Here is a 461,373-nt window from a genome sequence, read left to right as displayed (position 1 = left end):
CGGACGGTTCCTGGTACGCCGACAACACCGACGTCGCCGGCATGGTGCGGGTGCTCATCGCAGCCGGGGTGAATGCGGGTGCGGCGGTGACGGTGCTCGGCGCCGGTGGCACGGCCCGCGCCGCGCTCGCTGCCGCTGCTCAACTGGCGTGCTTCTCGGTGACGGTGGTCGCCCGCCGGTCGGGGGCGATCGACGAGCTGCGGCCGGTAGCCGATGCCCTGGGTGTCGCGCTGACCCCCGCCGGCTGGGCCGACGCGCCCCGGCACCTCTCCGCCGCCGACCTGGCTGTCTCCACCGTTCCGAAGGGGGTCGCCGACCCGTTGGCCGCCGAGGTGGCCTGGCGGCCGGGCGCGGTGTTCTTCGACGCTCTCTACGACCCGTGGCCCACCCCGTTGGCCGCCTCCGCCGTCGCGGCCGGTCTGCGGGTGGTGTCCGGTCTGGACCTGCTGCTCGCTCAGGCGGTAGGGCAGTTCGAGCAGTTCACCGGTGTGCCCGCCCCGGTCGAGGCGATGCGGGAAGCCCTCACCGCGGCCCGCTAGGAGTCGGCCTCCGGGCGGGGCGATGGTGGCCAACTTAGCGGAGAGTTAAGACGCGCTTACGGAAAACTGTCCTGCATACGACATCACCTGGTCGTCGATACGCTGCTGACCGTTACGGAAGCAGATACAGGGAGTGCCCTTGACCAGGCATGGACTGCACCGCAGAACTCGGATCCACCACGCACGTCGGCGCCGGGCGATCGCCATCGGCGTGGTCGGCGGTTCGGTGGTCGCCGGCATCGTGGCGACCATGATGCCGCTGCTGGCCAGCGACGACCTGTCGATCCGGGCGGCGGCCGACACCACCGCGAGCGCGGTGTCGCAGGACGGTGACAACGCGGCCAAGGCGACGCTGGCCACCTGCCCGACGCGTTGCGACGGCAACTCGCGCGGTGGCCGCGAGGCGGTCATCGAGTTCGCCGTGACCACCGTGCCGGCCGCCGCGGTCAACCTCCGGGCGACGCTGCGGGTGCACGCCTGGCAGCAGTTCGCCGCCGTCGTGACAGCGCACGCCTCACCGCTGAGCGCGCACGAGGCTCGGCCGGCGTTGGCATCGCCCGGTGACGCGCTGGACAGCGTGTCCGCGGTGTCCAGCGGCGTCAACGAGTGGGACATCTCCGAGCTGGTCACCGGCAACGGCACCTGGACGGTCTCGCTGACGCAGAGTGGCTTGGAGAGCCGGATCTACTGGGCGTCGGCCGACAATGGTGATCCGGAGCTGCGTCCCACCCTGCTGGTCAGCTACGACATCGGCGCTGCGCCGTCGTCGCCGCCGGCCACCCGGCCGACGCCGAGCACGTTGCCGACCACCACCGCCCCGAAGCCCTCGCCGACGGCCGCGCCGACGACCCGGACGCCCTCCGCCACCGCAGTCCCCACCAACCCGCCCGTCGGGTGCGGCTCGGTGTCGGACAAACTCGTGCCTTCCTGTGGCGCCTGGTGGGGGATGTACTCACCCGCCGGGGCGGCCGGCGGCTGGGACCACGGCAAGGCTGTCACCGACGTGGAGAGCCAGGTCGGGCGGAGGTTCGACATCGTGCACCGCTATCACGACTTCTCCAACGCCGGCAGCAACGGTGCGTTCCCCGACGCGTACGAACTGCGGCAGTTGCGGGAGGGCCGGTTGTTGTTCTTCGCCTGGGAGTCCCGCGACTTCTCCGCCGGCACCACCCTCACCTGGGCCGATGTCTACAGCGGCAGGCACGATGCGACCATCGACGCGGTCGCGGATCGGGTTCGCGCGGTCGGCGTGCCGGTCTTCATGGGCTTCGACCACGAGCCGGAGGACGAGCCGGCCAAGGGCAGCGACGCCGACTTCGTCCGTGCCTGGCGCTACGTCCACGAGCGGTTCGCCACGGCGGGTACGACCAACGCGGTCTGGGTCTGGACGATGATGGGCTGGTCAGGCCACTATTCACGGTACGCCGGCCTGTACCCGGGTGACCGGTACGTCGACTGGGTGGCCTACGACCCGTACAACTTCCACGTCTGCAACGGCAGCACGGTGTGGAGGAATCCGAGCACGACGGTCGGTGGTTTCTACAACTGGCTGGACGACAGCGGCATCGGGGCCGGCAAGCCCCGGATGCTCGCCGAGTTCGGCACCAACTTCGACGCCGCCGACCCGAGTGCCAAACAGCGCTGGTTCCAGGAGTTCCCGGCAGCGCTGAAAGCGCACCCGAAGATCAGGGCCGCCATCTACTTCAACTCGGCCGGCATGACCAACCGTACGGCCCGCTGCGACATGACGATGAACCACGACGCCGCGGCGGTGGCGGGCTTCGCGCAGGCCGGACAGGACCCGTACCTGCGGCAGCCGACCGGAGGCAGTCGCTGACGATCGCACGGACGGTGGAGGAGGACCGATGGCGGTGACGGAGACCAGGTGGCCACGTGCCACGGACGTGACGGGGCCAGTGACCGGTCCACCGGACGGCGGTGTCCGGCGGTGGTGCTGATCTACGCTCTGGGGGCGGCGTCCGTGCTGGTGCCGGCCGTCCTGATCCCCGTGGCGGCGACCCGGTGGGCTCCGGCCGCACAGCGGAGCCGCGCGGCGGACCGGCTACGCGTCGCGGTGGCCGGGCTCACCGGGGCTCTCGGCCGAAACGGCGCCGCTCTCGTCGTTCTGCTCGCTGGGTCGGCGGCGGTGGTGACGGTCTGCTGGCCCCTCGGTGAGGCGCTGTCCAGACTGGAGCCGTCCGTCGATCACCCGGTCTTCGACTACGTGCACGCCCGCCGGGTCGACGGGTGGGCCGAGGTCAACTCGTTCGTCACGGCGCTCGGGGACCGGTACCCGCTCAAGTGGGTGACGGTGGTCGCGGCGGTCGGCTTCGCCATCGCCTGGCGACACCGTCGCTGGTGGATTCCGCTGATCGCGCTGCCGATGCAGTTCGTGGTCGAGCAGTACACCCAGCAGATCCTGGCAGTGACCGTGAACCGGGGCCACCCACCCACTGACGTCGGCACCTATCCCTCTGGCGGTTGCGCCCGCGTCATGCTCACGTTCGGCGTCATCGCGGTGCTGGCGGGGTTGACCTGGAACGTCTCGCGACGCGGCCGAATCGCCATCGCGACCGCGCTGGCCGTGCTGGTCTCTGTGGAGGGTTACACCCGCATCTATGCCGAGAAGCACTGGCTCACGGACGTGCTCGGTGGCTGGATCTTCGGCGCGCTGCTGCTCGGCGTGCTGGTTCTGACGGTGCTCGTCGCCGAGGGGCGGGTGCGTCCACCCGCCCGGTCCGTGCACGTGGCACCCGTCGAGGCCACGACCACCGCCTGACCCGTTCGTCGCATCGCCACCCGGGCACGGCTCACCCGCGGTGTCTGACACCCGACAGCGAAACGGCCGCCGCCGCCGCGTCCGTGCCAGTGACCGCCCAATCGGCGGATATCGCCAACGGTGACCGAGGGGGCACGCTACGTGGGTTCTCGTCCAACCTGGAGGCGCAGCGTGCCCACAGTCAGGCCCTCTCGGCGATCTGCACGATGTCGTATCCGCGCGGCGGCAGTCGGTCTGGTGACCGTAGCCGCGCTGTTGACGATCCCCTCTGCCGCCTCGGCCGTGGTGGTGCCGGCCCCCGAGACGGCGACCCTGGTGTCGACGAATCCCGCCGACGTCACACCGCACGGCCGCGATGGCGAGAGCCGCGCCTTCGCGCAGGTCGGCTCGCGGGTGTACGTGGGGGGCAGCTTCACCCAGATTCGGCAGACCGCCGCCACGGCGTGGGTCAACCAGAGCTACCTGTTCGCGTACGACCGGGTTAGCGGAACCATTTCGACCACGTTCCTGCCGGCCCTCGACGGCCCGGTCAACACCCTGCTCGCCGGCCCGAACGGCACGCTCATCGTCGGCGGCGGGTTCAAGACGGTCAACGGTGTCTCCCGGAAGAACCTGGTCGCCCTGGATCCGACGACCGGGGCGACCATCGACAGTTGGGTCGGTCGTTCGGACGGCGGCATGATCCGGGACATGGTGCTGCGCGGCAACTGGCTCTACGTCGCGGGCGCTTTCAACTGGTTGAACGGCGCCGCGCACTCCGGGCTGGGTCGACTCAACGCCACCACCGGTGCGATCGACCCGACGTTCACCATCAACGCCACGGTCGGAAGGCACGGCACCGGCTCGTACGGCTGGACGATCGATGTCACGCCGAACGGGCAGACCATGATCGCCGCCGGCAACTTCACAGTCGTGAACGGACTGCCCCGGAACCAGATGGCGATGATCGATCTCTCGGGCACGCCGACGCTGCTGGACTGGAGCACCGAGAAATTCGTCGCGCCGTGCGCGGCGCCCGCGACCTTCGTGCACTACGTCCAGGATGTGAAGTTCGGCGCGGACGGCAGTTGGTTCGTCGTCGGCACCAACGGCGGTGCCGGTTGGCCGGCGGCGTACTGTGACGCGCTGATCCGCTTCGAGACCGCGAACCGGGGTGGGGGTCAGCTCGGCACCTGGGTCGACTACACCGGCAACGACACCATCACCTCCGTCGAGGTGGCCGACAATGTCATCTACCTGGGCGGGCACTTCCGCTGGCTGAACAACCCGAACGCCACCGACGCGGCGGGCGACGGCGCGATCGACCGCCTCGGCATCGCCGCCGTCACTCCGGCGACCGGCCTGCCGGTGGCCTGGAATCCCGGCCGCCGCGGCAGCGCGTCCATGCCGGAGGGCACAAGCACCTGGGGTTCGCAGGTCCCCGTGCTCTGGCGAGGCAGCGACGGGCTCTACTTCGGGCACAACTCCGACGGAATGGGCAGCGAGTACCACGGCCGGCTCGGCATGTTTCCGCTCGACGGTGGCCGGACCGTGGTCCCGAAGACGCCGCCGACCGCGACCACCGGCAACCTCTACCTCGGCACCGGCGAAGGCCAGCTGGCCAAGGCGTCGTTCAACGGCGCGAGTGTCGGTGCCCCCACCACCGTCAGCCAACCCAACTACACGAGTGCCGGTGCGACCTGGCGGGTGAGCGACCGCATCTACTGGGCGCACACCGTGGCCGGTGCCCCCACCGGCAGCCGGATCGACGTCTCGATGTTCAACGGCGGTGCCATCGGCGTCCCCTGGGAGTCGTCGGGGTTCAACGACTGGTTCAACGCCGCGGGCATGACCGGCGCGTTCTACCTCGGTGGCCGGTTGTACTACACCCGCAGCGGTGCCAACGCGCTCTACTACCGCTACTTCGAGATCGACGGTAACTACCTGGGCGCCACCGAGTTCAGCCTGCAGACCACGGGTGTCACCTGGTCGTCGGTGCGCGGCATGGCCTGGGTCGGCGGCCGGATCGTGTACGGCGGTAGCGACGGAACGCTGCGCAGCGTGCCGTTCGATCCCACGGCCGACCTGGCGGTCAACGGCGCGGCCAGCACGGTGATCGCACCGGCGAGCGGGGCCCTGACCTGGTCCACGCCCCGGATCTTCTTCTCCGTGCAGTGACAGCGACCTCCACTGTCACCGAAAATCGACAGATGACGATCCGGTCGGCGGCGGACCAGATCGCTGGCCCGAAGCGTTTCGAGGGGATGTGCCACGCCTGTCGCAGGTGTCGACACGTCCAGGCAACCCACGACAGACGGTGAAGTTTCATGGTTGATGTACCTCCCGGTACCTGGTCCGCCGGCACCCTCGGCGGTGGGGGCACGTCGGCCCGCACGGTCACCCTGACGGATCTGCTCCGCGTCCCGCTGCACCGGATCCGTCTGGTGGGGGCGGTCGCCGCCGTCGGCCTCCTCGCCGTCCTCGGGTACGTCGTCCTGATGCCCAGCGCGGTCACCGCGAGCGCCGTGGTGGCGGTACGCCCGGTCGTCACCGACGCGTTCACCCCCAGCGGCGCCGCCGCCGACCGGGCGGTGAACATGAACGTGGAGAGCGGCATCGCCACCGGGACGGAGGTCGTGCAACGGCTCGCGGCCGAGGGCCGGGACCAGCGCGAGGTGCGCGACGCCCTTGAGGTGGAGGTGCCCACCGGCGGGCAGATCCTCCGCTTCTCGTACACCGGTCGCTCGGCCGACGACGCGGTACGCAACGTCAACCTCGCCGCGCAGACCTACCTCGACGTACGCCGGACGATGTACGAGAAGCAGCGGGCCGAGATGCTGAAGCGCTACGACGAGAGCATCGTGGAGGTGGACAAACAGCGGGAGATTCTGCAGCGGCGAATCGTCAGCGCGCGGGATGGTGCGCTGGACGCCGCCATTGCCGAACTGGGCGGCACCAACAGTCAGCTCACCCAGTTGAGGTCGGCGCGGACAGAGATCGCGGCGGTCGATGTCAATCCGGGTTGGATCACACAGAGCGCGGAAAATGTTCTGGTCTCCTCCGGCCGGCACACCCTGCTCTACGTGCTGGCCGGGCTGCTCGGCGGCGCGCTGCTGGGCGTGGTGCTGGCGTTCGCCTGGGAGTCCGCGGACCGTCGGGTCCGATCGGTCCACGACGGACGTGACGTCACCGGCCTGCCGCTGCTCGGCACTGTGCGCGGCGGCCTGTTCGCCGGCGGCCTGTTCGGCGGCCGACGGAAGGTGATGGACGCCGACATCCGGTACGTGGCGATGGCGATCGCCGAGCGGGTTCGCGAGCCGGCCCGGGTGGCGTTGCTGACCACACGTGAGGACCCGAGCACCATCACCGCCTCCCTGGCGGTCGCGCTCGCCGCGCCCGGCCGGGATGTCTACGTGGCCGACGACAGCGGCCGACTGGAGAGGCTGCGTGCCGCGGTGCTGGCGGACCGGGCCCAACTGCCCGCGGCGCTCAACCCGGCCCGTCCCCTCGTCCCGAAGCCCCGAGGCACCGATGCGGTCAGCGGCAATGGCATCATCGGCCAGGTCCCCACCCGCCGCCCGTCGCCCTACCCGGTCGGCAGCCGCCCGTCGAAGGACCCGGACGCCACCCTGACCCTGCCGCGAACGACTTTGGACGCGACGGCGAACGGCCCGGGTGCGGCCGCGACCAAGGCGGGCGAGGTGCCCGTGGGTGCCGGCGGGGTGCGTTTCGGCACGTGGCGGCAGCGCGTCACCACCGGGGTCGTGCTCTTCAACGCGCCACCCTCGGAGGCCGACGAGCGTGGCGTCGCGGTGGCCCGCCAGGGCAGCGCGGTCATCCTGGTCGAACAGGACAGGACCCGGCACAGCGACCTGCGCCGGCTCGTGGAGCGGCTTCGTGCGGCCGGGGTCACCCCCCTGGGTTTCGTGCTCACCGGCAGCGGACGGGGCTGAGGGTGTCTGTCACCCTCGCCCTGGCGGCCAGCGAGCCGGAGGGGGAGGGCCCCTCGGCCGTCGCGGCGCCGCCGCCACCGCGGCTGCCCCGTTGGCCGCTGCTGATCATGTTCGGTCTGGTCCCGGTGTGGTGGTTGGCCGGCGCGTTCTACCTGGTCTGGCCGCTGTGCGGCGCAGTGCTGCTGGCGTTGCTGATCGTCCGGGGGCGGGTGCCGCTGCCTCCGGCCACCGGCGTCTGGCTGCTGTTTCTGGCCCTGGTGCTCCTGAGCGCCACCCAACTACCCTCGCCGATCTCGCTGCTCCCCTTCGGTCTGCGGCTGGGCTACTACGTCACCGCCCTCGTGGTCGGCGGGTACGTGTACGTGTATGCCAGGGAGCGAGCCGATCCGGCGGCGGCGCTCGTGCCGATCTGCGCGTTCTGGTTCGGCCTGGTGCTGCTGGGTTGGCTTGGTGTGCTGGCGCCGCGATTCGCGCTGACCACCCCGATGGAGATGGTGCTGCCTGCCGGCCTGGCCGACCACCCGTACACGCAGGATCTGGTCCACATCAGGGCCGCCGAGTACAGCGAACTGTCGCCCAACCCGATCTACCGTCCGACGGCGCCGTTTCCGTACACCAACAACTACGGCAGCGCGTACGCGATGACGTTGCCCTGCGTCGTGGCGTACACCATGTTGCGCCGCCGGGGTTTCCTCCGTTGGGCGCTGCTCGTGTCGCTGCCGCTGTCGCTTGCACCGGCCTTCCTCACCCTGAACCGGGTCATGTTCGTGAGTCTCGGCGTCGGCCTGGGCGTGCTCGGCGTGCGGGCCGCGCTGCGGGGAAACGTCCGGGTGGGCGCCTCCGTCGTCGGGGTCCTGGTCATCGGCGGGCTCACTGCTCTGTTGATCCCGGTCGGCGAGTTGATCAACAAGCGGGTCCAGTCGAGCGACACGAACAGCGACCGACTCTCCCTCTACGTCGAGGTCGTCCGCCGGATCGGGGCCGCACCGTGGCTCGGTTACGGCGCGCCCGTCACCGTGGACACGGTCACGGCGCAGGTGCCCGTCGGCACCCAGGGGCAGCTCTGGATGGTGATGTTCAGCCACGGCATACCGGCGTTGCTCTGCTTCCTCGCCTGGTTCGCGATCGTTGTGCTGAAGAGCGCGCGGGCCCGCTCGGCGCCCGGGCAGTGGCTGGCGGTGGTCCCGGTGATCTGCCTGGTGCAGATCCCGTTCTACGGCATGGCCGACCCCACCATCACGATCGCCTTCTTCGGGGTCGCCGTCGCGATGGCGCTCGCCGAGCGGGAAGCGGGCCCTCGGCACCCCGACCAGGCGCACCCCACTCGCCCGCGAAGGGCCGTCGCGGGATGACCGCCGGCACTCACTCGGCCGTCGACTCCGGCCCCGACGAGCCCTCGGTCGACGCTACGGCCGCAGCGCGGCGCGGCGTCCGTACGGGTCTCGCGGGTCTGGCCGGTGCCGCCGCCAACGGTCTCTTCGGCTTTCTGCTGGTGGTCGTCATCACCCGTGGCTACGGCACGGTCGGCTCGGGGGCGTTCTTCACCGCTGTCGGCATCGTCACGGTCACCGCCGCTGTCTGCACCCTGGGTGCGGAGACCGCCCTGATCTGGCTGCTGCCGCGCCGGCGTCTCGGCGGGCGGGGCGACGCCGCCCGGGTGCTCCCGGTGGCTCTCCTGCCGCCGCTCGTGGCCGCGGTCGTCGTCGGCCTGGTCGGGGTTGTCGCGGCAGGTGCGCTCGGTCCCCGCCTGTTGAACACGGGCGAGGGCGGTACGTCCCTGATCGCGGTCAGCTTCGCGGCGGTGCCGTTGGTGGTGGCGATGACACTCCTGCTCGCCGTGGTGCGCTGCGTCCGACCGATTCGGGCGTACGTCGGCGTGCAGTCCGTCCTGGTGCCGCTCGCCCGACCGGTGCTGGTCGGGCTGGCGGCCGTTGCCGGCGGTGGAGTGCTGGTCGGTCTGACCGGTTGGCTGCTCCCGGCCGTGTTCGCCGTTCTGGTCTGCCTGGCGTTGGTGGTGGGTCCGCTCGGCGTCCGCCGGGGTGCGGCGCTGCGACCGGAGCGGGCCGACTGGTCGGCGTTCTGGAGGTTCGCGCTGCCCCGCGCCGCGTCCGCCGCGATCGATGCCAGCGCCGTCTGGGTGGGCGTCCTGCTCACCTCGATGCTTGCCGGGCCGGCCGACGCTGGCGTCTTCGGCGCGGTCGGTCGCTACATCCTGGCCGGACAGTTGGCCATGCATGGGCTGCGGGTCGCGGTGTCGCCGCAGTTGTCCCGGCTGCTGGGGCGCAGCGAGCGGGCCGCCGCCGCGGCGGTGCACCGGCAACTGACCGTCTGGGTGCTGATGCTGTCGTGGCCGGTCTACCTGCTGCTTGCGGTGTTCGGGCTGGGGTTCCTCGAGATCTTCGGGCCCGAGTTCACCTCCGGCGCCGCCGCCGTGACCGTGCTCGCCCTGGCCATGCTGGTCAACACCGGTCTGGGAAACGTGCAGAGCCTGCTGCTGATGGGCGGTCGCAGCGGCCTGCACCTGACCACGACGGTGACCGGGCTGCTGGTCACCGTCTCCCTTGGGCTGTGGCTGATCCCGGGGCACGGCGTGACCGGCGCGGCCGTCGCCTGGGCGGCCGGTATCGCCATCGAGAACCTGACCGCGTTCGGCTGCGCTCGGGCGGTGCTGGGTCAGCCGCTGGTCGATGCGGCGCTGTTGCGCGCGGCGGCCGGGGTGGTGGTCGGCGTTTCAGCGGCGGCTCTGGCCGGCGTGATCGTGGGTGGCCGAGGGCTTCCTGGCCTGGTGGTGGCGTTGGGCGTGCTGGCGGCCGGCTGCGTCGGCTTGTCGACTATGCCCGACGTGCGACGGTTCATCCGGGTGACGATGAGGCAACTCCGTGGCGACATCGAGGCGGAATCGGCAGCAGCCGGTGCCACCTCCACGTCGCCGAAGGGCAGGTGAGCAGCGGTGTCGTCCATCCGCGACCGGGTGAAGCAGATCGTGCCGAGCCAGGTGACCAACCGGGTGAAGGACTCCCTGGTCGGCTACGGCGTCCGCACCAGCGGTCGACGGCCGTTGCCGGACTTCCTCATCATCGGCACCAAGCGGGGCGGCACCACCTCACTGTGGAACTACCTGATCCAGCACCCGCTGGTGCCCCGCCTCTTCCCCGCCTGGAACACCAAGGCCTCGCACTACTTCGAGCAGAACTGGCACCGGGGCGAGGCCTGGTACCGCTCGCACTTCCCGACGTCCCGGCAGCGGGCGACGCTGCAGCGCCGGCACGGTGGCCCGGTGCGGGTTGGTGAGGCCGCTCCGCTCTACATGTTCCACCCTCTCGCCGCGCAGCGGGTCGCCGCGCTGATGCCGACGGTGCGGCTGATCGTGCTGCTGCGCGACCCGGTGGAGCGGGCGTACTCGCACTGGAAGGAACGGCGGACGCACGGCGTCGAGCCGCTGGACTTCGCCGACGCGCTGGCCGCTGAGCAGGAGCGGACGGCGGGGGAGCGGGAGCGACTGATCGCCGAGCCGGAGTCCTTCAGCGAGCCCTTCGACTGGTACACCTACCGTGCGCGGGGGCGCTACCTGGAGCACCTGGAGCCGTGGCTGGGCCGGTTCGACCGCGAGCGGATCCTGGTCCTTCCCAGCGAGGACCTCTACCGCGACGCCCGCGGCACCTACCGCAGAACGGTGGAGTTCCTGGGGTTGCCCCCGCACGACCTGCCCGCCTTCAAGGTCTACAACGATCGCCGGTCGGTGCCGCTGGAGGCGCAGGTGCGGGCGGAGCTGACCGAGTACTACCGACCGCACAACGCGGCGCTACGGCAGCGGCTGGGGTTGGACCTCGACTGGTCGGAGCGGGCACCGTGACGGCCGGGGCCGCGGTCTCCGGCGATCCTCGTTTTCGTGGTGACGGACTGGGCTGGGTCACCCGGGCGGTGTTCGGTGACGAGCGCATCGCCCTCACCGTGAGTGGTCCACCACCGCCCGGGCACCGCGCCGCCGCCCGGTACGCGGTCGTCCCGTCGCTGGCTCGGGCACGGTTCCTGCTGCCGCTCGGCGCGCCGCGCGCCACGGCCGCGTCGCTGCTGGCGTACAACGCGTTGCGCCCGTGGAGAGTGCGGGTGGTGCGGGCCGTGCTGGGGGTGCTGGCCCGGGTCGGCGCGATGGACCTGGCCCCGTTTCCCCGACTCACCGTGTCGCTACCCGACGAGGTCGCGGCCGACGAGGTGCTGCTGGCCGGGCAGTTGGGCACCGCGCTCGGTGGGGCCGGGGTCTACGCGGCCTGCGGGGTGCGCCCGCCGGACCCGAACCACAAGCCGACTCTGCAACTGTTCGCGCCCGACGGCCGCGCCCTCGGGTACGCGAAGATCGGTTGGAACGGTGCCACCCGGGCACTGGTGACGGCCGAGGCGGCGGCCCTGCGCGACCTGACCACGGCGACCCGAACACCGGACCACCCGGCGGCACCCCGACTGCTCGTCGAGACGGCCGCCAGCGGGCAGCTGGTCGCGCTGGTCGAGCCGTTGCCGCCGGCCGTGCGGGGGGTGGTGGCCGACGCACCTCCGCGAATCGCCGCGTTGTTGGCGGTCGCCCGTCGCGGCAGTCCTCCGGAGCCACCGCGGCAACTGGCCGGGTCGCCGTTCCTGGTTCGGCTCACCGCTGAGGCGGAGCGCGCCGCTGCCAGCGCACCGGATGGCGCCCGGGCGGTCGCCGCCGTCGCCGCGTTGGCGCGTCGGCACGGCGGCACGGCCGTTGAGTTCGGGCACTGGCACGGCGACTGGGTGCCCTGGAACCTGGGCGTGCACGCCGGCCGCCTCGTGGCCTGGGACTGGGAGCACAGTGGGCCGGGCGTTCCGCTCGGCTTCGATCTGGCCCACGACGCGTTTCAGCGGGCCCTGGTACTCCGGGACGCGCCAGCCGCCGCGGCGGCCCTGGCCGTCGACGCCCATCTCGACCGGTACGGCGCGGAGCTGGGGCTCGGGCCGGCGGCCCGCAGGTTGGTGGCGGACGCCTACCTGCTGGAGATGTGGCTGCGCGCCTGGCGGCTCGCCGATGCCGGCGCGGGCTGGAATGCCGCGCTGCACCCCGCCCTGCTGGACGTCATCGAGAAACGAACCAGCGACTGATCCTTCGAGATTGGTAAATGTCCTATCCATCATCGATTTCGACGATGAGAAAGAAATTCCACGCCATGGTGATCATTGATGGGGCTGATCGTGTTCGACTGCCCGGTGCTCCCACCTGCGGATCCATATGTCCGTCGATCGCTCTGTTCACCGCCCGGGGACGTGTGATCTGCTGGTGCATGGCTGCCACCGAAAATCCAAGCGCACGTGTGGGGAGTCGCGTGGACACGACAATCGAGAATGCCAACGATCCTGGGGTCCTTCTCCTGGTGGGCTCCAGTGGCGGCCACCTGGCCCAATTGCTCGCCCTGCGTCCGTGGTACGAAAGCTGGCGGCGTTGCTGGATCACCTTCGACACACCCGAGGCGGTTTCGCAGCTCGTCGGCGAGGAGGTGGTCGCGGCGCACCATCCGACCACCCGCAACGTGCCGAACCTGCTGCGCAACACCGTCCTCGCCTGGCGGGTGCTGCGGTCGCGCCGGGTCGCCGCGGTGGTTACCACCGGAGCTGGAGTGGCCGTTCCGTTCGTGCTGCTGGCCCGGCTCTGGCGCGTACCCACCGTCTACATCGAGGTGTACGACCGCATCGACACCGCGACCGTGACCGCCCGACTCTGCCGACCGTTTCTCTCCGCGATGCTCGTGCAGTGGGATGAGCAGCGGCGGCAGTACCCGGAGGCCACCGTCGTGGGGACCCTGTTGTGAGCGCCGAGAACACCGGCAACGTCCCCGCGCACCGGGTCACCGCGGGTCGACCCCGACCGGCACCGAGCGCCGGGTTGTCCCGACCGCGACGCTCCGGCGATCTCGCCCGGGCCCGGGTGCTGGTCGCCGTCGGCACCGACACGCACCCCTTCGACCGCCTGATCCGCTGGCTGGAGGACTGGCACCGCGGCGTGGACGAGGACGTCGGGCTGACCGTCCAGCACGGACACACCCGGGCACCCGCGGTCCCCGGGGCGGTGACCTTCCTCGGCCACCGTGAACTCCAGGCCGCGATGGCCGAGGCCGACCTGGTGGTCTGCCACGCCGGGCCCGCCACCATTCTGGAGGCACGCAGGCAGGGGCACCTGCCGATCGTCACCCCCCGGGACCCGGCCCGGGGCGAGCACGTCGACGACCACCAGCTGCTCTTCGCCCGTCGCCTGGGCGCAGCCGGCATGGTGGCGCTGGCCGAGACCCGGGAGGCGGTGGTCGGGGCGCTCACCGCGGGGCTCGCCGACCCCTTCCGGTTCACCGTCGCGGCGGATCCGGACGCGGCCACGACACGCCGGGCGGCGGTCGAGCAGGTCGGGCGAATCGTGGAGGACTTGGTGGTCGCGTCGGTCAGCCAGCGGCAGCGCGCGAGATGGTGGTCGTGGTTGCTACCGGACCGGCACGGGGAGCGGCGATGACCGGACACCCGCGGGTGAGCGCGGTCGTGCCCACCCGGGACCGTCCGGAGCTGGTCCGGGCCGCGGTGCGCGCCATCCTCGACCAGGACTACCCGGGCCCCGTCGAGGTGGTGGTGGTCCACGACCAGTCGGCACCGGATCAGTCGCTGACGCAGCTGTCTCGCCTGGACCGTCAGGTCCGGGTGATCCCCAACGAGCGGACCCCGGGCCTGGCCGGCGCGCGCAACTCCGGGGCCCTCGCCGCCGTCGGGGAGTTCGTCGCGTTCTGCGACGACGACGACGAGTGGTTGCCCGGCAAGCTACGGGCCCAGGTCGACGCGCTCGCCGCTGCCCCCGACGCGCAGTTGGTCAGCTGCGGCATCCGGGTCAGCTACGACGGGAACACCGTCGACCGGGTGCTGGCCCGCGACTCGGTCACCCTCGCTGATCTGCTGCGGGACCGGATGACGGAGCTGCACCCGTCGACGTTCCTGATGCGCGCCGCCGCGCTGCGCGCCGGGTTCGGACTGGTCGACGAAGAGATACCTGGTGGCTACGCGGAGGACTACGAGTTTCTGCTCCGCGCGGCACGCAACGCGCCGCTGGTCAACCTGTGCACGCCGTACGTGCTGGTGCGCTGGCACAGGCGTTCCTACTTCGCGCAGCGCTGGGACACCATCTCGGAGGCGTTGCAGTGGCTCTTGGAGCGCTACCCCGAGTTCGGGACCCAACCGGCCGGCGCGGCGCGGGTCTCGGGACAGATCGCCTTCGCCCACGCCGCTTCCGGCGACCGGCGGGTGGCGATGCGCTGGGCTCGGCACGCCCTGCGGCGCAACCCGCGCGAGCCGCGCGCGTACCTCGCGCTCGCGGTGGCCGGGAGGATGCTCCGCGCCGACACGGTGCTGCGCACGCTGCACCGGCGGGGCCGGGGCCTCTGACCGAGGCAATTCCTGCGACATCGACGCTTCAGCAGACCGGAGGACAGGCACCCATGGGACTCCACGCGCTCAGGTTCCGTCTCGTCGACTCACCGACCTCACTGGGCGCGAAACGGCGGGCGCTGCGCGCGGCCTGGCTGTCGGACACTTTCCCGAGCCTGGCGGACATGACCGTCCTCGACCTGGGTGGTCGGGTGGAGAGTTGGGCACACGTCGCCGTCCGACCGGCACACGTGCACGTGGTCAACCTGGAGCCGCTGCCGACGGATCTGCCCGACTGGGCCGAGGCTGACCAGGCCGATGCCTGCGAGCTGCCCAAGAGCATCCTCAGCCGCGACTACGACCTCGTCTTCAGCAACAGCGTCCTGGAGCACGTCGGTGGCCACGAGCGTCGTCGCCGGATGGCGGAGGCGATCCGTGGGTTGGGGCGTGCGTACTGGGTGCAGACGCCGTACCGCTACTTCCCGGTCGAGCCACACTGGGTGGCGCCGGGAATGCAGTTCCTGCCGGTGTCGGCACGGGTGGTGATGGCGCGCAGGTGGCCGCTCGCCTATTCTCCGGGCAAGTCCTACGCGGCGGCCATTCGGCAGGTCCTGACGACCGAGTTGATCGGTCGCACCGAACTCCGGTACCTGTTTCCGGACGCCGTCATCCGCAACGAGCGTCTGCTGGGCCTGACCAAGTCGATCATCGCGATCCGACGCCAGTGAGCGACGATCGTCGGGTCGTCGGCATCGCGGTGAAGAGGTGTGCAATCGGCATGGTGCGGGTTTCCGGGTCGCTGTCGAACGCGTCGCCGGCCGTTATGCCGTCGCCTCTGCCGAACCGTCCTCGGTGGCCGGTGCCCGGCCCATTGTCGGCAATGTGACTCTAGATCGAATCAACGGACATCACGCTGACGGAGTGGGCCCTGGTCGAGCGTCTGCCGCACGTCGTCTTTCGACGAGAATCGGGTTGTGGCCGATTGTGCAATCCAATCTCACTGGTTGGACCGTTGTGCGTCCAGAGGTGGTCGGCGGCCATGGATGCGACGATCCTGACCAGCACCGGGAGCGCCGTCATTCCAGTTTGTGCACGTGCCGACGGAGCCGCCGCTGTTATCCGAAAGGGATGCCACGGGCGTGTGCGACAGGGCCGTACGGGAAATGCGAGACGGTTATCCACCTGATGTTCGGCCTACTGCGCCGGCTCGGTCCGCCGGCGGAGGTGGCGCCGTCGACGGTGGTGGCACCTCGCTGGGGTCCTGCGGCGGCCGGGGCTCGTTGATCTGCGGCCAGCCGGCCGACCAGACCCGGCGTTGCCGCCAAACAGAGATCCAGTCGACGCCACGGGACCGCTCCGAGGTGAGCAGTGCCGTGCCGACGGCCCGCAGGCCGACACCGGCGGCCAGTAGGCCGATGCCGAGTCGAGCCCGTGGCGGTGACCAGTGGCGGCGAACGTAGGTGGCCTTGCCCCGAAGGATCTTCACCCGCTGCCCCTCAGAACTCGACGAGGCACCACCGACATGGATCACGGCGACGTCCGGGTTGAGGATCGGCCGAGCGCCGAGGGCGGCGGCCCGAGCCGCCAGGTCGATGTCGTCGCTGTACAGGAAGAACTGCGGATCGAAGCCGCCAAGCTGGCAGAACAGGTCACGCTCGATGAGCATGAGGCAGCCGGAGACCGCCGGTACCTCGCACACCGACTGCCGGTCGTACCGGGGCAGGCCCTCCGGATTGGCCCACTGGTAGCGGGAGAAGGCGGTCGACAGGCCGGTGGCGAAGGTGAAGTGGCTCCACAGGCTCGGTAGCCCCCAGCAGGAATACCCGTCGTCCGTGCCGTCGGCGTGCAACGTCCGCCCGGTGTAGACGCGGTGCTCGGGCTGGCGCCGGGCGAACGTGAGCAGGTCGGTAACCGGGTGGCCGACCGGAACGGTGTCCGGGTTGAGCAGCAGAAGATACTCCCCGTCGCTGGCGACTGCGCCCCGGTTGACGCCACGGCCCCAGCCCACGTTCTCGGTCAGTCGGATCAGCCGCACCTCGGGGAAGCGTTCGGCGATTGCGTCGGCGGAGTCGTCGAGCGAGGCGTTGTCGACCACTGTGATGTCGAACCGGACGTCCGGGGTGCGGCTGTCGATGAGCTCCCGCAGGCAGCGCAGGGTCAGGTCGCGCGTGTTGTACGAGACGACGACGACCGAGACGTCGGGCCGACTCAATGCTGCCCCCCGGTCTGGACCGGCCCGTCCGGCGCGGCCGCGGCCCGATCCGCGAGGGCCTCCGGCCGCAGGCGCAGCCGCTGACGGGCGCTCACCGCCATCAGCTCCAGCGCGAACGGAAGATCGTGTACGAGGTACCGCCGCATCAGCCGTGCGGGCTCGCTGGCCAGCCGATGCGCCCACTCCAGCCCGGACAGCTGCATCCACTGCGGAGCCCGTCGCTGCACGCCCGCCACGAAGCCGATGGCCGCCCCGCAGCCCAGGAACCAGGCGCGGGGCAACAGGGGGCGGAGCCGGGCGATCACGCGTTCCTGCTTGGGGAAGCCGAGCCCGACAAAGACCAGGTCCGGCTGGGCCGCGGCCACGGTGGCGCAGGCCGCATCGAGCTGGTCCGGGTGGGCGTCGAAGCCGAACGGCGGGCTGAGGTGGCCAGCGATCCGCAACCGCGGGATCCGGGACCTCATGACCTGTCCTGCGCGGCTCGGGGTGCTCGGTGCGCCGCCCATCAGATAGACCGAGCGGTCGTGCTCGGCCAGTGCGGCCGACAGGCTCCAGATCAGGTCCGAGCCTGGAACTCGGGCCGGCAGTGGACGTCCGGCAATGTGACTGGCCCAGACCAGCGGTTTGCCGTCGGCAACGACCAGGCTCGCTGATTCGACGTGCGCCCGTGATTCCCGATCTCGACGAGTAAGTCGAAGGATGTCCACATTGGGGGTTACGATCTGTCCGCCCCGTCCTGCGGCAAGTTCGGTGACGACATGCTGAATCACGTCTTTCTCTTGTAGCGGGTCGAAGTCGACCCCGTAGACGTTGACCCGGCTTCCGACACGAGAACCGTGCACATAGGAGGGCATGGGACAGCAATCTACCGAGGCTGCGCGCAGAGGCAAGGCATCAAACGGGCAGCATCTGCGGGCTTCCGCGTGAGAAGGCACTCGGCCATTCGACCGGTTGTTGGTTTGCCTCCCGACTGGCAGCATCGATGCGTGCAAATCAGTGTCATCATGCCCGCGTTCAATGAAGCGGCCGGGATCCGTGGTGTCCTTCGGCGCCTGCTCGAATCTCCTGAATTCGGCGCCGATATGGAGGTTATCGTCGCCGCAAACGGATGTACCGACGACACTGCCGCAGTCGCTCGTTCTTTTGGTGTACACGTTTTGGAAATCTCCACACCGTCCAAAGCTGCCGCGATGAACGCCGCTGACCAGGCATCGAACGGCGACGTTCGAATTTATGTGGACGCTGATGTGCCCGTCACGGCCGAAGTGTTGCGCCAGCTCGCCGCCGCCGTGAGCCAGCCCGGGGTCGTCGCGGCGGTGCCCCGGCCACTGATCGACTGCTCGGGAAGCGCCTGGCCCGTCCGCGCCTACTACGCGATGAACGCCAGGCTCCCGGTGTTTCGCAACCGCCTCTTCGGGCGCGGGATCATCGCGCTCTCCGCCGAGGCGAGATCCCGCTTCGACCGGATTCCCGAGATCACGGCCGACGACATGTTCCTCGACGCGGTGGTCGGCGCGGACGAGAAGGTGGAGATCGACGCGGTGATACGCGTACGCGCGCCGCAGCGCACGGGCGATCTCATCCGCCGGGTGGCCCGTGCGCGGGAGGGCAACGCCGAGTTCTGGCGTTTCGTCCGGTCCGCCCCGCCGGAGTACGGCCTCCCGCTCGACCCGGTGCCCGGCCCGAGCTCCTGGTCCTGGCTCCGGCACGTGCTGCTCCGGTCGCCCCGGTTACTGCCGGCGGCGGCCTGCTATGTCGTGATCATCCTGCTGGCCGAGGCGCAGCGGCGCTCTCCAGGGTGGAGTGTGCGCTCCGGCTGGGGGCGGGGGGAGCGCCCCCAGCTCGGGCGGTAGTCCTCGGCGGCTGAATACCGCTTTTGCCGGATCAACGACCGTCGGGGCATTCCGGGCGATTGGGGTGCCTATTCTCAAGTAACCATTAAGTCTCACGAAGGGCCGTACCCGACTGGTTGCTGCTCCTCGTTAGCCCGGGCAGCGGTGGCTGACCGGAACAGCGGTAGCTGTCCGCGTCAGACAATCGCACTGGGGAGGCGTATCCATCTCGATCAAACGGGATGGCGGGCGATAAGAGCTCCAACCCGAAAGGTGCCAGTCTCGTGGAAAGCCAGCATCCTCCCGTTCCTCCGGCCCCCCGCCCGCCCGCCTCGCCGCCGGGGCGCCACCCACGTCGCGGGCGCTTGACCTTCACCATCGCCGCGGCCCTGGCCGTCCTGGCCTCGGCAACGGTCATCGCCGCCGACGCCGCGACCAGCCGATCCGCAACCTTCTCCTTCTTCGCCGGGACCGACGTCTCCGGCGTACCGACCGATCCCGACACCCAGCCCGTCGAGCTCGGCCTGCGCTTCACCTCGAGCAGCAACGGGACGCTGACGGCCGTCCGGATCCTCAAGGCGAACGGTTCCGGAAGCTCCCACCCGGTCAACGTCTGGTCCGCGAGGGGCCAGAAGCTCGCCACCGCGACCTCGACCGCCGAGTCGCCCTCGGGCTGGCAGGAGGTGAAGCTCCCGACGCCGGTGCGGATCGACGCCGGCCAGGTGTACGTCGTCTCGTACCACACCACTCGGTACCGGGCGACGCAGAACTTCTTCAACCGGACGGTGACCTCCGGCCCACTGAGCACCTCGGGCGTCGCGGGTGTCTACGCGTACGGCACCGGTGGCTTCCCCACGTCGACCTACCAGGCCAGCAACTACTGGGTCGATGTCGTCTTCGCTCCCGCCGTGGGTGGATCGGCCTCGCCGAGCGTCTCCCCCCGCCCGAGCACCTCGCCGACCCCGACCCCGTCGGCGACGCGCACCCCGACGCCCGGTCCGACACCGACCACCACGGCCAGTCCGCTGGCCCTGCCCCGGGTTGCGTGGGAGGGTGGCCCCGCCTATTACGGGACGTTCCCGGTCGCCCGGGCAGCGGGCTGGACCAACCCGGCCTTCTTCCCGATCGGGGTGTGGCAGGAGAGCGTGATCGAGGCACGGGACACCACTCTGGACAAGAGCGCGGGCATCAACACCTACGTGGCGCCGACCGACAACAGCAACCTGCGGCTCATCGAGAGCGCTGGAATGAGCGTGATCGGGGGCAACAGCCAGCAGCTCGGGCCGTCGACGGTCGCCTGGTCACTGTCCGACGAGGTTGACATGTGGGGCGGGCCGGGCAGCTCCGCCTGGACCGGCAACCACCCCGGCCAGGGAGCGGTCTGCCAACCTGCCAACAGCCGCTGTGGATACACGATCCAGGAGGCGATGCTCAGGCGGTTCCCCGCCGACGGGCGGCTGCGGTACGCCAACTACGGCAAGGGCGTCATGTTCTGGGAGACCGACGCCGAGGCGGGTCGCTTCGTCAACAGCTACACCAGCATGGTCTCCAACGACATCTACTGGTACACCGATCCCGGCGTCTGCAACTCCCCGTCCGAGGGGCCCGGCATTGGTGTCCGGCCGGAGAACTGCCGACGCGCCGCGAACTACGGCCGGACCATGGACCGGATGCGCCACCTCGACGGGGCCGACGGCAAGCGTCAGCCGATCTTCGCCTTCGTGGAGGTGGGGCACCCGTTCACCGAGAACGACGCACCGACCATCACCGGTGACCAGATCGCCGGTGCGGTGATGAACTCGCTGATCCACGAGGCGCGGGGCATCCAGTACTTCAACCACAACTTCGGTGGGGCCTGCCTCTCCCAGCACGTGCTGCGCGATCGGTGTGGCGCTGCGATCCGGCCGGTGGTGACCGAGTTGAACCGGCGGGTGACGTCCCTGGCGCCCGTGCTGAACACGCAGTCGTACGAGTGGCGGTTCAACCCGAACCTCGACACGATGCTCAAGGCGTACGGGAACTCGTACTACGTCTTCGCCATGCCGGGCCGGACCGGCGGCACCGGCACCCAGAAGCTGACGCTCCCGCCCGGAATGAAGGGGGCACGGGCAGAGGTGCTGTTCGAGAACCGAACGGTGCCGATCAGCGGCGGCGCGTTGCAGGATGCGTTCGCCCGTGAGTCCGCGTACCACATCTACAAGATCACACCGTGACGTCCTGACGTTACCCACCCGGATTCCGGCCCCACCCCTGGTGGGGCCGGAATCCCCGCGGCCGGGGGTGTCCCTACGGGTTTCGTCAAGCGGGGACGGGTGCCTGATCTGTCGGCCGTGGTTGGTAGGGGATCTTGTCGCGGAGCATGGCCTGTAGGGGCGTCGCGGCGGCGGCGGGCGAGGTCAGGGACGGTGCCCGACCTCCTTGAAGAACGCCAGGATGCTGGCGCACTCCCGTTCGGCCGAATATTCAGCCCGCACGTAGCGCGCTGCCTCCAGGCCCCGCGACCAGCACCAGCCGGGCTGCTCGGCCTCCCGGGTCAGGCATTCCTGCAGCGCGCGGCTCAGCCCGAGCAGGTCGCCGGTGGGCACCGGGTGGCTGAACGCGGGATCGAAGAACTCCCGGCCGCCGAATCCGTGGAAACCGACGACGTAGTTTCCGGACGCCATCGCCTCGACCGCAGGCAGCCCGAAACCCTCCTGGTAGCAGGTGCTCAGGAAGATCGTCGAGGCGCGTAGCCGGCGGGCGACCTCCTCCTGCGAGGCGCCGTCCACCGCGTCGATGGTCCACCCGGTCAGCGCGTTCCGTGCCCGCAGCAGGTGCAGGACGTTCTCGATGTCCGCCCGCCCGCGCCGCGGCAGGTAACTGATCACCCGTCCGTTGGGGCGGTCGGGCGGGTTGAACAGCGCGGTGTCGACGCTCAACCGGACCCGGTGGATGGGCCTGCGGAACGCGTACTCGAGAAGGTCCTGGCTGTGCTCCGAGACCACCATGACGCCGAGCAGACCGGGGCTGTCCAGGTAGTGCCGCGTGACCAACTCCGCGTCCACGTTCCAGGTGAGGTGCCCACTCTGGTTGAAGACGACGTGCCGCACCCTCGCCGGCAACCGCGGCAGCAGCCGGGCGTCGATCTCGGGAACCACGAGGAGATCGTCGGGTCCGAGTGGGCTCGACCGCACGTCGGTGACCCGGGTTCGATTCGGGAACCAACTGCACCGGAAGCCGCGCCGCTCGTGCAGCACCGCGGCGGCGACCCCGGCCTCGTTGAGCACATCGACATGTCGATAGAGGGTGCGGATGCCGCCGGAGGGCTTGTCGTAGTCGCGGGCCAGGTAGTAGATGGTCGGTGCCGCGGCCGACGTCTCCCGTAACCGGATCTTGGGCGGACCGTGCTGCCGGTACTGCTGATAGGCCCGGTACGCCCGCCGTGCCTGCTCCTCAAGGCCCATCGTCCGCCGCCGTCAGATGCTCAGGATGCCGAGCTTGCGGGCGAGTCGCAGGGAGCGGTCGAAGACGGTCAGACCAATCGCGAACATGATCACACTGAACCCGGTCAGGATCGCCAGCGAGAGTAGCGGGGACAACCCCTCGGCCGGCGGATCACCCATGAGCAGCTGCCGCTCGGCGGCGATGACGTAGGAGTGCGGCACGAGGTAGCTGACCCAGCGGATCCACTCCGGCAGCACGCTGATGGGGAAGAGGGTGCCGCCAAGCACGCCTGCGGCCAGGCTGTAGAGCATGATGACCGGCTCGCCGCGCTTGAACAGGATGATGAAACTGGCGGCGAGGGTGCCGATGGCGTTGCAGGCGGCTATCCCGACCAGGAACACCAGCAGCGCGAGGGGGATGGACCGCCATTCGATCTGGGCGCCCAACAGGCTGCCGAACGCGATCATGAAAGCCGCCATCACGGTGCCGGTGACACTGCGCCAGATGTTCATCGCGATCGGGATCAGCGCCCACGGCACGGGCTCCACCAGGTAGGTCTCGAGTGTGCCGCGTTCCTGCGCGAACTGGAGCCGGTTGGTCAGTGCGGTCAGCGCGTCCTGGAAGCCCGCGGTGACGCTCGCGCCGATGAGCATGAAGGCGAACGCGTCGGTGGCGTTCAGGAACGTGCCCTGGAAGAAGTAGAGCAGCACGGGGAAGACCACCGCGGCGTAGCGCAGGATGGTTGTCGCCGGGAACATCCGCTCTTCCACCAGGTCGATGCGGACGTAGGCCGCACAGGTGTCGAGCGACTTGCGCCAAAGGCCACGACGGCCGATCGGGGCGGTGTAGGCCAGGCTCATGTCGCTCCGCCTTCTGCGGTCTGGTCGTGCCGGTAGGCGCGAGCGATGAGGTCCCGCAGCGGCATCGGGATCTCGCGGACGTGTCGGACCTGCCGGGTGCCGGCACCAAGCGCGGCCAGCACGTCGCCCGCTCCATCGCGGGCCTTGAGCCAGCACCGGACGGTGGGCCCGTCGACGGTGAGCTCCAGGCCCAGCGATGTCAGGCCCGCGGCCGCCTGGTCGGCCGCGTCGGTGGAGGCGAAGACCAGTTCGAGTTGTGGTCGTTCCCACTGTTCCCGCAGGCTGTCGAGGTCGCCGAAGTACTTGACCCGGCCCTTGTCGAGTAGCAGCGCCTGCGAACGTAGCGCCTCGATCTCTTCGAGGCGGTGCGACGAGATCAGCACCGCGAGTCGCTCACGCTGGACGAGATCGGTGATCAGATCGAGGAGCCCGTGCGCGGCGATCGGATCCACCGCGCCGGTCGGCTCGTCGAGGATGAGCACCCGAGGGCCGGACAGCAGCGCCCGTGCCAGCCTCAGCCGGGCCTTCATGCCGGCCGACAGGCCGGCGACGACCGTGTCGATCCGCGACTCCAGATCCACCGTCGCCAGGACCTCGGGAATCCGGGTCGCCATCAGCCGCGGTGACATGCCCTGCAACCGGCCGTGCATGTGCAGGTTCTCCCGGGCGGTGGCCCGCATGAGCAGGCTCCGGTCGTCCGCGGGCATCCAGCCGACGACCTGGCGGATCTGCTCCGAGTCTCGCTCGACATCGAGCCCGAGGAGGGTGCCCGTGCCGCTGGTCGCCGTGGTCAGACCGACGATTATCCGGAACAGGGTGGTCTTACCGGCGCCGTTCGGGCCGACGATCGCGCAGATCTCGCCGGCGCGAACGGTCAGGTCGATGCCGTCGAGCGCGATGACGTCCGACGCGATGTGCGTCCGCGCCAGGACCCGCATCCACCGCGGCGTCGGCTCGTACACCTTGCTCAGGCCGGACAGGACGAGGACCTCCTCGGCCTCGGCGGGTGAGTGCGCGCCGGGGCGTTGTGCCCGACCGAGGCCGTCCTCCGGGGTAGGTGTTTCCGATCGCCCGGCCGACGGGAGATCGGCCACGCCGACGTCAACCGTTCGCTCCGAAATCGCCGACATGCCGTCAACCGCCCCTTCGCCCTCGTGGTTCTGCTTGTCCGCCGCGCCGGTCAGACTCGGATGCCCCGCCAACGCCACCAGCCCCACCGCACCCGGCGATCCACCCGGTCCGCCAGCCGCCGCAGCCAGGGTGGGCGCTCAGGCCGTCGTCCGCGGCGTACGTTGCGTTCGTAGCGCCGCCAGAGCCGCGACCCCCGCGCCTCGGCGTCGATGCTCTCCGCCAGGGCCGCCAACCGCTCGGGCAACTCGTCGCCGCTGTCATTGAACTCGTAGGCACGGCACGCGAGGGACAATGCCGTCTGGGCGAGCGCCGTGCGGGCCGCGGTGTGCAGGTGACGCACCGGCTCGACCCGGTCGCCCTCCTCGGCGAAGAGGATCTCGAAGACGGTGTGTCGCTCGGTGATGTCTCGGATCATGCCGCCGTACTCCTGGACGTGCATGTTGGCCCCGTGTACGCGGTAGAAAGCCTGGTCGACCCCGTTGACCCGGCCGACGTGGGCGCGGGCGGCGGCGCGTAGCCAGAGCAGGAAATCCGCGGCGTGCGGCACCCGCGAGTCGTATCCCTTGAGGTCGTGCATGACACTCGCCCGCATCACCACCTCGGGCGTCGACACCGGGTTGGTGGCCCGCCCGCAGTTCTCCCTCAGCCACTGCTCGCCGGTCCAGATCGTCCACGAGGTCGCCCGGGTCCGCGGGGTGGGCGTGCGGTCGTTGAACGCCGCGGAGAACCCGTAGACGAACCCGACCTCCGGATGCGCCTCCAACAACGCTGTGGCCCGCGCCAACGAACCGGGCGTCAACAGGTCGTCCGCGGAGAGCAGGACCAGATAGTCGCCGGTCGCCTTCGCCAGGCCCTCGTTGTACGTGGCGAGATGACCCTGGTTGACCACGTGCTCGATCACCTGGACCCGCGGATCCACGGCGATCGTGCGGGCCACCTCGACGCTGCCGTCGGGTGAGGCGTCGTCGACGATCAGGACATCGACGTCCACGCCCTCCTGCGTCAGAATGCTCTGCACGCAGGCCGGGAGATAACGGCCGTAGTTGTAACAGGGAACCACGACGGAAACGGTCGGTCGCCGCCGCAACGGGCGTGGCCGTTCCCGCGTCACCACGCGGTGACGCTCACGTCGGCGAGGCTCACCAGGACTCCCTCAATCGCCTGTCTACAGAGATCCGCGCAAGCAGGGCCGCGCCGCTCCTCAAGGTGCCGTACGTCTGCGCTGACGCACAACCTCCGACTGCGTGGAGCTGCTGTCCGGTAATTGACTGCGTCACGTGTGCGGGCGGAATACGACGTCCACCCAGAAGTTGTGCGAAGCGGCAGAATCGGGGAAGCCGCCGCCGTAGCGGAAGCCCGCTCCACCTGCCGGTATGTGCAGTGGTCCCCGATCAATCCCCTGGCCCGAGAAGGCGTTCAGATTGACCGCGTACTGCCCGACCGAGGTCCAGTAGGAGACGACATACGTGGTCCCCGCCGAAATGTTGACGGGTTGTGAAAATGTGGCGACCTGCCAGCCGGATCCGGTCTCGTTCGTGAACGACGCCGTCGCCAACAGGTCTCCGCCGGAGGTCCACAGCGTGCCGGTGTGCAGCCCGTTGTTGTCCGGCCCCTTGAAGAATCGCACCCCCGTCACCGAACCGCCGACGTCCGCGGTGAACCGCGCGCCGACCTCGATCGAGTTTGGGTCGCTCCAGCTCGGATGCTGCGGTGTGTCGGTGTCGCTGAACAGGCTGACCGGCGGACCCAGCGGTGGAGTCGGGCTGGGGCTGGACGTCGGCGTTGGTGTCGGTGTCGGGTCCGGGCCGGGCGCCGAGTCCGGCACGAAGAGCGGGTCGACCCAGTAGTTGCTGGACTGGTACGAGCTCTGCGGGAACGCGTGCCTGCCGTAGTTGTAGACGCCGTTGGCCGTGGTCGGCGGCGCACTGAGCGGTCCGTTGGTCCAGAGCGTCGAGAAGAAGTTCGACGTCGACGCGTAGTGGCCGTTGGGTGCGAAGTAAGACGCGACGTACGTGGTACCGGCGGCGACCGTGATCGGGCTGTCGAACCGCACGCTCTGCCAGCCCGAGCCCGACTCACCGGAGAACGTGGCACGGGCCAGCAGCGTGCCGGAGGCCGTCCAGAGGCTGCCGGTGTGCGTACCGCTGTTGCCCGGGCCCTGGTAGAAGCGCACCCCGACGACCCGTCCGTTTGTCGACGGGACGAACTTCACGCCCAGCTCCACGGCGCTGGGGTCGCTGTCCGCCGCCGACTGCGGCGTCGCGTTCGGCGGGAACATCGTGTAGATGGCGGCGTACGCGTCGGTGGTGAACGACCAGACGGTGGGCTGGTCACCCGGGTTGCCCTGGTTGTCGACCACCGTCACGGTGGCGGTGTAGAGGGTCGCGGTGGCCAGGGCGGTCGACGGGGTGAAGGTCACCGTCTTGGTCGCGTCGTCGTATCCGACCGTGCCGGCGACCGGCACGCCCGCCTGGTTGCGGAGGGCGAACTGGATGGACGTCGGGTTCAACGGCTTCGAGAAGATCACGGACGGACGTACCGTGATCGGCACTGTGGTGGCGTTCGCCGACGGTGCGGTTGTCACCGGGCTCGGCGCCCCGGCCGCGCTGTCGATGAACGTCACGTCCACCCAGTAGTTGACGTCCTTGTACGTCAACGTCGGGAAGCCACTGCCGTAGGCGAAGACGCCGTTGCCCCGGGACGGAATGGAGCGGGGAGCGATCAGCGGAGCGGAGTTCACGTCCCGGCCGCTGAACGCCAGTGGGTCGGCGGCGTAACCGCCGTTGGGCGCGGTGTAGGACGCGACGTACTCCGTGCCGTGGGTGATGGGCACAGGGCTGGCGAAGGCCAGCGTCTGCCAGCCGGCGCTGGTCTCCCCGACGAACGTTCCGGTGGCCAGCCGGGTACCGGTGCTCGTCCAGAGGCTTCCGGTGTGCGTGCCCGTGTTGGCTGCGCCCTTGTAGAAGCGGACGCCGGTGACGTAGCCGTCGTTCTGCGAGGTGAATCGCACGCCCAGTTCGACCGGAGAACTGTCGTTGACCGCCGGATTATCCGGCACCCGGGAGCCGAAGAGGGTGCTGGGACCGGCCAGTTTCAGAGTGATCGTGGACGGCGTCGCCGGCATGTTGACGCTGTCGTCGATCGCCCGGACCCGGAGCACCTGGGTGCCGGCGCCGCTGGCGTGGAAACTGTACGACCAGGACGTGGTGCCCTCGGCGGCGTGCCAGGTGGCGCCGCCGTCGGTCGACACCTCGACGCCCGCCACCCGGCCACCACCGGCGTCGGCGGCGCTGCCCTGCACGGTCACCAGGGAACCGTTGGTGACCGTCGATCCGTTCGCCAGTGAGGTGATGGTGACCGTGGGAGCCACGGTGTCGGTGGACTCCGACACCGGCTCGAGGTCCGGCATCAGCGTCGCCGGCTGAACCCCCATGTCAGCGAAGAGGTTGACGGTGGCCTGCTGCATGCGGCTGTCGGCCGGCGAGGTGGTGCCGTCGTGGACCGGGTCCAGACCCCACGCCCACTGGACGGTCCCGGCGCCGAACACCAGAGCTCCGCTGGCGGCGCGGTACATCGTGAGGTGGTGCGTAGTGGCACCCGGGGTGACCGTGTTGCCGAAGTCGCGCAGGTATTCCGGTGTTGATCCGGTCGTGGTGGAGAGCCGGATGAGGCCGGCTGGCCGGAATCCGTTGTCCACGTCCTCGTCGGACTCGTAGCCGACCGTGTGCGGAGCGAGCGTCGCTGTCTGGCCCGACCCGATACTGTCGAGGCCGGTCTTCCGCCACAGCCGGAACTTGCCCTGGTATTCGGGCACTTGTAGCGCGAGGTCGGTGTTGTTGCTCATGTAGGCGGTGCCGGTCAGCGCGTTCTCCGGCTGTCCCGCGCCGTTGCCGGGCTGGATGAACCGCGGGTCTCGCCAGGTGCCGGTCCACTCGTTGGTCGGGTCAATGTCGGCGTTGGCCCAGGTTTCCTTGTAGCAGACCAGCGTGCGGTGCGGGGTGTTGGTGCCGTCCACGCTGGGCGCGAGCCGGGTCCGCCAGTAGACCTCGTTGCCGCTGAAGAAGGCCAGGTTGACGCCGGCATCGCGGGCCGCCTCGACGTTGGCGCGCTCCGGGCCGGACCAGTACTCGTCGTGTCCGACGGAGAGGAACACGTCGTGGTTCTTGATGAGGTCGCCACGTCGGTCGGTGTCGATGTCGGTGGTGTAGCTCACGTCGTACCCGTTGCGCTCCAGGAAGCGGATCATGGGGTACTCGTTGCTGAACAGGAAGTCACGGCCATTGCTGCTGCCCCGGGTGGAGAACGGCCGGTTGTAGCTGACCTCGAATGCCCGGCCGTTCTGCAGCGCCTCGTAGAAGCTCCCGCCGCCGTAGGTGTTGTAGGCGTGCCAGGTGGCATCGGAGGTCTTGAAGAAGAGGCTTGAGGTGCTGCTGTCGTTGCGCACCACGAAGGTGATGTGGCTCGCGCTGCCGGTGTCGACGTCGGTGCGCTTCAACCGGGCGACGTACACGCCGGAGACGGCGTCCGGCGGGACCTGCCACGACGCGGACACCCGCCAGTTCCCACAGTCGAACATCTGGGTCTCGTGGTTGGTGATGCACTCGTCGGGTTGGTGCTGCGGCAGTGTCGCCGACGGCGTCACCGGTGTGATCCGCCGGGCGCCGGCGCCGCCGTACCAACCGAGGCGGTAGATGTCGATGGTGTACGCGCTCGACACGGTGTCGATCTTGAAGTCGATCCGCTGGCCACGGTTCACGCTGATGTCGGTGGCAAAACCCTGGATCGTCCAGTCACCGAAACCGTCGATGTCCCACTCCGAGGCCGGTTGCCCTGCCTGAGCGTTCTCGCAGACCACGGGATTCGGACTGCAACTGGCGGCGGCCGGGGTCGGGTCGGCGATCGTCGCGGCGATCGTTCCGGCGAGGACCACGCTGACGGCGACCAGAGCCGCCAAGCCGGGCCGCATCCGGCGGTGCACACCGCCTGTGGTGGCCCAACCGCCGGCCGGTGGTGGGGTGCCCGGCAGTGCCGTCCGGAGCAGTGGCTGGGTCTTCATCGCCATCGGGCACCAACCTCTCGTGACGAGACGGCACGGCGCCTGCCGGGCGGCTCAATACTGAAAAATAGAGAACCTCTCATCTCCTGCCAACGGCCGTCCACACTGGCTGTAACACCGGCCGGACGCCAATTGCCAACCGATCAGGCACGCTTGGTCGGATGGCAGACAGCTGAGGCGGATGAGCAGGTGGGCCTGCTCTCACGCCACCTGTCGTGCCGGCCTGGTTCAATCCACCGGACAAGCGGGCACGACAGGTGGGGGACCATGGGAAGCTGGGGCAGTGGCAACTTCGACAACGACACCGCCGCGGATCATCTGGGGGTCTTGACTGACCGCCTCGTCGCCGAAGTCGCCGAGGCGATGTCCGGCGACCCCGTCAGGATCGAGCCCGATGAGTACTGGGGCGTGGCCGTGCCCTGCAACCTCGAGCTGCTCCACCTCATTGCGCAACAGGACTATGTCGGGGCCAACCTGCCCGACTCGGACACCATCACCGGCTGGAAAACCACGTTCCTGGCCGTTTGGGATGGGGCCATCGACGACCTGAAGCCCACACCCGGCCACAAGGAACAGCGGCGTGCCCACCTCGTCCGAACCTTCGACCAGCTCGCCGAAATGGCCAAGTCCGAACAGGCGTAACGCTCCGAAACCCGCCCCAGGGCCTGTTTCACAAGGGCGAGCTGGGCGAAACAGGCCCTAGTCCCGGGTGGGCCGCTGGCTCGCCGGACCCTGCTGCTCCGCGCCCCGCACGCGAGGTAGGACGATGGTGAGATCGGAGGCGTTGGCCCGTGGCGGTACGACGGGTGCCTTCGTCGGCTCGGCCGCGTCACGGGCAGCTTCCGGACCGTCGAACGGCACCACCTGCTTCGTGCGGCGCGGGCCGATCGCCTCGGCGACCGAGATCATGCCGAAGAGCAGCACCAGGCAGGCGGCCGACACCGCGATCATCGACCGGATGGTCCCGGTGACCTTGCGCGTCGGATCCGTCGGCGGGTTGATCGGCAGTGCCTGGAAGAGATACTTGTCGTCCGCGCCGTCGACCTTCTGCATGTCGTACAGCTCTTTTTCCATGCTCGCGGCCACCAGATCGAGCGTCTTCGCGGCCGACTCGGGGGAGCTGCCCGTGCCCACGATGTTGATGACCAGGCCCGAGCCGATCGCGTTGGTCGAGCTGATCGTGTAGTCCTCGTCGGCCCCCTGGCTGGTCAACCCCTGGCGGACCAGGCCACCCGACACTCGCTGGGCCAGCACGTCGACCACCACGGACGGGTTGGGCAGTCGCAGGTACGGGTTGTTGGCGTTGACCTTGAGCAGCGTCGGGTCCCGTTCGATCGCGGCGTCGCTGGGCTGGGGTGGCGGGGCGATCAGCACGTACTGCGCCTGTGACTCATAGACCGGCGGTATCCCGAAGGCGACGAAGGCGTTCCCGGCGATCAGCACTGCCAACACTGCCAGCACGATCAGCTTGTGGCGTCGCACGGTCGTGAACAGGGCCAGGAGATCCATCAGGGCTCAATTCTTGCGGCAGGAGACGGGCGGGTGGCCTGCGGCGGTGCCGGCTCTGCTGGCCGCAGGGCCGCCGCCGTCACCGACACGGGGAAGATCTGGGTGTGCGCGGGCCACCGCTGGACGGCCAGCCAGCAGGTGGCGCAGAGCCCGAGGACTACGGCGTGGACCGAGGCGAACTGCGCGAACGAGAACGCGTCGAAGGTGTACGCCCCGACCGTCGCGGCGAGGCAGGCACCGGCCAGCGCGCCGCACAGCGAGCGCAACTCGGGACTGGTCGTCTGGGCCCGCGCCTGCAGCGCCGTGATGGCGGGGACCAGGAAATACAGCACGAGCGCGGTCAGGCCCAGGACGCCCATTTCGATGGAGGTCTTCAGGTACTGGTTGTCCAGAATCCGGGTGGCGTCCTCCGGGAGGAACGTGCCACCGCCCCGACCCAGCCACGGGGCCTGCTGCACCAGCGCGACCACCCGGGGGTAGTTGTCCAGCCGGTTGGTGATCGAGGCATCCTCTGACCCGGCAGTGATGGAGCCGATGATCGTCCGCAGGTAGCCCGGTGTGGTGGCGAAGATGGCGACAACGGCGGCCGGCGCGAAGGCGAACAGCCAGACCCGTTGCTTGGCGGGCAGACAGATGATGAACGTCGCCATCGCGACACCGACAGCCAGGATCGCCGACCGGGAGACGGACATCGGTATGCACATGCCGATCAGCCCCACCGGCAGCCACCGCCGCACGGTCGAGCGTTCCCGGTCGTGAATGCCGAGCCAGATCGCCACCGGCAGGAGCATGCCGGCGACCACGCCCAGTTCGATCGGATGAATCGTCGTCCCGGTGACCCGGACGAGGGCGTCACGGCCCTGGAACGAGCCGTACGCGTCGCCGGTCTCGAAGCCCGGCAGCGCCAGGCGTAGCAGCGGCTTGAGGTCCCACAGGAACCAGAACTGCAAAGTGGCCACGGCACCAGAGAACGCGCCACCCCACACCACGGTCCGAATGACTCGCAGCAGGTCGGCTGGGCTGCGCAGGTGCTCGGCGGTCACCAGGATCACCCCGGACATGCCGACGAGCAGCAGCATCCAACGGTCGGCGCTGAGCCGCTGGGTCTCGTCCGGCGTGAACAGCGGCATGGCGGCGTAGGAGAGCAGCGCACAGATCCACAGCAGCGCCAACGCCCCGCGAACGGGATAGCGGGTGTGCACCGGATCGTGCAGTCCCAGCAGCGCCGTCACCGCCCAGGCCAGGAAGAGGACAAGGGAGACGAGGCTGGCCAGGTAACCCTGCGCGCCGACGATCCGGATCACCGTGTCCGACGGAAAGATGAAGGCGCTGAGGATGAAGAGTTGCAGCATGAAAGCGGCCTGGCGGGATCCCTGCGGTCGCACCACCCGGAGGGTCTCGGCGGGTCTCTCTCCGGAAGCCCGGCCGCCGTTCGCACGCCTGGCGTCGCTGGTCATGGTCGTCGTCGATCCGTTGAATCGCCGCACCATGCTCTCGTTCCTACCCTTGGATCGGGATCCTTCAGTGGAGGGCTGGCCAGAGCGTACCGCCCTGGCGTGACCCACGGAATCGTCCTGTTTCACCGGTCAGCGCGCCGGACGGCCGGGTTCAACCACCGCGTCGGGCCGTCGGTGTATCCGGGCCGCTCTCGCACGTCACATTGTCGTCCGTGGTCAGGCCAGGGAAAGGTCGGCCAGTGCCCTTCGACGCAGCGGCGTGGGCGTTTTGGACTTGGCGGAGATCATCACCGCGATGTCGTGATCCTGGATCTCGCCGAGAAACGTCCGCATCGCGCGTTCGTCCAATGGGGTTTCTTCCCAGTAGGAGTGGCAGAGGGTGTCCGCGACGCGGAAGGAGTCGACATTCGTTCCCGCCCCGGCAACCTCATCGACATAGACGCCGTACAGCGTCCACTCGGAGAAGTGCAGTTTCGCCCCGATCGCGTCCGCCCACCGACGCCCGGTCACCGACTCCACCCGGGCCAGCAGCCGCCGTACGACGGCCGGATCCCACGCCAGCAGCGACGAGACGTAGTCGGGGTAGGGCGGCGCGGCCGCCGGCACACCGAGCAGGGACCGGGCGACCTGGTGCCAGATCACGTGCCGGGGCAGCCGCTCGTCGACCTCGTCGGGTTTGCGATAGAAGCGGACGACCTCGTCACGGCGGAAGGTGTCGGCGGAGAACGGCCGGACGAACTGGATGTCCGAGTCGACCAGCACGACGACGTCGGCGTCTGATCGTGCCGCGGCCGCGAGCTTGATGATCTGCTGCAGGATCCAGCCGCGCAACGGCGGGAACGGGCGACGAAGGTTGACCGAGAGGTTCCCACCCGGCAGGGACCGGAAGGATCGGGGCAGGAAATCCGCCTCGTCGTGGATCACCGCGCGCGGCCCGCTCAACTGACCGAACAGTGCCAGATCGGCTCGCGGCACGATGATGTGGTGGCGGATCGAATCCGGCGCGTGCGCCAGCACCGAGCGGTGCAGGTCGGCGCAGCGGTCGAAGTCCGGCCCGAAGCTGGGGGTGATGATGGCCAGTCGTGACATGCCAGGAGTCCTTCTGTCGGCCGGCGGTGGGCCCGGCTTTTCGGTGTTCACCGGACCACTGCCGGCGACCAGGCGTCGGATACCAGCAGCTCGGGACCGCCCCGGCCGTCGGCCGGGCTTGACCAGATGTCGCTGGTCGCCGTCCCGGTGCCGCCGCGGGGCAGCGCGTAGATGATTCTCGTGTCGTCGAGCCATTCGACCTGGTCATCGACGCTGCGGGTCTCGGCGAGCAGCGTCTCGGTGCCGGTCGCGAGGTCGTAGACGGCGAGGCGCCAGCGGCCGGGCGGCAGGTCGCCGTGCTTCTTGAAGGCGATTCGGGTCCCGTCCGGGGAGAGCGACGGGCACTCGGCGTCCTCCCGCAGGGCGGTCACCCGGCGGGCGGCGAGACTCCCCTCGACCAGCCAGGTCTTCCCCCCGGATGCGGCGGTGGCGTAGAACCGGTCGTCGTCGGCGAAGGTCACCCCCCACAGGTTCTTGTCCACGGCGGTGACCACCGCACCCTCGACGACGAGTGGGAACTGCTCGACGTCCCCGATCACCTCACCCGCGGTCCGGCTGATCACGGTACGGGTGGAGAACTGCCCCGGATTCGCGTACGAGTCCCCGAAGACGAACGTGGTCGTCGCCACCAGCGACCCGTCCGGCGACAACCGGGCCCGGCTCGGTGTGCCGACCAGCGGTAGGTCGCGCCGCGCCGACCAGCCCGCGTCGAGCAGCCGCGCCCGGTACGTGGTCAGCAGGCCCCGCTCGGCGGAGAGGCAGATCGCCTCGTCCCGGGTCGCGTAGACCCGCTCGCACGCGGCGTCGGTGACCGCGCGGGGCCCGGCCGGCGCCGAGAGCGGGACCATGGCCACCCGGCCGTAGTCGGCGCCGAGGGCCGTGTTGCGGAAGACCAGGTGTGGCACGTCGCGCACCATGGCGAGGTCGTCCCGCGTCGGCGCGCCGGTCGCCGACGTCCGTGCGGCGGTCAGGTCCCGGCGGGCCTGCCAGACATAACCGCCCGCGCCGAGGAACGCCACCAGCAGCACCACTGCCAGCGCCGTCAGCCGCGCCCGTGGCCCGAGCCCACCCATCCGCCCGCTCATGCCGGCACTCCACCGGGTCGGGCGCCGGGGAGCGTCGCCGGGGTCGGACGATCGATGCCACGCAGCAGCCAGGCGGCGATCGGCACGGCGACCGCGAGCAGGGCGGCGAAGAGCAGCAGCGCCGGGCGGGGACCCTGGATGCTCCAGAGCAGACCGAATAGCACCGACGCGGCGAACCGGGCCAGCGCCACGGTGGTTTGGGCGGCGGCGATGCCGCTTCCTCGTGCCCGGGCGCCCACGAGGCGGCTCACCAACGCCGCCAGCACGCCGTCGGTGGCGGCGTAGAAGGTGCCGAGCAGCACCAGGACCGCGAGGGTCCCGCCGACGCCGCTGCTGGGCAGCGTCGCGAGCAGATAGGCGCCCAGCAGCGCCAGGTGACCGGCGACCAGCACCCGGCCGCGGCCGACCCGGTCGGCCAGCAGCCCCATGGGTACGGCCAGCGCCAGGTAGGCGACGTTGGTCCCCACGTAGAGCAGGGGGAAGTAGCGGGCGGTGAAGTCGTCCCGGTCCTGCAGGAGCAGGTAGAGGAAGCCGTCGCCGATGGTCAGCAGGCCCAGCAGTGCGGCGGCCAGCAGCGGTCGCCGCAGACCTCGTCCGGCGACCTCCGAGAACACCTCGCGCAGAGTGGCCCGGGCCGCGCCGGCCGCCGTCGGCAGGTCCGGCACGAGCAGCACCAGCACCGCAACCCCGGCGACGGCGAAGGCGAACGAGACGACGAAGATCGAGTCGTAGCTGCCAGGGACGGCCGCGAGCAGCGCGAAGGCGACCAGGGGGCCGATGGCGGCGCCAAGGGTGTCCAGCGCCCGGTGCACGCCGAAGGCCCGCCCCAGCACGTCCGGTTGCGACGCCGCAGCGATCAGGGCGTCCCGGGGGGCGGTGCGCAGGCCCTTGCCCAACCGGTCGGCGGTGACCACCGCGGTTATCGCAGCGAAGCCAGCCGCGGGCAGCATCGCCAGGCGGCTCAACGCCGATGCGGCGTACCCGGTCACCGCCACCCACTTCGGTCGCTGCCCGCGGTCGCCGACATAGCCTCCGGCGATCCGTACCAGCGCGCTGACGCCCTGGTAGATGCCGTCCAGGAAGCCGTACGCGACAGGGCTCAGGCCGACCACGGCGGTCAGGTAGAGCGGCAGGATCGAGGCCACCATCTCCGACGACACGTCGGTGAGAAGACTGACCGTGCCGAGCAGCACGACCGTCCCGGACACCCGGCGCACGGCGCTGCGGGCCCGGCTCGTACCGGCATCGTCCGGCCGGTCCCGCAGCGTCACGTACACGACATCTCCATCCCCAGGTTCGCCTGCCCGTCCGCCGCCCGGGTCGCCTGCGACCTGGGGGAGCAGACCCGCTCAGCCGGCCAGCGCGGCGGTCAGCGCGGCGACGACGGCCTGTTGCTGGTCGGCGGTGATCTGCGGATAGATCGGCAGCGAGAGCAGTTCGGTCGCGATCCGCTCCGCGTGCGGGAAGGCCCCCTGCGGGTAGCCGAGGCCGGCGAAGGCTTTCGTCAGGTGCACCGGCACGGGGTAGTGGATCCCCGCCCCGACGCCGCTCGCGTTGAGCCGCGCCAGCACGCGGTCCCGGCGGGCCGGGGTGCCGTCGCCGGGGACCCGGAGACAGTAGATGTGCCAGACGTGCTCGTTGCCCGGCAGGGTCACCGGGCGGAGCACGTCGACCGACTCCAGCAGCGCGTCGTACCGGGCGGCCGCGGCCCGGCGCAGCGCGTTCCAGTTGGCCAGCCGGGCCAGCTTGGCGCGGAGCACGACCGCCTGGAGGCCGTCCAGTCGGCTGTTCACACCGATGACGTCGTGCACGTACTTCTGCACGCCGCCGTGGCTGCCGAGGGTGCGGACCATGGTGGCGACGTCGGCGTCGGCGGTCACCACGGCGCCGGCGTCGCCGTACGCCCCCAGGTTCTTGCCGGGGTAGAAGCTCGTCGCGGCGATGCCGTCGACACCGGCGCCGCGTCCGTGCCGGGTGGCGCCCTGGCACTGCGCGGCGTCCTCGACGATGGCGATGTCACGTCCGGCCAGGCCGTCGCGTAGGCGCTCCACCGGGGCCAGTTGGCCGTAGAGGTGTACCGGGATGATCGCCCGGGTGGCCGGCGTGATCGCGGCCAGCGCCGCGTCGACGTCGATCAGGTACGAGTCGGGATCGCAGTCGACAAGCACCGGTCGGGCGCCGGCACGGGCGACGGCCTCGGCGGTGGCGATGAAGGTGTTCGTGGGCAGGATCACCTCGGCGCCTCCTCCGACGCCGACGGCGCGTAGTGCCAGTTCGAGCGCGTCGGTGCCGTTGGCGACCCCCACGCAGTGGTTCACCCCGGCGAACGCCGCGTACTCGCGTTCGAAGGCGGCCACCTCGGGGCCGCCGATGAAGGCGGTGTCCGCCAGGACCCGCTTGAAGCCGACGGCGACCTCCTCCGCCACCTCGGCGTGCGCAGCCTGCAGGTCCACCAACGGAATCGCGGTCATCGTGCGAGCACTCCCTGCAGAGTTGGCTGACGGACGGGACGGAGGAAGCGGGCCGGATTGCCGGCCCACACCTCGTCGGGGGGTACGTCGCTGAGCACGACCGCACCCATGCCGATGATCGATTTCGCGCCGACGGTGAGCGATTCGCGGATCAGCGCCCCTGCCCCGAGGTAGGCGCCGCGGCCGATCCGCACGGAACCGGAGATCCGCACGCCCGAGGCGATCGTGACGTGGTCGGCGACGATGTCGTCGTGGGTGAGCACGGTCTGCGGCATGATCGCCACGTGCGCGCCGACCGTGACGTCGGCGGTCAGGACGACCTGGGCCAGCAGCACCGAGCCCGGCCCGACCGTGCAGCCGGCGGGCACCTCGGCCGACGGGTGGACGACGCTTGCGTACCGTGCCACCGGCAGGCCCAGCCGCCGTACCACCCGCTCGCGGACGCCGGGGTCGCGGGCGTTGGCGACACAGACCACCACGGCGGCATCGGGCAGGTCGGCGATCGCGTCCAGCGGGCCCAGCACCGGCAACCCGGCACGGGTCACGCCGTGCAGGGCGGGGTCGTCGTCGAGGAAGCCCCGTAGTCGCCAGGTCGGCGCCACCGCGTTGATCGCCGCGACGGTGGCCGCCGTCTCCCGAGCCATTCCGCCGGCACCGACGATCACGAGATCGTTGGTCATCGGCGGACCAGTCCACGAAGCGTTCCGACGATGTGGTCCTGGTCGTCCTCGGTGAGCGCATGGTGCAGGGGCAGGACCAGCGAGTCGCGTGTGATCCGCTCGGTCACCGGCAGCGGGGCCGGTTTGACGCCCGCGTACGCCGGCTCCAGGTGCGACGCCATGATGCCGCGCCGGGCGGACACTCCGGCGGCGGCGAGCGCGGCGAGGGTTTCGTCGCGTCCGACGCCGAACTCGTCGGTGAGCAGCACCCAGAACGTCTGGAAATTGGTGCGGCCGTGCGCCGGGTCGCGGACCGCGACCGCACCGGGCACGTCGGCCAGCAACTCGTGGTACCGCGCGGCGAGGTGGCGACGCTGCGCCACGATGTCCCTGAGCTTGCCGAGTTGGACCAGGCCGATGGCGGCCTGGATGTCGGTCATCCGGTAGTTGTAGCCCGTCTCCAGGTACGCCTCGAGGATCGGTTGGGCGCTCGCGTGCCGGTCCGCGGCCGACACGTTCATCCCGTGCTCGCGCAGCCGGCGCAGCCGCACCGCCCAGTCCGCGTCGTCGGTGGTGATCATCCCGCCCTCGCCGGTGGTGAGGAGCTTTCGCGGGTGGAACGACCACGCCGCGAGCAAAGCCCCGGCACCGACCGGAGCACCGTTCACCGTAGAGCCGGCCGCGCACGCCGCGTCTTCGATCAGCGACACGCCCCAGCGGTCGGCGGCGGTCCGCAGCGCGGACACCTCGGCCGGCACGCCGCCCTGGTGCACGGCGATGACGGCCCTGGTGCGCGGGGTGCGCACCGCGTCGAGCGTCGCCACCGTGACGTTGCCGGTGGTGATGTCCACATCGGCGAAGACGGGCCGCGCTCCGACGTAGCGGACCGCGTTGGCGGTGGCGATGAACGACAGCGACGGGACGATCACCTCGTCACCGGGCTGCACCCCGACCGCGACGAGCGCGAGGTGCAGCGCCGTGGTGCAGGAGCTGACGGCGACGCCGTGGGCCGCCCCGACACTGGCGGCGAACGCGGCCTCGAACGCCGCGACCCGCGGGCCCTGGGCGACCCACCCCGAGCGGACAGCGTCCGCCGCGGCCAGTGCCTCCTCCTCGCCGAGCGCGGGGAGCATCACCGGGATGCGGCGGGCCGCCTCGATGGTCACCGCGCCTCCTGGGACCCGCCGTGGGCGGGCTGCTCCGCGCGCCACCACTCGACCAGCCCCTGGAGGCCTTCCCGAAGACCGATCTCCGCCCGGAAGCCGAGTGCCCGCGCGGCGGCGGAGGTGTCGGCGAGTCGCCGGGTGACCCCGTTGACCGTCCGCGCCGGGCCGTACTCCGGGGACAGGTCGCTCTTCATCACCGACAGCAGCGTGCGGGCGAGCTCGTTGAGGCTGGTCTCGACCCCACTGGCGATGTTGAACACCTCGTCGGTGTGCGCCGACTCGGCGGCCAGGATGTTGGCCCGGGCGATGTCGACAACGTCCACGAAGTCCATCGTCTGGGTGCCGTCGCCGAGGATCAGCGGGGGGAGGCCCGCGTCGATGCGCTCCATCCAGCGGATCAGCACCTCGGTGTACAGCCCGTGGACGTCCATCCGCTGGCCGTACACGTTGAAGTACCGCAGGGCCACATAGTCCAACCCGTACATCCCGTGGAAGCTGCGCAGCATGCCCTCGTTGAACGCCTTGGCGGCCCCGTAGAACGTGTCGTTGTTGTACGGGTGGTGCCGTTCGCCGGTGGGGAACTCCTCGGCCAGGCCGTAGACCGACGCCGACGACGAGGCGATCACCTTGCGGACGCCCTCGGCGGCGGCAGCCTCCAGCACGTTGAACGTGCCGTCGACGAGCACCTCGTTGGCCAGTCGGGGCTCCTCGGCGCACTGCGTGATCCGGATGGCGGCGAGGTGGAAGACCAGGTCCTTGCCCCGGGTGACGTCGCGGACGAGGTCGACGTCGCGGATGTCGCCCTCCACCACGCGCACCCGGTCGCTCTGCAGCGCCCACGCCAGGTTCTCGCGCCGGCCGCGTACGAGGTTGTCGAGGACGACGACCTCGCTGGCACCGCCGCGCACGAGTAGGTCGACCACGTGCGAGCCGATCGTGCCGGCTCCGCCCGTCACCAGGGCACGCGCATTCTTGACCGAAACCGCCGCACTCATCGTTCGGACTCTCCTTCCAGATCGACCATCACGCCACCCTTGGTGAGACTGTGCGAGGCTGCCTGCAGGATCTGCAGGACCCGTAGGCCGCTTCGGCCGTCGGTGAGCGCGGGCGATCCGCTGCGGATGGCGCGCGCGTACTCCTCGACCATGGTCCGCAGCGCCTCGCGCTCGGTCAGTGCCGGCGCCACCATGTCCCCCGAGCGGTAGGACACGAGCACGTCGTGGCGTTCTTCGGCGCCGAGTTCGTCCGGCGTCGCCACGTCGACGCCCCGATCGAAGATCGCCAGCCGCTGGCTGGGGTTGAGGTCGTCCCAGACCAGGGTGCGCTTGGAGCCACCGATGATGGTGGTGCGGATCTTGACGGGGGAGAGCCAGTTGACGTGGATGTGTGCGATCGCACCGGTGTTGAGTCGGAGCGTGAGGTACGCGACGCAACTACGGCCGGCGCCGATGCCGTCGACACCGTGCGCGGCGACGGCCACCGGCACGACGCCCGGCGGCAGCACGAAGTCCAGGATGGACAGATCGTGCGGCGCCAGGTCCCAGATCACGTCGATGTCCCGCTGGACCAGACCGAGATTGATGCGAACCGAGTCGAGGTAGTGCAGCTCGCCCAGCTCACCCGCGTGCAGCAGCTCACGGATGCGGAGAACAGCCGGGGTGTAGCAGTAGGTGTGGTCGCACATGAGCGTGAGCCCGCGCCGGTCGGCTTCCTCGACGAGTTGGCGGCCCTCGTCGTAGGTGGCGGCGAGGGGCTTCTCCACCAGCACGTGCTTGCCGGCGCGCAGCGCGGCCAGCGCCACCGGCAGGTGGGTGCCGGCCGGGGTGGCGATCGCGACGGCCTGCACCGCGTCATCGGCCAGCACGGTGTCGAGGTCGTCGGTGACCTGCACGGTCGAGTAGTCCCCAAGCACGCGGCGGGCCCGGTCGACGTCGAGGTCACACAGCCAGCGCAGCCGGAACGCCGTGGATCCCTGGAAGTTGCGAACCAGGTTGGGGCCCCAGTAGCCGGCGCCGATGACGGCGATCCCGATGGGTTGGTCGGAGACGGCAGGTGAAGAAGTCACGGTGATCCGTTTCGTCTACGGCGGTTCGTGGTGGGCGACCAAGAGCCGACGTCCGACACAGCGCAGTGTCGGACCAGGATTGGCACCCGTTGACCTGGCCCGCCCCGGGAAGCTACCGGCCGCAGATCGGCGTGGACAGCGCTGTGTCGGATTTCGGCGGGCCGCCGCTGGGGAACCCATACCTTCGGCCCAGGCGCACCGGCTGTCGGTCGCGTCAATTCGAGCCGACGGGTGCGTGACACGGGCCGCCTCAAGGGCAGCCGGCGGTCCGCGCTGGTTCCTACAGTGATGGGCACCGAACTCACGACGAGGAACGAGATGACCGATTCTGTGGAGCCACACCGCAACGACGTGTTCGTTGCACCCGGCGCCGATGTCGACGTACGCGCGACGATCCAGCCTGGCACGAAGATCTGGCATCTCGCCCAGGTGCGGGAGGACGCCCGCCTCGGGCACGACTGCGTGATCGGCCGGGGCGCGTATGTCGGACCGGGCGTACGCCTCGGCGACAACGTGAAGGTCCAGAACTACGGTCTCGTCTACGAGCCCGCCGTGCTGGGCGACGGCGTCTTCGTGGGGCCTGCGGCAGTGCTCACCAACGACGAGTACCCGCGGGCGGTGACGCCGGAGGGCCGGCTCAAGGGTGGCGACGACTGGACAGCGGTCGGGGTCACCGTGGGGGAGGGCGCGGCGATCGGAGCTCGGGCCGTCTGTGTGGCGCCCGTGACGGTTGGCCGTTGGGCGTTGATCGCCGCGGGCGCCGTCGTCACCACGGACGTGCCCGACTTCGCGCTCGTGGTTGGCGTCCCGGCCCGCAGGGTGGGCTGGGTGGGTCGGGCGGGCGAGCCGCTGGTCGCCAAGGGCGACGGCCGGTTCGTCTGTCCGCGCACGGGCGGTGAGTACCGGGAACTGGCTGGTGTGCTGACGGAGGTGTGAGGGCGGGGAGACCCCTGACCTGGGTCGCTGAGGTCGCTGCCGGCCGGGCTGCCCGGCGCGCCGCCCCGATCCCAGGTTTCCCCTCGGGCCGGGGGCGTCCACCGGGCGGGACACGGCGGGCAGCGTGTCCGGGCGGTGGCCGGGCGTGACAGACTGATCGCTGTGTTGCGTTGGCTGACTGCAGGTGAATCGCACGGTCCCGCCCTCGTCGCGATGATGGAGGGGGTGCCGGCCGGCATCGAGGTGACCACCTCCGTGATCGCCGACGAGCTGGCCCGCCGGCGGCTGGGCTACGGCCGCGGCGCCCGGATGTCGTTCGAGCGGGACGAGGTCGAGCTGCTCGGCGGTCTGCGCCACGGCGTCACGCTGGGCAGCCCGGTGGCCATCCGGGTCGGCAACTCCGAGTGGCCGAAGTGGCAGACCGTGATGGCCGCCGACCCGGTCGACCCCGACGAGCTGGCCCGCCAGGCCCGCAACGCCCCGCTGACCCGACCCCGGCCGGGCCACGCGGACCTGGCCGGCATGCAGAAGTACGGCCACACCGACGCCCGGCCGATCCTGGAACGCGCCAGCGCCCGGGAGACCGCCGCCCGGGTCGCCGTCGGCGCGGTCGCCAAGGCGCTGATCCGTCAGGCGCTCGGCATCGAGATCGTCTCGCACGTCGTCGAGCTGGGCCCAGTGGCCGCGAAGCCCGGTCTGCGTCCGGTCCCGTCCGACGCCGCCCGCATCGACGCTGACCCGCTGCGCTGCCTCGACCCGGAGGCCAGCGCCCTGATGGTCGCCGAGGTCGACGCCGCGAAAAAGGCCGCCGACACCCTCGGCGGCGTGGTCGAGGTGTTGGCGTACGGGGTGCCGCCGGGGTTGGGCAGTCACGTGCAGTGGGACCGCAAGCTCGACGCTCGACTGGCCACCGCGCTGATGTCGATCCAGGCCATCAAGGGTGTGGAGATCGGTGACGGCTGGCAGCAGGCCCGGTCCCGTGGCTCGGAGGCGCACGACGAGATCATTCCGTCCGCCACCGGCGTCCGCCGGGTCACCGACCGGGCGGGTGGCCTGGAGGGTGGCATCACCACCGGGGAGCCGTTGCGGGTCCGCGCGGCGATGAAGCCGATCTCCTCGCTGAACCGGGCCCTCTCCACTGTGGACGTCTCCACCGGTGAGCCGGCCACCGCGATCAACCAGCGTTCCGACGTCTGTGCGGTGCCGGCCGCGGCGGTTGTCGCCGAGGCGATGGTGGCGCTGGTGCTCGCCGAGGCGGCCACCGAGAAGTTCGGCGGCGACTCGATCGCCGAGATCCGCCGCAACCTGGCCGGTTACCTCGACGCGCTGGTCATCCGCTGATGGCACCGGTCGTCGTGCTGGTCGGCGCGCCCGGCTGCGGCAAGACCACCGTCGGGCGGGCGCTCGCCGACACCCTCTCGGTGGAGTTCCGCGACACCGACATCGACATCGAGCAGATGGCCGGCAAGCCGATCCCGGAGATCTTCATCGACGAGGGTGAGGCTCACTTCCGTACCCTCGAGCGGGCCGCGGTGGCGGCGGCGCTGGCCGGCGGCACGGGCGTGCTCGCCCTCGGCGGCGGCGCGGTGTTGGCCGAGGAGACCCGGGCCGCCCTGGTCGGGCACCGGGTGGTGTACCTCTCGGTCGAGTTGCCCGACGCGGTGAAGCGGGTCGGGCTCGGCGCGGGCCGCCCGCTGCTGGCGATCAACCCGCGGGCGACCCTCAAGCACCTTCTGGACCAGCGTCGGCCGCTCTACGCCGAGGTGGCCACCGAGACGGTGACCACCGACGGCCGGACCCCGGCGGCGGTCGTCGCCGAGATCGCCGCGCTGCTGCCCCGCTGACGTCCGCACCCGCCGGGGCGGGCTGCCCCCGATTCGGGTCTCTGCTCAGCCCCGGGCGGCCGCGTCGAGGATGTCGGCGAGAGCCTTCGGTTCGCTGAGCATCGGCCAGTGCCCGGTCGGCAACTCGAACAGGTGGCCGCCGGCCAGCCCGGTGAAGAACGGGTGCCCTTCGTCGATCATCTGCCGGACCACGGCGAGCGGGAAGGTGCTGGCGACCAGCGCGGTCGGCACCGGACGACCGCCGGTGCGGCGGACCGGGTCGGTGGCCGCGCGCAGCGGCTGCGGGGTGGCCCGGGCGCGCAGCAGAGCCAACGTGGGCTCGTCCAGACCGGCCAGGTTGGTCGGGTCGGCGGTCGGATCCCAGGCCGGCGGCGGCAGCAGGTCACCGTCGCCGATCGCGGCCCGGAGTCGTTCCTGCTCCTCCGGCGGCACCGTGTCGAACTGCGCGGTGCCGTCCGGCAGTGGTCCGCTCTCCACGTAGACCACCCGGGCGATCCGGTCCGGGATGCGGTCGGCCGCCTGCGCGACCGGCATGCCGCCACCGGAGTGCCCGACCAGCAGCACGTCGCGCAGATCCTCGACCTCGATCAGCCGGACGATGTCCGCTGTGTGCGTCTCCAGGCCGACCTCCGGCCCGGCGAGGTGGTCCCGCTCGGCCAACCCGGTCAGGGTCATCGGGTGGACCTCGTGCCCCTGCGCCCGCAACGTCGCGGTCACCTCCCGCCACGCCCAGGCGCCCAACCAGAACCCCGGAACCAGCACGAACGTCGCCATCTGTCGCTCCTTCTCTCGGTTACCGACAGACCGTACGATCGAATGCGGGCAGAATCCGCCCGGTTTGGAGGAGTGGCCCGTGTCACATCCCGCCGGTCGGGTGCTGGCTCTCCTCGAGGTGTTGCAGACCCGGCACCGCGCTACCGCCGCCGAGCTGGCCGGCTGGCTCGGCGTCGACGAGCGGACCGTGCGCCGGTACGCGGCCACCCTGGTCGAGCTGGGCATCCCCGTCACCGCCGACCGAGGCCGCTACGGCGGCTACCGGCTGCACTCCGGATACAAGCTGCCGCCGCTCATGCTCACCGACGACGAGGCGGTGGCCGTGCTGCTCGGCCTGGTCGTCGCCGAACGGGTCGGGCTCGCCACCGAGCAGCCGGCCACCGCCACCGCCCTGGCGAAGATCCGCCGGGTGCTGCCGGCGGCGCTCGCCGACCGGCTCGCCGCCGTGCAGGAGCACCTGGGCTTCACCCTGCGTCGACCGGAGCAGGAGCGCGGGCCGGCGTCGGGCACCCTGCTCACGCTCGCCTCGGCGGCCCGACACCGGCAACGGGTGGCACTCGACTACCGCTCCTGGCGGGGCGAGCGCTCGCACCGGGAACTCGACCCGTACGGGCTGGTCTTCCACGCCGGCCGTTGGTATGTCACCGGCCACGACCACCGGCGGGGGGAGGTCCGCACATTCCGGCTGGACCGCATCGGCGCCGTCACGCCGGGCGAGGCGACGTTCACCGTGCCGGACGGCTTCGAGGCGGTCGCCTGGGTGACGCGGTCCCTCGCTGGTGTGCCGTACCAGCACGAGGTGGAGGTGTTACTCGAGACCGACCTGGTCGCCGCCCGTCGCCGCATCCCGCCCAGCGTGGCCGAGTTGACCGCCACCACCGACGGGGTGCTGCTGCGGGCTCGGGCGGAGAGCCTGCCCGGTATGGCCGCGCTGCTCTCCGGTCTGGGCTGCCCCTTCACCGTGCGACAGCCGGAGGCCCTGCGCACCGCCGTGGCCGAGCACGCCCGCCGACTGGCGGAGTGGGCCGCCCGGCCAGCAGGTGGACAGACACCGTCGCCGCGCCGCCCGCTGGACTAGGCTGCCGGCGATGGACGAGGTGACCCGGATTCCGGTCGGCGGCGAGCGGCCGTACGACGTGTTGGTGGGGCGTGACCTGCTGGGCGCGCTGCCCGGCCTGCTGCCCGGGGCGAGTCGGGCGGCGGTGCTGCACGCGCCCCCGCTCAAGGCCCTCGCGGACGCGGTTGGCGAGCGGCTGCGCGCCGCCGGCATCGAGCCGCTGCCGATCGAGGTGCCCGACGCCGAGTCGGGCAAGCAGATCGACGTCGCCGCTGCCTGTTGGGACCGGCTCGGGGAGGCCGGGTTCACCCGCACCGACGCGGTGGTCGGGGTGGGCGGCGGTGCGGTGACCGACCTGGCCGGCTTCGTCGCGGCCTGCTGGTTGCGCGGGGTGCGCTGGGTTCCGGTGGCGACCTCGCTGCTGGGCATGGTCGACGCCGCCGTCGGCGGCAAGACGGGCATCAACACGGCCGCCGGCAAGAACCTGGTGGGCTCGTTCCACCCGCCGGTCGGGGTCCTCGCCGACCTGGCGACCCTGGACAGCCTGCCCGCTGTCGACGTCGCGGCCGGGCTCGCCGAGGTGGTCAAGTGCGGCTTCATCGCCGACCCGGTGATCCTCGACCTGGTCGAGCGCGATCCGGCGGCTGCCACCGACGTGTGTGGGCCGGCGACGCGGGAGCTGATCGAGCGGGCGATCCGGGTCAAGGCCGACGTGGTCGCCGGTGACCTGCGCGAGTCGGGGTTGCGGGAGGTGCTCAACTACGGTCACACCCTCGCCCACGCGATCGAGCAGAACGAGGGCTACCGGTGGCGGCACGGCCACGCCGTCGCTGTCGGCCTGGTGTACGCCGCTGCGCTGGCGCGCCTCGCCGGCCGGCTGGACGCCCCGACCGCCGACCGGCACCGGGTCACCCTGACCGCGCTCGGTCTGCCGGTGAGCTACCCGGCTGACGCGTGGCCGCGCCTGCTGGCGACCATGCGGGTGGACAAGAAGGCCCGGGGCAGCCGGCTGCGGTTCGTGGTGCTCGACGGGCTGGCCCGCCCGGCGATGTTCGAGGGCCCGGACGACGCGCTGCTGGAGGCCGCCTACCAGGAGGTTTCCAACCCGTGAAGGTCTACGTCCTGAACGGGCCGAACCTGGGCCGGCTGGGCACCCGCGAGCCCGAGGTGTACGGCGCGACCACCTACGCCGACCTGGTCGCGCTCTGCGAGGCCACCGGTCGGGAGCTGGGGCTGGACGTGACGGTCCGGCAGACCGACGCCGAGCACGAGCTGCTCGGCTGGCTGCACGCGGCGGCCGACGAGGGCGCCGCCGTGGTGCTCAACCCGGCCGCCTGGTCGCACTACTCGTACGCCGTGCGGGACGCCTGCGCCATGCTGCGGGGGCCGTTGGTGGAGGTGCACCTCTCCAACATCCACGCCCGCGAGGAGTTCCGGCACCATTCGGTGGTGTCCGCGGTGGCGACCGGGGTGATCTGCGGCCTCGGCATCGACGGTTATCGCCTCGCACTGCACCACCTGGCCGCCCGAGCCGCCTGACCGGCGGCTTCCCGCCCGCCGCACCCGACCTTTCACCGCCTTTCGCGCCGGTCTGTGAAATATCACCCATTGTGATCGCCGACTCTCGTCGGCGAGCGTCACTCCGCGTCCCCCGCCCGGCGCTAGGGCACCTGCCTGCTCGCTCCCTTTGCTCTGCACCTGCGGATGCGACAGGGCGGTGAGCTGCGAATATGTGAGCTGCGTTGCCGCAGGTGCGACAGCCTGCCGGTACGGTGCGTGACTGTCGCATATAGGCATGCAAAGCAAAGGGGATCGACCAGGGGAGGGGTGCCTCCCTGGAAAGTTGCTCTGCGTTACCTGCGTGGGTGTCGATGCCCAAGGGATGGTCCGCGCCGAAGTAGGGCGGTCAGCGAGTCTCGGCGCAGCTAGTAGACTCGTAAGGTCTGTCCGCCAATTGATGATCAAGGCAGGAAATGGCCTCCACCAACGACCTCAAAAACGGCCTGGTACTCAACCTGGACGGCGAGCTCTGGGCCGTCGTCGAGTTCCAGCACGTCAAGCCCGGTAAGGGTGGTGCCTTCGTGCGCACCACGCTGAAGAACGTGCTGTCCGGGAAGGTGGTCGACAAGACCTTCAACGCGGGCACCAAGGTCGAGACCGCGACCGTTGACAAGCGCACGATGCAGTACCTGTACGCCGACGGCGAGGACTTCGTCTTCATGGATCTGGAGACCTTCGACCAGATCACCGTGCCCGGTGGCACCGTCGGCGAGGCAGCCAACTACCTGCTGCCCGAGGCGGAGGCGACCGTCGCCCAGCACGAGGGTGTGCCGCTCTACATCGAGCTGCCCACCAGCGTCGTGCTGGAGGTCACCTACACCGAGCCGGGCCTGCAGGGCGACCGTTCCACCGGTGGCAACAAGCCGGCGACCGTGGAGACCGGCGCCACCGTGCAGGTGCCGCTGTTCATCACCACCGGCGAGAAGATCAAGGTCGACACCCGCGACGGCCGTTACCTCGGCCGCGCCTGATGGCTGAGGGTTCCAAGCAGCAGATGCCGGCGCGCCGCAAGGCGCGCAAGCGGGCGCTGGATGTCCTCTACGAGGCCGACCTGCGGGACAAGCCTCCGGTGGAGGTGCTCGCCGGGTACGTGCAGCGGATCGAGCAGCCCCGACCGGAGCACCTGGGTTACGCGGTGGGCCTGGTCGAGGGTGTCGCCGAACACCTCAACCGGATCGACGAGCTGATCGCCAGCTACGCCGAGGGTTGGACGCTGGACCGGATGCCGGTCGTCGACCGGAATCTGGCTCGGATCGCCGTCTACGAGTTGCTCTACGTCGACGAGATCGACGACGCGGTGGCGATCAGCGAGGCCGTGGAACTGGCCCGGCAGATGTCCACCGACGATTCGCCGCGCTTCCTCAACGGGGTGCTCGGCCGGATCGCCGAGTACGCCACCCGCTGATCGAAGCGGCACCACGATCGAAAAGGGCCCGTGCCGGATGGCACGGGCCCTTTCGGGTGGAGCTGTCGCTCAGGAGGCGAAGAACGCCCGGGGGTCGGCCACCAGCACGCCGTGCTCGGTGAGCCGCTCGATCAGGCCCGACGGTGAGGCGTCGTACACGATCGCGAGTGCCCGCAGGTCGTCGGCGCGGATCGAGAGCACCCGGCCGTTGTAGTCACCACGCTGCTGCTGGATGGCGCGGGCGTAGCGCGCGACGTAGGCCAGGTCCTCGGAGGCCTCGTCGTAGAGCCGCTCCAGGTCCAGGACGATCTTGCTGGTGGGCTCGTGCCGGACGCCGCTGCCGTCAGGCAGCAACTCCGAGACGGGGACACGGTAGAACTCGGCCAACTCGGCCAGGCGGGACACCGTCACGGCCCGGTCGCCGCGCTCGTACGAGCCGACCACCACGGCCTTCCACCGCCCGTTCGACTTTTCCTCCACACCCTGCAGGGAGAGACCCTGCTGCTGGCGGATGGAGCGCAGGCGGGCGCCCAGCGACTTGGCGTATTCAGAGGGCATTCGGACACTCCCAGTGCTGCTCGGGGTTCTCCCGTCGATCGCTACGGAGCGTGACGGTACGGGGAATGGGACACCTGGTCAAGTGGTCGTGACCCTACCGTTGGGGAGCGTCCGGGAAGTTATCCCCTTTTCGTGGTCCTGACCCGGTGGTCAGCGGCCGCCGTCCATCGGCCCGGTGACCACTGGTAACGTGGCGTGAAGCCCCGGCCCAGGTCCGCTCCCGCGGTCCGGCCGGAGGTGCCCGACATCCTTTAACGACCCGTCCCGTGAGGCGGGGAAGGAGGTCCGCCGTGGCATACCCACCGGCTGCCCGCTCGTCACCACCGCGACAACCCTCGGTGAAGGTGATCCTCGCCAGCGCCGACGTGCAACGCGTGGTCGACCGCATCGCCCACCAGATCCTGGAGAAGACCCAGGGTGCCGCCAACACGGTGCTTCTTGGGATTCCCACGAGAGGTACCCCTCTGGCGCGGCGGCTCGCCGACCGGATCAGCACCTTCGAGGACGTCGCCGTACCCGTGGGTGTGCTCGACATCACCCTCTACCGCGACGACCTGCGCCGGCACGCCACCCGCGCGGTCGGCCCGACCGAGTTGCCGTCCAGCGGCATCGACGGCAAGCGGGTCATCCTCGTCGACGACGTGCTGTTCTCCGGCCGTACCGTCCGGGCCGCGCTCGACGCGCTCAACGACGTCGGCCGCCCGGCCTCCGTCCAGCTCGCCGTCCTGGTCGATCGCGGTCACCGGGAGTTGCCGATCCGCGCCGACTACGTCGGCAAGAACATCCCGACCTCGCTCGCCGAGAGCGTGAAGGTGACGCTCGCCGAGATCGACGGCGTGGACGAGGTCAAGCTCTACGGGGGACCAGCCCAGTGAGCGCGAGGAGTGCAGCGCAGCGGAGCCCCGCAGTCGCGAACGAAAGGCCAGCAGAGTGATCAAGCATCTGCTCTCCGGCGCGGACCTGGACGCCGCCACCGCCACCGAGATCCTGGACACCGCCGCCGAGATGGCCACCGTCGCCGGCCGGGAGATCAAGAAGCTGCCCGCGCTGCGCGGCCGGACCGTGGTGAACCTCTTCTACGAGGACTCCACCCGTACCCGGATCTCGTTCGAGGCGGCGGCGAAGCGCCTCAGCGCCGACGTGATCAACTTTTCCGCGAAGGGGTCCAGCGTCACCAAGGGCGAGAGCCTGAAGGACACCGCGTTGACCCTGCAGGCCATGGGCGCCGACGCCGTCGTCGTCCGGCACCCCGCCTCCGGCGCTCCGCACCGACTGGCCAACTGGGTCGACGGTTCGGTCGTCAACGCCGGCGACGGCACCCACGAGCACCCCACCCAGGCGCTGCTGGACGCGTACACCATGCGGGCCCGGCTGGGCCGGCTGGCCGGCCTGTCGGTCGCCGTGGTCGGGGACGTCCTGCACTCCCGTGTCGCCCGCTCCAACGTGCTGCTGCTCTCCACCCTCGGCGCCAAGGTCACCCTGGTCGGCCCGCCGACACTCATCCCGGTCGACATCGCCGGAGCCCTCGCCCCCGGCACCGACGTCTCCTACGACCTCGACTCCGTGCTGCCCAACGTGGACGTGGTGATGATGCTGCGGGTGCAGCGGGAACGGATGAACGACTCCTACTTCCCCTCCGCGCGCGAGTACGCCCGCCGCTACGGGCTGGACGGCCCCCGGATGCGCCGGCTGCCCGAGCACGCGATCGTCATGCACCCCGGCCCGATGAACCGGGGGATGGAGATCACCGCCGAGGTCGCCGACTCACCCCGCTCCACGATCGTCGAACAGGTCACCAACGGGGTCTCCGTGCGGATGGCTGTCCTTTACCTGCTGCTCGGAGGGAACAACCGGTGAGCGCGTACCTGATCACCAACGTGAGCGTCGTCGGTGGCCCGCCGACCGACCTGCTGATCCGCGACGGCGTGGTCGCCGAGGTCGCCGACGGCCTGTCCGCGCCGGACGCCACAGTCGTCGACGGCACCGGGCTGGTCGCCCTGCCCGGCCTGGTCGACCTGCACACCCACCTGCGCGAACCCGGTCGGGAGGACGCCGAGACCGTCGAGTCCGGATCCCGCGCCGCCGCACTCGGCGGCTACACGGCGGTCTGCGCCATGGCCAACACCTCCCCGGTGGCGGACACCGCCGGTGTGGTCGAGCAGGTCTGGCGGCTCGGCCGGGAGGCCGGCCTGGTCGACGTGCAACCGATCGGCGCGGTCACCGTCGGGCTGGCCGGCGAGCGCCTGGCCGAGCTGGGCGCGATGGCCGATTCCGCGGCCCGGGTGCGGATCTTCTCCGACGACGGGCACTGCGTCGCCGACCCGAAGCTGATGCGTCGCGCCCTGGAATACGTCAAGGCGTTCGACGGGATCATCGCCCAGCACGCCGAGGAGCCGCGGCTCACCGAGGGCGCCCAGATGCACGAGGGCGAGGTCTCCACCCGGCTCGGGCTGATCGGCTGGCCGGCGGTCGCCGAGGAGGCGATCATCGCCCGCGACGTGCTGCTCGCCGAACACGTCGGCAGCCGACTGCACGTCTGCCACGTCTCCACCGCCGGCAGCGTCGAGGTGCTGCGCCAGGCAAAGTCACGCGGGGTACGCGTCACCGCCGAGGTAACCCCGCACCACCTGCTGCTCACCGACGAGCGCGCCGAGACCTACGACCCGGTCTTCAAGGTCAACCCGCCGCTGCGGACGGCCGCGGACATCGCCGCGTTGCGCGCCGCGCTCGCCGACGGGGTGATCGACATCATCGCCACCGACCACGCCCCGCACGCCGTGGAGGACAAGGAGTGCGAGTGGGCGTACGCCCGGCCGGGGATGCTCGGTCTGGAGACGGCCCTGTCCATCGCGCTCGACGTGCTCGGCCCCGAGTGGGACCTGATCGCCGAGCGGATGTCGCGTACCCCCGCCCGGATCGCGGGGTTGACCGGGCACGGCGTCGACCCGGCACCCGGCGTGCCGGCCAACCTGACAGTGGTCGACCCGGCCGCCCGCCGCACCATCGAACCGGCGGAGCTGGCCAGTCGCAGTCGCAACACCCCGTACGCCCGCATGACGTTGCCGGGTCGCATCGTGGCGACCTTCCTGCGCGGCGAGCCGACGGTCCTGGACGGAAAGGCAGTCAAGTAATGGCCAAGCGCAGGCCCGCGATCCTCGTACTCGAGGACGGGCGCACGTTCCCCGGCGAGGCGTACGGCAGCGTCGGCGAGACCTTCGGCGAGGCGGTCTTCAACACCGGCATGACCGGCTACCAGGAGACGCTCACCGACCCGTCGTACCACCGGCAGGTGGTGGTGCAGACCGCGCCGCACATCGGCAACACCGGCGTCAACGGCGAGGACGACGAGTCCGGCCGGATCTGGGTGGCCGGTTACGTCGTGCGCGACCCGGCCCGGATCGGCTCGAACTGGCGGGCCACCGGCGGCCTCGAGGACCGGCTCGCCACCGAGGGTGTGGTGGGCATCAGCGGGGTGGACACCCGGGCGTTGACCCGGCACCTGCGGGAGCGGGGCGCCATGCGGGTGGGCATCTCCAGCGTCGAGAAGGACCCGCAGAGCCTGCTGGCCCGGGTCCGGCAGGCACCGCAGATGACCGGCGCGGACCTGTCCGCCGAGGTGACCACCGCCGAGCCGTACGTCGTCGAGGCCCTCGGCGAGCACCGGTTCACCGTGGCGGCGCTGGATCTCGGCATCAAGCGCAACGTGCCCCGTCGGCTCGCCACGCGTGGGGTGACCACCCACGTGCTGCCGGCCTCGTCGACGATCGAGCAGCTCCTGGCCACCGGCGCCGACGCGATCTTCCTGTCGCCCGGCCCCGGCGACCCGGCCACTGCCGACGGCCCGGTGGCGCTGGCCCGGGAGGCGCTGCGGCGGGAGGTGCCGCTGTTCGGCATCTGCTTCGGCAGTCAGATCCTCGGGCGGGCGCTCGGCTTCGGCACCTACAAGCTGGGCTACGGCCACCGCGGGATCAACCAGCCGGTGCTCGACCGGGCCACCGGCAAGGTCGAGGTGACCAGCCACAACCACGGCTTCGCGGTCGAGGTGCCCGGTGCGGGCGCCGGCGCGGTGGTTCCCGACCAGGTGATCGACACGGACTTCGGTGGCGTGCGGGTGTCGCACGTCTGCCTCAACGACAACGTGGTCGAGGGGCTGCGGGCCGTGGACGTACCCGCGTTCACGGTCCAGTACCACCCGGAGGCGGCGGCCGGCCCGCACGACGCCGACTACCTCTTCGACCGTTTCGCGGAACTGATCGAAGGCAAGACCCACAGCAAGGGGCGCAGCAATGCCTAAGCGGACCGATCTCAAGCACATCCTGGTGATCGGCTCGGGGCCGATCGTCATCGGGCAGGCCTGCGAGTTCGACTACTCCGGCACCCAGGCCTGTCGGGTGCTGCGCAGTGAGGGGATCCGGGTCAGCCTGGTCAACTCCAACCCGGCCACGATCATGACGGACCCGGAGTTCGCCGACGCGACCTACGTCGAGCCGATCACCCCGGAGTTCGTGGAGCTGGTCATCGCCAAGGAACGCCCGGACGCGATCCTGGCGACCCTCGGCGGGCAGACCGCGCTGAACACGGCGGTCGCCCTGCACGAGGGCGGCATCCTGGAGAAGTACGGCGTGGAGTTGATCGGCGCGAACATCGACGCCATCAACCGCGGCGAGGACCGGCAGCTGTTCAAGGAGATCGTGGCGAAGGCCGGCGTACGCCTGGGTGTCGAGGACCCGAACGGGCTGGTGCCCCGCTCCCGGGTCTGCCACTCGATGGAGGAGGTCGAGGCGACAGTCGCCGAGCTGGGCCTGCCGGTGGTGATCCGGCCGTCGTTCACCATGGGTGGCCTGGGTTCCGGCATGGCGCACACCTCGGAGGACCTGGCCCGCATCGCCGGCGATGGTCTCGCCGCCAGCCCGGTGCACGAGGTGCTCATCGAGGAGAGCGTGCTCGGTTGGAAGGAGTACGAACTCGAACTGATGCGCGACCGGCACGACAACGTGGTGGTGGTCTGCTCGATCGAGAACGTTGACCCGATGGGCGTGCACACCGGCGACAGCGTCACAGTGGCCCCGGCCATGACGCTCACCGACCGGGAGTACCAGCGCCTGCGTGACCTGGGCATCGCCGTGCTCCGCGAGGTCGGGGTGGACACCGGTGGCTGCAACATCCAGTTCGCGGTCAACCCGGTCGACGGCCGGATCGTCGTGATCGAGATGAACCCCCGGGTGTCCCGTTCCTCGGCGCTGGCCTCCAAGGCGACCGGCTTCCCGATCGCGAAGATCGCCGCGAAGCTGGCCATCGGTTACACCCTCGACGAGATCCCCAACGACATCACCCTGAAGACCCCGGCGGCCTTCGAGCCGACCCTGGACTACGTGGTGGTGAAGATCCCCCGGTTCGCGTTCGAGAAGTTCCCCGGCGCGGACCCGGAGCTGACCACCACGATGAAGTCGGTGGGCGAGGCGATGAGCCTCGGGCGTAACTTCACCGAGGCGTTGAACAAGGCCATGCGCTCGATGGAAACCAAGTCGGCCGGTTTCTGGACGCAGCCCGACCCGGAGGGCGTCACCCTCGCGGACACCCTCGCCGCGTTGCGGATCCCGCACGACGGCCGGCTGTACACGGTGGAGCGGGCGCTGCGCCTCGGCGCGTCGATCGCCGAGGTCGCCGAAGCCTCCGGCGGGATCGACCCGTGGTTCCTCGACCAGATCGCCGCGCTGATCGAGCTGCGCGCGGAGATCGTGGACGCTCCGGTGCTCGACGCCGACCTGCTGCGCCAGGCCAAGCGGGCCGGCCTGTCCGACCGTCAGCTCGCCGCGCTGCGCCCGGAGTTGGCCGCCGAGGACGGCGTACGCACCCTGCGGCACCGCCTCGACGTGCGTCCGGTCTACAAGACGGTGGACACCTGCGCGGCCGAGTTCGAGGCGACGACTCCGTACCACTACTCGACGTACGACCTGGAGACCGAGGTCGTGCCGTCGAACCGGCCGAAGGTGCTGATCCTGGGCTCCGGCCCGAACCGGATCGGTCAGGGCATCGAGTTCGACTACTCCTGCGTGCACGCGGTACAAGCGCTGCGAAGCGCGCCGATCGGTGCAGCCGCTGCGTCCGGTTCCGGTGCTGCAGGCACCGGTTTTGAGACCGTCATGGTCAACTGCAACCCGGAGACCGTCTCCACCGACTACGACACCGCCGACCGGCTCTACTTCGAGCCGCTGACGTTCGAGGACGTCCTGGAGGTCTGGCACGCCGAGGACTCGTCCGGCCGGGCTGCCGGCGGGCCGGGCGTGGTCGGGGTGGTCGTGCAGCTCGGTGGTCAGACCCCGCTGGGGCTGGCGCAGCGGCTCAAGGACGCCGGTGTGCCGATCGTCGGCACCTCCCCGGAGTCTATCCACCTGGCCGAGGAGCGCGGCGCGTTCGGCGCGGTGCTGGCCCGGGCCGGGCTGCGTGCGCCCGCGCACGGCATGGCCACCTCCTACGACGAGGCCAAGACGATCGCCGACGAGATCGGCTACCCGGTGCTGGTCCGGCCGTCGTACGTGCTGGGCGGGCGGGGCATGGAGATCGTCTACGACGACCCGACGCTGCGCGACTACATCGGACGGGCCACCGACATCTCCCCGGACCACCCGGTGCTGGTGGACCGGTTCCTCGACGACGCCATCGAGATCGACGTGGACGCGCTCTGCGACGCCGACGGCGAGGTCTACATCGGCGGCGTGATGGAGCACATCGAGGAGGCCGGCATCCACTCCGGCGACTCGTCCTGCGCGTTGCCGCCGATCACCCTCGCGGGCTCGCACCTGGCCGAGGTCCGCCGCTACACCGAGGCCATCGCGCGTGGCGTCGGCGTCCGTGGCCTGCTCAACGTGCAGTACGCGCTCAAGGACGACGTGCTCTATGTCCTGGAGGCCAACCCGCGGGCGTCGCGGACCGTTCCGTTCGTCTCCAAGGCGACGGCGGTGCCGCTGGCCAAGGCGGCGGCGCGGATCGCGCTCGGCGCGAGCATCGCCGAGCTGCGCGCCGAGGGTCTGCTGCCGGCGACCGGTGACGGGGGCACGATGCCCGCCGACGCGCCGGTCGCGGTCAAGGAGGCGGTGCTGCCGTTCAAGCGTTTCCGGACCCGCTCCGGCAAGGGGATCGATTCGCTGCTCGGCCCGGAGATGAAGTCGACGGGCGAGGTGATGGGCATCGACACCAACTTCGGGCACGCGTTCGCCAAGAGCCAGTCGGCCGCGTACGGGTCGCTGCCGACCGGCGGGAAGATCTTCGTGTCGGTGGCCAACCGGGACAAGCGCGGCATGATCTTCCCGATCAAGCGGCTGGCCGATCTGGGCTTCGAGATCGTCGCGACCACCGGCACGGCTGAGGTGCTGCGCCGGCACGGCATCGCCTGCGAGCAGATCCGCAAGCACTACCAGGCGGGCGAGGGCGACGACGCGGTGTCGTTGATCGGCGGCGGCCACGTGGCGCTGGTGATCAACACGCCGCAGGGCTCGGGTGCCAGTGCCCGCTCCGACGGCTACGAGATCCGCAGCGCCGCCGTCACCGCGGACATCCCCTGCATCACCACAGTGCCCGGGGCGGCCGCGGCCGTGATGGGCATCGAGGCGCGGATCCGGGGCGACATGCGGGTACGCCCGCTGCAGGACCTGCACGCCACCCTGCGGGCGGCCCAGTGACAGTGTTCGAGCGGGTCGTACGACCCGGGTTGTTCCGGCTCGGGGGTGGGGACGCCGAGGCGGCGCACGAGTGGACCCTGCGGCGGTTGGCCGCCGTGTCGCGGCGCCCGGCCGCCCTGGCCGCGCTGCGGGCCCGGTACGCGGTCGACGCGCCGCGCACGGTGTTCGGCGTGCGGTTCCCCAACCCGGTCGGGTTGGCCGCCGGCATGGACAAGGACGGCGCGGCGTTGCCGGCTTGGCCGGCGCTGGGCTTCGGTTTCGTCGAGGTCGGCACTGTCACCGCGCACGCACAGCCGGGCAACCCGCGACCACGGCTGTTCCGCCTGCCGGCCAGCGAGGCGGTGGTCAACCGGATGGGCTTCAACAACGCCGGCGCCGCCGCGTTGGCCGCCCGGCTGGCGGCGCTGCCGCGTCCGCTCGGGGTGCCGTTGGGCATCTCGCTGGGCAAGTCCAAGGTGACCCCGCTGGACGAGGCGGTCGAGGACTACCTCGCCTCGTACCGGGCGCTGCGCGGGCACGGTGACTACTTCGCGGTGAACGTGTCCTCACCAAACACTCCGGGCCTGCGCTCTCTGCAGGACCGCTCCCACCTGGACGCGCTGCTCGGCGCGTTGGTGGGGGAGAAGCCGGTGCTGGTCAAGATCGCCCCTGATCTGACCGAGGCGGCGATCGCCGAACTGCTGGAGGTCTGCCTGGCTCGGGGCGCCGCCGGGGTGATCGCCACCAACACCACGCTGTCCCGCGACGGGCTCGCCGCCGTGGACGCCGAGCGCGGCGAGCAGGCCGGTGGTCTCTCCGGTCGGCCGTTGACCGGCCGCGCCCGGGAGGTGGTGGCCTTCGTACATCGCGAGACCGGTGGTCGGCTGCCCATCATCGGCGTCGGTGGGGTGCTCGACCCGGACGACGCCACTCGGATGTTCGACGCCGGAGCCTCCCTGGTGCAGCTCTACACCGGCTTCATCTACCGGGGCCCGGCCCTGGTCCGGGCTGCCGCCCGGGCGAGTGCCACGGCGGTGACACCGGATCCGGTCGCCGGCCGGTGACCGCACGCGGCGTGGTGCCGGCCCGGCCCGACCCGGCGCCGAGCCGGCTCCGCGCCAAGGAGACCACCCCTGCTACGGGCCCTTTGCTCTGCACCCGCGGATGCACCACAGCCGTCAGTCGGTTGCTCTGCACCCATGGGTGCACCACCGCCACCACCATCACCGCCGCCGCCCGGTTGCTCTGCACCCGTCGGTGCACCACCGCCCGCCGGAGCGTGACGCCCGGCCGCCGGGTGTCGCGCCCTGAGGCGTGGCGCCCTGAGGTGTCGCGTCCGTGGGTGCAGAGCAAAGGCGGCGATGGAGCGGTTCGACCGGCCGAAGGACGACCGCCGTCCGGCCGGTTCGCGCCCCGAAAGGAGTACGCGTGACCCCCGAGGAGATCCTGGCCGTCGACCGGGACCATGTCTGGCATCCGTACGCGGCACTGCCGCCGGCGAACCCGCCATACGTGGTGCACAGCGCCGAGGGTGTACGCCTGCGGCTGGCCGACGGCCGTGAGCTGGTGGACGGGATGTCGTCCTGGTGGGCGGCGATCCACGGGTACCGGCACCCGGTGCTGGACGCGGCAGTCACCGACCAGCTCGGACGGATGAGCCACGTGATGTTCGGCGGGCTCACCCACGAGCCCGCCGTGCAGCTCGCCCGCACCCTGGTCGAGCTGTCGCCGGAGGGCCTGGAGCACGTGTTCCTGGCCGACTCCGGGTCGGTCAGCGTCGAGGTGGCGGTGAAGATGTGCCTGCAGTACCAGCGGGCCGTCGGGCAGCCGCAACGGCGTCGGTTGGCGACCTGGCGGGGCGGCTACCACGGTGACACGTTCCACCCGATGAGCGTCTGCGACCCGGAGGGCGGGATGCACCACCTCTGGGGCGACGTGCTGCCCCGCCAGGTGTTCGCCCCGGTGCCGCCGGGCGGCTTCGACGACCCACCCGACGACGCGTACGTGGCGGCGCTGGTGGAGACCGTCGAGCGGTACGCCCACGAACTGGCCGCCGTGATCGTCGAGCCGGTCGTTCAGGGCGCCGGCGGGATGCGCTTCCACCACCCGGGTTACCTCCGGGTGCTGCGCGAGGTGACCCGCGCCCACGGAGTGTTGTTGATCTTCGACGAGATCGCCACCGGGTTCGGCCGTACCGGTGCGATGTTCGCCGCCGAGCACGCCGGGGTGACCCCGGACGTGCTGTGCGTGGGCAAGGCGCTCACCGGGGGCTACCTGACGCTCGCGGCGACGCTCTGCACCCCGGAGATCGCCCGGGGCATCTCCGCCGCCGGTGTGCTGGCGCACGGGCCCACGTTCATGGGCAACCCCCTGGCCTGCGCGGTGGCCAACGCCTCCATCGGTCTGCTGCGGGCCGGAGACTGGGCGGGGCAGGTCGCCAGGGTCGGCGCCGGCCTGCGCGCCGGCCTGGAGCCGCTGCGCGGTACGCCGGGCGTCGCCGACGTGCGGGTGCTCGGCGCGATCGGGGTGGTCCAGTTGGATCACGAGGTCGACCTCGGCGCGGCCACCGCCGCCGCGGCCGGGCAGGGGGTGTGGCTGCGCCCGTTCCGCGATCTGGTCTACACGATGCCGCCGTACGTCACCGACGACGCCGACCTGGCCCGGATCGCTGCCGGCGTGGCGGCGGCCGTGGCGGCCGGCTGAACCCACGGGTACACCCCGGGAGGCGCGTCGCCGCCCGGGCGAGAAGAGAGAGGGAGCACCGGATGGAGAGCTTCGGAACCCGGCTGCACCGGGCGGTCGCCGAGCGGGGGCCGCTCTGTGTGGGCATCGACCCGCATCCCGGTCTGCTGGCCCGTTGGGGCCTCGCCGACGACGTCCAGGGTCTTGACCGCTTCACCCGGACCGTCGTGGAAGCCCTCGGTGACCGGGTTGCGGTGGTCAAGCCTCAGTCGGCCTTTTTCGAGCGGTTCGGGTCCCACGGCGTGGCCATTCTTGAGTCAACTATCCGACAGTTACGAGATGCTGGCTCGCTCGTTCTCCTTGACGTCAAACGCGGCGACATCGGCTCGACGGTGAGCGCGTACGCCTCGGCGTACCTTGATCCATCCAGCCCTCTGTATGTCGACGCGGTCACCGCGAGCCCCTACCTCGGCGTCGGTTCGCTGGCCCCGATGTTCGAGCTGGCCGCCGAGCACGGCGGCGGCGTGTTCGTGCTGGCCCTCACCTCCAACCCCGAGGGCGCGGCCGTGCAGCAGGCCCGTACGGCCGACGGCCGCACCGTGGCGCAGACCGTGATCGACGAGATTTCCCAGCTCAACAAGGGTGCGACCCCGCTCGGGAGCTTCGGTCTGGTGGTCGGTGCGACCATCGGCGACACCGGTCACGACCTGTCCGGCGTGGGGGGTCCACTGCTCGCCCCGGGCCTCGGCGCGCAGGGTGGCGGGGCAGCCGATCTGCGGACCGTCTTCGGTTCGAGCCTCGCCTCGGTGCTCCCGTCGTACTCCCGGGAGGTGCTCTCGGCAGGCCCCGACGTCGCTGCCCTGCGGGCCGCCGCGGACCGGGTGTTGGCCGACTGTCGGGCCGTTCTGCCTGCCCTCTGACTGACTGACGGGTCGGTCACTTTCCGTTGATCATGGGCCCCCCACGTTGCCGAAAGCTCCGTTGACCGCTAGTTTTCCCCGCGCTGGGAACCACGGACCCCTTGGTTCACAGCGACACCACGTTTCACAGATGCGGCGGTGCGCCCCGCCCGCCGCGATAGGGACCTGAGGAGAACTGGTGCCGCTCCCGTCACTGACCCCCGAACAACGCGCTGCCGCGCTCGAGAAGGCCGCGGAGATCCGCAAGGCCCGTGCTCAGCTGAAGGAGCAGCTCAAGCAGGGCAAGACCACCCTCGGTGCTGTCCTTGAGCGCGCCGAGAGCGACGACGTCGTCGGCAAGCTCAAGGTTTCGGCCGTCCTGCAGGCCATGCCGGGCATCGGCAAGATCCGGGCTACCCAGATCATGGAGAAGCTCAAGATCGCCGACAGCCGTCGCCTGCGTGGCCTCGGCGAGCAGCAGCGCAAGGCACTGCTTGGAGAGTTCGCCGCCAACTGAACCTGGCAGCGTGTAGAAACAAGCAGTGAGCACGGATGACGAGGCGCGCCCGGCGGCTCGGCTCACTGTCCTGGCTGGACCTTCGGGTTCCGGCAGGGAGAGTGTCGTCGAGCTCGTCCGGGCGCGTTCTCCGTCCGTGTGGTTGCCCGTACCGGCGACCACACGGCCGCGCCGCGAGTCGGAGATCGACGGGGTTGACCGCGTCTTCCTCGCTCCGGCCGAGTTCGACCGTCGGCTCGTCGCGGGCGAGCTGCTGGAGTGGTCCCGGATCGGCTCGTACCGCCGGGGCACCCCGTATCCACCATTGCGTGCCCGGCTCGACGCCGGGCAACCGGTGCTCCTCCCGCTCGACCTGCCCGGCGCTCCGCTGGTGCGCGCGCGCCTGCCGGACTCCCGGCTGGTGCTGCTGAGCCCACCCGGTTACCGACCCGACGCCCAGGTGGCAGCGGCCTTCGAGCACACGCTGACCCACGACCTCACCGAGCGGGTCGTCGAAGAGCTGGTAGGCTTACTCGGTTCTTCTTATCCGGATCCGACCTGGTCGCGCGTGCGTGGCTGACGGTCGGCCGCCGTTGAGACTCAGCACCGCGTTCGCGCGGCTCGAAAGACGCAGAGGTTAATTCGTGGGATCCATCGCCAACCCCGAAGGCATCACCAACCCGCCGATCGACGAGCTCCTCGAGAAGACGACGTCGAAGTACGCGCTGGTCATCTTCGCCGCCAAGCGCGCGCGCCAGGTGAACGCCTACTACAGCCAGCTCGGTGAGGGTCTGCTGGAGTACGTCGGCCCGCTCGTCGAGACCACCCCCCAGGAGAAGCCCCTCTCCATCGCCATGCGCGAGATCAACTCGGGCCTGCTCACCGCCGAGCCGACCGACCAGCCGTAAGCCCTCGCTGGCCGATGTCCGCCTCGATCGTCCTCGGGGTCGGCGGCGGCATCGCCGCCTACAAGGCGTGCGAGCTGCTGCGACTCTTCACCGAATCCGGCCACCGGGTTCGGGTCGTGCCGACCGCGTCGGCGCTCCGGTTCGTCGGGGCGCCGACCTGGGCGGCGCTCTCCGGTCAGCCCGTCGCCGACGACGTCTGGACCGACGTCCACGAGGTGCCGCACGTCCGCCTCGGTAAGCAGGCCGATCTGGTGGTGGTCGCGCCGACCACCACCGACCTGCTCGCGAAGGCCGCCCACGGGCTCGCCGACGACCTGCTGACCAACACCCTGCTGACCGCCCGCTGCCCGGTGCTGCTCGCCCCGGCCATGCACACCGAGATGTGGGAGCACCCGGCCACCGTCGCCAACGTCGCCACGCTGCGCTCCCGGGGTGTGCGGGTCATCGACCCCGCCGTCGGCCGGCTCACCGGTGCCGACACCGGCAAGGGGCGGCTGCCCGACCCGGCGGAGATCTTCGCCGTCGCCCGGCAGGTGCTGGCCCGGGGCGGCTCCGCCCCCGCCGACCTGGCCGGCCGCCGGGTGGTCGTCACCGCGGGTGGCACCCGGGAGCCGTTGGACCCGGTCCGCTTCCTGGGCAACCGTTCCTCCGGCAAGCAGGGGTACGCGTTCGCCCGCGCCGCCGTCGCCCGGGGCGCCCAGGTCACACTGATCGCGGCCAACGTGTCCCTACCCGACCCCGCCGGCGTCGACCTGATCCGGGTCGGCACCACTGCCGAGTTGCGGGAGGCGACGGTCAAGGCCGCCGTCGAGGCCGACGCGGTGGTGATGGCGGCGGCTCCGGCCGATTTCCGGCCGGCCACGTACGCGCCTGGCAAAATCAAAAAGTCCGACGATGGCGTCGCGCCCACCATCGAGCTGGTGACGAACCCCGACATCGCGGCGGAGCTCGGCCAGCGCAAGCGACCGGAGCAACTGTTCGTGGTGTTCGCCGCCGAGACCGGCGACGCCGAAGCCAACGGCCGGGCGAAACTCGCCCGGAAACGGGCCGACCTCATCGTGATCAACGAGGTCGGTCCGGACCTGGTCTTCGGCGCCGACACCAACACGGTGACGGTCATCGGCGCGGACGGCTCGGTCGCCCATCTGCCCGAGCAGGCCAAGGAGTCCGTGGCCGACGCGGTATGGGATCTCGTCGTGGCGCGGCTACCCGGCAGTTCCTGACGGGTGGTAAAGGGCGCGACCGATCCCGACACCAGCCGCAGTGGTGATTAGACTGCCGCGGAACGACCTCACACGCTTAGGAGTGCCGTGACACGCCGTCTCTTCACGTCCGAATCGGTCACGGAAGGCCACCCGGACAAGATCGCCGACCAGATCAGCGATGGCATCCTCGACGCGCTGCTGGCCGAGGATCCGCACAGCCGGGTGGCGGTCGAGACCATGATCACCACCGGCCAGGTGCACATCGCCGGCGAGGTGACCACCAAGGCGTACGCCGACATCCCGACGATCGTCCGTCGGACCATCCTCGACATCGGCTACGACTCGTCGAAGAAGGGCTTCGACGGGGCCTCCTGCGGGGTCAGCGTCTCCATCGGCGCGCAGTCCGAGGACATCGCGCAGGGCGTGGACAACGCCTTCGAGCTGCGTACCGGGGCGTCGGAGAGCGCGCTGGACGCGCAGGGCGCCGGCGACCAGGGCATGATGTTCGGCTTCGCCTGCTCGGAGACTCCCGAGCTGATGCCGCTGCCGATCGCCCTCGCGCACCGACTGGCCCGCCGGCTCGCCGCGGTCCGCAAGGACGGCACGATCCCCTACCTGCGCCCGGACGGCAAGACCCAGGTCACCATCGAGTACGAGGGGCTGCGCCCGGTCCGGCTGAACACCGTCGTCGTGTCCAGCCAGCACGCCGCTGACATCTCCCTGGACTCGCTGCTCACCCCGGACGTGCGTGACCACGTCATCGCCCCGGAGCTGGAGAGCCTCGGTCTGGACACCGAGGGCTACCGGCTGCTGGTCAACCCGACCGGGCGGTTCGAGATCGGCGGCCCCATGGGTGACGCCGGGCTCACCGGCCGAAAGATCATCGTCGACACTTACGGCGGGTACGCCCGCCACGGCGGTGGCGCGTTCTCCGGCAAGGACCCGTCGAAGGTGGACCGGTCGGCCGCGTACGCCATGCGCTGGGTCGCCAAGAACGTGGTCGCCGCCGGCCTGGCCGAGCGGTGCGAGGCTCAGGTCGCCTACGCCATCGGCAAGGCGCACCCGGTCAGCCTGTTCATCGAGACGTTCGGCACCGAGACCGTGCCGGTCTCCTCGATCGAGAAGGCCGTCACCGAGGTGTTCGACCTGCGTCCGGCCGCGATCATCCGGGACCTCAACCTGCTCCGCCCGATCTACCAGCAGACCGCCGCGTACGGCCACTTCGGCCGCGAGTTGCCGGACCTGACCTGGGAGAGCACCGACCGGGCCGCCGACCTCAAGTCGGCCGCGGGAGCCTGACCGCCACCAGGCGTAGCGACCGGCGACCCGCGGATGGGTCGCCGGTCGCGCGCGTCTGCGTGGATGTCGGACTGGCGCACCTGGACCGGCCGTTCGACTACCTGGTGCCGGCCGAGCTGGACGAGGTGGCGGTGCCCGGCACCCGGGTGAAGGTGCGCTTCGCCGGGCAGCTCGTCGACGGGTGGTTGCTGTCCCGCGCCGACGACTCCGGGCACACCGGCCGCCTCGCGTACCTGGAGAAGGTGGTTTCGCCGGAACCGGTGCTGGCACCCGAGATCGCCGGGCTGGCCCGCGCGGTCGCCGACCGGTACGCGGGCAACCTCGCCGACGTGCTCCGGCTCGCCGTGCCGCCCCGGCACGCCCGGGTGGAGAAGGAACCCCGCGACGACCAGCCGGCTCCGACGGCGGTCGCCGAGGAGGCGGTGGTCGACCCGCGCGGGTGGGGGGACTACCCGACCGGTCCCGCGCTGCTGCGGGCGCTCACCGACGGGCGGGCTCCCCGCGCGGTCTGGTCGGCGCTGCCGGGCGAGGACTGGGCGGCCCGCTACGCCGACGCGGTGGCCGCCACCGTGGCCGGGGGGCGCGGCGCTGTCGTCGTGGTGCCCGACGCCCGCGACCTCGACCGGCTGGACGCCGCGCTCACCGCCGTCCTCGGGGAGGGACGGCACGTCAGCCTCACGGCCGCGCTCGGGCCGGCGCGCCGCTACCGCGCGTTCCTCGCTGCCCGCCGGGGGCAGGTGCCGGTGGTGATCGGCACCCGGGCGGCGATGTTCGCCCCGGTGGACCGCCTCGGTCTGGTCGCCATCTGGGACGACGGCGACGACCTGCACTCCGAGCCCCGGGCACCCTATCCGCACGCCCGCGACGTGCTGCTCACCCGCGCCCAGCTTGCCGAGGCCGGGGCGCTGGTCGGTGGTTACGCGCGCAGCGCCGAGGCGCAGCTGCTGCTGGAGACCGGCTGGGCGCGGGAGGTGGTCGCCGACCGCGCGACGGTGCGGGCTCGCATTCCGGCCATCGCGCCGACCGGCGACGACCCCCAACTGGCCCGCGACCCCGGGGCCGCCACCGCCCGGCTGCCCAGCCTGGCCTGGACGGCCGCCCGCGACGCCCTCCGGCAGGACCTGCCGGTGCTGGTGCAGGTGCCCCGGCGCGGCTACCTGCCGTCGATCTCCTGCGCCGACTGCCGTACCCCGGCCCGATGCGCGCACTGCGCCGGCCCGCTCGCGCTGCCCTCGGCCGGCGGCACCCCGGCCTGCCGGTGGTGCGCTCGGGTGGCCGCCGCGTACGCCTGCCCGCAGTGCGGTGGGCGGCGGTTGCGGGCGGCGGTGACCGGTGCCCGGCGGACCGCCGAGGAGATGGGCCGGGCGTTCCCGGGCGTGCCGGTGCGCACCTCGGGGCGCGAGGAGGTGCTGACCGATGTTCCCGGCGGGGCGGCCCTGGTGGTGGCGACGCCCGGTGCCGAGCCGGTCGCCGAGGGCGGCTACGGAGCGGTGCTGCTGCTCGACTCGTGGGCCCTGCTGACCCGGGCCGACCTGCGCGCCGGCGAGGAGGCGTTGCGTCGCTGGCTGGCCGCGGCGGCGCTGGCCCGACCGGCCCCGGCGGGGCGGGTGGTGGTGGTCGCCGACGGCGCGCTCGCCCCGGTGCAGGCGCTGCTGCGCTGGGACGCCGCCTGGTTCGCCGGCCGGGAGTTGGCCGAGCGCCGGGAGTTGGGTTTCCCCCCGGCCGTCCGGATGGCGAGCGTCACCGGCCCGGCCGAGGCGGTGGCGGACCTGCTCACAGCGGCCCGGCTCCCCGAGGACGCCGAGGTGCTCGGGCCGGTGCCGGCCGAGGAGGGACGGGAGCGGATGCTGGTCCGGGTGCCCCGGGCCCGGGCTGCCGCGCTCGCCGAGGCGTTGCACTCGGCGGCCGGCGCTCGTGCCGCCCGAAAGGCCGCCGACCCGGTCCGTCTCCAGGTCGATCCGCTGAGCCTGTTCTGAGGAGTTTCGGCTGGTGCCGGCGGCGGCGGACCCCGCCGGTCGGGAGTGGCCTCGCACACTGCGTCCGGCAGAGGGGTGGCGCCGGAGTGGTAGCATCGCCCGTCATGCCGAGGCGTACGGCGGCTCCCGGTCGCGACGGAGCGTCAGACGCGCTCAGTCGGGGCCGCAGCGGGCTGTCGCGACGATGGCGGGAACGCGTCGGTCGGACGCGGTGTCGATGATGTCAATGAGCCGGTGATCAGGGGTGGACAAGTCGTGACCGTTGGACAATCGATCGTCTTCAACGGCGACCTCGGCAGCGGCAAGAGCACCGTGTCGGTCGAGATCGCCAAGCGGCTCGGGATGCGCCGGGTCAGCGTGGGGGACCTCTACCGGGAGATGGCGCAGCAGCGGCAGATGACCGCTCTGCAGCTCAATCTGCACGCCGAGCTCGACCAGGCCGTCGACGGCTACGTCGACCAGCTCCAGCGGGACATCGCCGCCTCCGGTGAGCGCCTCGTCATGGACTCCCGGCTGGCCTGGCACTTCTTCACCGACGCGCTCAAGGTGCACATGATCACCGAGCCGGGTGAGGCGGCCCGTCGGGTGCTCGCCCGGCCCTCCGGTCCGGCGGAGAGCTACGCCTCGATGGAGGAGGCCAAGGCCAAGCTCCGGGAGCGCAGTGCCAGCGAGCGCAGCCGGTTCATCATCCGGTACGGCGTGGACAAGGCCCGACTGCGCAACTACGACCTGATCTGCGACACCACCCGGGCGACCGCCTCCGAGGTGATCGAGCACATCATCGCCGCGTACGAGGGGACGCTCGGCGCTGAGGTGCTGCGGGACGCGCCACCGCTGCTGCTGCTCGACCCGGCCCGCGTCTACCCGACCGAGGACATCGCCACCCTGCGGGGTCTGTGGGACACCGACTTCGTCGGCGACGTGGCCGAGGCCGGCGACGAGGCCCTCGAACCGTTGAAGATCGGGTTCACCGGCGAGTACTTCTTCGTCGTCGACGGTCACCGCCGGCTCAGCGCCGCCCTGCAGAACGGGTTCTCCCTCGTCCCGGCCCAGCTGGTCGCCGAGGTCGATGAGCCGGTCGTGGGTGGGATGACGGCGATCGACTACTTCGCCGCCCAGGTCCGCCCCGGCCTGATCTACGACTGGGAGGCGGCCCACAAGATCCAGCTTCCGCTGCCCGAGCCCGCGTTGCTCCGTGGTGACGCGGTCCTCGCCGGGGACCCGAGCGCCAGCGCCTGAGCCTCGGCGGCCGGTGTCAGACCCGCCGGTGCCCGAGCCGCCGCTGTCTGGGCGCTCGGCGTCGACTGCGCGGCCTTGAGGGCTGCTGGATGGCGGCCGCACCGGGATGATGGAACCTCCGACGCATCGACGGGGGGCCGGCCATGGAGGCTGCCGAAGCGCTGACACTGCTCATGTCGCCGCAGGGGCGCGTCGACCCGTACCCGACGTACGAGCGGCTGCGCGCCCACGGGCCCGTGGTGCAGGCGTTGCCGGGCCTGTACGTGGTGACCGGTTACCCGGAGGTCGACGAGCTGTTGCGCGACCCCCGGCTCGGGGTGCTCGACGACGCGCTCCGGGACCAGGTCTGGCCGAACTGGCGGCAGAGCCCGGCGGTGTCGTCGATCGCCCGGTCCATGCTGCGGACCAACCCGCCTGACCACAGCCGGATGCGTCGGCTGGCCGCAGGGGCGTTCAGTCCTCGCCGGATCGCCGGCATGCGCGACGTGGTGCGGGCGCAGGCCGAGGAGTTGCTCGACCTGCTGGTCGACCGCGCCGCGGGCGGCGCTCCGGTCGACATGCTGGCCGACTTCGCGTACCCGCTGCCGGTCGGGGTGATCTGCGCGCTGCTCGGCGTACCCGCGGCTGACCGGCCGCTGTTCCGCCGCTGGGCTGGTGACCTGACCGGGGTGCTGGAGCCGGAGATAACTCCCGAGGAGTTGACGGTCGCCGACGCGGGCGCCTCCGAGCTGCGCGACTACTTCGTCGAGCTGATCGTCGCCCGGCGGCGGGCACCGGCCGACGACCTGACCACCGCGCTGGTCCAGGTGCACGACGACGACGGCGACCGCCTCACCGGCGACGAACTGCTGGCCAACCTGGTGGTGCTGCTGGTGGCCGGCTTCGAGACCACTACCAACCTGCTCGGCAACGGTCTCGTCGTGCTGCTGCGTCACCCGGCCGCCGCCGCCGAACTGCGCGCCGATCCCGCGCTCGCCCCGGCGTACGTCGAGGAGCTGCTGCGCTACGACTCGCCGGTGCAGTTGACCACCCGGACCAGCACGGCGCCGGTGCGCTGCGGCGGGCTCGACCTTCCGGCGGGCAGCGCGGCGTTGCTGCTGTTCGGCGCGGCGAACCGCGACCCGCGCCGGTTTGCCGACCCGCAGCGTTTCGACCCGATGCGGGACCAGGGGCACCCGCTGTCCTTCGGCGCCGGCCCGCACTACTGCCTCGGTGCTGGCCTGGCCCGGCTGGAGGCGCAGCTGGCGTTCCCGATGCTGCTGCGCCGCCTCCCCGAACTGGCGCTGGTCGAGCCGCCTCGGCACCGGACCCGGCTGACCCTGCGAGGCTACGAGAGCCTGCTGGTGTCGCTGGGCACGCCGGCCGTCGCCGACGGAGGTGCGTCGGCCGGCGCGCGGCGGGGCGCTCCGTAGGCTGCCGCCGTCCGGGCCCAGCGAAGGGCCGGGCCGGCGCGCGGGATGCGCACCGACCCGGCCACCGGGTCGAACGGCGGGTCGCCGAGCTCGCTCAGCCGAGGACGACGCCCGTGGCGCCGACGCCGGCCATGCCGGAGAAGATGTCCTCGTAGTAGAACCGCCAGGCGCAGACCCGCCCGGTGGGGCGGTAGCCGGTGCAGGCCGTGGACGTGTTGGTGTCGTCGATGGCGGTGTTGGTGCCGGTCGCCCAGACCTGGAGGGTGTTCGCCGCGTTCACGATCTCCACCGGGCCACCGCTGTCGCCCTGACCGACGGCGTTGAGGCCGGTGGTGTTCTCCGCCTGAACCTGCCCGCAGACCTGGCCGAAGTCGCGCACGTTGATGCACAGGTTGCGGGCCTTCACCTGGATCGAGCAGCGGGTGCCGGAGTACGCGCCGGAGGTGCACACCCAGTTGCCGACCTGGCTGGCCGACGCGCCGATCACCTGGTTGCTGAACTCACTGACCACGTTGCCCTGCGCGTCGGTGCTGTTGTTGAAGACCCGGCCGCCGGAGCCGCCCGACAACAGCAGGGTGTCGGTGCCGGCGTTGCGGAAGCTGACGGTGCCCATCGCCTGCCCGGTCGGGTCGGTCGCGACGTTGTTGAGGTTGCCGCAGTGCGCGGCGGAGAGGATCCGCGCATTCCCGTTCTTGAAGACCCCGAAGCCGGTCGAGCAGCCACCGCCGGTGGTGGCGTTGCGCCAGGCGGCACCGCCCCACCACGGCGCGGTGTCGTCCCACCGCGTCGCGGGCGCGGCGGCGACCTTGGTCTGCACGGTCACCGGCACGCCGGCCAGGGCCGTCGCGCCGAGCAGACCGTCCTGCGTGCCGACGAGCAGGCCGGCGCCGTCGGCGCGCGGCCCGACAGTGGTGATCTCGTCGCCCGCCTTGGCCCGCAGGCGGTCGGCCGCGGCAAGAAGTTCCCGCTGGGAGTACGCGGCGGGCAGCACCTGCGTGGCGACGGTGGCCCGGGCGTTGGCCACCAGGTTGGCCGGCGGCTCCCCCTTCCAGTAGACCTTGAGGTGGCGGTTGGTGGGGTCGGCGACGATGCCCGCGAACCCGGAGTTGGCGCTGCGCTGCGCCGCGTTCGTGATCTGGGCGGCGGCGTTGTTCATGCGCTGCTGCAACCGGAGCAGCTCGGACCAGGAGGCGAAGCCGCCGGGCACCGGTGTGCTGTCGACGAACGACCCGGCGGTGGCGGCCTTGCCGCCGGGTGCGGCGATGCCAGCGTTGCCGCCGGGTGCGGCGATGCCAGCCTTGCCGTCCGGTGCGGCGGTGGCCGGTGCGGCGGTCACTCCCGCGACGAGCAGCGTGAGGCCGAACGCGGTGACGGCGACGCGACGCAGCATCGCGGACCGCCGAACGGTCGGGTGTGGACGGATCATCAGGTACCTCTTCCCCCAGGGATCGTGGAGCGGGCCGAACCCGCACGAGGACGGTGGCACGGGACCTCGGCTTCGCGTCGCGCATCCTGGACGGCACTGGACACCGCCGGACATCATCGGACGATCAACGGTCCGAAGTGGAACTGTCAGACATCGGCGGTCGCCTATCGATGGGAGTGGCGGTGGAATTAGCCTGCCCGTGCGCATCCGGGGGGACCGGGTGACCGGGGGGTGGGAGCCGTATGTCCGACCAACGGGTACCGCCCGGCGCTCGACCGACGGAGCAGGGCTCACCCGGGTCGTTCGAGGGGGCCCGCGGCGGCTGCGACGCGCAGACACTGCCGGAACTGGCCGGGCTGTTACGCCAGTTGCGCCGTCGGGAAGCCCGGCAGCAGGGTGAGACCCAACTGACGTATCGGCAGTTGGCCGCCAAGACCGGCTGGTCACGGGGGATCATCGGGGAGTACTTCGCCGGCAACATCCTGCCTCCGCCGGAGCGGTTCGACGTCCTCATCCGCCTGCTCGGGGCGACCCCCGCCGAGCAGGGGGCACTGGCCACCGCGCGGGACCGGGTCGAGGAGGGGCGCCGACGACCGAACCGGGATCACGCCGCGACCGGGCGGACGGGCGTCGGGCCGGCCCGGGCCCGGGGCGGCGGCCAACGGGCCGGTACGACGTCGACCCGGCTGCCCGTGCCCCGCCAACTACCCCCGGCGCTACCCGGATTCATCGGACGTGTTGCCCAGCTCGCCCAGCTCGACGCCGAGTGCGTCAACCCCGCCCCGCACGAGGACGGCGGTCCGGGGCCAGTGACCATCATGACGCTGTCCGGCACCGCCGGGGTCGGCAAGACGACCCTGGCGGTGTACTGGGCGCACCGGGTGGCCGACCGTTTCCCGGACGGCCAGCTCTACGTCGACCTGCGCGGCTTCGACTCCACCGGGACGGAGATGACCGCCGTCGAGGCGGTACGCGGCTTCCTCGAGGCCCTCGAGGTGCCGCCCGAACGCATACCCACCCACCTGACCGCGCAGGTGGGCCTCTACCGCAGCCTGCTCGCCAACCGCCGGATGCTGGTGCTGTTGGACAATGCCCGCGACATCGACCACGTTCGGCCCCTGCTGGTCGGCAGCCCGACCTGCCTGGTCCTGGTCACCAGCCGCAACCGGCTCGCCGGCCTGGTCGCCGCCGAGGGCGCCCGGCCGATCGGCGTCGGCCTGCTCAGTGCCGCCGAGTCCTGGCAACTGCTGGCCCGCCGGCTCGGCGCGCAGCGGTTGACGGTCGAGCCGAAGGCGGTGGACGAGATCATCGAGCGGTGCGCGCGGCTGCCGCTGGCGCTGGCGGTGCTCGCCGCGAGGGGTGCGGCGAATCCGGCGTTCTCCCTGGCGGCCCTCGCCGCCGAGCTGCGCGAGGCGCCGCGTCCGCTGGACTCCTTCGACGGGGGGGATGCCAGCACCGACGTGCAGGCCGTCTTCTCCTGGTCGTACCGGAACCTGACGCCGGCGGCGGCACGTCTGTTCCGGCTGTTCGGCTGCCACCCGGGGCCGGACATCGGGGTCGCCGCCGCGGCCAGCCTGGCCGGGCTGCCCCGGGCCCAGGTGCCCCGACTGCTGGCGGAGCTGGCCCACGCTCACCTGGTCACCGAGCATGCCCCCGGCCGGTTCGGCGCCCACGACCTGCTCCGGGCGTACGCCGCCGAGCAGGCTGAACGTCTCGAACCGGCGGAGTCCCGGCGGGCCGCGATCCGGCGAGGGCTCGACCACTACCTGCACACCGCGCACGCGGCCGCGTTGCTGCTGCAGCCGGGTCGGGATCCGGTCACCCTGGCCGCCGCCGGGCCGGGCGTGGTGCCCGAGGAGATCACCGACCACGGGCAGGCGCTCGCCTGGTTCACCGTCGAGTACCCGGTGCTGTTGGCGGCGGTCGCGTACGCGAGGCGTACCGGGTTCGACGGTCATGCCTGGCAGTTGGCCTGGACGTTGGTGGACTTCCTGCAACGCCGGGGGCGCTGGCCGGACCTGGTCCTCGCCCAGGAGGCCGCGCTGGCCGGGGCGCGACGGGTGGGCGACCGGCTCGGGCAGGCGAACGCCCACCGTGACCTCGCCCGGGTGCTGTACCGGCTGGGCCGGGTGGACGAGGCGGCGAGGAACTACCGGCAGGCGCTGGTGATCTTCGAGTCGTTGGGCGACCACACCGGGCAGGCGCGTACCCACCGGGCGTTCGGCGCGATGCTCGACGGGCTCGGACGGTACGCCGAGGCGCTTGACCACGGTGAACGCGCGCTGGCGCTGTACCAGGCCGCCGGCCACCTGGCGGGGGAGGCGAGTGCGCGCAACGCGGTGGGTTGGGCGCACGCCCAGCTCGGCCAGTACGGGCCGGCACTCGCGCACTGCGGGGAGGCGTTGGCGCTGCTGCGCCCGACCGGTGACCGGCATGGTGAGGCGAACACCTGGGACAGCCTGGGCTTCATCCACGCCCAGTTGGGTGAGCACCGCGAGGCGATCCGCTGTTACGGGCGGGCCCTGCGGCTGTACCGGCGGATCAGCGACCGCTACGACGAGGCGGACACCCTGTCCCGGCTCGGGGTGAGTCGGCACGCGGCGGGGGACCCGGCCGGTGCGGTGCGTACCTGGCGGCGGGCGCTGGGCATCCTCGACGACCTCGGCCACCCGGACAGCGAGCGGGTACGGGACCTGCTGACCCGGGCCGAGTCCCCGGACGCGGGAGCCGGCCGGTGACGCTGGGCACACCGGCGGTCGCCGATCGAGGTACGCCGGCCGGCGGACGGCCGGGCACTCCGTAGACTGGTACGGCATCCCCGTCCGACCCGTGAAGGAGCCACCCCGCGTGACCGTCCAGCCCATCCGTCTTTTTGGGGATCCGGTGCTGCGCACGCCGGCCGATCCGGTGGTCGACTTCGACGCCGAGCTGCGTCGGCTGGTCGCCGACCTGACCGACACGATGCGTGAGCAGAACGGCGCCGGTCTGGCCGCACCGCAGCTCGGTGTGAGTCTGCGGGTGTTCGCCTTCGACGTCGACGACGTGCTCGGGCACCTGGTCAATCCCGTGCTGGAGTTCCCCGACGAGGAGGAGCAGGACGGCCCGGAGGGCTGCCTGTCCATCCCCGGGCTCTACTTCGACACCAAGCGCCGCCAGAACGTCATCGCCAAGGGCTTCAGCGCGTTCGGCGACCCGGTGCAGATCGTCGGCACCGGCCTGATGTCCCGCTGCGTGCAGCACGAGACCGACCACCTCGACGGCGTGCTCTTCCTGGACCGGCTGGACGCCGCCGGTCGCAAGGAGGCCATGAAGGCGATCCGCCAGGCCGACTGGTACGACGCGGCAGCCCCGCCCACGGTCAAGCTCAGCCCGCACATCAGCGACCCCTTCGGTCTGGGTCGGTGACCCGGATGCGCGTGGTCTTCGCCGGTACGCCGGCTGTCGCCGTTCCCGCCCTGGCTGCCGTCGCCGCCTCCCGGCACGAGCTGGTCGCCGTGGTCACCCGACCCGACGCGCCCGCCGGACGCGGACGTGGCCTGTCCCGGTCCCCGGTCGGCGAGTGGGCCGACGAGCACGGCGTCGAGGTGCTCACTCCGGCCCGGCCCCGCGAGCCCGAGTTCCTCGACCGGCTCCGCGCGCTCGCACCGGACTGCGTGCCGGTGGTCGCCTACGGCGCGCTGGTGCCGCCGGCCGCCCTGGAGATCCCCCGGCACGGCTGGATCAACCTGCACTTCTCGCTGCTGCCCGCCTGGCGTGGCGCCGCACCGGTGCAGCACGCCGTGCTGCACGGTGACGAGCTGACCGGCGCCAGCGTCTTCCAGTTGGAGGAGGGCCTGGACACCGGCCCGGTCTACGGCACCCTCACCGACGAGATCCGCGCGGCCGACACCTCCGGCGACCTGCTGGGGCGGCTCGCCGACTCCGGCGCCGGGCTGCTGGTGGCGGTGCTCGACGCGATCGCCGACGGCACCGCGCGGGCCGAGCCGCAGCCCGCCGACGGGGTGTCGCTGGCACCGAAACTGACGGTGGACGACGCCCGGCTGCGCTGGGGCGACCCGGCTTTCGCCGTGGACCGTCGGCTCCGGGCCTGCACCCCGGCCCCGGGTGGCTGGACCACGTTCCGAGGCGAGCGGGTGAAGCTCGGCCCGGTCGTGCCGGAGCCCGACGGCCCGGAGTTGAAGCCGGGGGAGTTGCTGGTGGAGAAGTCCCGGGTGCTCGCCGGCACGGCGACCGTGCCGGTGCGCCTCGGCGAGGTCCGTGCCGCCGGTAAGCGGGCGATGGGCGCCACCGACTGGGCGCGCGGCGTCCGCGTCGGCACCGGCGAGGAGTTCGCGTGACGGCCCCGGAGGGGACGCGCCCCACACGCTCGGGCCCGACCTCGGGTCGTGGCGGGGACCGCCGGCCGGTCCGGCCGCCACTGGACCGACCGCGTCGTGCCGCGTACGAGGCGGTGGCGGCGGTGCACCGCGACGACGCGTTCGCCAACCTGGTGCTCCCCACCATCCTGCGGGAGGAGGGGCTGTTCGGCCGGGACGCGGCCTTCGCCACCGAGCTGACCTACGGCACCCTGCGCCACCTGGGCACGTTGGACGCGATCCTGACCGACGCGTCCGGTCGGGACGTGGCCCGCATCGACCCTCCGGCACGTGACGCGCTGCGGCTCGGGGCGTACCAACTGCTGTACACCCGGGTGCCGCCGCACGCCGCTGTCTCCTCGACAGTGGACCTGGTCCGCTCGGTCGCGCCGGGTGCCGCGGGTTTCGCCAACGCGGTGCTGCGCGAGGTGTCCACCCGTGACGTGGATGCCTGGGTGGCGAAGCTCGCCCCACCGATGGAGACCGACCCGGTGGGGTACCTGGCCCTGGCGTACAGCCATCCACAGTGGATCGTGCGGGCCTTCTCCGAGGCGCTCGGCGGCGACCTGGGCGAGACGACACGACTCCTGATCGAGGACAACGAGCGCCCGGCGGTGCACCTCTGCGCCCGGCCGGGGCTGATCGACCCGGTCGACCTGGCCGACCAGGTGGGCGGTGCGCCCGGTGCCTTCTCGCCGTACGCCGTCTATCTGCCCGGGGGCGCTCCGGGCGACATCCCGGCGGTGGTCGAGGGTCTTGCCCACGTCCAGGACGAGGGCTCTCAGTTGGTGGCGGCGGCGCTCGCCGACGCGCCGCTCGACGGTCCGGACGGGCGCTGGCTGGACCTGTGCGCCGGTCCGGGTGGCAAGGCCGGTCTGCTGGGTGCCCTGGCCGCGCAGCGTGGCGCCCGGGTGACAGCTGTGGAGGTGGCCGAGCACCGGGCCCGGTTGGTGTCCCAGGCGACCCGGGGCCTGCCGGTGGCCGTGCTGGCCATGGACGGCCGGGAGGTCGGCGGCGATCCGAAGCTGCCCGAGCAGCACTTCGACCGGGTGCTGGTCGACGCCCCGTGCACAGGGCTGGGCTCGTTGCGCCGTCGGCCGGAGTCACGGTGGCGTCGTCAACCGTCGGACCTGCCGCCCCTGACGCGGCTGCAACGGGAGTTGCTCGGTGCGGCGCTGCGGGCGGTCCGGCCCGGTGGCCTGGTCGCCTATGTCACCTGCTCGCCGCACACGGTCGAGACGCACGTGACGGTGACCGAGGCAGCCCGCCGCAGTGGTGTCGCGGTGGACTTCGTGGACGCCCGTCCGCTGCTGCCGGCCGGGATGCCAGGTCTGGGCGACGGGCCGACCGTGCAGCTCTGGCCACACCGCCACGGCACCGACGCGATGTTCCTCGCGGTCCTGCGCCGAAACTGATGCGGTTCGCGTCCGGCCGGTTCCCCCGGCCGGACGCGGCGGCTCAGGTGACCGGGAGGCCCTTGGTACCGGCGTTCTTCATCGAACGGGTCAGGTCCCGGTCGGAGATCCAGAGGAAGCACTGCACGCCGCGGTTGCCGTTCTTCCACTCTTCCTCGTACGGCTGGTAGTAGATCGTTCCGGCGCGGAAGTCGAGTTGGGAGTTGTCCGGCACCTTCGCGTACCTGGCGATCATCGACTGGCAGGCCTTGTGGGTGCGCTTGGTGGTGCGGGAGAACTCGGCGTAGCTGACGTCCGGGGCCTGCCACACCCCGACGAACTCGGCGTGGTGCTTCGCGGTGCAGGACACCGGCACCATCTCGTCGATGTCGTCCTTGACCATCTTCGGGTTGAAGCAGCGGTACGCCAGGGGGGCGCCGCCGGACAACGAGCCCCGGAGGCTGCCGGTGCGCAGGTCGACGGTGGTGTCGTCGATGCTGACGATCTCGGTGACGTCGCAGCGGTACCAGCGGGCCCCGCCCGCCCAGGCCTGCGGCGACGGCAGCACGACGGTCAGGCCGAGTCGTCCGGAGCGCCAGTCGGCGCCGACCGCCTTGTTGACCTGCTTGTCGCACGCGGCCTGCGCGGCCCGCATGCCCGCCGAGCCGGGCAGTGGCGTTGTGCCGGGCTCGGCGGCGGGACCGGTGAGGGTGCCGACGTGCATGGTCTCGACCCGGTGCGCCTCGGTGCACGGCGTCGGGTTGTAGCCGGTCAGGAAGCCGACCTGCTGGGTGGTCTGGTGGCAGACGTCCGCGGCGGGTACGAACTGCTGCGCCGCGACGGGCGCCGGCCAGTCGTCGATGAGGTCACGGTCGAGTCCGGCGGGCGCGTTGCATCCGGCCAGTGCCAGCGCGAGGGCCGCACCTCCGGCGAACGCCGTCAACCATCGTCGCATCCCTGACCTCCCCGCCGCTGGTGGCCGCCGACCGGACCCGGCCGGGCGGTAGCGCCACGGCGCAGCAGCATACGGCACCACTGCTCAGATCGCCGGAAGTCCCTCGGGGCCGGCGCCGCGCATCGAACGGGTGAGTTTGCGGTCGTCGCTCCACAGGAAACAGCGCACTCCACGGTCGCCCTCCTCCCACTCCTTTTGTGACGGTGGGTAGTAGATGGACCCGGCCCGGTACGGCAGCTCGCTGTTGTTCGGCACTGACGCGAACGTGGCGATCAGCTCCATGCAGCGCTGGTGCGCCTGGGCGGCGGCTTTGCTGAAGTCGGCCCAACTCATGTCGCGTTCCTCGTAGACGCCCACGAACTCGGCGCGGTGTGGTTCGGTGCAGAGCACGGGTGCCATGTAGTTGAGGTTGTCGCCGATCAGCTTCGGGTCGAAGCAGCGGTGCGTGAGCGGGCTGTCGCCGATCAACGCGCCGCGCAGGCTGCCGGTGCGGTTGACCGGTCGGGTGTTGTCGATGCTGCCGGTCTCGCTGAGGTCGCAGCGGAACCAGCGCGCCCCGCCGGACCAGGCGGGCGTGGACGGCAACGCGAGGTTCAACGCGAGGCGGGCGGTGTGCCAGTCGCCGCCGAGCACCTCCCGGGCCCGTTGGTCGCACTCCGCGCGGGCGGTGCGCAGCGCCGGCGAGCCGGGCTCGGGCCGGGTCTCGGCCAGCGCGTCGGGTCCGGCGAAGGTGCCGACGTGGATGGTCTCGGCCAGGTGGTTGCGCGCGCAGTCCACCGTCTCGTACGTGCTGGCCTGTACGACCGGGATGATCCGGGGCAGGCAGGTGTCGGTGGCCGGACTGAATGGCTTCGGAACCCGCAGCGCCGGCCAGTCGTCGGTGAGGTCACCGTCCGCGCCTCGTGCCGGCGCGCAACCGGCCAGCAGTATCGTCGTGACGCCGGCCAGCACCAGCGCTGGGAGCCACCGTCGCATCGTCCGCCCTTCCCGGGAGCTGGCGGCCGGTCACCGCGCCCCGCGGCGAGACCCCGGCGGGCGTGCAGCCTATGGCACAGTCCCGGTTGGAGTGTCGTCGCCTTTCCGCCGATCGGCCAGCCATTGACGTCTGTTCGTCCGGATTCGGGGGTCCGGATCGACTAATTCTGCACCAGTGGTCACTGCTGGGTCACAGCGCGTCCCCAAAGGTGGCGCGATGCGGGTCGCGGGTGGCCACGTTCGTACACTGGCCACGTGACCGTACCGCCGACGATCGTCGCGCCGAGCATTCTGGCCGCCGATTTCTCCCGCCTCGCCGAAGAGGTCCGTGCCGTCGAGGACGCCGCGGACTGGTTGCACGTCGACGTGATGGACAACCACTTCGTGCCGAACCTGACCATCGGCCTGCCCGTGGTGCAGAGCCTGCGGGCTGTCACCGCGATGCCGTTCGACGTGCACCTGATGATTGAGGATCCGCGTCGGTGGGCTCCCGGTTACGCCGACGCCGGGGCGTACAACGTCACCTTCCACGCCGAGGCCTCCGACGATCCGGTGGCGCTGGCCAAGGATCTGCGGTCGGCCGGCGCGAAGGCGGGCCTGGCCATCGACCGGGACACCCCGATAGAGCCGTACCTGGACCTGCTGCCCAGCTTCGACACCCTGCTGATCATGACGATCAAGGCCGGCTTCGGTGGGCAGCGGTTCATCCCGCAACTGCTCGACAAGGTGCGTACCGCCCGCCGGCACGTCTCGACCGGGCACCTGGAACTGCGCATCGAGGTGGACGGCGGGATCGCCGCCGACACCATCGAGCAGGCCGCCGCGGCGGGCGCTGACGCGTTCGTCGCCGGCACCGCCGTGTACGGCGCCGCGGACCCGGCGGAAGCGGTACGGCGGCTGCGTTCGCTGGCGGAACGCGCGGCTCCCGGCGCCTGACGTGGAACCCGACGGCGACCGCAAGGACATCATCCTCGTCGTCGACGACGACGAGGACATCGCTCGTTTCGTCGAGTTCAACCTGCGCCTACACGGCTTCGACGTGATCCACGCCAGCGACGGCCAGGAGGCCCTCGAGGTCATCGAACGTGAGCGTCCGGACCTGGCGGTGGTCGACCTCATGATGCCCCGGATCGACGGGCTGGAGCTGACCCGGCGGCTCCGCGCCGACCCGATGACCTCCGCCCTGCCGGTGATCATGTTGACGGCCAAGGGGATGACCGTCGACAAGGTGCTGGGGCTCAGCGCCGGCGCCGACGACTACCTGGTCAAGCCGTTCGACACCGCCGAGCTGGTGGCCCGGGTCTCGTCCACGCTGCGCCGCAACAAGGAGTTCCGGGAGGTCTCCCCGCTGACCGGGCTGCCCGGCAACAGCCGGATCCGTCGGGAGATCAGCGACCGGGTGCGGCAGGGCGTGGACTACGCCGTCGGCTACGTCGACATCGACCGGTTCAAGAGCGTCAACGACCGGTACGGCTTCGTCCGGGGCGACGACTTCATCTCCGCGCTGGCCCGCAGCCTGCACCGGGCGGTGGTGGGTGTCGGCCTGCCGCCGGCCTTCCTCGGCCACGTCGGCGGTGACGACTTCGTCATCGTCTGCGCCCCGGACCAGGTCCGCCCGCTGACCTCCCAGGCGGTGGTGGACTTCGAGACCGCCGCCGACACGCTCTACGACCCGACCGACCGGGAGCGCGGCTTCGTCGAGCTGAAGGACCGGCGTGGCAACATCCGTCGCGCCGCCCTGGTCACCCTGTCCATCGGGGTGTCCCTCTCCGACGCCGGCAAGCGGTTCACCGACCCCCTGGAGGTGATCGCGGTGGCGTCGGAGATGAAGACGGTCGCCAAGAGCCAACCCGGGTCGTACGTGGCGGTGGACCGGCGGCGCGGCGTCACCTGACGCGTGATCCCGCTGTGAAGTAGCTCGCCTAGGTGGCGGCGGAGCGGCGTCAGCGTGTAAGACTGCCGGTATAACCCACCACGCGCTGGCGGGACTCGGTGAAATTCCGAACCGGCGGTGATCCACGGTCCAACCGTGGTCAGCCCGCGACCCGGACGGCTCTGCCGCCCGGTGGACCTGGTGAAAATCCGGGGCCGACGGTTGGGGGCGGTTCGTCCGCGCCCAGACAGTCCGGATGGGAGACAGCGCGCGGGACGGACGGTCCGTGCCGGCCGCTGGCTTCAGCGTGCCGCGCCGACCTCCCGGGGCGGCTGTGCCGTTCCCGGATTCCGCCTCCGCCTGCCCGCGGCCCCATGGCCGCAGCCTCCCTGACCGCCAGCGCGCGGACGGCGAGTGAGAGGGCAGGGCAGGGCGATGGCCAGCGTCTCCGTTGACGAGGCGATGCGGCGTGCGATCGAGTTGGCGGCGCGCGGGCTCGGTACGACCAGCCCCAATCCGGTGGTCGGGTGCGTGCTGCTCGACGAGGACGGCCAGGTCGTGGGGGAGGGCTTCCACGCGTACGCCGGCGGGCCGCACGCCGAGATCGTCGCCCTGGCGCAGGCCGGGCAGCGGGCCAAGGGCGGCACCGCAGTCGTCACCCTGGAACCCTGTGACCACACCGGCCGCACCGGCCCCTGCAGTTCCGCGCTGGTCCAGGCCGGGGTCGCCCGGGTGGTCATCGCCGTACCCGATCCCAACCCGGTCGCGTCCGGTGGCGCCGCCACCCTGCGCGCCGCCGGGGTCCGCGTCGATCTCGGGGTACGCGGCGAGGAGGCCGAGGCCGGCAACGTCGCATGGCTGACCTCGATGCGCCGGGGCTGGCCGTACGTCATCTGGAAGTACGCCGCCACGCTCGACGGGCGCGCCGCCGCCCTGGACGGCACCAGCATGTGGATCACCTCGGAGGCGGCCCGGATCGACGTGCACGCGCTGCGCGGCACTGTCGACGCGGTGCTCGCCGGGGTGGGCACCGTGCTCGCCGACGACCCCCGGCTGACCGCTCGCAACCTGCGCGACGGCAGCCTGGCCATCCGGCAGCCGCTGCGGGTGGTGGTGGACAGCTCCGGGCGTACCCCGGCTGACGCCCGGGTCCGCGACGGCGCCGCGCGGACGTGGATCGCGACCGCCGAGGAGGTCGGCGCCGGCCCGGACGGCCGGGTCGACCTGCCGGCGCTGCTCGCGGCGCTGCACGAGCGGGGGGTCCGCTCGCTGCTGCTGGAGGGCGGCCCCCGGCTGGCCGGCGCGTTCCTGCAGGCCGGCCTGGTCGACAAGGTCATCGGGTACGTCGCGCCCCGGCTGCTCGGCGCCGGTCCGACCGCTCTGGTCGACGCGGGAGTGAGCACCATCGCTGAGGCCATCGATCTGGAGTTCGTCGACGTTACGCAGATCGGTCCGGATCTCCGGATCACCGCTTTGCCCCGCAAAAGGGAGGGCTGACATGTTCACCGGCATTATCGAGGAGTTGGGGGAGATCGTCCGGGTCACGGCGACGGCGGGCGATTCCGCGCTGATCGGCGTCCGTGGTCCGTTGGTCACCTCGGACGCCCGGCACGGCGACTCCATCGCGGTCAACGGCGTCTGCCTGACCGTCGTGGACGTGGCCGACGGGGTCTTCACCGCCGACGTGATGGGCGAGACGCTTCGCCGCTCCGCGCTGGGCGCGCTGAGCGTGGGCGACCCGGTCAACCTGGAGCGGGCCGCCGCACTCGGCAGCCGGCTCGGCGGGCACCTGGTGCAGGGCCACGTGGACGGGGTCGGCGAGCTGATCTCCCGGGAGCCGGCCGAGCAGTGGGAGACTGTCCGGTTCCGGCTGCCCGCCGGCCTGTCCCGGTACGTGGTGGAGAAGGGCTCGATCACCATCGATGGTGTCTCGCTGACCGTGGCCGAGGTGGGCGCGGACGAGTTCGCCGTCGGGTTGATCCCGACCACGCTCAAGCTGACCACGCTCGGCGCGAAGGGGGCCGGTGACCCGGTCAACCTGGAGGTCGACGTGCTGGCCAAGTACGTCGAGCGGCTGCTCGGCGACCGGCTGGCCGGCACCGACGGTTCCGCTGCGGCCTCGATCACGGGCGGGGTGGCCTGATGGGTCCGCTCGGTTGGCTGTTGGACGCCCAGGTGCAAGTGGCCGGCTCGCCGGTGCTGGTCCGGGAGATCGTCGGCAACGCGTTCGGTCTGATCTCCGCGCTGCTCGGGCTGCGCCGGGTGGTCTGGGCCTGGCCGGTCGGCATGATCGGCAACGCGCTGCTCCTGACCGTCTTCCTCGGCGGGGTGTTCGCCACCCCGCAGGCGCACGACCTGTACGGGCAGGCCGGACGACAGGTGTTCTTCTTCGCGGTCAGCGTCTACGGCTGGTGGCGCTGGCAGCGCAACCGTCGCGCCGAGGGCGGGCAGGCGGCGGTCGTCCCACGGTGGGCCACCGGGCGGGAGCGGCTGATGCTGCTGCTGGCCGCCGTGGTCGGCACCGCCGCGGCGTACCCGGTGCTCAAGGCACTGGGCTCGTGGGGTCCGCTGCCCGACGCCTGGATCCTCACCGGCAGTCTGCTGGCCACGTACGGCATGGCCCGCGGCTGGGTGGAGTTCTGGCTGCTGTGGATCGCGGTGGACGCGGTCGGCGTGCCGCTGCTGCTGCGCGGCGGGTTCTACCCGTCGGCGGTCATGTACCTGATCTACGGCGCGCTGTGCGTGTGGGGCTTCGCCGCCTGGTGGCGCACCTCGCGCGCCACCCGGCCGGCCGCCGTTCGGAAACCCGTCTACACGGAGGCCGTGGCATGAGCGAGCACAGCGAGCGAATCGGCAGGTTCAGCGTCACGGCGCCTCATGACGCCACGGAGCGAAGCGGAGTGGCGGCATGAGCAGCTTCGGAAGCATCGAGCAGGCGATCGCCGAGATCGCGGCCGGCCGGCCGGTCGTCGTGGTCGACGACGCGGACCGGGAGAACGAGGGCGACCTGATCTTCGCGGCCGAGCTGGCCACGCCGGAGCTGATGGCGTTCATGGTGCGCTACACCTCCGGCTACGTGTGCGTGGCGCTGACCGAGAGCGAGGCCGACCGCCTCGACCTGCCGCCGATGCACCACACCAACCAGGACCGGCGCGGCACCGCGTACACGGTGACAGTGGACGCCCGGGAGGGGATCAGCACCGGCATCTCGGCGGCCGACCGCGCGCACACCAGTCGGCTGCTCGCCGACGCGGCGACCGATTCGACCGACCTGGCCCGGCCGGGGCACGTGGTGCCGCTGCGCGCCCGCGAGGGCGGCGTGCTGCGCCGGCCCGGGCACACCGAGGCGGGGATCGACCTGACCCGGCTGGCCGGGCTGCGCCCGGCGGGCGTGCTCTGCGAGCTGGTCAACGACGACGGCACCATGATGCGGCTGCCCGACCTGGAGAAGTTCGCCGCCGAACACGGTCTCGTCCTGGTCACCATCGCCGACCTGATCGCCTACCGGCGGCGCACCGAGAAGCAGGTCGAGCTGGTCGCCGACGCCCGGATGCCCACCCGGCACGGGGTGTTCCGCGCGCTCGGCTACCGCGCCGAGCACGACCCGGCCGAGCACGTCGCGATGGTGCTGGGTGAGATCGGTGACGGCCAGGACGTGCTGGTCCGGGTGCACTCCGAGTGCCTGACCGGGGACGTCTTCGGTTCGCTGCGCTGCGACTGCGGCCCGCAGTTGGACGCCGCGCTGGCCCGGGTCGCGCGGGAGGGCCGAGGCGTCGTGCTCTACGTCCGCGGGCACGAGGGGCGTGGCATCGGGCTGCTGCACAAGTTGCAGGCGTACCAGTTGCAGGACCTGGGCCGCGACACCGTCGACGCCAACCTCGACCTGGGGTTGCCGGCCGACGCCCGGGACTACGGCACCGGCGCGCAGATCCTCTACGACCTGGGTGTGCGCTCGATGCGGTTGCTGACCAACAACCCGGCCAAGCGGGCCGGGCTGGAGGGCTACGGGTTGACCATCACCGGCCGCGAGGGGCTGCCGGCCGGGGCGCACCCGGAGAACATGCGCTACCTGCGCACCAAGCGGGACCGGATGGGTCACCTGCTGGACGAGTTGGACGAGGTGTCCGAGGCGCCGCTGGGGCGTCCGGTCGCCAACGACGAGATCGGAGCATGACGATGGCGGGTTTCGGTGAGCCGGGAGTCGAGGCGGTGGACGCCGCAGGGCTGACCGTCGGAATCGTCGCCGCCCGCTGGCACGGCGATCTGACCGACCACATGGTGGAGCGTGCGGTGGCCGCCGCCGAGGCGTGCGGGGCGCGGTCCGTGGTCGCCCGCGTCGCCGGTTCGGTCGAGCTGCCGGTGGTCGCCCAGGCCCTCGCCCGCCGCTGCGACGTGGTGGTCGCCCTCGGCGTGGTGGTGCGCGGCGCCACCGCCCACTTCGACTACGTCTGCCGTTCGGTCACCGACGGTCTGACCCGGGTGGCGCTGGACGAGGGCAAGCCGGTGGCGCACGGGGTGTTGACGGTGGAGACCATCGAGCAGGCCCGGGACCGCGCCGGTCTGCCCGGCTCGGCGGAGGACAAGGGCTGGGCCGCCACCGTCGCCGCGCTCGACGCCGCGCTGGCCGTCCGGGTCGTGGCCGCCGGCAACGCCCAGCGGGTCGGCTTCGGCGGCTGACGCCTCCACCGGCCCTCGTTCAGAGCCGACCGGCCTCGATGATCCGGCGCAGGAACTGCCGGGTCCGAGGCTGGGTCGGCTCGCCCAGCACCTGCTCGGGCGGGCCGCTCTCCAGGACGCGCCCCGCGTCGAGGAAACACACCTGGTCGGCGACCTCCCGGGCGAAGCCCATCTCGTGGGTGGCCAGCACCATGGTCATGCCGTCGGCCTTCAGGTCCCGGATCATCGCCAGCACCTCGCCGACAAGTTCCGGGTCCAGCGCCGAGGTCACCTCGTCCAGCAACATCAGCCGAGGCGAGTTCGCCAACGCCCGGACGATCGCCACCCGCTGCTGCTGACCGCCGGAGAGCCGGTCCGGGTAGGCGTCCGCCTTCGCACCGAGCCCCACCCGGTCCAGCAACTCCCGGGCCTGGGCCTCCGCCTCCGCACGAGCCCGCCGGTGTACGCGGCGCGGCGCGAGAGTGACGTTCTCCAACACGGTCAGATGCGGGAAGAGGTTGTACGCCTGGAAGACCATGCCGATCCGCCGACGGACCCGGTCGGCGTCCACCCGGGGATCGGAGATGTCCTCCCCGTCCAACTCGATGGTCCCGTCGTCGATCTCCTCCAGCAGGTTCACACACCGCAGCAGTGTCGACTTGCCGGACCCGGACGCACCGATCAGGGCCACCACCTGATGCTCGGCGACGGTCAGGTCGAGCTGGTCGAGCACCACATGGTCGGCGAACTCCTTGCGCAGACCCCGGCACCGCAACAACGCCATCGTCACCCTCCCGACTGTCGGCGGGCCGCCCGCAACGTCACCCAGTCGGTGACCGCGATCAGCGGGATGGCGAGCAGCACGAACAGCACCCCCGCCACGATGTACGGCGTGTAGTTGAACGACTGGGCGGTGGCGATCTGGGCGGCGCGGACCGCGTCGATCGGCCCGGCGAGCGAGACCAACCCGACGTCCTTCTGCAACGCCACCACGTCGTTGAGCAGGGGTGGCGCCACCCGGCGGACGGCCTGCGGCAGGACCACGTGCCGCATCGTCTGCCGGTAGGTCAGGCCCAGTGAGCGCGCCGCGGCGAGCTGACTGGGGTGCACCGACTCGATGCCGGCCCGGAACACCTCGGCCAGGTAGCCGCCGTAGGTGAGGACCAACGCGAGCCCACCCAGCACCAGCACCGGCGGCATCCCCTGCAACCGCAGGCCGGGCACACCGAGGGTGAGCAGGTACAGCACGATGATCAGCGGTAGCCCACGTAACGTGTACGTGTAACCGGCGGCCAGCGCCCGGACCGGGAAGAAGACCGGGCCGCGCAGCGTCCGCAGCACCGCGATCACCAACCCGAGCAGCAGCGCCCCGGCCGCACAACAGACCAGCAGTCGGACGTTCAACCAGAGCCCGGTCACCACGGCCGGCAGCGCGTCCCGGGCGATCGCCGGGTCCAGGAACGACTGCCGGACCCGGTCCCACCCGGGCGCGCCGGTCACCGCGACGACCAGCAGCGTGCCGAGCACCGCCGTGGACGAGGCCGCGACCAGCACGCTGTAGACGGTCTGCCGGCGTCGGTACGCCGACCGCCGCCGCTGGGCCTCGGTGGGAACGCGATCCAGGAGGGTCACCGCAGCTCGGCCGCGCCCGCCACCTGCGCCAGCCACTTCTGCTCCAACTCCTTCAGCGTGCCCGCCGAGGTGAGCTGACCGACAGCGCCGCTCACGCACGAGGTCAGGGGAGAGTTCTTGTCCAGCAGCAACCCGAACGCCTCGGGCGTACCGACCTGGGGCACCTGCCCGACGATCGTCGCGTCGGTGATCTCCGCGCCGGTGATGTAGAAGGCGGTCGGCAGGTCCACCACGAGACCGTCCAACTGACCGTTCTGCAGGGCCTTCTTGGCGTCGTCGTTGCTGTTGTAGACCCGCGGCTCGGTGCCCGGCTTGATCACGTCGGTGATCGCCTGGTAGCTGGTGGTGCCGACCTGTGCGCCGAGCCGCGCGTCGCGAAGGTCGGCCAGCGACGTCTTGCCGGCGATCTTCGAGGACTTCAACGCCACGACGGTCTGCCGCACCAGGTAGTACGGCGCGGAGAAGTCGACAGCCTGCTTGCGCTCCTCGGTGATGGAGAACTGGTTGATGTCGAAGTCGAAGTTCTTCGGTCCGGGCGCGATCGCCGCGTCGAACTTGACCCGCGTCCAGGTGACGTCGGCACGGGCGTACCCGAGCTTCTCGGCCACCGCGTACGCGACAGCGGACTCGAAGCCCTCGCCGTTGTCCGGCTTGTCCTTCGAGAACCACGGCTCGTACGCGGGCTGGTCGGTCGCGATGGTCAGCTTGCCCGGCGTACGGGTGGGCAGGCTGTCCTTGGCGCACGACAGCGCCGAGGTGACGACGGGGGTCGGTTGCGTCTTTTGTGGCGCGCATCCGGCGGTGGCTACGACGGCGGCACCGGCGAGGGTGAGCGCGAGGAGACGTGAGCTGCTGGCCATGGCGGACAGCGTAGGGCTTGATGGCCGTCGATCGACGATTGTCCCACCATGTTGGTAGGGAATTGTCCCGCTGGCTGAGTGCCGGCGGACCCGGGCGTGGGGCGCCGGTCGGGTGGCTGGAAGAATCGCTTCCCGTGAAGACGTTCGAGGAGTTGTTCGCCGAGCTGCAGGCCAAGGCCGCCGCCGGCACCCCGGGCTCGGGCACCGTCGCCGCCCTCGACAAGGGCGTGCACTTCATCGGCAAGAAGGTCGTCGAGGAGGCCGCCGAGTCGTGGATGGCCGCCGAGCACGAGGGGCCGGAGCGCACCGCCGAGGAGATCTCCCAACTGCTCTACCAGGTCCAGGTGCTGATGCTCGCCAGCGGTCTGGAGCTCAAGGACGTCTACCGACATCTGTGAGTGCCCTCACCCGTTGATCGTCATTCGGATCGAAGGAGCACTCCGTCATGCTGCGTGTCGCCATTCCCAACAAGGGCACCCTGGCCGAACCGGCCGCCCAGATGCTGCGCGAGGCGGGCTACCGCCAGCGCACCGACCCCAAGGACCTCGTCTGCCGGGATGAGGCCAACGACGTCGAATTCTTCTACCTACGCCCCAAGGACATCGCCACCTACGTCGGCTCCGGTGACCTCGACCTCGGCATCACTGGCCGGGACCTGCTGATCGACTCGGCCGCGCCGGCCGAAGAGGTCGTCGACCTCGCCTTCGGGCGGGCCACCTTCCGCTTCGCCGCCCGCCCCGACGACATCGCCTCCGTACAGGACCTGGGCGGCCACCGGATCGCCACCGCGTACCCGGGACTGGTCGAGCGGCACCTCCGCGAGGTGGGGGTCAAGGCCGACGTGATCCGCCTCGACGGCGCGGTGGAGAACGCCGTACGCCTCGGTGTCGCCGACGTGATCGCGGACGTGGTCGAGACCGGCGCCACCCTGCGCCAGGCGGGCCTGGTCGTCTTCGGCGAGCCCCTGCTGCGCTCCTCGGCGGTGCTGGTCCGTCGTGCCGACGCGCCCGCGCACCCACAGGCCGAGCAGCTCCTGCGTCGCCTGCACGGTGTGCTGGTCGCCCGCCGCTACGTGATGCTCGCCTACGACGTGCCAGCCGGCCTGCTGGACCGGGCCAGCGGGCTCACCCCGGGCATCGAGTCGCCCACCGTCTCGCCCCTGCACCGTGAGGGCTGGGTGGCGGTGCAGGCGATGGTGCTCCGCGACGACGTCCACCGCATCATGGACGAGTTGTACGAGTTGGGCGCCCGCGCCATCCTCGTCACCAACATCCACGCCTGTCGCCTCTGACCGTTCAGGTCCGGCCGCCGTCCTTGATCAACTCGGTTTCCCCGAAGTGGGGGTGTCCGGCCCGCCGCGACACCCCCACTTCCCCGAACCGGAGTGGATCTGCCCGGTGCGTCGGCCTCGCGGCGCGGGGAACGGCCGGCGACGGCGCCTGAGCGCCGCACGATCGCGCTCGAACGGTGAAGTAGTGGCCTCACTCCCTACCCGAGGCCACTACTTCCTGGTTCGAGCGCGATCTTGTGGTTGTGGGTCCCCGAGGACGGGTCGGCTCGGTCGTGGTCCTGTGGCCTGGCGGCCGACAGTGAGGTTTGAGGCGTTGGTCAGCGGGTGGTGCGTTTGAGGGGCCGGGTGCGGATGGCAGACTGGTGGGGTGAGTGAAACCGAGCTGGTCCGCCTGAAGCCCCGCCGCATCCGCGTGGTCTGTTGGTCGGCGGCGGTTGCGTTGGTGGTGGTGTTCGGTCTGGTCGCCACCTCGCTGAGTGGGCCGACCGGCGACGGCTACGGCAGCTTCCAGCGTGGTGACCAGGTGGCGATGATCGGCCTGGGCATCTTCGGTGCGCTGGGGTTCCTGCTGTTCACCCGTCCGCGGGTGGAGGCGGACGCGCGTGGCATCCGGGTGCGCAACGTGATCAGCTCCTACGAGCTGCCCTGGGAGGTCGTGCGGGGAGTCCGCTTCGACCGGGGCGCGCCGTGGGCCAGCCTGGAACTGCACGACGACGACCTGCTGCCGATGGTCGCCCTGCAGGCTGCGGACAAGGAGCTGGCCGTCGAAGGGGTCCGCGCGCTGCGGCGACTGCACCAGGCGCACCAGGCCCACCTCGCCGAACGCGCCGAACGCGCCGTCGACCACTGAGCGCCGCGCCGCCGGCCGCCGAGTGCCGCACCGTCGGTCAACCTGCGTCCGTGGCCGCCGCACCCGACCGCCGACCCGCGCTCGCCGTCGGCCGTTGACCCGGCCTCGATCGCAAGATCCGGACAACATCCCCGAAGTTGCTGCCTCAGCGATGCCGGAGGCAGCAACTTCGGGGAAAGTGCGCCGGGGCAGCGGGGCAGCGGGGCACGCGGGGCATGGCACGGACACCCGGGACAGCCCCAGATGGTGCCCCGGGTGTCCCGGTTTGGGGGTGGCCGGGACGTCGGTGTAGTGTTGTCGAGTCGACCAGGCTGTCTCCGCATGCGAGCAGGCAGCCTTGAAAGCGGAGCGCCTGCTCCCACCCGAGTCGCCGCTACGGTGGCCGGGTCCGGTCACCGGTTCCGGGCACGTCCCGGCGTCGGATGCGCGATCCTGTGATCGTGCTGACCGGTCGAGCGGGCCCTGGCATGCGCCGGGGCCTTCTGCTTTTCGGGTCGGTTCCCATCCGGGAGCCGCAGGGGTCGGCCACTGAGCAGAAACGACTCGAGGAGGCCCCATCAGCGTCGAACCACGCGTGAACGAGCAGATCCGGGCACGTGAGGTCCGACTGGTCGGCCCAGAGGGTGAGCAGGTGGGCATCGTCCCGCTGGAGCGCGCTCTTCAGCTGGCCGCGGACGTCGATCTGGACCTGGTCGAGGTTGCGCCGATGGCGCGCCCGCCGGTGTGCAAGCTCATGGACTTCGGCAAGTTCAAGTACGAGAGCGCACTCAAGGCGCGCGAAGCGCGGCGTAACCAGCAGCAGACCGTCATCAAGGAAATGAAGCTTCGGCCGAAGATCGACCCGCACGACTACGAGACCAAGAAGGGTCACGTGGTGCGGTTCCTCAAGGCGGGCGACAAGGTCAAGGTGACGATCATGTTCCGCGGTCGCGAGCAGAGTCGCCCGGAGCTGGGTTACCGGCTTCTGCGTCGGCTCGAATCCGAGATCACGGAACTGGGATACGTCGAGGCCGCTCCCAAGCAGGACGGCCGAAACATGATCATGGTTCTCGCTCCGCACCGGGCCGTCAAGGCTTCCGCGGTCGCCGCCACGGCGTCTCGCGGTGGCCCTCGGGACCGGGCTGCGGACGAGTCCGCCGCTCCGGCAGCCGATGACACCGCGGCGGTCGGCGAGACCGCCACAGCCGGTGACGCCGGCACCGCCGCCACCAGCGGCGAGTAACAGGGGAGAGACGTTCCACATGCCGAAGATGAAGAGCCACACGGGTATGGGTAAGCGGGTCAAGGTGACCGGCAAGGGCAAGATCGTTGCCCAGCAGGCCGGCCTCCGTCACAACCTGGAGAAGAAGCCCTCCACCCAGACCCGCCGGCTGACCGGCACGGTCGTGCTGGCCAAGGCCGACGTCAAGCGCATCAAGAAGCTGCTCGGCCGCTGACGCGCGCCACCTTTACGTAATTAGGAGTTGAGATGGCACGCGTCAAGCGGGCTGTAAACGCCCAGAAGAAGCGTCGTACCCTGCTGGAGACCGCGAGCGGTTACCGCGGTCAGCGCTCCCGCCTGTACCGCAAGGCCAAGGAGCAGGTGCTGCACTCGATGCAGTACGCCTACCGGGACCGTCGCGACCGCAAGGGCGACTTCCGGCAGCTGTGGATTCAGCGGATCAACGCGGGCGCCCGGGCCAACGGGATGACCTACAACCGTCTGATCCAGGGCCTGCGTCTGGCCGGCATCGAGGTCGACCGCAAGATCCTGGCCGACATGGCTGTCAACGACGCCGCTTCCTTCGCGGCGATCGTGGAGCTGGCCCGGGCTGCGGTCACGGCCGAGGGCACCGGCGGCGCGGCGGCTCAGGCCGCCTGATCCCCACGCACCAGAGCGAGGCGTCTCCCGTGTCGGCACCGCCGTCCGGGGGGCGCCTCAATCGTGCCGGAGGAGCGCACACCATGGCCTTCACCCCGCGTACCCCCAGGGTTGTCGCCGCCCGCCGCCTGCAACGCCGCCGGGACCGCGACGCCACAGGTCGTTTCCTGGCCGAGGGCCCGCAGGCAGTCCGCGAGGCCCTCGCCCGGCCGGGCGTGGTCACCGAACTCTTCGGTACGCCCGCCGCGCTCGACAGGTACCCGGAGTTGGCCGCCACGGCGGCCCGCGCCGACGTGCCGGTCTCCGAGGTGACCGACGACGCCATCGCGGCGCTGACCGAGACCGTCGCCCCGCAGGGGTTGGTCGCCGTCTGCCAGCACCTGGACGTCACACTCGAGCAGGCCCTCGCCGGTGCGCCCCGGCTGGTGGCGGTGCTCGCCGAGATCCGCGACCCGGGCAACGCCGGCACGGTGCTGCGCACCGCCGACGCGGCCGGCGCGGGTGCGGTGATCTTCGCCGGAGAGGCCGTCGATCCGTACAACGGTAAGTGTGTGCGGGCCTCGGCCGGCAGCCTCTTCCACGTCGACGTGGTGCGCGCCGCCGACCCGGTCGCGGTGGTCGACGCGCTGCGCGCCGCCGGCCTGTCGATCTTCGCCACCACGGGGTACGGCGACGACGACCTGGACGACCTGACCGACTACGGCCGGCTCGTCGGGCCTACCGCCTGGCTGTTCGGCTCTGAGGCGCACGGGCTGCCCGAGGAGTTGACCGCCGCCGCCGATGCCACGGTGCGGGTGCCGCTGTACGGGCGCGCGGAGAGCCTCAACCTGGCTGCCGCGGCGGCCGTGTGCCTGTACGCTTCAGCGAGAGCACAGCGCTGACGGTGTCCACACCCGGCGCGACCGACAGCAGGGGAGAGCGTCCGTCCATGAACGCGACACGGCGTTCGTTTAGCCAGCCCGCCGGTGTCGGCGGGCGGCGGGCCTGACCTGCTCCCTGCACAACTCCTACCGGCGGGCTGCGGCACAGCCGCGCGTCCGTAGACTCGCTTCGCCGCCCCGATGAGGGCTGGCGCCGCCGTGAGGGAGTGCCCGTACGCCATGAGCTACCGCAACGATCCGTACGACCCGAAGCAGGTCGCCCTGCTCGACCCCGCCGCCCTGGCCGAGGCCGTCGCGGACGCCACGAAGGCGTTCGAGTCCGCCGCCGACCCGGACGCGTTGACCGGGCTGCGCTCGGTGCACCTCGGTGACCGGTCCCCGGTCTCGTTGGCCCGCCGGGAGATCGGCGCGTTGCCGCCGGCCGCGAAGTCCGACGCCGGTAAGCGGGTCAACGAGGCCCGCCGGGCGATCGAGTCCGCGTACGCCGAGCGCGCCGAGGTGGTGGAGCGCGAGCAGGCCCAGCGGGTGCTGGTCGAGGAGCGGGTGGACGTCACCCTGCCCTACGACAGGCGTCCCCGCGGTGCCCGTCACCCGCTGAGCACGCTGATGGAGTCGATCAGCGACCTGTTCGTCGGGATGGGCTACGAGGTGGCCGAGGGGCCCGAGGTCGACCTGGAGTGGGTCAACTTCGACGCGCTGAACATCCCCGCCGACCACCCGGCGCGCGGGTTGATGGACACCTTCCACATCGCATCCGCCGATGGCTCCGCGGGCTCGGGCCTTGTTCTACGAACGCACACGTCGACGGTGCAGACCCGCACGATGCTCAGCCGAAAGCCGCCGATCTACGTGATCGTGCCCGGCCGGGTCTACCGCACCGACGAGATCGACGCCACGCACAGCCCGGTGTTCCACCAGGCCGAGGGCCTGGTCGTCGACAAGGGCATCACCATGGCGCACCTGCGGGGGACGCTCGACCACTTCGCCCGGGCGATGTTCGGGCCGGAGGCGAAGACCCGGTGGCGGCCGCACTACTTTCCGTTCACCGAGCCGTCGGCGGAGTTCGACGTGTGGTTCCCGGAGCACCGTGACGGCCCACAGTGGGTCGAGTGGGGCGGCTGCGGCATGGTCAACCCCCGGGTGCTGCGCGCCTGTGGGGTCGACCCGGAGGTCTACTCCGGATTCGCGTTCGGCATGGGCATCGACCGGACCCTGATGATCCGGCACGGGGTCAGCGACATCCGCCACCTCTTCGAGGGCGACGTGCGGTTCAGCCGCGCGCTCGGGACCGGGGCGTAGGCGATGCGGGTACGAGACACGGGAACGGTGGTCTGAAGTCATGCGAGTTTCTGTCAGTTGGCTGCGGGAGTACGTCGACCTCCCCGCCGACCTGCCCACCGGTGACCTGGAGCAGGCCCTGGTCGACCTCGGCATCGAGGTCGAGTCCGTGGTGGACCTGGCCGAGTCGGTCACCGGTCAGCTCGTCGTCGGTGAGGTACGCGAGATCGAGGAGCTCACCGGCTTCAAGAAGCCGATCCGGTTCTGCCGGGTGGACGTGGGTGACGCGAACGGCACCGGGGAGCCGCAGGAGATCGTCTGCGGTGCGCGTAACTTCGCCGTCGGTGACCGGGTGGTGGTGATCCTGCCCGGTGGTGTGCTGCCCGGCGGGTTCGCGATCGGCGCCCGGAAGACGTACGGGCACAACTCGGCGGGCATGATCTGCTCGGCGAAGGAGCTGGGTCTGGGCGACGACCACTCCGGCATCATCGTGCTGGGGCCGGACGTGACGGCCAAGCCGGGCGACGACGCGCGCACGGTGGTCGGTCTCGACGACGTCGTGCTCGACCTGGAGATCACCCCCGACCGGGGGTACGCGTTGAGCCTGCGCGGCCTGGCCCGGGAGTTGTCGCACGCATTCGAGGTGCCGCTGCGCGACCCGGCCCTGGCGCCGGCACCGGGCGGCACCGAGACGCCCGCGTACCCGGTGGAGGTCCGCGACACGGTCGGCTGCGACCGGTACGCCGCCCGTTTGGTCCGCGGCGTCGACCCGAACGCGCCCACGCCGTCGTGGATGGCCCAGCGACTCGTCACCGCCGGCATCCGCAGCATCTCGCTGCCCGTCGACATCACCAACTACGTGATGCTGGAGCTGGGCCAGCCGATGCACGCGTTCGACGCCGACCGGATCGCCGGGCCGCTGGTGGTCCGTCGCGCCGAGGCGGGGGAGAAGCTGACCACCCTGGACGGTGTCAACCGGGTGCTCACCGCCGACGACATGGTCATCTGCGACGACACCGGGCCCATCTCGCTCGCCGCGGTGATGGGCGGCGAGACCAGCGAGGTCGTCACCGGCGGCACCACGAACGTCCTCTTCGAGGCGGCCCACTGGGACCCTGCCATGGTCGGGCGCACCGCCCGCCGGCACAAGCTGTTCAGCGAAGCCGCGAAGCGCTGGGAGCGGGGCGTCGACCCCGCCGTGGCGCTTGTCGCGTTGGAACGTGCCGTGGGGCTGCTCACCGAGCACGGCGGTGGCACGCCGGGCGCGGAGATCCTGGATATCGACCACGTCCGGCCGCGTACCCCGATCAGCCTCCCGGCGGACCTGCCGACCCGGCGGGTCGGGGTCGAGTACCCGCCGGCGCGGGTGGTCGCCCTGCTGGAGCGGGTCGGCTGCACCGTCGCGCAGGGTTCCGATCGGCTGTCCGAGGACCCGGGCGCTGTCGGCGTGGCCAGCGGTGTCGGGACGACGCTGAGCGTCACCCCGCCGACCTGGCGGCCCGACCTGACCGACCCGGCCGACCTGGTCGAGGAGGTGGTCCGCCTCGACGGGTACGACAAGGTGCCGTCGGTGCTGCCGACCGCCCCTCCGGGGCGTGGTCTGACCCCGCGGCAGCGTCGCCGCCGGGCCGTCGCCGGTTCGCTGGCCGAGCGGGGGTACGTGGAGGTGCTCGCGCACCCGTTCGTGTCGCCGGAGCTGGCCGACCAGCTCGGCCTGCCGGCCGACGATCCGCGTCGGCCCGCGGTGCGGCTGGCCAACCCGTTGTCCGAGGAGGAGCCGCTGCTGCGCACCACGCTGCTCGGCCCGCTGCTCGGCACCCTCAAGCGCAACCTCGGCCGGGGTCTTCGCGACCTCGCCCTCTACGAGATCGGTGCGGTCTTCCACCCGCGCGCCGGTGCCGGCAGCCCGCCGGCGATGGGCGTGGACCGGCGTCCCACCGACGAGGAGTTCGCCGCCGCCGACGCGGTGGTCCCGGCGCAGCCGGTGCACGTCGCGGCGGTGCTTTCCGGCGACATCGACCCGGCCGGTTGGTGGGGTGCGGGTCGACCGGCCGGCTGGGCGGACGCGATCGAGGCGGCCCGGGACGTGTTGGCCGCTGCCGGGATCCCGGACGAGTGGGTCGAGGTGCGAGCGGCCGAGTACGCCCCGTGGCACCCGGGCCGCTGCGCCGAACTGCTGGTCGACGGCACCGTCGTCGGGCACGCCGGTGAGTTGCACCCGGTGGTCGTCGCGGCGCTGGAGCTGCCCCGTCGCACCTGCGCGATGGAGCTGAACCTCGACGCGTTGCCGCCGAGCCCGGTGACGCCCGCGCCGACGGTCTCCGGCTTCCCGCCGGCGCTCATCGACGTGGCGTTGGTGGTGGACGACTCGGTGCCGGCGGAGCAGGTGCGCCGGGCGCTGGAGGCGGGCGCCGGTGAGCTGCTGGAGGACGTACGGCTGTTCGACGTCTACTCCAGTGCGCAGCTCGGCGAGGGTCGCCGGTCGCTGGCGTACAAGCTGACCTTCCGGGCCCCGGATCGGACGCTCACCGTCGAGGAGGCGGTCGCGGCACGGGACGCGGCGGTGGCCGTAGCGGCGGAGCGCCTCGGCGCCACCCTGCGCGGCGCATAACGGGATCGGGCCGTCCCCGCCCGGCGATACCTGTTGATCCGCGGGTCAGGGTTTCCAGTACCTGGCGGCGTACCAACGAGCAAGGCCCTGAACTGGGATCAATCCCAGCTCGGGGCCTTTTCGTGTGCGGCGGCGGTATTGGTCGCTCGGTGTGGCGAGGTCTCCGGGGCCGCTGTTCGGCGGCTGGCCAGTGTGGCATAGACCGGGCGGGCGGGCTTCCGGCTGTCCGTCGTTTCCGGGGCGACTGGCGTGGGTTTGTGGACCTAACCGGTCTGTCTCACGTTTGGTGGTGACGGGGGATACAGCCATCTGGCCTTGAAAGAGGTTGTCGTTGTGGCCGGGTCGTTATCAGCGTCAACGCCCACCGGCCCACGTTCCCCTGATGCGCCCGAGGGGGCCGCATAACGCATTCCAGGAAGACTATCCATCGTAGAGTCGGGTCATTGACTTCTGCTTCAAGCAGGGGCATTACATCGGCGACACTTCACGTGCGCCAGTCATCCACCCGGTGCAACGACTCGACCAGACGGTGACTTGGAGAGGTGACGCATGGATCTCGTCAACCTGTCGGCCACCGTGGCCGGAATATTGGCGACGGGTGCGGTGGAGGGGGCAGGCGCCTATATGAGTGTTGGCCTGCTGAAGGAGATGGCAGAGCGAGTCCGTAATGCCTTCGCGGGCGATCGACGCTCGCTTGCTGTTCTCGATCAGGTCCGCACCGACCCGTCCGACTCCCGGAGCCGCCATGACCTCGCGGAAGCCCTCAAATGGTACGCCGAGCGGGATGAGCAGTTAGCCAGCGATCTACAGCGATGGGTAGCTGCCGCACCACCCCTGCTCACGCAGAACCTCATCGCCCAACGGGATGCCTATGCCGCCGGCAACGATCAGACAATCAACCACTACCACTGGCGTGAGGACTGATCGTCGAGCTGGTTAGGGTGGCTACGAGGTGACTCAACCGGGGGACGACGGCTGGCTCCGGCAGGACGTGTCGGCCGGACGCGACGCATACGCGGCGCAGCATCAGACCATCAACTTCCATTTCGGTACTCCTGCCATTCCGCTTCAGCGGGAACCGGGACGGCGCGGGAAGCTGCGCGCCTTCGTCTCCTCAACCTTCACGGATCTGCGTGAATGCCGGGAGCAGGTGCGCAAGACGCTGCAGCGACTGGGCGTCGCGGACGTGGCCATGGAGACCTACACGGCCGAGGAGACGCGGCCGGTCGATAAGTGCCTGGCGGACGTACGCTCCTGTGACGTCTATATCGGATTGTTCGCCTGGCGGTACGGCTACGTACCGGACGGACACCAGCACTCGATAACCGAGTTGGAGTACCGGGCTGCTGGGGCTGCCGGGATTCCTCGCTTGGTCTTCCTGCTCCGGGAGGATGCTCCGTGGCCGCCGACGCTGATGGACCTCGGCAACCCCGCCCAAGACCGGATCCGGGCGCTGAGGTCCGAGCTGGCGACAGCACACGTTTGTGAGTTCTTCAGCTCTGCACAGGACCTCCGTTCTGCGGTCTCGGAGACGGTCGGCCGTTGGATGCATAGCACGGGTCACGGCTCGGATGCCAAACCTGGTATCACCGCGGCGACCGTCAGCGCCTGGAACGCTTATAACCGCCGTCTGACGGAGCAGTATCACGGGCTGGACCTCGACGCGCTGACTCCGCCGGACCGTGAGGAGTACTTGCAGATACAGCTGCGGGAGATTTTCGTTGAACCCAACGTGCGGGAAGATGTGCCGCCGGCTGAGTTGTCCAAGGAACTGCAGCGGAAGCTGCAGGACGCCGCCGAGCTGTCGTCTTCGGATGTGCCAAAGGGCCTGGACCGCCAGGATCTGGAGGATGCCCGGCGTACGTACCGTGCACGTCCCGCGACACCGGCCTTCGACGTACTGACCTCGGTCGCGCAGCGGGCCTGTGTTCTCCTTGGCGACCCAGGGGCGGGCAAGTCCACCCTGGCCCGGTACGTCAGTCTGGCGCTGATCGACGAGCGGCCCGACGATCGGCTCGAACCACTGCAGGGTTACCAGCCGGTGCTGGTCGAGCTACGAGAGTATGCCCTACACCGGCAGAAGTACGAGACGTTCACCGAGTACCTGGCTTACCGGCACCGCGCGGATGGGCTGGGAGTTTCCGCCGAGGTTCTTGACCAGTACCTGACGCACAACGGTCGGGCCCTCATGATCTTTGACGGCTTGGACGAGTTGTTCGACCAGCGGGAGCGGGAGCAAGTCTCACTCCAAATCGCCGGGTTCGCGGCGGCCCACCCACAGGCCCGGATCCTCGTCACGTCGCGGATCATCGGCTATCGCCCCAGGGTCTTGCGGGACGCCGGGTTCGGGCTGTACACGGTCCAGGATCTCGACCTCCGGCAGGTCGACGCGTTCCTCGGATCCTGGTATGAATTGGCTCTGCATGACCGGCCGGCGATGGCCGCCGAGCGTCGTCAGCGACTGGCCTCGGCCATCTCCGAGTCGCCGCCCATCCGGGAACTTGCCGGCAACCCGCTGCTGCTGACCATCCTCGCGATTATCGGCAAACACCAGGAGCTACCGCGCGAACGGTGGAAGGTCTACGACCATGCGGCAAGCGTTCTCGTGCAGCACTGGGACATCAACAAGCACCTCAACGACGTCCGAATCGACGCAGCCATCATCCGTGAAGACGACAAGAAGGAGTTGCTGAGGCGGCTTGCGCATCGGATGCAGGAGGGTGTCCGCGGACTCGCTGGCAATCACCTGTGGGAGGACGACCTGTCCGCGGAGATCCGGAACTATCTTCGGTTTCGGTTCCAGTACAGCGAAGCTCAAGCCATTGCGGTCGCCACGGCGATGATCGAGCAGTTCCGGACCCGCAACTTTGTCCTGGCTCGATACGGCCCTGGCGTGTACGGCTTCGTGCACCGGGCACTCCTGGAGTTCTTCTGCGCCAGCGAGATCGTCTCTCGGTTCGAGAAGACCCGCGAGCTTACCGAGGCGGATCTGACCTCGAGGGTCTACGCGGCGCACTGGGAGGACCCCGCCTGGGCGGAAGTCCTCCGGCTCATCGCCGGCATGGTCGACGCGACGATCGCCGACCAACTCATCACGTATCTGCTGACGGAAGCCAGACCGATCCGGTCGACGGTACTGGACCGGCCGCCCCTCGGTGCCGTTGTCCTGGCCGTGCAATGCCTCGCCGAGGTCAGGAACCTTGGTGCCGCGGCGGGCTCTGCCCGGCTCGTCCTGCGATCAATCATCGACCTGCTCCACTGCCCGACCCGCTCGTTCAAGGACGATCGCGACGGGAATCGGATGGAAACGATCCTGCCGATCATTGCCACCATCGGAGCCCGGTGGCCGGGCCGAGACATCTACCTAGACTGGTTCCGCGGTCAGGGCCACCGAGCCACACTGCGCCCTGCGGCGCAACACGCGGCCAGGATCGCCGCCGCGCTCTTCCCCGACTCTCCGGATATCGCGGGCCTGCTCGCCGAGGGCGCCCTCACCGGCGCAAGCGCGCAGCAACGCCGTGCCTGCCTGCTCGGTCACGCGGCCGCGTGGACCGATGCCCCGCTGACTCGGCAACTGGTGGACCGCAGTCGCCGCGATCCTGCCCCTTTGGTCCGCAGAGCGGCGATCGAGGTTCTCACCACCCACTGGCCTGCCGCGTCCGACACACTCGACACCCTTCTCCTGACGGTGCGGGACGTGCACGCTGATGTCCGCAAGGACGCGCTCGAGGCGCTCAACGTTCATTGGAGCGGTGCCACCGCGACATACCCTGCCGTCCTGGGGCGGGCAGCGCACGACCCGAGTCGGAAGGTCCGGCAGGCGGCCGTGGAATGCCTCGGCAGCCGCTGGCCGGACCGAGACGAGACTCGGGCAGCGCTGGGCGCAGCGTGCAGTGACCCCGCCTGGGAAGTCCGCCGGGCGGCGATCAAGGCGTTGGCGACCCGCCTGACCCAGGAGGACGACACCTATCTGGCAGTCCAGCACGCGCTTGCAGACGCCGACGAAGATGTCCGTGCGGCCGCGGTGGAGGTCCTGTCCAGCCGGTGGACGGACCGCCCAGACACTTTGCTGATGGTGTGCCGCGCCGCCGAGGACATCGACGACACCGTGCGCAAGGCCGCCCTCGGCGCACTGGTCGCGCGGTGGCCCGACCACACCAGCACGTACGCCGTTCTCGGCCGGCTGGTCACCGATCTGAACGGTGAGGTCCGCTGCACCGCGATCGAGGCCACCATCCGGCGCCGGCGGCTCTCCGATCCGGTCGCGGCCCTTCTCGAACAGACGGCGCGGGACGCGAGCGAAGTCGTTCGCCTCGCCACGATCGAAACCCTCGCCCGGAGTTGGGCCGAGGAGCCCGGCAGTCGGAGCGCGTTCCTGCACGCGCTCACCGATCCCAGCCCCGACGTGCGCAAGGCCGCGATAACCGCGCTGGCCGATCACTGGGTTGAGCATCCGGAAACCCGGGCCGCTCTTGAGCAGGCGGTCGTCGACCTCGATTCCGGAGTACGGGAGGCCGCGCTACGTGCCACGGCCACCTACTGGGCGGACGACCCGGCGCTGCGTGACCTGTTCGTTCGAGTGACCCGCTCCGACAGTTGGCGGTTGCGGCAGTTGGCTTTGGAGACCCTCGTGGCCTGCTGGCCAACGGCACCCGAGACGATGGCCGCACTGGCCCATGGTTGCCGGGACGAATCCGGCATCGTCCGCCAGACAGCCATCGAGGCATTCGCGGTTGATCCCGACGCGTCTCCCGCACACCAGGCCGCCGTGCTGGCGGCGACCCGGGACGACCATCATGGCACCCGCACGTCCGCGATTGACGCCATGGCCGCCGGTTGGGTGGCTTCGTGGCAATCGCAGACCGCGGTACTTACGGCGCTGCGTTCACGGCACGCGGCGGTCCGGCGTACCGCGGTCCTCACCCTCGCCACGCGGTGGCCCGACCAACCCATCACCTGGCGCGCTATCCACCGCTGCCTCGCCGACGCGTGTTCCGATGTACGCGCAGCCTCACTTGACATTCTCGCCGCGCACCGGACAGATCGACCGGACTCAGTCGACGCGTTCCTCAGCGCTGCGCATGATCCTGAGGGATCGATCCGGAACCACGCGCTCCATGCACTTGCCGCCACCTGGAGTGACCACCCGGGAACGGGCGAGGCGCTGGTCCGGGCACTCCGTGACCCGCACGAAGACGCACGCCAGACGGCGTTGGAGGCGCTGTCGCTGCGTACCGCATCGGACGACCGGATTCATGCCGCCTTGATCGAGGCCAGCCGCGACCGTAACTGGGGTGTACGCCGGATGGCTTTGGACACGTTGGCCGCCCGGTGGGACGCACGCCCGGGCAGCTTGGCTGCGGTTCGCGACGCCTCCCTAGATTCCGACGAGAATGTCCGGTCCGCCGCACTGATCGCGCTGGCAACCCGCTGGGCCGATCATCCCGATGCTTTGGACCGGATCGAAGATCGCCTTCGCGACTACAGCGCCCACGTCCGCCGCAATGCCCTTGAGATCCTGGCCACCAGGTGGCGGGACGATCCACGGACTCGAGAGCTGCTCCTCCGGGCCCGGCGGGATCCGGACTGCGACATCCGATGGGTGGCTACCACGGCACCCGGGGTGTTCGGTCCCAGCTCAGATCCGGCGGGCATGGAAGAGGCCGTGGTTGCCACCCACCACGAGAACAACGTCCACCGCCTCGCCGGCCTGCAGGCACTGCTCCTCCGGTGGCCGGATCAGCCGGAGGCATTCGCTGCCGCGCGAGCTGCGGTTGTCGACGCGACCATGTGGCTGATTCGAGAGACCGCGCTCCATGCCTTAGGCACGCGCTGGTTCGCTGATCCCGAGTCGGGGGCAACCGCATTGCGGGGCACAATCCACCCGGACCCTGACGTCCGGGAGAGTGCGATTCGGGCTCTGGGGTGCTGGTGGCCGATGCATCCGGACGCACGGACCGCGTTCCACCGGGCCGTCCGTTCCTCAACGGCCAAGGCCGCCGTCGCGGCGCTCCATGCGCTTGTCGAACACCTACCGGATCACCCGGACACGCTTCCGGCGGTGCTTGGCGCGACGCGGCATCCGGGACCGGAAGTGCGCCTGGCCGCTCTGCGGGCCTTGACCGCCTGGTGGTCTGAGCACCCCGAGACGCTCACGGCGCTCCGGCGAGCGGCCGAGGATGTGGACGGTAACGTGCGCACCGACGCCGTAAAGACGCTGACGAACCACTGGTCCGGCCACCGCAGCACGCTCTCCGTCCTGCGTCGGGCGACATGCGATCCGGATGCCGCCGTGCGGGCGGCCCGCCGCGACGCCATGGCCCGGCAACAACGAGCATCCCTGCCGACCAGAGCTGAACTGTACCGGTCCACCCGAGCCACAGATTGGACCGTCCGCTTCGACAGCCTGATCACGATCGTCGCTCGCTGGCCCACTGACCCGGAAAGCCTGCGAGCAGTCCGTCGCCTTTCCGCCGATGGCGATCCCGATATCCGGCACGATGTCATCCGTCTGCTGGCCGAATTCTGGCCGGATCAACCTGCGACGCTTTGTACCGTTCAGGAAGCGACGACCGACGTGGACTGGTGGGTGCGGTACGGAGCAGTGAAGGCGTTGGGGCGGAGATGGCCGGACCACCCCAAGTCGTCCGGTCTCATTCACGCGGCCGCCAAAGACCCGAATCAGATAGTGCGTTACCTGGCCTTCAGCCTCCTGGCCACTCGCTGGCTCGACCGAGCCGAGGTTATGCCGACGGTGGTTGCCGCGGCGACCGTCGATGCCAACAACCTAGTGGGTCGGCAGGCGGTGATGGTACTGGCCGCCGCCTGGCCCGAGGCGCCCGAGGTTATGCCGGCCGTCCGCGCCGCGACATTCAGCTCACGAATAGACACGCGATGGCTGGCCAACGAAGCGCTCATCGCATGGGGTAAGTCCGCCGCGCATCCGCACACTCCCCGGCTCGCCGAGCCAGCCGCGCTGCTGACCGCAGCACGAAGCCGCAATCACACGGCGCGGTGCGATGCCCTACAGGAACTGGCCGGCCGGTTCGCCGACCATCGGGACACCCTGCCGGCGTTGCGCCGGGCCACCGAATCCTCCTGTCCGGGCGTTCGGCACGTTGCGTTGAGCGGGATCCTCTCTGCCTGGGCCGACCATGTCGACACCCCGGGGCACCTTCGCCGGGCTGCCGCCGATTCGGATCCCGTCGTACGCCGTAGCGCCCTGGCCCACTTGGCGAGCAACTGGCCGCAGTCCCCGGCGACGCTCGCCGCTCTCAAGCAGGGCGCGCGGGACGATGACATCGGCATTCGGAGCTTTGCGGTCGAGTCCCTCCTCCTGGTGGCACCGGACGTGGATCTGGCGACAAAAAACCAACCGCCGGAAGACTGGGACGGCAACTATGTGTACGTATTCGTTCGGAAGTGGCTCGACTGGCGAGGCCGCACGTCTACAGCCCTCGAACCGGACAAGTAGCTCCCAGAAGCGCCGTCCGGACAGGTATTTGCGCTTTGGCCGTCCATGATGGACGACGTCAGGCGGGGTGCGATCAGAGCCCATCGGGGGTCGGACGGATGGCTCGCCGTTCGGTCGTGATCAATGCTGGTGACGGCGGGGTGCTCGGCCGCAGTGAGATCGTTCCGGCTGTCGGTAGACGTGGTGGCGTGAGTCGGGTCCTGGCCAGTAGTTGCAGACCCAGATGGCGGCGAGCGTTCTGGCTCCCTTTAGGCCTAAGTCGCTAAGGGACGTCTCGTAACTGGGTGAAGGCGTGTCCCCAGCGCCGGCGCCGGCCGGCGGTCAGCCGGTCAGGATGATGTTGTGGAGGTTGGCGATGCCGGAGGCGGCGTCGGCCAATGTGTGGGCGGCGCGGCGGTAGTCGTGCAGGATTTTGAAGGACTTCATCCTGGCCAGGGCGTGTTCGACTCCGGCGCGGACGGTGCGGTGGTGGCTGTTCAGCTCTTCTTTCCAGGCTGGCAGCACACCGCCGTCGGCGGGCTTGCGGTACGGGATGATCACCTCGGAGCTGCCGCGGTAGCCGCCGTCGGCCATGACGGGTCGCCCGGCCAGTTTCTCTTCGATGCCGCTGGTGCGGTAGACGATCGTGTCGTTTCGATTGCCGGGCTGCGGGTCGCCGACGGCGATGACAAGGCGGGTGCTGGCGTCGATGGCGACCTGCAGGTTCGTTGAGTACCGGTAGTTCTTGCTCTTGGTGGCCAGGCGGTGATCGCGGGTGGGGATCAGGGTGCCGTCGACGATGGCGATCTGGTCGACCGGCCGTCGGCGCACCGGTGCCAGGGCCAGCAATGGGCCAAGGGTGTCGATGACCCGGTGCGCGGCGGAGTGCGACACCCCGAACAGCGGGCCGATCTGGCGCATAGTCAGGTTCGTGCGCAAGTACACGGCCACCAACAGCACCCGATCGGGCAGGTCGAGAGCCCATTGCCGGCCCGGCCGCCCGTCGCTGATCGCGTCACCGCCACGCTCGGCGACCAAGTGGACCAGCTGGCGGAATTGGGCGGGCTGCAGCCCGGTGAACGGGAAAATCCACGCCGGGCGGGCTGCGGTGATCACCTGCACCCAGGCAGCCTGACCGACCGTCTTAACCAGACAGTCACCGGGGTGAGGAGACCTCCCTTGGACGATCTTCGAGTGGTGCTGGAATCCTGCTCAGATGAGCCAGGACCAAGCGCAGGTGCTGTCCCGTGGTACCAACTTTGCCGTCGTGCAGCTTTCGGGTAGGGCATTCCCCGGCATCCACCTGCAGGGCGATACGTTCGCTGCCCTGCTGGTACAGCTGGCGGACGCGGCGCGCCTACTGCGCCATGACCCCGGCGGCCGCGCAGCTCTCGACGAGCTGGACGACGTAGTCGGAGAGTTAGAGCGCTTCCTCGGTTTCTACGAAGCGACGCTCTCGGAGCGAGGGATCCAGCGGCCATACTGATACGGCGGTCACCGGCAGAAGCTCACCTCGAAGACCACCGTCAGTCGGACCACCGCACCAGCGACGGACATCTCACCATCGTCGAGATACGAGACGTCCCTTAGGCGCGCAATATCGGGATGCTGTCGAGCTGATCTTGGCGGAGGTTTGATCTGATGATGCCGGACGGCCGTCCCCGTTCGGGTTCGCAAACCACTACCTCCTTCGGCGTGATCGCGAAGTTGACGCTGAAGTCGTGGTCCGCGTCGGGCAGCTCATCATCGAGGAGTTGGGTCTGGTGGATCGTTGTGGCGATGGCGGTTTCGGTGGTGACGAGCCCAGCCTGGGTGAGGAGGGCGATCTCCAGGTCGGAGTAGCCGGCGCCCTTGCCGACCCGTACGCCGCTGTGGCGGCTGACAGCGACGCTGCCGCAGACGATGAGGTCCACCGGGCGCATCTCGGCCGGTCCCACGGTGGCAGCGACCTGCGGCGCGCCACTACTTGTAACCGCGATCTCGATTGGTGCGGTGAGGCTGGCGGGGTCGAGCAGATAAAAGGGCTTGGGGGTAGCGAGTCTTGGGACCGCCATGTAGAGCAGCTTGCCTTCCTGCAGGGCTCGTACCCGGACGGGAAGCTGTGCCCGGTCGGGGTTGCATTTGATAACCCGGGCGTTCTTCCATACGTCCAGCTCCGCGAGGTGGGCTGCGGCTTCTTCCTTGCCGACGAAGTCAGGGATGTGACCGTGCACGCCGGGTGGGACGGCGCCTTGACGTTCGAGGAGGTCCCATACGTGTTGCCGAACGGCGTGTTTGGCGCGGTCCATGTCGGTCACGTTGGTGCTCCTAGGGGCTCATGAGTGTGAGGAGTCGGTCGTTTACGTCTTGAACCGAGGACTCGTTGCGCCAGGGGCGTAGCTGTCGGGCGGCGGCGAAGGCGAGGTTGAGTCCGCCGCCGGCACGGGTCCGCTCGATGACGTCGATGGCCTGATGTAGGTAGGACGTTGCGGCGTCGACATCGCGTTGGAGGATGCTGGCGAGGGCGAGATTGCCGAGGATGACGGCGGTGGATTTGCGGCGTGCGGCGATCAGTTGTCGGGCGTTCTCGAGCGCTGGCACTGCTTGTTCTGGCTTGTTGAGGGAGAGCCAGCAGGAGCCCGCGAGCCTCGCGTAGTGACTGGGGCAGAAGATGTCGGTGGCTGGATCTCGGGCGTCGATGGCGGCGAAGTGAGTTTCGGCGGTACCGAGAGCGTCGGAGCAGTCCCCGGCCTGACCGAGCATCGCGTGTGCCTCAGCCCGATGCAGTTGGGCGAGACCCGCGATGACGTGACTGTCGCTTTGGCTGACGGCGGCGGCGCGGGTGGTCAGGACAAGGCCAACGTTGGGTTGCTTCGTGCCGTAGAGAGCGAGGTAGCTCTTGCGGAGCAACGCGTTAGCCTCGGTGACCGGGTCTCGCGTTTCCTGGGCTGCGCTGATTGCTTGGTCGAAGTAGCCGGCGCTGGTGCCATGGTCGCGCCGCTGCGAGGCGTCCCAGACGAGCTGACCCATCAACGTCGCGGACTCGGCGACTGCTGCCACCAGTTCGCGCTGAACCGGCCCGTTGCCGGCGTGCTGGCGAAGGAAGACTGCCTGACCGTGTAGTTGCCCGGCTTCGGCGAGCAGGAGCGTCGAGGGCGTGTGGTCGTAGCGCTCGTCGAGGCGCTGCACGCGCTCCCTCAGGTACGCCACAGCGATCAGGTCGACGCGGCCGGGATTGCGCAGCACGTAGCCGAGACGCTCGTCGGGCGGTGACGGTGCCTGGCCGACGTCGGCTAAGAGTTCGGCCAGTTCTTCGATCGGTAGCTTGAGGGCCGCGGCAAGACGCGGCCGGTGCCAGGGCTGCGGGTCAGTCTCCGCCCGTTCCCACCGCACAACGGTGGAGCGGTCGACGCCGACGGCTTCGGCGAGGCGTTCCTGGCTCAGACCGATCGTCTTGCGGCGCTGGGCAAGCCGGTGCCGACGCCTATCCGCCACGTACCGCCTCCCTCGCCGTCATCCGTCACGGTCCATTCATCCAGCTCACACCGTGTGACGCAATGGGGTTGCGTCAGTTCTGCGCCGTTGCCGCGCTGGGCATCAGCGACCGCCGAGGCTTGTGAAGAGGCATGGCCGGAACGGGTGAGAGCAGAAGCCGCTGTGCAAGGCGTGGCGATCACATGAGGTCCCGCCCGTTCCGCTGCCACTTCAAGGCCGACTCACTGAGTGGGGGAAAGAAGTGAGCGCCCAGGAGCGAGACCGGCTTGATTCCACCGGAGCGTCTTCTGCCGCCCGGAACCACGAAGAGCCCGCACGCCTTACCCAAACCCAACGCCTCGACGCCGGGCAGAGAGCGCACACCCCGCTGCGCCCGATCTGGCTCTGCCGTGCCTGCGGACAACCCTGGCCCTGTGGCCGGGCGAAGCTCGCTCTCGTCACCGAGTACGACGGAAACCCGGTCAGCCTGTTCCTCTACCTGGCCAGTCTGCTCCACGACGCCATCGACGACCTGCATAAGCTCAACCCCGCCACCACGGGTTGCGCCAGTGACATGTTCGATCGGTTCCTTGGCTGGCCCGCCCGACACACCCGCTCCTACCGGATGACTGAGATCGGTTCTCCCCGGCCCGAGGAGACAGAAGCATGAACGGCTTCCCGCTCGCCGGGATCGGGACGCATCACGTTGCAGCCGCTATTCATTAGCATGCAGTGAGTTGCATGAACTTGCACTCGTGAGTCGGCCTTGTTAATCTTCTCTGCATAGTCATGCGGAGGTGAGTATGGGGATCCGAGTCGCGGTTGCCGGTGCGAGCGGCTACGCCGGGGGTGAGTTGCTTCGCCTGGTCGCCGGGCACCCGGAGTTCGACCTGGTCGCCGCCACCGCGCACAGCCAGGCCGGGCACCGCGTCGACGCGGTGCACCCCCAGCTCACCGGCCTGGACCTGGTGCTCGGCACGACCGACCCCGCCACGCTGGCCGACGCTGATCTGGTCTTCCTGGCCCTGCCGCACGGCGAGTCGGCGGCCCTCGCCGCGCAGTTGCCGCCGGAGGTGCGCGTCGTCGACCTCGGTGCCGACCACCGGCTGGCCGACCCGTACGCCTGGGCGCAGTACTACGGCGGCACCCACGCCGGGCAGTGGACCTACGGCCTGCCCGAGCTGCCCGGTCAACGGGAGTTGATCGCCGGCTCGACCCGGGTGGCGAACACCGGCTGCTACGCCGCCGCGATCACCCTGGCGCTCGCGCCGCTGATCGCCGACGGCGCGGCCAACCCGGCCGACGTGGTGGTGGTCGCCGCCTCCGGCACCTCCGGGGCCGGCCGCGCGGCCAAGGCGCATCTGCTGGCCAGCGAGGTCATGGGCGACCTGTCGCCGTACCGTGTCGGCACCCACCAGCACGTACCGGAGATCAAGCAGGCCTCCGGCGCGACCGGGCTGTCGTTCACCCCGGTCCTGGCGCCGATGCCGCGCGGCATCCTGGCCACTGTCACCGCGGTGCCGGCGCGCGGCGTCGACCCGCAGGAGGTGCTGACGCGGGCGTACGCGGACGCGCCGTTCGTGCACGTGCTGCCGGAGGGCCGCTGGCCGCACACGGCCGCCACGTTGGGCTCCAACTCGTGTCACCTGCAGGCCACCGTCGACGTCGACTCGGGTCGGCTGATCGTGCTCAGCGCGCTCGACAACCTGGGCAAGGGCGCCGCTGGTCAGGCCGTGCAGAACGCCAACCTCATGCTCGGCCTGCCGGAGACGACGGGCCTGTCGATCTGGGGGGTCAGCCCGTGAGCGCGAGAAGTGCAGCGCAGCGGAGCCCCGCAGTCGCGAACGAAAGGCAGGCGCCGTGAGTGTCACCACCCCTCGGGGGTTCCGGGCGGCCGGGGTTGCCGCCGGACTCAAGGCCAGCGGCGGCGCGGACGTCGCGCTGGTGGTCAACGACGGCCCGGACGCCGGTGTCGCCGGTGTCTTCACCACCAACCGGGTCAAGGCCGCGCCGGTGCTCTGGAGTCAGCAGGTCGTGCAGGGCGGTGTGGTCCGCGCTGTGGTGCTCAACTCCGGTGGCGCCAACGCCTGCACCGGCCCGGGCGGTTTCCAGGACACCCACGCCACGGCCGAGCACACCGCCGCCGCGCTGACCTCGGTGAGCCCGCGGCTGATCCTCGGTGCCGGTGAGGTCGCGGTCTGCTCGACGGGCCTGATCGGTGAGCGGCTGCCGATGCCGAAGCTGCTGTCCGGCGTCCGGTCGGCGATCAAGAGCTTGTCCCGCGATGGTGGCGAGGCCGCCGCCGAGGCCATCATGACCACTGACACCCGGCCGAAGACCACAGTGGCCCGGGGCAGCGGTTGGACGGTCGGCGGGATGGCCAAGGGCTCCGGGATGCTCGCTCCCGGGATGGCGACCATGCTCTGCGTGCTCACCACCGACGCGGTGGCCGGGCCGGCGGTGCTGGACGAGGCGCTGTGCGCGGCGACCCGGGTCACCTTCGACCGGGTCGACTCCGACGGCTGCATGTCCACCAACGACACGGTGTTGCTGCTGGCGAGCGGCGCGAGCGGCATCGAGCCGACAGCGGCGGAGCTGACCGCCGCGGTCACCGCGGCCTGTCACGACCTGGCCCAGCAGTTGGTGTCCGACGCCGAGGGCGCGACCAAGGAGGTCGCCATCGAGGTGGTGAACGCCGCCGACGAGGACGACGCGGTCGAGGTGGGCCGTACGGTGGCGCGCAACAACCTGGTCAAGACCGCGTTGTTCGGCAACGACCCGAACTGGGGCCGGATCCTCGCCGCCGTCGGCACCACCGCCGCCGCGTTCGACCCGGACGAGGTGGACGTGGCGGTCAACGGGGTGTGGGTGTGCCGGCGTGGCGCCGCCGCCGAGGACCGCTCGAAGGTCGACCTGACCGGGCGGGACGTGACCATCCGGATCGACCTGCACGCGGGTACGTCGGCGGCGACGATCTGGACCAACGACCTGTCCCACGCGTACGTGCACGAGAACTCGGCGTACTCGACGTGAGCGCGAGGAACGCAGCGAAGCGGAGTCCCGCAGTCGCGAACGAAAGGCCGGCGCGGTGAGCCTCAGCACCGATCTCGCCCGAGCCCAGGTCAAGGCGGAGACGCTGATCGAGGCGTTGCCCTGGTTGGCGCGTTTCTCCGGTTCCACTGTCGTGGTCAAGTACGGCGGCAACGCGATGACCGATCCCGAGTTGCAGCGGGCGTTCGCGGCCGACATGGTCTTTCTGCGCTACGCCGGCCTGAAGCCGGTGGTGGTGCATGGCGGGGGCCCGCAGATCTCCGCCATGCTGGGTCGGCTCGGCATCGCCAGCGAGTTCCGGGGTGGCCTGCGGGTGACCACCGCCGAGGCGATGGACGTGGTCCGGATGGTGCTGGTCGGGCAGGTGGGCCGCGAGCTCGTCGGTCTGATCAACTCGCACGGCCCGTACGCCGTCGGTCTTTCCGGTGAGGATGCCCGGCTGTTCACCGCGGTGCGGCGCCCGGCGTACGTGGACGGGTTGCCGGTCGACGTGGGTCAGGTCGGGGACGTCGAGTCGGTTGACGTGTCCGCGGTGACCGACCTGATCGAGGCCGGTCGGATCCCGGTGATCTCCACTGTGGCGCCGGACGTCGACGGGGTGCTGCACAACCTCAACGCGGACACCGCCGCCGCCGCGCTGGCGATCGCGTTGCAGGCTCGCAAGCTGGTCGTGCTCACCGACGTCGCCGGCCTGTACGCCGACTGGCCGGACACCACCAGCCTGGTCTCCGAGATCGCCGCGGACGACCTGGCCACGTTGCTGCCCAGTCTGGAGTCGGGAATGGTGCCGAAGATGGAGGCCTGCCTGCGGGCGGTGCGTGGGGGAGTGCCCGCCGCGCACGTCGTGGACGGTCGGGTGGCGCACTCCACGTTGCTGGAGGTGTTCACCTCGGAAGGGTTCGGAACGATGGTGGTGCCGGGAGACGGGATGGTCGCGTCGTGAGCACGTTGGGGCAGCGCTGGAAGCAGTCCATGATGGACAACTACGGCACGCCGCCGCTGGCGCTGGTCTCCGGCGCCGGTGCCGTCGTTGTCGACGACACCGGCCGGGAATACCTCGACCTGGTCGGCGGCATCGCGGTAAACGCCCTCGGTCACGCCCATCCGGCCGTGGTCGCGGCGGTGTCGAAGCAGGTCGCGACCCTCGGGCATGTCTCCAACCTCTACGTCGCCGAGCCGCCGGTGGCTCTGGCCGAGTTGTTGTTGGCGCTCGCCGGCCGGCCCGGCCGGGTCTTCTTCGCCAACTCGGGCGCGGAGGCCAACGAGGCGGCGTTCAAGCTCTCCCGGCGCACCGGCCGCACGCACGTGGTCGCCACCAGGGGTGGCTTCCACGGCCGCACCATGGGTGCGCTCGCGTTGACCGGTCAGCCCGCCAAGGCCGATCCGTTCCGGCCGCTGCCCGGCGAGGTGACCCACGTCGACTACGGCGACGTGGCCGCTCTGGAGGAGGCCGTCTCCGACGCCACCGCGATGCTGATCGTGGAGCCGATCCAGGGTGAGAACGGTGTGGTCGTCCCGCCGGCCGGTTATCTCGCGGCGGCCCGGCGGATCACCGCCCGGCACGGGGCGTTGCTGGTCCTCGACGAGGTGCAGACCGGCATCGGTCGTACCGGGCACTGGTTCGCGCACCAGGCCGAGGGCGTGGAGCCGGACGTCGTCACCCTGGCCAAGGGTCTGGGCGGCGGGTTGCCCATCGGCGCCACGCTGGCCTTCGGCCCGGCGGCCGACCTGCTCACCCCCGGCTCGCACGGCACGACGTTCGGCGGCAACCCGGTCAGCTGCGCGGCGGCGCTCGCCGTGGTGGCGACCATCGCCAACGAGGGGCTGCTCGACAACGTCAAGCGGGTCGGTGAGCGGCTGCGCCGGGGCATCGAGGCGCTGGGCCACCCCCTGATCGCCGGAGTACGCGGCACGGGGCTGCTGCTCGGCGTGGTGCTCACCGCGCCGGTGGCGTCGGTGCTCGCCGACGCCCTGCGGGAGGCCGGCTTCCTGGTGAACCCCGTGCAGCCGGGTGTGCTCCGGCTGGTCCCGCCCCTGATTCTCACCGCCGCCCAGGCCGACGCGTTTGTCGCCGCGCTGCCCGCCGCACTGGACGTGACGGCCCCGGCGGCCGCCGGCGCGGCACTCGCACCCACCACGCTGACCACCACCACAGGGACGACTCGATGACCCGGCACTTCCTGCGCGACGACGACCTCTCACCCGCCGAGCAGTCAGCGGTCCTCGACCTGGCGGAGCGGATGAAGGCGGACCGGTTCGGTCACCGGCCGTTGGTCGGCCCCCGCTCGGTGGCGGTGCTCTTCGACAAGCAGAGCCTGCGGACCCGGATCTCGTTCGACGCCGGGATCGCCGAGCTGGGTGGGCACCCCCTCGTCGTGGACACGCAGGTCACCCACTTCGGCCGGGGCGAGTCCCTCGCCGACGCGGGGCGTGTGTTGTCCCGCTACGTCGCGGCCATCGTGCTGCGTACCCACGGCGACGACCGGATCGCCGAGGTGGCGGCGGGGGCCAGCGTGCCGGTGGTCAACGCGCTCACCGACGGCTTCCACCCGTGCCAGCTGCTGGCCGACCTGCTGACCGTCCGGGAGAGGTGTGGCGGCACGGCCGGGCGCACCCTGGCGTACGTGGGGGACAGCGCGAACAACATGGCGCAGTCGTACCTGCTGGCCGGGGCGACGGCCGGCATGCACGTCCGGGTCGCCGGGCCGGCCGGGTTCGCACCCGATCCGGCCGTGGTGGACCGGGCGGCCCTGATCGCCGCCGAGACCGGCGGGTCGGTGCGGGTGCTGACCGACCCGGCCCAGGCGGTACGCGACGCCGACGTGCTCGCCACGGACACCTGGACCTCGATGGGTCAGGAGTCCGACGGGCTGGACCGGATCACGCCGTTCCTGCCGTACCAGGTCAACAAGGAACTGCTCGGCCAGGCCGCTCCGGACGCGATCGTGCTGCACTGCCTGCCCGCGCACCGCGGCGAGGAGATCACCGACGAGGTGCTCGACGGCCCGCAGAGCGCGGTCTTCGACCAGGCCGAGAACCGGCTGCACGCGCAGAAGGCACTGCTGACGTTCCTGCTGGACACGGCGACCGGGGAGTCCCGATGACCGCCCCGTTGACCCGCGCGGCCCGACACGCCCGCATCGTGGAGCTGATCCGCGACAAGGCCATCCGGTCCCAGACCGAGTTGGCCGACCTGCTCGCCGCCGACGGTGTCGGTGTCACCCAGGCCACCCTCTCGCGGGACCTCGAAGAGTTGGGCGCGGTCAAGGTGCGCGGCGGCGACGGTCCGGCCGTCTACCTGATCCCCGAGGACGGCAAACGTCCGCTGCGCGACGCCGAGGCAGCGCCGGCCCGGCTGATGCGGCTGCTGCACGAGCTGCTCAACGGCGTCGACTCCAGCGGCAACATCGCCGTGCTGCGTACCCCGCCGGGCGCAGCCCAGTACCTGGCCAGCGCGTTGGACCGGGCGGGTCTGCCGGAGATCGTCGGCACGATCGCCGGCGACGACACCATCCTCGTCGTGGCCCGCGAGGACGTCGGTGGGGCGGCGCTCGGTGAGAAGCTCGCCGGCTGGGCCCGACGGGACGACAGCGTCGAAGGGAACACCACGTCATGAGCGAGCGGGTCGTCCTCGCGTACTCCGGAGGGTTGGACACGTCCGTCGCCATTCCGTACCTGGCCGAGCAGACCGGCGCCGAGGTGATCGCGGTCGCGGTCGACGTCGGTCAGGGTGGGGAGGACCTGGGCGCGATCCGGCAGCGTGCGCTGGACTGTGGCGCCGTCGAGGCGGAGGTGGTCGACGCGCGGGACGAGTTCGCCGCCGAGTACTGCCTGCCGGCCATCCGGGCCAACGCCCTCTACATGGACCGCTACCCGCTGGTGTCGGCGTTGTCCCGGCCGCTGATCGTGAAGCACCTGGTGGCGGCGGCACGTGCGCACGGCGGCACGATCGTGTCGCACGGCTGCACCGGCAAGGGCAACGACCAGGTCCGCTTCGAGGTGGGCCTGAACGCGCTCGCTCCCGACCTGAAGATCATTGCGCCGGCTCGGGACTTCGCCTGGAGCCGGGACAAGGCGATCGCCTTCGCCGAGGAGCGCGGGCTGCCGATCGACGTGTCGGCCCGGTCCCCGTACTCGATCGACCAGAACCTGTGGGGTCGCGCCGTGGAGACCGGGTTCCTGGAGGACATCTGGAACGCCCCGGTGGAAGGCCTCTACTCGTACACCGCCGACCCGGCGCAGGAGCGCGACGCCGACGAAGTCGTGATCACGTTCGACGCCGGCGTGCCGGTGGCGATCGACGGTGAGACGGTCACCCCGTACCAGGCGATCCTTGAGCTCAACCGGCGTGCCGGCGACCACGGCGTGGGCCGGCTCGACATGGTCGAGGACCGCCTCGTGGGCATCAAGAGCCGCGAGGTGTACGAGGCGCCCGGCGCGATTGCGTTGATCACCGCCCACCAGGAGTTGGAAGCGGTGACAGTGGAGCGGGATCTGGCCCGGTTCAAGAAGAGCGTCGACCAGCGCTGGGGCGAACTCGTCTACGACGGCCTGTGGTTCTCACCCCTGAAGGAGTCGTTGGACGCGTTCATCGACGACGCGCAGCGACACGTGAGCGGTGAGGTGCGGATGACCCTGCACGGGGGCCGGGCCACCGTCACCGGCCGGCGCTCCGAGGCGAGCCTCTACGACTTCGGGATGGCCACCTACGACACCGGCGACACCTTCGACCAGTCCCTGGCCAAGGGCTTCGTGCAGTTGTGGGGGCTGCCGAGTCGGATGGCCGCCGCACGGGACGCCCGGTTGGGCGGTGGCGCGCAGTGACATGTGCGAGCGCGAGCGGTGAGCGAGCGCAGCGAGTAGGCCCCGCAGTCGCGACCGAAGGGCAAGCCGAGAAATGATGGGCGACGTGGACGACAAGAGCCTGACCGAGAACAGCGCAGCCACCAACCGGACGAGCCTGTGGGGTGGCCGGTTCGCCGGCGGTCCCGCCGAGGCGCTCGCCCGACTGTCGGTGAGCGTGCAGTTCGACTGGCGCCTGGCCCCGTACGACATCGCCGGTTCCCGGGCGCACGCCCGGGTCCTCGCCGGCGCCGGCCTGCTCGACCCGGAGGAGCTGGGTCGGATCCTGGCCGCGTTGGACGACCTGGAGGCCGCCTGTGCCTCCGGGACGTTCCGCCCCACCATCGACGACGAGGACGTGCACACCGCGCTGGAGCGGGGTCTGCTGGAGCGCCTCGGCAGCCTCGGCGGCAAGCTGCGGGCCGGCCGGTCCCGCAACGACCAGGTCGCCACCGACCTGCGGCTCTACCTGCGCGACCACGCCCGGGGCGTGGCCAGCCGCCTGGTGGAGCTGGCGGAGGCGCTTGTCGAACAGGCCGAACGGCACATCGACACCGCCGCGCCCGGCATGACCCACCTCCAGCACGCCCAGCCGGTCACCTTCGGGCACTGGTTGCTCGCCCACGTGCAGCCGTTGCTGCGGGACCTGGAGCGGCTGCGCGACTGGGACCACCGGGCGGCCGTCAGCCCGCTCGGCGCGGGCGCCCTCGCCGGTTCCGGGCTGCCCCTGGACCCGGTGGCCGTGGCCAAGGAGCTGGGCTTCCGTACGTCGTTCGCGAACTCGATGGACGCGGTCGCCGACCGGGACTTCGTCGCCGAGTTCCTCTTCACCACCGCCATGATCGGGGTGCACCTGTCCCGGCTCGGCGAGGAGGTGGTGCTCTGGACGTCGCACGAGTTCGGCTGGGTGGAGCTGGACGACTCGTTCGCCACCGGTTCGTCGATCATGCCGCAGAAGAAGAACGCGGACATCGCCGAGCTGGCGCGCGGCAAGTCCGGGCGGCTGGTCGGTGGGCTGGTGACCGTCCTGACCATGCTCAAGGGCCTGCCGATGACCTACGACCGGGACATGCAGGAGGACAAGGAGCCGGCGTTCGACGCCGTGGACACCCTTGAGCTGCTGCTGCCGGCCCTGGCGGGAATGATCTCCACGATGTCGGTCCGGGTGGACCGTCTCGTCGCCGCCGCGCCGGTCGGGTTCTCCCTGGCCACCGAGGTCGCCGACTGGCTGGTTCGGCGCAACGTGCCGTTCCGTGACGCGCACGAGATCACCGGCCGGTTGGTGGCGCTCTGCGCGGCCCGCGAGTGCGAGCTGGAGGACGTCTCGGACGAGGACCTGGCCGCGATCAGCGGGCACCTCGACCCGTCGGTGCGCGACGTGCTCTCGGTTCGTTCGGCCCTCGCGGCCCGTACCACTCCCGGCTCCACCGGCCCTGGCCCGGTCGCCGACCAGCTCGCCTCCGCCGCCGACCGGCTGGCCGGCTGGCGGGAGTGGGCCACCGAGTCGGTCGTACCGCGCTGACCTCGCCGCGGCGTCGGCGCGTTCCGCCGGCGCCGCGGTCGGTTCAGACCGTCGGGCGCTCCCGCTTCGGGAGCTTGGCAACCACCATCTCGTACGACCCGTCGACCGCCTCGGTCAGCTCCTCGGCGTCGATCCCGCCGGTCAGGCGCAGCGTGTTCCACCCGGACCGGCCGATGTAGGCCATCACCCTGGCGTCGTCCGGGTGCCGGTGCAGCCACTCGTCGGCCACCTCGCGGGTCGGCCCGCACTTGACGCCGACCGTCGGCTCACCCGATCCGTTGCCGAGGAACGCGAAGATCCGGCTGCCGACCTTCACCACCTCGTCGCCCTCCCACGGCCGGTCCAGCCACGCTCCCGGCTTGGCCAGGCAGTACGCCAGCATGTCCGCGCGCTCCATGGGTGCCCTCCTCGTCGTTGGCCCAGTCTGCCCGCCCGGCCGCCGGTCGGCACGGTCGTCCCGTCTCGTCTCGTCTCGTCGATCATGGAAGTGTGGTGCCTGAGTTGGCACCCATGGTGGTTATGTCCCCACCACAACTCCGTGATCGACCAGGCGGGACGGTCAGGAATTCGGCTCGGCGGAGCGGGCGGCGACCCGCTCGTAGCGCTGCCGGGCCGCCTGCGCGCTGCCCAGGCCCAGCCCGTACGCGATCGCCTGCCAGGTCAATCCCCGATCGCGGGCCAGCGTCATCAACCCGGCCTCCAGGGCGTCCAGTTCGGCGCGCACGTGCGGCAGCAGGGTCAGCGCGGCGGTGAGGTCACCGGTGTCGACCGGTTCCTCGGACGGCTCGCGCTCGGCCCCGCCGGCGGCGAGCGCGGTGATCAGGGCCACCGCCTCCCAGGGGTCCAGCACGTAGGGGTGGGCCCAGCGTCCGCGCTGGCTGTCGGTGCCGGCGTGCCGTTCGCTGATCCGCTGGAGTGCCTCGTGGGTGCGGTGGGCACGGGCGCGGGCCGGGTGGGGCGCGGTGAACGGATCGTCGATCGTCATATTCCGAGCACACACTATCAACGCACCGTTGTCAACATTTTGTTGAATCGTGGGTAAGGTCGGTTTGCCGATCTCCGTCGCCCGGAGTTTCCTGGACCGGTGGACTACTCCCCGCTGCACGCCCCCGCCGCTCAGATACCCGAGACGGCGCGGTCGCTCCTCGGCTGGGAGCTCACGGCCGGCCCTGTCCGGGTCCGGCTGACCGAGGTCGAGGCGTACGCGGGCACGGGGGAGGACCCGGCCTCACACGCCCACCGCGGCCCCACCCCGCGCACCGCTGTCATGTTCGGCCCGGCCGGATACGCCTACACCTACTTCGTGTTCGGCATGCACTGGTGTCTGAACGTCGTGTGTGGCGCCGAGGGAGAGGCGGCGGCCGTCCTGCTGCGCGCGGGTGAGGTCGTCGACGGAGTGGACGTCGCCCGCGAACGCCGGGGCGACGTGGCCGATCGTGATCTCGCCCGCGGGCCCGCCCGGCTGGTCGTCGCGCTCGGTATCAACGCGGCGGCCAACGGCACGTCCATGATCGACGGCAGTGGCCCGCTGCTGTTGACGCCGCCGAAGCGCCCGCTCGCCAGGTCGGCCATCTCGGCCGGACCCCGGGTCGGGGTGGCCGCCGCCCACGATGTTCCCTGGCGCTTCTGGATCACCGGCGACCCCACCGTCAGTAGCTACCGGCGGCACGTTCCCCGCCGTCGGGCCGCGAGGACGGCCGAGGTGTAGCCCCGGTCGCGCCGAAACTCGGACACCGCCTCCACGGCCACTGGGATAGGTTCCGCCCGGAGGTGCGGAGTGAGTTTTCGGCTGGCGGCGTACGCCGTGTGCATCAAGGACGAGCGGGTGCTGCTCGCGCACTACGTGAGACCGACCGGCGAGAGGCACTGGACCCTGCCCGGCGGCAAGGTCGAGCAGGCGGAGGATCCGTTCGACGCGGTGATCCGGGAGGTCGCCGAGGAGACCGGTTACGAGGCGGTGGTCGAGCGACTGCTGGGCGTGGATTCGCGGGTGATTCCCGCTGCCGAGGCGCTGCGGGGTGTCGAGCACCAGAATGTCGGCATCTTCTACCGGGTCCGCGTCGTCGGCGGCACGCTCCGGCCCGAGCCGAACGGCGAGACCGCCGAGTCGGTCTGGACTCCGCTGCCGGACGTGGCGTGCCTGCGCCGATCGGCGGTGGTCGACATCGGCCTCGCCCTGGCGCGGACGCTTCCGCCGACGGGCCACGTCGGCCCTGTTGTGGTCGGGGGCCTCGTCCAGCATTGAGAACGCGCGTCCGCGCGGGGGCGGCGTGTGTCCGCTGAACGTGTCGGGGGGTGTGGCCATAATCACCGCACCTGCTCACCGACGGTTCGGAGGACGTGATGGCAACACTGCTCGCGATCGGCACGGCCAAGGGGTTGTTCCTCGCCACCAGTGGCGACGACCGGCGCAGTTGGGAGATCACCGGCCCGCACTTTCCGATGACAGGTGTCTACGCGGTCGCTGTCGACACCCGTCGTCCCACCCCCCGGTTGCTCGCCGGGGTGACCAGCTCACACTTCGGGCCCAGCGTCGCCACCAGCGACGACCTCGGCGCTTCCTGGGACGAGCCCGACCAGGCGCCGGTGGCGTTCCCGAGCGACACGGGCGTCTCCCTCGGTCGGGTCTGGCAGCTGATGCCGGCAGGCCCTGACGAGCCGGACGTGGTCTGGGCCGGCACCGAGCCGTCCGCCCTGTTCAAGTCCACCGATGGTGGTCGCAGCTTCGAGCTGGTCCGGTCCCTCTGGGACCACCCGCACCGCCCGGAGTGGGAGGCCGGCTTCGGCGGTCAGGCAGTGCACACCGTGCTGCCGCACCCGCGTGACCCGGCCCGGCTGCTGGTCGCCATGTCCACCGGCGGGGTCTACCGCTCGGAGGACGCCGGGGCCAGTTGGGCGCCGGGCAACACCGGCATCCGCGCGTACTTCATGCCCGACGAGTGGCCGGAGTTCGGCCAGTGCGTGCACAAGGTCGCCCGGGACGCGGGCAACCCCGAGCGGTTGTACGCGCAGAACCACCACGGCGTCTACCGCTCCGACGACGACGGCCGCACGTGGTCCTCGATCGCCGACGGGCTGCCCAGTGACTTCGGCTTCCCGATGGTGGCCCACCCCGGCCGCGGCGGCATGGTGTGGACCTTCCCGTTGGTGGCCGACAGCGAGCGGTTCCCCACCGATCACCGGTGCCGGGTGTTCCGTTCCGTAGACGCGGGCGGCAAGTGGGAGCCGCTGTCGGTGGGGCTGCCGGAGGGGCCGTTCTACCCGGCGGTGCTGCGGGACGCGATGTGCGCCGACGACTCCACCCCGGGTGGGGTCTACTTCGGCACCCGGTCCGGGTCGGTCTTCGCCAGCCGCGACGAGGGCGACTCCTGGTCGACGGTTGCCACGCACCTGCCCGACGTGCTCTGCGTCCGCGCTGCGACGGTGTGACGTGGTCACCGTGCTGCTGCCCGGTCCGCTGCGGGGTGAGGCCGGCGGTGCCAGTCGGCTGAGCGTCGCCGCCACCGGGACCCTCCGGGCGGTCCTCGACGAGCTGGCCGCCCACCATCCGAGGCTGTCCCGCCGGATCCGTGACGAGCGGGGTGAGCTGCGCCGCTACGTCAACGTCTTCGTCGACGGGGAAGACTGCCGGCACTCCGGTGGTCTCGCCACGCCGGTCGGCGACGACGCCGAGGTGCAGGTGTTGCCGTCGGTCGCGGGCGGCTGAGCGAGGCCCCGGACCGACCGGGATCCGTCTCCGGACGTGACCGGCGCCACATCGGGTCAACCCGCCGACGGAATAGTTGACTCGTCAAATAAGTTGACAGCTGCGTCCGGGCACCACGAATGACCCGGTTCAACACGCAAGGAGCTGGTCATGCAGTTCGGAGTCTTCACCGTCGGCGACGTCACGGTCGACCCGACCACCGGTCGGGAGCCGACCGAGCATGAGCGGATCAAGGCGATGGTCGCCATCGCGCTGAAGGCCGAGGAGGTCGGCCTGGACGTCTTCGCCACCGGCGAGCACCACAACCCGCCGTTCGTGCCGTCGTCCCCGACCACCATGATGGGCCACATCGCGGCGCGTACCGAGCGTCTGCTGCTGTCCACCGCGACCACGCTGATCACCACCAACGACCCGGTGAAGATCGCCGAGGACTACGCGATGCTCCAGCACCTGTCCGACGGTCGGGTGGACCTCATGATGGGCCGCGGCAACACCGGCCCGGTCTACCCGTGGTTCGGCAAGGACATCCGCGCCGGCATCCCCCTCGCCATCGAGAACTACGACCTGCTGCACCGGCTGTGGCGCGAGGACGTGGTCGACTGGAAGGGCAAGTACCGCACGCCGTTGCAGTCGTTCACCTCGACGCCGCGCCCGCTCGACGGGGTGCCCCCGTTCGTCTGGCACGGCTCGATCCGCAGCCCGGAGATCGCCGAGCAGGCCGCGTACTACGGCGACGGCTTCTTCGCCAACCACATCTTCTGGCCCAAGGAGCACACCCAGCGGATGGTCGGCCTCTACCGCCAGCGCTACGCGCACTACGGCCACGGCACCGCCGACCAGGCCATCGTCGGCCTGGGCGGGCAGGTGTTCATGCGCCGCAACTCGCAGGACGCCGTCCGGGAGTTCCGTCCGTACTTCGACAACGCCCCGGTCTACGGGCACGGGCCGTCGCTGGAGGAGTTCACCCGGGAGACGCCGCTGACGGTGGGCAGCCCGCAGCAGGTCATCGACCGCACCCTGGGCTTCCGGGAGTACGTCGGCGACTACCAGCGGCAGCTGTTCCTGATGGACCACGCGGGCCTGCCCCTGAAGACGGTGCTGGAGCAGCTCGACCTGCTCGGCGAGGAGGTCGTGCCGGTGCTGCGCAAGGAGTTCGCCGCGCTGCGTCCGGCGCACGTGCCGGAGGCGCCCACCCACGCCTCGCTGGTCGCCGCCGCAGGCGGCGCCAAGGACAGCACCGTGCACGCCGTCGACGACGTCACGGGCAAGGCGCCGGAGGAGGCGACCCGATGACCCGCCGCACCCTGGCCGTGGTCTCGGCGGGGCTGAGTCAGCCCTCGTCGACCCGGCTGCTCGCCGACCAGCTCGCCGCGGCCACCCGCGACGAGTTGGTCCGGCGCGGCGCCGAGGTGGAGCTGCACGTCGTCGACCTGCGGGAGTACGCCCACGACGTGGTGAACAACATGCTCACCGGGTTCGCGCCGGCGGCGCTGCGCGAGGTCGTCGACAGGGTGACCGGCGCGGACGGCCTCATCGCCGTCACCCCGATCTTCAGCGCCTCCTACAACGGGCTCTTCAAGTCCTTCTTCGACGTGTTGGACAAGGAGTCGCTCGTCGACCGGCCGGTGCTGATCGGGGCCACCGGCGGCACCGCCCGGCACTCGCTGGCCCTGGAGCACGCCGTCCGCCCGATGTTCGCGTACCTGCGGTCGGTGGTGGTCCCGACCGCGGTCTTCGCCGCCCCGGAGGACTGGGCGGACGGCACCGCCGACGGCGCGTTGCGCGGTCGGATCCGGCGCGCCGCCGGGGAGTTGGCCGACCAGATTGAGCGTCGCCCGCCGGCCGGCGGGCCCGCCGACCCGTTCGCCCTCACCACCGACTTCCTCCAGATGCTCGGCCGAGGGGACGGCGCGCCGGTCAGCTGACCGGGTACGGGTGGGCGACCAGCACCGGGCAGTGCGCGTGCTGGATCGCCGCCTGGCTGACCGAGCCGAGCAGCATGCCGGTGAACCCGGCCCGGCCCCGGGTGCCCACGACCAGCAGCGACGCGGTGCCGCTAGCCTCGATGAGCCCCTGGGCCGCCCCGGCGGCCCGGACGGGATGCTCCCGCACCACCAGGTCGGGATGCTCGGCGCGGACCGCGGCGGAGGCATCGGCCAGCAGCCGCACCGCATCGGCCTGGTATGCGGCCTGCGACTCCTCGATCTCCTCCGGCACCGTCCGGCCCTCGGTCGGCGGGCCGACGTGCACCAGCACCACCGGCACGTCGCGTAGTGCCGCCTCGTCGGCGGCGTAGCCCGCGGCGAGCCGGGACGACTCGGACCCGTCGACGCCGACGAGCACCGGGGCGTCCACCGGGATCGGCTGTTCGTCCGGGCGGACCACCAGCACCGGGCAGTGCGCGTGCGCGGCGACCTGAGAGCCGACCGAGCCGAGCAGCAGCCCGGCGAAACCGCCCAGCCCTCGACTGCCCACCACGACGAGGTCGGCCCGGCGGGACTCCTCGATCATGGTGATGCCGGGGCCGCCGGCGACCTGACGCACCTCGACGACCAGGCCGGGCCACCTGTCGGCCAGCTCGGTCGCCGTACGCTCCAACATTTTCTGCGCGTCCTCGGAGGGAGCCGGCACCCCGAGGTCGTACGGGTTGAGCGGCACGCCGTAGCCGAGCGGGTGCAGGAAGCCGTGCACCAGGTGCAGCGGTCGGGACCGGAGCTGCGCGGCGCGGGCCGCGTGCTCGGCGGCGACGAGGCTGGACGGCGATCCGTCCACGCCCACCACGACGGGTCGGTTCATCGGCGCTCCCTGGGTCGGTCAGCTCATTGTCGACCGTGCACCCGCGCCGCGCCGCCGAACGCGCCGGCCGGGAGGCGGCCGGCGCGGACGGGGGTACGGCGTTCAGGCGTCCCGGCGGTGCCGGACGATCGCCAGCGGGCTGTGCGAGTGGTGCAGGACCGCGTGGCTCACCGAGCCGAGCAGAGCACCGGCGAGGGCGCCCCGGCCGTGTGCTCCGACCACGGTGAGCTGCGCGCTGGCGGACTGCTGCACCAGCACCCGAGCTGCCGCGCCGTACGCCACACACTGGCGTACCGGCACCTCGGGATACCGCTGCGACCAGCCGGCCAGGGATTCGGCGAGCACCCGCTTCTCGTCGGCGGCCAGGGCGTCGACGTCGTACACCAGCGGCAGAATGTCGCCGGGGCCGGTCGGCGTGGGGGTGAGCCAGGCGTGCACGGCCACCAGGTCGGTGCCGCGCAGCGCGGCCTCCTCGAAGGCGAATGCCAGGGCCTCGGTGGACAGGGCCGAGCCGTCGACGCCGACCAGCACGGGGCCGTCGGCGCGCGCCTCACCCTTGACCACCAGCACCGGGCACTCGGCGCGGGCGGAGACCTGCACGGCCACCGAGCCGATCAGCAGTTCGGCGAAACCTCCCAGTCCCCGGCTGCCGAGCACCAGTAGCGCCGCGTCGCGGGATTCGCCCAGGAGCACCGGCGTGGCCGCGCCGTCGATCACCGCGCCGGTGACGGCGAGTTCCGGCGCGGTCTTGCCGGCCTCGGTCACCGCCTCGGCGACGGTCAGCTCAGCCTGGTGACGAAGCCCGGCGTCGACGGGAGCGCCCGGCGCTGGAATCAGCGGTACGTCGTAGAGGGGCCAGATGAACGCGTGCACCACCCGCAGGGGGCGCTGCCGCACCGTCGCTTCCTGGGCGGCGACCCGCACCGCCTCCAGCGCCGAGGTCGAGCCGTCCACCGCCACCACAATGGGAGCACCGGATCTGATGGTCATCACGTCCTCCTTCATCCGTCTTCATCCTCGTGCGATGTCGTCCCGGCGGTCAGGGGCGTACGGCAAGGGGTCGGGGGCCGTTGGTCCCGTCACTCGTCACGCCCCGTCAGCGTCCCGGCGGGACGCCGCCAGCGACGGGCCAGCCGCAGCGCCAGCCCGGGCACGACGCTGACCGCCGCGCAGGCCAGCATCACGCTCGGCCCCAGCGGGTCGGTGCCGAGCAACTCCCGCAGCGGAGCGAACAGCACTCCACCGACCTGGAGTAGCGCCGACGTCGCCACCGCGACGAGGAGGCCGGGGTTGCGGTGTCGGGCTCCGGGCAGCCGGGGCGCTCGGACCGCCAGCGCCACCCCGAGCTGGGCGAGCCCGAGCACCACGAAGACCACCGACTGCCACGGCAGGCCCTGATGTGCGGCGAACACGCCGGCGCCGAGCACCACGGCGGCGATCAGCGAGCCGGTGACCAGGACGTCCCGACCCAGCCCGGCGCCGAGCACCGACTCCTGGGGCGAGCGCGGCGGGCGGCGCAGGGTCCCGGGTTCGGCCGGCTCGGCGCCGAGCGCCACGCCGGGCACCCCGTGGGTCAGCAGGTTGACCCAGAGGATCTGGGCGGGCAGCAGCGGTACGGCCAACCCGAACAGGGGGCCGGTCAGCATCACCATGATCTCCGCCACCCCACCGGCGAGGGCGTACCGCAGGAACCGGCGGATGTTGTCGTAGATCCGGCGGCCCTCGCCGATCGCGGTGGCCACGGTGGACAGCTCGTCGTCGACCAGAACCAGGTCAGCGGCCTGCCGGGCGACCTCGGTGCCACTACCCATGGCCACCCCGATGTCGGCGCGTCGAAGCGCCGGTGCGTCGTTCACCCCGTCACCGGTCATCGCCACCACCTCGCCATGGGCTTGCAGGCCGGCGATGATGTCGAGCTTCTGTTCCGGCTGGGTCCGGGCGAAGACCCGCGTGTCCGGGTGCGCCGTCTGGTCGTCGTCGCCGCTGGCGAGGGGGTCGCCCACGCGCCAGAGGCCGAGCTGACCACCGATCGCCGCGGCCGTGGCCGGGTGGTCTCCGGTGATCAGCAGCAGCCGTACGCCGGCGGTGTCGAAGCTGTCGGCGATCTCCGGGGCGCCGACGCGCAGCGGGTCACCGACGGCGACCAGCCCCACCGGACGCAGCCCGGTGGGTGCGGCGAGGTTGGGTATCCGGTCCACCAGGGCGGCCGCGACGGCGAGCACCCGTAACCCTTCGGCCGCCAGCCGCCGCGCCGTGGCGGTCAGTTCGTCGATCTCCTCGGCGGTCGCGTCGACCAGCGGGGCGCCGAGGATGCTCTCGGGTGCACCTTTGCAGACCACCAGGTAACGCTGGTCGCAGGAGCGGTGCACCGTGATCATCCGGCGTTGCGCCTGGTCGAAGGGGTGCTCAGCGACCCGGGGCCAGGCGGCGCGGGTCGTCTGCGGGTCGAGGCCGCACCGGGCCGCGAAGGCGACCAGCGCCGCTTCCAGGGGGTCACCGACCGCAGCCCAGTCGGGTCGCTCGTCGTCCGGCGGCGACAGGGCGGCGTCGTTGCAGAGCAGCCCGGCACGCGCCAGTCGGCGCAGCCCTTCCGGTACGGCCACCACCGCGCCGTCCCGGTGCACCGTGCCGTACGGGGCGTACCCGGTGCCGGTGACTCCATATCGGGCACCGTCGGCAGTGACCACCTGCTGCACCGCCATCCGCCCCTCGGTCAGGGTGCCGGTCTTGTCGGAGGCGATCACCGTCACCGAGCCGAGTGTCTCGACCGCGTGCAGTTGGCGCGGGATGGCGTGCGCGGCGGCCATCCGGCGGGCGCCGAGCGCGAGGGCCAGGGTCACCACGGCCGGCAGCGACTCGGGCACCGCCGCGACCACCAGGCTCACCGCGGTGATCGCCATGTCCACCACTGGCCGGCCACCGATCACGCCGATGGCGAACACCAGCCCGGACAGGGCCACCGCGACCAACCCGAGCACCCGGCCCAGGGCGGAGAGCCGGCGCTGCAGTGGTGTGGTGGTGGGACGGGTGCCGGCCACCAGCGCGCTGATCCGGCCCAGGGCGCTCACTGCTCCCGTGCGGAGCACGGTGCCGGCTGCCCGTCCGGTGGTGACGACGGTCCCGGCCAGCGCCTCCTCGCCCGGGGTACGCCCCACTGTCACCGACTCACCGGTCAGCGCGGACTCGTCCAGGTGCAGCCGGTTCGCCTCGATCAGCAGCAGGTCGGCCGGGACGATGTCGCCGGCCTCGACGCGGACCAGATCGCCGGGGACCAGGTCGGCAGCGGGCACCGCCAGTTCCCGGCCGTCGCGCACGACCCGGGCGGCGGGCGCGGCGAGCCGGTCCAGCGCGGCGATCGCGCGGTCGGCGCGTACCTCCTGCACCACCCCGATGACGGTGTTCACCAGCACGACCAGGACGATCACCGAAGTGTCCGGGTAGTCGCCGAGCACCGTGGTGACGGCCGCCGCAGCAAGCAGAAGTGCCACCAGCGGGTCGGTGAGCTGATTCAGGATCCGTACGGCCAGGTGTTGGCGGGGTGGCGGGATGACCGTGTTGGGGCCGGTGGCGCGCAGCCGGGCGGCGGCCTCGGCCGCGCCGAGCCCGACCGGCACGGCCAGGTCGACGGGGTCCTCCAGGATCCCGCCTCGTCCTCCGGTCGTCGTCACCCGTGACCTCCCCGTGCTGCGCGGCGCGTCGCCCGCACGCCGTCCCGTTCTCACGATGGGGCTGTGCGACCGCGCCGGGCAGAGGCGTTGCGCCCGTGCGGCCCGGGACCAACGGCCCTCGCGCCGCGTACCCGGGAGAGGTCGGATGGGGCCAGGGCCGGCGACGGCCGCGACGGAGGGACGGCACCGTGACCCCGTTGGACATGCTCCGGGAGCATCCCTTCCTGACCGGCTTGCCGCCAGGTTGCCGGCCGAGGCTCACCGGGTACGCCCGACCGTCATTAGCCGCTGCGGCTGCCGGCTCAGAAGACGGCCAGCCCGCGTTCGGCGAACTGACCGCGGACCCGGGCCAGCAACTCGGGGTCGGGCGGCTCGGTGTCGGCCAGCGGGAACGTGAGGCCAAGTTCGGCGTACTTGTGCGCGCCGAGCCGGTGGAAGGGCAGCACGTCGACCCGCTGCACGGAGGCCAGACCGGCGGCGAAGTCGGCGACGCCCGCCACGTTGTCCACCGCGTCGGTCAGGCCGGGCACCAGCACGAACCGGATCCAGATCGGTGTGCCCCGCTGCGCCAGGCGGCGGCCGAAGCGCAGGGTCGGGCTCACCGACCCGGTCCGGGTGACCCGCCGGTACGTCGCGGGGTTCCACGACTTCACGTCCAGCAGCACCAGGTCGGTGGCGTCGAGCAGGTCGTCGTCGGCGCGTACCCCGAGGAAGCCGGACGTGTCCAGAGCGGTGTGCAGACCGAGGTCGTGGCAACGGCGCAGCACCTCGCGGGTGAACCAGGGTTGTAGCAGCGGCTCGCCACCGCTGAGCGTCACCCCGCCGCCGGCGATGCCGATGAACCGCCGGTACCGTTCGATCTCCGCCATCAGCTCGTCCACAGTGCAGGTTCGACCACTGCGCCGGTACCAGGTGTCCGGGCTGTGGCAGTAGCGGCAGCGCAGTGGGCAGCCGGCGAGAAACGCCACGAAGCGGACCGCCGGCCCGTCCACCCCCACGGAGATGTCCCACGAGTGCACGTACCCGACGGTCGGGGCGTCGGTCCGCCCGGGCCGACGCCCGGGCGGCGGCGCCGGCCGCGTCGTCACAGCGACCCGTGGAAGGTACGCGACACCACGTCGCGTTGCTGCTCGGGCGTGAGCCGGACGAAGTTCACCGCGTACCCGGAGACCCGCACGGTCAGCTGCGGGTAGCGCTCCGGGTGCGCCATCGCGTCGACGAGGGTGGCCCGGTCCAGGACGTTGACGTTGAGGTGGAACCCACCAGCGTCGGTATACCCGTCGAGCACCCCGGCCAGGTTGTCGATGCGCTCCTGGCGGGTTCGCCCCAACCCGTCGGGGGTGACCGTTCCGGTCAGCGAGATCCCGTCGCGGGCGGCGTCGTACGGCAGCCTCGCCACCGACAGCGCCGCCGCGACCAAGCCGTGGTTGTCGCGCCCGTTCATCGGATTCGCCCCGGGGGCGAAGGGCTCGCCCGCGCGCCGGCCGTCCGGGGTGTTGCCGGTGTGCTTGCCGTACACCACGTTCGAGGTGATGGTGAGCACCGACATGGTCAGCTCGGCGTCGCGGTAGGTGCGCTGCCGGCGCAACTTCGCCGCGAACGCCTCGGTCAGCCACACGGCGATGGAGTCGGCCCGGTCGTCGTTGTTGCCGTAGGTGGGGGGCGCACCCTCCACGACGTAGTCGACCGCGAGGCCGCTGGCGTCCCGCAGCACCGTCACCCGGCCGTAGCGGATCGCGGCGAGGCTGTCCACCGCCACCGACAGGCCGGCGATGCCGGTGGCCATGAACCGGCGCACCGGGTGGTCGTGCAACGCCATCTCCAGCCGTTCGTAGGCGTACCGGTCGTGCTGGTGGTGGATCACGTTCAGGGCGTCGACGTACGTCTCGGCGAGCCAGTCCAGCGTCCGGTCGTACGCGGCCAGCACGGTGTCGTAGTCGAGGACCTCGCCGTCCACCGGTGGTGTCGCCGGGGCGACCTGTTCGCCGCTCAGCTCGTCGCGACCGCCGTTGATCGCGTAGAGCAGCGCCTTCGCCAGGTTCGCCCGCGCCCCGAAGAACTGCATGTCCCGGCCGACCCGCAGTGCGGACACGCAGCAGGCGATGGCGGTGTCGTCGTCGTACGCCGGGCGGATCAGCTCGTCGTTCTCGTACTGGATGGCGCTGGTGTCCAGCGAAACCTGAGCGCAGAACCGCTTGAACCCGTCGGGTAGCCGCGGCGACCAGAGCACTGTCAGGTTGGGCTCCGGGGCCGGACCGAGGTTGTAGAGGGTCTGTAGGTAGCGGAAGCTGGTGCGGGTCACCAGCGGCCGGCCGTCGACGCCCATCCCGCCGAGCGACTCGGTGACCCAGGTGGGGTCACCGGAGAAGAGTTCGTCGTACTCCGGGGTGCGCAGGAACCGGATGATTCGCAGCTTGATCACGAAGTCGTCGATCAGCTCCTGCGCGTCCATCTCGGTCAGCCGCCCCTCGGCGAGGTCGCGCCGCAGGTAGACGTCGAGGAACGTGGCGGTGCGCCCGAGCGACATCGCCGCGCCGTTCTGTTCCTTGGTGGCGGCGAGGTACGCGAAGTACAACCACTGGATGGCCTCTTGGCCGGTCGTGGCCGGCCCGGAGATGTCGTAGCCGTAGCTCGCGGCCATCCGCTTCAGTTCGTCCAGAGCTCGGAGTTGCTCGGCCAACTCGTCCCGGTCGCGGATCACGTCGTCGGTCGACGGCCGGTCGTCGAGGGCCTCCCGGACCGTCCGGCGCTCGGCGATCAGCCGGTCCACGCCATACAACGCGACCCGGCGGTAGTCGCCGATGATCCTTCCGCGCCCGTACGCGTCGGGCAGCCCGGTGATGATGTGCGAGCGCCGCGCGGCCAGCACGTCGGCCGGGTACGCGTCGAAGACCGCGTCGTTGTGCGTCTTCCGGTAGTTGGTGAAGATCTGGTGCACCGTCGGGTCGGGTTGGTACCCGTACACCCGCAGTGCGGTCTCCACCATCCGCAGGCCGCCGGTCGGCATGATGGCGCGGCGCAGTGGCGCGTCGGTCTGCAGGCCGACGATGAGTTCCTTGTCCCGGTCGATCCAGCCGGGGGCGTGCGCGGTGATCGTCGACGGGGTGGCGGTGTCGATGTCGAGGACACCGCGTCGGCGTTCCTCGACGAAGAGCTTCGCCAGCGCGCCCCAGACCTCGAGGGTGCGGCAGGTCGGACCGGTGAGGAAGCTGCCGTCGCCGGTGTACGGCTCGTGGTTGACCCGGATGAAGTCGGCGACGTCGATCGTGTCCTGCCACGTGCCGTGGGTGAACCCCCGCCAGGGTGCGCGGGGGGCGGTGCCGAGCGCGGCCGCTCCCGCCCGGGCGCTCGGGGGTGACGATCGGAGGGCGGTCATGGCTGGAGAACCAGACGGGCGGCGACCCGGCCGGCGAGGACGTCCTCGACCGCCGTGTTGATGTCGTCGAGCTTGCGGATCTCGTAGGCGACCCGGGTCCGCCCGGCGGCGTGCAGCCGGAACACCTCGGCGAGGTCGGCGCGGGTGCCGACGATCGAGCCGACCACCGTGATCCCCTTGAGCACCGTCTCGAAGACCGGCAGGGCGATCGTGTTCTCCTTGGGCAGGGACACCAGCACGAGCCGCCCGCCGCGACGCAGGCACCGGTGCGCCTGCTCGATCACCGTGGGGTTCGCGGCGAGGACGATCGCCACGTCGGCTCCACCGAGGCGGGTGATCGCGTCGACCGGGTCGACCTGGACGGCGTTCACGGTGTGCGCGGCGCCGAGCGCGGTAGCCAGGGCGAGCTTCTCGGCGGTGACGTCGACGGCGATGGTCTCGCCGCCGAAGAGTTGCGCGTACTGCTGCGCCAGGTGGCCGAGCCCGCCGATGCCGAAGATCGCCACCCGGTCGCCGGGGCGTACCCCGGCCACCTTCACGGCCTTGTACGTGGTGACTCCGGCGCAGGTCAACGGTGCCGCCTCGAACGGGTCGACACCGTCGGGTACGCGTACCGCGTAACGGGCGGCGGTCACGGCGTACTCCGCGTGCGCGCCGTCGATGCTGTAGCCGGTGTTGCGCTGCGACTCGCAGAGGGTCTCCCAGCCGGTCACGCAGTAGGAGCAGGTGCCGCAGGCCCAGCCGAGCCAGGGCAGGGCCACCCGGTCGCCGACGGCGTGTTCGGTGACGCCGGGGCCGATCCGCTCGACGATGCCGACGCCCTCGTGGCCGGGCACGACCGGCGGGTTCGGCCGGACCGGCCAGTCGCCACGGGCGGCGTGGATGTCGGTGTGGCACAGCCCGCTCGCCTCGATCCGGACCAGCATCTCGCCGGGGCCGGGTTCTGGCACGGGCAGGTCGCGCATCTCCAGTGGACGGTCGAACGCGGTGACGACTGTTGCGCGCATCGGGGACCTCCTGGGTCGTTTCTCCGCTTCCGGGACCAGCCTGGGCCGCGGTGCCGGAGCGGGGCAGGGGCACGAGACCGCGACCGGCCGGGACCAAAGTCACGGATGTCGCTCTCGTCTTGCACGGAAGTACGTAACTTCGTAATATCGACGTATGAGCACGATGGAGGAGCGGCTTGCCGCACTGGAGGCGCAGGTCGCCACCCTGACCGAGCGGATGACGGTCGCACCGCCGACGCCGCCCGCTCCCGAGGGCGCCTTCTGGGCGCTCGACGGCCTCAAGCAACGACTGCCGGCCGATGGCACAGGCGCGGTCCTCTACACCGGCACCGTCCGCGTCGCCGACCAGCACTACGACTGGCAGTACGGCCGCACCGTCGACGACCTGCTCGCCGCCGACTGGACGGAGCTGGCCGGCACCCTCTCCGCGTTGGCCCATCCGGTGCGGCTGCGCCTGCTGCGGGAGGTCCTCGGCGGTCGGCAGAGCACCAGCGAGCTGGCCGAGATCGAGGAGTTGGGCACCACCGGCCAACTGCACCACCACCTGCGCCAGATCACCGCCGCCGGCTGGCTGCGCAGCGCCGGCCGAGGACGGTACGCGGTCCCGGCCGAACGCGTGGTGCCGCTGCTGGCCATCCTCACCGCCGCCGGCCGTTGACCAGACGCGGCTCGGCCGCGCATCCGACCACCCCCACGGAGGAACGACCATGCGCCGAACGACCGTTACCGCCCTCGTCGTCGCGCTGATCGCCGGCCTGGTCGGGGTGGCGCTGATGCCCCGGGCGCCCCGACTGGGCACGCAGACCAGTGGCGATCGCGACCTGGCCGCAGCCGCACGGTCGGCAGTGCCCGATCCGTCGGGGCACCGTGGGCTCGCCGTCGCCCTGGTGGAGAACGGCCGGATCCGCACCGCTGGCCTGGGCCACCGTGATCCCGCCGGTCGGCCCGTCGAGCCCGGCACCCCGTTCGAGATCGGCTCGGTCACCAAGGCGCTCACCGGCATGCTCCTCGCCGACCAGGCCGCCGCCGGTGTCGTCGGCCCCGACGACCGGCTCGGCGCCACCTGGCCCGAGGTCACCGGCCCCGCCCGCGACGTCACGCTCGCCGAACTCGCCAGCCACCGTGCCGGTCTGCCCCGGCTGGCCCTCGGCTCCCCGCTGGCCTGGGCACGCGTGCTGTTGTCCAATCTCTCCGGCGGAAACCCCTACGCCGGGCAGGACGTCGACACCATCCGCAGCGCCACCGAACGGGTCAGCACCGACGACGACGAGCGCGGCGAGGTCCACTACTCCAACTTCGGGCCATCCGTGCTTGGTCACGCGCTTGCCGCGAAGGCCGGCCTCGCGTACCCCGAGCTGCTGCACGACCGGCTGCTACGGCCGCTCGGCATGACGGCCACCAGCGTCGCCACCCGCGCCGACGACCTGCCGGCCGAACGCGCCCACGGCAGTCGGGCCGCCGGGAGGCTGCTCGACCCGTGGACGGGCGCCGGGTACGCCCCGGCCGGCACCGGCGCCTGGTCCACGGCGGAGGATCTGGCCCGGTTGGCCGCGGCGACCCTCGCGGGCACCGCGCCGGGCGCCGACGCAGCGACCGCCCGCTTCCGCGAGGACGGCGACACCCGCATCGGGTACGGTTGGTTCACCACCCGGCACGGTGACCGCGAGGTGGTGTGGCACAACGGCGCGACCAGCGGATTCCGGTCCTACGTCGGCTTCGAACGCGCCACCGGCAGAGCGGTCGTGGTGCTCGGCAACACCGACAAGGGTGTTGAACCGATCGGTCTGCGGCTGCTCGGAGTGCCGCAGGAGGAGGCCGAGGCGGCCGCCCCGGTTGTCCCGGTCTGGATCGGTATCGGTCTCGCGGTGGCCTTCACCTTTCTCGGCGGCCTGTCGCTGCTGGGCACCGCCCGCCGCCGCGAACTGGACCGGGTGACGCTGCTGGCGGCGACGGTGTGGGGGGTGGCTTACCTCGCCTTGGGGCACCGGATGGGGGACTGGTCGGTGGTGCCGGCCTGGCTGTGGCCGGTCGGGGCCGGCCTGTCCGCGGTGGGGATCGCCCAGGCGGCGGCCCGGTGGCGTGCTCTGCCGACTGTCGACGCGAAGGTGCCGTGGCGTCGCGTGTTGTCGGTGGCGAGTTCCCTGGTGGCTGCCGCGCTGGCCGTCGCGGCCGTCGTCGCCTGAGCTGAGCGCCTGCCGGGGTCGCAGACCGACCCCGGCAGCTTCGCGCTCAGCGTTCGACGACCAGCCGGTGGGCTCGCAGTGCCCGCGCCCACCAGGGACGCGGTGTCGTCGGGCGCAGCGCCGGCGTGCGTACGCCGCGCAGGCTGACCCAGCCGCCCGGCCCCATCGTCACCGCGCCGATCGCCGGCGGCTTGCGCCGACCCACCACCGCCACGGCGGCGGTGAGCACGGCGACCGCGAACGCGCCGGTCGCCGCGGCGAGCAGCCGGTCCGGGTCGGTCACCGGCCGGTACCGGACCCGTCCGCCGGAGAGGACGTACGCTCCGATCGCCCGGCCGTCGCGGACCACCGGCACCAGCGCGGACTCCGGCGTGCCCGGCAGTTCCAGCACCGGGCCCACCGGTCCCACACTGACCGGCGCGGCCACCGGCTCGGGCGTCCGCCGGGTCGGGGGTGGGCTCAGCGGTGCGGCGCCGGTGGGGTTGAGGATCGCGGTCATGGCGCTGCCTCCTATCGGGAGTCGGACGTGCCGGTGGTGGCGTCGACGGCGGCCCGTCCGGCGGCCAACCGGGCGATCGGCACCCGATACGGCGAGCAGGAGACGTAGTCCACGCCGGCGTCCGCGAAGAACGCGATCGAGTCGGGGTCTCCGCCGTGTTCGCCGCACACCCCGATGGTGAGTTTCGGTTGGGCCGCCCGACCCTCGGCGACGGCCAGCCGGACCAGGCGGCCCACGCCGACAGGATCGATGCGCTCGAAAGGAGACAGCTCAAGGATCCCCCGCTCCAGGTAGGCGTCGAAGAACGAGCCCTCCACGTCGTCGCGGGAGAACGCCCACACGGTCTGGGTCAGGTCGTTGGTGCCGAACGAGAAGAAGTGCGCCGCGCCGGCGATCTCCCCGGCGGTCAGCGCCGCCCTCGGCACCTCGATCATCGTGCCGAGGAGGATCTCCGGCGCGTCCGGCACCCCGGCGAGGACCGGTTCGATCTCGGCGCGCACCGCGCGGAGTTCCCGCACATCGCCGACCAACGGCACCATGATCTCCGGGCGCGGGTCACCGCCGTCGCGTCTCCGCTGCGCCGCGGCCTCGGCGATCGCCCTGACCTGCATCGCGAACAGTCCCGGTATCATCAGCCCGAGCCGCACCCCGCGCAGCCCGAGCATCGGGTTGGCCTCGTGCATCCGGCGTACGGCCCGCAGCAGCCTGCCGTCACGGCCCGGATCCTCGCCGCGCGCCTCGGCGCGGGCCACCCGCGCGGTCAGCTCGTGCAGCGGTGGCAGGAACTCGTGCAGTGGCGGGTCAATGAGGCGGATGGTCACCGGCAGCCCGTCCATCGCGGTCAGGATCTCCACGAAGTCGGCCCGCTGCAACGGCAGCAACGCGTCCAGCGCCGCGGTCACCTCATCCGGGCCCTCGGCCAGGATCAGCCGCTCCACCAGCTCCCGACGCGCCCCGAGAAACATGTGCTCGGTGCGGCACAGCCCGATGCCGGTGGCACCGAGGCGTCGGGCCAGCCGGGCGTCCGCCCCGGAGTCCGCATTGGCGCGTACGCCCAGCCGGCGCACCGCGTCGGCGTGCCCGAGTAGCCGGTGCACCGCCACGACCAGCGGGTCGGCCTCTGGCGCCAGCTCACCCGCGAGGTAGCGGGCGACCGGCGAGGGCCGAACCGGCAACTCGCCGGGGTAGACCTTTCCGGTCATCCCGTCGATCGAGACCACCTCACCGGCCCGGACGACCCGGTCGCCGACGGTGAATTCGCCGCGCTCGGCGTCGATGCGCAGCGCGTCCGCCCCGCAGACGCAGGTACGCCCCATGCCCCGAGCCACCACGGCGGCGTGTGAGGTCTTGCCGCCGCGCGACGTGAGCACACCGGCCGAGGCGATCATGCCGGGTAGGTCGTCCGGGTTGGTCTCCCGGCGGACCAGGATCACCGGTCCGTCCGCCGCCTCGGCGGCTGCGGAGTCGAAGACGACGCGCCCCACCGCGGCGCCGGGGGAGGCGCCGAGGCCGACGGCGAGCGGTCGCGGCGCGCCGGCCAGGTCGAACGCGGGGAACATCAGCTGGGCCAGCTGAGCGCCGGTGACCCGGTGCAGCGCCTCGTCCAGCGTGATTAGCCCCTCGTCGACCAGCTGCGCGGCGATCACGAACGCGGCCGCCGCCGTCCGCTTGCCCACCCGGGTCTGCAGCATCCAGAGCCGCCCCCGCTCGATGGTGAACTCGATGTCGCACAGGTCCCGGTAGTGCCGCTCCAACGTCGCCATGATTTCGAGCAGCCGGCGGTAACTCACCGGGTCGATGCGCGCCAGCTCGGGCAGGCCGACCGTGTTGCGGATGCCTGCCACCACGTCCTCACCCTGGGCGTTGGCGAGGTAGTCGCCGTAGACGCCGGGCGCGCCGCTGGCCGGGTCACGGGTGAACGCCACACCGGTGCCGGAGTTCGGGCCGAGGTTGCCGAAGACCATCGCCATGATGTTGACCGCCGTACCCAGGTCGTCCGGGATGTGCTCCTGGTGGCGGTACAACCGTGCCCGCTGGGAGTTCCACGACTCGAACACCGACCGGATGGCCAGGTAGAGCTGCTCGTGCGGGGCCTGCGGAAACTCGTGCCCCACCTGGGCGGCGAAGATCTTCTTGTACGTCTCCACCAGGTCGCGCAACTGCTCGGCGTTCGGCCCGGCCGGGCCGGCCGTCGCGCGTAGCGCCTCCAACTCCCGCTCGAAATCCTCCGCCGGCAGCCCGTGCACCGTACGACCGAACATCTGGATCAACCGTCGGTACGAGTCCCAGGCGAACCGGGCGTCACCGCTGTGCGCTGCCAGCCCGCCGACCGTGCTGTCGTTGAGCCCGATGTCCAGGACCGTGTCCATCATCCCCGGCATCGAGTACCGGCCACCGGAGCGGACCGCCAGCAGCAGCGGGTCGCGCGGGTCGCCGAGTCGCCGGTCCAGTCGCGCCTCCACATCCCGAAGGTGCGCGTTGACCTCGGCGAAAAGCCCGTCCGGCGGTGCGCCAGTCGCCAGGTACGCCCGGCAGGCGTCGGTGCTGATGGTGAACCCCGGCGGCACCGGCAACCCCAGCCGTGTCATCTCGCTCAGGTTCGCGCCCTTGCCGCCCAGCAGGTCGGCCCTGCCCCGGTCACCCTCGATGAAGTCGTAGACGTACTTGGGCATGGCTCCGGCCTCCCACCTTCGTTTACCGCACGGACCTCTCCATCTGTTGGTACCAATATGTCGAGGGCTGTCGGCAGGGCCGGACGGTACGGTCGGCGGGCCAGAGGTCCCGCACTGTCGCAGCCACTGCGTACCCTCGGCCGATGACTTCCGAAGTGCGGCTCCGCCCGGTCCAGGAAGACGATCTCGTCGAGTTCTTCCTGCACCAACAGGACCCGGAGGCCAACCGGATGGCCGCGTTCGGCCCCAAGGACCCGTCCGACCGTCGGGAGTTCGCCGCACACTGGGCCCGGGTGCTCACCAACCCGGCGAACCTGGTCCGCACCGCCGAGGTCGACGGCGAGGTGGTCGGCTACGTGAGCGCCTGGCCGGCCGAGGGGCAGACCGAGGTCAGCTACTGGATCGACCCGGCGCGCTGGGGTCGGGGCTACGCCACGGCGGCCCTGGCCGCCCTGCTGCGCGAGCTGCCCCGGCCGGTGCACGCCCGCGCCGCAAAGGACAACGCCGCCTCCCTCGCGGTGCTCCGCAAGTGCGGGTTCGCGGTGGTCGGTGAAGACTCGGGGTACGCGAACGGCCGCGGCGAAGACGTCGAGGAGTGGCTGCTGGAGCTGCCCGCCGACGGCCCTGACCTGGGCGGGCACTAGTCTCGCGGCGTGAACTGGTTGGATCTCGTCGGCTGGGCCGGCTCCGCGGTGCTGGTCTGGTCGCTGCTGCAGTCGCGCATCCTGCGGTTGCGGGCGCTCAACCTCGTCGGCTGCTTCGTGCTGATCGGCTACAACGCCGCGATCGAGGTCTGGCCCGGCGTCGGGCTCAACGTCGTGCTCGCGGTGATCAACATCTGGTATCTGCGCGGCATGCTCGCCACCCGGCACGACGAGAAGACCTACCAGGTGGTGGAGGTCGGCGTCGGCGACCAGTTCCTCGCGCACACGCTGCGGGTGCACGCTGCCGACATCGCCCGGTTCAACCCCGGCTTCCACTGGGATCCGAGTGCGGCGGGGTGCTCCGCGTTCCTGGTGGTGACGGCCGACGAGGTGGTCGGGGTGGTGCTGTCGCACGCCGAGGCGCGCGGCGTCGCCCAGATCGACCTGGACTACGTGACCCCGAAGTTCCGCGACTTCACCCCTGGTGAATTCGTCTACCGGCGCAGCCACCTGTTCACCGAACGGGGCTTCCACCGGGTGGTCAGCCCGCCCCGGATGGTCGCCCCCTACTACCACCGGCTCGGATTCCGCCCGGAGGGCGACTCGTACGTCCTCGACCTGCCGACCTCACCGACCCCCGGCCCGGCCTAGCGTCACCGCCGCCCGATTGGCCTAGCGTCACCGACGCCCGGCCGGGCAGCGGCGTCACCGGCGTCCCGGGTGGCACCGATTCGGCGTACCCTCGCTGCGGCAGGATTCGGCCGGCGCGGGACGGGGCAAAGACACGCCTACGCCGGGCGGGCTCACCGACCGGCGGGGCGCCGCGCGTACCGGCCGGTGCCACCACCGGAGAGGGAGCGAACCGGGCGTGCAGAGCTACGGGAGCCAACTGGCCCTGGTCGGAATCCTGGTCGTGATCAACGCGCTCTTCGCCGGCAGCGAGATGGCGTTGGTGTCACTGCGGGACAGCCAGATCCAGCGGTTGGAGCGCACCAGCCGGGCAGGGCGGGTGCTGGCCCGGCTCGCCAAGGACCCGAACCGCTTCCTCGCCACCATCCAGATCGGCATCACCCTCGCCGGTTTCCTGGCCTCCGCCGCCGCGGCGGTCTCGCTGGCCAAACCCCTGGTGCCGCTGCTCGGGGTGTTCGGCGGCGCCGCCGAAACGGTGGCGATCGTGGCGGTCACCCTCGCGCTGACCTTCGTCACCCTGGTCTTCGGGGAGCTGGCGCCCAAGCGGATCGCCATGCAGTCCGCCGAGCGGTGGGCGCTGCTGGTGGCCCGCCCACTCGACCTGCTCGCCAGCCTCACCCGGCCAGCCGTCTGGGCGCTCGGCGCCACCAGCGACGTGGTGGTCCGTTTGGCCGGGCTCAACCCCAAACACGAGCCGGAGGAGATCGGCCCGGACGAGCTGCGGGACATCGTCGCCGGCAACCACGGCTTCACCAAGGAGCAGCGCACCATCATCGCGGGCGCCGTGGAGATCGCCGACCGGCGGTTGCGGGCTGTCCTCGTACCCCGGTTGCAGGTCTTCACGCTCGACAGCGGGACCACGGCGGAGGCCGCGCGGCTCGTGCTGGCCGCCACCGGGCACTCCCGGGCGCCGGTCGTGCGCCACGGCGGCCTGGACGACACGGCCGGCGTGATCCACCTGCGGGACCTGGTGGGAGTGCCCGACGACCGCCCGGTCGACGAAATCGCCCGGCCCCCCATGCTGCTGCCCGACTCGCTACCGGTGGTGGAGGCGCTGCGCCAGTTCAAGGCCGAGCGCCAGCACATCGCGCTGGTCGTGGACGAGCGCGGCGCCGTTGACGGCATCGTGACGCTGGAGGACATCCTGGAGGAGATCGTCGGCGAGATCTACGACGAGACCGACCGGGATGTGCGCTCGGTGCGCCGCGACCCCGACGGTGCGCTCCTGCTGCCCGGCACCTTCCCGGTGCACGACCTCCCGGACATCGGCGTGGAGCTGCCGTCGCGCCCGGCCGGTGACTACACCACAGTCGCCGGGCTGGTGCTGGCCCGGCTCGGGCACATTCCCACCGTCGCCGGGGAGGACGTCACGCTGGACGGTTGGGTGCTGGTGGTGGCCGGCATCGACCACCGGGCGATCACCGAGGTACGGCTCAGCCGCGTACCCGAAGACAGCGACAGCGACGCCGAGCAGACCCCGGAGCCGGTGTTGGACGAGGCCCGGAGCTGAGCCCGACCGGAGGGCCGTAGCTCAGTCGCGTGAGAGGTTCTGCAGCCGCACCTGACCACGGGCGACCAGGCGTTCGTCGGCGTCGGTGATCTCCACCTGCCACAGCTGCTGGCTGCGGCCCCGGTGCACCGGAGTGCCGACGGCGGTCAGTTCCCCGTCGCGGACGGCCCGCAGGAAGTCGGTCTGGTTCGACACCCCGACCACGGTGCCCCGGTCGGCCAGCCAGAGGCCGCCACCCACGCTCGCCGCGGTCTCCACGACCGAGCAGTACACCCCGCCGTGCAGGATGCCGTACGGCTGGTGCAGCTCCGGTCGAACCTGCCAGCTGATGACGACCCGGTCGGGGGACGCCTCCTTGAACGTCAGGCCGAGCAGGGCGACGAGACCACCCGTCACGTCCGGAATCTCCACGGCGAATCCCTCCTCGATCAACTTGGCGCAAGCCTAACCGTGGCGGGTTGCGGCAAACCCGGTACGGGTCGGTGCCGGCGATGGGGGAGAATCGGTGACCGTGACCGACAGTAGCCTCCCGCCGCCCCGGCGGGACTCCCTGACCGACGACCTGCTCTGGCGTGGCCTGATACAGGACTCGACCGGCCTCGACGAGCTGCGCGAGCTGCTCGACGGTGGGAAGTCCGCCACGTACTACGTGGGCTTCGACCCCACCGCGGCGAGCCTGCACGTCGGCTCGCTGATGCAGGTCACCATGGCCCGCCGGCTGCAACTCGCCGGCCACCGCCCGTTGCTGCTGGTCGGCGGGGCGACCGGGCAGATCGGTGACCCGAAGGAGAGCGCCGAGCGGACCCTCAACCCGCCCGACGTGATCGCCGGGTGGGTGGAGCGCATCCGCGACCAGCTGGCCCCCTTCGTGTCGTACACCGGCGAGAACGCGGCCCAGGTCGTCAACAACCTGGACTGGACCGGCGAGATGTCGGTCGTCGAGTTCCTGCGCGACGTGGGCAAGCACTTCCCGGTGAACAAGATGCTCGCGCGGGAGGTGGTACGGGCCCGGCTGGAGACCGGCATCAGCTTCACCGAGTTCAGCTACCAGCTGCTCCAGGCCAACGACTTCTTCGAGCTGCACCGCCGACACGGCTGCCAGCTGCAGTTCGGCGGGTCCGACCAGTGGGGCAACATCACCGCGGGCGTCGACTACGTACGCCGGCGAGGCGCGGGGCCGGTGCAGGCGTTCACGACGCCGCTGGTCACCAAGTCCGACGGCACGAAGTTCGGCAAGACCGAGGGCGGCGCGGTCTGGCTCGACCCGACGATGACCAGCCCGTACGCGTTCTACCAGTTCTGGCTCAACGTCGAGGACCAGGAGGTCGACCGCTACCTGCGGTACTTCAGCTTCCGGAGCCGCGACGAGCTGGAGGAGCTCGCCAAGGCGACCGCCGAACGACCGGCGGCCCGGTTGGCGCAGCGGGCGCTCGCCGAGGAGTTGACCACCCTTGTGCACGGTGCCGACGAGACCCGACAGGCGATCGCCGCCAGCCAGGCGCTCTTCGGCCGCGGCTCGCTGGAGGAGTTGGCACCAGAGACGCTCCGCGCGGCGCTGACGGAGGCCGGGTTGGTGCGGCTCTCCGGTGAGCTGCCGGATGTGGCGGGCCTGTTGCGTGACTCCGGGCTCGTGAACGGCCTCAAGGAGGCTCGCCGGGTGATCGCCGAGGGTGGCGCCTACGTGAACAACAACCGGGTGACCGAGGTGGACGCCGAGGTCTCGCCAGCCGATCTGCTGCACGGGCGGTACCTGGTGCTGCGCCGCGGCAAGCGCTCGTTCGCCGGCGTTGAGCTGGGCGAATAGCCGAGTGTCGACGATGTGACGGGGGACGCGTCCGGCGGATTTGACGATCATCCCGCCGGGCGCGTAACTTTCTCTCTGCCAGCGCGGAACGGGGCAAACGGGACGAAAGTCCTGAGGCCGCGAACCAAGCTGGTGACCGGGTCAAGCAGGGGTTCGCTCCTGTGAGACACGGCCGGGCGGGGCTCGCCGGATTGGCCGCGAGGCGGATTTGGTGCGGCGAAGCCGACCGGGTAGTGTTTACGACCGGCAGGGCACCGGGCGAGCTCGCGGGAAACCGCAGCGGCCGGCCTGCCAAATCCGTGACGAGAGCGGCGCAAGCCGATCGAGACATGGTGCCCGCATGACTGGACGAAGCATGACGAACTGCGAAACACCGGTTTGACACAGCGGAAACCAGCGGGTAACGTAGTAAAAGTGCCTGGCGCTGAAAGCGCTAGGAACGCAGAGCGGTAAAGCCCCGGTTGGGGTTCCACGGAATGTGGGGCTTCTGGTCGGTGTGTGGTTGTTCTTTGAGAACTCAACAGGGTGCTTGTAAAGCCAGTGCCAATTATGATTTATACCCCGGACTGGTCAGTTTTTGCTGGCTGGTTGGGATTCCTTTGGCAACATTTGTTTGTTGTCAGGATGCTGTTCAACATAGTTTTTTGTTGGAGAGTTTGATCCTGGCTCAGGACGAACGCTGGCGGCGTGCTTAACACATGCAAGTCGAGCGGAAAGGCCCTTCGGGGTACTCGAGCGGCGAACGGGTGAGTAACACGTGAGCAACCTGCCCCAAGCTTTGGGATAACCCTCGGAAACGGGGGCTAATACCGAATATTACTGCTGGCCGCATGGCTGGTGGTGGAAAGTTTTTCGGCTTGGGATGGGCTCGCGGCCTATCAGCTTGTTGGTGGGGTGATGGCCTACCAAGGCGACGACGGGTAGCCGGCCTGAGAGGGCGACCGGCCACACTGGGACTGAGACACGGCCCAGACTCCTACGGGAGGCAGCAGTGGGGAATATTGCACAATGGGCGGAAGCCTGATGCAGCGACGCCGCGTGAGGGATGACGGCCTTCGGGTTGTAAACCTCTTTCAGCAGGGACGAAGCGAGAGTGACGGTACCTGCAGAAGAAGCACCGGCCAACTACGTGCCAGCAGCCGCGGTAAGACGTAGGGTGCGAGCGTTGTCCGGATTTATTGGGCGTAAAGAGCTCGTAGGCGGCTTGTCGCGTCGACCGTGAAAACTTGGGGCTCAACCCCAAGCCTGCGGTCGATACGGGCAGGCTAGAGTTCGGTAGGGGAGACTGGAATTCCTGGTGTAGCGGTGAAATGCGCAGATATCAGGAGGAACACCGGTGGCGAAGGCGGGTCTCTGGGCCGATACTGACGCTGAGGAGCGAAAGCGTGGGGAGCGAACAGGATTAGATACCCTGGTAGTCCACGCTGTAAACGTTGGGCGCTAGGTGTGGGGGGCCTCTCCGGTTCCCTGTGCCGCAGCTAACGCATTAAGCGCCCCGCCTGGGGAGTACGGCCGCAAGGCTAAAACTCAAAGGAATTGACGGGGGCCCGCACAAGCGGCGGAGCATGCGGATTAATTCGATGCAACGCGAAGAACCTTACCTGGGTTTGACATGGCCGCAAAACCTCCAGAGATGGGGGGTCCTTCGGGGGCGGTCACAGGTGGTGCATGGCTGTCGTCAGCTCGTGTCGTGAGATGTTGGGTTAAGTCCCGCAACGAGCGCAACCCTCGTTCGATGTTGCCAGCGCGTTATGGCGGGGACTCATCGAAGACTGCCGGGGTCAACTCGGAGGAAGGTGGGGATGACGTCAAGTCATCATGCCCCTTATGTCCAGGGCTTCACGCATGCTACAATGGCCGGTACAATGGGCTGCGATACCGTGAGGTGGAGCGAATCCCAAAAAGCCGGTCTCAGTTCGGATCGGGGTCTGCAACTCGACCCCGTGAAGTCGGAGTCGCTAGTAATCGCAGATCAGCAACGCTGCGGTGAATACGTTCCCGGGCCTTGTACACACCGCCCGTCACGTCACGAAAGTCGGCAACACCCGAAGCCGGTGGCCCAACCCTTGTGGAGGGAGCCGTCGAAGGTGGGGCTGGCGATTGGGACGAAGTCGTAACAAGGTAGCCGTACCGGAAGGTGCGGCTGGATCACCTCCTTTCTAAGGAGCACCTTCCGACGAAAGTCGGTAAGGAGCCCGCATCACCCGAATGTGGTGGTGGGGTGCTCGAATGGCGGAGACACTGGCAAGTTTTGCCCTGGCAACGGCCGGCGGCGCCTAGTACAGCCACCCGTGGGTGGTGGGAACGGTGGCTTCTGGTGCGGCTGGGGGAGAATGTAAGCACCCTGTTGGGTCCTGAAAGAACAACCGTTGGTTGTTGTTTCAGAGACTTGGCCAGCCTCCTTGTGGGGGCTGGAAGTCTGCCAGGCATGGCCTGGCCTCACATACCGCCAACGAGTGTTGGGTTTGGTGTGGGGCGGATCGGGTTGTGGGTTGGTCGTTTGTTGAGAATTGCACAGTGGACGCGAGCATCTTTGTGGTCAAGTTGTCAAGGGCGAACGGTGAATGCCTTGGCACCAGGAGCCGATGAAGGACGTGGGAGGCCGCGATAGGCCTGGGGGAGCTGTCAACCAAGCTGTGATCCCAGGGTGTCCGAATGGGGAAACCTGGCACCAGTCATGTGGTGTCACCCACACCTGAACACATAGGGTGTGTGGAGGGAACGCGGGGAAGTGAAACATCTCAGTACCCGTAGGAAGAGAAAACAATTTAGTGATTCCGTGAGTAGTGGCGAGCGAAAGCGGATCGAGGCTAAACCGGCTGCGTGTGATACCTGTCAGGGGTTGCGTGGTCGGGGTTGTGGGACCCCGCTGAGTGTACTGACATGCGCTCGAGGAGTTACAAAGTTAGTGGCTAGTCGAACAGTCTGGAATGGCTGACCGTAGACGGTGAAAGTCCGGTAGGTGAAAGTTGCTGACCTTCTGTGGGTGTTCCCGAGTAGCGGCGGACCCCTGAAATCTGCCGTGAATCTGCCAGGACCACCTGGTAAGCCTAAATACTTCCTGGTGACCGATAGCGGACAAGTACCGTGAGGGAATGGTGAAAAGTACCCCGGGAGGGGAGTGAAATAGTACCTGAAACCGTTCGCCTACAATCCGTCGGAGCCTTGCGGGGTGACGGCGTGCCTTTTGAAGAATGAGCCTGCGAGTTAGTGGCATGTGGCGAGGTTAACCCGTGTGGGGGAGCCGTAGCGAAAGCGAGTCTGAATAGGGCGATTCAGTCGCGTGTCCTAGACCCGAAGCGGAGTGATCTAGCCATGGGCAGGCTGAAGCGCGGGTAAGACCGCGTGGAGGGCCGAACCCACCAATGTTGAAAAATTGGGGGATGACCTGTGGTTAGGGGTGAAAGGCCAATCAAACTCCGTGATAGCTGGTTCTCCCCGAAATGCATTTAGGTGCAGCGTCGCGTGTTTCTTGCCGGAGGTAGAGCACTGGATGGTCTAGGGGGCCCACAAGCTTACCGAAATCAGCCAAACTCCGAATGCCGGTAAGTGAGAGCGCGGCAGTGAGACTGCGGGGGATAAGCTTCGTAGTCGAGAGGGAAACAGCCCAGATCACCAGCTAAGGCCCCTAAGCGTGTGCTAAGTGGAAAAGGATGTGGGGTCGCATAGACAACCAGGAGGTTGGCTTAGAAGCAGCCACCCTTTAAAGAGTGCGTAATAGCTCACTGGTCAAGTGGTTCCGCGCCGACAATGTAGCGGGGCTCAAGCACACCGCCGAAGCTGTGGCATTCACATTTTATCCTCGCTTGGACGTGATTCCTTGTGCAGGTGTGTGGATGGGTAGGGGAGCGTCGTGCCGCGAGTGAAGCAGCGGGGTGACCCAGTTGTGGACGCGGCACGAGTGAGAATGCAGGCATGAGTAGCGAAAGAAGGGTGAGAAACCCTTCCGCCGGATGACCAAGGGTTCCAGGGCCAGGCTAATCCGCCCTGGGTGAGTCGGGACCTAAGGCGAGGCCGAGAGGCGTAGTCGATGGACAACGGGTTGATATTCCCGTACCCGCGAAAGAGCGTCCCTGATGAACCTCGTTGTGCTAACCACCCAAACTGACGGAGACCTTCGGGTTGATGTTGGGGAGCGTGGGAACCTGACGGGTAGTAGTCAAGCGATGGGGTGACGCAGGAAGGTAGCTGAGCCCGGCCGGTGGTTGTGCCGGGGTAAGCGTGTAGGCCGTGGTGTAGGCAAATCCGCACCACATGAAGGCTGAGACGTGATGCCGAGCCGATTCAGGTGAAGTCAGTGATCCTATGCTGCCGAGAAAAGCCTCTAGCGAGTTCTTAGCGGCCCGTACCCCAAACCGACACAGGTGGTCAGGTAGAGAATACCGAGGCGATCGGGCGAACTGTGGTTAAGGAACTCGGCAAATTGCCCCCGTAACTTAGGGAGAAGGGGGGCCGGAGACGTGAAGCCCCGCGCGGGTGGAGCGTTGTATGGCCGCAGAGAGCAGGGGGAAGCGACTGTTTACTAAAAACACAGGTCCATGCGAAGAAGTAATTCGATGTATATGGACTGACGCCTGCCCGGTGCTGGAACGTTAAGGGGACCTGTTAGCTCTTCGGGGCGAAGCGGAGAACTTAAGCGCCAGTAAACGGCGGTGGTAACTATAACCATCCTAAGGTAGCGAAATTCCTTGTCGGGTAAGTTCCGACCTGCACGAATGGCGTAACGACTTCCCCACTGTCTCAACCACAGGCCCGGCGAAATTGCAGTACGAGTAAAGATGCTCGTTACGCGCGGCAGGACGGAAAGACCCCGGGACCTTTACTATAGCTTGACATTGGTACTCGAATTAGCTTGTGTAGGATAGGTGGGAGCCGGTGAAGTCCATACGCCAGTATGGGTGGAGGCAATCTTGAAATACCACTCTGGTTGATTTGGGTATCTAACTTCGGACCGTTATCCGGTTCAGGGACAGTGTCTGGTGGGTAGTTTAACTGGGGCGGTTGCCTCCTAAAAGGTAACGGAGGCGCCCAAAGGTTCCCTCAGCCTGGTTGGCAATCAGGTGTTGAGTGCAAGTACACAAGGGAGCTTGACTGTGAGACTGACAGGTCGAGCAGGGACGAAAGTCGGGACTAGTGATCCGGCACTTGCGAGTGGAAGCGGTGTCGCTCAACGGATAAAAGGTACCCCGGGGATAACAGGCTGATCTTCCCCAAGAGTCCATATCGACGGGATGGTTTGGCACCTCGATGTCGGCTCGTCGCATCCTGGGGCTGTAGCAGGTCCCAAGGGTTGGGCTGTTCGCCCATTAAAGCGGTACGCGAGCTGGGTTTAGAACGTCGTGAGACAGTTCGGTCCCTATCCGCCGTGCGCGTAGGATACTTGAGAAGGGCTGTCCCTAGTACGAGAGGACCGGGACGGACGAACCTCTGGTGTGCCAGTTGTCCTGCCAAGGGCACGGCTGGTTAGCTACGTTCGGAAGGGATAACCGCTGAAAGCATCTAAGCGGGAAGCCTGCTTCAAGATGAGGTATCCCACCCACCTTGGTGGGGTAAGGCCCCCAGCTAGACGACTGGGTTGATAGGCCGGAAATGTAAGCCCGGTAACGGGTTCAGTTGACCGGTACTAATAGGCCGAGGACTTGACTACTAAGCTGCTACGCGTCCACTGTGCAACTCTGAACAAGCGAACACCCACGTGGAGACGTGCCGGGGTTGTTTGATATGTTCATAGAGTTACGGCGGTCATGGCGGAGGGGAAACGCCCGGTTACATTCCGAACCCGGAAGCTAAGCCCTCCAGCGCCGATGGTACTGCACTCGTGAGGGTGTGGGAGAGTAGGACGCCGCCGGACAATCTTCCAGTCGAGGGCCGCCCCATCCGGGTCGGCCCTCGACTGCGTAGCGCCATTGGTGGCGCAATCAGGAAGGATGTACCTGTGAGTTCAGGACCGCAGGGCGGAGACCGTCCCCGTCGTTACGAAGACCGTACCGACGGTGCGGGCGGACGCGACCGCGGCCCACGCCGCGACGACCGAGACCGGCCCCCGTACCGGGGCGACCGCGACAGCGGTGGCGGCACCCGCGGCGGATACGCCGGCGGTCGCGACTCTGGTTCCCGTGGTGGCGACCGGGACAGCTCGCGTTCCAGCGCCCCGCGTGAGGGTGGTTACCGCGGTGGCGACCGGGACAGCTCGCGCTCCAGCGCCCCGCGTGAGGGTGGTTACCGCGGTGGCGACCGTCGCGAGGGTGGCTTCGGTGGCGGCGACCGTCGCGAGGGCGGTTTCCGGGGCGGCGACCGTCGCGAGGGCGGTTTCCGTGGCGGTGACCGCGATGGCTCCCGTTCCGGTGCTCCCCGTGAGGGCGGCTTCCGTGGCGGTGACCGCGACGGGTCTCGTTCCGGTGCTCCCCGCGAGGGCGGTTTCCGGGGCGGCGACCGTCGCGAGGGCGGCGGTTTCCGCGGTGGTGACCGTCGTGAAGGCGGCTATCAGGGCGGCGGAGACCGTACGCACTCCGGCCCGTCCCGCGAGGGTGGCTTCCGTGGCGGTGACCGTCGTGAAGGCGGCGGCTTCCGTGGCGGCGACCGTGACGGTGGTTTCCGTGGCGGTGACCGTCGTGAAGGCGGTTCCCGCGAGGGTTCTCGGCCTGGTGCGTCCCGCGAGGGTGGCGGCTTCCGTGGCGGTGACCGCGAGGGCGGTTTCCGTGGGGGCGATCGTCGTGAGGGCGGTGGTTTCCGTGGTGGTGACCGCGAGGGTGGTTTCCGCGGCGGTGACCGCCGTGAGGGCGGCGGCTTCCGAGGCGCTGATCGTCGCGAGGGTGGTGACCGTGACGGTGGTTTCCGTGGCGGTGACCGCCGCGAAGGCGGCTTCCGCGAGGGTTCTCGGCCTGGTGCGTCCCGCGAGGGTGGCGGCTTCCGTGGTGGCGACCGCGAGGGCGGTTTCCGTGGGGGCGATCGTCGTGAGGGCGGTGGTTTCCGTGGTGGTGACCGCGAGGGCGGTTTCCGCGGCGGTGACCGTCGCGAAGGTGGCTTCCGCAGCGGCGACCGCGATGGTTCGCGCTCCGGCGCTCCTCGCGAAGGTGGCTTCCGTGGGGGCGACCGTGATGGTTCGCGCTCCGGCGCCCCTCGCGAGGGTGGTTTCCGTGGGGGCGATCGTCGTGAGGGCGGTGGCTTCCGTGGTGGTGACCGTGAGGGTGGTTTCCGCGGCGGGGATCGTCGTGAGGGCGGTGGTTTCCGCGGTGGTGACCGTGAGGGCGGTTTCCGCGGCGGTGACCGTCGCGAAGGTGGTTTCCGCGGCGGCGATCGTCGTGAGGGCGGTGGCTTCCGTGGTGGTGACCGTGAGGGCGGCTTCCGGGGCAATGACCGCCGCGAGGGTGGCGCTCCCCGTACGGGCGGCTTCCGCGGTGGCGACCGCGACGGCGGCTACCGGGGCGGTGACCGGGCGGGTGCTTCCCGCTCCGACGAGCGGCCGCGCCGCGAGGGCGAGTTCCGCCGCGACGACCGCGCTGGTGGCGCCGAGTCGTTCGAGGGCGGCCGTAACTCTGCCCCGGCTCTGCCGGACGACATCGTCGCGACCGACCTCGACAAGGACGTTCGCGCTGAGCTGCTCTCGCTGAACAAGCCGGTCGCCGAGACGGTGGCTCGGCACCTGGTCGCAACCGGTCAGCTGATCGACGAGGACCCGGCGGAGGCGTTGGCGCACGCGCTGGCCGCGCGCCGGCTCGCGTCGCGCATCTCCGCCGTCCGCGAGGCTGTCGGCCTGGCCGCGTACCACGCGGGGGAGTGGCAGACGGCGATCGCCGAGCTGCGCACGTACCACCGGATGAGCGGGCTGCAGAGCCACCTGGCGGTGCTCGCGGACTGTGAGCGGGCTTTGGGCCGGCCGGAGCGGGCCATCGACCTGTTCCGTGGTGCCGACCGGGAGAAGCTGGACCAGGCCGTGGCGATCGAGCTGTTGATCGTCGCCGCCGGCGCGCGGGGGGACCTCGGGCAGAAGGACGCCGCGGTCGCGATGCTCCAGGTCCCGGACCTCACCAGTGAGGCCACGGTGCCGTGGACGGCCCGGCTGCGGTACGCGTACGCCGACGCGCTGCTCGCCGTGGGCCGGCGCGAGGAGGCCCGCGAGTGGTTCTCCCGCGCTGCCGACGTCGACACCGAGGGTGAGACCGACGCCGCCGAGCGGCTGCTGGAGCTCGACGGTGTCGTCATCGAGGGCGACGAGGAGGACGAGGCCGCGGAGGAGATCGCCGCAGGCCCGGGTGCTCCCGGAGCGGTCCCGGCCCGACCCGACGCCGACCTGACCGGCGACGAAGACGACGACGAAGACGAAGACGAAGACGACGACTTCGACGACGACGAGCAGGACGATGTCGTCGGTCGCTCCGGCGATGACGAGGGCTTCGACGACGAGGACGAGGATCGTCACCCGGACGAGGCCGTGCGCAACGCCGCTGCGGACACCGACTCCGACGGCACGGCGACGTCCGACGACGCGGTCGACGCCGAGCGGACCGTGCCGGCCGGGGACGACGAGTTGGGGCCGACGCAGCGATGAGTGCGGACGTCGGGGAGCGGCTGGTCGACGGGTACACCCTGGTCGTCTTTGACCTGGACGGTGTGATCTACCTGATCGACCGGCCGATTCCCGGCGCCGTCGAGGCAGTGGCCCGGCTGCACGACGAGAACGTGGCGGTGGCGTACGCCACCAACAACGCGTCGCGTCGGTCCAGCGAGGTCGCGGCCCTGCTGACGGGAATGGGTGTGCCGGCGCGACCGGAGGAGGTACTCACCTCCGCCGCGGCGTCGGCCGAGGTGCTGCGCGACCGGCTCCCCGCTGGCGCGCCGGTCCTGGTGGTCGGCGCGGAGGCCCTGCGCGCGGAGTTGCGCGCGGTCGGACTGACCCCGGTCACCAAGGCCGACGAGAATCCGGCCGCTGTGGTGCAGGGGTACGGCCCGCAGGTGGGTTGGGCGGAGCTGGCCGAGGCCTCGGTGGCGGTGCGGGCTGGTGCTCTCTGGATCGCCACCAACACCGACCGTACGCTGCCCAGTGGACGGGGCCCGTTGCCGGGCAACGGTTCGCTGGTGGCCGTGTTGCGCACGGCGCTGGAACGGGACCCCGACGTGGTGGTCGGCAAGCCGGAGTCGGCGCTGTTCGAGACGGCAGCTCGGCGCGGGGGCGCTGGCCGGAGCCTGGTGGTGGGTGACCGGTTGGACACTGACATCGAGGGTGCGCGCCGCGCCGGCCTGGACAGCCTGCTGGTGCTCACCGGTGTCCATGGCGTACCGGATCTGCTGGCCGCGGAGCCGCGTCGGAGGCCCACGTACGTCGCGAGGGACCTGGCGGGGCTCTTCGACCCGGCTGCCGTCGTGCGGGTCCCGGGCCCGGCGGACGCCGGCGGCTGGTCGGTGACCGACCGCGACGGTGCGCTGGAGTTGGCGGGGTCGGGTCGGCCGTTGGACGCGGTGGCGGCGCTCTGTGCGGTGGCCTGGTCGGCATCGGAGCCGGCGCTGCCGAAGATCCGCCCGATCGGCCCGGACGCGGCGCACGCGGTGGAGAGCTTCGGTCTCAGCGCCACCGCCTGACCTCTGGCCGGGTCAGCGCGGCGTTCGTCAGAGCAGTTTGCGCAGCTTCATCAGGTCGAACGGGTTCGCCTTGATCGACACCCGGCGGGAGGTCACCGCCCTGGTGACGTCGAGGTCGCCGCGGACCAGGGCGAGCAGGTCATCGCTGGACGTGCTCAGTGCGATCTTGGCTTTGGGGTCGTCGCCGTCGGTGAGCTCGACCAGCCGCCCGCCGGTGATGCGGCCGTGGAACGCGGTGTCCAGGTCGGTGATCCGGCAGGCCAGCGTCCGGTCCAGATCGATCCGTTCGCGCACCGTCTCCGCGTTGCGGTCCAGCCGGGCGGCCAGCTCCTGCAACGCCTGCCGGCACTCGTCCACGCTGGCCACATGTCCCCCTTGCTGATCGCCACGCCGTCCTCGGCACCGTACCGCACGGCACAGTCCGGGGTGCCCGGTAGCGTGACACCTGCACACCCCGCCCCGTGGAAGGACTCAGGCATGCAGGACGCGTGGCGCGCCTACCTCGAACTGGCCATGGGCCTCACGGAGGCGCCCCGGAAGAAGGCCCAGGACGTGGCACGTCGCCTCGTCGGCTCCGGTGGCGCGACCGCCGCCCAACTCCAGGCGCTCGGCGAGGAACTGGTCACCACCGGCGCAGCCAACCGGGAGGCGCTGACCAAGCTGGTCCGCTTCGAGGTCGACCGTGCTCTCGGGGCGGTCGGCCTGGCAACCGCCGATGAGGTGGCCGAGCTGACCCGGCGCGTGCACGACCTGGAACGGCAGCTGCGCGAGGCGCGCGCCTCCGAGCCGGCGAACACGCCGACCGCCAGCCCGTCGGAGCGACCGGACCCGACCCGCGCCGCGCGGCCGGGAGACCGTCTGGTGCCGTCCGACGGCCCTGCGGGTGCCCCGGTCTCCGCTCATGCGCCCGACAAGCCGGCGGCCGGGCAGTCTGCGGCGGGGCAGGCGGTGGCCGAGCAGTCGGCGGCCGTGCAGCCGGTGGCGAAGAAGGCCGTGGCCAAGAAGGCGGTCGCCAAGAAGGCCATCGCGAAGAAGCCGCCGGCGACGATCAGCCGCACCGACGACGAGGCCCCGACCCCGGCGGCCATGCCCGCCAAGAAGGCGGTCCGTAAGCAGCCACCGGGCGCCACCGAATGAGCCAGCCCCACCCGCCGACCGGCGGGACGTTCCCGCCCCGGCCCGGCCCGCCGGCCGGTGGTGCCCCGCCCCGACCTGGGCCACCCGCCGGCGGCTCGTTCCCGCCCCGGCCGGGTCCTCCGGCCGGTGCCCGCCCCGGTCCGCCGCCGGATCTCGGGGACGAGCCGGCGCGGCACCCGGCGGTGGACGCCGCCGTGCAGGCCATGGCCAACGCCGCGATGCTCGCCCCGGCCGACCAGATCGCGCAGTACGAGGCGGCCTACGAGACGCTGCGGGAAACCCTCGCCACCATCGACCAGACCTGAGCGGCACGACCAGGCCTGAAGCAGACCGGAGAACCACCCATGGCACGTCGTAACCGGTTGGACGCCGAACTCGTCCGGCGCGGTCTGGCCCGCTCCCGGGAGCAGGCCGCCGGGCTGGTGGAGGCCGGCCGGGTCCAGCTGCGCGGGGTGGTCGCGCGCAAGGCCGCCGCGATGGTCGACCCCGCCGATCCGCTGCTGGTGACAGGCGAGGACCCGGCCGAGGAGTACGTCTCCCGAGGCGGGCACAAGCTGGCCGGCGCGCTGGCCGCGTTCGGTGCCGGTGGGCTACGGGTCGCCGGCCGGCGCTGCCTGGACGCCGGCGCCTCGACCGGTGGCTTCACCGACGTGCTGTTGCGCGCCGACGCCGCCGAGGTGGTGGCCGTGGACGTCGGCTACGGGCAGCTCGCCTGGTCGCTGCGCACCGACGAGCGGGTCCGCGTCCTGGAACGCACGAATGTTCGTACCCTCACACCGGACACGATCGGTGGGCCTGTCGACCTCACGGTGGCCGACCTGTCGTTCATCTCGCTGCGGTTGGTGCTGCCGGCGTTGGCCGGCTGCACCCGCGACGACGGTGACCTGGCGTTGATGGTGAAGCCGCAGTTCGAGGTGGGCAAGGAACGGGTCGGCGCCGGTGGTGTGGTCCGTGATCCGGAGCTGCGTGCCGAAGCGGTCCTGGACGTGGCTGCCGCGGCGGCCACGCTCGGCCTCGGTCTGGCCGACGTGGCGGCCAGCCCTCTGCCCGGGCCGAGCGGCAATGTGGAGTTCTTCGTATGGTTGCGCCGGGGCGCACCGCCGGCCGACCCGCAGCGGGTGCGGGCCGTGGTGGCGGCCGGGCCGGACGGCCCGACAGCGGCCGGCGACGTGCCGGACGTGACGGCGGCGGCGGAGGAGGTCGCAGGGTGAACGCGCGCAGCGAGGGCGCCGCGACGACACGCGGTTGGAGTGGGGCGACGGTGGTGCGACGCCACCCGGTCCAGGACGGGCGGGCGAGCCGATGAGCCGGACCGCTCTACTGGTGACCCACACCGGCCGTCGCCGCAGCACGGAGCACGCCCGGTCGGTCGCGGCCGACCTGATCGACGCGGGTTTCGAGGTACGGGTGGTCGCCGACGAGGCCGAGGACCTCGACCTGCCCGGTGTGGTGCCGGTCTCCGGCCAGAAGGCCGCCGAGGGCGCGGAGATCGTCTTCGCGCTCGGCGGGGACGGCACCTTCCTGCGCGCCGCCGAGTTGGCCCGCCCGGCGAAGGCGCCGCTGCTCGGCATCAACCTCGGCAAGGTGGGTTTCCTGGCCGAGGCGGAGATCGACGATCTGGACGTCGCGGTGCGTGACGTCGTCAGTCGCAACTACACGGTCGACGAGCGGCTCACCCTGGACGTCACCGCCGAGTTCGACGGTGGGCCGACCATCGAGTCCTGGGCGCTCAACGAGATCAGCATCGAGAAGGGCGAGCGGGCGCAGATGCTCGAACTGCTCGTCGACGTGGACGGGCGGCCGCTGTCCCGCTACGGCTGCGACGGTGTCGTCTGCGCCACCCCGACGGGCTCCACCGCGTACGCCTTCTCCGGCGGCGGCCCGGTGGTCTGGCCGGAGGTGGAGGCGCTGCTGCTGGTGCCGATCAGCGCGCACGCGTTGTTCAGCCGCCCGCTGGTCACGGCGCCGACGTCCACCTTCGTGATCACCGTCGACCCGTTCACCACCCTGGCCGTGCTCTCCTGCGATGGGCGTCGGGTCTACGACCTGCCGCCGGGCGCCCGGGTGACGGTGCGTCGGGGTGCCCTGCCGGTGCGCATCGTGCGGCTGCGGCCCCGACCGTTCACCGACCGGCTGGTCGCCAAGTTCGGCCTGCCCGTGCACGGCTGGCGCGGCAGCCGCCGGTGACAGCTTGCTGTGCGCGGTCGGCGCGGCAGCCGCCGGTGACCGTGACGCACACCGTCGGTGGACGGTAGTTGTCCACCTGACGACATGTCGCCGCTGCGGCGGCTGGTGACTAGTGACCTGGTGACAGGCTCCGACGCAGACTCCGATCGGCCCTCATCTACGGATGGTGGGCCTGGAGGAGTAGAGGAGCACATCGCATGCACTGGTCCCCACGCTGGCTCGCCGTCGGCGCGGTCGGCGCGTTGGTGGTCGGCCTCGCCGCACCGGCGTCCGCCGACCCGCCCGCCCGGCCCACCGGCCCGACATCGGGCACGCCCACCCCGGGCGCCGCGCCCGTCCGTATCACGCTGATCACCGGTGACCAGGTCGACCTGGCACCGGCGGCGCCTGGTCGGGTCGCCGCCACCGTCCGCCCGGGACCCGGGCGCGAACGGATCTTCTTCCAGACCACGCAGGTCGACGGCACGCTGCGGGTGCTTCCCAGCGACGCTCTGCCCTACGTGACCAGCGGGGTCCTCGACGCCAACCTGTTCGACGTGCAGGAGTTGGCGGCCGACGGCTACGGCGACACCGCGCGGGGCAACCTGCCGCTGATCGTGCGCTACCAGGAGCCGGCCGCCGGCCGGGTGCGACCCCTCGCCGGCGCCACCGATGCCCGCCCCCTCGAGAGCATCAACGGTGCGGCGCTGCGGGTCGGCAAGGGTGACCTCGGCGGCCTGTGGAGTTCGCTCGCCGGTACGCCGACCACCCGGACCACGGCCGCCGCGCCCCGGCTGGGCGGCGGCATCGCCCGGATCTGGCTGGACGGGAAGGTCCGCCCGACGCTGGAGCACAGCGTGCCGCAGATCGGCGCGCCGACGGCCTGGGCGGCCGGCCGGGACGGCAGCGGTGTGAAGGTGGCGGTGCTCGACACCGGCGTCGACGCCACCCACCCCGATCTGGCCGGGCGGATCGCCGAGGCGCAGGACTTCTCCGGCAGCGGTAGCGCCCGCGACGGGCACGGCCACGGCACCCACGTGGCGGCCACCATCGCCGGCAGCGGGGCGGCGTCCGACGGCTTGCGCAAGGGCGTCGCGCCCGGCGCGCAGCTGCTGGTCGGCAAGGTGCTCGACGACGGTGGTTCCGGCTATGACTCGTCCATCATCGCCGGCATGGAGTGGGCCGCCCACTCCGGCGCGAAGGTCGTCAGCATGAGCCTCGGCGGCGACCCGACCGACGGCACCGACCCGATGAGCCAGGCGGTCAACGACCTGACCGCCGAGACCGGCGCGCTGTTCGTGGTCGCTGCCGGCAACTCGGGTGCTGCGCGTACCGTCGGCGCGCCGGGCGCGGCCGCGGCGGCGCTCACCGTCGGCGCGGTGGACCGCGACGACAACCTCGCCGACTTCTCCAGCCGCGGGCCGCGGCTCGGCGACAACGGCCTCAAGCCGGAGATCACCGCGCCGGGCGTCGGCATCATCGCCGCGCGAGCCGCCGGCACCACAATGGGTACGCCGGTGGGCGACGCCTACACGGCCGCGTCCGGCACCTCGATGGCCACCCCGCACGTGGCCGGCGCCGCGGCGATCCTCGCCCAGGAACACCCGGACTGGGCTGCCGGGAAGCTCAAGGACGCCCTCGTCAGCACCACGAAGGCGAACCCGGCGCTGACCGTCTTCGAGCAGGGCGGCGGTCGGGTCGACGTGGCGCGGGCGCTCAAGCAGCAGGTGTACGCGTCGGCCACCGCGGACTTCGGCCGGATCTCCACCGGCGGTGCGGCGGTCGAGCGGACCGTGACGTACACCAACGGCACGAAGACCGCGCAGACCCTGCGGCTGGCCCTGGACCTGCGCAACCTGGACACCGGAGCGGCCGAGCCCGACGGGGTCGCCGTGACCTCCGGCGACGTGACCGTGCCGGCGGGTGGCAGTGTGGCCGTGCCGCTGCGCGCCGACCCGGCGAAGCTGGCCCGGGGCCCGCACGGTGGCTGGCTGGTGGCGACCGGCACGGACAGCGTCGCCGTGCGTACCCCGGTCGGGCTCACCGTCAGCGGTCCGCAGCACCTTGTCACCATCAAGCTGCTGGACCGGCAGGGTCAGCCGGGCCTCTCGCCGGGGTTGACCTTCTTCGGTGAGCAGCCCGAGTCGGACTTCTGGGGCATGTGGGGTGGCGAGGGCACCCTGCAGGTCGAGGAGGGCACGTACGTGCTGACCGCGCTGCTCACGCACGGCGTCCCCCTGGACGAGCAGATGACCCAGATGATCGAGCCGGAGGTGACCGTCGACCGGGACCTGACAGTGGTGCTCGACGCGCGCAAGGGCACGCCGGTACGCATCGAGACGCCGAAGCCCAGCGAGCAGCGGGCCACGCTCAGCTACTACGTGCACCGGGTGTTGGGCAACGGTCGGCAGATCGACCACGGGGTGATGGCCTACAGCACCGTTCAGCAGGTCAACGTCACGCCGACCCGCCAGGTGCGACAGGGCGAGTTCGAGTTCGCCTCGCGTTGGCAGCTCGTCGCTCCCATGGTGGACGCGATGATCAGCGGGGTGTCCGGTCCGTCGGACATCAACCTGTTGGGTACGTCGCCGGCGCCGACCGGTCGGCGGAAGCTGCCGCTGGTCTGGGCCGGCACCGGCACCCCCGCCGAGCTGACCCGGGTGCGGGGTGCCGCCGTGCTGCTCGGCGCGGATCCGAACCGCTCGGAGGAGGAGCAGGTGGCCGCCGCCGCGGCAGCCGGCGCCGCCGCGGTGCTGATCGTCCGTCCGGAGGACCAGAGCGCGTGGACGGTCTGGCGGCCCGCCGGAGAGCGGCTGCCGATCCCGGCGATGGTGGTCGCGTACGACGACGGGCAGCGGCTGATCGCGGCGGCGCGTAAGGGCCGGGCGACGATCGACCTGACGCTGACAGTGGACAGCCCCTACCTGTACGACGTGTGGCAGGTGTCGAAGGGCCGGGTGCCGGAGCGGATCGTGCACACGGTGACCGCGAAGAACACTGCGGAGGTGACCGCGAGCTACGGCGACATGGGTGCCGGTTGGGCCACCGAGGAGCGGTTCGGTTGGCGTCCGTGGCAGGAGTACGCCTGGAACGACGACCAGCGCCTGGTCCGCAACGGCACCACCCGGCAGGAGTTCGTCAGTGCCGGCGACAACTGGTGGCAGCACCGGGTGCTGCACAAGCAGATGTTCATGCAGTGGGGGCACCTGACCGGCGGTCTGACCCAGGAGCCCCGACGGTACGCCGCCGACGACCGGGAGACCGAGACCTGGCACGCGCCGGTGGTCCGCCCGGCCGTGCCGGCCAGCGGGGCGCCGGTGCCCACCCGCACCGGTGACAGCCTGGACCTGCGGGTGCCCGAGTTCGTCGACGCGGGTGGGCACTACGCAGTGGCCGGCAACAGTGAGGAGTCGGACACCGTCGAGGCCCGGGTCAGTCGGGACGGGAAGCAGGTCGCCGACCTGTCCGGCGGGTGGGCGCCGGTGCCCGCCACCCCGGGTCGGGCCCGCTACCGGCTGGACCTGACCACGAAGCGGTCCTCGGCCGAGTGGCGTTACGGCACCCGTACCGACACGGCCTGGGAGTTCACCTCGGCGCGTCCGGCGGGCGGGGCCGCCACGCCGTTGTCGCTGTTGCAGGTGGACTACCAGGTGCCGGCCGACCTTCTCGGCACGGTACGCGGCAACCGCCCGCACCAGGTGGCGCTGACCCTGCGTCAGCCGACCGGTGTGCCCGCGCCGACCGGCACCAGCGTCCGGGTGCGGGTCTCCTTCGACGGGGGAGTCACCTGGCGTGACGCGCACACCAAGGGGTCGGGCACCCGGTACACCGTGACCGTGCCGGCGGGACGCGGAACGGTGTCGTTGCGGGTGCACGCCGCCGACCGGGCCGGGAACACCGTCGACCAGACGGTGCTCCAGGCGTACGGGCTGCGCTGATCGGAGGCCGGGGTGGGGTGGCCACGAGCCGCCCCGCCCCGGCTCGGTCAGAGCCAGCCGCGTCGGGCGACCTGGAACGCCAGCCCGGGTCGGGTGTCCACCCCGGCGGCGGCCATCAGGTCGGCGATGCGTCGTTGCACGGTCCGGCGGCTCACCCCGAGCTGCGAGGCGATGGACTTGTCGGGGACGCCGGCCACGAACAGCGACAGCAGCCGTGCCTCGTCGGCGTCGGGCTGGTAGCCGTCGCCGGGACGGTCCTCGGGGTCCGGCCGCCGACCCTCGGTCGCGGCGACGGTGAGGGGATCGTCGAGGCGCAGTCGGGTGGCGACCCGCCAGTGGCTCTCGAAGAGGGCGAGCAGCGCGTCGAGCAGTTGGCTGCGGCCGATCACGGCGGCGCTCGGCTCCCCGCCGTCGCGGTCGGGCACCAACGGGCAGATGGCGGTGCTGGCGTCCACGATGGCCAGTCGGACGGGCAGCCGGTCGAGCACCCGGGCCTGCTCGCCGGCGGCGACGCCCTTGGCCAGGTCGGCCAAGGCTCCCGGTTCCAGCAGCAGGTCACGTTCGTAGATGGCGCGGTAGCTCACGCCGCGGGCCAGCGCGTCGAACTCCTCGACGTTCTCCGGGCCGGCCATGGCCAGGGGGTTGGCGCGGCAGAACCACAGCACCTCGGTACGCGCCGAGTTCTGCAGGTCGCGCAGGCGGTCGCGGAGAACCCGGGCTCCGACGATCACCTCGACGAGGTGGTCGACGTGGTGCCGGCGTAGCCCGGACCGGTACTCCTCGGCGAGTTGGGTGACCCGGCGTCGGGCGGCCTCCAGGTCCTCCTGGCGACGCAGGAGCGCCCCGCCGAGGGCGACGTCCGGGGCGGTCGGGCGCAGGGGCGCGTCCGGGTCGATGTCGGTGGGCTGTACCAGTCCCCTGGCGCGCAGCGCCTCGATCTGGGCGACGACCTGCTCGCGCGGTCGGTGCAGGCGGCGGGCGAGGTCGTCGACGCGCGCCGCGGTGAGCTGGAGCAGGCAGCGGTAGAGCTCCTCCTCAGCCGAGGTCAGGCCGATCACGTCCAACACGGGGCAGAACTGTACGTCGGCCGGGTGCCGGCCGTGCCGGGGCCCGTCGGCTGGTCAACTGTCGCCCCTCGCGTCTACTGTCGGTGGCTGTGCTGGAAGAGCTGCGTATCACCGGACTGGGCGTCATCGACGACACCACGCTGCCGTTGACCGGCGGGATGAACGTCATCACCGGCGAGACCGGTGCGGGCAAGACGATGGTGGTCACCGGCCTCGGCCTGCTCTTCGGTGGCCGGGCCGACGCCGGGCGGGTTCGTGCCCAACCCGGCCGGGCGGTGGTCGAGGGGCGGTTGCGTCTGGTCGGGCGGGTCGCCGACACCGTGCACGCGCGGATCACCGAGGCCGGTGGGGAGCCCGACGAGGACGGCTCGGTGCTGCTGAGCCGCACGGTGACGGTGGAGGGGCGCTCGCGTGCCCACGTCGGCGGTCGGAGCATGCCGGTGTCGATGCTCGGTGAGGTCGGCGAGCAGGCGGTCGCCGTGCACGGGCAGTCCGACCAGTTGCGGTTGCTGCGCCCGGCCGAACAGCGGGCCGCGTTGGACCGGTTCGCCGGCCCGGAGCACGAGAAGCTGCTCGACGCGTTGCGGGAGGCGTACACGGGGTGGCGGCGGGTGGTCGACGACCTGGCCGACCGGCGGCGCAACGCCCGCGAGCGCAACCAGGAGGCCGACCTGCTGCGGCTGGGGCTCGACGAGATCACCCGGGTGGATCCGCAGCCCGGTGAGGACGACGAGCTGAAGACCGAGGCGCAGCGGCTGGAGCACGCCGAGGGGCTGCGGACGGCCGCGCAGATCGCCCAGCAGTGTGTGGCGGGTGGCGCGGAGGCCACCGACGAGACACCGGACGCGGCGGCGTTGCTCGGCACCGCCCGGCGGACCCTGGAGGCGCAGGCGGGCACCGACCCGGCGCTGGGTGACCTGGCGTCGCGTCTGGAGGAGGCGGCGACGCTGGTCACCGACGTGTCGGCGGAGCTGTCGGCTTACCTGGCGACGCTCGACGCGGACCCGGCCCGGTTGCAGCACGTCTACGAGCGGCGGGCGGCGCTGCGCGCCCTGACCCGTAAGTACGCCGACGACGTCGACGGGGTGATCGCCTGGGCTGATCGGGCGCGGACGCGACTGTCCGACCTGGACACCTCCGACGATCTGCTGGACGAGTTGGAGCGGGAGGGTCAGCGGCTCGCGGTCGAGGTGGCGGACCTGGCCGGGCGGGTGTCGGCGTCCCGGCAGGAGGCGGCGTTGCGTTTCGCCGACCAGGTCACCGTGGAGCTGGCCGGGTTGGCCATGCCGCACGCGCGGATCGAGGTGGCGGTGCTGCCGCGGCCGGCGGGGCGTTCCGAGCCCACGTTGTCGGTCAACGGGGTCGAGGTGGGTGTCACGTCGGACGGCGGTGACGAGGTGGAGCTGCGGTTGCTGGCCCACCCTGGCGCGCCGTCGTTGCCGTTGCAGCGCGGGGCGTCCGGTGGTGAGTTGTCCCGGGTGATGCTGGCGATCGAGGTGGTGTTCGCCGGGTCGGGCGGGCCGCCCACGTTGGTCTTCGACGAGGTCGACGCGGGTGTGGGTGGTCAGGCGGCGGTGGAGATCGGCCGGCGGTTGGCCCGGTTGGCGCGTAGTCACCAGGTGTTGGTCGTCACGCACCTGCCGCAGGTGGCGGCGTTCGCCGACCGGCACCTGGTGGTGGCGAAGGACACCGGTGGTGCGGTGACGACCAGCGGCGTGCGGGTCGTGGAGGACACCGAGCGGGCTCGTGAGCTGGCCCGGATGTTGGCGGGTTTGCCGGATTCGGATCTGGGTATCGCTCACGCCGAGGAGCTTCTGGCCGTGGCCGCCAAGGAAAGGCGGTTGTGACGCCGCGTATTGTGAGCGCAAGCACACCGGCTTGTGCCGACGTGTGCTTCCCTGGGTAGGCGGCCCTGCTCAGGCATGTCGCGACAGAAAAGCCTGCCTCACATGCCAGGATGGTCACGATGCGTCTACCCACGTTGCGCCGGAACCGGAACCCCGAGCCGGGCAGAGTCCTCGGCACCGCGCGCCTTGATCGCCGGACGAAACGGCTGGTCGGCCGGCTGCGCCCCGGTGACATCGCGGTCATCGACCACGTCGACCTGGACCGGGTGGCGGCCGACTCGCTCGTCGCTGTCGGTGTCGGGGCGGTGCTCAACGCGAAGCCCTCGGTGTCCGGCCGTTACCCGAACCTCGGCCCGGAGGTGTTGATCGCCGCCGGCATTCCGCTCCTCGACGACCTCGGCGAGGGTGTCTTCGAGCGGATCCGCGAGGGCGACCAGGTCCGCATCGAGGGCAACACCGTCTTCGCCGGCGACGAGCCGGTGGCCCACGGCAGCCTGCAGGACGCCGAGTCGGTCGCCAAGGCGATGGCCGACGCCCGGGAGGGTCTGTCGGTGCAGTTGGAGGCGTTCGCCGCCAACACGATGGACTACCTGCGCCAGGAGCGCGACCTGCTGCTCGACGGTGTGGGCGTTCCGGACATCGAGACCCAGATGCAGGGTCGGCACTGCCTGATCGTGGTGCGCGGGTACGACTACAAGGCCGACCTGGACGTGCTGCGCCCGTACATCCGAGAGTTCAAGCCGGTGCTCATCGGCGTCGACGGCGGCGCGGACGCGCTGGTCGAGGCCGGGTACACCCCCGACATGATCATCGGGGACATGGATTCGGTCACCGACGACGTGCTGCGCTGCGGCGCCGAGGTGATCGTGCACGCGTACCCGGACGGGCGGGCGCCCGGCCTGCCCCGGGTCAACGGTCTCGGCGTCCCGGCGATCACCTTCCCGGCCGCGGCGACCAGCGAGGACCTGGCGATGCTGCTCGCCGACGAGAAGGGCGCCTCGCTGCTGGTCGCGGTCGGCACCCACGCCACCCTGGTCGAGTTCCTGGACAAGGGGCGCGGTGGCATGGCCTCGACGTTCCTGACCCGGCTCAAGGTCGGTGGCAAGCTGGTCGATGCCAAGGGTGTGAGCCGGCTCTACCGGCAGAGCATCTCCGGTTCGTCGTTGTTGTTGCTGGTGCTGTCGGCGATCGCGGCGATGGCGTCCGCGGTGGCCGTGTCGACAGTCGGGAAGGCGTACCTGGGCGTGGTCGCCGAGTGGTGGGACAATCTCGTGTTCCAGCTGTACCGGCTCTTCTAGTTCCCGACCGATCAAGAGGCTGCAAGCGTGATCAACTTCCGCTACCACGTGGTGTCCCTCACCGCGGTCTTCCTGGCTCTGGCGATCGGCTTGGTGGTCGGCACAGCCGCCCTCAACGGCCCGGTCGCCGACTCGCTCGAGGGACAGGTCACCGGGCTGCGTAAGGACAACCAGAACTGGCGCCAGCAGGTCAACAACATGGAGAAGCAGCTCGCGCTGGAGGAGGACTTCGCCGAGGAGATCTCGCAAGTCATCCTCCCCGGCACCCTGACCGGGCGCCGCGTGCTGGTGCTGACGCTGCCCAACGGGCGCGACCACACCGAGGGTGTGCTCAAGAAGCTCCAGCAGGCCGGCGCCACCCTCACCGGCCGGGTCGAGTTGCAGGACAAGTTCATCAACCCGGACAACAACACCAACCTGCTGGAGTTGGCCGTCACCGCCGCCCGCCCCACCGCGCAGACCACCGGCCTGCCCGGCAACGGGCACGGTGTGGAGACGTCCAGCGCGTTGCTGGCCAGCGTCCTGCTGGACCGTCCGCAGGGTGTCGCGCCGGTCAGTGACGCCGACCGGCGGGCGGTGCTCGCCGCCTACAACAACGCCGGCTACCTGACCACCGACAACAACAAGGTCACCGGCTCGGCGGAGGCGGTCGTGGTGGTCAGCGGCCAGCCGTACGTCGACAAGGACTCCGAGAAGCGGGACGAGTCGGTCGTCAAGATCGCCGAGCAGTTCGACCGCACCGGGTCGATCGTGGTGGCCGGGAAGGGCTCCGTCGGCGGCAACCTGGTGTCCGTGGTCCGTGGTGACCCGGTGCTCGCCCAGACCATCTCCACGGTCGACAACGCCAACACGGTGCAGGGTCAGCTGGTCACCAGCCTCGCCCTGGTGGAGCAGCTCACCGAGAAGAAGGCCGGGCAGTACGGCGTCGGCGACAACGCGCCGTCCCTGCTGCCTAGACTGCCCCAGTGAGCGAACGACGTACCCCGGTGTCCGTAAACGACGCGCGTGAGCTGGCGGGCCTGACGCGCAGCAGGGTGGCGGCATGAGGACGCTTGGTCGGCTGCTGCTCGTCGGCGCTGGCGCCGCGGCGGCCCGGTACGCGCTGCGCGAGGTCCGTACCTCGCCGGCCGGGCCGGCGTTGGAGCGCACCAACTTCCGGGGCCGCACGGTCAGCCTGGCCGCCGGGCCGGCGCTCGCCGCGGGCGCGGCGGCCGTCGGCGCGTTCGGTGCCACCAGCGGCCCGTCCGGTGGGGCGGCGCTGGTCGCCGGCCTCGGCGCGGGTGCCGTCGGCCTGTACGACGACGTGGTGGGCGCGCGGCCGGAGCAGAAGACGGCGAAGGGCTTCGCTGGTCACCTCGCCGCGCTGCGCGAGGGGCGGGTCACCGCCGGCCTGGTGAAGGTCGCCGGGGTGGGCGCCGCCGGCCTGGGCGCGGCCGCGCTGCTGGCCGCCGACCACCGGGTCGCGGCGCACCCGCGTCGGCAGCGCCACGGCGCGTTCGGCCGGGGCGTCGACGTGCTCCTCGGCGCCGGGGTCATCGCCGGCACGGCCAACCTGCTCAACCTGCTCGACCTGCGGCCGGGTCGGGCGATCAAGTCCGGGCTGCTGCTCGCCGCGCCGCTGGCCGGTGGCCCGCACGGCGGGATCGCCGCGGGTGCCGCCGGCGCCGCCGCCGGTCTGCTCCGCGACGACCTGGGCGAGGACGTGATGCTCGGCGACAGCGGCGCGAACGCTCTCGGGGCGCTGCTCGGTGTCGCGCTGGCCGCCCGTACCGGCCCGTTGGGCCGGGCCGGTCTGCTCGCGGTGCTCGCCGGGCTCACCGCCGCCAGCGAGAAGGTCAGCTTCACGGCGGTGATCCAGCGGACGCCGGGGCTACGCGAGCTCGACGCACTGGGCCGGCGCGCCGACTGACGTGACCCGACCGGCCCCCCTCGCCGGCGCCGGCCGGCTGGCCGGGGCAGCCGCGCTCATCGCCGTCCTCACCGTGGTCAGCCGGCTGGCCGGCTTCGGCCGTACCGCCCTGTTCACCTGGAGCCTCGGCAACACCGACCTCGGCGGCACCTATGTGGTGGCCAACGCGGTGCCGAACTTCATCTTCGAGATCGTCGCCGGCGGCGCGTTGGCCAGCCTCGTCGTACCGCTGCTGGCCGGCGCTGTCGCGGCCGGCGACCGGACGACGGTGGCCCGGACCACCGGCGCGCTGCTGACCTGGACGCTGGCCCTGCTGGTGCCGCTCGCGGTGCTGGTGGTGCTGCTCGCCGGGCCGGTGGTCGAGTCGCTCGGGCACCATCTGACCGCCGCCCAGCAGCAGAGCGGCGTCCGGATGTTGCGGGTCTTCGCACCGCAGCTGCCGCTGTACGGGGTGGGCATCGTGCTCACCGGGGTGCTGCAGGCGCATCGGCGCTTCGCCTGGCCGGTGCTCGCGCCGCTGCTGTCCAGCCTCACCGTGATCGTGGTCTACCTGGGGTTCACCGCGACGCAGGGGCGCAACGCGACGGTCGGCGGGGTGAGCCCGGGCGGTGAGCTGCTGTTGTCGGTCGGCACGACCCTCGGCGTGGTGGTACTGTCGTTGTCCCTGATCATCCCGGTCAGCCGGCTGCGCCTGGGGATGCGGCCGGGGTTCGGGTTCCCGGCCGACGCGCGGGCCCGGGTCGGTGGGTTGGCGGTGGCCGGCGCGGTCACCGTCACCACCCAGCAGATCGCCCTGATCGTCAGCCTGAACCAGGTCACCGCCGGCGCGCGGAGCAACCCGGGCGTCTACAACCTGGCGCAGACCGTCTACCTGTTGCCGTGGGCGGTGCTGGCGGTGCCGTTGGCGGTCGCGGCGTACCCGACGCTGGCGGCGGCGCGGGCCGCCGGTGACGAGGACACCTACCGGGCGACGCTGGCGCCGGCCGTGCGGGGGGTGCTGCTGTTCAGCTTCCTCGGCACCGCCGCGTTGATCGGCACCGCCGGGCCGGTCGGGCATTTCTTCTTCCCGGCGTCCACCGCGTCCACGGCCGCCGCAGCGATCATCGGGTACGCCCCCGGGCTGGTCGGTTACGGGCTCTTCGCGGTGCTCACCCGGGCGCTCTACGCCCGGGGGGAGACCCGGGCGGCGACGGCGGCCACCGCTGTGGGCTTCCTCGTGGTGCCGGCCGTCGTCGTGCTGTTCGGCGCGCTGCTGCCGCTGCGGGACCGGGTGTTCGCGGTCACGTCCGCCAATTCGGTGGGGATGCTGGTGCTCGGGGCGTTGCTGCTCCTGGCGGTGCGGCGCAGCGCCGGCCGGCCGGCGCTGGCCGGCGCGGCACGGGCCTCGGGCGCCGGTGCGCTGGCCGGTGTGCTCGCCGCGCTCGCCGGGTGGGGCCTCAGCCGCTGGCTCGACTCGTCGGGCGGCGGCACCCCGACGATGGCGGCGGCACTCGGTCAGGGCATGCTGTCCGGGGTTCTGGTTGGGGCGGTGTTCCTCGCCGTGGTCTGGTTCGTCGACCGGCGGGACGTAGCGCCACTGCTCGCCGGGGTGCTGCGGCGTCTGCGTCGACGCGGACCCCGGGGCGGCGGTCCGACGGCCGGTGCGGTCTCCCCGGAGCGGGGCGATGGGAAGGAGACGGCTGCGCGATGAGTGAGCCAGCTCTGTCCGCCGGGTGGTCGGGCACTGTCGCGTTGGTGCTCGCGTCCAGCACCGGCGGGGTCGGCCAGCATGTGCGGTCGGTGGCGCGTGGCTTCGTCGCCGGCGGTGCCACAGTCCTGGTCTGCGGGCCGGCAGCGACCCAGGAGCAGTTCGACTTCACCGGCGTCGGTGCGCGGTTCGAACCGGTGGAGATCCCGGCCAGCCCGACGCCCGCCGACGCCCGGGCGGTGCTCACCCTGCGTCGGGTGCTCACCACCTCCCGGGTCGACGTGGTGCACGCCCACGGCCTGCGCGCCGGGTTGGTCGCCGTGCTGGCCCGTCCCACCGCGCCACTGATCGTCACGTGGCACAACGCGGTGCTCGCGGGTGGCCTGCGCGGCGGGGTGTCCCGGCTCGTGGAACGGGTGGTGGCCCGGGGCGCGCGGGTGGCGCTGGGTGCCTCCGAGGACCTGGTGCGGCGGGCCGCCGCGCTGGGCGCCGCCGACGCCCGGCTCGCCCCGGTCGCCGCGCCGATGCTGCCCGCGCCGAGCCGACGCGCGGCGGCGGTCCGCGCCGAGTTCGGGGTTCGCCCGGACCAGCCGTTGATCCTGTCGGTGGGTCGGCTGCACCCGCAGAAGCGCTACGACGTGCTGATCGACGCGGCGGCCCGGTGGCGTACGCGTACCCCGCCGCCGGTCGTGGTGATCGCCGGCAGCGGACCGGCGTACCTGCCGTTGGCCGCGCGGACCTCCGCGGCCCGCGCCCCGGTGACCCTGCTGGGGCACCGCACCGACGTGGCCGACCTGCTCGCCGGCGCCGACCTCGCGGTGGTGACCAGCGACTGGGAGGCCCGGCAACTGTTCGCCCAGGAGGCGCTGCGCGCCGGCGTACCGCTGGTCGCGACCGCCGTCGGTGGGCTGCCGGACCTGGTCGGCGACGCCGCCACGCTGATCCCGGCGGGGGACGTCGACGCGGTCGATGCGGCGGTGCGGGCGCTGCTGGACGACCCGGCGGCCCGGGCCGAGCTGGGCCGTCGTGGCGCGCAGCGGGCGGCGACGTGGCCGACCGAGACGGACACCGTGGCCGTGCTGGCCGCCCTCTACGCCGAGCTGGCCGCGGACCGCGCCGGCCCGGCAGCCACCCCGGGCTCCGACGCCCCCAGAACGGGACACCGGTGATGCTGCGCCGAATCACCCCCGCCCTGCTGACCATCCTCGTGGTGTCGTTGGGCGTCGCCGCGCTCGCCGCCCGCCCGCCGCAGGACAGCCCGCGACGCACCGCCGACTTCGTGGTGCTTGCCGGGGTCGCGGGGCTGCGCTGGGAGGACGTGGACCCGCAGCGCACCCCGACGTTGTGGCGAATGGCCCAGGAGGGGTCGATCGGCTCACTGTCGGTGCGCTCCGCACACCGACCCACCTGCCCGGTGGACGGCTGGCTGACAGTGGGAGCGGGCAGCTTCGCCGCGTGGAACGGCAGCCGCTCGCCGGAGGGCTGCCCGACGGCCGGGGTGACCGTCGAACAACCGGACGGCATCGGCGCGAACCTGCCCGATCAGGAGAGCGTGGTCCAGTACAACCAGCAGCGCCTGCCGTGGGGCGCCCTGCCCGGCTCGCTGTCGGAGTCGGTGCGCTGCTCCGTCGCCGTGGGCCCGGGTGCGGCGGTGGCCGCCGCCCGACCGTTCGGCCGCGTCGACAGGTACGCCCCGGCGTTGCCCGCCGACCCTCGGCCGCTGCTCGGCGCCTGCGTGCTGAGCATCGTCGACCTGGGCACCGTCGAGGGGACCGACGCGGCGACCCGCGCCGAGGAGGCCAAGGCGGCGGACGCCCAACTGGCCCGGGTGCTGGCGGCCCGGCCACCGCGGTCGTTGGTGCTGGTCGCGGGGATCTCCGACACCGCCCAGCCGTCGCGGTTGCACGTGGCGGTCGCCGACGGGCCGGGCTGGGAGCGGGGGTGGCTCACCTCGGCCAGCACCGGCCGCGACGGCTACCTGCAACTGGTCGACCTCGCGCCGACCGCCCTCGCCGCGTTGGGCCGGCCGATGCCGGAGCGGCTCTTCCTCGGCCGTCCGGCGGTCAGCACCGGTGGTCGTCCCGCGGACCTGGCCGAGGCGATCGACGCACCGGCCGACGCCGATCGGGAGGCCGCAGCCCAGCGCGACGTCTCCGGGGTGTTCTTCACGGTGCTGGCCGGGGTGCAGGTGCTGCTGGCGCTGGGAATCCTGCCGTTGCTGCGCCGGGCCCGCCCGCACGCCGGGCCGACCGGCCCGAACCCCGTCTCCGGGCGGATCGTGGCGGTGGTGGAGCTGCTGCTCGTCGCCGTGGCGTTGACGGTGCCGGCGGCTTTGCTGGCCGACGCGGTGCCCTGGTGGCAGGGCGAGCACCCCGGGTGGATCTTCGCCGGGGTAACCGCGCTGCTGGTGGCGGCGGGCACCGCCGCGGTGCGGTTCGCCCCCGGGTACGCGGGCACCCTCGGCCCGCTCGGCGCGGTGGCCGGCCTCACCACACTGGTCGTCGGGCTGGACGTGCTCACCGGGGCCAGCCTGCAGCTCAACGGTGTGGTCGGCTACTCCGCGTTGCAGGGCGGCCGGTACTCCGGGCTGAGCACGGTGGGGCTGGGAGTGTTCCTGGCCGGGGCGTTGCTCGCCGGGGGTTGGCTCGCCCAACGGGTGCCCAGGGGTTGGCGGCCGGCGGTGACGGTGGCCGTGGGTGGGCTCGCCGTGGTGGTGGTCGGCAGCCCGTACCTGGGCGCCGACCCGGTCGGGGCGATCGCGCTCACCGCCGGGGTGAGCGTCGCCGCGGTGATCAGCGCCGGTGGCTGGTTGACGATCAGCCGGTTGGCGTGGGCCGCGATGGCCGCCCTGGCGGTGGGTATCGGTTTCGGTGTGGTGGACCTGCGTCGCCCGCCGGCGGAGCGGGGCAGCCTGGGGCGGTTCCTCTCTGCCCTCGGTGACGGCACCGGCGGGTTCACCGTGCACCGGTCCAGCACGGAGAACTTCGAGACGTTGGTCAACAGCCCGCTGACGGTGCTGGCGCTGACCGGCGGGTTGCTGGTGTGGTTCGCCCTGTTGCAGCCGTGGGGTGGGCTGATGCGGCTGTTCGGCATCTACCCGGCGGTCCGGGCCGCGTTGGCCGGGACGGTGGTCGCCGCGGTGCTCGGTGGTCTGCTCGACGGCGCGGCGCTGGACGTGATGGGCGCCGCCGCCGCGGTGGTGGTGCCGATGGCCGTCCTGGCGTCGCTGCGGGTGCTCGGGCACGCCGCGGACCGCACCCGCCCGGTCCCGGGCCGGTTCCGCGAGAGCGGCGCCGACGACGACTCGGGCTCCGGCGGGGTCGGCCCGACCGGTGGGGGTGACATCCCGACCGGCGGTGGGCCGTTGGGCGCGGCCCACCCCCGGCCGATCAGCGGCCCGCCCGCGAGCGCACCGGCGGCGGCCCCGGCCCCGGCTCCGGACGCCTCGACCGCAGGCTCCGACGACCCGGCGGAGCCGACAGCGGACGGGTCCGCCGTGGCACCCCGGCAGGCCACCCGATCATCGACCGAGGTTGCCGCTTCCTGAGCGCCGGATGACCCGCAGGTGTCGCAGCTGGGGTGCGGCCTGCGAGTAGCCGTCCGGGAGGTGTTACCGTCGAATCCCGTGGATCGCGTGATCACTTTGCTGATCAAGCACGGCGGTCTGCATGACCGCGACAGACGACACGGGAGCAGGCCTTGGCCCCATCAGCACGGACGACCAGGCACATTTTCGTCACCGGGGGCGTCGCCTCCTCGCTGGGTAAGGGCCTCACCGCCTCCAGCCTCGGCAACCTGCTGACCGCGCGCGGGCTGCGTGTGGTGATGCAGAAGCTCGACCCCTACCTGAACGTCGACCCGGGGACGATGAACCCGTTCCAGCACGGTGAGGTCTTCGTCACCGAGGACGGCGCGGAGACCGACCTCGACGTCGGGCACTACGAGCGCTTCCTCGACCGGGCGCTGTCCGGCAAGGCGAACGTCACCACCGGTCAGATCTACTCCGACGTGATCGCCAAGGAGCGGCGCGGGGAATACCTGGGCGACACCGTCCAGGTCATCCCGCACATCACCAACGAGATCAAGTCGCGGATCCTGGCGATGGCCGACCCGGACGAGGACGGTCAGCTCCCCGACGTGGTGATCACCGAGGTGGGTGGCACTGTCGGCGACATCGAGTCGCTGCCGTTTTTGGAGGCGATCCGTCAGGTCCGCCACGACCTCGGCCGGGACAACTGCTTCTACCTGCACGTCTCCCTGGTGCCGTACCTGGCGCCGTCGGGTGAGCTGAAGACCAAGCCGACCCAGCACTCGGTGGCGCAGCTGCGCAACATCGGTATCCAGCCGGACGCCATCGTGTTGCGCTGCGACCGGGAGATCCCGGTGAAGCTCAAGGAGAAGCTGTCGCTGTACTGCGACGTGGACGCCGAGGCGGTCGTCGCCGCACCGGACGCCCCGAGCATCTACGACATCCCGAAGGTGCTGCACCGCGAAGGGCTCGACGCGTACGTGGTGCGCCGGCTCGGCCTGTCCTTCCGGGACGTGGACTGGGCCAGCTGGGACGACCTGCTGGAGCGGGTGCACCGGCCCCGGCACACGGTCACCGTCGCGGTGGTCGGCAAGTACGTCGACCTGCCCGATGCGTACCTGTCGGTGAGCGAGGCGATCCGCGCGGCCGGCTTCGGTCACCGGGCCCGGGTGCAGCTCAAGTGGGTGCCCAGCGACGAGTGCGTCACCCCGGCCGGCGCGGCGGCGGCCCTGGCCGGCGTCGACGGTGTCCTCATCCCCGGTGGCTTCGGCGTCCGCGGCATCGAGGGCAAGATCGGCACCGCCCGGTACGCCCGGGAGAACGGCATCCCGCTGCTCGGCCTGTGCCTCGGCCTACAGTGCATGACCATCGAGGTGGCCCGTCACCTGGCCGGCCTGGACGGCGCGAACTCGGCGGAGTTCGACGAGAAGGCCGCGCACCCGGTGATCGCCACGATGGCCGACCAGGAGGACATCGTCGCCGGCAAGGGCGACCTGGGCGGCACCATGCGGCTCGGGGCGTACCCGGCGACGCTGACCGAGGGGTCGCTCGTCGCCGAGGCGTACGGCAGCACGGAGATCAGCGAGCGGCACCGGCACCGCTACGAGGTGAACAACGCCTACCGGGACGCGCTGACGAAGGCGGGTCTGCACATCTCCGGCACCTCCCCGGACGGCCGGTTGGTCGAGTTCGTGGAGTTGGACCGCAGTCTGCACCCGTTCTTCGTGGCCACCCAGGCGCACCCGGAGCTGAAGAGCCGCCCGACCCGCCCGCACCCGCTGTTCGCGTCGTTCGTCAAGGCCGCTGTGGCGTACTCGCAGGCCGACCAGTTGCCGGTCGACCTGGACGCGGCGGCGGACGCCCCGTCGGCGCGTAAGGCCGCCCGCAACGGCGCCGCGACGAAGGCCGCTTCGGCCTCGTGAGCGAGGTGGAGCACCACTACGAGGTGCGGTCCCGGCAGGAGCGGTACCGGGGGCGGATCTTCGACGTGGTCACCGAGGAGGTGACCATGCCCGGCGGCGGGACCGGGGTGCGTGACCTGGTGCGGCACGTCGGCGCGGTGGCCGTGGTGGCGCTCGACGACGCCGGTCAGGTGGTGCTGATCCGGCAGTACCGGCACCCGGTCGGGCGGCACCTGTGGGAGCTGCCTGCCGGGCTGATGGACGTCTCCGGTGAGGAGTTGCCGTCGGCCGCGTTGCGGGAGCTGGCCGAGGAGGCCGACCTCACCGCCGGGCAGGTCGACGTGCTGGTCGACCTGCACAGCTCGCCCGGGTTCACCAACGAGGTGGTGCGGGTCTTCCTGGCCCGCGACATCGCCGACGTGCCGGCCGACGAGCGCCACGAGCGCCACGACGAGGAGGCCGACCTCCAGGTCGTCCGGATCGACCTGGATGAGGCCGTCGCGATGGTCCTGGCCGGTGAGATCACCAACGCGTCCGCGGTGGCCGGGCTGCTCGCCGCCGCCCGCTCCCGGGACACCGGTTGGTCGACGTTGCGTCGGGCGGACGCGCCGCTGCCCCGCTGAGCAGCGCCGCCGGTGCGCACCGGCGAGGGAGTACGACGACAGGGGCCCCGCGGTCAGCCGCGGGGCCCCGGTTTGCTGTCGGGCTGGTTCAGGATTCGCGCAGCGGACGGCCCTGTGCGTCGGTGCCGCCGTTCACCAGGATGAGGATTCCGTCGATGACGCCCCAGAGGGCGCCGAAGCCGCAGGTCACCACGCTCACGACGAGCTGGAGAACGGCGATCTTGGTGTGTCCGGTGTAGAACCGACCGGCACCGAAGGTGCCCAGCAGGATGCCGAGGATGCCCGCGACGATCTTGCTCTTGTCGGAGACGCCCTGCGGGTACCCCGGCTGGGGGTACCCGGGCTGGTAAGGAGGAGTGGTCATGGGCGGACACACTAGTGATCCACTTGCCCGCTGTCCGCAGCGCCACCCGACAGATGGGACGATGATGGCCGAACACTGTCCTGACGGCTGAGGCGACCATCCGCCGCAGAGCCCGGTTCGGTGCCCTGACAGATCGTCAGGACACTCGGGCACCGGATGTCACTGTGCTGGCTCTCGGCGGCGCGGGGCGCGCCTAGACTGCCGCCGGCGGGACCGGTGGACCGCGGTGGCAAAGGGGCCATTGCGGCACCGAGCAATCGGGGGAGAGCAGCCCCGAAGAGAGGTGTCTGCATCGTGAAGGTCGGAATCCCACGCGAGGTCAAGAACCACGAGTACCGCGTGGCGATCACGCCAGCGGGCGTCAACGAGTTCACCCGCAGCGGCCACCAGGTCTTCGTCGAGTCCGGCGCCGGTGAGGGCTCCAGCATCACCGACGAGGAGTTCGCCGCCGCGGGCGCGAAGATCCTGGACACCGCCGACGAGGTGTGGCAGACCGCCGAGCTGGTCCTCAAGGTCAAGGAGCCGGTCGCCGAGGAGTACCACCGCATGCGCGAGGGGCAGGTGCTTTTCACCTACCTGCACCTGGCCGCCTCCAAGGAGTGCACCGACGCGCTCGTCGACCGCAAGGTCACCGGCATCGCGTACGAGACGGTGGAGCTGCCCGACCGGTCGTTGCCGCTGCTCGCCCCGATGTCCGAGGTCGCCGGCCGGCTCGCCCCGCAGGTCGGCGCGTTCTACATGATGCGCACCGGCGGCGGTCGGGGTGTGCTGCCCGGCGGTGTCTCCGGCGTGTACGCGGCCAAGACCGTCGTCATCGGCGCGGGCGTCTCCGGCCTGAACGCCGCCGCCATCGCGTTGGGCCTGCAGTCCGAGGTGCTGCTGCTGGACAAGAACGTCGCCCGGCTGCGTTCGGCCGACGCCATCTACCGGGGTCACCTGCAGACCATCGCCTCCAACGCCTACGAGGTCGAGCGGGCGGTGCTCGACGCCGACCTGGTCATCGGCGCGGTGCTGGTGCCCGGCGCGAAGGCCCCGAAGCTCATCAGCAACGAGCTGGTCTCCCGGATGAAGCCGGGCAGCGTGCTCGTCGACATCGCCATCGACCAGGGTGGTTGCTTCGAGGACTCGCGTCCCACCACGCACGCTGACCCGGTCTACAAGGTGCACGAGTCGATCTTCTACTGCGTGGCGAACATGCCCGGCGCGGTGCCGAACACCAGCACCTACGCGCTGACCAACGTCACCCTCCCGTACGCCCTGGAGCTGGCCAACCAGGGGTGGCGGCAGGCGCTGCGCAACGACCCGGCGCTGGCGCTGGGCCTGAACACCCACGACGGTCGGGTCACCTACGGTCCGGTCGCCGAGTCGCACGGCATGGACGTGCTCCCGCTGGCCGACGTGCTGGCCTGAACGGCGGCACGCTGACCGGCAACGCGGATTCCGCCGGCGTGGGCGCCCAGCCCACGCCGGCGCTGCGTCGTGCCGTGCGCGGCTACCTCGACCACCTCACCGTCGAACGTGGCCTCTCCGCGAACACGCTCACCTCGTACCGCCGGGATCTGGACCGCTACCTCGCGACCCTGGCCGACGCCGGCGTCGCCGACCTCGCGTCGGTCGACGCCGGCCTGGTCGAGTCGCACCTGGCGCGGCTGCGCGCCGGCGACGACGTCCACCCGCCGCTGGCGGTCTCGTCGGCCGCCCGCGCGGCCAGCGCGGTCCGCGGCCTGCACCGCTTCGCCATGCGCGAAGGGCTGGCCGGCGCCGACCCCAGCCGCGACGTCCGCCCGCCCACCCCGCCCCGCCGGCTGCCCCGGGCCCTGCCGGTCGACGACGTGGTCCGGCTGCTGGACCTCGCCGGCCCCACCACCGCAACCGGTGAGGACGCCCCCCGCGCGCTGCGGGACAGGGCGCTGCTGGAGTTCCTGTACGGCACCGGCGCGCGGATCTCCGAGGCGGTCGGCGCCGCCGTGGACGACCTCGACACCGACGAGGGCACCGTGCTGCTGCGTGGCAAGGGCGGCCGGGTGCGGTTGGTGCCGATCGGCGGGTACGCCGTCGACGCGGTCCGCGCCTACCTGGTCCGGGCCCGCCCCCTGCTGGCCACCGCCGGCCGGGGCACCCCGGCGGTCTTCCTCAACGCCCGCGGCGGCGCGCTGTCCCGCCAGGGCGCGTGGGGCATCCTGCGGCAGGCCGCCGACCGGGCCGGGCTGCCCGTCGACGGGCCCGCCGCCGTGTCCCCGCACACCCTGCGGCACTCGTACGCCACCCACCTGCTCGACGGCGGCGCCGACGTCCGGGTGGTCCAGGAGTTGCTCGGCCACGCGTCGGTGACCACCACCCAGGTCTACACGTTGGTCACCGTGGAGCGGCTGCGCGAGGTGTACGCCACCGCCCACCCGCGCGCCCGGGGCTGAACCCGGTAGCGGTCGGTGCCGACACGCCGGGCCGGTGCCGAACCCCCTGCTGGTCGGTGGCGTACAGTCGGCATCGGCGCGGACCTCCTGGGGCGACACGACCGGGGTGCGCAGCGGCGCCGCGAAGGACGTCGGACGGCTCCGACGCCGGGTGGGTCGTCGGGAGGGGGCAACGAGCACATGGCTGGCAATGGTGACCGTGCCGAGACCTGGACGTCGGAGCTCCGCGAGCAGCAGGCCACGCTCGGCGCGGATCTGGGTCCTGCGGATCCGGCTGCCTACACGATGCGCAAGCCCATCCCCGAGCCGATGCCCACCGACCGGCACGGCCCCGCGCGCATCATCGCGATGGCCAACCAGAAGGGTGGCGTCGGCAAGACCACCACCACGATCAACCTGGGCGCGGCCCTCGCGGAGTACGGGCGCAAGGTGCTGCTCGTCGACTTCGACCCGCAGGGCGCCCTCTCGGTGGGGTTGGGTGTCAACCCGCACAACCTCGACCTGTCCGTCTACAACCTGCTCATGCAGGACGACGTGACCGCCGAGGACGTTCTGATCAAGACCGACGTGGCGGGCCTGCACCTGCTGCCGGCCAACATCGACCTCTCCGCCGCCGAGATCCAGCTCGTCAACGAGGTGGCCCGGGAGATGGCCCTGGCCCGGGTCCTGCGCTCGGTGCGCAAGGAGTACGACTACATCCTGATCGACTGCCAGCCGTCACTCGGCCTGCTGGCGATCAACGCGTTGACCGTCGCGCACGGGGTGCTCATCCCCCTCGAGTGCGAGTTCTTTAGCCTGCGCGGTGTGGCGCTGCTGCTCGACACCATCGACAAGGTGCGCGAGCGGCTCAACTTCGACCTGGAGTTGGAAGGCATCCTCGCCACCATGTACGACAGCCGCACCACGCACTGCCGTCAGGTGCTGCAGCGGGTGGTCGAGGCGTTCGGCGACAAGGTCTACCAGACGGTCATCACCAAGACGGTGAAGTTCCCGGAGTCCACCGTGGCCGGTGCCCCCATCACGACGATGGACCCGGCGTCCTCCGGAGCACGCAACTACCGTCAGCTGGCCCGCGAGGTGATCGCCGCCCAGTCGGAGCGGTAGCCGGAACGCCCGGTGCCGCTCTCGTGGACTACGGTCGTCCGGTGACCGCGCCACCCCTTGACCCGCCCGAGGCCGCCGCTGCGGCCGTGGTCGACGGTGTGCCGCCCGCCGACCCCGCCGCCACCGGGTTCACGGTGCGGCTGGCCAACTTCACCGGCCCGTTCGACCTGCTGCTGCAACTGATCGGCAAGCACAAGCTCGACGTCACCGAGGTGGCCCTGCACACCGTCACCGACGAGTTCATCGCCTACATCCGGGCCATGGGTGACGACTGGGACCTGGACGAGGCCAGCGAGTTCCTCCTCATCGCCGCGACCCTGCTCGACCTGAAGGCGGCACGGCTGCTGCCCTCCGCCGAGGTGGAGGACGAGGCGGACCTCGCGCTGCTGGAGGCCCGGGACCTGCTCTTCGCCCGCCTGTTGCAGTACAAGGCGTACAAGGAGGCCGCCGCGCACATCGCCGAGCTGGAGGCCGTCGGCGGCCGCCGGTACCCGCGAGCGGTCAGTCTGGAACCCCGCTACGCGGAGGCGCTGCCCGACCTGGTGCTCGGCATCGGCCCACAGCGGCTGCTGAAACTGGCAGTGAAGGCGATGACCCCGAAACCGGTGCCCGAGGTGTCCATCGCCCACGTGCACATGGTCCGGGTCAGTGTCCGCGAACACGCGGCGATCCTCACCGCCCGGCTGCGCCGGGCCGGCACTGCCACGTTCTCGCTGCTCTGCGCCGACTGCGAGGCCACCCTGGAGGTGGTGGCGCGGTTCCTGGCGCTGCTGGAGCTGTACCGGGAGGGCCTGGTGTCCTTCGTCCAAGAGCAGGCCCTGGAGGAGTTGACAGTGCGCTGGACCGGCCCGGCCGACGGGGACACCGAGCTGCACGTCGACGAGTACGCCGGCACCCCGGCCGACCCGGAGTCGCCGGTGCTGGGGTCGGAGGGCCGCCACCCGGTGGCTTCGGAGGTGCCCGATGCGGTGAGGTCGGAGCCGACCGACCCGGTGAGGTCGGAGTCGCCCGACCCGGTGGGGGAGGCCGGCGGGCCGGACGGGACGGGAACCACGGAGGATGAGCGGGATGAGTGACGAGCAACGCCGGGACTCGCTGGCCGACCAGGCCGCCGCGTGGGTCCCCCCGTGGGAACGCCCCCGGCAGCCCGCGCCCTCGGCAAGCGCCTCCGAGGCCCCTGACCCTGAGCCCACCGTCTCCGAGGTTGCCGACCCGGAGGCCGCCGTCCCCGAGGTCGCCGGCCCTGCGGCCCCTGACCGTGCGGCCACCGAGCCCGAGGCCGCCGCAGCCCCGACGCCCGCGCCGGTCGCCCCGGCACCCGATGTGACCGACATCGCCGCCGAGCCGGCCACGCCGCCCGGGTCGGGCCAGGTCGCCCCGGATCCGGTCGCGCCACGGGAGATGGGCGGGGCTCGGGACGTACCCCCTCGGCAGGCGTCCGGGCGACGGAGGGCGACGGCCGTGCCGGAGCCCGCGCCGGAGCTGTCCGACGCCGAGCTGCGCGGCGCCCTGGAGGCCATCCTGCTGGTCGTCGACGAGCCGGTCAGCGAGCTGGTGCTGGCCCAGGTGCTGGAGCAGCCAGCCGAGCGGGTCGGCCCGATGCTCGATGACATCGCCGCCGGTTACACCGCCGCCGGGCACGGGTTCGAGTTGCGTCGGGCGGCCGGCGGGTGGCGGCTGTACACCCGGCCGGAATACGCTACGTACGTCGAGCGGTTCGTTCTGGACGGGCAGTCCGTACGGCTGACCCAGGCGGCGTTGGAGACGCTCGCCGTGGTCGCCTACAAGCAGCCGGTGACCCGTTCGCGAATCTCAGCCATCCGGGGTGTGAACTGCGACGGGGTCATCCGTACGCTGGTCACTCGCGGCCTCGTCGAGGAGTGCGGCACCGAAACGGACAGTGGGGCGTTCCTGTACAAGACCACCACGCTGTTCCTGGAGAAGCTCGGGCTGAACACCGTTCACGAGCTGCCGCCCCTCGCACCCTTCCTGCCCGACGACGTAGAAGAGCTTGCTGATGCGACCCGATAACCGTTCCCCCAAACCCGACGCTCCCGTCTTCGAGGGGGCGGAGCGCCTGCAGAAGGTGCTCGCCGCCGCCGGCGTGGGTTCCCGGCGCGCCTGCGAGGATCTGATCTTCCGCCGCCGGGTGACCGTGGACGGGCGGGTCGCCAAGCTCGGCGACAAGGTCGACCCGGCCACCGCCGTGATCCACGTGGACGGCGAGCGCCTCCAGGTCGACATCCGCCTGGTCTACGTGGCGATGAACAAGCCGCGTGGGGTGGTCACCTCCATGGCGGACGACAAGGGACGCAACGAGCTGGCCGAGTTCATCGGCAACCGGGTGGAGCAGCGGGTCTACCACGTGGGGCGGCTCGACGCGGACAGTGAGGGCCTGCTGCTGCTCACCAACGACGGCACCCTCGCGCACAAGCTCATGCATCCCTCGTACGAGGTGCTGAAGACCTACCTCGCCGAGGTGGTCGGGCCGATCCCGCGCAACCTGAGCAAGCGGCTGTTGGCCGGCGTCGAGCTGGAGGACGGGCCGGTCAAGGTCGACTCGTTCAAGGTGGTGGACACTCTGGGTAAATCCGCCCAGGTGGAGCTGAGCCTGCACGAAGGGCGCAAGCACATCGTCCGACGGCTGATGGAGGAGGTCGGACACCCGGTCACCCGGCTGGTGCGTACCTCGATCGGTCCGATCCGGCTCGGCGAACTGCGCACCGGGCGGATCCGGAGGCTGACCAACGCCGAGGTCGCCGCCCTGTTCAACGCGGTGGGTGACTGACCCCCGGTTCCGGGGTACGGCTGCCGGTAGGCTCCACCGATGGCCGGACGACGGCCGCTGGAGGTGGCGTGGGTCGCCTCCGGTGGCGTCGCGTGCGGGTCCGTCAGAGGACCCGGGCATGATTGATGACGATTGACAAACCGCTTGCGGCGCCGAATCACCGGGCGATCCGTGAGGTACGGGCTGAGGAGGACACGGTGGAGGAAAACGTACGGGCCGGGCGATGTGTGGTCGCTGTGGACGGGCCGTCCGGTTCGGGTAAGTCCACCGTGTCGCGGCGGCTCGCCGCCAGCATCGGTGCGCGCTACCTGGACACCGGGGCGATGTACCGGGCGATCACGTGGGCCGTGCTGCGCTCCGGCGTGGACCTCACCGACGCCGCGTCGGTGGCCAAGGTCGCCGGCGAGGTCAAGCTGCGCATCGGCACCCACCCGCAGGGGTACGCCGTGACCGTCGACGGTGTGGGCGTCGACGCCGACATCCGTGGCGCGGAGGTGACCGGGGCGGTCTCCGCCGTCGCCGCCGTGCCGGCCGTCCGTGAGCTGCTGGTCTCCCGGCAGCGCGAGATGATCGCCGATGCTGGTCGGATGGTGGTCGAGGGCCGCGACATCGGCTCGGTCGTAGCGCCGGACGCCGACCTGAAGGTCTTCCTGACCGCCTCCGAGGCGGCCCGCGCCGCCCGGCGTAGCGCCGAGGACGCCGCCGACGTGGCGGCCACCGCCGCCGACCTGGCGCGACGGGACCGGCTCGACTCGACCCGCAAGGTCAACCCGTTGGCGCAGGCACCCGACGCCGTGGTGCTCGACACCACCGAGTTGGGCATCGACGAGGTCGTGGCACGACTGCGTGACCTGCTCACCGAGCGGGGTGTGGCATGACCGATCCAGGTGGATGGGTAGAACTGCGGGAACCGGACGTCGCCGTCGAGGAACCGAGCGGCCCGCAGCCGGTGGTGGCCGTGGTCGGTCGCCCCAACGTGGGTAAGTCCACTCTGGTCAACCGGATCATCGGCCGCCGGCAGGCGGTCGTCGAGGACGTCCCGGGCGTGACCCGGGACCGGGTGCCGTACGACGCGCAGTGGAACGGCCGGGCGTTCACAGTGGTGGACACCGGCGGTTGGGAGCCCGACGCGAAGGACCGCGCCGCGGCTATCGCCGCGCAGGCCGAGACGGCGGTCGTCACCGCCGACGTGGTCCTCTTCGTGGTCGACGCGATGGTGGGCTCCACCGACGTGGACGAGGCCGCGGTGAAGATGCTGCGCCGCAGCGCCAAGCCGGTGATCCTGGTGGCGAACAAGGCCGACAACAACTCCATCGAGATGGAGGCCACCTCGCTGTGGTCCCTCGGTCTCGGTGAGCCGTTCCCGGTGTCCGCGCTGCACGGACGCGGCTCCGGCGACTTGCTGGACGCCATCCTCGCCGCGCTGCCGGAAGCGCCGACAATCGTGGAAAACCGTCCGCGCGGGCCGCGCCGGGTGGCGCTGGTCGGCCGGCCGAACGTGGGCAAGTCGAGCCTGCTCAACCGGTTCTCCGGTGAGGAGCGGGCGGTCGTCGACTCGGTCGCCGGCACCACTGTGGACCCGGTGGACAGCCTTGTCGATATCGGCGGCCAGACCTGGCAACTGGTCGACACGGCCGGCCTGCGCAAGCGGGTCGGCAAGGCCAGCGGCACCGAGTACTACGCCAGCCTCCGTACCGCCGGCGCGATCGAGGCCGCCGAGGTGGCCGTCGTGCTCCTGGACGCCAGCGAGCCGATCAGCGAGCAGGACCAGCGGATCCTGACGATGGTCACCGAGGCCGGCCGCGCGCTGGTCATCGCGTTCAACAAGTGGGACCTGGTCGACGCCGACCGCCGGTACTACCTGGACAAGGAAATCGACCGGGAGCTGCGCCGCATCCCTTGGGCGATCCGCCTGAACCTGTCCGCGATGACGGGCCGTGCGGTGGACAAGCTGGCCCCGGCCCTGAACAAGGCCCTGGCGAGCTGGGAAACCCGGGTGCCGACCGCGCACCTCAACCAGTGGTTGACCGCGCTGGTGCAGGCCACCCCGCACCCCGTGCGTGGTGGACGGGCGCCGCGGATCCTGTTCGCGACGCAGGCCGGTGTGGCGCCGCCGCGGTTCGTGCTCTTCACCACCGGTCCGCTGGACGCCGGCTACCAGCGCTTCGTCGAGCGCAAGCTTCGCGAGGAATTCGGGTACGAGGGCAGCCCGATCGAGATCTCGGTTCGCCCGAGGAAGAAGCTCGGCCCCGGCGGTCGAGGCAAGGCGCACGGCTGACGCGTCTGCCGTTCTGCTCGAAGAATGCCGGATGGGGGATGCCCCATCCGGCTTCTTTCTACCCCACCCTCCTAGGACGCTTTAGGGGGTGTGGGGTGGTCCGGTCGTCGCGGTGTACGGCGGTTCGGTCGCTTCGTGTCGCGGGTGGGGCCTGTGCGAAAGGGCCGTGACTGCTGCGCTAAGCTGTACCGGCTGTCGCAGTGGGAAACCACGCGAGGGCGGGACGTGGCGCAGCTTGGTAGCGCACTTGACTGGGGGTCAAGGGGTCGTCGGTTCGAATCCGGCCGTCCCGACAGGCAGAAAGCCCTGACCAGCGGAAACGCTGGTCAGGGCTTTAAGTTTGTCTATGGGGTTTTGAACCGCCCCCCGAAAACCCCCTTTTACCGGGGTCGGCAACCAGATTTGTCATCCATGGGCATCGTTGGGCGCTGCGGGTGCGGGGCTGTGTCGCTTGCCGTGATCGGTGCCGAGTCGCTCGAGGATGTCCGAGACGTCCGGGGCTTGGGCGGGCTTGGCGATGTAGTGCGTGGCGGTGACCTCCTCGCTGGAGTGGCCGAGCTGCGCTGCGGCGCTTTTCGTGTCGGTCTCTTCCTTGATGAGGGTGGCGACGGTCTTGCGGAAGGTGTGGGGAGTGACCCAGGCGAGGTCGGTGTCAGCGCGAGCCTCACGCCACTGACGGCGGACGTTGTTGGGTGACAGCCAGGTGCCGCGTCGGGAGGCGAAGATTGCGTCGTGGGGGTTGTCGGCGGCGACGAGCTTGCGGGCCATGATCATGCCGACGGCGAACCGGGGGAGGACGACCATTCGCCAGCCGGCGTCGCTCTTGGTCCAGGGTTGGCGGAAGAAGCCCTGGCCCTTCACGAAGACGAGCGTGCCGCAGATCGTCAGGGTGGGGCGTTCGGCGGCGAGATCGAGGTCTTCCCATCGCAGGGCGAGGATCTCGCCGATGCGGGCGCCGGTAGCGAGCATCAGGTCGACGACGTCCGCCAGGTCGCCGCTGTGGCGTGGTCCGGGCTTTCCGGGGACGGGTCGCTGCCAGTCGCGGATAGCCGTCCGGACGGCCTGGAGATTCTCGTCAGTGAGGGCGACGACAGCGCGGCGGGGTTTGCGGAGCCGGCCGGTGTCGCGTACCGGGTTGGTGGGGATCGCGAACGGCCAGTGCGAACATCTGGCTTAGGACGACCTTCGCGCCTTTGGCTGCCGAGGGACGGTCTTTGGCAGTGTCGCGCAGGAACCGATCCAGGCGCCCGACGCTTGCTTCTCTGATTCGGAGGTTGCCCAGGGCGGGCAGGATCGCGTTGCGCGTGCTGGTCTCGTATCGCTGGATGGTCTGTGGTGCGATCCGTTCCTCGGTGGTGATCTCTTCGATCCACAGGTCGGCGAGTGTGCTGACGCGGGTCTCCCGGGTGATCTCGTCGTCGTTGGGGGTGGTGCGGTCACGGAGCTTGACCTTGAGCGCCCGTGCGGCGGCCGGGCCGGTGGTGCCGGTGGCCTCGATGTCGCGGGTCTTGCCGTCGTAGTCGCGAAACCGCGCTCGAGCGCGGAACCGGTTGGCTCCGAGTTTCTGGGTGCGGATGTTGCCCCAGGTGCCGATGGGCAGTTCGGGTCGGGCCATGGGTCATCGCTCCGCGTCGGTGTGGTCGTCGAGCCAGCGTTCGACTTCGCTGCGCCGGTAGCGCAGGGTGTTGCCGACGCGGATGGCGCGGGGTCCCTTGCCGCGGCTGTGCCAGGCGTAGAGGGTGTTCTTGGGCTTGCCCAGCCAGGCGGCGACGTCGTCGATGGTCAGGAGAGGGTCTGGCCGCCATTCCGAGGCGGCGGGAGCGTTCATCGCCAGCCCAGCGTGTTGGTGCAGTCGGGCAGTCGGTGACCCGTGACGCGGCCGGCAGGTTGCCGGCCACCTGGCGGGGCGGTATCGGAGGCGGTGTGGGGGTGGGGCGGGCATGGCTGATATGTCCTTTCAGGATCCCGCACTGATCGGTGGCGGGGGTCGCTGTGGCTGCTGTGCAGGGTCGCGGAATTCATCGACCGTGAATGTTCATCCACCCGTCTTGTTCTTAGGACGTCAAGCCTCTCGTTGATTGCAGTAATGACGAGGTGCTGCGGGCGTTGCGGCTTGTCTGGGCGAAAATAATCGTCTTGAATTGCGGGGCTCGACATCGGTGTCTTGCGCGTTCCTGCCGACTCTTGGCCGAGAAGCGGTGCGGCATTGCGGATTGACACGCGAGGCTGAGGTGCGTAGAAGTTTGACGAGCAAGCGGTAGGACGCATCCGCGTGGCCCACTCGACATGGGTGAGGGATCGGAAGTCTTGGAGGGTTCGCATGTTGTGGCCTTTCGGTGAGGTGTGGTGACCGCGTTCGCCCAGGTAGTAGTGCTTAGCAGCGACGTTTCGTACGTCTGCCAGGAAGGCCGAGTTGTCGGAGGACTTTGAGATCAGCAGGCTGACCGGGTTCTGGTCCTGTGTGCTTGAAGGGCCGGCTGGCTCGAAATTCCGCGGCATCAGCCGCTCGGTGCGTTCGGTTCGGGCTCGTCCAGCGATCACGCTGGCCGAGCCTGATACCAGAATTCCGCTGGCTTGGATTTGACGAAAAGGTGAGTGCCGGTTGAGCATTTCACTCAACCGGCACTCATCCTTGAACTATGAATTGCTTCCTGTGACCGTGGCCGCTTCGCCTGCGGTTCTGCTGCACCGATAGGTGACATCTGAGATGGCTTGCCCTGACGGCAGGCTGGAAGGATGTTGCTGTGCCCAAGCCCTACCCCCGAGAGTTCCGCGACGATGTCGTGCGGGTGGCCCGTGACCGGGAGCCAGGCGTGACGGTCGAGCAGATCGCTAAGGACTTCGGGGTCCACCCGATGACGCTGTTCAAGTGGCTTCGCCAGGCCGACATCGACGCCGGAGTCACGCCCGGGACGGCCAGTACCGAGTCAGCCGAGCTGCGGGAGGCTCGGAAGCGGATCAGGTTGTTGGAGCAAGAAAACGAGGTCCTGCGTCGGGCCGCCGCCTACTTGTCGCAGGCGCATCTGCCGGGAAAAGGCTCTACCCGCTCGTGAGCGAGCTGGCCGCCGACGGGATCCCCGTGGCGGTGACGTGCCGGGTGTTGAAGATCGCTCGTCAGCCTTTCTACCGGTGGCTGGCCCGACCCGTCACCAGCGCCGAGGAGGTGGTGGCGTACCGGGCCAACGCGTTGTTCGACGCCCACCGCGACGATCCGGAGTTCGGCTACCGGTTCCTGGTCGACGAGGCCCGCGACGCCGGGCAGCCGATGGCCGACCGCACCGCGTGGCGGATCTGCTCCGGCAACGGCTGGTGGAGCGCGTTCGGCAAGCGCAAGCGTCGCGGCAAGGGCGGTAAGCCAGGTCCACCCGTGCACGACGACCTGGTCCAGCGGGACTTCACCGCCGACGGCCCGAACCGGCTGTGGCTGGCCGACATCACCGAACACCACACCGCCGAGGGCAAGCTCTACCTGTGCGCGATCAAGGACGTCTGGTCCCACCGCATCGTCGGCTACTGCATCGACTCGCGGATGAAGTCCCGCCTGGCCGTCGCCGCACTGGACAACGCCGCCGCCAGACGCGGTGACCTGGCCGGTTGCATCCTGCACACCGACCGCGGATCCCAATTCCGGTCCAGGAAATTCGTCCGAGCCCTGAACCGCCACCGGATGGCCGGATCGATGGGCAGAGTCGGGCCGCCGGCGACAACGCCGCCATGGAATCCTTCTTCGGACTGCTGCAGAACAACGTCCTCAACCGGCGATCCTGGACCAGCCGTGAGCAACTCCGGATCGCGATCGTGACCTGGATCGAACGGACCTACCACCGCCGCAGACGCCAGCGTTCGCTGTCCCGGTTGACCCCCGTGGAATTCGAGACCATCATGCACCGACCGGCCAGACAGGCCGCGTGACTACACCTGTCACCTGCCGGTGCAGCAGACCCCTGGACCTGACGATCTGCCGGCTCGATGGTTGCGACCACCTGCCGAGCTTCGACGAGCGCGAAGACATCGCGAGCATCAGCAGTCAGTACAGCACGACGTTGGTCACCTGGCTCGAAAGCCAGCTGAGCATCGGCGCGGCCGACAGGCGGGGTTGTCGCGATGAAAAGTCATGACCTTGGGCTGGGGTAGCGGCTCCAGGTGCCGCCGGCATTGGTGACTTGGCGGGTCGCGGTGGTGGGGTGGAAGCCGAGGGCATCGGCGACGACCGGGGCGGGTGCTTGCAGGACGAGTTGGCGTAGCGCGGCGACGCGGGCTTCCTTGATCGGGAACTCGAGCGTGCGGAGCCGGTTGTGCAGGGTGGTGTAGGCGACGGGCTGTCCGGCGAGCCGGCTGGGGAACAGCAGAGCCGGCGGCGGGCCGGCCGCGTCGACGAGCTGCCGCAGCAGCGTGGCGAACGGTTCCGGGACGGGTGCGGCACTTCCACACGCGCCCCATCCAGCGGCAACCGGCCGGGCACTCGCCGTGTATGGGCAGCGGGGCGGGGTGGCCGGCGGGGCAGGCAGACGGGGCCCACTCCTGCCAGACCCGTCCGCCGCCGCGCGTGCGTACCCACCGTCCCGCCACCACATTGTCAGGGTACGAGGCAGTCGCCGCGTCGATTGCGAGCCAGTGGGCTGTGACCCACTTCGATGCAGTCCCTAGTCGGGACGCCCCTTGCCGCGATACACCTCTCCGTTCGTGACCTCGAAATACAGCCGAGAGAACGGATTGCGCCACGACGGCACTTCCTCCGGTTTGCGACGCCAGTAGTCGGCAGTCGCGGCCCGGGCCCAGAACCAGGTGGTGACGAGTACCAGCCAGCCGGTCTCCAGGAGCGCCCGCGGTCGATCGGCCGGATCCATCACCCACAAACCCAGGCCGAAAATGGTGGGTAGGGCCACAGTGGCGCCCCAGGCGACCCAGAACGATCGAAGGATCGCCCCGATGATCAGCGGGAAGAAGAAAATCATGACGAGTTCGCCGAGCAGAACCGGCTGAGGGACCGTGGTCTGCATGGCGCCCGACCTCACCGACCTGATCGGCACCAACGGGATGTTGTTGAAGGTGAAGTAGAGGACCACCACGGAGATGAGCACCTTGACTTGGAGGAGTCGTCGGCGCTGACGGGTACTCGGCGGCATCGGGCCGGTCTCGGGAGGCAGCCGAAGCAGGTCCAGCACGCGGCCCAACCGGCCCGGATGCACGCGCGGTGGTGGCATCGGGCCGACCAGGCCGAGGCGTCGGGCCCGGAGCACGTCGACCGACTGGAGGGTCAGCAGGAAGAGCTGGGCGTAGACGAACACCATGACGGTGATGACCGTGCTGACGATGAGCGATCGCGACGGGTTGGAGGGGGCAGCTGTCGCGCCCACTACCAGCGGGGTGACGCCGCACGGCCAGACCGGCCACGGAACCCGGTCAAGACCCCACACCGCCACCGTGCCCAGTAGGAGCAACGGCAGGATGCCGATGAACATGAAGTGCTGGACGAAGTCGCCGTAGTTCTCGTAGACCAGAACAAAGTAGGTGATGACGACGAGCGCCCAGCCGCCCGCTCCGGCTACGGTGAACTGCAGGGGCCAGCGGTGCCGGAGCCGGTCCATGGCCCGCTCCAGGGCATCCATCGCCGTATTCACCGCACCAGCAAAGCAGACCCGAGCGACTGCCGAGGCTCAATTTTCATCCACAATGGATGTCGATCAATGATTGTCGCTGATGTTCATCGGCAAGACCCGCCTGCCGGCGGCTCCGCTGTGCAGCAGATGCGGCGATGCTGCGGAATCAGATGCTGTCGACGTCGGGGAACTGCGCAAGCACCTCTGGCAGAGCCGGCTCGACAGGCAGCGGCCGGGACTCGGTGTGTTTGTCAGGACCGCACCGGCTGAATGGCCCGTACTCGGCGGCGAGCGCGGCGAGGTGTGGGTCGAGGTGGTCGCGCCACCAGATGCTCATGCCGGTCTGGGGATCGCTGACTCGCAGCGTCTCCCAGGCCCGCCAGAGTGCGTACAGGCGGGAGATCGCCTCGGGGTGCGCCCACCACCGCGGGCACCAGTTGATCCCGCTGGTCGGCCCGGAGGCGAGGCACCGCTCGACGACGTGGGCGGGGTAGTCCCCGACGAACGCCTCCACGTTGCGATAGACCGGCTCCGCGCCGGCCGGCTCGGCCGCCGAGGGCTCGGCGGCCGGCGGGGTTGCGCCCGGGTCGCCGGCGAGCTGGCCGAGTAGCGCGCTGAGGTCGGCGACGGCGTCGGCGGCCGGCCCGGCGGTTGGCGTGGTCATTAGGCTGGCTCCGGTGGGACGCCGGGGGTGAGGGTTCAGTCGGTGCGGCCGGTGGGGTCCCAGTGCGCGATCGACGCGCGGAGCGCCGCCGCGTAGGGCCCGTCCTGCCAGGGGGCGGTGCGGGCGAGCGCGGGCGGGGCACCCGAGGCGTAGACAGCCATGGGGCAGGGCGTGCAGGTCGGAGACGTCGAGGATGCGCTGGCGGCGGGTGGTGTGCGAGACCGACCGCTGGCCCCACCCGGATCCGCTGCTAATGGCCGAGCGGGTGGCGACGTCGTGCTCGCCGATCAGCTTCGACAGCTCTTCCAGCCAGTCCGGGTCGCCGACGCCGCCGCCGTACGTCCGCACGTTCGCCGCCGACCAGAGCTTGCGCATGCCCTCGCGTCCCCACACGTCGACGCCCTTTGGGTAGGACTGAAAGATGGTGATGATCGGCAGGCAGTGCGAGCCGTAGTACGAGTACAGGTTGGGCAGTTGCCGCAGGCGGTAGATGTTCGTGGCCTCGTCGAGGATGCTCAGCAGCGGCGGGTCTAGGCGGCGTCTGGCTGGGGCGCGGGCGCGCAGCTCGCCGGCGCGCAGGACCGCGTCGGTGAGAGCTGCGATCAGCGGGGCGGGGGAGCCGGGCCCGCCCTGGGACAGCAGATACAGCAAGTCGGTGGAGACCACGAACGCGGCCGGTTCGAACTCGAGGACCCCGCGGGTCGGTGGGGTCGACCAGACGGTGACGGCGGGCTCGCTGAGGCACATGGGTGTCTTTTGGCCGTCGGGGTAGATGCCGCCACGGGTTTTGTCGCAACTGTTGACCACGCCGGAGACCGCGTGCGAGCAAGGCCAAAAAACCTCGCCATCGTGCTCACGCGGGGCAGTGCGGTGACAGCCCTCAGTTCATCCGGTCCTGACGCCATCCGTCCCTCCCCGGCTGGGCGCCGGCTGTCCGAGAACCCGACCGCACCGAGTCCTGGCCGACAAGGCGTACACGCAAGACCGACCGGGCCTACCTGCGCGGACACGGGAAGCCTTCCGAGGGCGAACACCATAGTGACCCTTACGGACGCTGCAGAGCATGCAACCATTGCCTTGCCTTGTGAACTCACGCGGTCGCAAACCAAACTCATCGCAGTCTGCCGTGTTCGGCCAAGACTGTATCAGCGTGGGTTACGAGGACCTCCCGGGTGATGCGGAACCTTCGACAAGCTCCACCTCAGCCAGAGGCCCTCACCCACTTCAAGATCCACGCCCTGTCACCACCGTCCGCGGAAAGAAAATCTAGCACGGTCCTGCCTGTTCGGCTCTGTGCCCGCTGCCGATCAGCCACGGGATGCGGCGAGGGCCGGACTTTCCGGCCCCGGCCCTCGCCGCGCATCAGATCGATCAGTGGATGCCGATGGCGGGCACGCCGGACTGGAGGAGCGATGATGACCGCGGGGAATCGTCACCGTTGCGGCGGCAGTTCGAATCCGCCCAGGTGAATCTGTTGAGAAAGCCGCAGACTGGAGAGCCGGCTTTAGCGACAGCGGGTCCGACCTGATCGCGCTTCTCGACCTCGTCGCGAGGCGATGTCGGATATCCGGCTGCCTTCGAGCAAAGCGATATTGCCGGTGACAAGAGGCATGCGGACCGAGGTGTGTGGGGCCACAGTGGATCAGCTCGGCGACCGGTTCGACATCCAGGACTCGACCGGTTCCGGCCCCCCGTCGACTGCCAGCGAGGCGAGCAGGAACTCATACTTCCCGTTCGTGTCGAGGTCGAGCAGCTCGATTCGGTGCTCGACGCAACGATAACTTTGGTCTATCTACCAAGGGGAAGGCCGTCGTGTCGAGCGGTACGGAAAGGGGCGGGCCGTCGGCCGGGCCGCCTACGCACGGGCACCATGATCTTCACTCACAAACCTCCCAATTGCCGGCTTCACCGATGGCTGACCCAGGAGGTTTGGGGCAATCGAGGCGAACAGGTCACCGAACGGCTAAGTCGGTGTGGGCCTCGCTCACATCGAACGCACGGAACAGATTCATGAGGAACTGATGGGCCAGGCCGCGCGCCTGTCGCCGGGCGCGGGGGCGGGCAGGTCAGACAGCAGGGTGGACAGTCAGCCCGCTATCGTCTTCGGGCGCCATGACAGCCGAAGCGCAAGGCGAGGACGAGTTCAGTGATGATGGCAGCCCAGACTTAGCTACTTAGGACGATGAAGGCTTCGACACCTTGATGATCAATCGAAGCGGTCATGCCCGCTTCGCCGCTTACAAATCCGACGGTTCCTAGCGGAATGCCTCATCCCGGGCCGGTGCACGACTTTGCCCGGGCCCTGCCCGGCCGCCGGGCTTCAAGATCGACTATTTCGACGCTATCACCTTCCGATTTTTGTCCGTAGACTGCGCTCGGGCGAACGGAAGTGGGGTCGCATGCAAACACTGGATCCGGACACCGAGGTCACCTTCTCCTCACGGATCAGCGTCGCGGTCGTGCAGCAGAGCGTTTGGGCAGTGGATTTCGAGTCCATGCCTCTGGCAGCTGGTTATCTCGTCTCCGCGCTCCGGGCAGATTCCGCGATGAATAGTTACGTCGATGCAGTCATTCACAATTTCACAGGGGTCGCCACGGCTCGCGACATCGCGCTCAAGATATTGAGCGAAGGTCCCCCCGATATCCTCGCGTTCTCCGTCTTAGGCTGGAACTATCGGACCTTCGCAAGCGTTTCCGAGACCTTGAAGCAAGTAAGTCCCCTTTCGTGGGTGGTCTTCGGTGGAAACCATGTGTCGAACCAAGGAGAACGTGTTCTCTCCACGATCCCTTCGGTCGATGTCGTTGTCAACGGAGAAGGTGAATCGACGTTCTGCGACCTGGTGAGAGCGCGGCTCTCCGGTCGCACCACGGATGGTCTGGCCGGCATCGCCGGTATCAGCTTCCGACGCAGCGGTTCGGTCGTCACCACCCCACCCAGAGAACGCCTGACGGAATTGGACGAAATACCCTCGCCTATCCTCTCAGGTGCGGTCGCAATGACCAACGATTCCGGCCGTTTCCGCTACGACGTCGCGATCATGGAGACCAATCGCGGATGCCCGTACAAGTGCTCCTTCTGCTACTGGGGCGGTGCGGTGGGGCAGCGTATCCGCTCTTTTTCGCGACCGCGCTTGCGGGCCGAGCTCGAGCTGATAGGCCAGCACCAGGTGGAAACGGTCGTGCTGTGTGATGCCAACTTCGGCATGCTGCCCGGGGACAAGGACTTCATCGAGGACTTCGTCGAGGTCAAGGAAAACTACGGATACCCCAAATCCCTTGAGGCCAGCTGGGCGAAGAACAAGTCACGCATTTTCCGTCAGATCGTTGAGATCATGAGTCGAGAGCGAGTCAGTAGCTCGTTCACAATCGCTTTGCAGACACTGAACGTCAATGCACTGCGTCAAATGAACCGTCATAACATGCAACTCAATCAATGGGAGGAGCTGGTCGACTGGCTTCGCTCTCAAGGGCTTGACTGCTATGCCGAACTCATTTGCGGCGCCCCTGGCGAGACGTTAGATACGTTTACGCAGGGATACGATCACCTGGCCCGTAAGGTCCAGCGCATCGCGGTCTACCCCCTGATGCTCCTTCCGAACACCACCTACCACGAGAAGCGGAGCGAGTACGGCTTCATAACCTCCCGGGGCGCCGACGACGACTTCGAGTACGTGTTGGCTCATCACACCGCTGGCTTCGACGAGCTCCGGCGGATGGGACAATTCGTATTCTGGGCTCGGCTGATCGCGGAAAGCTCGGTCTTCCGCTATCTCTGGAAGCCCCTGAGGCTCCTCGATGTCCGGCAGTCCGTTGTGTTGTCCGACCTGGCCAGATGGTGCGAAGGTGATGATCTGCCGATTAGCATGGTTTTGGCCAGGCTCGCCCGAAAGCCGCAGACCGCCGTTGAACTGTCCGAAGCGCTGACCGTCTTCTTCCGCGACGAGCAGGGAAAGGAAATGCTGCATCGCTGGTGGTGTGAATCCATGCAGTCCAAGATTCCCTCAATCTTTCATCGTTTTTTGGACGACGTTATCCGCTTGGACCTTCTAACCCTTCCTCGCCTCGGGTTCACCGACGAGTCCGGGCATCGGGTCGAACAGGCGACGTTCTCCTACCCGCTGGCCGATCTTCTGCTTCAAGACGCAGTCAACCTCGAGGTTCCGCCCGTTCCGAGGATCACGATAGTGTCCATTCATTTCCGGGAAGGACTGGATCAGTACCTGTTCAATCACGAAGAGGCAGTACGGTTCTTCGGTAAGCCGACAGAGGATTTCGGGTGCGCGACCTAACAATTAACATCATCGCCGGTCTTCTGCTGTCCACCGCCGGCGCTTTGGCCGCCCGAGGTTTCGAGGCTCGGCGTCGCCGCCGCCGGTACGGTCACCTGCACCTGCTGACGGCTGGGGTTCGCCGCATACAGATCGTCGTACCGAGCTTGAACGTCGACGACTTCCTGCCTCAAGGTTCCAGCATCCGAGCCATGGTGCCCCCGAACGTGCGGGTCATGCCAATGGCAGAAGGCGGTGCGATCGCTCAACTGGTCATGACGCTCAGCAGCGTACGGAACTGCACGGTGCAACTGGTTCCCCAGGAGTCCTTCCAGGACGACGCGGACCTGACCATCTCCGTTGGCGGTCCGAGTTTGAACCGAGTCTCCGGGGACCTCTTAGGTCGATGTTTTCCGTCGTTCAAGCTCAAGTATCCGGAACACGTCGCCATGTACGGATCAACGACGTTTGCTCCTGCCAAAGGCGATGACGGCGCACTCGTCGAGGACTACGGATTCATTGCCTCGACCACTGGGACGAACGGCCGAAAGTCGCTGGTGCTGTGCGGCGTCTGGGCGCTCGGCACACAGATCGCCACCACGGTTCTTCTCTCCCTTCCCCAGCATTCCGAAGCCCGCCGTGCCCTACAGGAGGGCAGGAACTTCTTCGCGGTCGCGCATGCCACGATCAAGGGACTCTCACAGGAGGATGCTCAGGTGGTCGAAGTGCGGCGAGTGCCATGACCGGCGTGCTGAACACCGACCGGTCGACGGTGCCGGTGATCGTCACCCTCGTCGTGATCTACTCGGCAGCTGCCATCGCAGAATGGCGGCTGATTCTCCGGCTGGCGAAGTACAACGGATCCGGCGATCGCAGCACGTCCCGCGCCCTGACGGACCTCGTTTTCGTCAGAGAGACCAGTCGGGACCGACTGAGCGACGACGGCGGGACTCGCGCCATTCTGGTCGCCGGTTCGCTCGGGAGTCTTCTTGCCGGCGTCGTCGCAGCGTTCGTGGTACCGGCCGCCGCGTTGACCTTCTGGCCCGGTTGGATATGGGGCGCCGCCGGACTTCTCATCTGTCTGGGAGGCGCAGCGCTCCGCATCCGCAGCGTCGCCGAGTTGGGCTCGTCGGCGCATCGGACGGTGGTCGCCGACGGGACGATGAACCTAGTGACGACCGGGCCCTACCTTCTCATCCGACACCCGGCGTACCTCGGCAGTCTCCTGCTCTATGCCGGAACCGGCATCGCGCTCGGAAACGGGATCAGCATTGTCTTGAGTATCGTCGGACCGATTGCTGCCAGACTGCCACGCATTCTCCGGGAGGAACGGCTTCTGGCGGAGCGGCTCGGTGATCGCTATCGGCAATACGCGGAAAGATCCAAACGTTTCATCCCGGGAATCTGGTAGAGTTTTTCTGGCCGGTCGCGAAGACAACGGCCAAGATCTCCGGCACTGCCCGCCGGATGTAGTACGAGGTCGACGACACGAGTCTGCTGGTCCCGAATCGCCGCCTACCGAAGGCGATCGGCACGAACGTAAGCCGGAACCCGGCCGCGGCAGCGCGGATCAACTGCTCCTGGGTGTAGGTGAAGGTGCCGGTGACCACAAAAGCACAGGCGACATCACGGCCGAAGACGCGAAACCCGCTCTGCGCGTCGCCGACCCGCACACCGGTGATCATTGAAATTACTCGTGAGGCGGCCAGGTTCTCGAGGTACCGGCGGCGGGTCATGCCAGCTGGTCGCCGCCAGAGCCGGTCGCCCACGACGAGGTCGGACCCGCTCTTGCGCGCCGCGACTAGCCGTGCCAGGTCGGTTGCGGCGTATTGGCCGTCACCGTCGACATGCACGATCTCGTCACATCCGAGGGCCAGCGCAGTCTCGACACCGAATCGGAAGGTGGCCCCGAGGCCACCAGGACTCGGCGTGCGGACGACCAGAGCTCCGGCTTTACGGGCCACCGCGCAGGTGTGGTCCGACGATTGATCATCGACAACCACGATCCTGGTGTCGCCATCCAGGTCAGCGGCCTCCCGGCGGAAGTCTCCCACGACGGCGGCGACGCTGCGTTCCTCGTCCTTTGCCGGGATGATGATTACTCGCACATCCACTCCGGTTGCCGTAGCGAACAAGTACGTCGACTCTATTCGATCTCGTGCCTTCTGGCCATCGTTCTACTACAGTAGAACGTGTGCGCCTTTTACCGTACGCTCGGCAGCTATAGTGATCTTGTGGAACGTGTGCCGCATTTGCTCGGCACCAACGGGGCCAGATCCGAACCGATCGACCCACGGGTTGAACGGACCTGGGTGCGCGATGGCATACGGGGGGAAGAAATTTCCTGGGATGTCGGCTTCGGCCCTCGGACTCTCGCCTGGTTGCTTCGCCCGGATCACGCTGCGACTGAGCTTCCCGGCGTATTGGCCTTGCACGATCACGGCGATATCAAGTATTACGGGAAAGAAAAGATCGCGGACGGTCCGGACGCGGCTCCCGCGAGCATATCCGCTTTCCGAGAGCGGTTCTATGGAGGCGTTCCGTTCGCCAATGAACTAGCCCGTGAGGGCTTCGCGGTTCTGGTTCCGGACGTATTCATGTGGGGCAGCCGAAAATTCGATGCCATGTCTGTCGCAAATGTTGGGTATCGTGCGGAGGCAGCCGCTCCCACCGACGCCGCAACTTACGATCGGGCGGCCAGATCCCATGAGGAACAGGTGGCCAAGTATTGCATGCTCCTCGGCATTAGCATTTCTGAGTTGGTCGCCCGAGAGGACCGCCTGGCCGCCCTCTACCTTGCCTCCCGGCCAGACGTGAAGTCCGATGGAATCGGTTGCATAGGGCTCTCCGCTGGTGGATTTCGTGCCGGCCTCCTTCTCGGCCGTTGCGAGGAGATTCGGGCGGCTGTGGTCGTCGGCATGATGAGCACCTTAGAGGCTCTTTTCGATGAACACATCAGCCGCCACTCCTGGCTAATCTGCCTTCCCGGCGCGTCCCTGGCGAACGACTGGCCCCGGATGGTGGGTGGCAGAGCTCCGGCACGCCTCCTAGTCCAGTACCTGCTGGACGACCACCTTTTCCCGGTTGCCGGCATGCGCGCGGCGAACGACCTTCTAACTGTCACGTACGCTGACTCGGGAGTGCCTTCGGCCTACGTCGCCGAGTTCTATCCCGGGCCACATCGATTCGACCTCGAGATGCAGCGGTCGGCCTTTCTCGCCCTGAACCGCTGGCTCCCTGCCAGCGACGCTAGGGACGAGTAGGCGCGCGTCCACGGGGCTTTGCGCTGGTAGTAGTCCTGGCCAAGGTCGGTCGTTCAATCTGGGCCATGGCCATCGCGCGCAGGGCGTAGTTGAGGCTGACGGTTACCGCCCTGTTGGATGCCGCTCACTCAGCCTCCTCGTGGCGCATTGCCCTGACGGCCACCATTCTCCCCTGGCCTGCTTGGTAGGCAAAACGCCAGGCGGAACCGTCGGCCTCTGCCAAGGCGTAGCCCATTGCTGGGCGTTGAGCTTCGAGGTGTGCGTGGCCAAGATCGTGACCTACTTAAGACCAGCGAGGGCTATGAGCGGCGTAGGTTCAGCCTTTCGCTAACCTCGAACTTCGATGGACCGCCGACCGGCCCGGAGCGTTACTCGATGGCCTTGAAGACCAGTTCCGGGGTCAGGAGCGCGTGGCGTACGGCTCCGGCGCGGGTAACCGGGTCGGCGAGCAGTCCCGTCACGAGGTCGGAGGGCGGCACTGGATGCGGCCGTCGCGCGTAGTAGGTCGAGCATGCAGCTGTGCGAACCTCGTTGACGGGGTCGGTGAGGAGGACCCGCCGGACCGCCTCGGGTGCCTGCGTCCACCACCGTGCGAGCGTGGCACGGACCTTCGGGTCAGGGTCCCTGGCGAGGCGGGCGAGCAGATCGGCCGGTACGTCGTCGTGTTCGGCGAGGTACTCCCGCACCCGTGTGTCCGGATCATCAATGAGTCGCTCGTACAGCTCGCGGGGTGCGTCATGGGCGTGAGCGGCCAGGGCAGCCCGGACGGCGTGGTCGGCGTGGGCGGCCAATCGCATCCGGACGGCGTTCGGCAATTGAGGATTGAGTGCGAGCGAGTGCAGCAGCCAGTGATGATCCGAGGCGAGGATCTCCTCGATCAGGTCCAGGGTCAGGTCGGGCCGTGTGGCGACGTGACCGAAGCCGCGTCGGTAGCGCACCAACCGGCGGACCAAGCCGGCCGGCAGCGCCGGGTTCTCGGCAAGGCCGTCCAGCACCTTCGACAGATGGACCGGCGTCGGAGCGTCATCAACCACCAGCCGCCCCTCCCCGAATCCGTTGCGCTCCAGGAGTCTCGCATGTTCATCGCAGGCGGTACCGCCCCGGTCTGATTGGCCAGCGCGGAAGTTGGGTAGACGCGGCCCGTACTCCATCGACTCGCCTGATCAATCCGCTATCCAGTGCCACAGCGGCTCTCCACCGTCCGCGGACAGCGTGATAAATGCGGCCAGCCGGTAGGAGAATGGGTGTGCCACAAAACCGCGTAGTTTCTCCAAGTCATGTTCGCGACCGCGCGCACCCTCCTTTTTGACCTCGACCACAAGCAGGTTGTGTTCAGCCGATGAGCCCGATCGGCGGTGAAGGATCAGGTCGGGATAGACGTCATTCTCGTCATGCCCATCGAGTCCGCGGAGCCGCTTCTTCAACCACTCGACATCCCCGGGATGCCATCTGTCGTACTCGACGTCCACCGACCACCCCGCCGAGTTCGCATCACACGCCCATGCCTCGACGCGGGTGGCCAGGCGCCGGGCGATGTGGAAGACGACCGACCGCTCGTGGGCCCGCTCCTGAAATAGCTGTCGTTCACCCCCGTAGGCGTCCTCAACAGCAGAGTGCAGCCAGGAACGCACGAGGGCCTCATCGGGTTGCATCCAACGCTCCCAGCTTGTCCTAGACGCGCGCATAGAGGTGATGTCGTAAGGGGTTAAGGATCTCGGGCCGGAGTGTACTGACGGAGGTTCAGTTCCGGCCGCACACAGCCGCCCCCGGGCCTGCCGTCGGCCTTCGTCCGGTGGGAGGGTGGCGGGACGCCGGGATTCGCCGAGTGCCAGGATGCGGCGTTCGCCCAGGGGGTGGCCGACGTCGAGGAACGGCGGCAGCCGAGCGTTCTATCGCTGCTCGCGCACCGGATCCGTGCGACCCCAGACTGCCGCTGTTCAGGTCAGCTGGCGGTCGATCTCGTGGTCGCGGCCGCTGCGCAGGGTGGCGGTGTACCGGTGGACCTCATTGATGACGAAGAACTCCCACTGGCGGCACTTCGGGCACAGTTCGGCGTTAGCGGTCGGCCACAGTTCAATCGCCGCTGCGTTGGAGGGGCCGTTGACGTAGACGCGGTGCGGGGTGACCGGGCCGGAGACCAGGCGATCGAATGGCTCCCAGTCGGGGTGGCTGCCGCGCAGCCGCCGGCCGATCAGGCGAAAGCCGGTGCCGGTGTACTCGCAGCGGTCGACCAGGTCGTACTGAAGTTGGGCGAGCCAGCTGGCGGACTCGAGGATGAGCTGGACGACCGGCTCGATCTGGGCGATTTCCTCCTCCAACTCGTGCGCCGGCTGGACGCTGAAGGAATGCCCCGAGTCGTTGCGGAGCTTGAGGGCCTGGGTGAGCAGGGTGTGGGTGCCGTTCTCGTCGAGGATGCTGTCAAGTTCGGGGAGCTCGGGCACCGAACCGGCCGCGCGCAAGTCCTTGATCATCCAGTTCCAGGTGCCCCAGGTGGCGCTGCGCTCGAACTTGCGGCGCAGCTCGGCCGACATCCGGTTGTCGTTGCGGCCGACCAGCACGGCAAGAGCAAGACCACCGATCGTACGGGCGACCGACTCGCCCAACTTGAGCAGCGCTTCCTTGCTCTGGGCGGGTGAGGTGGCGATCCGATAGTGGCGAGCCAGGGCGGCGATGGGGAACGGGTACGCGTACTCGGCGCGCCAGAACGGATCCTCCAGCGGTTGCAGCAGCTCCGTGGTGAGGGCCGCCTCGGCGAGCGAGACGCTGACCGCGCGCCGGGTCTTGGCCAGGTCTGCGCGGGTCCCCTCGAACACATTGGGCAGGATGCCGGCAGTGATCCGAGCGAGGTCAGCGCGGGACCGGCGGAGGTCCTCAAGGTGGTCGCTGAACGTCTCGTCGTTGAGGATCTCTGCTGGCACCGGCAGATCGGTGAGTGGGTGGAGGCGGTGGTCGTACCCGGCGTTGTGTGGGGCGTTGAGGAACTCGCACAGCGCGCGGCCGGTGCGGCGAAGCGGCCGGAGTACGGACATACGGGTGAAGGCCTCGCCGAACCCGGGTGGCAGCAGGTGCCAGTCGCCGGGGCTGCCGACGACGTCACCGGCGGCGCACGGGGTGAGCGCCGATTTGGTAGAAGCGTGTATGTGACCTTGGTGTGCTGCGCCGTGCTGCTCGCTCTGCCATCAGGCAGGAGACCGCCGCAACGAAGAGTCGATCCCGACGGGCTCTCCAGGGCGAGAGCCGACGCGTACCGCTCGCTCAGGCGTCCTGCTGCGTGCGGATGTCCAACTTTCCCGCCAGCCAGTCCGACTGGGGCACGGCCGATCCCCGGATGCCGAGACTCGCCCGGGCCGCCTGGTAGAAGCGATCGCGTGTCTCGTTGGCATGGCCGAGCCCAGCAGCCAGCTCGAACCCAGCGGAAGTCATGCCGCGGGCGTAACGGGCGATGTCCGTCACTGCGGCGCGCCACTCGCGGGCCGCAGTGATCGATGCGGCGTCGCCCAGGAGGAGGACACTCTCCCATGTCTTTGTGCGCCGGATATCGGCCTCTTCCATCCTGGCCAGGGCGTGTTCACGATCGACACCGTGACGAAGCGCGTTCAGGTTGGCGATCCGGAGCGCGTACGTGTGCACTTCCTTGACTGCGTTGGCGAACTCGACGTACGCCTGAAGCCGGCGCTCGTCCCACCGCGCCGCCTGCTGGCGCTGCCACCGCGAGCGGTCCGCGATCAAGGTGGCGAGGATGGTCCCGCCTGTTCCGACGAGGACGCCGAGCAAAGCCGGCAGTTGGTCCATCAACGCGCTCATGCCTTGATGGTGCACGGGCGCCACAACCGAGTCCGATGTGATGGCAATGGCCGGTCGCTGGAGCATCGACCCGAGCGCGATCGACGACGCCACCGTGACTGCAACCGGCATCTACGGGCAAGCGTCATCAGTCTTCGACACGTCCCGCAATGACAATCCGGCTTGAAGACCTCCGGTCCCCTTGCGCCCGCTCGTCGGCACGTACGCGCGGCGCCACTCGCCACGCGGCTGCGATCATGATGCACGGCCTGCGGCTACTTGAGTGCGCGTCCTCGCGTTACTGAACCAAGCGCCGAACCTCGATCCGGGCACCGGGTACTTCGTCGCTCCGAACGGTGCGCTTGGTCGCGTCGAGATGATCGACGCGGTGGTCTGCCGCTTGGGCTGGCCCGGCCCATTCTCGGCGCCCGAAGACGCCCTCCATCGCATCTAGCGTCGGCTTGATCAGGTTGTCGAGGTCCCACACCTCGTTGGCGTTGCGCCCTTCAGGCGTACGAAACTCGACGAGAACCGAGAAGCGTTCCGCCCACGGACCCAGGCCAGTCCTGGTGAATGCCTCGCGGACCGCGGCCCTCCACGCAGGCTCGGCTGCCGACGAGTAGTTTGCCGGTCGGCCCACCACGTCCACGATGACGAGCGTCTCGAACCTCATGAGAGACCATGATGGTCACCGCAGCCCCTGCAACGAAAGGCTTCCGCCCTCGTCGCGGCAAATCCGTGCGCCGCGTTGGATTCTTGATCGCGGCGGTGGCCGAGGCACGCAATGATGGTATGGCCATGGCTGAGGATGAATTGAGTGCCGTCCGGCGGCGGCTTCCACGAGGGACGCGAGTCCGAGGACGGGTGAGCGGATACCCGGTTGGTGTGGGACGGGCGGGCATGGCCGTCGACATCGGCGATCCGGTTCCGGGCTGGGTCGATGTGCTGCAGTTGCCCAGGCAGCCTTCGCTATGGCCGCCCGTTGGGCGTAGCGGCTTCTTCGAGGTGCTTCAGCACCGCGGGCACGAGGTGCGACTGTTTCCGCTCGATGCAGGTATGCGCGATCGGGGCAGCCGCGCGCAGCGGTGTACCGGTCCGGAATGGGCGGACCTCACCCGCCGCTGGCCCGTGGGTGCCCGTATCGACGCGAGAGTCGAGTACATCTTTCCCGGCAACCGGGAGTGCAGCGTCCGGTTCGGCGACTGGCGTGAGGTGGTCGAATACGAGGGCCGGCCGCCAGACTCGGGAACCCAGGTGAAGCTCATGGTCGAGAGGCAGTCGGAATGGACGCGCTCGCTGATTCTTCGGCCTTGCGACATGCCTGGTCAGGGCATTTGATCGGGCCTCACGCAAACAGCGTTATGGACTCAACCACGCCAGCGCGCACTACGCGGCGTGAGCGGATGCCGGGCGACGCTGGCTATGATCCGCGCCGTGCAACTCCCGGATGTCATCCCGATCAAGTACGAGCCCGACTACCGTACCGGCCGCATCGGACGGCATGCGGGCGGACAGTTCTTCGCTGACATTACCGGCGCCTACCAGGAAGGCGTCAGGCCACGTCACGACTGGTGGAACCAGCAGCGGATCTACGCGGTGCTCCATCTCTTCGACGAAAGCGGGCACCACACTGGCTCGAACCTCCGGTTCACCGGCTTCAGGGGCGACAGCCCTGCAGCCGTCGAGGCCGCCGAGCAGGTCTTGTCGGACTGGCTGGCCGGCCTCGATGCGGTCACGAACTGCAATATCGCCATCCGACCCTTCCGCGTCGACTTCGACAACGTCGTCTTCGGCCTCATCGATGAGACCACCGACGACCCAGACAAGGGCCATGGCAGGCCATGGGCCGAGCTCTACCCGCAGGGACTTGGGTTCCACGAGCCGTGGAACGGCGAATACGACACCTAGTGCGCTGGGATGGCTCCGCCGCCACCATCGGCTTTCACTACTCGCGGCAGATGCGGACGCTCGTCGGCCAACTGCTATCGCCAGGCCGAGGCACATACCTCTATCCAGTCCGCGAGGCTGGGCACATGATCGATCGTGAGCAGCGAGTACGGCGGGGAGCCGGCCAACGGCGTGACATTCACGAGAGCGTGGTCTGGTGCGAGGAGAAGGAGCCCGCCGTCGTCGCGATGCGCCAGCGTCAGATTCCCGTTGGCCTCCACGGCGACGGCGTAGTACTCGTCGGGGTGGATGGAGAGTTCGAGGTCGTCGTCTTCCCATAGCCATGCGTAGTCCCTGAGCACATCGGCGACTCGGACGTGCGTCGCGTTAACCGTGAGCACCTCGTTCTGGTTGTTCCACCAGGTGTCTGGCTCGCGGAACCGTTCGACGATCCCGCCGCAGAGCCTCCAGAAGTTCTTGTGAGTCCAGGCGACGGAGTCGCTATCCACGTCGTGGGGCGGGCGGCAGAGCCATCCCCGTCGATCGTCCGATGATCCCCATGCCAGTAACTCGTAGGCGTCGCCTCCGACGGAGACGGGGGTGAGAGTCGTTGAGGCGAGCAGCGCAGAGAGTTCAGGCAAGCCGTCGACTGATCCCCGGGTCCACAGCTGCGCCTCACCCACGACGGCACTCTCGCCGGGACGGAGGAACCACGGAACCTCGTGGACGAAGTGCTCCCAGTCGCTCATCGCTCCGATGATGCCAGGGTCACCTTCGCCCACCAGTCAGGGAGCCGAGCGTCCGCTCATCGGCATGAGCGCGCATCGCGCCGGGTCGTGGAGGCACGTCTGGCTGAGAGGGCTCATGCGCAAAGACGGGCCCGAACGCCTGGCTCGGGACCCATCAAGGTGGGCTGATCTTCAGCTGAGCGGGATGGCGCAAATAAGGCGTTTCCCACCTCGGGTATCGGTCCGTGGCGATCCATCGACACGAACCCCTTGCCCGGTAGGCGAGTCGTGAGGGCCGGCGCACGCTGTTTCCTGGTGACGGCACGTCCCCGATGGTGGGGGAGTGGGGCGCGGTGGGACGCAGCGCTGTCATGTCGGCCGACCCCCCGTTTACCCCCCGAAAACCCCCGTCTGCCGTTGACAATCAGTGACAAGAAGCGACCGCTGTCTGATCATGTCTTTGCTGCTCAACGCCTATTTTTGACAATCAACGACAAGCTCGATTTGGTTACGGATGGTAACAAGGGGTTTTGACAAGCAATGAGAAGCCTTGAACGAGGCTCGACAAGAGGTTCTCGTGGGTTCAAATCGCCTCGGTCCGCCGAGCTGTCCGGTCAGACGCCTGCGAGGGTGAGTAGCCGATCCATTTCGGATACCGGCAGTGCCGGTGCCGCGGCGGCTGCGTGCGCTACCTGATCGTTCGGATCCGCGAGTAGGGCGCGACGCACGTGGACCGGTAGTTTCGGATGCCCGGCGACTGCGTGGCGAACCACGCTCTCGGTGTCGGTGGCCAGACGTTCGGTCAGCTCGACGGGCAAGTCCAGATCTCGGGGTGCCAGGCATCGCATCCGTGGATCCGGATCGGCGGCCAGCCGGCGCAGCGTCTGTGGCGGGAAAGTGAACTCGTCGGCCGGCCGCCAGTTCGTCTTCTTGTCCGGCCCGAACTCACGGTCGATGCGTTCGGCTGTGACTGGATCAACCAGGTGTGGGGCGTGTGTGGCCATGGTCGTACGTACGCCATTGTCGTCGTCGTTGAGTAACCGGATGACGGCTTCGGCCGGCAGCGCCCGGCTGCGTGCCGCGGAGCGACGGAAGCAGATGTACGGCGAGGACAGGTACGGCAGCGGGTTGGCGGTGACCCAGTCGAGGCGCAGGTTCCGCAGCTCGCTGACGGCCATGTGGTCTTCGACCTGTTGCAGCAGTGCGTCGTCGTCGAGTTCGTCGTTGAGTAGGTCGGTCAGTGGGCGCTGCCCTGCTGGATGTCTTCATAGATGCGGTGGCGCGTCGGCTCGGGCGTGTCCCGGCGACCGAAGACTCCCAGGCGCACGTTCGCGCTGGGATCTCCGGCAAGTAGATCCCGCACCGCTGGGGGGAGCCGCGGGTGTTCGGCGACCTGCCGGCGAACCTGGTAGTCGGGGTCATCGGCCAGCCGTGCGGCCAGTTCCGGGGTCAGGAGCGCGTGGCGTACGGCTCCGGCGCGGGTAACCGGGTCGGCGAGCAGTCCCGTCACGAGGTCGGAGGGCGGCACTGGATGCGGCCGTCGCGCGTAGTAGGTCGAGCATGCAGCTGTGCGAACCTCGTTGACGGGTCGGTGAGGAGAACCCGCCGGACCGCCTCGGCCCGCCGCAGGACCTCGTTCTCCTGCTCCAACAACCTAATCCGGGCGCTTCCCGCAGCTCGACCGACTCACTGCCAGCGGTCCCAGGCGCGGCGCCGGCGTTGACGTCGGCCTGGCGCAGCCACTTGAACGACGTCATCGGGTGCACACCGAAGTCCTTCGCGATCTGCTGGACCGTCACGCCCGGCTCGCGGTCACGGGCCACCCGCACGACATCGTCGCGGAACTCCCGGGGGTAGGGCTTGGGCACAGCGACATCCTTCCAGCCCGCCCACAAGGCAAGCCATCTCAGATGTCACCTATCGGTGCAGCAGACCACAGGACTTTGAACCGAGGGCTGGCGCAGCGGCATCAGCCAGAAAACGGCAGCTCAGGGACCGCGGCTCGGGCGTTTCCCAATCCGCCCCGCCCAACAGCGAATACGGCCCGGACGTTAGCTGGAGCAGCGACCGATGCAGTGTCGCGGCCGGTCGCAGGCGAACAAATGATCCCTGAGTGGTACCCAACATCCCGCCCGAGGGAGCGGTTGATGGGTGTTCCGGTCACTCGTTAGAAGCGGGTGAGCTTTGCCGACTCGAATGGGCTGAGGTCAGATAGCTGGATGACGGTCGAGAACCACTTGCGGGTCAGGGGCGATCGTGTGTCCCATAGCCGCATGATGTCATCGGTTGTCGCGCCGTCGGCCGAACGCTGCGCGAAGCGCTGAAGGACGCGGATATGGGGGCGGCGGATCAGGTCGAGTAGTTTGACCGCTCGTTCAGCGAGGTTGAGCGGCTCGGCGAGCTTGGCGACGACCAGGGCGGTCCCGAGGTCTGCGCCTGTGGCTGTGGCAACTGAACTGACCCGGGCTATCGCGGCGTCGGCTGTTCGGGCGAACACCATGCCGGCGAGTGGCCGTCGAAGCCTGCGGATGATGTCCGTGCCGGTCTCCCCGACCTCCCGGCTCTCTCGTAGCGCCTCTCGGAAGCTTGTCATTGCTGCTCGAAGGTCGAGGACTCCTGTCAGGATGTCGGACCGGTCGCGCGCTTCGGCGCAAGCGATACCCAGTGCGTCCGGAAGTCGCATGGGGTGCACCAGGGCGCCGAGTCCCTCGTGCGGTGTCGGGATGGCAGGGCGCAACAGCTGATCGATGACCGTGCAGAAGTGCAGCGCATTGCGCAACTGCACTGCCTGCACTGGGTAGCGCAGCGCGGACGCCGCGTACGGGACGCCCATCAATGCGGCGCGCCGTTCGTTGAGGATGTACCGCAGTGTGTGGATGCTGGCGGCTGCTGACACCTGGCGCGTGCCGGTTCCCGCGACAATCAGTTCGGCCGGACCGGGGCTCCAGTCACTGCCGCCGGGGACGTATTCCCACGACCCAGGGCTGTCGGTGGCGGAGTCGACGTGACGGTAGTCGAGCTCGACTTCGACTCCGAGAAACGCGCCCCAGGACAGCTCGATCTGCTTGAGCCCGTCGACTTCACCACCATCCGCCGGGTCGAACCCGTGCGGACGGGCCAAGGCAGCCATCGCGGGACTGAGACGTGCCTCGTCAACGCCGCTTCTGACCACTATGCCCTGGAGTGCCTCCGGGACCGTGCACGTACTCGGGACGGCGATCGCGTCGGCAAACACCAAATAATGGGCCATTGTGGAGAGGTCGAACAGGCGGCTCGGGATCAACACGTCGTCCTCTAGCGCTCGCAGAGCGTTGCGGAACGTGGACTGATCCATGAACACGTACTCGAGGTCGGTGCGTAAGCCGGTGCTGACGAGGTCGCCGAGGTTCGCCGTGCGATCGACCTCAGGTCCCAGCACCCAGTCGAGGAGTCGCTTGTCGGTGGTGTTGACGAACACTTCGGCCTCGGCTTCTGAGATAGGCGTGCGGTCACCCTGGATATCGAGGGCGAAGCCGACGGGCGTCCGCACCAGCGCGACCTTCGTGACGGCGAGATCACGCACCAGGACCACTTCGGCGGCCGCGGGCCGGAACCGGGTCGCCCGGGGCGGTACGGCGGCCACGGTCGGACCGCGAGAGAAGTGCTCCCACCAGTCGTACTCGATCACGAGTTGCGGATCGATCTCGTGCACCGCAGCGGCCAACGCGTCGAGAAGGGCGTCGAACTCTGATTTGGACATTTCGATTTCCTGAAGCGCCACAAGGTCATGGGCCGAGGCGTCGCCCATGATGCCGAACCGGTCATGCCCGAACTGGGTCGCAGCCAGGAACAGGTTCGCGAGTTCGGCAAGCCGGAAGTACCGGTCGCCCAGAAGGAGTGCCTTTCCGTGGAGATCGCTCAGACGTCCGTACCGAGGATATTGCTGATAAACCGATGTAAATCGGTCGACGACCCTAGCGTCGTCGGCATCTGGGCCGAAGGTCTCCCGGGCGTCTCGGAGCAGGAATTTTCGGAATTGATCGAACTGAACTGGATTAGGTGGAACGAACTTCATCGCCTGACAGTACAAGTGCTCGTTACGACTCGATGGCCGCGGCGGCCCTGAGTCCTGCACCGATCAGCCTCTTTGTCGCTTGGCCGGCGCGTTCATAGTCCTGGTCGAGTACTAAGCCGTTCAGTGACAGGCCGGTCAGGTGCCTGTTGAGGTAGATCATCAAGCGCCCGACCACTACCCGCTTAGTGGTTCCCAGTAGGTCTAAGTCATGGGTGTATAGGTCATGAACCGAAGCGCATATGGCACCGCGGAGCGGGTCACACGACGGATCCGTGCTGGGTGGGCTGCCCTCGGCGGCGGTCTCGGCCGGGACCAGTCGTCCCTTGGAAGGTCCGCCAACTGGCCACCCCTCTACTGTCGCCACGTGCCCATCATGGCGGTTGACCTCAACGGCTGACATCAACGGTTGTGGCCTAGCCCGGGCATGCTGGCACAATCCACGGGCCAGGTCGGGGTGTTCCTCGTCTTCCGCTCCGGCAAGGGTCACGCGCTGATCGACCGGCAGCTCTACCTTCCGACGTCGTGGACCGATGACCGAGACCGGTGCCGGGCCGCCGGGATCCCGGACGAGGCCGAGTTCGCCACGAAGGTGCAGATGGCCCGCACCATGCTCGCCCGTGCCCTCGATAGTGAGGTGCCGGTCGGGTGGGTGACCATGGACGAGGCCTACGGGCAGTCGGAGTCGCTGCGAGTGTGGTTGGAACACGGTGATGGTAACTTTGCAGCGCCGGGCAGTCTTGTCTCGTCAACGGGACCTGCACCAGTTCTGATCGCGCCAACGCCCGTTGCGGAGATGACTAGGCCCTCGGAGTGGATTGAAGCCCGCGGGCATGGCCTGTTGGGTCCTGAGCCCCTGCTACGCGGGTTGCTGCACTGTGCTGTGCTGTGCTGTCATGGCGTTGCGGCATCGACAGGGTGAGTCTTCACCACATCGGTGCCGCGTAGCTTCGTCAGCACGGCGTCGAACGCGAGCCCGGCAGCGAACCCGACTGGCACGATGAAGTATCCGAGACGAGCGGCGCTGTCTCCCTGGAGCAGATTCGGGTTGGTTGTGAGCTGCGCCGCGAGAAAGAGAACTGCGGACAGTCCACCCGCGGCAGCGCCGAACACTGCGGCGCGTAGCCACTCGCCGACCTCGTCAAAGACGTTGCGGATCAGCGCCCCGGACACCGCCGCACACAGCGGTCCGAAGACGAGCAGGGTTACCGCCGCCCAGGTGCCGGGCCGCCACGCCGTGGCCGCAGGCAGCGTGGCGAGACCCGCCGCCAGGAAGACCAACGCGGACAGCAGGCTCCATGCTCGACGGCGCGTCTCGACGGTCGTCTGACGCTGTAACTGTTCCTGCTCGCTCAAGCGCCGCTCGTGCTGCCGGAGCAGTGACCCGACGACTGCTTCTGCTGAACCAGGACGCCACCTGGACACCATCGCCGACAGGTCTTCCTCAGACGCGGCGTCCGGCTCACCGTGCATGCGTTGCCACGCCTTCTCGGCAGATCCCCCGAACGTGCCGACCGGCGCGGCTGCGATTCGCCGGGACAGCGCAATGAGCCCGGCGATGAACGTAGACCGACCGCCGCCAATGAGCAGGATTGCATCGACCTGCAGTAGTGCCCGGTAGAACGAAACCTCCCAATCGGGTGTGGGCTCGGGTCGCGTGTCAAAGAGTTCTGGGTGGGATTGCGCCTCGGGGAAGTCTGTGGGATCAGCCCGATACGGACCGCGCACCTCGATGGCCCCAGGCCTCGCCCGGCCGGACTGGGCGTAGCCGCGCACTACGGCGGACTCGACGAAGCCTTCGTCGCTGCTGAAGACCACCAGCCGGCACCCATGCTGTGCCAGTTCCCGCCCGATTTCCTCGGCGGCGCGGGCGGCCACCGCCACGTCACGCAGCGGTGGATCGTAGGAACGCCCAGTCGCCACGCTGCCCACTACAGCCACCGTTGGCGCGCTCATGCCACCTCCCGGGCGATGCCGGCAACGATCTCGGTCGGAGACATCCGCGTGGCGCGACGGTATTCCAGTTGGCTGAACAGGTCCACGCCCGAGTCCGCAAGCAGCACCGGAAACACCCGCATTCGATCGCTGAGAGCGGCATCCATCATCCGTCGCCCTTCTTCCATGCAGTAGGAGCTCGCGACATAGTTCGGCGACAGTAGGGGCACTCCGATCGCGGCCGTCGCCAAGCTGGCCAACATGTGGTCGAGCCACCGTGCGCCGTGTGGTATTGCGGCTGGCTTCCTGTAGTCGAAGACCTCTTGGAAGGCGCTACTGAGCTCGGCGCCGATTCGGTCGGCGTACTCGTGATCTTCTTTCGCGTAGCTGAGGAACACGAGTTGGTTCAGCTTGGCGGCCGACTGGAAATAGCCCTGGGCGTCGAGCCGGTTGTCGACAAGACCTGGCTCACTTAGGATCTGCCCGATACGTTCCTCCAAGGCGACTTGCAGGCGCTCCGGGTCGCTCCAACGGATAATGTCCTTTGTATAGTGTGGGGCAAGTTCGCCGTAGATCAGTTCTTCCGTTGCGACGTCCGGTGGTCCATCCACCGGCCCAATCCGCAGGATAGGTATCCCATGGCCCCGCAGGAACGCCACGGCGGCCACGGCCGACGGTTGGCTCAGGTCGGCTAGCACCCAGTCGCATCTCTGTAGCTGCGCGATGAAGCCACCGTCGATGGCGATAGGCCAGGGCAGGACTTCCACCGCATAGTTGAACGCCTCGACGGCGGCCGCGGTAGCGCCTCGCGCCTCGCCCGTTGGCGGTACAAGCAATCCGACTGCGGCGGTGTCGCGCGCTGACCGCTTCTGAGACTGGTTGGCGATCGATCGGCAGAACGTTTCGAACTCGTCGCGAAGATGCCGCCGTGTCGTCTCCATGCCTTGGCTGAGGATCTCCTGCGCCGAGTAGCGGAGGCTGACGGAGCCCGGCGGCCCATGCAGCCTGTTCCCGAACCGGCGGTCGATGAACAGGATCGACGGCTTGCGGTAGCGCATCGCCATGTCGAGCTCGAGCTTGAAGTACCGAGTGGCCCGCACCAGATCTGCGGCCGGCAGACGCTCAAACGGATCGTCGCTCAACGAGTAGATGCCAGCGAAGATCTCAACGTCGCGGATCATGCGTTCCAGGCGGGTCGTGCTCGTTGCCTTTAGCCCTCGGTCAACCTCGAACTGGACATCGGCGACCTGGTCAATCAGGTCGAAGAACTGCAGGTTCACCGCGGGCGACCGGTAGCGGTGGCTGAGGAAGACCTTGACGTTAAGCCGGTCACTGGGTGCGGTCACTCGGTGACAATTGCAAGCACCCTGCACGGCCGTCAAGAACCAGAGGTACCGACCCAGGTCGGCTTCCTGTATTGGCTGGACCTATCCCGGCAGAGTATGGCACGCGGCTGGGTGCGGTGTATGGCGGGTTCAGCGCGCCTTAGGGATGGCCGCTGCCTGAGCGAAGGTGGCGGACTGTCCGCTGGGGGACGGTCCCGAGGGCGTGGACGTCGACGTTCCAGAAGATCGTTCAGGCGCTGCGAGGCAAGCCGGTGCCGCGCTTGCCGATTGCCTTCCTTTCCGATGCGCCGGCCCCTTGGCCGTGCACCGCGATGATCGCCGGTTCGCGTAAGGTCCTCGCATGCAACCGAGGGCGTTCGAGCAGCACATCGCGGTGTTCGGGGAGAGTGGCAGCGGCAAGACTGTCCTGCTCTCATCGTTCTACGGGGCCGCCCAGGAGCCGCAGTATCTGAAGCGGAGCCTCTTCCACATTCTGGCCGAAGACATCGGCCAGGGTAACCGGCTGCACAAGAACTACCTCGGCATGAAGGAGGACGCGACGCTGCCGCTCACCACCCGGTTCGCCGCCTCGTCGTACGCCTTCAAAGTGCAGATGAAGGACGGGTCAGATCCCGCGGCGGCGAAGTCCCGGCCCTTCGACGTGCTGCGGGTGGTGTGGCACGACTATCCGGGTGAGTGGTTCGAGCAGTCGGTGCAGAGCCCGGACGAGGCCCAGCGCCGCGCCGACAGCTTCCGGTCCCTGCTGAGCTCGGACGTCGCCCTGCTGCTGGTGGACGGTCAGAAGCTGCTCGACAACGCGGGCGAGGAGGATCGGTACCTCAAGTCGCTGTTCAGCAACTTCCGCAACGGCGTGCTGTCGCTACGGGACGAGCTGCTGGAGGACGGCAAGCCGCTCGCCCAGTTCCCGCGGATCTGGGTGATGGCGCTGTCGAAGGCCGACCTCTTGCCGGACCTGGATGTCTATCGGTTCCGTGATCTGCTCGTCGCCAAGGCCTGCGACGATCTAGAGCAGCTGCGCGAGACCATCGTCGGGCTGGTGGAGGGCCGCGAGGCGCTATCGATCGGCGAGGATTTCGTGCTGCTGTCGTCGGCGAAGTTCGAGCCGGGCAAGATCACGGTGACCGAGCGCGTCGGGCTGGATCTGATCTTGCCGCTGTCCGCCATCCTGCCCTTCGAGCGGCATCACCGGTGGCACGAGTTGACGCAGCTCCCGGCACGCGTGTTCGAGGGTCTACTCGGCCGTGCTGGCGACTTGGCGTCCGCGCTGCTGGCCAGGACCAAGCTTCCCGGCCCGCTGGGCCTGCTGATGAACATCGTCGGTCCCGATCTCCTCAGTGAAGCGGCGAAACTGGCCGGGGACAAGCTCCGGGTGGCTAACGCAGAGGCGCTATCCAAGAAGGAGTTCCTCTCGGCCACGCTGACCGGCTTCCGGATGGATCTGGAGAAGGGCGAAGAGAGTCAGATTCTGATCCGGAGCGTGCGATGAGCCTCATCTGGGCCACCCGCGGCCGGGCGTGGGGTTTCCGTTTCCTCCTCACCGGTGGATTCTCGGATCCCCTTCCGGAATACGAGGCCGCTTTCGCGGACGCCGGTGATGCGCCGGAGACCTGCCACCGTGCCGGGGGCCGAGTTGCGTTGCGCATCGCGGACCCGCTGGGGCGTAAGGATCAGTCTGGCCGGGTGATCCCGCACGAGTTCGTCGTCTGGGGGCCGCAGGCCGCGGAAATCCATTCGGCGGCGGACGGTCTCGCGCTGGTGTGGCCGCAGGTGGCCGAAGAGTTCGAGCGGGTCTGGGAGACGCCCCGGCCGCCCTTGTGAAACCGATCGCGGGCGTCCCGGTTCGCAGCGGCACCGATCGCGCACCACCGCGAGTCGTTCTGCGGGACTGACGACGAGGTCCTGCTAGGCAACGACGAAGTCGCCAACAAGGTCGACCTGCTCCGGTGTCCGGATCCGCTGCATCCGTCGTGCGGGTGCCCCGTGCACCGGTCGTTGCGAGACTGCATCGAGAGGGCCACCGCCGCGTGGGGTTCCGGTGACGGTTGTGCTGACCGGGAAGGGGCTGTTACAGGTTCGGTCAGTGCGCATGCCGTGAGGCGCGCAGAGCGTGGCGGCAGCTGCGGTGAGGCGGTCAGGCATGGCGGGGTTATGGGTCCCCCGTTTACCCCCCGAAAACCATGGCCAACCGTTGACGAACGGTGACAAGCGGCGATCAGCGCTTGGCGGTATCTCTGCAGCTCAGCGACGATTTTCGGCAAGCAATGACAACCTTGATTCGGTTACTGTCGGTAACAAGGGGTTTTGACAAGCAATGACAAGCCTTGAACGAGGCTCGGCATGAGGTCGTCGTGGGTTCAATTCCCTCGCTCCCACGAGCACCTGGCCGCTGGGGCGGAGGTTGCGTCGGTCGTGGAGGTTACTACGAGCGAGCCGCTACCTGGCTGCATCGGAGCTGAGAGCAGCGCCTCGGTGACCGAGAGGTTCGTTGCGTGCAGCAAGGTCCGCCGATGGTGAACGTGTATCGGGAGTCATCGCGGCGCGCACGCGGTGAGGGCCTCAGGTTCGGTTTCGCCTCCTGGGCGGGCGTCGGAAGATCGGTGACGACGGCCGCGAGGTCTTCCCACCCTCGGCTGGGCTGCGCCATCGTCTGCTGGGCTAGCCGCCATGTTGTTAGTCGCCGGGGAGGATTACCCGAGCGTTACGTAGAAATTACACCTTGATCCGCACTGGACCCGACTGGACTATCGCCCCAGTCGAATTCAGTGGGTCCAGTCCGCGCCGTTGGGGGTGCCATGGGTTTTGTGTCACAGTCGTCAGGTCTTGTCTTCGTCGAGTATTCTGCATTCTATCTACAGAATCCCGCAGCTTCTACGTACGAGCATCCGCAGCTTCCCGATCAAGGGAGAATTAGGGGTGGCACGGGTTGGCTTACCGTCACAAGTGCGGCAAGCAGCCATGAGGCAGAGGTGACCCTCCAGTTGTGGGCACAAGAACCGCCTCCGCAGGCCGCATCACCTATGTCCCCTGCTGCCTGGGACGAGAAGGGCGAGTGCGAGTGTCACCTGTACGCCGCTGCCCTTCGGGCCAGCGTTGTCACCGAAGGGCCTGTAGATTTATTTATCGAGATTCCGATCGCAGGCAAATACCGCGCCCGTCTCTACGTTAAAGGACGGGAGGATCTCATCCGAGCTTTCGAGGGTTGGAGCCTGGAGCCGGCGGAGTTAAATGAGGGGGCATTCGAGTCGATGGACAACGATGAGGCTCCGACCTTCCCACGAGGTTTTGAGAAGTTCCTGATTCAATTGTGGCCACGAGGTTAGGAACTATGCTCATTTCGGCCCGATCAACAGTGATGGTAGTTAGTACTCCAGTCGCACTCGCCTGATCTGGAGTTTCGGCAGGTCATCGGCGTAATCGACGCGTGAGGGGCGCCGGCCGTGCAACGCCTGTTGTTCGGCCGTGTTTTCACCAGTTGTTCGAGCGCGGCCATGCTGCGGTGAGAACTTGACAGTGATGATCAGCCAAATGGCCGCTCTTCGATCTCAGTTCTGATGCGTCAATTGCTGGCCTTGGCGACGGCCGTCCTCACCGCTACCTCGGTGTTCGTCTCGCCTGCCCGGCCCGCTCTAGCTGTAGGGTCTGTGGATCTAAAGGTGTTTCCGGCCTGACCCATCGGGCGTTGTGCCTGGTGAGGAGGGTGCCGTGATGACCGCGACACTGAACGACCAGACCGGACGTAAGAAGCGGGCGGAGCCGTCGGCGGAGGCGAAGGCCGCCGCCGAGCTGGTCCGAGCCGCGAAGGAGCAGGGACTGTCGCTGACCGGCCCGGACGGGCTGCTGCGGCAGTTGACCAAGACGGTCCTGGAGACCGCGCTGAACGAGGAGATGACCGAGCACCTCGGCTATGAGAAACATGAGTCGGCTGGGGTGGAGTCGGGCAACGTCCGCAACGGCACCAGGGCGAAGACGGTGCTGACCGAGGCCAACGGGCCGGTGCAGATCGACGTGCCGCGGGACCGGGCCGGCACCTTCGAGCCGCAGATCGTCCAGAAACGGCAACGGCGCCTGTCCGGGGTCGACGAGGTGGTGCTGTCGTTGTATGCCAAAGGTTTGACCACGGGCGAGATCTCGGCGCATTTCGCCGAGATCTATGGCGCCTCGGTCAGCAAGGAGACGATCTCGCGGATCACCGACAAGGTGATCGAGGAGATGACCGACTGGTCGCACCGCCCGTTGGATGAGATTTACGCGGCGGTGTTCATCGACGCGATCGTGGTCAAGGTTCGCGACGGGCAAGTGGCGAACCGTCCGTTCTACGCCGCGATCGGGGTCACCCTCGACGGGGAGAAGGACATCCTCGGGTTGTGGGCCGGCACCGGTGGTGAGGGTGCGAAGTTCTGGATGAGCGTGCTGACCGACCTGCGGAACCGGGGCGTGAAGGACGTGTTCTTCCTCGTCTGCGACGGCCTCAAAGGCCTGCCCGAGGTGGTGACGAACGTGTGGCCCCGCACGGTGGTCCAGACGTGCATCATCCACCTGATTCGCAACACCTTCCGGCTCACCTCCCGCAAGTACTGGGACGCGCTCAAGCACGACATCAAACCGATCTACACCGCCGTCAACGCGCAAGCGGCCAGGGCGGCGTTCGACGACTTGGCGGAGAAGTGGGGCGAGCGGTATCCGGCGGTGATCCGCCTGTGGGACAACGCCTGGGCCGAGTTCATCCCGTTCCTCGACTACGACGTGGAGATCCGCAAAGTCATCTGCTCCACGAACGCGATCGAGTCGTTGAACGCCCGCTACCGGCGGGCCGTGAAGGCCCGCGGCCACTTCCCCAACGAGCTGGCCGCGTTGAAGTGTCTGTACCTGGTGACCCGGTCACTGGACCCCACCGGAGCAGGCAGAACCCGATGGACGATGCGCTGGAAACCCGCGTTGAACGCCTTCGCCATCACCTTCAGCGACCGCTTCCCAGCCGCTGAAACCTACTAACCAAGATCGCCGGAAACACCCTTAGCGAGACAGCCCCCAGTACATCTGGCCCGTGTTTCATAAGGCTCGGAGGTATTGATTGATGGCGGCGATGGTCAGGGTGGCTTCGTAGCGCACGGCCAGTTTGTCGTAGCGGGTGGCCATGGCGCGGTGTTGTTTGAGCTGGTTGATGCCGCACTCCACGGCGTGGCGTCGGCGGTAGGTCTCAGGGTTGAAGGCGGGTGGCCGGCCGCCGCGGGAGCCTTTCGCGAGGCGGTGGGCGTCTTGGTCGGCCTTGCTCGGGATGCAGGCCTTGATTCCTCGTCGGCGCAGGTAGGCGCGGTTGGCCCTGGACGTGTAGGCCCGGTCCGCGAGGACCTGCTGCGGGCGGGTCCGGGGCCGACCGGGCCCGGGCCGGCTGACCCGGATGCGGTCGAGGACCGTGGTGAATTGCGGGCTGTCACCGCGGTGCCCGGCCGTGACGACGGTGGCCAGGACCTTGCGACCCTGTTCGCAGGCGAGATGGGTCTTGGTGGTCCATCCACCCCGCGGACGGCCCAGCGCGTGATCGGCGGGCTCGGTATGGATTCCGCCGGGTGGTTCTTTCTGTCGGTCGCCGTCACGACGGGCGCCGGCGGCGTGTTGATGGGCGCGGCTGATCGTGGAGTCGACGCTGACGCTCCAGTCGATGCGCCCGGCCGTATCTGCGGCGGCTTGCAGCCCGGCCAGGACGCGGGCCCAGGTGCCATCACGCTGCCAGCGGCGGAACCATCGATACAGCGTTTGCCATGGGGCGTAGTTCGCGGGCACGTCACGCCAGGGGGCGCCGGTGCGTGCCCGCCACCGTATGCCGTCGATGATCTGTCGTTTGGTCCACGTGCACGGTCTTCCCCGCGAGGATTCCGCAGGCAGCAACGGGTGCAGGTGCTGCCACTGGATGTCGCTCAGGTCATGCCGCGCCGCCGCCGCTAGGCTGGCCACGAGGTCTCCGGTATTCAGGTTTGCTTGGTCGCTAACCCACTTACCGGAGACCTCTTCAGTTAGCGATCACCGCCACGCCGTGACCTCACCCGACCGACCCCCACTTACGAAACACGGGCTAGACGGCTGCTTGAGGTTCCCCCGGCGCGCCAAGGCCAAGCCGCTTCGCGGTCGCCTACGGCGAGCCTTGTCCCGCCCGGGGAACCTCGGGCAGAGACGAGCCTGCCCGACCGAGGAGATCACGCCAGCCCGACGAGTGTGGGACGGAGTCCCAGACGGGCCGTCCACGGGCCAGTAAGCGCGCGCCGCAAGCAGTCACCGGCGGGCACGAGCGGTCAGACCCACGGCCACGATGAGCAGGCGTTCCGGGCACCACGGGCGCCGGATCACGCTCTTCCAAACTGACGGCGCGGGTTCAGGGCTACGGCGTCGGACGGTTCACCGTAGGCAGTTCGAGCATCGTCAGGCCGCTGTCTGTCCGGAGCAGATAGCTGATGCCCGTGGAATCATCCTCGGTCCCCGAGCTTGGCTCGATGTACCGCTCGGTGCAGGGAAGCGGTACTTCGAGCAGCTTGCCGTCGTACAGCATCCAGAGGCCGAAGCAGTCGTCCTCTTCGTCGTGGATCAGCACCTGTACCGTCTCGGGACGTGGCCAGGGCACGGCCTCCAGGTACTCCAGCAGCTTGGCCCAGTGTCGTCGATGGGTGAACTCGGCGGCCCAGCCGCGGCCGAACGTGCCTGCCCACTGGCTTTCGATTGGCACGAAGATGTTGTGCCACGGACGTGTGCCGTCGTTGTCTTGGGTCAGAGGGGCCATGACCTCGTGGGCGTCGGCAGCCAGCACGACGACTTCAGCGATCCTGCTCACAACAACATTCGATCTTGTGCGAGGTGGTCAACGCAACTGCCATTGACTCTGGTGGTCGGCAGCGGCCGAGCGGAGCAACCCAGCGTGCCAGTAGCGTGCCGTCGGGCGAGGACAACAGGGGGCCAGCCGAGGCCAGGTGAGACTGCACGCCGTCACCAGGTACCCGAACACCTGAGCCGGTTCGCACCACCGCTTTACCTAGCCAACCGGCCACGGCCCCCCGCACAGCCGTCTCGGCTACCGACGCCTGGACAGCGCCTACCCGTCTTCGACACCTTTGAGCGTCGGGACGTCAGCTCCGGATCCGGCGCTCGCCGTCTGGCCTTGCGGGTCGAGCTACGCGTCTTTCCCGTCGACGGCCGGCAGGTCATCGACGTGGCGACGCAGATCGTGGAGAGCCATCGAGGGCAGGGGCGGCAGGCGCTGTCAATCGTTGTCACGTACGACCGACGTGAGGTGGTGCCGAGCTACGCAGTGTTCGAATGGGCGCCCGAGGGGCGCTGGACGGACGCCGCCAACGGAGACGCCGCTTCGTGGCAGGGCTACCGGCTGCATCAGGTCGTCGTTCGCGACAAGCTGTCGCAGCCTGATGAGTGCCAGGTGCCGTCGGAGCAGGCCTATGTGCTCAACGCCGAGTTCAACCAGGCAACCGAGGACAACGTCGACGTCAGCCAGGAAGCAGTGCTGGCGGATATTGCTGAACAGCAGAGCATCTCGGTTGCCCGTGCTGAAGAACTGGTCCTGGCTGTCGAGGACTGGACAATGTGCTGAGCCCCAACGCGCAGGCCGTGTCCACCCGGTCCTTTAGGGCATCGGTCGATCCCGCGCGGGCGGGCCGAGCACGAAGATCCACCTCGCGGTCGACGGACGCGGCCGACCGTTGTCGGTCCTGCGGCGCGATGACCTGGTCGGTCAACTGGGACGTGACGAACGGCAACCGCTTCGCCAGCACGGTCGGCCCGCACCTGGACGCGCTGCCGTGAGACCGGCACCGCCGGCACGGATCCCGCAACGGGATCCGTGCCGGGTGGGGCGATCAGATGAACGTGAGCGAGCTGAAGAACGCCGGGTAGCAGTCGACATAGATGTCGTAGACGCCGGGCGGCACGTGCACGGGGCCCAGGGTGGCCCCGTTGGAGCACCGGGCGCTGACCGCGGTCGTCGGCTGGCCGGTGAGGGTGCAGCCCTGGAACACGATCAGCCACGGGTCGATGTACTGCCCGGCGTACGGGCAGGAGCCCGACATCACCGAGAAACCGCCGCCCTTCGCCGGTGAGGCGGCGGCCGCCGTCGACGTCGTGACGCTCAACGTGCCGGCGGAGCTCGCCGATGCCCGCTCGGCTCCGATGGCGGCGACAGCCGCGTCGCCGCTCGGCGCGGGTGCCGCGACCGCCGCGGACGGTGCGGCCATGAACGCGGCGATCATCGCCGTCGCGGCCAACAGCAGACTGGATGCGCGGAGACTGCTGGATCGTGCTCCGGCGGAGGGTCGACTACGCCATGTCATAACCAGAACCACCTCTCGAATGCTGTGCGATCTGCGGATGCCGGGGCGCGTACCTGGTCGCGCCCGACCCGGCCGGGCCGTCATCTGACGTCCATGGCGAAGCGTTCCAGGGTGCCGGTGGCCGGGTCTTCGTGATATTGCGAGAACCGGGTCGCCGGCGTACCCCGGTTCTTGCGAATGTCCGCAAGGCTGTCCGGTCCGCGTCAACCAGGCGGAGTGGCCGGAACGCATCGATTATCGTTGACCGGCATGGGCGGTCTGTTCAGCCTGTGGCGGCAGCGAGTGGCCGACAACGCCCGCCGGGCGGTGGACGCCTACCAGGAGGAGCTGCTGGAATACCGCAACCTCGCGGCCATGCCGCGGGTGCGGTCGGAGATGCTCGATTTCGCGGTCTTCCTCCGTCAGCGCACCGTCGACCTCGCGGCGGACAGCGCGCCGTTCCACGTGCAGGATCTGGACCTGATGGCCGCGATGGGCCGCCAGCGCGGCGAGAAGGGACTCACCCTGACCGCGCAGCGGCAGGTGCTGCTCGTGCACACCCGGCTGACGCTGCGCGAGGTGTACGAGGCGGCCGGCCCGAACGACATCGCCGCGACGATGCACACGCTCGCCTGGCTGGCTCCTGCGGGACTGGCCGCCCAGGGCGCGTACACCCGGGGCTGGATCGAGGGGCAGCGGCGCGCGCTGGCGACCGTCGCCCAGGTGCGGCTGCTGACGGTGATGCTGCTGGCCGGCGACGACAGCGCGACCGACCTGGCGCGCGGCCTGCACATGCCGGTCCCCGACCACGTTGTCGCGACGGTGGTCCGGGTGGCCGGCGGGTCGCCCGGGCCGGACCAGGCGGCGCGGGAAGAGTTCGCCGGCGCGCTGCTGAAGACGCACTGGATGCCGCTGAGCTGGCCGGAGCCGCACGAGGTGGTCGCGCTGATCCCCAGCTCGCCGGGCGGCCGGCAGCCGGCGGTCGAGCGCGGGCTCGCGCTGGCCCGCGACGTGGCCTCGATGACCGGCCGGCCGTGCGCGGCCGGCACCGCGCCTGGGCGGGTGCGCGCGTTCGGCGACGCCGTGGCGCTGGCCCGGCAGGTCAGCGAGGTCGCACCGGTGCGGGCCGTGCCGCGCCACGCGTACACGGTCACCGACGTCTTCGCCGAGCTGGGCGCCGCCCGACTGGCGGAGGTCGGGCAGTGGCTCCAGGTGGTGGCGGCGCAACTCGACGCCGGCCCCGACCTGGTCGCCACGCTGGACGCCTACTACCAGCACGACATGAACCGGCTCGACACCGCGGCCGCGCTGTGCATCCACCCGCGCACGCTCGACTACCGGCTGACCCGGGTGCGCGACCTGACCGGGCTGGAGGCGGGCTCGACCCGCGGCGTACGCGTGCTGAGCACCGCCGTGGCCCGGATCCTCGCCGGCTAGATCAGCAGCCGGGTGAGCTCCATGTTCTTCATACTGATGTAGCTCAGCTTGTTACCGAGACGCATCGACACCTGTAGCGAGCTGATCATGCCGGACGGGCCTGCTTGCCGGAGTAGTACGGCCTCTGGTCCGCGACTCGGTCGATCGGGATCAGGGTGCCGTCCAGGATCGCGTACGCGATCCTGGCGATGCGCCGCATGGCTGCGTTCAGGTCCTCGGCGTGCGTGGCGAGCAAGTCGATGGCTTCTCGGACGTACCGGCAGACCGTGGTGACGCTGACCGCGAAGCCGCAGGCCAGTCGAGCGATGGTGTCACCGTTACGCAGATGGGCCAGGGTGAGCAGGGCCTGCCGGCATCAAGACGTCGCCACCGGCCGCGGCGGCGGGTGCGTTCGGCGCGGATGAGGTCGGCCAGGTGGTTCAGAGTGCGGCTGGACAGCGCGACCGCAGACGGGTGAGACAGCACAGCGAGGCTCCCGGTTGGGGCATCGGGTCTTGGTCGACGGCTGTCTTACCGGGAGCCTCGTCCTATGTCGACACACGCTGCCTGCCACCCATCGCGACCAGGCTCATCACGATGAGGAGCCCCTCAATGCCTGACCCGCACCATAACATCGCAACGCCGCTATATCGACGCCAAGCTATCGTGGTCTGACCCCTGCAGCGACAGCGCGAAGGTGAGTCATGGACGTAGTCAGCACCACCGAGGTCCCGGTTGAAGACGGGTTCGCCTTCTGGCGCGAGGTAAACTCGAAGCTCTGGGTGCCCTACGATTTACGCTGTGAATCGCAGTGGGAGCCCGGATTTCGGGCTCAGGTCGGAATCAGCGATTTCGGTCCCGTGCAGGCGACATTAATGACCACGATGCCGCACTCGGTCCACCGTACTCCCAAGCTCATTCGGCAGGCCGATCCCGAGGTGTTCAAGCTGGGTTGCCTTGTGCGCGGTGGCGGCATGATCACGCAAGACGGCCAGCGCACAGATTTCGGCGTGGGGGACCTGATACTGTATGACACCTCCCGGCCCTACGTGGCAGAATTCACCCCGGATGCGCCAGTTAGTCAGCTGCTGCTCCTGCGCTTCCCGCGCTCGTTACTGCCGTTGCCCCCTCGGGAGTTGCGGCGCCTGAGCGCAGTTCGCATCCCTGGCGCCCAAGGCATCGGCGCGTTATCTTCACAATTCCTGCTGCGCCTTGCCCGGCACATGGACGAACTCAGTCCGTTGGACGCCGCCCGGCTGTCCACCCTCACCATTGACGTGTTGACAGCGGCACTGGCCAACGCGCTGGACGTCCAAAGCGCGGTGCCCTCCCACACCCAACGGCGAGCGTTGATGGCTCAGATCCACGCCTTCGTCCGAGAGAATCTGGGCGATCCGCGCCTGACACCGGACGCGATCGCCGCAGCGCATCACATCTCGTTGCGATACCTGCACAAGCTGTTCCACGAGGAAGGGCGCACGGTCGCCGGCTGGGTCCGCGAGCGTCGCCTGGAGCAGTGCCGACGCGACCTCGCCAACCCCCAACTAGGCGCGCGCCCGATCCACACGATCGCCGCCCAGTGGGGGTTCACCAGCCCGGCGCACTTCAGCCAGGCGTTCCGCAGCGCCTACGGCCTTTCGCCACGCCAGTTCCGCGAGCAGTGCGCGAGAGTACGCGCAGACTAAAGACTTGTGCGCTTACCAGTAACGACAGACCCGGCTGTGGCCTGCACTCTTATCTTAGAAAGTCCGCTCAGTCAGGGTTGAATCTGATTCCGCCTTACGGAAGAAGGTTCACTTGAGCGTGTTCCATCGGTCCGTGTTTTCGCGATGGAAGGAGCGCGAGGAAGTACATCGATCATTTCATGCAGCCAGCAGCATCATCTAGGCCGCAGCGGCGGCTGACAGGAGACCATTGTGAAAATGTGGTACAGAACGGCGTTTCGGATCTCGGCAGTGACCACGATCCTCGGCGCACTCACCCTGTCCGGGACCGTGGCACAGGCAAGTCCGGGCGCCGGCTCCCGCCTGTCCCAACCCGAAACCACCGCGGTTTCGGAGCAGGCCAAGCCCGGCAGCGAGGACGTCGCCGTGCAGGTTTGCGGCTACTACGAAGACGCGGTGACGGCCTGGTACAACCACTGCGGGAACACCCATGTGATCATCTACGTCGATGCGACGTGGCCCCGCAACGACTGGACCTGGTGCATCGGCCCGGGAACGTGGGACATCGGCGGCGCGAACGCCGTATCCAACGCCTGGTACTCGGGTCAAACTTGTTGAACCGCCAGCCAAGCGCTGCGCGATTCTCCACCTGCGTTCGGTGGTTGCGGATCAGGTCAGCGAGGCAAATGAGGGTGCGGTCGGACAGGGGAATCGCGGCAGGGTAGGACAACAGCGAGGCTTCCGGTTGGGGCATCGGATCTTGGTCGACTGCTGCCTTACCGGGAGCCTCGCCCTACGTCGATCCCTGCCCCCACCCCACCGCCGTGACCAGCCCCGTCACGATGAAAAGGGCTCAACGAACGACCTGCAGGACGGTCCGTCTCAGCCTGGCCGTAGCAGCCGCGTGAGCCCTGGTTCGGGGAGCAGGTGGGGAGCAACAGGGTGCCCTGAACGGCCCTCAACCGCACCGGATGGCGCGCAACCGCACCCACCCCTGCCTGCGGCTTCGGGTTTTTGCAGGTCAGAGTGGGTACGGCGGAGTGCTCCCCGGTTCGAGGCACCGGTCGACGGCGCTCTATGCCGGCCGGACCGGAAGATCCGCCGTTTTCCGGCCCTGGCCCGGATGGTGGCGCATTGGTGGTGGCGACTGCCGCCGCAGTCGCTGTGCGCAGCCGGTAGCTGAGGCGGCAGTTGCCGATGCGGTGCCCGAACGCTACCCCGTCGAGATGGGCGACCGGCTACGAACGTCCGCCGGGCGGTACACCGTGAGGTGCGCGGAGAGGGCGTCGAGGAAGTCCACGGCGTCGAAGGCCGCGCCCGCGGAGACGACACCTGTCGTCCGGGTACGCCCGGTGCGGATGCGGTCGACGGCCTCCACCGCGAGCGGCGCGCTGACGGCGTAGATGTCCTGACCGCTGGCGGCCAGTCGGCGTTCCGTGCCGCCGGACCGGACGACGACGTCGACGACGAACGTCTGCGCGGAGCGGCCCCGCTCGTCGACGGCAGTCGGCGCGGTGGGTTCGGGAGATCCCAGGTCTGCGGCCGCCTGGGTGGTCATGTAGGTGCGGACCTCGGGCACGGCCAAGTGGCTGGGGATGGTGACGACGTCGGCCATGGTGAACTCGCCGAGCACAGGCCGCGGGCCGAGCGGTGCGGGGAAGGGCCACTCCAGGGTGGGTGGCGCGTCGTCGTGGTGGCGCAACCGTCCGCCGGTGAAGCGGAGGCGGCGGCCACCGCGCCGCCGGGTCGAGACCGCACCCGAGGCCAGCGTGCCACCGGTGGGGTGCCAGCTCGTCAGGCCGTACGCGACATGCACCTCGTCCGCGGCCGTCCAGTCGCCCATCGCGGCGGTGGCCAGTAGGTCACCGAGGCCGCCGAAGAAGGCCATCGCGGGCACCACCAGGGTGCCTGCGGCGCGGGCGCGCTCGGCGTGGTGCGCGAAGGTGTCGAGGTTCGCCTCGATCTCCGCCGCCACGTCGACGTAGGGGATACCGGCGCGTAGGGCTGCCTCGACCACCGGGCCGGCGGTCAAGGCGAACGGCCCGGCGGCGTTGATCACGGCGTGCGCGCCGTCGAGGGCCCGGTCGAGCGAGGCCGGATCGTCGACCGACGCCGGTCGTGCCTCGGTATGCGGATGGTCCTGGGCCAGCGCCAGCAGCCGGTCCCGATCCCGGCCGAGCAGCAGCGGGACCAGCCCGCGCCTGCGCAGCTCGGCCACCACGAACCGCCCGGTGTGCCCGTACGCGCCGTAGACCGCGATGTTCCCGACCGTCGCCATGTCCAGCTCCCCGTGCCTCGAAGTGATCCACTGCCTGAGATCCTGGTCGGGCCGGATGATCGCCACCAGTGTCCGGAAGGACGCGCCCCATACAATTCCCGACATGGCTGTCGTCCCGCGCTCCGTCGCCATCGCCGCCACCGACGGGATGCTCCACTTCGAACTGGCCCTGGCCTACGAGGTCTTCGGCTCACCGCCCGACGCCGTCCCCGGTCCCTGGTACGACGTGAAGGTCTGCGGCAGGAGGTCGGTGCGGGTCGGCCGGTTCCTGCTGGAGCCGGACGGCGACCTGGCCGACCTGGCCCGCGCCGGCACGGTGATCGTCCCCGCGCTCGCGGACGTCGACGCCGACCCGCCGGCCGACCTCGTCGCGGCGGTAGGCGTAGCCCACCGGGCGGGCGCTCGGGTCGTCTCCCTGTGCACCGGGGTGTTCGTGCTCGCCGCCGCCGGGCTGCTGGACGGCCTGCGGGCGACCACGCACTGGGCACACACCGGGCAACTGGCCGCGCGTCATCCCCGGGTGACGGTCGACCCGGACGTGCTCTACGTCGACAACGGCGAGGTGCTGACCTCGGCGGGCAAGGCCGCGGCGATGGACCTCTGCCTGCACCTGGTGCGGCGTGACCATGGCGCGGCGGTGGCCAACATCGTCGCCCGTCGCCTCGTGGTGCCGCCGCACCGAGCGGGCGGCCAGGCCCAGTTCGTCACCACGCCAGTGCCGGTCCGGGACGACCATCCGCTGGCCGATCTGATCCCGTGGGTGATGCGGCAGCTGGACCAGCCGCTCACCGTGGCTGACCTGGCCCGGCAGGCGAACCTCAGCGCCCGCCACCTGACCCGGCAGTTCCACGCGGTCACCGGCACCACCCCGCTGCAGTGGCTGCTGACCCAGCGGATCCGGCGCGCGCAGGAGATGCTCGAGACCACCGACGACAGCGTGGACGCGATCGCGGCGGCCGCTGGCATGGGCACCGCGACGACACTGCGCCGCCACTTCCAACGCTCGGTCGGCGTGCCGCCGGACACCTACCGCCGCACGTTCAGGCTATGACCGTCAGCGGTACGCCGGATGGGGCGGTCGGCGGAGAAAATGATCTCGCCGTCGTCCTTGTGCCGCCAATCCATGCTGATCTCGTCGCGATCGCCGCGGGTGGTACGCCAGATCCGGCCCGACCAACCGGAGCCGATCGTCGTTAGAGCGGTAGCGCGGGTGACGGTCCCGACCGCTGCGGCCCGCTGCTAGATCGTCTCGATCCCGATGACGGTCGTCGGCTGTTCGCCCCGCAGGGCGAACTGGTCTGGGCCAGCACCTGACGCGATTGACGTCGTGGCACCCCGGATTGGTCTTCCCGCTCTGCCCGTCGTCGACTGGTCCGACGGTGACGAGGAACCACATCGAGGCGTGCGCTGGAAACCCTCACCCTTGGCGCGATGTCCTCCTCTGGTTCCGCCGACCACGGGCCGTCGGCTCCGCCCTCGTCGGCCGGAACTGGCCCGCCGGCATCCGTAGGGGGTGCGGTTGCTGCGTCGGAGGCTGGTGACCTCTTCGGCATCCACGAAGTGCTCTCGGAGCACTGTTCGTTCGTGCTGGAGCGCGGTGACGCACGCCAGTTGCAGCACTCGGCACATCCCGCAATTTCACCCACTCGATAGCCATGGCCAGCTCTCAGGTCGTCAAGGCCTGCCTTTGCCTGGTGTCGAGACGCGACTGTTTGTCGATCAGCAGCATGAGAGACACGCGTACGGCTTCGATGGCCTGGCTAGGCTCCGTGTGACAGGGCCGTACCCGCGCTTCGCCCATCGGGCCAGTCCCGTGCGCGGGGAAGGCAGCCATCAATGCTCGCCTCGGCCCGGTACCCTCGGGCCTTGTGATATCCGACCTGGCGGACGTCGTAGCGGCGTGTGGGTCCGCGATCGCGGTTGTCGTGACGGTCGTATTCGCGGTACGCCAACTGCGCTCGGCGCAGACCGCCAACCAGACCCTCGTTGCGATCGAGCTACTGACCCGAGACCGATCCAGCGACGAGTTCATACGCGCCGAGGACTTCGTCCTCAACGAGCTTGCCGGCCGCCACCCGCCACCCGGTATCAGCGTCAGCACCCTACCGCTCGAGGCCCGCCACCACGTGGTCGGGTCTGCTGCACCGATAGGTGACAGTTTTAGTCACGCTGCCTGACTGGCAGGTGGGGTCATGATGATCTCGTACTCGATAGGGGTCAACAGGCAGATCAACGAACACGAGCCGAACTCGATCCGCCTACTGCCGTTGCAGTAAATCGGTGGTGTCGTCGCCCCAAACGTGGGCCCCTGCGTCGACACCGCCGTCGGGTCGCAATCCCGATAATCCATTGAAGACAAAGACAGCCTTCGATAGCGTCTCGAGCAGCGTACGACGGGGGCTTCGACGGCTGACTGCCGTCGCTGCACGTACGGATCGAAGAACGGTATGCCCCTTTCGGTCTCGCTCGCGGTGGTTGCTGCACGGGAGGGAGAAGTGAGGCGCGGCATGCCGGCGTAGTCGCCGCATATCGGCGTTCGAAAAGGATGTACGCCGCTGATGCGACAGCGACGGTGTCGCCTTCGCCCTCATCCCCTCGGCCAGGTCTCGCGGACGCGCGAGCCGGGCGCCTCAGCACACACCGCTGCCACATGTCCACCGGCACGATGTTGCAGGGAGAGTGGTATGCCGCGATTCTTCGCGTCACCGAGACACGACGTCAGGCAAATGTCCAGAAGCCGCCGCAGCGTCTTCGTACGCCGGATCGCTGTGGTGACAGCGGCCGGCGTGGCATTCGGCCTGCCGGTGCCAGGTCAGGCGTTCGCCGAGCCCGGCCCGTCACCGACCACCGCGGAACCTTCCGCACCGACGCAGGTACGGAAGAACGGGCACAAGAACAGCGCCATGATCGACGGCGACTCCGGCGTCGTCGACGCGACGGCTGGCGCGGCTGCCGACGGCGGATCCGTGCCGCCGCGAAAGCAACCGAGCGGAATGCCGTTCACTCAGAAGCAGCTGGGCGACCGTGCCAAGACGCGGGCGATTGCCGAGAAGCAACGGAGCTTCGTCGAATCGTCCACCCTGGACCGCCAGCCCAGAGCGACAACGGCCGCGGCGCCCGGCATCGACCTGCCGACGAGTCCGCTCGAAGGGGATCAGAACGAGTGTTTGAACGCAGCCGGTGCCGACTCGGACTACGGTCGAGTCCACAACCGGTTCCTGTACTGCCTGAAGAGCGACACGAGTGTCACCTACTGGGAGGTCGACAACAAGGGCAACCCGGTCGAGGAAGTCGGGACCAGCAAAATCAACTTCCTACTCATGGCGTACGGGAGCAAGCAGAGTCGCAGCATTCGAGTGTTCCTCAAGACGATCGAGGACTCGGCCGACTACGACTGGGGCCCGATCGACAACATCACCAAGGCCCCCAAGCAGCACCTCGTCATGGACGTGCGGTGCATCAACAACGTGTTGGACGACACCCGCTGCGTCCTCGGCGGCTACGCGGTGTCCAAGACGTTCAGCGACTGGGATGACGGTCCCGACTGGGTCTCCTGGGACATCACCTCCACCAAGCCCACGCAGTCCGAGAGCGACGTCGACTTCAAATGGCTGCACGAGTGGCAGATCACGTTCCAGGGCGGGGCGGAGGACGAGTACAAGACGATCGTGCCAGGCCACACCGCGTCACGATCGATGCGGTGCGACTCGGCGGCGTACTTCAACAGGCCGAAGCAACCCGAGGCGTGCATCTTCAACGACGTCGTTCCTCACCTGCAGTACTCCACCCAGGACAAGGGTCCGAAACCCACTGACGGAGTCGCCGAGGTGGCAGTGCACATCCGAGAAGCCCAGGACACCCCCAACGCGACGTACCCGCTCGTCAGTCCCCAGCGCGACAAGAGGATCCCGGGCAAGTTCACGGGCAGCCGCAACGATCCGCCGTTGCACCGTATCCCCAACGCGGATCCGCAGTACAAGGAGAACGGCGTCCACAAGAACGCCGCGTGCTACGGGAATGGAACGGAGCGCGACAACTACATCGGGCTCGGCCTGCCCACACCGCCGGACACCAGCTATCAGGACTGTGACGAGTACCCGTTCGCCAGCACGAGCGAAGGCGCCGCGAGCACGACCTGGGACTTCTCGGTGAAGGCGGTGAACCTCTCGCAGAACCGCCGTGCGGGTCGTCGTCTGGGTGAGTACTTCAGCAGCGACCGCATCCTGCAGTACGACCGCGACGCCTTCTACGTCAACATCACGGACACCCCGGTGTACGACCCGGGCAACGACAATGTCGTCGACGCCGGCCCGGACGTATCCGGCACGGAAGGCTCGATGATCCACCTGGCCGGTGCCGCTGACGCGGCCGAGGAGGGCTCGGTGCGCTGGAGCGTACGGCCGGTGTCCGGCACCGACACCGGCGCGACCTGCACCTTCCAAGATGCCGAGGCGCCCGACACGTACATCACCTGCCAGGACGACGGGGTGTTCGAGGCCACCCTCACCTCCGACGACGGAATCGACGCCGCCCGCAGCGACACCGCGCTGATCACGGTGGGCAACGCCCCGCCGGTGCTACAACTCAGCGGGCCGAGGCCGTGGCAGCTGTTCAGGGTGAACACCCCGGTCGACCTGGCCGCTACCTTCACCGACTCCGGGGCGAACGACACCCATACCTGTGCCATCAACTGGGACGATTCCCGCAGCGACTCGTTCGGGGCGGCCGACAACTGCAACCGATCGCACATCTTCACCCGAGCCGGCATGTTCACCATCGGCGTGACCGTTACCGACGACGACGGCGCGTCCGACTCCGCAACTGTCATGATCATCGTCTATGACCCGCACGCGGGGTTCGTCAACGCCGACGGTTCCGTGGCCGCTCCGGCCGGATCGTTGACGACGACACCCGGCGCCTCCGGGGAAGCCTGGTTCCATCTCGCCGCCAGGTACTACGCGCCGAACGACACTGTGCCCGTGGGTGACGCCCGGACCTGGCTCACCGGGACCGGCTTCCGATTCGACACCTCCGGAGGCGACGGTTTGGACTGGCTGGTGGTCACGCCGGACGGGAAGATGGCGGCGAAGGGCCGGGGTACGGTCGACGGCCAGGCCGGCTACGGCTTCGTCTTCTACGGTTATGACGGATGCGACAACGGCGGCGCTCCGGGCTGCCGACCAGGACCGGACCAGTTCCGCATGGTCGTCTGGACCGGCGGGCCGAACAGCTATCCCACCGCCGCCACCACCTTCGACACCAGCCGAGGCGCCGATTACGACGTCGACGCGGCCGGACCGAAGACCACAATCTCGGGGCGGGTGAACATCCAAAAATGATCACGGGGGGTGCGGCGGCTGCCGTCGCCGCACCCCGCTACGGAGGTACATTGACCGGCATGGCAGTGCCACTCGCGGTCCATCGCGCGTCGGTCTGGGTGCAACACGGCCAGGTGCTGGTCAGCGACGCGGAAGACGGCGACCTGGCAGGGCTCGACGACTCGTGGGACGACGCAGTCGAATCCGGGCACTTCGTGGGCACCGCCGACGGCATCGTGAACATCGTGACTCCCCGCGCGGACAGCAGCGGCACACCATTCACCGTCGAGGAATGGGCCGACGAGCCGCCCGATGACCGACACGACTGGGATCACGAAGTCGACATCGACATCGACGTGCCGAGTGGAAAGCTGGAGCTCTTCCTCACGACCGGCGAAATAGAAGACGGCACCGTCCGCCTCGCCAAGGCCGGCCCGTGCCGGCTGCGGGTGTCCGCCCGTTTCCCCGAGGCCGGCGACGACGCCGCCGACGTGTACCGGCTACGGGTATGGCCGCGCACGGCCGACACGCCGCCGCAGCTCCGGCAGTCCTGGCCGCACTGGCCCAGCGTCCGGTCATGACACCACCGAACACGCCCCACCCGACTCGCCGCCGACGGCTCGCCTCCTGGGCGGCCATCGTGACCGTCGCGCTCAGCGGCTGCGGGCCGGCCTCCACCGGCACATCCGCCCGCCAGGGCGCACCCGGTTCGTCGCGATCCGGTGTCGCCTGCATCAGGAACAGCGACGCCGACGCCGACTACTGTGATCGCTTCCTCGCCGACCTCGCCCGACGCACGCCGCTGGACCCCGCTCAGGCCCGGGCCGCCGAGACCGCCAGACAGTCCGTCGCGCGCGCTCTCTCCGGCAACGTCCTCAGTCGCTGCAACGTCGAACACGAACCCTGCGACGCCGTCATGGCCTGGGCCGAGCAACCGGCGACACCGGAACATGTCAGGTCGCTGCTGGCGACGGTCAGCGAGAATCACCCCCAGGTCCGGTTGGCCCGCCCCGACGATCCCGCCGTTGCCGACACCGTCGCCTTCGGCGTCCTCGTCGGACAGGTCTGCGTCTACGGATACCAGCGCCTCCACAGGGATCCGGACCAGGTACACGCCGCCGGCCCGCTACCTCAGGGCACCTGCCTCCGACCCTGACCGCACGGATCACCGCGTTCAGACAGAACGATCCTCGTATCCCGAGGCCACGCCCAACATCACTTCGTGTTGGTGTCGATGGTGTAAACCACGTCTGGCCCGACGTCGTGGCGGGTGATGCCGGGTACGTCGGTGATGTTGAGCAGTGGTTCGTATGGGGTGCCGTGGACCCGGTCGCGGAGCAGGACGACGCTGCGGATGCCGAGCTGGTGCAACCGATCCAAGGCCGGCTGGCTGGGGAAGGTCGTCATGACGTCGCGGATCGCCTGACGGTTGGGTGTGGTGTAGCTGGCCGCACCGTTGACCATGGCGGGAAAACCGTCGGTCGACCACAGTAGGACGTGGAGGTCGATGCCGTCGTTGGACGGCAATACCATGATCGGGGCGTGCGCGGAGGCTAGCGCCATCGCGGCCGGTTTGGCTGGGGTTTGGGGGTGGTCCAGGTTGGGCAGGCCCTCAGCTAGCACGAGGACCAGCAACGGAACGGTCAGTAGTCGCGCCTCTTCCACCGACCATTTTGGCTTGGCACCTCTGCGAGCCACGTCGGCCAGGTGGGTGACCAGGCCGGCCGCGAGGATGGCCAGGCAGAGAGTCGGCCACAAGATCAACCGACCTGGTGTACGGGATCCATCGAACCCGGGCACGTACAGATAGAGCAGGCGGTAGATCGGCCCGTTCGTGCCCAGCGCGAACAGCACTCCGACGACCGTCCCCAGCAGCAGCAGAAGCCGTTGCGTCGGTGACCAGCGGGACAGGAAGAGGCCGGCGAAGGCCAGTAGATACAGTGCGTACCCGCAGAGCAGCACCTTCTCGGTCGTTGCGCCACCAAGAGCGATGCGGGCCTCGTTGTGCAGGTTGCCCCAGGGCAGGGAGGACTGCGGCGCCACGAGAAGTCCGCGCAGTGTCGGGGAGAAGAACGCGACGTAGTCCCAGTCCCGGGTGACAGTGGGGTTGAGCTCGCGGACGTGTTGGTACGCGTACGCGAAGTATCCGGTCACCGCGGTGAAGACCAGCCCGCCGATCAAATCACTGACGATCAGCCGGCGGCCAAGGCGTGGGCGGTGGATCAGCCAGGCTGTCAGTGTGATCAGGCAGAGGGCGGCGAGGACGTATACGAATCCCAGCCCCACGCCGAAGCCTAGGCTGACCTGCCAGGCCGCGACGAGCCAGCCAGCGAACGCCCATCCCGGCCGGACTCGTTCGGGAAGGTAGCCGCGAGTGAACGAGAGTCCGTGGCCGCGCGCCAGCATCGCCAGGGCCAGAGTGATGCCACCGGTGGAGAGAATATTCAAGTGACCGGCGTGGCCGTAGCGCCAGGGCGCGTAGGCGAGGGCGGCCCCGGCCACCGCGGCGGCGACCTTGTTCGCGCCAAGTTGGCGCACGAGCGCGTAGCCGCCGAGGAAGGCGAGCGCGAAGGCCAGCACGAACAGGATGTTGTAGCGCAGCACGGCGGCGACTACGCCGTTGCCTATCAGCCCTGCCGGGGCATAGCCGAGCAGGCTGTCGTTCAGGGCCAGGCCGTACTTGTCGGGATAGAAAGCGTTGGTATCCCACAGGCCACGCAGGCCGTGGGTGAGAGCGTGGCCACCCCATCCCACCAGCCATGCTTGGGCCGTCGGGTCACCCGCGTCACCGACGATGGTGTGGGCCGGGTCGGCGATCGGCGCAGTCTTGGCACCGGCGGTCATCACGCGAACCGCGTACGGCGGAATCAGCCAGATCATCGCGACAGCGAGGAGCACTGAACCGAGGCTCGCGATGGTCAGTTCCCGCCGATGGGCCCCCCGTGTCAGCCAATCCCTCGTGCCTGAACTGGCACGCGAGAGTCGGCCATTTTTTCCAAGCTCGCGGAGAGTGACGGCTGATGTGGGGCCTCCTGCCGGTGGCTCTACCTGCGTCATCACATTGACCCTCACTGTTGTACCGCCGCAGTAAATCATCGGCAGGGCGGCGCATAGAGTCAAGACCTCGATCAATGCCGTTCGGGTAGCCGGGCCTTACGCTGTTTGTCAAAGGCGTCTTGTCACGCAGGAGTCGCGATCGGTGCAGCGGCACATCTTGCCGCTGTCGAAACAGGACACGCCAGGGTTGCTGCAGACCCTCGCGCGGGTTCCAGACCCACGGGACGTCAGCGGCCGGAGCCATCCGCTGCCGGGACTGCTCGCGATCGTGATCGCGGCGGTGATTTCGGGATCGAGCCGCGTTGTGGAGATCGTCGAATGGGCCGCCGACCTGCCGGACGCGGCGTGGGATCGTCTCGGTGCAACCCGCGACGCGTCCACCGGTGCCCGGCCCCGTCCGTAGTTGGTGCGCTGTCGAGCTGTCAAGGCGGGCCCGCCTCACAGGCCGGTCGCGCCGCCAACCAGGAGCCGACCCCAACGGGCCGCCGATCGAGGACCCCGCGCCCTTAGCGCAAGCTCACGGGGCGCACCGCGAACGATGTCAGCCCCGCCGGCGGCGCGACTTACGAAGAAGCCCCGGGCCACCACGTCCAAGGTGGACCGACGGTGGAGATCACCGTCATCGGGCCTTACGCGGATGAGCTGCATCCGCCGCTGTTGGAACGGGTGGAAGCCATTGCCGGGTGTCGCTTCGCCGCAGCGTCACCGGAACGGCCCGCACCAGCGCAGTAGCCACGATCCGCCCGATGGTTGACTGCCCTGCGGCACTGAGCGTGGCGGGGCGCCAACTGCCGACGATCCGCTGGAATCCCCGTCGATTCACGCGAGGAGGACGAACGTCGGCACAGCGATGAGGATGCCGGCCAGAGCGCCTGCGACAACCTGCCCAATCGTGTGATCACCCAGCCGCACGCGGGACCAGCCCCCCAGAACGACGATCGCCAGCGATGGGATCAGCGCCGGCCCGAAGACGATGATCAGTACGCACACCGAGCCGCTGGCGACCGCGGCGTGTGCACTGAGCTTCCATGCCTGGTTGATCGCGGTGACGATGAGCAGCACGGCGAACATCACCACGACCATGGCGACGAGCGGTCGAGGCGCGCCGGCGAGGACGAGCACGGCGAGTCCGACGAGGACGGACAGTAGTCCGTAGACCAGGGGCCTGCGGCGCTGCTCGCGTACGCCGATGTGGTGGTCGGTCAGCCGTCCCCGTCGTACTCCGACCCAGATGACCGCGTACGGGACGACGGAGCAGAACAGTATGGCGAGCAGTGCCCAGCCGAGGCCGGTCACCACGGCGGGGGCGGTGCTGTGCAGGGCGATGATCAGCGGCATCAGGGCTGCGAAGACGGCCGGTGCACATGCTTCGGTGACGACCCGTGCCACTCGGGAGGTGCTGTTGGCAGGCAGGTCAACGAGTGCGGGCACCGTGGGGTTCTACCTCTCGGACGACCGCGTATCAAGAGACAACGCTTCGGATGTGGCGTGCGCGCGTGACGGTCTTTGCGGCCATAGGGGTTTCAATCGCGCGGGCTACCTGGGCGAGCCACGTCACCTGGTCGGCGGCGTCGAGGTCACCAGCGGCCGAATCTCGGGACGGCCCCAGCGGTAGGGCGATTGCTTCGGTGGCCTCACCCGACGGGGCGCGCCGTCGAGCCGGGACGCCAGTGCCGCACCGATGACGACGGCCAACCAGGGCTCAGCCCCAATTCGGCGACCGGTGATCAGTACGGCATGGCCCGGGCGCTCTCCTGCCGAAGCTCCCGGAGGCGCTCAGCATCACCGGGCGCGGCCAGGCCGGTAGTACCAACCGAGACGTCCCGCCAATCAGGCGGCGACGGGTTGCTCAACGCGCCGATGTCACGGCCGGCACGTTCGACGATGACGAGCGCGGTGGCCGTGAACCCCTCGATCAATGACCGGAGAATCGGGTGCCGGGATCCTATGTAGCGGCGGACGAGCACGTCGACGAACGCGGTGAATTCGTCAGCGTCGATCCAGTATTCGTCGCGGATCAGCATCGGCTCAATACCGGTCGACACGCCTTCCGCCTGGGCAAGAGCATCGGCGGTACGGACGAAGAGGTCGGCGACGCCGTTGGAAGGGTTCCACAACGTCTCATCGCCGATCTTGAAGTCTTTACTCACGAGATCATGATCGTGTATTGAGCGACAGGTCGCCGCCCGGGAGTGCCTGGACACCCCTTCGCCTCCGGCGGCAAGGGCTGCCCGACCGTGGACCCGGGCGGCTCTGAGATGCCCGGCCGATCCGGTCCCGCCCGCCGTACACCACAGGCAGCCAGACCGGGCAGGCGCGGCCCGGCAGGGCGATGCCTGTCGACACCGGTGGCGGGGCGTCGGCCGTGACCGGGCCGGGGCGACGCGACCGGCGACGACCCTGACGGACAGGCGTCGGCGGGCGTCTTGACGACGGCATGACCGACCGGGACCGTGCCGAGTCCCCACCCCAACCACTCGCTGACGGCTGGTTTCGCTGGACGTTCCCCCGTGCGGGGCATGAGCGCCGATGGCATGGCTGGACGAATTGCTCTCCTGCACTGGTAGTTGCGGGACAGCATCGAGAGCGCACCGTCAGGTGAGGTCGCGAAGAAGGGCTGGCGCCGCAGGTGCGGGACTGGGCCGCTTCCCGTGATCGGTGCCGAGTCACTCGAGGATGCCCGGGACGTCCGGCGCTTGGGCGGATTTCGAGATGTAATACGTGGCGGTGGCCTCCTCGCTGGATTGTGCGAGCTGTGCTGCGGCGCTCTTCGTGTCGGACTCCTCCTTGAGGTGGCCACTGTCTTACGGAAGGCGTGTGGGGGTGACCCAGGCGAGGTCAGTGTCGGCGCGAACTTCACGCCACTGACGGCGGACGTTGTCAGGTGACAGCCAGGTGCCACCTCGGGCGAACGACGGGTGCAATCGCCGCCGCCCTGGTGGCTCTCAGCTCGGTCGCCGGCCGGCGACAAGCCACACTGTTAGGTGGTGTCTGCACAGGTCCGCGCTTTCCCGCAGCTCAAGACCGAGTTCGGAGTCGCCAGTCCGAGGTGAGTTAACGGATCGGTCCCCTGATTGACGCCTGACGCTTGTGGTGAAGCCGGAAATTTCCGGCTTGATCGTCGATATGCTGTCGGAGTGCCGACCACGCCTCCCGAGAAGGGGGTCATCTGGGAAGAGCTCTTCTTCGACCTGGCCTTCGTGTTCGCACTCACCCAGTTCTCCCACATGTTGCACGAAGATCACAGTTGGGCGGGCATCGGCCGGGTACTGCTGCTGTTCGTAACCATCTATTGGGCCTGGGTTGGCACCACGATCTACACCGACCAACGCGACGTCGGCAACGCGCTGGACCGGGCTGGCGTCTTCGCTCTCGGGCTCGGCAGTCTGCTACTGGCCCTGACAGTCCCCGGTGCCTTCGATGATCGAGGCCTGCTGTTCGTCGGTGTTTACCTGGCGATGCGGGTACTGCTGGCGGCATTGGCCTTGCGCACCCCGGGCGGCTGGCGGTCCCCGGTCTTTCGCCCTTACGGGTCGGGTCTGGTGGCTGGTCCGCTGCAACTGGCGGGAGGCCTGCTGCACGGTACGACGCGAATAGTGCTCTGGTCGATTGCGATTCTCGCCGATCTGTCCATCACCACGCTCACCCGACGGACGCTCGACAAGGTCCGCGTCCGGCCGCTGCACTACACACACCGCTACGGGCTGCTGATCATTCTGGTGCTCGGCGAGTCGGTAATCCAGGTCGGGATGGTAGCCGTGGACGAGCCGTTGACCCTCGCCCGGTTGGTTGCTGTATGCCTCTCCTACTCGCTGGTCTGCGCGCTTTGGTGGGTGTATTTCATCTACGGTGTCCGGGCTTTCCGGCAAGCGGTGGCCCGGGCCGCTCAGCAGGCAGACATCCGCCGCTCCGTCATGATCTACGGTCACTTGCTGTTCAGCTTCGCGATCATCACGGTGGCCGTCGGACTGTCCGAGGCAGTGACCGAGCCCCTCGAGCCGCCTCGGGCCAGCGAGGGGACCGTGCTCTTCGGTGGCGCTGCGCTCTTCCTCGGCACCTTTGCCTACACCCACTGGCGGATCCACCGACAAATCGCACGACGACGGATCGGCGCGAGCGTGCTCTGCCTGATTCTGCTGCCGCTAGCACACCTGGCGCCGGCCCTGGCCGCCCTGGCGACCCTGTTTGCCGTGGTCGCCGGAGTGAGTGTGCTGGAAGGGATCATCCTGCACCGCCACCCGATGATCGGGGACCACGCGGCGGAGGGTCAGATGGGTAGCGACCCGGATCACGCGGACAAGGGCCCTGTGGTGCGCGAATGACACGGCCGGCGCAGGCGACCGTGGAACGGCGACGGACTGGGTTTCCTTCTTCAAGAGCCCGGTCTCGTCCGGGATCAACACGCCATCCGGTTCACCCAGCCACCGCCGATAGTGCCGGCACCCCCGATGCCGCTCAACCAGCTAGCCTCAACGGCGTGACGAAGCGGTTCCAACAGGCCATGCAGCTCATGCGCCGCCATGACCCGCAGACCAAGGAAGATGGCTTCCACCTCCTGCTGCCCCACGCCGCCGACCACATCGACGAACTCATCGCCGAGTTCGCTCAGGAACGACACGACCACGGCTTGCGCTGCTGGCTGGTCGAACTCGTGGGCGAAGCCCGCTCACCCCAAGCGCTACCGGTACTCACCGAACAACTGCACGACGGCGACGAGTCACTCCGGTATTGGGCCGCCAAAGGACTGGAAAAACTCGACACCAGACAAGCACGGCAAGAGCTGTGGAAAGCACGAGCCAACGGACTCGTCGACTGACCCCTCAACGGCCAGATAACGAACTGTCACTGCCGTACTAGGCTTACGCGAACTTCTGAGTGGCGCTGAGCGTCAGCGGTGGTGAGCAACGGATCATGTACTCCCACCGACACGAACCCCGTCCCTGCGGTAGGCGGGCAGCGTTGTGCAAAGGCGATGTAGTGGGCTGTGGTCGTATGGTCGGCGTCAGCATCTGCGCTTGGCAAGTTTCTTGCTGAGAAGTTTGTACTGTGGCTGAGCCCTCTCCATCAGCAGATCGTGGGCAGGACGTCGTCCCAGGCTGCCATGACCCATCAGCAGGGTGCCGCCAGGGACTGTCTTGGTGCTCTCGTTCGTAGTACGCCTCGAGAAGGCCCCAGCTCCGCAGCAGGTTGCCGGAGACGTCCAAGATCCCCTCCTGGAACGGTCGGCCAAGCCGTCGCTCGAGCTCTGCCGGTCGATGATCGGGGGGAATTCCGCGTACCCGGCCAGTGGCCAGCAGTTCGAGGGCGAGTTCGACCGCCAGCTCGCGATCGCGTGCTCGGTAACCCATCGAAGAAGGCTAGACGCAGAGATCATGTTGACGGGTACCTCCCGCCGGGGTCTGACTCGGCCAGGCGCTGATGTGAAGGCTGGCGAACCGCTTCCCGTACCTCAATCCGGCCTTCGCAGCCGAGCTCGCAGCAGCAGCCGATGGCGAGCGTCGGCCCGCAGTCGGGTTCGGTGTGCAGGCGTCGAGCCTCGTCTCTGGCGTGAGGGTCAGTGGTGACGCCTGAACACGCTCCGGGAAGGCTCTGCCCTGCCGCATCGGGTAATCGAGTTATTCGGCCTGAGGGTCGTGCCATAAACTCCGCCGATGCTTGAGGTATCGGGGGATTTCGAGATCCACATTACGGCTTACGCTTCTCAGGCCGAGAAGCTGCGGGCGTTCGCCACCGAGCATGGTGTGAAGTTCGTCCATATTGTGCTCGACCGTGGCGCGTACGCCTCTCAACCGATGCTCAGCCTGAACGGGCGAGGCACGCTGACCGAGCAGCAGGGCGCGGTGCAGCGTTGGCAACACGAGTTGCGTGAGGCGGGGATACACCCGTGCCGTTCGAAGATTGAGGCAGCGCCATGGTGTGCAGGCGTACCGCAATCGGATGAGCAGGCGGCAGCCGAGCCGGGTGGCCGGTATTTCGAACATCACGTCAAACTGCTGCTACCGAGTGCGGCGGTGGCGGATCTGATGGCTCTGACCGATCTGGTCGCGCCGCACGGGGCGCGGCTGTCCCGCAACGCCCGCCGGCAGTTTGCCGACGGTGCGCAGGAGCGGTTTGTCAACCAGCGATGTCACGGTGTCGGGCTCGCCGCGGCCAAGCAGAGGCTAGATGAGCTTGTCGAGACCCTCCGGGTCGCGGGCCACGAGCCCACGACGGTGGAGCAGGAGTACGTCGTCTTCGACAGCCACCTCCATTACGACGAGGGTTGGCTGGACTCGCCCAAGCCGGGCCCCAGCAGGTGGACGCTGGAGCGCGAGAACAGGATGAGGTCCGCGCCGGCCGGCTCGCCGGACTACCCGCCGACCTACCAGCCACTGTCCGCCGGCTCGGCCGTGCGCCAGCGAGCGGCGTTCGACCCGGCCCTTAAGCAGTACGCGAACGCCTACCGTGCCGGTGAGCCCGACTTCCTTGCGGCGGCCACCGGCCAGCTGTGGACCAAAGCCCGACGCGCCGCCATGCATCACGTCTTGGCGGCCATCGCCGCAACTTCCTCAGGTCAGCATCTGGTTCTGCGCGGCAGCGTCACCATGGCGGCTTGGGTCGGCGACGCCGCCCGCGAGCCGGGCGACCTCGACTTCGTCGTCACCCCACACACCATCACCAGCGACAGCGTCGACGCCCGCACGCTGCTCGATGACATCAAGACCGCGATCCGAACCGCAGCGGGTGCCGGTGTGCAGCCAGACCGGATCACCGAGTCCGCCATCTGGACCTACGAACGGGCGGACGGACGCCGCCTGCTCATCCCGTTCAGTACCCCGGAGGCACCGCCCGGCCACGTACAGATCGATATCGTCTTCGGCGAACAACTTCCTCTCCCACCAGAGATGCTGATCCTGCCTGACGTCGACAAGCCGTTACTGGCCGCGCCCGCCTCGCTGGCCCTGGCGTGGAAGCTGCTGTGGCTGGCCACCGACATGTACCCGCAAGGCAAGGACCTCTACGACGCAGTCCTGCTTGCCGAACACACCACTGTCGACCAATCCCTCGTCCGCCAGCTCATGCGACCGGAACTCGGCGCTGAAGCCGATACCTTCGGGGCCGAGACCGTGCTGTCCTGGGAGGTCGACTGGTCCAACTTCACCGACGAGTACGCCGGAATTACGGGCACCGCCGAGCAGTGGGCCAGGCGGCTCGCACTGGCCCTCGACCATGCCTGGACCTGACCAAGCCAGAACAGGTCGGCACGACTGGCAATCGCTTCATCCGGCTGTCGTAATACTTGGCAGCGCGCGACAAGCGGGCGATCAGTGCGCGTTGCCGTAGCTGTGCCAGGGAATGAGGGTGGCAGGCTAAGCGTGGCTGCGGTGAGATAGCGCCGTTACCGTAAGGCGATGGGGCATGGCGCGAAGGAGCAGCCTCGAACCCGACTGGACAAGCGGCGGGGAGGGGACAGCTATGCAACTGGTCGCGGGCGAACCGATGGATTACCTGGGCAGTGACATGGTCGTCGAGGTGGACCATCCGGCAGTGCGGGCGTTAGCTGGTGAACTACGCGCGGCGCATCCGGACGACGTCGACTTCACGCGGGCCGCCTTCGCATGGGTTCGTGACCGGATCCGGCACTCCGTGGACGCCCAGGATCCGCGGATCACTGTCACCGCTGGCGAGGTGCTCAGCGCTGGCGTCGGCCTCTGCTATGCCAAGTCGCACCTGCTGGTGGCCGTGGCCCGGGCCGCCGGCGTTCCGGCCGGGTTGTGCTACCAACAGCTGACCGACGGGGGAGAGCCTTTCCTGCACGGCCTCGTTGCCGTATACCTGGCCGGCGGCTGGCATCGCCAGGACCCGCGCGGCAACCGCGCCGGCATCGACGCTCAATTCCGCCTCGGGCGTGAGCAACTGGCCTACCCGATCACCAACGGATCGGCCGGTCTCGACTTTCCTGAAGTGCACGTGCGCCCCTCGCCCAATGTGATCGCAGCCCTGCGCGGTGCTCGAGACGCTCTTGAACTGTGCCGCGCAGGGTTGCCCGCTACGCCCTGAGTCGGGACAGCCGCGACGGCCGCGACGTCGGTGACGAGGCCCTGGCGCACATCTGGCCGACTCACCACGAGAACGTGCACTTCTACGGCCCCCACTCCGTCGACATCGACGGCGAGCTCGCTCAGCTCGACACGACGGCTACCGGCTGCTGCGGCTGCCCCCGGCCAGCGCGGTTAGCAGCTGACCGGGGGAGGGCCCGTGAGGAGCGGGGGGACGAGCGGGACCGCGTCTGGCTGCAGGATCGCGGCGTGTGCCAGGCCGGTGCTACCCGGGGATGGTGGCGTCGCTGGCCGAGTTCGGTGCGGTTGCCGGTGTGATCGGCGCGGTTCGTTGAGGGCCCCGGGCCAGGACGTAGACGAACAGGATCGTCATGACGGCGACTCCCGCCCACATGGCTTGTTGCCAGCCGTCGACGAACGATTCCTGGGCGGCGCGGATGAGTGCGGGTGCCCGGGTGCCGGCGGTGTCGGCCGTGGCGATGGCGTTGGCGATGCCTTCGCGGGCGGTGTCAGCGGTGTCACCCGGGATGGTCTCGAGGCGACCGTTGATGGCGTTGCGGTAGCCGGCGGTCAGGACGGCTCCGAGCAGGGCGACGCCGAGGGCGGTGCCGAATTCTCGGGTGACGTCGTTGAGGGCGGACGCGACGCCTTGACGTTCGCGGGGCAGGGCGGAGGTGATGGCCTCGGTGGAGGGGGTCTGGGTCAGGCCCATGCCGAGTCCCATGGCGAGCATGCCGGGCAGGATGGCGAGGTAGCCGCCGTTGACGGAGACGAGGGTGGCCATCAGCGCCAGGCCGGCGCCGCCGAGCAGGATTCCGGCTGCCATCGTCGCGCGAGCTCCGGCTCGGGCGGCCACTCGGGGGGCGAGTCCGGAGGCGAGCATCATCATCGCTGCCATGGGCATGAGCGCGAGGGTGGAGCGCAGTCCGGACCAGCCGAGAACGGCCTGGAAGTAGGGGAACAGCACGACGAAGATCCCGGCTTGGACGCCGAACAGTGCCAGCAGTGCCAGCGAGCCGCTGGCGAGGCGCCGGTCGCGGAACAGGCGCACGTCGAGCAGGGGTGCTGCCCGGCGTAGTTCCCAGGCCACGAACCCGATGGCGGCGACGATGCCGACGAGCAGGCTGGCCACGGTGACGGGCGAGGTCCAGCCGTGGACCGGGCCTTCGTGCAGGACGTAGATGAGCGCGACCACGGCGATCACCGACGTCAGGGATCCGACCATGTCGAAGCTGTGCTGCGACGTCTCGCGGGAGTTCGGGACGGCTCGCAGGGCCGTGACGGTGGCCGCGGCCACGAGCACGACCGGTAGTAGGAACAGCCACCGCCAGTTCGCCCAGTCGACGAGGACCGCGGACAGGTACATGCCGAGGATGCCGCCGCCGCCGGCGACGCCGGTCCACACACCGATGGCTTTGGAGCGTTCCGTGTCGGGGAACGTCGAGGTGATGACGGCCAGGGTGACCGGCATGATCATGGCGGCGCCGACGCCGGCGAGCAGCCGGGCGGCGATCATCATCTCGGATGAGGTGGCCAGGCCCGCCGCCGCGCTGGCGACGCCGAACAGGGCGAGGCCGGCGAGCAGGATCGGCTTGCGGCCCACCCGGTCGCCGAGGGCGCCGAGCGGGAGCAGCAGCGCGGCCAGGCTGAGGGTGTAGATGTTGATCATCCACAGGACGGTGCTCTGCGAGGCGTCGAACGCGACGGCGACCTGCGGCTGGGCGACGTTGAGCCCGGAGACCGAGGCGATGACCGCCATCAGGGCGATACACACCGCGATCAGGATCGCGCGACGCTGGCGCGGGTCGTGAATCGTCGCGTCGGGGACGCTCACGCTCGGGGAACTGTCGAGGGCAGGCATGCGCGGGGTTCCTTCCAAAAGGGCGCGATGGGGTACGGCGCCGGGGTGGACCTCGGTCCCGGCGTCGCAGAGAAAGTGGTTCAGGGGCGGCGGGTGGCGCGCACGACGACGTCGTGCAGCGAGACCGTCTGGCCGCCGGGCCCGGGCACCGGGCGCCGGTGCTCCTCGGCGGTGACGATCTTCCAGTCGGCCGTATTCAGGACGGCGGTGATGTCGGCGAGGGTGACCGTCGCCTCGGCGGGATGCTGATGCCCGTGCCCGTGCCCGTGCCCGTGGCCGGTGTGCAGGTGGCCGACGATCAGCAGGGTGCCGCCGGGCGCCACCCAGTCGGAGATGCGCTGGTAGAAGGCCAGTTGGGGCATCGCGGGGTGCGCGTAGTGGGTGGTGACCAGGTCGAAGCGCATGCCCGGTTCCCAGACGGTCAGGTCCGCCTCCACCCACCGGATGGACTCCGCTTGCCCGCCGGCGGTGGCGCGGTCGGCGGCGCGGGCGAGGGCGTCGGCGGAGATGTCGGCGGCGGTGAGCTGCCAGCCGTGGGAGGCGAGCCAGATCGCCTCGGCGCCGGCGCCGCACCCGGCGTCCAGGGCGGTGCCCGGTGCCAGGCCGGCGGTCTCCTGGGCGAGGTAGGGGTTGGGTGGGTTGCCGGCCATGGAGCCGGCCTTGTCGCCGTGGGTCTGCTGCCAGTGCTGTTGCCAGTAGTCCTTGTCGAAGCTGTGCGTCATCGGAGGCTCTCCTCGTTTGTCAGCCGGGCGACCGCCCGGTCGGTGTCCTCGGCGACGAGGTCGGCGTTGAGGTGGGCTGCGGCGCGGGCGCCGCCCGCGGCGGCCGCACCGACCTGGGCGGACAGGTCGGTGGCGTTACCGGCCGCCCATACCCCGGGCACCGAGGTCCGGCCGGTCTCATCAGCGGCGATGAAGGAACCCACCGGGTGTTGCGTCGCGGTGATGCCGATACCGGCGAAAACCTCTGCTCGGGCGACCATCCGCGGCGCCACCGCCACGGTCTCGACCGGTACGACCTCGTCGTCGTCGAGACGGACCCCGGTCAGCCGGTCGTCGACGATCTCCAGCCCGGCGACGCCGCCAGCGATCACCGGGATGTCGAGCGCGTCGAGTTTCGCCCGGTCCTGATCGCTGAGTTCCTGGTCGCCGCTGAAGTACCGCACGTCATCGCTCAACTGCCGAAACAGCAGCGCCTGGTGCACCGACATCGGCCCCGTAGCGAGCACACCGATCGCGTGGTCGCGGACCTCCCAGCCGTGGCAGTACGGGCAGTGCAGCACATCGCGGCCCCACCGCTGCCGCAATCCGGCGATGTCCGGCATCTCGTCAACCAGGCCGGTGGCTATCAGCAACCGGTGCGCGTGCAGCACAGCACCGTCACGTGTCGTCACCGCGAACCCCAGCGACTTGCGCGACACCTCAGCGACTTCCGCAGAGATGATCTCGCCGCCGTAGCCGGTGACCTCATCGCGGCCGCGTCTGAGGAGCTCCAGCGGGCTCAGTCCGTCGAGAGCCAGCAGGCCGTGCACGGCCTGCGCCGGCGCGTTGCGGGGTGCGCCAGCGTCCAGGACCGTCACTCGCCGCCGCGAACGCGCCAGGATCAACGCCGCGCTCAACCCGGCAGCACCGCCACCGACCACGACCACGTCCCGCACGGTCTCTGCCTGCTCCACCATCTGCCCTTCCCCCTTCACTACCTTCGCCGGTGACTTGATCCTGAGCTGGCTGGCGAAAATCTGCAAAGTTCTTTGCCGAATGGCAAAATGGGGTTGTGGACGACAACCTGGACCGCACCCTCGACGCGGTCGGCCCGCGGCTGAGGCAGCTGCGGCAGCGCCGCAACATCACCCTCACCGACCTGGCCGAGGAGACTGGAATCTCCGTCAGCACGCTGTCGCGGCTCGAAGCGGGCCTGCGGCGCCCGACGCTCGAACAGCTGCTCCCGCTCGCCCGCGCCCACAGCGTTACCATCGACGAACTCGTCGACGCGCCGCTGACCGGTGATCCTCGGATCAACTTGCGCCCCATCGCCGCTGGCGACGGATCCACCATCCTGCCCCTGACCCGCAGGCCGGGAGGCATCCAGGCCTACAAGTTCGTCCTGCCCGCAGGCGACGACAACCGCGTACCCGACCTGCGCACCCATGAGGGCTACGACTGGGTCTACGTCCTCAACGGCACCCTGCGCCTGGTCCTCGGCGACGACAACCTCACCCTGCAACCCGGAGAAGCCGCCGAGTTCGACACCCGCACCCCCCACTGGTTCGGCGCCACCAGCGCCGGGCCTGTCGAGTTCCTCAGCCTCATCGGCAGACAAGGCGAACGCGCACACGTACGCACCACACCAAAATCAGGCACGTCCCAATGAGCAGCAGAACTGCACGCCCCCGCGACCGGCCCGAGTAGCCCGCTCTTCGCACACCACACATAGCGGAAGCACCGGAAACCACGAAAGGCGCCTGCCCTGACGGCTGGGCGGCCGCCGGCAAACACCTGGCCACCGCGGTGCTGGCCGAGGTTGCCGACGAGGCGCTGCAGCTCTCCGGTGGTGACGGTTACCGGCGCGGCCATCCGGCGGATCGAGCCGTGCGTGACGCGACCGGCCTGGCGCTCGCCGGCGGCACCACGGAAACTCATGCTCCAACAGCTTGATCGAGGGTGACACGATGACACAGCACTCCGTCCCCGAGTTCTGCTCCGCCCCCGGATGGGACGCCGACCGCTACGACCGTCAGTTCGGCTACGTATCTGCGCTGGCCGGCGGTGTCGTCGAGCTGCTCGCTCCGGTGCCCGGCGAGACAGTCCTCGACCTGGGGTGCGGCACCGGTGAGCTGGCCGCCACGATCGCGGCGCGCGGCGCGCGGGTGATCGCGGTCGACGGCGACCCCGCCATGGTCGCCTCGGCCACCGCCCGGCTGGGATCGGACGTGCTGCTCGCGGACGGCCACGACTTCCTGATCGACGAGCAGGCCGACGCGGTGTTCTCCAACGCCGCGCTGCACTGGATGACCCGTCCGGCGGAGGTCGTCGCCGCCGTCCGTCGTGCGCTGCGTCCGGGTGGGCGGTTCGTCGCCGAACTCGGCGGTGCGCACAATGTGGCCGGGATCCTCGCCGCCGTCCGCGCCGCGTTGGCCGAACTGGGCCTGACCGAGGGCGCCCGGATGCCCTGGTACTTCCCGAGTCCAGGGCAGTACGCCACCCTGTTGGAGGCACACGGCTTCCAGGTGCTGCGGATGGACTACTTCGACCGCCCCACCGAGTTGACGGATTGTCCGGGCGGCGTCGCCGACTGGGTCGCCATGTTCGGCGCGGAGCTGATCGGCCATGTGCCGCCGGACCGGCGCGACGCCGTCCTGGCGCGGATCAACGAGCTGGCCGCGCCGACGTTGCTGCGCGACGATCGCTGGTACGCCGACTACCACCGGCTGCGCTTCGCCGCCGTGCGGGAGCCGGCGGGCGCGCCGGACGCGGTGGTGATGCGGTGACCTCGCCCGCGCGTGACTGAGCCGACCGCGACTTCGGGACGCCGGCGTTGCAGCTCGACCCCTACCCGTGTACGCGGCGCTGCGGGCGGCGCAGGGCCAGTCTGTCCTCTCGACGTCGCGCCGCACCTGGTTCGCGACGGACCACGGCGCCGCCGGTGTGGTGCTGGTGGACTGGCCGAAAACTATATCTAGGCGGCCCGCAAGCGGACCGCGCCGGCCCGGCCCCAGCCTGCTGGCGACCTCCGGCCGGCATGGGCCGGGCCAGTCGGCCACACTTGGGGACGACACGGTCGAAGACCGCGGGGCTTCACCCCGAATCCCGGCCCCTCAGAGTTCCGTCGCAGCAGCGCGGTTTCAAGCGTTGCCACCGGGCCCCAGCAGCAAACTGACCTGAGCCAGCATGTCTGACGACATTTCCCCAGGGCGGCGGAAGGCGTACCTACTCTCGCTGATCCGTCCAGCTGGGGTCAGAGTCCAGGGCTGCGGACCCCAGCAGCTCTGCTCCTCAAGGAGTATCCGAGCCAGCGCCCCGGTCTCTCCAGTGGCGCCGCAGGCGGTCAACATCGCCGCGAGGACGTCGTCCGCGTCTTCGGGGAGGTCCGCGTCACTCATGATCGGCAACAATAGAAGGAAGGTCTGAGGGTCAAGGCGCGCCGCCGACCCGGCTTCGGCCGCCTTATGCGCGACGGCGAGCAACTCTGGCCAGCACAGCCCCGGCCCCCTGAAGCAACCTTCGACCCTTGCCAGGGGAACGGTCGCCGTCCAGTCAGGACGGTGCAGCAGATAGTCGTACCCTCCTTCGCCGGGAAGGTTGCGGTACAAGACATGAAGCACGTGCCCTGCCGAGAGCGGGACTGAGAGCACTGGCCACCTGTGCTGAGCGCTGACCCTTTCGAAGAACTGCAACAGGTCGTCCTTGCTGACCCCGAAGCCCGCACACAGCGGCTCTTCGACGCCGTTGGTGCATTGCAACAAGTGGCACGCCCAGAAAAGTGGCTCGTCTGTCAGGTACGCCCCATCGACCAAGGGGTCGTCCTCATAGCCTGGAATCACGGGCATCGGCCGATTCTGGCACAGATCTCTGACCCCAGCCTGACCCGCGCGGGTCAACGGCAGCCAGCTCTTGGACTGGCTGCCGACATGGCGCGGCAGGCCAAGTGAGGGTGGGTGGCGCACGTCTTCCGGCCGTGTCCACACTTTCTGAAACGAGGGCTGCCGTCGCCAGCGTCCGACATCTGGGGACCAGGCGGGGACCACGCGTGGTGCACGATGCTGAGCGGTGCGCCGTCGGGAGCACGCCTCGATCATCGGCACACTGAGTGACGTACTTGGCCTTCGTGCTCTCGGACTGGTTGCTCAGACCGTAGGTGAGCCGGTCGGTGAGAGCGTCAGCCAGAAACGACAGCCGAGGCGCCCTGAGAGCCGGTGTCGCTGGCCGCCCACGCTGGTGGCGGGACAGCGGCTCTATGTTCCGCTCTAACGTCTGATACTCGGGCTGGATGACCAACTGGGTGACGACGGGCGCGGGCAAGGCCGAATGTCCGTGGACTGCGGTGGATGGTTCGGACAGCTCAACTCTGCGGCCGGCCTTCACACCGAAGGCGTCAGAACCATTGCTGTCGATTGCAGTGCCCGATTCGCCACCGTACCGTGACTAAATGTTCGAGGTCCTGTTCGTGCTGGCCGCTCTGGTCGCTACCGTGCTCGGAATAGTGGCGGTGCGCAGAACGCGGGTCAAGCGATTGGAGGGGCCGGGGGTCAGCCCCTACGCCGACGGTTGGTGGGTTGCCGGCCACGGTCACAGGAGTGACGGTGGCAGTGCCGACGGGAGCGGCGACGGCGATGGCGGAGGCGGGTGATGGCTCGCAGCGACCTCTCTGGCTCCGGTGCCCTCGTAGCTCGGAGCCAGGCAATACGAGCGGTGGCACCACCTCCCTGAGGTGAAGGCTTTCTGTGCTGAGCCCGACACTTCACGTGGATCGACAACGAGAGGCACAAGGTGTGGACGAGCGTTCCGGTAAGCAGGAGGGACCGTCCGCAGAGGAGCTCGTGAGTCGCGCCAGATGGTTTGAGCAGTACATCGAGGCGTTGAATCTGCGATCTGTAGTGGCTGAAGCGGGTAGCGGAACGTACGCGTGTCCGTGCTGCCGGCATCCGACGCTCGAGGGGCGAGGTCACTTCCAGATTTGCTCCGCCTGTGGCTGGGAAGACGACGGGCAGGATGACGAGGATGCTGACACGGTGCGGGGCGGTCCCAACGGTTCGCTCAGTCTGACGGAGGCCCGGCGTGCCTATGCCGAACGGCCGGTCAGTCTGGCGGATGCGCGGCGTGCCTTTGCCGAGCGACAAGCCCGTTGGGAGCGCAGACGCCGCCGATCGGCGCCTGAAACAGGCTGACCTGTGTGGACCCCTCAGACGACCGCTTCCGCGCTCTCGCGGCGCGTACGCAGGTCCTGCTGACGATGTGTCACGCAGGTCATGAGACCGGACAGCCGGCTGCCGGTGATGGCGGGTTCCAGTTGATGGGTGACAGGTCGTCGGTCAATAGGCCTGGTCGTCACACCCCGTCACCAGATACCGGGTTGCCTGCTCGCGACACCTGCGGCACCCTTCCCCGCGTGATCGAGACGCGTGTGCTGAGCGAGGGCGATTGGAAGATGTGGCGGGAGCTGCGGCTTGCTGCGCTGGCGGAGGCGGCGTACGCGTTCGGTTCTCAGCTGGCGGACTGGCAGGGCGAGGGCGACCGTGAGGAACGCTGGCGCGGTCGGCTGGCCATCCCTGGCGCGTACAACATCATGGCGATGCTTGACGGGCAGCCGGTCGGGATGGCCAGCGGGGTACCGACCGATCAGGACGGCGTCGTCGAGCTGATTTCGATGTACGTGGCGCCGCTGGGACGCGGCCGGGGCGTGGGCGACCACCTTTTGCAGGCGGTCGAGCAGTGGGCTCGGCTCGTGGGCGCGGAGACGCTGCGCCTGGCCGTGGTGGAGGGCAACCAGAACGCCTGGGCGCTGTACCAGCGGAACGGCTTCCGTGACACGCGTGAGCTCGGCGACCTCATGCCCGACGGCGTGCGTCGGGAGCACATCATGGCCAAGAGTCTCGTCGCTTAGCGGCCGGCCGGCGATTGAGGGTCTTCGACCAGGGCTTCACAGACGGTAGCCAGCGGGTCGGGGATCGTGTAACGCATCAAGCGAAGTCAACCTGTAACGCATCAACCGGAGTACGACACGGCTGCCGGCGAAGTGGTGAGAACCTTTTGTACGTCTTCAGGGTGGCCCTGAATGGGCCGCACGCGCCGCGACCTGGGCGCGCGGCCGTCGCTCCGCTGGCGGCCACGCAACACACCCGGCGGCTGGCGCGGAGACCGGAACATGTTCTCTGATCGCAACGAGAAGTAGACGTACTGATGTACTCGCATATCCCCGATCACGACAACGGTGGGCGCAGCAAAGAGCCGGCAATACCGTCTTGTGCCCGGTCCGTGCCCGAGACAACGGTCAACACGGGCCGACGATGGCGCTCGGACGGCCTCAGCCTGAAAGCCTCGTGCTCCTCTACCAGATGGCATGGCTACTCAGGGTGTGAATCAACGCGATTCCCAAGCTGACAGTCGTCCTGCATGATGATCGCGTGGACGCTCGGCAGTCGATCGACGACCTCATCGTGCAAGGGCGGCACGTCCTGGCGGTAAAGGCGATTCGCCAAACCAAGGCATGCAGCCTCCAACGAGCGTTCGACATCTTCGCCGAGCGGTGCGAGCTTCTACGGCGGACGAGGCCCGATGCCTTCGAGGCCGCCGTGAAGAGTGCTGACGGGGAGAGTGACTAGCTGGGTGACGACCGGCGCAAGCATGGGCGGACGAGCATGGACTCTGGGAGGTCGGAGGGCTGGTCCGAAGCATCGGGCTGGCCCTTCTTGCCTCCTGGGCCCCACCCCGGCCAGGTCCCATCGGTTAGCAGGGCATGTCTGCCGAATCGTGCGCTAGCGGCGTCAAGGTGGTCCGCAAGCAGGTCGCGACGGCCCCAGCCGACCGTGATGACGGAAGACGTGACCCCTTAACCGCAGGGCTACGCCCCGAACCCCGGCCCTCCGCAGAGAACCGATCCAACCGCAAGCAGCCCTATTCGCGGCCGACCCAGGTTGCGACGCACGCCTCGTTGCCCTCGGCGTCAGCCAGTACCCACCACATCGGCGCGTGCGCCTCGGAGACGAGGTGGCCGCCCGCGGCCAGGGCGGCGGCAATGCGGGCCTCGGCTTGATCGTGCGGGACGGCGATATCGAGGTGCATGCGGTTGCGTTGTGGACGCGCTGCTTCCATCTTCTGTAGCCCGAAGGCTGGTCCGCGGCATGCAGGGTCGGCCAGGTAGGTGTCGCTGATCTCGCGGTAACCGAGCAGCGCCCGCCAGAATGGCAGCACCTTCGCGCTGACGAGCACGTCGAGGGTGACGTTGATGAGCTGTACGGCGGTCGGGTCGGCGGGAATGTTCAGCGCCCTGGCGGCGGCCGAGATCTGCCGGGCGAGCTCGATGTCGCGCCGAGACAGGGACACTGTGACGCCGGCGTGGCGCAGGTCGACGCTGAGGTGCCGCTGCTCGTCTTCGCTGGCGAGCTGACCGCTCTCATCGACGAGCGCGATGCCTTCAGCCAGCGAATCAGTCCGGAAATGGGCCGAGACCAGGTGGTAGAGGGACCGCCAGTCCTCGACACCGTCGGCCTCGTGGAACTGCCTGGCGGTGATCTGCACAGTCATGCTGGCGACGCTAACACCGGCGAAATGGACCGCTCCTTCGACGCCGCCCGCTCCAGGCGGTTACGGTCCGCCGCCCGGCGGGACCTCCGCGCCGCCGTCGGCGTGAACCGGTCCTGATCGTCAGGGCGGCCTGCCTATCGCAGACAACGCCCGCTCCTGCCGCACTACGGATGACTTCTCGTGTCGGGCGGATGACTGTCCGCCGAGGAACCCGTTGACGCTGTTGATCACAGACGAGTACGGTTCGTATTCGCGAAAGAGCCGAACGACGTTCAACGGGGGAACATGAGCGGCTTCTACGTAGATCCTGCCGGCCTGGACGGGCTGTATAACGTGCTCCACCGGGCATCGAACGACGTCACCGACACGCTCGCGTACGTCAAGCGGCATTGCGACCTGTCTTTCGCCGAAGAAGGTCTGCTGGTCATCTTCGCCAGTCCGCACAGAGTGACGTACAACCGGATGACGCAGGGCCTGCAGCGGTTGGAGATGGTGAGCCGAGGCGCCGCCACTGAGATCAACGCGGCCCAGCTTGCCTACGCCAGATCCGACGCAGAGTCGGCAAGCCGGCTCGACCAGACCTATCCGGGCGCGAAAGACCCGGCGGCGATGTGGGGCGCGCTCAGCACTGGCCGTCCCGACCTGTGGCCCACCGCTCCTCGCTCTCCGTTCGCTGATGTCACCGAGCCGACCAGTAAGCTCGTGCCGCCCAACTACGCGACCGCCGTCGAGATGTGGAAGATCAACCCTCTCGCGGATCTGATCAGCCCTGCTGCCTGGCTGCGCCAGGTCAGCGTGTGGTTGTTCGGGCACGACCCCTTTGAGGACTGGAGCAAGCAGCTCAGCGGCGACTGGGACGCCTATATCCACTGCGCTGCGGCCTGGCGGATCATCGGCAACGCGCTGCTCGAAGTCGGCCGCAACCTCGTCACCACCACTGCGGACGTCCCGGAGGTTTGGCGCGGCCAGGCTGCGGAGGCTGAGCAGGAGTTCCAGCTCAAGCTCGGTAGCGCGGCCGCGGCCCTGCACCCGGCGTGCGATCAGTACGCCGAGCTCTACACCAAGGCTGCCGAAGCTGCCAAGCATCTCTTCGACGTGGTCAGTGGCCTGATCACCAAGCTCATCGACGTCCTGATCGTCGTCAACCTGGCCTCGGCCGTCGGCACGGCGACGATCGAGACGGGTATCGGGCCGGTCGTAGGATACGGCGTGGCGGCCTACTACGCCTGGCAGGCGTACGACCTCTACAAAGAGATTTCGACCTTCTACGGTAATGCCGAGGCCACCTTCAAGGGCATCGCCGGCGCCATTGGCATGATTCAGGCTGGCGCGGCCGTCGCCGCTCTTCCCGACCTCCAGCCCTATCAGCACCCCGGACAGCAGGGATAGGCCATGACCGACGACATCCATCGCCAGCCGCTGGCTCGCGCGGTCCTGACGACACTCGCCAAAAGCCGCGCCGGCAACGACCCATTGGGTTCCCTGGCCCGCGCCGTCCTCAGCGGTGATGCTGACCTGCGCACGGCGGCGACGTTCTCCTGGCACGGCCGGGCGCTGGACGATGCCTTCACGGCATCGCTCGACGAGCGCGACGCCCTCTCGCGCGACGAGCGCATCGAATGGGAACGTCAGGCGCGGCAGCTTCGTGAGGCGGGCGCAGAGCTGACCGTTGAGGTGGAGGCTCTGGACAGTCCCGCGACCGAGGGCCGGGAGGAGCAGCGGTGAGCGCCAGCATGCGATGGAGGCTGGCCGTCCCGTTGATCGGCCTGAGCCTGCTGTTTGCGGTCCCGACCATCTACGGCACCTGGGTGTTCTGGTCCGAATTCGGAAACACCTACCGGTCGCTCAGCATCGTCATCTGCCTGGCCCTGCTGGCGCAGTTGGCGTTGGCGGTGTCGATCGGCGTACGGCCGAGCCGGGATGTGCCCTGGCTGCGGATCGGACTGATCGCGGTCGCGTTCCTGGCGGCCTGCGGTGTTGCGGCGGTGCGAAGGTCGTTCTGACATCGACCGCACCGAAACGGGGTCGTTACTGATGCCGATCAGGCTCCTTGGTGGAGCGTGGCCTCACGGTCACCGCGCCGAGGTCCGCGGACGTTGGCGGACCGGGCGTTCGCCTGCTTCCCAGAGGCGGGTCGATGGCAGAGCGTACGAGCGCTGGGGTTCGACAAAGAGGCACCCTCGTGCGCAAGGCGTGTGGGGGAGGCCCAGGCAAGGTCAGTGTCGGTAACTGTGCTGACGCGGGGTCCCTCACCTCGGCTGTGCCCTTCACGAGGGCACTTCCGCGCGGAGTAGGACTGGCATCATGGCCGCATGCCGAGCGATATCTGGGTGTCGATGGTCTCGCTGGGTGGTGTGGCCCTCGGCGGTGTCCTGTCCTTCGGGGTGCAGCATCAGACCCAGCGCTCGGCGGAGCGGGCCGAGGAACGGCGGCGGGGTGTTGCTCAGGCGGAGAGCCGTCGCGTGGAACGGCTCGCCCAGCTTGAGAGGTTCATCGAGGTGACGGCTGAGGCGGAGCGGTGCGCGTTCACCCGTCCGACGAGCTGGTCGGTCGGCGACGAGTGGCTCGTTGCGACGCAGGCTGTGATGAACCGGGTCTGGGTCTCGGAGCGGCTGATCCGGTTGACGTTCCCGCTCGCGGTGCATGAGGCGGCGCGGGCCTACTTCCTCGATCTCAACCTCGTTGTCTGGGAGGGGCTGCCGGACGGGGAAAGCGTCCGGGACCGTCTCGAAGCGAACCGCCTGGCGTTCCTCGACGCGGCGAGGGCGGCTCTCGGTTGAGTGGCGTCAGAGGCCGTGGTGGCCCGCGTCGTCTCGCCGGGAACGGAAACGGTGTTCCTGGCCGGCATGTGGCGCTACTGCTGGTGACCGTATCGAGTCTGCTCTCAGTCGTGCTGGCTGTCGTGGTCAACGTCGCGACCGGCGGTGAACTGCCCGAGCCGGTCGCGGCGTACGGATGGCTGGCCTGGCCCACGGTCGTCGTCCTGACCCTGACCGCGGTCGGTCTCGCCCTGTGGCAGCACCGGCTGGGACAGACCAGCCAGCCTTCGGCGGCACCGGTTCCCCCGCCCGCGGACAACCCGGCTCCGCCGAGTGAACTTCCGGTCGCGCCCCAACTCGTCGGCCGCGAGGCGGAGCTGGCTGCTGTCGAGGAGCTGGTCGGGGCGGGAGCCCAGGTCGTCGCTATCTGCGCGGCGGGGGGCACCGGAAAGTCGGCGCTGGCCCTGTCGTACGCCCATGGGGTACGTGAGCACTTCCCGGACGGCCAGTTGTACGTCGAACTGGGCGGGGCCAGTGCCACGCCCGTGCAACCACAGGAAGCGCTGATCCGGTTGCTTCGGGCGGTCGGCCGAGACGCTGAGGAACGGCGGGGCACGCTCGACGAGTTGTCCGCACGCTTCCGGTCGGCGGTCGCCGACCGACGGCTTCTCGTTCTGTTCGATGATGCCATCGACGCGGCCCAGGTGCGACCGCTGATCCCGGCAGGCGCAGGCTGTCTCACAGTGGTCACGAGTCGCCGGCTGCTCGCCGATCTGCCGGGAGCCGCAGTCCTGACCCTCGACGCGCTACCGCCCGGGCAGGCACTGAAACTGTTGAGCGCGACGGTCGGAGCGGATCGGGTCGCGGCCGACCCCTCGGGGGCGCGTCGGCTGGTCGAGATCTGCGCGGGGCTCCCGCTTGCGGTGCGCATCGTCGGATCTCGGCTCCGGGCCCGCCCCAGCTGGACGCCGTCCGCCCTCGCCGACCGCTTGGCGGACGAGAATCGACGACTCGACGAGCTGCGGCTGGGCGACAGGGCCATCAGGTCGACCTTCCAGTCCACGTACGACGAATTGAGCGACGTGGACCGGCTGGTGTTCCGGCGAGCCGGGGCGCATCCGGGTGTGTTGTTCGGCGTCGAGTCGGCGGCCCGTCGGTGCGGACTTGGTCGACGGGCCGTGCAGGATGCCTTGGACCGGCTGGTCGACGCCTTCCTGGTCGAGGCGCCGACACCGTCGAGTTATCGGCTGCACGACCTTCTGCGGTTGTTCGCTGCCGAGATGCTTGAGCGGCAAGAGACACCCGACGACCGTGCTGCCTGTCTGATCCGACAGCTGGATTGGCTGCGGGATGTGGCCGCTTCCGGCGGCGACGTCGCGTATGAACGCGACAACATCCTGGCCGTGCTGCGCACCGCGGTTGCGGAGGGACTCACCGATCAGGCGTGGGCACTGGTGGAGGCGGTACACCCGCTGCTGACCGCAGCCGACGACCACGTTTACCGGCTACAGCTGTGGCGGTCGGTGGAGCGAGCGGCAGCCGATGAGCGGAGAAGGGTGCGGGCATTGCGATGGGTCTCGCATTCCTACGGACTGGCCGGCGAGGTCGAGCGTGAGCTGGCCACGGCGCAGGACGCCGTCGCAGTCGCCGAGCGACTCGGCGATCCGGGAGAGCTGGCACAGACCACGCGTCGGCTGGGCGAGGCGCTGCGGGCGCACGGCAGTTCGGATGAGGCGGAAGAGCAGTTGCTCCGGGCCCTGCGACTGTTCCAACGATCGCACGCCGTCGAGGAGGAGATCGAGGTTCGCTCCGCCCTGGGCGTCCTCTACAACACCCTTCATCGTCCGGAGCGCAGCATTCCCGTGCTGGAACGAGCGGCAGTGCTCCTTTCGGCGCCGGAGACGGCTTTGCACGGCTACGTGCTCCTGGGGCTGGCCGCAGGACACAAGCTCGCCGGCCACCCGACGGAGGCGTCTGCCCTGACGAGGCGGGCCTTCAGCATTGCCGAGCGTCTGGACGACGAGTTCCTCCGCGGATATTGCCTCCATGAGCGTGGCTGGCTCGCTGTGGAGGACGAGCGGCACCGTGACGCCGAAAAGGACTTCCGCGCGATGCTGGAGATCTTCCTGCGGATTCGACATGGCGCCGGGGTAGGCGCGGCGCACCAAGCCCTCGGATCGGTCGCTGCCGCTCAGGGCCGTCGGGACGAGGCATCACAGGCGTTCCGAGCGGCGATCAACGAGTACGAGAGGCTGGGCAACAGCAACCTCGCCGACGAGGCCCGGAGTTCCCTGTCGGCGCTGGATTCGCCCTCCCGGAACCCATCAGGCTCCTGATCCTGGACGCCCGTCAAAGCGGGTCCGGCCTTCTGGCCTTGCCGATCACGCCGAGGTGGGTGTGCTCGAATCCTTCGGCTGTCTTGAGGCCGTAGCCGAGGCCGCGATCGACGGCGATGTGGAACACCCAGGCAAGTGCCAGAACTCCGAGCCAACCGATCGGGTCGCCGAACCCGGCCGCGGCCACGGCTACCGCGCCCAGCGCAGCCGGCAACGCGTAGGAGTGCGCAAGGTTGTAGCAGAAGGCCCCGAGGCGTGGCCCGCGCAGGTAGCCGAGCATGGACAGGTCGAAGACGAGGAAGAGGGCAAGCAGCGACCACCACGGGTACCCGGCGGTGACGGTCACGACGACGGCGAAAGCCGCGACGACGAGGCCCTCGACGCGCTGTACTGCGACCGGACTCAGATACGGCATCTCCCACCTCGATGTCGGTCAGGGACACTGGTGGGTGGTCTTCCCGTCGATGGCCTGACCTCGGGAAGAGGATAGACCGGGGGTGACGACCCTCGTGCTTCGTTGATGGACACAGCTTCGTCGAAGGCGACCAGCCGCCCCGCCGCCGTCGGGCCGGATCCACGGGCGCTGGCCCGGGTCGAAGACCTCCGGCAAGCCACGGACGCACTCGGCGGCGTGCAAGCAACGCCTCGCCTCGAACGTGACAGTGATCTTCTGGCCCTCATACGTCTTCTTTTCGGTTGGGCTGCTCATGCGGCCTCCGTCGTCGCCATGATCGGCCGTACAGTCCGTTCAGTCACTGACCCTGCTGTGGGCCTGGTACACCAGGTCCTGATACTCGGGGTGCCTGGCGATCCATCCCGCGATAAATGGGCAGGTGGCCAGGACCAGCAGGTGCGCGGCGCGCGCCTCGTCGAGGGCGGTGCGAGCCAGCGCTGCCCCGACTCCCCGGCCCTCGTACTCCGGCGAGACCTCGGTGTGTACGAACGCGACGAGTTCGGTGGTACGGATGTACTGCGCGACGCCCGCGACCTTGGAGTCTCCGTCGACGCGTGCCTCATATCGCTTGGCCTCGGGGGCATCGCTCACTCTTACTGCCATCTGTTCTCCATGTGTCTTTGGCGTGGACCTCAAGCCACGCTGGTTCGGTCGTTGATGTGTCACTTGGTGCGACCGGCCTCCTGGACCGACCCGTTGTCAGGACTTGGTGGGCGGCGCAGCCATCTCCGCGTCGTCTCGGTGAAACGCGCGCTCCAGCGGTCACCACCCAGTGTGCGTCAGCAACCGGACGCGACCAGTGACACCGCGTCACGTGCGGTGATGACACGGCGCCACTACCGGGTCAGCTGCATACGGTGCCGGGAGGACCTCGACCCCTGCAGGTCATTGAGGGGTACCGGACGCCGAACTCCGGCATGGTGCCCGCGTTCAGACCTCCGGCCGTGCGCATGTGCAGGCGCAGCCTGCGCGATCGACGGCGGGTACGTCCCCGATGGGTGTCCTGCTTCGGGGGAGCGGGTCGTCCCGGACCTCACGTTCGGGACGAGCCGCTCGCAGCGCCTGGGTGACCTGCATCCCAACCCTTGCCGAATCACGCCGCTGAGTCGGTGACCGCCACTGCACGGTTCCTTCGGGCACCGCAGGCCGATGGAACCACACTTCGCGGCGCCTGAGGTTCGGCGACGGCTAACCGGTCCGGAGCCGCTCGGACAGCTCGCAGACCGCCGCCTCGTATCGATCGTCCGTCACGCACGGCTGATGACCGCACATCGGGGGCCACACTGTGTCACGGCCTCGGGCATCGAGCTCCTGCGGATCCCGAAGCCTACGGTCCACTTCGGACCGCTGCCGCAGCGCGTCGTCGTCACCCCCGCGTCCGGACGTGAAGATCCAACTGCCGATGGGATCGGTGTCACGCCACAGGTTCACCCAGCGCCAGCCCAATCGGCGGCCGGCCTCACTCAGCACATCCCTGCCCACGTATCCCGGGAACAGCGTGCTGTAGAGGCGTCTCAGCGGTGACCCGTGCGTCAGCAGGGCAACCTTGGAGAGCACGGACGGCTCCAGTTGCAGGACGCTCGCCAGGGCGAGTACCGACCCGTGGCTGTGCGCCGCTACCAACACGTACCTTCCTTGCCGGACCAGCATGCTGATACGGCACGCGAGTTCGGGCACGGCGCGCTCGGCGTAACACGGTGGGGCGAAGGGGTGAGCGGCACGCGGCCAGAACATTCCGAGATCCCAGAGCATGCCGATGTAGCGCCGAAAAGTGGTCGTACGGTAGGCGAACAGCCCTCCGAAGAACAGACCGAGAAACAGCAACGCCATCAGGTAGCTTCCCAACTGAGTGCCCGCGCTGACGAAATCGGACGGCAGGCTGACCAGGCCCTCCACGGCGACACTGGGCTGCAACTCGTCCAGGGCCAAAAGTGTGAAAGCCAGGCTCAGTGCGACGAGGCAGCAGTAGGTCAATCCGAGCGGACACAGCCGTTCCGTGAATTGCGCCCGGGCGATTGCGTCGCGCACTTGTGTCCGCCGTCGGGCGGTCCCCGCATCTGCCTCAGGAAAGTCGCGCGCGACGATCTCGTCCGCTGACCGTCGTCGGTTCCTCCGCGTGAACAGCACCATCACCGCACCCGCGACCGCTGCGCCAATGACCGACACGAAGAACCCGAACATCGTCCACTTGTATGCCAGAACAGGGCTGGTGGGCAGCACGTCGGGGGTGGGCAGATCGCGGTCGAGGTAGTCCGATACGCGGTAGTTGAATTCGGTGGCGAAGCTGACCGCCAGTCCCACCGCCAGACACGCGAACAGCGGCGCACCCGACCAGCGGAGCCTGCTCAGGCTGCCCTCCCGGCCCACCAGCGCGGCGATCCCGAGTAGCGCGAGCAGGACGCCCTGCGTCCCGAAGAGCAGGACGATCGCAACGTCGTGGCCGGGCAGTCCGTTTTCGGCGGGCCATTCGCCGCGGTCGAACGCGACCCGCCCGATGACGGCGATCGTCACCACCACGGCAGTCGACCGCAGGGCATGAGCCATCCCATCGACCACGGGGGTGCCGGCTACGGCGTCGATGACGGAAGGTACGCACGCCAGTACGACAATGACGACAAGGGTGAGCGCGGCGCAAAAAGTGAGCAGAATGTCGAGGAGGCTCGGTCCACGCGCGGCCCACAACGTCGCAATCAAACTGAGATCGAGCACGGCGAGACCGGTCGCCACATGGATGGAGCGAAGTCGCACCACTCCCGGCGTGGCGTTACGTGTCCCGATCGCGCCCAGTGCCGTGTCGCCCGGCTCGCCGGTAGGTGGGATGAAGTTGTCGTACCAGTGGCCGCACCGGGAGCCCACCAGCCACAACACCCAGATCGCGGCGACGGGCACCAGCGACAGCAGCGCAATGCGCAATCCGACCGGTTGACCGCCGAGCCAGGACAGCCAGGTCCGGCCCCCGAGGCAACTACCCAGGGACATGCACTTGCACGCGAGCAGGTCCAACGCCACGCCGACGAAAGACAAGACGTACAGGGCCGTGAGGCTCAGGCCGATCAGCCGGCAGCCTACCCAGACCACACCGCCGCTGACCTTCGCCCTCGGCCGCATCCATGCCGCGACGTTGCATGCCATGAACGGCAACAGCAACACCAGCGACAGCGTCCTCGCGGCGGCTCCGCTGCGTAGATCGCTCCACCGGTACGTCTCCAACACCACGCCGCAGGCGCCTCGGGAGTCACCATAGCCTCTGCGGGGCCGGTAGAAGCCGCCCTTGCTGTCGCCGGCGACCCGCTGCACGTGCGGCCGATCCAGGATGTCATCCGCGCCGGCACCCATCACGCCGTGCACCCGCAACTCAACGACGTCACCCGGGGGGTGGCACCCACCCCGTGCACGGCGCGGCGATGATTCCGGCATTCCTACCTCGCAGGCTGGGACAGACCTCGGAGCGAAGCGCTGGCCAGCCGCGCATACCCGAAGAGGCCCATTACAGACGGGGGATCCCCACCACCCTTTGTCTACGCCGACAACCCGGGGTCGTTCGGACGTGCTCGTCTAGGGCCTGTTTCATAAGACCTGGCCGGCCTGCGGCGGGCCCGGACGACGCCCGGCGGCGTTGCGGTTTCGTCCGGATACAACACCGGTATCCGGACGAAACCGCGCCTTGCCGGATCGCCGCCCGGACTCCGCCTCGGCTCGACCGCCCTTATGAAACAGGCCCTAGGGGATCGGCCCGTCGTAGTCCATCCAGAAATCGACGGCGTCGGAGCGTGGGCGGGGTGCCATCCCGCTGCCGCCGGCGAACTCCATGATCTGGTCGGGCGCTTGCGCGACCGTCGGCCAGGCCGGCAGGCCTGGTGCGTTGGGGTCGCCGGTGCGGACAAAGTTGACCCAGTACGCGCTCATCTGGTCGCGGAGCCGGTAGTCGGCCTCCGTGTAGTCGGCGGCACTGTCGGCGCCGAGGTTGTCGTATGCGTACGCGACCTCGGCACCGTGGTAGGCGCCGTACTTCTCAAGCCCCTTCTCGGGAGGGATGTGTGAGAAGAAGTAGAGGTAGGCGTCCGACTCACCCGTCTGCGTCTGCAGCTGGGCCCAGCGCCGCATGGCTCGGGTCATGATCTTGTCGGTCTCGGCCCGCAGGAGCGATTCGAGAACCTGCTCCGCCGTCTCCCCTGGATACAGATCGAGGAACCGATCCGCATCCTCACCGTATGTCTCGCGTGCGGACGACCGGTACTCGTCGACGCTCGTGCCCGGTGGGCTGGCCAGCGCGAGCGAGGCCTCGTCCGCGTTGCTGCCAACCAGGGTCGGCACGTCCAGTTGCTCTCCGGACGCGTAGGTCTCCGCCGGCGATCGCTCGAGCACGTGGCCGTCGACGGAGGGCTGCCAGTGCGCGTCGAGCGCCCCCGCCGCGTCCACGACGCGCTCGACGGGCATCTCGCGCATCTCCTCGATGGTCGCCCCTCCCAGTTGCTCGCTCAGGCGGCGGCCGGCATCCTCCGCCGCCTCGCGCGTGTCAGTCTGGTCGCCGCGCTCGGTGTTCCCCGTGGTGCCCATGCACGCTCCGCTGCCGGCGACGATGCCGTCCACGAGGTCTTCGGCGAGTGGTGTCGCACCGAGGATGCAGACGCTCTCGCCCCCGGCGGATTCGCCCGCGATCGTGACCTGGTCGGGGTCGCCGCCGAATGCCGCGATGTTGTCGCGCACCCACGCCAGGGCGGCGATCTGGTCGAGGATCCCGTAGTTGCCCGACGCGTCGTGCGCGGACTCGTCGGCGAGTTCGGGATGGGAGAGGAAGCCGAGCAACCCCAGTCGGTAGTTGATCGTGACGGTGATCACCTCACCCCGGGAGGCGAGCGACTCGCCATCGTAGAGGGGGAGCGCGCCAGAGCCGGTCGCGAAGCCGCCGCCCGGGATGTAGACGAGCACGGGCAGGTGCTCCGGAGGGCGTGTCGTGCTCCGCCAGATGTTGAGGGAGAGACTGTCCTCGCTCACGGGATACGGATTGAGGAGCGTGCCTTCCAGGGGCACCTCCACGATCTGCGAGAGCGCCCGCGTGAAGAACGTGGAGGTGCCCTGCACCGGAACGGCGGAGAACCGGTCTGCGGCGAACACGCCCTCGCGCGGCTTCGGCGGCTCCGGCGCACGCCAACGTAGATCCCCCACCGGCGCCTGCGCATACGGGATGCCCGCGAAGACCTCGACTGTGCGCTCGTCGTTGTAGACGCCGGTGATCGGCCCCTGCTGCGTCTGCACCGGACCGGACGGGGAGCGGTCCTCGCCGCCCGCGATGCGGGTCTGCGGCGGTGGATAGGCGAACACCGCCGCCCCGAGTACGAGCACCCCGGCGAGCAACCACGCACCTGTCCGGAGCAGCGCGTGCCCTCGGGCCCACGAGCGTACGGTCGCACCGAGCACCACGAGCAGCCCCACGACAAGTGCCCAACCCCACCACGGACTCCGGTTGAGCCACGCGAGCACGAACGCGATAGCCGTCAGCGGGAACAGGGGGACCCAGGGGCGGAGGGACCTCGCAAACCGTCGGCGCCCACCAGACCTGCCGCCCTCCTGGACGACACCGATTGGGCGCAGCTCGCTTCCCACTTTTCACTCCTGTTGCTGGTCTGAGAACCGACGCCGCAGCATCGGCAGCGGGGAATTCACGAACGCAGTCGTCTGCGTTACCCACTCGTCGTTTCTGATCAACCGCAATAACGCCAACCGCACGCGTTGTCGAGAAAGGTCGGGAAGGCGAGCGAACCGAAGCGGTTCGTGGCGCCACCAAGAATCATTATGAACCGCTGCGAACGTTGCTAGGCAGCTTCGTGGCCGAAACCACGTTAATCGCGCATCCGACCTGTCGCGAACAGGCGCTGCAACTCCTCGAGGACATTAAACGGAATTGGCATGCCGGATCGCCAATCCGGGGAGGTAACGGCTCAACCGGCTTGGCCCGGCAGCGAAGTGCAGCAACGGCTCGTTGAGTACCCATCATTTCCGACCATGCCGGTCGGAGGGCTCTGGCACCTACTCATGCTGTCCTCAGAGGAGTGGGCGGTCTTGACCAGCTGTCATGCCGGCGACGGCGTCCACGAGGGCCAGCAGCCAGGTCTGCGGTGTATGTACTGTGCGGCAGTGACAAGAAGCGAGCGACTCGCGGACCAGCTGGACCGGCACTGGCACAAGAATCTGCGGCCGCGGCTGCAGGGCCTTGCCGATGAGGAGTACTTCTGGGAGCCGGTGCGCGGCTGCTGGAGCATCCGCCCACGTGGCACGACGTCAGCAGCGATGTCGGTCGGTTCGGGGGACTGGACGATGGACTTCGCGTCCCCTGCCCCGGTGCCGGCGCCCGTGACCACGATTGCCTGGCGGCTGGCGCACATCGTCGTCTCCTGCCTGGGCTATCGGGTCGGGTGGCACTTCGGCGGCCAGGACGTCGACTCGCAGACATTTCCCTACGCGGGGACCGCCGCCGAGGCGCTGAAACAGCTCGACGAGATGTACGGGAGATGGAACGCGGGGGTCCGCCAACTCTCGGACGCTGACCTGGAGAATCCGCCCACTGTGGGTCCCGAGCGGTTTCCCATGGAGGGCATCGTCCTGCACGTCAACAGGGAGCTGATCCATCACGGTGCCGAGATTTCCCTGCTGCGCGACCTCTACCGCTGGCAGGATTGAAGGCGTCGAGCGGACGTGGGTTGTTCCAGAGTCAGATCAGGGCCGCGGCGAGAGCGCGGAACGCGTCGGCGGGGAACGTCGTGGCGTCGCCGCCGTTGAGCACCTGGATCGCCACCTCGTCTGCGCCGGCCTCGTAGTGCTTCTCCAGCCCAGCCGCCACCTTTTCGACGGTGCCCCAGGGGATCAGGACGTCGATGAGGCGGTCGCTGCCGCCGCCGGCGAAGTCCTCGTCGGTCCAGCCGAATCGCCGCAGGTTGTTGGTGTAGTTCGGCAGGGCGAGGTAGCCACTCGCGTACTGCCGGGCGGTGGCGCGCGCGGTGGTGGCGTCTGCGTCCAGGACCACCGCGACCTCGGGGGCGAGCAGCCGGTCGGGCCCGATTGCCGCCCGGGCCTCGACGGTGTGCTCGGCAGGGACGAAGTACGGGTGTGCCCCGGCGGAACGGTCGCGGGAGAGGCCGAGCATCCGCGGGCCCAGTGCGGCCAGGATGCGCCGCTCGGGCGGAACTCCGGCCGCGTCGAGGCCGTCCAGGTAATCCACCATTCTTGAGTACGGCTTGCGATAGTCGGTGCCGCTGCCCTCCACCAGCACCGCGTGGCTGGCGCCGAGACCGAGCAGGAACCGGCCGGGGTGCGCCGCCTGCGCGTCCTGGACGAACGCCGCCACCTCGGAGGGCGACGAGTGCCAGATGCTCACGATCCCGGACGCGACCCCGATGCGCGTCGTCCCGTCCAGGATCTCTCGGAAGCGCGGGGCGACGTTCTCGCCGAAGCCGCCGGAGAACCAGATCCGTGAATAGCCGAGTTCCTCCAACTCGGTCGCGGCATCGACGGCAGCGCCGCGACTCTCGCTGGCCAGAAAGAACGGTTGCCACACGCTGACGAGTCGTTGTGCCATACCGGAACCCTACGACCCATCAGCCGCTGACGGCGCCGTTGCCACGTGCGACGCCCGCCATAGAGCCTTGGACCGCCCGACTGCCCCGACGAGTGATGTCCTCGTGGCGGGCGTCCGGTCAGACGTCGAAGTGCAGCAGGGTGGTGACCGCCGCCCAGGGCGAGGCCGAGCCACGGCTGCTGATGGCCGGCCCGATGACGAGGGCGCGTGCTCAGACGATGCGACGCAGTGCCGTCTCCACCGCGTCGACAAGCGGATCACCCTCGGTCCGGGGGTGCCGGGCGAGACCGAACTCGACATCCGGCAGGACGGGCAGGGCACTCGCATCGCGGCAGATCATGCCCGGTTCGAGGTTCGCGGGCATGAGCGCCGCGACGCCGAGCCCGGCCCGTACCGCGGCCAGCACCCCGACCAGGCTGTTGCTCTCGAAGGCCACCCGCCAACGCCGGTCGGCGCGTTCCAGTGTGTCCAGCACAGACGTACGCCAGGAGCACGGGTTGGAGAACAGCACCACCGGCAGTGGATCGGCGGCCACGTCCACGCCCTGCCCGGTCGCCCAGACCAGCGGGGCGCGCACCGTCCAGCGTGGCGGCCCGGGAATATCCGGAACCGCGTCGAGCACGAGTTGCACGCGGCCCGCGTCGTAGGCCTCCCGCATGGCGGCGTTGGAACAGCTGAGCACCTCCAGCGTCGCGCCGGGGTGTAGCCGGGCAAGGTCGGCGAGGGCCTGCGGCAGTTGGGACGCGGCGAGGTCTTCGAGCAACCCGACGCCGCAGTGGCCGGTGAGCGTGCGCCCGGTTTCGGCGAGTGCCTGGGCGGCGAGCGAGAGGATGCGTTCGGCGTACGGCAGGAGTTCTTCTCCCGCCCGGGTCGGCGAGACACCGGACGACGACCGGTGCAGCAGCGGACGGCCGACGGTGCTCTCGAGCTTGCGTAACTGCTGGCTGAGACCGGGCTGGCTGTGCCCGAGAGCGGTCGCGGCGCGGCTGATGCTGCCCTCCCGCACGGCGGCGACGAACGACCGTAGGAGGGCGGTCTCCAAATCCCTGGCCATAAGCATTCATTATGCCGGCCTGAACAAGATGGCGTCTTCTTATGAGGCGCCAGGGGAATTAGCGTCATCTGGGTGACCGGATACCGGCAGGTGCTCGCGGTGCCAGGGATGGCACCGCTGCTGGGCGTCTCGCTGATCGCCCGCACCGCGATAACCGCAGACGTGATGGCGCTGACCCTCTTCGTCGTCCTCGGCCTGAAGTTGAACTACGCGGCGGCGGGTGGTGTGGCGGCGGCCCTGACCGCCGGAGTGGCGCTGGGCGGGCCGCTGCTCGGTCGCATGATCGACTCACGGGGCCTGCGCCTCGTCCTGCTGGTGACCGTCACCGTGCAGGTCGTGTTCTGGCTGAGCGTGCCGGTCCTGCCGTACGGGCTCCTGCTGGTCGCCAGCTTCGTGGCGGGCCTGCTGATGGTGCCGGCCCAGGCGCTGAGCAGACAGGCGATCGCCGCGATGACGACGCCGGAGCAGCGCCGGGCGGCGTTCGCGCTGGAATCGGTGCAGGGCGAGCTGTCGTACATCGTGGGGCCTGCGGTGGTGATTTTGGGCGCGGCCACGGTGTCCCCCGAGGTGGTGGCGTGGGGTGTCGGCATCGCCATCCTGGCCGGCGGCGTCGGCATCGCCGTGCTCAACCCGCCCCTGCACGCCGAGGGCGAGGCGGCCGCCGCCGCGGCGGAACGCCCCCCACGGAGGCAGTGGCTGAGCGCCACGATGATCGCCGCCTTGATCATGGCGTTCGGGACGACGACACTGCTCAGTGGCGTCGACCTCGCCATCGTCGCCACGTTGCGGGAGGCAGGTCAGGTGTCGTGGGCCGCCGTTGTGGTCGTGGTGTTCGGCGTGTCGTCCGTCATCGGCGGACTGATCTACGGCGCGCTGAACCGACCACTGCCGACCTGGTTGCTGCTCGGCCTGCTCGGGCTCGTGACGATTCCCGCCGGGCTGGCCCACGACTGGCCCTGGCTGTGTGTGGCCGTCGTCGGTAGCGGGCTACTCACCGCGCCGACCCTTGGCAGGGTGGCCGACGCGGTGAGCCGGCTGGCGCCACCCGCTGTGCGGGGTGAGGTCATAGGTCTCCAGTCGTCGGCGCAGAGCGCAGGGTTCGCGCTCGGATCCCCGCTCGTCGGCGTGGCGATCGACCTCTCCGCGCCGGCGGGCGGTTTCGCGGCGGCCGGGCTTGCCGGCCTCACCGCCGCGGTGACCGGATATCTCCTGGCCCGCCGCTCGCCCGCACGGACGGCGGTGCCCCATCACGCCGGTCCGGCCGGTCTCGGATATTGAAGCCCGCCTGACGACTTGGAAACGGAATAGCCAGGCCGGACCGGCCGGTGCGATGATCGACATCTGGGTCGCTAGCTCAATGGCTAGAGCATTCGACTGAGTAGCGCGTCCGCTCCCCGCTTGCGCGGTGATGGGTGCGCTTCCTTCTCCTAGTTGGATCGAAGGGTTCGGGGTTCGAGTCCCCGGCGACCCACTGTGCCGCGGCTGCGGGGCGGCACTGCCGGAGTTGACCGGGAATGGGGAACCACGTGCTCGAAAAGCTGATTATCCAGAAGACCCTGCGCGTGCCGGCCAGCGCTGGCGCGGCTGGCGATAGCACGGTGGTGGCCCGACAACTGGACGTGGCACTCCTCGATGTCGGGTTCTCGGCGTCGCGGGCTCTGCTGGAACACATCGGTGCCCTGGCCCCCGCGCCGGCGATGGACCTGGCAGCCATGGTGGTCTCCGCGGTGCGCGAACTGGTCGGCGACCATGTCCGACACAACGCCTATTTCATCGGCTTCCCTGATGACGTGCCGGACACCACCGAGTTCTGGACGGATCGGCTGCGGGCGGCCGTGTTCGTCGGTGGAGGCACGGCAACCGACGAGCAGCTGCGGGACGCCGTCGCCTCGGGTGCGGTGAACCTGCTGGAGCTGCCGGCTTATGGGACCTACCAGCACACCTATGCCGAGCTGTTGGCCGTGCACGACGAGCTGGTCACCGCAGCCGGTGACCGGGTGACCTTGCTGCGCCTCGGTGACGCCGTCGACGTGGAGGCAACGCGGCTGTATCTGGCCCTGGCCGGTAGCAACACGCCGCTTGGCGAAGCGGACCTCGCGATCCTCAGCGAGCTCGCGGTCGCCTGCGTGGACGCGGTGCAGCCGGCCGCGATCCCGGTACGGGAGAACCGTGCCGTGCTCAACGGGACCCGGCTCGTCCTCGGCCGGCCGCTGGTCGGTGTGGACACGACAACCGACGTGCTGCGCCTCGCCTGCCAGGTCTCGGGCGGGGACGCATCGCTCGTGACACCCACGCGATTCCGCGCCTTCCGACGCCCCGAGCGGAGAGGGCTTCTCGCCGCGCTGAACGATGTCGTCGGCGCGAGTCCCGCCAAGCTCGGCGATGTCGTGCGCTACGCGGAGCGGTGGAAGCGGCTCGGGGAGCGGCTGCATCCGCACGAGTACGACCAGTGGCCGCACGCGCAGGCGGTGTTCGAGGTTGCGCGTGGCGAGCGACGGGTATGCAACCTCGCCGGTCGCGCGGAGGCGGCGATCCGCGCCGGAGCCATCAGTTCGGCCACCTCGGTGCTGTCTGCGGCGCCGGGCCTGCTCCTGCGATCTGCGGACCGGCTGCTGCGGCTGGCGTCGCAGCCGGAGCGAACCGCTGTCGTCGACGCAGTCACCGGTGCGCTCAGCTCAGCGTCGGGCCGAGTGCTGCTCTCGCTGCGGGAGCATGTCGACAACCGGCTGACACCCGCGTCGGCCCGGATGTACGCGAGCCGCTCGCGCAGCGCGTGGGTAGGTCCCGACGAGCGGCCGCCGCTGCCGGCCGAGCTGGTGGCCGAGCTGTCGTCGCTGCTCGACACCGAGATCAGCGCTCGACTACCTCAGCAGGATCGGCCGCTGCTGGTGGACCCGGAGGTGCTCGACGTGGCACTGCCGCTGTCCGGCAAGGCAGCAGAGGGCGGCTTCGCGGTCCTGCCCAGGGGCTCGCGGGCATCCGTGTCCGGTGAGCTGCTGCGCTTCTTCATGTACTGGCGGCAGGCAAGTCGTCGCACCGACTACGACCTGTCGGTGCTGCTGCTCGATGACGAGTTCCACGATGCAGGCCAGGTGTCGTGGACGAACTACCACCACAACGGCGTGGTGCATTCCGGCGACATCACCGAGGCGACGAACGGTGCAACCGAGTTCATCGACATGCCCCTGACGAGCGGCGGGCACTATGTCGTTCCGCAGGTCTACATCTACGCGGGCGAGTCGTTCGACGAGGTCGCCGAGTCGATGTTCGGGTACCAGACCCGCACACAGGACCAGCGCGGTGCTCCATTTGACGCACGGACGGTCCGGGCGCGTTCGCACCTGCGCGGCCAGGGTCGGATAGCGCTGCCGATGGTGTTCGCCGGGAGCGAGGCCGGCTGGCAGGCCGTCTGGCTTCACCTGTATCTGCGGGGTACGCCGTCATTCAACCGGGTGGAGGACAACACGTTCACCACGGCCGACCGGGTACGAGCACTGATGGAGCGGCGCTACCTCACCATCGCTTACCTTGTCGACCGATGGCGCGCAAAGACCGAGGTGTTGACGTGGGACGGTCGGCTCCCGGACGAGCCGGTCACGTTCATCGGCGTTCACACGCCCGAGGACCTGCCGGACGGGTCGGAGGCGTATACACTGGATCGACTCAGTGAGCTGATCCCTGAGTGAGCGGCGACAGCCGAGGCCATGCAGGCGCTTCCTTCTATTCCCGTTCAACTCGGGAACCTCCGCGCGAGCGGAGGATGCGGTAATTCCAGCTCCTGCGCTTTCCTCGGCTCTCGCGGCGAACCACAGGAATCCTGGCCTCACCCTTGCCTGCGCCATCGTCCGCTGGTGAGGGCCTTCAGTGCCAGCGAGGCCGAACATCAGGGCGCATCGCCACGGCAGATGAAGCGGCCCTGCACGCAGCTATGACATAGATGAGATTACATGTCCTGCGTGATCTCAGGTATGAAGACCGAAGGCACGTCTCGGTGCTGATTCCTGAGAAGGAGCGACAGATGAAACATGCTCTGCGCCGCCTACGAACGGGCGCAGTCGCGCTCGCTGCCTGCACACTCGGGCTGAGCCTCCTGTCGGTACCCGCCGCCGAGGCGTACTCGGTCGCCCCTGTCGCGCCACAATCCCAGCGGGCACCGGAATCGCACCAGTTCTCGGCAGAGGGTGTGACCACGATCGGTGAACTCCGCACCGTCGACAGCTCCCTGTCCGCCGCCCCCAACGGGGGGACGCAGATCATTCACCACCCGGGCGCCACCTACGTCAAGGTCCACTTCAGCTCACTGCGACTGGCTGAAGGCGACTACGTCACCGTGTCGAGCCGCGATGGCAAGGAGAGCTACCGGTACGACCGCCACCTGAACCGGGCGACCGGTTCGGACTACACCACCGACGGACAGCCGGGTTTCTGGGCGATGTCGGTGGAGGGCGACACCGCCGTGGTGACAGTGCACAGCAGCCGCCCCTCACGTGGCAGCGCCGCCACCATTGACCGGTTCTGGCGCGGATACGACCGCATGGAGATCGCCGCGCACAACTTCTCCACCCAGTCCGTGTGCAGCACCGACGCCCGCCGGGACGTGGTCTGCTACCAGAACAGCCACCCCACCGAGTACGCCCGGGGCAGGGCGGTGGCGCGGCTGCTGATCAGCGGCGGCGGACTGTGCACCACCTGGCGGGTCGGTAACACCAACCGGATGCTGACGAACAAGCACTGCTTCGAGACGCAGTCCGCCGTGAGCGGCAGCGAGATGCAGTTCAACTACCAGTGCGCCACCTGCGGCGGTGGGAATCCCGGTGCCGGCACCAAGGTCAGCGGTGCCACCCTCTACAAGGTGAGCAGCGGTGGCTCCAGCCAGCTGGACTATGCCCTGTTCTCGGTGAACAACTTCGCCGCCATCCAGGGATTCGGCACGCTGTACCTGGCAACTGCCGCCACCAGCAACGGCACCCGGATCTATATCCCCGGGCACGGCGACGGCAGCGCGAAGCGGCTGTCGATCTTCGAGGACACCCAGAACGGCGCGACCTGCGCCGTCCGGAACGCGAACTACAACACCTGGAACATCAGTTACAGCTGTGACACCTCCGGCGGCAACTCGGGTTCACCCGTGCTGAACGCCAGCCACCGTGCGATCGCCCTGCACCACCTCGGCGGTTGTCCGTCGAACCAGGGCGCGAAGGCACACCTGATCTACAACGAGATCGCCAGCCTGATCGACAACGGCTGAGACGGTGGGCCGCCGACGCGCTCTGCGCCTTGGCGGCCCATCGGCATCCTCGTCGCTCCACCTCGGCCACGCCGACCAAGAGATCGAGCTCAGCAGCGCGGACACCCTCGTTGTGACAGGGTCACGCGGAGTTGCGCCACTTGCGGCCGTTGCGCCCGATGAGCCGGTCGGCGTCGGTCGGGCCCCAGGAGGCGGCCTCGTAGGTGGGGATCGGCGAGTGGTCCTTCTCCCAGTTGTCGATGATCGGGTCGACGATCCGCCAGCACTGCTGCACCTCGTCGCTGCGGATGAACAGCGACGCGTCACCGATCAGCGCGTCCAGGAGCAGACGCTCGTACGCCTCCGGGGACTCCTCGACGAACGTCTGGTCGTAGGAGAACTCCATCGTGGCGGTGCGGACCCGGAAGGAGTGGCCCGGCACTTTGGCACCGAAGCGCAGCGAGATGCCCTCGTTCGGCTGGATCCGCAGGATCAGTGCGTCAGCGTCGAGGCCGGTGAGCTGGTCGGTCGGGATCGGCAGGTGCGGCGGACGCTGGAACTGCAGTGCCACCTCGGTGAGCCGGGCCGGTAGGCGCTTGCCGGTGCGGACGTAGAACGGCACCCCGGCCCAGCGCCAGTTGTCGACGTTGAGCCGCATGGCGGCGTAGGTCTCGGTCCGCGACAGGGGGTCGACGCCGGCTTCCTCGCGGTAGCCGGCCATCAGGTCCTCGCGGGTACCGCCCCTGGTGTACTGTCCCCGGACCGCGGCCTCGGCGATGTCCCGGTCGGTGGGGAGCCGGATCGCCTGCAGCAGCTTCACCTTCTCGTTGCGCAGGCCTTCAGCCTCGAAGGAGGCCGGTGGCTCCATCAGTGCCAGCGCGAGGACCTGGAGCACGTGGTTCTGCACGATGTCCCGCATCGCGCCGGCGTCCTCGTAGAAACCGCCGCGGCTGCCGACGCCAAGGGTCTCGGCGACGGTGATCTGCACGTGGTCGACCCAGGAGCGATCCCAGATGGGTTGGAAGATCGAGTTCGCGAAGCGCAGCGCCAGCACGTTCTGGACGGTGTCCTTGCCCAGGTAGTGATCAATGCGGAAGACCTGGTGCTCGTCGAACGCGTTGTGCACGACCCCGTCGAGCTCGCGGGCCGTGACCAGGTCGCGCCCGTACGGCTTCTCGATGACCAGGCGGGAGAAGGAGCCTTCGCGGGGCTGGTTGAGCCCGACGCCGGCCAGTCCGTTGATCACCGGCTCGAAGGCCCCGGCCGGGGTGGACAGGTAGAAGAGCCGGTTGCCGGAGGTGCCCCGCTGTGCGTCCAGCTCGTCGAGGGTCTCCACGAGTCGCTTGTAGGTCTCCGGGTCGTCGTAGCCGCCGGCCACGTACCGCACGCTGCCCTGGAGTTGGCGCTTGCTGGTGAGGGTGCGTTCGCCGAGGGCGCTCTCGGCGAACTGCTCGTTGGTCATCGGCGTGCGCGCGACACCGACCAGCGCGAACTGGTCCGGGAGCCGCTCGTGCCGAGCCAGACTCTCGACTGCGGGCAGCAGCTTGCGCCGGGTCAGGTCACCGGAGGCGCCGAAGATCACCAGCGTGGCCGGCGGGGCACTCCGCTCCTGAATGAGCTGAGATGCGTTGTCCATGGTCTGCGTTCCTCCGGGCACAAGGGGTCTGGGGGTGGGGGTGCCGTGCTGTCAGGCCAGGAATTGTGCGGCTATGGCGGTCGTGTCCGGGGGCCACGCGGCATGGCCCGTTGGTCGCGGAGCTTGAGCGTCGCATGGCTGGTGGGTGGGAGCGGCGTCGACGTCGGTGGGCTTCCGGGAAGCCACCGGGAATCCTCGGCAGGCCGACGTCGCGGGGGCCGGAGCCGAGTCGTCGGACGCAGGGCTTTTGCTTCCCTCGATCCCGTTACTGCGGAGGGGCGTCCGGTGTCCCATCCGGCGATCAACGGCAGCGTGGGATGGCAGAGCAACCACTCGAGCGTGGGCCCCGGAGTAGAGCGTCGCCACAAGGGTCTCACCGGCACACCGTACCGGGACAAGAGCGCGTGGGCGGGCGTGCCGGGCCCGCGGCGGTGATCTGGGCCGGTCGACCTACCGCAGCTATTCGCATCTGCCGCCTTGTGCTCGCCTGGGCAGATACGACACCCACTCCTAGGATGCCGCTGTGAGTAGCGACTTTGGTTTCTGGAAGCGCGGCACGGGTGATCCTGCGGAGATCTTCGACAGGCTTGCGGAGGGTGACACCAGCGACCTGGCCTCAGACCCCGGTGTGAAGCGGTTCCGGGACGGGCTGCTTGTTCGCTGGGCGGACATCGAGGACGTACTGGAGCCCTCGACGTTCGACCTGGAGGACAGTCCGGACGATGCACTGACGTATGTGCTTCTGACGCTGTCTGTCCGCCAGCTCGACTATCTGCCAGAGATTCTGTCCATGGCGAAGGACAACGGTCTCGTCGGATTCAGCGGCGTGGCCGGCGAGCCCATCTAGTGGCTGCTTCGGCTCAAGGCTCGGGACCGTGCCGTTTCGGAGGCCGGGAAGCCATGAAGCGAGCCGCGTCACTGCATAGCGGTGGCCGGGGGATGGTCGAATGATTCGGGGCACTGGAAGGTGTACAGGGAGTAGCAGCGCCCGATCTGCACGCCGACGATGTCTGGCGACGCGGTCGGGTCCTCCTCGGACGGGCGCCAGCTGCAGTGCATGCCGTTCCAGTCGCCCGAGCCCGCGGTGAAGATCAAGGTCATCGTGGTGCCGCAGGCCGCGCAATCCATCGGGTACGGATCGGTCAGTGACCAGTTCGCGTACCCGCCGACCTTCCATCCCGGTGCCAGCGACAAGTCGCTCTGATAGTGGGGACGGCTCTCGTCTTCGTCGTCATCCCAGGCGTCGATTCGCTCGCATAGGTCGTCGGGGAGCAGATCGGCGTATTGGTACTCGCGGACCTGCTCGGGGTGCACCACGCACGGAATCGGCAGGTACATGTCGCTGATCACCGACGGCTCAGGAGGTGCTACGAGCAGCGGGCCGACGGTGGAACTGTCGCGCCATTGGAGAAAGACGCGAGGGCTGTAGTGCCGGTCCGAGTGGTCTACCGGGCACCACAGCACCTGGAGCAGGTCGGTGCCGTCCGGACCGGCGTAGTCCGGGATGTCGTGTCGGTACAGCTGCGCGACCGGGACCAAAGGGATGGGATCCTCGATCAGGTCGTCCAGGTTGAGAGCGTCGGCCGCGTCGAGCTCGGCGCGCTCCTCCACGGTCAAGAAGTCCCCGCCCGGCAGCCGGCCCCGGGCTTCTGCGGCCGCGAGGATCTCCCGCCTGCGGTGCAGGGCGGCCGGGGTGGTCAGGTTGTATGGCTCGTGCGCCCCGGCGTCGTCGCAGACCGGCCATACCTCGTCGGCCGGCCACAGCAGCGGCCCGCCGACCGAGCTGTCCATGACGGTCGGAGCGCCGGGGCGGGGATGCAGGCGGGTAGCCGTGCGGGAATGCTCCCGCAGTTCGGGGAAGAGCGCGGTGATGTCCAGGGGGCGCGGAGGCGTGGTGCGGACCATAGAAGTGAATCTTATGGCCCTCGTGCCGTTCCCGAATCCCGTGCCGTGCCCTACAGCTACGGCCCTGGCTGCCCAGACAGCAACGGTGCGATCGGGGTCAGGCGCGCCTGTTCATGGCAGCCTGGATCTTCAGCCACGACGGGTCGCTGTCTGACGTGTCGGTGACTGTTCCCAGCTCGCCGGGCTGCCAGGTCTGGTTTCCGTCGGTGAGATCAAGGTCGTCCAAGTCGGTGGCCAGCGCCTCGGAGGTGCCGGCAAGGAACTCGGTTACCGCGGCCGTTGATGCCTGAGCCGGGGTGGCCCGTCCCCCCGACAGCACCAGAAGCGTGCCGTCGTGGCCGGCAACGACCAGTTCGCCTGTCGCGGTGGCCGTCAGAGCGGTCACCCCAGCTCCTGCCAAGACCTCGTGCTCGGTCACCTGTTTCCCGTCGATCTCGATCTCGATGACGGCGCCTCCTGGCGTTCCGAAGCAGAGAGCACCCGGAGATGGCCCGAACGCGACGTTGTGGCGTGACCAGGCGTTCATGCTGTCCAGCCACTCCTGCGGGTACGGGTACCCCGGGCTGGGGTCTCCGAGTGTCAGGACGAGAACGCGGCGCAGCGAAGGAAACTCGAACACCTCCAGCGAGTTGTCGTACGCGTTGCCCCGTACCGCGAAATGCCGCCCGTCCGGGCTGAAGACAGGTGTCTCGTAGCCGTCGCAGTCGAGGATCAACGCCCGCCGCATCGGCCGCAGCACCGGCTCGGTGTCTCGGGAGAAGAGCACCAGCGTGGCACCTTGATCACTCTCCAGGGTGGCCACGAGGCCACCGCCCGGATACACCGCAACTCCGGTGTCCCATCGTGGGCCGATGACGGTTGCGCCGGAAATGGGGTCGAGCGTGATGGACGACTCCCAGCCGTCCTCTCCGCCGCCGGGTGACAACCAGAGCCTTTGACCGTCCGGACTGAACGCCACGTCCCGTGGGTACTCGATCGGTGGCATCCCGCCGATCGCGGTGATACCCGAAGGTGCCCAGCGAGTGATGCAGTCGCGGTCCGCTACCACCAACTGCGGCTCACTCGGATGCCAGGCAGCAGAGGGTGTCCGTTGGAACCGGTGATTGCCGGCGGAGTGGTAGCCGGCCGAATCCGCACCGACACCGCCAATCTCACGCAGCCGCCCGACCGCGAACTCCCAGATCCGGATCGCCGGGCGATCGGCGTCCCAACCGGCTATCAACGGCAGCCTGGGGTGGCAGAGCAACCGCTCGATCGTGGCTCCGGAGCGCATCTGGGCCAGGGTTTCCACCGGCACACCGTACCGGGGACAAGAGCGCACAGGCGGGCGTGCCTGACCGGCGGCTGTGACGTTGAACCTGCCGGCCTACCGCAGCTATTAGCATCTACGGCCCCGATTGGGAGTGGGGGTCCCGCTGATGTCGACGATGTCAGGTCGGGTCGCGCTTGTGCGTCACCAATCAACGCGTCAACGCGGGCTCCAGACGCACTCGGCGCCCCGGCCGGTCCACCTCGACGATCGTGACGGTGACGATCTCTCCGATTGCTGGCTCCCGGGTCAGAACTGACTCGTGAAGCAGACCAGCGATGCCCGGCGCGACGCGGACGAAAACACCGAACGGCACCACTTTGACGACCGGCCCGGACAATACCTCACCAACCCGGTCCGCGAACCGGACCAACGGATCCTCGTGCAACGCCTTCAACGACAGCTGCACCTGTCCACGAGTGTCATCGCAGTCGAGCACCTCGGCGCGGATCTGCTCGCCTGCGTGCACCACATCTTCGGGATCTGAGAAGTAGTCCCAGGTCAGCTCCGGAATTCGAATGAACCCCGTGCCGCGCGAACTGGTCGGCTCCCCTTCGAGACGCACGAAGACGCCGAAGTTATGGATCTCTGAGATGACTCCGCGCACCACCGTGCCGCGTTTCGGTTCACGTACAGACACGGCAGAACTGTATAGCCAAGGCAGCGGTCTGTGGCTCCGCGGCGGGTCCTTCCGGGCCGGGCCACGATCCACCCGGGATCTATGGATACGGCGGTTACGCCCCGGCACTACTGACCCGGTCCGCATGGAACTTGCGGGGGCCGCAGAACAGTGCGGAGCATGGCGGGCCAACCCGTCGGGTTTGGCTGCATACCTCAAGTTGGGATCATCCTCGCGCGCTGGCAAACTACCTGGCCCGCGGCTTTGCGCTAGTCGAAGGTCGCGATGAGAAACGGCTCCGGGGTGCCAGTCCTGGATAGGAGCGCTGGCGGCGGATGGGCGGTGGTGCTAAGGACCATGCGGGGCGCTGAGGCCAACCACTCCGCCGATTCTGGCGACGATGCCGTCTGCGGTGCGTGTCGCGCTGGCGGACACCGATGATGGGCTCTGCAGTCCGTCGCCCTGGTGGATTTCGATCGTGCCGCTGCCGGTTGTGTCGAGCAGGTGTGCGGCGAGGCAGCCGACACTGTTGGCGTTCGCGATGTCCTCGTCGACGCCGATCGCCGGGGCGAACATCCGGGCGGCGCCCGTTCCTGCGGTCGGCGAGAGCGCGTAGGCGAAGCAGCCGAGATAACCCAGTCGCCGACACTCGGTTGCCAGCCGATCGTAGTCGGGCTGTATGGACAGCAGCGTCCGGCGATCCCGGACGGGGACGAGGAGTCGTGGCGTGCCGGGTGAGGCGACCCGTACGTCGGCGGCGATGTCCGTTCGTTCCAGGCCGAGGGCGGCGATGATGCCATCTCCGGTCGCGTCACCGCCGTCCGGTAGGGCGATGACGCCTTGGTCGAACCAGACCTCGATGCCGTCGCGGCGCCGAATGGCGGTCGTGGCGAAGGTGCGGCCTGCGGTGAACTGCCGGCCGCGGTGCTCGGTGCCGCCGCTGCGCTGCAGCAGGACGGCCTGCGCCGCGATGATTCCATGTCCGCAGTTCGTGAGTTCCCCGGCGCTGGTGAAGAACCGCACCCTGGGAACATCCGCTGCACTGGTGTCGACGAACGCGGTGTGGGAGGTGCCGGCCCTCCGGGCGATCGCGTGCCGTTCGTCGTCGGTGAGCACGGCATCGTCGATCACGACTGTGGTGGGGCTGCCGCCTCCTCCATGGCGGGTGCAGGCGTTCACCACCGACACTGATGGGCCGGCCATCAGGTGGCCGTGACGTCGGCGAAGCGGAAAGCACCGGGCGCTGGGATGCGAGCCATGACCAACCTCCGAATGCTTCGGATTCAGAAGCACGGTAGCGACTCTGTTCGCGAAGCGCCAGGGTCGGCGTTCCGCGATTCAGGCCCTGTCGTCCGCGTTCAGGGCTGAGGCCCAGGTGTCGGACCAGCGAACGAGCGGGCGCAGGGCCTGGTAGGCGCCGCGGCCGAGGTCGGTGAGTGTGTAGGCCGTGTCCGGCTGCTGGGCGACGAGGTGGGCGTCGACCAGTTCGGTCAGCCGTTGCCGTAGGACGCTGGATGACATGTTGTCGCAGCGCTGCTGCAGCGCGCGGAAGCCGACCGGCCCATGGTGCAACTCCCAGACGATGCGCAGGTTCCAGCGACGCCCGAACAGGTCGAGGGCGGCCATGAGGGGTCGTCCGGTACTCGATCCGCGTACCGGCTGGCCCGGCCTGGGTGCCGTCATCGCCTGTGCCGCCCCTCTTGATGCTTCGATATCCGATACAGTACCGTCCGGTGGAATGATTCGATTCCCGAAGCGATCGGGGCAGCTTCGTGAGGCGATTACGCACTGTCCTGTGTGACCGGTTTGGCATCGATCTGCCAATCATCCAGGCGCCCGTGGGTTCCGCCGCCGTACCGGAACTGGTGGCGGCGGTGTCGGAGGCGGGCGGTCTTGGCATGCTGGCGTTGACGTGGCAGAGCCCCGATCAGGCACGGCAGAGCATCCGGCATACCCGGGAGCTCACCACCCGGCCGTTCGGCGCGAACCTGGTTCTCGACTTCCCGGTGGACGATGTGCTCACTGTGTGCCTGGAGGAGAAGCTGCCGATCATTTCCACCTTCTGGGGCGACCCGTCGCCGGTACACGGCCGGATCCAGCAGGCCGGTGCTCTGCACCTGCACACGATCGGTGACCTCGCCGAGGCCGTGCACGCCGTCACGGCCGGCGTGGACGTCGTGGTGGCTCAAGGGTGGGAGGCCGGCGGTCACGTCCGCGGCGGCACGACCACCATGTCCCTGGTGCCGGCCGTCGTCGACGCGGTCGGGCCGGTACCGGTGGTGGCTGCGGGAGGAATCGCGGACGGGCGCGGCGTCGCGGCGGTGCTCGCGCTCGGCGCCCAGGCCGCCATGCTGGGCACCCGCTTCCTCGCCGCTGATGAAGCAGCCACCCATGAGGTGTACCGGCAGCACTTGATCGCGGCCACCGGAGCGGACGCCGTGCACACCCTCTGCTTCGACGGCGGATGGCCGAACGCCCCGCATCGGGCACTGCGCAACACGACAGTGCGGCGTTGGCAGGCGGCCGGCTCGCCGCCTGCTCCACTGCGGCCCGGCGAGGGTGATGTCGTCGCCGCTGACGCGTCTGGCGAGGAGCATCCTCGATACGAGGACCTGATGCCGCTGCCCGGGATGACCGGTGACCTGGCCGCCATGGCCCTGTACGCGGGCCAGTCCGTGAGCCTCGTCCACGACGTCCTGCCTGCTGCCCGCCTGCTCCACGACATCGCCGGTCAGGCCGCCGCCACCATCGACCTGCTGCAGAGCCCGGCGGCGTGATGCCCTTTCCGTCCGCGGTGTTGTTCGACGTCGACGGCGTGCTCGTCGACTCCTATCCGGCATACCGCCGGATCTGGAGCCGGTGGGCGACGCTGCGCCACCTCGACCCGGACCTCGTCTGGTCCCATACCCACGGCCGCCGGCCCGTCGACACCATCACGGTGGTGGCCCCGCACCTCGACGCTGACACCGAGTACCGGCTCGTCCGAGAAATCATGGCGGCCGAAGGCGACGCCTTCCCCGTCTACCCCGATGCCGCTGCCGTGTTGAGCCTGCTCGACGGCCACCTGTGGGGTGTTGTCACGTCGGGCCGGAGGCCGACCGTGATGCAGCGGCTGCGCGCGGGCGGGCTGCCGGATCCACCCGTTCTGGTGGACAGCAGCCAGGTCCGGCGCGGCAAGCCGGGCCCCGAAGGCTATCTGCGCGCGGCGCACCTTCTCGAGACCCCTGCAGCGAACTGCCTTGTGGTCGAGGACGCCCCCGCCGGCATCGAAGCAGCCCGGGCTGCCGGCATGACGGTCATCGCCGTCCGCACCACACACGCTGTCCATGAGCTGACCGCCGCACACCACTGTGTCGACACCCTCAGCGACACGGTCCCCCTCTTGACGGACTGGCTGAACAGGAATCGGACATGAACGGAGGCAACCGAGCAGTTCGATCTGGTGGTCATCGGTGGGGCCAGGGTGGCTACGTCGCGGCGATCCACGGTCTCGCCGGACATCTGACCAACTTCTGAGCGGAGGGCCGTCGAGTGGGGCGGTCAGGCCGATTGCCGCCGCCGGCCCAGTGACAGAAGCAGGCCGGCGGCGGCCAGGACGGTTCCGGCGGCGGCGGTGTATGCCGGGAGTTGGGCGGGAACGCCGAGGTGGACGGTGATGCCGAGGATGCGGGACAGACCCCAGGGCAGCAGCGCGAGCTGGTCGTTCCACACCGTCAGCGCGCGTTCCAGGCCCACTACCCAGACCAGGGCGGACAGCACGCCGAGGGGCGCACCCGCGGCGGTGAGGGTCAGCCCGACGGCGCTGCGGCGGCGTAGGCCGTACCGGTCCCGCAGGACCACGGCGACGGCCACGAACAGCCAGCCGAACGCCGCGAACGCGACGGTGACGTACGCCGCGCGTAGGCCCGGCGCGGTCCAGAAGGCGAACCAGTAACCGCCCGGTCCGCGCCCGGCGAGCGCCGCCAGCAGCAGTACGCTGCGCAGCAGTGCGACGCCGCCGACCACGGCCCACAGGTGGAACGGATCCCGCCGGCCGACGACGAGGCGTACGACGAGGGCGAACAGCGCCCACCCACCGAGGGTGACCAGCAGGTGCGCCGGCGCGGCGAACCAGGTCAACACGAGCCGGCTCGCCACCAGCACCACGGCCGGGACCAGCCACACCAACACCCGGTCTGCCCGCGTCGTGGGCGTCGGCAGCGCGGCGACCCGCCACGGCCGGAGCGCGCCGAGCAGCAACCCGCGCGCGGCGGCTGCGCCGAACCCGCGTCGGTACAGGCCGAGCAGCACCACCAGCAGGATCGACCCGAGCAACGCACGGGCCGCCCAGGCCATCGTCGGGTCCCGGTCGGCGCGCTGCGCCCCGAGGTCGGCGGCGGTGAAGTTGTACGCGGGCAGGTCCAGGTCGGCGCCGTAGCGCTGCCGGTGCGCGTCGCGCGCGTCGTGGTATGCCGCCGCGGCCAGCCGCCAATCGTGGCGGGCGGCCGGGGCGCCCGTGTCCAGCCACTGCGCGTGCCGCAGCACCATGGTCCGGTACGCGCTCAGCGTCTCGAACAGGTCGACCTGGTAGTCGAGAGTCGCGGTGAAGCGCCCACGCAGTTCGGCGTCCCGCCAGGTCGCCGGTTCGGTCGCGGCGACCAGGTCGCGCATACGCCGGGCCAGCACGACGGCCTGCCTGCCCTCCTCGATCGCCGCGTCGACGCGGCCGCCGGTCACCGCGTAGATGCTGTCCAACGCCGCGGAGTCGCCGGTCAGGATGTCCCACTCGAAGATCCACATCATGGGCGGCGGTTCCAGCCCGAGCGCCCGCACCGACCGGTCGGCATACGGACCGATGTAGAGGCCTTTGGTGACCGCCTGCCGGGACAGCGCCATGGCCTGCCCGATCGCGGCCACGGTGGCCGGGTCGCCGGAGAACGTGCGGTACGCCCAGTCCGCGGTGACCTGCGCCGGGTCGGCGTGCGGGTCCCAGGCCAGGCGGCCGACAGCGTACGTGTTGAGGTCGTAGAGCTGCCAGAACCCGGCGCGCAGGTACAGCGACATGGGCCCGGCGCGCAGCGGCCCGCCGTCCTGAGTCCAGTTCCAGACACCCTCGACGTTCGGGTTGGCGGCAAGGAACGCGCGCAGCGCCTGGCGGTGCAGCGGACCGAGGTCGTTGGGCAGCGAGCCGAACGCCTCGAACTCGCGCCGGGCCTGGAACTCCACAATGCGGCGGTGCCCGCCGCCCAGCAGGGTGGTGTTCAGCGGTAGATGGCTGTAGAAGTCGCCCAGGGTGTACTTGGTGGACACGATCAGGTGCGGGTCGTCGAACCCGCCGAGGACCTGCGCGTACGACTCCGGGTTGGTGTGCAGGTCCCCGACAGCGCCGACGCCCACCGTCCACGTACGGAAGATGATCTCCTTCCCGACTGAGCCCGCGGTGTCCAGCAGCGCCCGCAGCATCGCGCGTACGGACGCTTCGGTGGTGACCGCGAGCCGTGACGAGTAGTCCCAGCCGCTTCCGGCGTACACCTCGCCGCCCTCGCCGACGCGGACCATGAGGCCGTCGACGAACGGCATGCTCTCGAACAGCTCGGCCAGACCGACCTGGTAGACAGCCCACAGTCGAGGGTCGGCCGTGTCGAGACCGCCGACGGTCCGCGCCAGGTATGCCTCCAGCGGGGGCGACACCGCGAGCATGTCGGTCAGCAGGAAGACCCGCACGCCCATGTCCTCGGCGTACCGGAAGACGGGGCCGAACGCCGCGACCATCGCCCGTGCGCGGTCGACGTGCGGGTCTCCGGGCGGGTAGACCGCACGCCCGTCGCCGACCTTCGCGAACGTGACGTACTCCAGGAAGCCGGGCACGACGATTCCGTTGAATCCCTGCGCCACCGAGTGGTCGACGAACTGCCGGAACTGGGCGTCGATGCGGGCCACCGCGGCGGCGTCCACCCACGGCGCGTCAGGCAGCACTGCCGACCCGACCACGTCGGTGTTCAGGCCGTAGTCGTCGCCGGCGGCGAAGGCGGCTGGGTCGGGCTCGCGCCCCACCGATCCCGCGTCGGTCAGCCGCAGGCCGAGCTGGGGGATGACCACCCGACCAGCGTCCGCCGCGGGAAGCAGCTCGGCACCGGAGCGGATCCGGTCGGCGAGCCCGTACATCCCGGCTGTCAGGCCCGCGACGTCGCCGCCCTGGACGGCCAACTCGGCGCTGCGCACGTCGAGCCGGTACGACTCGGGCGTACCGCTGAGGGTGGCCAGCACGCCCGCTCGCAGCGTGGTCACCGCCGACATGTCCGGCGCCGCGACGCGCGCCGTGCTGGTGCCCGGCGTGGCCGTCGCGGACCTGGCCGGGTTCGACGCGGCCGGGACGAGCACCGGCCGGGGCAGGCCACGGAAGACGACCGCGTCGGCGACGGCGACGGCGGCCTTCCGGACGCGTGGCTCGTCGGGCACGACGAGGGACGCCAACGGCGGAACCGGTGCGGGCGTCCGCGTCGGCGCGGCGACGGCGTCCTCACGCGGCACGGCGGCGGGGGCGTGGCTCAGCCCCAGCGTGTCACCGACCGCCCAGGCCGTGGCCGCGCCGAGCGCCAACAGAACCACTGCGGCGACAAGCAGCGGGTACGGCCTACGGGACCGGGCAACGTGAGCCACGCTCGCATGGTAAGGCTTCGCTGGCCTCCGTCCTCCGACGTAGGGAGGCAGGATGTCGCCGGGTTGGTCAGGTGGCAATCACTGTGTGGGTTAACGAGCGACGAGCTTCTTGTCGGCTTGCCCGGCCCTGGCACGCCAAGGCCGGAACCTGCCTGGAACCATCGGAGTCGTGACAACCTTCCGCCTGCTGGCACAGACGAGTCGTTCCGCGCGATTCGCTGAGGTCACCGTCGAGGTCGCAGCGTCGGACCGGTCCGACGTCGAGGTGACCGCCGCCGCGATCGACGAACATCGGCGGGAAGCCGAGCTAGGCGCCCGCTGGGCTCTGCAGAAATCTCCCCGAGAGGTACGGGTAACTGTGACCGGCGTTGTCACCACCGACGTCGACACCGGCCTGGGCGACGTTTACGAGGCCACTGTTCGCGCCGTGTGGCAGGCGCTGCGCGTCGAGCACCCGGTGCCGTACGTGGGCTTCAGCGATCCCGAGATGGTCGCGTCGTGGCTGAAGGGCTCGGTGGGCCGACGGCTCGACGCCGTGACCGAGGCCCGGTACTGGTCCGAGGGACGGCGCGAACCGGACGCCGAGAGCCTGCTGCATGCCTGGCTGTACTTCGAAGGCGGGATGCCGGTCAAACTGCACGGCCGTGGCGACCAACTCCTGCTCGCGAAGGAGAAGCCGTACCGAGCCACCGACATGGACGAGTGCGGCGAGATCAGGGTCGGCCCGGCGCGGCATCCGTCCGTGCTGTCCGGGTTCATCGGCGCCCGGCTCACCGATGGCGCCGTCATCCTCGGCCACGACGGCGACACGGTCTCCGCTGGAGTCGTGTTGCGGTTCGAGAAGGGCGACCTCGTCATCGGCACGCTCGGCGACGAGTGGGTTCTCGCCGTCGGCTCGGTGCCGTCCGCCGCCGCTCACTACTGGGCTGTGCAGCCCTTCGTGCACGACGGCCGAGGGTAGCGGGCACTTTATCTCCTGAGCCACGGGAACGCTGGCGCGATGGATGCGGGCAGCTTCCATGGCGATCATCGGCATCTATCGCTACGATCCGATGTCGAGATATCACTGAGCGTGGATGTGTGCTGTCCGCAAGCCTGGACGCTGGCAATCCGGCGCCGCTACGCACGTGGTGCCGGCCCGAGGATCACGCCGTCTCGACGAGGGGAACCCGGATGACGGAGAGCGCGCAGACGACCGAGAGCCGTACCGTTCCGCCCGCGCGGCCGTACCCGTTCAGTGTGCCCGACCGCCTCGTCGTCGATCCGACCTACGGCGAGCTGCGCGAGAACGAGCCGATGACCCGGGTGAAGTGCCCCTACGGCGAGGAGGCGTGGCTCGCCACCCGGTATGAGGACGTCCGTCTGGTCCTCGGCGACGTGCGGTTCGGCCGCGCCCCGGCCGTTGAGCGCGACGAGCCCAGGCTCACCCCGCGCCAGCAGTACAGCGGCATGCTGACCATGGACCCGCCCGATCACACCCGGCTGCGTCGGTTGGTGGCGAAGGCGTTCACGGCACGTCGGGTAGAGGCGCTGCGTCCCCGAACCCAGGAGATCGCCGACACGCTGGTCGACGACATGGTCCGGCTCGGCCCTCCGGCCGACCTGGTGGAGCACGTCGCCACGCCGCTGCCGATCCAGGTGATCTGCGAGCTGCTCGGGGTGCCGTACGCCGACCGCGACCGCTTCCACATCTGGTCCGAGGCGATCGTCTCGACCACCTCTCTGCCCATGGAAACGATCCAGGAATACCTGAACAATCTCTGGGGCTACATCGGTGGTCTGGTCGCCGAGCGCCGCCGCGACCCGGGGATCGACGACCTGCTCGGCGCGTTGGTGCGGGCCCGCGACGAGAATCAGGATCGGCTCAGCGAGACCGAGTTGGTGGAACTGGCCGGGGGGCTGCTCGCGGCCGGCCACGAGACCACGGTGACCCAGATCCCCAACTTCATCTACGTCCTGCTGCACAACCCGGACCAGCTCGCTCGGCTGCGGGCCGACCCGTCGCTCGTGCCGGTCGCGGTCGAGGAACTGTTGCGGTACGTGCCGCTCGGCGTCGGATCCTCCTTCGCTCGGTACGCCAAGGAGGACGTCGAGGTCGGCGGGGTGCTGGTCCGGGCCGGTGAGCCGGTTCTGGGCTCACTGTCGTCGGCGAATCGGGACGGTACCGTCTTCGCCGACCCGGACCGGCTGGACTTCGACCGCGAGCAGAACCCGCACCTGGGTTTCGGGCACGGCGTACACCACTGCGTCGGTGCGCAGTTGGCCCGCATGGAGTTGCAGGTCGCCGTCGCCACCCTCGTCACTCGTCTGCCCGGCTTGCGGCTCGCCGTACCGGAGGCCGAGCTGGAGTGGAAGCGGGGCATGTTGGTGCGGGGCCTGCTCGGCATGCCGGTGGCCTGGTGAGTGCCACCTGGCGGATCGGGGTCGACGCGCGCCGCTGCATCGGCACGAGCATCTGCGCCGGCACCGCGCCCGAGCACTTCCGCCTGGTCGATGGCCTGTCCGCGCCGCTTACCGACGTCGTCGCCCCGGACGAGGTCGTCATCGACGCCGCCGACTCGTGCCCGGTGGAGGCGATCACCGTCCGCGACGCCAGCGACGACCGGCTGATCGCGCCACAGGAGTAACCCGAGATCGATCCCGGCCGTCCGCGCCCACGACGCCCGGCAACTGCGACGTGCGGCAGATCAGCGACGAGGCGCTCAATCTGCCGCACCGGACAGCTGCTCGAGAGCGGGAGGAGCCGGGGCGCCGCTGCGCCCCCGGCCCCTCCCGCTGGGTCTCTCAGGTCACCCGCATCGTTGGCCGTTGAGGGTGAAGGCGGTCGGTGCCGGGTTGGTGCCGGTCCACGTGCCGTTGAAGCCGATGCTGGTCGACGCGCCGGGGGCGAGTTTGCCGTTCCAGCTCATGCTGTCCGCGGTGACGCTCGTTCCGCTCTGTTTCCAGGTCGCCGACCAGCCCTGGCCGACCTTCTGGCCGGCGGTAGGGAAGTGGAAGGCGAGTTTCCAGCCGTCGATCGCGGTGGTGCCGGTGTTCTTGATTGTCACGCTCGCGGTGAAGCCGCCCGGCCAACTGTTCGCCGTGTAGGCGGCAGTGCAGCCGCCGGTCGGGGCGGTGGGCGCGGTCCGCACGGTCAGGCCGGGCGAGGCCGCCGAGACGTTACCCGCCGCGTCACGGGCGGTCACCACGAAGGTGTACGGGGTGTCCGGCGTCAACCCGGTCACTGTGTACGTGGTGCCGGTGGCGGTGCCCACCTTCACGGTGCCGGAGGCGTCGACCCGGTGCACGTCGTACCCGGTGACGGCGGTGTCGTCGGTGGACGGCGTCCACGCCAGCGCGATGCTGTCGCTGGTGATCGTGCCGGTGGTCGGCTTGCCCGGGACGGTCGGCGCCTGGGTGTCGCCGGGAGCTGTGCCGCGCGGCAGCACCAGGTGGGTGATCGAGTTGGCCGGGAAGGTGGTCGTGAGGCCGCCGGCGGTCACAGGCTGGTCGGCCTCACGGACGACACCGGCGAGGTCCGCCCCGCTGTAGCGGTAGACCTGAGCGGTGCTGGCGGAGGCGCCGGTGAGGGCGACCTGGCTGGTCAGGTCCTCGCCGGTTTTGTTGACCACGACCACTGTGAGTGCCTTGTCGGCGCTCCGCTCGGCGGCGTACACGGCCAATCTGCCCTGGTCGGCGCTGGTGGCCCGGACGGAGGTCTCGCCGAACGCGCCCCCCTTGCCGTCGTAGTTGCGGTAGATACGGAAGGCATTGGCCACCGGCTGGTCGGCCGCCGGTGCGGTCCAGAGGGTCGCCAGGTCGAGTCCTTCGCGGCCGAAGATGCCGAGGACGTCGGCCTGGGCAAGCGCGCCGTTGAGCGACCCGTAACCGCCCCAGTTGTATTCGGTCATCGCGATCTTCGTGCCGGGGTAGTGCTGGTCGACCAGCTCGCGCAGGCGCGGGATGTACCGGACCGGCTGGTTGATCCAGCTCTCGTCCACGTAGGTCGGGTCCCAGAGTTGGCGGGTCGAGCGCAGTCGCAGCGCCTGGGTGGTGGCGTCGCCGGCCGCGTCGCCGAGCACGCCGGACTGCTGCGGGTAGAGGTGGACGTCGAAGTAGTCGAGGATGCGGGTGCCGTGCTGCTGCTCGTACTCGCGCATCCGGTCGAGGTACCAGGGGCCGAGGTCCTGGCCGCCGTGCGCGGCCTTGTCCGGTGGGTTCGACCAGCAGCCGGTGCGCGAGCAGGTGTCCTGGTCCAGGCCCGAATAGAAGATCGAGTTCAGGCCCCAGCCGACGGGACCGAGTGTCTTCGCGCCAGGGTCGGCGGCCTTGATCGCGGCGGCGTACTCGTAGGTGCGGTCGCGGAGCTCGTCGTAGCCCAGTCCGGTCGGGCGGACGTCGCGGTGGGTGGAGTGCCACAGGTCCGGCTCGTTGTCCAGGTTGTAGAACTGGACTCCGCCGTCGGCGGCGGCGCCGAACTGCCCCTTGAGGTGGTTGACGAAGTCGATGGCGTACTCCGGACCGACGGCGATGCTGGTGTCCGCCGGATCGTTGCCGGTGACCAGTGACCCGTCCGGCTTCTTGCCGTTGCCGCAGTCCGGTGCCCAAGGATCGGTGGACTCCTGTGGGCCGTACTTGGCGACGCTGAAGCCACATGCCCGTGACCGGTCCTTGGCGATCCAGCCGAGCATCGGCATTGTCATGACCGTGGCGGCGCCGGTGGCCTTGTTCTGCTGCACGAACCGGTCGGTCTCCGAGCCTGCCGGGAGGTCTTCCGGACTCGGGTTGTCGTTGGGGATGTTCTCGAAGTACCAGTCCGCCGCGCGGTTGGTGGTGTCGGCACGGAAGTTGTAGCGGGTGGTGGCGTTGCCGCCGTACCGGTGCACTGGTAGCCGCAGGTCGCGGGCGAGCGCCTCGTCGGCGAAGTTCATGCCGTAGATGTACGGGCTGATCTGGTGCCGCGCGGCGGTGGTGTCCACGGTCAGCGCCGGGCCGGCTACGGCCAGGGCGGGCTCCGGCAGGACCAGACCGCCGAGGGCCGTGGCGAGCACGACCGGGAGTAGAGCGGTGGTGGGACGCACGAGCATTCCTTTCGGATAGACGCTCAACGATGGGAGCGCTTCCACAGGATTGCGCTTTCCTGCCGCTGAGTCAACGCCGGAAGGCTCCTTGTGGATCATGCGAGTCGAGCGGTTTCGCGCAGGGAGTGCCGTCCGCGGCCCCGTCGGCGCGCCGCCCCAGCTTCGGGACAGGTGAGCCACACTGGGTTGGTGGATCATTCGTTGACGGTGCGTTGGTCACGGCTTCTGCACCTGCGCTCGAACGAGTCGACGTTGGCGGCGGCACCCGGCGCTCTTGTCGTGGCGGAGCGCCACTCACGTCTGGTCCGACTGGACCCTGAGACCGAGGCGCCGTTGTGGGAGCAGGGCGTCGAGGACTGCTGGGGCACTACCGTCGTCGCGGGCGAGCGCTGCCTCTATCTGAGTCAGGCTGGTGTCCTGAACTGCTTCGACATGCACAGCGGGCAGCGGAGTTGGTCGACCCCGAACCTGGGCTTGCACCACTACATCAGTGTCAGCGGATCCATTGCGTTCCTGGGCGGATGGCGTGGCTATCGTCCGCTGATACGAGTGGATCTGGCCAACGGCGAGCCTCTACCGGATCGGTTTCCGGGGCCTGCGGCAGGCAGCAGCTTGGCCTGGCCTCTGCCTGTGCGATTGGACCTGGAGCGGTCCCCGGCTGATGCGGTCCTGATCGCGACTGCCAACGAGGCGGCACTGCTGCTGTTGGATACTCGAACCGGCGCTGTCAGGGGTGAGTGGGCGCTGCCGGAACCGGTGTACTTTCCCGACTCCGGCCTCGCCTTCAATGCCGGCGAAGACGGCTGCATCGTCTTTCTCAGCGGCAGGCGCACCGTCATGGCCCTGAATCCCGGCAGCGGCGTGGAAGTCCTGTGGCAGCACGACCGGGACCTGCCACCGCTACCGCCGATCCTCACCGGCCGGACGCTGTGGCTGGCCGAAGACACCGGCATCACGATGATCGACCTGGACCGCGGTAACCGAACCGAAGTAGTGGACCTCCCGCACGGTGCCACCTGTGGTGGTGTGCCCGTCCCCGGAGGTGCGCTCTTCGCCCGCTCCGGTAACCATCTCGTCGTAGTGACCCCGAGCGGGGCGATCGCCGCTCGCGTGCGACTTCCCGCACGCACTGGCCGGCTACTTTTCGACGGTCGATCCTTGGTACACGCGATGGGCAAAGGCCACCTCACCACGCTCGACATCTCGACCAAGCTGAGCTGACTCCTTGTGGCTGACGGCATCGAAAGCGGCCGCCGAACACGGCGTCGCAATGCGCAGGAGCCGTGCGCGACGATGGGCTGGCAGGGCAGAACCCGTACGCTGGAGCGGTGATCGACTTTCGTGCCGCGGTGGAAGCACGCGACCCCGATGCCCTTGAGGCGGCCCTGGCCGACAACGTGGTGTTTCGCAGCCCGGTGGCGTTCAAGCCCTATCCGGGCAAGGCAATCACCGCAGCGATCCTGCGGGGTGTGCTGCGGGTCTTCGAGGACTTCCGGTATGTCCGCGAGCTGAGCGGCGAGGGCGGCCGCGACCACGCGCTGGTTTTCGAGGCGCGAATAGGCGACGTGGCCGTCGAGGGTTGCGACTTCCTGCACCTGGATGACAGCGGCTTGATCGATGACTTCACGGTCATGGTTCGTCCGCTGTCCGCCGCGCAGGCCCTGGCCGCTGCGATGGCCGCTCAATTCGAGCAGATCCAACGTGAGGCGGCCGCCGGCTAGCGAGAGTCAGGAGCCCGCCAGCGTCCCGGCTCGCCTGACATCAGACAGGCCTTATCCCGGTCGCCGTCGTCGGCGGTCACGCCGACATCCTGCGAGAGCTCATCGACGGTGCCACCGGCCGTGGGGCACCGCGGCTCGGAGCCGAGTTCCGTCGCCGTCATGCTACGAAGGGGGCGCACCTGACATGACCAATTTCCGTGATCCCACGTCCCTGGGAACTCCGCGGCTGCTGTTGCGACGCTTGCACAGCACCGATCTGGACGGCTTCGCCACGGTGAACGCACAGCCCGAGGTGATGCGCTACATCCATGACGGTCGCACCCTGGACCGGGCGGCCACCGCAGAGCGCTTGGCCACTTATCGGCGGCACTGGGACGAGCACGGCTTCGGGCTGTACGCGGTGGAGATCAAGGAGACCGGCGAGCTGGCCGGTTTCACCGGGCTGGCGGTGCCGACCTTCCTGCCCGAGATTATGCCAGCCGTGGAGATCGGCTGGCGGCTCGGCCGCGCGCACTGGGGCCGAGGCCTGGCCACCGAGGCGGCCCAGTCCGTGGTCGCTCACGCTCGTGCCGAGCTGGGACTGCGGCGGCTGGTCAGCATCCACGTTGTCGGCAACGAGGCGTCAGCGCGAGTGATGGTCAAGCTGGGCATGACGCTGGAGCGCGAGACGGTGCAGCCGGACACCGGCCGCCAGGTCCGGGTCTACGCGATGGATCTGTAAGCGCTCCAACCAGCGGCCGTTCCCGCCTGGGAGTCGTCCTCCGCCAGTGCGCCGACCAAGCCCTTGAGCCACTCGCCACGGCACGTGCGGTGCCGATGCGCGTGTTTACCGTTCGATGAGGTGCCTATCGCTAGTCCCAATCCGCTGGCGCCTCGACGAGTTTGCATCGGAGCGCGTCGCGGATCAGCGAAGCATCCTGGCCGAACGGGCTGCTGAGATCCCAGTACTCGTGGCTGAGCGTGTTATCTGGTGCGAGGCGGCCGATCAGGTCGGCGATGTCGTCGAGTTCGAAGTAGGTTGCGGCCGTGGTGAACGCGACGATCTGCTCGGCGGTGCAGTCGTCCAGCGGCCACGCGGCACCGTTTGCCATCGCACCATTGTGGAACCACATCAGGTAGGACAGGTGCACCAGGCCAACCGGGCCCTCCGGCGCCGCCCACGGTTCCATGTCGAGGGCTCGGTCGATGATTGCCCCGACACGGTCGCGGTCGAGGTATTCACCTGCGCCCCAGCGCCAGTCCAGGGAGTGAACCCAGCGGTAGTTCGCGTCGGGCGCGCGCAGGATCTCCAGGCCACGGGCGCGGGGCAGGACGTTCGTACCGGACTCGACCAGGTGAAGATCCCGGCCGCCGCCGCGCCGCTCGACCCGGCAGTGGTCGGGGTCGCTGACCCACACCATGACTTCGGCGTGCTCGAAGACCGGTTTGGTCTCGGGGTCGACTGCGAAGTAGGTGATTTCGAGATCGGCAGGATCGATGACGCGCTGCCGTTTGCGAGCCTTGTACAACCGCAGTCTGATCACGCCTCCAGTCTGCAGGCCGTCCGGCGAGGCGGTCCTGTGCCGTGCTGCGGTCGGGTGAGCGGCCTCTGCGGTGCCCGATCGCGTCGTAGCTGGAGGAACTGAGACCGCGCGCCGTGCTCGCTCCAGCTTCCCGCGTGCTGAAGCGACCTGGACTAACCGGAGGTGGTGAAGGTGATGAACGTATCGGGGGGTCGTGTCTCGGCAGTGGGGCCGTCGTAGATCTCCCATGTAGTCCCACTGACCTGGGTCGCGACCGTCGACCAGAACGCTTCGACGCCGGGGTCGTAACGCTGAAAGCCGATGCGCCACCTGGCGGGGAACAGGGAGATGACGTGAAGAGCAGCGGCGCGACCGACGCCGGTGCGGCGCAGCGCACGGACGACGAAGAAGCTGGTGATGGACATACCGCCCTCGGCCGGGGCCGTCATCACAAAGCCCGCTGTCCGACCGGCCGCAGTGATCAACCAGGCGCGGTACTGCGGGTCGACGCCGGCGAGGAACCGGTCGAGCGGGCGGTCGTTGAAGGTGCCGTCGTCGTTGGGGAGATGACCGTAGGCCTCCGACAGGTCATGTCGATACAGCTGACCAAGATTGCTCAACACCGCCCGGTGCGAGCGGTCGACCGGTGTCAGGCCGACGGGATTCGACAGTGGGCGAGGTGGCGTCGCAGCTTCCCAGGGCACCCAGCCAGCCTTCCATGTCGATCAAGCCGTCCGACGCCGGCATCGCCTACGGCTGAGGCGATGAAGGGTGCAACTGGCGAGACAGTCCGAGATCAACCCCAAGCTGTCGGACCGCATTTCGACGGGCGGTGCAACCAGAGCGGCCACTGCACCACATGAGGAACCGCGCACGACAGCCCTCCGTGGTTGCGGTGGTGCAACGACCGAGAGCAGCGAGCACGGTTGGCAGACCGGGTTACCGCTGACGGCCGATCCTGCTGCGCAACGCGCCGATGATCGCCGCATGGACCGGGTGCATCGCCTCCTGTTCCTTCACCGACAGCAGGTTCCCGGCCGCCGCTCGACGTAGCGCCGCAGCAAGTGGCGCCCCGTCCGGCTTCGCCGCCAATTCGACCAGGATCGGTTCACACGCCGTTCGATCCCGCAGCCCGCCGGTGTAGGCGGCTGCCACCGCGACGATCGCTGTCTCGTGGTCCGCGATCGCCTGGTCCAGGCCGAACAACTCGGCTACCGGGATCCGGTATGCGGCGTGCACGGCATCGGCGACCGCGGCCGCCGCCCGGGGCGGGGTGCCGATCATCTGCGTGACGAGTTCCCCGAACCGTACGCCGGGCACCTCCTCCACCACGGCGACGATGCTGTCCAGGGTGGGGGTGGCCCGGGTGCCGTCGGGCTGGTACAGGTGCGGTGCGGCGTAGCGGACCGTCAGTTCGGCCGCGGCATCCTGCCCGTCCAGCGTGCAGATGATCGCCGAAGCGAGCAGGTGCGATGCCTTCGCGGTCGGCGTCTCAGCCGGTCCGTCACCGGTCGCGAAGTAGTAGTGCTCCTGGGCGATCAGTGGAAGGCTGACGTCCCGGCTGTCCATGCCCTGGTAGGCGTCGGCCAGCGCCTGCCGACGCCACGGCGCCTCTGGCGCCAGCGTCCTCCCGGCCCGGTTCAGCGCCACGTCGAACTGCGCCCGAGTTGCCGCGTCCAGGTTGCCCGAGATCACCGCCCGTACCTCGTCGTACACCTCGGAGATCTCGGCGATGCGTCGGAGCGGGCTCAGCAGCGTGACCCGGTCCAGCTTGTGCAGGGCGAGCTCGACGGGACTCGCGCCGCGCAGCTGCATGTTCGCCGTGAGATCGTCGTGGAATTCGAGGGCCAGCTCCCAGTTCCGCAGTGCGACTGCGGCCAGCATGCCGAGGGTCAGCAGTTGGTCCCGTACCGTCGACGGGTTCACCGGGTCGGTGCGGCTCGGTAGGTCCGGCTCGCCTCGCAACTCATCCCGCAGCGGTGCCAGTTCCGCGAGGACCTCCTCCCAGCGGCACAGGTCGTCAAGGAGTTGTAGCCGCCGCCCGAGATCGAAGCGCTGACTCCACGGCCCGAACCCGGCCCGCCGACGATGCACGATGGCGTGATCGGCGTACGGCAGCGCCTCGGCGAACTGTTTGCGCACGCGCAGCAGGCCGCTGAGCTCGGCCGCCCGTAGACCGGCCCGTACGTGATCCTCAGCGTCCACCGCAGCGCGGTAGTCCGCCTCGGTGAGGGCCAACCGATTCCCCTCCGGGCAACCCTGCACCGTCTGGCGCCACCGAATCGTCTCCAAGACTCGGCGGATGACGGCGGCGTCGGCGGGATGCAGCTCGGCGATCAGGGCGGCATCGTCGCGCTCGCCGCCGACCACCCGGCGGATCGCCGCAGCTAGCCCTCCGGCATGGGTGCCCGGCTCCATCGGCTGCAGGATCGTGGTGAGCTGGCGGTTCGCCTGCGCGTCGCCCGTCGCCGCCGTCGCGATCAGAGGCATCAGGCTCTCCCAGCGCAGCAGGTTGCCGGTCAGGTCGAAGCCCTGCTCCTCGCCAGCACGCCGGACGTCAGCGAGAAGTGCACGGAACTGTTCCTCGGCCAGGCTGTGACACTGCTGCGACGCCTCGGCTCCTCGAACGATGCGGTCTTGTTCCGCCGGATCAGCGGCGAGCAGCGCGTGAACCACATCGAGCAGGCGTACGCCGTCGACGCGGCCCACCCGGGCGGCCAGCGCCGCGAGGTCTGCCGGCAGCCAGCTCTGCCCGTAGGTGTGCAGATCGGCGGCGATCGGATGCAGGAACGTGGGCAGCAGGGCCGACCCGGTGATCCGGGTCAGCAGCGCGCCGGTCAGGTGGTGGCCGAGCTGGCCGGCCGGATCGGTGCCGAGTTTCCCGAGATGGTTGCCGAGCAACTGGTGTCCAGCGGCGAGGTCAGCGGCGAGCGGATGCCGGTAGGCCAGCCGCAGCGCGGTCTGTTCCAGATCCACCGCCTCGGTCAGGTTGCCCTGCTTCGCGGCGAGCAGAGCTGCGGTGCCGATCGCCCGGGACAGGCTCAGTTCGTCGCCATGCTCGTCGAAGACCCGCTGGCAGTACGTCAGCACCTTCCTCGCCTCGTCGAAGCGCCCAAGTTGGATCAGTGCGTGGGCGTCGTTGAACCAGAAGAACGCGACCTCCGCCTCGGCCGCGCCCCGCCGCTGGACGCTGTCGAGCAGAACCTGATTGTGGTCGAGCGCGACCTGCCACCGTTTCAGCGTCAGGGCGGCACTCACCGCGAGGCTGAGGGCCGTCTGCCGAACGAGCCACGCCACGGCACCTTCCGACGGCCTGCCGAGCGCGGTCGGCTCCGTCGACAACATATGTAGCTCCTCGAGGACCTTGGTCACCTCGGTCAGTGCTTGCTCGGCATGACCGCTCTCGTGCAGCACCTGCAGTCGCGTCACCCGTGCTCCGGCCCGTCTCCATGGGCTCCCGCGCTGGACCAACCGCTCATATCGCTCGGCCAGTTCCAACGCTTCGGCGAGGCGTCCCTGCTGGTGCAACTGGTTGGCCAAGGCGCCGGCGGCGACGGCTGTCACCTCCTCATCAGGTGCGGCCAACTCTTGCCGCAGCAGCCGTTCCGCCTCGACCGGGTCCAGGGGTTGCAGCGCCATCGCGAGGACCAGGTCCCGTCCGGGTGTGGCGGGGTCCAGGGCAGCGGCGTAGGACAGGGCGATCCATGCGGTCCGCGAACTGGCGTCGCGGAGCAGCGCCGCGCCGAGGCACCCGGCCGCGCGGGCGAAGCTTGACTGCCGAAGGAGGTACGGCACCGCCGCGAGATACGCGCCGACGACCACCGAGGTGGTTTCCCGGTCGCCGCGGTCTTCCTGCTCCCGGGCGACCTGCTGCCAGGCGTCGGCAAGAATGAGGTCCACCGCGCCGGCGACCTGCTCCGACGTGTCGGCCCGTACCGTCGCAGCGACCACCGGGTGCAACTCGTACCGGATCACGCCGGTGGCACCTGTCATGTCGGCGCCTGCCGGTATCGAGGTGCCCACCAGTGTCCGCGGCTGCGTCAACGCCGCAGCGGCGAGAACGGACAGCATCGCGTCGGACGGTGGAGCCGGCTCCCGCGGATCCACCTCTTTCCACACGTCCACCCAGACGACGCGGATGGTGCCGGGGAATCGGTGTGCCGGCTCGACCGCTGCGAGCATCTGCACCATCAGCATCGCCGCCGGATCGAGCCGCCGCGTCGTCTCCCGGGTCCAGCCCGTCAACGTCTCGCCGAGCCAGTGCTCGCCGTCGGCCGGCTGGCCGGTCACCTGGAGCAGGCGGGACAGCTCCGCAGGCTCGGCCGCGGCGGCGTCGGCCAGTTCCAGCAGCTTCGGATGCCCCTGCGCGGTGGCCAGCACGGCAGTCACCAGAGCCCTGTCCAGGCGGTGAGCCACATCGTCCGGGGACGTGGAGCCGCCCGATTCGGGTCGGCCGGCGGGATCATCGATGTGCAGCAGCCGCCGAAGGTTGGGCAGTTGCCGGACCAGGGCACTCGCCTCGCTGTCGGACAGCGGTTCGACGCTCAACTGGCGTACCCCGGCGCCGGTGGGCGCGGCCGGCGGGACCCGGCTGGTAACCAGCAGCCGGGTCGGTCCCGATCGGGCAGCGAGCATGGTGAGCAGGTCCAACCAGCGTCGATCACGCCATCGCCCGCTCGCCGTCAGGAGCGACTCGGCATTGTCCAGAACGAGCAGAGCCTGCTGTTGGTCGCACCGGTCGAGCAGTTCGGCGACAGCCGCCACCCACCCCTGCTGATCGTCGGCCGCGACGGGCGGGAAGACCACGGCGTCACCGACACCACGTTCGACGGCGTCGATGAAGGCAGTCAGCGTGTCCTGCTGGTCGGCGTCCCGTTCGGGAGCGGACCAGAACACCACGGTGCCGAAGTCGGCCTGATGCCGGTGTACGAGCTCCACCGCGCAGGCCGTCTTGCCCACCGCTGCCATTCCGGTCAGGACAATGACTGGAGTGCCGCCGCCGGGTCGTAGTCCAGCACCCGCGAGTGTCATCAGCTGTTCCCGACCGACGAATCGGTCCGGTGCCGCGGGCGTGGACCCGGCCGACTGTGGGGTGAAGCCCGTCAGTGGATCGGCGGCGACCGGTTGTGCATTCGCCGGCGCGGTCAGGAGATCCGCTCCAAGCACTGTGACGTCGTCCGGACCGATCAGCACCGGCGCTGCCAGCGACAGCGCCGGCCGGGCCGCCGACACGCCCGCCGCAGCGACCTTCCGGACCGCCTGCGCCGCCGCCGTGCCAACATCCAGTCCGCTGTCGATCAAGCCGGTGTAGAAAGCGATGGCCAATTCGCCGGCGACATCGTCGGTCACCGGGTAGCGCATCGCCAAGACTGTGCAATCCAGCTCACGTGCCAGCCGTACCCCCAGACTGGCTGGCGCGGCGGCGAGGTCCGTCACCTGCGGTCCGGGCTGGTCGAGATCCACCCAGCGCGGTGGCGCCGCCGCCGACTCGCACGTCGAGACGAATACCAGCCGCAGCCGGCCGCCACCCGGACGGAGCAGGTCAACCAGGGACGACGCGTCGATCTCGTCCGGTGCACCGCCAGGGCCTTCCAGCAGCAACCTACTGTGCCGCCCGTGACCGGACAGGTGCAGCACGTCGGGGCCACCATCGCGGGCCATCCGGTCGGCCAGCACCTCGCGGGTCACACCCCACTGGACGATCTCCAACTCGACCGGGAGGGCCAACTGTCGGACCAGTTGAGTCAGCTGCTGCCGCTCCGAGCGCAACCGCAACGCGGTCGTCCCGGTCGGCAGGCTGAACACCGCTAGTAGGCGTACTCCGGTGGCCGACGACGCCGTCGTGGGGGCGCGGTCTGCGGCGACCCTGAACGACACCTGCACCCTTTCGTTCTGCGCCAGTGGGACCCCGTCCAGGTGGGCCAGCTCCAGGGGGAACGCGGTCAGGAACGTTGCCTCAGCCACTCGGATCCGCAGGCGCACCGGGGTGTGTCCGCCGAGTTCCGCCATGACTGCCGGGCCGAGGACCTCCCGCGCGATGAACCCGCCGAGCCGCGCCACGACCTCGGCGGCACTCGCCACCCGGCGGTCCGGCTCTGCGCGCCAGCTCAGGTAGGTGTGCAGGTCGATGAAGGCGGCAACCTCCCAGCGCCGCCGGTCGAGTGCGACGGCGTGTTCGGCGAGCTGTCGGCCGGTGTCCGGATCGACCAGGATCCAACGCCAGTGCAGCGGATCGGTCACGTCGACGGCGCACAGGTCCAACCGTCGTACCGACGCCTGCTGAATGGTGTCGACCATGGCACTCTCCCGATCGCTGAAAGGGCGGTTGTCGGGTGAACGGTGTGCCTCCACACTGGCACGGTGACCGAGAAGGAACCCAGCCGTGACTGGCCACCGCAACAACCCGATCGGTGCCCCATCTGCCAGGTCCCGCCCGAGGCCAGACACCTCGACACGTGCCGGTTCACCGGTATCTGGCAGGAAAGAAGCGGCCGGAGTTAGCCAGCCGGCTGTGGTGTCTGATTGCCGTCAACGGCCCGACCGTCGCCGGGCGGTGCCGCCGGCCCGGGCCGCGGATGCTCGGGAAGGTCCGGATCCTGCGGAGGGACGGGGGGATCCGGCGGAGCGACCCACCGGACCACCCGGTTGAGCCACCGCACCGGGCGGTGGCGATCCGCGTCCGCGGCCCACCACCGCGCCCACCAGCCAGGGCGACGCCAGGCGATCAGGATCGCCGTGGTCTCCGCCACGAACCCCCACCCGAGTACGGCTATCGCGGCCCACCGCGTACCGGTCAGGTCCTTCGGGTCGGCCGGCACCAGGAGGACTGCCGCGCCGATCAGCAGGAACAGGACCCCCAGGTTGTAGTGGCGGCGGGCACGGCCGATCCAGAACCGCCAGGCGGCCTGGTGACGTCGCAACTCCCACTGGACGACACGACGCCGCTGCGGGTCCGCGGCATCCGGATACCAGGCGAGAGCTTCGCTCGGTGTCACCGAATAACCACGAGCGCGGGCGTGCGACTGGACCGCCCGCAACAGCACGATGACCGCCGCCCCGAACAGCAGCAGGGACAGGCTCGGCCACCTCAGGGCATTCTCGATCTGCAGGACCAGGCCGAGCAGCGTGACCGCTGCCGCCGCCAGCAGCGGTGCCGCTATCCCGCCCAACCCGTCGGCAGCTTGATAGGCGCCGTAGGGATCCGGAGGAGCCACCGTATAGCTGGCGATATCCGTAGGTGGTCCGCCGGGCTCTGTCGCCATCGGGTCATCGTGCCAGCCGACCGCCACAGGCGGATAGAGCGAGGGGGATGAGCGGGCCGTGATCACCGTCCTGCTCACTGGATGCCCGATCGAGCCGGTTGCGCGAGTCTGATGCTCTTGGAGGGTGACCCCACCGCGCCAGCCATCATCGGCCACGCGACGACTGATCAACCGACGGATGACGTTGCGGTCAGCGCGGTCCGAGAGCGTCGCGGCGGAGGTGTCTGCATTTCGCCAGCGACGGTCGGCAGGAATGCTCGCCGGGGTCGCGTTGGTCCTCGGTGTCCTCTCGTACCTGGCGTACCAGCAGAGCGCCATGAGTTATCCCGAGTTGTTGTCGAACGACGGCTACATCAAGGCGAGCTCGCCGACTACCGCCAACGTGGCGCTTCATCTCGCGTCCCCTACCGCCGCCGGCATCGGTGATTCGCCGAAGACCACCCTCGAACTCCAGTGGCTGACCCAGACCCGGGAACGGTTCCACCTCATCCTCCACTTCGAAGAGGAGGCCCGGTCGACGGAGTACGTGACGGGAAGCCCGGAACTGGCAGTCCTCGCCGTCTTCGACGAATTCGACGACGACGGCGAGGAGATACTTGTATCCATCGACCCGAGCAAGGTCCGCGACGAGGTCGTGAACGGCTATTACGCCGGTACGTCGTCGATCTCGTTGATGCTCTACGAGCCGGTGGCAATGGAGGCCATGGGCAAGGTCGTCGTGGACAGCCCGACGTTGGCCCAGAGTTTTCCTTGTGCCGCTCTGGACGGAACAGACCCGACCACGGCGGAGGAGCGCTCGGCCCTGATCGTGCCAGGGTGGTACGACTGCCAAAACGCCGATCCGACGATCGCGCTGCCGGAGGACGACGTCCGATACCGGCAGACCGTGACCGTCACACCACGTGAGGCTTCCGGACTGCGGCTTGAGTCAGCATTCGGAACGCCCTCTCTTCGCATCGGCTTGTTCAGGCATGGCCTCAACATCTACTGGGAGGATCAGGAGAGGATCGACGCGATCGGGATCTTCGTCGACCCGGTCGCCGAGAACACCGGTCAGCGTTACCTCTTCTGGTCCGGCGTGGCAGGTGGCCTCGCCGGTGGCGTCGCCACCATGTTCCTTGACGCGATCCTTCGCCGGAAGCAGGGTTAGCAACGACGAGCCGCAAGCGATTATGAGCGGCTCGGCGTCACGATGCTGGGGCGGTTTGCGGGTGCAGGTGGTGAGCAGCCGATTGCTCCTGATGGCCACTCAGCTACCAGCCTCCGAAGGCTTTGTCGGGCTCAAAGAAGCTCAGACGCTCGGCACGCACAGGCAGCATGATGCACGAGCGCCGGGTGCACACCGCCGCCTGGCACCCGATGAGCTCCCGTCCACGCAGGGTTCGTGCGTTGGGCCTTTTCGGGCCGCTACCCGATGGCGAGAGCTCGCGGGAAACGGGGTCGCCGGATCGGGACCGACGGGGCATGATTCTCTTCGCACCGAATCCGGCGGATCTTCACCCCGTGCGGCGAGGTACGAGATACCCAGCTCAGCTGGCCTGGCGAAGTCTGGGCCGCGCCGCTCAGGAGAACACTGTGCACTGCACGAAATGTGGAGCCGAACTCGAATACCCCGGCCAAGGCCACATGTGCCGGTCCTCGGCCCCGCCACCCACGGTCAGGACTGAAGGTTGGAACATCGCGACCTGGTTCGTGATCGGGATCGCCATCCTCTACGCCCTGGCTGCGATCGCCGTGGCCGTCCTCGGCAGCATCTTGGGTGACCGGGGCAGGCAGCCGTCGTCGTCCAGCACGGGAGCAGCGCTCGGCTACCTCCTGGCCAACCTGACCGTGATCGCCGCCATCATCGGCTTGGTCATAAGCGGGCTGATCTGGGGCCGCGGCACCCGTCAACTCGCTGAGGCGCACGGGTCCCCCGGCCGTCCGTACAGCCGTCACTGGGGCATACGCGTCTTCTCTGCCTGCCTCTTCCTGAGCGCTGCTGTGGCCTGGCTGGCTGCCGACCGAACCGCCCCGGCCGTCCTGTTCGGCCAGGCTGCCCTGCGCACACTCGGAGCTGCCGCGCTGATCGGAGGCGTGCTGCACAGCCGGGCGCGGGTCCTGCGGCTGATCGCTGACGTTGACCGAATCGTCGCCGGACACTACTCGCCGGTCGCCGGGCAGGACCGGGCCTGGCCGCTGTCGCCCACTCCGACCAGCGAAGACTGGAACGCCGGGCAGTGGGACCCCGACGTGCTGCGCGACATCGAAGCCCGCCGCCACCGTGACAGAACCTGAACTGGTCTCCGGATCGGCGTCGGTCGAGGCCATCCCGGCGCGCGACTCCGGCTGGGCGTCGGTGATGCTGTGGGCGTGGAGTACGTGTCCAGAGTGCCGCGACCGCCGCTGGACGGGCTGATCGACGACCTGTACTACCTGGAGGGCCCGCCGCCGTATACCCGGCTGACGCTGCCGGCAAGTCCGGCGGCGTTCCTCATCGTCAATCTCGGGGCGCCGTTCCGCATCCGTGCCGGCACCGACATCGAGACAGCCGAGTACGCCGACGGCTGCGTGGTCACCACGCCCACTCGCGCCTTCGAGTTCGGCTACCCGCCGCGGACCCGGTCCGTCGGCGTGCACTTCAAGCCCTGGGGGCCGGCACCCTTCCTGCCGATGCCCGCGGCCGAGCTGTGTGACCGGCCAGCGACACTGGAACAGGTTTGGGGTCGGCCCGCCGTCGACGAGCTGCGAGACCGGCTGGCTACGGCGGACGGACCGCACGAAATGCTGACGCTGCTCGAGGAGGAGCTGATGCGACGGCTGTGCGAGACCGTCGGCCTGGGGCTGGTTCGCCAAACGAGCACCGTCATCGCGGCGACCAGCGGGGCGGTGGCGATCGGCGATCTGCGGGTGGCAGCCGGTGTCAGCAGCACTCATCTGGCCCAGCGGTTCAAAGAGCTCATTGGCGTCACGCCGAAGCAGCTGGCCCGCAGCTACCGCTTCACCGCTACCGTGTTCGCGATCAACCCCGCCGGACCGATCAACTGGGGCGACCTCGCCGGTGGTGCCGGCTACTTCGACCAGGCTCACTTCGGCCACGAGTTCCGGGCGTTCACCGGGCTCACGCCTACCCGGTACGTCGAAGTCCGGCGGCGGTTCCTGCGCGAGCACCCCGGCCACGTGCTGGACGGCTGGCCGCTGCCGACCGATTGATTTCTTACAAGAGCGGCAGCCCGCGAGACCCTAACCTGAGGGGATCCCCAAGCAGAGGAGCGCCCGTGGGCGAAGTGGTCATGTACAGCTCGGTGTCGGTGGACGGCTTCATCGCTGACCAGAACGATCAGCCCGGACCGCTGTTCGACTGGTTGCTCAGCGGTGACGTGCCGTTGGACGATGGTGGCGTGTTGAAGGTGTCGCAGGCGTCCTACGACCACACCCGGCCGTACTGGGACAGGATCGGGGCGACAATCGCCGGCCGCCACGTCTTCGACATGACGGACGGCTGGGACGGGAAGCCTCCGGGCGGGGTCGACCACGTGGTCGTCGTGACGCACCGGCCGGCGCCCGAGGGCTGGGACCCCGAGGCGCCGTTCCACTTCGTCGACGGTGTCGAGGCAGCCGTGGCCAAGGCGCAGGAGTTGGCGGGTGACCGCCTCGTCGAGGTCGCCGCTGGCGACGTCGGTGGCCAGGTGCTTGCCGCAGGGCTGGTCGACGAGGTGCGCATGGACGTCGTACCCGTGGTGTTCGGGTCCGGCAAGCGCTACTTCGGGTCGGTCGACGCGCAGCACCTGTTGGAGGATCCCGACGTGGTGATTCAGGGCAACCGGGTGCTCCACCTGCGCTATCGGGTGCGCCGTTGACCGATCTGAGCGGGTGCACGGCTGCCCGGGAGGGCTTGTTCCCGCTGTTCCGTTACCACCTCGATCCAGTCGCTACCGGGTCGGCCGTGCCCACGGACGAGGCGTGCGCGCTGTGCGGGTTCGCACGCGGCTGGCGGTACGCCGGGCCGATCTACGGTCGTCGGGTCGATGTGCTGTGCCTGCACTGCATCGCCTCGGGTGAGGCGGCGCGGGCGCTGACGACCGTCGCCGAGTGGCCCTGCATGTTCACCGACGCGACCGACGTGCCGCAGGATGTTCCGCTCGCCGTCGTCGAGGAGGTCACGCAACGTACGCCGGGGTTCGACTCCTGGCAGACGCCGAACTGGCTGTATCACTGTGGCGACGGTGCCGTCTTTCTCGGCCTGGCCGGGTACGAGGAGCTGCGCGCCCACCCGGACGCACTGGGGATGATCCGGGACGACCTGTTCCGGCTCGGGTGGTCGACAGATCAGGCCGACGAGATGCTGCGGCGGATGGACCGGACCGGTGAGCCGACGGCGTACCTGTTCCGGTGCCTGCACTGCGGCGTCTACGTGGCCTCCTGGGACATCGGGTGACGGACAGCGGCAGGGACAGGTGCGCGGACACCGAGGCGTCGGCCGATGGTGGGCGGATCGACGTGACGTACATCCGGCGTTGGCGCGTCGTCGATCTGTAGCGAGGGTCGCGACCGCCTACCCGGCTCGACGGTCTGGAGCGCGCGAGCCGTACGCCGGGCCGAACACCACCAGTAGCGCCAGGTCCTCGGTGACCTCGTCGAACCGGTGCTCCTCGCCGGCCGGCACGAAGATCACCGAACCCGGGCACACCTCGGCTGCGCCGTCCGGGGTCACGATTCGGGCCCGCCCGGCGGTGACCACGTAGATCTCGTCCTCGGTGTGCGGGCTCTGATCGTCGAGACCGCCCGCCGGGATGCAGTACGTTCCCACCGACAGGTCCGGCACTCTCAGGTGTTCGACCCAGTCGTTGGCGGCCCCGACAGGTGCAGTCCACCGGCCCGCCCCTTCAATGATCTGCATTGCAGAACCCTAAGGGACGTCTCGCAACTGGGTGAAGGCGTTTCCCAGCGCTGGCCCGGTGGGGGCAGTCGCGCCGTCCGCCCCCACCGGCCGTGCCGTCACACCAGTCTGCGGCGCACCCACCAGAGCGACAACAGGGACAGCACGACGGTCAACGCGATCAGGACGCCGAACTCCCGCCATTGCAGGTCCCAGAACTTCGAGCCGGGCACGTAGCTCACCTTCACGCTGAGGTTCTGCTGCTCCAGCCACCTATGGCACGCGTCGCGACCACCGGCCGCCTTCGGACCGCACTGGGTCATGTCGGCCGGACCGGTGAACTCCGCTCCGGTGGAGGTGATCGTGGTGCTCGACACGACCCAGTCACCCCTGCGCTCGGGCTGGACATGGAGCGTCATCTGTCCGGTGTCGACGCTCATTGAGATCCCGAAATCATCGTCCATGCTCAGCGGACTGACCGTGGTGACCGGCTGGGCCAGCCAGGGGCGCACCACGATCGGCGCGGCAATCTGGAGACTGACCACCACCAGCAGGGTCACCGCCATCGCGCCGAGGGTCCGCCGCAGCAGCAGCCCGGTGGCGACACCCACCACGAAGGCCAGCGTCGCGTAGCCAACCGGCACAATCCCTCGGGCCGCGAACACCAGCGGGTTCATCCGGTCCGCCGAGGCCCCGTCGATCGGCTGCGCCCACTCGGTCAGCACCAGGCTGAGCAGGCCGGCACCGAGCGCGGCGGCACCGCCGCCCAGCGCAAGTTTGACCAGCATCCAGCGGTCCCGGCTGACGGACTGGCTGAAGACCATGCGGTACGTCCCGGACTCCAACTCCCGGGCCACCAGCGGCGCGCCCCAGAAGATGCCCATCAGGGCGGGCAACAGGTACAGGGCCGCGATGGCGGCGATGTGGAATTCACTCGCCCATCCCGATTGCAGCGCCTGGAGGAAGGCCTCGCCGGCGGCAAGGCAGGCGTCGCCCTGGCACCCGGTGTATCCGGTCTGCGTGGCCAGCTCCGTCACCTCCGCCCAGGTCAGCGCTAGACCGGCCACGAGCACCAGCAACAGGGCGCCGGTGGCCAGGGCCGGGGTCCGGAACTGCCGCCAGGTCATCCAGATCATCGCTGTCCCTCCAGAACCCGATCCGACCCGCCGCCGGTGGCCCCGCTCATGTACGCCAGCACGATGTCCTCCAGGTCCAGCCGGTCGACCTGCCACGACGCGTCGACGATCGGCGCGGTGCTGCGCACCACCAGGGTCGACTGCACCGCGGTGTGGCTCTGCTCGATCAAGGCCTGCCCGGTGCCCAGGTTGGCGGTGTCGCGCCGCCGCCCGACCAGGCGGTGGTGGGTGGCGAGCAGGTCGTCCACGTCGCCGGCCACCCGCACCCGGGAGGCGACCAGCACGATCAGGTGGTCGCAGACCCGTTCCAGGTCGGCGACCAGGTGCGAGGACATCACGATGCTCATGCCCTGCTCGGCGGCCAGCTCCATCAGCCCCTGCAGGAAGTTGCGCCGGGCGAGCGGGTCGAGTGCCGCCACCGGCTCGTCCAGCAGCAGCAGATTGGGCCGCTTCGCCGCGGCGACGGTCAGGGCAAGCTGGGCGCGCTGGCCGCCGGAGAGCTTGCCCGCCTTCTGCGCCGGGTCCAGGCCGACCTGGGCGATCCGCCGCTCGGCCAGCCCGGTGTCCCAGGACGGGTTGAGGTGGGCGCCCATCCGCAGGTGGTCCGCGACGGACAGGTTGGCGTACACCGGGGTGTCCTGCGCGACGAACCCGACCTGCGCCGACCCGCTGGCCGGCCGCGCGCCGAGCACCTCGATCCGCCCCGAGGTCGGACCGAGCAACCCGCAGGCCAGCTGTAGCAGCGTGGACTTGCCTGCGCCGTTGGGCCCGACCAGACCCACGACGTGGCCGGCCGGAATGTCCAGAGTGCAGTCCTTCAATGCGAAGCGCCGCCCGTACCGCTTGCTCAGACCTTCCGCGATCAGCGCGCTAGTCATCCTCGGGCCTCCGAAAAGGTCCGGAAGCTGCTGAGGAAGAGCGCTTCGATGCTCTCGTCGTCCAGGCCCGCATCCCGAGCCTCGTTCAGCCAGCGCGTCAGGTCCTGCCGCAGCGGTTCGTGCTTGCCCAGCGAGTCGGAGCCCAGCGTGCGGGTGACGAACGTGCCCAGGCCGGGCCGGGCCGCGACCAGACCCTCGTACTCCAACTCGCGGTACGCCTTGGACACCGTGTTCGGGTTGATCGCGACCCGGGCCACCACCTCCTTGACGGTGGGCAGCTTGTCGCCTTCGTTCAGGACCCCGAGCCGGAGCGCGTGGCGCACCTGTTGGATGAGCTGCATGTACGGCGCAACCCCGGACCGCGAGTCCAGGTGAAACTCGATCACCTCGCCACCCCATTCCACTAGTTGCCTAGCAGAATAGGGTCATGGGTGGTCCCTTCGCTACCAAAGACCGAAACTCGTGCCGTGGAATCTCGGCTGACCACCTGTCGTGGCACGTCAGGGCTTCGAGCTTGGATTGACGCGATCCCCGGGCTGAAAGTGCGCGGACGCCCCTGCCAGGGGCAGGGGCCCGGCGAGTGGTAGAACGAGGCGTGGAGGTCGCGCAGCTCAGACAGGCGTTGGATGACATCTTCGACAGCGGGATCGTGCATCACGGGTACACCGATTACATGCGCGATTACGAAGTCATCGCCTGTGTCACCGCAGACCCGCGTGCCGGCATCCCGCCCGTCCACCTCCGCTACCTCTTCAAGTACTGCGTGGTAGCCGAGGTGCGGACGGCGGTGAGTCCCGATACCTGGCGTTGCTCGCTCGACGAGCGACTGACCGACCGGACGGTCGGCCCGGATCTGGACGGCTTCGTGTGGGCAGTGCGATGGCAGCCGCTCTACCCAGGCGCGGAGGTGGTGGCGGACTCGGAGCGTGCGCGGTCGTGGGCTGACAAGGTCGGCATTCCCTTTCACGAGGTCCGCTTCGAGATGAACGCTCACGTCATCACTCTCGTCTTCAGTGACCTTGACGTGGCGGAGGTGAGGGAGGGCTACGCGCCCTTCGCGGTCAACGAGGACCACTGACGCGTCCATAGGAGCATCGGGGTAGCAGGCGAGCCGCGTGCTGGCTAGAGGCCGCGCAGGGCCTCGTGAAGGTCATCGCCATAATTCGCCCAAAGGGACAGAGAGCCATCGGCGTTGATGCTGCCCATGTACCAGCCGTCCTCGGCTACATGAGCGAGGCACAGGCCGTCGAAGCCAAGTACGAGGTCCGGTGAGATCGGGGTGTAGCGCGATCCTTGCTGCCAAACTGCCGCTGGTCGGTCCGCTGGTAGTACGACGGCAGAGGTGCTCCCAGACACACGACGTATGCGCCGCGAGGTCCAGCCGCGAGGGAGGGGTCGAGTCACGGCCTCATGATCGCACTCCGTGCGGAGGGGCAGACTGGTCCTCAAGCCGTGCCAGCAGTGCAGCAGCCAGGTACAGCAACGATGCCAGCCGAACTGAGCCGAGGTGCGTGAGCAGGCCGTCTGATCTCGCATCAAGCCCGAACCGACCGGCTTGCCGGGCGCTCGTCGGGCAGGTCAGTGACGACGGTGCCGAACTGCGTGCTCTGCTGCGTCGGCCGACCAACGACGTGCCGGGGTCAGACGTCGAGGAGGGTCTCGTCGTACCAGACGTCCTCGTAGTCGGGTGCCAGCACAACGCCCCAACCTGGCGGAAGCGCCAGGTACGGCTCGAGTTCGGGGGCGTATTCGTCGAGGTGCTCGATATGAATGGGCGCGAAGAACTCGTCGTCATCCTGAGGAATCCCGGGGCCGCGCCACACGAACCAGCCGTTGCTGTTGCCTGAAATCGGATGCCGCAGGGCGTTGAGCGGCTCCAACTCGCGGGGGCGCGACAGGGCGATGCCGATCATCGTCTGCTGGGTCGGGGGCGATGGCTCGACCGCGAATCGTCGACACACGTCGCGTTGCGCCGCCGAAACGTTGATGCCCGGCAGGCGCCGAAGCCAACTGATCACGTCGCACATCATGTGGAGCCAGACCGTCAACGGTCAACCGGAGCGCGGCACGCTGCCGGACGGTGTGGGCGGACCTCCTCACGTCTATCAGTACGGCCATTGATCGGGCCGCACGCGGTGCCAACTAGGCGCGTTGGGGGCAGCTTGGTCAGCGGCCAGGACCGGCCGCACCCTCACGAGAGTGCGGCGGTCTATGTGACGGACGTGTTGTAGTGATCGAGCGTCGCCTTGGAGGTCGACGCGTCCCGAAAGACAAGTTCCCAGGGGCCGGTGTTCACGTCCATGTCCTTGCCGAAGCCGATCCACTTCCCGGCCATCCGTCGGCCGGTGGGCTCGGCGATGAGTTGGATCGCTCCGTGGTATCTGGCACCCCGGTAGTAGCCCGTGGAGTCGGTCTGCTCGACCCAGGTGCCCGTGACGACCGCACCGTCCACAGTCAGGTCCAGCGAGAGGGACGACGACGCCGACCCGGGCAGGCTGCGCGCGGTCAGTCGATCGCCGTGCTGAAGCAGGACCACGAAGTGTTGTCCGGCGAAGGAGTCTCCCCGTCCGCTGGAGTAGTACTGGTAGCGGCTGAGCCACACGCCTTCGTACGACCGGTGGGCGGTGTTGGGTTTGGTCGTCGGCGTGGGGGTGGCCAGGCTGGACACGGGAGATGTCAGGTCGTGGCCGCCGTGTTCGTCGTCGGCGACGTGCCCGCCGGGCACCGCGGCGAAGCCCAACAGCGAGATGGGCAGCCCGGTGACGACTTCCAGCGCACGGGCGTAGACAGGTCGCGGCGCACTGATCGCACCAGACTCCCACCGCTGGACGAGTCTCTTGTTGGCGTCGTTGGGCTCCCCGACGCGGAAGCCAGCGGCTTGGAGCGCGCGAGCAAAGTCGTCCTGACTCATGCGCATACCGGTGCGGACGGCGCGCAAGGCGGTGTTGGGGGCGGCCATGACTGCCACCATAGCCTCGTGTCGCCTCAATGTCGCCAGCAAAGTGGCCTGATTGTCGGCTCTTGTGCCGTCGCATCAGGTGACGTCTCGACGTCACTGTGGATCTGCGACGGTCGGCGTGCCGCCGCTTTCGACTGGCGGAGGTGGGAATGCCGGGTAAGGGCGACGAGCCGGCGGTGAGCCGTAGCGAGCAGATCCAGGCGGCCGAGCGGGAAGAGGCGAAGCGGCGGCTTCTGGCGGAGGCGGAGGCGGGTCGGGTTCCCGTAGAGGAGACGACCCGGGCCATACCGGATCGGCGGTGGCGTCGTGGGCAGCATTGAGTTGTTGCCGGTGGGACGGCGGGTAGCGTACTGGCGGGCTCGGCGAAAGTTGTCGCAGCAGGTGTTCGCCGACCGGCTCGGGAAGTCGAAGAGCTGGGTCGACAAGGTCGAGCGCGGCGTCCGCGCGCTGGATCGGCTGTCCACGCTCCAGGAGATCGCGCGCGTACTGCGTATCGACACCGCCGTTCTGGTCGGTCGGGACGTCGCGCCGGTCGGGTCGGCGGGTCGCGTCGAGGGCGTGGACCGGATCAGGGCGGCGCTGTCCCGGTACGACATCCCGTTGGGCAAGCCGGCGGACTGCGGTCTGGCGGTACCGGTGGACCGGATGCTGCGGGATGTGGCGTACGCGTGGACGGCGTTCCAGTACGCCCGTTACCCGCAGGTGCTCGATCTGGTGCCGGACCTGCTCACCCGTGCGCAGCGCACCCATGCCGACACTCCGGTGTCGGGTCGGGTGCCGCTGGTCGAGGCGTACCGGATCACCGCTGCTCTGCTGATCAAGCTCGGCGACGCCGAGCTGGCGTGGCTGGCGGTGGATCGGGCGATGCTCGCCGCCACCGGCGACCGGGAGCTGGTGGCCGCTGCGGCCGTGCAGCTCGGCCAGGTGTTACGCGCCTTCGGGCGGGCCCGGGAGGCGAAGTCGGTGATGCTCGCCGCTGCGTACCGGATCGCCCCGCCCGTGATCGAGCACGGCGTACCGGCGGAATTGTCCATGTGCGGGACCCTGCTCATCCAGGCTGCCCTGGCGGCGGCGCAGGACGGGAACGAGGCCACCGCCGGCGAGTTGCTCGACGAAGCCGCGGGCATGGGGGAGCGGGTCGGCGACGGGCGCGACCATCACCGCACCGGTTTCGGGCCCACCGCCGTCGACCTGGCTCGCGTCGCGGCAGCCGTCGAAGTCGGCGACGCTCGTGGTGCGATCGTTTGGCACGAGAAGGCCACCTCGCGGGCCGGCTGGCGGTGGCTGCCCGCCGAACACCGCGCGGCGTACCTGCTCGACGTCGCCCGCGCCTACCTGAACGTCGGGGATGCGGGCAACGCGGCTCGCGTGCTGACCGAGGCCGAGCGCACCGCACCGGCCGAGATCACGTACCGGCCCGTTGCCCGCGATGTCCTCGCCGAGGTTGCCCGCGACCCCCGCGCTCCGACGACGATCGCTCAGCTCGCCGCGACACTCGGGGTGGGCTGAGCAGCATTCCCGGTCGATGCTTTCTGGTCCTGGATCTTTCTCGAACTCCGTGTGGGGTAATGGGATCGGCGCTGATCTGCCGCGACATTACCGACGTCGCTCCGTCGCGTTGCCCGTTGATCGGCGTGGCTAATATGCCCTCGTGATCGAGGAGTTGATCGATAGAGCCGCCGCCGAGGATGACTCGGCGATCGAGGAGCTGACCGTGATCGCGGACAGCGATCCGGAGAAGCTGGCTCCGTACCTTGGCTCTCTGCTCGACCGCGACGTGTTGTGGCCGGGGAAGTTGTACCGGGCTGCGGACGCCGACGTGGTCCGCCGCGTCGTCGAGCGGATCGACGGTGGCGGGACGCCGGACCGGCTCAATCACCTGCTGATCATCCTGGCGCACACCGCTCATCCGCTGGCCGAGAGCGCCATGCGCCGCTGGTCGACGCATCCACCGGCCGGCGCGGACAAGCTGTACGTCGGTGTGTTGGACTACGCCCGGGAGGGCGGCTGGACGGTCGGGCCGGATGGAAGACGGCGGGACCTGTGCGGCGGCACCGCGTACCTGTGGATGATGCGCGAGGCGCCGCGCCGCGCGGACGGGGGTACCTGTCCGTGGTGTACGTCGCCGCTGTGGATCGCCGCGGAGTTGGACACCGCTGACCCAGCAGTCGGCGCGGCGCTGGCTCACACGGGTTGGTCCGGGCGGTTGGTGATCGAGACGTGCCACTTCTGTGCGTGCTACGCGACGCTGTACAGCCAGGTCACGCCGGCTGGCACCACCGCCTGGTGGGCCGGCAACACGCGCCCGGACTACCTCGGGTCCCTCGAAGCGGAGGACCCGCCGTCGCTCACGCCGATTCCCGGTGCGGTCCGGCACAGCCCTTATCAAGCCAGCGCATGGGACCGGGGTGGCTCGACCATGGGTGGCCGGCCGGACTGGATCCAGGACGCCGAACACCCCGACTGCCCCGGTTGCGGCCAACCGATGGACTATGTGGGTTTGATCGGCGGTGCGGACCTGGACGAGTACGGCGAAGGTGCCTACTACCTGCACCTGCACCAGCCGTGCGGTTTCGCCGCAGTGAACTACCAGCAGAGCTGACTACGCCAGCAGCTTTGACGTCCTACTCATGCACGCGGTCGTGCTGCGGACCGACTTGGTTGATCTCGTACCCGTCGGGGTAGCTCTTGGCCTTGATCCCGTCGGCGAACAGCGCCGTCGTCCGCGGCGCGCCGAACCACCGCTGCGACCGCGAGCGCAGCTTCAGCGCCACGTGCAGGCCGGCCCGGACCGGCCACGGCGGCGCGTCGACGCGCATCGCCTGCCGCAGTGGCGCGTCGTACATGGCACTGACCAGCGCGTTCCCCAGCGGTCCAAACGGCCGGGGGATCCGGGTGAGCATCAGCATCCGGGTGGCCCGTTCGATCGCCGCCGCGTCGTCGTTCGGCTGGAGGTGAGCAGCGTCGTGCGCGGTGAACCAGAGTTCGAACTCTTCGTACGACCCGGGGATGTCCGTGATGCCCATCAGTCGGCCGAGCTCCCGGTAGAACAGGTAGGTGGCCTGCCGCTCGTGGCAACAGGGCGGGCGCCAGCCGTACTCCTGCAGCCACCGCGTCGGAATGACCACCAGGCAGCCGAGGACGTAGCGGAAGTCGTCGTTACCGATGTCGTACGGGCGGTGGATCTGGTTGACGCGCCGCAACGCGTCCCGACCACGGGGCTGCTCGAAGCCGTTGAGCACCATCTCGTACATCAGCAGGCCGGTGTCGTCGATCCGCTTCTGGGTGCGGTCGGTCAGCTCACCGGTGGTGGTGTGCACCGCGGCGATGGCGGGGATGGAGAAGGACCTGTTGAAGGCGAGGTTGAGGCCGAGCTTCATGTCCCACGGGAACTCGTAGCGCAGCATCGTCTGGTAGATGTCCAGGTAGTCGCGCTCGGGGTCGAGGGTCCGGATCCGGTTCAGGTTGGCGTAACGGCCTTTCATCGGTGGGCATCTCCTGCCGTCGGATGTGGGTGCCAGCCCGGTTCGTCGCCTAAGCCTGGCAAAGGCCCTGAGATCTGTCAGGCAGGAGTGACTGTCATCAGGTCGGCGAGCCCGGCGATGATCAGGACGGGAGCCAGGATCGGGCTGGCGATGAGGTGGATCCGCTCGACGTGGGGGAACAGGACGGCCAGGCCCGCGCTGTCGAGGTATTCCAGTGCGGTCAGGTCGACCGTCAGCGGGCCGGGGGCAGCGTCCACGGCGCGGGTGAGGGCGTCCCCGAAGTCGGCGGCGTTGCTCATGTCGACCTCCCCGATGGCGGTCAGTACGAGAGCGCCGTCGGGCCGCTGGTCGGTGGTGAGGGTCAGTGTGGTGCTCATGGGATCCTCGCCTGCATGTCGATGGTGGTGCCGGTGGCACTGGGCGTGACGGTGATGGCGTCCATCAGGGCCCGCATGAGGAGCAGGCCTCGTCCCCGGTGGTTGCCGGCTTCCGGCTGAGGTGTCTTCCAGTGCCCGCTGTCGGTGACGCTGAGGTGCAGGCCGTCGGCGGTGGCGGTGGCCCGTAGCCGGATCCGTCCGCCCGGGTTGTCGCGGTGTCCGTGCTCGATGGCGTTGGCGCAGGCTTCGCCGGCGGCCACCAGGACGTTGTAGGCGTTGGTGGGACTCAGCCCGCAGCGCTCGAGCCAGCTTCGTAGTGCGCTGCGCACGGGTGCGAGGCCGGTGGCTTCGGCGGCGAAGTCGAGTTCCAGCGGGCCGGGGTGACGGTAGAGCAGGACCGCGACGTCGTCGTCGTATCCCCCGGGCGGGCTGAGTTGATCCATGACGTCGGTGGCGAGCGTCTCGATGGGGTGGGCGCGTCCGTTCTGGATCACCGTCACGACCTGGCCGATGCCTGCGGTGAGCGGTTGGCGGCGGCGTTCGACGAGCCCGTCGGTGTAGAGCATCAGGGTGGCTCGTGCCGGCACCCGTTCCTCGGCTTCGGGTCGCTCGGCGCTGCCTCGAACGCCGAGGGGGCGGGAGTGACCCTGGTCGAGCAACCGGGTGTTGCCGTCGGGTGAGGTGACGATGGCGGGAGGATGCCCGGCGCTGGCGTAGCGCAGCTGTCCGGTCGTCGGGTCGAGGACGCCGCAGAAGACCGTCGCGCACAGCGCTCCGGGCAACTGAGCGGCGAAACGGTCGAGTGCGGTGAGCGTGCGCGACGGGCTGGAGTCCTGCAGCAGCAGGGCACGGCAGGCGCTGCGGAGTTGGCCCATGACGGTGGCGGCTCGCAGTCCGTGACCGACGCAGTCGCCGACGACGATGCCGATCTGCCCGTCGACGAGCGCGATGGTGTCGTACCAGTCGCCGCCGACCTTCAACGGCCGGGTGGCGGGTGCGTACCGCGCGGCGAAGCCGCTGGGCAGCTGTGCGGGGCCGAGGATGGCCCGTTGCAACGCGAGGGCGGTCTCCCGCTGTTGATCGATGTGCTGCACCCGGCGCAGCCCTTGGCCGAGGTGGCCGGCCAGCAGGGCCAGCAGGGTCTCGTCCTGTTCGGTGACGGGGCGCCTCTCGCCGAGGTCGATCCACAGGGCCATCGTGCCGTGGGGATGTTCCACGGCGATTCCGACGCCCGTGGTGTGGTCCGCGACTGTGGTGAGCAGGGGCCGATCGCGCAGGTCGGTGAGCATCCGGCGGCGTTGGTCGGTGAGGGTGTCCCAGCGCTGGTGAGGATCGGTGGCGGTGATCGTCGGGGTGTGGGAGCCGTCGAAGACAGCCGCGAGAACGCGCGTGGCGCGCCACAGCCCCCGTAGCTCGTCGAGGACGCCGTGCAACGCGTCGGCGAGGTTGTCCGCTTGCGACAGGCGGATGCTCAGGGCGGCCAGTGCGCTCTCCCGTTGCACGGCGTAGTGCTCCGCCGTGACATCGCGGAAGGTGCCGACGATCACCCGTCGGCCGGTGTCCGGGTCCTGCACCTGGTTGAAGGCGGCGGCGGCCCACAGACGATGGCCGTCCCGGTGCGTCACCGGGATGGTGTACGCACCGCTGGTCTGACCCGTGAGCTGGGTGAGCGCATCGGTGACTTGCTGGTATGCCTCGGGCTCGGTCTCCCGGCTCGGCCACCACGGGGGATTGGCGGGGTAGGGAAGCCCTTCGGGGCCGTAGCCGAGGATGTCGGTGAAGGTGGTGTTGATCTCGACGACGGAGCCGTTCTCGTCGCAGACGAAGAAGGCCTCCTGAAGCGAGTCGATCAGGGCCGTGCGCCACCGGGCGTGGTGGTTGCGCAGCCGGGCCAACGTCACGTTCGTCCGCACCCGGGCCAGCAACTCGGCGGCGGCGAAGGGCTTGACCAGGTAGTCGTCCGCCCCCGCCTCCAACCCCTCGATGGAGGCCTCCTGCCCTGCCCGCGCCGACAGCAGCAGGACGGGAGTTCCCGCCGTACGAGGTTCGGCGCGCAGCGCGGCTACCAGTTGCAGACCGTCCAGGCCGGGCATCATCACGTCGCTGACGACGAGATCGGGTTGACTGGCGCGTGCCGCCTGCAGGGCCAGGTGGCCGTCGTTGACCGCCTCGACCCGGTAGCCAGCCGCGCGTAGCAGGCGGCTGAGGTACTCCCGCATGTCAGCGTTGTCGTCGGCGACCAGGATGCGTGCCGAGCCGGGCCGTGCGTCTGTCGTCGTCTCCCACCCGCTGGGTCCGGCGACCTCTGTGGGCGTGCCCGCTGACGGCTCCTGCGGGAGCCAGCGCAGCGCCTCCTCGACGAACGGTTCGGCGGCGGCGGATACGTCGCGCTCCCCGCCGGAGGCGACGGTGCCCGGCGGCAGGTGACCACTCCCGAAGGGCAGCCCGATGGTGAAGGTGGTGCCCTGGCCGATGGTGCTGTCGGCGCTGACGTCACCGCCCTGCAGCCCGACGAGTTCCCGCACCAGCGCCAGGCCGATGCCACTGCCCTCGTTCGAGCGTGACCGGGCGTTGTCGATGCGGTGGAACCGTTCGAACAGTCGGGGCATCTCCTCGGCGGGCACCCCGACCCCGGTGTCGACAACTGTCACCACCGCCCGGCCGTGCTCTGCCCGCAGCCGTACCCGGATGGCGCCGTCGAAGGTGAACTTCAGGGCGTTGCTGAGGAGATTCAGGATGATCTTTCCCACATGCCGCGGTCGATGTACACCGGCTCGGGTAGTGGTTGGCAGTCCACCTCGAAGGTGAGACCCGCGCGTTCGACGGCGGAGCGGAAGACGCTGGCGAGATCCGCGGTGACCGCGGCGAGGTCCACCGGCTCGTAGTGGGCCTGCATCCGTCCGGCTTCGATCCGGGAGAAGTCCAGCAGCGCGTTGACCAGCTTCCCGAGTCGCAGCCCATTGCGGTGCATGACCTGCAACTCCTCGCGTACCCCCTCGTCGGTGTCGCCGAGGCGGGAACGCAACTCGTCCAGTGGACCCATGATCAACGTCAGTGGAGTGCGGAACTCGTGGCTGATGTTGGAGAAGAACGCCGTCTTCGCGCGGTCGATCTCGGCGAGTTCCTCGGCCCGCTGCTGCTGCGCCTGGTAGCTGCGGGCGCTCGCGATACCGGCAGCGACGTGACCCGCGGCCAGTTCGACGAAGCCGCGGTACCCGTCATCGAGCGGTCGGTACCGATTCAAGCCGGCCACCAGGAAGCCGTACGGCGTGTCGCCCTGTTGCAGCAGCGGCACCAGGAGTGCCTGGGTGGGCGGCTGCGACCACGCCCCGGTCGGCAGGTCCCCGAACGGGGCGCCATCGAGCGGGACGAGTGGCGACTCGCCCCGCGCCAGCGCCGCCACCGGCCACACCGGGGTCGATTCGTGGGCCAAGATCGTGCTCGGGGCTGCGGAGTGACCTGCGGTTATGCCAGCGGCCGCCGCCAGACGGGCGCTGCCGTCGCCATCGAGGAGGTAGATCGCCGTGAACGGAAGGTCGAGGTCGTTGTGGCCGAGCTGTCGGCCCGCGAAGGTCACCATCTCCTCTTCGGTACGTACCACACTGGGATCGGACCCGAGATCACGCAGCGTGGTCATCCGTCGTTCGCCGACGACACGGTCGGTGTCCTCACTGACCACGCACAACATGCCGATGAGGGCGTTGTCGTCGTTGCGCAGCGGGCTGTAGGAGAAGGTGTGGTAGCTCTCCTCCCGGTAACCGGACCGCTCCAGAAACAGCAGCAACGCCGTGTCCCAGGTCGCGACGCCGGTGGTCAGCACCCGATCGATCCGAGGGCCGATGTCCGGCCAGATCTCCGCCCACACCTCACTGGCCGGTCGACCCAGAGCCCACGGGTACTTGCGGCCGAGGGTGTCACGCCGGTACGCGGCGTTGCAGAAGAAGGTCAGCTCAGGACCCCAGGCCATCCACATCGGGAAGCGTGACGACAGCAGGATGCTCACCGCCGTCCGCAGGCTCTGCGGCCACAGTGCGGGATCCCCCAGCGGAGTCGATGCCCAGTCCACCTTCGCGAGGTCACGGCCGACCTCGCCGTCACCAGCGAAGACGTCTGCCTCGTCGGACGGCCATTGCGCGGCGCTGCTCATCGTTGCGACACTCCCTCGAACCGCACGCCTGACCCGGTGGCACCGTCTCGCCGCTCGGATCGGTGCCGCCCTCCGCGCCGACGTGCCGACGGCGCAGATGCCTCGCGGAATCCTAAAGCACGTCCGGCCCGCCGGCCCGGAACGGAACATCCGGTGACGGGAGGCCGGGGCGGCGAACTCGTCCGCAACCGTCGTGGTCAGAGCCTCCTCGGCAGGAACGTCGAGGAGGCTCTGACCACTGCTGGTGGATCGGTCGGCTATCTCAGAGACGCGGGTCCTGCTGGACCTTCAGGGCGTTGAGGATCGGGTTGCTCTCGCCGTTCTCGCGGCGAAGCTCGATCGTCAGATCACCGCCGGCATGGTCGACGGTGACCATGTTGCTGTCCGCGGTCAGCGCACCCACCTTCGCCTGCACGTCGTGATCGTAGAGCGCGATCTTGCCGTTGATCAGCACATCGAAGGCACGATCGCCGGCCTTGACCTTCTCGATCTCCGCGAAGTCGAGGCCGATGCGGTACGTCCCGGCGGGGGCGTTCTTGAACACGTAACTGAACGTCCTGCCGGAGCGCTGGGTGCGGAACAGCGCGTCGTCCTCGGTTCCGGCGATGTCGGCCCTGGTGGTGTGCGCCGTGCCGCCGACGTAGCCCCACGGCCGCGAGCCAAGCCCCTGGTCGGGTGACCAGAAGAAACCGTCGGCACCGACGTACCCGGATCCGCCGACGTCGACGCCCTTCCAGTAGGCCGAGGTCGCCAGGCGGACCGGCTTGACCTGGGTCTCGCCCTTGCCGGCGTTCGACGCCACGAGCAGATCCCCGACGAGTACGCCGGGCGCGACGCCGGCGTTGTCGGCGGTCGCCGTGACGGTGGTGGACGTACCGGCCGCGAGCGTGACAGTGCCGGTTGCCGCCGGTCCCGTGAGGGTCAGCCAGGGAAGGTCGGCGGCCTCGTGCCCGCCGTCGCCGGTGCGTTTCTGCTCACTGATCCGCACCTCCAGCGGGGCGGAGCCGGTGTTGGTGACTGTCACGTCGGCAGTCGCCTTCTGGTCCTTGTCGAGGAGCCAGTCGACGTCGGCTCCGGTGACGGTGGCGATGCCGGTGGTCAACGCGGTGTCGACAACCTCGGCCTGGTCCTTCTTGGCGATGGTCACGGGGTGGCTGGCGGCGACGTAGTTCGGCGACTCGACCTGCACGGTGTTCCCGCCGACCAGCGCCTGGGCCTTCCACCGGCCCTTGGCGTCGGTCGTGATGACCCGCTCGCCGTTGGGCCCCTTGATCGTGACGATCGCGCCGGCGATCGGCTTGCCGTCGTTCTTGTCGGTGACCGTGCCCTCGATCGTGCCCGCGGCCGGAAGGGTGTACTCCAGCCCCAGGCCGGCCTTCAGGATGGGCTGATTGAAGGAGTACTGGCTCGCCGGGTTGCGCGTCAGGCTCTCCACACCGACCGTCGCCGACGACCCTCGGGTCAGCGGGTTGTCGCCGCCGACGCCGTCGCCGTACCCGATCTGGATCCGTCCGTCCGCGATCAGGGTGACCGAGAAGCTCACGCGAGCCGTCCGGTCACTGTAGAAGGCGACGTTGCGCCACTCGATGACCTGCGCCGCCACCCCGTCCACCTCGGTCTTGCCGAAGTAGATGCCTGCCTCGTCGTCGACGATGAGGTCGTCCCAGAGCGGATAGACGGCGTCGATCGGGTACGGCGACGGCAGCGCCGTGTTGCTCCCCGACGTGCTGGCCCGGTCGAAGATCAGCGTGCCGTTCGTCGTCACGGCTACGCCGTCCCAGGCCGTGTCGTAGAACGGTTGCAGGAAGGTGGAGTCGAACCACAGCACGCCGTATTCGTCGTCGCCGTGCCACCCGGACTCCTCCGTGCCCTGGCGGTAGAGCCCGTCGGTCACCTTCACCGAATACGAGCGACCGGCGGGAGCCACCGGTACGGGGCCTGGCTCCGGCTGCTCCGGCTCCGGCTCCGGCTCCGCCACGTCCGCTCGCGGGTCGAGCGTCACCCGCAGCGCGGCGATGGTCGGGGCCTTGAGGCCCTTTGAGCCCCGCAGCTCCACGGTCAGCGGACCACCCTCGTGCTTCACGACGGCGGTGCGCCAGTCCGCGGCGTTCGGCCCGACCGCCGCAGCCGGGTCGTACGCGTACTCGGTCAGCGTTCCGTCCACGAGGACGTCGAACACCCGCTTGCCCTTGGCCACGTTCTCGATCTCGGCGAACCCGAGGTCGATGGCGTAGGTGCCCTTGGGCGCGTCGGGGAAGCGGTAGAACAACTGCTTGTCCGGCGTGGTGCGCTGCGACTGGAACAGGGTGTCGTCCGTCGTGCCGTCGATCGCGGTCTTCGTGGCGGTGACCTTCGTCTTCCCCTCGTAGCCCCACGCCTTCTTGCTGGCGGCCTGGTCGGCGGACCAGGTGTAGCCGGAGCTGTCGGTGAGCTTCGCGCCACCGGCGTTGACACCGACCTGGTACTTCGTGGTCGTGAGCGTCACCGGGACGTAGGTCTTGGACTGGCGTCCGGAGTCGGACCTGACCACGATGTTCGCGCCGAGGACCCCCGGCTTGGTGTTCTTCGTGGAGATCGAGACCTTGACGGTCGTCGACTGACCCGGAGCGAGGGTCCCACCGGTCGAGGAGAGCGACAGCCACGGCAGGTCGGTGATCAGGTCGTCTTCGACGTCGACCAGCACGACGTCGTCGGCGAGTTGGTCGGCCGCCCACAGCGCCCCGGTCGCGTCGGTTTCGAGGCCGCCGCCCTGGCCCACCTTCTGGCCCGGGAACCACCACGCGTTCACCAGCGAGCAGTCGTCGGGGTCGATCTGGAGTAGACGGCTGGGCCGGTTCGAGGTGAGATCGGTGTACCAGATGGTGTCCGACGCCTGGTTGTAGGCCAGGCCCATGACCTCGGGCAGTGGTGGGGCGCAGAAGGACAGCAGCGCGCCCGGGTTGTCGTGGGACGTGCCGGCGACAGTGCCGATCTGACCGTTCCTCCGGCCGCCGACGTAGAACACGTCCTCCGTCGGGTTGTAGGCGAGTCCGGTCAGCTGCAGCGTGGACCAGTCACCCTTGATCTGCCTGGTCTCCTTGCCGGTGTCCCGGTTGAAGCAGTGGATGTAGCTGGCCGGGCTGTCCTCCATCTGGCACATGTCACCGGTCTTGGTGTCGAGCGCCAGGTCGAACGCCCGGTACGCGGGGTTCCACGCCGCGTCGAAGACCTTTCCGGTCTTCTTGCCGGTCACCGTGTAGGCGGTGTTGGTCCGGGCGTTGTAGTCGTGGACCCAGACGTCGCCGTCGTACCCGATGCCGGAGGGCTCCTTCTCGGCGATCGTGCCGGGAATGGTGATGCGGGTGATGACGTCCCCGCCGGAGGTCGCGCCGACCTTGGCGGCCGCCTGCGCTTCCGCGGCGCTCGACGTCGCGGCCTTGCCGTCGACGGTCGACGCCTTCATGCCGCTCGCGCCGGCCTTCCAGGCGGCTAGGTCGATTGTGCTGGCCGCACCCGTGCCGGTGCGCGCGGTGGCGCCGGCGGCGTCGAGCTCGGGGTGCCGCGCGGCCTCGCCCAGGGTGTACGTCAGAGGGGCGGAGCCGGTGTTGGTCAGCGTCAGCGAACCCACGCCGTTCTGGTCGGTACCCAGCAGCGTCTCGAGGCCGTCGGCCTTCAGGCCGGCGACACCCGTGGTCAGGCGGGCGTCGATCTTCGCGTGCGCGTAGAGCTTGTCGAGCGAGAAGGGGTACGACGCGGTCGTGTAGTTCGGCGTGTCGACAGTCATGGTGTAGTCGCCGACCGGAAGCTGGCGGTGCACGATGCCGGTTCCGTTGGTCGTGACGGTCTCGACGAGCCCGTCCTTGTCGCTGAAGGAGACCTTGGCGCCAGCCACCGGCAGCCCGTCGTTCTGGTCCACGACGGTCGCGTCGAGGTACCCGAAATCCGGCAGGTCGTAGGTGACGACCATCCCGTCGCGCAGCACCGGGGCGTGGTCGGAGAACCGGATGCCGTCGACGCCGGCCCAGCCCTGGATGCCGGTGACGCCGGTCGCGCCGGCGGTCACCGGGTCGTCGCTCCCGACACCGTCGCCGTACCCGAAGATCACCGTGCCCGAGCGGGTGAACGTGGCCGAGAAGCTGACCGGCGACGTGTACTCCGACCGGACCGGGTAAGCCCAGAGCTTGGTGTTGCGGTACTCGACGACGAAGGCGTCCTCACCGTTGACAGTGGTGGCCGCGGTGAAGACACCACCGCCGGAGGCGAACTCGACAGGGCTCTCCAGGTAGAACGGGAAGGCGCCCGCGCCGCCGTAGCCGGGTCCGGTGCTGCCGTCCGGAGAGATGATGCCGCGCAGGCCGACACCGAGGGTGTCGTGGCTGCCGTTGTAAAGCGCGATCGGGAACGGCAGCTTCACCGTGGCCCACACCCCGCTGGTGAAAGCGACCGGGTCGGTGCCGCGCAGGTACTCGCCCTCCGAGACGGCGCAGCTGTAGCCGCCCTCGTCGACGACGAGCCCGACCGCGATCTCGCGCGACTCGTTCTGCGCGCCGACGGTCAGCGGGACAGTGGTGGGGGAGAAGCAGGCGTTGGGTTTGACGGTCAGCGTGTACCCGCCCTCGGGAACCGCGCTGATCGTGAACGCGCCGTTGGCGTCCGTGCGTACCGGCTTGAGCGGCGTGCCCGTGACGGAGACGTCGGCGTTCGGGACGGGCCGCTTCTTGTCGTCGACGACCCGGCCGCCGATGTCGTGCTTCGCGGCGGCCGCGAGCGGCAGCGTGACGGAGGTGTCCTGGCCGAGGGTGATCGTGACGTTGGCGGTCGCGGTCAGGTAGCCGAAGACCTTGGTGCTGAGTTGGTAGTCGCCGACCGGGAGGTTCGTGGTGAACCGGCCGTCCTTGTCGGTGCCGATCGACCGGCTGAACGGTCCGCTGATCGTCACCTCGGCGGCGGCGACCGGGGCGCCGTCGGCGGTGACGACACCGGTCAGGGTGCCGCCCTTGCGGGGCGCGAGCTCGAGCAGGCGGACGAGGTCGAGCCGGCCTTCGCCGTACTTGTTGTTGATCTGGGCGGTGCCACCGCACTCGGTGTCGTCGACGTCGACGGCCGACTCGCCGAGCAGACGGCGCGTCTCTTCGACCTGCCCGACGAGGGTCGGGTCGTAGCTCCACAGCGCCGCGACGGCACCAGCGACGTGCGGTGACGCCATCGAGGTGCCGGACATCTCGACGTAGCTGTTGTTCGGGTACGACGACAGGACCGCGTCGCCCGGAGCGGAGATCTCGGGCTTGATCCGGCCACCTTCACCCTCTCCCTTGCGGGAGAACAACGCGAGCGTGCCGTCCGACGAGTACGCGCCGACGGAGTAGGCGCTCTCGGCGGAGCCGGGCGACGAGACGGTGTCGCAGGCCGCGTACGGCACGGTGTTACCCGATGACCAGGTGCTGAAGATGCCCGCCGCTGACCATGCCTCGTCGATGGCCCGGAAGAAGTCGTCGAAGTTGTGCTCGACGGTCTGGCCCCACGAGTTGTTGACGACGTGGGGACGCTTGGACGGGTCGGGGTTGTTCCCCTGCAGGTCGGTCGGGGCGAGCAGCCACCAGCCGGACCGCAGCAGCGACTCGACACCGGTGTTCTCACAGCAACCGTTCGTCGCGATCCACTGTGCGTCCGGGGCGACGCCGACGTGGTTGGTGCCGTCGTCGCCGACCATGGTGCCCATGGTGTGTGTGCCGTGTCCGTTGTCGTCGCACGGTGCGCCCGTGCACGTGCCACGGGTGGCCATCCAGTTGTAGTTGTGGTCGACGGTGCCGTCGGGCTTCGCGCCACGGTACGTGTTCAGCAGGGCGGGGTGGTCGAACTGGACACCCGAGTCGAGGTTGGACACGGTGATGCCCGCACCTGTCGCACCCATGGCCCATGCCTGCGGGGCGTGGATGGCGTCCAGACCCCAGGTGGAGGTGCCTGCCTCGGCCGTGGCCTTCGGAGCGGTGGGGCGGGCAGCCTGGTCGGCGGGGACCTTCTTGTCCACCGGCTCGACCAGCGCGACCTGCGGCGTCGCGTGGATCTTGGCGACCTGCGCCTTGGAGGCCACGGTGAGGGCGAGCTTCTCGGTGCCCCCCTTGACCAGCACGGCGTTGGCGATCGGGTACGAGGTGTACTTGACCCCTGCCCGGTCGAGCTCGGGGGAGACCATCGCCAGGGACTTCTTCGTCGCAGCGGTCAACGCGTCGTAGACGAACTGACCGCGAGCGGTCCAGTCGGTGATCTTCTTCGCCGGCTCGAGGTCGGCCCTGGTGTCGAACGTGATCCAGAAGTCGGGGGCCTTCTCGGTGCGGAAGCGGTCCGTCAGGTCCGAGGCGATCTTCTTGCCTGCCGCGCCGGGGTCCGGCTCAGCGGCGGACGCCGGTAGTGGCTGGACGACGCTCAGGCCGACCACAGCGGCAAGCGTTGCCGCGAGGGCTCTCAATGTCATGGGGGTCCTTCCGCCTACAGGGGTTGGTAGGGGTCGTGGCTCTCGTGGCCGTCGGCGTCGTGGGCGTCGGAGGCGTCGGGGGCGTTGTCGTGCGGATCCCGAGGCAGCTCGAGAGGTGGCTGGTGCTCGATCGCGGAGTCGTCACGCGCGACAGGTTGCTCAGGCATGCATCGCCCTACGGCTATGGATCATGCAGCCATGCTCGGCGCGGACGAGTGACCTTAGCTATCCAGCGGATACGTCAATTTTCACGACGCGTCGCTGACGGAGTCCTCTTCCGCGAACACTCCGGCCTCCACTGCCTTGACCGCGAGCGCGGTTCGGGAGGTCACCTTCAACTTGCGCATCGCCGCGCGGAGCTGCTGATCCACAGTGGCCGGTGACTTCGCCAGAATCCGGCTGATCTCCCGGTTCGTCTTGCCGGCAATGACCAGCTGGACCACATCGAGCTCGCGAGGTGAGAGTTGGTCGCCGTACCCGCGTCGGCCGCCGCGCCACAGTCGCGGAACGTCGGCGCCGTGTTCACGGAGTCGGTGCGCGACACGGTCGGCGTCGCCGCGAGCGCCCATCCTGAACAGCTGCTCGTACTGTGCGGCCAGCAACTCCCGGCCCTGATGGACCTCGCCGTGCGCGACGAGCGCCTCGGCTTGACGCTCACGGGCGAGCATCGCCTCGTAGGGGCGCGGCAACGCGCTCCAGGCACGCGCCGCGCGATCGTGTGCCGTCGCCGCCCGGCCGTGGTCCCCGGCGGCGGCGACCAGCAGGGCGCGGCACACGGTGAGGGCGGCGCGGGGCGCAGGCGCCGTACGGCCACGCAGTCCTCTGGCGAACTGGTCGCTCAGGCGTGTCGCGGCCGAGAGGTCGCCTGCGGCGAGGAGCGCCTCGACCCGGGCAGGGACGAGGTCCGTCGCCCAGACCCAGATGCCCTTCTTCAGGACGGTCTCCATCGGCTCGTTCGTGATCTGCAGCGCCCGGGCGCTGTTACCGTCCGCCAGCCAGAGTCTGGCCAGCGCAGCGGCGGCCTCCATCGTGTCGTCGGCTGCGCCGAGACGGGCAGACTCCTCCAGGACGAGCCGGAACTGCTCCTCCGCCGCGCGCCGCCGTCCGGCTGCGGCCGCCAGCCGGGCAGCGAGGCGAATGCTGCCGAGGTAATGAGCCGGCCGGTCCCGGTCGGCATCGGCGAGCGCCGCGCTGCGCTCTGCGAGCCCCTCCCACTGGCCGGTGAACCACGCCAGGTTGGCCTGTTCGAGTCGGACGTTGTGGTGCAACCGGGACGCCTGCTCGGCATCGGCGAGACGCAGGGCCACGTCGAGGTGCTTCTCCGCGTCGGCGTACCGACCCCAGATCAGGGCGCCGGTCCCGACGTTCGCGTGGATGCGGGCCACGTCGAGACGCTCCGCCGAGGTCGCGCCGTCGATGGGCAGGCCGGCGACGACGTCCCAGGCCTCCTCCTCACCGAGCATGAGTAGCGCCGCGGCGCGGTTACCGGCCAGGTTGAGCCGCTCCGCGGGAGAGGCGAATCCGGCGGTGAGTTCGGCGGCGCGGTCCAGCCAACGCCGATGGGTCGACGCCGGCCATGGCCCCGCATACGCCCATCCCAGGTACGTCATCGCCCGAGCCGCTTCGAGCGGGTCATGGTCGAGGTTGGCCACCGCCTGTTCCAGCTCGCTGAGTGCGGCCCGCGCCTCACCCCCGGTGATCAGGAGCCGGCCCAGGGGGTTACGGATCTCGGCCTGCTGACGGGCCGAGAGACCGGGGGTCTCCAACACCGAACGCAGGGTACGGATCACGCGGTGGTAGACCTCGTCGACAGGTTCACGACGGCCCAGTGCGGCAACTCCGGCGATACGCGCGACCCGTGCCCGGCCCTCCGTGGGCAGCACCGCCCACGACAACAGATCGACCAGCAGGTCCACCGCCTTGGTGTGGTCACCCGAGGCCATGGCCAGCTCGGCGCTCTGCTCGGCGTACCGCGCCCAGGACTGCGTCTCGCCCGCCTCACGGAAGTGGCGGGCAAGGCGTGCGAGAGGCGGCGGGTGGATGGTCTCCACGGCCCGGCCGGCCAGCAGGTGGAAGTGTCTGCGGTCGGTCAACGGGATAGCTTCGTAGACAGCCGTGGCGGCCAGCACATGCCGGAATCGCCACCGGCCGCGGTCGTCTCCGTCCAGGACCCCGGCGTCGGCCGCCTCCGCGATAGCGCCTCGACACGCTGCTGGCGACAGTCCGGCGGTTATTGCGATCGTGGCGACCGATGACCGTTCGCCCAACGTGGCCGCGGCCCGCAACACCTGCTGCGCCGTCGGCGACAGACGGCCCACCCGCTCCCGGGTGGAGTCACGCACCGTTGGCGGCACCTGTAGCTCACGCAGCTTCAGCCGAACCCACTGTCCGTCGCGGACGACGAGGTCGGCGCGGTCGCACATGAGGCGAACCGACTCCTCCAGTGCCAGCGGAACGCCACCGGTCCGCTCGTGCATGAACGTCGTGAACTCCTGCGAGATTGGGTTGCCGTCGAGCATCGAGGACACCAGCGCCGCCGTGTCGGCGGGCCGCATCGGTGCCAGCGCGATCCTCAGCTGGGTCACGCCAGCGGGCAACCGGGACGTCAACCGCAGCAACAGCGACCCGACGTCCACCTCCTCCGGCCGGTACGAGACCACGAGGCTGGGCCCGTCCGAATGCTGGCGGGAGGTGACGAACAGCAGGAACTCCAAGGTGACCTCGTCGGCCCAGTGCGCGTCCTCGAGCACGAGAACGTCGACACGCAGAGCCCGCAGCAGCTCGTCCAGGGCGCGGAAGAGGCGATGCCGTGCCGCCTTCGCATCGTCCAGGGGCGGCAGTGCGGGCGGCAGGTCCGACGACCACTCAGGGAACAGGGGCCGTAACGCACCCGCGAGCTCGGTGAGCCGCAGTCGCGGCACCGGACGGTCGATCCCGCGGAACGCGTCGACGATCGGCCCCAACGTCAACGACTCACGAAGCGGTGGGCACACCGACACCAAGGCCGTGCGCTCGTCCGGCGCGGCCAACCACTCTCGCAGCAGCCGGCTCTTCCCGATCCCCGCCTCGCCCTCCACCAGCACGATCGCCGGTGGCCGGGCCAACGCCCCCCGCAGCGCCGCCATCTCCCGGTCACGTCCCACGAAACGTGGCGTGGAGACCGTCGGTGAGGTCCGGTCGTCCTCGGGCGAGGGGTCGAGCATGCGTGATGATCTCGCTTTTCCGTGCTCGGGCACAAGTACCAGCGCGGCGACCACCGGGGGGCGGGGGACCTGATCAGCGGTGACCGGAGCGGGCGGCACGGGCGAGGATCGGGGGGCGAGCAGCCGGCGGTGCGCCGACAATGGAGGAATGAAGCGAGAGGTGGGCTTGATGCGGTTGACGGGGACGCGGGCCAACGGCGCGGTGGCGACCGGCGCGGCGGCCACGGGCGCGCGGGCTGCGGGGGCGGCCTCGTTCGGAGCCCTCGCCGTCGGGGCGCTGGCCGTCGGAGCGGTCGCCGTCGGGGCGTTGGTCATCGGGCGGCTGACGATCCGCCGGGCGATCGTGCGGGAGCTGCGCGTCGGCCGGTTGGAGATCGGCGAGTTGGTGGTGCGCAGCCGAACCGCTGCTGAGGACTGACCACTCCGGCCGGCGGGCCATGCGGCGCACCCAGCGGCCGGCCGAGAGACCCTGACCAGGACGCCGTGGCATCGCGGTGAGCGATGCCACGGCCTCCCGTCGTGTCAGCTGGTCGCCTTGGCGGCAGCCTCGATCTGATTGGTGACCGCGCCCGCGTCGGTGACCATGGACAGGTGCGGGGCGTTGATCTCGATGGTGTGTGCCTTGGCGCGCTTGGACATCACGACCTGCTGGGCGGCCGGGATGACGGCGTCCTGCTTGCCGATCACGGACCACGAGGGGATGGTGCGCCAGGCCGGCTCGGTGGCCTCCTCGGTCAGGGCGTTGTAGGCCAGGGGACGTTGCCGGGAGGCGAGCACCGCGACGTCCTTGGCGGGGATGCTCTTGTCGGCGAACGCCGTGCCGTAGACCGACGGCTTGACGTAGAGGTTGACGTTGTGTGGGTCTTCGTCGTTGGGGTTGGCAACCACGTCGAAGACGGTGGACGCTTCGGCCGCGAAGACCGAGCCCGGCAGGGCCGAGGTCAGCGAGTACACACTGTCGTGCTGGTCCGGGATGTACGCGTCCACGTACACCAGGGCCTTGACCTGCTCATCACCCAGAGCGGCGTTCGTGATCACCATGCCGCCGTAGGAGTGCCCGACCAGGACGATCGGTCCGCTGATGGTGTCCAGGTACGCGCGGAGGTTCTTGGCGTCCTTCTCCACGCCCGACAGCAGGTTCGGCGGGGTGACGACCCGGTAGCCGTCGTGCTGGAGCTTGGCTGCCACCTTGTCCCAGCTCGACCCGTCCGCCCACGCGCCGTGCACGAGCACGACGGTCGGCTTGGCCGCCGCGGGGCGCGACTGCCCGACGTGGTTCGTCGAGGCCTGCGCGGTGCCGATGCCGGCACCAACGAGGGTGAGGGCGCCGATGGCCACGCCTACGGAGATGACGCGGCGCCGCAAGGACATTTTCACGGTGTTTCCTTTCACTTCTTGAAGAAGTCGAGCAAGGCGTCATTGACCTGGTCGGCATGCGTCCAGGCAATGGCGTGTGGGCCGCCCTCGATGACGAGCAACTGCGAATCCGCGACGAAGGTGGACACCCGCTGGCCGGTCACCCCGATGGGTAGGACCCGGTCCTGGTCACCCTGGATCACGAGAACCGGCACATCAATCTTGGCCAGGTCTTCGCGGAAGTCGGTGAGCCAGGTCGGGATGCACGACACGGCGGCGACCGGAGAACCGGCAACGGCCACGTTCACACTGGCCTGGAATGCCTCGTCGCTGACCAGCGAGCCACCGTAGACGTCGAGGTTGTAAAAGTTCTGCAGGAACTGCTTGAGCCACGCCTCCCGGTCTCCCCGAGCGGCCTGGATGAAGCCGTCGAACAACGACTGCGGTGCGCCTTCGGGATTGTCATCCGTGCGCAGGAGGAACGGCGGGATCGGCGACATCAGCACGGCCTTCGCGACCCGCTCGGTGCCGTAGCGACCCAGGTAACGGGCGACATCGCCGGTCCCCATCGAGTGACCGACGAGGATGGCGTCGCGTACGTCGAGTTCCGTGAGCAGCACGTTCACATCGCTGGCGAACGTGTCGTAGTCGTACCCGTCAGTGGGCTGGCTGGAATTGCCCCAACCCCGCCGGTCGTACGTGATGACGCGGTAGCCGGCGGCGAGCAGTGCCGAAACCTGCTTCTCCCAGGCCTTTCCGCTCAACGGATAGCCGTGACTGAGGACCACCGGGGTGCCGGTGCCGTGATCCTCGTAGTAGATGTCGATCGAATCGGCTCCCTCTGAGCCAACTGTGACATGGGGCATGCGCACTCCTTGGGCTTGCGTTCCGCACGTGGGAACCCTGCCGAAGGTACGGATATGGCACCGGTTCGCGAATCACCCAAAACACGTAGTCCCCGTGTTTGTCGACCGACCTAAGGACAACGAAAGATGGGGGATGCGGGGAACCCGGGGCGCACCGCAGGCTGGGCCGAAAAGCGAAGCCGCTGCCCTTCCATCTCTAGGATGTCAATCGTGACGACGCCCGACCGCAGGCCCCCGGACGTGCCGCAGTCCCGCTGCGAGTTCAAGGTCTTCGGGGGTCTTGGCTGCCGGCGGGACGGCTCGGACGTCGATCTCGGCCCGGTCCGCCAGCGGATCGTCCTCGCCAAGCTCCTCGCCGCCGGGGGTGACGCGGTCGGCCTCGACAGCATCGTCGACAGCCTGTGGGGCGAACAACCGCCGGCCAGCGCCGCCAACCAGATCCACCGGCACGTCGGGAACCTCCGGCGGATCCTCGAACCGGACCTGGACGTCCGCGAGACCGGCAGGTACCTCCTACCAGCCGGTACGGGCTACCGACTGGTCCTCGCGACCGAGGACTCCGACCTGGCCATGTACCGCGAGCTGGTCCGTAGGGCCCGCGAGGCGCTCGCCGGCGGGGATGTCGTGGCCGGCGTACAGGCGTACCTGACAGCTCTGGAACTCGGCCGCAGCCCCGCGTTCACCGACCTGCCGGCGAGTGCCTTGAGCTCGCCGGAGTTCGTCGCGATCGAACGGGAGCGCGTCGCGGTGGCGCTCGCGGCCAGCGAGGCCGCGATCGCCCACGGCATGGCTGGCGCCGCACTGACCCCCCTGGTGAGCGTGGCCGCCGCAGCGCCGATGGACGAGGCGTTACAGGCCTGCCTGATGCGCGCGTACGTGGCCACCGGTCACCGGGCAGAGGGCGTGCGGGTCTTCGAGAGCACCCGCCAGCGTCTTGCCGAGGAACTGGGGGTGGACCCGGGTCCGGAACTGCGGGAGGCGTACCGGGAACTGCTCGCCAGCGGCTGGACCCCGCAGGACGAGCCACCCCCGCCGGACGTCCCCCGGCCCGCGCAGTTGCCGCCGCCGGTCGCGGGTTTCGTCCGACGAAACGGCGTCGCCGCCGTGCTCGACGACCAACTGTCCGACGCGTTCAGCGATGCGACCATCGTGATCACCGTGCTCGGCGGTATGGGTGGCATCGGCAAGACCGCTCTCGCCGTGCACTGGGCCCACCAGATCGCCGACAAGTTTCCCGACGGCCAGCTGTTCCTGAACCTGAGGGGCCTGGATCCGGACGGACACGTCATGTCGTCGGAGGAGGCGCTCGCCACGTTGCTCGCGTCACTGGGCGAGCCTGCGGTGGCGTCACCGCGGGAGACCGTCGACGCGCAGGCGGCCCGCTACCGCAGTCGCCTGTCCGGCCGTCGCCTCCTTGTTCTCCTGGACAACGCACTCGACTCCGACCAGGTCCGCCCGCTGCTGCCGGCCTCCCGGGGATGCCTGGTCATCGTGACGAGCCGGCACCGGATGACGAGCCTGGTCACCCGGGAGGGCGCCCGTTACGTGCAGGTCGATCGGCTGACCGCCGCCGAGTCCCGACAGCTCCTGATCAACCGCCTCGGAGCCCGCCGCGCCACCGTGGACCCGGAGTCGTTGGACAAGGTCATCACGCTCTGTGCCGGGCTGCCGCTCGCACTGGCGATCGTCGCGGCCCGCGTGGCCCTCAATCCGGCAGTGCCGTTGAGCGCGGTCGTCAGCGACGTCGCGGCGCCGGCCGCCAGACTCGACGCGTTGTCCAGCGCGGACTCGTCCGACGATGTCCGGTCGGTGTTCTCGTGGTCGTACCGGGCGCTCGCCCCTCCGACGGCGCAGGTGTTTCGGGCCCTCGCCGTCCATCCGGGTCCAGGGATGTCGCTGGAGTCGGTGGCCAGCATCGTAGGAGTCGGTCGCACACGGGCTCGCCAACTACTCACGGAACTGGTGACCGCGAACCTGCTCGACGAGTCGCAGTCCGGGCGGTACGTCCTGCACGACCTGCTGCGGGCCTATGCGGCTGAGCTCCTCGACGAGGATCACCAACGACCGGAGTACGAGCGGCGTCTCATCACGCACTACCTGCACTCCGCCCGCGCGGCGTACGCGAGGCACCACCGGCAGCCAGCCGGCACGCTCGACGAACCGCCGCCGGACGTGATGCCCGAATCGTTCGACAGCGTGCCCCGGGCTGCCGCCTGGTACAGACGGGAACGGGCCGCGCTGTGGGCGACCATCGATGTGGCCCTCGCACACGGCCTGCGGCGCGACGCGGCGGCCATGGTCCTCGCCGCCTCGGCACCGGGCAGCAACTCCATACCCCCGCGCCGGACACACACCGTGCTCGCGATCCTCGACATGGTCAACGTGCTCGGCGAGCCGTTGATGGAGGCCGAGCTTCTCCGCACCGTCGGGGAGGCCTTCGCCCCGCTGCCCCGGGCCGACGAATATCTCCGTCGATCCCTGTCCATCTTCGACGGCGCCGGAGAGATCGCCGGACAAGCCGACGTCCTGCGAAACCTCGCCGTGCTCTCGTTGTCGCGCGGCGACCACGACGCCGCCATCGCCTACGGGGAGCGCTCGGTCGCACTGGCCCGGCAGACGGGGCGCCAGGAACTCCTCGCCGTCTCGCTGCTGACACTCACGAGAGCGCTCCTGGGGACCGATCGGTTCGAGGCTGGCACCCGGGCCGGCGACGAAGGGCTGACCATCGCGGTGGCGAAGCACCTCGATCACCTGAAGATCTACTACGCACAGCTCATCGCGGAGTCCTCCTGGAAACACGGCAGGCTCGAACGAGCGGTGGAGGTGTCGGAGTGGGGACTGGCCGAAGGCGTCTCCGAGTCGAATGGTCCCCGGTGCGCCGTCGCGGCGATCCTCGCGCGGGCCGCGTTCGACCTCGGCGACCTGGCGCGCGCGGAACGGGGCTGCCAGCAGTTCGAGAACCTGATCGCCGACAACGGCTTCCGGGAACTCATCGAGGTCTCCGGCATCGAGCAGGCCGAGGCCTACCGGACCATGGTCGCGTACGTCCGGGCCCGGCTGAGCCTGATGAGGGGCGCGTCGTGAGCGGGTAGGGCGAGCACTCAGTCTGCACTCGTCGTGCACAGCGGTGCGATCGGATCGTCGTCGAGACCCCGAACCCCCGCCGAGGAGCACCATGCACTGCGCCGTAGCCGAGCCTGCCCGAGCCCTGCCCCGTGCGGCGCTGACCCCACGACAGGAACAGATCGCCCTGCTGGTGGCGGCAGGCTCCACCAACGTCGAGGTCGCGACGCACCTGGTCATCAGCACCCATACCGTCAAACACCACCTACGCGGAGTGTTCCACAGGCTGGGCGTGGCATCCCGCCGCGAACTGCGCAGCCGGCTGGCCCACCACGACACGACCGACCACTTCACCCAGAGCTGCTGCCTGACCAGCCAGGAGCGCGACATCGCGCGCCGGGTCTCGAACGGCGCGTCCAACCGCGAGGTGGCGGCGCAGCTGTTCATCAGCCCGAGCACCGTGGACTATCACCTACGCAAGATCTTCCGCAAGCTCAACATCACCTCACGCCGGGAACTGGCAAGGCGGGAGGCACCCGCGCCTCGCTCGGAGAGCGCGTCGTCGGCAACGACGTCCGGGCCTGGTCGGGCGTCAGCGGCCCTGTAGGCGCTTCACGTTGTCGCCGAAGGTCCAGCCCTTCGACCCGTCCCAGTTGGCCGACCAGGTCATCAGGCCCTTGAGGCCGGGTACGGAGTTCCAGGCCTGCGTGACCAGCGACGTCGACATGTAGCCGCCGCCGGCACCGACCTGCGCGGGCAGGCCCGGGACCTGCTTGTCGTACGGCACGCGGATCGTGGTGCCCTGGATGGTGAGGCCGTTGTTCAGGCACTGCGTCTGCACCGTGAAGCCCTGCACGGTGCCCGCCGGGTACGAGTCGCCGGCGCAGCCGTACATGCTGCCGTTGTAGTACTGCATGTTCAGCCACCAGAGTCGGCCGTTGTCCACGTACTTCTTGATGATCGGCAGGTACGAGCCCCAGATCGAGCCGTAGACCACGCTGCCGCCGGTGACGTAGGCGGTCTCCGGTGCCATGGTCAGGCCGAAGTTCGACGGCATCCGGGCCAGCACGCCGTCGATGATCCGGATCAGGTTGGCCTGCGACGTGGACAGGGTGTTGATGTTGCCGCTGCCGGTCAGGCCGGTCTCGATGTCGATGTCGATGCCGTCGAAGTGGTAGTTCGTCAGGATCGGCACGATCGTCGCGATGAACCGGTCGGCGACGGCGGCGGAGCTCAGGTCGATGCCCGCGGCGGCCCCGCCGATCGACATCAGGATGGTGGCGCCGGCCGCTTTGGCCTGGCACATCTCGGCCGGGGTGGACACCTTCACGCCGGCGTCCATGCCGTTCTCCCAGAGGACCGTGCCGTCCGAGCGGATCACCGGGAACGCCGCGTTGATCACGTTGTAGCCGTGCTGGGTGAGCCGGCTGTCGGTGATCGGGATCCAGCCGAGCCCCGGGTGTACGCCGTTGGAGGCGCCGTCCCAGTTCTCCCAGTAGCCCTGCAACACCTTGCCGGTGGGCCGCGACTTCACCGCACAGGTTCCGCCGGTCGGCGGCGGCGTGGTGGGGGGAGGAGTGGTCGGTGGTGGCGTGGTGGGCGGCGGGGTCGTCGGCGGTGGTGTGGTGGGCGGTGGGGTGGTCCCCGAGCACGTGCCGAGATCCCGCCACAGTGACGGGGTCGCCGCCGGGTTCCAGCCGGCGCCGGGGTGCGCGGTGTGGGTGACCAGAGCCTGGTAGAGCCTGCCGCCGTAGGTGACCTGGGCGCCCGCCTGGTAGGTGCTGCCCTCGGCCCAGGCCGGCGCGGTGCAGGCGACCATCGGGACGGCGTTGGCCGAGGACACGGCTGCCGTACTGCTGGGGACGAAGGCGACGGTGGCCGTGACGGTCATCGCCGCCCCGGCCAGCACTGCGAGGATCCGGCGGCTTCTCATGGCTCACTCCCCAGGCTTCGGTGACCCGCGACCTCCACATATTGACGTCCGTGACGATTAATATCAAGGGTTGTTTACAGATCCCGGCTCGGCGAAGGGCCACCGCACCGCCCGAGTGCCGTCACGCCGTACGGTAGTGACCGCTGAGCCGACCGAGCTTCATGGCCAGGTGCAGGCACAGCCGTTCGTTGCCGTCCTTGAGATCAGTCCCGGCGAGTTGTTCCACCCGTTGCAGCCGGTAGTAGAGGGTCGTCCGGTGCAGCCGGAGCTTCTCGGCGGTCGCGTGCGCGTTGCCCGCCAGGTCGAGGTACGCCTCCAGGGTCTCCAGCAGCACCTGGTGGGCGTCGTCGCGCAGCAGCCGCTCCAACCCGGGATGGACGCCCGCGACGTCGAGGTGCTGACTGTCCAGCTGGGACAGCACCCGGTAGATGCCCAGGCCGGCCCAGGAGACCACCCGGCCCAGTGCGGGCAGTTGCGCACCGACCCGGGCGGCCTGCGCGGCCTCCTGATAGGACTCCACCGCACTGGACAAGCCGGCGCGAGGGTGGCCGATCCCGGTCACCGTCCGGTCCACCGAGGCCAGACCCCGGGTCGCGGTGCCCAGCGCCTCGTCCAGGTGCCCGGCGGAGACCTCCGGCGAGGGGCGGCCGGCGACCCGGTCACCGCAGACCAGCAGCACCCCGTGGTCGTGCCAGACGAGGTGCAGCGTCTCCCGCACGCCGATCCAGCGGCGGGTGGTGACCAGCGCCTGCTCCAGGGCGATCCGGGCCACCTCGTCGGGCTGCCGCCCGCTGGCCGGCACGAGCTGCGCGACGAGCGCGACGGTCGACCCGTCGCCGGCCACCACGCCCTCCTCCAGCAGCGCCCGCGCCGCGTGCTCGCGCGCCTGCCGGCTCTCTACCAGGAGGGTACGGGTGGCCTCGGTCTCCCGCTGCGAGGCGAGCTCGCCGAGCAGGTTCTCCCGGTACAGGGCCAGCGACAGATCGGCGAAGGGGCCGGTCGCCGTGGCGATGTCGGCGTCGGTCATCGAACCGTCCGCGTCGATGAACCACACGAACCCGAGCAGCAGGTCGTCGTGCCGGATCGGCACGCAGACCCTCGCCAGCAGGTCCAGTTCGGGGCACGCGGGGGTGCGGAGCGGCGCGTACGCCGTGAGCACGCCCATGCCCCGGAACCAGGCGATCACCTCCGGCGTCGTCTGCCGGCGCAGGATCGACGTCCGGCGGACCTCGTCCATCGGGCCGTCGTGCTCGCTGTAGGCGACCACCCGCTGACGCCGGTCCTCGATGAGGGCCGGTCGCCCCACCCGGGCGGCGACGGCGTCGACGATTCGCTGGAGCTCACCGTGCATACGACTCCCATGGTTGCGCTGCGTGACAGGGATCGCGCGACCGCCAGTCCTTACCCTCCGGTGCGGGTGGGTCATCGCGCAAGGTCCACTGTCGAACTCGCGACAAAAAGACGGCCGGCGTCGCGACGGTTCCGGCATCTGTCCGAAGACCGGAGGCGACAGGCGTTCCTAGGGTTCCGATACGCACCGCGCCAGCGTCCCGGCACTGGGCGGTGCCGGCGGAGAGGGGACGTCCGAGTGGGAACTGGTAGGCCCTGGCGCGGCGTGCTGGTCGCCGTCACCACGCCGTTTCGCGCCGACCTGTCGGTCGACGTGGACCAACTCCAGGAACACGTCAGTTGGCTCGCCGCCGAGGGGTGCCACGGGGTCGCGCCGTGCGTGTCGATGGGGGAGTACCGGGCCCTCTCCGACGACGAGCGGGCCACAGTGGTCAGGGCGACGGTGGAGGCGGCGCCCGCCAGCTGCGCGGTGCTGCCCGGCGTCGGCGGCTACGGCAGCAGGCAGGCCCGCCGCTGGGCGGAGCAGGCCGCCGAGGCCGGCGCCCACGGCGTGCTCGCACGGCCACCCGACGGGCCTGCCGCCCGCGCCGCCGACGTGGTCGCCCACTACAGGGAGGTGGCGGCGGTCGGCCTGCCGGTGGTCGCCCACAACGAGCCGTGCACCAGTCGGATCGACCTCACGCCGGACCTGCTGGCGACCGTCGCCGAGATCGACGGGATCGTCGCGGTCAAGGAGGTCACCGGTGACGTACGCAGGCTGCACCGTCTGCGGGACCTCTGCCCGCACGTCGACGTGCTGGTCGGCGCCGACGACGTGGTTCTCGAACTGGTGCTGTGCGGTGCCACGGGATGGGTGGCTGCCCTGCCCAACGCGCTGCCCCGGCATGCCGTGCGCCTGTACGAGCTGGGCGTCGCCCGTGACCTGGGCCGGGCGCTGCCGCTCTACGCCGAGCTGCACCCGATCCTCGGCTGGGCCTCCCGGCCCGAGTCCGTGCAGGCCGTCAAGCTCGCCATGGCCTGCACGGGGCGGTTCGGCGGGCGGTGCCGTCCACCGCGCGGACCCCTGCCCGTGGCTGCCGCCGACCGGGTGCGTCGGGACGTGCTGCGAGCCCTCGCGGCCACCGTCGAACCGGCCTCCGGGGGCCGCCCTGGCTGATCCGCCGACGGGCGCCGGTCCTTCAGGTGTCGGAAGTCGCCGGCCCACCTGCCGACATCTGCACGGTGACCGGCACCGGCCCGCCCTCCTAGATTCGCTGCGCGGCCTGCTGACAGGTGTCCCGCGATACCCCCTCAACGGGACGCCGGCGCCGCGTTTTCCTCCGACGAGAGGTGGTTCCGTGCACCGTACCCCCCATCGAACCCGGCTGCGGCGGGCCGTGCTGGCCGCAGCCGTGGTGACCACGCTCGTGGCGACCGGGGCGGCGCAGGCCGCCGCCGCCCCGGCCAACCCGGCCGGCGGCACCGCGCCGTTCCAGGTTCTCGACCCGCAGGCCTGGCAGAACCCGGACACGATGACCTGGAACGACTACAAGGCAGTGCCCGGCAAGAACTGGGCCGACCCGAGCGTGTCGGGCTCGGTCCGCAACTTCAAGATCGCCCTGGTGGCGCTCGACTATCCCGACGAGACGTTCGCGGTCTCCCAGCGGGCCCGCTCGACGGTGTTCGGCAACCCCCAGTCCGTCGCCACCAACATTCCTCGCACGGACGTGCCGAAGTTCTACCAGGACTTCCTGAACACACCGAACACCCTCAACAAGGGCCACACCCTGCACGAGTACTGGATGCAGGACTCCAACGGCCGCTACGGCGTCGACCTCACCGGGTTCGGGCCGTACCAGATGCCGGCCAAGTCCTACCAGTACGGGTTGGACAACGGGTTCAACCCGGGCGCCTGCCCGAGCGGGGACGTGTGCAGCAAGAACATCCGTACCGACGGCCTGGGCGCCTGGCGGGCGGCTGTCGGCGAGGAGGTCGCCAACCAGTACGAGTTGGTGTTCATCCTCAGCGCCGGCCAGGACGAGTCGTCGACCTGGCAGGAGTTCGGGCAGATGATCTTCCAGAACAAGGAGGACGTGCCGGACGCCTGGGGCCCGCCGGACCCCAACCTGCCGAACTGGGCCAAGACCCGCTACGTGGACTGGACGTCGTGGAAGGCGGCGGCGACGCTGTGGCCGAACGCCGGCGGCGGCTCCTCCACGCAGGGGGAGAGCTCCGGCATGGGCGTCTACGCCCACGAGCTGACCCATCTGCTGGGCATCGGCGACAACTACAACAACCCGTACGGCGAGCCGCTGCGCAGGGCGTACACCGGGATCTGGAGCATGATGTCGCGCGGGTCCTTCAACGGCCCGGGCGGTCCGCACACCCGCTGGCAGATCCCGCCCACCAACGGCGGCTCGATGGGCTCGCTGCACACAGTGCGGGACAAGCTCAAGATCGGCCTGCTCGGCGAGGAGCACGTTCTGCGGCTGTCACGGGAGTCGCTGGCCTCCTCGGGCCTGGTGGTCGCGCAGGTCACGGCCCGGGCGGTCGACGCCGGCCCGAAGGGTCTGAGCGGCGTGAACATCGCGCTGAACAAGGACCTGTCGCCGACGTGCGGCGTCAGCACCGACCCGCTCTGCGACGGTGGCAGCTTCAACAACTACACGGTCGAGGTCGTCGACCGGATGGGCGCGGACTCGTTCACGCCGGACAGCGGCGTGCTGTTGAGCAAGACGAAGAACGCCGACAGCGCGCCATTCCAGTGGGTGGTGGACGCCAACCCGCAGGACATCAACATGATCGACTTCTACCGGCCGGACGGCACCCCGCAGAAGATCACCATGGGTGACTACCGGCAGCTCTCCGACGCGCTGTTCCACGCCGGCGCGGACACCGGCAGCCAGTACGAGTACGTCGACGAGGCCAACCGGCTGCACTTCTACATCATCGACCTCAAGCGGGACGCGGCCGGCTCGCTGTCCTACACCGTGGCGGTGCGCTCGCTGGACGGCACCGGCGGGCCGAGCAGCCACGACGTGGCACTGGGCAAGGGCGAGGTGACCGGCGGCGGCAAGCCGACCAACCGTGGGGTGACCTGCTCGTTCGACCTGACCAACACCGGTACGTACTCGGCCGGCGGGCAGCAGCACCCGGAGAACGTCAGCGCGTACCTGAAGTCGGACGTCTACCGCCTGTCGGCGGAGGTGGCCGGCAAGGGCTGGCGGACCTGGCTGCCCAACCAGCTCGCCACCGCGCAGTTCGGCAAGGCCACCACTGTCAAGGTGTCGGTGGGTGCCACCGCCGCCGCGGCGGAGACCGGATTCGTGAAGCTCACCGCGACCTCGGAGAGCGACCCGACGAAGACGGTCACCAAGCAGTGCCGGGTCGAGAAGTCCTGACCTACGCCCGAGGTTGACCCCGTTCCTGGCGGGTCCGCGGCGGCCCACCGCCGCGGACCCGGCAGGCGGGCGAGAGGAGGATGACGTGCGGCGAAGCACCATGGCTCTGCTGCCCCTGCTGCTGGCCGGCGCGACCGGCTGCGGTGCCGTCGGCGCCGCCGAGGAGGCGGTCTCCCCGACGACAGTCCGGGTCCTGGTCCGCGACATCAACATCCGGGCCGCCGGGGTGGACTGCGCCGGCACCGGTCCGTACCAGCACTTCCACAACCGGTCGCCGTTCCGCGTCCTCGACCCGGACGGGGCGGCGGTGGCCAGCGGTCAGCTGACGGCCGGGACCGCGGTGGCCGCGTTCGCCGAAGACCTGGGGGTCGAGCGCCTACCCACCTACTGCGAGTTCGCCATCCCGGTACGCGTGCCGCAGCGGGACTCCTACCGGCTGGAGGTGGACGGCCGGCCGCCGCTCGACCTCACGTCGGACAGCAGCGAGGGCCCGGCGCTGGTGGCGGTGGTCCCGTCATGAGGCGGGCACTCCTGCCGATGGTGCTGGCGGTGGCACTGCTGGGCGGATGCAGCACGCCCGAGCCCGCGCCCGCACCGCCACCCGCCGGAGGAGCGGCGGCGCTGCCCGGGCCGATCCCCGCCGACCTGGCGTTGCGCCCGGTGCCCAGCACCGCCCCGGCCGCCCCGGCGTTCACCGGCGCGCTGACCGACGGCAGTCCCTTCGCCGTCGCCGACGTGTGGGCGCAGCGTCCCGTCGTGCTCACCTTCTTCACCTCCTGGTGCACCACTTGCGCCAGCAGCCAGGCGGCCCTCAGCGAGCTGGCCCGCAGCTACCGGGACCGGGTCGTCTTCGTCGGCGTGGCCGGCACGGACCAGGCCGACGAGGTCCAGGACTACCTCCGCGCCCACCGGGTGGAATATCCGGTCGTCCTCGACGACCAGCAGACGATCTGGCGTTCGTACGCGGTGCGGGAGCCACCGGCCGTCGTACTGGTGGCCAAGGGGGGCGCCCTGCTCCGCGGCTGGCCGGGTGGCCTGGACGCCCCGGCACTCGACCAGCGGCTGCGGGAGCTGGTGCTGGCCGGCCAGCCGTAGCCAGGCGCCTCGACCCCGTCGAACCACACCCGGCGAAGTTCCTACACGTGCAGGTGGTGGCACAGACCGCCAGCTCGTAGCGTTACGCAACCTCGGACACATCAAGGAGACTGCATGGCTACAAGGGGAACGCGCTGGCGCACGGGCGTGGCCGTACTGTCCGCGACAGTGCTCGCCGCCCTCGGTGCGGCGCCGCAGGCGCAGGCGGCGGACGACGCGCCGTCGATAGTCGTCCAGGACGGTGTCACCCAGCCGGTGTTCGGCTACGCCGATGCCATCCGGGAGCGCCTCTTCATCGACTCCACCTTCGACAGTGACAACGACGGTCTGCGCGACATCATCGCGTTCGACCTGATGCGGCCGGCCGCCACCGCGCACGGCCTCAAGGCCCCCGTGGTGATGGACGCCAGCCCCTACTACTCGACCGTCTGCCGAGGCAACGAGTCCGAGTGCAAGGCGGACCTCGACGGCGACGGGCTGCTGGACAAGTGGCCGCTGTTCTACGACAACTACTTCGTGCCGCGCGGCTACGCGGTCATCCTGCTGGACATGGTCGGCACCAACAACTCCACCGGCTGCCCCACCACCAACGCCAACCAGGACAACCTGAGCGCCAAGCAGGCCATCAACTGGCTCAACGGTCGCGCCACCGCCCGTAACGCCGCCGGTCAGATCGTCAAGGCGGACTGGCACAACGGCAAGACCGGGATGATCGGCAAGTCGTACGACGGCTCGCTGGCCATGGCCACGGCGGTGACCGGCGTGAAGGGCCTGACCACTGTCGTGCCCATCAGCGGACCGACCGAGTACTACGACTACGTGCGCAGCAACGGCGTCATCACCCGTGGCAACAGCTACGTGGCGTCGCTGGCCAACACGGTCACCAACCCCGAGCGCCGGGACTACTGCAAGCCGGTGCGCGACGCGCTGGCCGCCGCCGACGGTGACGAACACGGCGACTACACGGCCTTCTGGAACGAGCGCAGCTACGTCAAGAAGGTCCCCAACGTCACCGCCAGCGTGCTGCTTTACCACGGCCTCAACGACGACAACGTCCGGCCGGACCACTTCAGCAAGTTCTGGTACGCCCTGGCGGAGAACAACGTTCCGCGCAAGCTGTGGCTGTCGCAGGAGGGCCACGTCGACCCGTTCGACTCGCGCCGCGCGGTGTGGGTGTCGACGCTGCACAGGTGGTTCGACTTCTGGTTGCAGGGCGTCGCCAACGGCATCATGGACGAGCCACGGGTGGACCTGGAGCGCTCCGCCGACGTGTGGGAGACCCACGCCGACTGGCCGATCCCCGGCAAGGCCGACACCGAGGTGTTCCTCCAGCCCGGCACCACCGGCGCGGGCGGTCTCGGGCTGGTGCCCACCGCGAAGCCGGCGACCGGGGCCTTCCAGGACAACCGTACGCAGAGCCAGAACACCATGATCCTCAACCCGGACGTGGTGCAGCCCAACCGGTTGGCCTTCCTCTCCGCGCCACTGACCGCGCCGCTGCACATCTCCGGCACCCCCACCGTGCAGCTGCGGGCCTCCGCCGACCAGACCGACACCAACCTCGGGGCGATCCTGGTCGACTACGGCACCGACGAGCGGGTCGCACACCGGGCCTCCGGCGAGGGAATCATCACCCTGACCACTGAGGACTGCTGGGGCCAGAGCAGCCCGACGGACGACGGCTGCTACAAGCAGACGGCGAAGCGGGTGGCCACTGCCGACTACGAGTTGGTCACCAAGGGCATCATGGACGCCCAGAACCGGCAGTCGATCCGCGTCGGCGTGCCGCTGGTGCCGGGGGAGTCGTACAACTTCAGCTTCCCGCTGCTGCCGGAGGACTACGTCTTCAAGCCCGGCCACCGGATCGGCGTGATCATCGTCGCCAGCTACCCGCAGTACTCCAGCCAGGCGGACACCACCGCCGCGAACCTGCAGGTCGCGCTGAAGAGCAGCAACATCGTCCTGCCCGTGGTCGGCGGCACCGCCGCCGCACACGCCGCAGGCCTCTGACCGGCTGATCGGGGACGGCCGCCCGAAGGCGGCCGTCCCCACGGGTGTTGCGGACTGTTTCGAGGGTCAGCGGTTCGAGGCGGGCTGGACCCGCTCGAACCGCACCTTGCTCAGCCACCCCGGGAGGTCACTGAGCACGTACAGCTCGCCGTTCACATCGGCGCCGAACGCCGTCGGCTGGGTGGGGAAGGTGCCGATCTCAGCGGACTCGTAGCCACCCGTGGACTTGGCACGGATGGCGAACGCGCGGGTCGAGCAGTAGTCGCTCGCGATGTAGGTCCCCCTCGCCTCCGGGGTGACGGACCCCCGGTACACCTGACCGCCGATGATGGAGCAGTTCTCCGTCATGTAGTGGTCGTATTCGGCGATCGGGTCGGTGAGCCGCACGCCCGGCCGGCACTGCGTCTGGTCGAAGACCGGCGTGCCCTCGCGGCAGGACCAGCCGAGGTTCGCGCCACGCTGCGACGGGCGGATGTGGTTGATCTCCTCGATCAGGCCTTGGCCGACGTCACCGATCCACAGCGAGTTGTCGACCGGGTCGATCGAGAACTTCCACGGGTTGCGCAGCCCGTACACCCAGATCTCCGGCCGCGCGCCTGGCGTGCGGACGAACGGGTTGTCGAAGGGTACGCAGTAGGGCTTTCCGCCGCAGGAGCGGTTGACGTCGATCCGCACGATCTTGCCGAGCAGGGTGCCGAGGTTCTGGCCGCTCTTGAACGGGTCGTTCGCGCCGCCGCCGTCGCCGGTCGACCAGTAGAGGTAGCCGTCGCGGCCGAACGCCACCTGCCCGCCGTTGTGGTTGCCGTACTCGGGGTGCTCCTGGGTGAGCAGCACCTGCAACCGGTCGGGCGCCCCGAGGGGCACCCGCGCCAGGGTCAACGTGCCGGCCGGCAGGCTCGTGTAGGCCACGTACAGCATCCCGGTGCGCGCGAAGTTCGGCGCGGGCGTGATGCCGAGGAGGCCACGCTCGTTGTCCGAGGTGTCGACCCGGGCGCTCAGGTCGAGCACCGGATCGGCCGCCAGGCCGGTGTCGGGGTGGTAGGCGCGGACGGTGCCGGCCTTCTCCGCGATCAGCATCCGGCCGTCCGGCAGCCCGGTGATCGCGATCGGGCGCTGCAGACCGAAGGCCACCCGTTCGGATACCACGGTCAGCTCGGTGAGGCGCACCGCACGAGTGCCGGACGGGCCAGCAGCGCTGCCGATCGCCGACGCCGGCGGCGACAGGAGCGCGGACAGGGTGAGGATGAGCAGCCCGGCCAGCATGGTGGCCGGGCGACGACGTCGTCGCGACATGGTCAGCTCCTCGATGAAGGTGGTGGTGGACGCGGTCTGGGAGCGTTCCCACGCTACATCGAATCGAGTCGATATCCAACCTTTTCGGAGCCTGTGCGTGCGGCTTCTTCGTCGGTCAGCGCGTGAGAATCAGCTGGCCGAGTTCCTGCGTGCATCGGGTGAGGGCGACGTAGAGACCGTTCCAGCCGCGCGGCTCGGCGGCGATCCGGTGGGGGTCGACGACCAGCGTTGCGTCCCATTCCAGTCCCTTGGACTGGGTGGCGGTGAGCACTGGCACGTCACCCAGCACGGCCACGAGTTCGGTGATCCGGTCGGCGGGGGCGATGACGCCGACCGTGCCGCCGGACCACCGTTGCCGCAGCTGTCGCACAGCCTGGGCGGCGGTGCCGGCAAGCTCGGCGGGTGTGATCGTCAGTTCCCAGGGGGTGATGCCGGAGGAGCGTACCGCCCGTGGCGGCGCGTTGTGGCTGCCCGCCTTCTTCAGGACGGGTGCGGTGAGGTCCATGACCTCACGCGGGGTCCGGTAGCAGATGGTCAGTTCCGCGGCGGTCCAGCGGTCCCCGAAGGCAGCCCGCACCGCTTCTGCCCAACTGGTGTGCCGGTGCGCTGCCTCCGCCTGGTCGATGTCGCCGACCGCCGTGATGGAGCGACTGGGACACCGCCGCAGCACCATGTGCCACTGCATCTCGGACAGCTCCTGCGCCTCGTCGATGACGACGTGGCCGTACACCCACCCGCGCTGCCGGCGGGCGCGGTCGGCGACGAACTCACCCTGTGGGTGCGGGGCGTCGACCTCGCCGAGTAGGTCGGCAAGGGCGTCGAGCAGGGGAATGTCGCTCGATGCCCACTGTGGAGGCTCGGCCGACACGGCGGTGATCTGCTCGGGGGACAGTTGCGGTGCGAACCGGGTCAGCAGGGTGCGGTCGGTCAGGAAACCACCCAACAGGGCTTCGGCGTCGAGGGTGGGCCACCATGCCTCGACGAACCGGGCGATGGTGGCGTTCTCGGCGATCCGATCACGGAGGTGTTCGACCTCTTCCTCGGACAGTAATCCGTCGATGTCACTGCCGGCGGGCTTCCGACTCGAATGGTGGTCCTGCTGCATGTCCCTGTCGACGCGGGCGAGGATGTCCTCGAAGCCCTCTTCCATCTCGTCCATCAGCGCCTCGCGATGCTCGACGACGGCTTCGGCGAGCAGGTGGTGCAACTGCTCGGCGAACGCGGCGCGGGCGCGGTGGTACGAGCGTCCCTCCACCGCCGAGGCGAGCGCCTGCGTCACCGATTCGGCTGCGATGACGTAGGACTCACCCTCCCAGCGCAACGTCAGCTCGCGGGGCCGGGGGAGCAGCGACGTGACGTAGTTTTCCAGCGCGAGCTGCCAGAGAGCGCGCCCCTTGATCTCGGCGACGAGCCTGCTCTCGTCGCGGCCCACGCGGATCTCGGGTAGCAGGGTGTCGCAGGTCGCCGAGACGACGGCGGTCTCACCGAGAGCGGGCAGCACCTGGGCGATGTACTGGAGGAACCGCGGCGAAGGGCCGAGGACCAGGACCGCCTGGTCGGCCATCCGCTGGTGGGCGAACAGCAGGTAGGCGACGCGGTGCAGGGCAACAACTGTCTTACCGGTGCCGGGACCCCCCTGGACGATCAGCGGACCGGTCGCCTCAGCCCGGATGATGTCGTCCTGTTCGCGTTGCAGCGTGGAGATCGCCGTCGACATGTGGCCGGTACGCCGCTGGTCGAGGGCGGCAAGGAGCGCGCCTTCACCCACGAGTTCCCCGGTGACCGTCCCGTCCAGTGGCTCGTCGTCCACCCCGACGACGACCGAATCCCTCGTTCGTATGTGACGGCGCCGTGCCTGACCCTGTGGGTCGACAGCCGTCGCGGTGTAGAACGGGCGAGCCGCGGGAGCGCGCCAATCAAGTAGCAGCGGCTCACTGTCCTCGCCGTCGGTGCGGAGACCGACCCGACCCACGTGTCGCACTGTGCCGTCAAGATCGTCGAGCCGGCCGAAGACCAGCCCCTCCTGTGCTCGCCGTAGCTCCTCGTACTGCCGGCGGAGCATGCGCTGCCGGGCCTGCTCCAACGCGTCCAGGGCATCCGACGAAAGCTCGGCCTGAAGGTGGTCGACCACCCTGTCGCGCTGGGCTGTGGCCAGGTCGAGAAATGCCTGCTCCTCGGCGACCGCGGATCGGCGCGCGACGCCTTCTGCGGTAGAGGTCGACGGTTCGCCGTCCGGTGTTACTCCGCTGACCCCAGCAGGGCCGTTGTTCAGGGCAGACTCCCGGCGCATTCGCAAGTCCTTGTATTCGTGTCATCCCGGCCCGGATGGGCCGCAGCGCATTCGGCGGCAAGCATAGAAGTGGTTTCCCTCGCCGGCCAGGAACTCCGCCGACAGAGATGGGAATCTCAATTTCTTGCAGTTCCGGGTCGATTGTGGCCGCAATCAATAGTGATTCCCTTATTGACAGGACGGTCCTTATCTGATCTGCGAGCGAGGGGCCGGAGGGGCGGCATCGGCGTTCTCGGGACGTCGTCTGCCGAGTCGTTCCATTAGTGTCTGCGGTATGACGTCGGCCCCTGCCACCAGTGCCTTCGACTCGCTGCGTCACGACGCGGTGCGCGACCACGAGACGCTGCGTCGGGCCTACGAACTCCCGAGCGACGCGGCAGTGCGCAAGCAGATGACCGAGCTCACCGAGCAGACCCGGCAGCTGATCGCCTGCTCGTCGCTGGTCCTGGTCGCCAGCGTGGACGCCGAGGGCAACTGTGACGTCTCCCCGCGCGGTGGCCCCGCCGGGTTCGTCGCCGTCCTGGACGCGCGGACGGTGGCGATACCGGACGCGACGGGCAACAAGCGTCTGGACAGCCTGCAGAACATCGTGACGACGGGGCGAGCCGGGCTGCTGTTCGTCATCCCGGGGCGCACCACGACGCTCAGGGTGAACGGTCGGGCCTGTGTCTCCACCCGCCCCGACCTGCTGTCGCAACTCACCGCCGTGGGCAAGCCGCCAGCCAGTGCGTTGGTGGTGGGCATCGAAGAGGTCTACCCGCACTGCCCCAAGGCGTTGCTGCGCAGCGGGGCCTGGAAGCCGGAGCAGTGGCTGCCGGCGGACGCCCAGCCGACCTCGGCCGAGGTGACGCTGGCCCAGCTGCGTATGCCGGAACTGACGATTGCCGACATCGAACAGGCGGAGGCCGACTCGCTCAGGTACCGCTACGAGTGAGAGCCCTCCCGACAACCAGCGAACATGGGGGCATCCGTGGACCAGTCGTATGACGCCGTCGCCGCGTGGCGGGCCGCCGGCGAGGCGCGGGACGCCGCTGCTGCGGTCGCCGCCCTCAGCCCTGACGTCACTGTGGTCTCGCCGATCACCGAGCAGTTCACCTTTCGAGGCCACCGGCAGGTACGCACACTGCTCGACGTGGCCCTGGCCGCGATCGACGACATCACCTACACCGACCAGGTCGCCGAAGGCCGTACGGTGGCCCTCTTCTACGAGGCGCGGGTCGGCGCGACGCGTCTCTACGAAGCCCAGCGGCTGCGCCTGGGCGCCGACGGCCTGATCAGCGACATCACTCTCTACGTCCGGCCCCTACCGGCGCTGACTCTGTTGATGACCCGCCTCGGCCCCGACCTGGCCCGGCGCAACGGACAGCCGGGCCTGGCCCGGCTCATCCCGCTCGCCAGTGGCGCGATGCACTCGATGGCCGTCACCGGTGAACAGAAGATCATGCCGAGAGTGGCACCCCGATAGCAGCTTCGTCAGCAATGGCCGCCGTCGAACTCGCCCTCATCCGGTCGACGTCGACCCGGAGCCACCCTCTGGTGCCGCCGCTCCGCCGAGAGCACGGTGCTTCAGCGTCAGCCGCTCGCCGGCCCGCTCCTCCTCCCGCATCCCGAGTCGGCCGGCGAGCCGAGTCGCCTCGCCCAGCGTCTGGGCAGCCTCGTGCACTCGGCCCTGGTCCAGTTGGACGTCGGCGAGACGGATCAGGAGGGTGGCCAGGTTGGACGCACTGCCGTGTTCCCGGGTGAAGTCCACCGCCCGCTGGAGCAACGCCGAGGCCGACGCGAGGTTGTCGCGGCGATGCTCGACCACGCCGAGGTTGCCGAGAACGCGTACCGCCCACTCGGGGTCATACGTCGGCGTCTCGCCGTCGGCCAACGCCCGGGTGACCGCCTCGGGATCGAACACTCGACTGGTTTCGCGGAAGGCGCGCTCGGCGGCGTCCCAGTCGCCCAGGTCGCGTGCCAGCTTCCCCGCCTCGAAGGTCAGGTGGGCCACCAGGCCGGACGCCGCAGGCGTGGTGAGGTCGGGCACCAACGCCTGCGCCTGGTCGAGGTGCGCCGCGGCCTCCTTGTGGCGTCCCTCCCGACGGCATGTCTGCGCGCAGCAGACCTGATGGCGCAACCGTTCCTCGGGCGTCGTGGGCAGGTGCGAGACCCGGTCGAGGGCAAGCCACGCCTGGTCGAACTCGCCGCGCTGCGCGTAGATCCAGTTCTGGTACCAGCCGGTGTGCAGGACGAGATCGTCGGCGGCCGTGGAGGAGGCGTAGCTTTCGACTTCCGCGCAGGTCGCGAGCAGGTCGTCCCACCGGCCCACGGCGTCGAGGTCGGCCAGCACCGCACCGGCGAGCGCCAGCGCGTGGTGGACCTGCCCGCTGTCACGCGCCCACCCGTACGCGACGTGTAGGTGCGGGCCGAGGGAGCGCAGCCGAGTGAGATCACGCCAGCTCGGATCGGGGAGCCGGTACTGGGCGGCGACCTCCAGCATGGTGGTCAGCCAGGCGGCACGTACGCGGTCGCGGAGGTCGGGTTGTTCGTCCAGGAGGCGCTCGACGTAGGTCCGTGTCAGCGGCAGGAGCGTGAACATGCCGGCCCGCAGATCGATCAGTGACAGCTGGATGAGCGTCTGGATGCCGTCGTCCCGGGCGACGACGTCCTCGCCGAGGCCCGCCGCGCGGCCGAGGAGAGTGCGGTCCACGGGATCCTCGAACATGGCGATCGCCGCGAGCACCCACAACGCCTCCGTGCCCTCCAGCGCCCGGACGCTCTCCCGGAAGCAGAACGCGGCGATGTCGCTGTGACCGGAGCCGAGGCGTCGGAGCACGGACTCGACCGAGTGCCCGAGGTTCATCAGGCTCAGGCTCCAGACGATGGCGAGCGGAATACCGCCCGTCTTGCGAGTGAGAGCGGACGCCTCCGCCTGGCTCAGCACCAGGTCACGCTGGTCGGCCTGGGCGGCGATCAACTGCGCCGCCTCATCCACCGGCAGCCCGGACAGGCGTAGGGAGTAGGCGACGTCGAGGCGGTGCCGGGACGTGACGATCGCCTTGGTGGGTTGGGGCAGGTCGCGCAGGAAGGCGGCGATCTCGTCATCGTCGACGGTCTCCAGGTTGTCCAGGACGAGTAGGACCCTGGTGTCACCGGAGAGCAGCTCCCCGATGACAGCCCGCTGTTCGCGGAACGGCATCTGGATCAGCTCGCCGCGTCCGAGCACCGAGCCCATCACGGTGAACAGGTCCCGGAGCACCGCCAGCTCGGGCTGCCGCGTGTTGATGCCGTGTGCCGTCAGCAGAGTCTGTTTCGCCGAGACCCAGATCGCCGCGTCGAACTGCCGTTGCCCCGGGTCGCCGTCGATCAGCTGGTACGCCGCCTCCAGGGCCAGCGACGTCTTGCCCACGCCCCCGATGCCGTCGATCACGACCACCCACGTCCGATCCTCGGGACGCATCCGCTTGAGCACCAGCTCAAGCTCCGTGGCACGCCCGACGAGCCGGTGGTACGTCCGGTGTGGCAGGTTGTGCCGCGACGATCGGTCGCTCTGTGACGGGGAGGTCGGCCGAGCCGTCGCCCGCAACACCTCGAGCTGCTGTTGCTGGTACATCAGGGCGAAGGACGGTTGGAGCTCCGGCAGGTGCTGCAGCTCGTCGCGTAGGCAGCGGACCAGTTCCTGCAACGCCCGGTCGACCCTCTCCTCGTTCACCGCCGGGGCGAACCGTCGGAGCACCTGCGCGAAGTCCTGGCTCGCCTGGTCCTCCGACCGGGCCGGGTACAACACGAGCTGCCGCAGAGCCTCACCGACGCTGGGCAGGTCCAGAACGGGCGCGTCGTCCAGGAGGAACAGGGTCAGTTCCCGGTCGACCGAGAGGTGCCGGTCGCGGAACCGGTCCACCGCGCGCTCGGTGGCCGCTCGCAGCCGCCGATCGAAGTCACGCTTGCGGAGGTGGGCGCCGACCGCCGTCTCCACGGCCCGCACGAGGACATCTGCCAGCATGCCTAGCACCGTAGGGCTTCGCCGCCACCTCGTGATCGGACCATCGGTCGAGATGAGACGGTGTCGTCACCGAGCTCTCGGCAGCACCATCGTCCGACGACCGGGGTGAGTCACTGCGTGCAGCATCGCCTGCTGGGCGTCCGCCAGTTCGAAGGCTCGGCCGACCAGGCCCTGGGTCGGCACGGCCCCGGACGCCACCAGCGCCGCGGCTGCGGCGAAGTCCTCCCGGGTGTGACTCACGGAACCGGTCAACGAGATCTCTCCGCTGCGCAGGCGCGGCAGGTTGAGGTCGAGCGGAACCGACGGGGCCACGGACTCGAACAGGACCACCTGACCGCCGAGTCCGACGACCTCCAGCGCCGCCTCGATCGACGCGATGCCGCCACGGGTGACGACGGCCGCAGCCACCTCCGATCCGACCGCGTCGCGAATGCTCCGCGCCGGGTCCCGCCCGTCCGGCTCGACGACCACATCCGCTTCGACCGGCGCACGTCCGTCCGCGTCGCGGGCTGTGGCGACGCCGACCGTGCGCAGGCCGCGGGCGCGGGCGGCGGCAAGGTGAAGAGCCCCGGTGAACCCGAGGCCGAACACGGCGAGCAGATCTCCCGGTCGACATCCGCTTCGATCGAGCGAGTGGACGACACAGGCCGTCGGCTCGACCAACGCGGCGTCCTGACACGTCGCCGCCGGTCCGACGGGAAAGACGTCGACATGCGGGACCACGAGCAGGTCGGACATACCCCTGGGCCCCTGGGGCTGCCGCCGCGGCGCCGCGGCCTTCGCGTACGAGCACAGGTTGCTCCGGCCGGCCCGGCAGAACGGGCAGTCACCGCAACGCGGAAGCAGTGAGACGGCGACCACCTCGCCCGATTGCAGGCCCGTCGAGGGAGGCGCGTCGAGGACTACCGCTCCCACCTCGTGCCCGCCGAGGAGCGGGTACTCGGGTCGAACGCCGCGGAACACCCGCTGCTCCCACGTGCAGATCCCACACGCGCCGACCGAGACCAGCACCTCCTGAGCAGCCCGCCGGGGCTCGGGCACGTCGTGGACCTCGACGCGGCGCGGCGCCACGAAGACCGCCTGCTTCACCGACCACCGGGGCCGGTCGAGGACAGCGCTGTCAGCGGGAGCAGACGCCGACCCGGCCCGCCCTCCGCCGCCGGCTCCGCGTCGGCGTACGGGGTGGGACGAGCGGCGTCGCGCAACATCGTCGCGGGAAAGTGGCCGCCGTCGTAGAGCACCTGGCAGAGGGGGTACGGCGCACGCAGGTCGCGGTAGCGGGCGATGGCGCTGGCCCGGCACAACCCACGACACGATTCTGCGACGGCGCAGTTGCCGCAGACCCCGTGCAGGTCGTCGACCTGCCAGGCCCGGGTGCTGGTGAACAGCGGACTCTCCTGCCAGATGTCGGCCAGCGAGCGATCCCGAACGTTGCCGGCCTTGGCCTGGTCGAACTCGTACATGCCCTGGCAGATGGCCACCTCGCCGTTGGCGAGTACGGCCAGGAAGGACTTGCTCCAACCACAGGTGGTCGTCGCGCCGCCCGGCTGGAAAGCGGGCGGAAGGGTGGTCATCAGCACCGGCGTGCGCGATCGGTGCGGATCCCAGGCGTAGTCCCAGAGGCGCTGCGGCGGCAGGCGGGCCAGGAGGTCGAACAGCTCGTCGGCGCCGATGACGTCCTTGGCGAGGCCGTGGCCACGCCCCAGCTCGTGCACGCTGAGGATCAGCTTCAGTTGGGACGCGCCCAGGTCGCCGGCCAGGTCGAGAATGTCGTGGATCTCGTGCAGGTTGCCCCGCCGGACGACAGTGTGGATGGAGAAGTAGAGGTCGTTGTCGCACAGCCGGCGAAGGTTGTCGACAGTACGTGTGAATGCGCCGCGCTGCCCACGGAAGGAATCATGGGTGGCCGCCGACGCGCCGTCCAGGCTGACGTAGAGGTGTAGCCGGTCACCGATCCGGGTGAGCTCGCCCAGCGTCGCCTCACTCAGGACGGTGCCGTTCGTCTCCAACGAGATGCGGAACCCCTGGTCGTACGCGCAGCGCATCAGGTCGACGAAGCCCGGACGCAGCAGGGGTTCACCGCCGGTGAACTTGACGTGCCGAGCGCCCAGGCCGCGCGCCTGCGTGAGAACCGACCGGATCTCGTCGTCGTCGAGCTCGCCGGGCTGTGCCTTTCCGGCGTCGACCCAGCAGTGTTGGCATGCCTGGTTACAGGCCAGCGTGAGGGAGATGGTGAGGTTCTCGAGAGAGTGGGAGCCGGGCTCGCGGTCTGTCATGCATGGCCCCTCGCTGTCGGCGGATGGAAGCCCCAGCGGATGGTCCCACGCCCACTGGCGGGTGTGAAGTGTCGTGATTCCGGTTGCGACGCCGACGTCATTCCTCGTTGCGGGTGCCCAACCAGTCGAGCGCGGCCGTTACCAGTGCGGGCAGTTCCGGTGGGGTGTCGAGGTGTTCGACCTCCGCCTCCGAGAACCAGCGGCAGGCGCTGACCTCGCTCAGTTGTGGACGTAGGGTGCCCTCGTCAGGTCGGCAGACGTAGATCATCTCGACGTGGTGGTGGACCTCGAGCGCGGCGGTCTTCATGTCTATCTCGAGAATGGCGAACGGGGAGGGAATCGTCCGGGCCGCAGGATGGACGAACGGCTGCCGGTCGACGACACGGACGCGGATGCCGGTCTCCTCGCGGACCTCACGCACCGCCGCCTCCACCGGATCCTCCTGCTCGGCCAGATGGCCTCCTGGATAGATCCACACCCCGATCTTGTTGTGATGGACCAGCAACACCCGACGGTCGTCGTCGACCACGATCGCGGCAGCCGTGAAGTGGCGGGCGGGTCTCATCAGCATCTCCGATACGGCGGCGTCCGGTGGCGTCAGACAGCTGATGCTGCCACGCCAGGACCCCGATGACCCCGTGGCGACACGACAGATCCATCGTCAGCACATTGTGACTCCGCTCGACGCGGTTAGGCTTGTCGATCGCCGAGAGGCGGCTGCCCACGGCGGGATCAGGTGGCGACGGGGAGAGCGAATCATGAGCTATCACGAGACGCAGGACAGTCGCCTCGTCGTCATCACCGGCGGACCGGGGTCCGGCAAGACCGCCCTGGTGGACGCGCTGCACCTGGAGGGATTCCGGGCGGTACCCGAAGCGGGCCGCGCCATCGTCACCGATCAACGTGCGATCGGCGGCCGCCTGCTTCCCTGGAACGATCCCGCCCTCTTCGACGAACTGGTCCTCGCGATGGGGATGCGCGCCCACGAGGACGCCCGCGCTATCGGCGGGACCGCCTTCTTCGATCATGCGATTCCCTGCACCGTCGGATTCATCAGAGCCCGCGCCGAGCCGGTGCCGGCTCACTTCCACGCCGCCGTCGCCCGCTTCCGGTATCACCCGACGGTCTTCGTGGCACCGCCATGGCGCGCGATCTACCGGCGTGACGAGGCACGGTGGGAGAGCTTCGAGCAGGCGCAGGACATCCACGCGGCCATCGTCGAGGCGTACCGTGAGGTCGGCTACCGGTGCGTGGAGCTGCCCCGCGCCGACGTCGCGACGCGGGTGCGAGTGGTCCTGGACCGGCTCGGCGGTGACGACGAGCGTCAGCGGGGTGACGGCCTGACCCGCGGCGAACCGTCCCGGCCTCACCCTCCGTCGGGGTCGCGACGCGATCGACCGAACGCAGTCACCAACGAGAACACGACGAAGGCGGGGCAGGACGACAGGCGAGCGGCGACCTCCGGGTAGCGCTCGCGCATCCGCTCCGACGGTCGCGGTTCATGGATCCGCTCGATGAGGAAACCCCCCTCGCGGAACTCGTCACACATCACGTCCAGCGGCTGACGCCAGTAGGCCACCTCCCACCCCTTGTTCCACTGCTCCCGCACCCTCTCCACTGTGAAGTAGCTCCCGCCCAGACGGCGCCAGTCGTCCATGGGGTGATGGGTGGAGACGACGAGCCGCCCACCGGGCCGGAGCAGCCGGGCGACCTCCCGCAGGGCACCGACCCGATCGTCGACGTGGGGCAGCACCAACGGCATCACTGCCACGTCGAACTCCCCGTCGGTGGCCCACGCCATCGGGGTGTTGAGATCGTGTCGACGGAACTCGACCGGCCCGCGAACCCGCTCACCCGCCAACCGCACCATCGCCGCGCTGGCATCCACACCGACGACCCGGCGAGCACCCTGCGCCACCAGGCTCTCGGCATACAGCCCCGGCCCGCAGCCCAGGTCGAGGACCGCGAGGCCACGCACGGAGCCCAGGACGGACAGCACAGCGGGCCGGTCGTAGTAGGCGTTGTAGGCGCCATCACTGGCGTGTTCGAGGAACTCCTCGGCGAAGGCGTCGTACATGCCGACGTCCGACTGCGGATTCTTGCTCACCGGGTCATGCCTACCAGCACCGGTGCCGCTTGTCGCTCGCAATTCGGTGCCGTCCGTTCATACCGCTCGACTCGTACGTCTGCTGGCCGAAAGGCTCCGCTCCTGCTACACACGGCGGGTGGGGATGGACATCATCGAGCAGCACGAGCGGGACGCCGACGAGTACCTGGCGGCCCATGGCCTTCGCGTCGACGCTGGCCGCGTTCCGATCGTTCGGGACATCCTGATACGCGAGACCCGGCACGAGGCAGACTTCTACGCGGGGACGGGCACGGTTCCCGGCAACACGCAGCTGATGCGGATCTGCGCTGTCCAACTCTGGCACGCCGGCGCCGTCGAGGACGCGCTGCTGGTGAGCCGCGCACGCGGCACCAGTATGGATGCGACAGGTGCCATCGACGTCGAGTTGATGCTGGGAGCAGGCGTGGCCAGGACCCGGGAGTACGTCGGAGCTCTGCACACCGATGAAGCCCGCGAGATCCTCGACGAGATCGCCTGGGTGCAGGAATCCTACGACGCTGGGCGCTACGCGGCTCTCCTCGACGAGTACTACCGCGTTGCGTGAGAGGGTGGTTCGGTAGCCCTCGTCCATTCTGGTGTTGACACCGAAGGGCTCCGAGCCAAGCTCAAAACGCCAGCAGACTTCAGGGCGGGAGGCATCCGTGAAACTGGACGACGGGATCGTCGTGCTCTCGGGCCCTCCGTGCTCGGGCAAGACCACGGCAGGGGCGGTTCTGGCTGCCGAGCGGTCCTTCCCGGGTCACCGTCGGGTCCACCTGGCGGTCGACACCCTCTTCGACCTCCTGTTCCCTGGATCCGATCGAAACCGTGACGATCGCCTGCGCGCCTACCACGGCGCACATCTCCTCGCCCGCATGCTTGTGGATCGTGGGGAGACTGTGGTCCTTGAGTGCACCTACGCTCGGCGTGAGCAGCGAGCAAGTCTCCTGAAAGCGTTGGCCGGCTCCACTGCATCGCTCTGGGTCGTCGAGTTCTTCGTGACGCCCGAAGAGGCCGTGAGCCGATTCCGGGAGCGTCGCCAAGCCACGGATCTCGACGAAGCGCTCGTCCGCGAGCGGGCCGATGCGTTCCCGTACTTCGACGAGGCCCTCCGCCTGGAGTCATCCGCTGGGACCCCCGAGGAACACGCCCAGCGCATCACCACGTGGCTGCAACAGGGTCCTCGGCCAGTGGACCAGGAGGCATGGACTCGGGCTGGAAGAGGCTGGAACTGAGGCCGCACTTCCATCGGCCGGATCCACACGTCGAGAGACCGGTTGTGCGGCCCGCGGTGCACTCGCAGCCGTACCTACCTCTGTCATCAGACCTGTACGCCGCCACATCGGACACTGGTTCCCGAGCCACCGTCTGAAGGCTCGGGCGTTCAGCCGGCGGAGTCCCAGGCGTCCTCGAAAGTGGTTCTCGCGATGACGAACCGGCGCCAGTCCTCACCGAGATCATCCAGGCTCGCCTGTCCGAGGCCACCGAACTGGTCTTCCTCACGTCCGGGTCCGTAGCGGAGAACCGGGCCGCTGTCGTACACCACGATCTGCCGAACCGGCCAACCGTCGTCGTCCACCTCGAGAAACCAGACCGACTGGCCCCAGGCGTCGAACTCGTCGCCGCGCGTCTCGTCCCAGCGACGACGGTAGAAGCGGGCCATGACCGCAAGGGTAGATCCGGTCTGCGGGCGGCCGTTCTCCCTGCCCACCTGGCGCAGATCGGATGGACCCACGATACGGTTCGAGCGTGATCGCTGGCCGTGCAAAGAGCCCGTTGATCTTCGTGGATGTCGACGGACCGTTGATCCCGTTCCGGGCCCGGCGGGTCAGCCGGCAGCGTCCGTCGCGCGGTGCGGATGTGCGGCAACTGGACCGTACCGGCAACCCGCTGCTCGATCGGCTTGAGCCAGATGACGGGCGGATGCTGTTGGCGCTGGGCTGCCAGTTGGTCTGGGCGACGACATGGATGGCGGAAGCCAACGAGGTCATCTCGCCACGGCTCGGGCTCCCCGATCTACCGGTCGTCGAATGGCCGGACGACGACGGGGATCCGGAGCACGGCCTGCACTGGAAGACCGCATTCCTTACCCGGTGGGCAGCCGGCCGCCCGTTCGTCTGGCTTGACGACGAGATAGGCGATGCTGACCGCCGATGGGTCGCGGCACACCACCCGGTGAGGGCGCTGCTGCAACGCGTCGACCCGTACGTGGGTCTGGCCGAAGCGGATTTCTCGGCGGTCCGTCGATGGATCGGGCAGATCGGCGCCACTGATCGGTGACCAGCGCGCCCGCTCGGCAGGCCTGCGACCCATGGCGATGATCCTCCGGGCCGTGGCCCCAGGCCGCCATCCACGGGCGTTTCCGGCTGCGGATGGCTGCCCGTGCTACCGGCGGCGGTGGGCGTCGGCCTCGGCGTCGAGCAGGTCGTTGAGTGTCAGCGCCGAATTGATCAACGACAGGTGGCTGAACGCCTGGGGGTAGTTGCCGATCTGCTCACCTGTCGACGCGATCTCCTCGGCGTACAGACCCAGGTGGTTGCTGAAGGTGAACATCTTCTCGAACGTGAGTCGGGCGTCGTCGAGGCGACCGGAACGGGCCAGCGCCTCGACGTACCAGAAGGTGCACATGTTGAAGGTGCCCTCGTGACCGGGGAGGCCGTCGGGGGAGTGGACCGGGTCGTACCGGTGGACCAGGCTGTCGGAGACGAGTTCGCGCTCGATCGCGGCCAACGTGGACTGCCACAGGGGGTCGCTCGGCGTGACGAAACCGACCGCCGGCATGGCGAGCAACGCCGCGTCCAGCACGCTCTCGTCGTACGCCTGCACGAAGGTGCCGCGACCCCGGTCGTACCCGCGCTCCATGACCTGGTTGTAGATGCGGTTGCGTTGGTCGCTCCAGCTGGTGATGTCTCCGGGCCGGCCGGTCCGGGTAGCCAGGCGGACGGCCCGGTCCAGCGCGACCCAGGACATCACCCGGCCGAAGGTGTAGTTGCGGGGATGGTGGCGGCTCTCCCAGATACCGGCGTCGGCCTGGTCCCAGTGGCGGCAGAGCCAGTCGACCAGGCGGACGGTGCTCTTCCACACCTGGTGTGAGACGCGGATGCCCTGCTCGTCGGCGAGGTGCATGGCGTAGAGCGCCTCGCCGTGGATGTCGAGCTGGACTTGGTCGGCGGCGCCGTTGCCGATGCGCACCGGACGCGAGCCGCGGTAGCCCTCCAGGTGATCGAGGGTCTCCTCGTGCAGGTCGGAGGAGCCGTCCACCCGGTACATGATCTTCAGGGGGTCCTGGAGGTCGCCGGCCTCGCGGATCCGCTCGTCCAGCCAGTCCATGTACCGGCTGACCTCCTCGGTGAAGCCGAGGCCGAGCAGCGCGTGCACCGAGAACGACGTGTCGCGGACCCAGGTGTAGCGGTAGTCCCAGTTGCGGGTTCCGCCGACGAGTTCGGGCAGCGCGGCGGTGGGTGCGGCGATCATCGCCCCGGTCGGGGCGTACGTCATGAGTTTCAGCGTGATGGCGGAGCGCTCGACCATCTCCCGCCAACGGCCGGTGTAGCGCGAGCGTTCGAGCCAGCGCCGCCAGTAGTCCCGGGTCCACTCGAACATCCCCTGGACCTCTTCGGGCGAGAAGATCCGCGGGTCGGCGTCGCCCGTCTCCAGGACCACTCCGCCGGTGTCGCCCTGGTTCAGGGTGCCGTACGCGACCAGGTCGCCGTTCTCGAGGCGGACGTCGCCGCGCTCGGCGATCAGGTGCCGGACCGGGTCGACCGGGTTGAACGTCAGGCTCGCCGATCTGCTGCGGAAGATGTAGCCGTGGCGGTGGGTCTCCAACTGGTGCTCTTCGCGGGCGTAGTCGAACCGGGGCCGGCACTCGACCTTGAAGCGCATGCTGCCGCGGACCATGGTGACGAGGCGGACCAGGCGGTGCGTGTCGGTGGCCCGCTCGCCGGTGACCGGCATGAAGTCCATCACCTCGGCCACGCCGTCCGCGCTGATGAACCGGGTGATCAGGATGGGTGTGCCAGGAAGGTAGAGCTGTTTGGTCACGTACCGCACGTCGCATGGCGCGATACGGAAGTACCCGCCCTTGTCCTTGTCGAGCAGCGCGGCGAAGATGCTCGGCGAGTCGAAGCGGGGCGCACAGAACCAGTCGACCGTCCCGTCGCAGGTCACCAACGCGGCGGTCTGCAGGTCGCCGATGAGCCCGTGATCTTCGATCGCCGGATAGCTGTCCACGTCTCTCCCCGGTTCGGCGGTCTCCTGCGCATCGAACCTAGGGGAGAAATTGTCGGGTTAGGTGTGTTTCGCGTTCCGCCACCCGGTTGCGTACACGATGGGTCCCGACGTGGTGGTGTCACAGCCAGTCGTGTTCCCGGGCGTAACGCGCCGCCTCGTGGCGGGTCCGGGTCTGGGTCTTCTGCATCGCGTTGGAGAGGTAGTTGCGCACGGTGCCCTGCGCGAGGTGCAGCCGGGCGGCGATGTCGGCTACCGAGTAGCCCTCGCCGGTCACCCGCAGCACGTCGATCTCCCGTTCGGTGAGCGGGCAGTCGTCGATGACGGCCAGCGCGGACACCTCCGGGTCGATCCAGCGTCTGCCGGCGTGCAGGGTGGCGATGACCGAGGTGATGTGCGACGGCTCGGCGGACTTGCTGACGAAGCCCTGCACACCGAGCTTCAGAGCCTGGCGCAGCACGCCGGGCCGGGCATGCCGGGTCAGCATGAGGACGACCTGCTCGGGACGCTCACGACGGATCTGCGCGACCGCGCCGAGCCCGTCCACGCCCGGCATTTCCAGGTCGATCACCAGCACGTCGGGCTGGTGTCGCAGCGTCGCCTCGACCGCCGTCGCACCGTCGGACGCCTCGGCGAGGACGGTGATGTCGCCCTCCATCGGCAGCAGCGTGGCCAGCGCAGTCCGGAGCAGCGCCTCGTCGTCGGCGAGCACGATCGTCGTCATCGCCCGCCCTCCGGTGCGCCCGCTGACGTGCGGGCACGGGCGGGCGGGAACACCGCAGCCGTCCGGAACCGCCCCTGCTGCTGTTCCACGGTCAACTCACCCCCGTCACCCGCCACCCGCTGCCGCAGGGCGGACAGTCCTCTGAGTTCGCCCGGGCCGTCACCGGTCGCTCCGTCGTTGACGATGGTGATGCCCGACTCGGAGAGCGTGATCTGCACCTGGGTGGCCTGCGCGTGCCGCAGGATGTTCGTCGTCGTCTCCCGCAACACCTGACCCAAGAGTTCGCTGGCGCCGACGTTCACCTCGGCCTCCCGCGTCACCCGCACCCGGATGCCCGCCGCCTCGAACAGGTTCTTCGCGTTCTCAAGCTCCGTGGAGAGGTTGAGCCGCCGCTGGGCGTACGCCAGGTCCTTGGTCTGGGTGATGGTGTCGCTGACCAGGGCGTACGTCTCCCGGAGCTCCTTCTCCGCCCGCCCGGCGTCAGCGAGCAGCAGCTTCCGCGCCAGCGCGATCTTCAGTTTGACGACGTGCAGGGTGTGACCCTGGATGTCGTGCAGGTCGCTGGCGAACCGGACACGTTCCCGGACGACAGCCAGCTCCGCCTCGCGTTCCCGGGTCTGTTCGAGCTCCCGGATGAGGTCGTAGAACCGTTCGCCGACGACCGTCAGGACGGTCACCAGGACGGTGATGACGGTCGGCACGAGGACGTAGGTGAACAGGACGGCGCCCGCGTCGTCGCGTTCCACCAGGAGCCGTGTCGCGCCGACGGCAGCCACGTAGAACAGGAGCGCGACAGATGCCCGTACCTTCCGCCGCACCTCGCGCAGGGCCAGGGAGCCCACGGCGCAGAACCCCCAGTACGCGTTGGGGCTGCCGGTCACCAGCACCCCCAGTGGCCACACCGCCGCCGCCACGGTCAGACACGGAAGGGCGACCCGGGCGAGGTCGTTCGCGGTCCACCGCTCGAAGGCCACCAACGCCGCGACGACACCGGGGGCGAGGACGATGAAATGCCACCAGGTGTGCGCGTCGCTGAACAGGAGGACCGCCGCGGCGATCAGGACCGGCGGCAGCGACGTCACCAGGGTGAGCCGGCGCAGCCGTCCCTGCGTCGACTCGGTGAAACGCTCCGATCGTGCGGTCACCACCTCAGTATCCGGCAAGCATCGGCGACGACCAGTGACACCGCGTCACAAGCGGTGGTGACGCAGCGCCACTGACGGCCGGCGCGGATCCGCGCTGTCATGGGTACATGTCCACCACACCAGTCATCGAAGTCGACCGGCTGAACCTCACCTACGGTGATTTCCACGCCGTCAAGGACCTCTCCTTCGAAGTGCGGCCCGGCGAGCTCTACGCGCTGCTCGGCACGAACGGGGCGGGCAAGACCTCGACGCTGGAGACCATCGAGGGCCACCGGGCCCCGACCTCCGGCACCGTACGAATCTTCGGGCGCAGCCCGCAGGATCGGCGGGCGGTTCGTCCCCGGATGGGTGTCATGCTCCAGGAGAGCGGATTCTCCCCGGACCTCACCGTCCGGGAGTCGGTGCACCTCATCGGCCGGCTCACCCGCCGTACCGACGACGTCGACCGGGTGCTCGACCTCGTCGATCTCACCGATCGGGCCGGCCGGAAGGTCGCACAGCTCTCCGGCGGGGAGAAGCGGCGGCTGGACTTCGCCACCGCCGTCTACGGGACCCCGAAGCTGATCTTCCTGGACGAGCCGACCACCGGCCTGGACATCCAGTCCCGCGATGCCCTGTGGGCAACTGTGGACCGGCTCCGCGAGAACGGCACCACAGTCGTGCTCACCACCCACTACCTGGAGGAGGCGCAGCAGCGCGCCGACCGCATCGGGCTCATGCACGGAGGCACCCTCCACCGGGAGGGCACCGTCTCCGAGCTGACCCGCACCCTGCCGGCCGTCATCCGCTTCGAGCTGGCAGCGCCGGTGTCCACGCTGCCGTCGCAGGCCGTCGTCGGCCACGACGGAAAGGTCGTGATCGAGACCTTCGAGTTGCAGAACGACCTGCACGCCCTGCTCCGCTGGGCGCAGGACCACGACGTCGAACTGCGGGACCTCCAGGCCGGGGCGACTCGGCTCGACGACGTCTTCCGCGCCATCAGCGGCACGCCCGCTGCCAACTCCTGACCCGTTAAGGACCAGAATCATGCTTCCCATCGCATTCGGCGAGCTGATCCAGATCTTCCGCAACCGGCTGGTGCTGGTCACCGGCCTCATCATCCCCGTGGCGGTGAGCGCGCTCTTCGTCCGCCAGCACGAGACCTTCGCCGCCATCGGCAGCCTCGGCTACATCGCAGCCATCGTGATGTTCACAGTGGCCGCCTTCGGGCTCTACACCACTGCTGTCACCACCTTGGCGTCCCGGCGACAGAACCTGTTCCTCAAGCGGCTGCGCTCCACCGCCGAAGGCGACACCGGCATCCTCGCCGGGTTGCTGCTGCCCGCCACCGCCATTGCCCTGGTACAGGTGACCGCGATCCTGACCGTGCTGGCCGCGATCACCGGCGAGCCGGGCAACGTCGTCCTGCTGGCGGTGGCGGTCCTCGCGACCCTGGCCATGATGATCGGTCTCGCCCTGGCGACCGCCGGGCTGACCAACTCACCGGAGCACGCCCAGGTCACCACCCTGCCCGTCAGCCTGGGCGTGATCGGTGTCGCCACCTGGGTCGGCACCACCGGCACCGCCGACCTCACAGTGCTCAAGCGGCTGCTGCCGGGGGGCGCGGCCACCGAGCTGACAGTGAACGCCTGGAACGGCGGCATAGCCCTGAGCGAATCTCTCGTCCTGCTGGCGCCGACCCTGTCCTGGATCGTCGTCGCCGTCCTGCTCGCCAACCGGCTCTTCCGCTGGGAGCCCCGCCGCTAGCCACGCCGCGAGAATCCCAGCGCCGACGACCACAACCGTGAAAGGTAGGACCGATGGCCACGCGACAAGACATGGGGTACGGGGCGGAGGCGAGCCTCGCCGAGGACCTGCTGCTGCTCCTGTTCCAGCCGAACGCCGGCTTCCGGGGCAGCGGGGTGATCGCCGGGGAGAACACGCTCTTCTACGTACTCGCCGGGGCGGTGCTCGCCGACCTGGCGCTCGGGGAACAGGTGCGCACCTCGGGCCGGGGCTCGTCGACGCGGGTCGAGGCCGTCGCGGACCGCCCGCCGTCGGACGAGATCCTGCGCTCCGCGTGGGACTACGTCGCGCAGAAGCCCCGCGGTGTGCAGACCGTCCTCGCGGCGGTCGGGCCGACGCTGCGCGGCCCGGTGCTCGACCGCCTCGTCGACAGTGGCGACATCCGTCGTACACGCCGCCGGACCCTCGGCCTGTTCACCACGACGGCGTTGGAGGACGGGGGGACCGGCCGTCGGTCCGTGCTCCTCGGAGATGTACGCGACGTGCTCGTCGAGGGCGTCGAACCGCGACCCCGGGTGGCTGCCCTCGGGGCGCTGCTGTCGGCGAGCGGAACACTGCCCCAGTTCGACCGCGACATCCCCTGGACCTCCCCGGTGATCAACCGCGCGAAGGAACTCGAGCAGGGCGACTGGGGAGCCGGTGCCGCTGCCGAAGCGGTCGCCCGTACCGTCACCGCGACCATCATCAACAGCGTCGTCGTGGCGACGGCCGTCATTCCGCGGCCCTGACCCCGTGGCCCTGACGGGGCTGCCCAGGCGGGTGAAAGGACGCGGCTGCTGGCGGTAACAGCCCCGGCAGAACGTCGGGAATGGTATCAATTCTCGGAGGACGAACGAAGCTGGCAGGATCGGCGGCCGTATGTCAACGAAGGCGGCAGCGCTGCTTCGTAAGCCAGGGCAACCTGAGCGGCCGAACCTCCTGGAGCTCTTCTTCGACCTGGTGTTCGTCTTCGCCCTGAACCGGGTCTCCCACCGGCTGGTGGAGGATCTCACCGAGCGGCGAGGGGTCCTCGTTGAAGCCGGCGAGACGGTGCTGTTGCTGCTGGCCTTCCTCGTCCTCTGGTTCGTCACGGCGTGGGTCACCGACATCTACGACCTGCAGACGCCGCAGCTCCAGGGGATGGTCTACACGGCCATGCTCGGCGCCATGATCATGGCGGTCGCGGTGCCCCGGGCGTTCGGCGACGGGAGCCTGGCGTTCGCCGGCGCGTACGTCGCGGTCCACATCATCCGTGGTCTCGTCATCGTGCCGGCGCTGCGCGGTCACGCGGCGCAGCGCCGCGCCGCCGGGGTGCTCCTCTGGTTCTCGCTGTCCGCCCTTCCGTGGATCGCCGGCGCGATTCTGCCGGACCCGGCTCGCGGGCTGCTGTGGGCGCTCGCGATCGCCATCGACGGCACGGCACTGCTGCTCTTCTACCCCGCGCCGTGGACCCTGCGCACTCCACAGCAGTGGCCCGTCTCCGCCGAGTACATATCCGAGCGGTACCGGCAGTTCTTCATCATCGCCCTCGGCGAGCTCATCCTGACGACCGGATCGGCCTACAGCGACACCTCGCCTCAGCAGGGTGGTGCCGCCGCGGCCTTCGCCGTCTCGTTCGTCACCACCGTGCTGCTGTTCCGGGTCTATCTCTTCAAGGCGGGCCAACTGTTACCCGAAGCGCTCGCCGCCGCTCGCGAACCACCCCGTCTCATCCGTGAGGCGTTCCTCGCACACGTCCTCATGGTCACGGGCATCGTCGCGGTCGCCGTCGGCTACGAAATCGTGATCAGGCACCCCTTCGGGCGCACCGAGGCAGCCTGGACCGTTGCCATCCTCGGCGGGCCGATCCTGTTCCTGATCGGGCGTGCCCTGGCGGAACACGCGGTGTTCGCCCGGGTCTCCCGTTCCCGGCTGATCGGCGCACTCGTGCTCGCCGGGATCGCGCCCGCCGTGACCCTCGTGCCGCCGCTGGCCGTGGCCGTCGTCGCCGTTCTCGTTCTGGCCGCTATCGCCGTCTCCGACATGATGCGCGCCAGCGGCAAACCACCCGAGCGGCCGACCGTACCCCACTGAACGGGCTGGCAAGCAGGTGGTCAGCCCAACGTGAAGGTCACGTCGTCGACGTCGAAGGTCGTGACGCCGTTGCCGGCCGTCTCGCTGGCCAGGAAGCTGACCGTCGCGGTGCGCTCGGTGCTCGCCCTGCCGCTCGACATGCTGTACTGCCGCCACTGCGCCCCGCCGTCGAACGCCAGCGAGAACCTCGTCTTCGGGGGTATCCCGGTGACGGCCAGTCCGACGTTCAGGTAGTCGCCGCGGGTGGTCTCCGTGGTGGTGGTGCGTACCCAGAAGCGGACGGTCAGGTCGCAGTCGGCGGGCACGGTGACTGTGGTGCGCAGCAGGTCGCTACGCGTCACGTCCAGCCCGGCGAAGGTGGCGTACGCGCGGCCGGTGTGCGCGGGTCGGGCCGCGTCGCCGAACACGACGATGCGGGGGCCGGCGGTCCAGTCGGTGGTGCCGCGTTCGAACCCGGGGTTGGCGTGGATCTGCCCGGCGCAGGGTGCGTCGGCCGTCGGCCGACCGTGCGACGCGCTGCCCGTGGCCAGGAGTAGCAGGGCCGTCGCCGAGACGATGGTGACCAGAGCCTTCATGAGTCCTCCCCGTGTCACGCATTCGGGTTTGTCGATGCCTGATCGACCATGAGTGATGGACGTCGGCGCGTCAAGTCCTTCCCGGCCCGTAGGTCGCGGACAGCGCGAAGCGGGCCCGCCCACTCGGTGAGGACGGGCGGGCAGAGGTGCGTGTCGATGTTGCCGGGGTGGTTGCGGGTGTGCTGGAATGGCTCGGCCGCAGCGCGGGGGCAACCGCGCTGGGAACGGTCAGCACGGGAGCCCAGTGCAGGCAACCCCGCCTCGTCCGCGGGCGTACGCCGCACCGCCGGGCCATCTCCACGACGACGGGTAGTTACCCGACGTACGCGCGTCGCGCCACGACCTCTGACACCGGAATGTCCGATGCGCCAGGTCGGCGCACCCGGCCGGCGACGAGGCAGGCGGCGATCGCCATGTTCGGGAGAGCCGTTCCCGCCCCTGGCCGCTGAGGTGGGGGCCCAATGTCATGAAGGATGACCATGCGCCGTTACCTCGCGGTGTTCACCGCAGCCCTGATCCTCGGCACAACCGCCGGTAGTGTCCCGGCGAGCGCGTCGGGCGCCTCCCAGCGCTCGTGCGCCACCCGTGGCCTGCTCTTCTGTGAAGACTTCGAGCGGCTCCCGCCGGGCGGTGCCAGCACGTTGGACTGGGGCGTCGACACCCGCAACGGCACGCTCACCGTGGAGCGTGGCCGGCGCGGCAACCAGGTTCTGCACGTCCGCACCGTCGACAACGGGCGCGCCTTCCTGCGCGTCGACGACTTCGCCGCACCCGGTAACCGCTTCTACGGGCGGATGCGGCTGCGCGTCGACGCCTTCCCCACCGCCCCCGACTGGGCGCACTTCACGCTGGTGGAGGCGACCGGCGCGGGTAGCTCGGAGGTCGTCCGTCCGGTCGGCGGCCAGTACGCGCCCACGGTGCCGGGGATCTTCTGGGGTGTGGGTGCCGACGGCGGCCCGACCGGGGACTGGACCAACTGGCGTGAGTCCGCCCCGGTCACCGAGGACACCTGGCAGTGCTTCGAGTGGAAACTCGACCCGACGGACAACCGCGTCGCCGTGTGGATCGACGGCGTGGCGAACCCGGAACTGACCGCCTCCACGACCGAGCACGGGGGCAACGACGTGCCCTTCGTCCTGCCGACGGTGAACACCGTGAAGATCGGCTGGCAGCTCTACCAGGGCGGGACCACGCCGGGCCAGTTCGACCTGTGGATCGACGACATCGCCCTCTCGACCAAACGTCTCGGCTGCTGACGTCGATCGCCACGACTCACCGCTGGCAACAACCGGCCGCCGCCCCGGGTGTCGACGACGCCCGGGGTGGTTCCCGGTCTCGGGGGGACAGAATCTCCGACGACCGAGCCGTCCTGTCCATCGTCTGTTCCCCGGTGTTCAACGCCATGTCGATGTGAATCGATAGTGTGCGTCGCTGGTCGCCATCGACGGCGGCTCGGGCGAAGGAGAGTCGATGCGCAAGACAACAGCCTGGTCCATCCGCGCCCTGGGTGCTGTCGCGAGCGCGGTGACACTGGTGGCGGCCCTGCTGCCAGCCACACCGGCGGCCGCCGCGAACGTGGCCTTCAAGGCGGCGACGCTGAACATCTACAACGGGCTGAGCCAGGCGGACTTCGTCCACGACCTGAACCTGATCGCGTCCACGGCGGATGTCGTCGGCCTCAACGAGGTCGGCAACCGCAAGGCCTTCCTGGAGAGCTGGGCCGCGAACAACGGCTGGTGGCTGTACGCGCCGGGCGGCACCAACCAGGCCGGAGAGGCGCTGATCGCCAAGAAGAGCATGTTCGACGTACTCGACAAGGGTTCGGTCTTCGTCTGTGACACCAACGGTCCGGGTGAGGTGCCGCCCGCGCGGTACAACAACTGGGTCAGGTACCGGCACAAGGCCACCGGTCGCGCCGTGACGCACATCAACGCCCACGCGGTCGCCGGCATCGAATCCGCCGGCCGACCGGAGGACCTGCCCCGCACCAGGTGCGCCGAGGCGCAGTTCCAGAACCTCAAGGACCTGGCGGTCGCCAAGCAGGCCGAGGGCCAGGTCATCGTCAGCGGCGACCTCAACGTCGACTTCAGCGCCGACCGGAGCTACGGGTACGCGAAGTTCCCGTGGCAGGTCTTCGAGGCCAACGAGCTGCCGAACCTGCGCTCCAACTACAACCTCCACGGCGAGAAGGGCACCGGGACGCACGGCAACCGGCACATCGACTACGTCTATTTCTGGAAGCGGCTGCCCGACTATCAGCTCATGTGGATGACCGGCTACGACATCGTCGGCGGCACGAAGTCCGACCACAACGGCGTCGTCGCGACGTTCTCGATCCAGAACTGACTCGCTCACCGTCCCGCTGGCTCCGAGCCCCGCTCCCGCCTGGAGCGGGGCTGACGGGTCCCGGGCATTGGCATTGCGGCGAGCGCCGCCCTATGGTGGAGGGCATGCCGCCGGTGACTCTCCGCTCGCCTGCCGTCACTGAGGTGGCGGCATTCGGTGCTGCCCGGATGGCGACGGCGGCCCGCCTGACGGCCGACCTGCGGGTGCCGGTCGTCCGCGCGTCTCACACCGCGCCCACACACCGGCTGTCCAGCCCGGTGCGAACCGGCCGAGACCCTCCCGCGGAATCGTTGCATCCCAGAACGACCGCCAGGGCGAAGCCATCAGAGCTTCGGCCTTTTTCTTTTTTTGCACCCCTTTTCGGAAAGGTAGGCCATGAGCCTCGATCATCGAACTGTCGACCAGGGTTGGCTGGCTGATCTGCGAGCGTCCCTGGCGGACGATTTCGCCACACAGACGGCCCGGCTCCGGGAACTGACCGAGCTCAACGCGGACACCGGCGACCCGGGCGAGGCCCACAACCAAGCCGCGCTGCTGGCGGCCGCCCGCCGCAACATCGAGCAGATCACCGGTGCGCTGGGCCGGATCAGCGACGGCACCTACGGCCTCTGCGAGAGGTGCCGCAAGAGCATCCCGGCCGAGCGGCTCGAAGTGCTCCCGCATGCTCGCTTCTGCGTGCCGTGCCAGGAGAAGCAGAACAAGTGACGCGTCGTGTGGCTGCCGGGCCCTGAGCGCGGCAGCCACACACCTGCGGCCGGCCGAGGCCGGTGAAGACGAACGCCGGGCTTTTCACCCAGTGAAAGCTCCGGTCCCCACCGCCGACGGCGCACGGGATGATTCGGCTCCATCGACGTTCGTCTGCGTGGAGGTCCGGTCGCATGGCATTCGCTCGTAACCAGTGGTATGTGGCGGCCTACGGCAGTGAGGTCGGGCGGGACCTGCTCGCCCGCACGGTGCTCGGAGAGCCGCTGGTGCTGTACCGCACCGGTGCCGGACAGGCCGTGGCTCTCGCCGACAGGTGCGTGCACCGGCGCTACCCGCTGTCGGAGAGTCGGCTCGACGGCGACACGATCGTCTGCGGTTACCACGGCTTCACCTACGACCCGACCGGCGCGTGTGTCTTCGTACCCGGTCAGCAGCGCATCCCGCGCACCGCACGGGTCGTCTCCTTCCCGGTGGTGGAACAGGACTCCTTCGTCTGGGTCTGGATCGGCGACCTGGACCGGGCCGATCCGGCAGCGATTCCCCGCGCGCCGTGGCTGGCGGACCCTCGGTACGCCGTGGTGCGGGGCATGGCCCCGTTGAACGCGCGGTACGGCCTGCTGGTGGACAACCTGTTGGACCTGTCCCACGAGACGTACCTGCACGGTGGCTACATCGGCACGCCGGAGGTGGCGAACACCCCGATCACCACCACTGTGGACGAGGATCGGGGCGTCGTCCACGTCAGCCGGCACATGGACGACGCCGCGTGCCCGCCGTTCTACGCCCGCTCGACCGGGATCCAGGGCCGGATCACCCGGTGGCAGGACATCGAGTACCACCCGCCCTGCCTGTACCTCCTGCACAGCCGGATCGCTCCGCAGGGCGTCTACCCGCCGGCCGAGGGCGAGGACAACGAGGCCTTCCACGCCGAGATCGTGTACGCGATCACCCCGTCGACCGAGCACACCACCTACGACTTCTGGGCCGTGGCGCGCGACTTCGCGATCGACGACGAGTCGGTCAGCGAGTACCTGCACGACAGCAACCACACAGTGGTCATGCAGGACGTGCGGGCGCTCGACATCCTGGAGAAGGTGATCGCCGCCGAGCCGGACCGGTACCAGGAGTTGAGCATCAACATCGACACCGGAGGCCTGGCCGCCCGGCGGATGCTGGCCCGACTGGTGGAGTCGGGGACGGTGGGAGCGCCGCAATGAGTTCCCACGCCGGGGAGCGGATCTACCGGGTCCACTGGTTGCCGGGCACCGACATCCTGCGGGGGAGCTGTCACTGCGGCGCCGAGCGCCTCGCCGAGGAGCCGATCGAGCTGTGGGAGTGGCTGCTGGGCCACCCGCAGGGCCACCAGGCCGCAGCCGTGCCGGCACCCGACCCGCCGACCCGGTTGGCGATGCCAGCGTGACGATGGACGAGTTGGCCGGTGTGGAGCTGGTGGTCACGCGCCGCGACCAGGTGGCGACGGAGGTCGTCGCGATCAGTCTGGGCCGGCCGGATGGTGCCGACCTGCCCGACTGGACACCGGGCGCGCACATCGACCTGGAGCTGGGGGCGGGCCTGACCCGCCAGTACTCACTCTGCGGCGACCCGGCGGACCGGTCGGTCCTGCGAATCGCCGTGCAACGGGAACCGGACGGGCGCGGCGGCTCCCGGCTGGCGCACGAGCGGCTCACCGTCGGCGCGACCGTCCGAGTGCGCGGGCCCCGCAACACCTTCCGGCTGGTCGCGGCCCGGCGATACCTCTTCGTCGCCGGCGGCATCGGCATCACCCCCATCGCACCGATGGTCGCCGCCGCCGACGCCGCGGGCGCCGACTGGCAGCTGGTGTACGGGGGACGCAGCCGCGCCACCATGGCCTTCGCCACCACCCTGCGGGAGAGGTACGGCGACCGGGTGAACCTGTGTCCGCAGGACGAGACCGGGCTGCTCGACCTGGCCGGGTTGCTGGGTCGGCCGGACGACCGGTTGGTCTACTGCTGCGGCCCGGAACCACTGCTGAAGGCGGTCGAGGAGCGGTGCCTCGGCTGGCCGCCCGGTCGGCTGCACGTCGAACGTTTCACCCCGCTGGCCACCACCGGCGGGGAGGAGACGACGATCGAGGTCGAGCTGGTGCTCTCCAGGAAGACGGTCACCGTGCCGCCGGGCACACCGATCCTGCAGGCGGTGGAGGAGGCCGGCGTGTCTGTCCTCTCGTCCTGCCGGGAGGGCACCTGCGGCACCTGTGAGACACCGGTGCTCGACGGTGTGCCGGATCATCGCGACAGCCTGCTCACCGCTCAGGAGCGGGCCGCCGGGGACATGATGATGATCTGTGTGTCCCGGGCCCGTACGCCCCGACTCGTGCTGGAGCTGTGACCTGCCGGCGCGGGCGGGGATGATGGCGAGGTGCGCGCACAACCGGGACGGTCGGTGACGAGCAAGGTGCTGGCCCTGCTCGACGCGTTCAGCCCGGCCACTCCGGCGTTGACCCTGAGCGAGCTGGCCCGCCGCTCCGGTCTGCCGGTGCCCACTGTGCACAGACGTGCCGCGGAGCTGGTCGCGTGGGGCGCCCTGGAGCGCGGCGACGACGGGCGGTACCGGATCGGCCTGCGGTTGTGGGAGGTGGGTTCCCTCGCGCCACGAGGTCTGGGGCTGCGCGAACTCGCCCTGCCGGTCATGGAGGACCTGTACGAGGTGACCCACGAGAACGTCCAACTCGCCGTCCGGCAGGACCTCGAACTCGTCTTCATCGAACGGATCTCCGGGCGGCACGCGGTACCCGTGCTCACCCGGGTGGGCGGACGCTTCGCGTTGCACGCCACCGGAGTCGGGTTGGTCCTGCTCGCCCACGCCCCTGTCGAGGTGCAGGAGCAGGTGCTGGCCGCGCCCTTGGAGCGGTACACCGACATGACCATCACCGACCCGAGGCGGCTACGCCGCTGCCTCGCCGAGGTGCGCCGGGTCGGGTACGCGGTCAGCGACCGTCAGGTCACGATGGACGCTCTCTCGGTGGCCGCGCCGATCCGCGTACCGGAGGGTGTGGTGGCGGCGATCTCGCTGGTGGTCGCGCACGACCGGGCGGACCCGGTGGCGCTGGCCCCGCTGGTGCGGGCGGCGGGCCGAGCGCTCTCCCGGGCGCTGGGAAAGACTGCAGATCGTTGACGCCCGATCAAATTCTGCATTACGTTGCCGGTGCGCGTAGTACCCGGAGGGCCACCATCGACGACAGGGAGCGCTCATGTCACTGGACGGCAAAGTCGCCATCGTCACCGGGGCCGCACGGGGCCTGGGCCTCGCCTACGCGCGGGAGCTGGCGCGGCGTGGTGCCGCAGTCGTGGTCAACGACGTCGACGCCGAGGCCACGGCCGACGCCGTGACAGGGATCCAGGCGTCCGGCGGCCGGGCCGTCGCCGTGGTCGCGCCGGTCGGTCCGACCGAGACCGCGAAGGAACTCGTCAGCACGGCGGTCGAGCACTTCGGGCGGCTGGACATCCTCGTCACCAACGCCGGCGTCCTCCGCGACACAGTGCTGTGGAAGATGAGCGACGACGACTTCGACACCGTCGTCAACGTGCACCTGCGCGGCACGTTCACCACAGTGCGCGAGGCGGTGCAGCACATGCGGCAGGCCGGCGAGGGCGGGCGGATCATCTGCGTCGGGTCACCCACCGGGCAGCGGGGCACCTTCGGCCAGACCAACTACGCGGCGGCCAAAGCGGGCATCGTCGGCATGGTCCGCACGTGGGCGCTGGAGCTCAAGCGGGCCGGTATCACCGCCAACACCGTCGTCCCGGTCGCCGCGACCGCGATGACCGCCACCGTCCCCTACTTCGCGGCGGCGGTACGCGCCGAGGCGAACGGCGAGCCGATGCCCGCGTTCTTCCGACACGACCTGGGGTTCGGCACGGCGGACGACGTCGCCGGGCTCGTCGCGTTCCTCGGCTCCGACGCGGCGGCCTCGGTGACCGGCCAGGTGATCGGGGTCGGCGGGGACCGCCTGCAGATCTGGACCCACCCGGAGGCGGCGGTGACCGCGCACCGCGAGGGCGGCTGGACGTACGACGCGCTCGTGGACGCCTGGCCGACGACGTTCGCCGACGCCGAGCAGAGCGTCGGCGAACGCTTCCCGAAACTCCCCGAGGAGTTCGAGCCCGCGACGTCCTGACCCGCCCGACGAAGGTTGGCCCCATGTACCAGCCCGCGATCGACCTCGACACCGTCACGGCGATCGACATGCACGTACACATCGAGGTCGACGACCACGGTCATGCCTCACTGCCCGAACCTCTCGTGGCGGCGGCGTCGGCGTACTTCCGGACGGACGGCCCACGGCCGGCGGTCGGCGCGGTGGCCCGGTACTACCGCGAGCGGAGCATGGCGGCAGTCGTCTTCACCGTCGACGCGCGTACCCAACTGAAGCACCAGCCACTGTCGAGCGCCGACATCGCCCGCGCGGCGGCCGAGCACGCCGACGTGCTCATCCCGTTCGGGTCGGTCGACCCGCGTACGGGGGAGGCCGCCCTCGACCTCGCCACCCGACTGATCGAGGAGGACGGCGTACGCGGCTTCAAGTTCCACCCCACAGTGCAGGGCTTCGACCCCAGCCACGACGAGTACGCGCCGCTGTGGGGTCTCCTCGAGCGGGCCGGCGTCCCGGCGCTCTTCCACACCGGGCAGACCGGCATCGGCGCGGGCACCCCGGGCGGCTACGGTCTGCGGCTCGGCCTGTCGAATCCGATCCTGCTCGACCCGATCGCCGCCGACTTCCCCGACCTGCAGATCATCATGGCCCACCCGTCGGTGCCCTGGCAGGACGAGGCGTTGTCGGTGGCCACGCACAAGCACAACACCTGGATCGACCTGTCCGGCTGGAGCCCGAAGTACTTCCCGGCCGAGTTGGTGCGCTACGCCAACTCGGTGCTGAAGCGGCGGGTGCTCTTCGGCACCGACTACCCCCTGCTCACCCCCGACCGGTGGCTGCGCGACGTGCAAGCGACCGATCTCAAGCCGGACGTGCTCCCGGGCATCCTCAAGGACAACGCGGCCCGACTGCTGGGCCTCGCCGGGTGACGACGAGAGGAAGCGCCATGACGACGACCATCACCTACGAGCGGCTGGGCGACCTCGCCGGCACCGATCTCGGTCACACCGAGTACCGCACGGTCACCCAGGACCAGGTCGACCTGTTCGCGGACGCGACGGACGACCACCAGTGGATCCACGTCGACCCCGAACGGGCGAGGACCGGGCCGTTCGGCGCGCCGATCGCGCACGGTTTCCTCACCCTCTCCCTGGCCGTTCCCTTCTGGACGGAGCTGCTCGAGGTCAAGGGCGTGACCACGAAGGTCAACTACGGCCTCGACAAGGTGCGCTTCCCCGCGCCGGTCGTGGTCGGGGCGCGGGTACGCATGCGGGCCACCGTCGCCGAGGTCGTCGAGGTGCGCGGTGGCTACCAGATCGCCGTCGACCAGACGATCGAGATCGAGGGCGGCACCAAGCCCGCGGTCGTCGCGAGAGGGCTGTACCGCTTCTACGCCTGAGCGCCCGGGGCGTCCGCCGAGCCGGGTGAGCACACCACCTCCACCACCGGGAGACTGATGATGCACCAGCACGGAATCGGCGCCTGGTTGGTCAAGCGCCGGCTCAAGTCCCCGCACACTGTCGCCCTCATCCACGGCGACGGCTCGACCATGACGTACGGCCAGTTCGCCGACGCCACCGACCGGATCTCGGCGGTGCTGCGCGAGTGGGGCGTCGGTAGGGGTGACGCGGTTGCCTACCTGGGTGAGAACAGCCCCGAGTTCCTTCAGGTGATGTTCGCGGCGGCGCAGGTCGGGGCCGTCTTCGTGCCGGTCAACACCCGGCTCGCCGCGCCCGAGATCGCGTACGTGCTCGCGGACTGCGACGCCCGGGTGCTGATCCACGACCCGGACTTCGCGGTGCCGGTGGTGGCCGCCACGTCGACCGCCCGGACCCCGCACGTCCTCGTCACCGGCGAGGGCGCGGCGGACCGCCCCGGTCTGGCTCACCTGGCGCGGGCCGCCGCCGCGTTCACCGACCACGCCGACACCACCCACCGGGAACCGGCGGCGATCGTCTACACCTCGGGCACGACCGGTCGGCCCAAGGGCGCCGTGCTGACCCACGGCAACCTCACCTGGGTGGCGCTCAACTGTGTGGTCGACTACGACGTCGTCTCCACCGACGTCGCGCTCATGATCTCGCCGCTGTTCCACGTCGCCTCGCTCGGCATGGGCGCCCTGCCCGTCATCCTCAAGGGCGCCACGATGGTCATCGAGAAGGGCTTCGAGCCGGGCCGCGCGCTCGCGCAGATCGAACGGCACGGGGTCACCATGCTCAGCGGCGTGCCGACCACCTACCAGTTGATGGCCGACCATCCCGCCTGGGCGTCGACCGACCTGTCGACGCTGACGAAGCTCACCTGCGGAGGTTCGGCGGTGCCCGCTCGCATCCTCAACGCGTACGAGGCGCGGGGTCTGTCGTTCGCGCAGGGGTACGGCATGACCGAGGCGTCGCCGGGCGCGACCGCGCTGCCCGCGACGATGACCCGCGTCAAGCAGGGCAGTGTCGGTCTGCCGCACTTCTTCACCGACGTGCGGATCACCGACCCGACAGGAGCGGTGCTGCCCACCGGCGGTGTCGGCGAGATCGAGGTGGCCGGCCCCAACGTCTTTCCCGGCTACCACGGGCGCCCGGAGGCGACCGCCGAGGCGTTCACGGCCGACGGGTGGTTCCGCTCCGGCGACCTCGGCCACCTGGACGCCGACGGCTACCTCTACATCTCCGGCCGCCTCAAGGACATGATCATATCGGGGGGCGAGAACATCTACCCGCTCGAACTCGAACAGCTCCTCACCGAGATCGACGGGGTGACCTCGGCGGCGGTCATCGGCGTACCGGACGAGCGCTGGGGAGAGGTGCCGTGGGCGATCCTGACCGTACGGGAGGGGGCCTCGGTGGACACCGACACCGTGCGGGCGTGCCTCGACGGCAGGATCGCGCGCTACAAGCTCCCGAAGAACGTCGTCATCGTGGACGAGTTGCCGCGGACGGCGTCGGGGAAGGTGCGGAAGGCTGATCTGCGGACCCGTTTCGGCGTCTAGCCGCGGGCCGGGCCGTGACGAGTGCCGCGAACTCCGCCGTGGACGCCGCGGCCAGCTTCTGGTGCATCCGGCGGTAGGTCTCCACCGATCTCGTGGCGGGCCATTCCGCGTCCATGAACTCGGCCGGCAGCCTCGGGTCGGCGCGCAGCAGCGCGAGCCAGTCCGCCACGAGCATCGTCCGTACGGTCAGGGCGCTGGACGCCATCGCCGCCGCGGACGGGTCGTCCCACACCTCGATGAAGGCGAGGTGCGCACGCCGGATCGCCTCGATGTCCCACGCGGCGCGGACGCTCTCGCCGATGGGGAACCCGGCGAGTTCGCGGGCGTGGAAGGCGACCACGGTGTTGGGCGCGAGGTCCTGGCGCAGGGGCTCCAGCGACCCGGCGAGGTCGACCTCGCCGGGCGCGAGCCAGAGCCCGTCCCGGATCGGCGCGAAGCCCTCCCAGGTGAGGGTCGAGCGCAGCCGGTGCCGCAGCATCCGCTGACCTTCCGGGATCGAGAAGGTGACGAGCGTCCACCCGCTGCCCTGCGGGTCGAACGGGCGCGGCCCGCGAACGCGGTCCTTCGCCTCGCGCAGCACGGCGACGCCGTGTTCGGTCAGCGAGAACAGGGTCTCCCGGCCACTCCTGCTGCGGGCCAGGATGCCGCTGTGCACGAGACGGTCGAGGGTCGCCCGGGTGGCCGGCGCGGCGACGTCGGCACCCTCCAGCACGGTGATCAGGACGCTCGCCCGGATCGGCCCCGTGTCGCCGTCGACGACATGCTCGCCGAAGAAGGCGAGCAGCAACTGCTTCGGCTGACGACTACCCACAGCGGTTCCCTTCGGCGAATTCGTTGCCCTGGCCGCCGGTCACCGCGCGGGTTGCGGGGCCACAGCCTGCCCGCGTTTGGCCCGCTGGATCTGGTCGTAGACGTGCGTCCGCAGTTCCGTGAAACGGGGCAGGGCGCGGGTCGTGATCTGATCGCGCTCCGGCGGCAGGTCGATCGCGAGGTCCTCCTGGACCCAGGTCGGCGACGTGGACAATACTAGAACCCGCTGACCCAGATACACCGACTCGTCGATGTCGTGGGTGACGAAGACGATCGAGATGGTCCGGCTGGCGTGCAGCTCGCGGACCAGGTCCTCCAGGTCGGCCCGGGTCTGGGCGTCCACGGCCGCGAACGGTTCGTCCATGATCAGCACGTCTGGCTCGTAGGCGATAGCCCGCGCGATCGCCACGCGCTGCTGCATCCCCCCGGAGAGCTGCCACGGGTGGCTTCGCGCGGCGTGCGCGAGACCCACCGCCTCCAGGGCGTCGACGACCAGTTTGTTCCGGTCCGCGCGGGGGAGCTTCTTGTGCCGCAGCGGAAGCTCGACGTTCCCGCGCACGGTCAGCCAGGGGTAGAGGCTGCGACCGTACTCCTGGAACACGACGGCCATGGCGGGGCTCGGGCCGGTCACCGGCGCGCCGTCCATCTCGACCACGCCGCTGGTGGGTCGCAGCAGGCCGGCGAGGCACTTCAGCAGGGTGGTCTTGCCGCAGCCGGACGGCCCGACGATGCAGACGAGCTCACCGGCCCGCATCGTGAAGCTGATGTCCCCGATCGCCTCGACGTCGCCCGTCGCGGACTCGTAGACCTTCCGCAGGTGCTCGACCCGCAGCAGGGCGCTCCGATCAGGCACGGTTGACCTCCCTGATTCCGTGGTACCAGCGCAGGACGCGCCGTTCGACGAGACCGAAAGCTACGGCGAGGAAGACGCCGACGAGACCGAGCAGGAGGATGCCGCTCCACATCTCGGCGATCAGGTAGTTGCGCTGGAAGTAGGCGATCCGGTAACCGAGGCCGGAGGACGAGGCGAACATCTCGGAGATGACCATCAGGATCAGCGCTACCGAGAGGGCCTGACGGACGCCGGCCATGATCCGTGGGCTCGCGGCCGGGAGCACGAGGAACCAGAGCCGCTCCCACCAGGACACCCGGAACGATTGCGCCGTCTCCGTCATGACGCTGTCCGTGCCCCGGACACCCTCGATCGTGTTCAACAGGATCGGCCAGACCGCCCCGGAGACGATCACGACCACCTTCATGGTGTCCGTGATCCCGAGCAGGAGCATGGCCACCGGAATCAGCACCGGTGGCGGGATGGCCCGGAGGAACTCCAGCAGCGGTTCGAGGAGCTCACGCAGCCAGTGGGTCAGGCCGATCACGGTGCCGGCCGCGATGCCCAGCACGATCGACGCGGCCACACCGAGGCCGAGGCGGGCGAGACTCGGCAGCACGTCCTCGACGAACGCCGGGCCGACCCAGGTCTCCCGGAACGCCTCGGCGATCGTCAGCGGGTCGGGGAAGAACTGGCTCGTCGCTCTCGTCGCCACCAGAGCCCAGAGCACCAGGAGCAGCGTCGGCAGCCCCAGCGTGTGGAGGATGCTCGCCGCGATCCGGGTCCCGACGTTGCGGCTGCGCTGCGTGGTGGCGATCCGACCGGTGTACGCGGTCACCGCACCTCCTCTCCTCGTATCGACTGGTGCCAGTGCAGCACCCGACGCTCGACGAACCGGAAGACGAGGTTCACCGTGAGCCCGAGCAGACCGGTGACCACGACCAGCGCGTACAGGCCGGCGGCGTCTCCGGCGGAGCGGGACAGCTCGATCATGCGCCCGAGGCCGGGGTTGCCGATCACCATCTCCGCGGTGATGGCGAGGATGAGCGCGACCGCCGCCGCGAGCCGCAGGCCCGTCATGAGGTACGGCAGGGTGGTCGGCAGGACGAGGTGCGACAACTGCTCCCGCCGGGTCAGACCGAAACTGCGGGCGGTGTCCCGGGCCACCGCGTCGACGTCGGCGACGCCGTAGATCACCTGCACGAACACCTGCCAGAACGACGCGTAGATGATGATGACGAGAGCGGCCTGCATCTGGATGCCGAACAACAGCACGGCGAGCGGGATGAGGGCGACCGACGGGATCGGGCGCAGGAACTCGACGGCCGTGTGGGTCGCGCGCCGCAGGAACGGCACCAACCCGACGACGGTCCCGAGGACGACCGCGGCGAGCGTCGCCACCGTCAGACCGATCGCCCAGGACGTCATGGTGCTGCCCAGCCGCCGCCAGAACGCGAGGTCGACCAGCTGCTCGAACAGCCGGGCCAGCACGTCCGTCACGTACGGCAGGTACAGCGGGTTGACCAGACCCAGCGTCGGAATCAGCTGCCAGACGACGAGGAACCCGGTCAGGCCGACCACGCCCAGCATGGCCTTGCGTAACGCGCGCAGGCGTCGGGTGGAGAACACGCGCATGTCACTCCCGTCGTCACGCGGGCGGCGAGGCCCTCCCCGGTCCGGGGAGGGCGGGATCGCGCCGGCTACTTCTGCTGGATGAGACGGTCGAAGTTGGGTTGCTTGTCGAGCACCTTGTACTTCTGCGCGAGATCGGCGAGCGTCTGCAGGCTGGACCTGTCGACCTCCCACCCGAAGGCCGGAAGCCGCACCGAGTCGGCCACCGGCGGGGGCAGCTGCAGGTTGTCCTTGATGGCCTGCCGCAGGGGTGCCACGTTCGCGGGGTCGTTGGCCCACTGCAACGTCTTCTTCATCGCCGCCGTGAAGTCCTCGACCAGCTTGGCGTCCTTCTCCGTGCGTTCCTTGGTGGTGATCGTGGTGAGGGTGGTCAGACCGGGCACCACCGCCTGGTAGGGCGCGACGACGAAGGTGTCCCCACGGGCCTTCAGCTGCGTGACGAACGGCTCCGGCACCCAGGCGGCGTCGATGTTGCCGGACTCCAGTTGGGCCGGGGCGTCCGGGAAGGCGACCTCGACGAACTTGATCGTCTTGGGATCGCCGCCGTCCTTCTCGACCGCCGCCATGATCGTCACGTCGCCGGCGGCGCCGAGGCTGTTGACCGCGACCCGCTTGCCCGCGAGGTCGGCCGGCCGCTTGATGCCGGACTTCGCCGAGGCCACCACGGCATTGATGTCGTCGCCGTCGGCGTACGAGGAGGCGTAGTTGCCGATGATGACGACGCCGAGATCCCGCAGGTCGGCCCGGAACGCGCCGAAGGGCTGGCCGATCGCGAAGTCGATGTCGCCGTTCATCAGGGCGGGAATGGCCTGCGCGCCACCCTGGGCGGGCAGCACCTCGACCTGGAGCCCGCGTTCGGCGAAGTGCCCTGCCTTGATGCCGCCCCAGAGCGCGGCGGTCTCGGTGATGGGCAGCGCCGCGACCCGGACCTTGCGCAACTCGCCCGAGGTCTGTTCGGACGGCGTGGACGCGTCGGAGTCGGTACATCCCGTGAGGGCGATCGCGGTAGCGGCGATCAGCCCGAGAGCCATGACCTTCTTCATTGACGAGGCCCTTCCTGGGCGGGGGTGGTGGGTGCGTCGGAAGTCGGCGGATGCCTCGGATCTGCAGGTGAACTACCGCTGCGTGGGGGCGCACGCCGCTGTGGTGGCCATGGTCAGTCACCCCGGCATCGAAAGTCAATAATTTCTGACGCCCGTCATGAATAAGTTGAATAATGCTTCGTGGTGTGGCAGCGCTCAGACCTCGGGCAGACCCACGTAGTTCTCCGACAGGCTCCTGGCGTAGGCCTCCGAGGTGGCGACGTACCGCAACGTGGAGGTCTGCAACTGCGTCTCGTACGGGTCGTCGCGCTCCAGTCGGTGCAGCATCGACGTCATCCACCAGGAGAAGTGCTGGGCCCGCCAGACCCGGCGCAGGGCCGTCGCCGAGTAGGCGTCCAGCAGGTCGGCGTGCCCGTCGTCGTACCACGCGGCGAAGGCGTCCCCGAGCAGCGCGACGTCGGCGAGGGCCAGGTTCATGCCCTTCGCGCCGGTGGGCGGGACGATGTGCACGGCGTCGCCGGCCAGGAACAGCCGCTCCCACCGCATCGGCTCCACCACGAAGCTGCGCATTCCGGTGATGGACTTCTCCAGGATCGGCCCCTCGTTGAGCGACCACCCCGGCACCGTCTCCAACCGCGCCCGCAGCTCCGTCCAGATCCGCTCGTCCGGCCACTCGGCGATGTCCTCGTCCGGCGCGACCTGGAGATACAGCCGGGACAGCTCGGGGGAGCGCATGCTGTAGAGGGCGAAGCCGCGCTCGTGGTTGGCGTAGATGAGCTCCTCCACCGCGGGCGGGGCGGCGGCGAGGACCCCCAACCAGGCGAACGGGTACACGCGCTCGTAGGTGGTCAGCACCCCGTCGGGCACCGCGCCACGGCTCACCCCGTGGAACCCGTCGCAGCCCGCTACGAAGTCGCAGTGCAGCTCCTCGTCGCGCCCGTCACGTCGAAAGTGGACGACCGGCGAGTCGCTGTCGAGACCGTCCAGTCGGACGACCTCGGCCTCGAAGAGGACCGAGCCGCCGGCGGCGAGCCGGGCGGCGATCAGGTCCTTGACCACCTCCTGCTGCCCGTAGACGGTGATCGCCCGGCCCGTCAGGTCGGTCATCGGCACCCGGTGCGACTCCCCGGCGAAGCGCAGCTCGATGCCCTCATGCCGCAGCCCCTCCCGTCGTAGGCGGTCGCCGACACCGGAGCGGCAGAGCAGGTCGACCGAGCCCTGTTCGAGGACCCCGGCCCGCAGCCGATGCTCGACGTAGTCGCGGCTGCGGCTCTCCAACACCACGGACTCGATCCCGCGCAGGTGCAGCAGGTGCGACAGCATGAGCCCCGCCGGCCCGGCGCCGACGATGCCGACCTGGGTACGCATTCCCGGCATCCTTCTCGCTCCCTCAGGTCAGAACGGGTACCGCGCGATGCTGCCCCGCACGGTGAGCCACTGGGTCTCGGTGAACGCCTCGACGTTCGCCGCGGGCCCGCCGAACCGGGAACCGGTGCCCGAGGCCCCGACCCCGCCGAACGGCGCCACCGCCTCGTCACTGACCGTCTGGTCGTTGATGTGCACGATCCCGCTGGGGATCCGGTCGGCGAGGGCCATCGCCCTCATCACGTCCCGGCCGAGGATGCCCAGCGACAGGCCGTACTCGGTCTGCCGGGCCAACTCCACGGCCTCGTCCTGGTCGGCGAAGGTGGTCACCGGCGCGACCGGGCCGAACACCTCCTGGGCGTACGCCGGGGTCGTGGAGGTGACGTCGGCGAGGACCGTCGGTCGGTAGAACAGCCCCTCGTACGTGCCTCCGGCCGCCAGTCGGGCGCCCGCGTCGACGCTCGTCGTGACCAGTGCGTGGATCTTGTCGCGTTGGTGCTCGTCGATGATCGGCCCGAGCGCCACCTGCTCCTTCGCCGGGTCGCCGACCGGCAGGTGGTCCGCCTTCTCGGCCAACCGCTCCACGTACCGCTCGGCCAGGCTCTCGTGCACCAGGTGCCGTCCGGTGGTCATGCAGATCTGACCCTGGTGCAGGAAGGATCCCCACGCGCCGGCGGAGACCGCGAGGTCCAGGTCGGCGTCGTCGAGCACGATGAGTGCTGAGTTGCCACCGAGTTCGAGGTGCGCCCGCTTGAGGTGGCGTGCGGCCGCCTCGCCGACCTTGCGGCCGGCCGCTGTCGAACCGGTGAAGCTGACCACCCGCACGTTCGGGTCGGCCACCAGCGCCTCGCCGACCTCGGCCCCGCCCGGCAGGACGTGCAGCAGGCCGTCGGGCAGGCCGGCCTCCTCGAAGACCCGGGCGATCGAGACGCCACCGCAGACGGCGGTGCGCGGATCGGGTTTGAGCACCACGGCGTTGCCCAGCGCCAGGGCCGGGGCGACGGAACGGGTGGCCAGGATGAGCGGGAAGTTGAACGGCGCGATGACCCCGACGACGCCGACGGGCAGCCGGCGGGCCAGGCTGAGCCGCTGTTGCGCGCTCGGGATGATCTCGCCGAGCGGGTGCGAGGCCAGCGCCGCCGCCTCGTAGCACTCCTGCGCCGCGGTGTCGGTCTCGACGCCGGCCTTGGGCGGGATGGATCCGGCCTCCCGCACGATCCAGTCGCCGATCTCGGTGGCGTGCTGTTCGAACAGTTGCCCGGCCCGACGGAGCACCGCTGCCCGCTCGGCGTAACCGGTGGCGGCCCAGGCGCGCTGGGCGGCGCTGGCCCGGGCGCAGGCTCGCGTCACGTCGTCGGCGTTCGCCACGCCGACCTGGCCGATCTCCTCCCCGGTGGCGGGGGACCGCACGGCCGCCGTGCCGCCGGCCGGTTCCACCCAGCCGTCGCTGTGCAGCGTGCCGTGCCAGGTCGTGGCGTCCAGCAGTGTCATGGCTGTCCTCCTGGGAGCGTGGGGCCGGTGGGGGTGGTCCCGGGTGGTCGGGCGTGACGGGCGCTCACGAGTGGCCCGATGTGTTCGCTTACCGAACGGCCGTTCTCTGCATGAACGTTGGCACGTGGTCCGGCTCGCGTCAACGCATCGGTCGGCGTGACTTGGCGGCACTGTGGACGGCCGGACCAACCTGTCGTTGACGGATGTCGTCCCCCGTCGTACGTTCGAGATGAGTACGGCGGTCCGCATGGCGAACAAGGGCGGGAGGCTCATGGCGAAGCTCGTCTCGCTGGCCGAGGGTGTGGCGCACCTGGTTCGCGACGGTGACGTGGTGGCCCTGGAAGGGTTCACCCACCTCATCCCGTTCGCCGCCGGGCACGAGATCATCCGCCAGGAACGGCAGGATCTGACCCTGGTGCGAATGACCCCCGACGTCATCTACGACCAGCTCATCGGCGCGGGATGTGCCCGCCGCCTGGTCTTCTCGTGGGGTGGCAACCCGGGCGTCGGGTCGCTGCACCGCTTCCGGGACGCGGTGCAGAACGCCTGGCCGCGTCCCCTCGAGTTGGAGGAGCACAGCCACGCGGGCATGGCCAACCGGTACGTCGCCGGCGCGTCCGGGCTGCCGTTCGCCGTCCTGCGCGGCTACACCGGCACCGACCTGCCCGCCCACACGACGAACATCCGCCCCATCACCTGCCCCTTCACCGGTGAGACGCTCACCGCCGTTCCCGCCCTGCGCCCCGACGTGACAGTGGTGCACGCCCAGCGCGCCGACCGCGACGGCAACGTGCAGATGTGGGGCATCACCGGGGTGCAGAAGGAGGCGGTGCTCGCCGCCGACCGGTCCCTGGTCACCGTCGAGGAGATCGTCGACGAGCTGGAACCCGTACCCGGCCAGGTCGTCCTGCCCGGCTGGGCGATCACTGCGGTGGCCGAGGTGCCCGGTGGCGCGCACCCCTCCTACGCCCACGGCTACTCGGTGCGGGACAACGACTTCTACCGGGCCTGGGACGCTGTCAGCCGGCACCGCGACACCTTCCGTGCCTGGCTCGACCAGCACGTGCACCGGGCGGGGGCGGCGGCGTGACCGACGAGACCACGACGACCGGCTGGACCGCGGACGAGATGATGACCGTCGCCGCCGCCCGGCAACTACGCGACGGCACCGCCTGCTTCGTCGGGATCGGGTTGCCCAGCACCGCGGCGAACCTGGCCCGCGCCACCCACGCCCCGAACCTGGTGCTCATCTACGAATCCGGGTGCCTCGGCGCGAAGCCGGGCCGGCTCCCGCTGTCCATCGGCGACGGGGTCCTCGCCGACACGGCGGACGCTGTGGTGTCGGTGCCTGAGGTGTTCAACTACTGGCTCCAGCCAGGCCGGATCGACGTGGGGTTCCTCGGCGCCGCGCAGCTCGACCGGTACGGCAACATCAACACCACGGTCGTCGGAGGTGACTACGGCGCCCCGAAGGTCCGGCTGCCCGGCGCGGGTGGCGCCCCGGAGATCGCCGCCTCCTGCGGTGAGGTCGTGGTGATCGTCCGGCAGGATCTTCGGACGTTCACCGAACGGGTCGACTTCGTCACCTCGGTCGGTTACGGGACGGGCCCGGGCGACCGGGAGCGACTCGGCCTGCGGGGCGGAGGCCCCCGAGTGGTGATCACCGATCTCGGCGTCCTCGCACCCGATCCGGTCAGCTGCGAGCTCACGCTGACCCGCCTGCACCCCGGTGTGACGCGGGAACAGGCGCAGGCGGCCACCGGTTGGGACCTCGCCGTCGCGGAAGGGCTGACCACGGGCGAGCCGCCGACGGCGCGGGAACTCGCGGTGCTGCGGGCGCTGGAGGCGACGAAGGCTGACGGGAGACGACAATGACCACCCAGGACACCCGGGCCGGCGGCGGCCTGGTGCTACCGAGCTACCGGCGCGACGACGTCGACGCCCACCCGCCCCTGCTCAGCCCCGGCTACAAGTCGACTGTGGCAAGGGCACCGAAACACCCACTCGTCCACCTGCCGCAGCGGCTGACCGAGATCACCGGGCCGTTGCTGGGGGAGGGGCGCCTCGGCGACCTCGACCACGACCTGACCCGTCAACACGACGGTGAGCCGCAGGGACAGCGGATCATCGTGCACGGACGGGTCCGCGACGGCGATGGGCGACCGGTGCCCCACACGCTCGTCGAGATCTGGCAGGCCAACGCCGCAGGCCGGTACCGCGACGCCCGGGACACCTGGCCGGCACCGCTCGACCCCAACTTCGAAGGGGTGGGTCGGGCGCTCACCGACGACCAGGGCAGGTACCGGTTCGTCACCGTGCAACCCGGGGCGTACCCCTGGCGTAACCACGACAACGCCTGGCGGCCGGCGCACATCCACTTCTCCCTCTTCGGCCGCGCGTTCACCCAGCGGCTGGTGACGCAGATGTACTTCCCGGGCGACCCGCTCTTCTTCCAGGACCCGATCTTCAACTCGGTCCGCGACCCGAAGGCCCGTGAACGGATGGTCGCCCGGTACGACCACGCCAGCACCGCACCCGAGTGGGCGCTGGCGTACGAGTTCGACATCGTGCTGCGCGGCCGGGACAGCACCCCCTTCGAGGACGAGGACGACGATGAGTGAGCAGCTGGGCGTCATGCCCGCGCAGACCGTCGGGCCGTACCTGCACATCGGCCTGCGCTGGCCCGACGGCCCGTACGTCGTACCCGAGTCCACGCCGGGAGCGTTCTGGATCAGGGGTCGGATCTTCGACGGCACCGGGACGCCGGTGGTCGACGCGATGGTGGAGAGCTGGCAGGCCGATCCGGACGGCCGGTTCGACCACCCGGACGACCCGCGTGGGGCCCGGCCACCCGCGCTCGCCGGCTTTCGGGGTTTCGGGCGTAGCGAGACCGACGGGCAGGGGTGGTACCGGCTGTTGACCGTCAAGCCGGGCTCGCTGCCCGCGCCGGACGGCGGCACCGAGGCGCCCCACCTGGCCCTGTCGGTCTTCGGGCGTGGGCTTCTGCACCGCCTCGTCACCCGGCTCTACTTCCCCGACGAGCCGGCGGCCAACGCCGTCGACCCGGTGCTGCGCAGCGTCGACGCCGACCGCCGTGACACCCTGCTGGCGAGGCCCGCGACGGACGGGCTCCGGTTCGACATCCACCTCCAGGGTGACCATGAGACAGTCTTCTTCGCCGTCTGACCGACTGCTCGGCGGCGTCTCCGGTGCCCCGGACGTCGACACGGAACTCAGCGACAGGTCCCTGCTCCAGGCGATGCTCGACGCGGAGGCGGCGCTCGCCCGGGCCACGGCGGACGTCGGCATCCTGCCCGCACCGGCGGCCGAGGCGATCGTCGAGCAGTGCCGCGCCGACGGGTACGACCCGGGGGCGCTCGGCAGGGCGGCGGACGCCGCGGGCAACCCCGTCGTCGCGCTCGTGGGCGAGCTGACCGCCGCCGTACCCGAGCACGCCCGTGGCTGGGTGCATCTCGGCGCGACCAGCCAGGACGTCCTGGACACCGCGCTGGTCCTGGTGTCCGTACGGGCGCTCGACCCGCTGCTGCGTCACCTGGACGCCGCGGTGGACGCCGCCGCCCGGCTGGCCGACACGCACCGGGACACCGTGCTGGTCGCCCGGACACTCGGGCAGCAGGCGGCACCCACCACGTTCGGGCTCAAGGCCGCGGGTTGGTTGACCGGTCTGGTCGAGGCCCGGGACCGACTGCGTCAGGCCCGTGCCGCCCAGCCGGCGCAGCTCGGCGGGGCGGTCGGCACCCTGGCCGCGTTCGGCCCGGCCGGCACGGAGGTCGTCGAGCGGTTCGCCGCGCACCTCGGCCTCCCGTCGAGCCCGCTACCGTGGCACACCCGCCGCCAGCCCTGGCTCGACCTGGCCGCCGCCCTCGGCGGGCTCCTCGTGAGCACCGGCAAGGTCGCGCTCGACGTCGGGCTGCTCGCCCAGAACGACGTCGGCGAGGTCGCCGAGGGTGGCACCGGCCGGGGCGGCTCCTCGGCCATGCCGCACAAGCGCAACCCGGTCGACTCGATCCTCGTCACCGCCGCGGCGCGACGCGGTCCGGGTCTCGTCGCCACACTGTTCGCCGCCGCGGTGCAGGAGCACGAGCGGGCCGCAGGCGCCTGGCACGCCGAGTGGGAGCCCCTGCTCGACCTGCTGCACGTGGCCGGTGGCGCCGCCGCCCGCTGTGCACGGATGCTGGTCGGGTTGCAGGTCCACACCGCGCGGATGCGGGAGAACCTCGACGCGACCGGCGGCCTGGTGCTCGCCGAGGCCGTCGCCGCGCGACTGGCACCTGTCGTCGGTCGCGGCGTCGCCCACGAGCTGGTGACCCGCGCCGCCGCCGGACCCTCGTTCCGCGCCGCGCTGCTTGCCGACCCCGCGATCCGCGCCCACCTGTCCGAGGCCGAGATCGACGAGGCGCTCGACCCGTACCGCTGGCTCGGCTCGGCCGGCCGGTTCGTCGACAGCGCCCTGGCCACCGTTCGGGGCACGGACCGGTGACCTCCCGGTTGCACCTCGCCGTCGACGGCCCGGCCGGCGCGCCGACGCTGGTGCTCGGCAGTTCCCTCGGCACCGCCGCCGCGATGTGGGAGCCACAGATCCCGGCGCTCGCCGAACGGTTCCGGATCATCCGGTACGACCACCTGGGCCACGGCCGCTCGGCGGTGCCGCCCGGGCCGTACACGATGGATCTTCTCGGCCGGGAGCTGCTGCGCACGCTGGACGACCTGGACGTGCCGTGGGTCCACTACGCGGGGTTGTCCCTCGGCGGCATGGTGGGCATGTGGCTCGCCGCGCACGCGCCCGACCGGGTGCGGCGGATGGTGCTGGTCTGCACGTCGGCGTCGCTCGGCCCGCCCGGCCAGTGGCACCAACGGGCGGCGACGGTACGGGCCTCCGGTCTGCCGGCGATCGCCGACGCGGTGGTGGCTCGTTGGTTCACTCCGGCCTTCGCCACCGCCCGCCCGGACGTGGTCGCCGGTCACCGCGCCATGCTGACCGCGACACCCCCGGACGGTTACGCCGCCTGCTGCGAGGCGATCGCCGCGATGGACCTCCGACCCGACCTGGGCCGCATCACCGCGCCGACGCTCGTCGTCGCGGGGGCGGACGACCCGGCCACCCCGGTCGAGCACGCCCGCGAGATCGTCGGGGGCATCCCTCGGGCCCGACTCGCCGTGGTCGACGCGGCGGCGCACCTGGCCAACGTCGAGCAACCCGAGCAGGTGAGCCGACTCCTGCTGGACCACCTCCACGAGGAACGCGGGGACCGATGAACGACAGTGAGCGGCACGAGACGGGCATGACGGTACGCCGACAGGTGCTGGGCGACGCCCACGTCGACCGCGCGATCGACGGCACTGACGAGTTCACCGCCGACTTCCAGGACTTCATCACCCGCTACGCCTGGGGAGAGGTGTGGAGCCGCCCGGGCCTCGACCGGCGTACCCGCAGCTGCATCACCCTCGCCGTGCTCGCCACCCTGCACCACGACGAGGAGTTGGCGATGCACGTCCGCGCCGCGCTGCGCAACGGGCTGAGCCCGGCGGAGGTGGCGGAGGTCCTGCTCCAGGTCGGCGTCTACGCTGGCGTACCGGCGGCGAACCGGGCGTTCAAGGTGGCCCGGGAGACCCTGCGACAGGAGGCCGGGTGAACGTGAGCGAGGACGCGGCGAGGTCGCCGGAGTTCGTCCAGTCACTGGAACGCGGACTCGCGGTAATCCGGGCGTTCGACGCCGAACACCCGCAGCTCACCCTCAGCGAGGTGGCCCGCAGGACCGGGCTGACCCGGGCCGCGGCGCGTCGGTTCCTGCTCACCCTCGTCGAGTTGGGCTACGTGCACACCGACGGGCGGCTCTTCTCGCTGCGCGCGCGGATCCTCGAACTCGGCTACGCGTACCTGTCGAGCCTGAGTCTGCCCGAGGTCGCGCGGCGGCACATGGAGGCGCTGGTCGCCCAGGTGCACGAGTCCTGCTCGGTGTCGGTGCTCGACGGCGACGAGGTGGTCTACGTGGCCCGCGTACCCACCAAACGGATCATGACGGTGGGGATCAGCGTCGGCACCCGGTTCCCCGCCTATGCCACCTCGATGGGCCGGGTCCTGCTCGCCGCGCAACCGGTGGACTGGTTGGACGACTACCTCGCCACGGCCGAGCTGCGGCCGTTGACCCGGCGCACCGTCACCGACCCGGCGAAGCTCCGCGCCGCCCTGACGAAGATCGCCGCCCAGGGGTACGCCATCGTCGACCAGGAGTTGGAGGAGGGGCTGCGCTCGGTGGCCGCCCCGATCCACGGCGAGAACGGGTCGGTGGTCGCGGCGGTGAACGTCTCCGCGCACGCCTCCCGAGGCTCCTTCGAGATGATCCGTCGGGAACTGCTTCCGCCGCTGCTGGTTGCCGCGAAGCGGATCGAGGAGGACGTTCGGGGCGGCCCGAGTCGGCTGGTCGGTCAGGCGTAGGCGAACAACGGCGGAAAGACCAGGACCACAAACCACGCCCAGCCGGCGTACACCGGCAGGTAGCCGGTCTGCCACCGTTCGAGGGCCGCGAACGGCGCGCGCCGACGGATGAAGGTCAGCAGGAGCCACGCCGACCACGCGAGGTTGACCAGCAGGATGACGTTCTCGCCGAGCGCGGCTGCCCTGTTGGGGGTACTGCCGTAGTCGTCGGTGATGCGTCCGGTGATCTCCACCAGCACGAGCACGTCGATGGCCAACGCGCTGACCACCAGCGCCAGTTGGAGTTTGTCGAACGGGCCGGGCGGGGCCAGCGGATCACGGGCCGACAGCGAGTAGAGCAGCAACCCCAGCACCACGACCAGCAACAGGTCGAACAGGATCAGGGTCTCGCGTTCAACGTCGATGCCGTGACTGGTCAAGACGACAGCGACGAGGAACGCGAGGAGGGCAGCCGTGAAGAGCGGGGTGAACAGTCGGGTGAGGACCGGCGCGATGTTCTCCACGACACTCTGCTTGGCCTCGACCAGCCACCCAGCCACCACGACCGCGGCTGCCGCGCCGCACGGCAGGAGCCACTGCGAGATGAACTCCTCCGGGGCGATGCCGATGGCCGCGAACGTGTTGAACAGGAACGCGGAGAGCACGCCGCCACCGAGGCCCATGAGGACGAGGTAGATGAACCATTCGCCGGTGAAGCGGATGAAGTCCATCCGTCGCCGGGAGGACCGCCAGTCGTCGGCGACGTAGGCCAGACCGACCACGAGCCACAGGGCGATGGGGAGGTGAATGCTGGTGACGACGATGGACTGCGAGTCGTCCGCCAGCGGATAGACATTGGCCGCCACCGCGCCGAGAACGAACAGCGCCACCAAGGTCACGATCACCGACCGTCGTGCACCGCGCCGCCAGGCCAGGAACGCCGCCAGCCAGGGCAGCGCGAACAGGGCGAAGTTCCGCGCGTAGAACGAGCCGTCGTCGTCGAAGCCCAACCCGAACAGCGCGGGCACCTTGACCGACGCCACCGCGCCCGCCGCGCAGGCGAGCATCGCCCACAGGTCCCGCCGGGAGCGCGTACCGGCGACCGGGCTGCTCGGGTCGCCGGTCAGCACCAGTTGCTTCCACAGCCGCTCCGAATGCTCCCGGGCGAACTCGCGGGAGAGCTCGTCGAGGCTGCCCATTCGTTTGACAGCGACCAGGAACGCCTCGTCCGGGCTCAGCCCTCTCGCGACGAGTTCGTCGACGGAGCCACGGAGGTGGTCTTCCAACTCGTCGGCGTCCGTCGGTTGCAGCTCCCGGCGGCGGAGCACGTACTGGCGCCACTGCTCGAACTGAGCCTCCAGCTCCTGCTGCCCGTCGTCGTCCGTCATGCGAGGCCCTCCAGTGGGTCCACTGTCAGTGGCACCCGGTCATGCCAGATTTCCTTCAACGCGCCCACGACGGTGTCCCACTGCCGGCGCTGCTCGGCCAGCTCGGCCAGGCCCTTCTCGGTGATGCGGTAGTACTTGCGCTTGCGCTCGCCGGTGGCCGACTGCCAGCTCGACTCCACGTGGCCGAGCCGCTCGAGCCGGTGCAGCAACGGGTACAGCAGCCCCTCGGTCCAGTCGAGCTCACCCCCGGACAGCTCGTTGATCCGTTTGAGGATGGCGTAGCCGTAGCTCTCACCCTCGGTCAGGATGCCGAGCACCATCGGCGTGGCCGAGGCGGCCACCAGGTCCTTCGCGACCTTCACCAGAATCACCCCGCTCCCAACCCTAGAGGTACGAGGCATAGTACTGCTAGGTATTAGCGCGACGCAACGGCTGGTCGGGCCACGGCCCGTCCACGCTCGAGAGCAGGAGGACGGGCCGTGACCGTTGAGGATGGACGCGACGGTGGTGAGCCGACGATCAGATGGTGAAGCCACCGTCGACGTTGACCGTCGCCCCGGTGATGTAGCGCCCGCCCGGGCCGGCGAGGAAGGCCACCGTGGCGGCCACGTCACTGGGCTCCGCGAAGTGGCCGAGGGCGGTGAAGCCGTTGATCGTGTCGGCATTGGGGCCGTCGGCCGGGTTCAACTCGGTGTCGGTGGCCCCGGGATTGACCAGATTCACGGTGATCGCCCTTCCGCCGAGTTCGCGTCCGAGCGCCTTGGTCAGGCCGATCAGTGTGGTCTTGCTCATCGCGTACAGCGCGAAGCCTGGGAAGACCGCCCGCTCGGCGGCGTTGCTGCCGATGTTGATGACCCGACCGCCAGCCCTCATGTGGCGTACCGCCGCCTGCGCAGCGACGAACGGGGCCCGGACATTGACCGCGACGGTCTGTTCGAACTCCTCCAGGCTCAACTGCTCCAACGGTCCGAGCAGGAACGCGCCGGCGTTGTTCACCAGGATGTCCAGTCGGCCCAGTTCGCCGACGACCCGGTCGACCGCGCCGACCACCGCCGCCGGGTCGGAACTGTCCACCTGCATGGCGATAGCCATCCGTCCCACGGCCTTGATCTGGTCCACCACACCATCCGCGCGTCGCTGATTCTGCTGGAACGTCAGTGCCACATCGGCGCCCTCCTCCGCCAGGCGCAACGCCACCGCTGCGCCAATACCACGACCACCACCGGTGACCAGGGCCACCTTGCCGTCAAGTGCGTTGTTCATGACGGCAAGCCTGGTCGGCGAGAGACCATTCGTCTGGCGACGATCGGACGCCGCGTTCCGGCGCGTTGACGGGCAGATGCCGTCTCGGCTGTGCGACGGGCCGCGCGTTGTTGCTCCGGATGCGAGACTCTCCTGCGCCACCTGGTGGCCGCGAGCATCGATCCACGGGGGAACCGCCATGTATCACCGTCACCGCGTTCGTCTGACCGTCCTGGCCGTCGTCGCCACCATCGCGCCGGCGGTCGTCACGTCGGCCGCGCCGCGCCCGGCCGCAGCCCAGGCGGGCATGCCCTCCGCGAGCGGCTCGGTTCCCTTCAAGGACCCGGTGGACCGGATGCCCCTCGGGCCGGAGAGCCTGGTCACCAAGATCGGGTCGGTGCAGACGCCCGCCTCCGGAGTCACCTACCGCAAGTACACCCAGGGCTACGCCTCATCGTCCTGGACCATCGCCCTGCACTTCCCACCGGCGCGCGCCGACCTGGTGACCCGCGACTCGCAACGGGCCGACACCTTCGTGGCGGACCTGCACGCGGCCGGGTACCCGGAGGCCACAAAGGTCACCTACGACCCACCCCTGCCGGCGGACCTGCAGTATCGCCCGCCGGCCGACGCGACCATGCTCTACGCCGTGCACCTCGGCACGTTCGGCGACGCCACCTCGGCGGAGGCGCGACTGGCGCAGGTCAGGAGCGCTGGCATCACCGGTGTCGTCGAACACCAGGCGTTCCGGGAACAGGTCAGCACCGGCCCGTGGGAGGTCCGGGCCCTGGTCGTGGAACCCGATGCCGCCGTGACGGTCGGCGCCGCGCACGGACCGGAGCTGCGCAGCGCCGACCGGGTACGCGACATCGCCCGGCACGCGGGTGCGCTGGCTGCGGTGAACGCGAGCGAGTTCGACATCGACAGCCCGAACAACCCGGACTTCAACGGCTTCGACGGCGACCCGTTGGGCATCTACGTGCAGGGCAACAACCTGCTGAGCGAAGCCGTGAACGGACGTACCGCGCTGCTGCTCAACGGAGCGAACGGTCCGCTACGAATCACGGAGCTGACCTCGACGACCACAGTGAAGGCCCCGGACGGTGCGCAGTGGCAGGTCGACGGCTTGCACCGCAAACCGGGGAAGATCGCGCACTGCGGTGGTGTCGGCGGTGACCTCCGGCCGCCGTCCACGCCTGGCGGTACGCCCGGCGACCTGCCCTACGCCGACCAGCCGTGGCGGTTCGAGACCTGCACCGACCCGGACGAGATCGTCGTCTTCCGCACCGAGTGGGGGACGGAGACGCCGGTCGGACCCACCGGCAGTGTCGACGTGGTGGTGGACGGCAACTGGGTGGCGAAGCAGCTGCGCAGTCCAGCCGGTGGCCCCATCCCCGCCGGTGGCCGCGTACTCCAGGGGATCGGTGCCGGCGGGACGTGGCTGCGCGACCACACCGTCCTCAACAAGGCCTTCCAGCCCGGCACCCAGATCCTCGACCCGCAGGGGCAGCGGGTGACCAGCCCGACCTTTGCCGCGGTCTCCGGTGGCCCGGCGCTGGTGCGGGGCGGCCAGGTGTGGATCAATGTGGGCGCGAACGGCTACCGGTCTCGCGACGGCTACCACACCAGTCTCTTCCTGGACCGGCACCCGCGGACCCTCGCCGGCATCACCGCTGCCGGTCAACTCCTGCTGGTGGTGATCGACGGACGACGGCCGGGGGTGAGCGTCGGCGTGACGATGCCGGAAGCCGCAGCGGTGATGAAGTGGCTGGGAGCGGTCGACGCCATCATGTTCGGTATCGGCGGGGACAGCACCCTCGTGATCAACGACATCCTGTACAACCGGCCCACCGACTACTGGGGCCACGAACCGGTGACCGAGCGGCGCGTCGGCAACGCGATCGTGCTCCTGCCCAAGGCGGGGTAGACCGGGCCCCTTCGCAGAGTGCCGATCAGAGGCTCGAAGTGTCGGTGGGGACTCCTACGGTGTGTGCCGTGAACGCCGTTCAGACGTACCGATATCTCCAGCCGTCGGCTCTGCGCCCCGCTGGCCTGGACCTCCAGACCAGCGGCGGCCCGGCCGCCAACCCGCGCTTCTTCTCGGGGTTCCTGACCACACCGGCGGCGGCCGCCGCCGGCCTGCTCGCCGTGGCCGAGGTGGCCCGCACCCGCTACCACCAGCCGGTCAGCCCCGCCAGCCTGGACCCGGTGGTCACCGGCAGCCGCGAGCGGTTGCGCTTCGAGTCGTTCTCCGGCTGCTGCGGGGTGTACGCCCGGATGGACGTGGTGCCGGCTGGCTTCGACGGCGAGGTCGTCGGGCACGGCACCACGAACGTGGACGTCAACACGCCGCTGCGCGAAGCGCTCGCCCGGGTGGGAGGGATCGAACCGCTGCACGTCGCGGTCGGTCCGGACGACCTCACCGTCTCCACCATGGACGGCGCCGTGGTGGAGCGGAAGGTGCCACTGCCGCGCCGCTGGTTGCGCGGCTTCGCCGAGGTGCAGGTGCTCAGCGCCGGCTTCGAACCGCGCGCCGAGATCCCCGCCGCCGAGGCGGTGGCCTTCCTGCGTCGGCTGCCCGGCGCCCGCGACCGCTCGGTGCTCTGGGCGGTGCCCGCCGGGCGCACCCTCCGACTGACCTCGCGGCCGGTGCCCGGGGCCGTCTGCCTGGCCGGCGCGGGCCGGCTCGCGGCGCTGCGCGGGCTGCTCCGACACGCGCGGAGCCTCCGGGTGTACGGGCCGGCGGTGCGCGCCGGATCGCCGGCCGTGCCGAGCACCTGGGAACTGGACACCGGTGCCCTGCGGCTGTCCCTGACCCTCTCACCCGAGCCGAACCGGGGGTTTTCCGGTGAGGGGGCCGCCCTGCTCGCGCTCGCCGGTGACGAGGTGATCGACGACGCGGAACTGGTCGGCGGGCTGCTCGCCTGGGATCCGACCGTCGACGTCGCCGCGCTGGCCGACGCAACCGGGTTGCCCGACGACCGCGTCCGCGCCGCACTGGCCCAGCTCGGCACCGCCGGGCGGGTCGGGTTCGACGTCGCCGAGGGGGCGTACTTCCACCGTGCGATGCCCTACGACGCGGGTCGGGCCGAGCGGGACAACCCCCGCTTGGTCGGCGCGCGGACATTGGTGGAGCAGGGCGCCGTCCGCCGGGATGGGGAGCACGCCACGGTACGCAGCGGCGACGAGGACTATCGGGTACGCCGGCTGCCCGACGGCACCTTCACCTGTACCTGCCGTTGGTGGGCGAAGCACCGGGGTCAGCGCGGCCCGTGCAAGCACGCCCTCGCGGTGGCGATGATGGCGGAGGTGACTGTCTAACGGACCTTTGCGGCGCGTTTCTCCGGCGAGCCGGTAACACCCGCGCCCCGCCGCACGAAGAAGAGATGTGACGGCAACCAGAGGGGACGGCCTGTGAGTGACCCCAGTCCATCCGACGGCGACATCTCCGGCATCGGCGTCGATCCGGTGGCCTTCGCGGTGTTCTACCGGCGGCACGTGGAGGCGGTGAGCCGGTTCGTGGCGCGGCGGGTGGACGACCCGCACCTGGCCGCCGACCTGACCGCCGACGTGTTCCTGGCGGTGATCGAAACAGCGGCCGGCTACCGGCCGGACCGGGGGAGCCACATCGGCTGGCTGTTCGGGGTGGCCCGCAACGTCATCGGCGACGAGCGGCGTCGGGCGGCCCAACGCCTGCGGGTGTCCGGTCGACTGGCCGGACGACGCGACCTGGGTCCGGACGACATCGCCCGCATCGAGGAGCGAATCGACGCCGAGTCGGCGGCCCGCCGTACCTATCGGGCGCTGCGCGAGCTGCCCGAGGGCACCCGGACGCTTGTCGAACTCGTCGCGGTGGACGGCCTCACCGTCGCCGAGGCGGCGACCGCGCTCGGGATTTCCCCGGTCGCCGCCCGGGTCCGTCTGCATCGTGCCCGTCGCGTCGTCCGCGCCGTGCTCGCCCGCCCGGCCGCCACCCTCGCCTGATGACACGGAGATGACGCTGTGCACACCATCGATCAGCCGCCGCGCGGCTTCGAAGAACAACTCCTCACCGATCTGACGGCCCACGTCAGCCGGCGTGCCGAGACGGCCGGGGCGGCCCGTTCGGCCGGACGCCGTAGGCGCTTGCTTCCCGGCTGGCGTCTCGCCGGAGCGTTCGGGCTGGCAGTCACGCTGACCGCCGGTGGCCTGGTGGTCCAGACCACGAGGGTGGGCGACCGCACGCCGCCCACGGCCAGCGCCTCGGAGATCCTCCGGCTGGCCGCCGACGCCGCCCGGCAGCAGCCCGAGCTCACCGCTCGACCCGATCAGTACGTCTTCACGGAAACCGTGACGACGTTCCGGGAGGAGCCGGACAGAGGCCCGTACACCAACGCTCGGGTGCAGCGGTGGGAGTCGGCCGGAGGCGTCGCGCACACGCAGGGACGGCACCGACTGGAGTCCGAACCGAACGGATGGAGCGACCTGGAGGTGCTCCGCCTGGACGATCCGGGCGACCCCACCAAGGAACTCGACGTGTTCCCGCCGCCCGCGTACCACGGCGACCTGCCCGCCGACCCGGACGAGTTGTTTCGCTACCTCCGGGACAACCCGGTCGACCTGCACCTACCCGAAGGCGCCGACGAAGAGGCCGTTTACGGGGACGAGAACATGGTGTACACCACCGCTCGGTCGATGCTCGACGGCTACGTGCCCCCGCGAGCGCTGGCGGCGCTGTACGAGCTGCTGGCACGGGAGCCCGGCGCGGTCGTCCTGTCGGGCGGTGTGGTGGACGCCGCCGGCCGGCCGGCAGTGGCGATCCGGGTGCCCGGCAGCATCGGCGGACACACGGACATCCTCTTCGACCGTGACACGCACGTCTACGTCGGCCGCCGCATGTCGGTGGTACGCAACGGCAAGGAGTCGCTGTACGGGGCGGGGGCGGTGATCCGGCTCGCCATCGTCGACCGTCCGGGTCAGCAGCCCTGAACGCGCCGGTGCCGGCGCCCGGCTCGGGGCGGGCGCCGGCACCATTCGGGTTCAGTACGGATAGCCGGGCACGTTGAGCCGCACGCTGTACAGGCCCGAGTCGTACCGGGGCCCCGAGGTGACGAAGAGGGTCTGCCGGTCGGGTCCGCCGAAGGCCACGTTGGTCGTGCCGGTGTTGCCGGACCGGATCGTGCCGAGCTGGACGCCCGTGGGGGAGTAGACGTGGACCAGCGAGTCGAAGCCCGACGTCCAGTACACGTTGCCGGCGCAGTCGATAGTGCCGCCGTCCGGGCCGCCGATGTAGTTGACGAAGACACTCCGGGCGCCGGTGCTGCCGTCGGGCTGTACCGCGTACTTGTAGATCTTGTTCTCCGAGTACGCCCCCACGTACAGCGCCGTCCCGTCCGGCGAGAGCGAGATGCCGTTGGGCTGGCGTAGCCGGTCGTCGACCAGCGACACCTGGCCTCCGGCGACGCGGAAGACGCTGGTGCGGCCGTTCATCTGGTCCGGCCGGTTGCCGCGCTGGAAGTTGGGGTCGGTGAAGTAGACGACCCCATCCGAGCGCACTGCCACGTCGTTGGGTGAGTTGAACGCCCGGCCCTGGTAGTTCGCCGCGACGGTGCTGCGGCTCCGGTCGCTCAGCCGGTACGCGGAGACACTCCGCTGGTCGTGGGTGGCCGCGATGATCTGCTGCCCGTCGGCGCTCAGTGCCAGGCCGTTGCTGCCGGCGTTGGCGAGGAACGTGTCGAAGGTCGCCGGCGGGGTGAACCGGTGGATCGTGGACGGCTGGACGTTGTACGGGCCACTGCCGGCGGCCATGTCGGACATCAGCAGATAGCCGCCGTCCGCCACCCAGACGGGCCCTTCGAGGAAGGAGAAGCCACTCCGGATCTTCGTCGCGGTCATGGAGCTTGCCGGCAGCGGTGAGCCGTAGCCGGTCCCCGCCGGGCAGGCGCCGGGCGGTGTGCCGGGCGGATTGTCGAGCGCGGCGCCGGCTGCGGCGTGAGCGTTAACATGGGCAGCGCGCGGGTTTCCGGCGGGTGCTGCGGCTGCCCCGGTGGGCACCGCTGCGGCGCTGAGCGCGAGGCACAGACCGGCCAGCGGGGCCATGGTTGGACGCCAGTTCATCGGAGACTCCAATCGACATCGGCCGGTCGTGGAGACCGGCGATCGACGGCGTGCGTGGTCGCGGGGGCGGCGCGGCGTGAGCACTGGCCGTCGGTACAGTGTCGCAAGCATAGGTGCTCGTCGATATATTGTCCCATTGAACTCGCGCCGGTCGCGGGTCAGTGCTGGTCAGATGCCCTCATCGGCTGCGGTTTCCAGCCGATCGCCGCTCCAGGTGACGGTGGTCAGCCGGTCACCGAGCAGCCGACGCGCCCGGGCGACACGCCGCAAGTCGGCGTTGACCAGCACCGCCTGCTCCGCCGCGTCGAGGATCGGCAGATCCGACAGCGAGTCGCTGTAGACCATCCGCCAGGGCGGCCGCACTCCCTGTGCGGCGAGCTGCGCCAGCTTGGTCGCCCCGTGGTTGTGCACGAGCAGCTTCGGCCCGTCGATCTGCGAGGCCACGAGTTCGACAGCGGAGAGGCCGATCGTGTCGAGCACCGCACGCGCCAGGGTGTGTTCACACGCGGTGACCACGACGACCCGGTCACCCGCCGCGAGGTGAGCCTGGACCATCCGCAGACCGGGAGCGATGATCCGCCCTGGTTCCGTACCGAGGTCCGCGCCGAACCGCCCGAGCTCGGTCCGCAACCGGTCCGCGCTCCGGCCCGACAAGCCGACCCAGCTCATCAACCGGGCCACCCGCAGACGCCAGGCGGGGATGGCGGCGACGGGTGCGAGAAGCACGAGCAGGGCGACGGCGAGCGGCAGTCGCGCACCCGCGAAGGCGACGCGTCGCAGGAAGAGGGCGAACGCGTCCCCGCGTACGAGTACGCCGTCGAGATCGAAGAGGACGGTGTGGGCGGAGGCAGTCCTCACCGGCCCGGGGGGCGTGGACACCCCCGCGTCAGGTGGTCGCGGACGGTCGAGGAGCCCCGGCGCCCACCGCACTGGCGATCAGGAGCACCACCGCCGGAAGGAACGCCACGCCGATGCCCAGCCCGAGCAGCAGCCCCCACGCGGTGATGCCCAGCGCGGCCACCACGTCGGCGACCCCGGTCAGCCGACCGGCCCACTGCGCGAGAACCGGCAGCAACGCGGCGACGACGGGCACGCCGAGCAGATAGGCGGCTGCGGCCCCGGAATCGTCAACGGTGTACGGGGTCAGCGCGGCGGCGACCAGCACCGTGATCGCCAGGGCCGACCAGCGGGCCACCCTCCGAACACCGGGTGGCCGGCGGACCAGCACCGCGACGCCGACGAGCAGGACAGCGGCGATTGCGCCGACGGTCACCGGACCGATCATGATGCCCTCCCCGACCGCAGGTGGCCCCTCATCGACGGTAACAAGCGCGCGCAGCGCGACGACGTCCCCAGCCGTCAGCCGAACGGGTACGAAACGCAGCGGATTAGGCTTCGGCCATGAGTGGTGTGCTGAGCGGTGCCCGGGACTCGGCGAACCCCCTTCGCCAACTCACGATCGGCCAGCTCCGGCAGCGGACCAGCCTCAAGTGGCGGGAGTACCCCGACGACGTGCTGCCGCTCTGGGTGGCGGAGATGGACGTGCCGCTGGCCGAACCGGTGGCACGGGCGATCACCGACGCCGTCGCACGTGGCGACACCGGCTACACCACCGGCACGGCGTACCCGCAGGCGCTGGCCGAGTTCGCCCACCGTCGGTGGGGCTGGGACGGTTTGGCCGTGGAACGCACCACGCTGGTGCCCGACGTGATGCACGGCGTCGTCGAGGCGTTGCGGCTGGTCACCGACGTCGGGGACGCGGTGGTCGTCAACTGCCCGGTCTACCCGCCGTTCTACGACTTCGTGACGCACGCCGGCCGCCGGATCGTCGAGGCGCCGCTCGGCGAGGACCTGCGAATCGACCTCGGGGCACTGGAGGACGCGTTCCGGCAGGCTCGGGCCGGTGGCCGGCCAGCCGCGTACCTGCTGTGCAACCCCCACAACCCGACCGGCGTCCTGCACACCGCGGCCGAGTTGGCCGCCGTCGCCGGTCTCGCCGACCAGCACGGGGTACGAGTCGTCGCCGACGAGATCCACGCCCCGGTGGTGATCGGGGGAGCGCAGTTCGTGCCGTACCTCTCGGTGCCCGGAGCGGAGAACGGCCTGTCGCTGATGTCCGCCTCCAAGGGATGGAACCTGGCCGGTCTGCGCGGCGCGCTGCTCATCGCCGGCCCGGCGGCGGCGGGGGACCTCGCCCGGGTTCCGTTCGAGGCCAGCGTCAGCACCAGCCACCTCGGCGTGATCGCCCACACCGCCGCCTTCCGCGACGGCGGCGAGTGGCTCGACGCGGTGTTGACCGGCCTGGACGACAACCGCCGGCTCCTCGCGGCGCTGCTCGCCGAGCACCTGCCGGTCGTCCGGTACCAACCGGGTCAGGCCACCTACCTCGCCTGGCTCGACTGTCGGGCCCTGGGCCTCGGCGACGACCCCGCCAGCGTGTTCCTCGATCGGGGCCGGGTGGCGCTCAACCCCGGTACGCCCTTCGGCGCCGGCGGCGGTGGGCACGTGCGGCTCAACCTGGCCACCGCACCGGAACTGATCACCGAGGCGGTACGCCGGATGGCCGCCGCCGTCGCCTGAGAAGGCTGGACGCACGCGCCGCCGCGGCACGAGGTCAATGGTTGCCAGCCGATCCGTTTGCTCAGAAGCTGTATGGCAAGTCTTCAGGAGCGCATCGATCGAATGCCATGCTCGCCCTAGATGGTTGTCCTCCACCCCCCGCAGAGGAGACCCGTGATGTCGACGAGCCCATCCGCACCTCGCCGTTCCCGCCTGATGCGGCGCGCCGCCGCGATCGCCGTCAGCGCGCTCGCGATGACCGGCCTGGCCGCCACAAACGCCCAGCCCGGCTGGGCCGCGCCGCCCGGGATCCCCTCCAAGGCGACCGCGCAGTCGCAGCTCAACGCCCTGACCGTGGCCACGCAGGGCTCGACCAGCGGCTACTCGCGGGACCTGTTCCCGCACTGGATCACGATCAGCGGTAGCTGCAACACCCGCGAGCAGGTCCTCAAGCGCGACGGCACCTCCGTCGTCGTGGACAGTTCCTGCGCGGCCACCTCCGGTCGCTGGTACAGCCCGTACGACGGCGCGACCTGGACGGCGGCCTCCGACGTCGACATCGACCACGTGGTGCCCCTGGCGGAGGCGTGGCGCTCCGGCGCGAACTCGTGGACGACCAGCCGTCGGCAGAGCTTCGCCAACGACCTGAGCCGGCCGCAGTTGATCGCGGTGACGGACAACGTCAACCAGTCCAAGGGCGACCAGGACCCGTCCACCTGGCAGCCGCCGCTGTCGTCGTACCGGTGCACCTACAGCAAGATGTGGATCACCGTTAAGTACAACTGGGGTCTGACGTTGCAGTCGTCGGAGAAGTCCGCCCTGCAGAACATGCTCAACACCTGTAGCTCCTGAACACGACCACGACCCGGCGGCGCATCCTGGTGACGCGCCGCCGAGGCCGGGCTGTGCGCGATGCCCGTACGATCGTCACGTGCGTCCTGGTGGGCAGACTCGCGCCGGTGTGCCTCAGTGGGACATCGCCGTCCCGACCCGGCCGAGTCGGCTGGCGGGCACCACCATGGCGGGGTTCAGCGACCGGGCCAACAGTTTCGTCGACGTCGAGGTGATCCCTCACCCGGGTGTCACGATGGTCTTCGACCTCGGCGACCGGCCGCTGGTCATCGATGACGGCAACGGGCAGGAACGGCGGGGGCGTGTCGTCGCGGGGCTCGCCCCCAACCGTGTTCGAGGGCAGGGCCAGCCGGGCAGCTTCACGTGCCTTCAGGTGCGGATGTCGCCGGTGGTGGCGCATGTGGTGCTCGGCGCCGCGTCCGAGATGAGCGGGGCCGTGCTCGACCTCGACGATCTCTGGGGGAGCGACGCCCTGCGGACCCAGGAACGGCTGCGCGCCGCCACGTCGTGGGAGGACCGGTTCGCGGTCGCGGAGGCCGCGTTGGCGCGGCGTCACGACGCGGGACGCGCTGTCGATCCGGAAGTCGCCTTCTCGTGGGGACGGATGGTGGACAGCCGAGGGCGGCTGCGGATCGATCGGCTCGCCGCTGAGGTCGGATGGAGCCGCAAGCGGTTGTGGTCACGTTTCCGGTCGCAGATCGGCGTCACCCCCAAGCGGGCCGCGCAGCTCATCCGGTTCGACCACGCCGCCCATCTCCTCGCCGCCGGTCACACCCCCGCTGCGGTGGCGGCGGACAGCGGCTACGCAGACCAGTCCCACCTTCATCGGGACGTCACGACGTTCACCGGATCGACGCCCGCGAAGGTGGCAACGGCGCCGTTCCTCGCCGTCGACGACGTCGCGTGGCCGGTCCGGCGCTGACGCACTCGCGGAGAGCCGGTGGCCGACGGGCCGGGAACATTCGTCCAAGCCACCCGTGGGCACCGACTGTGACAGTGAGCTTCCAGCGTCGTCACGCCCAGGAGGACCCATGAGAACCACGGCTCCGCTCGGCACCCGTCTCCTCACTGACACGCAGGACTGGGAGGCCATGAGCGACGACCAGGTGATCCTGGCGCGGGACAAGGCCAACCGGGCGGCGACGTCCCGAGCCGCCTGGGTCGTCACCGGCCGGGTCGACAGTCGCGCCCAGGTCTCGGAGGAGACGATCGACCTTCCGGGTCGCCGTCTGGTGCTGCGCGTACACCGACCGAAGGCCGCAGGCCGGGAACTGCCACTGATCGTGTCCTTCCACGGTGGGGGGTTCATCGCGGGGACGGCGGCACAGAACGACTGGCTCAACAGCCACCTCGCGGCCCGATGCCCTGCCGTGGTGGTGTCGGTGGAGTATCGCCTCGCCCCGGAGCACCCGCTGCCCCAGCCGATCGAGGACGGCTACGACACCCTCGTCCAGCTCGTCGAACACTCCGCCGCCTGGGGTGTAGACCCGGGTGCTGTCGCGGTCATGGGTGAGAGCGCCGGCGGCACGATCGCCGCGCTCATCGCCCAGCGCGCGGCCAAGGACGGTCCGCCGCTCGTCGCCCAGGTGCTGAACTACCCCGTCACGGACTGGACCGAGACCATGACCGGGTACCCGTCGATCGACGAGAACGCCGACAATCCCACTCTGCCGCTGTCCCGGCTGCGCGCGGCCCGACGGTTGAGCGTCCCGTCCACCCTCGACCCGCGCGGTGTGTCACCCCTCATGGCCGACACCTTCGCGGGACTACCACCGGCACTCGTCGTCACGGCCGCGCTGGATCCGTTGGCCGACCACGGACGACATTACGTCGAGCGACTCCGCGAAGGCGGCACCGATGCTCGCCTGACCTGCCACGCGAGAGCCGTCCACACCTTCCTGAGCATCCCCGGCCTGGTGCCGGCCGCCCGGCCGGCGCGACGCGAAATCCTGACCTTCCTGAGACGCCACCTGCACGCGGCTCAGCGGCGAGAATAGAAAGAGTGGCCCCTGCCTTCGTGCTGCACCACCACCGCAAACCACGACCGCACTTCGACCTGCGGCTCGAGGAGCGCGGAGTGCTGCGCTCCTGGGCGGTTCCTCGGGGCCTGCCGGACAGCCCGGACGACAACCGGCTCGCGATCGCGGTGCCCGACCACGACCTCGATCACCTCACCTACGAGGACGCCGACAAGTCGATCGCCGACATCGGCACCTGGGAGGAGCACGACCGGACCGACCGCCGGATGCTGTTCACGTTGCACGGCCGCACCGGCCGACGGCGCTACGCGCTGATCCGTACCGGCGAGGGGTGGCTGCTTCACCTGACGAAGGAGCAGTCACCGGACGACCGCGGATAGCCGGCGCGGTTGCGGCTCGTGCGCCGTTCGGCTCAGCCCATCGCCGCCGCGAGGTCGGCGGCGGCCTCGAACGTCGACGCGGCCCGTTCGGTCTCGTCAGCGGTGAGCGCGACACGGTCGACGCGGGCCAGCATCTCCGCCGCCGTCTCCTGGTCGTGCAGCACCATCGCCAGTTCGGCACGGTAGACGAGCACCTGCACCTGCGCGACCGGGTCGTCGTCGGGTTGCGGGTGCGCCAGCGCGCTGTCGAGAATGCGGACGGCCTGGTGCGCGTCGCCCCGGGAGTCGCCCTGCACGACGGCGTTCGCCAGGGCCTTGGCGAGCCGCCCGGCCGGCAACGACTCCGGCGTGGGGGCCGTGGCGGGGCTCTGTACCACCCGGATCCAGTTGCCACCGGGGTCGATGACGCTGAACCCGCCCAGCCCGTCGGCATTCCGGCGCGCCCGGGGCCGCGTCATCCGCGGAACGCCGCCTACCAACACCTTGCCGTACGCGGTCCGCATGCCCGCGGCGAATGCCCGGTGCAGTTCCTCGATGTCCGAGGTGAGGACGAGACACGAGCCGTAGGACTGTTCGGGGTCGAACCCGGGCATCTCGAAGAAGTGCAGGTGCAGATCCTCGCGTCGCAACGCCACGTACGGGTTGGGCTTGCGCTGCTGGTGCGTGGAGTGGAATCCGAGTGCCGCGTAGAAGGTGGCGATGTCGTCGATGGACGCGCAGGGCAGCAGGGGAATGGTCACCTCGTTGGTCATGGCTCATTCCTAGGTGGCGCGGGACACCGCTCGCACATGGAAATAGCCGAACGTCGCCGCTTGCCGTCCGATCGGGCGATGTGGCAGGACGTCACCAGGGCATTGTCAGAGGCGCTCGGCCGGCACGAAGTGCCCTGCGTTCGAGGTCGTGGGCGCGCGTTCGTTGCCCCGATTTCCGGCGACTGCTTAGGTGGGGCCCATGCGGGTGGCGACGGCGTGAGGGTGATCGTTCTCGGGGGAACCTGGTTCGTCGGGCGGGCCATCGTCGCAGCGCTGCGGGCGGCTGGGCACACTCCGCTGGTGGTCCATCGAGGACGTGCCGAGCCAGCCGATCTCGCCGACGTGGAACATCTCCACGCGGAGCGGCAGTCCTGGCCGGCTCACCGGGACACTCTCGCCGCGTTCGAGCCGGGCGCGGCGATCGACGTGTCGGCGGAGAACGGGGCGGGCGCCCGAGCGGCACTGGACGCCCTGCCTTCGGGCATCCGGCTCATCGCCCTGTCCAGCGTCGACGTGTACCGAGCCTACGAAGGCATGTTGGCTCGCCAGCTGACCGACGCGGTCCCCCTGACCGAGGCATCCGCCCTGCGCACCGTGCGTCACGTGGAGGGGCCACACTGGGAAAACCTTGAGCTGGAGGAACGCTACCTGGCCGCCGGCGCAATGGTTCTTCGTCTCGGTGCTGTCTACGGCGAGCACGACTACCAACGCCGCTTCGAGCCGGTTCTGCGGCGCATCAGAGGTGGACGGACAGTCCTGCCCGTCGGCGCTGGTAACTTCCTGTTCAGCCGCGTCTATGTGGGAGACGTTGCACGAGCGGTGCTTGCAGCCGTCACGTCAGACCATCGACGCCACGGTTGCTTCAACATCGTCGAAACTCAGACTGCTCCCATGGGGCTGTTCTACGCACAGATCATCGCCGCAGCCGGGGCTGATCTCGAGCTCGTTCGCGTCAGCGACGAGGTATTGCCGGCCGACCTTCGCGCCAGCGCGGCCGTCGGCCAGCATCTCCTGGCCAGCGGGCAGAAGGCACGCGATGTGCTCGGATGGCGGGACTCCGATCCGCAGGAGGCCCTACGACGCTCTGTGCAATGGCATCGTGCGAATCCGCCGAAGGACTGGGATGCCGATTTCTCGGGTGACGACGTGGCGCTGCGGACGCTCTGATTGCGGTATGCGGCGGTGACGGGGCTTCGTCTCCGCATAATCAGCGTGTGGAGTCCGAAAATGACAATGGTCGGTTGGTGCGTCAGCCCGGCCGGCTGATTTCGTTCAGCGATGCGGTGTTCGCCATCGCCGTGACACTCCTGGTGTTGGAGATCCAACCTCCGCAGGATTTCGGGCATCTCCTCCGGGGTCTCGGCGCGTTATGGCCGTCCTACCTGGGATACGCGTTGAGCTTCCTGCTCGTCGGGCAGGTGTGGGTCAACCACCACGTCATGTTCGACCGTGTTCGGCACGTCGACCGGCAGGTCCTGTTCCTCAACACGTTGTTGTTGATGGTCATCGCCTTCCTGCCGTTCTCCACCTCGCTCCTCGCCGACGCCATTCGCGCGGAGTTGGGGCTGCGTACGGCGGTTGTCGTCTACGGTGCGACGCTGTGGACGGCGGCGGCCCTGTTCAACGTCATCTGGGCCCATCTTCGCCGGGCCAAACTGCTGGACCCCGACCTCGGACCCTTCGGCATTCGCGCCATCGGCCGACGATTCGCGCTCGCGTTGGTCTGGATCGGCTCCGGAATCCTCGTCGGCGCCTTCGTGCCAATAGCGGGCGTCGTCATCATCGCTGGCTTCCTGCCCGCCTACTACCTGCCCATCCGCGGCGAGTACGGCGAGGGAAGGGCGGCGCCCTAGCCCCTGGTGTGCCCTCACGCCCTCACGCCCACGCCGAAGATCCGAGCAACTTCCGGGACATTGCTGCTTCAGACGTGCGGGAGACACCAACAACCCTGATGTTGCGACGGTCTGGGTGCGCAAGGACTGGCCCGGGAGTGGCTCGGTGTGGGCCGACGACGGGAGGTCGCCGGCCCACCGGGCCGACTGGCTATCGGACCCGAACGTGCTGCGGGCCTGCTGTCGCGCGAGCGTAGGTCGGGTCACCGGAGTAGGTGACGACGACCGGGTGCACCCCTGCCGACAGCCCGGCGGTCGACAGTTCGACGACGGCCTCGCCTCCGGACAGCGCAACGGTCCGCGTGGTGCCGCCGACGGTGACAGCGACCTCGCCGGTCACCTTCGGTGCCTTGCCGTGCGGCGAGTGGGCACGCACGTCGACGTTCACAGTGAGCGTCCCACCACGGACGACCGAGGCGGGTGTCGCCTTCGCGCGTACCGTCGCTCCGGCCGCGCCCGGTGGCGTCAGGGTGACCTGGGCGGTGGCCCTCCTGGTCGGGTCGACCACCGACGTCGCTACGACGGTGAGCGACGACGCGGTCTCGGCAGCGGCCACCGAGAGCAGGCCGTCAGCGGAGACGGTCGTGCCCGTCGATGTCGCACCCTCGACCGACCACGTCACCGCTGGGCTCACACCCTCGTTCGTCGTCACCTGGGCGTTGAACTGCCTGGTCCAGTTCCAGCCCTGCGTCAGGCGGGCCGTCCCCGGCGTCACCGACACGGTGTCGACCCCGGACCACAGGTGGTCCCTCGCGAAGATGGTGAAGAGCTGACCCGCCGTCATGCCGTCGTGCGCGCCCGGAACCTGGGTCGTCGCGGCGGCGTACCCCCGGGCCCGGAAGTTGTCAGCGATGGCGTTCTGGGCGTTGAGGTTGCCCTCGAAGACCCCGTTGCCGAGGAACACGGAGAGTGGTTCGTCCCCGACCGCGGCCGCGATGTTGTCGTAGTCCTGTGCGGTGAGGGACGGATTGCCGGAGAAGTGTCCGTAGAACCCGAACGTGGTCGGGTAGTTCCTGATGACGACCCCGCCGGTCATCCCGCCGTAGGAGAACCCGGCGTAGGCGCGCCCCGTACGCTCGGTCGAGACGTTGTAGTTCTCCTCGATGAGGGGAAGGATCGTCTGGACCAGGTTGTTGGCGGCGTTCGTCTGGTTGTAGGAGGCGAAGCCGAGGCTGGTGCCGGTGAAGTGGTTCCCCATGGTGACGACCACCGTCGGCTCGATCTCGCCCTTGGCCGTCATGTTGTCCAGGATGTTCGGGACGTTCGCCGGGACCATGAAGTCGGTCTCGTCACCGAAGATGCCGTGGGCGAGATACGCGACCTTGTACGGCTCGGGCCGGTTGGCGTCGTAGTTGGCGGGCAGGTAGACGCCGAGGTGGTGGCCGCCGTCGCCGAGGATCGTGGTGTACGGGACGTACTGGACGGTGCCGCGCCGCGAGCGGTCCTTGATCGGCAGCTCGTACTCGGCACGTTCCCTCAGCACCGGGTCGTTCTGCTTCTTGTCGTACGGCACGTACACGGCATCGAGGACGTCGTTGTTCCTGACCCGGAACGAGGATTCGCCGGGCGGCCGAGGATTCGTCGAGGCCGGATCCCAGATGCGCTTGTTGACCCAACCCTGGGTCGGGTCCCAGACCCTATACCAGTAACTGAGACCTCCCGCGTGCAGCGGGAGGGAGACTGACCAGTTTCCCTTCGCGTCCCTGGTCATGTCCCGGAGGAACTCGGTGCCTCCGGCGTGGTAACGCCCCGGCTGCCAGGCTTCCGGCTGGTACCGGGTGGTGCCCGTGCCGACGTCCAGCAGGGTCAGGTCCCCGGCCAGGCGGACCTGGGTGGCGGAGGGATTGTGGTAGACGAACCGGACGGTGTACCCGGTCGGTGAATGACGGTCCTTCTTGACGGTCGCGCCCTCCACTGTCGTGGGCCTGCCTGCGGCGGAGGCTGGTGTGGGTGCGATGGCGCCCGCACCGAGTGACACGAACGCGAGCAACGAGATCACACGCCTGAGCCGGCGTCTTCCGATCGCTCTCCTCATCCGACAGTGCTCCTCTGTCTCATGACGCTTCGCCTGATGGGGACGGGTGCAGGCGAAGCGACCGGTGGGTGGCGGCGTCCTCGACCGTGGGCACGATCGATGGACTCGGCGAACAGCTAAATCGAATTAGCATCGGGAAGTCTCGCTGGATGGTCCATCGGGTGTCAAGGGGTTCGAGGTCGTTAGGGGTGGGCCGGCGGAGGGCCGGTCCGTAGATTGAGCTGCGGTTGCGTCCGTGCGGCCGCGAGGGGGCTGGCCATGCTGTTGCCGTCGTTGTCCGGAGATGGGCCCGACCGTGCGGACGCCGTGAGCGTCGATGGCCACGTCATCTCCCGGGAAGCATTGCGGGCCAGCGCGGGCGCGGTGGCCGCCGACATCGCCGGGGCCGCGACGGTGGCGGTGCTCGCCAGCCCGAGTGTGCCGACCGTGGCCGCGATCGTCGGTGGTCTGCTGTCCGGGGTGGCGGTGGTTCCGGTGCCGCCGGACACCGGCGCGGCCGAGCTGGCCCATGTGCTCACCGACTCCGGGGCCGAGCTGCTGCTGGCCGGTGAACCGGAGGCACCGGTGCTGGTGGACTGTCCGATCCCGGTGCTGCCTGTCGACGTCGCCCGACGCGGTGAGCTGTCGGGCGTCGACCCCGACCCGTCCACGACCGGGTTGATCCTCTACACCAGCGGCACCACCGGCCCACCGAAGGGCGTGTTGCTGAGTCATGCCGCGATCCGGGCCGGCATCGACGCTGTCGCGCATGCCTGGGACTGGACCGACGAGGACGTCCTCGTGCAGGGGTTGCCGCTCTATCACGTACACGGCCTGATCCTGGGTCTGTTGGGGCCGCTGCGGGTCGGCTCGCCGCTGGTGCACACCCGGCGGCCGACGCCGGGCCGGTACGCCGCCGCGCGAGGTTCGATGTACTTCGGGGTTCCCACGGTGTGGGGCCGGGTCTGCGCCGAGCCGGCCGCCGCCCGCGCGTTGTCCGCGGCCCGGCTGCTGGTCTCCGGCAGCGCGCCGCTACCCGCACCGGTCTTCGCCGAGCTGGAGGCGCTGACCGGGCACCGGCCCGTCGAGCGGTACGGGATGACCGAAACGCTGATAACGCTCAGTACGCGGGCTGACGGCCCCCGACGGGTCGGTTCGGTCGGCCGTCCGGTACGCGGAGTGCAGGCACGGCTCGTGGACGACACGGGTGCGCCGGTGCCGGCCGACGGGCGGACCTTCGGTGCGTTGCAGATCCGTGGCGCGACGCTGTTCGACGGCTATCTGCACCTGCCCGAGAAGACCGCCGAGACGTTCACCGCCGACGGCTGGTTCCGCACGGGTGACGTGGCGACTGTCGACGAGGCGGGGGACTTCCGCATCGTCGGGCGGGCCAGTGCCGACATCATCAAGAGCGGCGGGTACCGGATCGGCGCCGGTGAGATCGAGGACTGCCTCCTCACCCACCCGCAGGTGCGCGAGGTGGCGGTGGTCGGTGCCCCGCACGCCGACCTGGGCCAGGAGGTGGTCGCGTTCATCGTCGGCGAGGAGTCGCTGGCCGCCCGGTCATTGGTGACCTATGTGGAAAAACGGTTGTCCCGGCACAAGCGACCCCGCCACGTGCACGTGGTGGAATCATTGCCGCGCAATGCCCTGGGCAAGGTGCAGAAGGCAACATTACTGTCGCTGTTGGAATCCGGAACCTTGCCGGGCAGTGTCTGACGTATGTCATTCCGGTGACCGCCTAGCCGAAAGGTGGAGTTTTGGCTGGGACCTTCGGGCATCTAAGTGCCTCTCGTGTTTTCGACCCGTGGTGACTGCTCGTAGTCTCTAGTCGAACACGGGGGGTGAGTCGTGCATCTAGATGTCTCTATCTCCGGGCCGATCAGGCCACGGTCGAGAAGCTCGATCGGTAGCCGACCGGGGGGCCGGCACCGATCGACGACGGCAATGTCGCATCACCGCTGGGGAGGTGCGCGTGGAGGTACGGGTTCTGGGGCCGCTTGAGGTTCTGGTCGACGGCAGACGGCTGGACCTGGGTGGGCACCGCCAACAGATCGTGTTCGCCAGCCTCGCACTGGAGGCCAACCGGGTCGTCCCGGTGGGGCGCCTGATGGAGGCCATCTACGGCGACGACCTGCCCAGCACCTCTCGCGCCCAGGTGCAGATCTGCGTCTCGGCGCTCCGACGGCTGTTCAACACCCACGACTACCCGGACACCATCGTCACCCGCTCCCAGGGCTATCTGCTCCGGGTCACGGACGGTGCTCTGGACCTCGACCGGTTCGTCGGTTTCGTCGAGAGCGGCCGGCGGGCCCGTTCCGCGCAGAACGCCGACGAGGCGGTTCGACACATTCGCGCCGCCCTCGCCCTCTGGCGTGGCCGCGCTCTCTACGGGCTGGAGAGTCGGCTGGTCCAGTCGGCGGGCAACCGCCTCGACGAGCGGCGGATCAACCTCCACGAGGACTGCGTCGAACTCGAACTGGAACTCGGCCGGCACCGCGATCTCATCCCGGAACTCGCCGACCTGGTCGAACAGCATCCACTGCGGGAACGGCTCCGCGGGCAGCTGATGCTCGCCCTATACCGGTCCGGCCGCCAGGCCGAGGCTCTCGACGTCTACCGGCAGGCCCGCCGCACGATGATCGACGAGCTGGGTCTCGAACCGAACCAGTGGCTCCAACAGCTGGAACACGCGATCCTCACCTCGGACGAGGAACTCGCCGCACCGGTGTCACCCGCGCCGGCCCCGCCAGCGCCGACCGCCCCCGCGCCGCTGCCGCCGGTCCCACCGGCGCTCGTCGTCGCGCCGGTGGACGACCTCCCCCTCGGCGCGATCAGCCCGCCGGTGATCGTCGCTCCCACCGAACCAGTCATCCCGGTCACCGTGCCGTGCCTGCTCCCCACTGACATCGCCGACTTCACCGGCCGGTCCAAGCAGATCGACGTCATCGAGCAGCAACTGTTGATGGCGGCCGAGAGCCCCACGCAGTTCGCGGTGCCGATCGTGGTGGCCGCCGGCAAACCCGGCATCGGCAAGACCACCCTCGCCGTGCACGTGTCGCACCGCGCGGCGACCCGGTACCCGGACGGGCAGCTCTTCGCGGACATGCACGGCCGCAGCCCGCAGCGGGTCGGCCCGATGCAGGTGCTGGAACGCTTCCTGCGGACCCTCGGCGTCCCCGGCACCGCGATGCCCGAGGTGCTGGAGGAACGCGCCGAGCTCTACCGGGACCTGCTCTCCGACCGCCGGATGCTCATCGTGCTGGACAACGTGGCCGGTGAGAGCCAGGTGCTGCCCCTGCTGCCCGGCACCCCCCACTCGGCCGTCCTGGTCACCAGCCGCAGTCGGCTGGCCGGCCTGCCCGGCGCGATCCACCTCGACGTCGACGTCTTCGACGAGGAACATTCGCTCGAACTGCTGGCGCACGTCGCCGGACGGGAACGGATCGAGCAGGAGCCCGAAGCGGCCGCCCAGCTCGCCTTTCTGTGCGGGAACCTGCCCCTGGCCCTGCGGATCGCCGGCGCACGGCTCTCCGTACGGCAGCACTGGACCGTCGAGCATCTCGTCGAGCGGCTCGACAACGAGGCGCGGCGCCTGGACGAGCTGAAGCACAGCGGGATGGGCATCAGGGCGAGCATCTCGCTCACCTACGACAGCCTCACCGAGGAGGCCCGCCGGCTCTTCCGTCGGCTCGCCGTCCTCGACGTGCCGTCGTTCTCCGGCTGGGTCAGCGCCGCACTGCTCGACGAGCCGGTGATGGAGGCCCAGGATCTGCTGGACGACCTCGCCGAGGCGCAACTCGTGGAGAGCACGAGCATGGGTCCGGGGCAGGTCCCGCAGTACCGGTTCCACGACCTGATCCGGGTCTTCGCCCGGGAACGCCTCGCCGCCGAGGAGAGCGTCGCCGACCGCAACGCCGCGCTGTGCCGGGTGCTCGGTGCACTGCTGTTCCTCGCCGAGGCCGCCCACTGTGGTCTGCACGGGGGCCCCTACTTCATCCTCAGCAGCGACGCCCCCCGCTGGCCGTTGCCGCAACGACTGACCGAGCAGCTGGTCGCCCGTCCGCTGAGCTGGTTCGAACGGGAGCGGCACTCGCTCGTCGCCGGCGTCCGCCAGGCCGCGCAGGCCGGGTTCACCGACCTGTGCTGGACACTCGCCCACATCGCGGTGACCCTCTTCGAGCCACGCATCTACCTCAACGACTGGCGGGAGACCCACCGCATCGCGCTCGCGGCCAGCAAGACGGCGGGTGACAGGCGGGGGCAGGCGGCCATGCTCTACTCCAACGGCTCGCTGTTCCTCGCCGAGCAGAGGTTCGACGAGGCGCGCCGCGACCTGGAAGCGGCCGGGGTCATCTTCCAGGACCTCGACGACGAGCAGGGGCTGGCGCTGGTCACCCGGCAGATCGCGTTCGCCGACCGGATCCGAGGGGACCTGCCGGCCGCCGCCACCCGCTACGAGCACGCGTTGAACAGCTTCCGTCGCAGCGGCGACCTGGGCGCCGCGGCCTACGTCCTGCACAGTCTGGCGCAGGTGCACATGGAGAGCGGACATCCGCAGGACGCGTTGGCCATCCTGCCCGAGGCGCTGGTGATGAGCCGCAGCGCCCGCAGTCGCCGGGTGGAGGCGCAGGTGCTGCACCGCATGGGCGACACCTACCTGAACACCGGGGACCCGCTCGCGGCGGCCAGCGCCTTCGCCGAGGCGTTGGCGGTGGTGCAGGACATCGGCGACCCGGTCGGTGAGGCGTACGCGCTGCACGGGTTGGGCGTGGCGCACATGACCGCCGGTGATCTGACCGCCGCCGAGACAGCGTTGCAGAGCGCCCTGGGCCTGGCGAGCACGGCTGGGGAACGACTCATCGAGGCGCGGGTGTCGCTGGCGCTGGGCGAACTCGCCCTCGAACGCGGCAGTGCGACGCAGGCGGTGGTGCACCTGCACCGGGCACTGGGACTGTTCCGGGGCATCCGCGCGCCGAAGTTCGAGCAGCGGGTGCTGACCAAGCTGACGGAGGCGTACGTGGCGGCCGGGGGCCGGGAACATCCGGCGACTGTGGCGGCCGAACCGTTGCGTGACAACGTGGTTCCGCTGGTGCGTCAACCTCGGCAGCAACGGCCGGATCGCACGGGCAGCGGTTCCTCTGTGGTGCAGGGCATTCGTCAGGGTTGAAACTCGGGGTGCGGCCGGCCGGCTCGTCAGCCGTACCGGGCTCCCGGGACGTGTGCCCGGTGGCCGTTGATCAGATGGCCCGCCGGAGACCCACGTGGTGCCCGTCAGCCCCAGGGCTGGCTGGGGGAGGCGGTCGTGCTCGGGGTCGGGGTGGCCGCCGGCGCCGGGGTGCTACCGCTGGCGTCCTCGGCGTGTGCGGCGGTCGCTCCGAACAACCCGATGGTGACGGCGGCGGCGGCGAGAGCGATGGCGATGCGGGCCTTGACGGTGAGCGAGACGTTGGTGCGCATGGCGATGTTCCTCCAGGTGAGGGGGGATTCGTTCCGCCGTGTTCGGCGATGTCATAAACGTAGGAACGAGCCCCATCCCCCTGTTATCTGTTCGCCTGCCACCCCCTATCACCGCTATCGGATAGCGACCGATAGCCGGCGATAGAACGGCGAAGGCCATCCGATAGCCAACCGGCGCAGTCTTCTGCCCTAGGCCGGGGAATCCGGCAACCAACCGTCGCCGGCTCGCACCGCGGGTCACCGCGACGGGACCGACTGGCAGGTGACAACACATGAGTGTTTCGGCGCAAGCTTTGGACGGTGTGTTCGGCCGCCCCGCGGCGGGCATCCGGGCGCGATTGGAACGCGCTGACGACGGCGGCTGGAAGCCGGTCGCCGATGCGGAGTCCGACCCCGACGGCCACATCGACGACTGGGCGGCAGAGCTCCTGGAGAGGGGCCCCTACCGGATCGTCTTCGACAGCGACCACTACTTCTCCGGCCTCGGCGTCAGCGCCGCGTACCCGGAGATCGCTGTCACCTTCCGGGTCCAGGACGAGTCCGACACCTGTCAGGTCCAGGTGCTCCTCACTCCCTACTCGTACTCGATGTACTTCGGCACCCGCGGATGAGTCAGGTGGCGGCCGGGCCACGCGTGCCGGCTCCGTACAGCGAGGAAAGGAATCCATCGTGAACCCGAGTCGACGTTCCGCCGGCCGCTACCTGCCCTCCGCTCCGGTGAGCCTGCCGGACCGGAGGTGGCCGAGCCGTACGGTCACCACCGCGCCCCGGTGGCTCTCGACCGACCTGCGCGACGGCAACCAGTCGTTGGCCAACCCGATGAGCCCGGCCAGGAAACTGGCCATGTTCCGGTTGCTCGTGGAGATGGGCTACCAGGAGATCGAGGTCGGTTTTCCGGTCGCGAGCCAGGACGACCACGACTTCGTCCGGCTGTTGATCGAGGACGACCTGATCCCGGACGACGTGTGCATCACGGTGCTGACCCAGGCCCGCGACGAGCTGATCCGGCGCACAGTGGAGAGCCTGGCCGGCGCGCCGAGGGCACGCATCCACATCTACAACGCGACCTCACCGCTGTTCCGCCGGGTCGTCTTCGGCATGACGCGCGCCGAGTGCCTGGACCTCGCGGTCCAGGGGACGCGCCTGATGATGAAGTACGCGGACCGCACCCTGGCCGGCACCGACCTGCGCTACCAGTACTCGCCCGAGCTGTTCAACGACACCGAGCTGGAGTTCTCACTCGAGGTCTGCGAAGCGGTCATGGACGTGTGGCAGCCGGAGACGGACCGGCCGATCATCCTGAACTTCCCGACCACCGTCGAGCGGACCATGCCGAACGTGTTCGCCGACCAGATCGAGTGGCTGGACCGCAACCTGTCCCGCCGCGAGCACGTGTGCCTCTCGGTGCACCCGCACAACGACCGTGGCACCGGTGTCGCCTCCGCGGAGCTGGCGACCCTCGCCGGCGCACAGCGGATCGAAGGCTGCCTGTTTGGCAACGGCGAACGGGCCGGCAACGTCTGCCTGGTCACGCTCGGGCTGAACCTCTACACCCAGGGCATCGACCCAGGTGTCGACTTCTCCGACATCAACCGGATCCGGCGGACTGTCGAGTACTGCAACGAGCTGCCGGTGCACCCGCGCCACCCGTACGGCGGCGACCTGGCCTACACCGCGTTCTCCGGCTCGCACCAGGACGCCATCAAGAAGGGTTTCGACGAGCGTGCCCGGGCCGCGATGGCGATCGGCGCGTCCGTCGACGACCTGCCCTGGGAGGTGCCGTACCTGCCGCTCGACCCGGAGGACGTCGGGCGCACCTACGAGACCGTGGTCCGGATCAACAGCCAGTCCGGTAAGGGCGGCGTCGCGTACGTGCTGGCCAGCCGGCACGGCATGCTCCTGCCGCGCGACCTGCAACTGGAGTTCGCCGCCGTGGTGCAGGCGCAGGCCGACGCAGCCGGGGCGGAGATCTCACCGGCACGCATCGGGGAACTGTTCCTCCAGGAGTACGTCGTGCAGCGCCCCCTGTCGGTGCCGCTGCGCTTCCGCGACATGGTCGCCACCGAACTGCACGTCGGGGGCGGCGGCTTCACCATCGGCGCGGCCCGGGCCGACGCCGTCGAGCAGATCCGCGCCACGATGCTGTCCTGGGGAATCGACGTACGCGCCGTGCACCGCACCGGGGTCGGCGCGGTCAGCGAGCGCGACGACGTGGTCGTGTACGCCGAGTGTCGACTCGGCACCCGTACCGTCTGGGGCGTCGGCATCGACGCGGAGCCGGACACCGCTGCCTTCGCCGCCGTCCGCGCGGCGCTCAGCCGCGCGTTGCGCTCCGGCAACGCCCTGGAGACCGTCGGGGACCTCGACGCCCCCGTGATGCACCCCGCGCCACCCCGGCTGCGCCCGGTCCTGGCCGGCGCCGTCGGCCTCGACCTGGCTGGCACCGTCGGCCTCGACCGGGCCGGCTGAACACCATTCGAGGCCGTTCACCAATCCAGACCTGGGGGAAATCCACATGGGACTCGTTGAGAGAGACAAGGCGGTGACAGGCCTCGAGGGCCTGCTCACCGAGGCGGTCGCGGGCCGTGGCCGGGTGGCGATGATCACCGGTACCGTCGGCACCGGCAAGAGCGAACTTCTGCACACCCTGGCCGACCGGGCGGTCGACTTCGGTGCCCTGGCGGTCACCGCGAGCGGTGCCCACGCCGAGCGCACCCTGCCCCTGGCGCTGCTCAGCCAGCTCTTTCACGACGCGCCCCTGCAGGACCGCGAGCGTGAGCGGGCGATGAGCCTGCTGCACGAGGGCACCGTCGCGGCCCTGGCCGCCGACAACCGGGACGACAACGAGCACATCGACGTGCAGATCGTGCACGGGCTCTGCACCATCCTGCTGGAACTGGCCGAACGCTATCCACTGGCGTTGCTCGTCGACGACGTGCACCACGCCGACCGCGCCTCGGTGGTCTGCCTGGCGTACCTGGCCCGGCGCGCCCGGTTCGCGCCGGTCCTGGTCGCCTTCACCCAGACCGAGTTCGGGCGGAGCTCCGACCCGTCCTGGCAGGCGGAGCTGCTGCGCCCGGGGCACGGAAGCCGGATCAAGCTGGCACCGCTCACCGGCCTCGGCGTGCAGCAGTTCGCCGCCGAGACGGTCGGCGCGGAGGTCGCCGAACGGCTGGCCGGCCAGTGGTACCAGCTCACCGGCGGCAACCCTCTCCTGGTCGCCGGCCTGCTGGAGGACTACCAGGCTGCCACCGAGGAGACCGGCGCCGAGCCGGACGAGGTGGTGGTGGGGGAGCGGTACGCCCAGGCCGTCGTGTCCTGCCTGCGCCGTGGTGAACCGCAGATGCTGGAGGTCGCCCGCGGAGTGGCGGTGCTCGCCGACACCGAGGCGCTCGACCGGCTCCTGCGTACCGACGCCGGCGTGGTCGCGCAGGCCATGCGGGCGCTGACCACGGCCGGCATCTTCACCCTCGGTGGGTTCCGGCACCCGGTGGCCGCAACCGCCGTGCTCGCCGGTTTCGACCAGGACGAGCGGGCGGAGCTGCACCGGAGAGCGGCGGTGCTCGCCTACGACGGCGGCGCGTCGGCACGGGTGGTGGCCGAGCACCTGCTGGGCGCCAAGGAGGCCAGCGAGGCGTGGGGGGTGGCGGCGCTGGAGGACGCCGCCCGGCAGGCCCTGCGTGAGGGCCAGGTGGAGTCGGCCGTCAGCTACCTCAAGCTGGCCTGGCGGGCCTGCACCGACGAACGGCAGAAAATCAAGATCATGACCACTCTGGTACGCGCCGAGTGGCGGGTCAACCCCAGTACCTCCAGCAGCTACCTGCCCGAACTCGCCGGCGCACTGGACAAGGGCTTCCTCCAGGGCAGCGACGCGGTGATCCTGGCCAAGGCGCTGCTGTGGCACGGGCAGCTCGCCGAGGCGGAGGTGATCCTGGAGCACCTCGCCGCCACCGGAGTGGACCTCGACCCGGCCGCCGCCGGCGAACTGGCCATGACCCGGCCCTGGCTGCGCTGCTCGTTCACGCCGCTGGCCCAGCACTTCCGGCCGGCGCCGGTGACCGTCACCACGGTCTCGGCGAGCCGTCGCCTGGAGGCGGCCAACGCGCTGTCCACTGTGCTCAGCGCCACCCCGTCGGAGAACGTGGCAGTCGTCGTCGAACGCATCCTGCGCAGCTCCCGCCTCGACGAGATGAGCCTGGACACTGTGGAGAGCGCCCTGCTCACCCTCACCTACGGAGGGCACGCCGAACAGGCGGCGCCCTGGTGCGACCTGTTCATCGAGGAGGCGCACACCCGGCGCGCCCCCAGCCGGCAGGCCCGCCTCGCCGCGATCCGGGCCGAGGTCGCGCTCCGCCTCGGTGACCTGCCCGGCGCGGCCCGGCACGCCCGCCTGGCCCTGGAGATCATGCCGCCGAGCAGCTGGGGTGTGGGCGTCGGCGTGCCGCTGGCAAGCCTCGTCACGGCCTGCACCGCGATGGGTCGCTTCGACGAGGTGTCCGAGTGGCTGGACCAGCCGGTTCCGGAGACCATGTTCCAGACCCGGTACGGGCTGCACTACCTGCACGCCCGTGGTCGCTACAGCATGGCGACCGGCCACCTGCCGCTCGCGCTCCGGGACTTCCAGAAGTGCGGTGAGCTGATGACCACCTGGGAGCTGGACGCGCCGGGCCTGGTCGCCTGGCGCACCGACGCCGCCGAGACCCTGCTGCGGATGGGACGCCCCGACCAGGCCCGCCGACTCATCGAGGACCAGTTGGGGCGGTGCGGCAAGGACATGCCGCGTGTCCACGGCTCCGCGCTGCGCCTGCTCGCCGCGACCAGCCAGCTGCGGCACCGGCCGATGCTGCTGCGGCAGGCGGCCGACCTGTTGCAGTCCGGTGCCGACCGGTACGAGCACTCCCGGGTGCTCGTCGACCTGACCGAGGCGTACCACGCGCTCGGTGAGTCGCGGCGGGCGGGAATGATCGGCCGGCGGGCGCGGGCACTGGCGGAGGAGTGCGACGCGCAGCCTCTGCTCCGCCGGCTCTCGCGGGACATCGGCTGGGACGACAAGGAGACCGCCGCGGCGCAGCCCAGCGTCACCGGCAGTGCCGCGATGCTCAGCGACGCCGAACGGCGGGTGGCCGCCCTGGCCGCGATCGGCTACACCAACCGGGAGATCTCCGACAAGCTCTACATCACCGTGAGCACCGTGGAGCAGCACCTGACACGCATCTACCGCAAGCTCGGCGTGGTGGGGCGTACCGACCTGCCGGCGCACCTCGAACTCGACCTGTCCGCGACCGTCTGACCCCACACACCAGGGCCCCGCAGCGCGTCACCGCGCGTGCGGGGCCCCGGTGTGTGTGCTGTGCGGGAGTGATCGTCGCGCCGCGAGGTCAGGACGGATCGGGTGCGGGAAGGATGACCCGGAGTGGGTCACCGTGCCGGCCGTACAGGTCCTGTTCGCGGGGGTAGCCGAGGGAGACCTCCTCGAAACGGACGCCGTCCTCCACTGTCGTCCGCGGGATGTGCAGATGGCCGTAGACCACCACTGCCGCCCGGTGGTCCAGGTGCCACGTCGCCGTGCCGGTGGTGCCGCACCACTGGGCGAACTGCGGGTAGCGCAGCACCCACGTCGGCTCCCGGGTCAGCGGGAAGTGGTTGACCAGCACCGTCGGCATCGCCGGGTCGCACTGGGCGAGACGCCGCTCGGTCTCCCGCAGCCGGGACCGGCACCAGTCGTCCGCTCCCGGGTAGGGGTCCGTGTGCAGCAGGAACTCGTCGGTGCAGACGATCCCGGCCGACTCGGCCCAGTGCCGCGCCTGCTCCTTGGTGGTCCCCGGCGGACGGAACGTGTAGTCGTAGAGCACGAACAGCGGCACCACGACCACCGGGCCGCCGGCGCCACGCCACACCGGGAAGTCGTCCTCGGGCGTGACGACGCCCAGATCACGGCACATCCGTACGAGGTCGCGGTAGCGCTGCTCGCCGCGAAGCTGCACCGGGTCGTCGGCGGGCGTCCACAGCTCGTGGTTGCCCGGCACCCAGACCACCTTCGCGAAGCGCCCGGCGAGCAGTGTCAACGCCCACTCGACGTCGGCCATCTTCTCGCCGACGTCGCCGGCGACGATCAGCCAGTCGTCGGCGTGGCCGGGGCGCAGCCCGAGCACTGTCTCCCGGTTGCGGGCATAGCCGACGTGCAGATCACTGATCGCCAACAACCTGCCGTGCGGAACCGTACCGGGAGCACTCACAACGCCGATCGTAGGCGCGCACCGGCACCGGCCGGAACGCTCGCGGACCGGTTCTCGGGCACTCTGAGCTGGGCTACGGGCGCTAGGGGGCCCGCTAAGGGTTGTCCGCGCACAGGCCGCTCTCGATGCTGGTTGCGATAGGCGAATGCCGGTACCAGCGCCGTTTCGAGGATTTCCGCCGACGGTGGGATCCCTGTCGAGAGGAGACCACCGATGATCAAGGCGCGGGGTCTGACCAAGACGTTCCAGATCAACAAGTTCACCGTCGAGGCCGTGCGCGGCATCGACCTCGACGTCTCGTCCGGCGAGATGGTCGGCTTCCTCGGCCCCAACGGGGCGGGCAAGTCCACCACGTTGCGGATGCTGACCACGTTGCTGCGGCCCACTTCCGGCGAGGCCAACATCGGCGGCTGCGACCTGCTCAGCGATCCCGCCGGAGTCCGCAGGTTGATCGGCTACGTCGGCCAGAACTCCTCGGCCGGCGTCGAGTACAAGGTCCGCGAGGAGCTGGTCACCCACGCCCGGTTGCAGGGCCTGTCCGCCTCGGCCGCCCGTACCCGGGTTGGCGAGATGCTGGAGCAGTACGACCTGGCCGGCCTGGAGGACCGTATGATCGGCGCCCTCTCCGGCGGCCAGAAGCGGCGCATCGACATCGTGATGGGGGTGCTGCACCGGCCGCCGGTGGTCTTCTTCGACGAGCCGTCCACCGGACTGGACCCGCAGAGCCGCAGCAACCTGTGGAACCACATCCGCAACCTGCGCCGTGAGCACGAGACGACGGTCTTCCTCACCACCCACTACCTGGACGAGGCCGACAGCCTCTGCGACCGGATCCTCGTCATCGACGGTGGACGGATCGTCGCCGAGGGCACCGCCGACGAGCTCAAGGCCCAGGTCAACGGGGACCTGGTGACCCTGGAGACCTCCGCGCCCGCGCAGACCGCCACCGCCGCCGAACGCCTCGACGGCGCGAAGGAGGTCACCGTCGACGGCACGACAGTGCGGTTCCGCATCGCCCGCGGCGACAGCGTCCTGCCCGGCCTGCTGCGCGAACTCGACCGCAACGACGTCGACGTGTTCTCGGTGCGGACCAGCCGGCCGACACTCGACGACGTCTTCCTGACCGTCACCGGGCGCAGCCTGCGCGACAGCGAGACCGCCCCGGCGTTCCCGGGCCTGTGAAGTGAGGATCCCCATGTCGTTCCTGCGAGACACCTGGTTGACGTTCGACCGGGCGGTCCGTCCCGCCCTCCGTAGCCCCGGCACACTGATCGTCGGTGTCGCCGTGCCCCTGGTCTACCTGGTCCTGTTCGGGCCGTTACTCAGCGACACCACCGACGAGAGTGGCCTCAGCTCCTGGCAGTGGTTCGTCCCCGGCATGCTCATCCAGCTCGCCCTGTTCATCACCGCCAACGCCGGCTTCTCGCTGATCCCGGACACCCGCTCCGGCGTGCTGGAGCGGATGCAGGTCACCCCGCTCAGCCGGGTCGCCCTGCTCACCGGCCGGGTCCTCAAGGACGTGGTGCTCCTGCTCGTCCAGGCGGTCCTGATGATCGGTCTGGCGCTGATCCTCGGCTTCCGGGCCGGCGTACTGCCGATCCTGGCCGGGCTGGTCCTGCTCGCCATCACCGCGATCGCTGTCGGCTTCACCTCCTACGGCCTGGCGCTCAAGCTCAAGCACGAGTTCGCGCTGGCCCCGGTGGTCAGCGGCATCGTCGTGCCGCTGATGCTGCTGTCCGGTGTGCTGCTGCCGATGGACCGCGCCCCGGACTGGCTGTACTACCTGTCGCGGCTCAACCCGCTCAGCTACGTCGTCGAGGCCGAGCGGGAGCTGATCAGCGGTAACTACGACCAGCAGATCGTGCTGATCGGCGTGGCGGTCGCGATCGGCCTCCTGATCCTCAGCACCACCTGGTCCCTGCGGCTGCTGCGCCGCCAGCTCGCCTGACCCCGTACGCACCGACGCCGCCGGCCTCGGCGCCATGGCCCCCCGCAGGGGCCGTGGCACCGAGGCCGGCGGCGTGTGTCAGAAGGCCATCGAGGTACGCATCGACCAGACGAACACGTCGCCGAGTTCCGCGTCGCGCTCGAAGTGCTCGTACCCGTCCAGGTAGCAGATCTTCAGCTTCTCGTTCGCCGCCAGCGTCTTGCTGACGACGAGGCTGCGCGGGATGGCGGTGGGTCCACCGACGAGCATCACCTGCACCACGGAGGTGAGCTGCTCGGCGGTCACCACGGTCCGGGACTGGAACGCCGCCTTCTCGAAATCCAGCGGCGGGTTGGTCGCCGGGTTCGCGGCGTCGTGGCTGAAGTAGTGCTGACCCAGGAACCTGCTCAGATCGGCCGGCGGGCCGAACGGGTCAGTAGGAGCATCGATCGGCGTCAACAGCGTTGTGGTCATTGTTCTGCCTTCCCGAAGAGTCACCCGGTCCTTCCGGCGGAGCCCCGGGTCGGCGCTTCCTCGCTGCCATCCCGCTCTGCTCCGTGCTTTGTGTATTGAGAATGACCTGGACGGCACCCCCGTAGATATCCCCTACCTACCCCTATCGGCTGGCCGGTATCGGGGTGCCGTCGGGGCGCGCGAGGGTCCGCCGCGACCCCGCAGGGGTTGTTGGCCCACCAGGGCGACCATAGCGTCCTGATTGCGGATCGTCGTATTCCGGCCCAGCTCATTCGGGGTCGCTCTGCCTTGAAGAGGTGGCATCGTATGGCAAGCGAAGAAACGCTCCGGGACTATCTGAAATGGGTCACGACCGACCTGCACAAGGCGCGTCAACGCATTCGGGAACTGGAATCGGCCGGGTCCGAGCCAATCGCCCTGATCGGAATGGCCTGCCGCTATCCCGGCGGTGTGCACAGCCCCGAGGACCTCTGGCAGCTGGTCGCCGAGGGGCGCGACGGCATCGGCGCGTTCCCCACCGACCGGGGCTGGGATCTCGACGGGCTCTACCACCCCGACCCCGACAACCCGGGCACCTGCTACACCCGCGACGGCGGTTTCCTGCCCGACCTGGCCGCCTTCGACGCCGAGTTCTTCGGGGTCAGCCCGCGTGAGGCGATGGCCATGGACCCGCAGCAGCGGCTGCTGTTGGAGACCGCCTGGGAGGCCACCGAACGGGCCGGTATCGACCCGCACCAGCTGCGCGGCACCCGCACCGGCATCTTCGCCGGCACCCCGAGCACCCAGGACTACGTCTCACTCCTCCAGCAGAACCCACCCGAGGGCAGCGAGGGCTACTTCCTCACCGGCACCGCGCCCAGCGTGATCTCCGGCCGGGTCGCGTACCTGCTCGGCCTGGAGGGCCCGGCCGTCACCCTGGACACGGCCTGCTCGTCGTCGCTGGTCGCGCTACACCTCGCCGGTCAGGCACTGCGCCTGGGCGAGTGCGACCTGGCCCTGGCCGGCGGTGCCACGATCCTCGCCTCGCCGACCGCGTTCATCGGCTTCAGCCGCCAACGTGGCCTCGCACCGGACGGGCGGTGCAAGTCGTTCGCCGCCGCCGCGGACGGCACCGGCTGGTCCGAGGGCGTCGGCCTGCTCATGCTGGAACGGCTCGGCGACGCCCAGCGCAACGGCCACCCCGTCCTCGCGGTGCTGCGCGGCTCCGCCGTCAACCAGGACGGCGCCTCCAACGGGCTCACCGCCCCCAACGGCCCCGCCCAGCAGCGCGTCGTGCTGCAAGCCCTGGCCAACGGTGGGCTGACCACCGCCGACGTGGACGCCGTGGAGGCGCACGGCACCGGCACCGTCCTCGGCGACCCGATCGAGGCCCAGGCGCTGATCGCCACCTACGGTCAGGACCGGCCCGAGGACCGTCCGCTGTGGCTCGGCTCCCTCAAGTCCAACCTCGGGCACTCGCAGGGCGCCGCGGGCGTCGGCGGTGTGATCAAGATGGTCGAGGCGCTGCGCCACGAGACGCTGCCCCGGACCCTGCACGTCGACGAGCCCAGCCCGCACGTCGACTGGTCCGCCGGCACCGTACGCCTGCTCACCGAGGAGCGTCAGTGGCCGGCCGGGGACCGGCCGCGCCGCGCCGGGGTGTCGTCGTTCGGCATGTCCGGCACCAACGCCCACGTCATCCTGGAGGAGGCGCCGGCCGCCGAGCCGGCCGAGCCGGTCATCCCGGCCTCCGGGGAGCTTCCCTGGCTGATCTCCGCCGGCACCGCCGACGCACTACGCGACCAGGCGTCACGGCTGGCCGCCCACCTCGGCGGCCCCGGCGTCGCGACCGCACCGGAGGACGTCGCGCACACCCTGCGTACCGCCCGCTCGACGCTCTCCCACCGCGCGGTCGTCCTCGGCCCGCAGCACCGCGACGGCCTGGCCGCCCTCGCCGGCGGCGGCACCGACGCCGACGTCGTCACCGGCACCGCCGTCGCGGACGCCGAGGTGGTCTTCGTCTTCCCGGGCCAGGGCTCCCAGTGGAGCGGCATGGCCGCCGAGCTGCTCGACACCGCACCGGCCTTCGCCGACCGGATCACCGCCTGCGCCACCGCCCTGCACCCGCACGTCGACTGGAACCTGCTCGACGTGCTCCGCTCCGACGACCCGGGCCTGCTGGACCGGGTCGACGTGGTCCAGCCGGCGCTCTGGGCCGTGATGGTCTCCCTGGCCGAACTCTGGCGCGACCACGGCGTCACCCCAGCGGCCGTGATCGGCCACTCGCAGGGCGAGATCGCCGCCGCGGTCGTGGCCGGCGCACTGTCCCTCGACGACGGCGCGAAGGTCGTCGCCCTGCGCAGCCGGGCCCTGCTCCGACTCGCCGGCACCGGCGGCATGGTCTCGGTCACCGCCCCGCTGAGCACCGTCGAGGACCTGCTGGCCGACGGCCTGACGATCGCCGCCGTGAACGGACCGTCCGCCGTCGTGGTCGCCGGACCGGCCGACGCCGTGGAAGCCTTCCTGATCCGGTGCGAGAACGCCGGCGTCCGGGCCCGGCGGGTCGCTGTCGACTACGCCTCGCACTGCGCCGCCGTGGAGCCGGTCGAGGCCGACCTGACCACCGCGCTGGCCGGCATCACCCCAGGCCCGGCGTCGGTGCCCTTCCTGTCCACGGTCACCGGCAGCGCCGCCGACGGCGGCACACTCGACGCCGCCTACTGGTACGCCAACCTGCGCAACCCGGTCCGCCTCGACGAGGCCGTCGCCGCCGCGGCCACCGCCGGCAACCGGCTCTTCCTCGAGATCAGCCCGCACCCGGTGCTGACCGCCGGGATCAGCGACACGGTCACCACCCCGGTTCTGCACACGCTCCGACGCGGCGAGGGCGACCAGCGGCGCATCGTCCGCGCGCTCGCCGAGGCGCACGTCGCCGGGGCCACCGTCGACTGGTCCACTGTGCTGCCCGAAGCCCACCGCGTCGACCTGCCCACCTACGCGTTCCAGCGGCGTCGGTTCTGGCCGGAACCGGCACCCGAGCGAATCGCCGCCGACCCGGTCGACGCCGAGTTCTGGGCGGCCGTCGAGGGCGGCGACCTGACCGGTCTCGGCATGGGACACCTCAACGACGCCGTGGCGCACCTCGGCGAATGGCGCCGGGAACGCCGCGAACACCGGGCCCTGGACACCTGGCGCTACCGGGTGACCTGGCGTCCGCGCACCGACCTGCCGGAGCCGCGACTCGACGGAGACTGGCTGCTGCTCGTACCGGAGGGCACCGACCAGGACCTGGTCGCGACCAGCACCGACCAGGACCTGGTCGCGACGATCACCGACCGGATGACCCGGGCCGGCGCGACGGTCACCGTCACCCCCGAGGCAGAGCTCGGCGCGGCGCTGGACGGCCCCGCCCCGGCCGGCGTGCTGTCCCTGCTCGCCCTCGACGAACGGCCCACCGACCAGCACCGGGCCCTCACCCGGGGCGCCGCCGCCACCACCGACCTGCTCGCGGCCCTGCGCGACACCCACCCGCAGACCCCGGTCTGGGCCGCCACCCGTGGCGCGGTCTCGACCGGCCCGGCCGATCCGGTACGCCGAGTGCCGCAGTCATTCGTCTGGGGACTCGGCCGGGTCGCGGCCCTGGAACAGTCCGCCTCCTGGGGCGGTCTCGTGGACCTGCCGGACACCCTCGACGAGCGCACCGCCGACCGGCTCTGCGCCGTCCTGACCGGCATCTCCGTCGGCGACGGCGTCGAGGACCAGGTAGCGGTACGCCCCTCCGGTGTCCTCGCCCGCCGGTTGACCCGCGCCGCCGCCGGCACCGCGCCGACCTGGCAGCCGTCCGGCACCGTCCTGGTCACCGGTGGCACCGGCGGCATCGGCACCGAACTCGCCCGGTGGCTCGCCCGCAACGGGGCCGACCACCTCGTCCTCACCAGCCGGCGCGGGGCCGCCGCGCCCGGCGCCGCCGAACTGACCGAGGAACTCACCGCGACCGGTGTACGCGTCACCGTCGCCGCCTGCGACGTCGCCGACCTCGACGCGATCACCGCACTGGTACGGCAGTGCGCCGACGCCGGTGACCCGATCCGCGCGGTCATCCACACCGCAGGCGTCGCCCAGCACACGCCGATCGCCGACGTCACAATCGACGAGTTCGCCCACGTGCTGGACGCCAAGGTCACCGGCGCGGAGAACCTGGACCGGCTCTTCGGCGAGCCCGACGACCTGGACGCGTTCGTGTTGTTCTCCTCGGTCGCCGGCACCTGGGGCAGCGGCGGGCAGATCGCGTACGCGGCCGGCAACGCCTACCTGGACGCGCTCGCCGAGGCTCGCCGGGCCCGCGGCTGCGCCGCGACCGCGGTGTCCTGGGGCGCGTGGGGCGGCGGCGGTATGGCCACCAAACAGGAGACCGCCGACCACCTGCTGCGCCGTGGCCTGCCGCCGATGCCGCCCGAGCAGACCACCGTCGCCCTGGCCCAGGCGGTCGCGCTCGGCGAGGCCACCGTCACGGTCGCCGACGTGCGCTGGGACCGTTTCGCCCCGTCGTTCACCGTCGGACGGCCCAGCGCCCTGCTCGCCGACCTGGACGACGCCCGCACCGCACTGACCAACGCGGCCCCCGACGACGACAGCCAGGCTGCCGGGCTGCGTGAACAACTCGCCGGCATGACTCCCGGCGAACGGGACACCTTCCTGGTCGACCTGGTCCGCGCCGAGGCCGCCGCGGTCCTCGGGCACGCCGACGCCTCCGCCGTCACCCCGGACCGGGCGTTGCGCGACCTCGGCTTCGACTCCCTGTCGGCCGTCGAGTTCCGCAACCGGCTCTGCGCCGCGACCGGCCTGCGGCTGCCGACCACCCTCGCCTTCGACCACCCGAACGCCCACGCCATCGCCAGGATGCTGCGCGACGAGGTGGCCGGCACGGCACCGGCCCCGTCGGCGAGCCCCGCCACGGTCACCGCCGGCACCGACGAACCGGTCGCCATCGTCGCGATGAGTTGCCGCCTGCCCGGCGGCGTGCGTACCCCCGACGACCTGTGGCAGCTGGTCCTCGACGGTCGTGACGCGATCGGCGACTTCCCGGCCGACCGCGGCTGGGACGTCGACGCCCTCTACCACCCCGACCCCGACCACCCGGGCACCAGCTACACCCGCTCCGGCGGTTTCCTGCACGACGCCGCCGAGTTCGACGCCGCGTTCTTCGGCATCTCCCCACGCGAGGCGCTCGCCACCGACCCCCAGCAGCGGCTCCTGTTGGAGACCGCCTGGGAGGGCTTCGAACGGGCCGGCATCGACCCGCACGCGCTGCGCGGCAGCCGGACCGGCGTGTTCGTCGGCGCGTCCAGCCAGGGCTACGGCGCCGGCGTCCAGAACGCCCCCGAGGGCACCGAGGGCTACCTGCTCACCGGCACCGCCACAGCTGTCATCTCCGGCCGCATCTCGTACGCCCTCGGCCTCGAAGGTCCGGCGCTGACCGTCGACACCGCCTGCTCGTCGTCGCTCGTCGCGCTGCACCTGGCCGCCCAGTCGCTGCGCCGGGGCGAATGCGACCTCGCCCTGGCCGGCGGTGTCGCGGTGATCGGCAACCCGATGGTCTTCATCGAGTTCAGCCGGCAACGAGGCCTCGCCGCCGACGGCCGGTGCAAGGCCTTCGGCGCCGACGCCGACGGCACCGGCTGGGCCGAGGGGGTCAGCGTCCTGGTCGTCGAGCGGCTCCGCGACGCCGAGGCCAACGGTCACCAGGTCCTCGCCGTGATCCGGGGCAGCGCCGTCAACCAGGACGGCGCCTCCAACGGCCTGTCCGCCCCGAGCGGCCCCGCCCAGCAACGGGTCATCCGGGCCGCCCTCGCCGACGCCGGACTCACCCCGGCCGACGTCGACGTGGTCGAGGCGCACGGCACCGGCACCGTCCTCGGCGACCCGATCGAGGCGCAGGCGGTCATCGCCGCCTACGGCGCCGGCCGCGACGGGACCGACCCGTTGTGGCTGGGCTCGCTGAAATCCAACATCGGCCACACCCAGGCCGCGTCGGGTGTCAGCGGAGTCATCAAGACCGTCCTCGCGCTCCAGGCCGGAGTGCTGCCCCGCACCCTGCACGCCGACGAGCCGTCACCGCACGTCGACTGGTCCGCCGGCACGGTCCAACTGCTCACCGAACCCCGCGACTGGCCGGACACCGGCCGTCCCCGGCGGGGCGCCGTCTCGTCGTTCGGCGTGAGCGGCACCAACGCCCACGTCATCCTGGAACAACCGACCGCCCCGGCGCCGGTGCCGCCGACCGGCGGTGGGCAGCTCCCCGCCGTACCCGTGGTGGTCTCCGCAACGACCGCACCCGCCCTGCGGGCGCAGGCGGCGGCCCTGCTCGACCACCTCAGCGAGGATCCCGCCGCCCGCCTCACCGACCTCGGCTGGTCCCTCGCCACGACCCGGGCGGCCCTCGAACACCGCGCGGCGATCGTCGCGACCGACCTCGACGAGGTACGCCGGAGCCTCACCGCCCTGCGCGACGACACCACGGTTCCCGCCCTCACCACCGACGTCACCGCCGACGGGCGCATCGCGGTGCTCTTCACCGGGCAGGGCAGCCAGCGGGCCGGGATGGGCCGGGAGCTGTACGACGCCTACCCCGCCTACGCCGACGCGTTCGACGCGGTCTGCGCCCACCTGGACACCCACCTCGACCGGCCGATCCGCGACCTCGTCCTCGACCCGGCACACGCCGACCTGCTGAACCGCACCGAGTACACCCAACCGGCGCTCTTCGCCGTCGAGGTGGCCCTGTTCCGGCTCTTCGCGCACTGGGGCATCGTCCCGGACTACCTCGCCGGGCACTCGATCGGCGAGCTGAGCGCCGCCCACGTGGCCGGCGTCCTCGACCTGGCCGACGCGGCCGCCCTGGTGGCGGCCCGTGGCCGGCTCATGCAGGCGCTGCCCGACGGCGGTGCGATGGCCGCCGTCCAGGCCGACGAGGCGGAGGTGCTCGCCTCGCTCGACGGGGTGGACGGCCGGATCACCGTCGCCGCGGTCAACGGACCGTCCTCCACTGTGGTCTCGGGAGACGAGTCCTCGGTCGAGCAGGTCGTCGCGTACTGGCGCGACGCCGGGCGGCGGACCAGGCGACTCCAGGTCAGCCACGCCTTCCACTCACCGCACCTGGACCCGATGCTCGGCGAGTTCCGGCGGGCCGCGACCGCGGTGACCTACCGGCCGCCGCAGATCCCGATCGTCTCCACCCTGACCGGCCACCTCGCGACCACTGCCGAGCTCACCTCGCCGGACTACTGGGTACGGCACGCCCGGGACACCGTCCGCTTCGCCGACGCCGTCCTCGAACTCCACCGGCACCAGGTCCGTACGCTGCTCGAACTCGGCCCGGACCCGGTGCTCGCCGCCATGGCCGAGGAGACCCTCGCCGACCAGCCCGGCCGCGCGGCGATCGCCGTGGCCGCCCTGCGCGGCGGGCACCCGGAACCGCTCACCGTCCTCACCGCGCTCGCCCGGCTGCAGACCCGGGGCGCCGACCCCGACTGGGCCGCGGTCTACGCGGGCTCCGACGCCCGCCGCACCCCGCTACCCACGTACGCCTTCCAGCACCAGCCCTACTGGCTGCACTCGGACCCGGCCGACGTCGCGTCCAGCAACACCGGCCACCCGCTGCTGCACACCGCCACGACGCTCGCCGACACCGGTGAGGTGCTGTTCACCGGCCGTCTGGCCACCGCCCGGCAACCCTGGCTCACCGACCACACAGTGCTCGGCACCGCGATCCTGCCCGGCACCGCGTTCGTCGAGATGGCCGCGCACGCCGCCGACCACGTCGGCTGCGGCCAGGTCGAGGAACTCACACTGGAAGCACCACTCGTCGTCCCGGACGGCGTCGGGACCCGGTTGCAGGTACGCGTCGGCCCGGCCGACGCCGACGGTCGCCGTGCCCTCAGCGTGCACTCCCGTCCGGACCGCGACGACGACAGCCCGTGGACCCGACACGCCGCCGGCACCGCCTCCGCGACGCCGGTCACCGAACCAGACCCGGACGAGACCTGGCCGCCCGCCGACGCCACCCCGATCGACGTCGACTTCCTCTACGAGTTCCTGCCCCAGCTCGGATACGGGTACGGCCCGGCCTTCCAGGGCCTGCGCGCGGCCTGGCAACGCGGCGAGGAGACCTACGCCGAGGTCGCCCTGGCCGAGCCGACCGCCACCGAAGCCGCCCACTACGGCGTGCACCCGGCGCTGCTCGACGCCGCCACCCACGCCATGGGCCTCGCCACGGCAGCCGAGGCGCAGCAGGGACTGAGCCCCACCCAGAGCCGGATGCCGTTCTCCTGGACCGGCATCAGCGTGCACGCCACCGGCGCCGCCGCAGCCCGGGTACGGATCACGCCCAACGGCGACGACGGGGTCCGCATCGACCTCGCCGACCAGACCGGACAACCGGTCGCCACGGTCGGCAAGTTGGTGCTGCGCCCGGTCTCGGTCACCCAGCTGCGGCAGCCGGCCGACGAGGCCCCACTGTTCACCGTCGACTGGACGTCCGTCGAGCCGCAGATCGCCCCCACCGGTGGCCGGTACGCCGTCATCGGCGCACCCGACTCGTTCGTGGCCGACGCGGCCGCCGCCGTGGGATCCCTCGTGGACGACTACCCGGACCTGGACGCGCTGGCCGCCTCGGGAGCCGTACCCGAGCTGGTCTTCGCTCCGGCCCGGCCCGGCGGGGACGTGCCCGGCCCGGCGGTCGACGCCTGGCTGGCCCTCGCCCAACGCTGGCTCGCCGACCCGGACTTCGCCGGGGCCCGCCTGGTCCTGCTCAGCCGCGGCGCTGTCGAACCGGACCCCGCCACCGACGCCCCCGACCTGGCGCACGCCGCCGCCTGGGGCCTGATCCGCTCCGCGCAGTCCGAGGACCCGGACCGGATCGTGCTCGCCGACGTGGACGACTCGCCGCTCTCCGCGGCCAGCCTGCCCGGTGTCCTCGCCAGCGGCGAACCGCAACTGGCGGTCCGCGACGGCCGCGCCTACGCGCCCCGACTCGCCCGGGCCGCCGCCGCGCCGACCGGCCTGGACCTCGACCCGCACGGCACGGTCCTGGTCACCGGAGGCACCGGCGCCCTCGGCGGGCTGCTGGCCCGACACCTGGTCACCACCCACGGGGTACGACACCTGTTGCTGACCAGTCGCCGGGGACCGGACGCGCCCGGCGTCGAGGACCTGACCGCGCAGCTCACCGAACTCGGCGCGAGCGTCACAGTGGCGGCCTGCGACGCCGCCGACGCCGACCAGCTCGCCCACACCCTCACCGCCGTCCCCGCCGAACACCCGCTCACCGCAGTGGTGCACGCCGCCGGCATCGTCGACGACGGTGTCCTCGCCTCACTGACCCCGCAGCGGGTCGCCGCGGTCCTGGCCGCCAAGGCCGACGCCGCAGGCAACCTGCACCAGCTCACCAAGGACCGGAACCTGACCGCGTTCGTCCTGTTCTCCTCCTCGGCCGGCAGCTTCGGCGGCCCCGGGCAGGGCAACTACGCCGCGGCCAACGCCTACCTCGACGCGCTCGCCCGGCACCGCCGCCACCACGGCCTCGCCGCGATCTCCCTGGCCTGGGGGCCGTGGGCGGTCGGCGGCGGAATGGCCGGACAGCTCAGCGACGCCGACATCAGCCGGATGACCAGCTTCGGCATCACCCCGTTCACCGCCGAGACCGGGCTGGCCGCATTCGATGCGGCGGTGGGCGTCGACAACCCCGTCGTCCTGCCGATCGGACTGCGGCCGGCTGCCGTCGCCGGCAACGGCCCGGTGCCGCCGCTGCTGCGCGGCCTGGTCCGTCGCCCCGCCCGGAGGGTCGCCGAGAACACCACCGACGGCGGCGACCCGGCCGAGGCGCTCAAGCGGCGACTCGTCGCCACGGCACCCACCGACCGGCCGCGGATCCTGCTGGAGATGGTGCAGGCCCAGGTCGCGGCCGTCCTCGGCCACGCCTCCGCCGACGCCATCCAGCCCGACCGGGGTCTCGTCGAGTGCGGCCTCGACTCGCTCGCCGCCGTCGACCTGCGCAACCGGCTCGCCGCCGCCACCGGTCTACGGCTGCCCGCCACGATCGTCTTCGACCAGCCGACGCCCGGGGCGCTGGCCCGCTACCTCCAGGACGAACTGCTCGACGAACGGGCCTCGTCCGCCCTGTCGGTGCTCGGCGAACTGGACCGCCTCGAAGCGGGCCTGGCCGCCGTCAGCGCCGACGACCCGGACCGGGCCAAGGTCGCCGGCCGGCTCCGCAGCCTGCTCGACACCTGGACCGGCGCGAACCCGGCACACGACAGCAGCACCCTGCACGGCGCCACCGCCGAGGAGTTGTTCGACCTCCTCGACGACGAACTCGGCATTGCCTGACCGCATGGAACACCGACGGGGAGTGACGTTCTGATGGCCGACGAAGCCAAGCTCCTGGATTACCTCAAGCGCGCCACCAGCGACCTGCGCGACACCCGTCAGCGGTTGCGCGAGATGGAGGAGCGCGACCGCGAGCCGGTCGCGATCATCGGCATGGCCTGCCGCTACCCCGGCGGTGTGGAGACTCCCGAGGACCTGTGGCGCCTGGTCGCCGACGAGCGGGACGGCATCACCGAGTTCCCCGTCGACCGCGGGTGGGACCTGGAGTCGCTCTACCACCCCGACCCCGACCACCCCGGGACGTCGTACACCCACGAGGGTGGCTTCCTGCACGAGGCGGGCCGGTTCGACCCGGCCTTCTTCGGCATCTCACCCCGCGAGGCGATCGCCATGGACCCGCAGCAGCGCCTGCTGCTGGAGACGTCCTGGGAGACCTTCGAGCGGGCCGGAATCGACCCGACCCGGTTGCGGGGCAGCCGTACCGGGGTGTTCGCCGGCGTCATGTACCACGACTACGCGGTCAACCTGACCAGCATCCCGGACGACGTCGCCGGCTACCTGGGCACCGGGAACTCCGGCAGCGTCGCCTCCGGGCGGGTCGCGTACACCCTGGGGTTGGAGGGGCCGGCGGTCACCGTGGACACCGCCTGCTCGTCGTCGCTCGTCGCCCTGCACCTGGCCGTCCAGTCGCTGCGCCAGGGTGAATGCTCCCTCGCCCTGGCCGGTGGCGTCGCCGTGATGGCCACCCCTGTCGTCTTCGTCGACTTCAGCAAGCAGCGAGGACTCTCCACCGACGGGCGGTGCAAGTCGTTCGCCGCCGCCGCCGACGGCACCGGTTGGGCCGAGGGCGCCGGCATGCTGCTCCTGGAACGGCTCTCCGACGCGGTCCGCAACGGTCACCGCGTCCTCGGCGTCGTGCGCGGCACCGCTGTCAACCAGGACGGTGCCAGCAGCGCCCTCACCGCCCCGAACGGCCCGGCCCAGCAACGGGTCATCCGCAGCGCCCTGGCCAACGCCCGGGTGCCCGCCGAGCACGTCGACCTCGTCGAGGCGCACGGCACCGGCACCACACTGGGCGACCCGATCGAGGCCCAGGCGCTGCTGGCCACGTACGGCCAGGACCGGTCCGCCGACCAGCCACTGTGGCTGGGGTCGATCAAGTCGAACATCGGGCACACCCAGGCGGCAGCCGGAGTCGCCGGGATCATCAAGATGCTGATGGCGATGCGGCACCGCACCATGCCGCGAACGCTGCACGTGGACGAGCCGACGCCGCAGGTGGACTGGTCGGCGGGCGCTGTGGAACTGCTCACCGCGGCCCGGCCGTGGCCGGACGCCGAGGACCGGCCGCGCCGCGCCGGCGTGTCGTCGTTCGGGGTCTCCGGGACGAACGCGCACGTCATCATCGAGGAACCACCGGCCGCCGAGGAGCCGCCCCGCAGCGAGACCGTGGTGCCCGTCCCAGTGCCGTGGGTGCTCTCCGCCCGGTCGGCGGAGGCGTTGCGCGGGCAGGCCGCCCGGCTGATTGCGGTGGACGCCGACCCGGTGGACGTCGGGTTCTCGTTGGTGTCGTCGCGGTCGACACACGCGCATCGGGCGGTCGTGTTCGGGCGCGACGAGCTGGCGGCGGTCGCTGCCGGTGAGCCCGGCCCGGTCGTCGGGTCGGTGGTACGCGGCAAGACGGCGTTCGTGTTCTCCGGTCAGGGTTCGCAACGACCGGGCATGGGCCTGGCCCTTTACGACACGTTCCCGGTGTACGCGGAGGCGTTCGACGCGGTCTGCGCCGAGCTGGACCGGCACCTGGACCGGCCGATCCGCGAGGTGATCGCCGAGGGTGACGACCTGGATCAGACGGTCTACACGCAGGCGGCGTTGTTCGCCGTCGAGGTTGCCCTGTTCCGCCTGGTGGAGTCGTTCGGTGTCACCCCGGATTACCTGGTCGGGCACTCGATCGGGGAGATCGCCGCCGCGCACGTCGCGGGGGTGCTGTCCCTGCCTGATGCGGCGACGCTGGTCACCGCCCGGGGCCGGTTGATGCAGGCATTGCCGACCGGCGGTGTCATGGTGGCCGTGCGGGCCACCGAGGCCGAGGTGTTGCCGTTGCTGACCGACGGGGTGTCCGTCGCTGCGATCAACGGACCCCGGTCGGTGGTGCTCTCCGGTGTGGCCGACGAGGTGATGGCGGTGGCGGCGCACTTCGAGAAGTCGAAGCGGTTGCGGGTCAGTCACGCGTTCCATTCGGTGTTGATGGAGCCGATGCTTACCGAGTTCGCCTCGGTGGCGGCTGCGCTGACCTACGAGTCGCCGCGTATTCCGATCGTGTCGAACGTGAGCGGGCAGGTCGCGTCGACACAGGATGCCGCCTACTGGGTGCGGCACGTCCGTGAGGCGGTGCGCTTCGCTGACGGGATCACCACACTGGAAGCCCTGGGTGTCAGCACATTCGTGGAGATCGGCCCGGACGGGGTGCTGTCGGCCATGGGTGCGGACTGCGTCAGCGACGCGGTGTTCGTACCCGTGCAACGCTCTGACCGGGACCAACCTGCCACGCTGCTGGCCGCCCTCGCGCAGGCTTTCGTGCGCGGTGTCGCTGTCGACTGGACGCCCTGCCTGACCGGCGGGCGTCTCGTCGACCTGCCCACCTACGCCTTCCAACGGCAGCAGTACTGGCTCACCTCGCCGCCCGCCGAGCGGACCGAGACGGCCGGCGACCCGGCCGACGGGCACTTCTGGTCGGCGATCGAGCGCCAGGACACGGCCTTCCTCGCGGAAACCCTCGGCCTCGGCTCGGACGAGGACCGCGAAACCCTGGAAGCGCTGTTGCCGGCGTTCTCCGCGTGGCGGCGGCGCCGGCACACCCACGCGGTGCTCGACACCCTGCGCTACCGGATCGGCTGGGAGCCGTCGACCGGCACACACCACACCCCGGCGGCCGGCCGGTGGATCGTCCTGACCAGCGCCGACGTCGGCGACACCACGGCGCTCCTGTCCGCACTCGGCGACGCCACAGTGCTCACCGTGACCCCCGAGCGCACCGCTCTCGCCGAACGACTACGCACCGCCGGCCCCATCGACGGCATCCTGTCCCTGCTCGCCCTGGACCCCGCGCTCGACCCGGCGGCGACCCTCCTGACCGTCGCGCAGGCCTGCGCCGACGCGGGCCTGGAAGCACCACTGTGGGCCGCCACCCGGGGCGCCGTCGCCACCGGCCGCGCGGACCGCCTCGACGCGCCCCGCCAGGCCCTCGCCTGGGGCCTCGGTCGGGTCCTCGGCCTGGAACGCCCCCACCTCTGGGGTGGCCTCGTCGACCTGCCGGAGAAGCTGGACCAGCGTGCCGCCGACCGGGTCGTCGCCGCGCTGCACGGCAGCGGCGAGGACGAGATCGCGGTACGCGGATCCGGCACCTACGTACGTCGGTTGCTGCGACACCCGCACACCGAGGCCGCGCCCCGCGACGCGTGGCTGCCGCGCGGCACCGTGCTGATCACCGGCGGAACCGGTGGCCTCGGCGCTCGGGTGGCGAGTTGGGTCGCCGTCCGCGGAGCCGAACACGTGGTCCTGGTCAGCCGTCGCGGTCTCCACGCGCCCGACGCCGACGTGGTGGCCGCCGAGGTGCGACGCCACGGGGCCCGGGTGACAGTCAGCGCCTGCGACGTCGCCGACCCGGACGAGGTGAACCGGCTCGTCCAGCAACTACGGGAGGCCGGCGAGCGGATCGACACCGTCGTGCACGCCGCCGGCGTCGACCACCACACCGACCTGGACACCGCCACCGCCGCCGACCTCGACGCCGTCCTGGCCGCCAAGGTCGCCGGCGCGATCAACCTGGACGCCGCGCTCGGCGACGAGCCCAGCACCTTCGTCCTGTTCTCCTCCATCTCCGGTGTCTGGGGCAGCGGCGGGCAGGCCGCGTACTCGGCCGGCAACGCCTTCCTCGACGCGTTCGCCGAATGGCGCCGCTCCCGTGGTCTCGCGGCCACAGCGATCGCCTGGGGCGTCTGGGCCGGCGGGGGCATGGCCGACGACCCGGAGATCACCGAGCAGCTGCGCAAGCGTGGCCTGCTCACCGTCGACCCGGAACTCGCCCTCTCCGGTCTCCAGTCGGTCCTCGACCGCGACGAGACCAGCGTGACCATCGCCGACGTCGACTGGGACCGCTTCCTTCCGATGTACGCGTCCGCCCGCGTCCGTCCGCTGGTCAGCGCGCTGCCCGACCACATTCGCCTACAGGTCACCGACTCGACGCCGGCCGCGCCCGCCGCCGGCCGGTACGCCGCGATGAGCGCCGAGGAGCGGTCCCGCGAACTGCTCGACCTGGTGGTCACCAGTGCGGCTGCCGTCCTCGGGCACACCGGCGCCGGTCTGATCGACGCCGACCAACCGTTCAAGGAACTCGGCTTCGATTCGTTGACTGCGGTGGAGTTGCGTAATCGGTTGAATGTGGTGACGGGTTTGCAGCTGCCGTCGAGTGTTGTTTTTGATTATCCGTCGGCGGGTGTGTTGGCGGGTTATCTGGGGTCGTTGTTGGGTGGTGACTCCGGTGTTTCGGAGGTGGTGTCGTCGTCGGTTGTGGCGGATGAGCCGGTGGCGATTGTGGGTATGGCGTGTCGTTTTCCGGGTGGTGTGGGGTCGCCGGATGAGTTGTGGGATTTTGTGGTGTCGGGTGGGGATGGGGTGGTGGAGTTTCCGTCGGATCGGGGTTGGGATTTGGCGGGTTTGGTGGGTGATGGGGAGTCGTTTGGGACGTCGTATGTTTCTGCTGGTGGGTTTTTGGGTGGTGTTGCGGGTTTTGATGCGTCGTTTTTCGGGGTGTCGCCTCGGGAGGCGTTGGCGATGGATCCGCAGCAGCGGTTGTTGTTGGAGGTGTCGTGGGAGGCGTTGGAGTCGGCGGGGGTTGATCCGCTGGGGTTGCGGGGTTCTCCGGTTGGTGTTTTTACGGGGACGAATGGTCAGGATTATTCGACGTTGTTGTTGGCGGTGCCGCGGGAGGCTGATGGTTTCTTGGGGACTGGTAACGCGGCGAGTGTGTTGTCGGGTCGGGTTTCTTATGTGTTAGGTGTGGAGGGGCCTGCGGTCACTGTGGATACGGCGTGTTCGTCGTCGTTGGTGGCGTTGCATTTGGCGGTGCAGGCGTTGCGGTCTGGTGAGTGTGGTTTGGCGTTGGCTGGTGGTGTGACGGTGATGTCGACGCCGGGGACGTTCATTGAGTTTTCGCGGCAGCGGGGGTTGGCCGGTGATGGTCGGTGTAAGGCTTTCGCGGCGGGGGCGGATGGCACGGCGTGGGGTGAGGGTGTCGGTGTTCTGGTGGTGGAGCGTTTGTCGGATGCGGTGGCCAATGGGCATCGCGTGTTGGCGGTGGTGCGGGGTAGTGCGGTCAATCAGGATGGTGCGTCGAATGGTTTGACGGCGCCGAATGGTCCGTCGCAGCAGCGGGTGATCCGCGCGGCGCTCGCGGCCGCTGATCTGTCGACCTCCGACGTCGATGTCGTTGAGGCGCATGGCACCGGCACCAAGTTGGGTGATCCGATCGAGGCGCAGGCGTTGTTGGCCACGTATGGGCAGGACCGCCCGGGTGGTGAGCCGTTGTGGTTGGGGTCGGTGAAGTCGAACATCGGTCACACCCAGGCCGCCGCGGGTGTCGCCGGTGTGATCAAGATGGTCCAGGCGTTGAAGCACGGGGTGTTGCCCGCGACGTTGCACGTGGACGAACCGACCCCGCAGGTCGACTGGACCACCGGTGACGTGCGGTTGTTGACCGAACCCCGCCCGTGGGAGCCGCAGACCGGCCGAGTCCGCCGTGCGGGTGTGTCGTCGTTCGGGTTCTCCGGCACGAATGCCCACCTGATCCTGGAAGAACCCCCGGCCGTCGAACCTGTCGAGCAGCCGGCTGCGCCGCACGTGGTTGTGCCGTGGCTGATCTCCGCGCGCAGCGACGACGCCCTGCGCGCACAGGCCACCCGACTCGCCGACCACCTCGACGAGCGGCCCGACGCCGACCCGGCAGACGTCGGCCGTTCGCTGGCCGCTCGCGCCACCCTCGCCCACCGGGCCGTCGTCCTCGGTACGGATCGGCAGGCCGCGCTGACTGCCCTCGCCGGCGGGACGACGGGCCCCGGCCTGGTCACCGGCACTGCACAGGGCGGGCGTACCGCCTTCGTCTTCTCTGGCCAGGGCTCGCAACGGCACGGCATGGGCTTGGACCTCTACGTCAGGTTCCCCGTGTACGCGGAGGCGTTCGACGCGGTCTGCGCCGAGCTGGACCGTCATCTCGACCGGCCGATCCGGGACGTGATCGCGGACGACGCGAAAGCCCTGGACCAGACGGTCTACACGCAGGCCGCGTTGTTCGCCGTCGAGGTGGCGTTGTTCCGCCTTGTCGAGTCGTTCGGGGTCAGGCCGCATTTCCTGGTGGGGCACTCGATCGGCGAGATCGCCGCCGCGCACGTCGCCGGGGTCATGTCGCTGGCCGACGCGGCGACGCTTGTCAGCGCCCGAGGTCGATTGATGCAGGCGCTTCCGGCCGGTGGGGTCATGGTCGCGGTACGAGCCACCGAGGCGGAGGTGCTGCCGCTGCTGACCGACGGGGTCTCCGTCGCCGCGATCAACGGCCCGCGTTCCGTGGTGCTGTCCGGTGTTGCCGACGAGGTCGCAGCGGTGGCAGCGGCCTTCAAGAAGTCGAAGCGGCTACGGGTCAGCCACGCCTTCCACTCGGTGTTGATGGAGCCCATGCTGGCCGAGTTCGCCGAGGTCGCGGAATCCCTCGCCTACGAGTCACCGCGCATCCCCGTGGTGTCCAACCTGACCGGGCAGGTCGCCGAGACCCAGGACGCCGCGTACTGGGTGCGGCACATCCGGGAAGCGGTCCGCTTCGCCGACGGCATCACCACACTGGAAGACTTCGGTGTCAGCACGTTCGTGGAGATCGGCCCCGACGGGGTGCTGTCGGCCATGGGCGCGGACTGTGTGAGCGACGCGGTGTTCGTACCCGTGCAACGCTCTGACCGCGACCAGGCAGCCACCTTGCTGACCGCCCTCGCGCAGGCCTTCGTGCGCGGCGTCGCTGTCGACTGGACGTCGTGCCTGAGCGGCGGGCGGCTGATCGACCTGCCGACCTACGCCTTCCAGCACGAGCGTTACTGGCCGAGCGTTCCGGAGCCGGTCACCGCGACCGCCGCCGGCGAACCGGCCGACGCCGAGTTCTGGGCCGCTGTCGAGGACGGCGACCTGGCGCGATTGGGTATCACTGCGGACAGCGCCGGTGACCTGCTGCCGGCGCTGGCCGAATGGCGTCGCAAGCGTCAGGACGCCGACGTCGTCGACGGCTGGCGCTACCGGACCACCTGGCGTCCGGTCACCGGCGACGCCTCCGACACCCTCGACGGCCGCTGGCTGGTCGTCGGCGCCGACCCCACCGACGAGAACCTCGTCGGCTTCCTCGCGAGCACACTCGCCGAGGCCGGCGCCGACGTGCTCCACGCCCACGACGCGACCGACCTGACCGACCTCTCCGCACCGATCGCGGGCATCGTCGCCGTGGCCGACGCTGGAGCCGACCTGCTCGCCCTGGTCCAGCAGTTCGCCGGCACGGACGTGACCGCCCCGCTGTGGGTGGTGACGGCGGGTGGGGTGTCGGTCGGGCGTGGCGACGTCGTTTCCCCAGCGGTGTCGGCGGTGTGGGGTCTGGGTCGGGTGGTCGGTCTGGAGTTGCCGCACCTGTGGGGTGGTCTGGTCGATGTTCCGGCTGTCTGGGATGCGCGGGTGGGCGCCCGGTTGGTGCGGGTGTTGGCCGGTGGGTTCGGTGCCGAGGACCAGGTCGCGGTGCGGTCGTCGGGTGTGTATGTGCGGCGGTTGACGCGTTCGACGGCGGTGGCTGGCGAGCAGCCGGGTTGGTCGCCGTCGGGAACGGTCCTGGTGACCGGTGGCACCGGTTCGTTGGGTGGCCGGGTCGCGGTGTGGGCGGCCGAGCGTGGTGCCAAGCATCTGGTGCTGGTGTCGCGGCGAGGCCCGCACGCCGCAGGAGCTGCCGATGTGGTCGCTGCGGTCGAGGCCGCCGGCGCTCGGGTGACGGTCGCGGCCTGCGACATGGGTGATCGGGATGCGGTTCGAGCCCTGCTCGACGGACTCGACACTCCGGTCCGGGCCGTGGTGCACGCCGCCGGCGTGGAGCGCTCCGCGTTGCTGACCGAGACCACCCCCGAATTGTGGGACGAGGTGGTGTCCGGCAAGACCGCAGGTGCGGTGCACCTGGACGAGTTGTTGGGTGATGACCTGGATGCGTTCGTGGTGTTCTCGTCGATCTCCGGGGTGTGGGGCAGTGGTGGTCAGGGTGCGTACGCGGCGGCGAATGCGTTCGTGGACGGGTTGATCGCGGCGCGGCGGGTGCGGGGTGTGGTGGGTACGGCGTTGTCGTGGGGTCCGTGGGCTGGTGGTGGCATGGTGTCGGCGGCTGGTGATGACGGGGGGTTGCGTCGTCGGGGGTTGCCTCCGATGTCGGCGGAGTTGGCGATGGCGGCTTTCGCTCAGGTGGTGGAGTCGGGGGAGCGGGCGGTCACTGTCGCGGATGTGGACTGGGATCGTTTTGGTGCGTCGTTCACGTCGGCGCGGTCGCGTCCGTTGTTGGACGAGGTGTACGCCCCGGTCGAGCAGACGGCCGCGTCGAGCAGCTTCCTGGACGGGTTGAGCCCGGCCGAGCGGTCGAGGCGTCTGTTGGACGTGGTGCGCACCGAGGCGGTAGCGGTGCTCGGGTTGGGCAGCGTCGCCGACATCGGCGTCGACCGGCCCTTCCGCGAACTCGGCTTCGACTCCCTGACCGCAGTCGAACTACGCAACCGACTGGTTGCCACGACGGGTCTGCAACTGCCCTCCAGCATCGTTTTTGATTATCCGTCGGCGGGTGTGTTGGCGGGTTATCTGGGGTCGTTGTTGGGTGGTGACTCCGGTGTTTCGGAGGTGGTGTCGTCGTCGGTTGTGGCGGATGAGCCGGTGGCGATTGTGGGTATGGCGTGTCGTTTTCCGGGTGGTGTGGGGTCGCCGGATGAGTTGTGGGATTTTGTGGTGTCGGGTGGGGATGGGGTGGTGGAGTTTCCGTCGGATCGGGGTTGGGATTTGGCGGGTTTGGTGGGTGATGGGGAGTCGTTTGGGACGTCGTATGTTTCTGCTGGTGGGTTTTTGGGTGGTGTTGCGGGTTTTGATGCGTCGTTTTTCGGGGTGTCGCCTCGGGAGGCGTTGGCGATGGATCCGCAGCAGCGGTTGTTGTTGGAGGTGTCGTGGGAGGCGTTGGAGTCGGCGGGGGTTGATCCGCTGGGGTTGCGGGGTTCTCCGGTTGGTGTTTTCACGGGGACGAATGGTCAGGATTATTCGACGTTGTTGTTGGCGGTGCCGCGGGAGGCTGATGGTTTCTTGGGGACTGGTAACGCGGCGAGTGTGTTGTCGGGTCGGGTTTCTTATGTGTTAGGTGTGGAGGGGCCTGCGGTCACTGTGGATACGGCGTGTTCGTCGTCGTTGGTGGCGTTGCATTTGGCGGTGCAGGCGTTGCGGTCTGGTGAGTGTGGTTTGGCGTTGGCTGGTGGTGTGACGGTGATGTCGACGCCGGGGACGTTCATTGAGTTTTCGCGGCAGCGGGGGTTGGCCGGTGATGGTCGGTGTAAGGCTTTCGCGGCGGGGGCGGATGGCACGGCGTGGGGTGAGGGTGTCGGTGTTCTGGTGGTGGAGCGTTTGTCGGATGCGGTGGCCAATGGGCATCGCGTGTTGGCGGTGGTGCGGGGTAGTGCGGTCAATCAGGATGGTGCGTCGAATGGTTTGACGGCGCCGAATGGTCCGTCGCAGCAGCGGGTGATCCGGGCGGCGCTCGCGGCCGCTGATCTGTCGACCTCCGACGTCGATGTGGTTGAGGCGCATGGCACCGGCACCAAGTTGGGTGATCCGATCGAGGCGCAGGCGTTGTTGGCCACGTATGGGCAGGACCGCCCGGGTGGTGAGCCGTTGTGGTTGGGGTCGGTGAAGTCGAACATCGGTCACACCCAGGCCGCCGCCGGTGTCGCCGGTGTGATCAAGATGGTCCAGGCGTTGAAGCACGGGGTGCTTCCGGCGACGTTGCACGTGGACGAGCCGACCCCGCAGGTCGACTGGACCACCGGTGACGTGCGGTTGTTGACCGAACCCCGCCCGTGGGAGCCGCAGACCGGCCGAGTCCGCCGTGCGGGTGTGTCGTCGTTCGGGTTCTCCGGCACCAATGCCCACCTCATCCTGGAAGAACCCCCGGCCGTCGAACCCGTCGAGCAGCCGGCCGCCGCGCCGCACGAGGTGGTGCCGTGGCTGATCTCCGCGCGCAGCGACGACGCCCTGCGCGCACAGGCCACCCGACTCACCGACCACCTCGACCAACACCCCACCGCCACGATCGACGTCGGGCACACCCTCGCCGCGCACCGCGCCGCCCTGCCGTACCGGGCGGTGTCGATCGGCGCCGACCACCGCGACGCCCTCGACGCGCTCGCGGCCGGGACCGCCTCGGCCGGTCTGGTCGTCGGTGAGGTCTCCGACGGCAAGCTCGCGTTCGTCTTCTCCGGCCAGGGATCACAGCGCCCGGGCATGGGCCTGGAACTGGCCGAGACGTACCCGGTCTTCGCCGACGCGTTCGACGCGGCCTGCGCCGAACTCGACGTCCACCTGGACCGCCCACTGCGTGACGTGATCACCGACGACACCGACCTCGACCAGACCCTCTACACCCAGACGGCGTTGTTCGCCTACGAGGTCGCGCTCCACCGCCTGGTCGAGTCGTTCGGCGTCACCCCGGACTACCTGGTCGGGCACTCGATCGGTGAGATCGCCGCCGCACACGTCGCCGGGGTCCTGTCCCTGGCCGACGCGGCAACGCTGGTCGCGGCCCGGGGCCGCCTGATGCAGGAGCTGCCGCCCGGCGGCGTCATGGTCGCCGTACGGGCCACCGAAGCCGAGGTACGGCCACTGCTGACCGAGGGCGTGGACATCGCCGCGATCAACGGGCCGCGCTCGATCGTGCTGTCCGGTGCCGCCGACGCGGTGGCAGCCGTCGCCGCCCACTTCGAGAAGTCCAAGCGACTGCGGGTCAGCCACGCGTTCCACTCGTCGCTGATGGAGCCGATGCTCGACGCGTTCGCCCGAGTGGCCGGCGGGCTGAGCTACCACCCGCCGCGCATCCCGATCGTCTCGAACATCACCGGACAGGTCGCGTCGACACAGGATGCCGCCTACTGGGTGCGGCACGTCCGCGAGGCGGTGCGCTTCGCCGACGGGATCGCCGCCCTGGAAGGCCTCGGTGTCAGCACCTTCGTGGAGATCGGCCCCGACGGGGTCCTCTCCGCCATGGGCGCGGACTGCGTGACCGGGGCGGCGCTCGTCCCCCTGCAACGGGCAACCCCCGACCAGGTGTCGACCTTCCTCACCGGCCTGGCCCGAGCCTTCGTCCGCGGTGTGCCGGTGGACTGGACACAGTGCTACCCCGGTGGAAGCCTCGTCGACCTGCCCACCTACGCCTTCCGGCACCGTGACTACTGGCCGAGCGCCACGCTGGCCGACGTCTTCGCCGGGGTCGACGGCGGAACAACCGGTGCCACAGTGCCCGACGCCGACTTCTGGGCCGCCATCGAGGACGGAGACCTGGACCGCCTCGGCATCGCCGCTGACAACGCCGGCGACCTACTCCCCGCTCTGGCCCAGTGGCACCGCAAGCGCCAGGACGCCCAACTCGTCGACGACCGGCGCTACCGCGTCGAGTGGCGCTCGGCGACCGGAGACGCCGTGACGGAGTTGACCGGCCCCTGGCTGGTCGTCGGCCCCACCGGCGTCGGCACCGGCATCGCCACCACACTGGCCGACGCCGGAGCGGACGTCATCCGCGTCGAACTGGCCCCGACCGCCGACCGCGCGGTCCTCGCCGCCGTCCTCGCCGACCTGCCGGAAGACGTGAGCGGTGTCGTCTCGCTCTTCGCCCTGGACACCGAGCTCACCGACCCCGCCCGACCCACCCTCGCCCTGGTGCAGGAGCTCGTACGGGCCGACGTGACCGCTCCGCTGTGGGTGGTGACGGCCGGTGGGGTGTCGGTCGGGCGTGCGGACGTCGTCTCGCCAGCGGTGTCGGCCGTGTGGGGTCTGGGTCGAGTGATCGGCCTGGAAATGCCGCACCTGTGGGGTGGTCTGGTTGATGTTCCGTCCGCCTGGGATGCGCGGGTGGGCGCCCGGTTGGTGCGGGTGTTGGCTGGTGGGTTCGGTGCCGAGGACCAGGTCGCGGTGCGGTCGTCGGGTGCGTACGTGCGGCGGTTGACGCGTTCGACGGCGGTGGCTGGTGAGCAGCCGGGTTGGTCGCCGTCGGGAACGGTCCTGGTGACCGGTGGTACCGGTTCGTTGGGTGGCCGGGTCGCGGTCTGGGCGGCCGAGCGTGGCGCCGAGCACCTGGTGCTGGTGTCGCGGCGAGGCCCACAGGCCGAGGGTGCCGCCGACATCGTGGCCGCCGTCGAGGCAGCCGGCGCCCGGGTGACGGTCGTCGCCTGCGACATGGCGGACCGGGACGCGGTCAGCGCAATGGTGCACAGCCTGGACGCTCCAGTACGAGCCGTCGTGCACGCCGCCGGTGTGGAGCGGACGTCAGTGTTGACCGACCTCACTCCGGAGATCTGGGACGAGGTGGTGTCCGGCAAGACCGCAGGTGCGGTGCACCTGGACGAGTTGTTGGGCGATGACCTGGATGCGTTCGTGGTGTTCTCGTCGATCTCCGGAGTGTGGGGCAGTGGTGGGCAGGGTGCGTACGCCGCGGCGAATGCGTTCCTGGACGGGTTGATCGCGGCGCGGCGGGTGCGGGGTGTGGTGGGTACGGCGTTGTCGTGGGGTCCGTGGGCCGGTGGTGGCATGGTCACTGCGGCTGGTGACGACGGGCCGTTGCGGCGTCGGGGGTTGCCTCCGATGTCGGCGCAGGTGGCGATGGCGGCGTTCGCCCAGGTGGTGGAGTCGGGGGAGCGGGCGGTCACCGTCGCGGATGTGGACTGGGACCGGTTCGGTGCGTCGTTCACCTCAGCGCGGTCGCGTCCGTTGTTGGACGAGGTGTATACCCCGGTTGCGCAGACGAGTGTGCAGAGCACCTTCCTCGACGGGCTCGGCGCCACCGAACGCGCGAAGCGTCTGTTGGACGTGGTGCGCACCGAGGCGGTGGCGGTGCTCGGGTTGGGCAGCGTCGCCGACATCGGCGTCGACCGCCCCTTCCGCGAACTCGGCTTCGACTCCCTGACCGCAGTCGAACTACGCAACCGACTGGTCACCACGACGGGTCTGCAATTGCCCTCCAGCATCGTCTTCGACTACCCGAGCGCCGCGACCCTCGCTGGTCACCTGCACGCACTGCTCGGCGCCGACGACAGCGCCACCCCGCAGACCCGGGTGACGACCACCACGTCCGAGCCGATCGCCATCGTCGGCATGGCCTGCCGCTACCCCGGCGGGGTCAGCTCGCCGGAGGACCTGTGGCGACTGGTCGAGACCGGCACCGACGCCGTCTCGGCGCTGCCCGACGACCGTGGCTGGGACCTCGACGCCCTCTACGACGCCGACCCCGACGCGCGCGGCACCTCGTACGCCGCAGCCGGCGGCTTCCTCGACGGCGTCGCCGACTTCGACGCCCGGTTCTTCGGCATCTCGCCCCGCGAGGCGCTCGCCATGGACCCGCAGCAACGCCTGCTGCTGGAGACGTCCTGGGAGGCGGTGGAACGCGCCGGCATCGACCCGACCGCACTGCGCGGCACCCACACCGGTGTCTTCACCGGCACCAACAGCCACGACTACCCGACGCTGCTGATGGCGGCGCCGGACGCGGTGGAGGGCTACCTGGCCACCGGCAACGCCGCCAGCGTCATCTCCGGTCGGGTGTCCTACGCGCTGGGTCTGGAAGGGCCGTCCGTCTCGGTGGACACCGCCTGCTCGTCGTCGCTCGTCGCGCTGCACCTCGCCGCCCAGGCACTGCGGTCCGGCGAGTGCGACCTCGCCCTGGCCGGTGGGGCGATCGTGATGGCCACGCCCGGCACGTTCACCGAGTTCTCCCGCCAGCGTGGCCTGGCCGCCGACGGCCGGTGCAAGTCGTTCGCCGCCGCCGCCGACGGCACCGGTTGGGCCGAGGGCGTCGGCGTCCTGCTGGTGGAGCGGCTCTCCGACGCCCGACGCAACGGTCACCAGGTCCTCGCCCTGGTCCGCGGCAGTGCCATCAACCAGGACGGCGCCTCCAACGGCCTGACCGCCCCGAACGGGCCCGCCCAACAGCGGGTGATCCGGGCGGCGCTCGCTGCCGCCGATCTCACGACCGCCGACGTCGACACCGTCGAGGCGCACGGCACCGGCACCAAGCTGGGCGACCCGATCGAGGCGCAGGCGCTGCTCGCCACCTACGGTCAGGACCGCCCCGCCGACCAGCCGCTCTGGCTGGGGTCGATCAAGTCGAACATCGGCCACTCGCAGGCCGCCGCCGGCGTCGCCGGGATCATCAAGATGGTCGAGGCCATGCGCCACGAGACCCTGCCCCGGACCCTGCACGTCGACGAGCCGACCCCGCACGTGGACTGGTCTGCCGGCGCTGTCGCACTTCTCACCGAACCCCGACCGTGGCCGGCCGGCGACCGCCCGCGCCGAGCCGCCATCTCCTCGTTCGGCATGTCCGGCACCAACGCCCACGTGATTATCGAGGAGCCGCCGGCCGTAGCCGACGGTGACGAGCCGGCGCTGCGCCGACCGCAGACCGGCATCGTGCCCTGGACGCTCTCCGCGCGTGGCCCCGCCGCGCTGCGCGACCAGGCCGCCCGCCTGCTGACCTGGGTCTCCGGCGAGGACGCCCCGGACGCGGTCGACGTCGGGCATTCGCTTGTCACCACCCGTGCCGCGCTGACCGAACGCCTTGTGGTGCTCGGCCCCCAGCACGCCGACGCCCTGGCGGCGGCAGCCGCCGGTCAGCCGGCGGCCGGTCTGGTGACCGGCGAGACCTCCGACGGCAAGCTCGCGTTCGTCTTCTCCGGCCAGGGTTCGCAACGACCGGGCATGGGCCTGGCACTGGCCGAGGCCTTCCCGGTGTACGCGGAGGCGTTCGACGCGGCCTGCGCCGAGCTCGACCGGCACCTCGATCGGCCGATCCGCGAGGTCATCGCTGACGGAACCGACCTGGACCAGACGGTCTACACCCAGTCGGCGTTGTTCGCCGTCGAGGTCGCGTTGTTCCGCCTAGTCGAGTCGTTCGGCGTCACCCCGGACTACCTGGTGGGACATTCGATCGGTGAGATCGCCGCCGCGCACGTCGCGGGGGTGCTGTCCCTTCCGGACGCGGCGAAGCTGGTCACCGCCCGGGGTCGCCTCATGCAGTCCCTCCCGACCGGCGGCGTCATGGTCGCCGTGCGGGCCACCGAGGCGGAGGTGTTGCCGCTGCTGACCGACGGGGTGTCGGTTGCGGCCGTCAACGGTCCGCGTTCGGTGGTGCTGTCCGGTGCCGCCGACGAGGTGACGGCGGTGGCGGCGCACTTCGAGAAGTCGAAGCGGCTGCGGGTCAGTCACGCGTTCCACTCGGTGCTGATGGAGCCGATGCTGGCCGAGTTCGCCCAGGTCGCGGCAACCCTCACCTACGACACGCCGCGCATCCCGATCGTGTCGAACGTGACCGGGCAGGTCGCCGAAGCACCTGACGCCGCGTACTGGGTGCGGCACGTGCGCGAGGCGGTCCGCTTCGCCGACGGCATCACCACACTGGAAGGCCTCGGTGTCAGCACGTTCGTGGAGATCGGCCCCGACGGGGTCCTCTCCGCGATGGGCGCCGACTGCGCCGCTGACGCGGTGTTCGTACCCCTGCAACGCTCTGACCGGGACCAACCGACCACGCTGCTCACCGCCCTCGCGCAGGCCTACGTGCGCGGCGTCGCTGTCGACTGGACGCCCTGCTACCCCGGCGCACGGCGCGTCGACCTGCCCACCTACTCCTTCCAGCACGAGCGGTACTGGCCGGACACCGTGCGGCCCGCCGCCACCGGCCCACAACCCGCCGACGTCCGCTTCTGGGACGCCGTCGAACGCGCCGACCTCGACCTGATCGCCGGCGACCTCGACAGCGCCGCCCGCGAGGTGCTCGACGCCGCCCTGCCGGTCCTCTCCACCTGGCGGCACCGGAGCAGGCAGCACGACACCCTCAGCACCTGGCGGTACCGGGTCACCTGGAAGCCGTTCCCGTCCGACCCGGCACCGGCCCTCACCGGCACCTGGCTGCTGGTGTCGCCCAGCGACGACACCCGATGGGTACAGACCGCGCTGGAGGAGCACGGCGCGAACGTCATCACCACGACAGTCGACGACACCACCACCGACCGTGGCGTGCTCACCGACCAGCTCTGGCAGATCGTCTCGGAGACCCCCGACCTGGCCGGTGTCGTCTCCCTCCAGGCCCTGCACGACAGCGACGGAGGTGACCCCGCGCTGTCGACGCTGCGCCTGCTACAGGCACTCGGCGACAGCGGCGGCGCGGGCGCACCGCTCTGGTGCCTCACCCGAGGCGCCGTCACCGTCGACCGGGACGACCCGCTGCGCCGGCCGTCCCAGGCGACCGTCTGGGGCTTCGGCCGGGCCGTCGCCCTCGACCACCCCCGACGCTGGGGCGGGCTCGTCGACCTGCCCGAACAGATCGACGAGCGCACCGCCGGTGACCTGGCCTCCGTGCTCGCCGCCGGCAACGAGGACCAGGTAGCCATCCGGCGTAACGGTCCGCACGGGCGTCGCCTCGTCCGCATCGCCACCGACACCGACGGCCCCTCCTGGCGGCCCGCCGGCACCGTCCTCATCACCGGCGGTACGGGTGGTCTCGGAGCGCACGTCGCCCGCTGGGCCGCCCGGTCCGGCGCGGAACACCTGGTCCTGACCAGCCGGCGCGGAACGGCCGCGCCCGGCGCCGCGGAGCTCTCCGCCGAACTGCAGAGCCTCGGCGCCCGGGTGACCATCGCGGCGGTCGACGTCACCGACCGGTCCGCAGTCGCCGACCTGCTCCTCGACGTACACGCCGGACCCACACCGCTGCGGGCCGTCGTGCACGCGGCCGGAGTCGACCACCCCACCCCGCTCGACGACTGCACCGCCGAAGACTTCGCGGCGGTCACCCGGGTGAAGGTGGACGGCGCAGCCCACCTCGACGACCTGCTCGCCGGCCACGACCTCGACGCGTTCGTGCTGTTCTCCTCGATCGCCGGAATCTGGGGCAGCGGCGGGCAGAGCGGTTACGCGGCCGCCAACGCCTACCTGGACGCGCTCGCCGAGCACCGGCGCGCTACCGGGCTCCCCGCCACCGCCGTCTCCTGGGGCCCCTGGTCCGGGGCGGGCATGGCGGACGACCCCGCCGTCGAGGAACGCCTACGCCGACGCGGTCTGCTGCCACTCGACCCGGAGGCGGCCATCGCGGCCCTGGCCCGGGCGGTCGCCGGGACCGACGCCACCACCACTGTCGCCGACGTCGACTGGGCGAAGTTCACCCCGGCGTACACCATGGCCCGCCGCAGCGGGCTGCTCGCCGACCTGCCGGAGGCCCGCGACGCGCTGGCGGGCGCGGAGGCCGACGGCCCGGCAAGCGGCACCGACACGGTGGCGGCGCTGCGCGACAAGCTCACCGCCCTGCCCGAACAGGACCGGGAAAAGCACCTGCTCGACCTGGTACGCACGGCCGCGGCGACGGTGCTCGGCCACTCCTCGGTCGACAGCATCCCGCCGACCCGGGCGTTCCGGGAACTCGGCTTCGACTCCCTCGCCGCGGTCGAGGTCCGCAACCACCTGAGCCGGGAGACCGGCCTCAAACTGCCCGCCACGCTGGTCTTCGACCGGCCCACCGCGACAGTGCTCGCGCGGTACCTCAAGAACGAGCTCCTGCCCGACACCGCGACGGTCCTGCCCACCGCTGCCGAACTCGACCGGCTCGAACTGGCGCTGACCAGCCGCGACGTCGACGACAGCGGACGGGCTCGCATCGTCCTGCGCCTGCAGAGCCTGCTGGCGAAGCTGAACACCGGCGGGGCCGACACCGACGGCGTCCCGGACGCCCTCGCCGACGCCTCCGACGACGAGTTGTTTGACCTGGTCGACAACGACCTCGGTCTGTAACGCCGGACATCCTTCCCCCGCCGGCCCGAGCAAGGAGCGTTCTGATGGCGGACGAACTACGCCTGCGCGAATCCCTCAAAAAGGTGATCAACGAGTTGCAGCGCACCCGCGACCAGGTGCGCGACCTCGAAGCCGCGGACCGCGAGCCGATCGCGATCGTCGGGATGGCCTGCCGGTACCCGGGCGGGATCACCACCCCGGCGGACCTGTGGCGGATCGTCGCCGACGGCGCCGACGTGGTCTCCGGGCTGCCCGACGATCGTGGCTGGGACCTCGCCGCCTTGGCCGGCGACCCGGACGATCGTGGCTCCTCGCACACCGCGCAGGGTGGCTTCATCGACGGCGTCGCCGACTTCGACGCCGCGTTCTTCGGGATCAGCCCGCGTGAGGCCCTGGCCATGGACCCGCAACAGCGGCTCCTGCTGGAAGTGTCGTGGGAGGCGATCGAACGCGCCGGCATCGACCCGGCGTCGCTGTCCGGGTCGCGTACCGGCGTGTTCGCGGGCACCAACTCGCACGACTACTCGACACTGTTGATGGGCGCGGCCGACGACGGCCTCGACGGCTACCTGGCCACCGGCAACGCGGCCAGCGTGGCGTCCGGACGGGTCGCCTACGCGCTGGGCCTGGAAGGGCCGGCGGTCACCGTCGACACGGCCTGCTCGTCGTCGCTCGTCGCGTTGCACCTCGCCGCACAGGCGCTGCGGCGCGGTGAGTGCTCCCTCGCGCTAGCCGGCGGCGCCGTCGTCATGGCCACCCCCGGCACGTTCGTCGAGTTCTCCCGGCAGGGCGGCCTCGCCGGTGACGGCCGGTGCAAGGCGTTCGCCGCGGCGGCCGACGGCACCGGCTGGGCCGAGGGCGCGGGAATGCTGCTGGTGGAGCGTCTCTCCGACGCCGTCCGCAACGGCCACCGGGTGCTCGCCGTGGTACGGGGCACAGCTGTCAACCAGGACGGCGCCTCGAACGGACTCACCGCCCCCAACGGACCCGCCCAGGAACGCGTGATCCTCCAGGCGCTCGCCGCCGCCGGACTCTCCACGGCCGAGGTCGACCTCGTGGAGGCGCACGGCACCGGCACCACCCTCGGTGACCCGATCGAGGCGCAGGCACTGCTCGCCACGTACGGCCAGGAGCGCCCCGCCGACCAGCCGCTGTGGCTCGGGTCGATCAAGTCGAACATGGGCCACGCGCAGGCTGCCGCCGGTGTCGCCGGGATCATCAAGGTCGTCCACGCGATGCGGCACGAGACGATGCCGCGCACCCTGCACGTCGACGAGCCGACGTCGGACGTGGACTGGTCGACCGGTGCGGTGGAGCTGCTCACCGATGCCCGGCCGTGGCCGGCGGGGGAGCGCCCACGTCGGGCCGGGGTGTCGTCGTTCGGCATGTCCGGCACCAACGCCCACGTGATCATCGAGGAGCCGCCGGCAGCACCGGTGGCCGAGTCGGTCGCGACGGATCCCGGCGCGCCCTGGTTGTTGTCGGCGCGCAGCGCGACGGCGGTCGCCGACCAGGCCGACAGGTTGTCGGAGGTGAACGCGGATGCCTCGTCGGTGGCGTCGTCGCTGTCGTCGCGTGCTGTCTTCGACCACCGCGCGGTCGTGCTCGGCCCGGATCACCGAGCGGGATTGGCGGCGTTGGCTGAGGGGTTGCCGTCGAGCGCTCTGGTGTCCGGCTCGACCCACCCGGACGCGGGTGTGGTGTTCGTCTTCCCCGGCCAGGGTTCGCAGTGGGTGGGTATGGCCGTCGGGTTGTTGGATGCCGAGCCGGTGTTCGCGGCTCGGATCGCGGAGTGTGCGGCGGCGTTGGCGCCGTTCGTGGACTGGAACCTCCTGGACGTGCTGCGCTCCGACGATCCGTTGGAGCGGGTGGATGTGGTGCAGCCGGTGTTGTGGGCGGTGCACGTGTCCCTGGCGGAGGTGTGGCGGTCCAAGGGTGTGGTGCCGGATGCGGTGATCGGTCACTCGCAGGGTGAGATCGCTGCGGCCTGTGTCGCCGGAGTGCTGTCGCTGAGCGACGCCGCGAAGGTCGTCGCCCTGCGCAGTCAGGCCCTGCTGGCGATCGCCGGTAGTGGCGGGATGGTGTCGGTCAGCGCCGGCCTGGACGTGGTCACACCCCTGTTGACCGAGGGTGTCAGTGTCGCGGTCGTCAACGGCCCGACCAGCGTCGTGGTGGCCGGTGCGGACCTGGATGCGTTCCTGGCCGCTGCGGAGGTGGCTGGGGTGCGGGCCAAGCGGGTCAAGGTGGACTACGCGTCGCACTGCGCTCTGGTCGAGCCGGTGGAGGCCGAACTGGCCCGCCTGCTTGACGGGGTGCAGCCCCTGCCCGGCACGGTGCCGGTGTTCTCCACCGTGGAGGGCGGCGGTGTCATGGACGCCGCCTACTGGTATCGCAACCTGCGCCAACCGGTGCGCCTGGACCTGGCGGTGCAGGCCGCGTACACGGCGGGGCACCGGATCTTCGTGGAGGTCAGCGCGCACCCGGTGCTCACCGGGGCGATCGCCGACGCCGTGGACGTCGCGACGGTGGGCACGCTACGCCGAGCTGAGGGTGGCACCGATCAGGTCGTGCGGGCCCTGGCCGAGGCGTGGGTGCAGGGCGCACCCGTCGACTGGACCACAGTCATCCCGGCGGCACCGACAGTGGAACTGCCCACCTACCCCTTCCAGCGCCAACGCTTCTGGCCGCGCCCCAGCACCCGGGCACACGGCGACGCCTCCGCGTTCGGCCTGGCCCCCGTCACCCACCCGGTCCTCGGAGCGGCCCTCGGACTGGCCGGCGCCGACGGCACGATCGTCGCCGGACGGCTCTCGCTCACCACCCACCCGTGGCTCGCCGACCACCGCGTCTCCGGCCGCCTGGTGGTCCCCGGCACCGCCCTGCTCGACCTGGCCATCCGGATCGGCGACCAGCTCGGTTGCGCGACAGTCGCCGACCTCACCCTGGAACGGCCACTGATCGTCCCCGATAAGGCCGGTCTGGCGTTGCAGGCGGTGGTCGACGCCGCCGGAGACGGGCCGGACCGCGCGTTCACCCTCTACGCCCGGCCGGACACCGCCGACGCCGAACAGCAGTGGACCCGACACGCGACCGGTCTGCTCAGCACCACCCGACCGGACGCACCCGAACCACTCCCGGTCTGGCCGCCGGCCGGCGCGCAGGCCGTCGCAGTGGACGGCTTCTACCCGGACCTGGAAGCCCGCGGCTACGGCTACGGCCCGGCCTTCCAGGGGCTGCGGGCGATCTGGCGCTCCGGCGACGACGTGTACGCCGAGGTCGCCCTGCCCCGAGGAACCGACGCCGACACGTACGGGCTGCACCCGGCGCTGCTCGACGCGGCACTGCACCCGATCGGGCTGGCCCTCGAACCGGCCGGCGCCGAACAGGGCGGCCTGCTGCCGTTCTCCTGGACCGACGTCGACCTGCTCGCCTCCGGTGCGGAGATGCTGCGCGTCCGGTTGCGACCACAGGGCCCGGACACGGTGTCGGTGCTCGCCGCCGACCAGAGCGGCAGCCCGGTCCTGTCGATCGCCTCGCTCGTGCTGCGCCCGATCGCCGCCGGTGCCCTGGAGACGGCCGACGACCCGGCCCGCACCTCGCTGTTCCGCCTCGACTGGACCCCGCTGGCCCTTCCCGCCGCAGGTGCTCCCGCCCTCGTCGCGGTCCTCGGTGTCGACGAGATCGGGGTGTCCGCGGCCCTCGCCGAGGCCGGACACGACGTCGTGGCGTACGCCGATCTCGCCGGCGACCCGAGCCGACGCCCCGACCTGGTCGTCGCTCCGTTCGGCCCGGGCGACACCGAAGGTGCCGTCGCCGCTGCCGCGACCGCCGCGACCCACTCCTTCCTCGCCCTGCTCCAGGACTGGCTCACCGGACCGGACGCCCGGCTCGTGGTGGTGACCCGCCACGCCGTCTCGACAGGTGCCGAGGACCCGATCGAGGACCTGGTGCACGCCCCCCTCTGGGGTCTGGTCCGCGCCGCCCAGGCCGAGAACCCGGACCGCCTCCAACTGGCCGACCTGGACGGCGACGCCGCCTCGGCGGCCGCACTGGTCGCCGCGACCGGCACCGGGGAACCGCAGGTCGCGGTGCGCGGCGGCACCGCGTACGCGCTGCGCCTGGCCCGCGCCGTGACCACCCCGGCCCTGGTCCTGCCGGACGGGGACGAGCCGTGGCGCCTCGACGTACGGGAGCGCGGCACCTTCGACAACCTGGAACTGCTGCCCTGTCCGGAGATCGGCTGGGACCTGCCGGACGGGCACGTCCGCGTCCGCATCCACGCCAGCGGCCTGAACTTCCGGGACGTGGTGCTGACCCTCGGCATGGTCCCGGACCAGCAGGTCCTCGGCAACGAGGCGGCCGGTGAGATCGTCGAGGTGGGGCCGGGGGTGCGCGGCTACGCCGTCGGTGACCGGGTGATGGGTCTCTTCTCCGGCTCGATGGCGCCGATCGGCGTCACCGATCACCGCATGATCGCCAAGGTGCCCGACGACTGGTCGTACCCGGTCGCCGCGACGGTGCCGGTCGCCTTCCTCACCGCGTACTACGGTCTGGTCGACGCCGGTCACCTGCGCGCCGGGCAGTCGGTGCTGGTGCACGCCGCGACCGGCGGCGTCGGCATGGCCGCCGTCCAGCTCGCCCGGCACTTCGGCGCCGATGTGTTCGGCACCGCCAGCCCCGGCAAGTGGGACGTGCTGCGCGCCGACGGCTTCACCGACGACCGGATCGCCTCGTCGCGCAGCCTCGACTTCGAGCAGCGCATCCTCGGGGCGACAGGTGGGCGCGGCGTCGACGTGGTCCTGGACTCCCTGGCCGGTGAGTTCGTCGACGCGTCGCTGCGGCTGCTGCCCCGGGGCGGGCGGTTCGTCGAGATGGGCAAGACCGACATCCGCCACGCCGACACCGTGGCCGCGCAGCACCCGGGCGTCGGCTACCAGGCGTTCGACCTGATCGAGGCCGGCGGCGACCGGATCTGCGAGATCTGGACCGAGCTGATGGCCCTCTTCGCGGCCGGGCACCTTCGCCCGATGCCGCTGCGCACCTGGGACCTGCGCCGCGCGCCGGAGGCGTTCCGCTTCCTCAGCCAGGCCCGGCACATCGGCAAGATCGCCCTCACCCTGCCGCCCCGGCCGGACCCGGAGGGCACCGTCCTCATCACCGGTGGCACCGGCACGCTCGGCGCGCTGATGGCCCGGCACTTCGCCCGGCAGGGTCGCCGTCACCTGCTGCTCACCAGCCGGCGCGGCTCGCAGGCACCCGGTGCCGCCGACCTGTGCGCGGAACTCGCCGACCTCGGCGCGCAGGCCCGCGTCGTCGCCTGCGACACCGCCGACCGGGAGGCCCTGGCCGCACTGCTCGCTGGCATCCCGGCCGAGCACCCGCTCAGCACAGTGGTGCACGCGGCAGGCGTCCTCGCCGACGGCGTGGTCGGCTCGCTGACACCGGAGCGCCTGGACGAGGTGATGCGGCCCAAGGTGGACGCGGCCTGGCACCTGCACGAACTGACCCGCGCCGCGCCGGTCGCCGAGTTCGTGCTCTTCTCCGCTGGCGCCGGGACCTTCGGCGGTGCCGGCCAGGCGAACTACGCGGCGGCCAACACGTTCCTCGACGCCCTCGCCCAGCACCGGCGCGACCAGGGGCTACCCGCCGTGGCGCTGGCCTGGGGACTGTGGGCCGACGCCAGTGGGATGACCGGTCACCTGGACGCGACCGACCACGCCCGGATGGCCCGTGGCGGCATGGCCCCGCTCACCGCCGAGCAGGGACTCGCCCTACTGGACGCGGCAGTGCGCCACGACGAGGCGATCCTGGTGCCCGCGAACATCGACACCGGGATCCTGCGGGGGCAGGGCGGTGCGGTGGTGCCGCTGCTGCGCGGCCTGGTGCGCGCACCGGCCCGCCGCGCGGCGGCCGCGGCCACCGAGACCGGCGACGACCTGGGCCGGCGGCTGGCCGGGCTCGGCGCGGCGGACCAGCAGCGGATCCTGCTCGATCTGGTACGCGGCCACGCCACAGTGGTCCTCGGCCGGCCCGCCTCGGAGCCGATCGAGGCCACCCGCGCGTTCAAGGAACTCGGCTTCGACTCACTGACCGCCGTCGAGCTGCGCAACCGACTCAACGGCGCGACCGCGCTGCGGCTGCCCGCCACGCTCGTCTTCGACTACCCGAACGCCCAGGCGCTCGCCGAGCACCTCGGGAAGGAACTCACCACCGGATCCGAGCCGGACGGGAACGCGGTGCACGTCGCCTTCGACCGGCTGACCGGCGCGATCTCGGCGCTGGACGCCGAGGCGCTGGCCGGCACCGGCATCGCCTCCCGGCTTCGGGAACTGCTCGCCGCCGTGGAACCGGCCTCGGCCGTGCCCACCGTGACCACGTCCGACGACGCCGACCTCGACGACGCCTCCGCCGAGGACATCTTCGACCTGATCGACAACGAACTCGACTTTCCGTGATCCACCACTTCCGTCCTAGGGGAGGGCCGAACGATGGCCGATGAGCAGCAGCTTCTCGACTACCTCAAGAAGGTCACCGCTGATCTGCGGCGCACCAAGCGTCAGCTGCAGGCCGTCGAGTCACGCGACCAGGAGCCGATCGCGATCGTCGCGATGAGCTGCCGCTTCCCGGGCGGTGTGAACAGCCCGGAAGAGCTGTGGCGGATGCTCGCCGACGGCCGGGACGGCATCACCGAGTTCCCGGCCGACCGGGGATGGAACGTGGAGGAGCTCTACGACCCCGACCCGGAGCACCGGGGCACCACGTACACCAAGCACGGGGGGTTCATCGACGCGGTCGGCGAGTTCGACGCCGCGTTCTTCGGGATCTCGCCGCGCGAGGCACTCACCATGGACCCGCAGCAGCGACTGCTGCTCGAATCGGCGTGGGAGACCTTCGAACGCGCCGGGATCGACCCGCTGTCGCTGCGCGGCAGCAGCACCGGTGTCTACGCCGGCGTCACCATGCAGGATTACAGCGCCCGGGTGCTGATGAGCGCACCGGACGCCATCGAGGGACAGTTGCTCACCGGCAGCTCGACGAGCGTGGTGTCCGGGCGGATCGCGTACTCCCTCGGGTTGGAGGGGCCGGCCGTCACGATCGACACCGCCTGCTCGTCGTCGCTGGTCGCCGTCCACCTGGCGGCGCAGTCGCTGCGCCGCGACGAGTGTTCCCTGGCCCTCGCCGGCGGTGTCGCGATCATGTCGACGCCGACCCCGTTCGTCGAGTTCAGCCGGCAGCGTGGCCTGGCCCGTGACGGCCGCTGCAAGGCGTTCGCCGCGTCCGCCGACGGCACCGGCTGGGCCGAGGGCGTCGGCCTGGTGCTCCTGGAGCGGCTCTCCGACGCGCAGCGCCGGGGCCACCCGATCATCGCCGTGGTACGCGGCAGCGCCCTCAACCAGGACGGCGCGTCGAACGGCCTCACCGCTCCGAACGGCCCGGCCCAGCAGCGCATGATCCGCCAGGCGCTCACCGACGCGAAGCTGACCGCTGCCCAGGTCGACGTGGTCGAGACCCACGGCACCGGCACCACCCTCGGCGACCCGATCGAGGCGCAGGCCCTGATCGCCACGTACGGCAAGCAGCGCGCCGCCGAACGGCCGCTGCTGATCGGCTCGGTCAAGTCGAACATCGGCCACACCCAGGCCGCCTCCGGCATCGCCGGCATGATGAAGATGGCACTGGCCATCCAGCACGGGGTGGTCCCGCCCACCCTGCACGTCGATGAGCCCACCCCGCAGGTCGACTGGTCGGCCGGCACCGTCGCGCTGGCCACCGAACGCCTGCCCTGGCCGGACACCGGGCTGCCCCGCCGTGGCGGCGTGTCGGCGTTCGGGGTCAGCGGCACCAACGCGCACGTGATCCTGGAGGAGGCCCCGGCCCCGTCGTCCGACCCGGTGACTCCGGCGCCGGCCGGCGGGGCGCTGCCGTGGGTGCTGTCGGGGCGTACCGAGGCGGCGATGCGGGAGCAGGCCCGCCGGCTCGCCACCCACCTGGACGCCGCGGGGTCCGTCGACCCCGCCGACGTGGGCTTCTCCCTGGCCACCACCCGGGCGGCCCTGGAACACCGGGCCGTGCTGGTCGGCCGGGACCTGACCGGCCTGCGTGAGCGCCTGGACACGCTCGCCGCGCAGGGCCCGGACGCCGCGGACGCGTACGCCTGCCGTGGTGAGGCAGCCGGCGCGGTGCTCGTCTTCCCCGGTCAGGGCTCCCAGTGGGTCGGCATGGCGGCCGAGCTGATGGAGACCTCGCCGGTGTTCGCCGCCCGGATCGAGCAGTGCGCGGCGGCCCTGCGGCCGTACACCGAATGGTCAGTGCTCGACGTGTTGCGCTCCACCGACCCGGAGGTGCTGAAGCGGGTCGACGTGGTGCAGCCCGCGCTCTGGGCGGTCATGGTGGCGCTCGCCGAGCTGTGGCGCTCGTACGGTGTCGTTCCGGCGGCGGTCGTCGGCCACTCACAGGGTGAGATCGCCGCCGCCGTCGTCGCCGGAGCGTTGTCAGTGGAGGACGGCGCGAAGGTCGTCGCGCTGCGCAGCCGGGCCCTGTCGGCGTTGTCCGGGCTGGGCGGCATGGTCTCGGTCGCGGCACCCGCCGACGCGGTGCGGCAACGGCTGGAGACCTACGTCGGGCGGATCAGCGTCGCCGCCGTCAACGGGCCGGCTTCGGTCGTGGTGGCCGGCGACGCGGACGCCCTGGACGAGCTGCTCGCCGAGTGCGAGCGCGACGGTGTACGGGCCCGTCGGATCAACGTGGACTACGCCTCGCACTCCGCGCACGTCGAGCGGATCCGCGACGCCGTGCTCAACGCCCTGGAAGGGCTCAGCCCTGGCCCGGCGGACATCCCGTTCTACTCCACCGTCACCGGCGAGCCGCTCGACACCAGCACGCTGGACGGCGACTACTGGTTCCGCAACCTGCGTCAACAGGTCCTCTTCGCGGAGACCGTGGAACGGCTGCGGGCCGACGGGCACCACGTCTTCGTGGAGTGCAGCCCGCACCCCGTGCTGACCGGTGGGCTCACCGAACTGCTCGGCGGCGCGGACGAGGCCGCCGCCGTCATCGGCAGCTTGCGCCGCGACGAGGGTGGGCTGGCCCGCTTCACCCGGTCCCTGGCCGAGGCCCACGTGCACGGCGTCCGGCTGGACTGGTCGGCGGTGTTCCCCGGCGCGCGTACCGTCGCCCTGCCCACGTACCCGTTCCAGCACCAGCGCTACTGGCTGGAGGTGGAGTTCGGCGCGGCCGACCCGGGCACCGGCACCGGCGGCGGCACCCCCGCCGAAGCCGGCTTCTGGTCGGCTGTGGACCGGGCCGACGTGGACGCGCTCACCGCCACCCTCGGCGTCCCCGGCGAGGTCGTCGAGCCGATCCTGCCCAGCCTCACCTCGTGGCACCGGGGCAGTCGGGATCAGGCGACAGTCGACTCGTGGCGGTACCACATCGCGTGGCGTCCGCACCCGGGCGGCGCCGACGGCACCCCCGCCGGCACCTGGCTGGTCCTGGTACCGGCCGGGCGCCGCGACGACGACCGGGTCACCGCCGCCCTCGACACACTCGGCCGGCACGCCGCCGGGGTGATCGCCGTCGAGGTCGACACCCGCACCGCCGACCGGGACGCGCTGGCCGACACCCTGCGTGGCGCCCAGCCCGGCGGAATCCTGTCCCTGCTCGCCCTGGACGAACAACCGCTGCCGGACCATCCGGACGTGCCGGCCGGCTTCGCCGCCACCGTCGCGCTCACCCAGGCGCTCGGGATCGCCGACCTCGGTGCGCCACTGTGGTGCGCCACCTCGGGCGCGGTGTCGGTCGGTCGTACCGACCCGGTCACCAACCCGGCGCAGGCGCTGGTCTGGGGCTTCGGGCGGGTCGCCGCGCTGGAGCACCCGGACCGGTGGGGTGGGCTCGTCGACCTGCCCGGCGAACTGGACGAGCGCACCCGAGGGCTGCTCGCCACGGTTCTCTCCGGCGCCACCGGCGAGGACCAGGTGGCGCTGCGCAGCAGTGGCGTCTTCGGCCGCCGGCTGGTCCGCGCGCCGCTGGCCGAGACGACCCCGGTCCGTCGCTGGAACCCCGAGGGCACCGTCCTCATCACCGGCGGCACCGGCGCGCTCGGCGGACACATCGCCCGCTGGCTGGCCCGCTCCGGCGCCGGACACCTGCTGCTGCTCAGCCGTCGTGGACCGGACGCGCCGGGCGCCACCGACCTCGCCACCGAACTCAGCGAGCTGGGCGCCACGGTCTCCGTCGTGGCCTGCGACGCCGGCGACCGGGACGCGCTCGCCGCGGTGCTCGCGGCCGTGCCCGCCGAGCACCCGTTGACCGCCGTGGTGCACACCGCCGCCGCCATCGACGACACCGTCGTCGACGCCCTCGACGTCGACCGGATGTCCCGTGCCCTGCACGCCAAGATGACCGCAGCGGCCAACCTGGACGAGCTGACCCGCGACCTGGACCTGTCCGTCTTCATGCTCTGCTCGTCGGTGGCCGGCACCCTGGCCAGCTCCGGCGTGGGCAACTACGCCCCCGCGAACGCCTACCTCGACGCGCTCGCTCAGCAACGCCGCGCGGCCGGACGGCACGCCCTCTCGGTGGCCTGGGGCGCCTGGGACGGCGGCGGACTGGCCGACGGTCGCTTCGGTGACCTGCTGGACCGGCACGGCATGCCCGGCATGGCACCGGCCCTCGCCATCGAGGCGCTGCGCGGCGCTGTCGACCACGACGAGACGTACCTGGCCATCGCCGACATCGCCTGGGACCGGTACTTCGTCGCCTTCACCGCCACCCGGGCGGCCCCGCTGCTCGACGCGGTGCCCGAGGTGCGGGAGCTGCGCTCGCGCGCCGCGACGACCGAGGCCGGCGACCCGACCGCGACACCCGCCAACGGGTACGCCCGGCAGCTCGCCGGCCAGTCCGAGGCGGACCAGCGGCGCACGCTGCTCGACCTGGTACGCACCCAGGTGGCCGCGGTACTCAGCTACCCGTCGCCGGAGGCGGTCGAACCGCGCCGCACCTTCCAGGAACTCGGCTTCGACTCGGTGACCGGCGTCGAGCTGCGCAACCGGCTGGCCCGCGCCACCGGTCTGCGCCTGCCAGCCACCATGGTCTTCGACCACCCGTCGCCGCACGCCCTCAGCGCCCGCCTGCGCGAGCAGCTCCTAGACACCGACACCGGACCGGCCGCCGCGGCCCCGACGACCGCCGTGGCGGCGGACGAGCCGATCGCCATCGTCGGCATGAGCTGCCGCTACCCGGGCGGCGTCGGCTCCCCGGAGGATCTGTGGCGGCTGGTCGCCACCGACGGCGACGGCATGGGTGTTTTCCCTGCGGATCGGGGCTGGGATTTAGGGGTGTTGTTCGATCCCGATCCCGACAACGCTGGGACCACATACACCCGGACCGGCGGGTTTCTCTACGACGTAGGTGAGTTCGATGCCGAATTCTTTGGTGTCAATCCGCGTGAGGCATTAGCGATGGATCCTCAGCAGCGGTTGTTGTTGGAAGCCTCATGGGAGGCCGTCGAGCGCGCCGGAATCGACCCGGCGGGGCTCGCCGGTTCGCGTACGGGCGTCTTCGCCGGCACCAACGGTTCCGACTACTCCGCCGTGCTGTTCGGCGCCTCCGACGGCCTGGAGGGATATCTCGCCACCGGCAACGCCGGCGCGGTCCTGTCCGGCCGGGTGTCCTACGTGCTGGGTCTGGAAGGGCCGGCGGTCACCGTCGACACGGCCTGCTCGTCGTCACTGGTGGCGCTGCACCTGGCGGCGCAGGCCCTGCGCAACGGCGAGTGCGATCTCGCACTGGCCGGTGGCGTGACGGTGATGGCCACCCCGTCGTTGTTCGTCGGTTTCTCCCGCCAGCGCGGCCTGGCCGAGGACGGCCGCTGCAAGGCCTTCGCCGGGGCGGCCGACGGCACCGGATTCTCCGAGGGTGTCGGAATGCTGCTCGTGGAGAGGCTTTCCGACGCGCGCCGAAACGGTCACCGCGTCCTCGCCGTGGTACGCGGTTCCGCTGTCAATCAGGACGGCGCATCGAATGGCCTGACCGCGCCGAACGGACCTTCCCAACAACGCGTCATCCGGGCCGCCCTGGCCAATTCCGGATTGTCCGCCGCAGATGTCGACGTGGTCGAGGCGCACGGCACCGGAACCCGACTCGGCGACCCGATCGAGGCGCAGGCGCTGCTCGCCACCTACGGTCAGGACCGTCCCGCCGACCAGCCGCTGTGGCTCGGGTCGGTCAAGTCCAACATCGGGCACACCCAGGCCGCCGCCGGGGTCGCCGGCATCATCAAGATGGTCGAGGCGCTGCGGCACGAGACCCTGCCCCGCACGCTGCACGTGGACGAGCCGACCCCGCAGGTGGACTGGTCCGACGGCGCGGTGGAGCTGCTCACCGAGCCGCGATCGTGGAGTGCGGGGGAGCGCCCGCGCCGGGCCGGTGTCTCGTCGTTCGGAGTTTCCGGCACCAACGCCCACGTGATCATCGAGGAAGCGCCGGCGGTCGCCGCCGGCGAGGTCGCCGCGACGACGCCGGACGTGCCGTGGCTGCTGGCCGGGCGTACCGCCACGGCGGTCGCCGACCAGGCACGGCAGCTCGCCGCGCTGGACGCCCCGGCCGGCGAGGTGGCCTACTCGCTGGCCGCGACCCGCTCGGCGTTCAGCCAGCGGGCCGTGGTCCTCGGCCCGGAGCACCGCACCGGCCTGAACGCGCTCGTCGACGGTCTGCCGTCGAGTTCGGTGATCACCGGCTCGGCGTACCCCGACGCGCCCGTCGTCTTCGTCTTCCCCGGCCAGGGCTCGCAGTGGGTCGGCATGGCGGTCGGGCTGCTCGACGCCGAACCGGTGTTCGCGGCCCGGATCGCCGAGTGCGCGGCGGCGCTGGCGCCGTTCGTGGACTGGAACCTCCTCGATGTGCTGCGGTCCGACGACCCGTTGGAGCGCGTCGACGTGGTGCAGCCGGTGTTGTGGGCGGTGCACGTCGCGTTGGCCGAGGTGTGGCGGGCCAAGGGCGTGACCCCGGACGCGGTGATCGGCCACTCGCAGGGCGAGATCGCCGCGGCCTGCGTCGCCGGTGTCCTCTCGCTCGGCGACGCCGCCAAGGTGGTCGCGCTGCGCAGCAAGGCCCTGCTGGCGGTTGCCGGCACGGGCGGCATGGTCTCGGTCAACGCCGGTCTGGACGTGGTCACCCCGCTGCTCACCGACGGTGTGACCGTCGCCGTCGTGAACGGCCCGACCAGCGTGGTCGTCGCGGGGGCACCCGCCGACCTGGACGTGTTCCTGGCCGTCGCGGAGGTGGCCGGCGTACGGGCCAAGCGGGTCAAGGTGGATTACGCCTCGCACTGCGCGCTCGTCGAGCCGGTCGAGGCCGAACTCGCCCGCCTGCTCGACGGTGTGCAGCCGCTGCCCGGTGAGGTGCCGGTCCTCTCCACCGTGGAGGGCGGCGGTGCCATGGACGCCGCGTACTGGTACCGCAACCTGCGTCAGCCGGTACGCCTGGACCAGGCCGTCGAGGCCGCGTACACCGCCGGGCATCGAATCTTCGTCGAGGTCAGCGCCCACCCGGTGCTCACCGGCGCGATCGCCGACACCGTCGACGCGGCCACCGTCGGCACCCTGCGCCGCGACGCGGGCGGCACCGACCAGGTCGTCCGAGCCCTGGCCGAGGCCTGGGTACGCGGTGCCCTGGTCGACTGGAACACCGTCATCCCGGCCACCCGGGTCGTCGACCTGCCCACCTACCCGTTCCAGCACCAGCGCTACTGGCCCACCGGTGGCGGCGCGATGGCCGCCTCCGACCCGGTGGACAGCCAGTTCTGGCAGGCCGTCGAGGACGGCGACCTGACCCCGCTGGGCATCACCGGCGACGGCGGAGACCTGCTGCCCGCGCTCGCCACCTGGCGGCGTGCCCGCCGGGAGCGGGGCACCACCGACACCTGGCGCTACACCGTCGGCTGGACCCCGATCCCGGACGCCGGCACCGCACCCCGGCTCGACGGCACCTGGCTGCTCGTCGTGCCCGACACCACCGACCAGCACCGGATCGCCACCGACTGCGCCGCCGCCCTGCGCGAGCATGGCGCCGAGGTCCTGGAGATCGCACCAGCCACCACCGAGCGCAGCGAGCTGGCCGCTCTGCTGAACCGGCTCTCCGACATCGACATCCCGATCGCCGGGGTGCTGTCACTGCTCGCGCTCGACCAACGTCCGGATCGAGAGAACCCGCAGATCACCACCGGGACGACCGCCACGCTGACGCTGCTGCAGACGCTCGGCGACATCGGTTCCCCGGCGAAACTGTGGTGCGTCACCCGTGGGGCGGTTGCCGTCGCCCCCGGCGAGGACGTGCCGCACCCGGCCCAGGCGATGCTCTGGGGCCTTGGACCCGTACTCGAGGCCGAGGACCCGCAGCGCTTCGGCGGGCTGATCGATCTGCCCGACACTCTCGACCCGGTGGCCGGAACCCGGCTCGCCGTCACCCTCCGCGGCGAGCCGGGTTCGACCGGCGAGAACCAGGTGGCGATCCGGTCCGCCGGAGCGGTCGCCCGCCGCCTGCGGCCGGCCCCGCCCACCGGCACGACGCCGACGACCGGCTGGTCGCCCACCGGCACCACACTGGTCACCGGCGGCACCGGCGAGATCGGCGCACATGTGGCCCGCTGGCTGGCCGGACGCGGCGCCGAGCACCTGGTGCTCACCAGCCGTCGCGGCCCGGACGCCCCTGGGGCCGACGACCTGCGCACCGAGCTGGAACAGCTCGGCGCCCGGGTGACCATCGCCTCCTGCGACGTCGCCGACCGCGACGCCCTGCGCGCGCTGGTCGACGGCATCGACGACCTGACCGCCGTGTTCCACCTCGCCGGGACCCGCGACTCCGGCCTGCTGACCGGGCTCACCGGTGACCGTCTGGCCGCCGTCGCCGCCGGCCGGGCAACCGGCGCACGCCACCTGCACGAGCTGACCCGCGATCACGACCTGACCGCGTTCGTGCTGTTCTCGGCGCTCGCCGGGACGCTCGGCAGCACCGGGCAGGGCGCGTACGCCGCCACGAACGCGTACCTCGACGCCCTGGCCGCCCGGCGCGCCGCCGCGGGTCTGCCCGCCACCTCGATCGCCTGGGGCGACTGGGCGCGGAGCGAGGCAGCCGGCGGCGACCCCGCGACCACCCCGCTGCCCACCTCGTCCGCGCTGACCGCGCTGGGCCAGGTCCTCGACCACGGCGACACCCGGATCGTGCTGGCCGACATCGGCTGGGACCGCTTCGCCGAGCAGCACCCGGCCGGCCCACCACGTCTGGTCACCGACCTGCCCGCGGTACGCGCCGCGCTGGCCGCCGGCACCGGTGACCCGTCGACCGCGCCGTGGCTGCGCCGCATCGACGGGCTCGACCCGGCCGAACGGGACGCCGTCCTGCTCGACCTGGTCCGCGCCCAGGCGGCCTCGGTGCTCGGCCACCCGGACAGCACCGCCGTCGAGCCGGACCGGGCGTTCAAGGAACTCGGATTCGACTCGCTGACGGCGGTGCAGCTCCGCAACCAGATCAGCGTGGCGACCGGGGTGAAGCTGCCGGCGACCCTGGCCTTCGACCACCCCACCGCCCGGGCCCTCACCACCCACCTGATCGGCCGGATCGTCGGTGACTCGGACACCGAGCTGCCGCTGCTGGCCGAGGTGGACCGGCTCGCCGGGCTGATCTCCGGGCGAACCCTCGACAAGGGCGCGCGGGCCCAGCTCACCGCCCGACTGCAGGCACTCCTGGCCGACGTGCACGGAACCACCGAACACACCGGCGACACCGTCACCGAGAAGCTCCAGTCGGCCAGCGCCGACGAGATCTTCGACTTCATCGACACGCAACTTTCGGTGTCCTGACACCGAACGCTGCGCGCATCCGGAGGGGTTGGCAAGCGATGCTGACTGAAGACAAGCTCCTCGACTACCTGAAGCGGGTCACCGCCGACCTGCACCAGACGCGGCAACGGCTGCGCGAGGTCGAGGCCGGCGAGCAGGAGCCGATCGCCATCATCGGCATGGGCTGCCGCTTCCCCGGCGACGTGCGTACCCCCGAGGACCTGTGGCAACTGCTGCTCGACGGCCGCGACGCGATGGCCGA

General features: G+C 70.0%; 362 protein-coding genes, 2 tRNA genes, 3 rRNA genes, 6 pseudogenes and 1 riboswitch (2 of these 374 running past the window's edge). Of the genes and pseudogenes, 232 read left to right on the top strand and 141 right to left on the bottom strand.

Translation table 11 applies throughout. The features are described from left to right. The 13 genes from FHU34_RS22680 to FHU34_RS22620 form a co-directional block, all read left to right on the top strand. A protein-coding gene (locus FHU34_RS22680; protein ID WP_425280548.1) for a shikimate dehydrogenase crosses the window boundary here: on the top strand, positions 1 to 539 show its 3' portion. Its footprint begins 286 nt before the window's first position; 539 of the gene's 825 nt are visible here — the last part of the coding sequence; its start codon lies beyond the left edge, outside the window; it ends in the stop codon at positions 537 to 539. 139 nt (positions 540 to 678) lie between these two features. Then, positions 679 to 2,376 carry a glycosyl hydrolase gene (locus tag FHU34_RS22675; protein WP_145783799.1) on the top strand — a complete coding sequence of 566 codons (1,698 nt, stop codon included), beginning with the start codon at positions 679 to 681 and terminating at the stop codon, positions 2,374 to 2,376. 111 nt (positions 2,377 to 2,487) lie between these two features. Next, entirely contained in the window at positions 2,488 to 3,318 is an 831-nt protein-coding gene (locus FHU34_RS22670; RefSeq protein WP_145783797.1) for a phosphatase PAP2 family protein, read from the top strand. A gap of 213 nt (positions 3,319 to 3,531) precedes the next feature. Beyond that, positions 3,532 to 5,475 (top strand): hypothetical protein, encoded by a 1,944-nt coding sequence (locus tag FHU34_RS22665; RefSeq protein WP_145785753.1) that lies wholly within the window; start codon positions 3,532 to 3,534, stop codon positions 5,473 to 5,475. Positions 5,476 to 5,624: 149 nt separating this feature from the next. After that, complete coding sequence (locus FHU34_RS22660; protein ID WP_145783795.1) at positions 5,625 to 7,250, top strand: CpsD/CapB family tyrosine-protein kinase; 1,626 nt, start codon at positions 5,625 to 5,627, stop codon at positions 7,248 to 7,250. Positions 7,251 to 7,252: 2 nt separating this feature from the next. Further along, positions 7,253 to 8,602 (top strand): O-antigen ligase family protein, encoded by a 1,350-nt coding sequence (locus FHU34_RS22655; RefSeq protein WP_145783793.1) that lies wholly within the window; start codon positions 7,253 to 7,255, stop codon positions 8,600 to 8,602. Continuing rightward, positions 8,599 to 10,194, top strand: a complete 1,596-nt coding sequence (locus FHU34_RS22650; RefSeq protein WP_145783791.1) for a lipopolysaccharide biosynthesis protein — start codon at positions 8,599 to 8,601, stop codon at positions 10,192 to 10,194. The genes FHU34_RS22655 and FHU34_RS22650 overlap by 4 nt, the downstream gene beginning before the upstream one ends. A gap of 6 nt (positions 10,195 to 10,200) precedes the next feature. Then, positions 10,201 to 11,103, top strand: a complete 903-nt coding sequence (locus FHU34_RS22645) for a sulfotransferase domain-containing protein (RefSeq protein ID WP_145783789.1) — start codon at positions 10,201 to 10,203, stop codon at positions 11,101 to 11,103. Further along, positions 11,100 to 12,362, top strand: coding sequence for a hypothetical protein (locus FHU34_RS22640; protein ID WP_145783787.1), 1,263 nt, complete (start codon positions 11,100 to 11,102; stop codon positions 12,360 to 12,362). Before FHU34_RS22645 ends, FHU34_RS22640 begins: the two co-directional genes overlap by 4 nt. Before the next feature lie 221 nt (positions 12,363 to 12,583). Then, positions 12,584 to 13,066, top strand: coding sequence for a UDP-N-acetylglucosamine transferase subunit ALG14 (locus tag FHU34_RS22635; RefSeq protein ID WP_244311798.1), 483 nt, complete (start codon positions 12,584 to 12,586; stop codon positions 13,064 to 13,066). Positions 13,067 to 13,140: 74 nt separating this feature from the next. Then, positions 13,141 to 13,755 carry a glycosyltransferase gene (locus FHU34_RS22630; protein ID WP_145785751.1) on the top strand — a complete coding sequence of 205 codons (615 nt, stop codon included), beginning with the start codon at positions 13,141 to 13,143 and terminating at the stop codon, positions 13,753 to 13,755. After that, positions 13,710 to 14,672 (top strand): glycosyltransferase family 2 protein, encoded by a 963-nt coding sequence (locus FHU34_RS22625; protein ID WP_425280547.1) that lies wholly within the window; start codon positions 13,710 to 13,712, stop codon positions 14,670 to 14,672. The genes FHU34_RS22630 and FHU34_RS22625 overlap by 46 nt, the downstream gene beginning before the upstream one ends. 53 nt (positions 14,673 to 14,725) lie before the next feature. Then, positions 14,726 to 15,382, top strand: a complete 657-nt coding sequence (locus tag FHU34_RS22620) for a class I SAM-dependent methyltransferase (protein WP_145783783.1) — start codon at positions 14,726 to 14,728, stop codon at positions 15,380 to 15,382. Between the two features lie 446 nt (positions 15,383 to 15,828). On the opposite strand, the gene FHU34_RS22615 is transcribed toward FHU34_RS22620, so the two are convergent. Beyond that, positions 15,829 to 16,866, bottom strand: coding sequence for a glycosyltransferase family 2 protein (locus FHU34_RS22615; protein ID WP_167524883.1), 1,038 nt, complete (start codon positions 16,864 to 16,866; stop codon positions 15,829 to 15,831). Next, entirely contained in the window at positions 16,863 to 17,720 is an 858-nt protein-coding gene (locus FHU34_RS22610) for a WecB/TagA/CpsF family glycosyltransferase (protein ID WP_145783779.1), read from the bottom strand. Before FHU34_RS22610 ends, FHU34_RS22615 begins: the two co-directional genes overlap by 4 nt. 132 nt (positions 17,721 to 17,852) lie before the next feature. Here FHU34_RS22610 and FHU34_RS22605 point away from each other — a divergent pair, with 132 nt between their 5' ends. Next, positions 17,853 to 18,719 (top strand): glycosyltransferase family 2 protein, encoded by an 867-nt coding sequence (locus FHU34_RS22605; RefSeq protein ID WP_145783777.1) that lies wholly within the window; start codon positions 17,853 to 17,855, stop codon positions 18,717 to 18,719. Between the two features lie 344 nt (positions 18,720 to 19,063). After that, entirely contained in the window at positions 19,064 to 20,911 is a 1,848-nt protein-coding gene (locus FHU34_RS22600; protein WP_167524882.1) for a DUF4082 domain-containing protein, read from the top strand. 183 nt (positions 20,912 to 21,094) lie between these two features. Here the strand turns inward: FHU34_RS22600 and FHU34_RS22595 are convergent, their stop codons facing one another. The 5 genes from FHU34_RS22595 to FHU34_RS22575 all read right to left on the bottom strand — a co-directional run bounded on the left by FHU34_RS22595 (position 21,095) and on the right by FHU34_RS22575 (position 29,174). Further along, complete coding sequence (locus FHU34_RS22595) at positions 21,095 to 22,141, bottom strand: glycosyltransferase (RefSeq protein ID WP_145783773.1); 1,047 nt, start codon at positions 22,139 to 22,141, stop codon at positions 21,095 to 21,097. Positions 22,142 to 22,153: 12 nt separating this feature from the next. Next, a complete protein-coding gene (locus FHU34_RS22590) occupies positions 22,154 to 22,981 on the bottom strand; it encodes an ABC transporter permease (RefSeq protein ID WP_145783771.1) in 828 nt (275 codons plus the stop codon). Beyond that, complete coding sequence (locus tag FHU34_RS22585; RefSeq protein ID WP_167524881.1) at positions 22,978 to 24,075, bottom strand: ABC transporter ATP-binding protein; 1,098 nt, start codon at positions 24,073 to 24,075, stop codon at positions 22,978 to 22,980. The genes FHU34_RS22590 and FHU34_RS22585 overlap by 4 nt, the downstream gene beginning before the upstream one ends. 86 nt (positions 24,076 to 24,161) lie before the next feature. Then, positions 24,162 to 25,223, bottom strand: a complete 1,062-nt coding sequence (locus tag FHU34_RS22580; protein WP_280116517.1) for a glycosyltransferase family 2 protein — start codon at positions 25,221 to 25,223, stop codon at positions 24,162 to 24,164. Between the two features lie 162 nt (positions 25,224 to 25,385). Further along, positions 25,386 to 29,174, bottom strand: coding sequence for a DUF4082 domain-containing protein (locus FHU34_RS22575; RefSeq protein ID WP_145783764.1), 3,789 nt, complete (start codon positions 29,172 to 29,174; stop codon positions 25,386 to 25,388). A gap of 261 nt (positions 29,175 to 29,435) precedes the next feature. Here FHU34_RS22575 and FHU34_RS22570 point away from each other — a divergent pair, with 261 nt between their 5' ends. After that, the gene (locus FHU34_RS22570; RefSeq protein WP_145783762.1) at positions 29,436 to 29,810 is read left to right on the top strand and encodes a DUF4259 domain-containing protein; all 375 of its coding nucleotides are present in this window, start codon (positions 29,436 to 29,438) and stop codon (positions 29,808 to 29,810) included. 57 nt (positions 29,811 to 29,867) lie between these two features. Here FHU34_RS22570 and FHU34_RS22565 read toward each other — a convergent pair whose 3' ends face one another. The 10 genes from FHU34_RS22565 to FHU34_RS22520 all read right to left on the bottom strand — a co-directional run bounded on the left by FHU34_RS22565 (position 29,868) and on the right by FHU34_RS22520 (position 40,669). Continuing rightward, the gene (locus FHU34_RS22565; protein WP_145783760.1) at positions 29,868 to 30,677 is read right to left on the bottom strand and encodes a Wzz/FepE/Etk N-terminal domain-containing protein; all 810 of its coding nucleotides are present in this window, start codon (positions 30,675 to 30,677) and stop codon (positions 29,868 to 29,870) included. Then, positions 30,677 to 32,062 carry an O-antigen ligase family protein gene (locus tag FHU34_RS22560; protein WP_167524879.1) on the bottom strand — a complete coding sequence of 462 codons (1,386 nt, stop codon included), beginning with the start codon at positions 32,060 to 32,062 and terminating at the stop codon, positions 30,677 to 30,679. The genes FHU34_RS22565 and FHU34_RS22560 overlap by 1 nt, the downstream gene beginning before the upstream one ends. A 288-nt stretch (positions 32,063 to 32,350) precedes the next feature. Next, on the bottom strand, positions 32,351 to 33,223 hold the full coding sequence (locus FHU34_RS22555; RefSeq protein WP_145783754.1) for a DUF6492 family protein: 873 nt from the start codon (positions 33,221 to 33,223) through the stop codon (positions 32,351 to 32,353). A gap of 47 nt (positions 33,224 to 33,270) precedes the next feature. Continuing rightward, the gene (locus FHU34_RS22550; protein ID WP_145783751.1) at positions 33,271 to 34,308 is read right to left on the bottom strand and encodes a TolB family protein; all 1,038 of its coding nucleotides are present in this window, start codon (positions 34,306 to 34,308) and stop codon (positions 33,271 to 33,273) included. Continuing rightward, a complete protein-coding gene (locus tag FHU34_RS22545; RefSeq protein ID WP_145783749.1) occupies positions 34,305 to 35,585 on the bottom strand; it encodes an MFS transporter in 1,281 nt (426 codons plus the stop codon). The genes FHU34_RS22550 and FHU34_RS22545 overlap by 4 nt, the downstream gene beginning before the upstream one ends. A 72-nt stretch (positions 35,586 to 35,657) precedes the next feature. Continuing rightward, complete coding sequence (locus FHU34_RS22540; RefSeq protein WP_145783747.1) at positions 35,658 to 36,779, bottom strand: DegT/DnrJ/EryC1/StrS family aminotransferase; 1,122 nt, start codon at positions 36,777 to 36,779, stop codon at positions 35,658 to 35,660. Next, entirely contained in the window at positions 36,776 to 37,459 is a 684-nt protein-coding gene (locus FHU34_RS22535) for an acetyltransferase (protein WP_145783745.1), read from the bottom strand. Before FHU34_RS22535 ends, FHU34_RS22540 begins: the two co-directional genes overlap by 4 nt. Beyond that, complete coding sequence (locus tag FHU34_RS22530) at positions 37,456 to 38,604, bottom strand: DegT/DnrJ/EryC1/StrS family aminotransferase (RefSeq protein ID WP_244311796.1); 1,149 nt, start codon at positions 38,602 to 38,604, stop codon at positions 37,456 to 37,458. The genes FHU34_RS22535 and FHU34_RS22530 overlap by 4 nt, the downstream gene beginning before the upstream one ends. Further along, a complete protein-coding gene (locus FHU34_RS22525) occupies positions 38,601 to 39,599 on the bottom strand; it encodes an NAD-dependent epimerase/dehydratase family protein (protein WP_145783743.1) in 999 nt (332 codons plus the stop codon). Before FHU34_RS22525 ends, FHU34_RS22530 begins: the two co-directional genes overlap by 4 nt. Continuing rightward, positions 39,596 to 40,669 (bottom strand): Gfo/Idh/MocA family protein, encoded by a 1,074-nt coding sequence (locus tag FHU34_RS22520; RefSeq protein WP_145783741.1) that lies wholly within the window; start codon positions 40,667 to 40,669, stop codon positions 39,596 to 39,598. Before FHU34_RS22520 ends, FHU34_RS22525 begins: the two co-directional genes overlap by 4 nt. 318 nt (positions 40,670 to 40,987) lie before the next feature. On the opposite strand from FHU34_RS22520, the gene FHU34_RS22515 reads away from it, so the two are divergent. From FHU34_RS22515 to FHU34_RS22505, 3 genes are all read left to right on the top strand, one after another. Then, positions 40,988 to 41,605 (top strand): acyltransferase, encoded by a 618-nt coding sequence (locus FHU34_RS22515; RefSeq protein WP_145783739.1) that lies wholly within the window; start codon positions 40,988 to 40,990, stop codon positions 41,603 to 41,605. A gap of 162 nt (positions 41,606 to 41,767) precedes the next feature. After that, entirely contained in the window at positions 41,768 to 42,946 is a 1,179-nt protein-coding gene (gene aroC, locus FHU34_RS22510) for a chorismate synthase (RefSeq protein WP_145783737.1), read from the top strand. Then, complete coding sequence (locus FHU34_RS22505; protein ID WP_145783732.1) at positions 42,946 to 43,449, top strand: shikimate kinase; 504 nt, start codon at positions 42,946 to 42,948, stop codon at positions 43,447 to 43,449. The genes aroC and FHU34_RS22505 overlap by 1 nt, the downstream gene beginning before the upstream one ends. A 45-nt stretch (positions 43,450 to 43,494) precedes the next feature. On the opposite strand, the gene FHU34_RS22500 is transcribed toward FHU34_RS22505, so the two are convergent. Beyond that, the gene (locus FHU34_RS22500) at positions 43,495 to 44,223 is read right to left on the bottom strand and encodes an alpha/beta fold hydrolase (protein WP_145783729.1); all 729 of its coding nucleotides are present in this window, start codon (positions 44,221 to 44,223) and stop codon (positions 43,495 to 43,497) included. Positions 44,224 to 44,302: 79 nt separating this feature from the next. On the opposite strand from FHU34_RS22500, the gene FHU34_RS22495 reads away from it, so the two are divergent. The 5 genes from FHU34_RS22495 (at position 44,303) to nusB (ending at position 48,245) form a co-directional block, all read left to right on the top strand. After that, positions 44,303 to 45,301: a helix-turn-helix transcriptional regulator gene (locus FHU34_RS22495; protein ID WP_145783724.1), complete on the top strand. Its 999-nt coding sequence runs from the start codon at positions 44,303 to 44,305 to the stop codon at positions 45,299 to 45,301. A 10-nt stretch (positions 45,302 to 45,311) separates the two neighbouring features. Next, the gene (gene aroB / locus FHU34_RS22490; protein ID WP_145783720.1) at positions 45,312 to 46,391 is read left to right on the top strand and encodes a 3-dehydroquinate synthase; all 1,080 of its coding nucleotides are present in this window, start codon (positions 45,312 to 45,314) and stop codon (positions 46,389 to 46,391) included. Beyond that, on the top strand, positions 46,388 to 46,819 hold the full coding sequence (gene aroQ, locus FHU34_RS22485; RefSeq protein WP_145783718.1) for a type II 3-dehydroquinate dehydratase: 432 nt from the start codon (positions 46,388 to 46,390) through the stop codon (positions 46,817 to 46,819). Before aroB ends, aroQ begins: the two co-directional genes overlap by 4 nt. A gap of 434 nt (positions 46,820 to 47,253) precedes the next feature. Next, entirely contained in the window at positions 47,254 to 47,811 is a 558-nt protein-coding gene (gene efp, locus FHU34_RS22480; RefSeq protein WP_088990319.1) for an elongation factor P, read from the top strand. A gap of 23 nt (positions 47,812 to 47,834) precedes the next feature. Beyond that, positions 47,835 to 48,245: a transcription antitermination factor NusB gene (nusB, locus tag FHU34_RS22475; protein WP_197699491.1), complete on the top strand. Its 411-nt coding sequence runs from the start codon at positions 47,835 to 47,837 to the stop codon at positions 48,243 to 48,245. Positions 48,246 to 48,314: 69 nt separating this feature from the next. On the opposite strand, the gene bldD is transcribed toward nusB, so the two are convergent. Continuing rightward, entirely contained in the window at positions 48,315 to 48,803 is a 489-nt protein-coding gene (gene bldD / locus FHU34_RS22470; RefSeq protein ID WP_007458348.1) for a transcriptional regulator BldD, read from the bottom strand. 290 nt (positions 48,804 to 49,093) lie between these two features. Between bldD and pyrR the strand changes: the two genes are divergently transcribed. The 16 genes from pyrR (at position 49,094) to FHU34_RS22390 (ending at position 68,577) form a co-directional block, all read left to right on the top strand. Next, a complete protein-coding gene (gene pyrR, locus FHU34_RS22465; protein WP_145783716.1) occupies positions 49,094 to 49,678 on the top strand; it encodes a bifunctional pyr operon transcriptional regulator/uracil phosphoribosyltransferase PyrR in 585 nt (194 codons plus the stop codon). A gap of 55 nt (positions 49,679 to 49,733) precedes the next feature. Continuing rightward, positions 49,734 to 50,660 (top strand): aspartate carbamoyltransferase catalytic subunit, encoded by a 927-nt coding sequence (locus tag FHU34_RS22460; RefSeq protein ID WP_145783713.1) that lies wholly within the window; start codon positions 49,734 to 49,736, stop codon positions 50,658 to 50,660. Then, on the top strand, positions 50,657 to 51,934 hold the full coding sequence (locus tag FHU34_RS22455; RefSeq protein WP_145783711.1) for a dihydroorotase: 1,278 nt from the start codon (positions 50,657 to 50,659) through the stop codon (positions 51,932 to 51,934). Before FHU34_RS22460 ends, FHU34_RS22455 begins: the two co-directional genes overlap by 4 nt. After that, complete coding sequence (gene carA, locus FHU34_RS22450; RefSeq protein ID WP_145783709.1) at positions 51,934 to 53,097, top strand: glutamine-hydrolyzing carbamoyl-phosphate synthase small subunit; 1,164 nt, start codon at positions 51,934 to 51,936, stop codon at positions 53,095 to 53,097. Before FHU34_RS22455 ends, carA begins: the two co-directional genes overlap by 1 nt. Beyond that, entirely contained in the window at positions 53,090 to 56,482 is a 3,393-nt protein-coding gene (carB, locus tag FHU34_RS22445) for a carbamoyl-phosphate synthase large subunit (RefSeq protein ID WP_145783707.1), read from the top strand. Before carA ends, carB begins: the two co-directional genes overlap by 8 nt. Continuing rightward, on the top strand, positions 56,479 to 57,525 hold the full coding sequence (locus FHU34_RS22440; RefSeq protein WP_167524878.1) for a quinone-dependent dihydroorotate dehydrogenase: 1,047 nt from the start codon (positions 56,479 to 56,481) through the stop codon (positions 57,523 to 57,525). The genes carB and FHU34_RS22440 overlap by 4 nt, the downstream gene beginning before the upstream one ends. A gap of 364 nt (positions 57,526 to 57,889) precedes the next feature. Beyond that, entirely contained in the window at positions 57,890 to 59,164 is a 1,275-nt protein-coding gene (locus FHU34_RS22435; RefSeq protein WP_145783705.1) for an adenosylmethionine--8-amino-7-oxononanoate transaminase, read from the top strand. A gap of 62 nt (positions 59,165 to 59,226) precedes the next feature. Beyond that, on the top strand, positions 59,227 to 60,063 hold the full coding sequence (pyrF, locus tag FHU34_RS22430) for an orotidine-5'-phosphate decarboxylase (protein WP_145783702.1): 837 nt from the start codon (positions 59,227 to 59,229) through the stop codon (positions 60,061 to 60,063). A gap of 178 nt (positions 60,064 to 60,241) precedes the next feature. Beyond that, positions 60,242 to 60,559, top strand: a complete 318-nt coding sequence (mihF, locus tag FHU34_RS22425) for an integration host factor, actinobacterial type (RefSeq protein WP_030335662.1) — start codon at positions 60,242 to 60,244, stop codon at positions 60,557 to 60,559. A 25-nt stretch (positions 60,560 to 60,584) separates the two neighbouring features. Next, entirely contained in the window at positions 60,585 to 61,118 is a 534-nt protein-coding gene (locus FHU34_RS22420) for a nucleoside/nucleotide kinase family protein (RefSeq protein WP_145783699.1), read from the top strand. Positions 61,119 to 61,182: 64 nt separating this feature from the next. Further along, entirely contained in the window at positions 61,183 to 61,446 is a 264-nt protein-coding gene (gene rpoZ, locus FHU34_RS22415; protein WP_030335666.1) for a DNA-directed RNA polymerase subunit omega, read from the top strand. A gap of 14 nt (positions 61,447 to 61,460) precedes the next feature. Further along, positions 61,461 to 62,669, top strand: coding sequence for a bifunctional phosphopantothenoylcysteine decarboxylase/phosphopantothenate--cysteine ligase CoaBC (gene coaBC / locus FHU34_RS22410; RefSeq protein ID WP_145783697.1), 1,209 nt, complete (start codon positions 61,461 to 61,463; stop codon positions 62,667 to 62,669). 87 nt (positions 62,670 to 62,756) lie between these two features. After that, positions 62,757 to 63,950 carry a methionine adenosyltransferase gene (gene metK, locus FHU34_RS22405; protein ID WP_088947464.1) on the top strand — a complete coding sequence of 398 codons (1,194 nt, stop codon included), beginning with the start codon at positions 62,757 to 62,759 and terminating at the stop codon, positions 63,948 to 63,950. Beyond that, on the top strand, positions 63,947 to 65,926 hold the full coding sequence (locus FHU34_RS22400; protein WP_145785748.1) for a primosomal protein N': 1,980 nt from the start codon (positions 63,947 to 63,949) through the stop codon (positions 65,924 to 65,926). Before metK ends, FHU34_RS22400 begins: the two co-directional genes overlap by 4 nt. A gap of 255 nt (positions 65,927 to 66,181) precedes the next feature. Then, positions 66,182 to 67,165 carry an AAA family ATPase gene (locus FHU34_RS22395; RefSeq protein WP_145783693.1) on the top strand — a complete coding sequence of 328 codons (984 nt, stop codon included), beginning with the start codon at positions 66,182 to 66,184 and terminating at the stop codon, positions 67,163 to 67,165. A 143-nt stretch (positions 67,166 to 67,308) separates the two neighbouring features. Beyond that, on the top strand, positions 67,309 to 68,577 hold the full coding sequence (locus tag FHU34_RS22390; protein WP_145783688.1) for a cytochrome P450: 1,269 nt from the start codon (positions 67,309 to 67,311) through the stop codon (positions 68,575 to 68,577). A gap of 94 nt (positions 68,578 to 68,671) precedes the next feature. On the opposite strand, the gene FHU34_RS22385 is transcribed toward FHU34_RS22390, so the two are convergent. Next, the gene (locus tag FHU34_RS22385; RefSeq protein ID WP_145783682.1) at positions 68,672 to 70,003 is read right to left on the bottom strand and encodes a hypothetical protein; all 1,332 of its coding nucleotides are present in this window, start codon (positions 70,001 to 70,003) and stop codon (positions 68,672 to 68,674) included. Positions 70,004 to 70,245: 242 nt separating this feature from the next. On the opposite strand from FHU34_RS22385, the gene FHU34_RS22380 reads away from it, so the two are divergent. The 4 genes from FHU34_RS22380 (at position 70,246) to FHU34_RS22365 (ending at position 75,773) form a co-directional block, all read left to right on the top strand. Beyond that, a complete protein-coding gene (locus tag FHU34_RS22380; RefSeq protein WP_145783675.1) occupies positions 70,246 to 72,741 on the top strand; it encodes an ATP-binding protein in 2,496 nt (831 codons plus the stop codon). A 109-nt stretch (positions 72,742 to 72,850) separates the two neighbouring features. Further along, on the top strand, positions 72,851 to 73,408 hold the full coding sequence (def, locus tag FHU34_RS22375; protein ID WP_145783667.1) for a peptide deformylase: 558 nt from the start codon (positions 72,851 to 72,853) through the stop codon (positions 73,406 to 73,408). 5 nt (positions 73,409 to 73,413) lie between these two features. Next, entirely contained in the window at positions 73,414 to 74,340 is a 927-nt protein-coding gene (fmt, locus tag FHU34_RS22370) for a methionyl-tRNA formyltransferase (protein WP_145783661.1), read from the top strand. After that, the gene (locus FHU34_RS22365; protein ID WP_425280584.1) at positions 74,295 to 75,773 is read left to right on the top strand and encodes an RsmB/NOP family class I SAM-dependent RNA methyltransferase; all 1,479 of its coding nucleotides are present in this window, start codon (positions 74,295 to 74,297) and stop codon (positions 75,771 to 75,773) included. The genes fmt and FHU34_RS22365 overlap by 46 nt, the downstream gene beginning before the upstream one ends. Positions 75,774 to 75,816: 43 nt before the next feature. Here the strand turns inward: FHU34_RS22365 and FHU34_RS22360 are convergent, their stop codons facing one another. Beyond that, positions 75,817 to 76,707, bottom strand: coding sequence for a septum formation family protein (locus tag FHU34_RS22360; protein WP_145783651.1), 891 nt, complete (start codon positions 76,705 to 76,707; stop codon positions 75,817 to 75,819). Between the two features lie 84 nt (positions 76,708 to 76,791). After that, entirely contained in the window at positions 76,792 to 77,682 is an 891-nt protein-coding gene (locus FHU34_RS22355; RefSeq protein WP_145783647.1) for a septum formation family protein, read from the bottom strand. A gap of 255 nt (positions 77,683 to 77,937) precedes the next feature. Here FHU34_RS22355 and rpe point away from each other — a divergent pair, with 255 nt between their 5' ends. The 7 genes from rpe to ribH all read left to right on the top strand — a co-directional run bounded on the left by rpe (position 77,938) and on the right by ribH (position 84,232). Continuing rightward, the gene (gene rpe / locus FHU34_RS22350; RefSeq protein WP_145783644.1) at positions 77,938 to 78,618 is read left to right on the top strand and encodes a ribulose-phosphate 3-epimerase; all 681 of its coding nucleotides are present in this window, start codon (positions 77,938 to 77,940) and stop codon (positions 78,616 to 78,618) included. Next, a complete protein-coding gene (locus FHU34_RS22345) occupies positions 78,515 to 79,576 on the top strand; it encodes a response regulator (protein ID WP_208745198.1) in 1,062 nt (353 codons plus the stop codon). Before rpe ends, FHU34_RS22345 begins: the two co-directional genes overlap by 104 nt. 80 nt (positions 79,577 to 79,656) lie before the next feature. Next, positions 79,657 to 79,827, top strand: a riboswitch (FMN riboswitch). A gap of 163 nt (positions 79,828 to 79,990) precedes the next feature. Further along, entirely contained in the window at positions 79,991 to 81,052 is a 1,062-nt protein-coding gene (gene ribD, locus FHU34_RS22340) for a bifunctional diaminohydroxyphosphoribosylaminopyrimidine deaminase/5-amino-6-(5-phosphoribosylamino)uracil reductase RibD (protein WP_145783640.1), read from the top strand. A 1-nt stretch (position 81,053) separates the two neighbouring features. Continuing rightward, positions 81,054 to 81,698 carry a riboflavin synthase gene (locus tag FHU34_RS22335; RefSeq protein WP_145783638.1) on the top strand — a complete coding sequence of 215 codons (645 nt, stop codon included), beginning with the start codon at positions 81,054 to 81,056 and terminating at the stop codon, positions 81,696 to 81,698. Next, positions 81,698 to 82,387, top strand: coding sequence for a nicotinamide riboside transporter PnuC (gene pnuC / locus FHU34_RS22330; protein WP_145783635.1), 690 nt, complete (start codon positions 81,698 to 81,700; stop codon positions 82,385 to 82,387). Before FHU34_RS22335 ends, pnuC begins: the two co-directional genes overlap by 1 nt. A gap of 76 nt (positions 82,388 to 82,463) precedes the next feature. Continuing rightward, the gene (locus FHU34_RS22325; protein ID WP_145783633.1) at positions 82,464 to 83,729 is read left to right on the top strand and encodes a bifunctional 3,4-dihydroxy-2-butanone-4-phosphate synthase/GTP cyclohydrolase II; all 1,266 of its coding nucleotides are present in this window, start codon (positions 82,464 to 82,466) and stop codon (positions 83,727 to 83,729) included. A 2-nt stretch (positions 83,730 to 83,731) separates the two neighbouring features. Continuing rightward, the gene (ribH, locus tag FHU34_RS22320) at positions 83,732 to 84,232 is read left to right on the top strand and encodes a 6,7-dimethyl-8-ribityllumazine synthase (protein WP_145785747.1); all 501 of its coding nucleotides are present in this window, start codon (positions 83,732 to 83,734) and stop codon (positions 84,230 to 84,232) included. Between the two features lie 19 nt (positions 84,233 to 84,251). Here the strand turns inward: ribH and FHU34_RS22315 are convergent, their stop codons facing one another. The 3 genes from FHU34_RS22315 to FHU34_RS22305 are packed head-to-tail and all read right to left on the bottom strand — an operon-like array spanning position 84,252 to position 86,703. Further along, positions 84,252 to 84,995 carry an amino acid ABC transporter ATP-binding protein gene (locus tag FHU34_RS22315; protein WP_145785746.1) on the bottom strand — a complete coding sequence of 248 codons (744 nt, stop codon included), beginning with the start codon at positions 84,993 to 84,995 and terminating at the stop codon, positions 84,252 to 84,254. Positions 84,996 to 84,997: 2 nt separating this feature from the next. Next, positions 84,998 to 85,843 (bottom strand): amino acid ABC transporter permease, encoded by an 846-nt coding sequence (locus tag FHU34_RS22310; RefSeq protein ID WP_425280546.1) that lies wholly within the window; start codon positions 85,841 to 85,843, stop codon positions 84,998 to 85,000. Beyond that, on the bottom strand, positions 85,840 to 86,703 hold the full coding sequence (locus FHU34_RS22305; protein ID WP_145783631.1) for an ABC transporter substrate-binding protein: 864 nt from the start codon (positions 86,701 to 86,703) through the stop codon (positions 85,840 to 85,842). The genes FHU34_RS22310 and FHU34_RS22305 overlap by 4 nt, the downstream gene beginning before the upstream one ends. A 134-nt stretch (positions 86,704 to 86,837) precedes the next feature. On the opposite strand from FHU34_RS22305, the gene FHU34_RS22300 reads away from it, so the two are divergent. The 11 genes from FHU34_RS22300 (at position 86,838) to FHU34_RS22250 (ending at position 102,949) form a co-directional block, all read left to right on the top strand. Beyond that, the gene (locus FHU34_RS22300) at positions 86,838 to 87,101 is read left to right on the top strand and encodes a phosphoribosyl-ATP diphosphatase (RefSeq protein ID WP_030335709.1); all 264 of its coding nucleotides are present in this window, start codon (positions 86,838 to 86,840) and stop codon (positions 87,099 to 87,101) included. Between the two features lie 47 nt (positions 87,102 to 87,148). Beyond that, positions 87,149 to 87,994, top strand: a complete 846-nt coding sequence (hisG, locus tag FHU34_RS22295; RefSeq protein WP_145783629.1) for an ATP phosphoribosyltransferase — start codon at positions 87,149 to 87,151, stop codon at positions 87,992 to 87,994. A 367-nt stretch (positions 87,995 to 88,361) separates the two neighbouring features. Continuing rightward, positions 88,362 to 88,844 (top strand): PH domain-containing protein, encoded by a 483-nt coding sequence (locus FHU34_RS22290; protein ID WP_208745058.1) that lies wholly within the window; start codon positions 88,362 to 88,364, stop codon positions 88,842 to 88,844. 574 nt (positions 88,845 to 89,418) lie between these two features. Continuing rightward, positions 89,419 to 90,066 carry a translation initiation factor IF-3 gene (gene infC, locus FHU34_RS22285; RefSeq protein WP_145783627.1) on the top strand — a complete coding sequence of 216 codons (648 nt, stop codon included), beginning with the start codon at positions 89,419 to 89,421 and terminating at the stop codon, positions 90,064 to 90,066. A gap of 19 nt (positions 90,067 to 90,085) precedes the next feature. Continuing rightward, the gene (rpmI, locus tag FHU34_RS22280; protein WP_007458415.1) at positions 90,086 to 90,280 is read left to right on the top strand and encodes a 50S ribosomal protein L35; all 195 of its coding nucleotides are present in this window, start codon (positions 90,086 to 90,088) and stop codon (positions 90,278 to 90,280) included. 32 nt (positions 90,281 to 90,312) lie between these two features. Continuing rightward, positions 90,313 to 90,705 (top strand): 50S ribosomal protein L20, encoded by a 393-nt coding sequence (rplT, locus tag FHU34_RS22275; RefSeq protein ID WP_007458417.1) that lies wholly within the window; start codon positions 90,313 to 90,315, stop codon positions 90,703 to 90,705. A gap of 83 nt (positions 90,706 to 90,788) precedes the next feature. Continuing rightward, a complete protein-coding gene (locus FHU34_RS22270; RefSeq protein WP_145783626.1) occupies positions 90,789 to 91,586 on the top strand; it encodes a TrmH family RNA methyltransferase in 798 nt (265 codons plus the stop codon). A 219-nt stretch (positions 91,587 to 91,805) separates the two neighbouring features. Further along, positions 91,806 to 92,885, top strand: coding sequence for a phenylalanine--tRNA ligase subunit alpha (gene pheS, locus FHU34_RS22265; RefSeq protein ID WP_145783624.1), 1,080 nt, complete (start codon positions 91,806 to 91,808; stop codon positions 92,883 to 92,885). A gap of 40 nt (positions 92,886 to 92,925) precedes the next feature. Then, positions 92,926 to 95,475, top strand: a complete 2,550-nt coding sequence (pheT, locus tag FHU34_RS22260) for a phenylalanine--tRNA ligase subunit beta (protein ID WP_145783622.1) — start codon at positions 92,926 to 92,928, stop codon at positions 95,473 to 95,475. A 549-nt stretch (positions 95,476 to 96,024) separates the two neighbouring features. Beyond that, complete coding sequence (locus tag FHU34_RS22255; RefSeq protein ID WP_145783620.1) at positions 96,025 to 96,399, top strand: hypothetical protein; 375 nt, start codon at positions 96,025 to 96,027, stop codon at positions 96,397 to 96,399. A 28-nt stretch (positions 96,400 to 96,427) separates the two neighbouring features. Continuing rightward, on the top strand, positions 96,428 to 102,949 hold the full coding sequence (locus FHU34_RS22250; RefSeq protein ID WP_145783618.1) for a HEAT repeat domain-containing protein: 6,522 nt from the start codon (positions 96,428 to 96,430) through the stop codon (positions 102,947 to 102,949). A gap of 321 nt (positions 102,950 to 103,270) precedes the next feature. Here FHU34_RS22250 and FHU34_RS22245 read toward each other — a convergent pair whose 3' ends face one another. Continuing rightward, positions 103,271 to 104,050 (bottom strand): transposase family protein, encoded by a 780-nt coding sequence (locus FHU34_RS22245; RefSeq protein WP_145783616.1) that lies wholly within the window; start codon positions 104,048 to 104,050, stop codon positions 103,271 to 103,273. 94 nt (positions 104,051 to 104,144) lie between these two features. On the opposite strand from FHU34_RS22245, the gene FHU34_RS22240 reads away from it, so the two are divergent. Then, complete coding sequence (locus tag FHU34_RS22240) at positions 104,145 to 104,414, top strand: DUF6959 family protein (RefSeq protein WP_145783613.1); 270 nt, start codon at positions 104,145 to 104,147, stop codon at positions 104,412 to 104,414. A gap of 100 nt (positions 104,415 to 104,514) precedes the next feature. Here the strand turns inward: FHU34_RS22240 and FHU34_RS22235 are convergent, their stop codons facing one another. Both FHU34_RS22235 and FHU34_RS22230 read right to left on the bottom strand, forming a co-directional pair. Next, positions 104,515 to 105,216, bottom strand: a complete 702-nt coding sequence (locus FHU34_RS22235; RefSeq protein WP_145785743.1) for a 5-formyltetrahydrofolate cyclo-ligase — start codon at positions 105,214 to 105,216, stop codon at positions 104,515 to 104,517. A gap of 19 nt (positions 105,217 to 105,235) precedes the next feature. Beyond that, positions 105,236 to 106,402 (bottom strand): helix-turn-helix transcriptional regulator, encoded by a 1,167-nt coding sequence (locus tag FHU34_RS22230; RefSeq protein ID WP_145783611.1) that lies wholly within the window; start codon positions 106,400 to 106,402, stop codon positions 105,236 to 105,238. Between the two features lie 367 nt (positions 106,403 to 106,769). On the opposite strand from FHU34_RS22230, the gene FHU34_RS22225 reads away from it, so the two are divergent. The 9 genes from FHU34_RS22225 to argH all read left to right on the top strand — a co-directional run bounded on the left by FHU34_RS22225 (position 106,770) and on the right by argH (position 115,796). Next, positions 106,770 to 107,051 (top strand): hypothetical protein, encoded by a 282-nt coding sequence (locus FHU34_RS22225; protein ID WP_145785742.1) that lies wholly within the window; start codon positions 106,770 to 106,772, stop codon positions 107,049 to 107,051. 133 nt (positions 107,052 to 107,184) lie between these two features. Further along, positions 107,185 to 108,186, top strand: a complete 1,002-nt coding sequence (argC, locus tag FHU34_RS22220) for an N-acetyl-gamma-glutamyl-phosphate reductase (RefSeq protein ID WP_145783609.1) — start codon at positions 107,185 to 107,187, stop codon at positions 108,184 to 108,186. Positions 108,187 to 108,241: 55 nt separating this feature from the next. Next, complete coding sequence (gene argJ / locus FHU34_RS22215) at positions 108,242 to 109,414, top strand: bifunctional glutamate N-acetyltransferase/amino-acid acetyltransferase ArgJ (RefSeq protein ID WP_145783607.1); 1,173 nt, start codon at positions 108,242 to 108,244, stop codon at positions 109,412 to 109,414. Positions 109,415 to 109,469: 55 nt separating this feature from the next. Beyond that, complete coding sequence (gene argB, locus FHU34_RS22210) at positions 109,470 to 110,375, top strand: acetylglutamate kinase (RefSeq protein ID WP_145783605.1); 906 nt, start codon at positions 109,470 to 109,472, stop codon at positions 110,373 to 110,375. Beyond that, complete coding sequence (locus FHU34_RS22205) at positions 110,372 to 111,601, top strand: acetylornithine transaminase (RefSeq protein WP_145783603.1); 1,230 nt, start codon at positions 110,372 to 110,374, stop codon at positions 111,599 to 111,601. The genes argB and FHU34_RS22205 overlap by 4 nt, the downstream gene beginning before the upstream one ends. After that, the gene (gene argF / locus FHU34_RS22200) at positions 111,598 to 112,536 is read left to right on the top strand and encodes an ornithine carbamoyltransferase (protein ID WP_145783601.1); all 939 of its coding nucleotides are present in this window, start codon (positions 111,598 to 111,600) and stop codon (positions 112,534 to 112,536) included. The genes FHU34_RS22205 and argF overlap by 4 nt, the downstream gene beginning before the upstream one ends. Beyond that, positions 112,533 to 113,048, top strand: a complete 516-nt coding sequence (locus FHU34_RS22195) for an arginine repressor (RefSeq protein ID WP_145783599.1) — start codon at positions 112,533 to 112,535, stop codon at positions 113,046 to 113,048. Before argF ends, FHU34_RS22195 begins: the two co-directional genes overlap by 4 nt. Continuing rightward, positions 113,045 to 114,256, top strand: a complete 1,212-nt coding sequence (locus FHU34_RS22190; RefSeq protein ID WP_145783597.1) for an argininosuccinate synthase — start codon at positions 113,045 to 113,047, stop codon at positions 114,254 to 114,256. Before FHU34_RS22195 ends, FHU34_RS22190 begins: the two co-directional genes overlap by 4 nt. Before the next feature lie 76 nt (positions 114,257 to 114,332). After that, entirely contained in the window at positions 114,333 to 115,796 is a 1,464-nt protein-coding gene (argH, locus tag FHU34_RS22185; protein WP_145783595.1) for an argininosuccinate lyase, read from the top strand. Positions 115,797 to 115,839: 43 nt separating this feature from the next. On the opposite strand, the gene FHU34_RS22180 is transcribed toward argH, so the two are convergent. Both FHU34_RS22180 and FHU34_RS22175 read right to left on the bottom strand, forming a co-directional pair. Then, entirely contained in the window at positions 115,840 to 116,193 is a 354-nt protein-coding gene (locus FHU34_RS22180) for an MmcQ/YjbR family DNA-binding protein (protein ID WP_145783593.1), read from the bottom strand. 162 nt (positions 116,194 to 116,355) lie between these two features. Next, entirely contained in the window at positions 116,356 to 116,781 is a 426-nt protein-coding gene (locus FHU34_RS22175; protein WP_145783591.1) for a DNA-binding protein, read from the bottom strand. Positions 116,782 to 116,880: 99 nt separating this feature from the next. On the opposite strand from FHU34_RS22175, the gene FHU34_RS22170 reads away from it, so the two are divergent. The 6 genes from FHU34_RS22170 (at position 116,881) to FHU34_RS22145 (ending at position 121,427) form a co-directional block, all read left to right on the top strand. Further along, a complete protein-coding gene (locus FHU34_RS22170) occupies positions 116,881 to 117,504 on the top strand; it encodes a DNA-3-methyladenine glycosylase (RefSeq protein ID WP_145783589.1) in 624 nt (207 codons plus the stop codon). 69 nt (positions 117,505 to 117,573) lie between these two features. Next, positions 117,574 to 118,041 carry an NUDIX hydrolase gene (locus tag FHU34_RS22165; protein ID WP_145783587.1) on the top strand — a complete coding sequence of 156 codons (468 nt, stop codon included), beginning with the start codon at positions 117,574 to 117,576 and terminating at the stop codon, positions 118,039 to 118,041. Positions 118,042 to 118,139: 98 nt separating this feature from the next. Beyond that, positions 118,140 to 119,225 (top strand): WD40/YVTN/BNR-like repeat-containing protein, encoded by a 1,086-nt coding sequence (locus FHU34_RS22160; protein ID WP_145783585.1) that lies wholly within the window; start codon positions 118,140 to 118,142, stop codon positions 119,223 to 119,225. Between the two features lies 1 nt (position 119,226). Next, positions 119,227 to 119,502 carry a ubiquitin-like small modifier protein 1 gene (locus tag FHU34_RS22155; protein ID WP_145783583.1) on the top strand — a complete coding sequence of 92 codons (276 nt, stop codon included), beginning with the start codon at positions 119,227 to 119,229 and terminating at the stop codon, positions 119,500 to 119,502. Positions 119,503 to 119,652: 150 nt separating this feature from the next. Beyond that, positions 119,653 to 120,795 carry an LLM class flavin-dependent oxidoreductase gene (locus tag FHU34_RS22150; RefSeq protein ID WP_145783582.1) on the top strand — a complete coding sequence of 381 codons (1,143 nt, stop codon included), beginning with the start codon at positions 119,653 to 119,655 and terminating at the stop codon, positions 120,793 to 120,795. Then, the gene (locus FHU34_RS22145) at positions 120,792 to 121,427 is read left to right on the top strand and encodes an FMN reductase (protein WP_145783580.1); all 636 of its coding nucleotides are present in this window, start codon (positions 120,792 to 120,794) and stop codon (positions 121,425 to 121,427) included. Before FHU34_RS22150 ends, FHU34_RS22145 begins: the two co-directional genes overlap by 4 nt. Here the strand turns inward: FHU34_RS22145 and FHU34_RS22140 are convergent. The 6 genes from FHU34_RS22140 to FHU34_RS22115 form a co-directional block, all read right to left on the bottom strand. Continuing rightward, a complete protein-coding gene (locus FHU34_RS22140) occupies positions 121,420 to 122,298 on the bottom strand; it encodes a universal stress protein (RefSeq protein ID WP_145783578.1) in 879 nt (292 codons plus the stop codon). The genes FHU34_RS22145 and FHU34_RS22140 overlap by 8 nt on opposite strands. A gap of 102 nt (positions 122,299 to 122,400) precedes the next feature. Next, positions 122,401 to 123,288 (bottom strand): universal stress protein, encoded by an 888-nt coding sequence (locus FHU34_RS22135; RefSeq protein WP_145783576.1) that lies wholly within the window; start codon positions 123,286 to 123,288, stop codon positions 122,401 to 122,403. A gap of 89 nt (positions 123,289 to 123,377) precedes the next feature. Continuing rightward, positions 123,378 to 125,966, bottom strand: a complete 2,589-nt coding sequence (locus FHU34_RS22130; RefSeq protein WP_145783575.1) for a cation-translocating P-type ATPase — start codon at positions 125,964 to 125,966, stop codon at positions 123,378 to 123,380. A gap of 302 nt (positions 125,967 to 126,268) precedes the next feature. Next, the gene (gene pflA, locus FHU34_RS22125; RefSeq protein WP_145783572.1) at positions 126,269 to 127,054 is read right to left on the bottom strand and encodes a pyruvate formate-lyase-activating protein; all 786 of its coding nucleotides are present in this window, start codon (positions 127,052 to 127,054) and stop codon (positions 126,269 to 126,271) included. After that, the gene (gene pflB, locus FHU34_RS22120; protein ID WP_145783570.1) at positions 127,051 to 129,342 is read right to left on the bottom strand and encodes a formate C-acetyltransferase; all 2,292 of its coding nucleotides are present in this window, start codon (positions 129,340 to 129,342) and stop codon (positions 127,051 to 127,053) included. The genes pflA and pflB overlap by 4 nt, the downstream gene beginning before the upstream one ends. Continuing rightward, the gene (locus tag FHU34_RS22115) at positions 129,339 to 130,349 is read right to left on the bottom strand and encodes a zinc-dependent alcohol dehydrogenase (RefSeq protein ID WP_145783568.1); all 1,011 of its coding nucleotides are present in this window, start codon (positions 130,347 to 130,349) and stop codon (positions 129,339 to 129,341) included. Before FHU34_RS22115 ends, pflB begins: the two co-directional genes overlap by 4 nt. A gap of 154 nt (positions 130,350 to 130,503) precedes the next feature. On the opposite strand from FHU34_RS22115, the gene FHU34_RS22110 reads away from it, so the two are divergent. Next, positions 130,504 to 131,007, top strand: a complete 504-nt coding sequence (locus tag FHU34_RS22110) for an ArsR/SmtB family transcription factor (protein ID WP_244311794.1) — start codon at positions 130,504 to 130,506, stop codon at positions 131,005 to 131,007. 49 nt (positions 131,008 to 131,056) lie between these two features. After that, entirely contained in the window at positions 131,057 to 132,532 is a 1,476-nt protein-coding gene (locus FHU34_RS22105) for a serine hydrolase domain-containing protein (RefSeq protein ID WP_145783566.1), read from the top strand. A gap of 46 nt (positions 132,533 to 132,578) precedes the next feature. On the opposite strand, the gene FHU34_RS22100 is transcribed toward FHU34_RS22105, so the two are convergent. After that, a complete protein-coding gene (locus FHU34_RS22100; RefSeq protein ID WP_145783564.1) occupies positions 132,579 to 133,031 on the bottom strand; it encodes a hypothetical protein in 453 nt (150 codons plus the stop codon). Between the two features lie 11 nt (positions 133,032 to 133,042). After that, positions 133,043 to 135,703, bottom strand: a complete 2,661-nt coding sequence (gene ppdK / locus FHU34_RS22095; RefSeq protein ID WP_145783562.1) for a pyruvate, phosphate dikinase — start codon at positions 135,701 to 135,703, stop codon at positions 133,043 to 133,045. 143 nt (positions 135,704 to 135,846) lie between these two features. Here ppdK and FHU34_RS22090 point away from each other — a divergent pair, with 143 nt between their 5' ends. The 3 genes from FHU34_RS22090 to FHU34_RS22080 all read left to right on the top strand — a co-directional run bounded on the left by FHU34_RS22090 (position 135,847) and on the right by FHU34_RS22080 (position 138,547). Then, complete coding sequence (locus FHU34_RS22090) at positions 135,847 to 136,347, top strand: GNAT family N-acetyltransferase (protein ID WP_145783560.1); 501 nt, start codon at positions 135,847 to 135,849, stop codon at positions 136,345 to 136,347. A gap of 9 nt (positions 136,348 to 136,356) precedes the next feature. Then, the gene (locus FHU34_RS22085) at positions 136,357 to 136,998 is read left to right on the top strand and encodes a YgjV family protein (protein ID WP_145783558.1); all 642 of its coding nucleotides are present in this window, start codon (positions 136,357 to 136,359) and stop codon (positions 136,996 to 136,998) included. A gap of 217 nt (positions 136,999 to 137,215) precedes the next feature. Further along, on the top strand, positions 137,216 to 138,547 hold the full coding sequence (locus FHU34_RS22080) for a hemolysin family protein (protein ID WP_145783556.1): 1,332 nt from the start codon (positions 137,216 to 137,218) through the stop codon (positions 138,545 to 138,547). Between the two features lie 21 nt (positions 138,548 to 138,568). On the opposite strand, the gene FHU34_RS22075 is transcribed toward FHU34_RS22080, so the two are convergent. Beyond that, on the bottom strand, positions 138,569 to 138,976 hold the full coding sequence (locus tag FHU34_RS22075; protein ID WP_208745196.1) for a PaaI family thioesterase: 408 nt from the start codon (positions 138,974 to 138,976) through the stop codon (positions 138,569 to 138,571). 82 nt (positions 138,977 to 139,058) lie between these two features. On the opposite strand from FHU34_RS22075, the gene tyrS reads away from it, so the two are divergent. The 4 genes from tyrS to rrf all read left to right on the top strand — a co-directional run bounded on the left by tyrS (position 139,059) and on the right by rrf (position 146,202). Then, positions 139,059 to 140,351 carry a tyrosine--tRNA ligase gene (gene tyrS, locus FHU34_RS22070; RefSeq protein ID WP_145783554.1) on the top strand — a complete coding sequence of 431 codons (1,293 nt, stop codon included), beginning with the start codon at positions 139,059 to 139,061 and terminating at the stop codon, positions 140,349 to 140,351. Between the two features lie 644 nt (positions 140,352 to 140,995). Further along, positions 140,996 to 142,510: ribosomal RNA gene (locus FHU34_RS22060) — 16S ribosomal RNA — on the top strand. A 378-nt stretch (positions 142,511 to 142,888) separates the two neighbouring features. Continuing rightward, positions 142,889 to 145,998 (top strand): 23S ribosomal RNA (locus FHU34_RS22055). An 87-nt stretch (positions 145,999 to 146,085) separates the two neighbouring features. Beyond that, positions 146,086 to 146,202 (top strand): 5S ribosomal RNA (rrf, locus tag FHU34_RS22050). Together the 16S, 23S and 5S rRNA genes form the textbook arrangement of a ribosomal RNA operon. A 90-nt stretch (positions 146,203 to 146,292) precedes the next feature. Here rrf and FHU34_RS33870 read toward each other — a convergent pair. Then, on the bottom strand, positions 146,293 to 147,993 hold the full coding sequence (locus FHU34_RS33870; protein WP_244311793.1) for a hypothetical protein: 1,701 nt from the start codon (positions 147,991 to 147,993) through the stop codon (positions 146,293 to 146,295). Between FHU34_RS33870 and FHU34_RS22045 the strand changes: the two genes are divergently transcribed. Together FHU34_RS22045 and FHU34_RS22040 are read left to right on the top strand one after the other, a co-directional pair. Beyond that, positions 147,982 to 148,899: a tetratricopeptide repeat protein gene (locus tag FHU34_RS22045; protein WP_244311792.1), complete on the top strand. Its 918-nt coding sequence runs from the start codon at positions 147,982 to 147,984 to the stop codon at positions 148,897 to 148,899. The two genes, FHU34_RS33870 and FHU34_RS22045, sit on opposite strands and share 12 nt — an antisense overlap. After that, positions 148,896 to 149,927, top strand: a complete 1,032-nt coding sequence (locus FHU34_RS22040; RefSeq protein WP_145783551.1) for an HAD-IIA family hydrolase — start codon at positions 148,896 to 148,898, stop codon at positions 149,925 to 149,927. The genes FHU34_RS22045 and FHU34_RS22040 overlap by 4 nt, the downstream gene beginning before the upstream one ends. Before the next feature lie 27 nt (positions 149,928 to 149,954). Here the strand turns inward: FHU34_RS22040 and FHU34_RS22035 are convergent, their stop codons facing one another. Beyond that, on the bottom strand, positions 149,955 to 150,293 hold the full coding sequence (locus FHU34_RS22035; protein WP_145783549.1) for an SCP2 sterol-binding domain-containing protein: 339 nt from the start codon (positions 150,291 to 150,293) through the stop codon (positions 149,955 to 149,957). Between the two features lie 111 nt (positions 150,294 to 150,404). Between FHU34_RS22035 and FHU34_RS22030 the strand changes: the two genes are divergently transcribed. The 5 genes from FHU34_RS22030 (at position 150,405) to FHU34_RS22010 (ending at position 157,168) form a co-directional block, all read left to right on the top strand. Beyond that, positions 150,405 to 151,064, top strand: coding sequence for a phasin family protein (locus tag FHU34_RS22030; protein ID WP_145783547.1), 660 nt, complete (start codon positions 150,405 to 150,407; stop codon positions 151,062 to 151,064). Then, positions 151,061 to 151,369 carry a hypothetical protein gene (locus FHU34_RS22025; RefSeq protein WP_145783545.1) on the top strand — a complete coding sequence of 103 codons (309 nt, stop codon included), beginning with the start codon at positions 151,061 to 151,063 and terminating at the stop codon, positions 151,367 to 151,369. The genes FHU34_RS22030 and FHU34_RS22025 overlap by 4 nt, the downstream gene beginning before the upstream one ends. 39 nt (positions 151,370 to 151,408) lie before the next feature. Then, on the top strand, positions 151,409 to 152,275 hold the full coding sequence (locus FHU34_RS22020) for a TlyA family RNA methyltransferase (protein ID WP_145783543.1): 867 nt from the start codon (positions 151,409 to 151,411) through the stop codon (positions 152,273 to 152,275). Positions 152,276 to 152,366: 91 nt separating this feature from the next. Next, positions 152,367 to 153,251, top strand: coding sequence for an NAD kinase (locus FHU34_RS22015; protein ID WP_145783541.1), 885 nt, complete (start codon positions 152,367 to 152,369; stop codon positions 153,249 to 153,251). 197 nt (positions 153,252 to 153,448) lie between these two features. Continuing rightward, the gene (locus tag FHU34_RS22010) at positions 153,449 to 157,168 is read left to right on the top strand and encodes a S8 family serine peptidase (RefSeq protein ID WP_145783538.1); all 3,720 of its coding nucleotides are present in this window, start codon (positions 153,449 to 153,451) and stop codon (positions 157,166 to 157,168) included. Between the two features lie 47 nt (positions 157,169 to 157,215). Here FHU34_RS22010 and FHU34_RS22005 read toward each other — a convergent pair whose 3' ends face one another. Then, complete coding sequence (locus FHU34_RS22005) at positions 157,216 to 158,235, bottom strand: helix-turn-helix domain-containing protein (protein WP_145783536.1); 1,020 nt, start codon at positions 158,233 to 158,235, stop codon at positions 157,216 to 157,218. Between the two features lie 89 nt (positions 158,236 to 158,324). On the opposite strand from FHU34_RS22005, the gene recN reads away from it, so the two are divergent. The 9 genes from recN to FHU34_RS21960 all read left to right on the top strand — a co-directional run bounded on the left by recN (position 158,325) and on the right by FHU34_RS21960 (position 171,029). After that, positions 158,325 to 160,082: a DNA repair protein RecN gene (gene recN / locus FHU34_RS22000; protein WP_145785738.1), complete on the top strand. Its 1,758-nt coding sequence runs from the start codon at positions 158,325 to 158,327 to the stop codon at positions 160,080 to 160,082. A 119-nt stretch (positions 160,083 to 160,201) separates the two neighbouring features. Beyond that, positions 160,202 to 161,380: a putative cytokinetic ring protein SteA gene (steA, locus tag FHU34_RS21995; protein WP_088991766.1), complete on the top strand. Its 1,179-nt coding sequence runs from the start codon at positions 160,202 to 160,204 to the stop codon at positions 161,378 to 161,380. Positions 161,381 to 161,407: 27 nt separating this feature from the next. Beyond that, entirely contained in the window at positions 161,408 to 162,349 is a 942-nt protein-coding gene (locus FHU34_RS21990; RefSeq protein WP_145783534.1) for a copper transporter, read from the top strand. A gap of 73 nt (positions 162,350 to 162,422) precedes the next feature. After that, positions 162,423 to 163,289 (top strand): hypothetical protein, encoded by an 867-nt coding sequence (locus tag FHU34_RS21985; RefSeq protein ID WP_145783532.1) that lies wholly within the window; start codon positions 162,423 to 162,425, stop codon positions 163,287 to 163,289. Position 163,290: 1 nt separating this feature from the next. Continuing rightward, positions 163,291 to 164,979 carry a murein biosynthesis integral membrane protein MurJ gene (gene murJ, locus FHU34_RS21980; RefSeq protein WP_145783530.1) on the top strand — a complete coding sequence of 563 codons (1,689 nt, stop codon included), beginning with the start codon at positions 163,291 to 163,293 and terminating at the stop codon, positions 164,977 to 164,979. Next, entirely contained in the window at positions 164,976 to 166,145 is a 1,170-nt protein-coding gene (locus FHU34_RS21975; RefSeq protein ID WP_145783527.1) for a glycosyltransferase family 4 protein, read from the top strand. Before murJ ends, FHU34_RS21975 begins: the two co-directional genes overlap by 4 nt. Beyond that, entirely contained in the window at positions 166,145 to 168,523 is a 2,379-nt protein-coding gene (locus FHU34_RS21970) for a hypothetical protein (RefSeq protein ID WP_244311791.1), read from the top strand. The genes FHU34_RS21975 and FHU34_RS21970 overlap by 1 nt, the downstream gene beginning before the upstream one ends. A 152-nt stretch (positions 168,524 to 168,675) precedes the next feature. Continuing rightward, the gene (locus FHU34_RS21965) at positions 168,676 to 170,427 is read left to right on the top strand and encodes a CTP synthase (protein WP_145783524.1); all 1,752 of its coding nucleotides are present in this window, start codon (positions 168,676 to 168,678) and stop codon (positions 170,425 to 170,427) included. Next, a complete protein-coding gene (locus FHU34_RS21960; RefSeq protein WP_145783522.1) occupies positions 170,424 to 171,029 on the top strand; it encodes an NUDIX domain-containing protein in 606 nt (201 codons plus the stop codon). The genes FHU34_RS21965 and FHU34_RS21960 overlap by 4 nt, the downstream gene beginning before the upstream one ends. Positions 171,030 to 171,117: 88 nt before the next feature. Here FHU34_RS21960 and FHU34_RS21955 read toward each other — a convergent pair whose 3' ends face one another. Next, positions 171,118 to 171,459, bottom strand: coding sequence for a TM2 domain-containing protein (locus FHU34_RS21955; RefSeq protein WP_425280583.1), 342 nt, complete (start codon positions 171,457 to 171,459; stop codon positions 171,118 to 171,120). A gap of 228 nt (positions 171,460 to 171,687) precedes the next feature. On the opposite strand from FHU34_RS21955, the gene ald reads away from it, so the two are divergent. The 9 genes from ald (at position 171,688) to FHU34_RS21910 (ending at position 180,270) form a co-directional block, all read left to right on the top strand. After that, on the top strand, positions 171,688 to 172,803 hold the full coding sequence (gene ald / locus FHU34_RS21950) for an alanine dehydrogenase (protein ID WP_145783517.1): 1,116 nt from the start codon (positions 171,688 to 171,690) through the stop codon (positions 172,801 to 172,803). 38 nt (positions 172,804 to 172,841) lie between these two features. After that, positions 172,842 to 173,807 (top strand): site-specific tyrosine recombinase XerD, encoded by a 966-nt coding sequence (locus FHU34_RS21945; RefSeq protein ID WP_145783514.1) that lies wholly within the window; start codon positions 172,842 to 172,844, stop codon positions 173,805 to 173,807. 180 nt (positions 173,808 to 173,987) lie between these two features. Continuing rightward, a complete protein-coding gene (locus FHU34_RS21940; protein WP_088990243.1) occupies positions 173,988 to 174,911 on the top strand; it encodes a ParA family protein in 924 nt (307 codons plus the stop codon). A gap of 41 nt (positions 174,912 to 174,952) precedes the next feature. Beyond that, complete coding sequence (locus tag FHU34_RS21935; RefSeq protein WP_244311790.1) at positions 174,953 to 175,987, top strand: segregation and condensation protein A; 1,035 nt, start codon at positions 174,953 to 174,955, stop codon at positions 175,985 to 175,987. Continuing rightward, positions 175,980 to 176,942 carry an SMC-Scp complex subunit ScpB gene (gene scpB, locus FHU34_RS21930; protein WP_145783510.1) on the top strand — a complete coding sequence of 321 codons (963 nt, stop codon included), beginning with the start codon at positions 175,980 to 175,982 and terminating at the stop codon, positions 176,940 to 176,942. Before FHU34_RS21935 ends, scpB begins: the two co-directional genes overlap by 8 nt. Next, the gene (locus FHU34_RS21925; protein WP_145783508.1) at positions 176,929 to 177,699 is read left to right on the top strand and encodes a pseudouridine synthase; all 771 of its coding nucleotides are present in this window, start codon (positions 176,929 to 176,931) and stop codon (positions 177,697 to 177,699) included. Before scpB ends, FHU34_RS21925 begins: the two co-directional genes overlap by 14 nt. A 197-nt stretch (positions 177,700 to 177,896) precedes the next feature. Next, on the top strand, positions 177,897 to 178,577 hold the full coding sequence (cmk, locus tag FHU34_RS21920) for a (d)CMP kinase (RefSeq protein WP_145783506.1): 681 nt from the start codon (positions 177,897 to 177,899) through the stop codon (positions 178,575 to 178,577). Continuing rightward, positions 178,574 to 179,977: a ribosome biogenesis GTPase Der gene (gene der, locus FHU34_RS21915; RefSeq protein WP_145783504.1), complete on the top strand. Its 1,404-nt coding sequence runs from the start codon at positions 178,574 to 178,576 to the stop codon at positions 179,975 to 179,977. The genes cmk and der overlap by 4 nt, the downstream gene beginning before the upstream one ends. 219 nt (positions 179,978 to 180,196) lie before the next feature. Further along, positions 180,197 to 180,270: transfer RNA gene (locus tag FHU34_RS21910), tRNA-Pro, on the top strand. A gap of 112 nt (positions 180,271 to 180,382) precedes the next feature. Here the strand turns inward: FHU34_RS21910 and FHU34_RS21905 are convergent. Together FHU34_RS21905 and FHU34_RS21900 are read right to left on the bottom strand one after the other, a co-directional pair. Next, positions 180,383 to 181,592, bottom strand: a pseudogene (locus tag FHU34_RS21905) (tyrosine-type recombinase/integrase). A gap of 3 nt (positions 181,593 to 181,595) precedes the next feature. Continuing rightward, positions 181,596 to 181,805, bottom strand: a complete 210-nt coding sequence (locus FHU34_RS21900; RefSeq protein ID WP_145783502.1) for a helix-turn-helix transcriptional regulator — start codon at positions 181,803 to 181,805, stop codon at positions 181,596 to 181,598. A 916-nt stretch (positions 181,806 to 182,721) separates the two neighbouring features. Between FHU34_RS21900 and FHU34_RS21895 the strand changes: the two are divergent. Next, a pseudogene (locus tag FHU34_RS21895) lies at positions 182,722 to 183,889 on the top strand (IS3 family transposase). Further along, the gene (locus tag FHU34_RS21890; RefSeq protein ID WP_145783500.1) at positions 183,886 to 184,095 is read left to right on the top strand and encodes a hypothetical protein; all 210 of its coding nucleotides are present in this window, start codon (positions 183,886 to 183,888) and stop codon (positions 184,093 to 184,095) included. The pseudogene FHU34_RS21895 and the gene FHU34_RS21890 overlap by 4 nt, the downstream one beginning before the upstream one ends. Here FHU34_RS21890 and FHU34_RS33865 read toward each other — a convergent pair. The 3 genes from FHU34_RS33865 to FHU34_RS33860 form a co-directional block, all read right to left on the bottom strand. Then, on the bottom strand, positions 184,090 to 184,551 hold the full coding sequence (locus FHU34_RS33865) for a hypothetical protein (RefSeq protein ID WP_244311789.1): 462 nt from the start codon (positions 184,549 to 184,551) through the stop codon (positions 184,090 to 184,092). The two genes, FHU34_RS21890 and FHU34_RS33865, sit on opposite strands and share 6 nt — an antisense overlap. Before the next feature lie 69 nt (positions 184,552 to 184,620). Further along, a complete protein-coding gene (locus FHU34_RS21880) occupies positions 184,621 to 185,586 on the bottom strand; it encodes a hypothetical protein (protein ID WP_167524877.1) in 966 nt (321 codons plus the stop codon). Between the two features lie 157 nt (positions 185,587 to 185,743). Beyond that, complete coding sequence (locus FHU34_RS33860; protein ID WP_244311788.1) at positions 185,744 to 186,988, bottom strand: DUF4913 domain-containing protein; 1,245 nt, start codon at positions 186,986 to 186,988, stop codon at positions 185,744 to 185,746. Between the two features lie 1,652 nt (positions 186,989 to 188,640). Between FHU34_RS33860 and FHU34_RS21855 the strand changes: the two genes are divergently transcribed. The 3 genes from FHU34_RS21855 to FHU34_RS21845 are packed head-to-tail and all read left to right on the top strand — an operon-like array spanning position 188,641 to position 191,920. Continuing rightward, positions 188,641 to 190,530, top strand: coding sequence for a KedN5 family methylcobalamin-dependent radical SAM C-methyltransferase (locus FHU34_RS21855; protein WP_145783494.1), 1,890 nt, complete (start codon positions 188,641 to 188,643; stop codon positions 190,528 to 190,530). Continuing rightward, complete coding sequence (locus FHU34_RS21850; protein WP_145783492.1) at positions 190,518 to 191,252, top strand: hypothetical protein; 735 nt, start codon at positions 190,518 to 190,520, stop codon at positions 191,250 to 191,252. The genes FHU34_RS21855 and FHU34_RS21850 overlap by 13 nt, the downstream gene beginning before the upstream one ends. Beyond that, positions 191,249 to 191,920 carry a methyltransferase family protein gene (locus tag FHU34_RS21845; protein ID WP_145783487.1) on the top strand — a complete coding sequence of 224 codons (672 nt, stop codon included), beginning with the start codon at positions 191,249 to 191,251 and terminating at the stop codon, positions 191,918 to 191,920. The genes FHU34_RS21850 and FHU34_RS21845 overlap by 4 nt, the downstream gene beginning before the upstream one ends. Here FHU34_RS21845 and FHU34_RS21840 read toward each other — a convergent pair. Then, positions 191,901 to 192,617 (bottom strand): glycosyltransferase family 2 protein, encoded by a 717-nt coding sequence (locus FHU34_RS21840; RefSeq protein ID WP_167524876.1) that lies wholly within the window; start codon positions 192,615 to 192,617, stop codon positions 191,901 to 191,903. The two genes, FHU34_RS21845 and FHU34_RS21840, sit on opposite strands and share 20 nt — an antisense overlap. 126 nt (positions 192,618 to 192,743) lie before the next feature. Here FHU34_RS21840 and FHU34_RS21835 point away from each other — a divergent pair, with 126 nt between their 5' ends. Continuing rightward, positions 192,744 to 193,772, top strand: coding sequence for a dienelactone hydrolase family protein (locus FHU34_RS21835; RefSeq protein WP_167524875.1), 1,029 nt, complete (start codon positions 192,744 to 192,746; stop codon positions 193,770 to 193,772). Positions 193,773 to 194,140: 368 nt separating this feature from the next. Here FHU34_RS21835 and FHU34_RS21830 read toward each other — a convergent pair whose 3' ends face one another. The 5 genes from FHU34_RS21830 to FHU34_RS21810 all read right to left on the bottom strand — a co-directional run bounded on the left by FHU34_RS21830 (position 194,141) and on the right by FHU34_RS21810 (position 198,228). After that, the gene (locus tag FHU34_RS21830) at positions 194,141 to 194,806 is read right to left on the bottom strand and encodes a hypothetical protein (RefSeq protein WP_244311787.1); all 666 of its coding nucleotides are present in this window, start codon (positions 194,804 to 194,806) and stop codon (positions 194,141 to 194,143) included. Between the two features lie 129 nt (positions 194,807 to 194,935). After that, positions 194,936 to 195,424 (bottom strand): hypothetical protein, encoded by a 489-nt coding sequence (locus FHU34_RS21825; protein WP_145783471.1) that lies wholly within the window; start codon positions 195,422 to 195,424, stop codon positions 194,936 to 194,938. Positions 195,425 to 195,709: 285 nt separating this feature from the next. Next, positions 195,710 to 196,801, bottom strand: a complete 1,092-nt coding sequence (locus tag FHU34_RS21820) for a type III PLP-dependent enzyme domain-containing protein (protein WP_145783465.1) — start codon at positions 196,799 to 196,801, stop codon at positions 195,710 to 195,712. A gap of 226 nt (positions 196,802 to 197,027) precedes the next feature. Beyond that, positions 197,028 to 197,576 carry a hypothetical protein gene (locus tag FHU34_RS21815; protein WP_145783459.1) on the bottom strand — a complete coding sequence of 183 codons (549 nt, stop codon included), beginning with the start codon at positions 197,574 to 197,576 and terminating at the stop codon, positions 197,028 to 197,030. A gap of 277 nt (positions 197,577 to 197,853) precedes the next feature. Next, the gene (locus FHU34_RS21810; protein WP_145783454.1) at positions 197,854 to 198,228 is read right to left on the bottom strand and encodes a RusA family crossover junction endodeoxyribonuclease; all 375 of its coding nucleotides are present in this window, start codon (positions 198,226 to 198,228) and stop codon (positions 197,854 to 197,856) included. A gap of 227 nt (positions 198,229 to 198,455) precedes the next feature. On the opposite strand from FHU34_RS21810, the gene FHU34_RS21805 reads away from it, so the two are divergent. Further along, positions 198,456 to 198,893, top strand: a complete 438-nt coding sequence (locus tag FHU34_RS21805) for a hypothetical protein (protein WP_145783452.1) — start codon at positions 198,456 to 198,458, stop codon at positions 198,891 to 198,893. Between the two features lie 96 nt (positions 198,894 to 198,989). Further along, a complete protein-coding gene (locus tag FHU34_RS21800) occupies positions 198,990 to 199,463 on the top strand; it encodes a hypothetical protein (RefSeq protein ID WP_145783450.1) in 474 nt (157 codons plus the stop codon). 74 nt (positions 199,464 to 199,537) lie between these two features. Here FHU34_RS21800 and FHU34_RS21795 read toward each other — a convergent pair whose 3' ends face one another. The 5 genes from FHU34_RS21795 to FHU34_RS21780 all read right to left on the bottom strand — a co-directional run bounded on the left by FHU34_RS21795 (position 199,538) and on the right by FHU34_RS21780 (position 204,224). Further along, positions 199,538 to 200,191 (bottom strand): hypothetical protein, encoded by a 654-nt coding sequence (locus tag FHU34_RS21795; RefSeq protein WP_244311786.1) that lies wholly within the window; start codon positions 200,189 to 200,191, stop codon positions 199,538 to 199,540. Between the two features lie 593 nt (positions 200,192 to 200,784). Next, positions 200,785 to 201,348 (bottom strand): hypothetical protein, encoded by a 564-nt coding sequence (locus tag FHU34_RS33855; protein WP_244311785.1) that lies wholly within the window; start codon positions 201,346 to 201,348, stop codon positions 200,785 to 200,787. Between the two features lie 59 nt (positions 201,349 to 201,407). Further along, on the bottom strand, positions 201,408 to 201,680 hold the full coding sequence (locus FHU34_RS33850; protein ID WP_244311784.1) for a hypothetical protein: 273 nt from the start codon (positions 201,678 to 201,680) through the stop codon (positions 201,408 to 201,410). After that, positions 201,589 to 202,038, bottom strand: a complete 450-nt coding sequence (locus FHU34_RS33845) for a transposase (protein WP_280116494.1) — start codon at positions 202,036 to 202,038, stop codon at positions 201,589 to 201,591. Before FHU34_RS33845 ends, FHU34_RS33850 begins: the two co-directional genes overlap by 92 nt. A gap of 299 nt (positions 202,039 to 202,337) precedes the next feature. Further along, positions 202,338 to 204,224, bottom strand: coding sequence for a hypothetical protein (locus FHU34_RS21780; protein WP_145783448.1), 1,887 nt, complete (start codon positions 204,222 to 204,224; stop codon positions 202,338 to 202,340). Between the two features lie 445 nt (positions 204,225 to 204,669). On the opposite strand from FHU34_RS21780, the pseudogene FHU34_RS21775 reads away from it, so the two are divergent. Continuing rightward, positions 204,670 to 204,936, top strand: a pseudogene (locus tag FHU34_RS21775) (transposase); the annotation flags it as partial. Positions 204,937 to 205,115: 179 nt separating this feature from the next. Here the strand turns inward: FHU34_RS21775 and FHU34_RS21770 are convergent. Together FHU34_RS21770 and FHU34_RS21765 are read right to left on the bottom strand one after the other, a co-directional pair. Next, positions 205,116 to 206,177, bottom strand: coding sequence for a hypothetical protein (locus FHU34_RS21770; RefSeq protein WP_145783447.1), 1,062 nt, complete (start codon positions 206,175 to 206,177; stop codon positions 205,116 to 205,118). After that, a complete protein-coding gene (locus FHU34_RS21765; protein ID WP_145783445.1) occupies positions 206,174 to 207,502 on the bottom strand; it encodes a toll/interleukin-1 receptor domain-containing protein in 1,329 nt (442 codons plus the stop codon). The genes FHU34_RS21770 and FHU34_RS21765 overlap by 4 nt, the downstream gene beginning before the upstream one ends. A gap of 340 nt (positions 207,503 to 207,842) precedes the next feature. Between FHU34_RS21765 and FHU34_RS21760 the strand changes: the two genes are divergently transcribed. The 3 genes from FHU34_RS21760 (at position 207,843) to FHU34_RS21750 (ending at position 212,494) form a co-directional block, all read left to right on the top strand. Then, positions 207,843 to 208,988 carry a TRAFAC clade GTPase domain-containing protein gene (locus FHU34_RS21760; RefSeq protein ID WP_145783443.1) on the top strand — a complete coding sequence of 382 codons (1,146 nt, stop codon included), beginning with the start codon at positions 207,843 to 207,845 and terminating at the stop codon, positions 208,986 to 208,988. Beyond that, the gene (locus tag FHU34_RS21755) at positions 208,985 to 209,320 is read left to right on the top strand and encodes a hypothetical protein (RefSeq protein WP_145783441.1); all 336 of its coding nucleotides are present in this window, start codon (positions 208,985 to 208,987) and stop codon (positions 209,318 to 209,320) included. Before FHU34_RS21760 ends, FHU34_RS21755 begins: the two co-directional genes overlap by 4 nt. Before the next feature lie 1,887 nt (positions 209,321 to 211,207). Continuing rightward, positions 211,208 to 212,494 carry an IS256 family transposase gene (locus FHU34_RS21750; RefSeq protein ID WP_145783438.1) on the top strand — a complete coding sequence of 429 codons (1,287 nt, stop codon included), beginning with the start codon at positions 211,208 to 211,210 and terminating at the stop codon, positions 212,492 to 212,494. Between the two features lie 57 nt (positions 212,495 to 212,551). Here the strand turns inward: FHU34_RS21750 and FHU34_RS21745 are convergent, their stop codons facing one another. Continuing rightward, a complete protein-coding gene (locus FHU34_RS21745; protein ID WP_145783436.1) occupies positions 212,552 to 213,454 on the bottom strand; it encodes an IS5 family transposase in 903 nt (300 codons plus the stop codon). Between the two features lie 421 nt (positions 213,455 to 213,875). Next, positions 213,876 to 214,322 carry a hypothetical protein gene (locus FHU34_RS21740; protein ID WP_167524874.1) on the bottom strand — a complete coding sequence of 149 codons (447 nt, stop codon included), beginning with the start codon at positions 214,320 to 214,322 and terminating at the stop codon, positions 213,876 to 213,878. 324 nt (positions 214,323 to 214,646) lie between these two features. Here FHU34_RS21740 and FHU34_RS21735 point away from each other — a divergent pair, with 324 nt between their 5' ends. Next, on the top strand, positions 214,647 to 215,093 hold the full coding sequence (locus FHU34_RS21735; protein WP_167524873.1) for a hypothetical protein: 447 nt from the start codon (positions 214,647 to 214,649) through the stop codon (positions 215,091 to 215,093). A 265-nt stretch (positions 215,094 to 215,358) separates the two neighbouring features. On the opposite strand, the gene FHU34_RS21725 is transcribed toward FHU34_RS21735, so the two are convergent. Continuing rightward, the gene (locus tag FHU34_RS21725) at positions 215,359 to 215,763 is read right to left on the bottom strand and encodes a hypothetical protein (RefSeq protein WP_145783432.1); all 405 of its coding nucleotides are present in this window, start codon (positions 215,761 to 215,763) and stop codon (positions 215,359 to 215,361) included. A gap of 315 nt (positions 215,764 to 216,078) precedes the next feature. Here FHU34_RS21725 and FHU34_RS21720 point away from each other — a divergent pair, with 315 nt between their 5' ends. Then, positions 216,079 to 217,245 (top strand): PucR family transcriptional regulator, encoded by a 1,167-nt coding sequence (locus tag FHU34_RS21720; RefSeq protein ID WP_145783430.1) that lies wholly within the window; start codon positions 216,079 to 216,081, stop codon positions 217,243 to 217,245. A 94-nt stretch (positions 217,246 to 217,339) separates the two neighbouring features. Here the strand turns inward: FHU34_RS21720 and FHU34_RS21715 are convergent. Then, a pseudogene (locus tag FHU34_RS21715) lies at positions 217,340 to 217,710 on the bottom strand (helix-turn-helix domain-containing protein); the annotation flags it as partial. Positions 217,711 to 217,928: 218 nt separating this feature from the next. Between FHU34_RS21715 and FHU34_RS21710 the strand changes: the two are divergent. Together FHU34_RS21710 and FHU34_RS33075 are read left to right on the top strand one after the other, a co-directional pair. Continuing rightward, positions 217,929 to 218,909: an AraC-like ligand-binding domain-containing protein gene (locus FHU34_RS21710; RefSeq protein ID WP_145783428.1), complete on the top strand. Its 981-nt coding sequence runs from the start codon at positions 217,929 to 217,931 to the stop codon at positions 218,907 to 218,909. A gap of 270 nt (positions 218,910 to 219,179) precedes the next feature. Continuing rightward, positions 219,180 to 219,506: a DUF6355 family natural product biosynthesis protein gene (locus tag FHU34_RS33075; RefSeq protein WP_167524734.1), complete on the top strand. Its 327-nt coding sequence runs from the start codon at positions 219,180 to 219,182 to the stop codon at positions 219,504 to 219,506. A gap of 595 nt (positions 219,507 to 220,101) precedes the next feature. Here the strand turns inward: FHU34_RS33075 and FHU34_RS21700 are convergent. Beyond that, on the bottom strand, positions 220,102 to 221,166 hold the full coding sequence (locus tag FHU34_RS21700; RefSeq protein WP_145783426.1) for a saccharopine dehydrogenase NADP-binding domain-containing protein: 1,065 nt from the start codon (positions 221,164 to 221,166) through the stop codon (positions 220,102 to 220,104). A gap of 103 nt (positions 221,167 to 221,269) precedes the next feature. Between FHU34_RS21700 and FHU34_RS21695 the strand changes: the two genes are divergently transcribed. From FHU34_RS21695 to FHU34_RS21675, 5 genes are all read left to right on the top strand, one after another. Beyond that, entirely contained in the window at positions 221,270 to 222,217 is a 948-nt protein-coding gene (locus FHU34_RS21695; RefSeq protein ID WP_145783424.1) for a helix-turn-helix domain-containing protein, read from the top strand. Positions 222,218 to 223,091: 874 nt separating this feature from the next. Continuing rightward, positions 223,092 to 223,343 carry a hypothetical protein gene (locus FHU34_RS21690; protein WP_145783422.1) on the top strand — a complete coding sequence of 84 codons (252 nt, stop codon included), beginning with the start codon at positions 223,092 to 223,094 and terminating at the stop codon, positions 223,341 to 223,343. A gap of 549 nt (positions 223,344 to 223,892) precedes the next feature. Continuing rightward, positions 223,893 to 226,505, top strand: a complete 2,613-nt coding sequence (locus tag FHU34_RS21685; RefSeq protein ID WP_167524872.1) for a PKD domain-containing protein — start codon at positions 223,893 to 223,895, stop codon at positions 226,503 to 226,505. Positions 226,506 to 226,564: 59 nt separating this feature from the next. Beyond that, the gene (locus tag FHU34_RS21680; protein WP_145783418.1) at positions 226,565 to 227,065 is read left to right on the top strand and encodes a hypothetical protein; all 501 of its coding nucleotides are present in this window, start codon (positions 226,565 to 226,567) and stop codon (positions 227,063 to 227,065) included. Next, positions 227,062 to 227,640, top strand: coding sequence for a hypothetical protein (locus FHU34_RS21675; RefSeq protein WP_145783416.1), 579 nt, complete (start codon positions 227,062 to 227,064; stop codon positions 227,638 to 227,640). Before FHU34_RS21680 ends, FHU34_RS21675 begins: the two co-directional genes overlap by 4 nt. A gap of 59 nt (positions 227,641 to 227,699) precedes the next feature. Here FHU34_RS21675 and FHU34_RS21670 read toward each other — a convergent pair whose 3' ends face one another. Beyond that, entirely contained in the window at positions 227,700 to 229,541 is a 1,842-nt protein-coding gene (locus tag FHU34_RS21670) for a hypothetical protein (protein ID WP_244311783.1), read from the bottom strand. Between the two features lie 142 nt (positions 229,542 to 229,683). Between FHU34_RS21670 and FHU34_RS21665 the strand changes: the two genes are divergently transcribed. Both FHU34_RS21665 and FHU34_RS34080 read left to right on the top strand, forming a co-directional pair. Beyond that, on the top strand, positions 229,684 to 229,944 hold the full coding sequence (locus tag FHU34_RS21665) for a transposase family protein (protein WP_244311782.1): 261 nt from the start codon (positions 229,684 to 229,686) through the stop codon (positions 229,942 to 229,944). 203 nt (positions 229,945 to 230,147) lie between these two features. Then, positions 230,148 to 230,273 (top strand): hypothetical protein, encoded by a 126-nt coding sequence (locus FHU34_RS34080; protein ID WP_280116493.1) that lies wholly within the window; start codon positions 230,148 to 230,150, stop codon positions 230,271 to 230,273. Between the two features lie 87 nt (positions 230,274 to 230,360). On the opposite strand, the gene FHU34_RS21660 is transcribed toward FHU34_RS34080, so the two are convergent. The 3 genes and pseudogenes from FHU34_RS21660 to FHU34_RS33840 all read right to left on the bottom strand — a co-directional run. Beyond that, complete coding sequence (locus FHU34_RS21660) at positions 230,361 to 230,879, bottom strand: phosphatase PAP2 family protein (RefSeq protein WP_244311984.1); 519 nt, start codon at positions 230,877 to 230,879, stop codon at positions 230,361 to 230,363. A 389-nt stretch (positions 230,880 to 231,268) separates the two neighbouring features. Then, on the bottom strand, positions 231,269 to 231,745 hold the full coding sequence (locus tag FHU34_RS21655; protein WP_145783413.1) for a DUF6086 family protein: 477 nt from the start codon (positions 231,743 to 231,745) through the stop codon (positions 231,269 to 231,271). A 390-nt stretch (positions 231,746 to 232,135) separates the two neighbouring features. After that, positions 232,136 to 232,450: pseudogene (locus FHU34_RS33840) on the bottom strand (site-specific integrase); the annotation flags it as partial. 228 nt (positions 232,451 to 232,678) lie between these two features. Between FHU34_RS33840 and FHU34_RS21645 the strand changes: the two are divergent. From FHU34_RS21645 to FHU34_RS21630, 4 genes are all read left to right on the top strand, one after another. Then, positions 232,679 to 233,863, top strand: a complete 1,185-nt coding sequence (locus FHU34_RS21645; RefSeq protein ID WP_167524871.1) for a low temperature requirement protein A — start codon at positions 232,679 to 232,681, stop codon at positions 233,861 to 233,863. Positions 233,864 to 234,018: 155 nt separating this feature from the next. Next, a complete protein-coding gene (locus FHU34_RS21640; RefSeq protein WP_244311781.1) occupies positions 234,019 to 234,357 on the top strand; it encodes a HEAT repeat domain-containing protein in 339 nt (112 codons plus the stop codon). A gap of 835 nt (positions 234,358 to 235,192) precedes the next feature. Then, positions 235,193 to 236,764, top strand: coding sequence for a nucleotidyl transferase AbiEii/AbiGii toxin family protein (locus FHU34_RS21635; protein ID WP_145783410.1), 1,572 nt, complete (start codon positions 235,193 to 235,195; stop codon positions 236,762 to 236,764). Positions 236,765 to 236,996: 232 nt separating this feature from the next. After that, the gene (locus FHU34_RS21630; RefSeq protein WP_145783408.1) at positions 236,997 to 237,581 is read left to right on the top strand and encodes a transglutaminase-like domain-containing protein; all 585 of its coding nucleotides are present in this window, start codon (positions 236,997 to 236,999) and stop codon (positions 237,579 to 237,581) included. A gap of 264 nt (positions 237,582 to 237,845) precedes the next feature. Here FHU34_RS21630 and FHU34_RS21625 read toward each other — a convergent pair whose 3' ends face one another. The 3 genes from FHU34_RS21625 to FHU34_RS21615 all read right to left on the bottom strand — a co-directional run bounded on the left by FHU34_RS21625 (position 237,846) and on the right by FHU34_RS21615 (position 241,119). Continuing rightward, positions 237,846 to 239,441: an MFS transporter gene (locus FHU34_RS21625; protein WP_145783406.1), complete on the bottom strand. Its 1,596-nt coding sequence runs from the start codon at positions 239,439 to 239,441 to the stop codon at positions 237,846 to 237,848. 80 nt (positions 239,442 to 239,521) lie between these two features. After that, positions 239,522 to 240,163 carry a class I SAM-dependent methyltransferase gene (locus tag FHU34_RS21620; protein WP_145783404.1) on the bottom strand — a complete coding sequence of 214 codons (642 nt, stop codon included), beginning with the start codon at positions 240,161 to 240,163 and terminating at the stop codon, positions 239,522 to 239,524. Further along, entirely contained in the window at positions 240,160 to 241,119 is a 960-nt protein-coding gene (locus FHU34_RS21615) for an NAD(P)/FAD-dependent oxidoreductase (RefSeq protein WP_145783402.1), read from the bottom strand. The genes FHU34_RS21620 and FHU34_RS21615 overlap by 4 nt, the downstream gene beginning before the upstream one ends. A 95-nt stretch (positions 241,120 to 241,214) precedes the next feature. On the opposite strand from FHU34_RS21615, the gene FHU34_RS21610 reads away from it, so the two are divergent. Genes FHU34_RS21610 through FHU34_RS21600 form a run of 3 tightly spaced genes read left to right on the top strand, consistent with a single transcriptional unit; the run spans position 241,215 to position 242,928 of the window. Further along, positions 241,215 to 241,811 (top strand): helix-turn-helix domain-containing protein, encoded by a 597-nt coding sequence (locus FHU34_RS21610; protein ID WP_145783400.1) that lies wholly within the window; start codon positions 241,215 to 241,217, stop codon positions 241,809 to 241,811. A 59-nt stretch (positions 241,812 to 241,870) separates the two neighbouring features. Next, complete coding sequence (locus FHU34_RS34285; protein WP_145785731.1) at positions 241,871 to 242,095, top strand: acyl-CoA dehydrogenase family protein; 225 nt, start codon at positions 241,871 to 241,873, stop codon at positions 242,093 to 242,095. A gap of 14 nt (positions 242,096 to 242,109) precedes the next feature. After that, positions 242,110 to 242,928 (top strand): class I SAM-dependent methyltransferase, encoded by an 819-nt coding sequence (locus FHU34_RS21600; RefSeq protein ID WP_145783398.1) that lies wholly within the window; start codon positions 242,110 to 242,112, stop codon positions 242,926 to 242,928. A 354-nt stretch (positions 242,929 to 243,282) separates the two neighbouring features. Here the strand turns inward: FHU34_RS21600 and FHU34_RS21595 are convergent, their stop codons facing one another. After that, positions 243,283 to 243,987 (bottom strand): hypothetical protein, encoded by a 705-nt coding sequence (locus FHU34_RS21595; protein WP_145783396.1) that lies wholly within the window; start codon positions 243,985 to 243,987, stop codon positions 243,283 to 243,285. Between the two features lie 599 nt (positions 243,988 to 244,586). Here FHU34_RS21595 and FHU34_RS21590 point away from each other — a divergent pair. The 3 genes from FHU34_RS21590 to FHU34_RS21580 all read left to right on the top strand — a co-directional run bounded on the left by FHU34_RS21590 (position 244,587) and on the right by FHU34_RS21580 (position 246,041). Then, on the top strand, positions 244,587 to 244,787 hold the full coding sequence (locus FHU34_RS21590; protein ID WP_145783394.1) for a hypothetical protein: 201 nt from the start codon (positions 244,587 to 244,589) through the stop codon (positions 244,785 to 244,787). A 94-nt stretch (positions 244,788 to 244,881) separates the two neighbouring features. Next, positions 244,882 to 245,325: a CPCC family cysteine-rich protein gene (locus FHU34_RS21585; protein WP_341874447.1), complete on the top strand. Its 444-nt coding sequence runs from the start codon at positions 244,882 to 244,884 to the stop codon at positions 245,323 to 245,325. A 221-nt stretch (positions 245,326 to 245,546) separates the two neighbouring features. Further along, positions 245,547 to 246,041 carry a GNAT family N-acetyltransferase gene (locus FHU34_RS21580; RefSeq protein WP_145783393.1) on the top strand — a complete coding sequence of 165 codons (495 nt, stop codon included), beginning with the start codon at positions 245,547 to 245,549 and terminating at the stop codon, positions 246,039 to 246,041. A gap of 1,010 nt (positions 246,042 to 247,051) precedes the next feature. On the opposite strand, the gene FHU34_RS21570 is transcribed toward FHU34_RS21580, so the two are convergent. Beyond that, positions 247,052 to 247,681 (bottom strand): VOC family protein, encoded by a 630-nt coding sequence (locus tag FHU34_RS21570; protein WP_145783389.1) that lies wholly within the window; start codon positions 247,679 to 247,681, stop codon positions 247,052 to 247,054. 285 nt (positions 247,682 to 247,966) lie between these two features. Between FHU34_RS21570 and FHU34_RS21565 the strand changes: the two genes are divergently transcribed. From FHU34_RS21565 to FHU34_RS21545, 5 genes are all read left to right on the top strand, one after another. Next, the gene (locus FHU34_RS21565) at positions 247,967 to 249,070 is read left to right on the top strand and encodes a hypothetical protein (protein ID WP_145783387.1); all 1,104 of its coding nucleotides are present in this window, start codon (positions 247,967 to 247,969) and stop codon (positions 249,068 to 249,070) included. A 3-nt stretch (positions 249,071 to 249,073) separates the two neighbouring features. Next, on the top strand, positions 249,074 to 249,406 hold the full coding sequence (locus FHU34_RS21560) for a hypothetical protein (protein WP_145783385.1): 333 nt from the start codon (positions 249,074 to 249,076) through the stop codon (positions 249,404 to 249,406). Then, positions 249,403 to 249,684 (top strand): hypothetical protein, encoded by a 282-nt coding sequence (locus tag FHU34_RS21555; protein WP_145783383.1) that lies wholly within the window; start codon positions 249,403 to 249,405, stop codon positions 249,682 to 249,684. The genes FHU34_RS21560 and FHU34_RS21555 overlap by 4 nt, the downstream gene beginning before the upstream one ends. Before the next feature lie 309 nt (positions 249,685 to 249,993). Further along, on the top strand, positions 249,994 to 250,461 hold the full coding sequence (locus FHU34_RS21550; protein ID WP_145783381.1) for a hypothetical protein: 468 nt from the start codon (positions 249,994 to 249,996) through the stop codon (positions 250,459 to 250,461). Positions 250,462 to 250,571: 110 nt separating this feature from the next. Further along, positions 250,572 to 252,776, top strand: a complete 2,205-nt coding sequence (locus tag FHU34_RS21545) for an ATP-binding protein (protein WP_167524870.1) — start codon at positions 250,572 to 250,574, stop codon at positions 252,774 to 252,776. Between the two features lie 13 nt (positions 252,777 to 252,789). On the opposite strand, the gene FHU34_RS21540 is transcribed toward FHU34_RS21545, so the two are convergent. The 5 genes from FHU34_RS21540 to FHU34_RS21520 form a co-directional block, all read right to left on the bottom strand. Beyond that, a complete protein-coding gene (locus FHU34_RS21540; protein ID WP_145783377.1) occupies positions 252,790 to 253,191 on the bottom strand; it encodes a DUF4260 domain-containing protein in 402 nt (133 codons plus the stop codon). Positions 253,192 to 253,209: 18 nt separating this feature from the next. Beyond that, positions 253,210 to 253,485, bottom strand: coding sequence for a (4Fe-4S)-binding protein (locus FHU34_RS34280; protein ID WP_145783375.1), 276 nt, complete (start codon positions 253,483 to 253,485; stop codon positions 253,210 to 253,212). Positions 253,486 to 253,524: 39 nt separating this feature from the next. Further along, positions 253,525 to 253,833, bottom strand: a complete 309-nt coding sequence (locus FHU34_RS21530) for a GNAT family N-acetyltransferase (RefSeq protein ID WP_145783373.1) — start codon at positions 253,831 to 253,833, stop codon at positions 253,525 to 253,527. A gap of 585 nt (positions 253,834 to 254,418) precedes the next feature. Continuing rightward, positions 254,419 to 256,578: a hypothetical protein gene (locus tag FHU34_RS21525; RefSeq protein ID WP_244311780.1), complete on the bottom strand. Its 2,160-nt coding sequence runs from the start codon at positions 256,576 to 256,578 to the stop codon at positions 254,419 to 254,421. 372 nt (positions 256,579 to 256,950) lie between these two features. Then, a complete protein-coding gene (locus tag FHU34_RS21520) occupies positions 256,951 to 258,585 on the bottom strand; it encodes a carboxylesterase/lipase family protein (protein WP_208745056.1) in 1,635 nt (544 codons plus the stop codon). 780 nt (positions 258,586 to 259,365) lie between these two features. Here FHU34_RS21520 and FHU34_RS21515 point away from each other — a divergent pair. After that, positions 259,366 to 259,908 (top strand): DinB family protein, encoded by a 543-nt coding sequence (locus tag FHU34_RS21515; protein ID WP_145783369.1) that lies wholly within the window; start codon positions 259,366 to 259,368, stop codon positions 259,906 to 259,908. Positions 259,909 to 259,939: 31 nt separating this feature from the next. Here the strand turns inward: FHU34_RS21515 and FHU34_RS21510 are convergent, their stop codons facing one another. Beyond that, entirely contained in the window at positions 259,940 to 260,803 is an 864-nt protein-coding gene (locus FHU34_RS21510; RefSeq protein WP_145783367.1) for a TIGR03620 family F420-dependent LLM class oxidoreductase, read from the bottom strand. A gap of 211 nt (positions 260,804 to 261,014) precedes the next feature. Continuing rightward, positions 261,015 to 261,857, bottom strand: a complete 843-nt coding sequence (locus FHU34_RS21505) for a LysR family transcriptional regulator (RefSeq protein WP_167524869.1) — start codon at positions 261,855 to 261,857, stop codon at positions 261,015 to 261,017. A 72-nt stretch (positions 261,858 to 261,929) separates the two neighbouring features. Between FHU34_RS21505 and FHU34_RS21500 the strand changes: the two genes are divergently transcribed. From FHU34_RS21500 to FHU34_RS21485, 4 genes are all read left to right on the top strand, one after another. Further along, the gene (locus tag FHU34_RS21500; RefSeq protein ID WP_208745055.1) at positions 261,930 to 263,135 is read left to right on the top strand and encodes an MFS transporter; all 1,206 of its coding nucleotides are present in this window, start codon (positions 261,930 to 261,932) and stop codon (positions 263,133 to 263,135) included. Between the two features lie 65 nt (positions 263,136 to 263,200). Continuing rightward, a tRNA-OTHER gene (locus FHU34_RS33070) sits at positions 263,201 to 263,328 on the top strand. 55 nt (positions 263,329 to 263,383) lie between these two features. Next, positions 263,384 to 265,543: a TerD family protein gene (locus FHU34_RS21490; protein ID WP_145783361.1), complete on the top strand. Its 2,160-nt coding sequence runs from the start codon at positions 263,384 to 263,386 to the stop codon at positions 265,541 to 265,543. Positions 265,544 to 265,875: 332 nt separating this feature from the next. Further along, complete coding sequence (locus FHU34_RS21485) at positions 265,876 to 267,105, top strand: trypsin-like serine peptidase (protein ID WP_145783359.1); 1,230 nt, start codon at positions 265,876 to 265,878, stop codon at positions 267,103 to 267,105. A 121-nt stretch (positions 267,106 to 267,226) separates the two neighbouring features. On the opposite strand, the gene zwf is transcribed toward FHU34_RS21485, so the two are convergent. Next, positions 267,227 to 268,720 carry a glucose-6-phosphate dehydrogenase gene (gene zwf / locus FHU34_RS21480; RefSeq protein ID WP_145783357.1) on the bottom strand — a complete coding sequence of 498 codons (1,494 nt, stop codon included), beginning with the start codon at positions 268,718 to 268,720 and terminating at the stop codon, positions 267,227 to 267,229. Positions 268,721 to 269,243: 523 nt separating this feature from the next. On the opposite strand from zwf, the gene FHU34_RS21475 reads away from it, so the two are divergent. After that, positions 269,244 to 269,567: a hypothetical protein gene (locus FHU34_RS21475; protein WP_145783355.1), complete on the top strand. Its 324-nt coding sequence runs from the start codon at positions 269,244 to 269,246 to the stop codon at positions 269,565 to 269,567. 68 nt (positions 269,568 to 269,635) lie between these two features. Here the strand turns inward: FHU34_RS21475 and FHU34_RS21470 are convergent, their stop codons facing one another. The 5 genes from FHU34_RS21470 to FHU34_RS21445 form a co-directional block, all read right to left on the bottom strand. Beyond that, positions 269,636 to 270,625: a hypothetical protein gene (locus FHU34_RS21470; protein ID WP_145783353.1), complete on the bottom strand. Its 990-nt coding sequence runs from the start codon at positions 270,623 to 270,625 to the stop codon at positions 269,636 to 269,638. Positions 270,626 to 270,722: 97 nt separating this feature from the next. Next, positions 270,723 to 271,916 carry a WD40 repeat domain-containing protein gene (locus tag FHU34_RS21465; protein ID WP_208745054.1) on the bottom strand — a complete coding sequence of 398 codons (1,194 nt, stop codon included), beginning with the start codon at positions 271,914 to 271,916 and terminating at the stop codon, positions 270,723 to 270,725. A gap of 169 nt (positions 271,917 to 272,085) precedes the next feature. Further along, positions 272,086 to 272,574 (bottom strand): S1 RNA-binding domain-containing protein, encoded by a 489-nt coding sequence (locus tag FHU34_RS21460; protein WP_167524868.1) that lies wholly within the window; start codon positions 272,572 to 272,574, stop codon positions 272,086 to 272,088. 327 nt (positions 272,575 to 272,901) lie between these two features. Next, positions 272,902 to 273,846, bottom strand: coding sequence for a PhzF family phenazine biosynthesis protein (locus tag FHU34_RS21450; protein ID WP_208745053.1), 945 nt, complete (start codon positions 273,844 to 273,846; stop codon positions 272,902 to 272,904). Between the two features lie 45 nt (positions 273,847 to 273,891). Further along, entirely contained in the window at positions 273,892 to 274,179 is a 288-nt protein-coding gene (locus FHU34_RS21445) for a winged helix-turn-helix transcriptional regulator (RefSeq protein WP_244311779.1), read from the bottom strand. Between the two features lie 146 nt (positions 274,180 to 274,325). Between FHU34_RS21445 and FHU34_RS21440 the strand changes: the two genes are divergently transcribed. Together FHU34_RS21440 and FHU34_RS21435 are read left to right on the top strand one after the other, a co-directional pair. Further along, entirely contained in the window at positions 274,326 to 275,330 is a 1,005-nt protein-coding gene (locus tag FHU34_RS21440; protein ID WP_145783347.1) for an NAD(P)H-dependent flavin oxidoreductase, read from the top strand. After that, positions 275,330 to 275,968: an HAD-IA family hydrolase gene (locus tag FHU34_RS21435; RefSeq protein ID WP_145783345.1), complete on the top strand. Its 639-nt coding sequence runs from the start codon at positions 275,330 to 275,332 to the stop codon at positions 275,966 to 275,968. Before FHU34_RS21440 ends, FHU34_RS21435 begins: the two co-directional genes overlap by 1 nt. A gap of 125 nt (positions 275,969 to 276,093) precedes the next feature. On the opposite strand, the gene FHU34_RS21430 is transcribed toward FHU34_RS21435, so the two are convergent. Further along, entirely contained in the window at positions 276,094 to 279,192 is a 3,099-nt protein-coding gene (locus FHU34_RS21430; protein ID WP_244311777.1) for a hypothetical protein, read from the bottom strand. Positions 279,193 to 279,361: 169 nt separating this feature from the next. Between FHU34_RS21430 and FHU34_RS33835 the strand changes: the two genes are divergently transcribed. From FHU34_RS33835 to FHU34_RS21415, 3 genes are all read left to right on the top strand, one after another. Continuing rightward, positions 279,362 to 280,153 carry a hypothetical protein gene (locus tag FHU34_RS33835; RefSeq protein WP_244311776.1) on the top strand — a complete coding sequence of 264 codons (792 nt, stop codon included), beginning with the start codon at positions 279,362 to 279,364 and terminating at the stop codon, positions 280,151 to 280,153. Positions 280,154 to 280,365: 212 nt separating this feature from the next. Beyond that, positions 280,366 to 281,595: a cytochrome P450 gene (locus tag FHU34_RS21420; protein WP_145783343.1), complete on the top strand. Its 1,230-nt coding sequence runs from the start codon at positions 280,366 to 280,368 to the stop codon at positions 281,593 to 281,595. Further along, a complete protein-coding gene (locus FHU34_RS21415) occupies positions 281,592 to 281,819 on the top strand; it encodes a ferredoxin (RefSeq protein WP_145783341.1) in 228 nt (75 codons plus the stop codon). The genes FHU34_RS21420 and FHU34_RS21415 overlap by 4 nt, the downstream gene beginning before the upstream one ends. 162 nt (positions 281,820 to 281,981) lie before the next feature. On the opposite strand, the gene FHU34_RS21410 is transcribed toward FHU34_RS21415, so the two are convergent. After that, a complete protein-coding gene (locus FHU34_RS21410; RefSeq protein ID WP_244311775.1) occupies positions 281,982 to 284,258 on the bottom strand; it encodes a glycoside hydrolase family 44 protein in 2,277 nt (758 codons plus the stop codon). Between the two features lie 183 nt (positions 284,259 to 284,441). On the opposite strand from FHU34_RS21410, the gene FHU34_RS21405 reads away from it, so the two are divergent. The 3 genes from FHU34_RS21405 (at position 284,442) to FHU34_RS21395 (ending at position 286,694) form a co-directional block, all read left to right on the top strand. Continuing rightward, complete coding sequence (locus FHU34_RS21405; protein ID WP_167524867.1) at positions 284,442 to 285,473, top strand: outer membrane protein assembly factor BamB family protein; 1,032 nt, start codon at positions 284,442 to 284,444, stop codon at positions 285,471 to 285,473. A gap of 107 nt (positions 285,474 to 285,580) precedes the next feature. Next, on the top strand, positions 285,581 to 285,973 hold the full coding sequence (locus tag FHU34_RS21400) for a nuclear transport factor 2 family protein (protein WP_145783336.1): 393 nt from the start codon (positions 285,581 to 285,583) through the stop codon (positions 285,971 to 285,973). Between the two features lie 184 nt (positions 285,974 to 286,157). Beyond that, positions 286,158 to 286,694 carry a GNAT family N-acetyltransferase gene (locus FHU34_RS21395; RefSeq protein ID WP_145783334.1) on the top strand — a complete coding sequence of 179 codons (537 nt, stop codon included), beginning with the start codon at positions 286,158 to 286,160 and terminating at the stop codon, positions 286,692 to 286,694. 130 nt (positions 286,695 to 286,824) lie between these two features. On the opposite strand, the gene FHU34_RS21390 is transcribed toward FHU34_RS21395, so the two are convergent. From FHU34_RS21390 to FHU34_RS21375, 4 genes are all read right to left on the bottom strand, one after another. Beyond that, the gene (locus FHU34_RS21390; RefSeq protein ID WP_145783331.1) at positions 286,825 to 287,496 is read right to left on the bottom strand and encodes a hypothetical protein; all 672 of its coding nucleotides are present in this window, start codon (positions 287,494 to 287,496) and stop codon (positions 286,825 to 286,827) included. Between the two features lie 152 nt (positions 287,497 to 287,648). Continuing rightward, entirely contained in the window at positions 287,649 to 288,179 is a 531-nt protein-coding gene (locus FHU34_RS21385; protein ID WP_145783329.1) for a GNAT family N-acetyltransferase, read from the bottom strand. A gap of 235 nt (positions 288,180 to 288,414) precedes the next feature. After that, positions 288,415 to 293,772 (bottom strand): AAA family ATPase, encoded by a 5,358-nt coding sequence (locus FHU34_RS21380; protein WP_145783327.1) that lies wholly within the window; start codon positions 293,770 to 293,772, stop codon positions 288,415 to 288,417. A gap of 200 nt (positions 293,773 to 293,972) precedes the next feature. After that, complete coding sequence (locus FHU34_RS21375; RefSeq protein WP_145783325.1) at positions 293,973 to 294,737, bottom strand: hypothetical protein; 765 nt, start codon at positions 294,735 to 294,737, stop codon at positions 293,973 to 293,975. 316 nt (positions 294,738 to 295,053) lie between these two features. On the opposite strand from FHU34_RS21375, the gene FHU34_RS21370 reads away from it, so the two are divergent. The 5 genes from FHU34_RS21370 to FHU34_RS21350 all read left to right on the top strand — a co-directional run bounded on the left by FHU34_RS21370 (position 295,054) and on the right by FHU34_RS21350 (position 299,154). Continuing rightward, positions 295,054 to 295,887 (top strand): hypothetical protein, encoded by an 834-nt coding sequence (locus FHU34_RS21370; RefSeq protein WP_145783323.1) that lies wholly within the window; start codon positions 295,054 to 295,056, stop codon positions 295,885 to 295,887. A 542-nt stretch (positions 295,888 to 296,429) separates the two neighbouring features. Beyond that, positions 296,430 to 297,014, top strand: coding sequence for a hypothetical protein (locus tag FHU34_RS21365; RefSeq protein WP_244311774.1), 585 nt, complete (start codon positions 296,430 to 296,432; stop codon positions 297,012 to 297,014). A gap of 75 nt (positions 297,015 to 297,089) precedes the next feature. Beyond that, positions 297,090 to 297,929 (top strand): helix-turn-helix domain-containing protein, encoded by an 840-nt coding sequence (locus FHU34_RS21360; protein ID WP_244311773.1) that lies wholly within the window; start codon positions 297,090 to 297,092, stop codon positions 297,927 to 297,929. Between the two features lie 65 nt (positions 297,930 to 297,994). Next, on the top strand, positions 297,995 to 298,576 hold the full coding sequence (locus tag FHU34_RS21355; protein WP_145783319.1) for a dihydrofolate reductase family protein: 582 nt from the start codon (positions 297,995 to 297,997) through the stop codon (positions 298,574 to 298,576). Further along, positions 298,573 to 299,154 carry a CbrC family protein gene (locus tag FHU34_RS21350; protein ID WP_145783317.1) on the top strand — a complete coding sequence of 194 codons (582 nt, stop codon included), beginning with the start codon at positions 298,573 to 298,575 and terminating at the stop codon, positions 299,152 to 299,154. The genes FHU34_RS21355 and FHU34_RS21350 overlap by 4 nt, the downstream gene beginning before the upstream one ends. A gap of 117 nt (positions 299,155 to 299,271) precedes the next feature. On the opposite strand, the gene FHU34_RS21345 is transcribed toward FHU34_RS21350, so the two are convergent. The 4 genes from FHU34_RS21345 to FHU34_RS21330 all read right to left on the bottom strand — a co-directional run bounded on the left by FHU34_RS21345 (position 299,272) and on the right by FHU34_RS21330 (position 301,995). Further along, complete coding sequence (locus FHU34_RS21345) at positions 299,272 to 299,616, bottom strand: cupin domain-containing protein (protein ID WP_145783315.1); 345 nt, start codon at positions 299,614 to 299,616, stop codon at positions 299,272 to 299,274. A 98-nt stretch (positions 299,617 to 299,714) separates the two neighbouring features. Further along, positions 299,715 to 300,731: an ABC transporter permease subunit gene (locus FHU34_RS21340; protein WP_145783313.1), complete on the bottom strand. Its 1,017-nt coding sequence runs from the start codon at positions 300,729 to 300,731 to the stop codon at positions 299,715 to 299,717. Beyond that, entirely contained in the window at positions 300,728 to 301,609 is an 882-nt protein-coding gene (locus tag FHU34_RS21335; protein ID WP_145783311.1) for an ABC transporter ATP-binding protein, read from the bottom strand. Before FHU34_RS21335 ends, FHU34_RS21340 begins: the two co-directional genes overlap by 4 nt. After that, a complete protein-coding gene (locus FHU34_RS21330; protein ID WP_145783308.1) occupies positions 301,606 to 301,995 on the bottom strand; it encodes a GntR family transcriptional regulator in 390 nt (129 codons plus the stop codon). Before FHU34_RS21330 ends, FHU34_RS21335 begins: the two co-directional genes overlap by 4 nt. Positions 301,996 to 302,204: 209 nt before the next feature. Here FHU34_RS21330 and FHU34_RS21325 point away from each other — a divergent pair, with 209 nt between their 5' ends. Continuing rightward, the gene (locus FHU34_RS21325; RefSeq protein WP_145783305.1) at positions 302,205 to 302,687 is read left to right on the top strand and encodes a YxiG-like protein; all 483 of its coding nucleotides are present in this window, start codon (positions 302,205 to 302,207) and stop codon (positions 302,685 to 302,687) included. Between the two features lie 562 nt (positions 302,688 to 303,249). Here FHU34_RS21325 and FHU34_RS21315 read toward each other — a convergent pair. Beyond that, positions 303,250 to 303,627: an immunity protein Imm33 domain-containing protein gene (locus tag FHU34_RS21315; protein ID WP_244311771.1), complete on the bottom strand. Its 378-nt coding sequence runs from the start codon at positions 303,625 to 303,627 to the stop codon at positions 303,250 to 303,252. 191 nt (positions 303,628 to 303,818) lie between these two features. Next, a complete protein-coding gene (locus FHU34_RS21310; protein WP_425280545.1) occupies positions 303,819 to 304,580 on the bottom strand; it encodes a helix-turn-helix domain-containing protein in 762 nt (253 codons plus the stop codon). Positions 304,581 to 304,874: 294 nt separating this feature from the next. On the opposite strand from FHU34_RS21310, the gene FHU34_RS21305 reads away from it, so the two are divergent. Continuing rightward, positions 304,875 to 306,077, top strand: coding sequence for a helix-turn-helix domain-containing protein (locus FHU34_RS21305; RefSeq protein ID WP_244311770.1), 1,203 nt, complete (start codon positions 304,875 to 304,877; stop codon positions 306,075 to 306,077). 142 nt (positions 306,078 to 306,219) lie between these two features. Next, on the top strand, positions 306,220 to 307,170 hold the full coding sequence (locus FHU34_RS21300) for a hypothetical protein (protein WP_145783301.1): 951 nt from the start codon (positions 306,220 to 306,222) through the stop codon (positions 307,168 to 307,170). A gap of 22 nt (positions 307,171 to 307,192) precedes the next feature. Here the strand turns inward: FHU34_RS21300 and FHU34_RS21295 are convergent, their stop codons facing one another. From FHU34_RS21295 to FHU34_RS21275, 7 genes are all read right to left on the bottom strand, one after another. Further along, complete coding sequence (locus FHU34_RS21295; RefSeq protein ID WP_145783299.1) at positions 307,193 to 308,053, bottom strand: oxygenase MpaB family protein; 861 nt, start codon at positions 308,051 to 308,053, stop codon at positions 307,193 to 307,195. A 77-nt stretch (positions 308,054 to 308,130) separates the two neighbouring features. Continuing rightward, complete coding sequence (locus FHU34_RS21290) at positions 308,131 to 308,430, bottom strand: STAS domain-containing protein (protein WP_145783297.1); 300 nt, start codon at positions 308,428 to 308,430, stop codon at positions 308,131 to 308,133. Continuing rightward, complete coding sequence (locus FHU34_RS21285) at positions 308,427 to 311,180, bottom strand: SpoIIE family protein phosphatase (protein ID WP_244311769.1); 2,754 nt, start codon at positions 311,178 to 311,180, stop codon at positions 308,427 to 308,429. Before FHU34_RS21285 ends, FHU34_RS21290 begins: the two co-directional genes overlap by 4 nt. Then, positions 311,162 to 312,577, bottom strand: a complete 1,416-nt coding sequence (locus tag FHU34_RS33830; RefSeq protein WP_244311768.1) for a sensor histidine kinase — start codon at positions 312,575 to 312,577, stop codon at positions 311,162 to 311,164. Before FHU34_RS33830 ends, FHU34_RS21285 begins: the two co-directional genes overlap by 19 nt. Positions 312,578 to 312,839: 262 nt before the next feature. Further along, positions 312,840 to 319,028 (bottom strand): S8 family serine peptidase, encoded by a 6,189-nt coding sequence (locus FHU34_RS21280; RefSeq protein WP_145783295.1) that lies wholly within the window; start codon positions 319,026 to 319,028, stop codon positions 312,840 to 312,842. A 14-nt stretch (positions 319,029 to 319,042) separates the two neighbouring features. Further along, positions 319,043 to 319,195 (bottom strand): hypothetical protein, encoded by a 153-nt coding sequence (locus tag FHU34_RS33065; protein ID WP_167524866.1) that lies wholly within the window; start codon positions 319,193 to 319,195, stop codon positions 319,043 to 319,045. A gap of 81 nt (positions 319,196 to 319,276) precedes the next feature. Beyond that, complete coding sequence (locus tag FHU34_RS21275) at positions 319,277 to 322,231, bottom strand: helix-turn-helix transcriptional regulator (RefSeq protein ID WP_145783293.1); 2,955 nt, start codon at positions 322,229 to 322,231, stop codon at positions 319,277 to 319,279. A gap of 169 nt (positions 322,232 to 322,400) precedes the next feature. On the opposite strand from FHU34_RS21275, the gene FHU34_RS21270 reads away from it, so the two are divergent. Continuing rightward, entirely contained in the window at positions 322,401 to 322,649 is a 249-nt protein-coding gene (locus FHU34_RS21270; RefSeq protein WP_244311767.1) for a hypothetical protein, read from the top strand. 104 nt (positions 322,650 to 322,753) lie between these two features. Here FHU34_RS21270 and FHU34_RS21265 read toward each other — a convergent pair whose 3' ends face one another. Continuing rightward, positions 322,754 to 323,602, bottom strand: a complete 849-nt coding sequence (locus tag FHU34_RS21265; RefSeq protein WP_244311983.1) for an alpha/beta fold hydrolase — start codon at positions 323,600 to 323,602, stop codon at positions 322,754 to 322,756. A gap of 17 nt (positions 323,603 to 323,619) precedes the next feature. After that, on the bottom strand, positions 323,620 to 324,453 hold the full coding sequence (locus FHU34_RS21260) for an alpha/beta fold hydrolase (RefSeq protein WP_145783287.1): 834 nt from the start codon (positions 324,451 to 324,453) through the stop codon (positions 323,620 to 323,622). A 210-nt stretch (positions 324,454 to 324,663) separates the two neighbouring features. On the opposite strand from FHU34_RS21260, the gene FHU34_RS21255 reads away from it, so the two are divergent. Next, positions 324,664 to 327,537 carry an AfsR/SARP family transcriptional regulator gene (locus FHU34_RS21255; protein ID WP_167524865.1) on the top strand — a complete coding sequence of 958 codons (2,874 nt, stop codon included), beginning with the start codon at positions 324,664 to 324,666 and terminating at the stop codon, positions 327,535 to 327,537. Between the two features lie 91 nt (positions 327,538 to 327,628). After that, complete coding sequence (locus FHU34_RS21250) at positions 327,629 to 328,123, top strand: response regulator transcription factor (RefSeq protein WP_244311766.1); 495 nt, start codon at positions 327,629 to 327,631, stop codon at positions 328,121 to 328,123. On the opposite strand, the gene FHU34_RS21245 is transcribed toward FHU34_RS21250, so the two are convergent. Further along, positions 328,109 to 329,449 (bottom strand): carbohydrate-binding protein, encoded by a 1,341-nt coding sequence (locus FHU34_RS21245; RefSeq protein WP_145783282.1) that lies wholly within the window; start codon positions 329,447 to 329,449, stop codon positions 328,109 to 328,111. The two genes, FHU34_RS21250 and FHU34_RS21245, sit on opposite strands and share 15 nt — an antisense overlap. A gap of 121 nt (positions 329,450 to 329,570) precedes the next feature. Continuing rightward, positions 329,571 to 330,800, bottom strand: coding sequence for a PucR family transcriptional regulator (locus tag FHU34_RS21240; protein ID WP_167524864.1), 1,230 nt, complete (start codon positions 330,798 to 330,800; stop codon positions 329,571 to 329,573). A 237-nt stretch (positions 330,801 to 331,037) separates the two neighbouring features. Here FHU34_RS21240 and FHU34_RS21235 point away from each other — a divergent pair, with 237 nt between their 5' ends. The 5 genes from FHU34_RS21235 to FHU34_RS21215 all read left to right on the top strand — a co-directional run bounded on the left by FHU34_RS21235 (position 331,038) and on the right by FHU34_RS21215 (position 337,284). Further along, complete coding sequence (locus FHU34_RS21235; protein WP_208745052.1) at positions 331,038 to 331,955, top strand: dihydrodipicolinate synthase family protein; 918 nt, start codon at positions 331,038 to 331,040, stop codon at positions 331,953 to 331,955. A gap of 181 nt (positions 331,956 to 332,136) precedes the next feature. Further along, positions 332,137 to 334,179: a M6 family metalloprotease domain-containing protein gene (locus FHU34_RS21230; RefSeq protein WP_244311765.1), complete on the top strand. Its 2,043-nt coding sequence runs from the start codon at positions 332,137 to 332,139 to the stop codon at positions 334,177 to 334,179. An 85-nt stretch (positions 334,180 to 334,264) separates the two neighbouring features. Continuing rightward, positions 334,265 to 334,699 (top strand): hypothetical protein, encoded by a 435-nt coding sequence (locus FHU34_RS21225; RefSeq protein ID WP_145783277.1) that lies wholly within the window; start codon positions 334,265 to 334,267, stop codon positions 334,697 to 334,699. Next, positions 334,696 to 335,274 carry a TlpA family protein disulfide reductase gene (locus FHU34_RS21220; protein ID WP_145783275.1) on the top strand — a complete coding sequence of 193 codons (579 nt, stop codon included), beginning with the start codon at positions 334,696 to 334,698 and terminating at the stop codon, positions 335,272 to 335,274. Before FHU34_RS21225 ends, FHU34_RS21220 begins: the two co-directional genes overlap by 4 nt. Before the next feature lie 114 nt (positions 335,275 to 335,388). After that, positions 335,389 to 337,284, top strand: coding sequence for a CocE/NonD family hydrolase (locus tag FHU34_RS21215; RefSeq protein WP_145783273.1), 1,896 nt, complete (start codon positions 335,389 to 335,391; stop codon positions 337,282 to 337,284). Positions 337,285 to 337,350: 66 nt separating this feature from the next. On the opposite strand, the gene FHU34_RS21210 is transcribed toward FHU34_RS21215, so the two are convergent. Together FHU34_RS21210 and FHU34_RS21205 are read right to left on the bottom strand one after the other, a co-directional pair. After that, positions 337,351 to 338,577, bottom strand: a complete 1,227-nt coding sequence (locus FHU34_RS21210) for a PQQ-dependent sugar dehydrogenase (protein ID WP_145783271.1) — start codon at positions 338,575 to 338,577, stop codon at positions 337,351 to 337,353. Positions 338,578 to 338,692: 115 nt separating this feature from the next. Then, the gene (locus tag FHU34_RS21205) at positions 338,693 to 340,867 is read right to left on the bottom strand and encodes a HelD family protein (protein WP_145783269.1); all 2,175 of its coding nucleotides are present in this window, start codon (positions 340,865 to 340,867) and stop codon (positions 338,693 to 338,695) included. Positions 340,868 to 341,141: 274 nt separating this feature from the next. Here FHU34_RS21205 and FHU34_RS21200 point away from each other — a divergent pair, with 274 nt between their 5' ends. Together FHU34_RS21200 and FHU34_RS21195 are read left to right on the top strand one after the other, a co-directional pair. Then, entirely contained in the window at positions 341,142 to 341,801 is a 660-nt protein-coding gene (locus FHU34_RS21200; RefSeq protein WP_145783267.1) for an MSMEG_1061 family FMN-dependent PPOX-type flavoprotein, read from the top strand. Positions 341,802 to 341,837: 36 nt separating this feature from the next. After that, positions 341,838 to 342,332 (top strand): nuclear transport factor 2 family protein, encoded by a 495-nt coding sequence (locus FHU34_RS21195; RefSeq protein ID WP_167524863.1) that lies wholly within the window; start codon positions 341,838 to 341,840, stop codon positions 342,330 to 342,332. 36 nt (positions 342,333 to 342,368) lie between these two features. Here the strand turns inward: FHU34_RS21195 and FHU34_RS21190 are convergent, their stop codons facing one another. From FHU34_RS21190 to FHU34_RS21175, 4 genes are all read right to left on the bottom strand, one after another. Further along, positions 342,369 to 344,852 carry a tetratricopeptide repeat protein gene (locus tag FHU34_RS21190; protein WP_145783263.1) on the bottom strand — a complete coding sequence of 828 codons (2,484 nt, stop codon included), beginning with the start codon at positions 344,850 to 344,852 and terminating at the stop codon, positions 342,369 to 342,371. Positions 344,853 to 344,918: 66 nt separating this feature from the next. Further along, positions 344,919 to 345,941, bottom strand: a complete 1,023-nt coding sequence (locus FHU34_RS21185) for a zinc-dependent alcohol dehydrogenase (RefSeq protein WP_167524862.1) — start codon at positions 345,939 to 345,941, stop codon at positions 344,919 to 344,921. Next, complete coding sequence (locus FHU34_RS21180; RefSeq protein ID WP_145783260.1) at positions 345,938 to 347,128, bottom strand: radical SAM/SPASM domain-containing protein; 1,191 nt, start codon at positions 347,126 to 347,128, stop codon at positions 345,938 to 345,940. Before FHU34_RS21180 ends, FHU34_RS21185 begins: the two co-directional genes overlap by 4 nt. Before the next feature lie 97 nt (positions 347,129 to 347,225). After that, the gene (locus tag FHU34_RS21175) at positions 347,226 to 347,693 is read right to left on the bottom strand and encodes an NUDIX hydrolase (RefSeq protein ID WP_145783258.1); all 468 of its coding nucleotides are present in this window, start codon (positions 347,691 to 347,693) and stop codon (positions 347,226 to 347,228) included. Here FHU34_RS21175 and FHU34_RS21170 point away from each other — a divergent pair. After that, positions 347,671 to 348,597 carry an AAA family ATPase gene (locus tag FHU34_RS21170; protein WP_208745051.1) on the top strand — a complete coding sequence of 309 codons (927 nt, stop codon included), beginning with the start codon at positions 347,671 to 347,673 and terminating at the stop codon, positions 348,595 to 348,597. The two genes, FHU34_RS21175 and FHU34_RS21170, sit on opposite strands and share 23 nt — an antisense overlap. Here FHU34_RS21170 and FHU34_RS21165 read toward each other — a convergent pair. Continuing rightward, on the bottom strand, positions 348,495 to 349,235 hold the full coding sequence (locus FHU34_RS21165) for a class I SAM-dependent methyltransferase (RefSeq protein WP_208745050.1): 741 nt from the start codon (positions 349,233 to 349,235) through the stop codon (positions 348,495 to 348,497). The genes FHU34_RS21170 and FHU34_RS21165 overlap by 103 nt on opposite strands. A 124-nt stretch (positions 349,236 to 349,359) precedes the next feature. Here FHU34_RS21165 and FHU34_RS21160 point away from each other — a divergent pair, with 124 nt between their 5' ends. Next, a complete protein-coding gene (locus FHU34_RS21160) occupies positions 349,360 to 349,800 on the top strand; it encodes a hypothetical protein (protein ID WP_145783256.1) in 441 nt (146 codons plus the stop codon). A gap of 97 nt (positions 349,801 to 349,897) precedes the next feature. Then, complete coding sequence (locus tag FHU34_RS21155) at positions 349,898 to 350,470, top strand: P-loop nucleotide/nucleoside kinase family protein (protein ID WP_145783254.1); 573 nt, start codon at positions 349,898 to 349,900, stop codon at positions 350,468 to 350,470. A gap of 149 nt (positions 350,471 to 350,619) precedes the next feature. On the opposite strand, the gene FHU34_RS21150 is transcribed toward FHU34_RS21155, so the two are convergent. Next, entirely contained in the window at positions 350,620 to 350,898 is a 279-nt protein-coding gene (locus FHU34_RS21150) for a hypothetical protein (protein WP_145783252.1), read from the bottom strand. 62 nt (positions 350,899 to 350,960) lie between these two features. Here FHU34_RS21150 and FHU34_RS21145 point away from each other — a divergent pair, with 62 nt between their 5' ends. Further along, complete coding sequence (locus FHU34_RS21145) at positions 350,961 to 351,515, top strand: HAD domain-containing protein (protein ID WP_145783248.1); 555 nt, start codon at positions 350,961 to 350,963, stop codon at positions 351,513 to 351,515. Positions 351,516 to 351,620: 105 nt separating this feature from the next. Here FHU34_RS21145 and FHU34_RS21140 read toward each other — a convergent pair whose 3' ends face one another. From FHU34_RS21140 to FHU34_RS21130, 3 genes are all read right to left on the bottom strand, one after another. Continuing rightward, entirely contained in the window at positions 351,621 to 353,468 is a 1,848-nt protein-coding gene (locus FHU34_RS21140; RefSeq protein WP_145783246.1) for a glycoside hydrolase family 15 protein, read from the bottom strand. A gap of 118 nt (positions 353,469 to 353,586) precedes the next feature. Further along, positions 353,587 to 354,189 (bottom strand): response regulator transcription factor, encoded by a 603-nt coding sequence (locus FHU34_RS21135; protein ID WP_145783244.1) that lies wholly within the window; start codon positions 354,187 to 354,189, stop codon positions 353,587 to 353,589. Further along, on the bottom strand, positions 354,186 to 355,334 hold the full coding sequence (locus FHU34_RS21130) for a sensor histidine kinase (protein ID WP_145783242.1): 1,149 nt from the start codon (positions 355,332 to 355,334) through the stop codon (positions 354,186 to 354,188). The genes FHU34_RS21135 and FHU34_RS21130 overlap by 4 nt, the downstream gene beginning before the upstream one ends. A gap of 107 nt (positions 355,335 to 355,441) precedes the next feature. Here FHU34_RS21130 and FHU34_RS21125 point away from each other — a divergent pair, with 107 nt between their 5' ends. The 4 genes from FHU34_RS21125 to FHU34_RS21110 all read left to right on the top strand — a co-directional run bounded on the left by FHU34_RS21125 (position 355,442) and on the right by FHU34_RS21110 (position 359,171). Continuing rightward, the gene (locus tag FHU34_RS21125; RefSeq protein ID WP_145783241.1) at positions 355,442 to 356,341 is read left to right on the top strand and encodes an ABC transporter ATP-binding protein; all 900 of its coding nucleotides are present in this window, start codon (positions 355,442 to 355,444) and stop codon (positions 356,339 to 356,341) included. Positions 356,342 to 356,360: 19 nt separating this feature from the next. Continuing rightward, positions 356,361 to 357,080 (top strand): ABC transporter permease, encoded by a 720-nt coding sequence (locus tag FHU34_RS21120; RefSeq protein WP_145783239.1) that lies wholly within the window; start codon positions 356,361 to 356,363, stop codon positions 357,078 to 357,080. Positions 357,081 to 357,133: 53 nt separating this feature from the next. Further along, positions 357,134 to 357,847 carry a GOLPH3/VPS74 family protein gene (locus tag FHU34_RS21115; protein ID WP_208745049.1) on the top strand — a complete coding sequence of 238 codons (714 nt, stop codon included), beginning with the start codon at positions 357,134 to 357,136 and terminating at the stop codon, positions 357,845 to 357,847. Positions 357,848 to 357,977: 130 nt separating this feature from the next. Further along, positions 357,978 to 359,171, top strand: a complete 1,194-nt coding sequence (locus FHU34_RS21110) for a low temperature requirement protein A (RefSeq protein ID WP_145783237.1) — start codon at positions 357,978 to 357,980, stop codon at positions 359,169 to 359,171. 20 nt (positions 359,172 to 359,191) lie between these two features. Here the strand turns inward: FHU34_RS21110 and FHU34_RS21105 are convergent, their stop codons facing one another. Further along, entirely contained in the window at positions 359,192 to 359,746 is a 555-nt protein-coding gene (locus FHU34_RS21105; protein ID WP_145783235.1) for a hypothetical protein, read from the bottom strand. Between the two features lie 479 nt (positions 359,747 to 360,225). Here FHU34_RS21105 and FHU34_RS21100 point away from each other — a divergent pair, with 479 nt between their 5' ends. From FHU34_RS21100 to FHU34_RS21050, 11 genes are all read left to right on the top strand, one after another. Continuing rightward, positions 360,226 to 361,002: a hypothetical protein gene (locus FHU34_RS21100; protein ID WP_208745048.1), complete on the top strand. Its 777-nt coding sequence runs from the start codon at positions 360,226 to 360,228 to the stop codon at positions 361,000 to 361,002. A 214-nt stretch (positions 361,003 to 361,216) separates the two neighbouring features. Further along, on the top strand, positions 361,217 to 362,092 hold the full coding sequence (locus FHU34_RS21095) for an endonuclease/exonuclease/phosphatase family protein (protein ID WP_145783231.1): 876 nt from the start codon (positions 361,217 to 361,219) through the stop codon (positions 362,090 to 362,092). A gap of 375 nt (positions 362,093 to 362,467) precedes the next feature. Further along, on the top strand, positions 362,468 to 362,797 hold the full coding sequence (locus FHU34_RS21090) for a TraR/DksA family transcriptional regulator (RefSeq protein WP_145783229.1): 330 nt from the start codon (positions 362,468 to 362,470) through the stop codon (positions 362,795 to 362,797). 173 nt (positions 362,798 to 362,970) lie between these two features. Further along, positions 362,971 to 364,014 carry an aromatic ring-hydroxylating dioxygenase subunit alpha gene (locus FHU34_RS21085; RefSeq protein ID WP_145783227.1) on the top strand — a complete coding sequence of 348 codons (1,044 nt, stop codon included), beginning with the start codon at positions 362,971 to 362,973 and terminating at the stop codon, positions 364,012 to 364,014. After that, entirely contained in the window at positions 364,011 to 364,217 is a 207-nt protein-coding gene (locus FHU34_RS21080) for a hypothetical protein (protein ID WP_145783224.1), read from the top strand. The genes FHU34_RS21085 and FHU34_RS21080 overlap by 4 nt, the downstream gene beginning before the upstream one ends. A 2-nt stretch (positions 364,218 to 364,219) precedes the next feature. Next, positions 364,220 to 365,167, top strand: coding sequence for a PDR/VanB family oxidoreductase (locus FHU34_RS21075; protein ID WP_145785714.1), 948 nt, complete (start codon positions 364,220 to 364,222; stop codon positions 365,165 to 365,167). Positions 365,168 to 365,197: 30 nt separating this feature from the next. Further along, positions 365,198 to 365,953 carry an IclR family transcriptional regulator gene (locus FHU34_RS21070; RefSeq protein WP_145783222.1) on the top strand — a complete coding sequence of 252 codons (756 nt, stop codon included), beginning with the start codon at positions 365,198 to 365,200 and terminating at the stop codon, positions 365,951 to 365,953. 76 nt (positions 365,954 to 366,029) lie between these two features. After that, complete coding sequence (locus FHU34_RS21065; protein WP_145783220.1) at positions 366,030 to 366,956, top strand: SDR family oxidoreductase; 927 nt, start codon at positions 366,030 to 366,032, stop codon at positions 366,954 to 366,956. A gap of 23 nt (positions 366,957 to 366,979) precedes the next feature. Further along, a complete protein-coding gene (locus FHU34_RS21060) occupies positions 366,980 to 367,861 on the top strand; it encodes an amidohydrolase family protein (protein ID WP_145783218.1) in 882 nt (293 codons plus the stop codon). Positions 367,862 to 367,878: 17 nt separating this feature from the next. Next, positions 367,879 to 368,331, top strand: coding sequence for a MaoC family dehydratase (locus FHU34_RS21055; RefSeq protein WP_145783216.1), 453 nt, complete (start codon positions 367,879 to 367,881; stop codon positions 368,329 to 368,331). Between the two features lie 60 nt (positions 368,332 to 368,391). After that, the gene (locus tag FHU34_RS21050) at positions 368,392 to 369,915 is read left to right on the top strand and encodes an acyl-CoA synthetase (RefSeq protein WP_167524861.1); all 1,524 of its coding nucleotides are present in this window, start codon (positions 368,392 to 368,394) and stop codon (positions 369,913 to 369,915) included. On the opposite strand, the gene FHU34_RS21045 is transcribed toward FHU34_RS21050, so the two are convergent. The 7 genes from FHU34_RS21045 to FHU34_RS21015 form a co-directional block, all read right to left on the bottom strand. Then, a complete protein-coding gene (locus tag FHU34_RS21045) occupies positions 369,839 to 370,726 on the bottom strand; it encodes a PaaX family transcriptional regulator (protein ID WP_145783212.1) in 888 nt (295 codons plus the stop codon). The two genes, FHU34_RS21050 and FHU34_RS21045, sit on opposite strands and share 77 nt — an antisense overlap. Before the next feature lie 39 nt (positions 370,727 to 370,765). Beyond that, positions 370,766 to 371,578: an ABC transporter ATP-binding protein gene (locus FHU34_RS21040; protein ID WP_145783210.1), complete on the bottom strand. Its 813-nt coding sequence runs from the start codon at positions 371,576 to 371,578 to the stop codon at positions 370,766 to 370,768. Beyond that, on the bottom strand, positions 371,571 to 372,395 hold the full coding sequence (locus FHU34_RS21035) for an ABC transporter permease (protein WP_145783208.1): 825 nt from the start codon (positions 372,393 to 372,395) through the stop codon (positions 371,571 to 371,573). The genes FHU34_RS21040 and FHU34_RS21035 overlap by 8 nt, the downstream gene beginning before the upstream one ends. Continuing rightward, entirely contained in the window at positions 372,392 to 373,192 is an 801-nt protein-coding gene (locus tag FHU34_RS21030) for an ABC transporter permease (RefSeq protein WP_145783206.1), read from the bottom strand. The genes FHU34_RS21035 and FHU34_RS21030 overlap by 4 nt, the downstream gene beginning before the upstream one ends. Before the next feature lie 65 nt (positions 373,193 to 373,257). Beyond that, positions 373,258 to 374,232, bottom strand: a complete 975-nt coding sequence (locus FHU34_RS21025) for an ABC transporter substrate-binding protein (protein ID WP_145783204.1) — start codon at positions 374,230 to 374,232, stop codon at positions 373,258 to 373,260. Between the two features lie 195 nt (positions 374,233 to 374,427). Continuing rightward, positions 374,428 to 375,600, bottom strand: coding sequence for a 4-hydroxybenzoate 3-monooxygenase (gene pobA, locus FHU34_RS21020; protein WP_145783202.1), 1,173 nt, complete (start codon positions 375,598 to 375,600; stop codon positions 374,428 to 374,430). Between the two features lie 27 nt (positions 375,601 to 375,627). Next, a complete protein-coding gene (locus FHU34_RS21015; protein ID WP_145783200.1) occupies positions 375,628 to 377,088 on the bottom strand; it encodes a benzaldehyde dehydrogenase in 1,461 nt (486 codons plus the stop codon). A 229-nt stretch (positions 377,089 to 377,317) separates the two neighbouring features. On the opposite strand from FHU34_RS21015, the gene FHU34_RS21010 reads away from it, so the two are divergent. The 8 genes from FHU34_RS21010 to FHU34_RS20975 are packed head-to-tail and all read left to right on the top strand — an operon-like array spanning position 377,318 to position 383,545. Continuing rightward, positions 377,318 to 378,178, top strand: coding sequence for a CoA transferase subunit A (locus tag FHU34_RS21010; RefSeq protein ID WP_244311764.1), 861 nt, complete (start codon positions 377,318 to 377,320; stop codon positions 378,176 to 378,178). After that, entirely contained in the window at positions 378,175 to 378,963 is a 789-nt protein-coding gene (locus FHU34_RS21005) for a CoA-transferase subunit beta (RefSeq protein ID WP_244311763.1), read from the top strand. Before FHU34_RS21010 ends, FHU34_RS21005 begins: the two co-directional genes overlap by 4 nt. Further along, on the top strand, positions 378,960 to 379,709 hold the full coding sequence (gene pcaH, locus FHU34_RS21000) for a protocatechuate 3,4-dioxygenase subunit beta (RefSeq protein ID WP_145783199.1): 750 nt from the start codon (positions 378,960 to 378,962) through the stop codon (positions 379,707 to 379,709). Before FHU34_RS21005 ends, pcaH begins: the two co-directional genes overlap by 4 nt. Continuing rightward, positions 379,702 to 380,274 carry a protocatechuate 3,4-dioxygenase subunit alpha gene (pcaG, locus tag FHU34_RS20995; protein WP_145783196.1) on the top strand — a complete coding sequence of 191 codons (573 nt, stop codon included), beginning with the start codon at positions 379,702 to 379,704 and terminating at the stop codon, positions 380,272 to 380,274. The genes pcaH and pcaG overlap by 8 nt, the downstream gene beginning before the upstream one ends. Next, positions 380,249 to 381,589 carry a 3-carboxy-cis,cis-muconate cycloisomerase gene (pcaB, locus tag FHU34_RS20990; protein ID WP_145783194.1) on the top strand — a complete coding sequence of 447 codons (1,341 nt, stop codon included), beginning with the start codon at positions 380,249 to 380,251 and terminating at the stop codon, positions 381,587 to 381,589. Before pcaG ends, pcaB begins: the two co-directional genes overlap by 26 nt. Next, a complete protein-coding gene (gene pcaD / locus FHU34_RS20985; protein WP_167524860.1) occupies positions 381,586 to 382,365 on the top strand; it encodes a 3-oxoadipate enol-lactonase in 780 nt (259 codons plus the stop codon). Before pcaB ends, pcaD begins: the two co-directional genes overlap by 4 nt. After that, positions 382,362 to 382,742 (top strand): 4-carboxymuconolactone decarboxylase, encoded by a 381-nt coding sequence (pcaC, locus tag FHU34_RS20980; protein ID WP_145783191.1) that lies wholly within the window; start codon positions 382,362 to 382,364, stop codon positions 382,740 to 382,742. The genes pcaD and pcaC overlap by 4 nt, the downstream gene beginning before the upstream one ends. Then, entirely contained in the window at positions 382,739 to 383,545 is an 807-nt protein-coding gene (locus FHU34_RS20975) for an IclR family transcriptional regulator (RefSeq protein WP_244311762.1), read from the top strand. The genes pcaC and FHU34_RS20975 overlap by 4 nt, the downstream gene beginning before the upstream one ends. On the opposite strand, the gene FHU34_RS20970 is transcribed toward FHU34_RS20975, so the two are convergent. The 3 genes from FHU34_RS20970 to FHU34_RS20960 form a co-directional block, all read right to left on the bottom strand. Further along, positions 383,536 to 384,912, bottom strand: a complete 1,377-nt coding sequence (locus FHU34_RS20970) for a permease prefix domain 1-containing protein (RefSeq protein WP_145783189.1) — start codon at positions 384,910 to 384,912, stop codon at positions 383,536 to 383,538. The two genes, FHU34_RS20975 and FHU34_RS20970, sit on opposite strands and share 10 nt — an antisense overlap. Further along, on the bottom strand, positions 384,909 to 385,274 hold the full coding sequence (locus FHU34_RS20965) for a PadR family transcriptional regulator (protein WP_145783187.1): 366 nt from the start codon (positions 385,272 to 385,274) through the stop codon (positions 384,909 to 384,911). Before FHU34_RS20965 ends, FHU34_RS20970 begins: the two co-directional genes overlap by 4 nt. Before the next feature lie 157 nt (positions 385,275 to 385,431). Beyond that, a complete protein-coding gene (locus FHU34_RS20960) occupies positions 385,432 to 386,175 on the bottom strand; it encodes an SDR family NAD(P)-dependent oxidoreductase (protein ID WP_145783184.1) in 744 nt (247 codons plus the stop codon). Between the two features lie 178 nt (positions 386,176 to 386,353). Here FHU34_RS20960 and FHU34_RS20955 point away from each other — a divergent pair, with 178 nt between their 5' ends. The 4 genes from FHU34_RS20955 to FHU34_RS20940 all read left to right on the top strand — a co-directional run bounded on the left by FHU34_RS20955 (position 386,354) and on the right by FHU34_RS20940 (position 391,122). Further along, positions 386,354 to 388,081, top strand: a complete 1,728-nt coding sequence (locus FHU34_RS20955; protein WP_167524859.1) for a phosphodiester glycosidase family protein — start codon at positions 386,354 to 386,356, stop codon at positions 388,079 to 388,081. A gap of 68 nt (positions 388,082 to 388,149) precedes the next feature. Continuing rightward, a complete protein-coding gene (locus FHU34_RS20950) occupies positions 388,150 to 389,475 on the top strand; it encodes an SWIM zinc finger family protein (RefSeq protein ID WP_145783180.1) in 1,326 nt (441 codons plus the stop codon). A 93-nt stretch (positions 389,476 to 389,568) separates the two neighbouring features. Continuing rightward, positions 389,569 to 390,138 carry an RNA polymerase sigma factor gene (locus FHU34_RS20945; protein ID WP_145783178.1) on the top strand — a complete coding sequence of 190 codons (570 nt, stop codon included), beginning with the start codon at positions 389,569 to 389,571 and terminating at the stop codon, positions 390,136 to 390,138. A gap of 18 nt (positions 390,139 to 390,156) precedes the next feature. After that, on the top strand, positions 390,157 to 391,122 hold the full coding sequence (locus FHU34_RS20940; RefSeq protein ID WP_145783176.1) for a CU044_5270 family protein: 966 nt from the start codon (positions 390,157 to 390,159) through the stop codon (positions 391,120 to 391,122). Between the two features lie 51 nt (positions 391,123 to 391,173). On the opposite strand, the gene FHU34_RS20935 is transcribed toward FHU34_RS20940, so the two are convergent. From FHU34_RS20935 to FHU34_RS20925, 3 genes are all read right to left on the bottom strand, one after another. After that, positions 391,174 to 392,250: an SMP-30/gluconolactonase/LRE family protein gene (locus tag FHU34_RS20935; protein WP_145783174.1), complete on the bottom strand. Its 1,077-nt coding sequence runs from the start codon at positions 392,248 to 392,250 to the stop codon at positions 391,174 to 391,176. Between the two features lie 168 nt (positions 392,251 to 392,418). Further along, complete coding sequence (locus FHU34_RS20930; RefSeq protein ID WP_167524858.1) at positions 392,419 to 393,108, bottom strand: haloacid dehalogenase-like hydrolase; 690 nt, start codon at positions 393,106 to 393,108, stop codon at positions 392,419 to 392,421. 28 nt (positions 393,109 to 393,136) lie between these two features. Then, positions 393,137 to 393,523, bottom strand: a complete 387-nt coding sequence (locus FHU34_RS20925; RefSeq protein WP_145783171.1) for a hypothetical protein — start codon at positions 393,521 to 393,523, stop codon at positions 393,137 to 393,139. A 128-nt stretch (positions 393,524 to 393,651) separates the two neighbouring features. On the opposite strand from FHU34_RS20925, the gene FHU34_RS20920 reads away from it, so the two are divergent. From FHU34_RS20920 to FHU34_RS20900, 5 genes are all read left to right on the top strand, one after another. Further along, positions 393,652 to 394,830: a MalY/PatB family protein gene (locus FHU34_RS20920; RefSeq protein ID WP_145783169.1), complete on the top strand. Its 1,179-nt coding sequence runs from the start codon at positions 393,652 to 393,654 to the stop codon at positions 394,828 to 394,830. Between the two features lie 156 nt (positions 394,831 to 394,986). Further along, the gene (locus FHU34_RS20915) at positions 394,987 to 395,661 is read left to right on the top strand and encodes an HNH endonuclease family protein (protein WP_145783167.1); all 675 of its coding nucleotides are present in this window, start codon (positions 394,987 to 394,989) and stop codon (positions 395,659 to 395,661) included. 79 nt (positions 395,662 to 395,740) lie between these two features. Further along, positions 395,741 to 396,583, top strand: a complete 843-nt coding sequence (locus FHU34_RS20910) for a helix-turn-helix domain-containing protein (RefSeq protein ID WP_425280544.1) — start codon at positions 395,741 to 395,743, stop codon at positions 396,581 to 396,583. A gap of 109 nt (positions 396,584 to 396,692) precedes the next feature. Then, a complete protein-coding gene (locus FHU34_RS20905) occupies positions 396,693 to 397,658 on the top strand; it encodes an alpha/beta hydrolase (protein ID WP_244311761.1) in 966 nt (321 codons plus the stop codon). A gap of 5 nt (positions 397,659 to 397,663) precedes the next feature. After that, entirely contained in the window at positions 397,664 to 398,020 is a 357-nt protein-coding gene (locus FHU34_RS20900) for a DNA polymerase ligase N-terminal domain-containing protein (protein ID WP_244311760.1), read from the top strand. Between the two features lie 32 nt (positions 398,021 to 398,052). Here FHU34_RS20900 and FHU34_RS20895 read toward each other — a convergent pair whose 3' ends face one another. Further along, complete coding sequence (locus FHU34_RS20895; protein ID WP_145783163.1) at positions 398,053 to 398,772, bottom strand: VOC family protein; 720 nt, start codon at positions 398,770 to 398,772, stop codon at positions 398,053 to 398,055. Between the two features lie 78 nt (positions 398,773 to 398,850). Here FHU34_RS20895 and FHU34_RS20890 point away from each other — a divergent pair, with 78 nt between their 5' ends. Both FHU34_RS20890 and FHU34_RS20885 read left to right on the top strand, forming a co-directional pair. Then, complete coding sequence (locus FHU34_RS20890; RefSeq protein WP_167524857.1) at positions 398,851 to 399,939, top strand: NAD-dependent epimerase/dehydratase family protein; 1,089 nt, start codon at positions 398,851 to 398,853, stop codon at positions 399,937 to 399,939. A gap of 47 nt (positions 399,940 to 399,986) precedes the next feature. Beyond that, positions 399,987 to 400,625 (top strand): TMEM175 family protein, encoded by a 639-nt coding sequence (locus FHU34_RS20885; protein WP_208745046.1) that lies wholly within the window; start codon positions 399,987 to 399,989, stop codon positions 400,623 to 400,625. A 190-nt stretch (positions 400,626 to 400,815) separates the two neighbouring features. Here the strand turns inward: FHU34_RS20885 and FHU34_RS20880 are convergent, their stop codons facing one another. Beyond that, positions 400,816 to 402,663: an alpha/beta hydrolase-fold protein gene (locus FHU34_RS20880; protein ID WP_145783160.1), complete on the bottom strand. Its 1,848-nt coding sequence runs from the start codon at positions 402,661 to 402,663 to the stop codon at positions 400,816 to 400,818. Positions 402,664 to 402,957: 294 nt separating this feature from the next. On the opposite strand from FHU34_RS20880, the gene FHU34_RS20875 reads away from it, so the two are divergent. Together FHU34_RS20875 and FHU34_RS20870 are read left to right on the top strand one after the other, a co-directional pair. Next, positions 402,958 to 404,397 carry an AMP-binding protein gene (locus FHU34_RS20875; RefSeq protein ID WP_145783158.1) on the top strand — a complete coding sequence of 480 codons (1,440 nt, stop codon included), beginning with the start codon at positions 402,958 to 402,960 and terminating at the stop codon, positions 404,395 to 404,397. A gap of 256 nt (positions 404,398 to 404,653) precedes the next feature. Then, entirely contained in the window at positions 404,654 to 407,848 is a 3,195-nt protein-coding gene (locus tag FHU34_RS20870) for an AfsR/SARP family transcriptional regulator (protein ID WP_145783156.1), read from the top strand. A gap of 104 nt (positions 407,849 to 407,952) precedes the next feature. On the opposite strand, the gene FHU34_RS20865 is transcribed toward FHU34_RS20870, so the two are convergent. Beyond that, complete coding sequence (locus FHU34_RS20865; RefSeq protein WP_145783154.1) at positions 407,953 to 408,138, bottom strand: hypothetical protein; 186 nt, start codon at positions 408,136 to 408,138, stop codon at positions 407,953 to 407,955. A gap of 272 nt (positions 408,139 to 408,410) precedes the next feature. Between FHU34_RS20865 and FHU34_RS33400 the strand changes: the two genes are divergently transcribed. From FHU34_RS33400 to FHU34_RS20850, 3 genes are read left to right on the top strand one after another with little or no spacing between them, the layout of a single operon-like run. Next, entirely contained in the window at positions 408,411 to 408,749 is a 339-nt protein-coding gene (locus tag FHU34_RS33400; RefSeq protein WP_088990103.1) for a hydroxyisourate hydrolase, read from the top strand. A 58-nt stretch (positions 408,750 to 408,807) separates the two neighbouring features. Next, complete coding sequence (locus FHU34_RS20855; protein ID WP_145783151.1) at positions 408,808 to 410,607, top strand: 2-isopropylmalate synthase; 1,800 nt, start codon at positions 408,808 to 408,810, stop codon at positions 410,605 to 410,607. A 46-nt stretch (positions 410,608 to 410,653) separates the two neighbouring features. After that, complete coding sequence (locus tag FHU34_RS20850) at positions 410,654 to 413,428, top strand: helix-turn-helix transcriptional regulator (protein ID WP_145783149.1); 2,775 nt, start codon at positions 410,654 to 410,656, stop codon at positions 413,426 to 413,428. A gap of 88 nt (positions 413,429 to 413,516) precedes the next feature. Here FHU34_RS20850 and FHU34_RS20845 read toward each other — a convergent pair whose 3' ends face one another. Beyond that, positions 413,517 to 414,374, bottom strand: coding sequence for a metallophosphoesterase family protein (locus FHU34_RS20845; protein ID WP_145783147.1), 858 nt, complete (start codon positions 414,372 to 414,374; stop codon positions 413,517 to 413,519). Between the two features lie 213 nt (positions 414,375 to 414,587). On the opposite strand from FHU34_RS20845, the gene FHU34_RS20840 reads away from it, so the two are divergent. Together FHU34_RS20840 and FHU34_RS20835 are read left to right on the top strand one after the other, a co-directional pair. Beyond that, positions 414,588 to 415,556: an ATP-binding cassette domain-containing protein gene (locus FHU34_RS20840; protein ID WP_145783145.1), complete on the top strand. Its 969-nt coding sequence runs from the start codon at positions 414,588 to 414,590 to the stop codon at positions 415,554 to 415,556. A 13-nt stretch (positions 415,557 to 415,569) separates the two neighbouring features. Beyond that, on the top strand, positions 415,570 to 416,322 hold the full coding sequence (locus FHU34_RS20835) for an ABC transporter permease (RefSeq protein WP_145783143.1): 753 nt from the start codon (positions 415,570 to 415,572) through the stop codon (positions 416,320 to 416,322). 78 nt (positions 416,323 to 416,400) lie between these two features. Here FHU34_RS20835 and FHU34_RS20830 read toward each other — a convergent pair whose 3' ends face one another. Next, the gene (locus FHU34_RS20830; RefSeq protein ID WP_145783142.1) at positions 416,401 to 416,775 is read right to left on the bottom strand and encodes a DUF5988 family protein; all 375 of its coding nucleotides are present in this window, start codon (positions 416,773 to 416,775) and stop codon (positions 416,401 to 416,403) included. A gap of 306 nt (positions 416,776 to 417,081) precedes the next feature. On the opposite strand from FHU34_RS20830, the gene FHU34_RS20825 reads away from it, so the two are divergent. The 5 genes and pseudogenes from FHU34_RS20825 to FHU34_RS20805 form a co-directional block, all read left to right on the top strand. Further along, positions 417,082 to 427,140 (top strand): type I polyketide synthase, encoded by a 10,059-nt coding sequence (locus FHU34_RS20825; protein ID WP_145783140.1) that lies wholly within the window; start codon positions 417,082 to 417,084, stop codon positions 427,138 to 427,140. 33 nt (positions 427,141 to 427,173) lie between these two features. Further along, the gene (locus FHU34_RS20820) at positions 427,174 to 445,272 is read left to right on the top strand and encodes a type I polyketide synthase (protein WP_145783138.1); all 18,099 of its coding nucleotides are present in this window, start codon (positions 427,174 to 427,176) and stop codon (positions 445,270 to 445,272) included. 131 nt (positions 445,273 to 445,403) lie between these two features. Then, a pseudogene (locus tag FHU34_RS34075) lies at positions 445,404 to 451,727 on the top strand (type I polyketide synthase); the annotation flags it as partial. Positions 451,728 to 451,760: 33 nt separating this feature from the next. After that, positions 451,761 to 461,132 (top strand): type I polyketide synthase, encoded by a 9,372-nt coding sequence (locus FHU34_RS20810; protein WP_145783134.1) that lies wholly within the window; start codon positions 451,761 to 451,763, stop codon positions 461,130 to 461,132. Between the two features lie 38 nt (positions 461,133 to 461,170). Next, positions 461,171 to 461,373, top strand: the beginning of a protein-coding gene (locus FHU34_RS20805; RefSeq protein ID WP_145783132.1) for a type I polyketide synthase. Its footprint extends 10,459 nt past the window's final position; only the first 203 of its 10,662 coding nucleotides appear in the window; it begins with the start codon at positions 461,171 to 461,173; its stop codon lies off the right edge, out of view.

It is taken from the genome of Micromonospora taraxaci (assembly GCF_007830095.1).
GTDB lineage: Bacteria > Actinomycetota > Actinomycetes > Mycobacteriales > Micromonosporaceae > Micromonospora > Micromonospora taraxaci.
Note: the sequence above shows the minus strand (reverse complement) of the source record. Positions and strands in the feature narration are given on the sequence as shown.

What these genes read in the sequence shown, in the direction of transcription:
- FHU34_RS21050 (WP_167524861.1), top strand. Translation starts at nt 368,392, where the DNA reads ATGCACCAGCACGGAATCGGCGCCTGGTTGGTCAAGCGCCGGCTCAAG.
- FHU34_RS21505 (WP_167524869.1), bottom strand. Translation starts at nt 261,857, where the DNA reads ATGGCCAGGGATTTGGAGACCGCCCTCCTACGGTCGTTCGTCGCCGCC.
- FHU34_RS20905 (WP_244311761.1), top strand. Translation starts at nt 396,693, where the DNA reads ATGAGAACCACGGCTCCGCTCGGCACCCGTCTCCTCACTGACACGCAG.
- FHU34_RS22500 (WP_145783729.1), bottom strand. Translation starts at nt 44,223, where the DNA reads ATGGCGACGTTCGTGCTGGTTCCGGGGTTCTGGTTGGGCGCCTGGGCG.
- FHU34_RS22030 (WP_145783547.1), top strand. Translation starts at nt 150,405, where the DNA reads ATGCAGGACGCGTGGCGCGCCTACCTCGAACTGGCCATGGGCCTCACG.
- FHU34_RS21100 (WP_208745048.1), top strand. Translation starts at nt 360,226, where the DNA reads ATGCGCCGTTACCTCGCGGTGTTCACCGCAGCCCTGATCCTCGGCACA.
- FHU34_RS21810 (WP_145783454.1), bottom strand. Translation starts at nt 198,228, where the DNA reads ATGAGGTTCGAGACGCTCGTCATCGTGGACGTGGTGGGCCGACCGGCA.
- FHU34_RS21615 (WP_145783402.1), bottom strand. Translation starts at nt 241,119, where the DNA reads ATGGTGGAGCAGGCAGAGACCGTGCGGGACGTGGTCGTGGTCGGTGGC.
- FHU34_RS21375 (WP_145783325.1), bottom strand. Translation starts at nt 294,737, where the DNA reads ATGGCGACAGAGCCCGGCGGACCACCTACGGATATCGCCAGCTATACG.
- FHU34_RS20865 (WP_145783154.1), bottom strand. Translation starts at nt 408,138, where the DNA reads ATGCGCACCAACGTCTCGCTCACCGTCAAGGCCCGCATCGCCATCGCT.
- FHU34_RS21845 (WP_145783487.1), top strand. Translation starts at nt 191,249, where the DNA reads ATGACCGGCGTGCTGAACACCGACCGGTCGACGGTGCCGGTGATCGTC.
- FHU34_RS21755 (WP_145783441.1), top strand. Translation starts at nt 208,985, where the DNA reads ATGAGCCTCATCTGGGCCACCCGCGGCCGGGCGTGGGGTTTCCGTTTC.
- rpmI (WP_007458415.1), top strand. Translation starts at nt 90,086, where the DNA reads ATGCCGAAGATGAAGAGCCACACGGGTATGGGTAAGCGGGTCAAGGTG.
- FHU34_RS22575 (WP_145783764.1), bottom strand. Translation starts at nt 29,174, where the DNA reads ATGGCGATGAAGACCCAGCCACTGCTCCGGACGGCACTGCCGGGCACC.
- FHU34_RS21295 (WP_145783299.1), bottom strand. Translation starts at nt 308,053, where the DNA reads ATGAAAGGCCGTTACGCCAACCTGAACCGGATCCGGACCCTCGACCCC.
- FHU34_RS22115 (WP_145783568.1), bottom strand. Translation starts at nt 130,349, where the DNA reads ATGCGCGCAACAGTCGTCACCGCGTTCGACCGTCCACTGGAGATGCGC.
- FHU34_RS21335 (WP_145783311.1), bottom strand. Translation starts at nt 301,609, where the DNA reads ATGACTAGCGCGCTGATCGCGGAAGGTCTGAGCAAGCGGTACGGGCGG.
- pcaG (WP_145783196.1), top strand. Translation starts at nt 379,702, where the DNA reads ATGAGTGAGCAGCTGGGCGTCATGCCCGCGCAGACCGTCGGGCCGTAC.
- FHU34_RS21265 (WP_244311983.1), bottom strand. Translation starts at nt 323,602, where the DNA reads ATGTCCTTGCGGCGCCGCGTCATCTCCGTAGGCGTGGCCATCGGCGCC.
- FHU34_RS21600 (WP_145783398.1), top strand. Translation starts at nt 242,110, where the DNA reads ATGACACAGCACTCCGTCCCCGAGTTCTGCTCCGCCCCCGGATGGGAC.
- FHU34_RS33400 (WP_088990103.1), top strand. Translation starts at nt 408,411, where the DNA reads ATGAGTGTTTCGGCGCAAGCTTTGGACGGTGTGTTCGGCCGCCCCGCG.
- pflB (WP_145783570.1), bottom strand. Translation starts at nt 129,342, where the DNA reads ATGACCGCCCTCCGATCGTCACCCCCGAGCGCCCGGGCGGGAGCGGCC.
- FHU34_RS22235 (WP_145785743.1), bottom strand. Translation starts at nt 105,216, where the DNA reads ATGGACCGCGCCAAACACGCCGTTCGGCAACACGTATGGGACCTCCTC.
- FHU34_RS20875 (WP_145783158.1), top strand. Translation starts at nt 402,958, where the DNA reads ATGCTGTTGCCGTCGTTGTCCGGAGATGGGCCCGACCGTGCGGACGCC.
- FHU34_RS21470 (WP_145783353.1), bottom strand. Translation starts at nt 270,625, where the DNA reads ATGGTCCGCACCACGCCTCCGCGCCCCCTGGACATCACCGCGCTCTTC.
- FHU34_RS22180 (WP_145783593.1), bottom strand. Translation starts at nt 116,193, where the DNA reads ATGGAGCGCGCGGACATGCTGGCGTACTGCCTGGCCAAGCCGGGAGCG.
- FHU34_RS33865 (WP_244311789.1), bottom strand. Translation starts at nt 184,551, where the DNA reads ATGTGGTGGCGGGACGGTGGGTACGCACGCGCGGCGGCGGACGGGTCT.
- FHU34_RS20820 (WP_145783138.1), top strand. Translation starts at nt 427,174, where the DNA reads ATGGCCGACGAAGCCAAGCTCCTGGATTACCTCAAGCGCGCCACCAGC.
- FHU34_RS22565 (WP_145783760.1), bottom strand. Translation starts at nt 30,677, where the DNA reads ATGGATCTCCTGGCCCTGTTCACGACCGTGCGACGCCACAAGCTGATC.
- FHU34_RS21685 (WP_167524872.1), top strand. Translation starts at nt 223,893, where the DNA reads ATGTCCAGAAGCCGCCGCAGCGTCTTCGTACGCCGGATCGCTGTGGTG.
- FHU34_RS22090 (WP_145783560.1), top strand. Translation starts at nt 135,847, where the DNA reads ATGACTTCCGAAGTGCGGCTCCGCCCGGTCCAGGAAGACGATCTCGTC.
- FHU34_RS21780 (WP_145783448.1), bottom strand. Translation starts at nt 204,224, where the DNA reads ATGAAGTTCGTTCCACCTAATCCAGTTCAGTTCGATCAATTCCGAAAA.
- FHU34_RS22240 (WP_145783613.1), top strand. Translation starts at nt 104,145, where the DNA reads ATGAGCCAGGACCAAGCGCAGGTGCTGTCCCGTGGTACCAACTTTGCC.
- FHU34_RS21695 (WP_145783424.1), top strand. Translation starts at nt 221,270, where the DNA reads ATGGCTGTCGTCCCGCGCTCCGTCGCCATCGCCGCCACCGACGGGATG.
- FHU34_RS20915 (WP_145783167.1), top strand. Translation starts at nt 394,987, where the DNA reads ATGTCGACGAGCCCATCCGCACCTCGCCGTTCCCGCCTGATGCGGCGC.
- FHU34_RS21115 (WP_208745049.1), top strand. Translation starts at nt 357,134, where the DNA reads ATGGCCACGCGACAAGACATGGGGTACGGGGCGGAGGCGAGCCTCGCC.
- FHU34_RS20840 (WP_145783145.1), top strand. Translation starts at nt 414,588, where the DNA reads ATGATCAAGGCGCGGGGTCTGACCAAGACGTTCCAGATCAACAAGTTC.
- pcaH (WP_145783199.1), top strand. Translation starts at nt 378,960, where the DNA reads ATGACCACCCAGGACACCCGGGCCGGCGGCGGCCTGGTGCTACCGAGC.
- rplT (WP_007458417.1), top strand. Translation starts at nt 90,313, where the DNA reads ATGGCACGCGTCAAGCGGGCTGTAAACGCCCAGAAGAAGCGTCGTACC.
- FHU34_RS20955 (WP_167524859.1), top strand. Translation starts at nt 386,354, where the DNA reads ATGTATCACCGTCACCGCGTTCGTCTGACCGTCCTGGCCGTCGTCGCC.
- pobA (WP_145783202.1), bottom strand. Translation starts at nt 375,600, where the DNA reads ATGCGTACCCAGGTCGGCATCGTCGGCGCCGGGCCGGCGGGGCTCATG.
- FHU34_RS33860 (WP_244311788.1), bottom strand. Translation starts at nt 186,988, where the DNA reads ATGTGCCTCAGCGAGCCCGCCGTCACCGTCTGGTCGACCCCACCGACC.
- nusB (WP_197699491.1), top strand. Translation starts at nt 47,835, where the DNA reads ATGCCGGCGCGCCGCAAGGCGCGCAAGCGGGCGCTGGATGTCCTCTAC.
- FHU34_RS22195 (WP_145783599.1), top strand. Translation starts at nt 112,533, where the DNA reads ATGACCGCCCCGTTGACCCGCGCGGCCCGACACGCCCGCATCGTGGAG.
- FHU34_RS22025 (WP_145783545.1), top strand. Translation starts at nt 151,061, where the DNA reads ATGAGCCAGCCCCACCCGCCGACCGGCGGGACGTTCCCGCCCCGGCCC.
- FHU34_RS21560 (WP_145783385.1), top strand. Translation starts at nt 249,074, where the DNA reads ATGACCGACGACATCCATCGCCAGCCGCTGGCTCGCGCGGTCCTGACG.
- FHU34_RS21530 (WP_145783373.1), bottom strand. Translation starts at nt 253,833, where the DNA reads ATGGCAGTAAGAGTGAGCGATGCCCCCGAGGCCAAGCGATATGAGGCA.
- FHU34_RS21175 (WP_145783258.1), bottom strand. Translation starts at nt 347,693, where the DNA reads ATGAGACCCGCCCGCCACTTCACGGCTGCCGCGATCGTGGTCGACGAC.
- FHU34_RS21420 (WP_145783343.1), top strand. Translation starts at nt 280,366, where the DNA reads ATGACGGAGAGCGCGCAGACGACCGAGAGCCGTACCGTTCCGCCCGCG.
- FHU34_RS22355 (WP_145783647.1), bottom strand. Translation starts at nt 77,682, where the DNA reads ATGCGACGGTGGCTCCCAGCGCTGGTGCTGGCCGGCGTCACGACGATA.
- FHU34_RS22515 (WP_145783739.1), top strand. Translation starts at nt 40,988, where the DNA reads ATGACCGATTCTGTGGAGCCACACCGCAACGACGTGTTCGTTGCACCC.
- FHU34_RS22040 (WP_145783551.1), top strand. Translation starts at nt 148,896, where the DNA reads ATGAGTGCGGACGTCGGGGAGCGGCTGGTCGACGGGTACACCCTGGTC.
- FHU34_RS20830 (WP_145783142.1), bottom strand. Translation starts at nt 416,775, where the DNA reads ATGACCACAACGCTGTTGACGCCGATCGATGCTCCTACTGACCCGTTC.
- FHU34_RS21510 (WP_145783367.1), bottom strand. Translation starts at nt 260,803, where the DNA reads ATGGCACAACGACTCGTCAGCGTGTGGCAACCGTTCTTTCTGGCCAGC.
- FHU34_RS21270 (WP_244311767.1), top strand. Translation starts at nt 322,401, where the DNA reads ATGCGGTTGACGGGGACGCGGGCCAACGGCGCGGTGGCGACCGGCGCG.
- argH (WP_145783595.1), top strand. Translation starts at nt 114,333, where the DNA reads ATGGGCGACGTGGACGACAAGAGCCTGACCGAGAACAGCGCAGCCACC.
- FHU34_RS22190 (WP_145783597.1), top strand. Translation starts at nt 113,045, where the DNA reads ATGAGCGAGCGGGTCGTCCTCGCGTACTCCGGAGGGTTGGACACGTCC.
- ribH (WP_145785747.1), top strand. Translation starts at nt 83,732, where the DNA reads ATGGCGGGTTTCGGTGAGCCGGGAGTCGAGGCGGTGGACGCCGCAGGG.
- FHU34_RS22650 (WP_145783791.1), top strand. Translation starts at nt 8,599, where the DNA reads ATGACCGCCGGCACTCACTCGGCCGTCGACTCCGGCCCCGACGAGCCC.
- FHU34_RS21805 (WP_145783452.1), top strand. Translation starts at nt 198,456, where the DNA reads ATGGCCGTCGACATCGGCGATCCGGTTCCGGGCTGGGTCGATGTGCTG.
- pnuC (WP_145783635.1), top strand. Translation starts at nt 81,698, where the DNA reads ATGGGTCCGCTCGGTTGGCTGTTGGACGCCCAGGTGCAAGTGGCCGGC.
- FHU34_RS21275 (WP_145783293.1), bottom strand. Translation starts at nt 322,231, where the DNA reads ATGCTCGACCCCTCGCCCGAGGACGACCGGACCTCACCGACGGTCTCC.
- FHU34_RS21095 (WP_145783231.1), top strand. Translation starts at nt 361,217, where the DNA reads ATGCGCAAGACAACAGCCTGGTCCATCCGCGCCCTGGGTGCTGTCGCG.
- FHU34_RS22360 (WP_145783651.1), bottom strand. Translation starts at nt 76,707, where the DNA reads ATGCGACGATGGTTGACGGCGTTCGCCGGAGGTGCGGCCCTCGCGCTG.
- FHU34_RS22390 (WP_145783688.1), top strand. Translation starts at nt 67,309, where the DNA reads ATGGAGGCTGCCGAAGCGCTGACACTGCTCATGTCGCCGCAGGGGCGC.
- FHU34_RS21055 (WP_145783216.1), top strand. Translation starts at nt 367,879, where the DNA reads ATGACGACGACCATCACCTACGAGCGGCTGGGCGACCTCGCCGGCACC.
- aroB (WP_145783720.1), top strand. Translation starts at nt 45,312, where the DNA reads ATGGACGAGGTGACCCGGATTCCGGTCGGCGGCGAGCGGCCGTACGAC.
- FHU34_RS21760 (WP_145783443.1), top strand. Translation starts at nt 207,843, where the DNA reads ATGCAACCGAGGGCGTTCGAGCAGCACATCGCGGTGTTCGGGGAGAGT.
- argF (WP_145783601.1), top strand. Translation starts at nt 111,598, where the DNA reads ATGACCCGGCACTTCCTGCGCGACGACGACCTCTCACCCGCCGAGCAG.
- der (WP_145783504.1), top strand. Translation starts at nt 178,574, where the DNA reads ATGACCGATCCAGGTGGATGGGTAGAACTGCGGGAACCGGACGTCGCC.
- FHU34_RS21215 (WP_145783273.1), top strand. Translation starts at nt 335,389, where the DNA reads ATGGCTACAAGGGGAACGCGCTGGCGCACGGGCGTGGCCGTACTGTCC.
- FHU34_RS20850 (WP_145783149.1), top strand. Translation starts at nt 410,654, where the DNA reads ATGGGACTCGTTGAGAGAGACAAGGCGGTGACAGGCCTCGAGGGCCTG.
- FHU34_RS21660 (WP_244311984.1), bottom strand. Translation starts at nt 230,879, where the DNA reads ATGCCGCTGATCATCGCCCTGCACAGCACCGCCCCCGCCGTGGTGACC.
- FHU34_RS21435 (WP_145783345.1), top strand. Translation starts at nt 275,330, where the DNA reads ATGCCCTTTCCGTCCGCGGTGTTGTTCGACGTCGACGGCGTGCTCGTC.
- FHU34_RS21125 (WP_145783241.1), top strand. Translation starts at nt 355,442, where the DNA reads ATGTCCACCACACCAGTCATCGAAGTCGACCGGCTGAACCTCACCTAC.
- FHU34_RS21825 (WP_145783471.1), bottom strand. Translation starts at nt 195,424, where the DNA reads ATGCAACCCGATGAGGCCCTCGTGCGTTCCTGGCTGCACTCTGCTGTT.
- FHU34_RS22175 (WP_145783591.1), bottom strand. Translation starts at nt 116,781, where the DNA reads ATGACGATCGACGATCCGTTCACCGCGCCCCACCCGGCCCGCGCCCGT.
- FHU34_RS22305 (WP_145783631.1), bottom strand. Translation starts at nt 86,703, where the DNA reads ATGGCCAGCAGCTCACGTCTCCTCGCGCTCACCCTCGCCGGTGCCGCC.
- FHU34_RS21770 (WP_145783447.1), bottom strand. Translation starts at nt 206,177, where the DNA reads ATGAGCGCGCCAACGGTGGCTGTAGTGGGCAGCGTGGCGACTGGGCGT.
- FHU34_RS21180 (WP_145783260.1), bottom strand. Translation starts at nt 347,128, where the DNA reads ATGACAGACCGCGAGCCCGGCTCCCACTCTCTCGAGAACCTCACCATC.
- FHU34_RS20825 (WP_145783140.1), top strand. Translation starts at nt 417,082, where the DNA reads ATGGCAAGCGAAGAAACGCTCCGGGACTATCTGAAATGGGTCACGACC.
- FHU34_RS21925 (WP_145783508.1), top strand. Translation starts at nt 176,929, where the DNA reads ATGCGACCCGATAACCGTTCCCCCAAACCCGACGCTCCCGTCTTCGAG.
- FHU34_RS21900 (WP_145783502.1), bottom strand. Translation starts at nt 181,805, where the DNA reads ATGAACGCTCCCGCCGCCTCGGAATGGCGGCCAGACCCTCTCCTGACC.
- FHU34_RS21030 (WP_145783206.1), bottom strand. Translation starts at nt 373,192, where the DNA reads ATGCGCGTGTTCTCCACCCGACGCCTGCGCGCGTTACGCAAGGCCATG.
- FHU34_RS21010 (WP_244311764.1), top strand. Translation starts at nt 377,318, where the DNA reads ATGAGTACGGCGGTCCGCATGGCGAACAAGGGCGGGAGGCTCATGGCG.
- FHU34_RS21710 (WP_145783428.1), top strand. Translation starts at nt 217,929, where the DNA reads ATGGACGTAGTCAGCACCACCGAGGTCCCGGTTGAAGACGGGTTCGCC.
- FHU34_RS20895 (WP_145783163.1), bottom strand. Translation starts at nt 398,772, where the DNA reads ATGACCAACGAGGTGACCATTCCCCTGCTGCCCTGCGCGTCCATCGAC.
- FHU34_RS22535 (WP_145783745.1), bottom strand. Translation starts at nt 37,459, where the DNA reads ATGACCAACGATCTCGTGATCGTCGGTGCCGGCGGAATGGCTCGGGAG.
- FHU34_RS22015 (WP_145783541.1), top strand. Translation starts at nt 152,367, where the DNA reads ATGAGCCGGACCGCTCTACTGGTGACCCACACCGGCCGTCGCCGCAGC.
- FHU34_RS20810 (WP_145783134.1), top strand. Translation starts at nt 451,761, where the DNA reads ATGGCCGATGAGCAGCAGCTTCTCGACTACCTCAAGAAGGTCACCGCT.
- FHU34_RS21565 (WP_145783387.1), top strand. Translation starts at nt 247,967, where the DNA reads ATGAGCGGCTTCTACGTAGATCCTGCCGGCCTGGACGGGCTGTATAAC.
- FHU34_RS20835 (WP_145783143.1), top strand. Translation starts at nt 415,570, where the DNA reads ATGTCGTTCCTGCGAGACACCTGGTTGACGTTCGACCGGGCGGTCCGT.
- FHU34_RS22525 (WP_145783743.1), bottom strand. Translation starts at nt 39,599, where the DNA reads ATGAGTGCGGCGGTTTCGGTCAAGAATGCGCGTGCCCTGGTGACGGGC.
- FHU34_RS21240 (WP_167524864.1), bottom strand. Translation starts at nt 330,800, where the DNA reads ATGCACGGTGAGCTCCAGCGAATCGTCGACGCCGTCGCCGCCCGGGTG.
- FHU34_RS22020 (WP_145783543.1), top strand. Translation starts at nt 151,409, where the DNA reads ATGGCACGTCGTAACCGGTTGGACGCCGAACTCGTCCGGCGCGGTCTG.
- FHU34_RS21590 (WP_145783394.1), top strand. Translation starts at nt 244,587, where the DNA reads ATGTTCGAGGTCCTGTTCGTGCTGGCCGCTCTGGTCGCTACCGTGCTC.
- FHU34_RS21110 (WP_145783237.1), top strand. Translation starts at nt 357,978, where the DNA reads ATGTCAACGAAGGCGGCAGCGCTGCTTCGTAAGCCAGGGCAACCTGAG.
- FHU34_RS33830 (WP_244311768.1), bottom strand. Translation starts at nt 312,577, where the DNA reads ATGAGCAGCGCCGCGCAATGGCCGTCCGACGAGGCAGACGTCTTCGCT.
- hisG (WP_145783629.1), top strand. Translation starts at nt 87,149, where the DNA reads ATGCTGCGTGTCGCCATTCCCAACAAGGGCACCCTGGCCGAACCGGCC.
- efp (WP_088990319.1), top strand. Translation starts at nt 47,254, where the DNA reads ATGGCCTCCACCAACGACCTCAAAAACGGCCTGGTACTCAACCTGGAC.
- FHU34_RS21485 (WP_145783359.1), top strand. Translation starts at nt 265,876, where the DNA reads ATGAAACATGCTCTGCGCCGCCTACGAACGGGCGCAGTCGCGCTCGCT.
- FHU34_RS22555 (WP_145783754.1), bottom strand. Translation starts at nt 33,223, where the DNA reads ATGTCACGACTGGCCATCATCACCCCCAGCTTCGGGCCGGACTTCGAC.
- FHU34_RS22595 (WP_145783773.1), bottom strand. Translation starts at nt 22,141, where the DNA reads ATGGGCCTTGAGGAGCAGGCACGGCGGGCGTACCGGGCCTATCAGCAG.
- FHU34_RS21750 (WP_145783438.1), top strand. Translation starts at nt 211,208, where the DNA reads ATGACCGCGACACTGAACGACCAGACCGGACGTAAGAAGCGGGCGGAG.
- FHU34_RS21940 (WP_088990243.1), top strand. Translation starts at nt 173,988, where the DNA reads ATGGCTGGCAATGGTGACCGTGCCGAGACCTGGACGTCGGAGCTCCGC.
- FHU34_RS21150 (WP_145783252.1), bottom strand. Translation starts at nt 350,898, where the DNA reads ATGGCCCGCTTCTACCGTCGTCGCTGGGACGAGACGCGCGGCGACGAG.
- FHU34_RS33065 (WP_167524866.1), bottom strand. Translation starts at nt 319,195, where the DNA reads ATGCCTGAGCAACCTGTCGCGCGTGACGACTCCGCGATCGAGCACCAG.
- FHU34_RS21190 (WP_145783263.1), bottom strand. Translation starts at nt 344,852, where the DNA reads ATGCTGGCAGATGTCCTCGTGCGGGCCGTGGAGACGGCGGTCGGCGCC.
- FHU34_RS22160 (WP_145783585.1), top strand. Translation starts at nt 118,140, where the DNA reads ATGGCAACACTGCTCGCGATCGGCACGGCCAAGGGGTTGTTCCTCGCC.
- FHU34_RS21345 (WP_145783315.1), bottom strand. Translation starts at nt 299,616, where the DNA reads ATGCAGATCATTGAAGGGGCGGGCCGGTGGACTGCACCTGTCGGGGCC.
- FHU34_RS21700 (WP_145783426.1), bottom strand. Translation starts at nt 221,166, where the DNA reads ATGGCGACGGTCGGGAACATCGCGGTCTACGGCGCGTACGGGCACACC.
- FHU34_RS22135 (WP_145783576.1), bottom strand. Translation starts at nt 123,288, where the DNA reads ATGACCATCAGATCCGGTGCTCCCATTGTGGTGGCGGTGGACGGCTCG.
- FHU34_RS21160 (WP_145783256.1), top strand. Translation starts at nt 349,360, where the DNA reads ATGGACATCATCGAGCAGCACGAGCGGGACGCCGACGAGTACCTGGCG.
- FHU34_RS21570 (WP_145783389.1), bottom strand. Translation starts at nt 247,681, where the DNA reads ATGACTGTGCAGATCACCGCCAGGCAGTTCCACGAGGCCGACGGTGTC.
- FHU34_RS20970 (WP_145783189.1), bottom strand. Translation starts at nt 384,912, where the DNA reads ATGACGGACGACGACGGGCAGCAGGAGCTGGAGGCTCAGTTCGAGCAG.
- FHU34_RS21795 (WP_244311786.1), bottom strand. Translation starts at nt 200,191, where the DNA reads ATGAGCGACTGGGAGCACTTCGTCCACGAGGTTCCGTGGTTCCTCCGT.
- FHU34_RS22150 (WP_145783582.1), top strand. Translation starts at nt 119,653, where the DNA reads ATGCAGTTCGGAGTCTTCACCGTCGGCGACGTCACGGTCGACCCGACC.
- FHU34_RS21210 (WP_145783271.1), bottom strand. Translation starts at nt 338,577, where the DNA reads ATGTCGCGACGACGTCGTCGCCCGGCCACCATGCTGGCCGGGCTGCTC.
- FHU34_RS21820 (WP_145783465.1), bottom strand. Translation starts at nt 196,801, where the DNA reads ATGTCCGTACTCCGGCCGCTTCGCCGCACCGGCCGCGCGCTGTGCGAG.
- FHU34_RS21395 (WP_145783334.1), top strand. Translation starts at nt 286,158, where the DNA reads ATGACCAATTTCCGTGATCCCACGTCCCTGGGAACTCCGCGGCTGCTG.
- FHU34_RS21060 (WP_145783218.1), top strand. Translation starts at nt 366,980, where the DNA reads ATGTACCAGCCCGCGATCGACCTCGACACCGTCACGGCGATCGACATG.
- FHU34_RS21680 (WP_145783418.1), top strand. Translation starts at nt 226,565, where the DNA reads ATGGCAGTGCCACTCGCGGTCCATCGCGCGTCGGTCTGGGTGCAACAC.
- FHU34_RS21145 (WP_145783248.1), top strand. Translation starts at nt 350,961, where the DNA reads ATGGACCCACGATACGGTTCGAGCGTGATCGCTGGCCGTGCAAAGAGC.
- FHU34_RS21815 (WP_145783459.1), bottom strand. Translation starts at nt 197,576, where the DNA reads ATGAGCGCGTTGATGGACCAACTGCCGGCTTTGCTCGGCGTCCTCGTC.
- FHU34_RS22140 (WP_145783578.1), bottom strand. Translation starts at nt 122,298, where the DNA reads ATGAACCGACCCGTCGTGGTGGGCGTGGACGGATCGCCGTCCAGCCTC.
- pheT (WP_145783622.1), top strand. Translation starts at nt 92,926, where the DNA reads ATGCGAGTTTCTGTCAGTTGGCTGCGGGAGTACGTCGACCTCCCCGCC.
- FHU34_RS20960 (WP_145783184.1), bottom strand. Translation starts at nt 386,175, where the DNA reads ATGAACAACGCACTTGACGGCAAGGTGGCCCTGGTCACCGGTGGTGGT.
- scpB (WP_145783510.1), top strand. Translation starts at nt 175,980, where the DNA reads ATGAGTGACGAGCAACGCCGGGACTCGCTGGCCGACCAGGCCGCCGCG.
- FHU34_RS22255 (WP_145783620.1), top strand. Translation starts at nt 96,025, where the DNA reads ATGGATCTCGTCAACCTGTCGGCCACCGTGGCCGGAATATTGGCGACG.
- FHU34_RS21595 (WP_145783396.1), bottom strand. Translation starts at nt 243,987, where the DNA reads ATGCCCGTGATTCCAGGCTATGAGGACGACCCCTTGGTCGATGGGGCG.
- ribD (WP_145783640.1), top strand. Translation starts at nt 79,991, where the DNA reads ATGGCCAGCGTCTCCGTTGACGAGGCGATGCGGCGTGCGATCGAGTTG.
- FHU34_RS22540 (WP_145783747.1), bottom strand. Translation starts at nt 36,779, where the DNA reads ATGACCGCGATTCCGTTGGTGGACCTGCAGGCTGCGCACGCCGAGGTG.
- FHU34_RS22570 (WP_145783762.1), top strand. Translation starts at nt 29,436, where the DNA reads ATGGGAAGCTGGGGCAGTGGCAACTTCGACAACGACACCGCCGCGGAT.
- FHU34_RS22380 (WP_145783675.1), top strand. Translation starts at nt 70,246, where the DNA reads ATGTCCGACCAACGGGTACCGCCCGGCGCTCGACCGACGGAGCAGGGC.
- steA (WP_088991766.1), top strand. Translation starts at nt 160,202, where the DNA reads ATGCGTCTACCCACGTTGCGCCGGAACCGGAACCCCGAGCCGGGCAGA.
- FHU34_RS22625 (WP_425280547.1), top strand. Translation starts at nt 13,710, where the DNA reads ATGGTGGTCGTGGTTGCTACCGGACCGGCACGGGGAGCGGCGATGACC.
- pheS (WP_145783624.1), top strand. Translation starts at nt 91,806, where the DNA reads ATGAGCTACCGCAACGATCCGTACGACCCGAAGCAGGTCGCCCTGCTC.
- FHU34_RS21720 (WP_145783430.1), top strand. Translation starts at nt 216,079, where the DNA reads ATGGGCGGTCTGTTCAGCCTGTGGCGGCAGCGAGTGGCCGACAACGCC.
- FHU34_RS21975 (WP_145783527.1), top strand. Translation starts at nt 164,976, where the DNA reads ATGAGTGAGCCAGCTCTGTCCGCCGGGTGGTCGGGCACTGTCGCGTTG.
- FHU34_RS22145 (WP_145783580.1), top strand. Translation starts at nt 120,792, where the DNA reads ATGACCCGCCGCACCCTGGCCGTGGTCTCGGCGGGGCTGAGTCAGCCC.
- FHU34_RS21105 (WP_145783235.1), bottom strand. Translation starts at nt 359,746, where the DNA reads ATGAAGGCTCTGGTCACCATCGTCTCGGCGACGGCCCTGCTACTCCTG.
- bldD (WP_007458348.1), bottom strand. Translation starts at nt 48,803, where the DNA reads ATGCCCTCTGAATACGCCAAGTCGCTGGGCGCCCGCCTGCGCTCCATC.
- FHU34_RS21380 (WP_145783327.1), bottom strand. Translation starts at nt 293,772, where the DNA reads ATGGTCGACACCATTCAGCAGGCGTCGGTACGACGGTTGGACCTGTGC.
- FHU34_RS21675 (WP_145783416.1), top strand. Translation starts at nt 227,062, where the DNA reads ATGACACCACCGAACACGCCCCACCCGACTCGCCGCCGACGGCTCGCC.
- FHU34_RS21200 (WP_145783267.1), top strand. Translation starts at nt 341,142, where the DNA reads ATGACGTCGGCCCCTGCCACCAGTGCCTTCGACTCGCTGCGTCACGAC.
- FHU34_RS21245 (WP_145783282.1), bottom strand. Translation starts at nt 329,449, where the DNA reads ATGAGAAGCCGCCGGATCCTCGCAGTGCTGGCCGGGGCGGCGATGACC.
- FHU34_RS21670 (WP_244311783.1), bottom strand. Translation starts at nt 229,541, where the DNA reads ATGACGCAGGTAGAGCCACCGGCAGGAGGCCCCACATCAGCCGTCACT.
- carA (WP_145783709.1), top strand. Translation starts at nt 51,934, where the DNA reads ATGGCCAAGCGCAGGCCCGCGATCCTCGTACTCGAGGACGGGCGCACG.
- FHU34_RS21075 (WP_145785714.1), top strand. Translation starts at nt 364,220, where the DNA reads ATGGACGAGTTGGCCGGTGTGGAGCTGGTGGTCACGCGCCGCGACCAG.
- FHU34_RS21445 (WP_244311779.1), bottom strand. Translation starts at nt 274,179, where the DNA reads ATGGCCGCCCTCGACCTGTTCGGGCGTCGCTGGAACCTGCGCATCGTC.
- pyrF (WP_145783702.1), top strand. Translation starts at nt 59,227, where the DNA reads ATGGAGAGCTTCGGAACCCGGCTGCACCGGGCGGTCGCCGAGCGGGGG.
- FHU34_RS22610 (WP_145783779.1), bottom strand. Translation starts at nt 17,720, where the DNA reads ATGCCCTCCTATGTGCACGGTTCTCGTGTCGGAAGCCGGGTCAACGTC.
- FHU34_RS21855 (WP_145783494.1), top strand. Translation starts at nt 188,641, where the DNA reads ATGCAAACACTGGATCCGGACACCGAGGTCACCTTCTCCTCACGGATC.
- pcaC (WP_145783191.1), top strand. Translation starts at nt 382,362, where the DNA reads ATGAACGACAGTGAGCGGCACGAGACGGGCATGACGGTACGCCGACAG.
- FHU34_RS21625 (WP_145783406.1), bottom strand. Translation starts at nt 239,441, where the DNA reads ATGCCTGCCCTCGACAGTTCCCCGAGCGTGAGCGTCCCCGACGCGACG.
- FHU34_RS21025 (WP_145783204.1), bottom strand. Translation starts at nt 374,232, where the DNA reads ATGAAGAAGGTCATGGCTCTCGGGCTGATCGCCGCTACCGCGATCGCC.
- FHU34_RS21085 (WP_145783227.1), top strand. Translation starts at nt 362,971, where the DNA reads ATGGCATTCGCTCGTAACCAGTGGTATGTGGCGGCCTACGGCAGTGAG.
- FHU34_RS20935 (WP_145783174.1), bottom strand. Translation starts at nt 392,250, where the DNA reads ATGAACTGGCGTCCAACCATGGCCCCGCTGGCCGGTCTGTGCCTCGCG.
- FHU34_RS21310 (WP_425280545.1), bottom strand. Translation starts at nt 304,580, where the DNA reads ATGGTGGCAGTCATGGCCGCCCCCAACACCGCCTTGCGCGCCGTCCGC.
- FHU34_RS33855 (WP_244311785.1), bottom strand. Translation starts at nt 201,348, where the DNA reads ATGGCCGTCAGCGAGCTGCGGAACCTGCGCCTCGACTGGGTCACCGCC.
- ppdK (WP_145783562.1), bottom strand. Translation starts at nt 135,703, where the DNA reads ATGCCCAAGTACGTCTACGACTTCATCGAGGGTGACCGGGGCAGGGCC.
- FHU34_RS21620 (WP_145783404.1), bottom strand. Translation starts at nt 240,163, where the DNA reads ATGACGCACAGCTTCGACAAGGACTACTGGCAACAGCACTGGCAGCAG.
- FHU34_RS21090 (WP_145783229.1), top strand. Translation starts at nt 362,468, where the DNA reads ATGAGCCTCGATCATCGAACTGTCGACCAGGGTTGGCTGGCTGATCTG.
- FHU34_RS21370 (WP_145783323.1), top strand. Translation starts at nt 295,054, where the DNA reads ATGAGTTATCCCGAGTTGTTGTCGAACGACGGCTACATCAAGGCGAGC.
- FHU34_RS21540 (WP_145783377.1), bottom strand. Translation starts at nt 253,191, where the DNA reads ATGCCGTATCTGAGTCCGGTCGCAGTACAGCGCGTCGAGGGCCTCGTC.
- FHU34_RS21135 (WP_145783244.1), bottom strand. Translation starts at nt 354,189, where the DNA reads ATGACGACGATCGTGCTCGCCGACGACGAGGCGCTGCTCCGGACTGCG.
- FHU34_RS21205 (WP_145783269.1), bottom strand. Translation starts at nt 340,867, where the DNA reads ATGCGCCGGGAGTCTGCCCTGAACAACGGCCCTGCTGGGGTCAGCGGA.
- FHU34_RS20890 (WP_167524857.1), top strand. Translation starts at nt 398,851, where the DNA reads ATGTGGCAGGACGTCACCAGGGCATTGTCAGAGGCGCTCGGCCGGCAC.
- FHU34_RS21280 (WP_145783295.1), bottom strand. Translation starts at nt 319,028, where the DNA reads ATGACATTGAGAGCCCTCGCGGCAACGCTTGCCGCTGTGGTCGGCCTG.
- FHU34_RS21970 (WP_244311791.1), top strand. Translation starts at nt 166,145, where the DNA reads ATGCTGCGCCGAATCACCCCCGCCCTGCTGACCATCCTCGTGGTGTCG.
- FHU34_RS34280 (WP_145783375.1), bottom strand. Translation starts at nt 253,485, where the DNA reads ATGAGCAGCCCAACCGAAAAGAAGACGTATGAGGGCCAGAAGATCACT.
- FHU34_RS21260 (WP_145783287.1), bottom strand. Translation starts at nt 324,453, where the DNA reads ATGCCCCATGTCACAGTTGGCTCAGAGGGAGCCGATTCGATCGACATC.
- FHU34_RS22270 (WP_145783626.1), top strand. Translation starts at nt 90,789, where the DNA reads ATGGCCTTCACCCCGCGTACCCCCAGGGTTGTCGCCGCCCGCCGCCTG.
- FHU34_RS21340 (WP_145783313.1), bottom strand. Translation starts at nt 300,731, where the DNA reads ATGATCTGGATGACCTGGCGGCAGTTCCGGACCCCGGCCCTGGCCACC.
- FHU34_RS21290 (WP_145783297.1), bottom strand. Translation starts at nt 308,430, where the DNA reads ATGAGCACCACACTGACCCTCACCACCGACCAGCGGCCCGACGGCGCT.
- FHU34_RS21630 (WP_145783408.1), top strand. Translation starts at nt 236,997, where the DNA reads ATGCAACTGGTCGCGGGCGAACCGATGGATTACCTGGGCAGTGACATG.
- FHU34_RS21985 (WP_145783532.1), top strand. Translation starts at nt 162,423, where the DNA reads ATGAGGACGCTTGGTCGGCTGCTGCTCGTCGGCGCTGGCGCCGCGGCG.
- FHU34_RS22590 (WP_145783771.1), bottom strand. Translation starts at nt 22,981, where the DNA reads ATGAGCCTGGCCTACACCGCCCCGATCGGCCGTCGTGGCCTTTGGCGC.
- FHU34_RS21880 (WP_167524877.1), bottom strand. Translation starts at nt 185,586, where the DNA reads ATGGATGCCCTGGAGCGGGCCATGGACCGGCTCCGGCACCGCTGGCCC.
- pcaB (WP_145783194.1), top strand. Translation starts at nt 380,249, where the DNA reads ATGAGACAGTCTTCTTCGCCGTCTGACCGACTGCTCGGCGGCGTCTCC.
- FHU34_RS22315 (WP_145785746.1), bottom strand. Translation starts at nt 84,995, where the DNA reads ATGGCGTTGTTGCGGTGCCGGGGTCTGCGCAAGGAGTTCGCCGACCAT.
- FHU34_RS21635 (WP_145783410.1), top strand. Translation starts at nt 235,193, where the DNA reads ATGCTTGAGGTATCGGGGGATTTCGAGATCCACATTACGGCTTACGCT.
- FHU34_RS22110 (WP_244311794.1), top strand. Translation starts at nt 130,504, where the DNA reads ATGAGCACGATGGAGGAGCGGCTTGCCGCACTGGAGGCGCAGGTCGCC.
- FHU34_RS22505 (WP_145783732.1), top strand. Translation starts at nt 42,946, where the DNA reads ATGGCACCGGTCGTCGTGCTGGTCGGCGCGCCCGGCTGCGGCAAGACC.
- FHU34_RS22100 (WP_145783564.1), bottom strand. Translation starts at nt 133,031, where the DNA reads ATGACCGCGATCCTCAACCCCACCGGCGCCGCACCGCTGAGCCCACCC.
- FHU34_RS22105 (WP_145783566.1), top strand. Translation starts at nt 131,057, where the DNA reads ATGCGCCGAACGACCGTTACCGCCCTCGTCGTCGCGCTGATCGCCGGC.
- FHU34_RS22550 (WP_145783751.1), bottom strand. Translation starts at nt 34,308, where the DNA reads ATGAGCGGGCGGATGGGTGGGCTCGGGCCACGGGCGCGGCTGACGGCG.
- FHU34_RS22385 (WP_145783682.1), bottom strand. Translation starts at nt 70,003, where the DNA reads ATGATCCGTCCACACCCGACCGTTCGGCGGTCCGCGATGCTGCGTCGC.
- fmt (WP_145783661.1), top strand. Translation starts at nt 73,414, where the DNA reads ATGCGCGTGGTCTTCGCCGGTACGCCGGCTGTCGCCGTTCCCGCCCTG.
- FHU34_RS22335 (WP_145783638.1), top strand. Translation starts at nt 81,054, where the DNA reads ATGTTCACCGGCATTATCGAGGAGTTGGGGGAGATCGTCCGGGTCACG.
- coaBC (WP_145783697.1), top strand. Translation starts at nt 61,461, where the DNA reads ATGTCCGCCTCGATCGTCCTCGGGGTCGGCGGCGGCATCGCCGCCTAC.
- FHU34_RS21250 (WP_244311766.1), top strand. Translation starts at nt 327,629, where the DNA reads ATGCACTGCGCCGTAGCCGAGCCTGCCCGAGCCCTGCCCCGTGCGGCG.
- FHU34_RS22325 (WP_145783633.1), top strand. Translation starts at nt 82,464, where the DNA reads ATGAGCAGCTTCGGAAGCATCGAGCAGGCGATCGCCGAGATCGCGGCC.
- argC (WP_145783609.1), top strand. Translation starts at nt 107,185, where the DNA reads ATGGGGATCCGAGTCGCGGTTGCCGGTGCGAGCGGCTACGCCGGGGGT.
- zwf (WP_145783357.1), bottom strand. Translation starts at nt 268,720, where the DNA reads ATGGACAACGCATCTCAGCTCATTCAGGAGCGGAGTGCCCCGCCGGCC.
- FHU34_RS21550 (WP_145783381.1), top strand. Translation starts at nt 249,994, where the DNA reads ATGCCGAGCGATATCTGGGTGTCGATGGTCTCGCTGGGTGGTGTGGCC.
- carB (WP_145783707.1), top strand. Translation starts at nt 53,090, where the DNA reads ATGCCTAAGCGGACCGATCTCAAGCACATCCTGGTGATCGGCTCGGGG.
- FHU34_RS21065 (WP_145783220.1), top strand. Translation starts at nt 366,030, where the DNA reads ATGTCACTGGACGGCAAAGTCGCCATCGTCACCGGGGCCGCACGGGGC.
- FHU34_RS22660 (WP_145783795.1), top strand. Translation starts at nt 5,625, where the DNA reads ATGGTTGATGTACCTCCCGGTACCTGGTCCGCCGGCACCCTCGGCGGT.
- FHU34_RS21015 (WP_145783200.1), bottom strand. Translation starts at nt 377,088, where the DNA reads ATGACACTGCTGGACGCCACGACCTGGCACGGCACGCTGCACAGCGAC.
- FHU34_RS21120 (WP_145783239.1), top strand. Translation starts at nt 356,361, where the DNA reads ATGCTTCCCATCGCATTCGGCGAGCTGATCCAGATCTTCCGCAACCGG.
- FHU34_RS22010 (WP_145783538.1), top strand. Translation starts at nt 153,449, where the DNA reads ATGCACTGGTCCCCACGCTGGCTCGCCGTCGGCGCGGTCGGCGCGTTG.
- FHU34_RS21220 (WP_145783275.1), top strand. Translation starts at nt 334,696, where the DNA reads ATGAGGCGGGCACTCCTGCCGATGGTGCTGGCGGTGGCACTGCTGGGC.
- FHU34_RS21410 (WP_244311775.1), bottom strand. Translation starts at nt 284,258, where the DNA reads ATGCTCGTGCGTCCCACCACCGCTCTACTCCCGGTCGTGCTCGCCACG.
- FHU34_RS20920 (WP_145783169.1), top strand. Translation starts at nt 393,652, where the DNA reads ATGAGTGGTGTGCTGAGCGGTGCCCGGGACTCGGCGAACCCCCTTCGC.
- FHU34_RS21080 (WP_145783224.1), top strand. Translation starts at nt 364,011, where the DNA reads ATGAGTTCCCACGCCGGGGAGCGGATCTACCGGGTCCACTGGTTGCCG.
- FHU34_RS22620 (WP_145783783.1), top strand. Translation starts at nt 14,726, where the DNA reads ATGGGACTCCACGCGCTCAGGTTCCGTCTCGTCGACTCACCGACCTCA.